This window comes from Alicyclobacillus sp. SO9 (genome assembly GCF_016406125.1).
GTDB lineage: Bacteria > Bacillota > Bacilli > Alicyclobacillales > Alicyclobacillaceae > SO9.
Window position 1 is genome coordinate 2,537,539 of the sequence record NZ_CP066339.1, and the last position, 461,373, is coordinate 2,998,911.

A 461,373-nucleotide genomic window follows, 5' to 3' on the forward strand; every position below is an offset into this window, starting at 1 on the left:
GAGGCTGTGGTCAACCGGCGCAGCATCGACGACCCAGTGTTGCCGGCTGTCCCGTGGAGACAGTTCCATCGGGCGAATGTCCCGCACCTGGCTCGCCGTTCCAATTGATTTGTACAGCACCACATTCCCGCAGAACAGAGGGTGGTTTGCCCTCTGTTCTTTATTGCTGCTTGCCCTTGTATAGTCTCAAAAAGTATGAAATAGATAGACTAGTCCCGGCCGCTTTCAAACGCTGCAAAAGATTTCCGGTCTGTCTCGGGTGTTAATCCGCTCGACATAGTGGCGGGTTCGGGACTGTCCAAGACGTATCCGGCTGGTCGAGTGCCTTCATATCTTGGCGAATCGCAGTATGAGAGACTTCCAACCAGCTTGCCGTTTGTGAGAGTTCCCGGTTATATTCAGAAGAGTGCACCAGGGCATAGTCCAGGACCGGCGAGTAAGGCATGGGCGGTGTTGCAGTGAGGCCCACATATGTGATGGGCGGGAACATCGCCAACAAGCACCAGATTTTTGTAATCGTCCGTTTTGAAAACGTTGTGAATTTCATCTGACCGGGCCTCGATTTTCGGATTCTGCAAAACAAAAGCCTTAAGAACACACTGATGCGTGTAATGTGTCCATTTATACAAATTTTATGTATTCGAGAAAGGAATTTTTTCCGGTGCGGCAAAATTCATTTTTCGTCCTAAGCGTTCTTCTTCTTGCAGCGGTGGTTTCCATGCTGCCAAATGCAGTGCTGTTTCCGGCTGCTCATGACATTGCTGTCCACTTACACGTGCCTGTCTCATTTGTGGGGTTGATGGTAACAAGCTATTCCATCGCTTACGTGGCAGCTACGCCGGTGTTTGGAATTCTCTCAGACTACGCAGGGCGAAAAAGTGTACTGCTGGTGGGGCTGGTGTTGTTTGGCTTAGGCGGTATCGTTCCACTGGTAGTCCAGCAGGGAGTGATGATTCTAGCCGGCCGTGTTGTCATGGGTATCGGGTCTGCGGGAGTGTTGCCCATGGTGGACAGTACCATTGGTGACATGTATGAGGCTGGCGCAAATCGGCGTAAGGCACTGGCAGCCTTTGGCGGGGCAATTGCTGTCGCTGAAGCCGTGCTGCCTTTTCTCAGCGGTCTGTGTGACAGCATTAGCTGGCGCGGCGTATTCATGCTTTATACAAGTGCATTTGTCAGTGCTCTGCTGGTGACTTGGATTGTCTGGCCCAAGAAACTGGATGAACCAGACAGCTACAGTCCTCATGGCTACTTGCGAGCGCTTAAACTCACCTCCACGATGCCGGCGCTGTTTGGCGCGTTATTGTGCACCGTATTGTTCGGTGTCGTCTACTTTGGCGTGTCGTCGCTGCTGCCGTTGTCCGTTGACAATGGCAACAATGGATTGCTAAACGGCTTTTTGTTCCTACCTTTGGGTATAAGCTGGGTTGCCAGCAGCGCTTGGTTCGTGAAGCGACCTCATATCGTGAAGGTTCATCGGGCCATTCTCCTCGGGTCTCTGATTTTGGCCGTGGGAACCATTCTACTAGGGCTGACGCATAAGGTTCTGTTTTTGCTGGCTATTTCTCTTGTCTGGGGGCTTGGCTCGGGTATCCTCACAACCCTTTACAGTTGGGTGGTAGGGGATGAGACACCAGCGCGGGTGAGAGGAGCTGTCAACGCATTGTACAACGCCGCCTATGTGCTTGGGTTTGCCATTGGAGCGCCGCTGTTCCTTTATCTGAAAGAAGTTTGGAGTTACCAATGGTCGGCAACAACTGCGGGAGGAGTAATGATTGTATCAGGCGTTTTAGGCTATATACTGATTCGAATTGGTCAACATGCTAGTCCTGCCTTGTAGTCAAAAATGGCGAATGATAAGGTTACCTGGACTATTGCGGAGGCTTCAAAAGAATGTTTCGAAATAGTTGTAATAACACTGAATATATTGCAAATATACCAGTAAGAACCGTATAATTGCTATAGTACATCGATTTGCTGGCTGAAAACGCTTCCTGCTCTATTTATAATGAATTGTTTCTATGTGCGAATTGAAGCACGGGGGCCGCGGCCATAATTAACGGAGGGAGTTGTTTAAATGGCGGATGAAACGAGTCAGCTAGACACGTTGCTGCACGAACAGAGGACATTTGCGCCTTCAGAGGAATTCAGGAAACAGGCGAATTTTAATGATCCTGCTGTTTACGAGAGAGCGGCGCAAGACCCGCAAGCGTATTGGGCTGAACAAGCCGCGAACCTTTCCTGGTTCGAAGACTATGACAAGGTGTTAGAATGGAATGCTCCCCACGCTAAGTGGTTTCTGAACGGGAAACTAAACGCTGCCTACAATGCCGTAGACAGGCATCGAACGACATCGCGTAAGAATAAGGCAGCCATCATGTGGGAAGGTGAACCTGGCGACAGCAAGGTATTCACATATGAGATGCTGGGGCGTGAAGTAGATAAGGCGGCCCATATGTTGAAGAATCTTGGAGTGAAGAAAGGCGATAGAGTCACAATTTATCTTCCCATGATTCCTGAATTGCCGATTTCCTTGTTAGCCTGCGCAAAAATAGGAGCGATCCACTCAGTGGTATTCGGTGGATTTTCTGCCAAGAGTCTAAAGGAGAGAATTCTTGACGGAGATTCAGACGTTGTGATTACGGCAGACGGCGGCTGGCGCAGGGGCAAGGTCGTACCGCTGAAAGGAAATGCAGATGCGGCTGTCGAGGGAACAGCAGTCCGGAAAATGCTGGTTGTACAGCGAGTTGGTGATGCTGCAGAAACAGAGATGGTTGCTGGTCGAGATGTGTATTGGCATGAGGAGATGGCAAAGGCACCGTCCACGCCTTGTGCAGCGGAACCAATGGATTCGGAAGACATTTTGTTCCTTTTGTATACATCCGGAACAACTGGAAAACCGAAGGGTATTGTTCATACCACGGCCGGTTATTTGGTGGGTGCCAATACGTCCATGAGAAGCGTATTTGACCTGAAGGATGAAGACATCTTCTTCTGTACCGCAGACATTGGCTGGGTCACTGGGCATACTTATATCGTTTATGGGCCGTTGTCTGCAGGTGCTACTGTTGTCATGTACGAGGGTGCGCCTGATTTTCCGGCACGTGATAGGTTCTGGGAAATCGTTGAAAAATACAGTGTTACAACCTTGTACACTGCGCCAACCTCCATTCGCACATTCATGAAGTGGGGACCACAATATGTAGAGAATCATAATCTGGACACACTGCGGTTGCTGGGAACTGTCGGAGAACCGATTAATCCTGAAGCGTGGATGTGGTACCACGAACATATCGGAAAGGGCCGCTGTCCAATTGTAGATACATGGTGGCAGACGGAAACAGGTAGCGCCATGATTGCACCTCTGCCTGGCATTACCGAAACCAAACCTGGTTCTGCCACACAACCGGTTCCGGGCATCTTGGCTGACGTGGTAGACGAGAATGGCAACTCTGTTGAACCGGGACACGGCGGTTACTTGGTCGTCAAGCATCCTTGGCCCTCCATGCTTCGGACTGTCTGGGGCGACGATGACAGATTTAAGCGAACGTATTTCGGCCAGTTCGAAGGAACATATCTTCCAGGAGACGGTGCGCACAAGGATAAGGACAGCTATTTCTGGATTCTGGGGCGCATTGACGATGTCATTAATGTCTCCGGTCACAGGATTGGAACAATGGAAGTGGAAAGCGCTCTGGTCGATCACAATGCAGTCGCGGAGTCTGCAGTCATCGGCCGCTCTCATGAAGTCAAGGGTCAGGCGGTCACTGCTTTCGTTACCGTCAAGGAGGGCGTGGAAACGTCGCCGGAACTGGTGCAGGAACTGAAACAGCATGTGGTTGATAAAATCGGGGCAATGGCGAGACCGGAAGAAATTATCTTCACGGCAGAACTTCCGAAGACCCGCAGCGCAAAGATTATGCGCAGATTGCTTCGAGACATCGCTGAAGGGCGGGTCATCGGGGACACCACAACCTTGGCAGATCCATCGGTCGTCGAGTCCCTCAAGAATCAGTACTCTAACAATGAATAAATGAGAGAATGAAATCGGTACAAAGAATGGGGCGTGCGCGAGGCACGCCCTATGCTGTCCTCTCGAGAATCTGCTTAGCATTGTTGTACAGCGCTGCCATACCGCCAAACAAGCTGTAAAAGAAGCTGTCCGGTGCGTCGAGTGAAAACGATTGATAGTCTTTTGGGTTCATACCGAGCATCCATTCAAACAAGTCGGCACTGTTGTAGGCATAGAAACAAAAGTTCACGTAGTCAAAAAAAGGCATTTTCTCAGTAATGGTCACAATGTCGTGGGCATAACCAGTGATGTCTCTCTGGGCTTCTCCTATCATCTGGACAGCGTCGTCCAATTGTACGTGAATCTTCACTGTACGTTCATCAATTTCCTCAATTTGGGCCACCGTCGTTCCCTCCATCTCTGTTCGAAAGCTGCCTGTAACTCTTAGGTTCAACGATTTAAGTTCAAATTTTTCCCGCCAGACTTGCAGCACGCGCAGGATCTAGGACGCAAAACAATCAGATTCCGAATCTTGAAGGCAGCACCAGAGTGCCTCGATGCAGAGCATCTCGAAAGAGGGAAGCTCCAAGCAACTCACCTGCATCAAGAGGCAAGGGTCTCTGCTTTTGATACCCGTCATCTGTGAAGAAGTCTTTGTTTTTCTCAAGTTGTTGCACGAGCAACGACAGACCCCAGAGCAGCGCCGGGTCGATGTCAACTCCTTCATAGTCCGACCGGGATTGTGCCAATTCCAACACTCGGTAGACTTGTTCATACCCCATCGGTGCATAGGCGACGACACCCTTAAGCAAATCGTCGCCATCATAGATCACAAATACTTTGCGGTACCCGTGCACCACATGACCGTTCGAAAGCCACGAAATTTTGATACTCATTCAGATACTCGGCTGATTTTAATCTTGAATTCTGTCGGACCTTGTTCGACGTATTCCCAGGCAAACATGTTGGCTCGCTCCAGTTTAAATTGATAGTGGAGCGGTACCGGATCGTGATCGTTCACCAAAAGCATGTCTTCTCCGGGCTTTAACCCGTCAAAGGTTTCAAAGATAACCTGGTGTTTGCGATGTGGCGGGTACTCTGTGGCATTGACAGTGGCTGCGTAACTACTCATGTTTGTAACCTCCTTGTGTTTTCGAAGTACACCTGTACTGTACTAAGGTTTTTATCACATCACTGTGACCTCCATCACATGCACCAGCGATTCAACTGTTCACATAGTTCATTAGGACTACTTTTCTTTTGGTGAGTATATCCAAGCGGAGGATGTGTGAAATCCTTTTGCAGGGTACTCTGAATTTATGGGCATAACAAACCATGGGAGGGAATCTCGATGGTCGACAGTTCAGCAGAGGCGGCAAACACGGAGAAACACTTTCGCACTCAGGAAGTAGTGCGAGACATCATTATTGGCATGGCGGATGGACTGACGGTGCCTTTTGCGTTAGCGGCAGGATTGAGTGGAGCCGTATCTAATACGTGGCTGATTGTAACGGCAGGACTCGCAGAAATTGCTGCTGGGTCCATTGCTATGGGATTGGGCGGGTATTTGGCAGTAAAATCAGACCATGAATACTACGAAGCGGAAATGGAACGGGAGCGGCAGGAAATTCGGGATATGCCGGAAGCAGAACGGCGTGAAGTGGAAGACATCATACGTCGTTGGGGATTTCATCACCATCATGTCGAGCCCGCCGTGAATACAATTACTGACGATAACGACAAGTGGATTGACTTTATGATGCAATATGAGCTTCGCCTTGAGCGTCCGCGCCCAGAGCGTGCACGGAACAGTTCTTTGACAATCGGCATTTCCTACATCATTGGTGGACTTGTTCCACTGGCTCCTTACTTTTTATTTACCAATGCAGCTCAAGCACTGTTGGTTTCGGTGATTTTTACAATTCTTGCACTGTTTATATTTGGCTATGTAAAAGCACGTTTTATCGGAACGCGAGCGTGGCGCAGTGCATTTCAAATGGCCCTGGTAGGCGGATTGGCCGCACTTGTCGCATTTTTGGCAGCGAAGTATATTGCTTAACCGCTTCAGGCTTTGTCCTGGGTTTTGTATTGTTGCGCCCTTCAGATGTGATAATCTAGTTTGTGAAACGGATTCTCGAAAGAAGGGCCGCTATGGATAAATGGGAAGTATTGCGCAGCATAGAACTGTTCAAAGAGTTGAATGATATGCAGTTAGAGTCTATCGAGGCTCTAACTGCTGAACATACTTACGAGCGCGGCGAATACGTGTTTATGGAAGGACAGACACGTGAGTCTGTATACTTTGTGCGCAAGGGACTTGTGAAAGTCTTCAAGGTTGATGAAGAAGGTCGCGAGCAAATTGTGAATATTATCGGGGCAAAGCAGATGTTTCCCCATGTCGGATTTTTTGACAGCAGTCCCTATCCGGGTACGGCAGAGGCCCTGACATCCTGCACGCTCTTTTCAATTCGGAGCAGCAGTTTTGAAAATTTACTGTCAGACCACCCTGATATTGTACAGAAAGTCATGAAGGTCATGGGAAAGAAGATCCTGCAGTTGCAGGCCAAACTCCAGGAACTGGCATTGTATGACGCTCACCAGCGAATCCAGGCATTAATGTCCCATTTTGCGGAAGAACACGGTCGTGAGGAGGACGATGGCGTCCACATTCAACTCCCGGTAACTCACGCAGATATGGCTCAAATGGTGGGCATGAGTCGTGAATCTGTGAACCGAATTCTCAATCAGTTTAGACGCGAGGGTGTGCTTCGGGGAACGAGAGAAGAGTGGGTCATCAACTCAGACTGGCTCCGGAACTAACCGCATTTTCCTCAGGTTTTCGTCTGCGATTCTACGAGCAGTCCGCGAGAGACGGGCTGCTCGTAAAATATTCCTCTCATTTCGCTCCACTCATGTGCTGCGGTTTTCCTCCTATTTCAATTCATCTCCACCTTTCGGCAATGATTCAAGTGACCTGGGTCACAACACAATGAGTGCAAGGAGAGTATTTTTATAGCGTGGTAAGAAACGTAAGGGGATGAGTTGCAATGATTGATTTAGAAGCTGTTCGGCAGCAACTAACGGATGTTTATGACCCTGAACTTGGACTGAACGTGGTTGAGTTGGGTTTGATCTATGAGATATCCGAACCTCGTGAAGGCGACCTTTACATTCGAATGACGATGACGACACCAGGGTGTCCCATGCACGATACGATCCACGACGCCGTTGAATGGGCAGTGATGCAGGTGTTTGGTGTAGCCGCTGTGAAAGTCGATGTGGTGTTTGATCCGCCATGGTCTCCTGATGAAATGACGACGGAGGCGAAGATGAAGTTGGGGATGGCCTAGTCTTGGCAGCACACGATTACCTGTTTATGGAGAAAGTACAATCATAGGAGGATTGACAAACATGTCACAGCAAATTGTCGACTTGGATGTACGAGATATCTTGCGGAAGAAAGAAGAGCCGTTTCCAGTCATTATGGAGGGTATCAACAAACTTGGCGAAGAGGAAATCCTGCAGTTGCATGCCACATTCGAACCTACACCGCTGCTGCGAGTGTTAAAGAAAAAAGGATATGACAGCATCGTGCGCAAGATGGAAGATGAGGCAGACCATTTCGTCGTCCAGTTTTATCGAGAGAAAGGCGGAGACAATAGCCTCCCGTACTGGCATATTGACAACCGCGGTCTGGAGCCGCCAGAGCCGATGATGAGAGCGTTAGAGTTGCTTGACAACGAAAGTGGCCTTGCAGAAGGTGTGTGGGGATTGGAAATTTGGAACGAGCGCGTCCCTGCAATACTCTTGCCTGAACTGGACGAACGCGGTTTTGCTTATGACGTTGACGACAAGGGAAACGGTACAGTAGTTGTCAGGATGCACGCTTAAACAGACGTCTCCGTGGTGAAATGTTCACTACACAACAGATTCGTCTTCTAAGGGATTCGTTTGTACTTGGCAAAAGGAGGACTGTGCAATGATGCAAAATACAAGCCATTCGCCGCCTTTTTCACTTCCTCTTCGATATATGTTGACTGGTATGGTGGGGTTTGTCCTGTTTGCAGTCGATCTCGTTATTCAGTTCCCGACCCTTGCTGCAGGCACCCCCTCTACAGCCCATGTGGTCGCTTTGACGCACCTGTTGACATTAGCTGTCCTGTTGTCGTTTGTCATGGGTGCAGTGTATCAATTGCTGACAGTCGCCTTTTTGACGCCTTTGCGCTGGTTGTTTGCAGCGCGAGTAAACTATTGGGCATACGTGTCAGGCGTTGTCGGTCTGTGGGTGTCCATGCAGCTGTGGTCGGTATCAGGACTGTTTTGGTTTGGGTCTTTAGTAACTTTGACAGTTTTGGTTTACGCAATCGTTATTATCGGCTCAATTCTTACGTCTTCTGTGAAAGGAGCTCTGCGAGGATTTGTGTTCTCTGCACACGTCTACTTGGCGTTAGCAGTGGTGATGGCGTGGCTGATGCTGTTGAGCATGAAGACGGGGTTTCTTGAGGGACAGTATATGCGCATTTTGGGAACCCATATTACATTGGCCGCAGGCGGTTTCTTCATCTTCCTGCTGATTGGATTCTCTTACAAGCTGTTCCCGATGTTTACCTTGTCCCACGGCTTTTCAACCGCTCGACAGCCGTATACGTTGGGATTGTTTCAGGGAAGTCTGTGGCTGTTGATTGCTTATATCTGGCTGCCGTCGCAGTGGCTGTTTGGCGCATCTATTCTTGCAGGTCTAGCAGGGACCGGATTAGAAGTGTTGGATTTGCGGGAGATGTACAAGAAGCGAATGAGAAAGCGTGTTGACCGTCCGGTTCTCTTCGTACTCACGGCTGTGATGTTAGCCGCAATCGGATTTGTCGGCTTTATTCTTTTCGCTTTCTCAAGTCGCACAATGGCCGGATGGCAAGACATGGTGAGTTTCTACCTGCTTGGTGTCATTGTACTGACAGTCATCAGTTATGCCTATAAAATTGTCCCGTTTTTGGTATGGACATACCGCTATGGGAAGCGTGCCGGCAAGGAGAAGATTCCCATGATGGCTGACTTACTCAATCTGAACCTGAGTTTGTGGACGTACGTCCCGTATCTTCTCGGTCTCGCCTTACTACTGGTTGGTGTAGCGGTCACAATGGAGTTTATTGCGATGGTGGGTTGTTTACTGTTGGCCGCGTCATTGTTCACTTTCGCAGGTCAGATGTTCTATGTGCTGGATTTACGGAAAGTGCCCGGCGATCTTCTTGACACCAAGGCACGAGTTTAGATTAGGGTTCACAACAAGGGAGGTTTCTGTCTATGTCTCTGGAAACCATTCAATTGAAGTTTTCCGACAAAACCGTGCGCACCGTTTTTCAGAATGGTCAAGGACGTATGATGCAGCTGTCGCTACCTGAAGGAGAAGGACTGCAAAAGCATGTTGCAAAGCTTCCTCTGGCTCTTGTAGTGCTGACCGGAAAGGTTACGTTTTCTACTGACGACACTGTAGTGGAACTCGGAGCCCAGGACATGGTGACTGTTCCGGAACTGCGTGAACATGCTGTCACAGCCTTGCAAGACAGCATTATCTTGGTGACACTGATGCCTGGGACAGGGGCGGTGGCTTCAGAGAATGAGAGTGATCTGGAAACCGCCTATTCAAATTCCGAGTTGCGCAATAAGATTGCACCGGAGTTGTTACCCTTTGTGGACGATCATGCACACGTAGTCGCCGCATTGGAGTCCTTGGGTCGCGAGTTTTCTGCCGCAAGTGTGCGGTCTGCGTTGCGTCTTATTGGCACTGAGTTGGATCGCCACTTTGTTTACGAAGAAGAGATTTTATTTCCACGGCTGACAGCGCTTCTTGGCGGTCCGGATGTGGGGCCGGTACCAAAGTTGCTGAAAGAGCATCAAACAATTCGAACGCAGCATGAAACATGCAGTTCTTTACTGGATGCGTCGCACGTGGAATCGTCAGTTTCATCAACACTAGAGATGCAAATGCAACAACTTTCCCATAATTTACTGCAGCATATCGCCAAAGAAGACAATCACTTGTTTTCGATGGCCAGTCGTCTTCTCTCAGCCGAAGACAAACATGCCATCGCACGAGAACTTCAAGAACGAGAGAAGAGCAATCCGGTCGTAGACTGACATGTGATGCTGAAATATATCGAAGCTGCGACGAAAAACGGTGTGGCATCAATGCGTACACACCGTTTTTCGTCTTGTCGTTTGAATTGCTTTGTAGGGTGTCTGCTGAGCATGTCTGCTTGGTAGGTGTGCTTGGTAGCTGTACTGAGCAGGTGTACTTGATAGGCCTTCACGTTAGTATCTCTCATGAATCATCTGGCTGAGGGGCGTAGGAAGCCTGCTATACAAGTAGGTGAACTACAGGTGCTGGGCTAGTCAGATAGTCTATATGCCCAAATGGACTATGTCTGGTTGTATATTCAGAATATTAAATGATTAATATGGCCTAGTTCAAAAGGGCGAATGTCTGCTTGGGATTCCAAATGTACTATAGAAATTTACCTTGCATTGTGACTCGCTATGACTACTTGAAATAAGTGTCTCAGAAGGGTCTTTTCGTGTCTTATGATACCCATACCGGTTCGTGTATTGTGTGGGTGTGAAGAAAAACCGATGTGGGAAGGTGAGTTCAGTGAAACGAGTGGTTATTCTCGGTGCCGGAACGGGCGGGGCGATGGTTGCAAACCGACTAGCTCGTCATCTATCAACGGAAATCGCAGCCAAGGAAGTACAAATCAATATGATTTCCGATACCGAATCACATATCTATCAGCCTGGTCTTCTGTATGTTGCACTAGGTTTGGCAGAGCCAGACTCGCTCTTTAGAAAGCATGAGCGACTCTTGTTGCCAGGTGTTAATTTGATTCATGACCCGGCAGTCAAGATAGATATGGACTCCAGAAGTATTAAACTCAACAGCGGAAAAAGTATGGAATTTGATTACCTTGTTCTCGCAACGGGATCGCATCCGGACTTTGATGATATCCCTGGATTTCGCGAGGCAGCTCACACGTTTTACACGTACGAAGAGGCCATGCGCACACGACGAGACCTGGAAGAGTTTAAACAGGGCAAGCTGCTGATGATCATTGGCGTGCCGCACAAATGTCCTGTAGCACCCCTGGAGTTTATGTTTATGTATGACAAATTGCTCCGCCAGCGCCAGGAGCGAGATAACATCGAACTCGTTTACACATACCCTCTCGGTCGATTGCATTCTTTGGAACCGGTGGCTGAATGGTCGGAAGGTGCATTTGAAACGGCAGGCATCGCTGGGGAGACCTTCTTTAATCCAGAAGAAATTGACCCGAAAAACAAAGTTGTATCCACTCTTGAAGGCGATGAAGTATCTTATGACTTTTTGGCCGCCATTCCGCCCCACAAGGGAGCAGCAGTGATACGGGCTTCTGGTTTGGGAGACCCGGACGGTTGGCTGCCAACCAATAAATATACACTGCAGTTGGAAGGTCATGAAGGTGCTTATGTGGTTGGTGACGCCGCTGCGCTACCCATATCGAAGGCAGGATCCACTGCGCATTACGAATCTGAAGTTGTCGTACGAAACATTGTACGCGAAATTCACGGAGAAAAACCCATGCCGTTGTATGATGGAAAAGTTTATTGCTTCATTGAGGGCGGTTTACAGGAAGCTACGCACATTACCTTTGATTATAACAATCCCCCAAAACCGTCAGAACCTACGGAAATGGTTCACTGGTTTAAGATGGCGTTTAACAGAATGTACTGGCTATCGGTTAGAGGCCTGGTGTAGAAAGGAGGAGCTGTAAATGGAAGCAACAGAACGTACTGACCAACTGGAACGGCTTGCCAATTGGCAGCAAGACGGTACGTTGGAAAATGTAGATAAGCTGCTTCACTTCTTGAATGCCGGCCTTGACTCGATGACGCCAGAAATTGTCGACGGCCTGGTCGGAACGGTCGTACAGTTGCTGGAATTAGGCGACCAGTTGATGCAAAGCAAAGTCTTTAAGATGGCACCGGAGTTAATTGGGACTTTGGAATTGGCTGTAGACCGCTTGGTGCAGTGGCAGGAAGACGGAACTCTGGACAATCTGGATAAACTGATTCACTTCCTAAATGCTGCCCTTGATTCCATGACTCCAGAAATTGTGGATGGTCTCGTCACAACTGTAGTGCAGTTGATGGAACTGGGCGACCAGTTGATGCAAAGCAAGTTGTTTAAGATGCTTCCGGACATTCTTAACATAACAGATACTATGTTAACAGATCCTCCGAAATCGAAACATGGTGTGAGGCATGTTGTAAAGACATTCCGCGAACCAGAGATTCAAGACGGATTACAGTTAATGCTTGGATTTTTACGTGAAGTGGGGAAAGGGCTCAATGGAAAAACATCATAAATAAAAAGTTTTCCTGTTGAACCGCTATCAATTCAATGACGTCCTCTGTTCAAAGGGACAATCCAAAATTTGGTTGGAGGGAAAATCATGAGTGACAGTAAGAAAATGTGTATCGTTGTCTTTGGTGGAACGGTTGACAAGCTCTATCCGGCAGCTATCATGGCTTCTGGTGCGGTCATGAATGACATGGAAGTGGATATTTTCCTGACTTTTTGGGGGTTGCTTGCTTTTAAAAAAGGAGAAGCAAAAAAACTTGCCACAGTGAGCAAAGACTACGAAGAGCTCGGACCTGAGATGATGAGAGTGATGCAAGAGAAAAACGTCCCGTCTTGGTACGACACCTTGGAACAGGCAAAGGAAATGGGCAACATTCGCATCCATGCCTGCGCCATGACAGCAGACTTGTTTGAGATGGAACAGGAAGACTTTGAACCCATTCTTGATGACATCATTGGTGTGGGAGAGTTCGTAGGAATGAGTGCTGATGCAGATACCACACTGTATCTTGGATAAATGCTGAGAAATTTGGCTTCGACAGATTTAATCTGTAACTAAAACGAGGAGTGAGAGATATGTCAGTCGAAATTACACGTGAAATTGATGCTCGCGGAAGCTTTTGTCCCGGACCTATGATGGAGTTGATTCGAGTCATTAAATCTTCCCAAGTCGGCGAGGTTGTAGCTGTTCTCTCAACGGATAAGGGATCACAAAGGGACATTCCGAAATGGGTAGAAAAAGCAAAGCATGAGTTAGTCGGTGTAGAGACCATTGATAATTACGACAAAATCATTGTGAAGAAACTGCACTAGAAGCTTCAAGGAATTTCTATTCACATATGTTGTAAGGCCCCTCTTGCTTAGCAAGAAGGGCCTTACCTCGTTCTAGTTGGCTGCGCGTTTAGTCTGTTTCGTTTTGTGTACTCGATACACATATCCTCCGCAACCACATTGGTCGATGAAGTGAATATCTACACTCTCTCTATATTTTGCTTTTAGAACTGGGATGAGATAACCATCGGGGTTCCCGTGGTTGTCAGCGACAGCCAAATTCACGAAGTATCCCGGTTCGGTCTCCTCAATGGCTTTCATTGAATCTTCAATGATTAAATCGCGGTCTTCGATATACTCGTCAGTCTCTAGGTTCATAGACCAGTTTCCCAATTTGCACACCTCCAGACAGATTGCGTGTATTAACCGTGTACAGGCGTTGTCGTTGCCAACCACTACTACCACTATACCTGCCAAGATGCAGATTTAGGGTGACGTAAGTCACACACAGAGACTGACGAGATGACGGTAACTTTACAACGGATGGTCAAACTCTTGAAACAGTTTCATAGAAATAAGGAGACTGGCCGTTATATCTCAAACGAAGGGAGCGTGTTGGATGAGCCGAAAACAATCTCATAGTAATACTCAAGACAATGTGGACGGTCTTCGAAGGGCCATGTCGTCCAGGCAAATTCAAATGCTCGCTATAGGCGGTGTCATCGGCGTAGGCCTGTTTTATGGTGCCAGTTTGTCCGTCAAAATAGCGGGTCCAGGTGTCATTATTGACTTTATTGTGTGCGGTATTATTGTTGCCATCGTGATGAGGGCTTTAGCTGAAATGACTGCTGAACGTCCAATATCCGGCTCGTTTTCAACTTATGCAGGGGAGGTTCTTGGACCCGGATTTGGATTTGTCACAGCAGGAATGTGGTGGTTTTTTTGGGTCGCCACGGTGATGTCTGAACTGGCAGCAATAGGGAAGCTCATACAATTTTGGTTTCCCGGGATTCCTGCTTGGCTGCCTGGGGCAGTCGCGCTTGTGTTGTTTACTCTGTCCAACTTGCTCACTGTAAAAGTATTTGGTGAACTCGAGTACTGGTTTGCGATACTGAAGGTTCTGGCCGTGCTTGTGTTTATGGTTTTTGGGCTCCTTATCATTTTAACAGGGGTTTTTAATCACGGGCAGGCCGTCGGTCTCTCAAACCTTTGGCGTCACGGCGGGTTCTTACCGAATGGATTTCTCGGTGTCGTCATGGCAATATCCTTGACGGTACAGGCCTACAGCGGCGTAGAAACCCTTGCCGTTGAATCCGGGGAGACCAGAAATCCTGAGAAGAACGTTCGCAAGGCGTTTAATACTGTTACCTGGCGCATTGGCATACTGTATATAGGTTCCATCTTCATTATGCTGGCTGCATTTCCGTGGGATTATCTCACTCACCATTCTGGAAGTCCTTATGTGCTGCTATTCGAGAAAATCGGTATACCTGTGGCTGCCAGTGTGGTAAATATCATCATCATTCTTTCAGGTTTGTCTTCGTGTAATACAGGCTTGTACGGTGGAAGTCGTATGATCTTTGGAGCCACTCGAGGGGGGCGCTTTGGCCGAACTCTAGGTGCCTTAAACAGCAAACAGATTCCGCATGTGGCGGTGTTTGCGACAGGCCTGTCGATTGCTGTTGGTATTGTGATTACTTATCTCGCACCAAACCGTGTGTATGTTTGGATAACAAGTGCATCGGCTTTTGCCGATTTGTGGGTTTGGGCAATTATTCTTGTGAGTGAAATTATGTTTCGAAAACGTACAGAGTTCCAGTTCCAAGGGACTGGACTTCGTTTTGCCATGCCGTTCTGGCCGCTGACTCCAATTCTCGGTTTTGTCCTCATCGTTGTGGCATTTACAGCCATCGTTGTTTCTCCGCTAACGCGGATCTCCGTCTTTTCAGGAGTCGTGTTCCTTGGCGTGTTATGGATATACTACTGGGCTGCAGTAAAGAAGCATTCAACCGCAGCCAGATAGCTTGGTTACACTTTGCAACAGCAGTATACATTTTTGATGTCTCGGGTCTACCAAGGCCCTTACTTAGTCCGTGTGTTTGGCATTGGTTTCATATATTCTCGGGCTCGGCCGATAAGTATCAATTCCGATGTCTCGCTTCTGCACACCTGACGGGGTGGAAAGCTCAACCCAGGTGTCTACCTTAACGCCGGATTGTCCAGGAAACAGAAGTTTGGTCGTTCCTGCTGGCAGTTTGGGATTGTTTCGCACCTTTGTTGGATACGGATAGACTTTGAGTGTCTTATGGCGCACCGTGATTCTCTGTGGCTCGTGAGCACCCCAGACAGCTACTGTCAGCCATTTCTTTTCTGCATCGGTTTTGGCAGTTATCAATACTGGTTTCTTGTCCGTATTTTTAAATCGAAAATTAAGGTACGTGGATGCAACAGTGGCATCCTCACCAGGCGGCAGGTAAGGTACAGTCAGGGAGTGTTGATGGCGTTCGACAATTTGTAGATTTGTACGCAGCAAGGCAGAGTACAAAGTGCTCGCTCCCTGGCAGACACCGCCGCCCATGGAAGGGACAATTTTGTCTCCTTGAAATGCGCGCCCCCAGTGAAATCCATTCTGTGCAGTGTACGGGCCGACAGTCTTGTAATACGAGAACACTTGACCAGGCTTCACAAGGGTGTTGTTCAATCTCTTTGCCAGTAGGTCCATGTTCTTCGCTTGTGAGTCACTGGCGTGATAATAGTTCGTGGTTCTCTGACTCAGCAAATAGGACAGCCCATGCTTTTTAGCATCCTCTTTACCAAAGGGAGGTACTGTCGGCGACAGCGGAGCAGGAACTTCTGACCCCTTAGCAGTTTTTGGCTCGATTAACCTGACCGGATGAGCCGGAGCGCCGCCTCTGTGCGGGGTGTGTTCGGCCATGGCACTTGGTGTAACAAGATATATGCTCGCCAAAGCACCCAGTTGTAATTTTTTAGTCCAATTCATAGTCACGACTCCCTCGAAATTGCTTTTTGTCCAATCTTCCCCTGATACATCCGAAGATATGTGCAAAAATACGTTTTGGGGACATGCTGCCGGAGGGTCTTTGCATAGACTTGCCTAGGTGATGTTTCTAATGGAAGACTTTATTGTCCTTGTTTCCGTACTTATGATTGTTCGTATTGCGCTGCTGAGCACAGAGCGTGTAGCTTTTCACGGACTAGGTCGCGGCTCCTACAGTGCTTTTGCCACGATGGGCATTGCGTTTTGGGGTGCGAGTCTCGTGTTGTGGGGAGTGGCTCTTGAGGAGCAACAGGCAGTGTGGATTGGTGACACCGTGTGGATTGGATTGATTTACGCATTTGCTTTTGGGTTGTACACGGCTGCTCTGACGAAAGGGTCCGTAGGCGGTGTAAGTGCGTGGACAAACTTGACCATTGTGCTACTATGGATCATTCACCCGACAGGTGGGTGGATATCCATACTTGGTATTTTCATCTTTACCACTGGAGCACTTTGGCTTGCAGGAAAACGCATCACAACAAGTGTTCTGCTGATTGTGTGCAGTGACATCATGTTTGTGGCTGCCCGTCTATTGGATGCTTCGCATACACATTTGCCGTCGTTTTCCTATGCTGCCAGTCTATTCACATCGATTAGTTTGTGGATGACAATCGGCATTGTGCTCAATTCACGGGTTCCCGAGACACTGCGATTATTTTGGGCTCGGCCCGGCTGGAGCCTCGCGTCCGCGGCTACAAACGCTGGTGCATATTTAAGTTTGTTCTTGTTGCTGCACTGGCTTCCGCCGGCATTGGTTGAAGCAGTATCGGCATTTGCTGCTTTTGTCGCTACACTGGTGGGTGTTGTGTTCTTTCAAGAGCAAAATGCCAAGCTCAAACTCACTGCATCGTTCACTATGACAATTGGCGTCATGATACTGCTCATTGACCATTACCACTCTATACAGCAGGTGTTATTTTAACTCTATTCGTGTGAAATGCGTGACGAAGTGCCGTTTTTCAATTTGTTCAATCGAATGTTCAAAACCGCGTTTTGCCAAGACGCGGAACAAGGGTGATGGTTTAAAAGTCGTATGCAAATTCAGTTGGTCACCAATCGGCACTTTGTCGGCTTCAGCGAGAATTGTCTTTAAGGGATTTCCCTTGGCACTTAAAATCGCACGGACATCCAAGTCAATCATAGCGGGCAGCTCCTTCCGAGTAGTTTCGTCAGCACAGACTCTCTTAGCTAAGACTGGTTCCAACAGGAGTCTTCTGGACGCAGCCTCCAGTGTGTTTGCTTCACTTGCCTGTTTGCTAAAGACTCTAGCAATGTCTGGCTTTCGTCTCTCCCAAACTCTTCCTCATACCTCGTCAAAATGGCATCAAGTGCAGACTGAAACAGGTCCCTGCGAGTGGACGAATCGCGGGCAGTCACTGAAATTGTGGCCTTCTCAGTCCCAAGCAAGAAGTGTTCTCTTACGCGCATTCCCCTGTCTCCTCCCGTTGTCGCTTGAGGAATCCTCGCGGCGAAGTTTTATGTAAGAAGATTTTACTTCGCAAATGCTGAGACCGCCATGATGTAGATCACATTTTGCGGCAAAGCCGCCGTTCAGATTGGCAGGTGGTGCAGTGGTCCACTTCTGCAGTAAGATAGAGGAAGATGAAACCCGGGGGTGGCATATTGCTTTTTATTGATAACCACAATGATACGGATCCAACCATCAACTTAGCGATTGAGGAGTATGCAGTTAAGCATTTGGACATTGATGAGACTTATCTTCTGTTTTACATTAATGAGCCAGCCATCATCATTGGCAAGAATCAAAATACGTTCGAAGAAATCAACACAGAGTACGTGCGCGAACACGGCATCCATGTGGTTCGCAGAATTTCAGGCGGCGGGGCGGTATACCATGACTTGGGTAATCTGAGTTTCAGTTTCATAACCAGAAACGACGGGAATGCATTTTCAAACTTTAGACGCTTTACAGAACCCGTAGTGGACGCTCTGCATCAACTCGGTATTAATGCAGAACTAACCGGCCGTAATGATATTCAAGTAGGAGAAAAAAAGATTTCGGGAAATGCCCAATTTGCTACAAAGGGCCGTATGTTCAGTCACGGTACACTCATGTTTGATGTTGATCTAAATGAAGTGGTGAACGCATTGCAGGTGCGGGCTGACAAAATCGAGTCGAAAGGTATCAAGTCTGTTCGCAGTCGTGTAGCGAATATCCGTGAATTTTTAACCGAGGACATGACTATCCATGAATTTAGGGATAAATTGTTAGCTTATATCTTTCAGGGGAAATCTGTGCCGCAGTACCATTTGAATGAAGAAGACTGGTCGGGCATTCGAGAATTGTCAAAGCAAAAGTACCGAAGTTGGGAATGGAATTTTGGAAAGTCTCCTGCGTTTAATGTACAGCGTTCACACCGGTTTCCGATTGGGTCCATTGACGTCAGGTTAAATGTCAAAGACGGTCTTATCGAGAACTGTGCAATCTATGGGGATTTCTTTGGCGTTGAAGATGTAGCTGATATTCAAGAACGATTTTTAGGACGCCGGGTGCAACATAGCGATTTACAGGAAGCCATTGCAGACCTGGACCTAAAGCAGTATTTTGGTAATGTGACAAAGGAAGAGTTTTTGTCGTTGTTTGAATAGAAATCAGAAATCACCAAGGAGAATGTAGGTATGGCAGAAGAAAAACGTACGACAAAAGACGGAGATTACGAAACAGCTACATTCGCTGGAGGCTGTTTCTGGTGTATGGTAAAGCCTTTTGACCAGTGGCCAGGAATTGAGAAGGTGGTCTCGGGTTATACGGGCGGTACGACTGCAAATCCGACTTACGAAGAGGTTTGTTCTGGCTCTACCGGGCATGTGGAAGCGGTACAAATCACGTTTGATTCCAGTGTCTTCAGTTATGAAGAACTGCTTGACGTGTTCTGGAGGCAGATTGACCCTACTGATGCGGGAGGGCAATTCTGTGACAGGGGAGAGTCATACCGGACGGCTATCTTTTATCACACGGAAGAACAGAGAACCTTGGCGGAGAAGTCAAAAGCCAATCTGGATGCGAGCGGGCGGTTCGACAAACCCGTGGTGACGCCTATTCTAGAAGCACAAGCGTTTTATCCCGCCGAGGCCTACCACCAGGATTTCTATAGGAAAAATCCGGCGCACTACACAGGGTACAGAAAAGCCTCTGGGCGCGACGAGTTCCTGAAGGAATACTGGCAAGGAAAGTAACGGCGTCAGGCTGTCACAAGGCGCGTCTGAAGTTGGAAGCGGTGCCACCTCCCTTCGAGGAGACGGCACCGTTTTTCTGTGGCTGCTATCGATGAAGTATCGTTCTGCCGCTTGAAACCTTTCCTGTTTGAGTTTTTATGCGCCGTTTTGAACGAATTCTGGAGACAACAGCCAGTGTTCCGAGTGACAATGCAATCAGTGTCCAGAGAAAATCGATAGAGTCTTGAAACGCGACTGCAATGAACGAAATGACGAGCGCCGCCAAGACATAAATTACAGCCGACAGAATCGGACGAATGAACAGTGCGACACCTGCGATGAAGCACAGTCCCGCAAATACGAGCCCTCCACCGCCGTCTCCTTCAAGTTGCGGAATGTGATACAGTGCACCAGTGCTGGCAATCAAATATGATTGCCATACCGTATAGGCGACAAAAAGCCCCGTCAATATGGATATGATGACCTTCAAATCAAGTACACTCCCTTCTGCATCAATGGAGACCAAGGACCCTGTTAACAAGAATATAATCTCCATTCTACAACGGGAGGGAGGAGCAATTTGTCGAAACGTTGGTGTACTACAACACACGGTTTTGCAATTACGAAATATGCCGGTGCGGATGATAAAGTACACTGGCATTCGATTCTGCACGCGAACGAAGGCCATAACCTGCCGTCACAACAAGCAACGTCATATAGACCCAGAACATTTGTGTATGCATCCAGAATAATTGGTGCCAGTGATACGTGACGAAGTTCAAAAAGAAAGTAGCGGGTAACGAAAGGATAGTCAGCAGCATCAGAGTAAGCAATGCAAGCAGCAATCCAATGAATTTTGCAGACGGCACTCTTGACAGACCTGGTTTGTCGGATGGAGACCCCGTGAGCAGGTTTCTTGCCCGGTTTGCCAAAACGAACAAGGCTGGAATTGTGAAAATCATATGGGCCTCCTCAACCAGGGGGGAGAACACAAGTGGTGTCAAACTGGCCAAGGCGTAATCCATTTTCCAGTCTCTTACGGGCCGTCGAAGGACCAGAAAAATGACGCCTGCAGCTAAGATGGCGTACACAAAAAACAATACGGTGATGCTGTGACTCGAGATTTGCAGCCAGTGGTGCTGACGAAAGGTGCCAAGAACACCAATTAAGGATTGGTTGTAGGGAGCGGGTCCGTTATGCATACTCGTTTTGCCGAAGGAGAAGAAGTCCCGTGCGTACAAAAGCAAAGGGGACCAGCCAATTCGCATTGCAGTAGCCGCTGTCACAACAACAATCGTGATGAAACTCGAAGCAGCAGTTTTCCATTGTTTGCGAAAGATCAGGTAAACCAGGACTGCCAGCGGAGTCACTTTAAATACGATAGCAATCGCAAGAGGTACGCCTGCCCACCATCGCTGTTTCTTGTACAGTAAATAGAATGTAAGGGAAATGGCCGCAAACAGGATGCTGTTCACGTTGCCGACTCCCACATCCAATTGAAATGGAGTAAGGAGAGCCGCCGCAAGGCCTATCACAACAATGCCCATTTTATCTCGAAACTGACATATCATTTTGGTATTCCAATAGATTCCGAAGGAAAAGAGTACAACGGAAGTGGCCATCCAAAGGGCAAGAGACGTGCGGAACGAAAACAGTCCAAAAATAGATGCCAAGAAGGCAAATTGCGGGGGATACACGTATTGGTTATATGGAATAAATGGAAACTGAAAGCGTGTCAAAAATGCTTGCTCATGAACCATATTGTACAGTTGGGTTCCCGGTTGGTGATGTAAGACCACTTGAAACGCGTAGTAAAAGAAGGCATAGTCGTAGCCCAACATATGCATACCGAATAAGCCGTGCCACTCTCCGTATGTAGCCCAGCCTGTTATGGCTATGGTAATTACCAACAGTAATTGAAGGTGTATCTTTTTGAAAGCAAAAACCCCTGAAGAGTTGAGAGTTCCCATGGTAGCTCCTTTGTTGTTGAATTTTCTTGATGGAGGTTAGAAGTTAAGGCCAGACGCTGATGTCTTAAGATAGTACCGTAAATGTGACTGTTCAAAACACCTTCAAATGAGTGATTGCGTAAAAAGCCATGCATAGAAACTTCTTCACGCTGAATGCTGCATATCGAATTTTATCATTTATTTTGTCGTTGCAGGGTACTTTACGAATCTATCAATGAGGTCTATTGTCATATAGAGTAGAAAACTAGCGATATAGAAGGAGAAGGGTATCTAGATGAGTTCAGTTCCTGAAATTGGAATGCACCAAATTTTAAGCTCCGTAGTTCATTTGCCTTTCAAATCGGCGATAAAGCAGGTTGGCTGCTGTGAGTTTTCGGAGAAAGATTTTACAACAGGGATTGACGCCTACCTAGCCAAACTGTCTGATCCTGCGCTATTAGAAGGGATTGACACACTGAAGCTCTGGAGTGCAATGATGAGCGGAGAGGTACTGGCCGTAGAATACGCAGAAAATCAGTCTTTTATCTTTCAAGTGCGGGGTAAAGTTTCAGGGCGCTTTATAGATATGAAGTTTTCTTATCGACGCGATGACTGGGACGTAATTGCGGTCACGTCGATTCATCAGCGTCCGGTATGGCGATCACGTTCGCGTGCGATTACTGAAGCCGTCCTAGGGGTTGCAGCCATTGCAACCATTTCCATCCTTGCGACGCACTCACATGCTGCGGCATATTCGAAACAAGGAGTAAAGGCATGGGCACAGAACAACGGATATAAGCTGGTCAGTGCGACAACACCAGCCTCTGCCACGAAACAAACCGCCTCACCTGCCGCGAAGCCAACAAATTCGACATCATCCTCTGCGGGAACATCGTCCTCTGGAAGTTCAGCGGGATCGAAGACCGCAACGTCCAACACTACAGCTACGAGTACCAGTGCGCCTAAACCGCAGAAGTTTTCGTTCACTTTGAAGAAAGGCATGTCTGTGCATGCTATTTCGGTATTTCTGCAACAGCACAAATTGGTTTCCAACGCCTATGCCTTCGATCAAGTGCTACATAAAACAGGCGTCGAGAAACAAATTTGGCCCGGAACCTACACCTTTACGAGTGGCATGAAGCAACAGCAAATTCTGTCTGTGTTAAAGAGTAAGCCCTAAGCGTACATGCGTGTCCTCCTAAAGGCTCATCCTAGGTGTAAGTGAGTTTTTGGGAGGACCAGCTGGTGATTTGTAAATTCCACGAAAAACCCTTATTCAAAGCATTTTTCGCCGTCACAATGACTTACACATGTCTTGGGATGCTTAATCCACCCGCCTGTAGTGCAGACACGGCCAAGGGGCTACCAGTGAGCCGTGGCTATTCTATTCACATCAATCTTGAACAACCACAACTTAAGCTCTATAAGATGGGACGCCTCGTCAAAACCTATCCCGTAGCCCTTGGGAAGCCTAGTACGCCGACACCAATTGGTAAATGGAAAATCATCGACAAACAAAAAGACTGGGGAAGCGGATTTGGAAGCCGCTGGTTGGGATTAAACGTTTCGTGGGGAACTTATGGTATCCACGGGACAAATAGTCCGCAGAGTATTGGTCAATATGTGAGCAATGGCTGCATTCGGATGTACAATTCTGACGTGGAGGAGCTTTATAAAAAACTGCCCCTCCGTACAACTGTTGTGATTGAGGGAGACCCTCTCCGTTCCCTCCGGGTTTTAGAGTATGGAAACGCGGGAGCGGATGTCCAACTTGTCCAGCGGCGATTGAAACAATTGGGCTATTTTCAAGGAAAATGTGACGGGAGATTTGGTCCTGTCACACAATTTGCTGTAACAAACTTTCAATTGGCCAATCGTCTACCCATGGTAGGGAGCGTAGGGCTAAGGGAATACAAAGAGCTCGGTTTGATTAAGCGCGATTGAATTCAGTTTGTAGAAAAGGGATGAAGTACAATTTTAATGCAGTCGTCTTCTTTTTCATCGAAGATGGAATAAGTGCATTATAGGAAGTTCCATAGACCCCGGTAACTTAAATGGTTCCCCCTTTTCGCACTGCCTGAGTAGCAATGACAATGGCCCCCATGGCACCTCCTTGCAATTTCAACAGCGATTGAACTTGTTCACCGAGGGTCTTCTTTCCGTCCATTCCCACGCAATCGATGACCACGTCAGCACCGCCCTTTGTAATATCCTTTAAATGTTCTCCCAGATGGTTCAGTGGTTGGTATGCCTCTTTGCGACACATGTGTATACAGGAATCTGTGTGAATGCCTGAGGATAAGTACCCTTTCTGACATCTTGTCTATGTACATATTGTGAAGCATGTCGCCTTGAGGGGAGGATTGCAGTATCCCATCGGTGTGGTGTGCTTTCCTACTAAGGCAACTTCATGGTTTACAAGTAAGGCGAAGGATAGGAGGTAAAGTCGATGTGTTCGAGAACTCAGTGCCTTCATTACGTGGGACAGTATGTAAGTTTTCGAAGTCCGCACGGCTATCACGAAGGTGTCATCGAGAGAATTTCAGGCAACAGAGCCGTCGTCCTGTCGCCGCAGAGATATATCCCAATGGGGTTAGCAACAGACGTGTCTCTGGATGATGGAGAAGAACGTAGATTGGATGCGGTTTTGACGTGGGGCGGCTACGGCGGCTATGGTGGACGCGGCGGCGCCTATGGCTACGGTTGGGGTCGTTGGGCGGTCTCTTTTCTTGTGATATACGCCTTATTAGGACTCTGGTGGTAGGTCAACAATTGCAGATTGTATGGGTCTACGGCAGGGTTTTGTGGGTCCGATACAATCTCTTTTGTCTGTTCGGATACAGCCGTGTTTTGCATAGCTTTTCTGAGTGCAGTCCGCTCTAGTCTCCAGCCGACAAGTGAAGTTGCAACACGACTATCCTGGAGAGAATGCCTGCTCAGTTCTCACATGGAGGTGGACTGCAGTGCACAGCGCTGAAAAGAGATACAGTACCAGTACCGCGAGTTCACTCGTGCAAGAAACCATAAGTGCGGGCATAAGACGATTGTTGGCTAGTCAGCAGCGCGATGGGGCCTTTACCGATTGCTTTGATACGGGCGTGATGTCTGATGCGCAAACTGTCATCTCTCTCTTTTTGCTTGGTGTAAAGGATTCTGATTGGACGGACCCATTGCTGCGGCGAATTGAACGGAAGCAGCGTTCTGACGGGGTGTGGGAAGTATATCCCGGAGGCGGAGGGGATTTGTCCACGACTGTGGAGTGCTACTATGCTCTGGAATTGCATGGTCGGTGGCAACAGGCGTCAAGGTTGGAATCTGCAGCAACAAAATTTATTAAAAACCATGGTGGTCTAAAAAACTGCCGCAATCTAACGAAGGTCTTTCTTGCTGCAGCAGGAGAGGTTCCATGGTCTTGGCTCCCTTCCCCAAAAATCTATTCTTGGTTGTTTGCTGACCATACGCCAATCCGACTCTCTCAACTCGTTATGTTTACGCGTTTACACGTACCGCCCATGCTTGTCTTGTCATCCTTGAGGTATATTTCCAAGGCCGTAAAGAGTCCTGTTTTGCAGCATCTTGTTATGAAGAACAAGAGCGTAGTCGCTTATAGGAGGCCGTTTGGCAGAGAACACGCCCGACTTGCGTTGTTGAAGCGAATGGGTTCTTCGCGCAGAACTGAAAGGATTCATACGGTGAACACAACGCAATCACGCGGCAAAAGGTTCAACAAATGTATTTCGTTCATGTTAAATGAAAGAGAATCAGATGGGACACTGGCAGGATATCATTCCGCAACATTCTTACTACTACTGAGTTTACGCGCTCTTCAATACTCTGAGAAAGACGGTATGTTCACCGTTACTCTTGACTCTATGAAAAAGAACCTTTATATGCATGACGATGAAGCAGGGCATCAGCAGACCTGTAATTCCTATATATGGAATACTGCTATCGCTGTGCAGGCTCTCGAAACTGCAGGGACAGGTGATATTCCGCCAGTTCGACTCGGTGTTGAGTATCTGTTGGCAAAGCAGCAAGTGACGGCAAACATGCAGGGCATCACAGCGGGGGACCGCAGATTCGCATTGCCAGCGTTAGCGGGAGCATGGGGATTTTCCAGTAACAATCACAAACATCCCGATACTGATGACACCGTCTCGTGCCTTGAAGCGCTGTATCCGTTTCGGAAAGATTATAAAGGTGCTTGGCAGCAAGGCGTACAGTGGTTATTGGCAATGCAAAACAACGACGGAGGGTGGTCAGCGTTCGAGCGAAATTCCGGTAAAAAATGGTTGGAATGGATTCCCGCAAATGACATGAAGAGGTCCATGTCAGACCCGTCAACTTCAGACATAACGGGTCGGGTTTTGGAGTTTATACTCCGCAGAGCGGGAATGCCCAGAAGTCATCCTGTAGTTGTTAGGGCACTCGATTGGTTGATGAGACACCAAAACTCAAATGGATCTTGGTTTGGACGATGGGGAACCCCCTACACCTACGGAACGTGGTGTGCAGTACGGGCTCTGTCTGCGGCCCGCGTATCAAGCAGTGGTGCGGCCATGGAAAAAGCAAAAGAATGGGTTGTCGCGCACCAGCGACTGGACGGAGGATTTGGTGAGTCATGTGCAAGTGATGTAGAGGGCAGGTATGTACCCACATTCGAATCCATTTCGACACAGACAGCTTGGGGCCTTGATACAATAATCCACTTGCTGAAGCAAGAGACTCAGCCGAACCAGCGCAAGCGATTGTATGAAGCCGCAGACCGGGCGGCAAGGTGGTTGCTCTACAGCGCCAGGGATGGTACATGGGAAGAGAGTTTTCCAACGGGATCGGCCTTTCCAGGAAGTTTACACATTCACTATGAAATCTACCCAAAGGTGTGGCCGCTAATGGCTCTTTGTCGCTATCAAGATGTTCTACGCACCGAAGGGAGGTGAAGTGAAATGCTAGATCCGAGACTTCTTGATACGTTCCGAGGACGAATCGCCAATCCAATGTATTGGAGGCGTACGTATACGATACTACGCGGTTATTCAAGGTATGACCTTGCCACGCCGGACGGGGTTGGCGCTATGGTAGACCACTTATCCGGCGCTTTGAATGTCCGTCTGACGCCTGCCCAGCGAGCGCACGCTGTTAAATGGTTGGTGGGTCAAAGAATTGACCCTCAAAACCGCTGGCACCAAATGCGCATGTGGAGCATGGTGAATGGGATGTAGGTGTGTTCTGTAGATCCCGCTCTCAAGCAATGGGGCTGCAACAGCCCCTTGAGCGGGATAAGCACAGAGTGAGCAGGGCTACATAGGCTGGTTTACAGACCTATTTACAGACCTTATGGGGACTTTGCAATACACTGCTGTGGGGGAGGTATCATGGTCCATGGTATATCAGGAGGGTGACATTGAGAAACTGCGCACATGCGGTGCTATTAACGCAGCCATTCACAGGCGTATATACAATGTGCTGCGTCCTGGGATTTCGACGGCAGAGATTGACGAGTTTGCTGGCGAACTGATGCGGAAAACTGGGGTCATCTCCTCAATTATAGCCGAGGGATTCCCAGGTCACATTTGTGTCTCGAGAAATGAAGAAGTAGGTCATGGTGTTCCCGGTACAGCTATTCTTCGTTCAGGCGACATTGTCAAGATAGACATCGCGGTGTCGTATCAAGGACTTCACACAGATTGCGCCCAAACCTATATTGTCGATAGAGGGCATCCTGCACTTGTGGCCTTGTTGAAAAACAATAAAAGAGCTTTGTGGGCGGGAATCGCCCATGCTAAGCCTGGCAATCGGTGTTCAGACATTTCGGGCGCAATTCATCGCAAAATCTCCGGTACTAACTATAGGGCAGTACGGCAGGTTTTTGGTCATGGCGTTGGCACTGAACTGCATGAATCTCCGTCCATCCCGAATTATGGTCCCGATGGATTCGGTCAGCGGCTTCACGCCGGAATGGTTCTGGCTATCGAGCCCATCATGAGCCTTGGTTCGCCATTTATGGTCAGACAATCCAACGGATGGACCGATGCTACCGTTGATAATAGTTATAGTGCCCATTTTGAACACACAGTGCTCATCACGCAGGGGGCGGCAGAAGTCTTGACCAAGGATGCAGAAAGCGGGATTTTTGCAAATACATAAGTAAACAAGCAGGTGCTATTCCAGCAAACGCAGAATGAGAGCAGTGAGAGCAGAATGAGATAGGGAACAACCAAACAACAAGGTGGATGATCTATGGACGAGCAGCACGTTGTCGTACGACGGGAAGGTATGGAGTCTTGCCCGGTACGCAGAAATCTTGTCTACAAAACGGCTGAGGATACGGAACTAAAATTTGATTTATACTACCCAGCGCACTATGATGGCACATCACTTTTACCTGCAGTGATTTTTGCGCACGGTGAAGCGCCCTGGGAAGTGCTGTACAACGCCAAAGACTGGGGACAGTATACAGGCTGGGGACAACTTGCTGCGTCAGCGGGCATAGTTGGCATTACGTTTACCAGAAGGCCCAGTGCGGGATTCACTGAGCTTAAGACGGCCTCCGGTGATGTCAATGACTTTTTTGAACACATGTCAAAGCATGCCGAAGACTTTGGTGTAGACACAGAGCGACTTGCTCTCTGGGTTTGCTCTGCGGGCGGACCGGCGGCACTTTCTGTTGCACTGCAAGAACGCGTTCTAAGATTTAAAGCCGTCGCTGCTTTGTATACGCTCATGAATCTAACTCACATCGACGAGTTGCAAGGAGAGATATCTTCATCTGAGGCACGCCACTATTCACCAATTTGGGCCCTTCACGACAGGCCTTCAGAGGAAGTTCCGCCAATGATGGTGGTGCGGGCAGGCCGAGACAACGAAGTCATCAATCAGTCAATCGACGATTTCACAGCAAAGTGTTTTGCACGCAATCTGCCCATCACGGTTGTAAATCATAAAGACGGGCAACACGGCTTCGATGTCCGAGATAATACTTCTATGTCGAGATACGTCATTGATAGTGTGTTGCTGTTTTTAGGATATCACCTTCACGGGAGCGCCAATTAAAGTTATCTGTGCGTTCCTTCTGGAAAATATCAATTTGCGAGAGAGACTATGAAGTGACATAATGTCATTGTGGTCGCAGTGGACGACAAAGCGTTAGAATCAGCCTTGATATGGCGACAAGGCATTGCAAGGAGACAGCAAATGAAGCACATAACAAAAATACCTGTACGATTTAGTGACACAGATATGTTGGGGCATGTTAACAATTCTCGCTATTTTACCTATATGGAGGAGTCGCGCATTGATTTTCTCCAAACTGTAGTGGCGAATGACGCGGGTACAATTCCGTTGATTATTGCTTCAGCGCAAGTTCATTTTCGAGCTCAGACCTTTTATCCACAGACGCTCAAAATAGAGTCTTGGGTTTCACGATGGGGCAATTCAAGCTTCGACGTGACCTCAGAGATGTATGACGAAGAGACAGGTACATTGGTATTCGAAGGCGTGGCTGTGCTCGTCCACTTTGATTATGATGAGCAAAAACCGTCGAGAGTTCCTGAGGCGTACCGCGAGAAACTGTTACCGTATTCACATGAAGGATAGGTCTAGGATGAGGGCTGTTCATATCCCAAAAACCGGATGCGGCCCCAGCCGAACCACGATGATGTACGGGTACACGAACAGCAAGAAGGATAATTGAAAAGAGGGACGCATTTTGGAATTTTGATGAAAAGTTGGCGTCCCTCACGTTTATAACCAAGCCCTGTAGTGCAATTGACTTCAGGTCTTGTGTTGAAATTTAAGAGTTTAGAAGTTTAAGGAATTCACGCATAAAGCCAGGTAAATCAGGCCAGGCGTGTCCAGACACAAGGTTACCGTCAACGTGGAGCGTTTCATCAATGTACCTGGCGCCCATTAATTCTACGGAGGGTTTGCATGCAATGTAAGCAGTCATGCTCCTGCCTTGTAGTTTTGGCGCAACAGTCTCCAAAACCTGAGCCGCGTGGCAGATAGCGCCGACGGGTTTGTTTGTGTCGAAGAAGTGTCCAATAATCCTCGGAACATCCCTGTTCAGCCGTATATATTCCGGAGCGCGTCCGCCAGGAATAATCAGCGCATCAAACTCCTCTGGATTGACTTCTTCATAGGCTACATTGGCCTCTAATTGATAGCCTGGTTTCTCGGTATACGTATCCCAATCTTCGAAGTCGTGGACTACAGTGTGCAAAGTCTTTTTTGAAGGAGCGGCTATCACAGCAGAGATATTTTCTTCAAGCAGGCGATAGAAAGGATAATACACTTCCAGGGCTTCCACGGCATCTCCAGTAAGAATCAAGACCTTCTTTGGCAAGATGAACCCTCCTTTGAATATCTGCATACTCCTTAAGACGTGGATATGTCTGCCAGACAATCGTCATGGACAAAGATATTATGACACATATATCCGCTTCCTGCACATAGTGGACACAAGGCTGCGGTTAAGGTAGACGTTATACCACTAAATATCTTCCGCATAAAGATATTTAGTGGTATACTGCGTTCGGGTGAAGCGTATGACGAATGTAAAGAAACATCCCGGAAGGCCAAAAGCGGGTCAAGCAGAGACTTTACCATTAGGAACGGCCGACGCAAACCGCGATAACTCGAAACCCACTGCGGACGAATTGGCGGCGCAGTTGGACGACATTTTGCCGACCGTCGCGTCTAGGCTCTTGCACTTTATCCGTGTTGTGCCTGGAACGGAGATTACAAGAGTCCAAGAATTCCTGCTGCGTCACCTGCACGCGCAGGGCCCCTGTACGGCTTCAACGATTGGTTCGATGCTCGGCATTACGTCCGGACCCGTGACCAGTCTGACCAAAAGGCTCATAGAGAAAGGCTTGATTGCCCGTTATAACGATACCGAAGATGGCCGAATTCACTGGTTTCGGCTGACACCGAGTGGCGTTGAACTGGTACAGCAGGTGGCCAGTTACCGTCGAACCGAGTGGAAACGGTTGGTGGAAAAACTCGGGGAGACCGTACAGCCGAAGGCTTGGCTTTGATGAAGGATACCATGCGCAGCCTGAACGACTTAATGTAGGATTTACCAGAATCTCCGGATTTTATATTCGATTTTATCTTCAATATAAAGATAAATATAAAGATACAGATGTGAAGTGTGCAGCCGTCATCATCGTAGAGGCGTTGGCTGCAGTGTTGGAGCTTATTGTGGGATGAAAAGGAGTGTGGAAGTTTTGCTGTCCAGATATGCACACATTGTCAACAAGTTTAAGTGGCTCATTGTGATTCTGTGGATCGCTGTGGTAGCAGCCGCAGTACTATACCTGCCGAACCTGCAGACTGTGGTTTCCCGACAAAGTCAGACCTACCTTCCGAACAGTGCTGAGAGCGTCGTCGCAGGAAAGTTGGCTAACCAGATTGACACGAAGCACAAGTCACAGAGCACCGTCGTGGTTGCCATCCGGAATTCACATGGACTGACTAACCAAGATCGGGGTTATTTAGCCCAAAGAGTTCAAGACCTGCAGAACCAAGCGTCATCGTTCCATATTACCTACATGCAAGATGTGTCAAATTCGCCGAGCAGTGTCGCAAGCAAGTTCACCAGCAAGGACAACACAACTGAAATTGCCGTTATCGGGCTGTCTCAGGGCATTACAGACCCCACGATTAACCATACCTTGAAACACCTGTACGCGTCGTTTTCTAATGTACCTTCAGGCGCGAAAGTATATTTTACGGGGAACGTCCCTATCCAGGAAGATGCTCTTCACGGAAGCCTCGATGCTGCTCAAAAGACGGCAGTTGTTACTGTGATACTGGTCTTGACAATTCTGCTCATCGTTTTTCGTTCTCTGCTGGCACCCTTGCTCACGTTAATCGCCATTGGCCTCTCCTATGTTGTATCCTCAGGTCTCGTGGCCTGGGCAGCGCAGCACGGACTTCCTGTTTCAACCTTTACGCAGACCTTTCTAATTGCCATCTTGATGGGGGCTGGAACGGACTACACGATGATTATGATGAATCGATTTCGTGAAGAACTGACCCGTACCCATGACAATGAAGAAGCGCTGACCGCCGCTCTCAGGGGAATCTCCAAGACTGTGGTTTTTAGTGCCCTCACGGTCCTCATCTCCTTCGCTGTCTTGTACTTTGCCCACTTTGGATTGTACCGTTCGGCGGTAGGCATCTCCATTGGGATTTTCATCACACTTCTTAACTGCGTGACACTGGTTCCTGCAGTCATGAGTCTGATGGGGAGGGCGCTGTATTGGCCGCTGCAACCCAAACCGGGAAGCAGTCACCGCCCTTCGAGAATTTGGAACTGGACCAGCGGAGTTTCGATCAGACGACCGTGGACAGTCTTACTCATCCTGGCGGTCATCCTTGTCCCAGTAGGACTGCTTTTTTCCAACGTTCGGACGTTTAACCCCATGACGGATATTTCAAACTCGACTTCAGTCAAAGGATTCAACGTGGTGGCCAAGGCTTTTGGTCAGGGGCAGGTGATGCCAACGACGATTGTTGTGAAAACCACTGCCAATCTGCGGACTTCGAAGGGTATGGACAGTATTCAGCAAATCTCAAGGAATTTGGCCGCCGTCCCTGGTGTAAAAGAGGTGGATAGTGCGACTCAGCCTGTCGGTAAGGTGATACAGGGCTTTGAGTTGGCGTATCAAAACGATCAGGCGTCCAGTGGACTGAAACAGATATCCGGTGGTCTATCCAAGCTTTCATCACAGCTTTCGGGCAATCAGGGTCAAAACGGTGTGTCGCAAATTGGACAATTACAAAATGGGTCTTCAAAGGTCACTTCCGGGATCAACAGCCTCGCGAAGGGAGCTTCTGGACTAGCGACCAACAGCCAAAAACTAGGAACCGGTGCCCAAGGCCTGGCGAACGGCATTTCAAAAGTGCAGGCCGGCGTATCGTCGTTGTCGTCAGGGACATCACAACTCGCCGCAACAGATCAAAAACTCGCCGGCACCGCAGGGGCGTTGGCAAATGCCATTGCAGCCTGGGCAAAGCAGCACCCCGCGAGTACCCAATCGCCATCTTGGCAACAGATTCAGGGGCTTGCAAAAGGACTTAGTACAGGTACAAATGCATCTGCCGCAGCCAGTACCAAGCTGGCCGCCGGTGCTAAGCAGGCTGCACAAGGCATGGCAGGTTTGGAAACTGGCGCAAGTAAATTGGCAGGGGGCGCCACGCAGTTTTCGCAGGGTGCCAGTCAACTTGCGTCAGGCGCAAATCAATTAGCATCTGGCAGCAAGCAGGTAACGAACGGTATTGGGAAAATCAAAACGGCCACAGGCAGCGAAGTTTCAGGTCTCGGTCAGGCTGCTGCGGGCACTGCAAAGATGCAGTCGGGCCTGACTAAGGTGCAGCGCTTTCTGCATCAGTCGAGGGTTGCGAGCAATCCAGGTTTCTATATCCCGCAAAGTACTCTGAGCAGCAACAAGAGCCTTCAGCAGGCGATGAATTCGTACATCTCGACGGACGGTCACATCGCAAAGTTTACAGTCGTACTCAAAGACAACCCCTATTCCATGGCAGCCATACGCACGATGACGCCTTTGCGACAGGCAGTCCAAATGGCATTGGCTGCGAGCCCCGTGGGACATGGGACCGTGTACATCGGTGGAACAACTGGAACTCAGGCCAATATGAATCAGCTGTCGAGCCAGGATTTTGTTCGAACCATGAGCATTGTCTTTATCGCGATTTTCATTCTATTGGCGATTTTGTTGCAATCAGTTCTGACACCGCTTTTTACGCTGATGTCTCTGGCGGCCACGTACTTTGTGACTATGGGCATCATCCAAAATATCGCCATCCATATGCTGCATCAGCCCGGCGTCAACTGGGCGGTTCCGTTCTTCGCGTTTCTGCTGCTGGTTGCTTTAGGGGTGGACTACAGCATCTTCCTGACCTCGCGCTTTGACGAAGAATATCGTGCGGGCCGTGGACCAGTCAGCGCCATGCGCCATTCCATGCGTGCCATGGGGAATGTGGTCTTCTCTGCCGCCCTCATCATGGCAGGTACGTTTGGTTCGATGATTGCGACAGGCATGTCGACGCTGACGGAGATTGGCCTATCGGTCGTAATTGGCTTGTTTCTGTACACCCTGCTCATGCTTGGCTTCTACACGCCTGCTGTAATTGCCATCATTGGGCGTGCACACGCGTGGCCATTTGTTCGAACTGCAGAAGAAGACGATACCGACTCGTTGGGCGCAGGCACAGTCCGCAATACACCAGAGTTGGAAAACTGAACAGGTTGAATAATATGTTCGCACGGTGGTAGCGATTCAGGTGAGGAACCAGCCTGGGATGGGATGTGTGATTGATATGCAGGGTGGAGGGATAGGGCCTGTGTTACAGATGAGTTTAAGAGCTCAACGCCTCATTTCTTTAGCAGAGCGTACGTTACCAGATTCCAGACCCAATGTAGTGCTTCCTATTGACTTGTTCGTCGGCGGTTTATATGAGCGGACCGGAGTGTTGGGGGAGTTATTTTTAAATGCTGATTTCGATTTGAGTAAGCTGGAACTGCAACGGCACAGACAAGCATCGGATGAGGATACAGTCTCAATGCTCCCGTTTAACTTGCCCGTATCGCAAAAGGTTGTGTCGCTAGTAAGAAGAGCCGACGAACTTCGAGAGTCATACCGTCAAACTGTTATTACAGAAGGGGATATTTGTAGCGGACTCCTTGAATTGGACGAAATTGTGTCTTTGCTTGAGTATTCGACGACAGGCATGACGAAGGAAGAAGTATTACACACTGTTTGTTCACCCAGAGACATGGTGGTACACCTTCGAGGATTTACAGAGAAGGATTCACGTCTGGGAAATACAGTCATACGCCGCGCACAACCCGCGGACTCAAAAGCACTCTTCGAGTTTGTAAGTCAGGAATTTGGAGAACGGTGGGTGAAACAGGTCTCGTATGGGTTGCGTCAAACGACTGTTCCTATATTTATAGCTATCGACAGTCGAGTGAGAGGATTTGCCTGTTACGACGTTGTTCGAGGGAAGAAAGGAACGTTTGGACCTATGGGGACATCTATAGAGTCTCGACAAAGCGGTATTGGACGAGCATTGCTGTTGCGCAGTCTAGCCGAAATGCAAAAGCTCGGCTATGATTATGCCGTCATCAAAAATGCCGGTCCCATTGAGTTCTATGAAATGACATGTGGTGCTGTTGTTGTGCCAAAGTTGCATCTGTGAAAGGTGACGCTGGAGGGGGCTTTCAGGCACCAAAGCAGGTACTCCGAGACGCATTCAAAACCAACTAGAGAAGTTTCTGTGAAATGGTAATATGTATGAGATAGACATTCCGGATTTTGTGCGGTGAAACGATAGCTCAAATTCAAGAGGGGGGGAGAGCTTATGACTTTATCGGACGTTTCCAAACCGGGTGTTGCTACACCCAGAACGGAGACGGCAGAATCGCAACAGCCATGCGTCACGCCACCCGTCAAACTGCGTCATTTAGCTTTACCCGGCGACGTTGAGACTGCTGCTTCCTGGTATGCAAATCCAGAGGTGCTCTACTTTTCTGAAGGCGCTAAGGTGCCGCCGTTTTCCAAGCACCGGATTGAAAACATGTACAGGTGGCTGTCTGAGAAGGGAACAGTCTATATCATTGAGGTCTTCGAGGGGAAGTGGGTCCCGGTTGGCGATGCTGCTCTCTGTAAGGACTTAATACCCATTGTGATTGGTGACAATAGATACCGGAATCGCGGCATTGGCAGTCGGGTGCTAGAACTGCTGATTGAGGACGCGATAACGCTTGGTTGGAATACACTCATTGCACATAAGGTGTTTTCCTATAACACTCCATCTATTAAACTTTTTGAGAAATACGGATTTATAAGGACGTTCGTTGGCGTCGACGAAAATGGAGAAATGTTCTTTCGCTATGAAAAGTCTTTGCACTGATTCGCGATTTTGTGAACATCCAAGCTTCGTTTGATTACGGCATCTGATATTCATGTCTCCTTTATGATGCATGAAATGAGTTGAAAGAAGGAAGAGGGATCGCTAAGGGGATTTGACCACTGGTACATGTTCAGCATTTGAGGAACCAGGAAGTTGGCGTCAAGGATAATCTTGATAACGTCCGATAATATATATTATGTTAACAAAACCCATAAAAAACTAATGCTCAAAGTCTCCGTTAAACTCGAGTAAATTGTCATGTCTGTCTGCGATTCATCTGTTTACCATCGGTTGTCATCTCTATTCCGCTGTCTTAGCCTAATAATGGGACTCTAAACGCAGCCGTTGATTTGTGATGTTCATCAATGTGTTCAACCACAACTTCACGGACTGTCGTTGTAAACGTTTCATCCCAAGCTGCAGTATTCCTTAAAGCGCCGCTAAATGTGAGCTCATCCTCAATTCGTCCGATGGTTAAATGCGGTGTATATGTATACCTGCGATTTAAGTGCTCCGCCAGGATGCCTGTATATAATTCGTCATGCAGTGCTATAATCTGGTCGTTACCAGTTTTTACGTTGAGGAACAAGTACACTTCATCGGCGCCTGAGACTCCGCGCAGCATGATGTGAAACGGTTTTTGTTTGGATGTGCACTGTATGACATGGCGCTTCAGGTTTTCATCCGTAATACTATTTTTAAAAGGAAAAACCAAAGTAATATGCGGCGAAATGAGATTGGCAAGCGGGTCGTACTGTTTTCGGAACAGATGAATGCTATGTAGATTTGCAAAATATGGAAATATATGAATTGCAGTATCCACTTCCCCAGTTCCTTTCGAATTCATCATGATTTGCCGTGCTATTCAGGTGCTACCAGGTCGATCGTTTTGTGAGAGACTTAGATCCGTCTAGTCTAGTATCGTAACATTTCTCAACGCTATCGCAGTATCCTCAATCTCCAACGAGTTCGGTAACGAGGAGGACATCATGCTAAGCAAGCGGCACTATCGAAAATCGAAGCTGCGAACAAAGCGCTTTCGCAGACACGGTGCAGGAATGCTGATGGGATTGGCGCTCACCTTCGGCGGTGTGCATCCTGATGCACTCAAAGCGCTGCAACAGACAGTTCAAGGGGAAGTGATGGACCCCGAGAAGCGGGTTGATGAGTCAGGTGACGGTCACAGACTCGGCATACATCTACCTAAGGACTTCCAGTCACACTAGCGCTTGGCGCCGATCATCCTCTGTGTATCCCATCTGCCCATCACTACCGTATTGTGGTAGTCACCGTCGGAAAGCAACTTGTCGTTTATCAGTGTTCCTTCCCTAACAAATCCAGCGTGCTCATATAAGGCAATCGCTCGTATGTTCGTCTCCAGAACAGTTAGTGTCATTTTCCGGATCCCGTTCGTGTCAGCCCATGCTACACACCGATTCAGAAGATTCGTGCCGATTCCATATCCCCAGAATGGTCTTAGTACTGCCACGCCAAACTCCACTTTATGGGCGAATCGCTGTAAATAGTTCCCTTCGCATCTCGAAAAGCCTATAAGACGTTCACGAGTGCTGGCAACCAAGAATAGATTTCGTGATTTATCTGTATCGGTCTGAATGACCTTCTTAAACCTCTGGGCGTCCATAAAGTCTTCTCCGGATTCTCTGTCCAGGTTCTCCGTTTCTCCGTCAACCTGCAACCGAAGTGCAGACAGCGCTGGAGCATCCTTCTCTTCTGCAGATCGAATCACGTAGCTAAGGTCCCGCACAACAAACTCATTCTTTTCAATTCTCAGTTGCGTCACCTCTTCGTATTAAAGTGTGTGAAACACATGAAACAGGCTGGTCTCGTAACAGACAGGCGCTTCCTTGGATAAAGGCCTATTTAAAAGAGCGCGCCACCGTATCCCCGAAACTGCGAACGTCCGACAGATAGTCATATCCAGGTGGAGACCCCCACCTGTTAAACATGCGAACGGCCACCGTGTCATACTTCGGGATGACCAGCAACGTGACCGTTGAGTAGCCGAGAATTTGGTACGATCCCGCAGGTACGACATCTCCGATTTCATGCTGCCGTGCCGGGTGTGCTTTCACAAACCAGAGAAACCCGTTTTGAGGTAACTCACGGTTTTTGAGTGCTGGGCTTTGAAGGGATGTGGCTGTATGAATAATTCGTCCTGGCACGGCATTCTTTTCGCCAATGTCTCCCCCTTTCATATGAAGATATCCCCAATAAGCTAAGTCCTGGGCTGAGACATACATGTTGGATTTATCGCCGGCAATGCTTTCAGCATCAGACCACCCTCCCTCATCCGTCTTTCCCAAGACACTCACTAAATTGTCTGTGGGTTGGTTGTACCACCCTGTTTGCTCAAGTTTCATCGGTTCAAAGACCTCTTGGGAGAGGATCTGTGCCACCGTTTTACCGGAGGTTTTACGGACGATGTTGCACAGCATGTCAATGCCAATGCCTCGGTAAGCCCAACTTTCACCTGCCGGAAACTCTCGCTGCGCCTCCCCGTGGTTCATTCTGAGGCCATGGGTGTGCGTCAACAAATGCCTGATGGTTGTATCGCGCAAGAGCTTTCGGTCATAGGTTTCCAGATAATCCGATACCAGGTCATCAATTGATGATATGTATCCGTGATAAAGAGAGTAGCTAACTGCAAATCCAATGTAGCTCTTACGTACGGATGCTACATGAAACTGGGTATCCTCTTGAATTGGCCTTGAGTTGGGTTCACTCGATTGATACCCGAAGTATTCTTCTCGAACAACTTTGTCCTGGTGGATAATGAGTACAGCCGCACCAGACGCATTTATCGCAGATTGTGTGGCTTGAACATGTTTCACAGTTGCTTCGAATTGCTTGCTTTTCTCCCGTGGTAAATAGACCGTCCTCACCTCCACATGTTTCACACTCATTGAGTCTCCAGTATTGTACCACGAAGGAATCCTGACCCAAGGGCAAAGTTGCATAGATTTTCCTGATTGGTTGCAAAATATAGCCAGACGTCATGTGGGGAGAGAATAGACCGTGAATATCTTTGGACATCCGTCTCGTGGGCGTACGGGACAGGCCCCATCATCGCAATCTCAGAACTCCGTTCAGACTGCAAAGACACCATTCCCGATACCGCCGAGAATCGACAAATTTAAGGAGGAACTGCTTGCACACTGGACAGACTGCGATGACTTTCGAACAAACGTTTTGGAATTGAACAATGGGAGTGAATACATCGTTGTCACGTGGTTGACGACGCTCGTGGACCGTCAACTCATTTCAAATGCAGTGTTCGAACCCATTACACAGTTTCTCTCGGCGTATGGCCGTGGACGTCCTGGCATAGATGAAGTCGAGAGGCGGCTGACAGTCCCCTCCGATCACCTTGCCAAAACAATGGAAGAAATACACCAAGCCATTAGCGAAGGCAAAGCGGTCATTTATGTTCATGGGCATAAGAATGCTCTGATGACCGATGTATCTCAAGTCCGCGGTCGTAATGTGGATGTTTCCCAAGGAGAGCCTGCCATTCAGGGACCACAAGCTGCGTTTATTGAACAACTAGACGTTAACATTGCACAAGTACGGCGGATTGTGCGAGACGCTCGGCTCAAGATTAAATCATACCGTTACGGGGCCGTCACGCATACAAAGGTTTCCTTGTTGTACGTGGATGGCGTCACGAACAAGAACTACATTACCGAAACTCAAAGGCGTTTAGAAAACGTGAAGACGGATTCTGTGATTGATTCGAACCATATTCGGGAACTCATCCGTGACAGTGTATGGAGTCCTTTCCCTTTAATTGAAACCTCGGAACGACCTGATAAAATTGCCGCGGCCCTGTCCGAAGGGCGGATTGTGCTCATTGTGGACGGAAGTCCCAATGCACTCATCATGCCGGTCGTTTTGTCTTCCCTGCTTACGGCTTCCGAAGACTACTACGGTCTGTTCGTCATTGCCATGCCGATACGTATTTTGCGGCACATTATGTTTTGGACCTCTATTCTGCTTCCAAGTCTGTACGTGTCCCTCCTCACGTTTAATCAAGACCTTGTCCCTACGCCTCTTCTAATCAACCTAGAGGCACAGCACGAGGGAATTCCTTTCCCAACTCTGCTTGAAGCGCTCATCATGCAGTTTTCATTTGAGGCGTTGCGAGAAGCCGGTGTCCGGCTGCCACGTGCTGTAGGTCAGTCTGTCAGTATTGTCGGCGCTCTGATTATCGGTGAAGCAGCGGTGACCGCAGGATTGGTTTCACCGGGAATGGTCATCGTTGTAGCCGCTACAGGTGTTGCGTCGTTCACACTCCCGGATTACAGCTTGGTCAATGCTGTTCGTGTCATACAATTTGTGTTTCTCCTGTGTGCAGGTTTTCTAGGTTTGTTTGGTGTCATGATTCTTGGTATTCTCCTGGTCTTGCATCTGTTGTCATTAAGGTCTTTAGCTGTACCCTACCTTGCACCTGTGGCACCGGGACAGCCTCAAGACTTCAAAGACGTTATTTTCAGGACCCCATTTTGGAACATGAAGACACGTCCTTCAATATATGCGCCTGAGGACAGGGTCCGGAGCCGTTCAGAAAACCCTATCAGTCATGCAAGAAGCCGGAAAAAGCCATGAAAGTGGGACGTGTGCTTGTCAGAAAATACAGTAGCATGCTGGTGCTCCTGATTACTGTCATTGTATCGCTGGGACTTTCGGGATGCTTTGATGCGACCGAAGTGGAAAATTTGAATGTCGTAGCAGGCATTGGAGTGGATTTGCTGGAGACAAACAAAGTGCGTGTGACGCTTGAGGTATTTCGTCCAATCAAGTCCGGACAGAGTTCAACCGCGGAAACGGACAAAAGGCAGTCGTTCATCGTCTCCTCAACGGGAGATACGATTGAGGATGCGTTGTCCGTGTTGACGACCAGGTCTCCACGAAGACTGTACTACCCGCATAATGTTTTGTTCATATTTGGAAAAAGCTACGCTGAAAACGGCTTAGACCGCGCCTTTGATTACCTTGAGCGAGACCGGGCATATCGTCGAAACAGTCTTCTTCTGATTGCAGATAACACGGCCGCCGAAGTGTTGAAGGCCCGGTTCTTGAACCCACAGGTGACATCCCTTGGAATTCGTCAGTTGCTTGACATGATGAATTATGTATCAGAGGCATACAACACTGAACAATTGACGTTCTTGCGTCAGTATCTTGAGCCGGCTCACACTTCATCTGCTTGTGTGCTGGGTCTGAATGCCATGCGCATGCCCCAAGTTAGGGGATTGGGGTTGGTGAAAAAAGGGAAATTGGTCACCGTCTCTAAGGGTGCTGAACTGAAGGGATTGTTGTGGATGCTCGGTGAAACCAGGCAAGTTCCCATTACTGTTTCACTCAAAGGCGGTCATGCCTCTCATGAGAAGAGTACTGTTCGCTTATTAAGCACCTATCGCAACATACGTTGGAATACCTCCTCCCGGCTCCCGTCCGTTGATATTACAGTCACAGGAAGGGCCGAGGTCGATCACGTTGGAGGTTGCACAACTCTTACGCCAACTGTCATGCGGATGCTGGAAACCGCTGTTGACGATTATATGAAACGCCACATGACGGTCTCCATGGCCGCGATGCAATCAGAAGGCATCGATGGAGCTCAACTCGCAACCAGCTTGCACAGGGTTAAGCCTCGGATGTGGAGAAGATATGCGTCTACTTGGGATACGGTGTATCCCGCTATCCCTGTTACCTTTCATGTTCATGTGAGTATACTCAAAACTGGACTTGCTGGTAGACCACCGGTTGGAGCCTATTCTACACATGGCTCCTTGCCGCCAAATAAGTAGGTGCCTCGACATGATTTGGGTGTTTGTGATGTATTTGGCTGGACAAGTTTTATTTTTTGTCGTCGAAAAGACGAGGCCTGAGAAAAAAGAGTGGATTGTGGTCGGGTGTTTGTGGTTCATATCGTTTGCACTTTGTGTGACAATTCGATTTCATTTGTGGCCTCAAGTCGAGCCCCTGGGATGGCTGAAAATGCTCTTTGAGCCCCCTACTAATTGGCTTATGAAAAGGGTGTAAATCAATGAAAACACAGGTTTCGCGAACCCAATTTCGGTATCTTATGTTATGGCTGATTATGGGCACAGGCATCCTGACCATGCCTTTGGCAATTGCAAATTTCACGGTTCATGACGGATGGATTGCCTCGCTGCTCTTTATTCTGGGTACAGGAGCGGCAGCACTTATTGTCAAGGTGTTTACCAATTATTTTCCGTCCCAAAGCTTGACGGAGGCATTGATTGAATCATTTGGCCCCTGGCTAGGACGCGTCTTCGGTTTATGGCTCCTTTTTTGGCTGCTGAATCAAGCAGCTTTGATGGCCAGGCAGTTTCTCGTATTTGCAGGAATTACAATTCTGCCAAAGACACCGGAGCCGTTGATTGCTGGCGTATTTTTTATCCCCATCGCGTACGCCGTTTTTTCAGGGATGGAAGTGATTGCGCGCTTCGCACAGTTTGTCACCCCATTATCCTTTCTCGTAGTGCTTTTTATTACTGGGTTGATTGTTCCGACAATGCATCCGGATATGTTATTACCGATCCTTGGCGATGGCTGGAGCCCGGTATTTCGGGCCGCCATACAGCCAACTGTTGCATTTGCGTTGCAGTTGGTCACCGCACTGGAACTTGTACCGCATTTGAAGCAGCCGGAAAAAGCCGCAATGGATATTGTGTGGATTGGTATCGTCATTACGCTTTTCCTGGCCATGATTGAGGTACTGATTATCTCGGTTTTGGGACTGACAGCCAACTACCTTCAGTATCCAATTCTTGAAGTGGTGCGCGGCATACGAATTGGGAGATTTATTCAGCGTTTTGATACCTTGTACGTACTCGGAATCATTTCTGTGATTTTTCTCAAGGTGTCTCTTTATCAGTACTGTTTTACTTCTTCCCTCAAGACCTTCACAAATGCTCCTTCACTGCGGAATTTGACCCTCGGGTCAGTGGCGGTCACCGGCGCAGCGTCGTTGTACCTGTGGCGTGACAGTGTCGAACTCTCCCACTACATGCTGTTTGTGACGCCAGCCTACTTTGGGATGACTTTAACCGTTCTGCCCCTTGGAGCAGTCTTGGCGAAACAAGTAAGAAATCGCGTTCGAAACTCGATTCGGGGTTATTCATGATGGTGATGACTTGAATTTGGGTTCACGATGCTCCATTCGTCCTTATCCGGATTGTAGTCAACCTCGATGTTCCGAAGGAACTTTTCGTTTTTCTCCAAAAGAACCTCTACCCCCGTATTGGTCGTCACAAGCTCATCCGTCTCCTTTTGGTAATCGAGCCCCAATCCGTAGTGTGCGTGATCTCCATGGGCGTGTCCGACAAATACTCTGAACTTCAGTTGCTTGTCGTCTTCATTTTCAAGAATTTCTTTCAGCTTGGTTGTCGCCGCTTCACTCATTTTGCATTCCATATGACAGTCTCCTCCAATTGGTTTCGCGTCTGCGTGTTTTAGGGGCTGTGAACCTGTCACCGCAGGAGGTCGAGAAAGTGAGTCAGGACCTTGGCGGTTAAGCCCCACACAACAAAATCATCGAATTGATAAAAGTATTGTACCTGTGTATCCGTTCGAAAGGGATAAGCCCGTCCGTTCGGAATCAGGTGGAACGGAAAATCTTCGGGAAACTCAGGTTGTAAGTGAACGCGATACATGTCCGGCTCATGTTCGAGTAGAGTCTGCAAGGGAACCGACAGAATGTTCGCAACCTCTTTGGGATTAGGTCGAAGAATTGCGTCATCTGGGAGAAAACCCACATACGGATACACGAGCAGGCCAGAAGATGCCGGGAAGATGTCCAGTGAACCAAGCACTCGTATGGTGTCTTGGTTTATACCCAGTTCCTCGCCCGTTTCACGCACAGCCGCATGTAATTGACTCCGGTCTGTCGCTTCGACATGTCCTCCGGGGAAAGAGATTTCTCCGGGCTGACGGCGAAGGCTAAACGACCTTCGCTCAAACAATACATGCAGCACTCCTTGTTGTTGCTTCAGGGCGACCAGAACAGCAGTCTCAACAGCTCGATGATAGCCTAAAAAGCCGGCATTTCGGTTTCTTAAAACATCAGAAATACCCGAGACTGTGTACCTGGCAGTGCTTTCGTTCCTCATGATTCACCTCGTTAGCTGCTTCAGTTCGGTGTTGCTAACCGGGATATGTACAGAAACTCTATCTGCATAGTACTCCAGAGACACTACAGGTGCCAAGTTTTCGCAATTTCGAGCTAAACAGATAACATGTCTTGCACCACAGATACCAGAACTAGAAAACTGGGACGGCTGTAAGAGCCATCCCGCAATTTAAGAAAACTGGGACGGCTGTAAAAGCCCATCCCGCAATTCAAGAAAACTGGGATGGCCGTAAAAGCCCATCCCGCAATTCAAGAAAACTGGGATGGCCGTAAAAGCCCATCCCGCAATTCAAGAAAACCCTGGCGTGTCGGTCAGTTGCGCTGGTGACCGGACTGCCTATGTCTCCTCAAAAAAATCCCTGTTCTTTGCAATCCACTCTTCTTCCTCTTCCGGTACGAATTCCTCCTGGAAGATGGCAGACACAGGACACACTGGTTCACACGCACCGCAGTCGATGCAGACATCGGGATTGATGAGATAGGTGTCTCCGCCGTCTTGAATGGCATCGACAGGACATACTTCCACGCAGTCTGCAGCCTTTTCGCCAATACATGGTGACGTGATAATAAAGGCCACTTTTGGTCCTCCCTTCTACCGCACTCTGTCACGGTCCGCAGGTTTGGGATGCTCTCTGCCTGCTTGAGTTAATTGTTGCAAATACTAAAAAAGACTGCCTTGACCAGCGTCAAGTTACAGTCTCTTTCTGTTTTTCCATCTCGTGTTTTCAACAACAATTCGCTAACGGCGGTAATACTGGCCCCACGACCGCTCCGAGTACCGAGCACTATATTTGCGCTTGCGTCGACGTCGACTGCGTCTTATAAAGGCGAGAATGACCAGCGCACCTGCAACACTTGCAATGACCCATCTCCACCAGTGAAAGTGGAAGTTCCATGCATTGCGAGGGTAGTGTGTTTTTGGGATGGAGTGTGGCGGCAGGACAAGGGGATCGGATGCAACGACAGAACCGCCTTTCAAAAACTCCAACTTCCCAATTTGACCAGTGCTCGGGTCTGCACTACCGATATGAGGATTGAAGACTAACTTCTTTGACGAGTAGAGGGATTGATTTTTTAACACCGTCGCCATCATTGTTTTACCGGCAAGGACAGGCAACTGTTTCCCCGTTTTGGAAAGACTTAAATGACTGACTACAGTTCCCTTTTTTACAATGTCAACTGTTTTGTAATTTTTAAAGGCGTAATTCAACAAATTCGTTGCGTCACTGTCAATCTCCCGGTTCAACGGAGCGTCCAGTAATACCGTTAAAAAAGTCTGATTACCACGCGTTGCCGCAACAGCCAACGTTTCGTGGGCAACACTTGTGTACCCTGTTTTCACTCCAATAGCACCTGGATAGGAGAAAAGCATAGAGTTGATGTTTACGAGGTTTCGGTGCCATTTTTCTCCGTTCCACTGAAAATGACGCGTGCGAACGATCTTCCTGAACAAAGGCTCCTGCATCGCTGCACGGGTTATTACGGCCATATCGTAGGCAGTGGTAACGTGACGGGGATTCGGTAATCCACTGGGATTGACAAAGTGAGTGTGATTGGCACCAAGTGAATGCGCCTCTTGGTTCATGAGTTTCGCAAAGCCGGGAATGCTTCCTCCATAGTTCTGTGCGATAACCACCGCGGCATCATTGGCGGAATTCAGCAACATTCCGTAAAGTAATTTCTGAAGCGGTTCTTGTTCCCCGGGCACGAGGTACAACTTATCAGGGGGTTGCTCTGTCGCCAGTTTGCTGGCTGTTAATTCATCAGTGAGATGCCCTTTTTGCATGGCAATCAGAGCAGTCATTATTTTCGTCAGGCTTGCTGGGTAATGAGTCACCTGCGGATTTTTTGCATAAACAATCGTTCCAGTTGTTAAGTCCATGACCACAGCTGCTTGGGAAACAATGTGTGGAGGATGAGGCGCTTTCGTGGCAATCATGGGGACGCCGTTCTTCAGTGTCTGATTGACCACCACAGACTGATGAAACGAATTGGACTGTACAGATGTCGGTTTAGTCGTCACATCTGCATAATTTGGAGAGCACAACAGGGACAGGCTCAATAGTCCTGACCCTGCTGCAAGCGCACCCCATCGCATCGCCTTATTTCGAATTTTCCATGTATGAGTTCGTCTCGTCATCAAGCTGGTGTCTCCTTCGTTCGAGTCGGAACTATTATATATCCTGAATCTGTTTATGACGAGGGATGAATCTTCCTAATTTTCGACGAAATATCAGATTTTCTACCTAATTTACGACGGATGTCCTCTCCTTTGATTCCTTCAGGGATGTCATGAAGGTTTCATACCACACAATAAATACAAAAATGGTCCAGATTTTTCTTGAATAGTCTCCTTTTCCTGCAAGATGTAAATCAAACAGTTTTTTTGCGTAACGTTTGTCCAGGACCTGTCCTGCGGATTGCGAGTCCAGTGTGCTGCCGATGTAGTCTTTGAGGGTGTTTGAAATCCAATAGCTTGTTGGAGTTGCGAATCCGAGTTTCTTACGATCAAACACATTTGGCGGCAATTTGCTTTGAAAGGCTTGGCGTAAAATCCATTTGGTTGTTCCGCCAGCAATCCGGTAATGGGCCGGAATCTTGCTTGCTTGGGCAAAAACTTCTTTGTCCAAAAACGGTACACGCAACTCCAGTGAATGGGCCATGGTTGTCTTATCAGCCTTCATCAGAATATCCCCGGGCAGCCATGTGTTCATATCGACATACTGCATGCGCGTAATGTCATCCTGAAATTTGGTATGTTCATACAAAGCCTGCACACGCTCGAATGAGTCTGCAAATTGTGCAGCACCAGGCACGATGTTTCGCTTGTCTGCTTCTGAGAAAATCTTTGCGTTGCCAAGGAAACGCTGTGGCAACGGAGTGGCCGCACGAAGTAAGAAGTTTCGACCCTTCATTCCTTCGGGAATCAATCCAGCCATGGTTTGCAAACTCTGGCGCACGCCTGCAGGCATGCGATTAAATGCCTCCAAAGATACGGGCTCATGATAGATGGGATAGCCGCCGAACAGTTCGTCCGCGCCCTCCCCCGACAACAATACTTTCACGTAATTTCTCGCGTACTTACTGACAAAGTACAACCCAAGTGCACTTGGGTCTGCGATGGGTTCGTCAAGATGGAATACAAACCGTTCCATTTCGTTCATGATGTCGCGAGCGTCGACAGTCACTGTATGATGTTTTGTACCGAGCCATCTAGCCGTATGCGCGGCCATGTCCCACTCGTTCTGCGTCCCGCCTTCGAACCCAACAGTGAATGTATGTAATTCCTTCTGTCTGTCGGCAAGCAAAGATGCAATAATCGACGAATCAATTCCGCCCGACAAGAGAGAACCCACGGGTACATCAGCAATGCTGTGATGTTCTACGGAATCTTCTAGGGCTCTTTGGATACCGTCGATGCCTTCACCGGCTGTTATACTCTCATCTGAATCGAACATTGGATCAAAGTACCGTTCAACCTTGGCTTTTCCCTGTTCAAACTTCAGGTATGATCCCGGAGGTATTTTGTAGATCCCGTCAAATAATGAATCGGGATCGGGTACGTATTGATAAGTGAGAAAATCCCACAGAGATTGAGAACTAATGGATGGCGCTGAGTCTCTCCCCTTGAGAAGACCTTTGATTTCCGACGCGAAAGAAATATTGCCTGCGGTTTCCGAATAGTAGAGTGGTTTAATGCCGAAGTAGTCACGGATGAGATACAAGATATCCTCTCTTTCATCGTAGATGGCGATAGCAAACATACCGCGCAGTCTCTTGATAAAAGAAATTCCGTGCTCTTCATATAAATGAGAAATGACCTCGCCGTCCGCCTCAGAGTGAAGGGCGTGGCCGTATTGCAACAATTCTATGCGTAGAGACTGATAATTATAAATTTCTCCGTTGAAGACGACGTGAACGTTATGCGCTTCGTTGTGGAAGGGCTGATGTCCAGCGTTGATGTCGATGATGGAAAGCCTGCGAAAAGCCATGCCAAAACAGCCGTTGATATACCAACCGGCCTCATCAGGTCCCCGGTGGATGATCTCCTGACTCATGGCTTCCAACCTGTCTACTTGAACAGGACGGCTCTTGTCTATGTTCAAAATTCCTACAAATCCGCACACTGGAAACGCTCCTTCTATGGTTGTTAGTGTCTATTCAACGAAAAATATTTCAAAAAAGACTCAATGCGATACTACATCTCCAGCCCGGTTTCGTCCATGTACCAGCACATGCATCGGATTATAGTGAAAATGATGGTCTATTGAAAAATGAAAGGAACTCTAAAGTGATTTGATCTTCATTTGATGATTGCTTGGTACTTATAGTGGCATTAGGCCTTCCGTGTTGCGAAGGCAAATCAACAGACAAACCGGGTAAGGGGGTTCGAACTGAATGGCCGCACGAATGAATCCGCGTCTGGCGACGTTGTGCGCAGTTGCCGTAGGTGCAGTATACGCAACTGGATACTACGTTACACAACCAACCGCACATCAACTCAATCCGGGTGTCGAGACGACCTCCAGAGCGCCCTCCAGCGCACCTGCAGCAAAAGCGGGTTCAAGTTCAAGTACAAACACGAATCAAAGCACGGCAAAAGGTTCTTCATCTGCAAATGGACAAACTTCAAGTAAAGGGTCAACCCCTTCAGCAAAGTCGAGCAGTTCAGCACAAACCAAATATAAGGATGGAACTTACCAGGCAACAGGCACCAATGCATACGGTACGGTCGGCGTGGCGTTAAGCATCAAACAGGGTAAAATCACGTCTGTTAGAATCACACAGTGCACCACACATTATCCGGAATCCGTGATTAACCCGATTCTGCCAAATGAAGTGAAGGCAGATCAAACATGGAGGATTCAAATTGTTTCCGGTGCTACGGCCAGTACCTATGATTTTGCGGAAGCCGTTTATAAAGCACTCAAGCAAGCCAAAAAATAAGCGTGTAGATGCAAATTTGGGTTTTCACCGTTTGGAGTTGCTGTCATGAGACACAGAGTCGAATCAGAACTTTGCATGGGAACGACTGTAACAATCCATGTTGTTTCGTCCGAAACTGATTCTATAGTAGCGAGGTACATCGATTCAGCTTTTGCGCTCTTCCGCGAAGTCGAACAACAATGCAGCCGATTCGACCCGGATAGCCCTCTCCGCCAACTCTCACATACTGTGGGAAAACCAGTTCAAGTTCCAGAACACCTGTTTAATGCAGTTAACTTTGCAGTGGCTATGGCAGCCATTACTGACGGCGTCTTTACCCCAACCATTGGACGCAACATGGAGGAGCACGGGTTTAACAGGAATTATATCACAGGCGAGACAGTTTCGTGGACAGGTCTTGTGAATACTGATGCAAATTATCAAGACATTATTTTAAACGAGGAACAACGGACCATTACCCTAATGCGGCCTTTACTTCTCGATGTAGGCGCTGTGGCAAAGGGATTGGCAGTTGACTTGGCAGCTCGGACCTTGATGAACTTCCCCGGGTTTTCCATTGACGCTGGCGGAGATGTGTTTGTCCACGGCGTGGACGAGGACGAGAAGCCGTGGCGTCTGGGAATTAAACACCCGTTGCATCCTGACGACTCTATTTGCAGCTTACATGCCATCAATGACGCGGCAGTTTGTACGTCTGGCAGTTACTATCGGATTAGTCCGAGTAATCCTCGGGTGCATCATCTATTGAATCCAATGAAGAACAGGGATGACAAAGGGCCAGAGACCGTAAGTTGTACGGTTATTGCCCCGTATGCAATGATGGCAGACGCATTTTCGACTGCCGCTTTCCTTCTCGGCAAAGGACAAGGCATTGACTTATTGGAACAAAACGGTCTGAACGGGCTTATTATCACATCAGGTCTTGAGACGTATTTGACAGATAAAATGGAGGATTTCATTTATGAGTTCTACAAGTGAGAGCCTTTGGAGACAAAGCTCAATAAGGAAATATCTGAAAAAGCCCAAGGGTCTTGTCATGCTTGTTCTCACGGTGCTTACATTATTTTCGCTTTTGAACCCGCATCAACACCACGGATTTCTAAATGCAGTTTATGCAGTGGGCACGGGAGTACTGTTCGACCTAGCTGTGTCTCTGTTCCAGCGTCCATTTCGATTAATATCTGACGGAGGTATCATCACAGGCCTCATAGTGGCAGATATTCTGAGTTCGACGAGTCCGGCGTATGCGGTCATTGCCACAACGGCAATTGCCCTGCTTTCGAAACATGTTCTCAGAATAAAACGCAAACCAATTCTCAACCCAGCAGCATTCGGATTACTTTTGTCGGCCATGATCTTTCCTACCGGACAGAGTTGGTGGGGTAGTCTTGCGCTGATGCCGGCTCTGTTCATTGTTTTGTTGGTTGGCGGCGGACTGTGGGTTGCAGTCAGGGTAAACAAGTTGCCTGAGGTGTTTGCATTTCTCGGGACTTACTTTGTGCTGCTGCTGGTCATGGGAATGTTTCATCTGGGACTCTCTTCAGACACACCGGGAGATGCCTTGAGAACACCGTTTATCAACTCAGCCTTGTTCTTGGCGTTCTTTATGTTGACTGACCCTCCTACGTCGCCGGCCAAATATGGACACCAGGTCGTCTTTGGTATCGTTGCAGCGGCTATCAGTACATTGGTGTTTGCAATACATGGCGGGCTCACCTACCTGTACATCGGATTGCTTCTCGGGAATGTGTGGAAAGCATGGAAGAGTCGCAGTCCCAAAAAGGTGAAGTCGAAAACTCAGTCGTTCCGAGTGCCAAGCAAATACTACTAACCCCTTTCTGTTCTGTCACTGCAACTTGTCTGCTGTAACGTGCTTCCCGTGTAAAATGGTTCGGGTGCGGCACCACGTGAGTCACAAGCGAGTTGGCGTCATCAAACCTTGAAAGCCGTATTGTTCATAGCGGCGTTTGTAACGATAGAACATGGAGCGAGAGATGCTGTGGTCACGACACACCTTGCTGACGTTCCCATAGCGTTCAGCAAGCTGGAGCAAGCTCATCCACTTGTACGCCTTGCGCTGCTCTTCTGATATATCGTCCGTCGCCTTGCAGGTGATACTTGGGGCTTTACTGTCCAAGTTGACAGTCACCAAATCCGTGCAATAAAAACACAACTCGACGTCAATCAGACCCCTCAAGGGGCAAAGCACTTGTCCGTCGTTAACATGGATTTTTCGCATCGGTGTGTGTATCGATTGCGGCACTTCAGTTTTCACTCCTTACGTTCTTTGTAACAGCACGTTCTTTGTATCAGCCTGTCACAATCCATGTAAATAGACATTGATTGGGGTCAATTTGGTGGAGGGAGTTTTAGCTGAGGCCATTTGCGGTCATTTGTGAACAAAAACACCGGGCTGACATGACCTGTCAGTCCGGTGTTTTTTGAGGGATTGTCGGTACCCTTCGCGGGCGGCATTTAACCAGATGTCAAGTCTCGTTGTTCAAAAGTTTGCGTGGAAAGGCAAAGGCAAACAACGCGGAAACGATGCCTGCGCCGGCAAGAATCCAGAAGACTGTATGAACATCGGCCTCGTTGACCCAAAAGCCTACAATGAAGACTAAAAGCGCTCCGATTCCATTGGCAAAACCCAAGGCGATACCGGAGCCCAAAGAACGGTTTTCTGGGAATATGTCTTGTCCTATCAGGACCGTTGTGGAGGCACTGAGAAACAGAAGAATACCGAGGAGACCAGCTAACAGCCAGACCAAGACACCTGCTGCATGGACTACAAGGGGTATGAAAAGGGCCGACCCAATCACTGAGATGAGCAAAATAGGCCGTCGCCCTGCCCCATCTGCGAAATGTCCGCCGCCTAAGTTCCCCAGAACGCCGATGACAAGCACTGATGTAATGATAGATGCTCCCGCAATTAATGACCCTCCCCGAAAATGCCATAACAGTGGAATGAAAGTTACTACACCGTAGGTCATGAAGGACCGTATCCCTGCGTATCCAATCAAAATTGTCAGAGGATAGAAGTGTTTGCGCCAATGTATCGCGGTCCCATGAGATGTTTTCGGTTCAAGACGCGGCGCAAGGCGAATGAGAAAGGGGACTGTAATCAGTGCTGGAACCGCAAACACCCACAGTCCAGGCAGCCCGAAATGGACGACGACAAAACTGCTGACTGTTGGCCATACCCCCCTTCCCAATTCCCCTCCAACAAGAAATATTGAAGTGTTGAATCCGTGTCGGTTCCGAACCAGGCTTCGTACTGCCGCCAGTGCCTGCGGGTGAAACAAGGCGTTTCCGAGCCCAATTAGGAACAGTAATCCAACAAAAATCCATACTTGCTGAGCCAGCCCCAGCAGTGCACCGCCTATCGAACTGCCCAGGAGTCCGATGACAATCAGCATACGGCCTCCAAGCCTGTCAGCAATGTACCCCATGACGGGCTGAACTGCCTGGCCAATCAAAAGTGCTCCCATGAGAGCGCCGGCCATTTGTGTGCGAAGATGGAGCGAAATGAGAACTGCCGGCAGGATTCCTGGCAGGTAGTTCGCGGATCCGTCATTAAGAAAATGCGACCACGATAATCCAAACAAACGTGCATTGATAGATGGTGGCTCATGTCGTAATGTGTCTTCAGGTGTTGATGTCACGGTTGCACCTCCAACTCTCCACATCGTATCACTTGGCGATGCGAGGAGCTAGGTGTAGCCTATCCAGGACGACGGCTGGCCATGAGTTTAGCTTCCTGTTTCAATTGACACGCCTTGTACGTCTGGGTGCCGGAGTGTATAACCGTACACAATCAGTGCTAGATGTGAAGCGAAGCAAGCCATACCATTAATAAGGCACCGATTGCACCTCCTAGACTGGCTTGGCGCTTGCCGAGACGAAGTGCCTCAGGAAGAACTTCGCGAAATACGACAAGCAGCATGGTTCCGCTCGCCAGCGCCAGTGAGATCGCAATAAAGTTTGTGGAGATGTGTACAAACCACAGTGAGAGAACTGTACCAATGGGTGTCACCGTACCAATCCAGACTGACAGCCAAAAAATCTTGCGAGGCTTTACGCCCGCCAGAAAGAGCGGAAAAGCGACGCTCATTCCTTCAGGAATGTTGTGGACTGCAATTGCGACCGCAATCAGAATACCCATGTTTGGATGAACGGCGTCTCCCGCCGCGATGGCGATACCTTCGGGTAAATCATGCAAGGCTATGGCTACAGCGACGAACCAACCCATTTCGAGAAAATTGGTTTGAACTGCAGTCATCTCCAGAGACGCAGTGGAATCAATTCTTTGAGCCAGCCAATTTCGCAACAGCAGCATTAAGACTATACCGCCAAAGGCGGTGCTGAAAAATAACCCCCTCCCTCCCATTTGAATGGCGGACGGCATCAATTCAATGAGAACAAGCGTAGTCATAATTCCTGCTGCGATACCCCAGAATACACCTTGAGCGCGCATGAGGGTTCGGTGGTATCGAATCACAAGCAGGGACCCCAGAGGCGTTGATAGTCCCGACAGCAAACTCATCCAGATAATGTTTCCCATGTGTTGTTCCCTACCATCCACGTGGAGTTAGAAGTAAGCCTTGTCCCAAGGCTGCTATTTTTGATGTCTATGATGTCGGATTCAAAGACATGTCTTTGTCATCTCTTACGGGAGTCCGGCAATCAGTTCAGTTTTATCTCGCACGGTTGCAAATCGCGTTGACACCCCGCATGTCAGGCAGTATTGTCAAAGAGAGACCGGTTGCCAGACCGCCTGTGTACCTTCACTGATACAGGGACAGGTTCATCGAGATTTGGCCCGAGTTTACAAAAAGAGGTGGCTGCAGATGTTTTTTCGTTGTCGAAGACGTTTTTCGCTATTGACTCTACTGCTGTTCATATTTGGACTTAAAACCGTCAAGGCGCAACGCCTCAGCGATGAAGAGCGTGAAGATTATCGTGTGAAGAGAAAGAGATTTCGGCAGAAAATTCGGGATGCGTTCGCAGTGTGGGACGACGATGACGAGGACGTGGCAGCAAGCCCATCAAAAGAAGACGCTGCAGCAAGTGATTCGCAATCGGAGCAGTGAGCAATCTGAGCGGTAATCGGCTTCGAATTTGATTTGTAAGGACACCCTCGTAATAGCTGTTTGATTGGCGATTATCTTGTAAGCTAAAGGAGCTTTGTTGTGCGGGGACAACTATTTCGTTCGCTGGCGATATTTCGCCTTGCATTTACATTTATGCTGGACTATTGGCGGGTACGCTGGATTGAACGGCGGTATCAAGGTGCCCGCAGGACTGAAGCGTTGGCACGGGTCTATGCGCGGGCAGGTTCGCGCATGCGCCGGGCCGCCTTAAGCTTACAAGGTCTAATTGTGAAGGTGGGTCAATTTCTCAGTGCACGCAGTGACGTGCTTCCTCTGGTTTTTACCAAGGAGTTAACGCAATTACAGGATGCTGTTCCCGGTGCCTCTTTTGCGTCGGTGCGGGCTGAGATTGAAAGTGAGTTAGGTGCTTCGCTTGACGCAGTCTTTCAGAGTTTTGATGAGTCTCCCATCGCGGCTGCTTCGCTGGGACAGGTTCACCGTGCCGTCTTGACGGACGGGGAAACCGTTGCTGTCAAAGTGTTGCGTCCGGATATTGAGCGACTGGCCAAAATAGATTTGTCTGCTCTCCGCAAAGTGACGGGACTGGCATACCGATTTACAAAATTCGGTAAGAGAATGAATTTGCCTGCTATTTACCGCGAATTCAACGCCATGGTAAAGCAGGAATTGGACTACAAAATGGAAGCTGAGAACCTGCGTCGATTTCGAAAGCAGTATGCCGACGAGTTGAACATTGTTGTGCCGAGTGTCTCTGATACACTTGTGACACGCAGAGTCCTTGTGATGGAATACTTGGCAGGGTATAAAATTACGGACTTGGATCAATATGAGCGATTGAATCATGACCCTTCCCTGATGGCTGGTACTTTGTTAAAAACATACCTTTCGCAGCTGCTCGTGGGCGGATTCATCCATGTGGATCCGCACCCAGGAAACTTGATGCTGCTTTCCGACGGCCGCCTTGGCGTGGTTGACTTCGGGATGATGAGTGAGATTCCTCGCAAAGATGTGGAGAATTTCGCCATGCTGGTCAGAGCCGCTATTCTTCGGGACTTCGATGCCGTTGTTGAGGCCATTGACAGTCTCGGATTTTTGCAGCCGCATGCAGACAAGGCCTTTTTACGAAAGGCTGTGGCTTTTATGGTCAATCGCATCAGCGGTCTGGAATTAAGAAAGGGTCCTGAACTAGACGAATTCATGGATGAATTTGAGCGGTTTATTCACGATGAACCGATTGTGATACAAGCCAAATATATGTTTTTGGGACGAGCACTGGGTATGCTGGCCGGGGTTATCAGTACCTTAAATCCAAACATCAATTGGGTAGAAGTTTTGCGGGAACGAGCACTCCCGCTACTGTCGGCAAGCCATGAGGACGAGGGAACAGAGGCCGCATGGAAACAAAATCTGCGGCGATTTGTCGAAGATGTCTTTGGCGAGTCTGCGGCGTCCGCTACAGGATTAGTGCTAAATCAAGTTCAGGCAACCGGGTTGTCGCTCCTGAGGACACCGGCTGCACTGGAACGGGTCTTACAAAAGGCAGACAGCGGACAGTTGACGGTGCGTTTGGAGCTTGAAGACGTTCTTGCACGACTGGATGAACAGGATGCTCTCATTCGCCGAAGCGCTTGGCTCATCTTTAGCGGAATTACAGGTGCCGTGGGCATCTGGCTGCGTTTTCATGCGCTCATAGCTCTTTCTGATACAGCTTTTATCGTCGCGTTTCTGGCCCTCGTTACTTCTCTCTTTCGCAGACGTAAACAATCGGGCCGGCGACGTGCGGGTCCTCCTCATCGGAGGCGGCGGTCCTAGGCAGCGGATAGCAGTAGAGAACGAGATCCACTTCTTGTGACTTCCCTTAAACCTTTTGACGGCCTTCTGATTAACCTATTTAGCCCCGCCGGGCAAGGATTGCTCTTTGCGAATGAGTTGCTTGGCGATTGGTTTTAAATCAACCTTTGATTGTTGCAGAGAGCTTTGGGTTCTTTGCAGGGTGATTTGAAAGGATACCCCTGTCTGCTTACTTTTCCAAAAGAGCATCTGATTCTGTACATACACCTTTTGCCCAGCAATGATTGCAGCCTTTTCATTCGGACTAGGATGAGGAGCCTGAGCCATTGGGTTGCCAAGTGCGTTTGTTACATTTCCTTTTGACTCCGAAATGTTGACTGTATACATTTGATTGCTGGACCTGTAAGTGACATTAAAAGACCCGTACTTTTGGTTCTTATGAGTAGCAATCACGCCGTTAAACTGCGTGGTACCGGTTGCATTCAGATGCGGCATCTGTTGTGGGAGCACAGGGGTAAAGTTCAGTCTCGTTCTGAGTTCTTGCAAGGAATGCAAGTTGTCAAAGGTGTACCCCACGGGCTGTGTAAGGACTTTTGGATGCACAATCATAGAGCGCACAACGTCTATTATTTCTTGTTTCCTTTGCGAGTTCTTCAGTGCGAGCTGCTGCTTTGTAGCGGTATGATTCGGACTTTGGCTTTCCTGATTGATGAGGGTGTAGTAGGTCCCATGAACGTGGAACTGAGCCGTTGCAAAGTTGGTTTGCTGATTCAAATTCAGTTGCACCTTGACGCTGTTTATCGTCATCCTGTCAGAGTGACTGTTTGGGTTGCTGTCAGAAGAAAATTGTATTTGATTAGAGTTTTGACTTTCAATAATTTCGAGCGTACTCGGCGGCCGCTTTGTACCGGTCCAATAAAATGCGGTGTAGCTTTTTTCATTGCTAAGATCAGGACGGTTTCCTGCTTGAAGAGTGGTTTCAAGCAAATGGTATCCCTTTGGAAGTACGGTTGGCAAACGCGGAACAAAACCTACTCCCTTTACATACTGACGGCGCAGTACTGTGGTTTTGGCCGAGGGGTTGACCGGTCTGAGCAGGTAGACCCAGGGTTTGTAGGCCCAAGCTGCGAAGCCGGCGACCGCGATGAGCGCAACTGCCGATGAACTGGTCACTAACAGTTTCCGTCGCGTTCTCGACTGCTGCCACTTTCGATACATGACCGTAATGGCATCAGGATTAGGGGCTTGTGTCAGCGTCTTAAACAAGAGTGAATTTCGAATATGCGGAGGAAGCAGGGATTCGTATAAGCTGTCTGGGTCAGAATCCAGTTTACGTAATAATTGTTTTGTATACTCGTTGTTCAGTTCGTCTTGGAGGGCTGCACATGCATGCATCAGTCTGTCTTCAACTTTGATTGAAGTATATTTGACAATTTGGCTGGTTTGTCTGCTGTCAAGTCCTAATACTTCTCGTAAAACGAACACTTCCCGTTCCTTTTCCGGTAAGGCCAAAACGGAAGCAATCCATTTTAAGGCCTCAGCAGAGGTGTTGGTTTCAGTATTAAGGGAAGTCAAAACTCCTTGTTCAGAGTCTTTTCTGTGTTTTCTCTTGACGCTGGCGCGAGCCGTTGAGAGGACGAGTACGTGCGGGTGGAGACGGGACGTTCGTTTCAATGTAGACATTTTTGCGGATTCAATGATGACCTGTGACACGATTTCTTCTACTTCTGTCGACAGTGTTAGGTAGACGAGGTAGGTGTAAATCATCTCTCTATAATCCGCATACCATTCCCTTACGGTTAACTCATTTATCTTTCTCTTTGACACCATCCGTCCCCCTTTGGTCTTTACACATAATCACATATGGTTCCTGATTGGCCGCAAAAATTAAGCCATCATGAAGGTATATCCAGCCAAAACGCTCGTACAACCTGCGCGCTCCCGTATTGGTCACTTGAGTCGAAAGCAGAATGTGACGTCGGGATTGATGGCTCAAGAGATATTGAATAATCCGAGTACCTACCCCACAGTCGCGGTACCGTTTCAAGACCGAAAGCTCAACCAAGACCCATGCATCTTCAAGCTGGGGGTGGTTGGTGCCTACCGCGCGCTGAACGTGATCGAACCACCAGTTCCCTTCAAAGGCATCCGCGCCGAATCCCATGGCAACCACTTTGCCCGTTTCAGTTGTGGCAACAACGCCGACGAAACCAGGATATCTGGCGTACTGGGAAATAAAGTTGTACGCGACATACCATGGATGTCCCCATGTCTTACAGTAGACACGGGTTGCGAACGAAAGCAGAGGCGAATTTCTGTCGAATTCGTGCAGAGTAATTTGTGGTTTGTCTGAGCTTCGTTTCCAGTTTAACATTGGGACAACACCGTTTCGAACTTTGTGGTGACCTCATCTACTTGAGCTCTCGGAAGATTCTGGATTGACCCTTGCGCAGATGCTTGGTTTCCGCCTCCTTTGCCGCGGTAATCCTCCAGTACTCGGTCTAGTACCACATTGCAGTTGACAGTTGAGTTCGGTGAACTGACGACGGCTAGAGACAGTTTCTGCCCGTCGTACGCAATGACGCCTACAGCGTGTCCTGAAGGATTTTCAGAGACATCGGCATGCTGCAGTGTCGTAAGGGCCGCCAAAGCAATCCCTTTAGCATCTCCGGGCCCATAGGGACCGTCCACGTGATATACAGAATAGACGAGTCCTGAAGGGCATGAGGTTGCATTTCCTGCTGCTTCTCTACCAAGGTGTTGCGCGGCTTCTCTTCTGAAAAATTTTTCATTTTTCTTGGTAGTTTTCAGCTCTTGTTGGAGTGATTTGAGTGTGCCGTGAAGATCGTCAAACCCGGCTGACAGAGCATTTCCTAAACTCGACAGAATTCGGTGTTCCTGTTGATAGCGTTGAAAAGCGCTGTATCCACACGAAAAATGAACCCGCAGTCCCTTTCTCATGCGTTCTGTTTTTAGTATCTTTAACAGGCCTACTTCTGCCGTGCTCTTCACATGGGTCCCGCCGCAGGCGTTATTGTCAAAGTCACCGATGGAGACAATCCGAATGTCAGTGGAGACTTTGGGAGGCTTTCGCAATTGAAACAGACTTAGTTCATTGTTTTCGATGAAACGCGCAACTACCGGCAGGTTATTCATGATGATTTCGTTGGCTTTGTTTTCAATTATGTCAATATCAGTGGTATCTATGCTTGAATTATCGATATCAATTGTGACGTCGTCTGACCCTAAATGAAAACCAATGGTCTGTGCTTCAAGTATCTGTTCGAAACACGCAGAAAGGATATGCTGACCAGTATGGTGTTGCATATGATAGAATCTTCTCTCCCATTCAATCTCACCTGAGACAGTCTGCCCAAGCTTGAGGGGAGGGTCCGTAAGTTGTGTGTCCCATGACAGTCGATGAATCACTTGTCCGTTGTCATTCACGTATACATCTGACACCGGGATTCCATTTATGTACCCGTTGTCATGGGGTTGCCCTCCGGAGGTTGGATAAAAGGCGGTCTTATCCAACTCTACTTCAAGGCGAGAATCCGACGTTGCAAGTCCTTCAATTGTGGCTTCAAAGCTCATTAAATATGACTTATCGTAGTATAATCGCTGTGATTGAATTGTCATCGTTGGACCCTCACAGTTTCCGTAAATTCACCTGTTGCACAGAGTGATCTCTGCCCTTTTCGAGGATAAGGTGTGCGCGAAACTTTGTTGGCTCAATGTTTTCCCGGAGATTAGGCTGGTTAATCTCCTCCCAGATTTGCTGAGCGACTTCCTCCGCTTTGTCTTTAGCCAGACTTGCGTACTGATGAAAGTATGAGTTCTTATCGCGAAAAGCAGTCTCTCTCAGCGTTAAAAAGCGTTCTTTGTACCATTGTTGAATATCCGCTTCGTTCGCATCTACGTAAATGGAAAAATCAAAGAAATCCGATACGAACATTCTGGGTACGCTCAAAGCGCCAAAGTCGCCAGACGTCTGTAACACAGTTAATCCTTCGACAATCACAATATCAGGTTGACGAATGGTTTGTACTTCCCCCGAAACAATGTCATATGTAAGATGCGAGTACACAGGTGCGTAAACTTCCGGTTTTCCCGACTTCACATCTGCTAGGAATCGGATGAGACGGCGGCGGTCATAACTCTCCGGAAACCCCTTGCGCTTCATTAGGCCGCGCTCTTTTAGAACACGATTGGGATACAAAAATCCGTCAGTTGCAATGAGATCGACCGTCGGATGATTGGGCCACCTTGCGAGCAGCGCTTGAATAATACGGGCAGTTGTACTTTTCCCCACTGCTACGCTCCCGGCGATGCCAATAATATAGGGAACCTGTCGAGTGTGGTTCCCATGAAATGCGCTGGTAACACGGTAGAGTTCCTGTTTTTTAGCTACATACAAATTTAGAAGGCGTGATAGCGGCAAATAGGCTTCAGACACTTCCCTCAGGGACACCTGCTCATTAACGCCTCTCAAGACTTCAAGTTCCTCTTCTGACATGGGCAGCGGAGTTGTTGCCCGTAATCCGCTCCACTGTTCACGAGAAAAACGGATATATGGTGAGTACGAAATTTCACTTGTGAATGAGGTCTCCATGGTATTTGCTCTTTTCTCCACTATTCTAAACACGGTCAACTAACAAATGATAAGATATCACTTACACTGAGAATATCTTGAAACGGTTGTTCCGTCAAACACCGAGACACTTTGGCGCAATTGACCTTACTTCTCTGTAACGCGAATCCCGATTTCTCTAAGCAAATCAAAATAGGTAGGGCACGTTTTGGAGACACAGCCTGGATCGAGCACCTCAATTCCTTCTGTTCGCAGGCCGACAAGCGCAAAAGACATGGCGACACGGTGGTCATCATAAGACGGAAGTCTTGCTGCCTGGGGTCTGCCTGGGTGAACTGTAAACCCGTCCTGGTGCTCTTCACACTGAACGCCGAGCCGGCGCAGGTTCGCAACGGCCGCTTGTACACGGTCAGATTCGTGCTTTCGAATATGCTCCACCTCACGCACTTCAATTATTCCGTCGGCAAACGGTGCAATTGCGGCCAGCGTGAGGGCTTGGTCGGAGAATTCTCGAAAACTGACACTGAAGCCGCCTCTTAGTTGTGCTGGACCTTCCACAGTGATGGAATGCTCGCCGTAACGGACTCTACACCCCATTTTTTCGAGTACTCCAACAAACTTGACATCGGGTTGGTGCGTGTTCGGATTCAAGTTGGTGACCGTCACAGTCCCGCCCGTTAAAGCTGCAACAGCAAAAAAGTAACTCGCAGTAGAGGCGTCAGCTTCAAGGGCTAGCGACTGAGCTTGGTACTGCGCCGGTAGGATAGTGAACGTGGTCAGGTTGTCATCATGATGTACTTCTGCCCCGAACTGCTGCATAAGGTCAAGTGTAATATGAATATAGGCATGTTGTACGATTGGGTCTGTGACATGAATTGTTACCTGGTTCTTAGCATACGGACTTGCCAGGAGCAATCCGCTGAGAAACTGGCTGGAGATGCTTCCGGAAATCGATACGTCCCCGCCCTGAAGACCGCGTGCCTCGACTGTGATGGGTAAATATCCAGGTTTGTTGGTTGTCTTGATTTCTGCCCCAATTGCATTCAGAGCGTCGAGCAACGGTCCAAGAGGACGTTTCGTCATACTGCGGCTGGCATCAATTGTCCACTGGCCCGTTTCGGCTGCGGCAAGGGCACCTGGCAGAAATCGAGCTGTAGTACCCGATGCACCAATATAGAGTTTCCCGGATTGGTGCGGCCATTGTCCGCCGCTGCCCTCAATGCGTACAGAGTTGCCCTTCACTTCAATTCTAATGCCCAGCTTCTTCAGACTGTCAATGCACCAATAGGAATCGTCACTTTTGAGGATCCCTTGCAGATTTGAGGTTCCTGCAGCGAGCGCCGCAAGAATAAGGGCGCGGTTTGTAAAACTCTTGCTCCCGGGAACTTGTAATTCGGTTTCTATTGGGGTATCTAGAGGGTGTATTTCAATGGAAGTCAGATTGTGAAGATTTGACCAAGGTGATCGCGCTTTCAAATCTGGAGTATGTTCAGACATATGGAACCTCCTGTCATTCTACAGCAATTCTGATTATTGTGCTTCGGACGAATCCTTGTCAGTGCGCGGGCTCCCTTGCGCACCCGTGTGGGGCTCCGAGTGTGGTTCTGCGTGGCTGAAACGCTGTCTGTGTGTCACTCGCGAAGTGATTCATGACTACAATGCGAATGGTTTTGGCGCTATCTGAAGCTCTTCGACGGCTCTCTGACTGTCGTCGCATACATTGCCTTCAAGCAGCATTGTGAGTTGGTCTTTGGTGAGAGGAAACCAAGGAAATCGTCCAAACGCATTCACCAACGCCTTCATCATCCACACAGGAATACGAACTGCCCGAAGCGATTTATTTTGTCGACTGGCAATAAGCTCGAGAATTTTTCGGTAAGAGACGGTGTCGTGTCCGCCCAACTCGTAGGTTTTACCAATGGCTTCCGGTCTGTCTAGGGCATTTACAAAAGCAGCAGCCACCGTTTCAACGGAAATTGGCTGCAAGAGAAAATGACCGTCTCCGATGACAGGCGTCACTGGAGCAGAGCGGACCAAGTCTGTGAGTTGACCTAAAAACTCAGGCCCTGGTCCCCCTTTCCCATAAACGACAGATGGACGAAAAATGGTGTATTGAAGTCCCGAAGTTCGAACAATACCTTCTGCCTCCCACTTGCTCTTATGGTAGGCTGACACAGCGTTCAAACGGGCTCCCAAAGCGCTCATATGCAGTATACGCGGCACGTTTGAGGCCGTCGCCGCTTCAACGATTCGCTTTGTTCCTTCCACATGTATCCGTTGCATGGTGATTCCTTGTCGCTTTCTCTCTCGTATGATGCCAACGAGATGCACAACTGCGTCTGCCCCGGCAAGTCCTCGTGTCAGCGTTTGCGATGAGAACAGGTCACCGTGAACAATCTTGACATCATATGGGGTAGGCCGGGTGGTACCGGGACGCTGAAGCAGAGTTACCTGGTGACCATCATGCAACAGAGAGTCAACAATTCTGTTTCCAACGTATCCAGTTCCACCAGTCACGAAGACATTCATTCGGCTGCCCCCTTTTTATTCATAAACAAAAGTGTTATGAGTCGGGAAAAAGCTTGTAAAAGTTTGAATAACGTCCATCTTGGTTGGCCTGATTGACTTTCGCAGCATTGCGACGCGGTTGAGTCGCTGCAGTCTGTTTTTGCGACTGCGACCGTTCTCTCATACCGCGGCGATACTGTTCTAAATCCGGTTTTGATAAAATGCGGTGCCGCTGCCAGTCGAGCAAGACCCTGTCAATGTACTTGATACTGAACTTATTGGCGTATATGGCCTCGCGCAGTGCTTCTACAATCAGCCACTCCGCATACCCGTCCTGTTCTAACCAGACTCGAATTTGCTCGCATTCGAGACTCGAGAGCGGGCGCCCCAACTCCTGTTCAAATACATTCACCAGATTGATTTCCCACGTGCGGTCTTCGCTTTTTGGCGCACTGCTCTGTTTTCCTCTAATCCGTTGCCAGAGAGGAGTGAAATCATAGTAGTGTGACTCTGTTCCGTTGTCGTTGAGACGGACGCCGATTGATAGAAAATCACGCTGGACCAAGCGTTCTACGATGTTATGGACCGCAAGGGCATCGAGTCCTGCTCTCATTGCCAATTGCTGCGGTTCCAGAAATTCTGATTGTTCTACCTGAACAGCACCGAGAATCTGCATGAGGATGAGAAACTCCTCTGGTCTTAACTGCAATTTACTATAGTCCAACAACCACTGATACGGAATGTGCACAAACGGTGTGGAGAGAAAATCGGCGTTCGCATCCTGCCTGGCTGCCGGTTTCATTGGTTCATCTCCTATGTTCAGGTTCTAGCGTTCTGGTTCTACGGATACAAGCGATAGAGAAGGCGTGGAAAGGGGATTGCTTCACGTACATGCTCAATGCCGCAAATCCACGCGATGGTGCGCTCCAATCCGAGTCCAAACCCTGAGTGAGGTACACTTCCAAATTTCCGCAAATCCAGGTACCACTGGTATGTGTCCGCAGGCAAATTATGTTCTTCAAACCGCTGCTTTAGCAAAGAGTAGTCGTGAATACGTTGGCTTCCGCCAATGATTTCACCGTATCCTTCGGGAGCAAGCAGATCTGCGCACAAAACGACTTCCGGCCGGTTTTCATCTGGCTGCATATAAAATGCCTTTAGTTTCGTAGGGTACTTTTCTACAAACAAAGGCTTGTCGTATGCGTCTGCCAAAGCTGTCTCGTGGGGGGCACCAAAGTCATCTCCCCACTCAATGTCATGACCGTGGTCTTTAAGCCATGTGACTGCATCATCGTAACTGATACGTGGAAATGGCGCTTGAATTTTCTCAAGCTTGCTGATGTCACGCCCTAAGGTCTTCAATTCATCGCTGCAGTGCCCAATCACGTGTGAAACAATGTGTGCTACAAACTGTTCCTGAACCTGAAGGTTTGTTTCGTGATTGCAATAGGCCATCTCTGGTTCCACCATCCAAAATTCAATCAGGTGGCGGCGAGTCTTGGACTTCTCAGCCCGAAATGCGGGACCCATTGAGTAAACCTTGCCTAACGACATACACGCCGCTTCGACGTACATTTGTCCACTCTGTGTAAGGTACGCGTCCTCGTCAAAGTACTCCGTATGAAACAGTTCAGTTGTATCTTCACAAGACGAGGGTGTCAGTACTGGCGGGTCCACACGTGTAAATTCGTTCTCAGCCAGGAAATCCATCATGGCTCGTTCAACTTCCGAACGAATTTTCAGAACAGCCCGCTGACGGGGTGTGCGGATCCAGAGGTGACGATGGTCCAGTAGAAAATCGACACCGTGTTCCTTGAGGGTGATTGGATACTCTTCTGACGGGGATACTGGTTGAATATTACGAACGGAAATTTCGTATCCTCCTTGCGCCCTGTCGTCTTTACGGACGTCTCCTGTAATGATGACGGAAGCTTCCTGTGTCAGTCCTGCTCCTCTTTCAAAGACCTCTTCGCCAACTTCACTCCGCACACAGACGCACTGAATGATGCCAGTGCCGTCGCGAAGTTGTAAAAATTGAATTTTACCGCTGGAACGCTTGTTATAGAGCCATCCTTGAAGTGTAACTGCCTGTCCTTCGTATTCACCTACGTGTTTAATTGTTGTCGTTATCGCCAATGAACGTCCCTCCGCTACAATCAGTTCATTCGGATTATATCAAATAGAAATTAGTCGAGCCAATTGGATAATAGACAAAAAACTGCACAGGCATTCCCTACGGTCCTGTACAGTTCTCTCCCTGTGCTGATTTAGCTCTCTCTTTCATTCTTCTATCGGATTTTACAATCCGACTTCTGTCCCTAACTCGCCCAGCGGCAAAGCCTTTGCCGACGCAATCTGATGTTGATTTAAAACCCCCTGAAGCCATTGCCGAAACTCAGCTCCGCCGATAGACTCTTCATCAACGATATGCTGTGCAAAGTCAGCGATGTCCTTCTTAAATGGTTTTAAGGTTTCTTGTGTATTCGTTTCCTGCTTTGACAATATATGACGCACTTCCGTGTCTAAGACTGATTCAGGCAGGTGCTCTTCATCCACAATACCAATACGTGAGAGTCCGCACTTCACCATTGTTCTTGCAAGTCCTGATGCTTGGACAAAGTCATTTTGCGCTCCAGTGCTTCTGTTTCCATAGTGAAGTTCCTCAGCTAGGCAACCTGCAAGAGCCACATTGATTTGTTCCTCAAGTTGCTCCGGAGTGTGCAAGTACCTGTCGTCTTCTGGAATTTGGCGTACGAATCCGAGGGCATTCCCTCTGGGAGCAATCGTAATATGTGACACAGTTTTCGGACGCATTACTTCACTGATAATCGCATGTCCTAACTCGTGCACTGCTACCCGTTGTAATTCCTCAGGTGTTGGTTTTCTACCTGTTTTTTCTCCCATTAGTACCTTATCAACAGCGTCGCGAAACATTTCCTGAGTGACTTCTGTCTTTTCTTGCCGTAACGCAATAATCGCTGCTTCGTTAACGAGCGATTCGAGTTGTGCGCCGGAAAATCCGAAGGTTTCTCGAGCAATGTGTTCCAAATTTACGTCTTTGGCCAGCGGCTTGCCTTTTACTTGAATTTGTAAAATATGCAATCGGCCTTCCTTGTCGGGCAGATCCACTTTAATCTGCCGGTCAAAGCGACCTGGACGCAACAGTGCCGTGTCCAGCATATCCGGACGGTTTGTCGCTGCCACGACGAGAACTAACGGAGACTGCGTCGTAGACATTCCATCCATTTCGGTCAGCAACTGGTTTAACGTCTGATCGTACTCCTGGTGGCTGTGTTGTCCACGTCTTGCACCAAGTACATCAATTTCATCAATGAAAATAATCGCGCTGTCCTTGCTTTCCTTTTTTGCAGTCGTACGAGCTCTCCGAAACATATCGCGAATCCTCTGTGCACCGACGCCAACGTACATTTCGACGAATTCACTGCCTGATGCCGACATGAACACAGAGTCTGTGTACGTGGCTGCCGCCTTCGCCATGAGCGTCTTTCCCGTACCGGGAGGCCCCGTTAACAGAATTCCCTTGAGCGGACGAATCCCAAGGGACTTAATTTTTTCACGATGACGGAGAAAATCGAGGGCTTCCTGTAATTCACGCTTTGCATGTTCTTGTCCGCCGATTTCCGCAAACGTGATGTTGTGTTTTACTGGTGCCTCTTTGGTTGCCGCCGGAGCTGTACTCCTGCGTTGCAGAAGCACCCATAAGGCAACCCCCATTCCGACCAAGAACAACAGCGGCATCAGCTGAATAACGTGGATATATCCCAGGAACAGCGCGAAGGCAATGCCTACACCAATCAGCAGTTCTTTGATCAAGAGACCCCATCTCCTCCCCACAACTTATAGGGCACGACCTTATATAAATAGTGGCTTCCTTTGGTCATTTGCACGAACACGTCTTGTGCATCCATTGTGACTTTGGTCTGAATCCCGTGGCTTGCGGCAGTTTTTGTGACCTGTGCAATCATTTCTGTGTAGTTTCCCTTTGCAATGCCTTCGCTGAGCACTGGAAATATGTTTTCGTATTCCTTTTGCAATGCTGGGGACGCGTTGTCAGAAATGTGAATTTTCACCGAACTATTCAATTCATTGCTCGCCTTTTTGGAAATCTCCTTGTAAGTGGACTGCAAATCACTAACTTTGTTTAACTTGATGTCCACGCTAGTGGGACTTCCTGTTACAATCTGCACCGATTTAACACCTGAGACCTTTTGCAAGTCTGTCTGAACTGGACTGACTACGTTGTAATGCTGATAGAACTGAAAGCCTCCAAACAATATAGCTAGAGCAACAATGGCGACTAATATAATTGGAACGACACGAATGCGAGACAATCATCCCGCCTCCCTGATTTACGTATATATTTAATGGGTGTATGTCTATCTCCACTTCACATCAATTATACCATGATATAGGCATTATGTTGACAACACATATTTCCATAGTTGCTTTCCAGTCTCGCCATTTAAATAGAGATACAAACGTTTTCCGGTGTCAGAAGTGCCGTAGATTTCCCAAACTACTTGGCTGGACGCGGTGACTGCTGAATGATGTTGTCCGTTCAAGTAGCCGAGATGCATGCTGATGGGGTGCACACCTGCTTTGGCTGCAATCGCTTTAACCTGTGCCTGTTTGAGAACACTTTTGGTCCGAACTGCATGAACCTTCCAAGGCGGTCCAGATACGAACGCGTACCATTGTGTACCAAACGCGTCAGTACCCGAGAAGACCTCTTCTTGCACCGTATCGGTAAAAACAGAATGGCTCGTGATATGTAACACAGGTGATTCATTCAGCGCGATTTGAGCGGCTTGTCGCTGATACTTCCATTCCGTATTGAGGTTGTTGTACAGGGCCATAAAGATGGCTCCAGCGCTTAGAACGACGATGGCAGCAATTGTAATAAGCCAGGCTTTCCACTTAGCCAAAGGCATCATGCCTTATAAAGGGTAACAATAGCTTTATCCGATTGTTCGGGATGAAGTGATAAGCCAAACACAATACCCTTTTCTTTCAAGTTCCGATTGAGAAAATCAACCAGTTGATACAAGTCATCCGTCTTGGTGCACTCCTGAGTGCCTAAAACCATTAATTTATCTTCCATAAAGGGAACTCCACCTACTTCAACACTGAACTGATTTTTAATTTCAGACTATCAAGAAATTCTGTGTTTGTAAATCGATATCGTAACGGGCTGACGCTGATGTCGCCTGCGCGCACGCAAGCTGTGTCCGTATCGCTTGCCTCCACTTCCGTCAGCGCTTCGCCTCCATACCTGTATCCGATTCGACCAGCGTCATCTGTCACCGGAATAAATTCATCTTGAAAGCTGCGGGCCCCCAGTTGGGTGGCGCGCCAGACATTCCCCGCTGGCATCTCGGCAGGAAAGTTCACGCTTAAGAAAGTATCTGCTGGAAGTGATATACGAAGCAGTTCGTTGGCGATGTTTCGAAATGACTTGGCTGCAGAATCAAAGTCGAACTGACTGGCGCCTCCGAGTGAGAGTGCAATGGCTGGGATTCCTTGCAGTGAAGCTTCCCCTGCTGCGGCCACTGTCCCGCTGTAGAGCACGTCTGTGGCGAGGTTGTAGCCTGCATTAATGCCGGAGAGCATGACGTCAAATGAAACGGACTGCTGGGAGTAATGGTAGATCCCCCATTTGACGCAGTCGACAGGGGTTCCGGTGACAGAGAAGGCCTCCACTCCTGATACAGGAAAATCGACAGTATCTACGTATAGTGTGTGATGAAGACTCATTCCATGGCTTGATGCACTGCGCTGACGGTCAGGGGCTACAACATAGACATCCCCAAGTTCCTGCGCAACTTTTGCCAGTGCAACAATTCCTGGAGCAGAGATTCCATCATCATTGCTGATAAGGATACGCATTAAGACATCTCCCCTCCGTTTCCAAGATTGTACCCACATGGGTTGCTCATTTGAGTGAATACTACCCGTACACCTCAAGTCATTCATTTTCTTTGGAGGTGACACAATGTGTTGCAGTCACTCCTTGACGCCATTCTCTGAGGACGCGTCGGAGAAAAACCGCCATTTCAGTGACAATTTCGGTTCCGACGAACGAGAAGCGGAGTACAGGTTGTGGGCACGCGTGTTTGCGGCTGAAACTCCTTCTGTCTTCCATGGAATGGAGTACAGAAATACATTGATTGACGGGTAGCCAACGAAAAACTTGAAATTCTAACGACATGCAGCAGGCAACCTAAACAGGGTCAAACTGCGCTGCGACTGCTCACAGGCGGTTAAGATTTTAACAGTTGCTCAATTCTTCCAACTTCGAATTGAACGCGTTCGACATCGATGGTCTGAGGCACTCGGTTTGACAGGAGTTGTCTTCCCTGTACAAACACATCTGTAACATCATCTGCACCAGACGCGTACACAATGTTCGAGAGCAGATTATGGTTCGGCCAAAAATGGGGGCTGTCATGGCTGAGAAGCACGATATCTGCCTGTGCGCCTTTCGTCAACGTGCCATGCTGCTCTTCGAGAAACGCGCATTTGGCGCCTTCCTCAGTTGCCATTGAAAATGCCTGTGGCGCAGTCACAGCTGTAGCATCCATTAAGACTCCCTTGTGAAGCGTCGCAGCAAGTCGCATCTCTTCAAACATGTCCAAATTGTTATTGCTCGCGGCACCGTCCGTTCCCAGTCCGACCCGCACTCCTGCCTTGAGCAGTTTTGTAACGGGTGCCACTCCAGAACCGAGTTTAAGGTTGCTTTGGGGATTGTGTGCGACACGGACACGGTGTTGTTGTAAGATTTGAATGTCAGCCTCGGACAGATGGACGCAGTGTGCTGCAAGCACTGGTCGGTCCAGTAAACCAGTGCGCTGTGCGTTGGCAATAGGTGAGTATCCGAACTGCTTTATAGAGTCTTCCACTTCACCTTTTGTCTCGGACAGATGAATTTGAACAGGAACATCCAGTTCAGTTGAAAGCTCTGCAATTTCGGTCAGATACTCAGGCGGACATGTGTACGGAGCGTGTGGTCCGAGTGTGACACGAATTCGGCCGTTGGCCGCACCATTCCACCGGTTTGCGAATTCGGTGGATTGTAAAATGCCCTTTTCCCTGTCTGCTTCAGAAAAACCGACCATTCCCCATGAGAGTACCCCGCGCAGGCCTGCTTCTTCAACAGCTCGTGCAGCATCGTGCATGAAGAAATACATATCTGTAAAAGTAGTGGTACCGGACATTATCATTTCCAGGGCCGCAAGCATTGTTCCCCAATAAACTGCTTCGCCGTTTAGTTTAGCCTCGTTGGGATAAACCTTTTCACTAAGCCATTGCATCAACGGCAAGTCGTCGCCTGCTCCACGCAACAAGGTCATTGCCGCGTGTCCGTGGGTGTTCACCAGCCCAGGCATTGCTACAGAATTGGGCCGTTTAATGACCGGTATGCCGTTTGGTTCTGAGACCGTTCCTGAACCAATTTCTTGAATGATTCCGTCCTCCACTACGAAGTACGTCGGTTCATCTCTCACATCCGCTGCTGAACATACAGCCCATCCTGTTTCAAGTATGAATTTGTTCACACAATGTCTCCTCTCCATGTCGAAACTAGTTTTTAGTCCAAAGCATCCTCATCATTTTGGTCGATGCCAGTCAGGGGTGTCTCTACACCTACTGCCTCGCTACACAAGCAACCTCTGTGTGTATCCATTGTGTCAATGGCTGTGAAGAAAAGGTCTCGAATAGTGCTAACGTTTCTGGACATCTCCTCTACCACTTCAGCGTGCGTGAGCGGGTGTTCGCTAATACCAGCACCGTAATTTGTAACCATACAGACTGTGGCATAACACAGTTCTGCTTCCTTAGCAAGAATCAGTTCTGGGACACTCGTCATGCCGATTACCGCGGCACCAAAACTCTGATACAGCTTAATTTCTGCAGGCGACTCAAACCGAGGCCCCTCCGAGCAAACGTAGGTTCCTCCGTCATGAAGGTGGATGCCCTGTGCTTGTCCTGTATCCATCAGAATCTTTCGCAGACGATTGCAGTAGGGATCAGAAACGTCCACGTGGATGACTGTGTCCTCTTCAAAGAATGTAGCTGGGCGAGATTTCGTGAAGTCGAGAAAGTCGTCTACAACGACGAGACTTCCAGGTTTATACTGAAGTTGCAAGGATCCTACCGCAGCCGTCGCCAGCACTTGAGTAACACCAAGTTTTTTGAGGGCATAGATATTAGCGCGATAGTTAATTTTATGCGGCGGGATGCTGTGTCCGGCCCCGTGCCGGGGCATAAATGCAATGTTTTTTCCGTGATATGTACCCACTGTAGCTTTTGCTGTACCGTATGGGGTCTTTATTTCTACTTCTTGCGGGGAGTCAAGCATAGCTGGGTCGTAAACTCCTGTACCGCCGATAATGGCGACATCTGCGTGCACGTGGATTCCTCCTCGATTTCCATTCAATCTTTATTAAAGGTACTCTATTTATACCTGTCCTGTCCAACCCTTTCCGGTGCCCCAACCCAGCGCTGTTGTCAGCTCATTTCAAGCATGGTGTGGTGTTGCAAAAATTGTAGGATAGGTGCTATGTCAGCCTTCGTTTTGAATTGAAACAGGTCTCCCGTTGTCTTTAACCGACTGGGGACTTCTGCAACTGTAAAATCTTCGGGGACCGCACCCTGTGCCAACTCAGCCCATGTGATTGGTGTTGAAACTTTTGCGTCAGAAGTGGATCGTGCACTGTATGGAGCAATCAGCGTTCTTCCCGAGCCATGCTGAGGGATGTCCACGTACACTTTGTTACCCCTGTTCTTTTTCAGTCTTTCGAGTGTTACCAAATCCGGCAGAGTTGCGCTTAAGTACTGCGCGACTGCTTCCGTAAATACTTTTGTATCTTCGAATGTATAACCAATTTTTAACGGAATAAACACTTGCAATCCGGTTGCTCCGGAAGTCTTTACACGATTTGTAAGTTGCAGTCCATCCAGTAATTCGTGAAGTTTCAGGGCTACCGCGCGTACGCGTTCAAAGCCGGGAACAGTGGGATCAAGATCGAAAGCGATGTGGGTTGGCAGCTCTTCGTTCTGAGTTGTAGTAAAACCGATGTGGAACTCCAGACAGGCTAAATTTCCTAACCATATTAGCGTAGCCACACTGTCGACCAGAATGTAATGTATGTAGTCTTGTCTATCAGGCGACCATACAGGTGTGGTGGTTACCCATGGAGGCGTTCCCTTGGGAGCATCCTTTTGGAAAAATGATTCACTGTTAACTCCGTCAGGAAAGCGAATGACGGTTAGAGGCCGGTTGTTCAGATGTTGGAGCAGATACGGAGATGCGTCGATTAGGTAGCGGATGTAATCGATTTTAGTGAATCCAATCTGCGGCCATAAGACTTTTTCTGGGTGTGAAATCGTCACAGCGTGTTCTGCTTCAAGAATCATCGTACTCGCTCCTTCCATGTCAGCTTGTGAAGACCAAGTTGTTCTTATTCCGTACTCATGATTTCTCATCGCCTGAGTTCAGTTTACTTATCATCAACTATGAGGAGATTTAACTGCCAGTGCTTAAACCGATGGAGCCCGAATACCGCCAACACATTGATGAGTCAGGGAACTTTTTCTTTCAAATTAAGTGGGATGGCATCCGTCTGATTGCTGACATGGAAGGTGGACGACTTCAGCTTTATACGCGAAAGGCTCGTTTGAGGACGTTGCACTATCCGGAACTGGTGGAGGAACTAAACGCTATCTCTTGTTCTGACTTCATCATTGATGGAGAGTTGATTGCTGTCGGACCGGACGGCCTTCCTGATTTTCAACAAATTCTAAAACGTGACTTGGCAAAGAAGGTCCGTAGCGACATCCCGCTGGCCTACATGGCATTTGATTGTCTTCGTCTTGAGGGTCAGCCGCTGGAGCAAATGGAGATTGAGGAGAGGCAATCCGTTCTCCATCATTTACTTGAGACAATTGGGAGCAGACAACTCATTTCTGAATGTCGCAATTTCGACAATGGAATTGAGTTGTTTCAGCAGATGCAGCAGAGAGGAATGGAAGGGGTAGTGTCTAAACGCCGACACAGCCCTTACCTCGTTGGTCGGAAAACACCATTATGGCAAAAGACGAAGTGCTGGCGCGAACTAGATGTGCGCGCGCAGGCAGTCAATTACAGGGACGGTCGTCCTGTATCGGTAGCTGTTACTCGGTTGGACGGGAATGTGCCTTTAGGTTCTGTTTCGTCAGGTCTTTCATCTGCGGACTGGCGTCTTATACTCAAAAACCAGGAACAAACAAACTGGGACAGGAACGGTCTGGCTCCTCTGGCAGAGCCCGTTAGTCTGCGCGTACGCTTTCTGGAATGGACGCATGAGGGTCACCTGAGGGCCCCTGTTGTACTCCGTATTTACTCAAGATAAGGATGCGGCAAGCCCAGGCCGTGCCCAGTAAATCAGGGTCCGGCCTGCTCTACCATCTTGTACCCGGTCAGGATGTTTTTTTTGTGGAGGCTTTGGTCCTTTTTCTTGTTCCAGTACCAGTTGTCTTCTTTTTCCGCGTCGATGGCGTTGTCTTTTGATTCCCAGCCGTTGTCTTGTCCGCCTGAGTCATTTTAATACTTTCCTGCAGCGCATCCATCAAATCAACAATGTTCTTTCGTGCCTGAGGTTCTGCAGCGGGAACAGCGACTTCCTCATCCTCAATTTTGGACCGAATCAGCTGCTCCAATTGGTCCTTCCGCTCATCTACGTACTCATCCGGCTGAAAGCTCGTTGCTAACTGCTCGATGAGTGTGACAGCCATATTCAATTCACTATCTGAGAGGCTGGTGTGCTCTCTTAAATTCGGCAGTTCCTCCGTGGTACGCACTTCTGCCGGCCAGAAGAGCGTCTCAACAACCACTACATCGTCACGGATACGAACACAGCACAGTGTCTCCGAGTTTCTTAAGACCGTTTTCGCAATGGCGATTTTTCCGGTTTTGTCCATGGCTGACTTGAGCAGTTGATAGGCTTTAGTACCGGATGACTCCGGTGCTAGGTAGTAGGTCTTATCGTAGTAAACGGGATCGATATCTGAGAGCTGGACAAAGCTGACAATGTCTATGGTATGGGAACGTTCTTTTTGCACAGACTTCAGCTCGTCTTCGTCCAGAATGACAAAATGGTCCGGTTCATACTCGTAACCGCGCACAATGTCCTCCCAATTGACTTCCTTGTCACAAGTGGGACAAGTCCGTGTGTATTTGATTGGAGTCTTGCATTCCTTATGCAGGTAACGCAGTTTCACGTCCTTTGATTCGGTGGCTGCAAACATTCGAACAGGAACGTTAACCAGGCCAAAGCTCAGCGACCCTTTCCACATGGTGTGCATGCCTTCACCCCCCGTTAGCCTTGTGCTTTCCAAGCGACTTTTACGTAGTGTTGGCTCAAGCACAAAGAATCATGTGTCCCGCAGGAACGTCGCAAGCAATCGGCCCACCTCGCAGTTGAAGCGCACTGGCGTTTGTCCATGACCGACTGGTAAATCAAGGACCTTCGCTAAAAAAGCGGCGAATTCGAGCCATAATACTTTCTTCGGTATCCACTACTGGTGACACGCTGGCTAAAGATTTAATGAAGCTTTTTCCGTACCGTGCTGTGACAATTCGCTTGTCGTATACGACCACGGCCCCTTTATCGGTTGTCGAGCGAATCAGTCTGCCAAATCCTTGGCGAAAGCGGACCACGGCTTGCGGGAGGCTGGCGTCTCGAAAAGAGCTCTTCCCGCGGGCTTCAAGCAGTTGGTGTCGCGCGACAGTTACCGGGTGCGTCGGCGGAGCAAAGGGCAAGCGGATAATGACCAGTGTCCGCAGTTGATCGCCCGGCAGGTCAATGCCTTCCCAAAAGGACTGTGCGCCAAGCAAAATGCTCTTCGGTTGTCTTCGGAATGTCTTGAGTAGTTGGCTGCGGTTTCCGTCCACGCCTTGCGCCAAAACGTCATAGCCGGCTTCCTGTAAAGGCTCTCGAAGTACATTTGCGGTCGCCCTAAGCATAGCGTGACTGGTAAATAGGGCGAGCACGCGGCCGTCACTTGCTTTGGTCAAGTGGTAGAGAGAATCACTTAGCCATGTAGCGGATTCTGCGTCAGACAGGGGCGCTAGGTCCGGAACGTCTTTGGGTACGCATAGAAGTGCTTGCCGGCGCAAATCAAACGGCGATTCAACGGCAATGGATGCCAAGCGGCCGTCTAGTTCGACGTTGACGAGTCCTAGCTGTTCCTTTGTAAACTGGAACGAATGATTCACTGACAGTGTAGCAGAGGTAAGAATCACGCTGCTTTTACTGTTAAACACCCGTTCTTCCAGTAACGGGGCTACTTCTATCGGGGCCCTGTGCAGGCTTGTCCAGCGCTTGTGTCCGATTCGTTGAATTTCTACCCATGTAACCCAATCATCTTTAAAATCAGCAGCTTCGGACAGTGTTTGGATATTCGATCCGATTTCTGGATAAAAACCAATTCCGTCAAGCAGTCGTCCTGCTAAATCTTCGTCCGGCTCATCTTCTGCCGATTCCGCCACCTTCTCCAGCAACTCCGATAGGTCAGTCCACATCTCCGTCAACAGGTCAATATCGTTCAGGAAATTCTTCCAGGACGGATTCGATTCAATGTCCTGACTGATGCGGAATTCGTTTTTCTCACTTGGCACGAGACTTGAGAGTGTCAGAAATGTCTGTTCTACTTGGCTGCGCAAGCTTCCGGTGCGATGGATGATTTCGTTGAGCCACGCCATTAGTGCCTGACTCTCAACACTTCCCGCTCCCTGCAGTCTCTGAGCAAGTTCTGCGAGCACTCCCTGCCGCTCGTTATCTCTGATAAGTCGTCCAAATAGCGACATCATCTGTCGATAGTGGGTTTCTGCCCCCAAGTGCTTTGTGGCCTGTTCTTCAAGGTGATGAGCCTCGTCGACAATGAGCTTGTCATAAAACGGGAGCACATGGTGTTCTGCTTTTAAGTCAGAAAAAATGAGAGAATGGTTCGTCACCACTAAGTCAGCCTCGTAGGCCTTCGTCCGTGCGCGGAAGTAATAACAGTGTTTAAAAAAAGGACAGCGTTTGTTAATGCAGGTTTCGGTTTCACTTTGGATGCGCGGCCATACATCTCTCGAGTTGCCGGACAAGCCCAGTTCTTCCCTGTCGCCTGCAGGAGTTCCTGTCAACCACGTTAACAGTTTCATATAGGTGACGATTTCTTCCCGTTGTGTACTCCAGTTTAAACTGTCCACGTCGCTGTGGAGTTTGCGCATGCACACATAGTGCGTTCGGCCCTTAAAGACGCTCAGTTTTAACGGAAAAGGCAATACCTGCCGCAAGGTAGGGAAATCCCTTGTTCGAATTTGTTCCTGGAGAGCGATAGTATGTGTGGAAATCATCACGCGTGCATCTTCGCGAGCGGCATAGAGTGCGGCCGGAATCAAGTACGCGAGCGATTTGCCTGTACCTGTTCCAGCTTCCGCCAAGAGATGCTGGTCTCCTGAAAGTGCTTGGGCAACAGCTTCAACCATTTTTTGCTGACCGGGCCGCACCTCAAACGAAGGCAGGGCTTGTTTGAGGGCACTTTCCTGCTGTACATAGTCGACAGCTGCTTGCGTCAATTCACGTACATACGTCTTTCTGGATTCTGAATCCATCTCTTCGTCTTCCCAGGGAGTATCTTTGCTAAATACGAGTCCCCGAACACTCTGTACAGTTGCTGGCAAGCTGTCTCCATTTTGTTGGTATCGCCTTTCAGATTGCAGCAAGAACCACTCTGCAGTGGTTCTCGAAAACAACCCTGCCAAACGAGCCAGTTGTTGCAAAGTGCCGTAGGGCAGTGTCAATGCTTTGCGCTCAAGGCTGCTCAGGACTTGTTGTGTGGTTTCTGCGTCGCTCATGGCTCGATGGGCCTGTTTCAGCTCCACATTGTTACGGAGAGCTACGTCGCCGAGACGGAAGTCTTGCTCCTCGGGTTCCAGGACCTGTGCCAACAGCAAAGTATCCAAGCCATCTGCAGAGCATGGTAATTCGTATCCGTTTTGTTCACAGGCTGCTTCAATGAAAGACAAGTCAAATTGAACATTATGGCCTACTACGGTGGCCCCGTCCAAAAACTTTAACAGTTTTGGCAACACGGTTGACAAGGACGGCGCAGCCTCCAGTGCCTCTTTTGGAATCGATGTCAACTGAAAAATATCGTCAGAAACAGTCCTTTCGGGCCGGACCAGGGAATGAAACCGGTCAATCTCCTGGTCGTAGTCCACTTTTAGAGCAGCAATTTCTATAATTTCATCCTGGTTAGAACGCAGGCCGGTGGTTTCTAAATCCAAAGTTACCAGAATCGCCATTCGCCCCTTTTAAGACGTTGTTCAATGGCTCTATTCTAGCAGACTCTCTCGACGTGTGAATCTCATGTGCGATTCAAATTCCAAATTCCCTCTTTCTCGTTGTCGCTTTCTTTCATCTCTGACAAGAGCTGCTTATAATAATGGGTTGCAAGTTGACCAAATTCACTGCCGGAGTGATGAATAATTCCTTCCAGAAGAGTGAGTGCCTTTTCTCTGCCGCCTGTTTGCCATTCATATTGGGCTAATGCGATGGTATGGATAAAACTTGCTTCTGATGAGGATTTCACTGATTTCAGGATTTTATAGGCCTTTTCCGTCCTATGCTGCAGTAGAAAAATGACGGCAAGCTTTTCTTGATGCCGCGTTTGCCCGCTGCCTAAGGAGAGGGATTTTTGCAGCACTGCCGCTGCTCTTTCTAGGTCGCCCGCTTCTAGACACACCGTCGCATATTCGTCATATGTACTTGTGTCTCGAGGATTTTGAAGGACAACTTGTTCATACAATCGAAGGCTTTTACTCAGATTTCCGTTCAGGCGCAAACTACGCGCTCTGCGTAAGAGAAATCCAGAATGACCAGGCATTTCAAGGAGTGCTTCTTCGGAGAGTTTTAGCGCTGCATCATATTCCCCCAGCTCATTCCAAACATCAACGAGGAGTTCCCGTGCCCTCAAATCATCCTGATTGATATCTAGAACTTGTGAGAGGGCTCCGGCGGCTGCACTCCAGTCTGCCATGTTGATGTAACAGTACCCCAGATTAAACCAGGCGTCTTCGTTGTCCGGCTGTAGGGTCACAACATTTTGAAGGCTATCCACTGCTTTGGTCAAACGTCCCTGTTGAAAATACCCGGCTGCTGAAATTTCGTTGGCAGCGGCTGCAAATCTTGGTTCTTGGCTTTCGTAAATCCGTTCAAGGTGCCCGATTACATTGGTAAAACGTCCTTGCGCCGTTTCTGCAGCGGAGTAAAACAGCGAGGCCACCACGTTGTCGGGACTGGATTTCAGGATTTGCAAAAAGAGCGAGGATGCTTCTTCAAACAGCCATAGATTGTAAAAACCTATGGCCTTGTTTAAAAAACTGGTTAGTTCATTATCTAGATTCATTTGGTTGTCTGACGTCAATGACTGCACCGCCGGGGTTCTGGAATAACTGTTTAAGACGATTTCGTTTTCCTCTTCATCTGCACCTTCTGACCCATGCAATGGATGAACGTGGAATTCTGCCTTATTGGTATCTTGCATTACCGCGGTTTCAATCATCTCGTCAATCTGCTCGTCCAGTGTCATCCATGCGTTAATTCTTTCTTCAATGTCCTCGCGCAGGCCGTCCAATTGCTGCAATAGATACCCCCACTCAGAAGGGTGTGTCTGCTGAAACCGCAGCAAAAGGTCATCTACCGCAGATGTATAGAGTACCAGCGTCGGGTCACTTGCGCCATATTGCTCTGACATCATCTCGTCTCCCGTCTTAACTAGCTCGTTTCACATAGCGTGTAACAAGGGTCGGTGCGCTATGCGTTCTGGGAGGGAGGGATTGAGAAAACGACCGTTTACTAGAACAATACATCTCCACTGTGAATGGCTGCTGTAGACCCGTCCGTCAAACGGAGTTGCAAAACGCCTTGATTATCTACATTGATTGCAGTGCCCTCAACAAGACCTTGAGGGGTCTGGACGCGGATGCTTCTCCCTATTGTGACGCATCGTTTTCGCCATTCGTCAGCCACGCCGACGAATCCAGCGTCTCCATTTACGAGAGACCTGTACATGGTTTCAAACTCTGACAATATCGCTCCCGCAAGCTGCGACTGATTCACTTCAGCCCCTGATTCAATCAGCAAAGACGTCGCAATCCTCTTCAGTTCGTGTGGAATTTGAGCATCCGCTACATTGCTGTTTAGCCCGATTCCAAGCACGACGTGGTCGACGGATTCACCTCCTGCTCGCAATTCGGCAAGAATGCCGCAAACCTTTTTATTTTTGTAGAGCAAGTCATTCGGCCACTTGATATCGAGGGATACACCAGTGACTGTCTCGACTGCGCGTGCAACCGCCACGCTCGCCATTAGTGTCACTTCGGCGGCTCTTAGAAGAGGGAACGACCGCTTGAGAACAACAGACATCCAGAGTCCTCCTTCAGGAGAATTCCAGTTGCGTCCGTGTCGGCCTTTCCCGCCTTCTTGCCTGAGCGCTGCCACAACCGTACCGTGTTCAGTAGCTGGCTGTCTCGCCAATTGGTTTGCAATTACATTGGTGGAAGCGACGGAAGGATACCATACAACGTGTGAGCCTAGTTCCGCATCATCCCTTAGGTACGGTTGCAAGAGAGATTGTAGGATGATGTTCGGTGAACGAATCAAACGGTAACCGCGGCGAGGGACAGCATCGAACTCAAATCCTAAATCCTCCAGTCCCCGAATGTGTTTCCAGACGGCGGTGCGAGTGATGCTTAGTTCATCTGCAAGATTGCCTCCCGAGATGTAGTTGGTCCCGGCAGAGATAAAACGGTCAACAATGTCTATTCGAATGTCCTCTGTATGCAGGCGTAATGTGTTTGATTCGTGATTCATCAGCGACCGTCTCCTTCTATTAGTTCACGTGTGCGGTTTAGCAGAGCCTGTCTGCTGTTTCGAACACTGCCCGCCAATACGTCCTGAGCCAGTTGCCGCTGTACGCTGCCAATGAGCGGTCCCTTTGCTCCGAGTTGTAAGATGTCGCTGCCGTTGATATGCAAGTCACTCAGTTTAAACAGAGGTTGCGTTGCGCAGTATTGTTTGAATAGATTCAGACAGGTACGGTTCTGATACCTACTAGCTGTGGTGCTGCCGAGTTGCATCCAGTCGTATATACGGCATGCAAGTTCAACAGTTGTGGATTCATATTCAAACAAGACCTGTCGCCAACGGGCTTCAGACCACTCCTCAATCTCCGCTTGCATCAGTTGTGCAGCAGTACGGGCCACTTTTAACTGTTTCTTTGCCCATGCCATCTCTGTAAGAGATGTAATGATGGATTCTGTAAAATTGGGTACAACGGCGAGAATTGTAGCCAAACAGCCAACCCGGCGTACGTTGGGGTCGCTTACAGGCAAACTGTCTATCGTTTTGTACCAGGCCAGCGCCAATGACGGAGAGACATCGGGTCGATGAAGCAGATGTTGTATTCCTTGTTTCATGTGTACAAGCGTGGGCCGAGAATCTTCAAGCCAATTGCCTGATGCCAAAAGACCTGCTACGAACCACCAATTGGAATTTGCGATTTTTGCAAGTTCCTGACCAATTCGCTCTGAGGACACACTTTTCAATCTGTGTGACGCTTCGTACATGGCAGTCAAAGTTGCTTCGTCAATTGTAAACTCCAGTTCCGCTGAGAGTCGCAGGCCCCGCAGTATCCGCAGACTATCTTCTCGAAATCGCGCACTCGGGAGTCCTACGGCTCTGATAGTAGAGGTCGATAAATCTGCTGTGCCGGCAAACGGATCGACAAGTGTTCCACGAACATCCACCGCCATTGCATTGATTGTAAAATCCCGACGGGCCAAGTCATCTGTTACACTGTTGGCAAATGTAACTACATCCGGGTGACGTCCGTCCGTATAGGTTCCGTCCAACCGGTAAGTCGTGATTTCGACTGGACTGTCTGTTGTCAAAACAGTTACTGTACCGTGCTTGAGACCGGTACAAAGTACGCTCTCAAACAGACTGACGACCTGTTCAGGAGTTGCATTTGTAGCGACGTCGTAATCGTGAACACGACGCCCCAGCAAGCCATCTCTGACGCAACCGCCTACGAGAAAAGCTTCGAAACCAGAAGAGAGTAGCCGCTGGAGCACCTTTACAACAAACTCTGGCAAAGAGAAAAATGTCTTCATGAGTGCGAATGTTCGATGAGGCGACGGTATAGTGACTCGTATTCCTTTACTTTGGACTCCATTTGAAATTCCTCCACGGCCCGGCTTCTGGCGGCAGCTGACATCCTCTGATATTCGGCCGGGTTCTGCAACAAGCGAACCGCGTAATCGGCCATGGCACGGATGTCTCCAACGGGGGCTAAAAATCCTGATTTCCCTTGTTGGACAACCTCCGGAATACCGCCGGCGGTACTTCCGATAACTGGGACACCGCTTGCCATGGCTTCAAGCGCTACTAAGCCGAAGCTTTCCTTTTGAGAGGGCAGGCAAAATAAATCAGCGGCGTTGAACAGCGGAGCAACGTCATCCTGATTGCCAAGAAAGAAAACGTCTCGCTCGAGCGATTCACTTTGTACCATGTCTCTTATGGCGTTTAGCTCTGGTCCCTCGCCGACGAGAAGCAATCTTGCTTCCACGCGATTTCGCACCAGTTTAAACATTCGAACCAAATCGTCGATTCGCTTAACCTGGCGGAAGTTGGATACATGGAGCAGGAGTTTTTCGTCGTTTGGTGCAAAGCTGTTGCGGATGTGACTTGCTGTTCTCGGCTGAAACAAATCTGTATCAATAAAGTTGTAAATTGTATCGATGTCTCGAGAAATACTAAATACGTCTTTGGTTTGCTGGACCAAGCTGTTGCTGACTGCTGTCACGGCGTCGCTCTTTTCAATTCCGAGCTTAATCACTTCATACAGGCTCTTGTCCTGAGCAAGTACCGTTACATCCGTTCCGTGCAAAGTCGTGACCACTTTTACGTCGTGGTCTTTTGAAACCATATTTTTCGCCAAGAACGCTGAAACAGCAAACGGCAATGCGTAGTGTGCATGCAAAATCTGTAATTGGTAGCGTTCAATGATATCTGCCATAAGTGCAGCCAAGGTAAAGTCATGAGGCGGCGTGCGCAGAACCGGATAAGTCATGGTGTCCATTTCGTGAATATAAATATTTGGGTCAAATTGTCCAAGTCGAAAAGGGATATCTGTAACGATGAAATGCACCTGATGTCCTCTGCGAGCCAGTGCCTTGCCAAGTTCGGTCGCGACTGCACCGGATCCCCCTATTGTTGGATAACAGCTGATTCCGATTCGCATAAGTCCGCCTCCTTCCAAATGATGTGATGCAAAATTACAGAACCTAAAACGCGTCTTCTGTTCTGCCTTGCAGGCTTTGAACTAGTCTTCACGAACGATTGAGCGCCAGTCCAGAAGCCCCTGCTCGACGGAACGCATCAAAGCTTCTGCGCTCGCAAGATTTGTTGCAACGGGTACGTCATGTACATCACAGAGTCGGAGCAGTGCCGTTATGTCAGGCTCGTGTGGTTGTGCGGTCAGAGGATCACGCAGGAAGATAACGAGATCCATCTCATCTTCGGCAATCTTTGCGCCAATTTGTTGGTCTCCGCCATAGGGCCCTGATTGTACCCTGGTAATTGGAAGGTCAGTGGCTTCCTGAATTCTCAATCCCGTCGTTCCGGTTGCGAACAAGCGATGATTTACAAAAATGTGTTTATAAGCAAGTGCAAAGTTGACAATGGTATCTTTCTTGGAATCGTGTGCAATGAGAGCAATGTTCATGAAAATCTCCCCTTTCTGCGGCTAAGATTACCACAGGATGTGTTCAAGTCCGTAGACCATTCCTGTCAAATCGCGGACTTTTGCGCAGGCCAGTAGAACGCCGGGCATAAAACTGCTTCGATGGATTGAATCGTGGCGAATTGTCAGAGTTTCCGACATACCGCCAAAAAGCACTTCCTGGTGTGCAACCAACCCTGGTAAGCGCACACTGTGCACGCGAACGTCGTCTTGCAACAAACCCCTGGCTGGTTGGTTGTCGCTTTCCATCTTGTTGATGTCCGCAATCGTTTTTTCTGTACTTGCCGTACCCTCGTTCACGCTGCTGTCGGTTTCACGGAACTGCTCGGAAATGATGGTAGCCGTACGTTTTGCAGTTCCGGATGGTGCATCCTTTTTGCCGTCGTGGTGCAATTCTACAATCTCAGCTCTGGCAAAGTAGGATGCGGCCTCTTTGGCAAATCTCATCATTAAGAGTGCACCGATGGCAAAGTTCGGGGCTGCAATTCCTCCCAACCCTTGGTCCACGCTCAACTGATGCCACTTGTCAAGGTCAGCCTGAGTGTATCCAGTGGCACCTATGACTGGGCGTACTCCGTATGTAAGAACTTGATTGACATTTTCTACGACACTTCTCGCATCTGTAAAATCAAGCCAAACGTCGGGCTTTGTTTCAGCAAGCAGGCTGTCCAAATTATCATAGACAGGAAATGCATCTAAGTCAGGGGCTTGTCCAATTGTATGAACCAATCCGCTGGTAACAGCGAAACGGGCGTCGGCCTGCAATGCTTTGACAGCCTCTCGTCCCATCTTTCCGCCCGCTCCGCCGACGGCTACTCGTATTACTGATTCTGACACGTCTTTCACTCCTTGTGTGACTGTAAACGCTCGTAGAGGGCCTCTGCCTGTTGATTCAAGGGATCTTTAGACATTGCCTTGCGCAGCAAAGCTTGAGCTTTCGTAGTTTTTCCCTCTTCCACTGCGGTTTTCGCCTGTTGCAGTAAGATGTACGCACAGATAATATCCAAGTGTTCCTGATACAGTTGATTTTTGGGCTCTGTGTTGACTGCGCGTTGGGCCCACTTTCGTGCTAAGTCGTACTCCCCGTTTCTCCAAGCCGTCATGGAACCGTGAAAAGCGTATTCCGCATTATCGGGATCGGACTCGATGGCTTTGCGAAATGCATTGAGCGCCTTGTCATGGGACCCAATGAACAAATAAGAAAACCCTGACTTCAACAGCTGTGTGCCGCGCATCTTCTCACCCCCCTATCTATGGTATTAGAAGGATGAAAAAGTGGCGTGGATCACAGCCTAGTCCAACGGTCTTTGTCCCTGGTTTCGAATTTTCTCATGACATTTGTAAAGCTTTCATCCAGGTGAATATCGAGGCTGTTTGCCAAGCAAGTGATGACAAACAACATATCACCTAGTTCGAGGGAGATATCACCGTCGGCTTCTGTCGCTTTCTTCTGCTTCTCCCCATATCTGTGCTGGACTTCTCTGGCGAGTTCTCCCAACTCTTCCGTTAGCCGCACGACCAGACTCATGGGTGGAAAGTAGCCTTCCTTGAACTGCTGAATGTAGGCATCCACCTGATTCTGCATGGATGCCAGTGTAAGGTCTGTACTCACTCTCATCTCCCTTTCTCAGCTTTGGCAAACTCTTTTCCCATTATAGCGAATCTGATGCAGAAACATAAACGCGGGACTGGGACATATGCTGTAATGACGACTTGGACACGCATGTGTTTCGACAGGCAAAGGAGATGACGTTGCTTGAACCAGCAGAAGACGAGAGAGTGGACAACCGTGCTTATGGGCCTGGCCGTAGCCGTATTCACGATTGCACTCGTGGTATATCCGAAACAGGGGTTTGACGCAGGAATCGAAGGCTTGAAGTTGTTCTGGAACACCGTATTCCCGTCATTACTCCCCTTCTTTATCCTGTCTGAACTGATGTTGGGCTTGGGCCTGGTGCGGGGATTTGGCGTTCTGCTGGAGCCTCTGATGCGACCTCTGTTTGGTGTGCCTGGAATCGGCGCTTTTGCACTGTCCATGGGGCTTGCGGCTGGCTACCCAATGGACGCTGTTATTACAGCTCGCTTTCGTGAAGACGGAATGTGCTCGCGGGTTGAAGGTGAGCGGCTGTTGGCCTTCACCAACACGGCAGACCCATTGTTTATGATTGGAGCCGTTGCTGTCGGCATGTTTAAGAGTCCTGCACTCGGCGGACTGTTAGCAATCGCGCACTACATTTCTTCGTTTCTCGTGGGTGTGACATTTAAGTTTTGGGGCCGTCGCCATGATTCAAAAGAACATCGGTCCGTTCCAGCGAAAGGGATTATACGCCGGGCTTATGCTGAAATGATAAAGTCACGGGAAGAAGACGGCAGACCCTTTGGGAAACTGTTAGGGAATGCTGTAACAGAATCTGTCTCTACATTAATGATGATTCTAGGATTTATCGTCTTCTTTGCAGTATTTATTCATATTCTCGATATATCTGGCATTATGAAGGTATTGGGGCGTCCAGTCGCTTTGTTGTATCAGATGTTGGGCGTCAGTCCGCACCTTGTGAGTCCAACCCTCTCTGGTGCCTTCGAGATTGATATCGGTACTGCACAGGCGGCTGCGGTATCCGCTCCATTGCTGCAAAAATTGGCTTTGGTCAGCGCCATCATTGCATGGAGCGGATTAGCGGTACACGCTCAGGTAGCGAGTGTTTTAACGGAAACGGATATTCGGATGGCACCGTATTTCCTCGCTCGTTTTCTCCACGCTGCACTAGCCGCCGTGATTACAGTTGTTTTATGGGGATTAGGAGTTGGACGTCCTGCAGGCCAGGTATTGGCTCAGCATGTTCCCGTGTTTAAGAGTATCCACACCTTGACATCAGGAGGAGAGTCTTGGTGGAATACGCTTTTAACGAGTGTCACAGTCTGGGTTTGGCTGACAGCAGGGCTCTTAGTGCTTGCCTTCATCTTGATTACTATCCGCCGCATTCGGGTGATTGCGTGGCGTGTGCACTGACTTTTCGCTGTGTCTATGATGACTTCGCCGTTCAAAAGATACTTTGGTACTTACAGCCATAGAAGAATCCGCCGATATGAATGTCGGCGGATTTTTCCTTGAAACTCTTTAGAACAACGGTGGAAACCAGCGGTGAGTTACGATCTGGTCGAACAAAATGAACGCAGCCAGGGCCCAAGTGTAAACGGCGAAGTATCTAAACCTGGATGTCTTCAACACCCACAGCGTGAGGCGGATAGAAATGTAGCCAGCCGCCGCTGCAACAACGGTACCGACGAGAAGGGGTTCCCAGTGTACTAATGAACCGTTTACTGTCTTCATTCCCGATTCATAGAAGTCGTCAACTTTTACTAATGTCGCGCCTAAGATGGCTGGTATGGACAGTAGAAATGAAAACCTTGCGGCAGTCTCCTTCGAGAGTCCTCGCCACATGCCGCCAGCGATGGTTAGTCCGGACCGGGACAATGCCGGCAAAATCGCGATTCCCTGAAGTGTCCCAATCCACAAGGCGTCCATGAAGCGAATATCGTCTTCCGATTTAAACCCGTTTTTCACTGAATCCATCCACCACAGAATGACACCTGTGATGATAAATTCGGCTGCAAGCGTTCCGCCGCTTGAAAAGACATTCTCGAATAACTCTTCAAAGACCGCTCCGAGTATGGCAGTGGGCACCAATGCCACGTAGAGCATTCTTGCTGTCCAACTGAATGGATGTTTTACAAGCCACGTGATTTCGCGTCGAAAAGCAAAAAACACCGCCAATAAGGTCCCTACGTGCACAAAGATGATAAAGAGGAGATTATCACCCTGAATGTGCCACAATTTTTGGACCAGAACCAAGTGTCCTGAGCTGCTTATCGGAAGAAACTCGGTTATACCCTGGATGATCCCCAGTACTAGAGCCTGAATACTTGTCATTGCAGCCCTCCTTTTTGCCTATTTAATTGTCCAATCACAGGGTCTCATTAATATGGACAACCCTAGTTGATATATATGGCGAACCGCGTCAAACATGACTTGTGTAACTGGGTTCACCAGGTCCGCTAGTTGCAACTCCTGCTATGCACAGGGTTCTGCGACACAACAGGCATGTTTTAGATGGACTGGCCATAAGTTGAGAGTAGAGTGAAGGAGGGTTTTCTGTGCGTAAACAGCGCTTTGCCGCGTTTCAGGTAGCCTGCACATACGTTGGTACTGTCGTTGGCGCCGGATTCGCCTCGGGGCAGGAAATATACCATTTTTTCGGACGTTTTGGAGCCTGGGGGTACCTGGGTATTGCCTTGGCGCTGTTTCTGTTTTCTTATCTTGGCTACCAAATGATGCTGCTGGGACACAGAGTCAAAGCCAGGTCTTTTCGTGAGGTAAGCAATTTCCTGTTTGGCCCGTGGATTGGCGGCTTTATCAATGCAGTTCTACTGCTGATGTTGTTTGGCGTCACTGTAGCTATGCTCGCTGGATCAGGAGAATTATTTCGAGAACGCATGAATCTTCCTTTTGATGTGGGTGTATCAATCACAATTGCAGTCACTTTTTTGACACTGTTTCGAGGTATTGACGGAATTCTTAAGGCAAATTCAGTCATCGTACCCATTATGGTCAGCTTTGTGCTCTTTGCAGCTGTACGTGCCTTCATGACGCCCCACAGCTTGTATCACGCCTATCATATCAGCCTTTATCTTGCAGGAAAGCCGCTCCTTGCAGGTATTTCAGCTGTCGTCTATGGATCATTCAACGTGGGTCTTGCGGCTGGGGTGCTTATCCCCGTTGGAGCAGATATTGGAGATAAAACTGTTTTGCAAATGGGATCTCGGTGGGGTGCATCGGCCCTGGCGTTTATGTTAATGGCTGTCACCTTCACGCTCTTCATCCACTACCCACAGGCCACCGCATACGCAGTTCCAATGGGATATGTAGCGACGACCCTGGGACGTTTTCTGCAATGGATGTTTGTGCTGGTACTATGGGGAGAAATATACTCCACTCTGGTTGGAAACGTCTATGCAATGGTGGCGCAAATCCCGATGTCGTCAAGAATGCTGCAGGCTCTCGTAGCTCTGATACTTTTGGGCATTGCATTTTTATTCAGCCAAATTGGTTTTGCCGCCATTGTTGCCTATGGATACACAGTTTTTGGGTATGTGAGTTTACTGCTGCTTCTGACTATTCTTTGGCCCCGCAGCAAGCAGGCTTAGAATGTTTGCTCCTATACTGCCCCTTCCCTTATAATTGATCTGGCTAGTAGTACGGTTTCAAGGGCCTACATGTGGAGGTAAACAAGTCGCGCTGTCGCGGCTTGTTTTTTAAGGGGGGCAACTCATGAACAAACGCGGCTCTAAGTGGGTTCTCATTATAGCAGGCGCACTCGTTTATGCAATTGGTTTGAATGCGTTTTTGGTCGCCAATCATCTGGCAGAAGGCGGGTTTGTAGGCTTTTCGGTACTACTGTTGTATAAACTTGGTTGGCCGCTCGGTGTGACATTTCTGATTCTGAACGTGCCCGTCCTTATTCCTGGATGGAGATTGTTCGGACGTGAATTTATTTTGAAGACAACCGTTGGTGTTGCCGCTGTCTCACTCTTCTCGTGGTTGACTCGGTCTTGGCAGATGCCAACGTCTGACCCCCTTTTAGGCGCATTGTATGCAGGCGTGATTACGGGCATCGGGCTGGGTCTTATTTTTCGGGCAGGTGCAACCACCGGCGGAAGCGATATTATTGCCAGAATGATGAAACACTTCTACGGGATTTCTATGGGCCGGACACTATTCGCGATTGACGTGTTTGTGATTGGTATTATCGCACTGATTGTTGGCTTGCAGACAGCTATGTACTCCCTCGTGGCATTGTTTGTATCCAGTCGAACCATCGACTTTGTCATTCAAGGCGTGAATTCGGGAAAAGCTCTCACTATTGTTTCTGAACATAACGGCGCTATCGCCAGCGAAATTCACGAGCGATTGAACAGAGGCACTACCCTGCTTAAGGCTCAGGGCGGGTTCACGGGCCAAGACAAGCGTGTCATCTATTGTGTCGTACCGAGGGAAGAAGTCGTTCGAGTGCAAAACATCGTCTCGTCCAAAGACCCCAGTGCTTTTGTCGTCATCAATGATGTTCACGAGGTGCTCGGCGAAGGATTTACATATGAGTAAGCGAACCAGGGTTAGGCGTCAGCATGCCGAATGTCGGAACGCACTAGAGATAACAAAGGACGTAACCGCTATAGTTACGTCCTTTCTATAAAAATTTGAGACAGGAGTAATAACATCTATTTACCGCTTGTTTTTTGTTTGACTAGCCAATCGACGACTTGTTGAACCTGTGCTGTGCTCTGGAGGTTTCCGTTTTTAGGCATACCGCCCTTTGGATTCTCAACGAAATTCGTCAGTTGTTTGGCGTTCCAATACTTTCCGATTGCATAAATTGGAGGGCCAAATGCGCCTTCCCCTTTGTTTCCGTGGCACGAAGCACATGTCTTTTGAAACAGCTTGTAGCCAGGCATACTCGTGTCAGTAAAGTGAATCTGTGAGGCAGGAATCTTTTGTACTTTGGGCAAGGTAGTTACCGTGCTTCCGCTGCTGCTCTTACTTGCAAACAAGGTCATGGTTGTGGATTTTCCAAGTTCTCCACGGTGTTGCACCCAGGCCTCGTTTGTCAGCCAGATAGTCAAAAACACGACAAGAACCATTGATGCCGTTGCCAAGGGACGGCGAAATGGATGACGTTCCTTCCTGGTATCAAGCCAAGGTACAAACATCAACAACAATGCACCAATTCCAGGAACGAGAACTCCGCCGAAAAATCCGCCGGGAAGTCCAAAAATAAGTCCGGAACCAGGATAGTACTTAAGAAACTGATAAATAAATAGAAAGTACCAGTCCGGCACAGGGATGAACGATGTATCGTCCGGATTTGCTTTTGCACCCAGTGTAACGTGGTTGAATATAACCCATAAGACAAATCCCAGTAGAAAAACGGAACCGGCAATCCACTCTTTCAGAAGAAAATTGGGAATAAAGGGTTCATATCCAGAGTTAGCTTTAAGGTTGTGCCGGTACCTAGGAGTACCGGGTATTCGCTCGCCTCCAGCCATGTCAGTGACCTCCTTGAACAACTCGATGTACTCTGCCAACCGGGATGAGTGTGCCCGGTTAAACGCATTCCTACAACGGACCAGCGATGTGTTGTGTGCGAATCATAATAAAGTGCAACGCTAACAAAACCAGTAGAGCTGCTGGTAAGAAGAACACGTGAATCGCAAAGAACCGAGCCAAGGTCAGAGCACCCACGGTATGGCTGCCGACTAACAGAGTCTGCAAATACGGTCCAATTCCAGGAATAGAACCAGCAATCTTACTTCCCACAGATGTTGCCCAATATGCTTTTTGATCCCAGGGCAACAAATAACCAGTAAAACCGAATGCGAGGACTACAAAAAAGATGAGGACTCCAACAACCCAGTTCAGCTCTCGCGGTTTTTTGTATGCCCCTGTAAAGAACACGCGGAGCATGTGTAAAAACATCATCACAATGACAAGACTTGCACCCCAAAAGTGCATTCCGCGAACGACCTGTCCCAGCAGTACCTGATCGGTGATGTACTTGACACTGTACCAGGCGTTCGTGATATCCGGTGTGTAGTACATGGCCAGGAACATTCCTGACAGGATTTGCGTAACGATGACCAGAAACGTCAAACCTCCAAAGCAGTAAATAAAGGCCGACATTTTGATTGCCGGATTGACGTGTGCAGGAACGTCGTGGTCTGCGACATCACGCCAGAGCGGGGTGACGTTCAACCGCTCATCAATCCAATCGTACGCTCTTTTCAATGTTATCACCTACCCGGAGCGGTTGATTTGCAGCAGTGCATCCCAAAGGCGGTATGGTTTAGAAACTATCTCCGAAGCACGGCAAAAGTTCAGCCACTGCTGCGGACCGTTGGGAGATTTATGTATTGAGCCCTGCTGCACGCGTTAATCTTATCCTTCAAAAAAGTAAGGTGTCAAGATAATTAGAGGCCGTAAACTAACTGCTGTGACGCGGTTTACGAGATTTGTGACAAATTCCTCATAAACTGTTCGCAGATTCATCCCAGAGGGCTGTTACGGACTCAAAAATTTCGTTTGCCATCATTTCAAGCAACCGCTCTCCTTCGTCTGCCATTGCCTGCGAATCCGCTTCTGAAAGACCTACAATTTCTCGCTCTGGGCTCTGCCAATAAACATAAGTTGCATGAGACAGATAGAAAAATGCGTCACTGAGCCGTTCTTCAGGGACACGTTGCTTGAGCCACTGAAACCAATCAAAGATGAGCCACTTTCCCTGACCATCGGGGAGGTCCATCAGCGTCTTCTCTTGAAGGTGGAGTCGTTCCGCGATGACAATTCCATATTTAACTTGATACCCTGCCATAAAACTCATAGTGTGGGCCCAATCAGAAAACGGCTGGCCCTGCCACAGACTGAATCCCGCGTCCAAAAGGGTCATTCTCCCGCGAAACCGTTCCAACACTTGTCCGCACAACTGCTGCGAGATGAGTTTGGCAGCCGTTCTTGGAGAGGCGGCGTCGAGGGGGATCCCCGTGTCTGTCATTACCAGCAGCGTGTCCACATTTGAACTGTACTCCGAAAATTGATTGGGTGTAAGCAATTCGAATCGCATAAGTTTTCAATCTCCTCCCCCGTACTCTTGTATGGAAACCGGTTGTCCGGGACAACTGCGCGTGAACGGGTTGTGTTAGAAGGTATCACATGTATATACACTATGACAAACGGAAGCGGTGGAAATTGGGGGAGTCAGCTAAGAAGGGTGAACCCAATAAAAATCACGCCGTGATAAATGACGGCGTGATTTCTTGTCTTTCATGTACTACAAGGACGGCGAAGCCGATGCATCGAAGTCTATAAGGCGTTGACTGGCCTCGAGGAACAACTCGTAATTTCCAACATCCAATGCATTGTTTACTTGTTGCATGAGTTGACTTCGCTGATAATCGTGGACCGCTTTTTCTATTGCCAACTCTGCCTGAAGTGATATCATTTCGCGCAGTGCAGGTTCCATTTCACGCGTTGGTATCTCTTCAAGCACCGCTCCGTACGCTTCACTTGTCCCACGGTCTTTAAAGAAAAGCCCAACGTAGATTTCTTCGTCAGGATGTTGATACAAGTCTAGAAAAGCCTGTTCGACGTCAGTAGAAACGGGTTTGTTTCTGCGATAGTAACGAAACGGTGCCACGGGAACACACTTTGTTGCGATGACAATCACCCGAGAAAGTTGACGAAAGTTCTCTACAAAATGAACTCTGCGTAGTACATTCTCGCGCGTCATCATATAGCGCATGAGCATCTCCGCTTCGCGACTTTGCAATTGGTAATTCGCCAAAAACCAACGAAGGAAGTGTTTCTTCTCGGCAATAGTGACGGCACTACCCATGGGTGTCTCCCCCCTAAGTGGCGATGTCCAGTTGTCCACAAGGTACGCTGCGAGACCAAAACAATAGTTAGAATTCTTCGTTTATTCTATTCGGTAAACCGTGTAGAATTTCCTGCAAACGCTGATACCTGATTGATTTTTTTGTTGGCGGCCTCCTTTGCTTCTAAATTTCCCAAAATTAATGTGGTTTTTATCAAGATGTCATGGGGTCAACCCGTGCTACAAGCCAACTTTTCTCCCAGTCCAGAAGGGTTTTTTCAATGTTGCCTGGAACCGGTGTCTGTGAGTGCTGCTCCAGAAACGTCAGCCAGTGACGACAGTTACGCTCTGCATCTAATCCACGGATAAAACTCGATTCTGAAATCCGGTACACGCGTACGGCACCCGTTTCCTTGATGTCTGCTATCCGTGCCAATTCCCCTGTTACCGAAGGCTCGTCGGCAGTAGCGATAACGTTGAAGTTCGGCTGAACGATAAGTGTCTGCTTGGACCTTGTCTCTGGGCTCACGGATGTTTGACCTGTTGTTAGCAATTGTTGACAAAGATCTGTAGTTTGAAACCACTGTTGTCCAGATTCGTCTTCTCCAATGCGAATCAGACCAAGGTGCATCATCATTTTTACAATTCGTTCTCGCCAGACACTGTCAACAGAGTCATAGTAGTACTCGTTTACAAACGGGGCTACGGCTTTGAGCATGGAATCGAGGTTTACCCAGTCGTCTTTTGTCAGGGCGAATAGTTTGACAATGACAGGCAGCTTTAAAATTGCCCTGCGATATAAAGATATGTAGAATATCGCCATGGATCTCTCACGATTGACGGCACTGTCTTCAAGCCATTCATCACTCAGTTGTGTAACGGCGAGAAGTCCGTCGTCGCGTTCTTCAATCAAGCGATTTGAAAAAGCGTAGTCATACATTAAGGCAAATCTGTCCGGATAGTCATGGAAGCGGCGCCCGTAGCCAAATCTCCATCCGCCGTTGAGTGTTTCTTCCTGGACTTGCAGCAATTGTAGCAATCGAATCAGGTGTCTCTTATAGATGGCTCCGTCTTGCGTCAAAGTCACTTCTTGGTTTCGAACATATTCGAGAAATACGTCAAGGTCCTGTGCTAGGACATGCTGCTCGTCCGAATAAATCAAAGGGCCATCCTTGTCAAGAATGAGTTTCTCCCGAAAACTATCTGTTACATGTTTGTAAATAAAGGCTCGGATCTCTTGCGGAATGCAGTATCCACTTCGATTGTTTGTAACTCGAGAAGTGGGAAACAGCCACCCTTCTGTGACGGCCGCGTCGATGAGGTCTTCAGTCCCAAACCATGCAGTAAGTTCTTCTCTTGCGTACACTCGGTCCTGTTCCAAGCATAAACGAAGCAGCCCCAACTCTCGTCCAACGTACCATTTGTGCGTTTGTGCGGTCACAAATGAAGACAATCTAAAGTTCAGAGCAATTTCCTGATGGAGAGAAAGTTTAGAGTGCTTTGTGCATTCGAAGGAATAGTGGTTGGCAATTTCCCGCAATGTATTAATATCTGCATAGTTGAGGCATTCTGATAACCGCAATTGAATCACCCTTTCTAGTTTGTCGTTGTCTCTATATCGTAGGTATAGCCCTGTTCTACAAGAAAGCGCTGTCTCTTTCGTGCTGTTTCTTCCTCAACGGTATTTGCGGATACCAGGGAGTAAAACCAACCTCCCTGGGAACTTGGGCGCAACAGTCTGCCCAAGCGCTGTGCTTCTTCTTGCCGAGACCCGAAGAGGCCGGAAACCTGAATTCCTACCGAAGCTTCTGGCAGGTTAACAGCCATATTTGCTACTCTTGACAACACCAGAGCATCTTCGGCTCCGCTGCGAAAAGCTTCGTATAATTGGTTTCGTACCGATGACGGTGTGCTCCCCGTAATCAAAGGGATTCCATATCTCAATGCGATGTCCTTAAGTGATTTCAAATAGTGGCCTATAATCAGTATTTTTTGATCCCGATGGCGTTCCATGAGTCGTCCGACGACTTGAATTTTCTTCGAGTTGAGGGCTGCAATTCTGTGCTGTTCCCTGCGTGAGGCACGCCCGTACTCCCCGCGTTCTTCAACTGGGAGCGGGATCCGTAACTCAACACATTGCACGGACGCTAAATACCCTTGCTCCTCCAATTCTCGCCAGTCTCCGTCATAGCTTTTAGGACCGATAAGGCTGTATACGTCACTCTCCCTGCCATCTTCCCGAACCAGCGTGGCCGTCAATCCCAGTCTCCGTGAGCTTTGCAGTTCAGCGGCAAGTCTGAACAGCGGAGCAGGCAGCAGATGCACTTCATCGTAGATGACGAGCCCCCACTTCTCTGCAACGAGTCGTTTTAGGTGACGGTATTCACCCCGTTTATTCTTCCCGGATATGCGTTGGTAGGTGGTAATGGTAACTGGGGCAACAGGTTTTCTCGGTGAGTAGATGCTTACGTGTGTTGCATCCAGTGTGGTGCAGTGCGACACTTCCTGCTGCCACTGTTGTGCAGACACGTCACTTGGTGTGACAATGAGTGTCTGTTTCGACAGACGTGTGAGTATTGCCAAGCCAACTATGGTCTTACCGCTTCCACACGGCAAAACAACGACTCCACTTTGGTTAATTCCGTCGCCGAAAAAGGACTGAACGGCTTCCTGCTGGTACCCTCGAAGACCTATAGTCATTTTTAGATCCGACTTGAGACTCGGTGCATCCTCGTACTCCACCAAGTCTTCAACAGGTATCTCATGGCGTGCTAACACCTGTTTCACAAATCCCTGTTCTTCAATTGGAAATGTTACACGGTTTGCGAACACTTGCTCTGCCTTTTCTTGTATCTCAGCAAGGTTCGTGATAACGCTGTTCCATCGCTCTGCAAAAGTGAGTTGAACGAACTTCGGGCTTACGCGAGTCAGCTTGAACTGTCCCCATTTTGTCATTTCAGACACAATCAACTGCTGTACTTTGAGCGGTATAGGCTGGTCACTGCAGGACCTGAGAAAGCCCAGAACCTCCCGTGGTGTCTTACCCGAGGATGCAGCCTGCCAAAGTGTTTGAGGGGTAACACGGTACACGTATATGGGGTCTTGGCTCTCCATCAATGTGCTAAACGTGTGCAACTGAAGACGGAGATACGGGAACCGTGAATGACTGCCTTGTACAAAGATTTTTCCGTCAGTTTGAATATACAGCGAACTGTGCATGGGTTTCGCCTCTGCGTAAGTAGAATCTGTACTAGGTAGTTGCCGCTAAGCACTATGCATCACGATATCTCTAGTATGAGTTAGAGAAGTATGACGTATACCAATGAGCGTGTATGGATTTGCTAAATTAAGAGGGGAGTTCGTGACCAAGGCTGCCAGGGAAGGACAAAAAAAGAGAGGCACAATGTGTGCCCCCAAATAGGTTTTGCTAGGAGTGGAGAGAAATCAGAACATAACACCCTTCGAATTCAAGAATATATTGTTATGGAAGCGCTGTCAAGACTAAATCTTCAGAAATATAAGTTTCTCCCTGAGTTTTTTACAGTACTCAGAAAATCTTCACACATTACTGGTATTTCCCTTCTCCGTTTCCCAGAGCAGTCGGGCTGCTCTTGACTTCTCAAGGGCTTCTTTCAGCCTAATCTCATCACCTTGTTCCAGTACATCGACAAAATGCTCCAACTCATTGATGACCTTTTTTAGGTGAGTGGCCGTTTGAACGCGATTGAACAGCAGGGTGCTCGTCCAAAAGCCGGATGGAGAAGCAGCCAACCGTGTAACGTCGCGAAACCCGGGGCCGCAGTACTTGGCACTCAGTGCGGGCAGCGTTTCTTTCATATCTTGATAAGCCAGCATACTGGCTAAAGATGTGAGGTGTATACCGTGGCTGACAACAGCCATTAGACTGTCGTGCTGTTCCGCTGATGCAACAGTTCCGAAATCAGCGCCGATACTTTCAATCAATGTTCGAAGTCTCTCGGCAGCAGGCCATCCTTCAATGGTCAGCCAACTCCGGTTTGTAAAGAGGTCTGCCGTCGCTTCTAAGGGCCCCTCGCTAGCTAATCCAGCCATGGGGTGGGTTGGTGCAAACCGCTCTTCAAGATGGAGTGCCTGCGCAGCATGACACAGCGGCAACTTCACACTGCACACGTCCATCAGGATGTCCGCCAATTGGGAGACCTTGTGCATGAACTGAACAGCCGTGGAAACAGGTAACGCCAAAATTGCCAAATCGTACTTTTGTTCGGGGGCAGGCAATGCGGAGAAGACATTCGTGAATCTGCCGCTTCTCAGCAGGATAGTTCGATGCTCTTCGCTTTTTTCCACTCCGTCTATTACACAGGCATGACCCAGTCTTTCACGCAACGCATATGCCGCGGAGGCGCCAATTAGACCGCACCCAACAATGAGGATTGAGCGCGGTCTGAATTCAGCACACCGTTCGTCATCTTTGTGTTGCATAGTCGACTTCTTCGTCTATACTGTTATCTTCGCTGTGAAGGGCGGCTGCGATTTGTTGTACTTCACGAAGCATCTTGTCAAATCCCGGCAACGTTAAGGATTGGGCACCGTCGGACCAAGCCTCTGTCGGATTTGGATGAATCTCAACGATAAGTCCATCTGCTCCAGCAGCAATTGCAGCCCGCGACATGGCATTGACATACCTCGAGTGGCCGACACCGTGACTTGGGTCCACGATGACGGGTAAATGAGACAGGTGCTGTACTACTGGAACTGCGTTCAAGTCCAGCGTGTTACGAGTGTAGGTTTCAAAGGTGCGAATACCTCGCTCACACAGGATGACATTTGGGTTTCCTTCCGATAGAACGTATTCCGCCGACATCAGCCACTCTTCGATAGTTGCTGAAAGTCCCCTTTTTAAGAGTACCGGTTTCTGAGTCTTTCCGACTGCTTTTAACAACGGATAGTTTTGCATGTTTCTTGCACCGATTTGAAAGATATCCACATATTCTCCGACCAGATTCACCAAGTCGGGCTCCATGACTTCAGAGACCACCGGCAGTCCCGTTGCTTCGCGGGCCAGTGCCAAGTACTTGAGTCCTTCCTCTCCAAGTCCTTGAAACGAATACGGGGACGATCTCGGTTTATAAGCCCCTCCCCGCAGGATATGCCCCCCGGACGCCTTGACCGCTTGGGCTACTTGAATGATCTGATCTCTCGATTCAACGGAACAGGGCCCCGCCATCACCGTAGGTTGGCCCGCACCGATTTTCACTGAACCCACTTGGACCACTGTATTGTCGGGGTGGAATGCCCGGTTGGCAAGTTTAAAGGGGTTGCTGACGGAGACCATCTTTTCTACCCCAGGCATGCTGTCCAGCGGCAGTTCCAATGCCTTCTGCTTATTTCCGATGACACCTACGACGGTTTGTTCCTCGCCTTCAGAGACGTGTACGCCTAATCCTTTATCTTTTAGCACCTTTACCACATCCTGTACCTGTACCTTCGTTGCTCCGTTTTTCATAACCACAATCATTTCTCCACTTCCTCTCTGTTTAGGAAATTGGCCGTTCTATGCGTTCATTGCCCCCATCAGGCTGCTCACGAATGGGACAACTTGCTCAATAATTCGTTCTGTAGCCATCTTATCACTTAATTCCACTGACGCCAGTGCTTGCTCTAACCGCCTAATAACAGCACTTCCAACAATCACTCCGTCTGCATACTGGGAGATGGCTGCTGCTTGGCTTGGGGTGCTGACTCCAAAGCCGACGGCGAGCGGCAGAGAAGTATACCTTCTTGCGGTGTCCACCATTTCTTCGACGCGCTGCGATAAGGACTGGCGCTCGCCTGTTACGCCGAGGGCCGAAACGCAGTAGACAAACCCCTCTGCTCGTTCGCAAATGCGTTGTATCCGCTGTTCGGAGGACACAGGTGTAATTAGGGGAATCAATGCAATGCCATTGGCAGTTGCATGGTCTCTTAACCTGTCTGTTTCTTCAAAAGGCAAGTCGGGAATAATTACGCCGTCCGCGCCGCTTTTCGCCGTTTCGCGAAAGAACGCTTGCGGGGAAAACTGCAGGACGGGGTTCACGTAGGTAAATAACACCAGCCCTTTATTTGGATGGCGGTGCCTTAGTTCCGCCGCCAATTTAAAAACCTCCGGCAAGGAGAACCCTGCCTTAATACTGCGCAATGATGCGTTTTGAATCACAGGTCCGTCTGCTAACGGATCGGAGTATGGAACACCAATCTCTACGATGTCAGCACCCGCCGTCAAAACAGCGTCGAACAGTTGGAGAGACATGTCAAACGTTGGGTCACCGGCGGTCAAAAATGGCATGAAGGCTGCGGACCGCTGCGCGTTTTGAAATGCTTTCTCTATTCTGTTCATTGTTGGTCCGCCCCCCTCTGTTCCAGAGCCGCCACTTGCTCAACATCCTTATCTCCGCGTCCGGACAGACAAATGACCATTGAATGAGTCTTTTCCAGATGTGGTGCAGTTTTTATGGCCTGTGCTATCGCATGCGCACTCTCAAGTGCTGGAATGATGCCCTCAAGTTTCGACAGGAGATAAAAGGCGTCCAACGCCTCCTTGTCCGTAATTGGGTGATATGCGGCGCGTCCGGTTGAGTACAACCACGCGTGTTCCGGCCCTATTCCGGGATAGTCCAAGCCTGCCGAAATGGAATAGGCCGGTCGTACCTGGCCAAACTCGTCCTGCAACAGGTACGTCATTGATCCGTGCAGAACACCAGGTCTCCCTTTTGCAAGGCTCAATGCGTGCATTGCTCCTTCTTCAGATTTACCTGCAGCTTCTGTCGCCACGAGTGCCACTGATGTATCCTCAATAAACGGATAGAACATCCCCATTGCATTACTTCCACCGCCCACGCACGCCATCACAGTATCAGGCAGACGGCCCTCAACTTCAGCCATCTGTTCCTTGGTCTCGTCTCCAATAATTCTTTGAAACTCGCGAACCATCTGTGGATAAGGATGGGGGCCGACGACCGATCCAATAATGTAATACGTGTCTTCTACATGAGCAACCCAGTACCTTATGGCCTCGTTGGTTGCGTCTTTCAATGTTCGCGTACCGGACAGTGCAGGCACCACTTCTGCGCCAAGCATTTTCATACGGAAGACATTTAGGGCCTGCCGTCGCATGTCCTCTTCACCCATAAACACCTTACACTCCAGGCCGAACAGAGCTGCAACGGTGGCTGTGGCGACACCGTGCTGGCCAGCACCGGTCTCAGCAATGATTTTTTTCTTGCCAGTGTATTTAGCCAATAATGCTTGCCCAATAGTATTATTAATTTTGTGAGCACCAGTATGGTTTAAATCCTCGCGTTTGAGATAGATTTTCGCGCCCCCAAGGTGCTCGGTCAGGCGTTCTGCATAGTACAGAGGCGTAGGGCGCCCTGCATATTGCCGCAAATAGTATGCTAAGTCCCGATTAAATTCTGGATCCGCAATATAGTGGTTAAAGTCCTGTTCCAGTTGGTGCAGTGCGGGCATTAAGGTCTCTGGGACAAACCTTCCACCAAAATCCCCAAACCGTCCGTTCATATCTGGTAGCGCTTCAGTCAAGTTGTTTCACCGCCTCTATCATGTCTGAAATACGTTGTGGGGATTTTCTTCCGTTCTCCTCTACACCTGAAGACACGTCAATCCCAAACGGGTGCCAATACTTTCGCAATTGATGAAGGTTTGCCGGCTTGAGACCGCCAGCAATCCAAATCTCCGAACTAGATGGCATTTTAGCCAAAAAGTCGTCATCAAAGAGCAGGGGCAATAAGGACCAGTCAAACTGCAGGCCAAAGCCGCCTGTGACCCCTTCATTGCTTTCGTTGCTGGGAGCAGGCGCATCCAACAGGATTGCGTCTGTAACCGCACTGTATTGTAAAACCGCCTCTCTCATCCTCTGAAGGTCCTGGTGCCCGTGAGCCGTTACGGACTTCCAAACTCTCAATCCCGCCTTTTGCAGAACTTGGCAGTCTGCTACGGTCTCACTGCCGTGCAATTGGACTCCATCCAACTTCGCAGTCTTTGCTGTCTGCATGACTTCACGTGCCGGAGTATTGACGAATACACCCATCGTTCTGCAACTTTGGTGAACGGATTCGCGAATGAGTTTGGCATTGACTGGATGCACGTAACGCCGGCTCTTTCTTACAAAAATAATTCCGATGTAATGGACTGCTGGCTCCTCAGTAAAAGACAAATCGTCTCCAGGTTGGATCCCGCAGATTTTGAGTTGTGTCATCGTTGAACTCCATCTGTTCTGGCAGACAATTGGCTTTGTCTTGGCTGTTGAAGGGAAGCAAACAAGTCTTTTAGCTGCCTGTCTGAAGCAGCCTGTCGCATCAGAGATTCTCCAACAAGCAGACCGTCAACACCGGCTGCTGCCATTCGTTTCGCGTCGTCTGGGGTTTTAATACCACTCTCGGCGATGACCGGTAAGTCAGACGGCACCAGTTTCATCACCTGCTCAGTTACACCTAAGTCTACATGGAATGACTTCAAATCGCGGTTATTGATGCCAAGCACTGAAGGTCCTGCACTCACAGCTGCTTCAAGTTCGCCTTCGCGGTGTACCTCGATAAGCACGTCAAGTCCACAATCCTTTGCATGGTCAGCCAACTCGTGCAGTCGGTCTCCAGGCAACGCTGCACAGATTAAGAGGACTGCGTCAGCACCAGCTGCTACAGCTTCATGAATCTGGACCTCATCAATGATAAAGTCCTTTCGCAAAATCGGAGCTTTGACCTGTTCTCGCACAGCAGCAAGGTCCTCTATGCTTCCTTGAAAATACTGTTCGTCCGTCAAGACAGAAATGGCAGCTGCCCCGTAAGCTTCGTACAGAGTGGCCGTAGCGACTGGATTGAAGTTGGGCTGGATCAGTCCTTTCGACGGACTGGCTTTTTTCACCTCAGCCACGATGGACAACTGTGCACCGGTTCGAATGCTGGCAGCAAACCCTGCCTGTGACGTACGCACCGCAGGCTCCATCAATTCCTTCCGGTGCCTCAACGCGTCAACTTCAATCTGCTTTGTTTCAAGAATCTTGGATAGAAATTCACTCACTGTGCGACCTCCACGTTGCTATACATGTGAGTTGCATCAATAAACCCTTGCATAACACGCATAGCCTTGCCCGCAGCAATCGCATGCTGCGCTTTTTCAACGCCCTCTCGCACGCTCTGAGCCAAGCCGCTGACGTAAAGCACAGCACCGGCGTTGTAGGCTACAATATCCCGGGACGGTCCGTTCGTGTCTGTGAATATATTTCGAATGAGTCCTGCGTTTTCTTCAGCATTCCCTCCCGTAATTTCCGACAGCGGTGCTCGCTTCAAACCCACATCTTCAGGCTGTAGTGTGAAAGTCTTAACCTTTCCGTCCTTGACTTCTGCCACCAGCGTGCCTCCGCTTATAGAAAGTTCGTCAATGCCCCCGTGTCCGTGAACAACGAGTGCATGTTTGCTGCCAAGCTGGGACAGAGCCTCAGCGACCTTCTCAACTAGGTCAGCACGAAATACGCCTAAAACTTGTCGCTGTGGGTTTGCAGGATTGGTAAGGGGTCCGAGGATGTTGAAAATGGTGCGAAAACCCAGCTCTTGACGGGGTTGTGCTGCGTGTTTCATGGCAGGATGGTATTGGGGTGCAAAGAGAAAGGAGACACCGGTGTCTTCCAAACACAGGGTCGCCTCCGAATGCCCGATATCAATTTTGGCACCTAAGGCCTGCAGTACGTCCGCACTGCCGCTGTGGCTTGATACCGCTCTGTTCCCGTGTTTAGCCACATAAGCTCCTGCTGCAGCCGCAACAAAGGCACTTGCCGTGGATATGTTGAAAGTGTGTCCACCATCGCCGCCGGTACCGCAGGTATCTACAATGTCATGTTGCACATCAATGTGCACAGAATGCGATCTCATTGCTTTGGCAAAACCTACAATTTCCGCCACGGTTTCACCGCGGACGCTCATGGCTGCCAGCAGTCCAGCTGTTTGCACAGGCGAACTCTGTCCTTCCATGAGCAGATTCATGAATGTCTCAGCTTCGTCTGCTGTCAGGGTATTTCCGTTGGCAACAGATTTTAGTGTTGTGCGAATAAATTCATGCATTTTACTCGGCTCCTCTCAACTCTGTTTGCACCGTTGAAACCGACAGGATAAATAAAAAACCACACGTTAGGTACGTGAACCTAACCTGCGGATGCTGATGGCAGCATGCAACTTACCCGTTGTCTCGGCTCAACTGTACTCAACTGATTTCCTATTGTAGATACAAGCTCTCATCTCAACTCACTCTGCTATAGAAGTTCCATGAACAACTATAGTGGTAATCATATGTCGAAAGAGGTCTCACGTCAACCCGAATTTAGTGCAGACTAGGCATTGTCTTCACCGGCAAGATCCGGGCGCAGACGAATCGCTTCTCTCAAGTACACATGAACCATATCCTGCTGTTTCTTGTCTGTGTTCACGTGCAGCAGCAGGCGAATGCACTTTTTCAGTGACTGTGGTACGTTAACTTCGACGGAGCACATGAGCGGTACCCACTGCCAATCTGGGTGACTGCGTACGGCTTTTGCTGGAAAGTCTGCATTGAGGTCTGGCGTCATTGTGAGCATAATGCTGACAACATTTTCTGCTTCGATGTCATTCTCCATAATCATTCTGTCCAGCAGTTCTCGCGTGGCTGTGTAGATTTCTGCAGCAGAATTTTCCGCTGTAGTAGTGGCTCCCCGAATTCCCCGAACTAACAATGTCATTCGCTTGCCTCCTGTTTCAACATCTCCATGTAGGACCTCTCTACTTCTCCATATGCCACGTCCTGAACAATTGTCACTTTGCCAATATCCTCGGGCAGAACGAAAGTCCAACTGCCAGACGAACTGTGCTTCTTGTCAAAGTTCAAAATAGCAGCCAAAGCGTCAAATGGATAGTTTGGCGCTTGCACGGCCAGACCGTGATTCATCAGTGTCTGTCTTATTCGTGTAAAATTCTCTGTTGAAAGCATACCGCGATTTACTGCAATACGGGATTCAATCGTTAATCCAATGGAAACCGCCTCACCGTGGGTTAGTCCGTAATTGGAATACTGTTCAATGGCGTGGCCGACAGTATGCCCGATATTCAGCACCATACGCAGGTTCTTTTCCTGTTCGTCCTGTTCAATTACGGCTCTCTTTACGTTGATTGCACTACTGAGTAATGATTCTACTTCTGAAGCAGAGGGGATGGACGCATAGGGGAGAGCTTCTAGTCTCTCGAATAGCGAAGGGTCTCCGATGATACCATGCTTGATGACTTCAGCCATTCCCGCTCGCCACTGAGCTTCCGGCAGTGTCTGCAGGGTTTCAGTGTCATACAGTACAGCCAAAGGAGGATAGAAAGCTCCAACCAGATTTTTGCCGCGTTCCAAGTTGACTCCAACCTTCCCGCCAATGCTGCTGTCATGAGCTAACAATGTTGTTGGCATTTGGACAAACGGAATGCCCCGTAAAAAGGTTGAGGCAACAAATCCGGTCAAATCACCGACGACTCCGCCCCCGAGGGCAATGATGATGCCGTTGCGCCGCAGTCCTGCATCGAGCAGAACGTTGTATAGCTCTTCGGTCGTCTGCAGGGATTTGCTTGCGTCCCCGGGAAAGATGCTGTGAGCGTGGACTGCAAATCCTTCGGCGCGACAACTTGCCAGCACAGGTTCCAGGTAACCGTTGGACACAACAGTTGTATCCGTAACCACCATCACCACCGCGTCTTTGGATACACCTAAATCTCGTAACCAGCCTCCCGCATTTCTTCGAAGTCCCGCTCCGATGACAACTGGGTAGGAGTGGCTGTGACTGTGCACCGTCAACTGTGTCGTCATCGTTTCGCCACCCGTTCTTGGTAGGCATGAAAGTTATCTCGGATTTGCTCCATTGAATCCCCGCCAAATTTCTCAAGAAATGCGTCCGCAATCACCCAGGCAGCTACGTTTTCTCCAACAACAGAAGCCGCTGGCACTGCACAATAGTCAGAACGCTCTACCGCGGCCAACTCTGACTCCTTTGTCAGCATGTCGACACTATGCAGGGGTTTATACAAGGTACTGATAGGTTTCATGGCAACACGCAACACAACTGGCTGTCCGTTGGTTACACCGCCCTCCAACCCGCCGGCTCCGTTACTCGGGCGGACATATGAGGACCCATTGTACTCGATTGCATCGTGGACCTTTGATCCAAACCGTCGTGCAGCCTCAAAACCGAGTCCGATTTCTACCCCTTTGATAGCCTGAATGCTCATCATTGCACTTGCAAGACGGCCGTCAAGTTTTCTGTCAGGATGCGCAAAGCTTCCCAGCCCCACAGGGCAGCCTTCAATGACAATCTCAAAAACCCCGCCAACAGTGTCTCCGCGTTCTTTTGCTTCGTCAATCTTTTCAATCATAGCGGCTTCCGTCGTTTTATCTGCGACCCGAACAACAGACTGCTCCGCCTGTTGTCGTAAAGTCGTTAAGTCATGAGGAACCTCTCTGACTTGTTCACCGCCGATTTCGACGACGTGTCCCGCAACCTGTATCCCAAATTGCTCCAGCAACTGGCGAGCCAGTGCACCTGCTGCAACCATGGTTGCAGTGTTTCGAGCGCTCGCTCGCTCGAGTACGTTGCGAATATCCTCGTGATCGTATTTTATCGCCCCAGCCAGGTCTGCATGCCCAGGCCTGGGACGTGTGACTTGCTTCAAATTGTCCGGTGCCTCGTCCCAGACCGACATCTTCTCCTGCCAATTTTTGAAATCGCGGTTTCCGACCAGCATTGTGATGGGTGTGCCCATAGTCTGCCCAAACCGTACACCGCTTGTTATTTCAACCGTATCTGTTTCAATTTGCATTCTGCGGCCTCTGCCGTATCCTTGTTGTCTGCGCCGCAGTTGTTCGTCAATTTCTGCTTTTGAAATGTGCATGCGGCTGGGAAATCCTTCGACGATGACTGTCAGTTGTGGTCCATGGGACTCTCCAGCGCTCAGATAGCGTATCATGTGTTTTCTCCCCACTCTCTCTATCAGAAAAAGATTTGTTGTATTATATCACGTTTCATTCCGCGGGTGAGAATTTCTCAGGCGAGTTGTCAGAGTTTTTGTGAATTGGTCTGTGGGAGTTTGTGGGTTCAAACAGCGTCTGGGTGGAAGGAGTATGTCAGAATTTTCGGGATGACACGGACTAAATAGCACATTAGGAGCATGAATGTGCCGTTACACTGTATCAGGAATGATGGGGCAGCCTGACAACCTCCGTCGCAGTGCTGCCCGCATATTTGGATTAAATAATGCTTGCTCCAAGAGTATCTGAGAAGTGCCGGAGTGCCCAGTCGTGTCCTTGCGGGTCGAAGCTTGCTACCCCCTGACTGTGAATAGTCAACTGAAAAGACTTGTTGTAGGCGTCTACTGCGGTGTGAAGCACACAGATATCCGTACAGACTCCTACTAAGTGGAGTTGGGTAATACCTTGGGAGCGAAGCGTCAATTCCAAGTCCGTACCAGCAAAGGCGCTGTAACGAGTCTTGTCCATCCACTTAAAGTTGTCCGGGAATCCCGCATCCGCCAATTCGGTGATATATGTGCCGAGTTGTCCATACAGTTTTCTTCCCTCTGTACCCCGCAGGTTATGCGGAGGAAACAACTTTGTCTCAGGGTGATAAGGGTCTCCTTCGTCATGTACATCGACTGCCATGACTACAAGTCTTCCGTCTTGAACGAACTTTTTCGTCAGGTCCGTAATGTATTTGTCTACGTCTTGACCGGGTTGTCCGCATGTCAGGCTGCCTTCGTCAGCGATGAAGTCATTGGTATAGTCAATCACAATCAGGGCTTCTGGCACCGCATTTTCCTCCTTTGCTCAGGCCTTGCTTTGAACCGCCTTCAGCAAGATCTGCACGCACTGTTCTGCATCCCGCAAGTCGACAATTGGACTGCTGGAGTCGACATAGCGAACCGGGTAGGAAATTCCTCCGGTTGGAATTCCTGTAGTAGACAAGTGTAGTGTGCCAGCATCAGAACCAGCGTCTGGGCGCACTTCAAATTGGACATCAACGTTTGCCGATTTTGCAGCGTCAATCAGATGGTCTTTGACTGCGACGGGCACGACAATGCTCTTATCCATGATTTTTACAGCGGGTCCTTTGCCGAGTTTTACTTCCATTCGTTTCGATCCCGGTGTATCACCAGCTGGCACGCCATCTATGACCAGCGCCCAATCCGGCTGTACGCGGTGTGCGACGGTTTTGATGCCGCGGTTTCCAACAGTTTCCTGTGATGTAAACGCCAGCGTGACCTGTTTTCCGTCTGCTGCAGCCTGTCGAAACACTTCAATAGCGACAGCACAACCTACGCGGTTATCCAGTGCGCGTCCGCTAAGAGCATGGTCGCCGATACTAACCAGTTCTTCGGTAACGACGCCTGCCAAACCAATATAAACACTGTCCTGTGCGGCTTCTTTGGAAGAAGCTCCAATGTCGACATACAGTTTGTCAAAGGTGATGGCTTCCTTGTCTTTTACTTGTTCGGCCTGCAATACGCCGTGCACTCCGTTCGAAAACAGAATTTGGCGGCCAATTAATTGCGTCGGCGCGAGATTGCCTACACTCACCAGGCGCAAAAATCCACAGTCATCAATGTGAATTACCATAACACCCGGTTCATCCATATGTGCCGTAAGTAATGTGTGAGGGCCGTCTCCACGCTTGTGTGCCACGGCATTTCCCAGTGTATCGATATAGGTTTCGTCGGCGTAGTCCTTCACAATGGAAAGCAAGTATTCTGCCAAAGCCTGCTCAGATCCTGATGGTGCAGTGAAACCTGCCAGCTTTGTAATCAGCTCTCTCAACATAACCCCTCCTCTAAAGGCTTGATGCTGCAGCATCCGTCCACGCCCCTGCAGCAAGTTCATGCAGGATGGCTTTCACTAGACGGATTGAATTTTGATAATCATCAAGGGAAATAATCTGGGCTGGTGCATGAATATATCGTACTGGAACTGAAATCGCTCCTCCAACAACCCCGTTTCGTGTCTGATGAATTGACCCGAAGTCATTGGAGCCACCTCTTACGCGGCGGAACTGATACGGAATATCGTTCTTCTGCGCAATGGAAACCATAAAATCAAGGAAGCGTTTGTCAGCAATGGTCAGTCCGTCAAAGACGGTGAAGGCTGGTCCGTGCCCAAGGATGGTACCTTGACCGTGACCAGGTGCATCGACAACGTCGAAACAGATAGTCCCCTCAAGTGCAATGGCAATATCCGGCTGTACCCGATGTGCCACTGCCGTGGCGCCCCGGAGACCGACTTCCTCTTGTACGGTAAAAGCACCAATGAGAGGCAAGGCGTAGGAATCCTGAAGGACTTCGGTGAGGATGCCGCAACCAACGCGATCGTCAAAGGATTTTCCCTTGGCACAGTTATCACCAATTTCACCGTACTTCGTCGTAAACACCGCTACATCTCCAGGCTGGACAACCCGGTTGGCATCTTCCTTATCTACGGCACCAATGTCTATGTACAATTGGTGAAACCCTAACGGCTGACGCCGTTCGTCCGGTTTTTGCAAATGAATCGGCTTTGCGCCGATGACGCCCATAATGCGGTCTGCACCAATGGCCACCGGTTTGGATACAAGAATTCGCGGATCTACGCCGCCTACGGCCCGAAACCGCAGCAGGCCGCTGTCTTCGATGTGAACAATCATGAGCCCGACTTCGTCCATATGTGCATCGAGCATTACCTTCGGGCCCTGAGAGCTGGTGCTCTTTTCGGTAATCAAGCTCCCAAGCACATCGGTGTACAGTGCATCCACCGAATCCTTGACTCGCCTCCAAATCACATCCCTGATTTCGTCTTCAAATCCGGACGGCCCCATGGCTTCGGTTAACTGTTTCAATAGCATGAGAGTCCCTCCACATATTCAGAATCTACGCTTGCAATGTAGTGCGCCAAAAGCCGGCTTGATTCAACAATGTCTTCGTACGATCCCGTTTCTACAGACGTATGCATGTAACGAATCGGAATACCAAGCAGGCCGGTCGCGACACCGTCCCTGGTGATTTGAATCTTGTTTGCATCGGTCCCCGTCGGACCTTGGGACAGTTCAATTTGGTAGCGTATACCATGTTCCTTGGCTGTCTCGGTCAGTCTTTGAAATACCTTTTTGTGAATGTTCGGCCCCATTGTTATTGCTGGACCCTGTCCAATCTTGAAACTTTCATCCGCGTCTTGACCAGGCATATCTGCAAATGTGACATCCACTGCGATGCCAATGTCCGGGTTAATTGCATAAGCTGCTGTCTGAGCGCCGCGCATGTGTACTTCCTCTTGAACGGTGGCTACAGCATAAACGTCAGCAGTGTGTCGCATTTGCTTCAGTTGTCGAAGACACTCCAGCAAAATCGCAACACTTGTTCGATTGTCAAGTGATTTCCCGCTGATACGATGATTGAGAAGGTCCATCGGCTCCCGGTACACAGTAATTCTGTCGCCAACGCGAACTTGGTCGCGTACGCGGTCTTCGGGCATTGCTGTATCTATGTACAGGTCTTCCAGAGGTGCCGCTTTCTTTCTTTCTTCAGGAGAAGTCAGGTGAGGCGGCTTGGACCCGATGATTCCGTGAAGCGTCATACGTCCATGGACGACCACTTCCTGGCCGACAAGCGTTCGCGGGTCAAAACCACCTGTTTGAACGACACGCAAAAATCCCCCTTTGTCAATTTTTGAAACCACGAGGGCGATTTCGTCCATATGTGCTGCCAGCATGATACGCGGACGCGGGCCCTCACCAGTACCCGTGACAACTGCCGTGAGGTTGCCCATTGCATCCTTTGAAACATTGTTCGTGTAACGCCGAAACATCTCCTCAACCGACGCACCAACGCCCTGCTCAAAACCTGGGCCGCCGTGCGATGAAATAAGCGTTTTCAGATCCGCTTGATGTTTTCCTAATGACACATTCTCACTCCTCTCGTTATAAGAAAAATAGCGAGTCGCAAATACTATCTTATCAAAGCCAGGTTAGTCAGGCGAGCTTAAGGAGAACAGCTGCTCTGTTGCCAGGTCCCATTCGTTGTCGGTGATGCCCTGCGAACGTGCGACAAAGCGGAAATCAGTTGGCGGTGCGGCACTGGCGCTGACTGTTACATTCGTCACAGGGTGTGTCCAGGTCAGACGAAATGCATGCAGTGCCTGGCGGCCGATGAGCTGACTTAACTCTGCAAATTCATTACTGTCTCGTGCGCGTTCCTGTCCGCCGGGAAGCATACAGTAGGACCAGTCATAGTGCGGATCACCGATGATAGGAAGCCCGATTGACGCCAAGTGAAGCCTGATTTGATGTGTCCTTCCCGTTTCCAGCCGTAATTCAACCAGTGCTACGTTATTCCTTATGATGATGGGCCGATAATGAGTCACCGAAGCTTGTCCATCCATGGAGATGACACGACGTGAGGGTTGGTTTCTGTTGATAGCAATTGGAAGTCGAATTGTTCTCCATTTGCCCCAGTCGTCGTCCGTGAACGAGGACTTCTGTGCTTCTGAGACATGCACCAGTGCAGTGTAACTACGGTGCATTAGGCCGTGTTGCAAGGCATAGTCGAATACATGATGGTAATGGGCATGTTTCGCAAACATAACCAAACCGGATGTCTCTCTGTCCAAGCGGTGAACACAGTGCGGGATGCGCTCCTCTGGTGATAAATAGTGAAGCAGTCCCGACAGCACGGAGTCCTCCCGTTCCCAGGCGGTTGGATGAGAGAGGACTCCTGCCGATTTATTGACAATAAGAATTTCAGCGTCTTCGTATCGGATGTCAAGGTCCATCTGTTTCATTTCCAGACTGGAGGACTCGTTAGGTAACGTAACAAGTATTATGTCACCTTCATTTACGTGCTGATTCAGAAACACGGTCTCCTTTTTCCGCTGAATCCCATCTTGTTGCACCAACTGCCGAAGCAGTCTTCGCGACATCTTATACTTGGACTGCAACAGGTTCCTTAGTACTCTCCCGTTTTCTCCAGGGGTAATCGTCAGAATCATAGATGAAATCCCTTCTTTGGTCTTAGAGCAAGGCTTGTTGTGGGGGCACTGTCATCATATAGCAGTTGCGCAGCCCCATCAATAAACAAGGGAATAAAATGCATTACATTCGCACAACAACTGTTCCGCCGGCACCGCCCTGTGGGGCGCTTTTTTGAGCGATTGCCAAGGACTCAAGCAATTGATTGTTTTTCTCCATGAGGTCAATCATTTGGTCAAGTTTCTTTTCCAGCTTTCGCATCCGACGATACATGGCTTCCTCGGTGTAAACCAAATGATGCGGTATAGCACCCGCGCAGGGCACACCGCCGCGTAAATCATTCGTCTGCTGGTTCCAGAATTCGTTCATCACCCGAGCCTCCTTTAATCCTGCGTCACTTACAGAATACGCGAATGTCCCCTGCCCCGTTCGCCCAATGAGGGAGCAGTCCTTCCCCTCATTGGGGACTCGCGAGAAGGTGCGGATGAAAGATTCCGCAAAATGCCGGGTCAAGCACTAAAAATCTTACGTATGATTCTCTAGGACGTCGAATTCGGGTACGTTTTCCGTTCCCGATTTGAAGCCAAATAGCGCTGTTCACAAGGCCTTGTCAGGACAGGCATAAGTGGGGGATAATGATGAGCCGAACGAGCGACCAAAAATCGAAACTCCGCCAGGCCGAGGAAGAAGCACGTCACGGAGTGGCGGTATTTCTAATTATCTACTCTCTGGTGGGAATCGATATTCAGTCAAAGAAAACCGAAGAGGAGAAACGGAAAACAACGGCACTGTGGCTGGCATGGGGAATACCCTTTCTGCTTTTGGCATTTTTCATTATCACACCGGAACAGCAGACAATACGTGAGTCTCAGCAGAACACCATGCTTCGACAAGGCTGTTAGATACTTAACGCTTTGAGGTACTTGCCAACGAACAGAAATCGATGTATACTGTCTTTCGCAGATTACAGCAATCATTTGTGCGGATGTAGTTCAATTGGCAGAGCATCAGCTTCCCAAGCTGAAAGTTGCGGGTTCGACCCCCGTCATCCGCTCCATGTCTAGTCATACTAGTTCGTATCACAATAAATCCAGCGCAGTATGCGCTGGATTTATTGTTGTCAAAATGGAGAGCGATCTGCGTTTGTTCTGCGGACACTTGTTTTCGTCAGCTCTTTGAGAAGAATTTGTGAAGCAGTTGCTCCTCTCTTTCTCGCTGCATCCCCGCATGCCCTGCACTCTGTGGTCGAGTGCTTTGAAGGCCTGGCTGCCTGGTCAGTTCCCAGTGAAGAGTGTCTAAAATGGAATCCTCAAGTGAACGGAATGACAGTCCATTATCGGTGGCCTTTTTGACGTCAATTGTCATGAAACCAGGCCAGTTCGTTTTTTCTGAGATCCACAGCGGTAGTTCCTCAAACTCTCGTACATCTTCTTGTAACAGGAACTCTTCGCTGACCCATACGACCTCTGCCGAGCTGTGATGAAACCTTCCCAGCATCTCCACCATGTGTCCCATAGTCAACTCGTAGTCTGGCCCCGTTGCGTTAAATATGCCTGTCAGGTGCTTTTCGACAGAGCGAATGGTCCAGTTTGCCAGGTCCCGTGCGTCGATGAATTGAATTTTTGCATGACGCGGCTCTGGGACGAGTATGCTTCCACCTTGATAGAACCTCCTGACCCAATAAGTAAAGCGATTGGTCGGGTCGAACGGTCCTACTATCAACCCCGGCCGGACAATGAGCGCACGTCCTCGAAACTCCTGTGTAACCTCCTGTTCGCACAGAGCCTTTAGGGCACCGTAGTGTTCTGAAATGTTTTCATTCGATTTGTCATGTAAGGTTTCGACGACGCCATTTTCATCCATGCCAGTTTGGGAGAAGTCTGCATAAACGGAGATGCTTGAAATGAATGTATAGTGTTCTACCGCATCTTTCAGCAAATTGACTGAGTCCCGCACAATTCGTGGTATATAGCCGCTGGTATCAATCGCCGCATCCCAAGTTCGACCGTGTAGCGCGTGCAGATTTCCATCTCTGTTGCCCTTTAATTTTTCAACATTAGGAAATAAATCAGGATTGCTTTGTCCGCGGTTGAAAAGTGTCACTTCGTGTCCGCGCTGAAGGGCGGCATCCACAAGATGCCTGCCCAGAAACTCTGTACCTCCCAATATCAGAACTCGCATTTCGTCCCCTCCGTCTTGGTTGAAAGAGCATCATGTGACAATGACTTCGTCAATCAGTCCATAGTCCCTTGCTTCGCTTGCACTCAAAAATCTGTCTCGGTCAGTATCCGCCGTTATCCGTTCTACCGGCTGCCCGGTATGTCTCGCCAAGAGGGCATTAATTTTCTCACGAGTTTTCAGCATCCAATCCGCATGGATTTTGATGTCAGAGGCCTGCCCTCTTGCTCCTCCCAGCGGCTGATGAATCATGACCTCGCTGTTCGGTAATGCAAATCGTTTACCTTTTGTACCGGCTGTCAGCAACACGGCCCCAAAGCTGGCTGCCATGCCTACGCAAATGGTTGCTACATCCGGCTTGATGTGTTGCATGGTATCGTAAATTGCGAAGCCAGCGGTGACAGATCCTCCAGGACTGTTGATGTACATCTGGATGTCCCGGTCTGGGTCATCAGCAGCGAGGAAAAGCAACTGTGCTGTGACTGCGTTAGACAGTGCGTCATCGATTTCCGAGCCAACAATGACGATTCGGTCCTTTAACAGTCTTGAATAGATATCATAACTTCGTTCCCCGCGACTCGTTTGTTCAATCACATACGGAATCAATGCCATGCTTATCACTCCTCTTATCGTCAGATTAAGCTGCCCTGTCGTATAAAGTGGTCCTCCAAGTCTTATCCGTTCTCGAATCCGTTTGATTCGGAATCAAAGTCTCCGCCACGGTAAGCGCTGTACCGGTGGCTTGTACTGGGTCAAGGACTCCGTCTTGGCATAGTTGCACCAGCATGCGAATGTCTGCGGATTGAAATGCGGCAGCATAGGCGTCCAGAATTTTTATTTGTGATTCATCTACCCTTGGTGCAACCTCTGTATCCTGTTGAACAGGTACAAGTCGTAACCTAGCCCGATGTAACGTTGCTTTTACAGCACCCGGACTTGTCTCTAGCAACGCTGCTGCCTCTCTGTCTGTGTACCGAAAAACGTCACACAACAGCAGCACGACCTGCTGTTGCGCGGTCAATCTCTGCATCAATACTTGCAAAGCGTCCAATACATCTGCAGTATCTGTGTTGTCTGCAACGGCGACACTGCGCAGTTCTTGCGGCTCGCAGAGGTGACTTGGTGCATCTTTGCGAAGACTATCTATCCATGTGTTTTTTGCAATTCGACGCAGCAGTGCGGGTACATTGGGGTGGTACTTCTCATTTTTCAAGACTGGCAGTGCCTTAAGGAGTGTTGTTTGCAACAAATCTTCGGCATCATGCGGTGACGAGCACAAAAACTCACAGTATCGACGTAACGGTGTATACATTGATGTGATGCTGCTGTTGCTGGCGGACTTGCTTTGCTGCGAGTTTGCCACCTGCCGTTGACTTGTTTGGCTCAACGAAAACGCCTCCCTTCTTTAACTGTTATCTGATAAACGATTGAGTGGTTCAAAAAGATACGGGTGAGCCGAATTTTTCTGAATTTCGAAGCGCACGGTCTGACCAATGAATTGACAAGTGGCAGCAGTCTCCAATACGAAGTGCCTTTCACCAGATACTTTAAAAAACCCTCTGATGCGCTCAGAGGGTTTGTATCAGCTTGTTGATACGATCTGGATCATATCCTAAGACCCATTCGCCTTTAATTCGCGTCTGCGGTACCCCGCGTTGACCCGTGGTCTGAAAGACCTGCATTGCCTGCTCAGGGTGTCGTTCCAGATTGACTTCCTCAAACTCCACATTCTTTTCGGTTAAAAACCTTTTAACCATTTTGCAGTAAGGTCAGGTTGAAGTGGTGTAGACTGTTACATCGCGGAGCATGTTGACGCTTCCTTTCCCGTTTAAATTGTACTTTGTACTACAAATAAAGTACCACAGTATGAACATGCTATTCAATTTGTGCCGTTTGTCTGTCAGAACGGCATCGTCAGTTGGTCTACAAAAGTCTGCAACCGAATTTCAGATTGAGCCCCGGTGCTTAGTCACCCTTGATGTACTTCCAAATCCTAAGCCGATCTCGTTTGCTCTTCGGATCCACCTGCTTTGAAACGAGCCACTTTGCTGCTTCCCGCTTCTCTTCCTTGGAAAGTCTAATGTTCAGTTCCTGAGCAAGTTCCTCCATTAGTTTTCCAGCCATATCGACTTGCTGTAACTCACTCTTGGTATATTGAACCATCGTCTTGTTGACTGTTCGCCAGTGCATAGGATTCAGCATCTTTTTCCGAAATGCCTTCAGTGCTTCCGAGGCCATAGTGTCACTCCTATCCGCATCCACGTAATTTAAAAGAGAGATTCCATAGCGTACGCAATAGCCTACGTCCAGCGTATGCATACAACTGTTCAGTTTTGTCGGCAAGTGCCCGCATTCACATATAAGTACAGGGACGCCTTGTGAGGACGAGTCTTACATTTCATCGTCTGGAGTAAGCACCTTGGTAAGGGTTACAGCTACTTCCCCGCCAAACAGCATCATGACACTGACAATGTAAATCCAAAACACCAACAGCATAAAAAATGTCAGAGTCCCATAGATGAGTTTGTAGTGGTGTAAATGGGCTGTATAGACCATGAAAGCGCCTCTTGACAGGTATATGCCCAAGGTGGACACCAAGGCACCAATGGCAAGGTGAAGGTTCTTCAATTGTCGTGAAGGAAGGAAACGGTAACAGAAATAGGATGTAGCAAAGAGGAACAGTGGGAATGCAATTCTTCCAATCCACTGCGTGGTACGCGTCCACTCTGTAAACGGAGTGTCTCGTAGGAATCGGGTGAGGAACGGTGTCACACTGGACATCAGTGCTGAGGCAATCGTTAGTACAATCAAGAGGATCAGCATAGAAAATCCCACAACATATTGAGAAAAGAAAGACCGCCGTTTCCGGATTCCCCAAATTTTATCAAGAATGTACTGGAAGGAGACAAACCCCCCCACTGAAGGCCACAAGAGTCCTAAGAGCCCTACAATGCCTATGGTTGATCCAAAGTGTTCAAGGCGAAACAGGTTAGCTTGTAAGACCTCATTTGAATCAGGCAGATTAGGTATGTAAGACTTGGCTATTCCATCAATAAACTGATTCACAATGGATGTTGGAATGACGTGGGAGGAGCTGAATACAAGCAGTAATAACAGTGGAATCATGGATGAAAAAGCAAAGTATGCGATAATCGCTCCCAAAGCACCAATGTTGTGCTCGAGTGTTCCCATTACAAGGCTTTTAACGACAGTATTTAGCACTTGCTTGAATGAAATTCGACGGTGTTTAACTCCATACATCGTGGAAAGCTCCTCAAAAAAAGAATCTCTAAATCATAGTTTAGTTTGCCCTTTACATTAGTCTTGAATCATTGGTGTTGAATCATTGGTGCAATCTGGAATGAGACATCTGTACTCTGGAATCAGAATGAAATCCCTCATTCAAACACTCATTTCCTCCATCCACGGAAACGGGTAAAATAGATGATGCACATAAGGAGAGAGATTCATGCGAGTGTTTTGGGACTTAATGTGGTATTTTAAAGCGAACAAGTGGCGTTACATGTCTGGCATCTTCCTGCTTATTCTGGTGGCGTTGCTCAATTTGATTCCGCCGCAGATTGTCGGCAGTGCGGTAGACAAAATTAGCAAGGGTACCCTGACACCAGTCCTGCTGCTCCGCTGGATTCTCTACATAGCGGGAACCGGTGTGCTCATCTACGTACTGCGTTTTTTCTGGAGAGTCATGTTGTTTGGCGCAGCCATTAAGTTATCTACAATCCTCCGGAGCAGGCTGTATGCTCATTTCTCCAAGATGTCACCGCAGTTCTACCATAATCGTCGCATCGGCGATTTGATGGCCCATTCTACAAATGACATCCAGGCCATTGAGCAGACTGGCACAGACGGAATACTGACCTTAGTTGACTCAATCACAACAGGCACCGTGGTTACAGCTACTATGGCGTTCACTTTGAGTTGGAAGTTGACTTTGGTTGCGCTTGCCCCCATGCCGTTCATGGCGCTTCTCACGAGCTATTACGGAAAATTAATGCACCGTCATTTTCATAAGGCGCAGGCAGCCTTCGCTGACTTGAATGATAAGGTACAGGAAAATATCTCGGGCGTTCGAGTTATCAAGGCTTTTGGTCAGGAAGAATCAGAGAACTCTGCATTTCAGGCTCAGTCTCAAGATGTGGTTGACAAGAACATGGCTGTGGCAAAGATTGACGCACTATTTGACCCGACTATCGGGATTGTCGTTGCAGTGTCGTTTTTTCTCACTGTTTCCATTGGTTCCTTGTTTGTCATTCACGGCCGACTCTCAATCGGGCAGTTGACTACATTTACAATGTATCTAGGGCAGCTAATCTGGCCAATGCTGGCATTTGGGTGGTTATTCAATATTGTGGAGAGAGGTCGAGCCTCCTATGACAGGGTTCGAAAACTACTTTCAGTGCAACCGGACATTGTCAATCAGGCCGGGGCTAGTCAGAAGCGGCCCTCAGGTGACCTTAACTTTAGCATTGATTCCTTCGCTTATCCGAATTCACATCAGTCCGTGTTAACAGACATTTTAGTTCAGTTGCAAAAAGGCAAGACTTTAGGGTTGGTGGGCAAAACCGGTGCTGGAAAAACAACATTGCTGAAACTGCTTTTACGTGAGTTTGATTGCCACAGCGGTGACATCGTTATTGGCGGACAATCGATTTACGATGTAACTTTGGATGCGTTGCGGGCCAGCATTGCTTATGTACCACAAGACCATTTTCTGTTCTCTGCGACAATCCGTGAAAACATCGCTTTTGGCAAACCCGCAGCGGCTACTGAAGAGATTTACAAGGCTGCTTCCATCGCTGCAGTTCATCAAGACATACTGGGTTTCGCAGACGGGTATGACACCCTAGTCGGTGAGCGCGGTGTCACCCTCTCTGGCGGTCAGAAGCAGCGAATCTCCATCGCCAGAGCTCTGTTGCTTGATTCCGAGATTCTCGTCTTGGACGACTGCCTTTCCGCCGTCGATGCGAAGACTGAAAATGAGATTTTGCAGAGTTTGACGGTTGACCGGGTTGATAGAACGACAATCATCACAGCGCATCGACTGAGTGCAGTTCAACACGCAGATGTCATCGTGGTCCTGTCCGACGGAGCCATTCTCGAGCAAGGCAATCACGAAGAACTCATGAGACAAGGCGGTTGGTACTGTCAGATGTATCGTCAGCAACAGCTTGAATCACTGATTGAGGAAGGGGGCCGAATATGACTCCACGGGAGACCTTAGGGCCCAGCCAAGAGGTAGGGGACAGACAAATCTTCGCGCGTTTGCTCTCATATCTAAGGCCCCACTGGAAGCTTCTTCTCGCCGCCGTAACAATTTTGTTGTTGGCGACTTCTTCTGATGTGGTTGGTCCTATTCTGATTAAGGTTTACATAGATAATTATCTTCGGCCGCGGGTCTTCCCTGCTTTACCCGTGACACTTCTTGGCGGAGGTTATTTATTTTTGCAGGTTGCTGCAGGCCTGTTAAACTTCGTACAACTGATATGGTTTCAGAAAATTGCTCTTAAAGTTATTCAACGGTTGCGAGTGGATGTGTTTAGTCACCTACAGTACCTGGGCTTAGCGTTCTTTGACCGAAAACCAGCAGGGTCTTTGGTGTCTCGAATTACCAACGACACAGAAGCGATTAAGGAACTGTATGTGAGCGTGCTCTCAACCTTTGTTCAAAGTTCGTTTTTGTTGATTGGAATTTTCGTGTCGATGTTTGTGCTAGATGCGCGTCTAGCTGCGCTTTGCCTCGTCCTCGTTCCAGTCATCTTTGGTATTATGCAAGCCTATCGAAGGTTCAGTGCTCCGGTGTTTTTGTTGGCTCGTCACAAGTTGAGTGCGCTCAACGCGAAGTTGAGTGAGTCGCTGCAAGGAATGTACTTGATTCAAGCTATGCGCCAGCAGCAACGATTGAAAAGCCAATTTGAGCAGATAAATGACGAGTATAAAGAGGCCCGACTCAAAAACGTGTATTTAAATGGTCTACTGTTGCGACCTTTGGTTGATGTCGTCTATTTGCTTACCCTAATACTAATCCTCTCGGTGTTTGGGGTTCAGTCGTTTACCAGGTTTGTGGACATTGGCGTTCTGTACGCTTTTGTCAATTATCTTGACAGGTTTTTCGAGCCCGTTAACCAGATGATGATGCAGTTAAATATGCTGCAACAAGCCATCGCCTCATCCAGGCGTGTGTTCGAATTGCTCGACGAGACGGAATTCTCTCCTCTGCATATGCCAGACAACGACAGATCAGGCCAAGGGTCTGCGGCCGCCCGAACAACGGGATTAAATGAGAGTGCCGATGTTCCCGCAGGTCATAATGCAGACCCTAGAACCAGTTCATTAGGTCAGAGCGTTGTTCGAGAGATCCCAAGTATCACCAACGGCGAAGTGTGTTTTGACGGTGTGGATTTTTCCTACGATGGAAAGACGCAGGTCTTAAAAAACATTACGTTCACTGCGCATCCAGGACAGACTGTTGCAATTGTCGGGCACACAGGGAGCGGAAAAAGTTCAATCATTAACTTGCTGCTGCATTTTTATGAACCCAGTAGTGGAACAATCACGATTGACGGACACCCTCTTAACCAATTTTCAAAGATGGAACTCCGGTCCAAGTTGGGTCTCGTACTTCAGGATGCGTTCTTATTCGCAGGGGATGTTAAGAGCAATATTCGCCTTGGACGTGATATATCCGACAACATGGTTCAAGCAGCAGCGGAATTTGTGCAAGCCCATTCCTTCATACAGCGTCTTCCCCATGCATACGAAGAACAGGTCGGGGAACGAGGGACGCAGTTTTCTGGAGGGCAGCGTCAATTGCTGTCCTTTGCTCGCACTATGGCAGATGAACCTAGAATCCTTGTGCTGGACGAGGCCACGTCGTCCATCGATACGGAGACGGAACAAGCGATTCAGTTGGCACTTGAACGCATGCAGAGAGGAAGAACGACAATTGCTATCGCTCATCGCCTTTCCACGATTCAGGATGCAGATTTGATACTGGTCTTGCATCACGGAGAAATCATTGAACGAGGAACTCACCAAGAACTGCTTTCACTGGAAGGACTGTATCACAAGATGTACCTGTTGCAGCAAGGAGGGCGTGCAAATAATTTGACAGTTATCGATTAGAAAGATTCACAATTGACCATACCTTTATGTAAAGACGGGCTTTGCCCGTCTCTCATATTTATTCAAGGAGTTTGTTATGAACATCCATTGGCTACTGATTGCAGCTTTTACGGTCTTAACATTTCTCGTCTTGCTTGCTTTTGTACGTTGGATTGGCAGTACGCAGTTGAGTCAGGTTACTTTTTTTAATTGGGTTGCAGGAGCGTGTATGGGGAACATCGGCGCCAATATGATTTCTGCGCATAACACCAAGGGTTGGACAGAAAACTTTTTTGCTCTGCTGGTATTTACGTTGGCAACGATTGTGGCAGCTTGGATTTCTCTTAAGAATCGGGGACTAAGGCGATTGGCAAACGGAGAACCCGTGATTCTGGTTCACAAGGGAATTTTGCTGAGGGAGAACCTGAAAAAAACCAAAGTAAACATTGATGTCCTCATGATGCTCTTGCGGCAAAAGGGGTATTTTGCATACCAAGATATTGAGTACGCGATTTTAGAGCCTACTGGAAGTCTCAGTATTCTGCCAGTTCAGGAAGCTCAGTCTGTCTCAAAAAAAGATTTGAAGGACGGTCCAGACTTATCTGAAGACAAGGGCGGTCCTTTTGCTGAGATTGTTATCGACGGCACAATTGACGAAGACAAGCTCTACAAGACTGGTCATGATAAAATTTGGCTTCAGCGACAGATACTTGATTCTGGAGCAGCAGGGCTCTCAGAAATCACATATCTTGCTGTGAACAAACAGGGTCACGTCATTGTCGACGCAAATCGACTCAAGAACAATACTGCAGATAAAAACGAGCCCTTTTAGTCAATCTTTTGGTAGATAAACGGCCGAACGATTTTGAAACCGTATGTTTGTGGAGAGAAAATCTGTTCCGTACTGCCAACAAATAAATATCCCCCAAATTTAAGTGCCTTCGAAAACTCCGAAAGAACGTGTGCTTTGGCTTCATCAGTGAAATAAATCAGTACATTCCGGCAGATAACAAGGTCTTGATTGCGAGGATACGGATCTGCAAGCAGGTTGTGTCTTGAAAACTCTATGTGGCGTTTATAACGATTGCTAATTTGCCAGGTTGAGTCTTTTTCGGAAAAGTAGTCGTTCAAATAGTGTTCTGGTACACACTTCATTTGATGCGACTTGTAGATTCCCAGTTTTGCTGCTGCAAGTGCATTCTCGTCCAAATCCGTTGCTGTAATGTGATACGGTCGGCTGATTTTGTCTTCAAGAAGAATGGCCAGTGTATAGGGTTCCTCTCCGGTTGAACAGGCTGCACTCCATGCGCGAATCGTCCCCGACTGAGCCGTCAACAAGTCCGTTAAACTATCCCAACGGTCCGGATTACGAAAGAATTCGGACACATTTATAGTGAGTTTGTCCATTACTGCACGAAGGACACCGTCATTGTTTTGAATGGCGTTAAAGAACTCCGGGAATGAGGAGTACTCAAGCCGCTGCATCAATGTAGTCAGTCTGCGCTCCATCTGTTGACGCTTATACCTTCGCAAGTCAATTCCGCAATAGTGATAGAAATCCAACATAAACTGATTATACTGAGACATTTTACTCTCCTTATGCAACAACACAGACAGGTTGTAATGGAATGCGTATTCAACTACTTCAAAGGCGGTGAAATTGTGAATCAAGAAGATAAGGTTGGACTTATTCTCAGCGGAGGAACGCTGAAAGGCGCTGCCCATGCAGGGGCTATAGAAGCGCTCGCTGAGCTCAACATTCCGATTCACTGCATAGCTGGTACCAGCGCAGGATCAATCGTCGGAACACTGTACGCACATGGATATCGCAGTTCTGAGTTCAAAAGTCTGCTCAAAACTTTTCCTGGCGTCAAACTCCTCGACTACGGCTTTCCAATTTCGTCGCACCTGTGGTATCACACATTAAAACGGTGTCACCGACATCGAAAGGCAAGTACTCTGTCCGTCGGACTGCTCAAGGGACGGAAACTCAAGCGATATGTCTCGAGATTGCTTAAAGGGCGGAACGCTCAGATCCCCTATTATATTGTGGCAACAGATTTGAATTCTGGAGACCCAGTCGTATTCTCCAATGCAGCCGAAACACGGCACAGTGACGGTTTGATGCCGATTACCAATCTTCCTACGTCTATTTTAGCCAGTTGTGCCATGCCGGGTATTTTCAGCCCGGTCTTTACAAACGGGCAACTCCTTGTCGATGGTGCAATTAGACACTACGCGCCCGTTCATGTACTTCGTCAAGCAGGGTGTTCAAAGTTGATTCTCATCAACTTGCTCACGCTAGATACCGATTGGAAGCCATATACAGTCCTCGATATCGTTGCTCGTTCCTTCGAAGTGATGCTTCGTGAAACGATTGAAGATGATATACACGGCCGAGATTTGACCGTAATTGAACCCGCCCTGTCTCACGTGAAGTGGACCTCTTTCGACGAATTAGACGCATGTTATGCAGAAGGCTACAACGCTGTTATGAGAAATCGCACGAAACTTATTAAAATGCTAAACGACCCGGAACCCGTCGGGAGCGGACCCGTAATTTCGTTTCAATCTGCCAATCGCAACTAGAATCCCACGCGTAGATGATTGAGCAAAGAGGCCGTCTCGCAGCAGAATCTCAATTCGCTTCGTAAGTACGGCCTCTTCACTACAATTCTTTGTTTGTCAGGAACGCGTCTGCCTTCAGTCTCCAGCAGGACGCCAACATCAGTCAAAATCAAGTCATTCGTGATGCCGGTAAAAACACATCAGAATGCCAATTTACTCAGGCCAGCCAAGCGTCCACAGAACGCTCATAGTTGGTAGCGCCTTCGGGGAACCACAGCCCGATTTCCCGGTTTGCACTCTCAGGAGAATCTGAGCCGTGAATGATGTTCATTCCGATTGTCAATCCTAAGTCTCCTCGAATCGTTCCCGGTGCGGATTCTGCAGGATTGGTCTTACCCATCATAGTTCTAGCAGTAGCGATGGCATTTTCGCCCTCCCAGACCATTGCAAAAACTGGCGAAGAGGTAATGAAACTGACCAAATCACCAAAGAAGGGGCGCTCTTTGTGTTCCGCATAATGCTGTTCGGCTAATTCTCTAGACACGGAAATAAACTTCCCGCCAACCAGTTTAAAGCCCTTGTTCTCAAAACGAGATACGATTTCTCCCACAAGACCTCTTTGAACTCCGTCAGGCTTTACCATAATAAAGGTTTGTTGTACTGTCATGTGTGATTCCACTCCCTCTTAATTTTTCTCCATGGACTGCACTACTACTGCTTCGCGCTAGTATCCCAATCGTATCTTACGCAATTCTCAATTAGACTTCAAACATCATCTAGCGGTTATGTAGTGTCCCTCTCAACACTTGTCCTAATAAGCTCGCCGATTTACAAAGTTAGATACAGTTGTAAGGTCGTCGACTGCTTGGTGAGGCCGAAGTGTTTCAAGTTCCTTTAGAGCTTTTTCCAAGTATCGGTTTGCCAGGTCTCGTGCCACTTGCAACCCGCCTGTAGCTTTAATGATTTCAACCGCGCGCAGGACAGTGGTTTTGTTCATATTCTCACGAACAATAGTACGCAGTTCACGGGCGTTTTCGCCCCTTCCTGCGTACAGTGTTGGCAACGTGAGGTTGCCTTGTTGAAGGTCTCCTCCCACGGGTTTGCCGACCACTTGCTCATCTCCTTCGAGATCGAGCAAATCGTCCGTTATTTGAAACGCCATTCCCGTGTAGTAGCCAAAGCGTCGGAGTCGGCGGACCGTCTCGTCGTCCGCATTGCCAGCCCTTGCGCCAAGGGAACAACTAATCGAAATCAGTAGAGCAGTCTTTCGCTCTACGCGGCGTAGATAGTTTCGGACATTTTGTTCCCAATTGTAAAAGTCTCGGATCTGGTCAATTTCACCTTCACAGAGACGCACAATTGCATCAGACATTTCGCGGTGAATTCTAAGGTCACTGACATTGGACATCAACCGAATTGCACGGGCAAATAAAAAGTCGCCCGTGTACATGGCTGCACGGTCACCATAAGTAGATCTTACCGTCGGCTTGCCTCGTCGCACGGAGGCGTCGTCAATGACGTCATCGTGAACCAGCGATGCCATATGTATCATTTCCAAAGAAGCGGCCACCGAGTACACAGCCTGGCGGTCCATGCCATCCCCGAATTGGCTGCACATTAAGGCAAACAAAGGGCGAATACGTTTCCCGCCAGCCTTGAGCAACTGTTTCGCGGACTGCGTAAGTTTTGTATTACCTGATTCCACTGAGTTGCTCAAGAGTGATTCAACGTTGTCAAGTTCAGCGCGATAGCGTTTGTATGAGTCGATAAATTGCATTTGCATCTGAATAATCCTCAACCTTTTGCCCAATGTAATGCGGCAATGCCTCCTGCAAGAGGATGGCTGCACGATAAAGAATACACAACTAGGAATTTCCTTCGGACAGAGAAAAGTGGTGCTCGAAATTCTGTTGAATGGACTGCAAGTAGTCAATGAAAAAGGAAGAAATGGGTTCAAGAAATGTATTGGCTTGTACGGTCAGCAGTCGATTCATGACTTCTGTGAGCCAATCCTTCCCGTGACTGCGTTGTAGACGAACTCCGCTCATCTGCGGCATCTCTTTCAGGATGTGCGCTTCGACCAACGACTGAATCTGCGATTGCCACTGTTCTGGTTTCTGCAGAAAGTGATTGGCGAGTACATACAGCAGTTCGCCTTCCACAATTTCGTACAGATTGGCTCGATCCTCGAACAAGGCATCACTGGACAAATCCAACAGAGTCATCTTTGCTTCGTTAATCCGCACCACAGCGTCACATAAGTCATAAAGTAACTCAGTATCACCAAGATGGGAGAGGACGTAATAGTATTGACTACTGCTAAAGTCGCCCGTAAGAACAAACAGTTGCCGTATTCGTTCTGCCTGGTTATCAATTTCATCATGAATTGATAAGCCCTCCTGCAGCAACAACACGGCTTCCAATATTTCCTGCGCACGGTCTTGTTTAACACCGCTGACTTTCAGTATGGCAGCGCCGACTTCAAAATGAAATTTACTCGCTTCCGGTTTGACATCGCGCGCTTCCAGATACGGATTAAACAAGTAGCGCTGGACTCGTTGGTTCACGTCCTCATAGAGCACGCTGTCTGCCTCAATTCTTACCACGCGTCCTTCATCCCCCTGTTTTGCAATACTCACTGACCGATATAAAAGAGCTTGTGTTTCGCATCATATAAAAAGACCTTTCTCAGTATAACACAACCATGAAACCATATGACATACAACGTCATGCCACGCTTCTACAACTCACCACTAACGGTGGAAATTGTGCCGTGTTTTGTGTACAGGGTTGCGTTACCCCGTATTTTCATGGCGGACGTATGTTCAGTGAATTGTGCAATCATTAATTCGTTCTTATCAAGCTTCTCTGCATGGTGAAACTTCGTTTCAGATCCGCGGGTCAGTCCGATGACTTGCACTCCGTTTTCTTTGGCCTGAATGACAAAATAATCACCCATTACGGGAGAATCACTCATACCTATCCCCTCCTCCACTCTATTCCCAAGGTTTACGTATTACGATTTGAGCGGTACCCTCAACGCTTAGAGATTACCATTAACCTTCAGTATTGCCATTAACAATGAAAAACCAGCGTTTCTCACGCTGGCTTGCTGGTCGGAATGCCGGGATTTGAACCCGGGACCTCTACCTCCCCAAGGTAGCGCGCTACCAGGCTGCGCCACATCCCGCAGTTCACTCTTTGGACGCAGTAGCATTATATCGAATTCTTTCTCTCAGTGCAATGGATATAAGCTGCGGAGAAACCGGAAACGGCGCAAAGACAGTTCTCTGCGCCGCGAGTGTTTACTTTGTTGACCCAGTCCGACGACAGCCTTCAGAGAATAATAGCGATAAGACCGCCGCTGCCTTCGTTGATGATGCGTTGCAGTGTCTCTTTAAGTTTGAACTGCGCATTTTCCGGCATCATAGAAAGTTTACCTGAGATACCTTCTTTAACGATGGCTGCCAAGGATTTACCAAAGATATCGCTTTGCCAAATTTTCAAAGGGTCCTTTTCAAAGTCCTGCATTAAATAGCGCACAAGCTCTTCAGATTGTCGCTCAGTACCAACAATCGGTGCGAACTCGGATTCTACATCCACTCGAATCATATGAATAGACGGTGCCGTGGCTTTTAACCGAACTCCAAATCTAGATCCGTGTTTGATAAGTTCAGGTTCATCTAGTGTCATCTCTTCCAAAGACGGAGGAGCTACTCCATAGCCGGTCATTTTCACCATCTTCAGAGCCTCAGCAACTTTGTCATATTCCTTTTTCGCGTAGACAAAGTCCTTCATCATTCGCAGCAGCTGATCACGTCCGTTAATCCGCTCACCGACAACCTCTGTCAGCACTTGGTCGTAAAGTTCATCCGGGGCCGACAACTCGATGACGGCCACACCTTTTCCCATGTCCATCTGTGACAACCCTGCATATGAAACGAATTCATAATATGAAAAATCCTGTACCACCCTGTCAATATCCCGAATTCTGCGAATGTCTTGAATGGTCTCGCGAACGGCCGTTTGAAACTGCTCCCTGAGCCAATGGTCTTCATCTAAGACCATCACCCAATTCGGCAAATTGACGTTCACTTCTTTGACAGGAAATTCAAACAGGGCCTCGCGTAAGACGGTGTTGATTTCATGCGTTGTAATGGTCGCACAGGACAGCACAATCACGGGAACGTCGTATTTCTCATTGAGCTCTGAACGAAGGTTCTGAGCCTGTGGATTCTCTGGATTTACCGAGTTAACAATAACTACGAAAGGTTTGCCGAGTTCCTTCAGCTCTTCAATCACTCGCTCTTCGGCGCTGACATAGGACTCACGGGGAATTTCAGCAATACTTCCGTCTGTTGTCAGTACAACTCCCAGAGTAGAGTGGTCACTTATGACCTTACGTGTTCCGATTTCTGCTGCTTCTTCAAATGGTACAGGGTCGTCGAACCAGGGAGTGGAAACCATCCTTGGTCCATTTTCATCTTCGTATCCCCTTGCCCCGTCGACGGCATATCCGACGCAGTCTACAACCCGTACGTTCACATCCAATCCTTCCGCGACAGAAATTTCAACCGATTGATTTGGAACGAACTTGGGTTCCGTAGTCATAATGGTTCTTCCCGCTGCACTTTGGGGCAGCTCATCAGTCGCTCTGGCGCGTTCGGATTCTTCTTTAATATTTGGTACAACGACTAGTTCCATAAACTTCTTAATGAATGTGGATTTGCCTGTACGTACAGGGCCGACTACGCCGAGGTAAATGTCGCCCCCTGTCCGCTCTGCGATATCTTTAAAGACGTCGAATTTTTCCACGCTTTCCCCTCCCTCAAGTTGACCGGCGTAGAGTATCACCCGCAAGTCCCTCCAAGCCCCGATGCTGTCCATTTTGGCAAGGACAATACATGTATATGCGATGCTAGCCGGGCTATGCGTTGGAGGTTGGACGAATGCTGACACTGACTATGTATATGTCCGAGCTGGATGTGTAGAACATTCGCTGAGCAGATGTAGTGCAAGTTAGGACAGATATGAAAGAGAGCAGCGCCCCTGCGGGCACTGCTCTCTAAAAGCTAGATTTACTTTCCTTGCTAAATTTCATGTCAGAATGGAAGTAGGACCTACAGGTCTATTCCTCGATATGTGTTTCGTATGCCGCCGCATCAAGGAGGTTGTCCGCTTCACTGGAGTCTTGCATCTCTACGGCAATCATCCACCCCTTGTCATAAGGGCTTTCATTCACAAATTCCGGGTTATCCTCTAGTTGCGTATTGATTTCTACAACTTTTCCCGTAATGGGAGCAAACAAGTCTGAAACAGTCTTCACAGATTCCACTGTACCAAAAGTTTCGTCCACCTTAATTTCCGTGCCTTGCTCAGGCAGTTCTACAAAGACAATGTCGCCCAGTTCTTCTTGGGCAAAGTATGTAATTCCGATGTACGCTTTTGTTCCTTCAACACGAACCCATTCGTGTTCCTTTGAATACTTTAGATTTTCGGGTACTTGGCTCATCGAATCACCCTCTCATTCTGTTTCATCGGCAACTGCCGCTAATACCATCTTATCAGAAGTCATCATGCGGCTCTAGTGTCCCCAATACAGCAATTACGATATTTTCAGGACTCCCACTCAGCCGTTAGGTTTTCCTTCGCAACTTCTTCAATTTCGTGACTTCGCGCTCGTCCCATCAGAGCTTCAACAGCCTCATCAAGAGGCATTTGTTCGAACAATACCCGGTGCAAGGTTTGTGCAATCGGCATTTCGACCGCCGCCTTCTTTGCAAGTTCTACGGCAATTCTTGTAGAATTGACACCTTCAACAGCCATTCCAATGCTTGCAAGTGCCTCTGGCAGCGCCTTTCCTTGACCCAGCATCCTGCCTGTACGAAAATTTCGACTATGAATACTCGTACACGTTACGATTAAGTCGCCAACGCCGGAGAGGCCGGCAAACGTGAGTGGAGACGCTCCGAAGGTGAGGCCCAATCGTACAATTTCTGCAAGACCGCGGGTCATGAGTGCTGCTTTGGCGTTGTCACCAGCTCCCAATCCATCTGCTACACCTACAGCCAAAGCAATAATGTTCTTCAGACTGCCCCCGAGTTCTGCGCCCACTACATCCGGGTTTGTGTAGACACGCAAATACTGATTCATGAGCACATCCTGCACAGTTTCTGCGATAAGCCGTCGTTTCGACGCCACCACGATGGTGGCAGGTAAATGCGCAATGACTTCTTCCGCATGACTCGGTCCTGTAATGACAGCGATTTGCTCTTCTGGTATGTGTGCTCTCACAGCCAGTACTTCGCTGACACGCATCTTACTGTCTGGATCAAACCCCTTGACTGCGTGCGCTACCACCGGAATAGAAGATGAGAGGCATGCACTGAGGTCTTCTGCCACATGAGCAACGGATTTGGACGGTACTGCAACAACAATGAGTTCTGCCCCTTCTACAGCCTCGCACAGGTTGTGTGTTGCACAAAGGGTGTCAGGCAATATGGCTCGTTGCAGATACCGATGATTTCGGTGCTCTTGATTCATCTCGTCAGCTTGCTCTCGGCGTCTTGCCCAGAGCGTTGTCTTGTGCCCGTTTTCTGCCACCACTGAAGCGATAGCAGTTCCCCAACTGCCAGCTCCCAAGACCGCAACTTTCATGCAGACCCTCCTTGTTATGAAAGACCTATGCAGGGAATTCAATCCGACGTGCGTTCACGGATTCGTAATCGAATCGGCGTCCCGTCAAAGCCGAATGCCTGGCGAAGCTGGTTTTCCAGATATCTTTCGTACGAAAAGTGCAGAATTTCTTTGTTGTTGACAAATACAACAAAAGTTGGCGGTTTGACACCGACCTGTGTGGCGTAAAAAATTTTCAGTTTACGCCCTCTGTCGGTAGGAGGCGGGACAGACGCTACAGCATCTTGCACAACCGAATTCAGTGTGGAAGTGGGAATGCGTATGGCATGGGTCTCAGCTAGACTTCCCGCGAGGGGCAATATCCTGTGTACACGCTGCTGTGTCAACGCAGAGACAAATTGAACAGGAGCCCACCTCATAAAGGGAAATTCTTGCTGGATTGTTTCGACAAAGCGATGAGCAGTCTTATCGTCCTTTTCAACAATGTCCCATTTGTTTACCAAAAAAGCAATAGCACAACCGGCATCTAAAGCGTAGCCTGCAACACGTTTATCTTGCTCTGTGATTCCTTCGTTTCCATCCAAAACCACAAACACCACATCGGAGTCCTCAATGGCTCGAAGTGCACGCAGCACACTGTACTTTTCGATTCGTTCATACACTTTTCCCCGTCTCCGCATGCCGGCAGTATCCACCAATACATAGGCCTGACCGTCATGCAGCAGTTCGCTGTCAATCGCATCTCGGGTGGTGCCAGCTATGTCACTGACCATCACCCGCTCTTCACCGAGCAGACTATTCACCAGTGATGATTTGCCGACATTTGGTCGTCCAATAAACGAGATACGGATAGCGTCCTCATTGTACGGTTCTTGAGGGATTTGCGGAAACGAGGCAACGACAGCATCGAGCAGGTCACCCGTACCGTTTCCGTGTTCGGCGGAAATGCCGACAAGCTCCTCAAACCCGAATTCGTAGAATTCATATGATCCCGGTATATGACTGGGGTGATCCAACTTGTTCACAGCCACCACTACCGGCTTCTTTGACCTGCGCAGGATCCCTGCAACTTCTTTGTCTGCTTCTGTCATGCCGACACGGCCATCGACGAGAAATACAATCACATTGGCTTCATCGATAGCCAACTCTGCTTGCACGCGAATCAGATTGACCATTTCATCAGCATCATCAAGCTCAATGCCGCCTGTATCAATCATCCGGAATTCTTGGCCGTTCCAGTCTACTTTGGTATACAATCTATCTCTTGTCACACCGGATACGTCTTCAACAATGGCCAGTCTCTGTCCTACAATCCTATTGAACAGGGTGGATTTTCCCACATTCGCTCGGCCAACAATTGCTACTACTGGCAACCCCACAAAACGTCAGTCCCTACCGTTAAAATTAGGTTTTTGCACTAATATGCCGCGAATCTAATTCGTCAATTCAGTTTCCTCAGCCATTCCTTCATCCAGATTCCGAAGTGTTGCTTCATACCGGCGGCGTGGAGGCAGTGACTGCGTGTATCCCATCGTACCATAGAGCAGGCCGCTTCCCGTGGCGGGGACAACAGTTACAGGTTTCCCGAGTTCATTGCTCAACTGTTCGACTGTATAGTCATCCAAGAAGACATCCGCGTCATCTTTTAACATAATGTCTGGAAGGAGAAGAGCGTCCACATCTTCTAATTTACCCCTTAATTGAGTAACAATATCCTGACCTGTCAGCAATCCGGTCACTGTAACGTGATGCCCATAAAAATCGTTCAATATAGGAAAAACTTCTTTATACAGTCCACTTACATCATCAAGCCTGCTCAAACAGCTTCTGATTGTTTTTTCGGCAGAGGTACTGGTTACAACGCCAACACGGCGCACCTTGGTTCCTAATGAGCGGGGTACATAAGGCCAGACCTCTTCAATTTCGTCCAGAAGTGTTCTAATCACGCCTACCCCGTTTTCTGTTTGACCAAAGTCGTCGTAAAACTCCGTGGGCGGAACGTCCATGTCTGCCAACACGTACAGTTCATCTGCTGCATACACAAACGAAGAGCCGAGTTTTGGACGCAGGTACTCCTGCCACGAGCGAATCTGTTGAATCACCTGTTTCGCTTCCTCGTGTGATACAGGGCGCATGGAATGCAGACCGCGCCGATGTTTGGTCAGGCCTACAGGTACGATGGAAAGTGTTTTGACGGCTGGATAAAAGGGAGCCAAATCGCGAATTGTTTTATCCAGTTCTTCTCCATCATTCCACTCCGGACACAGCACAACCTGTGTGTTCATTTCTATTTCGTTATCCGCCAAGTACCTTATCTGGTTGAGGATCTCACCGGACCGCTTGTTCGCAAGCATTCTTACTCGCAGCTCAGGATTTGTTGTATGCACGGACACATTGAGAGGAGACATTTTTAATCGAACAATTCGCTCTAACTCCTGTTCCTTAAGGTTCGTCAGCGTAATGAAATTGCCGTGGAGAAATGACAACCGGTAGTCATCGTCTCGTACATTCAGTGTCTTTCTCATATTGCCCGGGACTTGATCGACGAAGCAAAATACACATTTATTGTGACACAAATGGACTTTGTCTACAGTGGGGTTCTCCCAATCCACCCCAAGTCCCTCATCGTAGTCCTTCTCGACTTCGAACACCCATACTTCTCCATCAGACTTCTTGACTTCCAGTTCAAGCTCTTCCGTCGACAGTGCAAATTGCAAGTCTATAATATCTGTGATGGATTCACCATTAATTTTCAGAACTTCATCTCCAGCTTGTAATTCCAATTCTTCAGCCAGAGAATTACTGTGCACACGTGCTATGTGCGGCATATGACCACTCCTGATTGGAAACTTGCCGATTGCGCCCGGCAGCTTTCATTGACTCATTATGGGGGAGAAGCCCCGCTCAGGTCAAATACAGCGCTTTAACAACCTGTGAGCGCAAAAAAGCTGTGGCAGAACTTCTGCCACAGCTATCTATATTACAGGATTAGTGTTTGTTGAACAAGTCGCCGAATAAGTCGCCTAAGGTGGCTCCGGTGCCAGGTCCATCATTTTGTTTCTCCATGAACTTGTCTGTCTCTTTGTTGGACGGTACTTTGTCTTCTACAGCATCTTTAATCGAGAGAGAAACACGTTTCCGTTCCGGTTCAAAGGATAAGATTTTGACGTTCACCTTATCGCCTACTGAAAGCGCATCTTCAGGATGTGCTACATGCTGCTGCGAGATTTGTGAAACATGGACCAATCCTTCGAGCCCCGGCTTCAATTCCACAAACGCTCCAAAATCCACGAGACGTTTTACTTCACCTTCAACGATGTCACCTTCTTGGAACTCCTCAGTATATTCATCCCAAGGGCTTGGAGCTGCCTCCTTCATGGACAGGGAAATGCGTCCTGCTTCCGGGTCAACTCGCAAGACGGTCACTTTAACGTGATCGCCTGCTTTAACGACTTCGGACGGATCATCCACATGGTGCCAGGCGAGTTCAGAGATGTGTACCAGACCATCGACGCCGCCAACGTCTACAAAGGCGCCGAAATTGGTCAATCGCTGTACGGTTCCTTCAACCACTTGACCTTCGTGCAAGTCATGTAAGACATTTTCGACTCGCTCGTGGTGTTCGTCATCGAGAACGGCCTTGCGCGACAAGACCAACTTATTGTTCTCCGGATCAATTTCGATGACACGGGCTCGAATCGTCTTCCCTTTAAATTCCTCAAGGTCTTCGACGAAATGGCGGTCTACCAAAGACGCAGGGATAAAGGCGCGAACACCCAAATCGGCAACCAAACCGCCCTTTACCACGTCTTTTATGACGACTTCCAACATTTCGCCACTCTCAAACTTGTTTTGCAAGTCACCCCAAGCATCCGCTGCGTCAGCCTCGCGTTTGGATAAAATGACGACTTCCGACTCGTCGTCAACTTTTAAAACCTTGCTTCTTACTTCATCCCCCGTATTCACCACTTCACTGGGATGGTCGATTCTCAAGACGGAGAGCTCGCGGATTGGGATAATACCTGCGAACTTATATCCAATATCTACAGTTACCTTTTTCTCCTCAACTTCTGTAACTGTTCCTGTGACGACATCACCAGGTTCCACAGTTGAAGTATTCATCATTTCACTAATATCTTCAGACATGAAAAGCCCTCCTCGTGACTACAACTTTTATTTTCTCTCGTGTTCTGAAATGGATTCAGAAACGAGGGATACATCTACTGCTGCTGCTCTCTGCTATCTTGCTCAATCAAGAGCGCGATATGTTGCATAATACGCTCCATTAAGCTTTCATTCGTGTCTTGTGGTTCTGGCATAATGGGCTCTCCAAACCGAACAGTCAACCGTCTGCCAATCTTATATGTACCGATAATAGCTGCTGGTACAATAGGACAGTTTGCCTTTCGGGCAATAAACGACGCGCCCATCATTCCTCTCCCGAGTTTTCCATCCTTGGAACGATGGCCTTCAGGGAAGACAACCAAACAGCTGCCTTGAGCTGGTATGGCTAAAGCCTTGCGGATAGCACCCTTATCTTGTCCGCCCCGCCGAACAGGAAAAGCTCCTAATCGGTAAATCAGCCAACCCAAGGGCTTCACCCGAAAGAGTTCGTCTTTTGCCATAAAGTGTACGTATCGCGTCGTACTTAGTCCTAATACTGGCGGATCTAAGTTGTGAATGTGATTGCTGCAGATGACTGCAGCACCAGATTGCGGTACGTGTTGTTGACCGATGACTCGATAGCGGAATATCATTTTAAAGAACAAAGTGACCGCTGAGCGGGCAAACCGATACAAGAGAGCGCTGTGATATTCCTTTACTGTCTCCATGATAGCGTCTGCTCCACAATCGTCATTATCTCCAAAACGACTTCGTCTACGCTCTTTCCGGTTGAGTCTATGCGGTGTGCATCCTGTGCCGGTTTGAGTGGCGCTACAGTTCTCGAAGAGTCTTGTTCGTCTCGTTTGGCTAGCTCAGCCGCAACCTGTTCTGTTGCCGAAGAAAACCCGCTTTCGATAAATTCTCTTCTGCGTCGTTTCGCTCGTTCTTCCAGGCTTGCGGTTAAGAACACCTTGACGGTCGCATGCGGAAGAACCACAGTACCTATATCTCTTCCATCCATTACAACAGGATGTTGACTACTTAATTCCCGCTGTAACGTCGTGAGTTCACTGCGAACATCCGGATGTGCGGACACCGCCGACACCGCATTAGAAACCTCGGGAGTACGCAGTTCCCGCGTCACATTGTTAGAGCCTACCCATATTTCAACGTTCCCCTGTTCAGTTCGTTCCAAGTGTATTGGAGACTTCCTCATTAATTGTACAATAGAGGAACTGTCCTGTGGGGAAACACCCCGTTGCAGGGCAAGCCAAGCAACAGCACGGTACATTGCCCCCGTATCAAGGTAGAGCAACCCCAGGCGCTCTGCTAGTTCTTGAGCTACAGTACTCTTTCCAGACCCTGCAGGTCCATCAATTGCTATTGTCATATGATGCATCCAACACATTCTCCTAGTTGTCCTCTGAATAACAAAAAGCAGGCCCAGACGCCCGCTTTAGATGTCATTCACCATCATTCATGTGCAATCCGGTTTAGCTCCAAAGTTGAATCGAAAGCGGCGCGATACAACAACATCTTGCAATCTCCATAGTAGCACAGTGCGCGGATTTTTCGCAACGAATCACTGGCAACTATTTCTGGGGATTACGGAATAAAACGAGCGTTTGGAAGAGCAGCTTGCTGTTGCTGCGGTGAGAGAACAACTGTGCGTCCGGGTGCAGGTCTCAGCAAAGCAGGATTATTGTGATCGACTGTGATGTGTACTGTTTGGGTCAGCCCATGTGCAATCAGTTCTAGCTTACTTCCGTTATGTACGGGGACGCGTACGGAACCCTGCGACAACGTACCAACTTGATGCCCATTCTCCATGACCTGTATATTCAACCCCTGCGCACTTTGCGGAGCCAGGTAAAGCTGAATATATGCTGTCCGCTTTGCACTGGCTGAAAAGGCCGATGCACTTGAGTAGACAACAAAGCGCCCTTCCATTTGGTCCACCCTTTGACGTACTGCGGGGATACTGGTCGCAAACTGGGCCATCACTAAGACACACAGGGCAGCAAACGTCACTGGTATGAGCCACACGTCCACCATGTCAATGGCTTTTGAGAACATCGTTCTTGGCTTGTTTAACACGTCGCAGCACCTCAAAAACAGTGTATGTCGCTTATGACCTGGACATGTCTCTGTTCAAATCTTGCAACTCTCTCTGACGCACAAAAGTATATTGAACAATGCTTTTTCTAACGGATTCTTTCATATCGTTAAACATCAGTGACCAAACGGTAAATCCCGCTTCATTCTGTTCGGAAATTCGGATAATGGTACAAGCTGTATCAATGTGTGCATTGAGTTTCGGCAGCGTGAAGTGGATTCGTACGATGTTGCCCGCATGCCCTGCTACGCTCCCTGGAACTAATATGGCTACACCGCCGCCGCTGATATCACGCATGTAGACATCTCTTGTTTCTACGGAAGACTTCAGCGGAGGTTCCATTCGAACGGCAAGACTAGCGGGTACCCGGACAAAATCCCGCCTTTGCTCTCTTCGAACGTCTTCTCTCTTCGGCGTTTGCAGTTCCACTTGCGGCGGCTCATAAGAAACCTTAACAAGAGCGGTGCTGAATGTCATTTTAGCTCCGTCTCGACCGTGGTATTCAACTTCTATCTTCTCTCCAGGTGTTAGGGTCAGATGTGGATTCGTCAAACCAACCGGCATTGTAATCAGAAATGCCAATTTGTCTACGCCGATGACTGACGACTTAAATTGTGTCTTGTCCGACTGCTTTGAAAGTCGGACTTTTATCATCTGTCCTGTCACAGGTAACATGTTACCCCCTCCTCATCCCGCTATCCATTATACGGGAGTTAAACAACCACTAGGAAGGGGAGATACCATGTTTCTTCGGCATTCTCTGTCACGGGCTTTTGAATTGCTGGATTCACTTCGTACTCAAGTCAACTGTATCTAGTTCTCTGCCGGTGGCAGCGTTGACGTCAATTCGAAAAGTTTTGCCCTCACGGGTTACATAAAAGGAGTCTGCCGGTTGATAATGTCCTGCATCATCAAGAACGAGTGTCTTACTCACCATTTCCACATGTGCTTTTGGGTTGATTTTGTTTTTCAATTGGGCTGCTGAATACCTTCTTTGCGGTACATTAGCGACTGGCTGGAGATAGTACTGCTGGGCATTCAGTCCCAAAAGTTGCCCATTATCGAGGGCCATCTCCACAACAATGGGCTGGTTAATAACCAAGGCGCCATTCCGCATTGGATTAAAAACAAAATATGCCAAATTCTGAAACTGATAGGCATCTGTTTCCGACAGGTGTGTGAACTTGTGATGTGACAAATAACTCAAAGCAGCTTTCTTTGCATCTGCGAAGGACACGGTGGCCGTTGCAGGATCTCGGTTCACACGGTATGACAGCATGTGGCCGCCGCGTTCACTGACTCTGGCATCGATACTATGACCGTTCATTCGTCCTGAAAGTTCGTACTCGTAAAAGTCCAGTTTTGGATTATAGATGCGTTGTGCCTGAAGCGACTGTGCAGTTGGCATGAATGACTTGCAAACGTCCTTTGCCTGCGCTTCCGAAACTGTCGATTCCTTGCGAAAAGGTCCCATTGCACCCTTGTGGGGGTGGGTCTTAACCGTGTTCGTTTCGACAAAGGCACCCATGGATTTGTCGATTTGCCTAAATCCGTCCACAATTTGATTGTCCGACCGATTGGCTTTCAGTGCTGCAAGAGCCGCGGTCCAATGCAACTGGCGGCCAACGATGGTACTCTGCAACTTGTCCAACCGTGACAGCATGGCATTCGATTCCTTATACATATTATCCAACCCTGACTGCACACTCGTGGTCGAAGGATTGGGAGAAGTGTTCAGCCAGGTCTCTGTCTTTTTCGAAATCCCGGCCAGAGCGGATTGAGTTTCATGCATTGGCATCATTTCGACTGGGATCTTCCCGACCTCGTCCTGTGCTAAACCACTAAGCCTCCAAATAGAACGAACTCGATGATGAAAAGCCTGCGCATCGGCGCTGACTCGAGCCTTGCTAATTTCGTCTTGCATGTCCTGAACATGAGAAACCAATTCGTGAAATGAATTTGAGTATCTGCTTTCCACTTCGTTCGCCATGGCTTGCTTCTGTGTGCGTTCCGATGTGCCCCACCAGCCAAGTCCGAGACTTGTAAATACCAGTGCTGCGACAGGAACGATCAGCCATTTTGTCCGCGTCATTGACGAATCCTCCTAAGTCAACAAAGTATTTGTCCCTACGAGCTATTTCGTAAAGATGTGATGTCCAATTTTAATAATCTCTGGTCGCGACCAGACAAATTTGTTGTTTGTTTTTGCGGGATTAAAGTAGTACAACGCTCCATGGGCCGGGTCCCAGCCGTGTACCGCGTCAAGGACTGCTGTCATCGACTGCTTGTTAATAGGAAGAGCCATTTGTCCATTGGTCGCGGCGGTGAATGCTCCGGGTTGATAAATCACCCCTGGAATCGAATTGGGGAACTTTGAACTTTTCAATCTGTGCAAAATAACGTCTGCAACTGCAACTTGTCCCTTCAAAGGCTCACCGCGGGCTTCACCGTGGACAAGGTGTGCAAGCAAGTTTAAATCTGATTTATTTAGGCCGCTGATGACCGGAGCTGAATGAAACTGGTTTGTATGTTTCACTGCCGTTGTTGGAGTTGAGGCAGGTGCCTTGGTTGCAGAGTTACTCTGCTTTGCACCGTGCCAGTTTTGTGTGGCTTTGATAAGCGTACTCTCGGTATGTGGACCTGCTATACCATCAATTTTCATACCGAACCTGTATTGAAATCTGCGTACAGACCAGTAGGTTCTCCAGCCGAAAATTCCATCGACTTTACCATGATAATAGCCAAGAAACTTTAAGCGTCCTTCTAACTCTCGAACATCGCTTCCCCTGCTTCCGTAGTGCAAAGCACCGCTGGAGAAAGCCTGGACAATCGGCATTGAAACCGATGGAAGTGTGACTGTCAGACATGTACTCAACAATAACAACCACTTGAATCGTTTTAGCATCTTCTTGGGTCCCCCGTCTTGAGAATCAAGTTGTTGTATTTATTGTGCCGTCAGACAAAATAAATATGCCTGCCCAAATGGGCAGGCAACTAATCCTAATTATAATTTGATGGCTGAAATGAGCACATTTGATGAAGAGGGTGTTATTGAAGTGGCTCAATCTCAAAATCGTCTTCATTGTCGCATAAACAGCGCTTGAATCCTGTTTCAATTCGACCGTTTGCGTCTCTTGCACCACGAAGGATGAAGGTTTCGCCACAATGCCGACAACGAATATGTACCTTGATTCGATGCGGCGTCATTATGTCGTTGTGCACTCCTTCAGCAACGAGTGTTTCCGACTGCATATGCTATAGTACCCCCTAAAGTGTTCAGCAGTTAACAGTATTATGGACTCCTAAAGCGGTTGCTAAACTTTCCCACGTACACTTAGTCTTCGTCACCCGCCGTAAAAATCCTGCATATATAGGTGGTTACACCCATCCCCTCCACCGTGCTGCTTCCGCCATTCTGCGTACTCCAACAATGTATGCAGCTACGCGCATATTCACGTGATAACGCCGCGCTGTGTCATAAACGGAGTGAAAGCTGTGACGCATGACTTCCTGCAAACGCGCGTCCACCTCGTCCGCCGTCCAGTAGTATCCTTGATTGTTTTGTACCCATTCAAAATAGGACACAATTACGCCTCCGGAGTTGCCAAGAACATCAGGCACTATCAATGTGCCCTTATCATCAAGGATCTTCGTTGCGGCAGTTGTTGTAGGACCATTTGCTGCCTCTACAATAATCTTTGCCCGAACATCTTTCGCATTCTCTTTTGTAATCTGATTTTCAATGGCAGCGGGTACCAGTATGTCACAATCGAGTGCGAGCAGTTCTTTGTTAGAAATGGTGTTCTTAAATAATTTTGTGACCGTACCAAAAGAATCCCGGCGCTCCAGCAGGTCTTCAATATCAAGACCCTTGGGGTCGTGCAATGCTCCATATGCGTCAGAAATTCCTACCACCCGCGCACCTGCATCGCTCATGTACTTGGCAAGATAGCTTCCGGCGTTCCCGAATCCTTGGATGACGACTCTTGCATCCTTCAACTCCAGGTTCTTCACTTTGGCCGCTTCTTCTACGCAAATAGCCACTCCTCGAGCCGTCGCTCGCTCACGTCCTTGACTGCCGCCGAGAACCAGCGGTTTACCCGTGATGAAGCCTGGGGAATCAAATTCTCTCAAGTGAGAATACTCATCCAACATCCACGCCATGTTTTGAGAGTTACTGAATACATCCGGTGCTGGAATATCCTTCGTAGGACCTACAATTTGGCTGATAGCTCGTACATATGCACGGCTTAAACGCTCAATCTCCGAAAAGGACATTTCCCGCGGGTCGCAAACAATTCCCCCTTTTCCGCCGCCATAGGGAAGGTTTGCAATACCGCACTTGACGGACATCCACATGGACAAGGCACGCACTTCATCTTCATTTACATCTGGATGTAAACGAATTCCGCCTTTGGTTGGTCCAATGGCATTGTTGTGTTGTGCTCGATACCCGGTGAAGACCTGTATCGAACCATCATCCATCCGAACCGGAAAGCGCACGCTCAACACACGCATCGGTTCCTTCAGAATTTCATACATATCCTCGTCATACCCTAATTGTGTAAGCGCTTCCTTAATAACTGCCTGCGTACTTGAATACACGTCCAAGTTTTCCGTACCGTCGTTCGTCGCCTGGTTCGTTTCCGTTTGCGCCTGCATATACATTAGACTCCTTTTGAATACCCAAGACTTCCTGATGGACTTGTTAATGTAATCGCGGATTAGTATACAATTGAATCCGCGATTCATCAATCACTTCTTGCAATAAATATCGAAAGGAAATATCGACACTTACGTGTCAGATAGGGAAACGTTCAGTTAATTCTTCCACAGCGTGATTGGGGAAGATGCACGTCCCGTATTCTTCCAGGACAGCAAGTGTCGCTTCAGAGAAATCCCCATATTCGCTAAGAATTGCCCACAACTGTTCATATTGTGCTTCTTGAATGGATTTTTCATCACAATACAAGTGGTAAGCACCTTTATACGAATACAGCTTCGCGTTAACGCCATATTCGACCAGCGCATGTGCCAGCCGGATAACTTCTTCAAAATCAGTCAATTTGAAGACGAAAGTCGTCAGCGGATCCGGATGCAACGAAATGGACTCCTCATCCTCATCGTCATCTTCTTCAGCACTAGGCAAACTTGGTACCCTTGTAACAATGACCACTACACCTTCAGTGGGCATTGTAAAGGCTTCTACGGCAATTGGACCTGCTACTTCGAATCCGACTTCGATGTAAGCAGTTTCCATCATATCCCAAAACAGTTCCTGGACCTTGCGGCCATTTTTCCAAATTTCGTCCCTATCAATGCCGCGATCCTCAAGATCTTCAAAACTGATAAAGATTCTAACTTTGTCTTTTGCGATTCGCTCTACCCGCATTGACTATCCCTCCTTTATTCAAGGAACTGCGTCGAACGCAGGTTAACCTAAATGATAAAACATGGTGCAGAAAAATGCCAATTTGAACGGCCCTTATTAGAGTGTATTCGCCAATTCATACATGGCGTGTGCATATATCTCAATACATTTTAAATAGTCATCTACGTACCAATATTCGTCGCTCTGGTGTGCGACGTCCTCACGACCCGGAAACAGCGCACCAAATGCGACACAGTTGGGGATAGCACGTGCATAGGTCGCTCCGCCAATGGCCAATGGGGTTGAGTCCAGACCAGTTGTCTCATCGTATACTTTTCGCAGTACCTTGACAACACTGCTGTCTACGGGTAAGTGTAACGGCGCTTTGTATTCAACAGATTCTACATTCCACTTGTCAGAGATGTAGGATCTGCACCGTTCAAGGATTTCATCCAATGTCATGTCAACTGGAAACCGGATGTTGAATTGAAAGGAATAAGTCGTTCCATTTAATGCACCTAATCCGAGGTTTACAGTCAGTGGTCCAGTAATGTCGTCTTCTCCCTCTATCCCCAGACTTCGTCCTTCAGTATCAATGCCCGCAATAAAACGCCACATTGAGGCATTCGAAACCGATTGGGTTCCCAATAGAGAAGCCAAATGACAGATGGCGTTGACACCGTTCTCCGGTGTGCTGCCGTGTACTGAAACACCATGAACCGTTAACTGAATGAGGCTTCCCTGAACCTGCACATCCAACTCAATCTGCCGTGCACGAGCCTCTTTAAACATTTTGGTTTCCCATTCTTGAGCCGCAGTCTCGGAATGACAATCAACTTCGGCAAACGCATAGTCAGGAACCATGTTCACTCTGTGCCCCGCCTCAAAGCGGATTACCTGGGGAACCATGGACTCGCTCTCAGCCGCCATCTCGGCTCGCAATGTAGTCAAGCCTTTTTCTGCGTAAATCATGGGGAAGTCCGCATCAGGTGTGAAACCACCCAACGGGGCTGGTTCTTTTGCAAAATAGTGTTCGACGCATTCCCAATCACTTTCTTCATCGAGCCCAAAAATCAGCCGAATTTTCCTTTTCGGATTCATACCCAACTCTTTGAGCATAATGAGCGACCACAAAGCGCCAAAAATAGGCCCTTTGTCATCAATGGCTCCGCGAGCGTAAATCTTTCCATCCTCAAGTTCCGCTCCAAATGGCGGATGCGTCCAACCTGTTCCGGCAGGAACCACATCCAGATGGCCCAAAACACCCACGTATTCGTCTCCGTTTCCGAATTCGACGTGACCTGCATATCCGTCCAGGTTGGAAACTTGAAGTCCGTTGCGGCGTGCGAAGTCAAGCACATACTGCAAAGCCTGACTCGGTCCAGCACCGAAGGGCTGACCAGGTTCTGCTGCAGACTTCACGCTTGGGATCCGAAGCAATTCTCTGAGTGATTCGACCATTTCGCTTCGATGTGTTTCGAGAAAACCTTGAAACAAACAAAGTCCCTCCTGTCACAGCTGACATTTCATTACGACATCCTACTTAAGTGGATGAACGTTCTACTACGTTGTGCTGCAATATCACGGTAAGGTTGTCAACAGGCTCATCGAATAGCAGCTTGGTTAGCAACCTCATGGAGACAGCTCCAAAATCGTACATCGGCTGGGCAACGACGGTCATTTCGGGACGCACCATGTTTGCTAACCTCGTGTTATCGAACGCAATTACTTTGACATCATCCGGTACCTTATTCCCAATATCCTGAACTGCGTGCACCGATGCAAGCCCAAGTTCGTCTGATGAAGCAATGATGCCGTCCAACTGATGTTGCTTTAGGTAGTCCTGAATAATGGGCAGTGCGTGTTGGTAGGTGCCTTTTCCGACTTGAATGCGAAAAAGGTTCTCTTCGGAGACGCACGATGCTACCCCAAGCCAACGCCTGTCGGCCAACACTGAGACTTCCGCATCGGTTGTGACAAATCCAATTTTGCCAACGCCGCGGTCGAGGAGGTAGTTCGCGGCGTCTCTCCCTGCTTGGCGGTTATCAATATTGACGGATGGAATCCGTCGCTCAGGGTCTTCTGTAGCACATAGGACGACTGGAATTTGTGCCTGTTCAAACGCATCCACGTGTTCGCTTTTAAGATGGTTTGTCATATATATGATACCGTCCACTTGCTTTTCCCACATCGTTCCGACCAAATCCACTTCACGTTCTAGGTCTGAGTCAGAGTTTGTGAGAATAATTTGGTACGAATACATGGCCGCTATATCTTCGATGCCCCGGACGACTTCAGCAAAAAATGCTGCTGAGACGTCTGGTACAATCACTCCAATTGACTTTGTTTTTTTGCTTGCCAACCCACGTGCTACGGCATTTGGGCGATAGCCCAAATCGGCGATGGCTTGCAACACGCGACGTTTGGTCTCGTCCTTCACAACGGCAGTTCCATTGAGAACCCGTGAAACGGTGGCCATGGATACTTGTGCTTCTCTTGCTACATCGTAGATGGTGACAGTCAACGTCGTCGCCTCCGCTCAATTTTTATCTATCATACCACGTTAGTTCTGTAATACAGCAAAGATCCGGTAAAGAAATACAAACAAATTTTGCAGAACGAAAAAATGGACGGAGCTTCCGTCCATTCAGTGGTGCGGGTGAAGGGACTCGAACCCCCACGGTCTCCCGCCAGAACCTAAATCTGGTGCGTCTGCCAATTCCGCCACACCCGCAAGTGTTTAGCGAACGAATGCTACTATATCATAAATAAAACGAAATGACTAGGTGTCGATGTTTCCGGAACTGCACCCATTTCACTGGCTTATCCTTCACACTTTCTGAAACGCACATTCAGTGATAAACACGGACGGCCTTGTCTTATTTCTTTGCACGCGAGTCGGCGAATGGATATAAAGACTGTGGCGAGCTCTGGTAATCGCTACGTAGAACAAACGTCGCTCTTCTTCTAGGTCTGCCACTGAAGTGGGATTCTCTGAAAGATAGGGGTTTAGTTTAACGGCTCCAACGATATGGACGGTATCCCACTCTTTTCCCTTCGCGTCATGAAAGGTTCGGAATTCAACAACCTGTTGACAACGCTTTGGCAGCAAAGACCAGGTTTGTTCCAATTGCTTTCGCGTTCGTGCAAGAACTGCCAACGTACCGCTGTTGACATTTTCTTTAATCCACCTTGCAACAGAGGCTGCCTCTTGTTCCTCTGACTCCCAAATAACTGTTTGTACAATTCCCTTCTGACTGCTGTGTCCGACTATAGTCTTGCTCCGGCGCCGTTGATTGTGCTCAATCAGGGATGCAGCCGTTCGAATGATTTCCCTGTCAGACCTGAAATTGACAGTCAGAGTGAACGAGAGCGACTCCGGGTACCAACGTTTAAAGTCTACCAGCCATGCGGGGTTTGCTCCTCTGAATCCATATATGCTCTGGTCATCATCCCCCACGACAAACAGCTTAGCATCCAGTGACTTCACCATACGCGTAAGAATCTCCCATTGTATGTCATTCGTATCCTGAAACTCATCGACAAGAATATATCGTACGGGAAGCTGTGGGCTGTCTGCGGCTTCGTTGTCAAAGAGCAGGCAGGCGTGAACGAGGATATCGTCGAAGTCCCAACGGTGTGAACGGCTTTTCAACGTTTCATATTCCTGCAGCAGTCTTCGGTTTTGCTTGTTCTGGTCGTTTTTAACTGGCCACTGCGACTTAAGTTTGGACGACCTCATAAGCGCTTTGTGAACGTGTTGTACTGAGTCGGGAAGAGATTGAAGCTGCAACGCTGTTTTCATCATTTGAAACTGTTCCGCCGGGTCCAGCAATACCGGGATATTTGGATTTTTCGCCAAAAGCAGTCCGAACATTTGCGAATGGAAGGTGCCAATGTGAACCGCTTCGAGACGGACTCGGTTTGGCTCCTTCCAGTTGCTTGCAAGTCGAGACGCCATTTCCTTTGCCGCTTGTTTCGTAAAAGTTACTGCCATGACTTCCGCCGGCTGCAACAGACTCTGCCGCAGCTGAAACAAAATGTGTTCGGTTAGGACTGTTGTCTTACCGCTGCCAGGAGCCGCAAAGACACTCATCGTTTGAAACGACTGCAGCACAATGCGGGACTGCTCGTCGGTCAACTGCTTCGAGGTGTTTTCGTTCATGAGTTCAGCCCTTTCCGAAAGCTGCTGTAACTGTACGCTTATTTGTTCAGATGGACCATTACGTTCTGTAGAGAATGGCTGCATTAGGGAAACAAGAACGGCTCTTCCGGACAGGCCGGTCGGTTGGTTTACAACTCTCAGCGGAAAGTATGACACGGGCATTTTTCTGAAATACAGCCACGTGCTATGATGACAATGGAAGGGAGCAGAGAAATGCCAATATATGCACTTGGAGATTTGCATCTATCCTTATTCGTCGATAAACCCATGGATATTTTTGGACAAACTTGGGAACATCATACGGAACAAATTGAAGCCAATTGGAGAACCGTGGTCAATAACAATGACACCGTTCTTCTCCCTGGAGACTTGTCGTGGGGCATGACGTTGGACGAGGCAGTACCAGATCTTGAATGGATGGCGCGCCTTCCGGGACATCAGATAATGATAAGAGGTAATCATGACTACTGGTGGCATGGCATCACTCGACTGCGGCAAACTCTTGCAACGAACCAGACTGCCATACAAAACGATGCCGTGGTTGCCGAAGGGTATGCAATTTGCGGCACCAGAGGGTGGCTGCTTCCGTCACATCCGCAATTTGATGTGAACGATGAACCTATCTTCCGCCGTGAACTTGAGCGTCTGCGTTTATCATTGACTGCGGCATCCAAGTTGGACATGCCCATTATTGCAATGCTGCACTATCCACCTTGCAGTTCAAATAACCATCAGACCGAATTCACAGAAATACTAGAGAGCTACAATGTAAAAGTCTGCATTTACGGTCATTTACACGGTCCAACCCATCGGTTTGCCTTTGAAGGAGAACAAAATGGAGTTACATATCGCTTAGTCAGTGCTGATTTCGTAAACTTCAGTCCAATTCGATTGAACCCCTGACAGCGAGCAGTCACGCAGGGGCTTTTTCAGCCGTAATGACAGCGAAACCAAGTTCCCGGAAATGCTGATCCATCCAATTCGAATTTGCCTGCAACACTTCAAGAACACTTGGGTCTTGGAACGAACCCGGTGTTGAAAGGTCCAGAAGGTCTGGCACTTCGGCACCCGCGCTCATCATATCCATTGGACTAATAGGTTGTGAATGAATAATTCTGACAGTCTTAAAACCGCTGTCACGGAACTTCTGTTTCCAACCTTTCATCCCTGGGACAAATTCGGCTCCGTAGACCTTTTTCACTCCTTCTTTCCATTTTTCATCGACTGGTGCCATAAGTGTCATTTCAACGTCCAGATAAATGCCGCCTGGCTTAAGAACTCTCAAGTACTCGCCGAGGGCCGTAGAAATGTCTCTTATGAACACATTGACAGACTCAGTCACGATAATGTCGAACGCGCCATTTTCAAACGGCAACGCCGTAGCATCCGCTACTCTCCATTCAATCTGAACACCTTGTGCATCAGACCTTTGTTTGGCCTTTGCAATCATCGACGACCTAACATCAACTCCGGTTCCCTGACAGCCGTAGACTTTGCACAAGTGAGTCAAAGTGCGACCGGTTCCGCAACCGACTTCAAGGACTTTGATGGATTCTTCTAATGGAAGCTGGTCCATCCAATACAGCGTTGACTTCATACCTCCTGGGTGTGCACTTGAGGCGCCGACTAGAGCCAATACATCTTGATAATCCATGAAAATCCTCCCCAAGGTGGATGCATCCTGAGCACTTTACTTCCTCAACGTATTCATTCATCATAGGATTGGTTCATGACTGGTGGATGTACAAAGTAGGAGGCAATCGTGTGGCGACGAAAGTTGAAGATATATTTGTTCTCTCCGTAGAAGAACCTGGTGATTATGTGTTCGAGCCCTCTGGGGTTGTTGTGTTGTACAGTAACAAGAAATTTCAGCTATACTCGACCAGCGCGAATCACAATCGCTTTCGGGCGGCGCTGAATCGTTTTTCGTGGACAGAACTCACAAAAGGGGTCGTATGGAAGGACGCGGAATATCGTATTACTCCAGTTGAAGACAGCGTCAAGCAGACCGACTGGGAAGATCCGCAGCAAGTCCCTGCCGTTCTGCAACGCTTATATAATATGAATCCTAAGTATCTATTTTTTCTTGAGAGACATTTGTAAGTTTCAGAAGAATAACTACCATGGACGCCGCGCACCGACAAACCTTGACCTGTAGTATGGATTGTCTAAGTGGCTGACAATCACTCCAGTTGAAGGATTGAGAGACTGAACAATGAGCCCGTTTCCAACGTAGATAGCCACATGGGAAGCGCCGCCGTTGTCGGTTGAGAAGAAAACAAGATCGCCTGGATGTAGGTGACTCTCTGCCACCCATCTTCCTACTTTGAATTGGGCGTAGGAAGTGCGCGGCAGACCGATATGATAGTGACGGTAGACGTACTGTACCAAACCGGAGCAATCAAATCCAGCCGGACTTTCCCCACCCCATCTATAGGGTTTGCCCACAAATGTAAGCGCGTATTTCGCAATCCTTACCCCTTCATTGGAATGACTGCGGGTTAAGCTTTCAAAGCTGGTTCCCCTGCTGACTGGCTTGTGAACCGCCAGAGGCTTTACGGAAGGTTGAGGCTGAGAGTCTTTGTCGGAATGCTTCTTGGTTGTACTGCCCGACTTTGTAACCGTAACCTTGGCCTTATTCGCTGGTTTTGATTTCTTGTGTGGTTCTGCTACCAGCGTTTGACTCTGCGACATTCTAACCATCCGATTATCCGACAATGCGTAGATAATGCTGGTTTTTGTCGCCACAGGCACTTTCTGTAGAAGGTACCTGCGTTGAAGCGCCAAACGTTGCCGCGAGTTCGTCGATTTCTCCTGCCTGCCCTGACTGTACGCAGGTTGCGTCTGAAGCTCGTGGCTCGGAAGCGGAGCCGTGGAGACAGCGACCAGCACGGTGGACGTTACACGCAAAACGCGACTCACGAACACACCTCCTGTATCAGAGACACAGTTCTATAGCTGTTTGCATGTGTATGTTTGTGAATCGAAAAAAAGACTTCTTGCGCCGCAGGATATCAACTACACCCAGCCTCGACTTTTGCGAAGCTCCGTAATGTGAGCGGTATGGTGTTGACTGTGCCAAGCATAGGTTCCCAGCAGGCGCCACAGCGGACGGTGTTCACCGCTTGGATGCAGCATTGTTTTTTCAAAGTCAGACAGCGACATGGTCTTTAGCAACAAGGCCCAACGCATTTGTATCGAAGCAAACAAATCCAGAGACAGATTCATATCCCCCTGCACAGAATCCGAGAGATTTGCCCAGCGGTTGATGTCTGTTGCGGGCATGACGGGTGTCTCTTCCGTCAATGCGTGTTTGAAGTTCAAATACGTATTAACATGCGTGTCGGCCAGATGATGAATTACCTGTCGAACAGTCCACCCTAAAGGACGATACGGAGTATCCAGTTGTCCGGCACTCAGTCCATTCACGGCCGCACGCAGTTGCGCCGGCGCATCTTCTACTTCACTTGTCCAACGTTCAATATCGTCGCTTGTAATCCCTTCGGGAAGCTTCGCACGACCAATTGGATACTTTACATCCATCGTTCCAGTCTCCTCTGCTTTAGATTCGAAGAAGCAGCCGAGATGAATCGGCTGCTTGATGACTGTCTAAGTTACAACTGCGTTTGCTACGACTGTTGACCTACGTGCAGTTTGCTCCGGAGTTTGGAAAGCATATCCTTCGTGGTTCGTTCTAAGTCATACTTTGCTTTAAATCCCCATTCCTCGGCTGCCTGAGAGGAGTCAATAGAATCGGGCCAACTGTCCGCAATAGATTGGCGAACGGGATCAACCTCATAATCCATCCGAAAGTCCGGAATATGTTGCTGAATAGCGTGAGCAATCTGTTCCGGTGCAAAGCTCATAGCCGAAATATTAAAAGCATTCCGGTGCTTCAATCTTGAAGCATCAGCCTCCATTAAGTTTACCACAGCGTCCAGTGCGTCGGGCATGTACATCATGTCCATGAACGTACCTGGAGCAATGTAGGACGTGTAACGCCCGTTGCGGACAGCTTCATAGTAGATCTCTACGGCGTAGTCGGTTGTACCGCCCCCAGGGGGAGCGACATATGAGATTAAACCTGGAAACCGCAGCCCGCGAGTGTCAACGCCAAATTTCTGATAGTAGTAGTCACACAGAAGTTCTCCCGCGACTTTTGTCACACCATACATACTTGTCGGTCTCTGAATTGTGTCTTGAGGCGTGAAAATTCTCGGTGTGTCGGGTCCAAAGGCGGCAATCGAACTTGGAGAAAACAGTTGACACCCCAACTCTCTTGAAACCTCAAGTGCATTAACCAGACCGCCCATGTTCAAATTCCACGCTAATTGAGGTTTTGTCTCCGCTGTGGAAGATAACAAGGCTGCCAAATGGATGATTGCGTCGGCGTTGTATTGCTTCACAACCTGTGCCATTCGCTTTCCGTCGGTGACATCGAGAACCTCAAACGGCCCAATCTGTGCTTCTTGTCCGCTTTTGGCACGAATGTCAGAAGCTACGACATTGTCTGCTCCATAGGTGTTTCGAAGTTGCTGTACCAATTCCGACCCGATTTGGCCCAGTGCCCCAGTCACCAAAATTCTTTTCATGTTTGCACCCCGTTGCTGCGTAATTTTGAAAGACTCACTTCAGAATATGTAGCTCTTTGCCAATCTTCTCGTAGATGGCCAGCGCCCTATCCAAAAGCTCCCGAGAGTGGGCTGCAGTAGGCATATTGCGAACGCGGCCCGTGCCTTTGGGTACAGTTGGGTAGACAATGGACTTCGCATAGACGCCCTCTTCATACAGACGCTTGCTAAACTGTTGCGTCAGAACTTCGTCGCCAATGATACAAGGCGTGATTGGAGTTTCACTGTGACCAATATCAAAGCCAATCTGCTTTAATCCTCGTTTGAAGTAGTTTGCATTATCCCAGAGACGGTTTTGCAGGTCACTGCTGTGCAGAAGGATATCAACTGCTTCGGTACAGGCAGCAGCGGCACTCGGTGTCAGTGAAGTGGAGAAGAGAAAGGGCCGAGCACGCACTTTCAGCCAGTCAATCAAATCCTTGCGTCCGGCAACGTATCCCCCGACTACGCCAATTGCTTTTGACAGAGTTCCAATTTGGAAATCGATGCGATCTGACAGTCCAAAGTGTTTGACAGTTCCAGCGCCATTTCCGAGTACTCCTGATCCGTGGGCGTCATCGACGTATGTAATTAAGTCAAATTCCTCAGCAATCTCGACAATTTCGGGTAATTTGGCGATGTCTCCGTCCATGGAAAAGACGCCGTCCGTAATCACCATCAGTTTATTGTATTGCCCAGATTCCTTGGCTTCTTTTGCCTTTGCCCGTAAGTCAGCCATGTCGGAGTGATTGAATCGTATAATCTTTGCTCTCGACAAGCGACAGCCGTCAATAATTGATGCATGGTTCAATTCGTCCGAAAGAATACCGTCGTTCTTATCCATTACTGCGGAAATCGCGCCCATATTACAGTTAAAGCCGGATTGAAAGGCAATGGCGGCCTCGGTATGTTTGAATTCAGCAAGCTTTTGTTCAAGCTTATCATGGACTTCTAATGTACCGTTAATGGTACGCACAGCACCGGCACCGACACCGTACTTTTGTGTAGCTTGGATGGAAGCGCTTACTAGTCTTTCGTCTGTCGCAAGGCCCAGATAATTGTTTGAGGATAGGTTAATGAGCTCTTTTCCGTGAATCTTGATGACTGGACCGTTGGAGCTTTCCAAAGTATCAATCACATTGTACAGGCCCTGTTCCTTCAATTCTGCGAGATTTTCCTTCAAAAAAGACTCAAGCGTTTTACTGGACATACGTAGTGCTCCTTTCATAGTCGGATCATCGTCGGACCATCGTCGGACCATCGCAACGCGCTCAACCGAAAGCCGCTTCTATCACGTGATTTTGGCCAATGTTCTACTTTGCCGGCCGATGAAAACCAAATTATCAACCTGGTGCAGTATGTATGGTAGCCTTCTCTCTGAAACACGTCAATGATGCCGTGTGCGACTTGTGCGGCAGTGGTCTTGTGAAGGTGATCTATAGAAAGATCAAATTCACATCAAAAAAAGTTCAAAACTATTGTCATTCAGACATGCAATGATTTAAAATAATAATGACACCGACTTGGGTGTCGGGACCACTGTGCTGGCCAGGCAAAGCATTTGCACAGTGGTCTCTACATATTGTACCCGTACAGTATTGTACATCGACGAAAAAAAGGCCGCAACAGACGATGACTGTTGCGGCCTTGGTACGATGTATTTGTCGTTTATGCTTCTTGTTTGCGACGGCCCATACTACTGCTGCCAGTTTGTGTTATGAGCCGGCTCTTTGCCGTCTGTACGCTTGACGTGCCGAGGCCCAAATATTGCCGGTCACCCAGATTCCCATCAGCAAGGTAGGTATACCGTACCATAAGTTGTTTGGTTGACCGGCGAAAATCCCTTGGTACACCAGTGCAGTCCCGTATACACCTGCAAACAAGGCTGCAAGCCATATGATCCAAAGCTTTATTCCCTGTCCCATGATTCACGCCTCCTACCAGTCTTAAAATCGCATGGTCTCATGATTTTGCAAACCTGTTTTCTCCGACGGCAGTCTGCCTTTCGGCAGATACTGCCTGATAGCAGCCCAGTGTTTGGCCCGGTTTCAGCGTGCCAGTGTTCCTGCCTTTAAATTCTTGTGTGCACTGTTGCCGGAGAGGACAACGGCTGCACGTATCATCTTTTTCAAGCCGTTTATACCAATCCCGCCAAATCAGACGATGAACAGGCAAGAGACGCGGCAGTTTGTTAAGCCCGGGAACGAAGGGTACCAGTAGTAACAGGAAGAACAGGAGGCCAACTGTATAGGCTGCAGCCTCGTCTCCCGCCGCAATCGTAGACCAGGGCGGTACCTGATACAGGAAAGTATAAGGTGTTAGCCACCAGGGACCTGGATAGGCCTGCTCATCGTGACTGATGCCCCACTGCTCTCCGAGCATATTAATTTTCTTGGCTGCCTGATGCAGCACATCTCCTTGTAAGAACAGTAGGTTGTCTTGAACATTCCAGCGATAGACACCGTTGTTCGTTTGTCTGTTCAGTGCTCCTGAAAGCAGGCCCGATTGTGCGAGTGTCAATTCATCACTCATAAGTGTTTTCACAGGCCCATAATTTCCTGGCGTAACTTCTACCTGTCCGTTGGTTACCGCCGCAGTCTTCAAAGCACTACTATAATTCTTATTCCAAGCCTGTTGTTGCTTTGCCGATGCTGTCGTATAAGTCCGGAGCGCTGTCTTTAATTGCGCATTGTTTGACGCAGTTGCGAGCATTGACAAAGGATTTAACACGTCTGCCTTGGCCGTGTTGAGTTTGTAAGGCGTTCCCCACCAAGTCTGCGGGGCAAATCCAAACAGCGACTGAATGCTTCCAGTACCGTTATTGTATGGAGGCCCGTAGGTAGCCATGTCACCGCTCCCAGAAAGGTCTCCTAAAGCGGTCTTTTCAATTAGTACAGGTTGCTTTGTGGCGACCTGTTTATTCGTTACTGCAGGTCGGTATGGTGCTCCCCAAATTGCGGCAACAGCCACAATCAAAACTCCGGAAATAACAAGGCTTACAACGCCTTCTTTCACCATATCAAAATTCTTCTGTGGAAATTTTAGCGTATCGCGGGAAAATCGCAGAATACTCATTGCCTGTCACCTTCTTTGCCAATGCGCGCCGGATATGGCGGCACAACGCCTTTGCTTCTAACTGCCAAGAGATGCCACCCGACGAGACCAACTAGAATGAGGGGAAGCACGGCAATATGCAGACCATACACTTGCCCGTTGTTAAGAATGTTTAGGAACCCGTTCAAACCTGCTCCGTTAAACGCATCTTTACTTTGTACTTGGTTCCATTGAGCAAAGAAATCGCCTCTTGACAGATATCCTGTAAAGGCTTCGACAACGGATACACCGAATGACAGCACACCGATAACCCATGTGACTGCACGGCCTTCTCGCCATGCTCCCATAAAAAATTGCCCAACGAGGTGCATAGTCATGAAAAAGAAGAACGCTTGTACGCTCCAAAAGTGAATGCTTCGCATGAAATCGCCGAGACTGGAGTGCTGGTACCATAATGGACCCTTAGCTGACATAATCACTCCTGACGCAACGCAAAACACGAGGCTGCTGAGCGTAAAAACCCCAAAACTGTAGACGAGTGACGAAACGTATGTCGGTTGTTCAGATGGTAATAAATTATCCCAAGTTAGTTTCTCGGAAACTCCCTTGCGAAGGGTCTTTGTCCAGTTCATTTTTTGTCATCTCCCTTATCGTGTGGGTACTTTCCAACAATAAACAGGACAAAGACTATGAGCCACAGAAAACCGACATAATAGTTTGGCCAGGCATTGGACATGTCGACCATGACTCTCACTTCCCTTCTAGAAGATACCCTAAGTTTAGAAGCAACCGGCCCTTCTTCAGAAGACAGAAATGAACCATTCCTTGTCGTGAAATGAGCTAACTTCTTACACGAGGAATGACTAGTATCAATGCTGCTGAAATTTACAAATGGACTATCTCGTACCCGGAAAGGAACTAGTTCAAATGGGCTTCGTATCCGTTTGGTACGGTGTAACAACGCATAGTCAAGTACTTTTATGGTTTATTAGGGAGATTTCCTTGTTTGAGCTGTCATGACGCGGAATTTAGCAACTCATAAAAAGTGTGATACATGAGATCTTAAAGCCGTCGTGGTGTAATGCCCATAATCCACATGGACTAGTCGGTTAGTAGGAAAGACAGGAGGGATGAAGATAGTTGGGTCGTCTCTGGTCTACGTTTTATAGCAGTTGGCAATGTGTGACCTTAGCGTGGGAATAGAGACTGACGAACGACGTCACACTAATCAGTATTCCAGCCCGAATGCTAAAGGAGCCTGATTTGAAATGAAATCAAACAGAGTCGTTGAAAGACAAAACCGCAGTGACACAGACGCGGAGTTTGAAAAGTGGCTGAACCAAAGCACACTCCCGCAAGACTTGCGCCGTGAACTTGTCCAAATTCAAGGTGACAGAGAGAAGATTCGTCATCATTTTGGTCAATCACTGAAGTTTGGTACAGGCGGAATGAGGGGCATACTTGGCCCAGGGCCTAATAGAATGAACATCTACACAGTTCGAAAAGCAACGTGGGCACTCGGAAAGTTCTTGTTACAACTGGACAGTCAAGTAAAAACCAGGGGTGTCGCTGTCGGCTATGACAGCAGACATAAGTCAGAGGAATTCGCATTGCAGGTAGGTCTCACCTTGGCTGCACTCGGTATCAAATCGTTTGTCTCGCCGTACCTATGCCCCACACCGGAAGTCTCCTTTACGGTTCGCCACTTGCAGGCAGCTGCAGGAGTCATGATAACTGCAAGTCACAATCCTCCGGAATATAACGGCTACAAGGTATACGGTGCAGATGGATGCCAATTTCTTCCTGATGTCACCGAACAAATTAGGCGGATGATGGACGACGTAGAGGACATCTTTTCCATTCAAACAGCCTCTCTTGACAACAGCACTAAAAATGGACTGTTACAGCGCACGAATGAAAGTGTAAGAGACACATACGTTCGTCGGGTTGTGGAGGAGTTGTCGTTTTCATCAAACTCTCCATCAAACAGAGAGGCACTGCACATTGTTTACACGCCGTTGCATGGGACAGGGAACATTCCTGTTAGAAAAGCGCTTCACCTTGCGGGTTACAAGCACGTTGACATTGTAACGCAACAGGCACAGCCGGATCCCAACTTCTCGACCGTAGAGAGCCCCAATCCTGGTTCGGAAGAAGCTTTGAACTTAGGAGTTGATTTGGCTGACCAAGTCAACGCAGATATGGTTCTCGGCACCGACCCGGATTGTGACCGGGTTGGTATCGCTGTCCGCGACAAAGAGCGTAATTTTATTCACTTAAGCGGCAACCAGACTGGAGCTCTAATGGCTGACTTTGTTCTACGACGGCAGCGTGAAGAAGGAACTCTTCCCCAAAATGGATTGCTGTTCAAAACCATCGTAACTTCCGACTTGGGACAGGCTGTGGCTCAGGCTTACGATATTTCTGTTGAAAACACTCTGACGGGCTTTAAATACATTGGGCATCGTGCGACGGAAGAAGAACTAACTGGAGAGCATCCATTTATCATGGGGTACGAGGAGAGCTACGGATACCTTCTGTCTGACATCGTGAGAGATAAGGATGGTGTTCAGGCCTGCGTTGTAGCTGCTGAGATGGCAGCATACTATAAAGGGCAAGGTTTGACCCTGGGAGACAGGCTGGATGAGCTTTTTCAGCAATTCGGGACCTATGCAGAATTCAGCTACAGTATTCCTCTTGAGGCAAGCGGTGCCGAGGAACAAAGAACGCAGTTTATGGACAATCTGCGCAAGACACCGCCTCAAGTGACGGGGCTTGAGCTCCTCAGAATTGAAGACTATCTGCATTCCATAAGTCGGAACACCGAACACCTCTCTGATAATGCCGCGGAGTCTCAGTTAAGCTTGCCAAAATCAAATGTACTGAAATACATTTTCAAAGACCAATCGTGGATGGCAATTCGTCCCTCAGGAACCGAGCCAAAAATGAAGATCTATCTAGCGGCACATGGAATAGACAAAGAGGATACAGACACTAAAATACAAAACATGAGGCAAAGTCTCGCAGAAGTTCCGAGCTTCGGCTAGGGGCACTCTTATCGTTTTAACGGCGAACCGGTTACAGAGGGAGGGTACCCTTCCTCTGTAACCATTGCAAGGCGGAAAGGCCAGCAAAGACGTTCTGGTGATGCATAAACTTGCCATTTCCCCTTATAACACGTCCCTACATCTCATCCGACAGTATCGAGTGACAAGGGAGCTGCGTACACCTTCACGCTGTGTGACTGATGGTCGTCATCCAACTTCAGGTAGGGTTGGATGACCTCTTGTTGGTGGTCTATAATCCACTTCGCTGCATCCTCATGACTGTGAACGCACAGAACTTCTATATTGTATACACTGCTCTTATACCTGTAGCTTACGCTGTAGCTCTTCCAGTCGCGCGGTACACAGGGACGAATATACAGTCGGTCACTTTGTCTTTGAATACCAAGAACATATTCTATCCCAGCTTGATACATCCAACTGGCGGCGCCAGTGTACCATGACCAACCGGCTCTTCCCTCATGGGGTGCTGCAGTGTAGACATCTGCAGACATGACATACGGTTCATTGCCAAAGGCTTGAACGCCTTCTTTCGTACTAGTGTGAGAAATAGGGTTTAGCATAGAAAACAACTCAAAGGCTTTGTCGTGGCGCTTGAGGATGGTCCACGCAATGATGCTCCAGATAACGCCATGAGTGTACTGTCCCCCGTTTTCCCGAATACCTGGCGGATATCCTTGAATGTAGCCTGGACTCGGATTTGTTTCGTCAAACGCTTTTGTCAACAAACGAGCAAGGTTAAGTTCCCTGTCAACCAGTTCTCTGTCAAAGGAGCGCATTGCTCGTTCCTGACGTTGCTGTGAGGTACCGTCAGACAGGACAGACCAAGACTGGGCAATAGCATCAATACGACATTCCTTGTTCTCAATTGTCCCCAACCATCTGCCGTCATCAGTAAACGCGCGACGAAACCAGCCGCCGTCCCAGGCACTTTCGTTCAAATTCTGTTGTAGTTTCTCTGCAGCATGCAGCAATTTCTCTGCGTCTTCTTGCGGTACGCCGTCAATACTGCCGAACCTCTTCAAGATGTCCAGCAAAAACCACCCCAACCAGACACTCTCACCTCTACCTTGTGCGCCGATTCGATTCATTCCATCGTTCCAGTCACCAATCCCCATGAGCGGCAGTCCGTGTTCTCCATACTCCATTGCATGAGTTATGGCTCGCAAACAGTGGTCAAGTAAGGAACTTTCCTCGTTTGAAACAACCGTATCTTCATACCTTTCCAACTCGTCATCCTCAAGCGGGTCGCTTGTTAAAAACGAAATTCTCTCGTCGAGGATGCCACTGTCTCCTGTCTGAAAAATGTACCTTGATACCGCGTATGGCAGCCACAATAAGTCGTCAGAGAAACGCGTGCGAATTCCTTTGTGCGTCTCCTCATGCCACCAGTGTTGAACGTCTCCTTCCTCGTACTGATGCTGTGCATGGTACAAAATCTGATGTCGCGTGATATCCGCGTCAGCGTGCAAAAATGCCAAAGCATCCTGGATTTGGTCGCGGAAGCCAAAAGCTCCGCCAGCCTGATAAAACGCTGTTCTTGCCCATAGCCGGCTCGTCTGCGCCTGGTACAATAACCATCCATTGAGCAAGATATCCATTTTGCGATCCGGTGTTTCTACTTGCAATTGTCCTATAATCCCATCCCAATGTGACTTTGCTTCAGCCAGCGCACGGTAGTAGGGGCGGCCTTCGATTGACCTGACAGTGCCGTTCCAGTCGTACTTTCGAACAAGTGAACGCACTTCATCAATGGAATTTGTGCAGCCAAGCAAGATTGTGACTGTGACACTCTCTCCTGAAGGGATTGAAATGGCCTTCTGAACCGCTCCGCAGCTGTTTGAAAAAATCCCGGTTTGTTTATCAAGGTGGTTGTCGTAGAGTGCAGCCGGCGCACTGTCGAAACCTGTCCGGCCAATAAAGTTGGTTCTGTCGCTCGTCCAGGAAGTACTCGTCTCATCAGCTGAAGTGGAGATGTGCATAAAGCCGACTGCGTCGCGAAAGTCTTCCTGGAATTGATTTCGCACCATCAGCGACGATGTTTCTTCATCCCAGCTACTTAACATATAAGGGGCTTGCTGCTCCCTCATCACGCCGAGAACCCACTCAGCGTAGTACGTCACGCTCAGTGCCTTGGGGAAATCACTGGTGTTTTCAAGCTGAAGTTCGATAATCTTCAGCGGGTCTTGCTGGGGTACAGTCACTTTCATCGTATGTGACAGCTCTGTTCGAATGTGGTGAATTTCGGTAAATCCGAAACCGTGTGTAACGATGTAGGGCCTTTCGTCACCTGCCGGCTTGGGGGCTGCCGACCATAAGTCAGACGACCCCAAGTCGCGCAAATAAAGTGCCTCGCCGGGGCGATCGAGCACAGCATCGTTTGTCCATGGCGTGACTTTACATTCCCGAGAATTGCGCCACCAACTATATCCGGTGCCAAGCTCTGTGAGAATGCATCCAAAGTTGGGATTTGTGATGACGTTTGTCCACGGGCGAGACAAATACTTGCCCTGATGTACGTGTATTTGGTATGCTCTCCCATTTTCGATAAATCCACCCCAGCCGTTGAAGAATTCAGTATCATCAGCACTGGGAGACTGGGCTGTTGATGGTTTCAAAGCAGCAGTTATTGCAAGCGGTATTGTCTTCGAAATTCGTATTGAAGCGAAATCCAGTTGCAGTTGTGCGTGAATGCTCGGTCCTCCTGCTCTTAAGTAAACGCGTGAAACAGATTTCAACAATGTGAGTTCTGAGGGTTCCAACTGTTCCACTTGCAGTCCCACGATTCGTTCCATTGGTGCAATACCCCGGGATTCCAATTCTGAACGCAGTTGGTCTATGAGTTTGTTCTGATAGCTTCCCTCGATTTCGTCAAGGACCACTAAATCAGACTGTAACCCCAGCTTCATCAAGTACTGGTGTTGATGCGCCAGTTGCATTACAAATGGCAAATCGCCCTTGTTACGAACGCTGACCGTCAGAATCGGCAGGTCGCCGCTTAAGCCCAGCGGCCAAAGTGACGTCTGCCCAAGTGTGTTATTGGAGATAGCTTCCTGTCGCAACTCTGTGTGTGGACCGTCGTACAATAAACGACCAGCCAGCGAATGCGCAAAGAGGGCCTGAATCTGTGTTAAATGCATATGTCGCAAATCGACTTGTGACCGAATCCACGCCAAATGAAAGGCGTGGTCAGCCTGAGCCGGCTCACGCAGCGTCTCCATAATCGAGACAACTTCTTCTTTGCTCTCTGCAACCCCCGTAACGAAATAGATGCTGGTGCTCTCCTCTGGCGGTAATTGTACTGTTCTGCGCATAATAAAAGCGGGATCGGCTACAGACCCTGTACTGCCCCGAAGTCGTTGTGTCAAGCCGCCTGGATCTCGAAGTGAACAGCCCCGGCCAATAAATGCAGCCCGGTCCGTTTCAAATTCGTAATCTCCAGCTTCGTATCGAGATGCATAGACACTGTGCGCAGCCCAAGTCTCAGGCTCGTCCTCTTCTCTTGCTCGGCGTTTCGCGAGAAGCCACTGCTCCTTTGCATCATGACTTGTTTCGACAAACAGTTTGCTAAAAGCGGGATGAGCACTATCTGCTGCCTGGCTGGCGAGGGCCAACTCAAGAAATGATGTGACTTCAAGAATTCTTGAGTCTCGGGTATGATTCGTGATGCGCAGCCGGCGTATCTCCGCATCAGTTTCAGGAGAGACGACAACGTCTAACTGACTTGATATTCCATCGTATTCAGTTTCAAAGGTGGCTTTGTCTAGTCCGAATGCAGCCGTTACGTTTCGCGCTGCTTTGCAGGGGAATGACGCAGCGCTCCAAACCTTGTCAGACAGTGTGTCCATCAGATACACAGCGACACCCGATGTATCAAAAACCGGGTCTTCACGCCATCTCGTGATGACATGACCGTTCCAACCTAAGTAGCCGTTTCCGTCATTTGTCACGACACTGGTCATGTGCCCGTTGCCAAGTACATCGACCTCCGGAGTAGGTGTGGGATGTGTATACGTCCGCAGTGCCTCTTCCTCCGAATGTTCCAGATTGGGTTCAGGGGCAGAAAGTCCCACAGGTTTTTCTATTAGTGCTGCCTTTTCCGGAATCCGCTCTTGTAAAAGTAGATCCGCAGACTGTACGCGAAGGTCCGAATGGAACCTTTTCACCATGACATCTTGTTTCAGCAAGTTCGTAATGCTAAGCATACTCATGCCTTGATGATGAGCCATGAAACTTTGGACAATCTCGTGTTTATGGCCCCGAGGAAGTCGCTGACGTGAAAAGTCCACTGCCTCGTAAAAACCGTAAGCTCCCTTGGCACCAAGTTCCTCGAACTGCGCTAGTGCTGCAAGGGCCCGAGTTTGGGCATAGGGCAAAGCCAACACAGCAGCATAAGGTGTCGCAACAACATGCTGTTCGAGGCCCCTGTCAAAACCGAGCCCCGGAACCCCAAACGCCCGATACTGGTAATTGTGCTGATAGTCAAAGGCGTAATACCCGCTTTCAGACACCCCCAACGGGATTTTTCGACTGTCCGCATAACTCTGTTGCCTGCTAATCACCCCCTGGTACGTTGAATCCCAGATGGTATTCGGATAGGTTCGCATAAACAAATTCGGCAACAAGTATTCAAACATTGTACCGGACCAGGACATGAGCGTTTTATGACCGTCAGCCAGGGTCATAGTGCGGCCCAGTGTAAACCAGTGTGAAACGGGCACCTGTCCCAATGCGATGGCAATGAAGCTCGTCTGTCTTGCTTCGGATGCAAGTAAGTCGTACAACACCTTGTCTAGACGCTTTGTATCCACGTGGTAGCCGAGCGAAAACAACCGCTCAGAACCGTTGTATAGTGCGGAAAAATCAGTGTCTCTGATGAATGAATCAATTCTCGTTGTAACGGATTGCATCCAGTCGATAAAATCGGCTTTTTCAGCCACTGTCTCGCGATTCACTCTCAGGTCTGTGTGCTTGTGTTCCAATACCAAGTGCTCAAGCGCTTGACGAACGACGATCAGACATCCAACCAGATTTCCGGAGTCCACCGTCGATACATACCTTGGCGATATTGCTTTTGCTGCGCGAGTGTCATACCAGTTCAAAAGATGTCCACGCCACTTTTCGAGTTTCTCGACAGTGGTCAGTGAGCGTTCGAGTCGGTCCAGCATCTCTGTTATGTCGATATAGCCTAAATCCTGAGCTGCTACAACACAGGCCAAATACAATCCGATATTTGTGGGAGATGTGCGATGCGCTACAATCTCTTTTGGGTGGTACTGGACGTTGTCAGGCGGGAGCCATGATTCTTCTTCCGTAACATATTTTCTATAAAAACTCCAAATGTCTCTTGCCAATCTATTCAGCTCTGGTTCGGCAGACTTCACAAAGGTCATGTCCCTCGGCATTGGAGACAGGTTTAACTGTCTTGCAAAGGGTCTCGCCGACAGCCACAAGCATAGAGCGACAATCCCGATAGCCAAGTCACCTCGTCCACCCCACAGCCATGCCGTCACGACAAAGAATCCAGCTAGTATGTAGCCGGCCGGTTCGTAGACAAACGTTGTTTTGTGGTTGTTGCGCTTAGCCATCTGGGCTGCAGTTGTCCATTCCAGAAGATTGCGCCTTGTTACAGCCATGCGAAACAATGACCGCAATATGGCATCCATTGACAGGACTGCCTCAAATGGAAGCGTCAGCAACGTGAACAAGTTTTGCACAAACAGTACATGAAGGGTACGAGCCCCAGATTGAAGTGTCAACGTACGAAAAAGACCGGCTAGGAACGGGCGAAAAATGGTCAGCATGACAATCGTTTCCCAGATTGCTTCTCGTCCCGGCAAAGCAAACAGCCCCAGTAACGCTACAACAAACAATACCGGAGACAACAGACTTCGCCGCATATTGTCTACGATGTGCCATTTGGTAAGACCGTATAAGTCAATTTTTTGCTTATTGCCCTCCCGGTCTTTACACCGTGTCCCCAGCCATTTGAGCAATTGCCAGTCTCCTCGAATCCACCGATGCTGTCGAATTTGATGCTCGTAAATGGTAGTTGGGTATTCCTCTACCACTTCAATGTCCGCAGTGAGACCGGTTCGCAGGAAGCCGCCTTCAAGTACGTCGTGACTGAGAATCTGATTGTCAGGAATGCGCTGTACCAAGGTTTTGTAAAACACATCTACGTCAAAAATTCCCTTTCCCACGAAAATGGCCTGTCCGAATAAATCCTGGTATGGGTTAGAGATGGCAAAGGCATACGGATCAATGCCTGGCTCACGGGCCCATAGTCGTGCAAATCTCGATTTCTGCGTCGACTCATAACTGATGCCAATCCGCGGCTGCAAAACCCCAAAGCCTTCCACAACGCGGGTCTGCGTTTCGTTCAAACGAGGTCTGTTGAATGGAAAGTGAAGGGTTCCAGCTAAGCGGCTGACAACGCCGATGGGGAGTTTGGTATCGTGATCGACCGTGAATACATAACGTATCTCTTCGAGCAATGCTGTGTCCCCCACAATTGTAGTGAAACTGGTATGACGGCTCCCTTTCAACAGTTCTGCAAACTCTACCAATTTACCGCGTTTGCGCTCCCATCCCATATATACTTTGTCCACTGGGTTATACTGTCGGGAACGGTGGAAGAGAAAAAACTTTTGCTTGCCGTACTTGTTCTGAAGCTGTCGGATTTTTTCTGCAGCATATCCAACTAGTTGGTCGTCATGAGCCTGTGTAACGGAATCAGAGTCAGGAAAATCCGCCAAAACGGCAAAATGCAAATTCTGTTGTCTGTTCCCAAGATAATGAACTTCGAGCCGCATGATGACGTCGTCTACTTCTGCGAGTTCACCCCATATGATAGGCATTGTCACCATTGTTCTGGCGTCATCAGGCACTGTTTTGGAAAAGTCGTATCTAAGGAGAGGCGTCGGTTTACAACAGTGTTCAATCATGTTGTGGACTAATGGTACAACCCACTCCGTTACTGGTAATACCAGCGCGACAGCCGCCGCGAGCAAAGACACAACTCGGGGACTCGTTCCATAAGTGGTCCACAGGACACCAAGCACCAGCAGAACAGCGAACCATACGGTCATGGCACCAAGATAAGAAGCCAACGGGCGACGCCTGATGGTTAGCTGAGGAAGACGCCTGGGTTTAGCAACCTGACATAGTTCTTGTCGGAGTGATTTCATACCGTTTGCATCGAGCAAATAGTATGCCAGATTGGCTGACCGGGGTCTCACCGAGTTGGTGTCCGAGGGGGGTATGAAAGTCCCGTTGGAGCGAACCGACTTGACTGACTTCAGTGTGCCTTCATCCCCTTTACCTGAGAGGCGAATGGCTGTTTGTGCCACAAGGGTTTCCGGTACTTCTAGCTGCTTAGCAGCATCTACTACGCGTGAGCGGAGCAAATCACGGCTTGATTCATCCAATTGTTTATACTCGTGTGGAGGGTTCCCTACAAGGATTTGTTCTACTTGGGAGATGGCTGTAAAGACAGGGCGCCACGGCTCTCGCTCGAGGACATGCAGGCTTGTGACAAGATTTCCGCACGTGACCTGAAGTGTACTTTGAAGCCTGTGTTCAAAGGAAACCATTTGTTCAAGACTGTTTTCGTTGTTGTCAATGTGCGCAGAAAGCCAGTCCTTGACGCTTCTCACGTCAGCATCCCACTCACTCAGGTGTTGGACTAAGTGAACTATCTCTGCTGGATCGAGCGGCTTCTCTCCTGTTCGCTTGTTGAGTAAAGAGCGGATCTCAGCATCTGTCAGTGACTTCGCCGTACTTCGCAGTCCGTCTAACAACCCGGTCACGGAGGTGCATACTTGGTTGCGGTAACTCACTTCCTGAAAATCTTCTGCTAAGCGATGGATAATCACTACGCGCATGGCGTTTTGCAGAGCCCAGCATTCATCTGTTTTTAGCACCGAGACTTCCTGGTACGCCTGTATGTATGCCAAAAAGGAAGCGACGTTGTAGTGCCCTTCGACATGGTCGAGATAGTCACTGCACAGTGCATACACGCGGGGCATGCCGTTTTTTATCAGTTTCGGAAGTTTGCGAAGATAGCCTGCAGGAAACTCTCGTGCCACAGTTTGGGCTTGGGTTTCAATGAAAGAAACGTGATCGAGCAGCCAATCCTCCGCCGGCTGCGTACATGCAGGTCTGTGACCGGTCAATTGCTCGGCAAAACGGTGCAGAAAGTTCATGTCCGAACGGAATGTCGGCCAGAATTTTACGGACAGTGCCTTACGCCGTCTTACTTCGGTCGTTAGGGCGAATTCCCGGGCGTGTTCCTGCAATTGGCTGTTATTTAGAATCATAGGGGCCTCCTGAGGGTGGTCAACCTAAATTAAGCATTGTCAAACCACAGATGTTTCTTACTTGAAAACATCCCCTCAAATGGCCTGTTTTATGAATCGGAAACGAAAACCAGTACAGCGGAGGTGAGAAATGCGAGGAGAACAAACCCGGATATGAGCACGACAACACCGTTTTAGCCCTGACTTTCCCAAAGAAATTCGCCAATGGTGCCGCCAATCGTCAATAGTAGACCTCGCTTGTAAGTTTGCGATGTTGTATGTGGTATAGGCTTTTTCGTTCGTGACGCTGACTAGTTTTCGAGATTAAGGCACAATCACAGTTCGACCAGGCTTTCCGGGCATAGTGAAAGCTTGTGCAACTTCAGCCAAAGCTACTCGCTGTACTACCAGATTCTCGGGAAGAATGCGTTTGTCCTGTGCAAAACCTGCCAACTCTTCTACGTCCTGTTTCGTAGAACCGTAGCTCGCGATGACCGAAATGCCTCGTCGAACGGTTTTCGCCACAGGCAGCGTAAACTCGTTGCTGTTCATTCCGATTATCACCAGACGTCCCCCTGGATGCAGTAAGTCCAAGCCTTGCTCAATCAGCTTTCCAGAGCCTGTTGTATCAAGGATTACATCGACGCCGCCTTTCGACCAACGACGAATTTGGCGGCCAACCTGTCGGTCTCCTTCGCCGGCGTCAAAGCGCGCTTCTGCGTAATCTGCAGCAGGGTTGTCCAAAGCAGCGCGTCGGCGCGAAAGCAAACCGATGCGCTTTGCACCCATCGCTTTGGCAACCATCAGCCCTGCCAGCCCAAGGCCGCCCGCACCCAGCACGAGAATGCACTCACCAGGGCTCAGTGCACCCTGCTTCAGTGCATGGTACGGGGTTGCGAAAGCATCGACTAAAAGTGCCCCGGCACTGGCAGAAATGCCGGAAGGACGCAGTATGAGATTGGAAACGGGGACCACAGTCTGTTCTGCAAAGCCGCCTTGCCTGTGATAACCGATAACTTGCTGTTTGGAGCAGAGGTGACTGAGTCCAGTTTGACACAGGCGGCACTCGCCGCACGGGATAAACGGATACACGAGGACACTCTCGCCTTGGGTCCAACGCGGATGAACGGGGTCTTCATTGACGACGGAATGGATTCGGCCCGCAATTTCATGACCAAGCACCACAGGGAACTCAGTTCCCTGTGGTGGTGCCTCTCCTCGTACCAGTTGCTTGTCAGAACCACAAATTCCACAGGCCTCAACCTGGACCACGGCTTCATTGACCCCAGCTCTCGGCAGGCTTGTATCCGTTATCGTAAAACCGGTATCTGGACTGAAGAAAGCAGCTTTCACTATGCAGTCTCTCCTCTTTGAGCTTTGCGGTTTGCCATTCTGGCTTCTCTCAGAATAGACTCTGCAATGGTCATGTTTTGCATCTCCACAGTTCCTTCCTCCAGCCACAGCGAACGGGCATCCCGGTAAAGACGTTCAACAGGACTGCCAACAGCGTAGCCAATGCCTCCGAACAGCGACAGTGCGCTGTCCGTCACAGAGCCGACCATCTTAATGGCATTCGCCTTGGCCATGGCTGCATGTACGGATATGTCTTCGTTTGCATCAAATCGTTTTGCCGCATCAAGGCACAGAAGTCGCGCACCTTGAATCGCAGTGGCCATTTCCGCCAGCCTCATTTGAACAGCCTGCCTGCTGGCTAGAGCCTTACCGAATGTCTTACGGGTAAGAACATGCGAAATTGTAACATCAAGGGACTCCTGGGCGAGTCCAACCGCACTCTGTGCAATGCTGGCCCGGCTTTGGTCGAGAAACCCGCGAAGAGCGATATTAAATCCTTGACCTACTTCACCGAGTACCTCTTCTTTGTCAACCACACAGTTGTCAAACGTGATGACCGAGTGCGTACAGCCCTTGTCTCCCATCATTTCCGGCATCGGTGTAAGGTTCATACCGCTGCGCCCCTTTGGGATCAAAAATGCGGTAAGGCCGTCTCGCCCTAAATCCGGGTTGGTTTTCGCAATCACAACGTGAATATCTGCTCTGTCGGCAAACGTAATCAGGTGCTTGCGCCCGTTTAGGATGAACTGTCCATTTTCTTCCACAGCTGTTGTCCGAAGGTCAATTCCTGTACCGTTATCAGGTTCGGTCAAAGCGAATGCAACCAAAACCTCTCCTGCAGCGATACGCGGCAGCCATTCTTTCTGCTGTTCCTCTCTGCCGCGGCCAATTGGTCTCCAGATGCTGTTATATGCGTGAAACATCATGCGAATGGTGCCGTGGCAGTGAGCGAGTTCCTCCAAGATGGGGAAATACAACGCCAGCGGCAGGCCTTCACCGCCCGCCCACTGAGGTTGGGTTAACTTAAAGAAGCCTAATTCTCGCATCCTTTCCCATAACGCTTCCGGAATGGCCTCATCGCGTTCGACTTGTTCGCCCCAGTCCTTTGCTTCCTCTTGTCTAAACTGGACAACGCGCTTGCGGATAGCTTCTGCTCTCTGTTGCAAATCTGCCTGCGATGCGGTTTGATTCATGCCCAACTGTAGATCATCCTTTCACTACAAATTCCTGAAGACGTGAACGCAGTTCTTTCTTCTTTATCTTCCCTGAGTGTGTAAGAGGCAGGCTGCTGACCACCTCGAGCCTGTCAGGAAACTGAAATTTCGCGAGCCCTTGTTCACCTAGAAAGTCACGGAGCTCCGACAGTGCTGGAGTGGTTTCACCTTCTTTTACAACGATGCAAGCGACTGTTCTCTGTCCTAAAGTATCGTCAGCCTGTCCCACAACCGCTACATTTGCGATGGCAGGATGGGCAGCACACGCATCTTCAACGGCCTTAGGATCTATCTTTGTTCCGCCGCGGTTAATGATGTCATCTGCGCGGCCCATAAAAATGTATCGGCCGTTCTCATCCTGGCGCAGCAAATCTCCAGAGTGAAACCACCCATCTTTATCCCACTGGCGTTTTGCAGCCTCCGCATTCTTGTAGTAACCAGCACTAAAGTTGGGGCCGCGGCAAAGCATTTCTCCAGGGGTCCCGGCGGACACTTGATTTCCCTCTTCGTCTACAAGGAGGACTTCTGTTCCGGGGATGGCGAAGCCAACGGTACTGCTGACTGCTTCAATGGGATCGTCCGGATGCGTGGCGGTAGCAAGAAAGCCTTCGGTCCAGCCAAACATGGCCGCAACGGTCATACCGCTGTCCTCCTGGAGTTGCCGCAAGACTGCACTTGGGACCGGTGCTCCGGCATAGATGAACAGTCGCACGGAGTCCGTTTTGGTCTCTTTGAGATGTTCCGCATGGGCAACGTGAATGACGTGAGGGGGTGCACCAATAATGTAAGTGGGCTGTTCCTTTTCAATCCAACGCAACACGCGTTTGGCGGAGAACCTGTCCATCAGGTGAATTCGACCGGCTGTAGCAATTGGCATCATGACACCCGCCAGCATCCCAGTCTGATGGCAGATGGGGGCCACATCAAAAGTTGCTTGTTCAGGTTGAAACTCAAACACTCTGGCGTAAGCTCTCGAAGCCCAGAGGTAATTGGCGTGTAACTGCACAACTCCTTTTGGCGATCCCGTTGTACCGGAGGTAAACACCATCACAAACGGACTTAGCGGCTCTGGGTGATTCTCTTTCAACTGCTTCTCGTCCAGACGCTTTGAAGACTGGTATAAATCATGCAGCCGCAGATGTCCCTGCGCACCGCCTTCGGTTTCTTCCCGGACAATGATGTTCGTCAAATCAGGAAGCGTCGCTTGCAGTGTTTCGGCCGTTCCTATCAATGGGTCTCCCCGGTAACTCTCAGCCACAATCCAGGCCTTAGCCTCAGACTTGTCCAGGCAATAAGAAAGTCCCTGGCGCCCCATGTCTACTTGCAGCAGCACCGCCGCAGCGCCAAGGCGTGCAGCACCAAATACGGCAACGACGTAATCCAGTGAATTTGGAAGTTGTATGGCAACCTTATCTCCTTTACGGATGCCATGTTCATAGAGAGAAGCCGCCAATGCCTCGACTTCCTCCCAGAGTTCTCGATACGTCAGTTGTCGCTTCTCGTCCTTGTGAACCAGCGTTGGATAGTGTTCTGCATTCCATTGGAGAACATCCACAAAAGATTCCTCGGTCCACATTTCCTTCTCAAAAAACTCGTTCGCTCGCTCTTTGGTCAGTACCATTCCGGGGAAGTCTATCACATGAGTCCCTCCTTACCGCTAGTCTTTGTCTGAAACTTCAGCCATTGAGTCGCCCGTTGAGGTATGACACAACGTTGGCAACGGTAGACAGCTTTCCAAAATCAGATTCTGGAATCTCCAACTCAAATTCGTCTTCAAACGCGATGGCCAACTCCGTCAAATCTAACGAATCTGCTCCAAGGTCATCGACAAACTGGCTGCCAGGATTTACTTCTTCGGGTTCTACCCCCAATTGGCTGCACACTACTTTTCGGACTCGTTCTTCAATCTGTTCCAGCGTTAACGAATTTGCCAAAATTATCTCTCCTGTCACCATGTTTTTTCCAAAATGCAATTTCCCAACTAGATGCGATTATGGCACCAATAATGTTATCCCGCCGTCAATCTTCACTGTTTGTCCGCGAATCATTTCGGCCTCTTTCGAGCATAGAAATAAGGCCAAGTTGGCGACATCATCCGCGTCGACCATCCGGCCATAGGGTATCTTCTGTTCAATTTGTCCCCACGTGCGTTCAATACCCGGAAAGTGCTCGAGTGCCCCTGTAACCACTGCTCCCGCAGAAATTGCGTTAGCGTTGATCTTTCGGTCGGCCAGTTCTACAGCGAAGTAGCGAACGAGCGATTCAATCGCTGCTTTCGTAGCTCCGACGGCCGTGTAGTTCGGGAACACATGGTCAGAGCCGAACGAGGAAATGGCCAGGACAGACCCACCCTCGGGCGGCATCAATTTCGAGGCCTCTTGAACGCCTACTAAAAAGGAACGCGCGTTTGTGTTAATTGTCCAGTCCCAACCCTTTACGTCTATGTCCAGAGCGGGTCTGTTGCGGCCGGATGCAGCGTTATGTACAAACACGTCAAGACGGCCAAAGTGCTCGTTGATAGTGTCAAACATGCGGTGGATTTTTTCAGGTTGTGCCATATTTGCTCGTACAACCAAGGCCTTTCGTCCAAGTTGCTCAACTTCATTTGCAACATCTCGGGCAGCATCACCGTTGCGAAAATAGTTGATGACAACATCGGCCCCTTCGTTGGCAAACCTGAGTGCCAGTTTCCTGCCTATTCCTCTGGAACTACCAGTTATGCCAACTACCTTACCAATGTACCGTTGCTGTGACGTTGCTTCCATAAAAGCATTCCTCTCCTCCAATGGCCTCAGTTTGATTTCACTGTCCGATAGAATACCAACACCCTTTCTGAAAATACTTTCGGGAATAGAAATATAACCTGTTAGATATCTTAATACACATCAACTTCAGGATTCAAATTTGTCTACTGCGAATACTCAGTGAAATACAATTTTCGAAACAGCAATGATGACAAGGGATTCCTAAATCTTCACGCATCAATCTTGTTCAGGAAGACTTTTTACAGAGTCTTCATACTCTTGACGTAAATTCCTCTTTAAGATTTTTCCACTGGGGTTTCTCGGCAGCGCATCTGCAATAACAATCTGCTTTGGCAGTTTAAATTTCGCCAGCTTTTCCCTGAGAAATTGGAGTAAGTCCTGTTCGTTAAACTGAATACCCGTTTTCGGAACAATGATGGCTGTAACTGCTTCAATCCAGTAGTCGTCAGGGAGACCAATGACTGCTACTTCAGAGACACCTGGAAACTCGTAAATTGCTTCTTCCACTTCCCGACTCGCCACATTTACGCCGCCGGTCTTAATCATGTCCTTCTTTCGATCCACGATGGTGAGATACCCTTCCTCATCCATGACGCCAAGGTCACCGCTGTGAAACCAACCACCGCGGTACGCTTCACTGGTTTTTTGCGCGTCGTCCAGATAACCGAGCATGGCATGGGCCGTTCGGTGAACAATTTCCCCCACTTCTCCGGCAGGCACCGGGTTGCCCTCGGCGTCCACAATGATGGTCTCTACGTTCAACGCAGGTCGTCCAGCCGATCCCAACTTTCGAAGTTGGTCTTCGGGTTTGAGAACGGTGGCCAATGGAGCAACCTCTGTCTGTCCATAGAAGTTCCAAAAACGAGCCTGAGGAAGCTTCGATGACAACTCCTTTAGAACTTCAACCGGCATGATGGCTGCACCGTAGTAACACTTTTGCAGCGAGGACAAATCTCGTTTCTCGAAGTCTGGGTGCCGCAGCAATGCAATCCAGACAGTGGGCGGGCAAAACAGAAGCGTCGCACGTTCCTTTTCAATTGTCCGAAGAATTATATCGGGTGCGGCGGCGTCCAGAATAATGCCTGTCCCCCCGAGATAAATGCTTGGCCCGAGAAAGCAGTTTAACTGGGCACTGTGATAGAGAGGCAGTGCATGAATCGCGATGTCGTGGTGTTCCATACTGCCGTCAACAATGCAGCTTACAAACTGGGAAATCAGGTTATCGTGAGTAAGCATGACACCCTTTGGCAAGGACTCTGTCCCGCTCGTATACAGAATCTGTGCCAGGGTTCTCCCGTCTAGGTCAATGGTGTGCTGTCCGGTGTCGGCGTCAGCAACACTTGAGGGTTCATAGACCTCCAGCGCATGCCACGAGCGGGGATCGTGTGAACGAATGCTATCGTCTTCTGCGGCGGTTTCTAAAACATACCGTGCTGTGACGTCTACAGCTAAGGAAGATGTGCTTTCTTGCACCGTGGCGATTGCTTTATTCATCGTATCAACGAGGTTTGAAGCAGCTAGCACGACGTCCGCCTTAGTATGTCCAAGAATGTAAGCAATTTCCGAAGGAGTCAGCATGTAATTGACGGGGACCCAGATAGCGCCAATTTTCATGGCTGCGTAGTAAGCTAGAACAAAGTTGAGGCTGTTTTTAGACAAGACAACCAATTTCGATGAGCTTGAAATCCCGTCTCGTAAAAACTGAGCAGAAATTGTGTTGACTCGTCTTTGAAACTCACTGTAGTCGATTCGCTCTTCACCGTACACCAGTGCCAACTTGTCCCCGTAACGAGCACTGCTTCTCTCCAGTAAGTCAGCCATCGTGTTGCGCCTTGCAGCGCCAACCTCCGAACTCATCTGAGCATTCTGGAGAATCTTGGTTGCGTGCTCTGCTCCATCTTTTACCACGTAATTTCCTCCCTGTTTACATTATTTTATTTTATCTTCTGATATTATAGAATTACGCGTGAATCTGCACAATTTGCAAATAGAGCCTTCAGTACTCGCCTTTAACTCGTTATTTCGAGGAGAATTTCTATGAATTTTGCGGCCATTATTCTGGCAGCAGGTTTGTCCGTGCGAATGGGTGTTCCGAAACAGTTTCTTAGCATCGCCGGGAAGCCCATGATTCTGTACAGTATTGATGCGGTTCTCGAATCTGGTTTGTCTCCTGTCGTCGTAGTAAGTGGCAAATATACAGAGGAGACCCGCCGCTGTCTTGCACAGAGACCTGTGCAATTAGTGAAAAATCCGGATTATCAGACAGGAATGGCCTCGTCTCTCACCACAGGTGTCGGTTGGCTGTTGACGGCCCCTGATTTACCCATGCTTGACGGCGTCGTAGTGCTATTGGCGGACCAGCCCTTTTTGTCTTCTGACGTCATTCCTCAACTCACAGCGCGTTACCAGCAGAAAGCGATTGACGGCACGCGCATTGTACGTCCTGCATTCAATGGGATTGAAGGAAATCCGGTTCTATTTGGACGCGAATTCCTTCCTCATTTGCTGCATGTCAGTGGTGACAAGGGAGCTAGAGAACTGATAGCGCAGCATCGGACTCAAGTGGATACCGTCCATGTTACCGAGTCTTATCAAGGGATGGATATTGACACGCATTCCGATTTGCAGGCTGCACGCCAGATTGCTCTGCAGTTGCAACTTGGCCGGAACGACGAACCCGAATAATTTCTGCCGCTACGGACACCGCTATCTCTTCGGGACCGTCCGCATAAATATCTAGTCCGATTGGAGAGTGCAGTACGGTCGTTTCACAATCCTTTGACAGCAGTCGCCTTGTTCTCTCACGGGGCCCGAGAATTCCCAGATAACAAAGAGATATTCCTGTCAGGTAGTTCAACCACAGTTTATCGTCCTGAAAGCTGTGCGTCATGATAATGACATAACTGCCATCCGGAATCACCACACGCCTGTCAGCTTGGGTTGGTCTAGAATCAATCAAATGCTGTGCCCGCGGGAACAGTTCGCGATTGAGTCGTGCAGGACGGTGGTCAACGACCGTAATAGCAAAGCCGATTTGTCCAAGAATATCAACCATTGGTTCGGCGTCTGGTCCGCCGCCGAGGATAAACAGCTTTTCTTTTGGGTGAATCTTGTCAAAAAAATAGAACCGGGACGCTCCTCGCTCGTCACTGGAGACAGGGGTATGCGTCTCCTTTATCTCAGTCTCAGTTGAGACGGCGTTGTATGACCGTCTCACATCTGAAGCAAACTGCTGTAGGTGGTTGATAATTTCATTTCGGTTGTTAGTCCCCCAAGGGCCTTGTGTCTCATCTGCATTTGCAATCAGATAATTACCGCTGTCTCCGGCTCTGGAAAGGTCTCTGCAGATGACTACCTCTTTTCCCTCTGAAATGTGCTGAAGAACCTCAGTCCAGAATCTTGCAGCAAGGTTCATTCGCAGAAAGTCAATCGCTTCCAGCAAGACATGGATCACACCATTGCAGCCCGTTCCGCGCCCCCACGTAAAGTCGTCTTCTGACGACATATCGTAGGTCAGAAGTTCCGAAGTTCCTTTGCTTAGGACTTCTGCGGCACGATGACTTAAATCTGATTCGAGGCAGCCGGCGCTGAGGGTGCCGTGACTTCTCCCGTCTGCCGAGAACAACATCTTTGCACCCTCTCTGCGATAAGCGGAACCTTCCACAGACACAATGGTTGCTGCGGCAATCTTATTTTTACCTGATCGCGCTTGTTGCAACACTTCGATGAAGCCGGTCATGCTTCTCAAACTCCTCTCATCCTAAAATCTTGAAGACTATGTTTGCCGACGCACAGGCCGCACATTCGGGAGACGTCTGATTTTGTTCCAAGCCCTGGTCAGGCTGTTAAAATTGTGGGCGGCAAAGGCGTAGTCTGAATAGCGGTCGAGGACGGCTGCTCCTTTCGCTGTGGGAGTATACTCAGCATCTCCAAGCGCGGGGTTCAGCCACACTAGGTGCTGACAGCGGCGGGAGAGTCGTATCAATTGCCGTTCCAGCGCCGCTGGATTGTCTGAGTCAAAACCATCTGTTGCAATCACTAAGACCGCTCTGCGGCGTAAAAAAGTATTCGCATAGTGGTGATAAAATGTTGCCAAATTTTCAGCCAGTCTCGTACCGCCTGACCAGTGGTGCACCTGACTGGTAACGGCGTAAAACGCATCATTGACATCGTGTAGTTGAAGCCAACGCGTGACATGTGTCAATCTAGTACTAAACACAAAGACTTCGAAGTTTCGCTGTTTGGCTGTAAGCGCGTGAGCGAATCTCAAAAGCACTCGGCTGTACTGATCCATGGAACCGCTGACGTCGCAAAGCAACACCACAGGCCTTGGTTTCAAAACCGGTCTGCGGCGTACAAGACGCATGACCTCCCCTGTAGACCTGTTCTTTTGCATCGTGCCCTGAAGGCTTAACCGCTTGCCCTTCTTCCCCTGTTTCATTCTGCGAGTCTTCCGCATTGCAGGACGTACAGCCGGTATAAATTTCATCAACTCTTCCAGTTCCATGTCAGTGAGTTGTGCAAAGTCTTTTTCCTTCAGAACTTCGTCCCGAGACGAACCAGCCTTTAACTGTACGGTAAACTGGTCGGACGCATCTGCATCTGCGTTCTTATCAGAGCCGGACGTGTCCCTGCCCATCCAGATAACTTGTGGTGAACGGTGGAGAGCGGACTTCTGGCGCATGACACTGCTCATTAAGGTTTGCTGAGCAAGCCACGAGTCGTTTGGGGAGCGCAGCCACAGCCAGAATTGATGCCACGCCGCTGCAAAGAGCGGATACTGCCATGGGTCTTTAATGACCACTGATGCTACCGCATCTTTGCACGTTGCTTCATAGTTCCAGCCCACGGCTTGAATTGCCTGAAAGATGAGTTGCTCATCAGCGCTGGTAATTCTCAGTCCGAGGCGCCGCAGGCCGCGCACCAACGACAGGACATTGTGCACTGTATTGGTTGTCACATCGTCTCCCAACGGGTTCATCGAACCTGCCCCAGTTCTTTAAGCAGACCTGATAAACGGGACTCCGCTGCGCCTTTGCGGTTCATGAGAAAGTCAAAGTCGTCCTTATATTTGAGTAAACACCCAAGCGTATCCTCTACTTGTTGATGTTCGAGTTTTCGCGTTCCAAGGGCAGCAAGAGCCTCTGCCCAGTGAATCGTCTCCGCCACCCCAGGTCGCTTAAACAGGGGTTCCTCACGAAGTTTGGTAACGAAATTCACGGCAGAACGAGCCAGTTGGTGGGATAATCCCGGGATTTTGTGTTGGAGAATTGCCAACTCTCGGTCAAAGTCCGGATAGTCTATCCAGTGATACAAACACCTTCGTTTAAGCGCATCATGCATTTCTCGGGTTCGATTGCTTGTTAAGATCACCACTGGCTTTTGTTCGGCAGAAATGGTTCCGAGTTCAGGAATCGTGACTTGAAACTCGCCAAGAAGTTCCAAGAGAAATGCTTCAAACTCTTCGTCACTTCTGTCAATTTCGTCGATGAGCAGAACAGGGGGTACATGAGCTGGCTCCAGTGCTTTTAGGAGCGGGCGCTTTAACAGAAACGCTTCGCTAAAGACCTCCCTTTCCAGTGTTTGGCGAAGCTCCTCGGTACGGACTGGGTCATCAGCAGGCGTTGTCACCAGAGTACTACGCGTAGTTGAGACAGTCTGTGAACTAGAGCCGCTTTCCCTTGAAAGCGGCCCAGCTTCTACAGCTTCGGAAATTCGAATGTGCAAGAGCTGTTTTTGATAGTTCCAGTCGTACAATGCTGACTCCCGGTCTAACCCTTCGTAACACTGGATCCGAAGCAACGGTCTGTCCAACACCTCGGAAAGTACTTTCGCCAGTTCTGTCTTACCGACTCCAGGCTCTCCTTCCAAGCACAACGGACGCTCCAGTTTCATTGTCAGGAACAATGCTGTGGACAGTGCGGAACTGGCAAAGTATCCGTTTGTCGTTAAAACCTCTTGGACCTGACTGGGACTGTTCATAAGGGTGCAACCCGTCTCAATGCGCGGGCAGTATGAACCTTGCACAACTGACGACGGTAATTCTCAGAAGCATACAGGTCTCCTGCAATGACGCCGTCGTCCGCTGCGAGTTCTGAAGCATGGCGTATTACGTCTTCGGTAAATACCTTCCCCAACAAAGCCTCTTCAACTGCTTTCGCACGGTATGCCACATCGCCGGCACCTGTCACACCAATAGCTGCTTGTGTGACGACATTGTTGTCGTCACAAGCGATAACTGCGGCAATTCCGACTACTGCATAGCCTGAAGCAGGGTGTGAAATCTTCTCGTATACACTGTTGAAACCTTTCTGCGGTATTTTGAAACGCACGTTTTTCAGTACAGAATTCTCCGGCAGGGCGGTGATTAACGGTCCTAAGAGAAATTCGTCGACCGGAATTACTTCCGTTCCATGAGGGGTCTCGACGGTAATCTCAGCGTCCAGGGCCAAAGCAACAGCCGGCAGGTCAGACGCCATATCGGCGTGAGCTAAATTGCCGCCGACTGTTCCGCGGTTACGCACTTGCAGGTCACCGATTTTCCCGGCAGCATCCGCCAAAAGAGGCAGTGTATCCCTCACCATGCGGCTTGACGCAACTTCTGCATGAGTGGTCAGTGCACCGACAACAAGTGCATCGGGATCTCGTACAATACCGTGCAGTTCCTTTATGCCGCTGATATCAATCAATTTTTCAGGACTCGAAAGCCGAAGTTTCATCATTGGCAGGAGGCTGTGTCCGCCTGCCAGCAGTTTAGCCTCGCCGCTGGACTCCAGTAGTTTTGAAATGGCCTGTGCAACAGTTTCTGCTTGTTCGTACTCAAAACTGGTGGGTATCATTGTTGACCACTCCCCTTTTGAATGGCTGTCCAAACTCGTTCCGGTGTCAGTGGCATATCAATATCCTTGACCCCAAATGGCCGCAACGCATCCATGACCGCATTGACCACAGTCGGTGTGGAGGCAATTGTGCCTGTTTCGCCAATGCCTTTGACGCCAAGGGGATTCTGAGGAGCAGGCGTCTCTGTAAATGCGGTTTCAAAGTTCTTAAAGAACCTCGCCTTCGGCATGGCATAGTCCATGAAGGTTCCTGTGACCAACTGGCCTTGTTCATCGTAAACTGCGCCTTCCCACAACGCTTGGCCGATGCCTTGCACAATGCCGCCGTGTACCTGTCCTTCAGCAACCATCGGATTGATGACGCGGCCGCAGTCATCGACAGCAACATATTTCACTAGGTCAATATCTCCGGTTTCCGGGTCAACTTCTACTACACAGACGTGGGTGCCAAAGGGATAGACAAAGTTAGCGGGATCGTAGAAAGATGTGCCTTCGAGAGCCGGTTCCACACCCGGCGGGAGGTTCCATGCGAGATACGCTTGCAGGGTGACGTCCTGAATGGTTGTGCTCCGGCTTGGCGCGCCTTCCACGCTGAATATCCCGTCTGAGAAGTTTACGTCGTCTTGTGAAACCTCCAGCAGATGAGCTGCAATTTTCTTCGCTTTCTCAATCACCTTGTCTACGGCTAATGCCATGGCGTTGCCTCCGACCGGAGTTGTTCTCGAACCATAAGTACCCCAGCCCATGGCAATTCGGTTGGTATCTCCGTGGACAATTTCGACGTCTTCGAACGGAACCCCAAGCCTTTCGGCAATAATTTGCGCAAAAGTGGTTTCCTCACCTTGGCCGTGGGGAGACGCGCCAGTAAACGCAGTCACCTTGCCAGTGGGGTGAACCCGAACGGTGGCGCTTTCCCAAAGACCGCCTTGAAAACCTACTGCACCAGCCACTTGTGAGGGCCCGAGACCGCAGATTTCTACATAAGTGGTGACACCGATGCCAAGATACTTTCCTTGGCTGCGCACATCAGCCTGTTTTTGCCTCAGGTCATCGTAGCCCACCATGGCCAGTGCCTTGTCTAAGGCTGCTTGATAATTGCCGCTGTCGTATTCCAGTCCCATGGCCGAGTGATAAGGGAATTCATCCGCTTCAATCAGGTTGCGGCGTCTCACTTCAACCGCGTCCAGATTGACTTCCTCTGCGAATAAATCGACCATTCGCTCGAGCAAGTAGGTGGCTTCCGGCCGACCTGCTCCTCTGTAAGCGTCTGTAGGGGTCGTGTTAGTAAAGACACCGTACACATCCGCACCCGCATAGGGGATTTTGTAGGCACCAGGAACAATTAAGCCAAATAGAATGGTCGGGACGCCGGGGCCTGCTGTGGAGAGATATGCGCCCATATTGGCCATGTTGCGTACTCTGATGGCAGAGAATGTGCCGTCCTTTTTGCCGGCAAATTCAACGTCGAGGACCATATCACGTCCATGGGTGGTGACAAGAAAGTTTTCTTTTCTGTCTTCCACCCACTTAACAGGACGGTTGAGGTCGCGCGCAGCGTACGCAACCATGGCTTCATCCGGATAGCAAGCAATTTTCGAACCAAATCCGCCGCCGACATCGATAGCCAAGATTCGAAGTTTGTGTTCTGGAATTCCGAGAATACCCGAAAGAAGGAAGCGGTGGATATGCGGGTTTTGCGATGTTACCCAGAGTGTCATTTCACCAGAGCCTGCATTGTACTGAGCCACAGCAGCCCGTGGTTCCATGGCATTGGGTATCAGCCGCTGCTGACGGAATCGCTGCTTTACCACGACTTCGGCAGAGTCGAATACGTCGTCCGTGGCATTCCCGGCTTGCCAGTGGAAAGCGATATTTTGCGGGGCGCTTTCATGAAGAAGCGGGGCGTTTTCATCCATTGCCTGTTCTTGTTCTACGACTGCAGGCAGAACATCGTATTTGACCTCAATGAGATCGACCGCATCTCTTGCTGTATAGCGATTTTCCGCAATGACCATAGCTACTGCATCGCCTACATATCGTACTTTGTTTACTGCAATCACTTCGTGCGGCGGTGTCTTCATGTCGCTGTCAGGAGGCAGCCAGGCGGTCGGGACCGTTCCGATTTTCCCTTCCAGGTCCTGTCCCGTATAAACCGCAACGACTCCTTCCAGCGCTTTGGCAGCTTCAGTGTTAATGCTGGAAATGTTTGCATGGGCATGCGGACTTCGCAAGACACTTGCGTATAACATACCAGGGAGCTGAACATCTTCCGTATACTGTCCGTTTCCGACAATCAAGCGTGGGTCTTCACGCCGCTTCAGCGTTGAACCGAATACATTTGCCATCCCGTCGTCCTCCTTATTTATCCGATCCCGTTCGAGCAGTGACCACTTCTTCACTTGAACGCTCGCTTTTGTCCGCTGCATATTGTATCGCTCTCACAATATTCTGATACCCGGTACAGCGACAAATCACGCCTTCGAGCCCCTCTCGTATCTCTTGTTCACTGGGATGCGGGTTCTCTTCCAACAAAGAGGCCGCTGTCATCATCACTCCAGGTGTACAAAATCCGCACTGCAACCCGTGTTTCTCCCAAAATCCCTCTTGAACAGCATGAAGTCGGCTCATATCGCCAAGTCCTTCAACTGTTGTGACAGACCTCCCTTGAGCTTGAACCGTCAGCGTTGTGCAAGATTTTACCGCTTTTCCATCCATTTGTACTGTGCAAGCACCACATTGACTGGTATCACAACCAATGTGAGTTCCTGTGAGGCCGAGTTCGTCTCTCAAGGCATGCACTAAAAGCTGTCTCGGTTCTACTTCAAGGGAGTGTTCCTTGCCATTGACAGTCACGGTCACCTTATGCTTTTCACTCATCTCAGCACCTCCGGATTCAGACTCCGTGTCCGGAAAGGCCCTGGCTCACCTGCGGCACCATCTGCAACGGTCCGTACTGGCGCCAAACACCTCTTTGCGGACCGGTTCTTAAAGTCGATGAACTAGATTGCCGACTTCCGCAATTGTGAATCTATGTTCTTGAAGAAGTTCCCTAAAAGCATTCTGGCGACGCTTCCGGTGACCCTCTGTCCAACGGACGCCAACAACCCCGTCACCTGTGCATCCGCATCACATGAGACAACCGTGCTTCCATCCTTTTCATGAAGCTGTATAACAGAGTCTGCAGTCAATTCGCCGGGCTTCCCTTGCCCCTGTAATTTCAACCTGTAGCGTCGTGGTACATCTTTTTCGGACAACTGGACCTGACCTTCGAAGACACCTTTAATCGGACCGATGTTCAGTCCCATTTCAGTCTCATAGACGCCTTCGTCAATTTTGTGAAATCGCTTACATCCAGGCAGTGTCACAGCTAATGTCCTCTCGTCTTGCAGCAGTTCCCAAACTCTCTCGCGTTCTGTTTGGTACGTGTACTGAAAACTAATTTTCAACTGTGAAGCCTCCTTTACTGCCAATCTTTTCGAACACGAGTTCCACCACACTTGGACACACTTCCATCAAAGTTTGGACACACAATAGTCATTATATTCATACTACCACCAATTATTGATGAATTCCAAATAGATGTGAGATTTACGTTTTGTCTCAAGAGAGAATAGTCACACCTTGACGAAAAGACAAAAAGCGGGAACCCTTCATGGAACACGAAGGATTCCCGCCTGCCCTAACGACGTCATGAACGCTTGTCACAGCATTAAAATCCGTTTAAATCCATTGCAGCAGCTTCGTGACGGACAACTCAGAAGTATCCTGCACGGCCCAGTCGGCAATATCCATTGCACTAGGAGTGCCGACACCAACTGCTTTCATGCCGGCGCCTTGAATAGATTCCACCCCAGACCGTGCGTCTTCAATGCCGATGCAGTTGCGGTATGGGACATGTAATTCGTCGGCGGCTGTAAGGAAGATTTCAGGATCGGGCTTTCCCTTTTGCAATGCAGCCGCATCCACAATCGTATCGAGATATTCGCCAATCCCTAATTTCTCAACCACAAGAACAGCATTCTTGCTTGCTGACGCCAAACCAATCTTGATGTTCCTCTCCTGCAAATCTTTTAGCAGATTCAAAATACCGGGAAGCACATCGTCCGGCGTAATCTTTTCGATAAGGGACTGATAGTATTCATTTTTACGATTGGCAAGCGCTTTTTTCTCATCTTCACTCAGCTGTAAAGTAGAATTTTCCAAGATGATGTTCAGAGAATCCAGGCGGCCCACGCCTTTTAAGCGCTCATTTATCTTTCTGTCAAAATCTATCTTCAACTCGTCAGCCAGTTGCTTCCACGCTAGATAATGATATTCTGCTGTATCTGTAATCACACCGTCCAAGTCAAATAAGACCGCTTCCAGTTTTGGCTCCGTACTCACCGTTACAGGCTTTCCGGTGGAAACGTCAATCGGGGCTCCCTCGTGGTAAAGCGTTAATGTATCACCACTTTCGAGCGCATAGGTTGTATCTTTTGGTGTTACTGAAACCCGCAGTAAACGGCCTGCAAAGGAGACTTTGAACTGGTACTGTCGCCACTGCTCGGGAATGACCGGGCGGAACATCAGCTTGCCGCCATATTCCCGCATTCCCGCAAAGCCCTGAACGATTGACAGCCAGGCACCAGCCATGGAAGCACTGTGAATTCCATCCTTGACATTTCCGTTGTAGTCGTCCAGATCCATGCGCGCAGTACGCATAAAGTAGCCATAAGCCTGATTGACTTCGCCAATCTCTGCACTGAGTATGCTGTAGATGCAGGGAGAAAGCGATGAGTCGTGAGTAGTGAGAGCCTCATAGTAATGGTAGTTTCGCTTCTTTTCCGCGGTGGTAAAGCGATTGCCCTGTAAAAACATAGCCAGCATCACGTCGGCTTGTTTGAGTACTTGGTAACGGTAAATGACCAGCGGATGGTAGTGCAACAGCAAAGGATAATGGTCTTCGGGCGTATTCTCAAAATCCCAGACTTCTTTTTGCAGGAATGAATCGTCCTGCGGATAAATACCGTATTCCTCATCAAACGCCACATACATCTTGTCTGCGGCTGACTGCCAATCAGTCGTTTCAGAGTCTTGCAGGTTCAATTTCTCCGCCAGCCGGGTGAACACCTGCGAATGATTTTCCTTCATCCATCTCGCTGTCTCGAAAGCGAACTCCAGGTGGTCTTTTGCCATCACGTTGGTATACAGATTGTTGTTCACCAGCGCGGTGTATTCGTCGGGACCCGTAACTTCGTTAATGCAGAATTGATTTTCATGCTTGGGAATGTACGCGCCCATATCTACCCAGAAGCGTGCTGTCTCAAATAGCATCTCAGCACCGTATTTAAGCAGAAACTCCGTATCATTTGTAGCGTGCAGGTATTTTTTCAGTGCATACATGATGTCCGCATTGATATGATACGCTGCGGTACCCGCTGGAAAATAAGGGGATGTCTCTTCCCCGTCAATCGTTCTCCAAGCGTACAATGCCCCTTTGTGTGCCAACTCCTTGGCGCGCATGCGTGCCTTGTCCAGTGTAGTATAGCGGTATTCCAGCAGCTTTCTGCTGATATCTGGGTGAGTGTATAGAAAGAATGGAAAAATGTACGTCTCCGTATCCCAAAAATAGTGGCCTTCATACCCTTCACCGGTAACGCCTTTTGCCGCAATGTTCGTTTTTCCGTCACGTCCTACTGACTGCAGCAGATGGAACGCGTTAAAGCGGAGGCTCTGTTGGAGTGCGGGATCTCCTTCGATTTGGATATCAGTGTGCTTCCAGTACTCGTAAAGAAAATCTCTCTGCTCCGCAGTGAGTTTGTCGTATCCCAACTCCCTTGCCTCTGCAACTTCAGCTCTAGCCAGTTGGACCAACTCGTGTTCGTCATAATCCTTCGACGTATAATAAGCCACCCATTTGTGTAGACGCACAGGGACACCTTCGAGCGCGTCAACAGTGTACTCCGCGGATGCCATTTGTTCCTTTGTACCCACTTCAAGATGGTACTGGTTCCCGGTTTCAATGGCATTCTCCATAGCACAAACCAGTGTGAACCTGCTGTTCTGTGTCCTCTGGCGGATGGCCGCAAGCGAACCGTCCTGTACGACGTCCTCAGTGGTCAATACCTGGCCATGAAAGGCTGAACCGACTCTGGGGTCTCCTAAGGTCACTTGATTCTGAACCTGTCCGTTGAGTGCTGATACCAGTGTGATTTCTCCGCTGAAGTTCACCGGCGTTACCTCATAGGAGAAAGCGGCCAGATGCTTTCGCTCCAGACACACCATTCTCTGCACATGAATTTCAACCCTATTTCCGGCGGGAGATTCCCAGGTCATCTCCCGATGCATAATCCCTGTGCGAAAATCGAGCACGCGTTGATACTTCAGCAGTTTGCCCTCGAACAGGCTAAATTGCTCGCCCTGAACAAACACGTTAATGATTTTACTGTCTGTGACGTTTAGCATGGTCTGGGCATTTTTAGCGTATCCGTAAGCAGATTCGCCGTATTGGATTGGATGAGATTCGTAGAACCCGTTCAAATATGTCCCTTGCAATGAAGTACCGACGGGCCCTTGATACCCTTCCTCGAAGTTTCCCCTGTACCCTATATATCCATTGCCTGTAGCAAAAATCGTTTCATCTCTGTAGTTTGTCTCTACATCGAAACTGTCCTCCACCACTCTCCACTCATCATATGGATAAATAGATGGCTTGTTCTGTTTTCTCTCACGGCGTTGCGCTGTCTGCATACAATCCCTCGCTTACAGTAGATGTCCGGCATTAACAACAACTAATTCAATCAGAAAAGCCCGGTCTCTACAAGGGGAAACGGGCTCTTTCCGTGAAATTAGACGATGATAGCGCATTCCCGCAAGTGGCAGTCTTCATTTAGGTAGCCACGGGATTTCGATTCTGCTCCAATCCTTCTCCTGCAGGACCGGAGGTCCGCGTAGAACTGCTTCCATCCACATGTTGTCCAACCGACTTTAAGACGGCAAAGACGGCAGTTAGTCCTTGGTTCACATCGCGATCGCGCAGGACTCGGACGATGTCCCACAAATCACCAATGTCGTCTGCATCTCCGCTGGAAATCACCCGACTGGCGTCACTTACGCCGTTGAACACTGCTGCGACCAGTTTGGCATCTATCTTTGTCATGCCTTGGACAACAGCTATGATGTTTTTGATACCGCCGATACTTCCAGGATGATTTGCCTGATGTACGAGAATTTCCAACAGGTCGTGGCCTTGTTCCAGCACAGCTGCCCCGGCGTCCAAAATCCCTTTCTCCCGCAACAGCCGCAGCAGCCTCATCATTTGCTCAATGTCTTGTGTATACTCCACGAAAAGTGACTCGATTTTCGCAATCTGTGCTTCTTTCACAGCTTCTGCGCTGCTCTGCGTCTCACGTATCTTTGCAATCGACCTTGCCATCTCTGACAGTCCTCCTCACCTGTTTTCTCCGTCAACCAGCGAACGATAATCGCTGCGCTTCCATTTTTTCTCCACCAATACACCGTCTTGGGGATTGGGATGCCCGAGTCTGAAATTCCCTTTTACCAGCGGCCCCGGTCCATGCTGCTCCAGGATTTCCATTCGTACATGAATATCCTTATAGGCCGGTGTATGCGTGTAGGTGTCATGATAACTGCTCGTCAAATAGTTCACGGCTTCTTCGTCCCGCGGGGTGTTCATAGGCAGGTACAATTCGTTTGCTTGTACCCTGTCTGTGACAACAGCGCGAAGCTTGACTCTTCCATAGGGAGACACAATGCGCACTAGCGTTCCGTCTTCAATCCCCCGCGCTTTGGCCAACTCTGGAGATACCTCGATGTAAGTAGTTGGTACTTTTTTGGCAATGCCGGCAATTCTATATGTGAGATTTCCTTCATGAAAGTGTTCAAGCATCCGGCCGTTGTTAAGGTGAAGGTCATACTCTTCATTGGGAGTCAGTACAGGTCTGCTCCATTCCACCGGATAGAGTCGCGCCTTTCCATCCGGGAACGGGAATCCGTCTGTGTATAGAAGTGACGTTCCCTGTGTGTCTTCCTGAATTGGCCACTGCTCCGATTGGTAGCCCTGAAGGGAATCATATGTGAGTCCATGAAACAAGTTTGCCTTTGCCGTGGCCTCAGCAAATACTTCCGAGGGATGATGGTAGTTCCAGTCAGCCCCAAGACGATTCGCCAAATCCTGAACAATCCTCCAATCTGGACGTGAATTCCCTTTTGGCTCCATCACTTTGTAAAGTCTCTGAATTCTTCGTTCCGTATTGGTGAATGTCCCGTCTTTTTCCAGGCTTGGAGATCCAGGGAGCACAACGTCGGCAAATTGTGCCGTCTTTGAGAAGAAAATGTCCTGCACAACAAAGAATTGCAGTTTCTCGAACGCAGCCTGCACATGATTGGCGTTGGAGTCTACAATTGCCATTTCTTCACCCATCACATACATGGCTTTTAAAGAGCCTTCGTGAATTTTTTCGACCATGTGGTGATTGTTCAATCCTTTGTTGGCAGGGAGTTTTACTCCCCAATAGTCCTCATACTTGGCCCGAATTTCCGCCACATCCGTCGATTCGTATCCTGGAAAAACATCCGGTGCGCACCCAAAGTCACCGGCTCCCTGAACGTTGTTGTGCCCGCGCAACGGATACGCACCGGTACCAGGACGGCCGACGTTTCCAGTTACCAGAAGCAGGTTGCAGATGGCCGTACTTGCATCACTTCCGCCAACTTGCTGTGTGATGCCCATGGCCCACAGAATACAGGTGGACGAGGCCTCACGAATCATCTTTGCAACACTCTTTATCTGATTCTGGGAGAGCCCTGTATGTTTTTCGACATATTCCAGTGTGTATGGTGCCAACGAGGCGACGTAGTCGTCAAGAAAGTTCACATGGTTCTTTAAAAATCCTTCGTCATGCCAGCCCATGTCAATCATGTACTTTGCAACTGCTGACAGCCAGACCAAGTCACTCGCTGGCTTCGGGTGCAGCCATATGTCTGCTCTTTTGGCCATGTCATTCATACGCAGGTCGGCCACAATCAGCTTTTGTCCGCGCTTTTTCTGTGCTCGACGGATTCTTGTAGACAAAACAGGGTGAGACTCAGCGGGGTTGGCTCCAACGATGATGACGAGTTGTGCGGCGCCAATGTCTTCAATCGATCCCGTATCTCCGCCATAACCCATCGTCCTCCGGAGCCCTGTTGTAGCGGGGGCCTGGCAGTAGCGTGAACAGTTGTCAATGTTGTTTGTACCCATCACGGCCCGGGCGAACTTCTGCATAAGGTAGTTTTCTTCATTCGTGCATTTCGAAGAAGAGATGTAGCCAATCGCATCAGGACCGTCTGCATCACGTATCTCCTTCAACCGTTTTGCAACATAATTCAATGCTGTGTCCCAATCCACAGGAACAAATTCGTCTCCCTGCCGGATAAGAGGATTTGTCAATCGCTCAACGCTGTTGACAAAATCCCAGCCGAACTTTCCTTTGACACAAGTAGATATCTGATTCGCAGGCGCATCCATCTGGGGTTCTACTTTCAGGACATCCCGCCCCTTGGTCCAGATGTCAAAGCTGCAGCCTACGCCGCAGTACGTGCACACTGTTTTTGTTCTTTTTATCCGGGACTCGCGCATTTTGGCTTCAATTTCAGAAACTGTGAAAATGGGAGAATAACCGGGCTCAGTTTCCTTCGTCAAATGGATCATCGATTCGAGCAGTTCAGGTCCCAGGCCAGTGGCATAGCCAGCCTCTCCGAGCATAGGCTTCTCCATCAACGCGTTGCACGGACAGACCGTTACGCAGTGCCCGCAAGAGACGCAGGAAGATTCGTTGATGGGCGCATCATGGTCCCAAATGACCCTGGGTTCTTCTCGTTCCCAATCAATCGACAGAACTTCACTCACCTGAAGGTTCTGACAGGCCTCTACGCAACGGCCGCACAATATACACTGGTCCGGGTCATAGCGGTAAAATGGGTGGGAGTTATCTTCTTCGTAGGGCTTTTGTGCAAACGGATACTTTTGGTGTTCAATTCCCATAGCTTCAACTGTGTTGTGAACCGTACAGTTCCCGTTGTTGTTGTCGCACACCGTACAATAGAGTTCGTGATTCCCCAGAATTCGGTTCATCGCTTCATTCCGCGCAGATTTTGCCCTGCTGCTTTCTGTCTGGATGTCCATTCCGGGTGTGACTTCCGTGGAACACGACCGGACCCTTTTTCCATCGACTTCAACGATACAAGTATCGCAGGTTTCAATGGGGCCAAGGGCCTCGTGATGACATATGTGAGGAAACGCTGGGTTTTCAGTCAGTATTGCCTCCAGAACACTCTGATGCTCTGCAACTGACTTGTGTTGCCCGTTCAAGGAAATGTCCATCAGTTTCGGTGTCTTGTTTGTATCTGAAATTGTGGTCAAACTATCTACCTCCAAATTCCATGCAAACCAAAAGAATTAACTTTTACTTTGCACAAGGCAGAGAGTTTCATACACTTGTCAGCAAATCATTCGTACAAACTGGCGATGTCAAAGAGTTGTGTCGGAAAGATTCGCTTCAGTTTTCGTCTCCAAGCATAGCGGCAGGGGCTAGTACAGCTGTCACTTCACCCCGAACACACAATTCATCATTAACGAACAGTTCACTTTGGACAACGACTTTTTTCTTACCCACTTCTTTAATGCGGCCGCGAATGACAATGGGCTGCCCAAGCGGAGTCGGCTTGATGAAGTCCGTGTGCAGTGAGGCTGTGACACACCTTGGCACCGGTTCGCTGTCCCCTGGTTCATGACCCTCTCTGCGGTACAGTGCTAAAGATGCCGATCCCGTACTGTGGCAGTCTATCAAAGACGCGGCCAGTCCTCCGTAGACGTATCCGGGAATGGCGATATGTTCGGGCCGAGGGACAAATTCCGTCAGGGTTTCATCCCCATCCCAGCGCGTCTTGACATGTAGTCCCTTCTCATTCAATCTGCCGCACCCGTAGCACCAAGAAAAATTGTCTGGATAGTAGTCCTGAATTGCCGTGCTTTCTGAACTTCGGTTCAACAACTTTCATGCCTCCATCCTCAGGCGAGAGTTATATCATGGGTTATGATGTTATCATGGTAAGACTTTATCATCGATTCGAGACACATCTCTGATGCATCAGCTGAAGTTCTTCATCCTTCAGTCGTCCAGACTTAAAACGATTTCTGGTTTTTCAACTTCCTGAAGTTTTGTCCGGGTCGTGACGGCTGTGCCAATTGCAAAAAATTCTATAACATGTTTGTCCCAACCGCCATGGTTTTTTTCCTTGACTGTGACACCGACAATTCCTTCTGCACCTTCAGCATGTGCCTCCTTTTGCATCCTTTCCATCGCCAGTTCTCTTGCGTCATACAAGGCTTGCGTATAGTTCGCCAGTTCCACATTTCTACCGAGATTTCCGAAGGATTGTTTGACTCCCTGATGACCGACGTGATATACACAAGTACCCATAGCCAGAGAGATTGGCTGATATCCGGCTTTGAGCAGAGTCCAAAAGTCTTGTCCGCTTAAATCTGAGGTGAACGGATCTCCATATTTTCGTTTCCAATCACAATTATCTTCTCTAGCCACGACCGCCGTACCAATGGCAACAAATTCTGCCTGATGTTCTCCCCATTCGTGCCGGTTAATTCTTAGCCGAATACCGACAATTCCGTCTGCGCCAAGTGTCTTGGCCTCTTCTTCCATCCTGCCCATGGCGAGTTCTCTTGCCCGGTACATAGCCTGCGACAGCATATCGAGTTCTTGACTCTTACTCCATCTCTGCCACTGAAACCCGATATGGTAAATCGATGATCCTACAACCATCCCTGCGGGTTCAAAGCCAGCATCCCGGAGTAACAGGAATTCATTCACTGACAAGTCTGACGAAACGACCTGGTCAACATTGTCTTCGTGTTTTAGGTGTTTGAGCCTGTCCAGCACTTGCTCCGACAATTCCTCGTTATCGTACGACATGCTTCTCCCCCCTCTTAAATTTCGATGTCGTCGTTGGAGCGCGGTTCATTTATGACTCGCCGCAAGTCTAAAATACCCTTCGGGGGTGTAAATCGATAATTTTTATCGTACTGAACCGCCGTGCCAAGGGCCGTAAATTCAAATATTTTATCTTCCTTTCTTTCAATTTCCAACTCCCCGGTTAGCGTAGATGCTCGTGTGACTGGAGCTTCAATGACTCTAAACTCTGTTCTGTGTGCGAGAACCACATTTGCTCCATATTGGTGGGCATTTTCTTTTAGTCTTCGCAACGCGCTTTGTCTGGTCAGGTTAACAATACTGGAGAAGCTCGTTAGTTCTTGATTGTAGAAACTTCTACTTTTTCGTTCCTCATACTCGGATGCAAAATGGTGGTAAATTGATAAGCCCATAGCCAGTCCAACAGGCATTGCACCTGCGTGTACCAACTGCACTAACTCTTGCATGCTTACTGTACATAACAAGGGCTGAGAATAGGAACGGTCTAATCCTTTGATTCTAACGGCTGTTCCTATGACGCTAAATTCCAGCAGGTGGGGATGTGTTCCAGCGGGCCCTGGGGTTGCCAGAAACTTCACATCGACAACCGCATCTGCGCCGCTCGCCCTCGCTTCCTTTGACATGCGGTCAAGTGCGCTTTTTCTAGCCTCTTCATAGGGCTCCATTAAGTAATCCAGTTCCTCATTGCCCCATGAATTACTGAATCGTTTGTTTATCATGTAACCCGTGTGATAAACGCAACTTCCCATAACCTGAGTGATGGGTTCCATTCCAATCTGTTTTAACAGGAGCCACTCTTTGACGGATAGATTGCTCGTCCAAGTCATGATTATGAACATCTCCCCGCGCACTTGAGTGCTAAATTAACTATATTTTATCACTGTAACTATATATTGTATCGTCCTTGTTGAGGATTCGCGTGCTTCTTTCCAAATGCATGATATTTCGCTGTAATGAGAGCAAGACAAATTTGTGCCCAAAAATGATTTCGCTATAAAATGAGAAAGGGCTTGTCAATTTGCAAACGAGCCTTCCTGAAGAAACCAAAACTGAAAAGGGAGACGGTTGATATGGATAATCAAGCAAAAAAGACAGCTCTTCGAGGCATCTCTTATGGACTGTATGTCATCGGAACAAAAGTCGGTGACGACGTGAACGCCTTTACCGGCAATTGGGTCACACAAACCTCATTTACGCCGCCGCTTGTCGCAATCGGTGTGAAAAAGGGCACCAATTCCAGTGAAGGTATCCATGAGAGCGGCGTATTTTCGGTTAATGTATTGGAAACCGGGCAGCAAGACCTGGCAACCGCATTTTTCAAACCAATGTCGAGGGTTGGGAATAAGTTTGGGGATATTGAATTTTCCACGCACACGACGGGAAGTCCGATTCTGAGCGACGCCTTATCTTGGTTCGAATGTAAAGTCGTGCATGAGTACAGCGAAGGTGATCACGTAATCTACATAGGCGAGGTCATTGACGCCGGTGTCAACCGCGAAGGAAAACCCTTGACACTCCAGGAAACGGGTATGTACTACGGAGGCTAGTCTTCCTCTTCATGTACGACACTGAAACACTGACTGCCATTTGAGCAACCGTCACAGCCACCGAAACGCCATAGAGGGACCCGCGGATAACCGCGATCCCTCTATCTGTCTAGATCAAAGTGTTTTGATTCTATGATTCTCGCTCTTACGTATCTAGATTCTATGAGTCTAGCTTAATGTAAATTAACACGCTAGCATTAAGCGGAGGCTATTTAATGCCTGGTGATTAAATACCCTTAGCACATGTACTTGCTTTGAATTCTGCTAATTACATCGAGTTTGCGCTCCACAAGCTCGTCTGCAGCTTCACTGGTGGGGATGCCTTTGTCTCTTGAATAGCTGTAGATCTGCAACAACGTATCGTAGATCTGCTCGGCTTTGCTAAACGCCCGCTCTTTGTTGAAGCCGTGCAACTCCTCGGCTACTTCAATCAACCCCCCAGCGTTCACGACATAATCCGGGGCATACAAGATGCCCTGTTCAAACAGCATTCGTCCATGCCGCTTGTCTTCGAGAACGTTGTTGGCAGCACCACATATCACCTTGCAGGTCAACCGGGGAATGGTGTTATCGTTCAATACGGCCCCAAGCGCGTTTGGTGAGAAGATGTCGCACTCAACACCGTAGATCTCTTCTGGAGGTACAATCTTCAAATCTGGATGCGCCATTTTTGCCATCCGGATGTTGTCGTCAAAAATATCCGTTGCAGTGACAATAGCTCCTTCTTCAAAAAGGTGGTCCAGAAGCCGTTTCCCAACTTTACCCAACCCCTGAACCGCGATTTTTTTACCGGACAAGCTCTCGTCTCCAAAAGCTTCTTTTGCTGTGGCCTTCATTCCCTTATGAACCCCGTAAGCCGTAATAATTGCGGAATTCCCGCTTCCGCCGTATTCTTCAGGCAAACCCACAAGGTACTGTGTTTGTTTCCTCGCGGATACAAAGTCCATGGAAACGGTCCCGACATCCGTGCCAGTGTAAAACCGGCCTTTCATCGTCTCTATATAAGACCCGAATGCCTGGAATAATTCGTCGCTCTTGTCCTTGTGAGGGTCAGCCCAGATGACGGATTTTCCGCCTCCAAACGACTCTCCCGACACAGCACACTTGTAGGTCATGCCCCGGGACAAGCGCAAAACGTCCTGTAGTGCCTCTTGTTCTGTTTCGTATGGCCACATACGGCACCCTCCCAAGGCCGGACCAAGGGTGGTATCATGGATTGCCACGATGGACTTTAGGCCCGTGGCCTTGTCGTAGTTAAAGATAACTTGCTCATGTCCGTATTTCTCCATTTGTGCAAAAATACCGTTTGTAGATGCCTCTGTCTCTTTCTGTTTGTTTCTTTCAATTTCCATGGCCATAGACTCATGCCTCCATCATCGATAAATTTGAATTCTTGACCAGGACGATTGACCAACACGATTGACCAAGATGATTGACTATGACAATTGACCCAAGACGCGTAGATGGGACTCTATACGCCAAATGGATTTAGAGGTTTTCCTCCGATATACGCCAAAACACTTTTCGTTTCCGAGTACAAATCGAGCGACTCCATGGCTAATTCCCTGCCAAACCCGGACTGCTTATAGCCCCCGAACGGCAGACCGGGAAACGCGGAGAAGGGATTGTTTATCATAACAATGCCGGCTTTAAGCTTTCCCGCCACTCGATGCGCTCTGGCAAAGTGGTTTGTCCACAGAGAAGCCGCGAGTCCGTACACCGTATCGTTGGCCAATTGGACGGCTTCTTTTTCATCTTTAAATTTGCTAATCACAACGACTGGTCCGAAGATCTCCTCCTGCGCCACCTTCATGTCGTTGGAAACATCCGCAATCACCGTTGGCAGATACCAATGACCGTGTCTGTAGGCATCACCCTGCGGGCGAGCACCGCCGTAGACAATACGAGCCCCTTCTCTGACGGCAGACTGCACATACCCGTCAATCACTTCTACTTGATTTTCAGAAATGATGGCGCCGATGTGTGTTTCTTTATCCAGAGGATCTCCCATGACAAGTTTTTTTGTTTTCTCCGTAAAAGCTTGGATAAACTCTTCGTAAATATCTTCCTGTACAATCAAACGTGACCGTGCTTCACAGGACTGACCCGTGTTGTAGTAGATTCCGAACAAAGCACCGTCGATGGCCGCGTCAAAATCGGCGTCAGAGAAGACAATGTTTGGGGACTTTCCCCCGAGTTCCAACGTGACCCGCTTTAAGGTTTGAGAAGCTCGCGCCATAATATCTTTGCCCGTCGTCGTTTCCCCCGTAAAGGCCACCTTATCAACGCCAGGGTGCTCCACTAAGTAGGCGCCCACATCTGCTCCACTACCCGTAATCACATTCACCACACCCGGCGGCACCCCTGCCTCTTCACAGATATCAGCCAATACCAGTGCAGTGACGGGTGTCAAGCTGGCAGGCTTCAAGACAATCGTACATCCTGCCGCCAGAGCTGGCGCCAATTTCCATGCCGCCATCATAAATGGATAATTCCACGGAACAATTTGCGCACAGACGCCAACGGGCTCCTTCGTCGTGTAATTCAAAAAGCCGTTTGGAACGGGTTTCGTCTTGCCTTCGTGCGCCAACGCCGCTGCAGCGTACAGTTCAAAGTCCTCAACTGCCTGCATCACTTGTCCCTGGGCATTGGCCAGTGACTTGCCGCTGTTGATGACCTCAAGCTCACACAACTCGTCAAAGCGTTTGCGCAAAATACCTGCGATTTTATTTAAGATTCGGGAGCGTTTTGCGGCCGGTGTGCGTCCCCACTTACCTTCCAGTGCTGCCCTTGCCGCTGCCACAGCGTTGTCAACGTCCGTCCGATTTGCCTTTGCAACCTCCCCTATGATTTCTCCTGTAGCGGGGTTGTAGGTATTGAACCAGTCATCGCCAACACTTTCTGTGTGTTCTCCGTTAATGAGAAGCAGGTATTTTTTCGATGTCTCCATTTCTTGCAAAACTCCCCTTCTGTGGATTGTAGTGTTGAGTCATTGTGGTGTGAAGCGCTTTCAAGCTGATTATGATTACACCCTGTCTTTTGCTGTCTCTCCTTGGTACAAATTTCGTTGGTCTATCACCCGCACTGCTTTTCCTTCGCTGCGCGGCAGGCTTCTTGGTTCTGTAAGATGAACCCGGGTGGATATCAAGAGTGCATTGCGCAGTTCGTGCATGACTTCGTGCTTAACTTGTCGAAATAAATCGGAGTCGATATTAAAGCCTCCGGCAGTGTCTACAAAGGCTTCGGAGACTTCAGCAACAACGCTGATTTGATCCATTGTACCAACGCGGTGAATATGCACTTGGTAATACGGCGACAGGTTGGGATGACTCATGAGAACTGATTCAATTTCTGATGGAAAGACGTTGACACCCCGGACAATTACCATGTCGTCCAGTCGGCCCTTAATCCGAGACATGCGGGTATGCGTTCGGCCGCACTCACAAGGCTCAGGATACAGAAATGCCATGTCGCCCGTCCGGTAACGAATGATGGGAAACGCTTCTTTTGTAAGGGACGTAAAGACGAGTTCACCGGTCTCTCCTGCGGGAACCGGTTGAAGCGTGACCGGATTTATCACCTCCACATAAAAATGGTCTTCTGCAACGTGAAGTCCGTCTTGCTGCGCTGCACACTCGATGGACACACCTGGTCCCATCACTTCCGATAGACCATAGATGTCCACTGCTGACAGCCCAAGCTTTTCCTCCAAGGTCTGCCGCATCTCTTCAGACCAAGGTTCTGCCCCAAATATGCCGTACTCCAAGCTGGTTTTCCGCGGATCCTTACCTTGGTCTTCCATATACTCCGCGAGATTGAGCACATAGGAAGGGGTTCCTGCAATTCCCCGCGGCTTAAAGTCCTCTACGAGTGTTACTTGCCTAGGTGTGTTGCCACCGGAGACCGGAACCAGTGTCATACCCAATTGTTCGGCACCGTAGTGTAATCCGAGTCCTCCTGTAAACAAACCGTAGCCGTAAGCATTGTGGAACACATCTTCAGGTCTGCCTCCAGCGGTGACGATAGCTCGCGCAACAATGTCTGACCAATTGGCGATATCCCGTCTCGTGTAACCGACTACCGTAGGCTTACCTTTAGTTCCTGAAGAAGCGTGAAGACGTACTGCTTCTCTCCTGTCTACGGCAAATAGACCAAAAGGATAGTTATCACGTAAATCTGCTTTCTTTGTAAATGGAAGTCTGCGAATGTCGTCCAGACTACGAATGTCTTCCGGCTTGACGTTTGCTTTGTCAAATGCCTGGCGGTAGAAGGGGACTCGCTCATATACCCGTACCAATGTCTCTCCAAGGCGGTCCAGTTGCAATCGTTCCAGTGACCTTCTATCCATGGCCTCTATACCGGGCTGGTACATTGTCTTCCTCCCTCATCCTAAGTTCGTATCACAAGGTTACGACTTCTGTTGTTTTCCAAGATAGACTAAACAAATTTCATCCCTTCAAAAGGTTGCTTGCAGTTCTTACAGTAGTAGACTGCTCTGCAGGCTGTCGGCCCAAACAAGCTGACGACATCGCTGTTGTGCGCCTCGCAATATGGGCATTGCGGCTTGTAGTCGGGAGCAAAGCGGGCAGGCGGCGGAGCGATGCCAAACTCCTCCAGTTTTGCCCTCCCTGTTTCCGTGATGCGCTCTGATGTCCAAGGGACGTCCATCACAAATGTGACATCCGCATGATTCACACCATCTATCTCATCTAGTCGTTTTAAGACTTGGTTGCGAATAAATTCTTGGGCAGGGCATCCAACAAAGGTAGGAAGCAACTGAACATGAACAGTTTGATGGTCCACGATGATGTCGTATACCATACCAAGGTCTTCTAGACTCAGCGTCGGAATTTCAGGGTCCTTCACCTCTCTCAGGGCCACCCGTACCTCGAAGGCTTTATCGGCCGTGTTTCGGTCGGAAGTCTCACCATCAGACTCGTTGACTATTGGCTTCTGTTTTCGCGTCATGTCGCTTGTTGCTTTGAATGTCGACATCAATTGTGACACTCCTCACTCACAAGATTCACCAAACGGCTTGTGCATCAAGACTTAGAACCTCAGTCATTGTCAGCAAGATCTCGTCCATGGCCGATGTATGTTGACCGACCCTTCCGCTCTGTGAAAATTGAACAGGTTTCCCCGGCCAGTCAATTGCAGCCTTGGCAAATACCGGTCTTACAATCGATTCCCATTGGCTGTAAATGCCTAGGCTTGTGTTTGAGATAATCCCGTGACGGACAAGGCTGTCGGCATGAACACCCAAGTCAAACAGGTCACTAATGTTTGGCCAAATGTCTTGCAGCGCACGCAGAAGCCTCTGGCGGGCTTCTCCTTGTGACCTGGCAAGTTTTTCAAACCACGTTTCCATGTGCAGCAGATGATAGCGTTCTTCACGCAGAATCTTAGCCGCTGCCTGCTGCAGCGAAACAAAATTAGACTTTAGACACTCCTTTAACCGCACCTGTTCAAATGCGTTGTATAGGTAGGACCGAACAATTGTGTCCGCCCAATCTCCGTTTTTTGTTTCCAACATCATTGCATTTAAGCGACTGTTTTTGCCGCGCGAAAACGCATACCTGTCAGCACTGGTCCCGGACAGGGATTCAGCTATGCTGTAGAACAGTGATGCGTGCCCAATTTCATCTTGAGCCATCGAGCTGAATGCAATGTCTTCTTCCAAGTCTGGCGCAAGACCGAGCCACTCTGAACAGCGATGCCCAAATATAAGTTCATCATCCCCCATCTGCAACAGGAGCGCAGTCAGTGCATGTTTGTAATCCGGCGCAACTTTACCGTCGCTTGCCACGGACACCTCAGTTGAATCTCTCAATTCGTCTCCCTCCTTTTGAAACACCTCTATTTTCCAACTTCCTCTATTTTTCAGACTTCCTCAATTCAACCAACTTCCTCAATTCAACCAACACATCTTTTCTCATCACGTACCGCAGGGTTAAGCCAACGTACAGTAGCTGTGTCAGGAATTGGTCTTCATGTCGTCAACGAGATCGTCAACGGTGATAGCCCTCTGCTTAAAGGACTTCCATTTCTGTGCATTCTCCGAATAACCGGCTACTTCTCGATAACTTTTGTCAAGAACTTTGTTTGCAAGAATGTCTCTGTCTTCGGAGGCACTGGCGTGGACATCGTCCTGTCTTACAACCCATATACTTACAGCTTCATCTCTCCGAAGAAAGTTTTCTCTGGCCACTTGCAACGCCATGTCAGGAGACGGCGCCACCAGACTTCCGATGTGTTCGTGGTGCGCGAGGACGTGGCGCTGGATGAAAACTTCATAAGCATCGTAGTGAACAGAGTCTTGTGCTGTTGACATCTGCCCTATTCCTCCTTGTCAGACCTTGATTCCGTCCCACTGACGGCTCATCGTGCATTGTCATACAACCGCATAGTTAGCTGCTGCGAACAATAGTGGCCTCTACCATTGCCTTTCTGACCCACGCTTGCCCCTCATGAGCTTCACGGCGCAAGGCAATTCGCTCCTGAGACTTAGGTCCTGAATTGGTTCGAACCATGTGGCCAAACCACTCCCAATCGGGTTCCGTGTAACTCCATAGATTTGTTACCGGATTTTGTTTCAATCGCTCATCAGGCAGTGTCATACCTAATGCCCATACCCTGGGAACATAGCGATTGATGAACTTCTGTCGCAGTTCCTCGTTTGTTTTCGTTCGAATTCTATATTCCATCATCTTCTGTGCAGCTTCGGACATTTGCGTAGGACCGAAGAAGAACATCATAGCGGACCACCAACGATTGATGGCTTGTTGCAGCATCTCCCGCTGTTCATCCGTACCTTCGGCCAAAGCCAGGACTACAGATTCGCCGTGCTGCATATGAAAACTCTCTTCTGCGCAGATCCTTTGCAGTACCCGTGCATAGGGGGCGTACGAAGTGTCGAGTAAAGAAGCTTGGGTAATGATGGCTCCTCCGTCAACAAGAAAGCCAATAATGCCCGCATCAGCCCAAGTAGGCGCCTCCATGTGAAACACATTGTGAAATTTGACCCGGTTCATAAAGACATCTGTAATCAATTCTTCGCGTCGTTTGCCGAGGGGAACCGCTAAGTCTTCGGCTACTCTCAGTAACAATTGACCATGTCCGATTTCGTCCTGAACCTTTGCAATGAGAGCCAGCTTTCGGCGCAGAGTAGGTGCTTTGGGTACCCATTCCTTTTCTGGATACGCTCCCATAATTTCACTGATACCGTGCATATGGATTTGTTTGAGAAGGAGTTTGCGGTAATCCTCCGGCATCCAGTCCGTTGATTCAACCTTTTCACCATTCTCAATGCGGTGTATGAATTGGCGATACGTGTCACTCATTTGACTCTCACTCCCTTGACCTGGCAGTTGTTGGTCGCGCCATCATCGACTTCGAACAGACCCTTGGCTTTCATCACTCCACAGAGGCTTCACCAGTCATGAGTTGCACAATGTCTCCTGCGAAACTCATCAAGTCTTTTCCCGTAGCGCGGTTTTCCGGCGAAGTCATAGCCTTCTGAAAACTCTCTTCATCCTCAAAATACATCTCTGCAAGGAGATAGAATTTTGAGGCCTTTCCCATTGCATCCCCGTCGATTTTTGTAACTTCCAGTTTCACCAGCCCAGGTATCTTTTTTACCAACGGTGTGTGAACGCTTTCATAGTGTTCGTCAAATGCCTTCTTGTCTTCTGGCTGACGGTACAGCGCTACGAGTTTGTACACTACAGCAGCCCCTCTCATTGTAGGTTAGTTCAAAATAGTTCAAATCTCCGACAGACTTATGTGAACAGTGTTTCGTCTAGCCCGACTCACATTCATTGCTCGAGCCTAGGTAGTTTTTCCTTTGAGACAGCTACACCGTGAAACACAATTTGAATGAACTTGTCTGCAATCTCTTCGGGACTCAGTTCACCCTCCGGACTGTACCACTCATAAACCCAATTTCCTGCTGAAAGCAACAGTATTCGAAGGTATTTTGCGTCCTCAGTCGCAATGCGCATCTGTTCTATTCCTTCGTTCAGCAGCGTACTCCATAGGTTTTCATAGACATCGCGCTTTTCCTGTATCAACTTTCTCCGCTCTTCCCGCAGTGCGGTCCAGTCGTGAAGAAAGACCTTTGCAATGTCCATTTGAGTAGTGACCACCCGAATATGTGCAGCGAGCCCATCGCGTATTTTGGTGAGAGCATCCCCTTCTTGTCGAAGAATTGGTTTCAAAGCGCTCAGGAACGTTTCGGCCCCGTCGTCTACAAGGTAAAAGAGCAAATCTTCCTTTGAAGAGATGTGTGCGTAGAGACTCCCTGACAGGATGCCATGGGCTGAAGCAATTTCTCGAATCGTTGTCCCGTGATAGCCCTTTTGACTAAAGAGCCTTCCAGCTACTTGAAAAAGTTCTTCTTTTGGTCGGTTTTTATTCACAGTTAACCCCTCTATGCTATTGACGCCTCCAAAAAACAAGCGCTTGGTTGTTAATGTACATTTACTTAGACTCTATGTCAACCATTTTCACGAAACAATCTGATATTTCGCGCGGGGGTTCGGGCAACGGCGACAGTCACCAAACCGCACAGCGATAACGAGATCATTTCATCACTGTCCAGGGTGCGCTCAGCCGTACATCAACCTTCGCAACATACGATGATTGACCACCAGGAATTCGTTTAACACCTCCAGGCATTTGAATCGGTAATAAGCCTTCGGAAGCTGTGACTGGTAATGGCGAGATGCCGTCGGTTAAATGGTTTATACCAAACCAGCCGTCTCGTATCCAAACCGCTCCTTCAATAATGGAATTCGATACAAATGCTTTTGCTTGAAACGAAGATTTTTCGTTGAAAATCTCGACATCCATTCCATCTTCTATGTGCCGCGCATTGGCATCATTGGTGTTCAGCCATAGAACCGGTGTTCGTTCCCGCTCATACACTTTCGCCAACATCCTCCCTTCATCATAAAAGGAGTGGAATGCCGTCCCCGAACGTCCGGTGCGTAAACTCAGAGGATACCGTTCCTCCTGATTTGTCTTGTGGGAGCGATGGAACTGGGGAACTGGAAGCCTGGCCAAGCCAAAGGATTCTAACAAGTCCGACGCGAACTCTATTTTGCGCGAAGGTGTATGAAATAGAAGACTTGAATGCCCCACAGATTCAGCTTGTCGGGGCCATTTCCCACCATTTTCACGGAGTGAATCTGCGGTTATGTCTTTACCCAAACCTTTCAAGAGTTGATTGACTACGTCTTTCTGAGTCTGAAAGGACGCTTGCGGGTTACCTAGGCGCTCAGAAAGAATATCGGCGATCGAACGGGCCTGTCCTACAGGCTCCCGAACCTTATCCATTAAATACACGTAGGTATCTGTTGCCTTCAGACCAAGCTCTTCAATCCAGACTGTCCCAGGCAATACGATGTCCGCAACTTGTTTCATGGTCCGACTCATAACAATATCATGAGCGACTATACATTTTACGTGGGTGAGTGCGGCTTCTACACGCCGGGCATCTGCAAAGGAAGACAGAAAATTGGTACCAAACAGAAACAGCGTATCTATTTCGCCGCTTTGAAGGACTCTTAGCATGTTCTCCATATGCGAGGGCAGACTTTCTCTTGATGGCGGGACAGGACCCAATCCCGCGTAGTCAAGGGCTTTGACAAACCCTCGATGCCTAGGACCGAATCCGGCACCTGGTTTTCCTACATGTCCGGTTAAAGCCGGTAAACATGCAATGGCCCTGCTGGCAAGCCAACCATTTTGGCCCTTAAACATGGAACTTGCGCCCATGAATATGATAGATGCCGGTGACAAGGCATATTGCTTTGCTAATTCAACAATTTGTCTTTCCGACAAACCCGTAACCTTGGATGCCCAAGCAGGAGAATAAGATTCTATAGATTCTGCAAACTCGTCAAATCCAACTGTGTGTTTCTTGATGAATTCACGGTTCAGATACCCTTCTCGAATGATGACATGTGCCATTGAAAGGGCTAAAGCCGCATCAGAATCCGGCTTCACAAGCAGGACTTCATCTGCAATTTGTTGGACTTCTGACCGCCTGCAATCAACAGCTGTCACCTGTGCGCCCCGTTTCTTTGCCTGGACAACAAAAGGTGCCGACGTAGGCTGGCTGGCTACGTTCCAACCCCACATCAAGATAAACTCCGCATTTGCCGCTACATCTTCCTTTGTGTTCGTTTCTACAACACCAGTGGCTGCCAGTCCGTACGCCCCGGCACCCCAACACACTACGGCAGGATTCCAAATCTTTATCCCAAGGGTATCCGCGAAATGGAACAGCAACGGGCGATTCACATCAGAAACAACTGCACCGTGCCCCATCCAAATCGCACTTCGTTCCGGTCGTCTCAGATTCTCCCCAAGGCGTTCCATAATGGTATCCCAATTTGACTGAACCCATGCTGACTCGCGGCTGTTTCTTTGCAATGGATGGAGAATCCTTCGTGGATGATCGATGATTTCATGAACATTCCTTCCACGTTGACAAAGGAACCCCTTACTTTCTGGATGATCACGATTCGAAATGATATGAACTTCCCCAGTTTCATCTACGCTAACCTTCATACCGCAATAGGTCGGGTGACAATTCATCGGGCACATCGTATAACGAGTATTCATGAATCTCCCACTCCCAACTCGTTCAACTAACCGTCTTCCAGTTTCGAGATGCATGCACTTGACCATGGAGTAAATTCAAAAGTTTCGCAATTATCAGTTCAAACGGTGAAGCCAGGTTCCTGTCACAAGGGTAGCAGAATCCGTACTTACAAGCGAGCACACCGTCCGCATGTCACATCTGTCACACGGTTTTCTCCACATTTCTTCCATGTTTTCTCTAACAAATCACCATACTTTCTCCATATTCCGGATGAAGAAATGCAATACACTGAATTTGCTTTAAAAATCTATCACCGCCAACAAAAGTCTCGCTGCTCTCAGTTACAACATTTTCTAAGGAGATGGACCCATGTTTCAGTCAGGAAGCGGTTCCTCAGTTAGCAGCTCCTTCAAGCCATTGAACGTGTCCGGTCGCATGGAACGATTACCTGTAACTCGTATCACTTGGCACATTGTGTTTTTGGCAGGTTTCGCCTGGTTTATTGAGTCGCTTGATATTGGCGTGCTTGGAGTTGCACTCAATCCTATTAAAGAAGTCATGCACTTGACGCCAAGCAACGTAGGACTCCTCACTGCGGCGTCCACTTTTGGGATTGTCTTGGGACTAATTCCTGCTGGATTCCTCTCGGATAAATATGGACGCAAGAGACTGCTGGTTTTTGGAATTGTCGAATACAGCTTGTTGACGCTTGCTTGTGCTTTCAGCCCGAATTATCAAGTCCTTTTACTTCTCAGATTTCTGTCCGGACTTGGCATGGGCGCTGTATTTCCGCTTCCATATGCTATTGTGAGTGAATTTGTCAACAGCCGACAGCGGACACTGTTCAACGGGATGATGGACGCCTTTCTGTCCGTTGGCTATTTTATAGCGCCGCTGCTCGGTATGATGATACTCCCACATTTTAATTTCTCTATCGGTTGGAGAATTTTCTTTGTAGTGTCAGCTGCACCGTTGTTCTATGCCTTTGTTATTCAGCGATGGCTGCCGGAATCTCCCAGGTGGCTTGCCAAGAAGGGACGCACGGAGCAAGCGGAAAGAACACTCTCGCAAATTGAACGTTCTATCGAGCGATTGACGCAACGACAGCTGCCTGACCCGGAGTTAGAGCGCCAGACCTCTGCAGGGACGGTTCCAAAGGTCAGCGTTCGGACACCATGGACCCGACCCTTCATTACCCGAACCATCTCTCGGTCCATTGCTGCAACAGGTACCTTTTTTATGTTCTATATCGTCATGACGTACATGCCCACCATTTTCAGATCCCACGGGTTTTCTTTCGCTCACTCACTTATCTTTACGGCAATTGTAACGGGGGCTGCCATTCCAGGAAAAATCCTGAATGGCTATTTTGCTGAACGTCTAGGCCGCAAGGTCGTGTACGTACTGTTCATGGGGATTGCTGGAATTGCTTCTTTGTTTTTCGGACTTGCATCCACACCGTCTTCAATGGTCCTTTATGCGTGTATTATGTCGTTTTTTGGGACCGGCGCTTTCCCCGCTTTAAAGATGTCATACGCTGAGCAATATCCCACGCATGTGCGAACTACAGGGGCTGCGACTGTTGAAACAATTGGCAGACTCTTGGGAGGTGTCATCGGTTCCTATGCCATGCCCATTATTTTAAGCAACGGCGGATTATCAGACGGTACCGCAGTCATTGCTGCAGTCGCATTTGTCGCACTTGTGTTTGAAGTCGGATTTTCGAAAGAATCCAAAGGAGCGACTTTAGAGCAGTTAGAGGTGGCAATGCTTCAGTCAAAGTAAATTGTGGCGTTCAGGGGGTTGCGGGAATGGAGAAAAAGAAGCACCTGTATGAAATAGACTTGATGCGGGGTTTCATTATGCTCTGTGTTCTCTCCGTACACACTATAGCGCGCTACATTGAGATGGAGCCTGCATCGATGGAAAAGTCTCTATTCACAATGGGCGCGGTCATCAGTTCCCTGCATTTTACACGAGAGTCTTTCATGTTTATTACGGGCTTGGTCCTTTTTGTCACTTACTATCACAGTGATTTTCGTCCACTAAGGTTCTGGCGAAAACGATTTAGTCTGATTGTTGTACCGTACCTTGTCTGGAACATTGTCTACATTTTATTTGAAGGGGCGTATCGTACACACTTTGACTGGTCTGTGGGTGCACTGCTCCATGAGTGGACTCACGCTTTGATGTTTGGAAATCAGTTTTATCTCTATTATGTGCTCGTTACGATTCAGTTCTATGTTGTCTTTCCATTTTTGCTGTATGCGCTCCGGAGGCTAAAGCGCTGGCATTCACATATTTTCATCGGTTCCTTTGTGCTCCAACTGTTCTTGATGTATCTCACAAAGTTTGTTTTGCCGCACATAAATCTTTCAAACCTTCCTGTTCCGGTGTCGTATATGACGATTGACCGCACAACATTTATCCTAACCTATCAATTTTGGTTCATGGCAGGGGGAATTGTCGCATGCCACTATCGTACAATCGTGGAGTTTTTCGAGCAGCGAAGTCGCCTTGTGTGGATGACCTTTGGGATTGGTATCGCACTGTTTTACGCTCACTTTGTGTTGGATTGGGTCGTATTCAAGGAAGGCGGTCTTGCCGAGTCGGTGTTGCAACCGGTAATGGTTCCATACAGCCTATTGATCACGTTGGTCATCTGGTTCACAGGACTCAGATGGGCCGCGCGACGAACTCGAATATCATGGCGGCCATTTAGCAAGTTTGTGCAGACTGCATCCGATACCTCGTTCGGAATTTTTCTGATTCAGCCCTTTCCGTTGTGGTTGATGGAGACGACTGTTAAACACATGAAAGTTCCTCCTTGGATTCATTTTAGTTTAATTCCCGTATCGGTCTTGTTTGTCTATTTCTCGTCAATGTTCGCAGCCTTTTGGATTGGTAAAGTGCCAATCCTGGGGTATTCCGTAGGGCGAAAGGTCAACTTGAGAAAGCGGATTGAACAATCTGTCTCTGCAACGGCATCTTGAATTTGGATTAATGAGAGGAGCCTGATTATGTCTAGATTGACGGACGCAATTGCGAATTATCTGCACGATTCGAATAAGGAAATCGTACACGACAGTGGGAACTGGTACACTGCTCAACAAGTGCATCAGGATGTTCAGCGGCTCTGCAGCACCATGGCCGCCTCCGGTGTGAAGCAAGGCGAACGCATACTCGTAGAGTACCCCAATTCCTATTCCTTTCTCATTACGTATCTAGCCATCCTAAGCTATGGAGCAATTGCAGTTCCGGTAAACCCTAGCATGCCTGTAGCGGAGAGACAGGGGTTTATTGAACGCAGCAACGTTCGGGTTGGATTTATGACCGTACAAAAATGGAACCTGTTGTTCGGAATTCCGGATCATGACGATGCGGCCCATGCTGCCGTCAAACTGAATACGGTATTTGTTTCGAACGCTGACTCCGAACGTCCACATACAGTTTTCACCAACAACAATGGCCGTTGGGAGTCTAGCATTGTCCGCTCTTCAGAGAATGAGAATCTCACCATACCCGTGCCTGACGAAGATGATGTAGGAGTACTGCTCTTTACGTCCGGAACAACCGGCGCGCCCAAGGCCGTAGGATTGAAGCACAGGCATTTGTTTGCTGCAGCCCAAAATGTGGCGTCAGCTCATGAACTCTCTTCTGCTGATACATCCTACTGTGTTCTTCCCCTGTTTCACATCAATGCTCAAGTGGTCGTGCTCCTGTCGACCTGCCTCTCCAGAGGCAGGCTTGTCCTTGCGGAGAAATTTAGCGCCAGAGAATTTTGGCCGACAATTGAAACCCATAACATCAGTTGGGTCTCTGTGGTTCCGACCATCATTACAATTCTCTTGAACACACCAGGTCCGCAGACCGCGCCTCAAGGGCTCAGGTTTGTTCGCTCTGCGTCGGCCCAGCTTTCGGTACTTCACGGTCGGCGATTCGAACAGTTATTTGGTATTCCGGTCGTCCAATCTTACGGTATGACCGAGGCAGCCAGCCAAATATGTGTGAATCCATTACAGCAGGATAAACGAAAATTAGGGTCAGTCGGGCTGCCTGTTGGAGTCGAACTGCAGATAGTCGATGATCGCGGCGTACCCCTCGCTCCGCAACAGACGGGCAATATCCTCATCCGGGGGGAGAACGTGATTGACGGCTATGAGGAAACATCCAATTTAAATGACTTTGTTGACGGATGGTTTAACACCGGAGATGTCGGTTACATGGATACTGAAGGCTACGTATTTCTCACCGGTCGTAAGAAAGAGATCATCAACCGTGCCGGGGAGAAGATTAGCCCCTACGAAGTCGAGGACGTCATTCGGCGGCATTTCGACGTTTCCGACGCTGCCGTCGTAGGTCTTCCTGATGCACTCTATGGTGAACGGGTTGTGGCATTTGCTGTTCTCAAGGACAGACTTGTACCTCAAGACAAGGTAATTGAGGAGATATTCGAGTTATGTCGGCGTACAATTGCGGCCTTCAAGTGTCCATCCGAGATTCGAATTGTCGACGCGCTGCCCATCGGTGCAACCGGGAAAGTACAGCGCCAGGCACTAAAAACGGGGGCCATTCACTCACATCACGAGGCTCAAGCGTTCCAAATGTGAAAGAAGGTTACTCAACTTGGACCAGCAGGATGAGCAGGACCAGCAGGACCAGCAGGACCAGCAGGACCAGCAGGATGAGCAGGATGAGACTTTATTCGACAATACTTACACCAAGCATAAGCTTGCTCTTTCGTCGTTCGAGGACGCCATGTGCTGGGCGTCTATCATGCAATAGAACAATTTGAACAATGATTCAATTCCCTCCAATTGAGTGGAAATAAGGAGAGTATAATACATGTCGAAAAACTATTCAGCAAAATACCTCATAACTATGATAGCCATGGGTTCTATTGCAGCCTTAGTCTCCGGTTGCGGTACCCAGTCAGCCGCTTTAGGTCAAGGTACCGCAAAAGCGGCAACTCAAAACACCAGTTCTCAGCAAAACGCAAAACGATTCCAGCCGTCATTTCAGTTAAGTACGAGTCCCTCGTCTCCAGTGGCGGGCAAGGAGTTTACAATGACCATCTCCATGCAGCGTCGAAATGGAAGACTTGGTCAAAGCAGCTCTGGCCCTCATAAATCCGGTAATTTCTCCAATCGTACTGGGGGCCAGCGGCCCTCAAGGACCGGCAACTACGCAAAGTCCGGTAACCAGGCACCAGGAGGCGGCCCAGGCAGAAACTTCAATATGTCTGCGGTTATCACGGGTCCGTCCGTAAAGAAGAATGTCACTCTTACATCCAACCAAGGACAATTTACTGGAAAGACAAGTCTGTCCAAAGCCGGGACCTACACGCTTACGGTGACCATGAACATAGGACCGAGGCAGATTCAAAAGCAATTTACAATAAAGGTAAAGGCCTAGAACCAAGGTAAAGGATCAGAACCAAGGCAATGGCCCAGAACGAAGGCAAAGGCTCAGAACGAAGGCAAAGGCTCAGAACGAAGGCAAAGGCTCAGAACGAAGGCAAAGGCTCAGAACGAAGGCAAAGGCTCAGAACGAAGGCAAAGGCTCAGAACGAAGGCAATGGCCCAGAAGGGGTACCGCCGGCACCTCAGTTGTATTCACAGCCGAACATCTCTGTGCTTATGCTGTGAAGGTGAAACCAGACAGCGTTTTGATGGAGTTTGTCTTACATCTTACACACGACTACGCAGCGGCTCTGCAAAGAAATTGGAAGAAATGTAATTGAGACACAAAATGTGTTGGGTGTATTATCACCGAAAATTATTATATAATTGAATAGCATAATACTAGGAGGGTGATCCGTTCATGGCACTATTTAAGCGGCTTAAAGATGTCACATTGGCTAATATTAATGCTATTTTGGATAAAGCAGAAGACCCAGAAAAGATGGTAGATCAGTATTTGCGCGATATGGAAGACGATCTCGTCGATGTAGAAAAAGCAGTTGCAACCGCTATCGCCAACAAAATGAAGTTTGAAAAGAAAGTTCAAGATGAAAAAGAAATGGTAGAAAAGCGTGAGCAGCAAGCAATGAAGGCACTGGAACAAGGAAATGAGGACCTTGCACGCAGAGCATTAGAAGATAAGAAGATGCACCAAGACAACCTCACCTCTTATGAAAATCAGTACGCAACGACAAAAGCGAGTGCGGATAAATTGCAACACCAACTACAGGAAATGAAGCACCACTATCAACAGATGCTGAACAAACGAGATATCCTAAAAGCTCGTGCACAAACGGCCAAAGCAGAGAAGGAAATTAACCAATCCATGTCCGGTATCGGCAGTGATAATGCCGTTAAAGGATTTGGTAGAATGGAAGACAGAATTACGCAGATGGAAGCTGAAGCCTCAGCCAGCGAATCCATGATGGATTCAAATAAGTCGTTAGACGACGAACTGGATGCGCTCGATAAGTCCAACGTCGACGACGAGCTGGCCGCACTCAAAGCTAAAATGAACAAGGCCAAGGAATAGTCTCCAGTTTTGGAGATGGTTTTCAAGTTCTAACGATAAAGTTCTAACGACGGAAAAGTTCGGCGGGGCTATCCCACAAGGGTTTGGTTCTAACCTTACGGAGAGTCCCCTCGGATCTATCACAACCGCGAAGCTTGAGCTTGAGCCGGACCCAATCCCCGTGCCTGGGGCTGCTTAAGCGGCAGGCTACTTAACCTTCAGACTCTTTGAGCCTAGACCGCAGATAAGCTCCTCTCGGATCGCTATTCTGCTATTTACACTCGAAACCACCGAAATAAGCTCCTCTGGAGTGCCTATCCGGCCCGCCACCCTAAATCCGGTCATTTTAACCGCAGATAAGCTCCTCTGGGATCGCTATTCTGCTATTTGCACCGGAAACCACCGAAATAAGCTCCTCTGGAGTGCCTATCCGGCCCGGCCACCCTAAATCGGGCCACTTGAGCCGCAGATCAACGGAATTGAGCGAAAAACCAGCGGAAATCCTCCACTTGTCCATTACAATTCTAGTTCAGTTTGCCTAATAGGATAAACTTGGTGGAAGGTGCGGCGGACACAGCCAACTAGGCACTCAGTCTGCGCCGCGTTCGTTGTAGTCCCGTTGCTTAGTGATCGTTCTGCTCCCTATCACGATACCCGGCACATAATAGTGATCGATTCGATCACTATCACCGACCTGTCGTGTAAAATAGCGATCCTTATGATCCCTATCAACCACGCTCCATTTTGACGCTCCACAGGTTAGTGTCCATTTATGACACTAATGCATCACGTGAGGAGGAAATAGTGATCGTTGCGATCACTATTGCATGGCCCCTTCGACGATAGGGATCTTTCCAGGCACTAACCACCTTGCCACCTTGCCCGCTCGGTCCGGCCGGCAGAGATGATCAATGAACAAAGGAACCGCAACGTAGTGCAGCATACTGGGAATACGCAGTTCTACCGAGGCGAAAATTCGCACACTCTCTCGGGATGGACCGCATCCGGGCACTTGAGCCAAACAGCAGTGCCTCCGGCATGCGTATCTGGTCGATACTCCACGGCTCGGGCCACTTAATCCGGCCACTTGATCCGGCCATTTGAAGCAGATACGCTGCCGTTGGTTAGTGATAATACTTCCATGCATCATTGTAGTACCTGAGCAAAATCGGGTGATTCAATGTGTTTGGTACCCAGCGCACTGGTTTTCCATTTACCAACATATGACTGTTTTCATCTTTTCCAAATACAAACATTTTCGGCAACAAGGCCTGAGTTAGGAACTTCGTGGGGATCTCCAGGTGCATCTTCGAAATGTCAATCGGTTGTCGGGACGCAATTGTAAATCCCCAATCGCCAAAACTTGGGACATCTACGTGGTACCCCCGAGCATGTAAACCCACGCTGTGCACGGTATCGACAATTGTCCAAAACGCCTTCCTTGCAAACAATGGGCTGGTGGATTGACAGACCATGTACCCGTTTGGCTCCAAATGATTGCGGACAAACGTATAAAAAGTACGAGTATAAAGCTTATTGAGGGACTCGTTGTTCGGGTCCGGAAGATCAATAATAATATCGTCGTATAAATGGCTATGGTGAGTTCCTAGATACTTGAATGCATCCTCGTGGATCACCGTAACTTTCGGATTCAGCAGCGACTTGTGATTAATTTTTGTCATATACGGATTCGTCATCGCAAAGTGGGTCATTTTGGGATCCAAGTCAACTAAAGTGATATGTCTGACGCCTTTATACTTTAACAGACGATTCACGGCGATACCGTCTCCACCTCCGACTACCAAAATGCTTTTATGGCTTGGAGTCAGACTCATTATGGGATCGACCAATGCTTCGTGATAACGGTACTGATCACTTGAAGAAAATTGTATATTCCCGTTTAAGTACAGGCGAACATCGTTGGCTCTCTTGGTCAAAACAATTTTCTGATATTTGGTCTGAATACTTGCCACAATCGGATCGGCATACATTTTCTGCTCAAAACCTGCAGTATACTTATCTCCGACGAGAAACCCTGCGACTAAAAGCACAACGATGGCAATGCCGGTTCCCTGGTACACCCACCGGCGAAGCTTTAATTCATCACGAAATAGGTATGTCACCCAAATGGCAATCAGTGCATTTACTGTTCCTATCAGGAACGCAGTCTTCACCATACCCAGCCACGGACGTAAAATAAGAACAAATGCGATGGCTCCTGCCAAACTGCCGGCGTAATCTGCAAACAGGATGCGCGACGTGCTCTTGTTCACAGTTTGACCCATCTCTTGTGCCTTTCGTATTAGGATAGGAAGTTCTAGACCAGTTAAAGCACCGACCCCAAAGGTTACCAATCTCAAGTAAAACTCGGCAGTGGGAACGCCAAAGTATGCGAGAATCATAAACATAAAAAACGACGAAGTACCTCCGGTCAAAGCGACTCCAAACTCAACCTGAACAAACCGTGAAGCCAAATTCTTGATAATTTTTTCACTGGCAAGTGACCCTAACCCCATGCCACTCAGGAACAGACCAATGGTCCATGCGTATGTAGCTACACTGTCTCCGAAAGCGTACGATCCAACAGCGCCAAACAAAACTTGAAAGACAATGCCGCAAATGCTGACGGCCGCACTGGCAATACTTACATTGCGAATTGTCCTGCCTGTCGTTTTATCCATCAATTGCTTAATCCTCTCTAGTCTCAAAATCTAGTCTCAAAAGGTCCATTCGCTGTCGTGGTTATTTCGTACCAAGCCCTCATCTTTCATACAAAGTCGTCGTTTAAAACTCGGCTTACTACAGCCCAATTTTCTCTACTGCCATCTTGGAAATCGATTGCTGGGACAAAATGTAGGAGTCAACATGTACTGCGGTAAAATTCTTGAGATGAGACTCGTCCAGAATTTCGGCAGTAGAATGTGCACTAGAGTTCAGCCGCTCCACCGTGGTGGCAATCAGCAGTGTTTTACCATCTGCAAGTGTCGATCGCTGAATCTTATCGTCAGAAAATATGAGCACGGCCTTTGCTTGTGTTATGTTTGCCCGCAGCAGGGTCTCGTCGAGGGCTGGCGGTCCTTGGACATATACAACTCCGTTCTCGGAGCAAGGGTTCGATTCAATTTCATCGACCAGTACAATTTTATGTTTGCTGTTTCTACTTAAAATCTCCCGAATGGCAAAGTAGGCCTTCTGAGACCATCCAATAATAATGATGTGATTGGTACCTTTGTAATCCAAAAGACCACGCTCCCGCCGGTTTCTCATCACAGAAAACAAGTCCAGAAACTTCCCAATGATTACTCCAAGCAGGCCAATGCCTACTACAAACAAGAACATTGCATAAATGCGGCCCTCGGTTGTCTTGGGAGCATAATCGCCGTAGCCTACTGTACTCATGGTCGTTAATGTCCACCACAGTCCATCGAACACTGTAGGAAATTCCTTTGGCTCAATCGCGTGGACGAAAACGGAACTGAATGCAACTAAGCAAAGAGTGGACAGCAGTAGAATCCAATTGTTTAACTTTGCAATTTTAAAGTAGAGCCGTCTTATGTGAAATATAATCATACAGTGCAGTCACCTCAAGAAGAGAGAGAGGCAGTTTGCCTCTCATTTAAGTGATACTCGGACCAATAATGAATGAGAACGAGAGGGATATGAAAAAGCTTAAAATGGCGACTGCCCGGTTATCTTTTGCAATGGCATCATCTAGGTTGATTTTGGGCGTAACTGCATTAAACAGGAAATAGATGAAAATTAATAAGACGAGGCCTACGAGTCCCCAAAGCAGGGTTTGTCCAATGTTATCATTCCCGGAGATAGCAAACCGAAGAATGTTGGCAATGCCAAGTAGCTTTCCGCTGGTGGCGATAGACACAGACACATTTCCTTTTTTAATCTCTTCCCAATCGTTGTACTTCGTCGTCACCTCTATTACGAAAAATGAAACCAGCAGAAATGCGCCGCAAGCTATAAAATATACCAGCGTTGCCACAAAAGGATTACTCATAATCATCTTCCTCCATAACCGTTAAAGGATTTTTACTTTCCTGCATGAGGCCCTCCGCTTCGCACACGACTGTTGTATGTACTCGCGGACTCAATCCGAATACCGCCAGAATTCCCGGCATTTTTGGCTAATCTTCCCGATCTCGTTACATATCCGTCATATCCCATTCCAGCTGGATAAGATCGATAACGATGCCAGCCAAACATGTTATCTAAGATAGAAGCTGTTAAGTATCCAGCTAGGAACGAGTGGTCGTAATGGTCTTTCACAAACTGCTGTGAAGACACTTCTATCAGACTATTTTGTGGACTTTTTGGATCCTGTTCGATTTGAACCAAATCCGATCTGTATAACAAAAACATCCGCTTGGCGTCCACTTTACTTATTTCCTTGGGTTTGTTCTTTTTCTTTAACCATTGTGCAACCTGAGGAACTGTCTCATTTGCCGCTTCATAAACCTTCGACGTATTTCCTTGATTGTCCTGAACGACGTTTACAAGTGGGAACTTATTTGAAATTGTACTGTGGGGAGAGCAGCCGGATACGAGCAGTACTACTGCAAGCACAGCTGGAAGCAGAAACTTCTTCAAGTCATCACGTCCTTGAGATAATCTCAATTTCTTTCTCAGTTACCTCATATCCTTTGCTGATTTCAAAGTCTGGACCCCATTGTTCAAAGCATAAAAAATGCTCTTCGTCCTCCGTTTCAAAATCCCAGTATGTGACTCGCTGACCGACCACAGCTCCGGCTTTCCCCCACACCTCATCGATGACTGCGGTACCCTTCTCGTCCCTGTAGTACCTGCGTCCATCATAATCAACCTTATTGTCGTTGGGCGAACCCATTGTTGTAGGTAGTTTTTCATAGACACCCAACTCCAACTCGTCGTCTAACTCCACAGACAGCCAGAGGTCCTTAGACGGACTTTGCAGGTGGTAGTCATACCACTTGTAGCCAGAGTCATTGTACGTCAGTTTTCCTACAACCTCATAGTTCTCCAAGTCGAAATAAATAATGTCACCCTGCTGTAGATTAAAAAGAGTCCTCCTTTCTGCGGGCTGAGAATTTTTCTTGAATAAGTTCGAAAAAAGACCCATGTTCGTCCCCCTACTCCGTTTATAACACCCTATTATCCGGTTCTACACACATTTTACCATGACTTCCGCTAAATTAGTCTCCAAAGTGAATTAGGCTTTTGAAGAAATCGGTTGGGAAAAGTGGGACAGCACCGTTGCGAGAACATAGACCACTCTCTCGACATCGGTGCTGGTGAATCCTCTATTTATCAGCGGCTCCGGCGATATCTCCACACCCAAGTAAGCAGTGAAATCAGTATGAGACCTCCGACTGCAATGGATAGTACGGCGGCTTTGGAAAAGCCTGCGGTTCTCACCGGGGAATTGGGCAACTTCGCTGATGCAGACTGAGGCTGAGGGGCCGGCTTTTGTTTCACGCCGGAAATTTCATATGTGGGCATCATGTAGACATTGTGGTCCTGACTCCCAATAATCAAGTAGTGGTTAATAATAATTGGGCCGGCCGGCGCTAAAACGCCCCCAATGTGCTTTGTCCCCAATTCCTTGCCGGTCTTTGTCTTCAATGCATACACGTTTCCCTGTGCATTTGAAAAATAAACAATTCCATTGTCCGCTACCGGCGGCGCCTTCATCATTCCACTGTTAAACGTCCAGAGTCTCTTTCCGGTTTTTAAGTCAAGTGCGTAAAACGTCTTCGTGATGGGACTACCAACAAAGACTTTACCATTGTAAATCATAGGTGCACCAGATTTGTTATTGGAAACTAGACTTCCGCTCCCCAGTTTTTCTTGCCAAATCAACTGCCCTGTTTCAGCATTCATAGCATATATTTCATGTGTCACCTCAGTCTCACTGCCAGGTACAGGCAGCAGGCCCGTGGTGACTACGATATTGTCACTGACCGCTGGAGGTACATCGTCCATTCCTGCTGACACATGAGGAAATGGATGCTTCCATAGGATTGTTCGCTGCTTCAGGTTCACTGCAAAGAACTGATATGCATTAGCACCCCCAAAATACAGCACCCCGTTGGAAACAACTGGTGATGACATGCTCACATATGATCCTAAAGCGAGTTGCCACTCAACTTTTCCCGTACTTCGATTCAACTCATAGAGATGTTTGCCGCCGGTGACTACGTAAACGTTTCCTTGATATACGACTGGGGTGGGCATGACTTCCCCGCTAGTCGGAAAATCCCATAGTATTTTCCCTGTCTGAGCGTTGAGAGACAACACGCCGCTCTTTCCAGTACCCCGCAGTCCATTTTGCTGAAAGTTTCGATTACCGTACCCGACGAATATTTGGCCTTGATAATAGTCCATCGCTGAATGAACCCAGTTAGGCGCCTTATTTTGCCAATTCAGTTTCCCAGTCTTTAGATTAAAGGAGTTCAAAGTGCCAGTAAGGTGATTTCCGATGTAGAGGCTGTTGCCTGCGACAACCGGTGTAGCACGTATCTGGTTGTCTGTTTTAAAAATTCTCATCGTTGCCTTAATGTTGGCGCTACCGGTGTTATAGACGGGATTGTCTTGTGGATTTCCTCGATACATGGTCCAACTGGAAGGACCAAATGCTGTAGAATTCGCCGCATAAGCCGTTTGCAAAAACGGACTGAAAGCTATAGCCAAAAACACTGTCAGCAGCCACGTTAGGACTCGTCGCAAAATTTTACACCTGCCTCAGTATAGTATGTTCTTGAAATAATTTCTCCGACTATAGTTTAGTTGCTACGACCAGGGCATTTATGGAGGCGGATTGAAGATGGTATGGAGAGTTTGTGGAGACCGACTAAGTTGAAGCGAGAGAAAGACGGTTTGGGAAAGTGTTACATTGTGTCGGTGAAATGGGAATCGCTCCTCAAAATGCAGAAAGAGGCTACCCTGAAGTGGAGTATCCTCTTTACCAAAGCATAGATGCGTAGTGTCAATCGCCTCAATCTTACCCAATATTACCCAATATTACCCAATCTTTCCTCACTGTGCCTCACTGACTAATTCCGAAAAGAACTGATGGACTCAGAGACTGGTGATTTCGCCTTCAGTCGCTTGCGGCCTTTGGCACCTCGTCTTCTGGACTTATTGAGTTTGACTGGTCTCTCAGGTTCACCAATGACTTTGTGGACTTGTGACTGCAACTTTGCTAATTCTGACTTCAATTCGTCTTCCGTCATGCCGCGAATTGTCGCTTCAATGCGCGGGAACATGCGACTTGCAGCATCGCGCATCATCATCCCCTGTACACCTGTAGCCTGCTGTAAGCCTCTATCCAAATACTTTCGAACCAGCTGCATCATCCGGTCATGCATAGTCGTACCCGGTCTTTCGTCGTTCGCTTCCACAAGTTCGCCCCCCTTTTTCACACCGTTGGCTCGTCGCTCTTTGGCCACAATGTATGCAAGGGGCTGACATCGAGAGACGGCGACCGCACTGGGTCATTTCAATCCGGGCCAGACCCGAGTCCAACTGCTTCCCTCAGTCAGAAATAAATGTGAGTTGCAAATTCATCACTCTTCTGACTCTATGCTAAACTGAAAGTATTGCAAGTGCAAAGGTGGTTAAGACTCTGAAACTAGTTTCGTGGAACGTCAACGGCTTAAGGGCCTGTGTGAAAAAGGGATTCTATGATTACTTTCAAAGTGTAAATGCAGACATCTTCTGCGTACAGGAAACAAAGTTGCAGAAGGGGCAGATTGACCTGCAAATCGGCCAAACCTATCAACAGTATTGGAACTACGCCTTGAAAAAGGGATATTCAGGCACGGCGGTATTTTCCAAGTCCGGGGCAGGGTCTGTCTGTTACGGACTGGAGGACGCTACAGAGCCGGAGGGCCGCGTCATCACTCTTGACTACCCTAATTTCTATTTAGTAAACGTATATACACCAAATGCGAAGAGGGATTTGTCCCGGCTCGATTATCGGTTGGAATGGGAAGAACGGTTTCGACGCTACCTGTTGGCACTGGATGAAGAGAAACCAGTGATTGCTTGTGGAGATATGAATGTAGCGCATCAGGAAATTGATTTAAAAAACGCCAAGAATAATCGCGGCAACTCTGGCTTTACCGATGCAGAACGGCAGAAAATGACGCAGCTATTAGATGCCGGCTTTACCGATGCCTTCCGCCACCTCTATCCTGAGCGCACAGACGCCTATTCATGGTGGTCGTACATGGCAAAAGTCCGGGAACGCAACATCGGCTGGCGCATTGACTACTTCTTGGTTTCCGCCAGACTGGAGTCCTATATTAATGAGGTCTACATGGATGCCGATGTGTATGGAAGTGATCACTGTCCTGTCGTGCTGGAGATGACAGACTTCTGACCGACATCTCACGTACAATTCTGCAACTCATCTCCCTCGTCTCCCTCGTCTCCTCCAACTGTATTCGTGCAGCAGCAGAGTCGTTTGAATCATTTGCGATGTGGAGGACCAGTACCTGGTTGCTCAACATCAAAAAAGCGGCGTGTCAGTATCTCCTACTCACACGCCTTACCACAAACCTATGATATTCTCGGAATGAACACTCTATTTACAAGATTTGCTTCAAGGAATCCTGTAATACGTCTGCGGCAATTGCGAAGCCGATGCCTTGTGAACTCTGGCTCACTGCTGTATTCATACCTACGACTTCTCCCCGCAAGTTAATCAGCGGACCGCCGCTGTTGCCCCGGTTGATGGCTGCATCAGTCTGGATGAGGCTCGGATACTCTCTGTCGCCAATCTGCAGTCCGCGTCCGGTCGCGCTAATAATGCCAGCTGTGATGGTGGAGTCAAGACCGAGAGGAGAACCGATGGCCAATACCCACTCCCCAGCCCGTGCTCGGCGGTCTTTTCGTATCTTCAAAATGTGACCGCTAAATGGAACGTCTGCCTTTAGCACTGCAATGTCGTGCAAGTAGTCTGTCCCAACAACGGTGGCAGTAACAGGTTTCTTTCGACCTCTGTAACGTAGATTTACACGCGTTGCATCGTGAATGACGTGTTCGTTGGTTAGGATGTACCCTTGGCGATGGAAGACAAATCCGGTTCCAATGTTGACACTTTGAAACGGTGTGTTCCGCTCCCACGGCATTCCGAATGAAAACATACGGTTTGAATTTTGCTCGTGTACCACTTCAATTCCAACAACGGCCTTCTGGTACCGTTCCACTATGGACACAAAATTGGGTAAAGCTGTGTGTGTACTTTGCACAGAGTGTTGACGAGTTCTCTTGCCTCGTGCTGGTTGTTGCACCTGATGTCACCTCACTTCTGAGGGATGGGACAATTGTCTGAACCATCATATTCGTATACTCCGCCATTAGTGAGATGAGTCGTCATTAATGTGTTTTTGCCTATCTAAAAAGCCGCCTCGAAGGCGGCTTGGGCGTTATCAACTATAAACTGTAGATTATTTCTTTGCTGCGCTTGCCTCATCTTGGTTTTCTTTAGATGCACTGTCCTCTGCCGCAGCATCCTGTGCAGCCGCATAAGTACCTGGAAGTGTCTCTTCTTCAAGGAATGCCATGCCTTGTTTTAATTTGATGTACAAACCTCTGGGGTCTCGCGCAGCAATAATCGCGTTATTCCTTAAAACGAAGGGCACGTCTGTGCAAAGTCCGCACACATCGACGCAGTCTTCCACCTTCATTTCTACATCAGGATATTCTTCCTTGAGTAGGTCATAGACCGATTGTGAGTGGTGTTCCAGGTTTTTTTTGCACCATTTCATGCTCATTGACGAAGCCATTGTAAGCCAACCCCTTTGTGGAACATGCTACCTTTATCATAACTCAAATTCCACAGTCTTGGTAAGAGCCACAGGCAAAAATGGTTTCAACCTTGTGAACTTCGATATCTAATTCCGTAATTTCCCCTCCGTGTTCGGAACACCTGAACTTTCACCGGGTTTTCATCGGCGTGCAGCATCCTGTCATCACGCACACACATAGCAACATATGATGCAACCGATTTGGATTCGTATAAGCGGGCCTCATATACCCAAGACATCCTGGTGCCTCCTTTACCCGCTTAGCATCCCCAAGTGAACTCAAGCTATCCCTTCCTCAAAACGTGCCAAAGTGCACGTCCACAATGGCGGCAGACATGTCTCAACCGGCCGAAACGGATAATTCAATGTCATAACCCGCATGCTTTTTCAGATTAAGTACACCTTCATCAAGCAAAACATACTGTCCTTTTAATCCACGAATCCGCCCGACTATATCGCCTTGCTTGTCCAATGAAAGAGAAGTAAGTTTTGGTTCGAACAAGTCATCCTGTGGAAACGAAAACTGCCGAGGTTGCTCATGCTCTCGGAGTAAATACGGTTCCCAAGCAGTATCCAACCGTTCCAATACCTCCCTCTTCTTTTCTAGCAGGTCAATCTGCGGTGATCCACCAATCAACATTTTTCTCCAGTTTGTTTTGTCGGGTACGTGTTTAGCGATTTCCATCTCGAGTTCTCCAGCAAGTTTGCGAGTGGGCACTTCTGCCAAGAGTACAGCCTGCTCCGCGCCTTGTTCCATCCAACGCGTTAACTCGCGCCCTTTCCTGGTCAGACCGACTTTTATATCACTGCTGACCGCCAGATAAACATAGTGAGGGATGAAACAGTGAGCTTGACCCCAATCCTCATCTCTGCACGTGCCATTGTGAAAATGACATTCGTGAGGCTTTACAATGCACAAATCACATTCAGCCAAGGAGCGCATACATGGAAAACAATATCCATTCTGGTACAACTTCTTAACCCGTCGTCCACAATGGATGCATTCTTTACGCGACGTGAAATGAATCGACAGTTCCTGCCCGACCCGCAACGGGACAACTGTACTGTCCAACTGAAGTTCGTAGGACACTGTCTCACCGAACGTATGAATAAGACCTTGGATCAATCCGTGGTGTTCAGTCAATCTATAGATACCTCGCTTTCCAAGACAATTGAATCAGCGTCATGGGTCCACAGCACCAAGTGTCAAAAGACCGGGCGTGACCAAGGTGTCGTTGCAAATCAAACACTCTAATGTATCATTGCAAGTTTCTCAACGTATCCTACGCATGACCGCAAAGGAGAGATGTCCCGTGTTATTTTATACCGCTATTGCACTGATTCCGGCTTTGCTGCTGCTAGCCTGGTTATATACTCGAGATAAATTGCATCCGGAGCCAAAAAGGCATGTATACAAACTGTTCCTGCTCGGCGCAGGGATAGTACTACCCGCGGGATTGATTGAGCGAGGTCTGATTGATACAAGCAGCGGTATTCACACGGCCACTCTGCGCACAACGTTTATCACCGCATTCTTCGTGGCCGGTATGGTAGAAGAGTTCTTAAAGGCAAGTATTGTAGAACGCAAAGCACTTCAACAAGGACTGATGAAAAGTCCAATCGACGCAATTGTCTACAGCGGTGCAGTCGCGCTGGGCTTTGCAGCGGTTGAGAACATTCTGTACGTTACCAGCTCGGGGCTGACGACTGCGGTAGTACGTTCTGTAACCGCTGTTCCCGCACACTTTATGTTCGGTATTATCATGGGCACAGCATTTTCCAGACACATCTGGCACGGCAGAAGTAAAGCCTGGGCGTACATTCTTCCTGCAGTTGCTCATGGTATCTATGACACCTTCGCATTGCAATCCGGGTTAGTCTCCAACATTCTCCTGCTTCTGTATCTCGTTGGCTTGGTTTCCTGGAGCTTGCGGCAACTCGACCAATCAGTGGAGTGGTCAGCACGTCTAACTCAATCAGACCCATCGTAACACTTCTACCTCATATCATATCCAGATTGTCCGAAGGGTTGTGGTTCCTGCGGCACCCCTTCAAAAGTCAGGAGCCATCCATTTTCAGCTTTGTACAATCGCATTTCAGCACTTTCATCCAACATCAGCATGTGAAAGAGATTCATGCTGGTTTTGAAGTAGGGACTCAAGTGTTCGTCATGCAGGCGAAGGTTAATCACTTTGTACCGGTCCTTTTCAGGAACAGGAATACCCTCCGTACCAGAAATAGATTCCCATGTCATATTCTTATCCCACAGTCCCTTATTAACGTGAGTTTTCAAGTAATCGTACACATTTTTCACAGAGTGTGATTTTCTGCTTTGTTCGGAGACAAAGCTGTACATGGTCATGCCTTGTACCTCCTTAACACGTTCCAAAACACCTATTCAAACGGCAATACAAATCCATCATAACTTACAAAAATACGAATATCCACGGGTTGTTCACGACTTCGTTAATGAAACTCATTGAAAAAACCTACTGGGGTGCTATCATCAAAACAGAAATACAGATTGGCCCTGAAAGGAGAGTGCAGGTTCATGTTTCGCTATTATACAGGTATTGCAATCATGTGTGTTGTTTTTGCAGTAATGGCCTTGTTCTTCTCGGACCATCGTACCACTATGACAACAATTTTTCTCGCAATGGCGGCAGCTTTTGAAGCAATTGCTTTTGTGACGGCGGATTCCCGCTGGTAGTGGCTGCTTTCCGGGATATGCGATACGTTAATGCTTACTGAAGCACTGAACCGAAACATTTCTCTACATATTGGCCGAGGCACTCGTTGCTTCGGCTGTTTTCTCTAGAGGATTTCTCTGCTCTAGAGGATCGCTCTAGGGGATCGCTCTAGGGGATCGCTCTAGAAGGTTTCTCTGGAGAACAATTCAGGTAAAATGTTTTCCCCGCTTTCATTGATAACAACGCAAGGTGTATTGTTCTTTCGAACCTCATTGAGAAAGTCCTTAACTGGGTACATTTCTAACTTTGTCCCTACAATCAACACGAGTTCCGATCTGCCTACCCAATCCATCCCTCGACTAAAGTGGCGAACCTCTTCTCCTTCAAGGGTAATACCAGGGTGCAGAACCGAACTGCATTCAGGACAGACAGGTACCGGTGTGTCATGCGCCATATCACTGGAAAAAATCAGACTGCAATGTCCGCACCTGAGCTCCCTCAAATTCCCGTGCAGCTCAATTAAATGAGGTGTACCAGCATCCCTGTGTAAGCCGTCAATATTCTGAGTGATGACCCAAACCCCTGCCCTCGCCAGCACAGAGTGTGCCGCATTGGGTTTTGCTCGTCGCCATTTCTCAAGTACTTCTTTGTAAACACGGTAGTATTGGACAGGATTGCTGTTGAGCAACTCTGCCTGGAAAAAGTGCCTTAATTCGACTCCTTGAACCGTATCGCCCAACAACGGCAGGCCGCTTGCTGCACTAATGCCTGCTCCTGTGATTGCGGTAATGAAGCGGGACTCTGACACAAGCTGACGCACGGGATGCAGGTACGACTGGTAGTTATTCTTAGAAATATAGACATCTGTCATAAATTTGTAACGTTTCCTTTCAAAAGTTGAATAGAATTTCATTTATTGTATTTACATTCCTACAGGAAAATATTACCGTATAAATCGAGAAGCAAATATTTCTAAAGGAGGAAGTATTCTTGAATGAATCATTCGGTACCAGGGTAAGGGCTCTACGCCTTCAACGTCGATGGTCTCAGCAGGAACTGTCACTGCGCGCAGGTATCTCGACGCCGCACATTTCCTCTATCGAACGCAGTAAACGCTTTCCATCCTTAGAATATGCAATTCGTCTCGCTGACTCTTTAGGAATTCCACTCAACTCCCTGTGTGATGAAGATATTGATTTTAAGGTACCTAAGATGAAGTCTTCACCAGAGGAACTGCCTTTGCACTTACAGAACTTTATCCTCAACGAGGCATCATTTCCATACCTTGAAGCAGCACACCGCATGAGCACACTACCAAAGGAAGACTCACAGTTTCTTGCAATGATGATAGAATTATTATCCCAAAAAAGACGCCTCCCACAACCCACTTGAAGGAGACGAAGCAATAGTCTGTATCATCTGTAAGAGGTGACTTTCAATTAACCTACCTGTACAAGAAAGGTGTGTACAGGGGAACGCCATCAAGGGCCTCCTGCACACACCTGTCCCCGTCAATACTGCACAGCTGTCCAAACGCTGTAACGAGGTGTTACAGCAATGCTTTAATTCCGTACCGTCCTCTCGGAGTTTGATAAACAGCAATGTACTGCGGCTTATAAGTATCAAGCCACTCTACAGACTGTCGAAGTCGCTCCTCAAGGCATTTTGCTTGAAACTTTGAATCGACAAGACGTAGATAATAGACCCAACCCATATTAGCCTCCATCATTTTTTGCGGGAATGAAATGGCCCAGCAGCGGAATTGAAATTGTGAACGTTGTGCCATCTTCGGGACTGCTGTTTGCCGCAATATCTCCGCCGTGCTCCAAAACGATGTAACGCGTAATCGCCAAGCCCAGTCCGGTTCCCGATTTTCCTTGCCCTCGTGTCCTTGATTTGTCCGCTTTGTAAAAGCGTTCCCAAATGTACGGCAAATCTTCCGGCGATATTCCACTCCCAGTGTCCTTCACTTGAATCAACGCGTGAGCTTCAATGGCCTGAACGCGCAACGTAACCATGCCGTTCTCCGGCGTGTGTCGAATGGCATTGTCCATCAAATTTGTAAGAACCTGCTCCATTCGATCAGCATCGCCTAAAATCATAATATCACGCTCAGCCATATCTAGTTTCAAAGTGATACGCTCATCTTGCGCCATAGCGTGAAACTTTCGGGCAACTCGTTCTGAAAATTGAACCAAGTTTAGTTCGTTCATAGACATTTGAAAGTGCCCGGACTCAAGTTGCGCCAGATTCAGCAAATCATTTACAAGGCGTTTCATTCGAATTGCCTCGTCATGAATAATTTCCGATAGCTCTATCCGCTGCTCTCTGTCATCCCCGAAGTCATCCAGCAGAGCTTCAGAGTACCCCTGCATCATACTGAGCGGAGTCCGCAGTTCGTGTGACACATTGGCAATGAAGTCCTTGCGCAACCTGTCCAGCCGGCGCTCCTCGGTAATGTCTCGCTGTACAGACACAACGCCGCGAATCTGCTCTCCGTCGGATTCATACAGCGGCGTCATTGTGACCAGCATTTCACGCCCAGTCCAAGTCAACTCACGAGTGACCGGACCTCGTTTGCTAATGACCGAAGACATTAACTGAGCGAGATCGGCCGGGAGTTTTCGGATTTCACCGTCAGAATCAGGATCCATCAAGGGAATGAATCTCCGCACGGCCGGAGGATTTGCTAACGTCACACTTCCTTCTAGGTCGGCCGCTACAACGCCGTCGTTAAGTGAAGACAGGATACTGCTCAGCTGTTCCTTCTCCCGGGACAAGGCAGCTATCGTGTGGTCTAACTGAGAAACAAGCGTATTGAAAGTTCTGCCTAAGCGTCCCACTTCGTCCGTTGTAACAACTCTGATTTTCCCACGGAAATTGCCGTCTGCCATCTCCTCCGCCACTTTATTCATCTGGACAAGAGGCCGCGAAATGTTTTTTGATAATACAAACGCCAGGGCCGTGGTGAAAAGAATGCTGAGACCTACCGAAAAGACAATCAAATTGCGCATAAGGGTAATAGGCGCATGGAGTGCACTCATCTTTTGCGAAACTTCCAACATGCCCACGGTTTTTGCGTGTGAAATTCTAAGATACACATTTATGCTGTCGTGCTCGGGGTTTCGATCCTTAGCCCGAATGTGAATGGTAACCGGCTGGCCGGACTGAAACTGGTGTTTTTGGGATGCAGTGAAGTGGTGTTGATATTCGCTGTTTAACTGTTTATTTTGAGCAATCGGCTCTGCAATGATAACCTGTACATGCGCTTTCTGAACAGATGTCAGCTTTTGCGCTACCTGCGCCGCTGTCGACGGTGTTTCACCGTTGTTTACAAGAATCTGTACGCTTTGCGCAATTCTTACTAGTTGGCGGCTCTGCTGTTGGTAAATGTAATGATCAAGAAACTGCTGTAACAGAACTGACAGCAGAGCCAACACAACAACTACCATCGCCACAATTGTAAGCCACAATTTGGCGACGATACTGTTTCTTATCATGGAGTAACCTCGAATTTATAACCGACGCCCCATACTGTGATGATGTACGAACTGACGAGTTCCGAATACTGACCGAGTTTTTCGCGCAAACGCTTAACATGGGTGTCTACAGTTCGTTGATCACCGTAAAACTGATAATTCCAAACATCGCGCAACAATTCTTCTCTAGTAAAGACCTTGTCTGGACGTTGCGACAGATAGACAAGCAAATCAAACTCCTTTGGAGTCAATCCGACTTCTTCGTCGCGTACCTCCACCCGCCTCGCGTCAATATGTATAACAAGTTCGGGAAACGTCAAAACAGGATGCAACTCCGTGTTGGCTACTTCAGGCTCACCTGAGCGCTTAAGCAAAGCTTTTACACGCATCACGAGCTCACGAGGGCTAAAGGGCTTCACAACATAATCGTCAGCTCCTAATTCAAACCCGTGAATTCGATTGGTCTCGTCGCCTGCAGCCGTCAACATTATAATTGGGGTCTGCTTCTTTTGCCGTATTTGGGCACAGACATCCCGTCCGTCCATCCCAGGAAGCATTAAATCAAGCACAATCAAAGAATAGTTCTCCTTGTTTATGGCCATATCCAACGCTTGTTCTCCATCTTCCGCTTCGTCAACGGCAAAGCCACTGCGCTCCATATACATTCGCACCAGCCTGCGGATTCGTTCCTCATCGTCCACCACAAGGACGCGTGGTGTATTTTCCATCTAATTCCCTCCTAGACAATACGCTCGTCTATCATTATGACTGTGAATGAAATTGGTAGCAATAGTTAAGATTAAATATGTAAGAAGAAGCGAGCGAGTCAATCCTCGCGCGCTTCTCAATACGAGAATACATTTTTATTGTATCTATCATCTAGTATAAATCAACTCGCATTTGGCCAAATCCGCTGCACCATGGAACTAAAACGATTCCAGATACCGGTTACTGGTTTGCCTTGATTCAACTCATTCGCATAGGTTTGGAACTGCTGATAAGCGTCCGCATTTGCGGTAACCATCACATTTGTGATTTCTGGGTGGTTCTCCTTGACAATACGAATAATGTGATTTTTCGTCTTGTTCGTCATATCTGTGTTTACCCCAGGCTGCATTTGAACAGCAACATATGCAGTTCGGTTTGCAACCAACACAGAAGCATGGCGAACCTCATTCACACCTGCAACACGGTTTGCTACGGCTTGTTCAACTGTCAGTTGATGATGAGCTGGATTCATTTGTCCGGTGTTATTCACAGCTTCATTTACTGCATTTTCTGCCATTGCTCCTGGGCCGGCTGTGTTGTTATTGCCGCAACCGCCGAGCAAAAGAAGCGCGAAACAGCCCCCGACCAAACCCGAAAGTGCAATTTTCTTCATGCTAATCCCCCCTTGTATATTAAGAACAGCTGCTGAATTGGTTTACGTAAAACCATAATGTAGTTGCTCTATTAAATTTCTGTTCCTTGAAAACCTAATCAAATGTTGATAGACCTTTCTGTGACAAAGTGAGTGTTTACGACCTCGGGCTGATCTTGGGAAAATAGCCGTAGGTGTCTACCAAGGGAATGTTCCTATCCCTCCCGTTGCCCCTCATCTGAGGGTGTCTTCCGAGGAAAGATTGTTCCCCTGGCCCCATGGAATAGACCTACACGCTGACTGTTTCCCGGTCCGTCATCCCTCCTGCCAGCAGAAGGAGGCTCGTGCACCGATGACGTCTGGTGTATTCCAATAGCTCGCAAGGCTGTCGTTCATGGGTTTCCCAGGGTCATCCCGAGGTCGCAGGCATCTGCATCCCAACCTGAAGGAGGTGATTATATTGACTTCCTCCTTGTTTGTCGGAATTGATGTAGGCAGCCAAGAGAACGTGGTTTGCTGCTTAACACAGGACGATGAGAAACGACCTGTGAGTCGATTCACCGTTACCAACAATCGTCCTGGGATTTTAGAGTTTCAGGATCGTATCTCCAAGCTGGCAAAACAGAAACAGGCTGAAGAGATTCTCTTTGGTCTCGAACATACTGGATGCTACTCAACCCATGCCGCCATGTATCTGCAACGTCATTTGGACTTTGGTGTTCAGCGTAGGGTCTACGTCTTTAACCCCAGTCTTATCAGGGAGTTTAAGAAATCCCATTACCTGAGTGCCCCCAAGAACGATAGAGTAGATGCCTGGTTTATCGCAGCTAAGCTTCGGACAGGCCTTCTCCCGCATCCCTTTACCTGGAGCGAGCCGCTCATGGCGTTGCAGCGCTTGACGCGAGCCCGCTACCACCTGATGCAGGATCTGTCTAGAGAGAGCAACTTCCTCATGACGAACTTGTATCTCAAGTTCAGTGACTACAGCAGCACAGGTCCCTTTAAGAGAAACAAGCTCTCGGCAACTTCCATTGCTGTCATGGAGGAATTCGAATCCGTTGAGGAACTCTGTGAGATGCCCCTTGAGCGTCTCATTGAATTCCTTGTGGCACATGGCAAGAACCGATTCGAAAATCCTGAGGTCGTTGCTAAAGTGCTACAGAAGGCTGCTCGCTCCTCGTACCGGCTACCCCAGTCGATGTCGGACTCGGTCAATCTCGCAATGGCTTCTAGTATTCGCGTGATTCGAACGGTACAAGAGCAACTGAAGGCACTACGCAAAGGAATTGAGGACCACTTGGCGACGATCCCGCAAACCCTTGATTCCATTCCCGGTATCGGTCCCATTCTTGCTTCCGGCATTGTAGCTGAGCTGGATGTAAGCCAGTTTAAGAGCCACGCGGAAGCCGCTAAACACGCCGGGCTCGCTTGGACCGTTCACCAGTCCGGGAAATTCACAGCCAACCGAACTCGACTGATTCATTCTGGCAACCGCTACCTCAAGTACTACATGGTTGAAGCGGCAAACAGTGTCCGGGTGCACGACCCTGTTTTCGCCGAGTACTATGCCAAGAAGAGAGCGGAGCCAAAGGAATTTGCCGAGGGACGTACCCTTGCGCTTACAGCCCGGAAACTGATGCGAGTGGTCTTCTATCTGCTAAAGACCAACCGACTTTACACTCCGGAAGGAGGGGTCCGACAACGCGCATAAACTTACCGCGATCGACCTCTATCCACCAGTTCCTAGGTTTTTCACCATATTTTAAAAATCTAGGTAGGGTGGGCTTAGTTGAGTATTGCTAATTTTGGCACCACGTCCAACGTAGTAGCAATTCGACAAATATTATGTCACCTTAGGGCCTTGACATCGTACCGCTGCTCTTTTATCGACTTAATATCTGCAGTCGAAGGGGGAACCATTCACTCAAATTGCGTTATTGTTGACTTCAGGTTCGCTGTCTGTACATCTCTACGGGCGCCTTTTTCCCCGATAGCCGCGGCTTTTTGTCTGCTTATTTTGCGTTTGATTGCTCCTGCGTCGCTGTTGCTTTCTTTTAACCTCCATCGCTGCACCAGGCCACGGAGGCGCGGTGACGCCGGAACCCTCGTAGAGTGTATCCCATTCACTCTTCGTGAGCGGTCTCCACTTCCCTGGCGGAAGTTTGTCCAATTGAAGCGGACCGTAAGCAATTCTCTTCAGGCGTTTTACCGTGTAGCCCAAGTAATCGAACATTCTGCGCACTTGCCTGTTCTTGCCTTCATGAATCGTGAGTTCTATAACCGATTCCAGCGGATGGTTTCGCAGGACACTGACCTCAGCAGGTGCTGTCGTACCGTCCTCGAGCGGCAGGCCTTTTTCCAACTGTTTGAGCTCTTCCTTCTCCGGCATTCCGACAAGTGTCACGCGATACACCTTTTCGATGCCGTGGGACGGATGCATCAGCGCCTGAGCCAAATCTCCATCGTTTGTCAACAGCAAGAGACCACTCGTTTCGTAATCTAGTCTCCCGACTGGATACAGGCGTCCGAGACTGGACGGAACCAGTTGTAGTACCGTTCGTCGTCCCTCAGGATCTGTAACGGTTGTCACATAAGAAGTGGGCTTATGTAGAAGAATGCATTGTTTCTCTTCCAGAACCACCACTTTATCGTCAACTGTAATTTTATCAACGTCTGCTCTGACCTGTGTACCTAGCTCCGTGCACACATGTCCGTTTACTTTCACACGGCCGTCTACAATCAGTTGTTCACATTTTCTCCTTGATGCAATCCCGGCGTGGGCCAGTACCTTTTGCAGCCTCTCCAAAACCATCACTCCCTGTCGCCTTCATCGTCCAAAGGCACACGGAACATTATACTGGTTTAGGAAGAGAATGCGAAGTCGACGTTTTGCATCGTCAAGGGCACTTCAAAACTTTGGAACACCGAGCAACAGCGTCACAGCAAACACGCTAAAAACGACACTCGCTAAATCAGCTAGTAGACCAACCTTCAATGAATATCGGAAGTTGGAAATGCCGACGCTCCCAAAATAGACGGTAATCACGTAAAGCGTCGTATCCGAACTTGCCTGCATGGTGGAAGCAAGTTGTCCCATCCACGAATCCACACCGTGATGCTGAAAAATGTCCGTCATAAAGGCAAGTGATGCCGAGCCGCTGATAGGCCGTAAGAGTCCAATGGGAGCCACTTCCGGCGGAATACCAAAAAAGTGAAACAAGGGTGACAGAGCATGTACAATAATTCCCATAGCGCCGGAGGCCCGAAAAACTTGAACGGCCACCATCATAGCGATTAAATGCGGCATAAGTTGAATAGAAGTGCCAAATCCACTTTTTGCGCCGTTGATAAAAGTATTATAAATGGACACTTTTTTCACATAGCCTGTGACCAAAATGGCGGCGATGATGCACGGCAACATCCAAGCGGAGATGGTAGAAATGATAGCCTGCATCAAGTCGCCTTCTTTCGACGTGCCATCGCTCTGAACAACCTGTCCAGAATAATGGCTGCAAGTGTAGCCATTCCCGTTGCCAAGACAGTAGTACCCACAATTGAAGTCGGATTGGCTGAATGATACTGCATCCGAATTGCAATCGTAGCAGTGGGAATTAAAGTAATACTTGCCGTATTGATAGCGAGCAGTGTACACATTGCGTCACTAGCTGTCTCTTTGTCAGGATTGAGTTCCTGAAGTTCCTTCATGGCCTTGAGACCAATCGGAGTCGCAGCATTGCCAATCCCGAGAATGTTCGCGCTCATGTTTGCAAGGATTGATCCCATTGCCGGGTGGTCCGGAGGAACGGATGGATACAAGAAACGCGCAATCGGACGCAGCAGTTTGGACAACCACTCAATGACCCCAGCCTTTTCTGCAATTTTCATTAAACCAAACCAAAGCGCAATTACGCTAATCAAGCCAAAGGATAGTGTTACGCCTCGTTCCGCACCGCCGAGAACGGCCTGGGACACTTCATTAATCCGTCCCGTAAATGCGGCTGTACCAAGACCTACGACAAACAAACCGAGCCAAATCAGGTCAATCAAGCTGGCACCCCCTACAGAAGATGTCCATCTGTTTTAAGGGTATGCCAGCCTCATGCTATTTAGGACAAACTATTTCATTGTTATGCCATGCACGAATTCATTGTTGTGCCATGCACGAACTTGTCTGCGCGTTGAAATCACCGGGCTTAGTGGGTGGGAGGTTGTTCGGATTCATGGCTGCCGACGGACTCTGAGTATTTTGTTTCCGATGATTTGGAGTCCTTCTTAAATATGGATTGAATCTTTTCTATTACAACAGGTGCCATGTCCATCATTCTGTCGTAAAGTTGGTTCTGATTGTCCGCGGATAGAAGGCGTACGTTATCGCCCTTAACAATCAGAAAGCCGATAGGAGTTATGGATATTCCGCCTCCTGAACCGCCTCCAAAGGGATGTTCTCCGCTGCTTTCCTGACCGGCGTTGCCGCCGCCCGATTTCGTGTGTGAAGACGAATCTGCCACCTCAAACTCACTGCCGCCTGCTGCGAATCCAAACCCAACTTTTGACACTGGCAGAATCACTGTTCCGTCAGGTGCTTCAATGGGATCGCCAATAATTGTATTGACATCCACCATATCACGAATGTTACTCATTGCAGTTTGCATTAGTCCCTGAATGGGATGCTCCATGGCTATTGCCCCCTCTTGCTCTTCCATATACGAAAAGAACGAATTGCTGCCCACATAGCGTACCCGACGCGAATTTGGAGTATACACAACTGCGACAAGTCAAACACCTCTTCAGAAAAGTCTGGCTTGACATGGATTGTAGGCAATCGCTCCAGTCGCATGTAGTGGCTCATCACTCCTACGACGTCTCCAATGATTCCGTATGCTGATCCGACTGCAAGTCCAGTACTGGGTGCGTCCCCTGTTCCAATTGTCAACTTACTTGAAAATGCTGTGATTTTCGTTTTTCTTAACGTCCATTTCCCAATAGGTGTAAAACGCCGTAACTTCCGGACCCACGTGGGCCAGTCTTTTAGAATTTTCCATGCTTCCTCCGCTGTGAAGATCCTGTGCTGTGACTTCTTTGCATTATGAACGGAGCTGTTCAAGGAGGGGCCTTCGTCAGTCATTGTCGGTTTCACGTCGGAAAAAGACTTGCGAACTGTGATGAGTCCAAACAAATAGCTAAACTTCACAAATCCGGTAAATTCACTGCCGGTCTTTGACACAGAAACTTCTATAGTCAAAGAAAGCCACAACAAAATGACAAGAATCAGGAAGACAAAAACGGCAATAAAGAACCAAAGCCACATGAAAATAACCGCCCCATCGTTATATCGGACGGTTTTACTTTTCCCGTAACACTTGTCTTATATACAAAAGCAAAGCGTCTTGACGAACGAAGTGTAGGTCACAGCAGTATGGATCACAGCAGTATGGATCACAGAGGAAACTAGTCCCGCGGCAGTTCTTCGGGCCTCACCTCGAACAGTGACAAATCTTGTGAGACCTCTTGCTCTTCCGGTAACTTCGGAAGTTCCGAAAGGCTGCGCAAGCCAAAGGTCTGTAAAAACAAATCTGTCGTACCAAACAGAACAGGTCTGCCCGGGGCCTCTTTGCGACCAACTTCTTTTATTAGTTGGCGATGTGCCAGGGTTGCGACAACTCTGTCCGATTGAACCCCCCGAATCGACTCAATATCCATCCGTGATACAGGCTGTTTATACGCTACGATGGAGAGAACTTCAAGAGCGGCAGCACTTAATTGAGTAGACGACGGCGACGCAGCTAAGCGCCGTATGTAATCCGAGTACTCGGAACGCGTCACTAACTGCCAAGTTCCTGCCAACTCGGTCACCGCAAGGCCTGATTCCCGCTGTTCATACTCTGCCTGAAGCTGTTTACAAAGCGACAAAGTCTCGTCTATGTTCAATTGTAATGCATGTGCAAGTTCCTCTGTAGTTAGACCCTCGCTGCCAACAGCAAACAAGAGAGCCTCAAGCGGGGCCGTCAGCGACATAAGCACTAGACTCCTCCTCACCCAACACAATCTCAATCTCTTCAAACAACGTCAATTGCCGACAATGGACCTGTCCATTTTTTATTAATTCGAGCAACGCCAGGAAACCGGATACCACTTCCGTACGGGTAACAGAAAAACTCAGCAGCTCGAAAAAACCACACGACCCATACCTCTGCAGTTTACGCAGTATCGACTCCATCATCTCCTCCACACTTACAACGCGGCCGGGAATCTGAGCGACTCTGTCCTGTTTCGGGATGCGACGAAGTAATTTCACAAGTGAATCAACTAAATCCCACATTGACACGCCTTCCACCCGCGTCGGCGCATCAGGCGTATACGGAGTTAAATCAAGCGGCGGCCGCGAGAATATCTGGCTTTGCGACAAACCCAGTTCTTTCAGCTGGAGTGCGCCGTGCTTGCACAATTGGTACTCAATCAGTTGTTGAACCAACAATTCCCTTGGATCAGCAACTTCTTCGTCGTCCTCCTCCTGTGCGGGCCGCGGCAGAAGCATTCTGCTTTTGATGGCCAATAAGGTAGAAGCCATGACAAGAAACTCGCTGGCAATTTCCAGAGACAGTTCTTCCATGGCACGAAGGTATTCCAAATACTGCTCTGTAACAGAAGCAATCGGAATGTCGTGTATGTCAACTTCCTGTTTTTTTATTAAGTGAAGTAACAAGTCCAATGGACCCGAGAACTTATCCAACACGACTTCATAAGCTGCAGCCACGCGCTCCTACCCGCCTTCAAAAAATCGTCTACAAACAGTCCTAGTCTAGCCTGTATCGTGCCGCCAAATTGCCTACAGAACCAGTACGACGCCAAATACCGCAGCAATAAGAGTTGTGACATACTGAAAAAGAATCATCAACAAATTGTTCAACGGCGGTATTAAAAAAAGCAGAAGTAAAATGAACGGTCCATACACGTCCAGCTTTCGATAAGCCATCTCCTGTTTATAAGGCAAAAAGTTGGACACAATTCGGGATCCGTCGAGTGGAGGAATTGGAATCAGGTTGAAGACAAACAGGATAACGTTGATGTAAGCCCCCCAGGACACGAGCCGATGTAAAAAATCTTGGATTGAACTGGTCGGTATGCTCCACTCGCGCAGAATAGTGAAGCAAATTACAGCGAGAACCAGATTAGAAAAGGGCCCTGCAAAAGCCGTCAGAATCAAACCGGTTCGCGGTCTCTTAAAGTTGCCGCCGTTGATGGGAACTGGTTTCGCCCAGCCGATGGGTGCAAACAGCATCATAATCAATCCCAGTGGATCCAAGTGGACCAGAGGGTTCAGAGTTAACCTGCCCGCCAAGCGCGGCGTTCTATCACCAAGCATGTCAGCTGTTCTGGCATGCGAATATTCGTGAATCACGAGACTGATTGGTATGACTAGTACAAAGAAGATGAACGCAGGTCCAAGTAAATTCGACAAACCGTGAACTCCTTTTACATTGGATTAAATTCCACCGCAAAAACAATCCCCATTCTCGCGAGATTTACGCACATTATAGCATAAACTTATACAACTCGACGGAAGTCAAATGACGCCAGCAGGGACCCATGGCACCTATGCTTGGGCTAGGAACGAAGCCGAAGCGGCCACGTCAGGCGTTCCCAGGGTGACAAAATCTGACTGTGACGCAATGCAGAACGGATACGAAGATTGGAAATGTGCTCGGATTTGGAGAGAATGACAAGTGTATTTTGACTGGTATAGGGAACTCCCACCGGGATCATAATGGCCGAAGGAAAGCGGTTCTTTGCCTCCTGCCACCAACGCTTCACTTGTCCATACGGCGGAACTTGAGAGATTACATTGAAACAGGCTGTGCCCGTGGCTTCAGCAAGCGCTTCATCAATCCACTGCAGCACATCAAGTTCCAGTACTGGGGAATAAATTTGAGTGCTCATGTAAGCATCGAGAAACATTAAATCAAACTTTCTGTCAGAGCTTCGTATGTACTTAAGTCCATCTCCTACAAAATAATTCGCATTCTCATAGGAAGGAGCGTTAAAGTATTGGATTGCAGCCTGTATGACCTGCTCGTCCACATCCACACCATAAATCTCTGACTCCGGAAATCGATTCGTCACACTTGTAATGGAGGTTCCAGTGCCGACGCCCACCGACAGAAACGAGTGAATGGGTCCAACCATCTCCAAAGCAGCGGCAAAAGCCCTTTGATATGGAAAGACCGGACGGGATGGGTGCTGGTGGTGAAGCGCTCCCTGCCACCCTCCATGCAATCCGAAACGCATATAGGTAACTGTGCCTTTCTTGACAATCCTGATGTCATGCACATTTCCCTGAATTCGAATCTCACCCACAGACTTCACCCGCCAAGTCTTAAATAATCACACCTGCTTGATATCCATACTATACCATCAGTGTGACGGGGTCTACATTGTTGCTGTCGGGGCGGTGTTTACCGTCCGGATAACAGCAATTATGCCGTCTTAGCCGCTTTCGGAATGGGAACCCGCTGCCAAATTTGCGCAAGATGCGGCCAAATTGGACGGACTACTCCAATAAATGTCTGGAACATACCAAAGTACCGAAACAGTCTTGGGAGAAACATAAGGACGTTCATCATCTTACTCCACCTCTTTGCTCGGTTCGCTGGTGTAGCATATGCCAACGGTGTAAGAAGAGAATGGGCACTTTTTGTAAGGGAGGGGATAGCGCTCTTTTTCTGTTTCGTCACACTATCCCCGCGGTCGAGCAAGAATGCCTGCCAGGAAAGCGAAAACAATCGCTGAAGATATTCCAGCACTCGTCACCTCAAAAATCCCTGTCACGATTCCAATCAAACCGTGTGCATGTGCTTCAGCCAATGCACCATGGACTAATGCATTTCCGAAGCTGGTTATTGGGACTGAGGCACCGGCCCCCGCGAACTTAATTAGAGGATCATAGAGGCCCAGCCCGTCAAGAATAGCGCCAGCGACCACAAGCCCTACCATGACTTGACCTGGATTTAATTTGAAAGTGTCCATTACAATTTGGCCAATGGCGCAGATTGCGCCGCCAATAACGAACGCCCACAAAAAAATCATGACTTCGTCCCTCCATCTGTGTTTTCTGCGCTCACCCGTTCGAACGCCACGGCATGACAGATACCGGGCACAGTCTCCCCTTGTTGTACCGTGACAGAAGATAATAGTGCACCTGTCGCGCAAACCAGCATTCGATTCCAGACGCCGGAAGACAGGTTGTCAAGCAGGTGTCCAAAAGTAACAAGCGAACAGCATGCACCACCACTGCCGCCTGAATACACCTCTGGTTGCTCTCTGTCATAGATGAGCATGCCGCAATCTGTCAGACGTTCACCAAGGTCCATACCAGCGTCACGAAACATTTCGGCCAAAAGTTCATGCCCGATGTAACCAAGGTCGCCCGTAGCAATGCAGTCGAAGTCTTTCGGTTTCATCCCGCTCTCCCGGAAGAACGCTTGAATGGTATCAAAGGCTGCCGGAGCCATAGCCGCTCCCATCTCCCATGGACTGCTGATTCCCATATCGACTAACTTACCGATTGTGGCATGTGTGATGCGCATTTCGCCAAAGGGTTTGCTGCCCAGCACAACGACTCCCGATCCAGTCACCGTTCGCTGCGCTGTTGGCGGCTTCTGGACACCATATTCGGTAGGATATCGAAACTGCCGCTCAGCCGTACTGTTGTGGCTTGACGTCCCTACAAGGGCATAATTTACGTTGTTGCTGTCAATGGCCATCGCTGCAACAGCCAGGGATTCTGTAACGGTGGAGCAGGCGCCATAGGTCCCAATGAGTGGAGTTGAGTATGCGCGCAATCCAAAGTAAAAACTGCTCAGTTGGGCATTTAAATCACCGCCAACAATCAGGTCCAAATCTCCATCTGAGAGGCTGACCTTATCGAGAGCGATTTTTGCTGCACTTTCAAACAGTTTCTGTTCCGCTTTCTCCCAAGAAGGTTCACCAAAGTGATCGTCTGAAATCCGCAGGTCAAAGTCGGTTCCCAGAGGACCTTTCCCTTCCACCGTTCCAGCAACTGTCCCTGTCGCCAACACACTGGCGCCGCGGCTGAATTTCCACGTTTGCCTGCCAACCTTGGACACGCTCTGATGCCTCCTTTAGTAATGGGTAACAAGGTAGCGAATCAGTGAAATAAAAAAGGCACTTACCACACCGTAGACAACTACAGGCCCGGCTAATTTGAACATATTGGAGCCAATTCCACTAATGAACCCCTCGCTCTTGTATTCCATAGCTGCAGACGCCATGGTGTTCGCAAAACCGGTTACAGGAACAGCACTTCCAGCCCCGGCCCAATTGGCGAATTTATCATATACGCCCAATCCAGTGAGAATAACGGCCATTAAGATCATAACAGCTACAGTTGGATTTCCTGCGTCCTTGATGGAGAAGTGTCCGTAGTGAATAAACAAGTTTTGAACGACCTGTCCAACTACACAGATTGCACCACCGACCATATATGCCCTTATCGTATTGCGAAAGATGGTCCGAGCCGGTCTATGCTGTTTGACGAACTGTCCGTACGCTTTCTTGTCGTTCAAATACCGCGTTGTCACGCAACCCACCTCCCTTGAAATCTCCTGTAGTTTGTCCGGAAATCAATTCAGTCAAACACAAAAAACCTCCACACACTGTGGAGGTCGACTGTCTAAGAGTAACACAATGTACACCATCTATTACAGACAAACACACATTTACCGCATTTATTCCAACTGTTCCTTAATGTACCGTAAGATACGTTTTTCGAGCCTCGATACCTGGACTTGTGATATGCCTAAAACACCTGCCACATCCGACTGTGTTTTGTCTTTGAAAAATCGCAAATAGACAATCAGGCGTTCCCGTTCAGGCAGATGATTTAGCGTATCATGCAATGCAATCTTGTCAAACCAAACCTCATTGTCATCATCTGCAATTTGGTCCATCAGGTAGATCGGATCTCCATCATTTTCAAATACTGTCTCATGGATTGACGCGGGTGAGCGCAATGCCTCTTGCGCAAACACGACTTCCGAAGGTTCTATCTGCAAGGCTTCCGCAATCTCGGAGATAACGGGTTGTCTGCCGAGCTCCTTAGCCAAATCATCACGAACATGTCGTATTTTTTTGGCTGTTTCCTTCAGACTTCTGCTGACTTTCACAGTGCTGTCATCTCGCAGGAACCTCTGAATTTCGCCAATAATCATGGGTACAGCATATGTAGAGAATTTTACTTCATAAGACAAATCAAACTTGTCGACTGCTTTCATTAAGCCGATACAGCCGATTTGAAACAAATCGTCCGGCTCATACCCTCGGCCAAGGAACCTTTGGACGACAGCCCATACCAAACGCTGGTTGGACAATACCAGTTGGTCTCTAGCATCAGATTGCCCTGATTGGCTTCTGGCAATCAAATCTCTGATTTCTTCGTCAGAGTACTTGTGCGATCGTTCCGCTGCTCCGTTTGCATGATCCATCATGTAGGACTCCCCGTCACTGTTGCTGCGAAGGCTCACTGATGAACTTGCGCATCAGAACCCTCGTGCCTTGTCCAGGATTAGAGTCAATCACAAGTTCATCAACAAAGTTTTCCATTATCGTAATGCCCATTCCGGAGCGCTCTAATTCAGGACGTGAGGTAAATAAGGGTTGTCGCGCCTCTTCAACGTCAGCAATGCCTGCGCCGAAATCGGTAATAAGTACTTCGATAGTCCCTTGATATAGACTACACTCCAATCGAACCTTGCCTTCATTGCTCTCGTAGCCGTGAATAATCGCATTCGTCACAGCTTCAGACACAGCTGTTTTCAGTTCCGTCAACTGGTCGAGTGTTGGGTCAAGCTGCGCGGCGAAAGAAGCCACACTGACTCTGGCCAGAGACTCGTTTTCTGACCTGCTAGAGAATTCCAATGTCATATAATTGTCTACAGCTGTGGGAGTTTGCTGATTTCCCGCCATTATCTTCAGCTCTCCTTCACAAATTGGATTGCCATATCTTCGGTTTCAAACAGGGGCAAAATCTTGAGAATACCGGATAACTCGAAAATCTTACGAAGACTCGCCGTGACTTCGCATAAGGCCATCTTCCCAGAATGCTGGCTAACGCTGCGATACCTGCCCAAAATCAGACCCAAAGCTGAGCTGTCCATAAAGTCAATGTCGCGGAAATTCATGACTAATCCACGGTAGTCCGTTTGTCTCAACTGTTCTTCAATCTCATCACGAATGCCTTCAACAGCGTGATGGTCGAGTTCGCCGCGAAGTTGAACCACTAGTACACTGTTGTCCACTTGTGCCGTCATGTTCATGGGTGTGTCCCTCCCCGTTGGTGGTCATGTTCTCATGGTGTAGTTTACAATCTTTTAGCTCAAACTCCTGCACCGTCGACGAAACTAGTGTGAATAATTATAAATTCGGCAAATTCCGCACTCACCTTGCCTTCTCAATCTCTCAACCAAGTAGTACAATGGGGAAAAGTCGAAATGGTGGTTGAATTTGGAGAATGGATAGCTTGGGAGCCAAAATTAGAATGTTGCGTAAGGCACGCCACATGACGCAGCAAGAACTGGGCGGTACTTTAATCTCGGCCAGTATGGTAAGCCAAATTGAAGCAAACCGAGCGCTGCCGTCGGAAACCGTACTTGAATCTATCTCGAAAGCGCTGGGAGTCTCCAAAAGCTTCTTCAAAGATGAGTTTCATGTTCATGAGAGTACCCAACGATACAGACGTGCAAAAACTCTGATGGATGGGAATCAGTATCACGAGGCGTTGGAATTGTATGTAACGCTCATTGCTTCTCCGCCGCCGCAAGTGCGTTTGTTTACGTTATACACTGAGACTGCCCAATGCTATCAGCACATAGGCGATCTCGAAAATGCAACACAAATGTACAACTATGCCGCTGAAGCTGCGCTTGAATCTGATGAAGCGGCCGTTGCCGTCCACTCATACTACCAATTGGGAACGCTGCAACGAAAGAGAGAAAAGCTCCGGCTGGCTCGTATGTACTGGTTTCGTGGTCAGCAGTTGCTGCTGCGACACAAAGACTTGAAAATGCCCATCTCAATGAAAATTCATGCAAATCTTGGACGCATTTTATACATGTTGGGGGAATACAGAGCTGCATTTGAAAGCTATCAGCATGCCCTCGACGAAGCTCAGAACTACTCAGCAACTTTGGATCTGGCCATTGTGTACCACGGCTTAGCCAACGTGCGTGTCAAACTGCGCGAATTCGGGAAAGCCACCGAAGATACAAATCGTGCGGTTGCGCTGTATGAATCCGTACGACATATGCGAGGCCGAAATCAGTGTAAAATCAATTTAGCCGTTATCCTTAGAGAAAAGCAAGAGTACGAGCAGGCCCTTCAAACAATTGATGAATGCTTAAAGGATTCGGAATTCAGCCAAGATACCTTTCGTCATGCATTCGCTCTGTCCGAACGCGGGCTTTGCTTGGTAAAACTAAACCGGATAAACGAAGCCATTCAAGACGGTGTCCAAGCCACCTTTATGGTTCAATCGGACCGACAGCTTCAGAGCAGTCTGTATCTTGCTTTGGCACATATTTATTACAATGCTCAAATGCCGGCGAAAACACTGGAGGTTGTTAGTAAAATTCTTGAACTCGGCACCTCCGGTTTACCGTATGACGAAAAGAAGCAACTTTATGGTTTGCAGTTGGAATCGGATTTGCAAGTACGACAACTTGCAGGCGCAATTAGCGCTGGCGTAGATTATTTGCAAGTCTAGCCTCACATTTCCGGAAAAATAATAGAAATCGATGAAGTTCTCGACAATGAGTAATAAATCGACACAAATCTATGTGTTCGTGTCGATTTATCATCCTGGCACTTTCGAGCTTGCCATCAGTCAACGGCGTCAGTCAATCACGAGTCACAAACCGTTTTGACCGCTTTGAGGTCTGTTCCAAAGCACCGGGTCAGTGTTTGCCAAACGTGAACAAGTGTTTTGTGGTCTGTCCGATACTTTCGAAGAGGTTCGCCTTTCTAACGCTCTGTGCGGATACCAACGTTGCTGAGGCAACCACGTCATCATCATTCACAATTTTCAGCGTACCAACCTTTTGCCCTGCTTTAATCGGTGCCTTCAATTTATTCAGTTCCACTTGAGTTTTATAGTTTGGCTTTTCCCCTTTTTTGTGTATGACACCTACCGTGTCGGAAGTTTGAATGCTAACTCTTTCCGGAACCCCGTGTGGAACGCGAACCTGCCGAATCACCTGCTGGGGTTGATAAAGAATTTTGGACGTGTATTGACCAAAGGTCCAATCGAGCATCTGTGTAATTTCCCGGTTCCGAATGGTAATTTTAGGCTCACCCATGGCAACAGCAATCACTCGAAATCCTTTTCTTTTTGCTGTGGCTGACAAACAGTACTTCGCCTCTGACGTATAACCTGTTTTAAGTCCGTCCATTCCATCATAGAAGCGAACGAGTTTGTTCGTATTGACAAGCCAAAGCGGATGACTGGAGTTTTCGCGCAGATAATCACTGTACACGGAAGTCCATTTTGTAATCTGCTGGTGCTGTAACAGTGCCCTGGACATGACGGCAACATCTTTTGCAGAGCTGTAATGATGCTCAGCGGGCAGACCATTACAGTTCACAAAATGGGTGTGATTCATGCCAAGTTCCTTCGCACGTTGATTCATCTTTTTCACAAACTCCGACTCTGTGCCCGCCATATGCTCAGCGATGGCTACGCAAGCATCGTTCGCTGAGGCCATGGCAATACCTTTCATCATGTCATTCAGCGACATTTTTTCTCCCGGCTCAAGGAAAATCTGCGAGCCGCCCATGCTTGCTGCGTGTTCACTAGCGGTAATTGTGTCAGTCAATTTCAACTGACCTTTTTCAATGGCTTCCATGGCCAACAGCATGGTCATAATCTTTGTGATGCTCGCCATGGGTAATTCCTTATTCGCGTCTTTTTCAAACAGCACTTTTTTTGTTGCAAAATCCATAATCACTGCAGACTGTGCATTTTCGGCTAAGTCCGTGTCTTGTTTCTCACTGGACACTGGCTTATGTGTTCCGGATTGAAGCACAGGAGGATGAATGTTAACTTCAACTTTATCTGCAGATTGTGAACTGGCAAAAGCAGATACCGGTGTGAACAACAAGGCCGTAGCACAGCTAACTGCTACGGTAAACTTGACGCTTCGGCTCCCCTTCTTTTGCAAAACAGTCACTCCTTTCCCTAAGGTCGTGATTTTGCGGTCACCTTAGCTTGCACAGTTTGTAAAGTCTTTATAGGCTGTAAGAACAAAGATAAGCATGGAAATAAACGTAAAAAAGCGAGCCGTTTGGCTCGCTGTTAAGACTCTATATTCGGCTGTTCAGAATCATCCCTGTGAACATAATTCCGATAAATAAACGTTTGGCACAGGGTTCCTTTGCTGGTTCCTACAATATCGCTTCCGTTCGTCATGACCTCAATCGAATCAGCGGAACAGGATTCCCTGTCATTGTATGCACATTCTTCAACGTAACACCGGACACCTTTTGGCATCTTTCATCCCCTCCCCATCTATAGAATGGGCGGAATGAAAGCTGCTATACCTGAGACTTATTCCCTCACCACAACTTTGACAACACGCTTGTTCCAGTGGAAGCTGCGGACGACGGCAGTGAAAAGTATTCGGCAATAGTAGCGCCAATGTCCGCAAATGTCTCCCTGTCACCCAACGACACGGACCTTGTCATCGTCTTGTTAAAGAGCAGCAGCGGTACCCATTCACGAGTGTGGTCTGTTCCTGGGACCGTCGGGTCACAACCGTGATCGGCCGTGATACACAGCAAGTCATCATCTCGAAGCAAGTCAAGGACTTTTGTCAACTGCACATCAAACTCCTCGATGGCCCTTCCAAAGCCTTCTGGATTGTTACGATGACCGTAGAGTGCATCAAAATCAACAAGATTTGCGTAAATTAGACCGCTATCCTGGACTTGCATCCGCTCCACCAATTGATTCATTCCATCCTGATTGCTTTCCGTATGTATGGCCGTGGTAATGCCTGATCCGCCGTAGATGTCACTGATTTTCCCAATTCCACAGACCGGTAGTTCATGACGCTGCAGCGTATTCAGAACCGTATCTCCGAACGTCAGTGAAAAATCTTTGCGCCTGTGCGTCCGTTGGTAAGCTCCTTTAGAACCCGTAAACGGACGTGCAATCACACGACCCACCCCATGCTCACCAACCAGAATGGAGCGAGCATACCTACACCAGTCATACAGGGTGTCTACAGGTACGACAGACTCATGTGCGGCAACTTGAAAGACACTGTCTGCAGACGTGTAGACAATAGGCCGTCCAGTGTCCTCGTGCAATGGACCATATTCTTCGATGACAACCGTTCCTGAGGCGGGCTCGTTACAAAGCACTCTCTTTCCGGTATAGTCTTCAAACGGCTTGATGACTTCTCGGGGGAACCCATCGGGATATGTGGGCAACGGGTTTTCAAGGATTACTCCGACAAATTCCCAGTGGCCATTGGTGGTATCCTTGCCGTACGACACTTCACGCATTCTGCCATAGGCGCCCGGCTTGAGAGACTTTGGAACACCGTCAATCGGTGTAATATTCCCAAGTCCAAGCTGTGCTAAATTTGGTACATTCAAACCGCCCAATGCGTCGGCGACGTGGGCTATTGTATTGCTCTGCTCGTCTGCTGCTCCGTATCTTTCGGCGTCAGGTGCTGCCCCTATACCGACACTATCCAAGACAATCCAAATGCAGCGTTTGCGAGTATCCATCCTCATTCCCCCCAGGTGTCTGAATTACGCGCGAGGATGAGCCGTCGCATACACTTCTTTCAAACGTCCTCGCGTCACATGTGTATAAATCTGTGTTGTCGAGATATCCGCATGACCCAGCATTTCTTGAACTGACCGTAGATCCGCTCCCCGTTCCAGTAAATGAGTTGCAAACGAGTGACGTAGAGTGTGCGGTGTGATGTCTTTCGTAATGCCGGCAGCCTGACTGTATTTTTTTAACAGTTTCCAAAACCCTTGCCGTGACATCTGCTCACCCAAATGATTTAAAAACAATGCTTCAGTCTGATGCTTACGCAGTAACTTGTCCCTGCTGCCATTCAGATATCCTCGCAACGCACCTTGGGCCACATCACCAATAGGAATAATTCGCTCCTTTGACCCCTTGCCCATACACTTCAAAAATCCTGCCGATAAATTTACATCAGAAATTTGAATTGATATCAGTTCGGTCACGCGGATGCCAGTTGCGTACAGTAGTTCCAACATGGCTTTGTCTCGAATTCCAGATGCCGAGGCCGTGTTTGGCGCACTCAACAGCCGTTCAACTTCGTCCACAGTCAACACCTTTGGCAGACGCTTTTCAATTTTTGGTGTTTCTACATGAACGGTGGGATCCGCTTCTATGACTTCTGAGCGAAGCAAGTAATGATAAAAAGACCGCAAGCTTGCCAGATTCCGGGACATGGTGGAATTGGCTCTCCCGCAGCTTTGCAGGTAGGACATGTAACCTAATAGATGAGTGCGATTGGCCTCAAGCAGTCCCGTAGACGACAGCTTTTTGAGGTAAACAGCAAAGGAGGTTAAATCGCGTTGATAGGATTCAAGCGTGTTTTTTGATAAACCTCTCTCTACAGATAAGTAATCAATGAAACCAGATATCCATTCCGTCATGTGCAGTCCCTCGATTCCCCGGTATCACGTCTTCCTTGGTATTCCACACGTCGGGTCAAAGTCCTGCCTCAAATCGACAAAGGTTCTCATTACCAAAGGTCGCATGTTAAACTGCTCCAAATCTCCAAAAATCGATAATTTCATTTTCCAACTTTTTTTCCAAACTGACAACTCGCTGGTTTCCGATAGCCTTGCTGACCGAAACGTATGGCTTTTGCGGAGTTTTATAGGGATTAGCTGGCGCATATCTAAGAATAAAATGCCATCCGGCAAAAATGGCAGCGGCCACTATGCAGAATGTCAAAAAGGCGGAAAACATCGTTCCAATCGATTGACCTGAACTGTCATTGCTCATTGAAACGCCCCCCTTACGCTCTAGCCATTTTTCATAATAGCAAGCGCTGTATCCATTGAATCTGGCTGTAACTCATCTTCAAAGTCCAATACATTTCGTTTTTCCGTCCCGCAGACAAGACATCTGTGAACCACTTGATAGCCTTTTTTCGGATTGTAAAGGACGGCTACCGGTTTCATGAGTCCACCGCAGTCCGCGCTTCTGTCACCGGGATTGTCGTCGAGATGAACCGAATACAGACACTGCGGACAATGGTTACGACACGACTTCGCCGACGGCTGTACATGTTTTCCACAATGACTGCAGACAAAACCTTCGTTGATGTCCGTAAACTTGCGCACCGATTCAAATCCTTTCAGGTTGACTTAGCTTCTCTCGAGGCCGCTACTTACCAATTAAAACCGCTGACAGTAAGTGAGGCATTACAAACGCCTGCAGGCCGGCACTAACCATCAGTCCTGCAGCACACAAAACGTATAGTCCAGTATATCCCAAGAACCTGATTGACAATGTAGTCAACGATTCAGTTTTTTGCAAAATTCTTGAGGAAAATCGAACAGCCATCACACCTGCGACGAGTAACACCAGAATAGAAATAAGCTGGTGAGTAAAAATACCCAAGCCAGCAAGAACGAGCCCTTTCCAACCGAACTGAATGACCGTAAAACCCACTGCAAAGCCTACACTAAAAGACCGTAAAAACAACACCACCGCAACAAAGGGAAGACCGATGACAGACACACCGAACAACCACAGCAACCCGAGCACCTGCAGGTCACCTGTTACACGCTGCCACCACAAATCAGAAGGGCTTGCCAACTGATGATGTGAAATGGCATTTAGCAAATTGTTTACAGAAGCAGATAAAACTGACACATCACTCTGGTTCAATTGGCCGGCTACAGCCCCTCCAAATAACAAACCTATGGCACAAATACCGATTAGAAACATCCACACATGAATGTGAGGTTCTGCTTTGTGTTTAATGGTAGACCATGATTCATAGAGATTCACTTTCAGCGGAACTGCCATTGCCTTCACAAGACATCCCTCCGGACTGTACAAGTTCTCTATGAATCTATGCGCAGCCAAAATCTTTTATGTCCCGTTCAGGATTCAATGACTTTTCCGTAAGTTCCCCCTCCGCCAATCCTGTAGCGTAAGTTTCCATCTCGGGCCGCAATTATCTTGTATGCCAGTTTCTCTCCTACAGTGTCTGCTAATTCAGTCTCATTCGCTTCATGCAGGACCTTCATTTCTGACCCAAACGTTTCTATCAGTTTCACTCTCGTTTTTGGCCCCAATCCAGGAACAAACTCCAACGGAATCTGTGACTGATACGGCGGTCGATGGGATGGGTGCTGCGGAGTGTTCAAGTCTCGTAGTTCAAGCCATCTGTCATAAACTCCCTTCGTTACGGAGGAAGACCCGCAATTACGACATGTCGTATCTCCTGAGGCACACGGCTCCCCGCACGCATTGCATGTGGTGCGGTGGTATTTTCCCAGTTTGGGCTCAAGACCGTAGTTCGCTGCCACGGCCCGCCCCATCTCGCGACGAAGGGCTTTTCTCACTTCTTCAAAACTGAGGTCTTCGTCCACGTGCAGTGCATTGTATTCTCTTGCAATTTTTGCTAGAGAGTGTGCATCGGAATTGGTAAGGAAAGTATAGTCCGAGAGTTCGCTGATGGAATCGGCCATGTCTGTATTCGCGGACAATCCAAGTTCAATCGCATCGACACCGTCCGTATCCAGTATTTCTGACAAACGGTTGACACAGCTTCCGTAAAGCCCCTTGTGGGGCGTGAAAGCATGGTGAACAACGAAGATGCCATTTCTATCATCCACTTGTTCCTGCAACTTTGCTGCGGTTGTTCTAGCCTTTTGTGAAGATAGATTTACGTTTGTCTGAACTGTGGCTAACCACATGGAAAAGTCGCGGGCTGCGGCCAAGGTAGGAAACCAGCACCCGAAGTGGGCGGCACCACCCTGCGGACCTGAAATTTCCACTTCCGCTCCCGGAATCGCCAAGAGCCGGCTCTGGTATAGATATCCGCCACACTGTGTCAGTTCAAGTTGACCCATGTCAATTAGACTTTGAAAATCCGCCTGTACACTTGGACAAACGCCGTCAATCACCGTCACGATTTGCAGCCCTTTCTCGTGTAAAGCATGTTCCAGAAGGTCCTTCAAAGTCAGGTTTTTCGCTGCCGTAATTTTCACGGGTTGATGGTGTGAAAAACCGATGTGAATGTGGAAATCTGCATAAGCCGTCTTCATCATGCTTGGAATTGCCTTTCGAGAAGCCACCATTGAAATGCAATCAGTGTTTTTGCATCTGACAATTGCCCTGTATCTACAAGCTCTTTAACTTTTTGTTTACTGATAGACTCCACCTGCAAAAACTCATCGTCATCCGGCTCGGAGTCCCCCACTTGCAATCCCGTGGCATAAAACAACGTAATTTCTTCATCCGCAAAGCCCGGACTTGTGTAAAATTTTGCAATCTGCTTCAATTCTGTACAACTGTATCCCGTTTCTTCCTTCAACTCACGGATTGCACACACTTCAGGCTCTTCTCCCGGCTCCAGCTTGCCAGCAGGGATTTCCAACTGAACCTTGTCAATGGGATTTCTCCACTGATGAACGACCAGCAGACCGCCATTGTTGTCCTCAGCAAGGATTCCAACGGCCCCCGGGTGCCGCACAATGTCGCGAGTCGATTGCTTCCCGTTCGGCAACTGGACTGTCAGTTGATGAAGGGAAATCATGCGTCCCGTGTATAGCTCAGTCACATTCAACGTTTCTTCCGTCAGTTGTCTGTAATCGACTTCCTGTCTTTTCGTAGAGCCCACGTTTCAACACCTCAATCTTCGTTAGCGTCCTCTGTAGCTGCTGCTTTACTGTGTCGCGCAAACAACACATAAGATATGCTCAAAAGCGCGAACACCGCCGCGCAAAAGTAAAATCCTACACGTTGATCATGCTGTGTTAAAGCATACCCTGTCAAGACAATGATGGACAGCATTGTGACAACCGTAGATATCGGCTGACCAAAGGCCAATGAAGAAAGAAAGTGATTGTCTTCGTCTGTCTTAATCCTCCAACTGAGAAACGTCCACAGGATGACAAACCAATTGAAGAACGTAAAGAAACTGGATGCACTCACCAGAAAACTGTAAACGTTTGAAGGTAACAAATAAGACGCGCCTATGGCAACTGCAATGCAAGCTGCTGTAAACACCAACGCCCACATTTCAACGCCGCGGCGGTCGCGCTTCGTCACAAAGTGTGGAGCCTCCCCAGTCGTCCCTAGATTACTCAAAATCTGGCCAGCTGAAAACACAGCTCCTGTCATGACGCTGAATGAAGACACAAACACAACTCCATTAAACAGCGATGCGACCCAGTGCAAACCCACGTCTTTCCACGCGACAACAAAGGGACTTGCTTTCGTACTGACCGTATTCCACGGCTCAATCATGAGCAACAGACCAATGGAGAGAATATATAACGCCGCCAAGATGATGACGGTCCCCCACGCCGCTTTGTCAATCCCTTTTGGATTTTTGAGTTCAGCAGCTGCGGTACCAAAGACTCCAATTCCAGCATAAGCAAAGATGACAATGAGAATAGACTGCATCAGACCAGTAAATCCGTGGGGAAAAAAGCCTCCGCCGGGCCCCAACAACGGATGGACAACAGGCGACGCACCAGTTGCGCTTGGCCCCATCATCCGACTCGCAACGAAAAAACCCAAATAGATAATGAAACCTGCCAGTGCACCAATTTTCAAGACACTCATGATAGATTCTACTTTACCGAAATTTTTTACACCAAACGCATTCAACACCAAAATTCCGGCACTGTAGACACTCACTAGAATCCACGAGGCGATGTGCGGAAACCAGAGTTTCGAGAAGACCGACATCGCCACTGCCTCACTGGATATTGTGAGGATACTTGTCAGGTAATAGGTCCATCCTTGAAGAAAGCCCGCAAAACGTCCCATGTACATGTCCGCAAAAACCTTGAAAGAACCTCGAACGGGGTGGTTTGCCGCGATTGAAGTCAGAGACCCTGTTACTTGGGCGGTTACAATTGCACCAAGCAGGAAAGCCAATAAGACACTGGGACCTGCCATTTTTATCGGTAGGCCAGACCCCAGAAAAAAACCAGCACCAATGATACCGCCAACGCCAATAAATATCAGTTCGCGAGTCGAGAGACTGCCATGCCCCTCTTCTCCTGAAGATCCCGCAGGCATGTGTGATAACCTAGCCTTAGATTTCTGCAAAAAAACGCCCCCTCCGTCACAAGCTCATGGTGTAGTATGCTGTGACGAAGGGGGAAATATGCGATTGCGTGCCATGAGAAGAGTCGCTCACACGGCTGCCTACGCCAAGTCAAGAAATTCTATGATGACATTAGCAGCCTTCATGATATCATGAACGGAAACATGTTCCTTTGTTGAATGGATATCCTCATAGCCTACTGCAATATTGATGGTAGGAACTCCTAATGCCGTGTAGATGTTCGCGTCACTGCCTCCGCCGCGCTCTACCGCATGAACCTGAAGCCCCGCATTGGCAATGGCTTTTTCGGCCATTTGACGGACAGCATCCGTTTCTTCAAACCGAAACCCGTCGTACATGACTTTGTGTTCAAATGACACTTCTGCGTGGGCCTTTGCTGCTGTATTTGCGAAGGTTTCCTCTATCTGTGCGATAACTGAATTCAAACTATCTGTATTTAAACCGCGGGCTTCACCGAGTAGTGTAACTTTATCTCTGACAACGTTCGTCGGGCCGTCGCCAACGAAGCTGCCCACGTTAACTGTTGTCCCCTTATCCAGCCGTCCATGAGGCATTTTTGCAACGGCCTGGGAAGCAACCTTTATTGCACTCACGCCCTTTTCCGGGGCCACGCCGGCATGAGCTGACTTACCTCTAAACTCCGCCTGCCACTTTACCTGTGTGGGTCCGGCAACAATCAAAGTACCGGGGGCGTCTCCCGAGTCGAGGGATAGACCTAACCTTGCGTTGAGTTGACTGGCTTCCAGCTGTTTTGACCCTTGCAAGCCTTGCTCCTCACAAACCGTCAAAACAATTTGAATTGGACCGTGGTCTCGCCCGTTCTGCACAATTTCACGCAAGGCACTGACGATGGCTGTCACACCTGCCTTATCGTCAGCACCGAGGACGGTATCACCGCTGCTCCTCACGACACCGGAATCGTCAATCTGCGGCATTACGCCAATTCCTGGCTGTACTGTGTCCATGTGTGCTGCGAGTAATACCGGTGTCCGGTCCAAGTTTCCAGGAAGTGTCGCAATGAGATTACCTTGTTCTCCCTGCAACCGCTTGCCCGCATCATCCTCTGTAACAGTACACCCCAATTGCTCCAACAGTTCCCTGCAACGATCTGCCATGGCCTTTTCGTAAAATGACGGGCTGTCAATCTGAACCAATTCAAGAAACAAATCACGAACATCTTCAAAATTCATAGAAAGCCTTCTTTCTGTATGTCTCCGCGTAGAGTCAACACGTAGTGAATCCATTCATGTGTCTACCATTGCAACCCGTCGTTGACCCAGATTAAAGCGGAATATTGCCGTGTTTCTTCGGCGGGCGCGTCTCCCATTTATCAGCAAGCAGCTGAAGGGCTTCATATAACTTCCGTTTGGTTTCACGGGGGTCTATAACGTCGTCAACCATTCCTGCCCCAGCCGCAATGTAGGGGTTTGCGAACTGCTCGCGGTATTGTTCAATTCTCTCCGATCTCGTTTCTACAGGATTGTCACTCTGCGCAATCTCTCGTGCATAAATAATGTTCGCTGCACCTTCCGGGCCCATGACCGCTATTTCCGAAGCCGGCCAAGCATAGACTAAGTCTGCTCCGATAGCCTTACTGTTCATCGCAACATACGCGCCTCCGTATGCTTTGCGTAAAATCACAGTAATTTTCGGTACAGTGGCTTCTGAGTATGCGTACAGAATCTTTGCGCCGTGGCGAATGATACCCCCGTGCTCCTGCTTGATACCCGGAATAAAACCTGTTACATCTTCAAGTGTAATCAGCGGTATGTTAAAGGAGTCACAAAACCGAATAAACCGGGAAATCTTGTCAGATGAATCAATATCGAGTCCGCCGGCCATAAACTTTGGCTGGTTTGCAATGAGACCTGTCACGTAACCCCCTATTCTCCCAAAGCCAATGACAGCATTCCGGGCAAACAAGGGTTGTACCTCCATAAAATCCTCATCATCAACAAGGCGAGCAATGACATCCTTAACATCGTAGACTTTGCTGCCGTTGACAGGAACCAGGTTCATGAGTTCCTCATCCGGTTCGATGTTTTCAGCGTGATGACTGTTTGGCGGAGACTGCTCGTGGGACGATGGCAGGAACGACAGTAGACGTCGAACACTCTTTAGTACATCCTCTTCCGTTTCAGCGGTAAAATGAGCGACGCCACTCTCGGCTTCCTGGACCCGCGCCCCTCCCAAGTCTTCACTCGAAATCTTCTCTCCCGTTACGGTTTCGATAACCTTCGGTCCTGTAATGAACATCTGGCTTGTCTTCTCAACCATGAAGATAAAATCGGTTATGGCCGGAGAATAAACTGCTCCGCCGGCACATGGACCCATGATGACTGAAATCTGTGGAATGACTCCAGAATAAATGGAATTCCGATAGAACACGTGTCCGTATCCGTCCAAGGACACGACACCTTCCTGAATTCTTGCCCCGCCAGAATCGTTTAGTCCAATAACTGGGGCTCCATTCTTCACAGCCAAGTCCATCATTTTTGCGATTTTCTGGGCGTGAACCTCTCCCAATGCTCCGCCGAATACAGTGAAATCCTGCGCAAATACGAAAACTGTACGGCCCTCAACTTTACCATAACCAGTCACTACACCTTCTCCAGGTGCCTCCACAGCTTCCATACCGAAGTACGACGTTCGGGTTTTGGCAAAGGAATTGATTTCACGAAATGTTCCCTCGTCCAACAGCAAGTCAATTCGCTCTCTTGCAGTTAGTTTACCCTTCTCATGCTGCTGCAGAATTCTTTTATCACCGCCGCCAAGTTCCACTTTTCTTCGCTTGTCCTGAAGTTCGTAAATTTTATCCTCCATCATGGCGCGTGTACCTCCTCTGTCGTCAACTGACAAAATTCAACTAATACACCGTTTGTATCTTTTGGGTGGACGAAACCAATGAGTTTACCTCGTCCCCCAAACCGCGGTTTCTTATCTATGAGCCGAAAACCTGCCTGCTCGGCTGCAGCCAGTGCATCAGCAGCATCCTTTACTTCATAAGCGATATGATGAAGTCCGCCGCCTTTTTGCTGTACAAACTTTGCGATGGGACTGGACTCGGCAGTTGGCTCCAGCAATTCGATGTGAACATCACCAGCTTTGACAAAGACGGCTTTCACTTGCTGGTCATGAATCACTTCTTCGTGAACGACTGACAGCTTCAGAACTTGTGTATAAAAGGGTAACGCGTCGGCAATGCGGGGAACCGCGATGGCGACGTGATCGACCTTATTGGTCAAACCGACCTCTGTGTCCTCTCCCAGACTATCAAAACGCACATGGCTGCGAATAAATTCGGCCACTTCTTGAATCTTTGTGCCAGGTGTGAAAACCTCGGCAATCCCTTGTTCCAGCAAGGCTTTCCTATCCTCATCGGGAACGACGCCTCCGCCGATAACAAGAATGTCCTCTGCCTGACGTTCGCGCAAGAGGCGGACGACTTCCGGAAAGAGTTCCATGTGCGCGCCTGACAAGCTGGAAAGCCCGATACACGCCACGTCCTCCTGAATGGCAGTTGCTACAATTTGCAGAGGCGTCTGTCTCAATCCAGTGTAAATTACCTCAAATCCTTCATCCCGAAGACCCTGCGCAATTACCAAAGCCCCTCGGTCGTGTCCATCCAGACCCGGCTTCGCCACAAGCACTCGGATTGGCTGTGCCATGTTTCATCCTCCTATCAATCAAGCGGCTCAACAGCGACTGAGTGCGTCGCTTTGTATAACGCCTAGTACAATGGCGGCGTGTACTCGCCGAAGACATCCCTTAGCACATCGCAAATTTCGCCGGTTGTTGCATAAGCGCGAACAGCGTTCAAGATGTAAGGCATCACGTTTTTTGTTCCTTTGGCCGCCTCTCGCAGTTCATCCAGGCTGCGCTGCCACTGGTCCTGTGACCGCGTCGCCCGCAGTTCGTTCAACTGGGCTTTTTGCTCTTCACTCAAGCGCGGGTCTACCTTTAGCAAGTCCGGCTGTACTTCGTCCTGTATTCGAAAATCGTTTACGCCCACCACAATCTCATCGCGGTTTTCAATACTCCGCTGTGTTTCATAGGCTGCACGATGAATTTCCTTTTGCATGTACCCTTGTTCAATGGCTGAAACAGCTCCGCCGAGTTCATCAATATAATCGATATACGATGCAGCACGGCGTTCCAGTTCATCTGTGAGAGACTCAACATAATAGCTTCCCGCCATGGGATCGACCGTTTCAGAGATACCGTTTTCATATGCGAGAATCTGCTGGGTTCTCAGCGCGATACGTGCGGATTGTTCTGTCGGCAGAGCCAAAGCTTCGTCTCGCGAGTTTGTGTGGAGACTTTGAGTTCCACCCAACACTGCGGACAGGGCCTGAACCGCTACACGAACAATGTTGTTATCCGGCTGCTGGGCCGTCAAAGTGCTGCCCGCAGTCTGGGTATGAAATCGAAGTTGCATGGATTTCGGATGGACTGCACCAAATCTCTCTTTCATGATTTTGGCCCACATGCGCCGCGCTGCGCGGAATTTTGCGATTTCTTCAAAAAAATTATTGTGAGCATTAAAGAAAAATGAGAGCCTCGGAGCAAAGGAGTCTACTGGCAGCCCGGCATCGATAGCAGCCTCAACGTAGGCAATGGCGTTGGAGAGTGTAAATGCCAATTCCTGAACTGCCGTTGATCCCGCTTCGCGTATATGATAGCCGCTAATGGAAATCGTGTTCCACTTCGGAACATTTTCAGCACAGAATTGGAAAATGTCTGTAATGAGTCTCATGGACGGCTTGGGTGGAAATATGTAGGTTCCTCGTGCGACGTATTCCTTTAAAATGTCGTTCTGAATTGTGCCTGAGACTTCATCCCAGGAGACACCCTGGCGCTCTGCTACAACGAGGTACATGGCCAGCAGAACTGCCGCAGGTGCGTTAATTGTCATTGAGGTGCTTACCTTATCCAGTGGAATCTCATGCAGCAGTGTCTCCATGTCCAGAAGTGATGATATAGAAACGCCGACCTTGCCGACTTCCCCTTTCGCGAAATCGTGACTGGCATCGTATCCAATTTGAGTTGGTAAGTCAAAGGCCGTGCTAAGTCCAGTCTGTCCTTGCTCCAACAGGTACCGAAAGCGCTTGTTCGTCTCCTTTGCCGAACCAAATCCGGCATATTGACGCATCGTCCACAGCCGCCCCCGATACATCGTGGGTTGTCCTCCCCGGGTATAGGGATAGTCACCGGGGAACCCTAGTTTCTCCAAGTACTCCTCCTGCGACTTGATGCCGTCCTGAGGAGTATAGACGCGGCGAATCGGGATGCCAGAATGAGTGTAGAACTCGTTCTTCCGTTCAGGCCGCTTTCGGACCCTCTCGTCGGTCCTTTCGCTCCAACTGTTCATCGCCTCATCAAACCCCATCGGGTTCCCTCCCAACTATCTTATAACACCTGACAATAAAATGAGTGCCAACGCCGATTGGCTGATGCCAGCGGCGACCAAACCCGCCTCAGTGGCGGTTGCGACCGACGACTCCGCCAGCAATCCACACAAGTCCCATCGCAACTACAGCAATACCAGCCATAACGCCGCCTGCTACAGTCATGTTTACAACCTCCCCTATGCTCGACTCACCGCCAGAAAGACGGCGGCTCAATACCTGTCAAATCCACTGCATTATAAGGATTCTCAGGCTACTCAAATGATAGTTGAAAAACATTTGTAAATGAACGCTTTAAGCGCCCTTCCCATTCAGAAAATGTGACATTTCCATTAATTTCGGCTTCTACTGACGTCACACCTCTGTCCGCAATTCCACAAGGCACAATTGTCTGAAAGTCACTGAGATCTGTCGTCACATTCAGAGCCAGACCATGAGCAGTAACAAACTCTCCATGCTGATTTCGACGGACGCTGGCACCTACAGCGCAAATCTTTCTATCCTCCACCCACACACCAGGGTACCCTTCGCTACGCTCCCCAGAAATACCAACTTCCGCTAACGCCGTGATAATGGATTCTTCCAGCAGTCGGATGTACTTGCTGACATCGTTATTCCACGGGTGTAAGTGCAGGACAGGGTAAACAACCCACTGTCCCGGACCGTGATAGGTTACATCCCCGCCTCTGTCTACCGTTCGTACTTCAAATCCTGACTGCTCGAGCCACTCTTTTGTTGCAACAATATTGTGGGCCCCTCCGTTTTTACCAATGGTGATAGTCGGGGGATGTTCCACTGCGAAAATCGTCTGCCGGTCATCTTCTCCATTGAGCAACCGGTGGCGCTGTGCCATCTGAATGTCCAGAGCCTTGTCATAAGCAAGTCTGCCGAGGGATGCCCAGTGCCCTGAAGTTGTTGGTTGCTTTCCCACCTCATTCGTCATTGTAACCACCTGCGATTCATTGGCTTTGTGGTCGGCTTTCAGAACCAAAGAGATCGGATCTCCTGACCACGGTGTATCCATAGAACAGCTCTACGCCTGGGTCCCAGTTTGATTCTGAAGAGACTGTAACGGCAAGCCGTTTGCTCGCTGTACTTGTTCATGAGCATGGTACGAGCTGCGTACAAGTGGACCCGCCTCAACGTGCGAAAATCCTCTGCGCAGACCCTCTCCTTTTAGTCGTAAAAACTCCGTCGGCGTATAAAACTTTTGAACAAGCAAGTGTTTCTTGGTTGGCTGCAGATACTGCCCAACTGTCAGAATATCGCATCCAACCTCGCGCAGGTCATCCATAGTTTGAAGGAGTTCCTCGAAGGTCTCTCCAAGCCCGACCATAATTGAGGATTTGGTCTTAATATCTGGACGCATTTCTTTGGCCCGGCGCAAGAGCTCCAGTGTTCGGTCGTACTTGGCCCTGGACCTGACTCTGTCAGACAACCGACTCACCGTTTCAACATTGTGATTCAAAATGTCAGGGGAGGCGTCCATCACGACCTTGAGCGCTTCCCAGTCTCCCATAAAGTCAGGAATTAGAACTTCCACACCGCACTTTGGAATCCTCGAGCGGATAGCCCGGATTGTGGCTGCAAAGATACCTGCTCCGCCGTCATTCAAATCATCTCGAGCTACGCTGGTAATAACAGCATGTTGTAAATCCATGTTGACTGCAGCATCTGCAACGCGCTGAGGTTCCGCAGCATCAAATTCTGTCGGGCGTCCGCTGTTGACAGCGCAAAAGCGGCACGCACGTGTACACACATCTCCGAGGATCATAAACGTGGCAGTTCGATTTTCCCAGCATTCATAGATATTGGGACAGCGCGCTTCTTCACACACCGTATGTAACGACTTTGTTCGCATAATATCTTTTAACTCTTGATAGTTCGGGCCTGTCTTCATTTGGATTTTCAACCAGTCTGGACGAGAGAACGCTTGTTCACGCATAATTCGCTGTTTCTCCGCCTGTTTTTCTTCCAATTTGGAATTCGACACGACTGACCCCTCCTTTGTCTAAATCAGCAGACTTACTTAACTAGTGTAGACGATTCCCGAGACAAATCAAAGGATGGCGTCCTACTCGCCATCCTTTATGAATTGCGCACCAACGTCGCTTCTTAATAAATCAGCGTATTCTCATCGTATTTTTGTAGTCGGTCTTTGACGGCTTTCAGGAACTGACCGCTAATCCAACCGTCAAGCAGCCGGTGGTCCAAAGAGAAACAAAGATTGACCATACTGCGGATTGCAATCGCGTCGTTGACAACAACAGGTCTTTTCACAATCGATTCCACGGACAGTATTCCAGACTGCGGCATATTGATGATGGGCTGGGACAACACGGAACCGAATGCTCCTGTATTATTAACGGTAAATGTACCCCCCTGTACGTCGTCAATTGACAGACGACCAGACCGTGCCTTTGCAGCTAACTGATTCACGGAATGCGCTAGACCAGCAATACTTTGCCGATCCGCATCATGGATGACGGGGACAACCAGTGCGTCGTCAGTCGCAACTGCAATCGAAATGTTGACTCGACTTCTCATGTGGATTTTATCGTCCACCCATGCTGCATTCAGCATTGGATACTGTTTCAGCGCTTCAGCCACTGCTTTAATAAAGAAAGGAAGGTATGTGAGGTCAATGCCTTCTTTTTTCTTGAAATCTGATTTGACCTTTTGTCGAAGGCCAGCAAGATTCGTTACATCGGCTTCCACTACCGTCCATGCATGCGGCGCTGTCTGTTTACTCTCCACCATTTTCTTTGCAATCATTTTTCGGACTGTACTGGGTTCCACAATTTCGTCGCTAAGGCTGTCAAATTCCGTTGTGCGGGCCACAGCCGCCGGGGGGGTCGCCGCCCCATCAACCTGCTTACCCTTGACTGGCTCCACGCTGCCTCCCATGCCGGCAGATTGGACGGGCGCTGCCTCTTGACTGGGTTGAGACGGTCTCTGCGCGCCTTTCGTTTCCTCCAGGTACTGACGCACGTCCTTGCGCGTAATGCGACCGCCTAGTCCGGTACCGTGCAGCTGTGCGAGGTCAATGTTGTTGTCCTGTGCTAAACGAAGAACTGCCGGTGAATAGCGGTTGCCCTCGGGTTTCTGCGGCGTCTCTGTTACTTTGTCGGTCACTGCATCAGCAGGAGCATTTGCGGCGGATGACTGTGGAACAGGGGTGCTTGACGCACCGCCTTCTGCCGCAACCGTACAGATGACTGTACCAACACTCACCGTTTCGCCTTCTTGTACGACAATGTCTGTCAACACTCCGTCATAGTCTGACGGCACCTCGGCAGTAACCTTATCTGTCACGACCTCCACTAAGGGTTCGTATTTTGCAACGGGATCGCCTACTTGTTTGAGCCACTTACCCAGTGTTCCTTCCGTTACACTCTCACCAAGCTGCGGCAACGTAATGTCCGCCATATTGTTAACACCCTCTCTTCCAGTGCGATTTGACCGTCAACGGCTGGGACCATGAACTGCCGTTAAAATTCTGCCAGTTCGCGCATTGCGGCGGCGATTTTTTCCGGATTTAGCATGTATGCCTTCTCCAGCGTAGGACTGAACGGCATGGCAGGCACCTCGGGACCGGCTAACCTCGCAATGGGTGCGTCTAAGTCAAACAGTGCGTGCTCTGCAATGATAGCAGACACCTCAGCCCCTACGCCGCCGGCCTTGTTGTCTTCATGGACGATGAGCACTTTTCCCGTCTTTTTTGCGCCTTCGAGAATCGCCTCTTCGTCCAGCGGACGCAGCGTTCGCAAATCAATCACATGGACAGATACGCCTTCTGTCGCCAGTGTTTCGGCAGCCTCCATGGCGTAGTGAAGTGCGAGTCCATAGGAAATAACGGTAATATCATCGCCTTCTCGGGCTACCTTAGCCTGTCCGATAGGCACCGTGTAGGACTCATCCGGCACTTCGCCTTTTGCCAGTCGATAGAGACGTTTGTGTTCAAAGAATAAAACGGGATCGGGATCGCGTATGGCGGAAATCAGCAGCCCCTTGGCATCATACGGCGTGGTCGGTGTGACCACCTTCAACCCCGGAACATGCGTGAACAAGGCTTCCATGCTCTGAGAGTGATACAAAGCACCGTGGACACCGCCTCCGTATGGAGCACGGATAACGAGAGGGCACGACCAGTCTCCATTTGTCCGATAGCGCATTTTCGCTGCCTCGGAAATAATCTGATTTACGGCAGGCAAAATAAAGTCCGCAAACTGTATCTCTGCAACAGGGAGCATGCCGGCATTGGCCGCGCCTACAGCCACACCCCCAATTGCACCTTCAGCCAAGGGCGTATCGAGCACTCGGCTTGCGCCAAATTCTTCAATGAGTCCGGCAGTAACCCGAAACACGCCCCCTCTGACACCCACATCTTCACCCAAAATAAACACACGTTCATCCCGTGCCATTTCACTTCGCAAGCCTTCAGTAACGGCCTGAATGTATTGTTTAATCGGCATTATGACGAGCCTCCTCCGCGTAGACGTGAAGCATCAGTGTGGATGGATCCGCGTGCGGTGCCTCTTCTGCATAACGGGTCGCCTCGTTGACTTCGTTTGTCAGTTCCTTGCGCAGTTCACTGTCTTGCTCTTCCGTCAACAAGCCGTTGTCCATCATGTACTGCTTCATGTGCAAAATAGGATCCTTTTGCTTCCACTCTTCAACTTCTTCCCGAGTCCGATACGAACGGTCATCGTCGTCACTGGAGTGAGGCGCCAACCGATAAGTTTTCGCCTCAATCAGGGTAGGTCCACCGCCCTGTCTTGCCTTATCTACTGCAGCTTTCACAGCAATATAGGTCGCAATTGCATCGTTTCCGTCCACAATGACGCCTTCAAAGCCATAGCCGATTGCTCTATCTGCCACGTTCTCACAAGCTAACTGCTTGTCAGCAGGTATGGAAATAGCATACTGGTTGTTCTCCACCAAAAAGATAACAGGGAGCTTATTGACGCCGGCAAAGTTTGCAGCCTCGTGAAACTCTCCCTGATTGCTCGTCCCCTCACCAAAGGTGACCAATGACACCGTATCTTCGCCCCGCATTTTACTCGCCAGAGCAGTGCCCACCGCATGCGGAATTTGTGTTCCCACGGGACTCGATCCGCTCAGCATATGCAACGATTTATCACCAAAATGTCCCGGCATCTGCCGACCACCGCTGTTCGGGTCTTCCGGTTTTCCAAATGCGGACAACAGCTCCGTTTTTGCTGTATGACCGTAAATCAGCACAAGACACAAATCCCGATAATAGGGTGCGATGTAGTCTACACCCCGGTTGAGTGCAAATCCTGCACCAGCTTGTGCTCCTTCCTGACCTTGACAGGAAACAACAAACGGAATTTTGCCTGACCTGTTCAAGAGCCACATTCTGTCATCTACAAAGCGAGCCAAAACCATGTAGCGATACATGTCCATCACTTGCTGGTCGGTTAAGCCCGCCTCGATATGTTTCGGTTCTGCGGTCATATCGACGCCTCCTTCATTGTCTTCAGCTTTCTCTCTTTATAAGCGAACAGCCGACCTTGCCCTACTGCCTGTTTGTACTGTCTGTTTGCATTACCTGTTTGCATTGCCTGTTTCGCTAATTCACGAACCCGCAGCTCTTCTGGATGACAACTCCACTTGTTGCACCGCGCCTAGCCGTGAATCGCCATGCCATCGACAGCAAGAGCGGCTTCCCCCATCGCCTCAGATAGCGTGGGGTGCGGATGCACGGTTCCCGCAACCTCCCACGGTGTTGCATTCAACACCCGCGCAAGTCCTGCTTCCGTTATCATGTCTGTTACATGAGGACCAACCATGTGAACGCCAAGAATGTCGTCTGTCACCTTGTCAGCAACAATCTTGACAAAGCCGTCAGCTTCACCGAAGACCAGGGCCTTTCCGTTGGCACGGAATTGGAACTTACCCGTTTTCACTTCATGCCCTTGTTCCGCTGCCTGCTGTTCCGTCAAGCCGACGCTTGCAACCTCCGGGCGGCTGTACGTACACTTGGATATCATCGAATAATCAATGGCTTCGGGATGTAAATTTGCCATGACTTCAACGGCGTGAATTCCCTCATGCGCCGCCACGTGCGCGAGTTGCAGACCGCCAATGACGTCTCCAATGGCAAAAATGTTCCCCTCTTTTGTTCGGTAATCCTTATCGACTTGGATGATGCCTCGGTTCAATTCAATTTCTGTGGCCTCCAACCCGATGTTGTCTGTCACCGGTTCTCTCCCCACTGCGACAAACAATTTCTCGGCAGACAACTGCTTTTGTGTCCCGCCCGTATCCACAGAGATGGTCACTTCTGCCGCGTTCTTTATAAGTGTATCAGGCAACACTTTCGCGTTCGTGAGAATCTTCACGCCTCTTTTCTTAAGCGCCCTGGCCGCCTCAGCTGCAATCTCTTCGTCCTCCAAAGGAAGGATATGCGGCAGAAACTCTACAAGCGTAACCTGTACACCGAGATCACTGTATAGAGAGGCCCACTCGACTCCAATCGCACCCGCGCCGACAATCAAGATGGACTGCGGAAGAGATTCTGCTTCCAAGGCGTGGTCACTGGTAATGACCCGATGGCCGTCGATGTCCAGACCAGGCAGTGTCTTCGCCCGCGATCCCGTTGCCACCAAAGTATATCTTCCGCTCAGTATCTGCGATTCGCCATTTGCGAACTCCACGGATACGGCTCCCGCCTGCGGCGAAAAGATGGAGGGTCCCATTAAACGTCCGATTCCTTCGTAGACTTGAATATTGTGTTTTTTCATCAGGAATTGGACACCCTTATGAAGCTGTGACACGACTTTCTGCTTTCGTTCCATAGCTTTCCCAAGATTGAAACCTGGTGCACTGTGCTCCACTCCAAATTCAGCCGCACGCTTCGCCGTGGAGTACACTTCAGCGGACCGAAGCAAGGCCTTGCTCGGTATGCAGCCCTTGTGAAGGCAAGTGCCCCCGATTTTCCCCTGTTCCACGACAGCTACTTGCAGACCGAGTTGAGCAGCCCGGATTGCGGCAACGTAACCGCCGGTGCCTCCGCCGAGGACAACTACATCAAGATTCTCTTCTGGCACGTCTAACTTCCTCTCTAAATATGTTGTCATCCTGAAACCTTCTCAACCATACCTGTCGATTACCTGCCGATGCGTTTGCTGAGGATACCGTAAACCACAGAAAGAAGGGGGCAGGCAGTGCTGCCCTCTACTCTTTCACATCAGTCACATCAGTCACATCAGTCACATCAGCGCATACGGCGTTGCTCTTTACTTAGCGTGCTTAATGTATGTGCTGCGCACCTTACGCAAGCTCTCAATCCGGGCCTCAGCCATGTGGTCAGCCGCCTGATAACTAGGAATCTTTTGTTCCGACGATACCCGATATACTTCTTGCATAATCTGATAAATACTGTCGACCTTTTTCTGGGCCCGTTCCGGATTGTAACCTTCCAATTCGTCAGCCACGTTCATCAGGCCTCCAGCATTGATAACATAATCAGGAGCATACAGGATGCCCTTCTCGTGAAGGATGTCACCGTGCCGGCTTTCCGCAAGCTGGTTATTCGCGGAACCCGCAATCATCTGACAGGTCAAGCGCTCAATCGTATCGTCGTTAATGACTGCACCAAGGGCGCAGGGTGCGAAAACATCGCATTCCTCATCAAAAATTTCGGTGGGGCCAACGACTTTGGCATTCAGTTGCGTTTGGGCCCGTTTCAACGCCTCTTCATTAATGTCAGTGACAACTAAAGTGGCTCCTGCATTCTTCAGATGCTCCGCCAACCCATAACCAACACTTCCAAGTCCTTGGATGGCGACGGTTTTGCCGGCTAGATCATCCGTACCAAAAATTGTTTTTGCTGTCGCTTGCATGCCCCTGAACACACCGAGTGCAGTCATTGGGCTTGGATTACCACTGGAACCGTAAGCTTTTGAAATCCCTGTAACATAATTGGTCTCCATATGAATCGTATCCATATCATGCACATTTGTCCCGACGTCCTCCGCCGTAATGTAGCGGCCGTTCAGACTCTGAATGTAACGACCGAGTGCCCGAAACAGACTCTCACTCTTGTGCGTCTTAGGATCTCCTATAACTACGGTTTTTCCGCCCCCCAGGTTCAGCCCCGACGCTGCAGCCTTATAGGTCATACCCCTTGCCAGCCGCAAGGCATCTAATACTGCGTCTTCTTCAGACGCATAGGTCCACATGCGGCAGCCGCCAAGTGCTGGGCCAAGTGTCGTGTCGTGAATAGCAATGATAGCCTTTAAACCAGATTCTTCATCTTGGCAGAAAACCACTTGCTCATAGTCGTATTTTTCTAGATAAGAAAACAATTCCATATTCCTTCCTCCTTCGGGGTATCTGTGCGTTCGACTGAACTGGGGGAGGGCACCGCCCGTCCAGAGAAGAGCATACCACATTTTCTCGGAGCTCCACTCAGATAGAGGTTCTGCTACCCGTTCACTGTATTATCCAAGCAAAAATCATGCCAGAATAACAAGGCCCTATTTGTGCATTTTTAATGAGAATAGGGACATTTTGCGTGCAGATTTCTGCATGGTGTGCAGTATTTTGCAAGCAACCGCTTTCATCACAGTTCACTATACCGCCTAGAAATTGTGAGCTGGTCCTTGTTATACACTTTAGACATACATCATTTCAAAGCTACTAGTCCAAGTCTAGTTCACCTTCAGTCTCCAACTGTTCCAGTTTGTAGTACAAACTGCGCAACGAAATTCCCAGTCGACGGGCCGCTTCTGTTTTATTGCCGCGTGTCTCTTGCAGCGCTTGTCGAATGGCCGCGGCTTCAGCCAACCGGACTACTTCGTGCAGTGTCGCACCTTTTGGGATGGTCCACAAACCGTCCTTGCTGTCACCTGGGCTCTCAGCTGTGTTCCCCGGCTGCAACACAGGAAGCTGAGACACGTCTAAAACCCGGTCATAAGAATTCATATGAATCATGGCACGTCCCAACGTGTTCTCGAGCTCACGCACGTTACCGGGCCAGTCATAGGCTCTGAGAGACTCAAGAGCGCTGGCGCTTAAGCGCTCTACATTGCGCCCGTACAGCAAGTTTTGTTGCTGAATCAGATGCATTGCGATAGACTCCAAATCTCCTTTGCGGTAACGCAGGGGGGGAATTGTAATCGGGACAACGTTAAGCCGATAATATAAATCTTCTCTGAACTTCCCGGAGGCAACAGCTTGTTCCAGGTTTACATGCGTAGCAGCAATGACGCGAACATCCACACGAATGGGTTTGGTACCGCCAACCCGCACAATTTCTTGTTCCTGCAGCGCCCTCAGCAGGCGGGCTTGAGTAGACAACGACATTTCTCCAACCTCGTCGAGAAAGAGCGTACCTCCCGACGCCTCGTCAAACAGGCCCTTCTTCCCGCCTCGTTTAGCGCCTGTGAAGGCTCCTTCTTCATAGCCGAACAGTTCGCTTTCCAGCAATCCTTCTGAGAGCGAAGCGCAGTTCACTCTGACAAAGGAATGCCGTGTTCTCGGGCTCTCGTTGTGAATAGCATGAGCAAACAGCTCTTTTCCCGTCCCAGACTCGCCGCGCAACAGAACTGTAGCAGGAGTCTCGGCAGCCTTGCGTGCCTGCTCCACTGCTAATACCATAGCCGAACTCTCAGCAACTATATCAGTAAATGTATACTTTGCCTGTACAGACCTGAGCAAGGTATGTGCCTTATCCAACTCATCAGTGAGATGCTTGATCTCCGATACGTCGTGAATCACACCCACACTGCCGCGCAACTCTTCATTTACATACAATGGCGCAACATTCACTATGACCTCACGATGAGCTGGCCCAACTTTCAGCGGTACATTTTTCACTGGGCGTCCAGTTTGCAGCACACGCATATGCATACTGTCACCTTCTGCGATATCCACATCGGCCGGTTTACCAATGACATCCTGTGGTCTGAAGCCAGTCAGCTTCGTGTAGGCGGGATTGATTAACAGCCCCATACCATTTTTATCCACAACGGAAATCGCGTCCTGCGTACTCTGAATAATAGATTCTAAAAGAATCTGCACTTCACTCAAATTGGTGATTTTGGCTGCCATATCACGAAGTTGCGTCACATTGCGAAAAACCTCCAAGGCTCCCACAATAGCGTTGCCGTGACCAAAAATAGGGACTGTGTGGCTGATTACTTCCATGTCGTTAATCACTGACTTCCGATTTCGCCACTCCCGTCCTGTACGGAGGCTTTCAGCCAGCTTGGAATCCGGGAAAACTTCTGTGACCGGACGTCCATTTGCTGTTTCCACAGGTATTCCGGTCATCTGCGAGGCCGCTTTGTTAAACAAGCTGATACGGCCGTCTGCTGTAATACTGACCATACCTTCCTGTGTTGCATCGAGCACAGACTGAAGTTCATTCTTTCTCTCTTCCAACTGGCCAATCAATTGAAGCTTGTCCTCAAGCAGAAGAATGAAAATATGTGCGACTCTTCCAGAGATAATGGTTGTCGCACCATTCGTCAATTTAACCAAGTGCCTGTACACCTCGTCATCTCCAGTTACCTCTAAAACAGCGTCTGGGGGACCTTGCTCGGACAGTGCATCCTCGTAAGAAGTGTATCTCGGTATTCCTCGCGTTTCTGCACAAATAAAACCCGGCGCCTGCGGGTTTTTATCCACAATACAGCTCACTTTTACCTCAGACTGGTTTTGTAACGCTTCAATTAACTTTGAACCGCCCTCTCCAGCACCTACTATCATCACTTGGTACACGAATGCATTCACCTTCCGCATCTATTCTACCACGCACTTGTCATCTTTTCGCAACGATTACCGGCTGTTCAGGTTAAATTGTATGGGATATGATGTGAATAGGGACTTGACAGAAATACAGGTCTACTCATCTTCGGTAAATCTAGTGAAAAGAGGCACTTAACATGCGTAATTTCACGGCGTGGACCATTCTTGCGTTCGTCTTTTTGTTGGCCGGTGAAGGCTTCAACTTGTTTCGCATACACATAGAACTATGGCTTGCCTATGGACACTGGCAAGACGTGGTCTGGACCGTATTCGGTCTGATTCTGGGCTTTGTCGCCACAGCTTGGCTTGGCGGATTCATTTACTATCGTGACAAGAAACGCAACAAAATCCAGCGCGAAGGATGGCGGGGTCGGCCTGTAAAACGCAGCCGCTAGATCCGCCAGACGAGGCATAACGAATAGAATTATCAGCACAGCGGGACTTCTGCACAAGTGTGTTTGCCGCAGTCCCCTGTGGCAGCATCAGACAGCATCAGGCCCCAGAATGTCTGTATGTACCACTCTTTCCCCCAGTTTTGAAGAGCAGTCTGGTATCTGCAATCGCCATTCCCCTGTCCAAAGCCTTACACATATCATACACAGTCAGCGCTGCCACTGTGCTGGCTGTCAAGGCTTCCATTTCGACCCCCGTCTTATAATCTGCTGTGACCGTAGCTTGAATCTCGAGGCATGCTTGGTCGTCACTTCCGTTCCAATCGTCCAGCCATGCAGTCTCTACATTAACCTTTGTCAGAGGAATTGGATGACACAGCGGAACTAAATCGGATGTGCGCTTCGAGGCCATCACGCCGGCCAACTCTGCAACGGACAAGACGTCTCCTTTCTTGACTTGGCGCTGCTCAATTTTCTCCCGTGTTGTCTCTTTCATTACGACACGTGATACGGCCACAGCTTTTCTTGAGGTGACCGCCTTCTCTGTAACATCAACCATCTGTACTCTGCCCTTCTCATCGAAGTGCGTGAAATCTGCATCATTGATATGTGGATCCATGTTCGATACACCTTTCCTTCCAGTTCGGTATGATAGACACTACTTATTGTCGCCAGTCTTGCAGCAACGGCTTGACAGCCTTCTACGTCTTGAACATCAACGATACTCTAAAACACTGTCCTGAACATCCAACCGCACTCTAAAACACACAAACCGCTCTGAAACATCCTCCACGTCCAGCCAGATTTATGCTATCTTGTCGTTAGAGGTGATGGCCGTGACAATCCACGTTCGTATATTCGCAGGTTTAGCGGAAGCGTTTCAACAATCGAAACTTAGCTTGCCAAAAGACCTGCCAATGACCGTACAGGAATTGCGAAAGCTTTTGATAGATGAGTACCCAGCACAAAAAGCGGCGCTCACGAGTGCCTTAATTGCCGTTAACCAGACCTACGTACCTGATGAAACACAAATTGACATTCAGGACGAAGTCGCTCTGATTCCCCCAGTCGGCGGCGGCGATTCACTGCCTACTTGCATGATATCAGATGCAGCGTTGTCTGTGGACGCGGCCATGCAGCAATTGGAGAGTGTGTACCATGGAGGCACCGTCGTTTTCTGCGGTACGGTAAGAGAATTCACGAAGCAGCGACAAACCCTGAAACTCACCTACGAAGCGTACACTGATATGGCCTTACAGCAAATGCGCCGGATTGAGGACGAAATCAAGGCGGAGTACCCTCGGACGAGCCTGCTGCAATGGCATCGAGTTGGAACCCTTGCACCGAGCGAAATTGCAGTCATCTGTGCAGCTGCCTCGCCGCACCGGGACGACAGTTTCGCCGCAGCCCGTATCTTAATTGAGCGGCTGAAAAAGGAAGTGCCTATTTGGAAAAAAGAGTTTTACGCAGACGGAGATGCCACTTGGCAGCCTAATGAACCTGCAGATCCTGTGTAAGCCCACCAGTACCTTGCTTTAACCTGTGCCCAGTACTCTGTCGCAACCATCATTCCGCCGCAAAGGCTAGAATAGCGATCCGACAAGAGCTTATCAAGTGCCCAGCCTGCTCCCGAGCGGGGTGGTCGGCCACTTAAGCACTTCTCACGAGCTTATTTCGGCAGTTTCCGCCCCAAATGCCAGAATAGCGATCCGACAAGAGCTTATCAGCAGCCCAGCCTGCTCCCGAGCGGGGTGGTCGGCCACTTAAGCACTTCCGACGAGCTTATTTCGGCAGTTTCCGCCCCAAATGCCAGAATAGCGATCCGACAAGAGCTTATCAGCGGCCCAGCCTGTTCCGGAACGAGTTAGTCGGCCACTTAAGCACTTCTCACGAGCTTATTTCGGCAGTTTCCGCCCCAAATGCCAGGATAGCGATCCCAGAAGAGCTTATCAGCGGCCCAGGTATCCGGTTGCAGTCCCCCTAGGGGTCTGGAGCCTTAGGGGCCTGCACCCTCTTCTATCACAATGTTCAGCTCTCACCATCCCCTACCCTGGCCGCTCCGCCGACCTTGCTACTCCGCTCCCCTGCCCTGGCCGCTCCGCCGGTCTTGCTACTCCGCTCCGCCGACCTTGCTACTCCGCTCTGTCCGCTCTGTCCGCTCTGTCCGCTTCGCCAGGTCACTTCGCCTCCCAGAGAATCGTCCCATTTGCATCGTCATAGTGAAAAACCTCTCCTAATGCTTCTAGCCAGTCGAGGTAACCAAGCGTTTCTGACAAAATCAAACTGGGCTGGTCGTGCCGATGGGCGAAGTAGTGTGCCGCCAATTCGTAAGCAGAGCAAGGTTGGTGTTCCTTCAGGAGTTGTAACATTTTGGTCCGTCTTCGTTCCTGTTGCACGAGCCTCAACTTTATCAGGTCTTGAACATCCTCAAATACCGGTCCGTGTCCCGGATAGATTTTTGAAATCGGCATTTGCAGTAGTTGCTGCAGGTTGGCTCGATAATCGAGCAGGCTCTTTGTCCACAGTCCGTGCTCATACCCGAATTCATCAGTACGTGGTTCAATCAGGGCATTGGAGGAAATGAGCGGGAGTACTTGGTCTCCCGCAAACATCTCACCGGTCGATTCATCATACAAGGCGATGGCTGCCTGCGCATGTCCAGGAACTTCTACAACCCGGAAATTCGGCAGTGGAGTGAATAGGTCTCCGTGACGCAGTGTTTGATTAATCACGGCCTCATCGTTCCACTTTGCAAACAAAGCAAACTCTGACGCTGCATACGTTATCTGGGAATCCGGCATTCCCATACGTCGGTACAACTGCTGAAAGAACCTCTCCCTGAAAGCATCCCAGTCTCCTTTAGGGTGGAGCCACGAGTCGACTTCAGGATGTGAAAACACGGGCACTCCCTTAGATTGAAACATACTTGTGAGACCGACGTGATCGACGTGTCCGTGGCTTAGAACAAGAGCCGTCACGTCTTCCACTGCTACACCTTCCTTGGCGAGTCCGTCCAATAAAGTCTGCTTGGCCTCATTTGTCCGCGGACCGCAATCAAAAACTACGACTTCACTTTCATCCCGCAAAATATAACTATTCACCGTTCCCACTGGAAACGGAGTAGGTTGTTCAATCCGATGGACAGTGACCTTGCTCAATTGTTGACACTCACGCACGGTTCCATCATCCTCCCTCATTTCCGATGTCGAGACTAATTCCACTTATCATAACCGACCAGTCGGTCGATAGCAATTCTTCTAATCTAGGAAACTCTCTCATAGACTATCTTATCAGCTTCAAATTTAGGCACGCCAAAAGGAGAATCGTATTTATGGATCGCGATAAAATGGCCCACATCCGTCAGTGGATCCTGGCTGTGTCAGGCATACTTCTGCTTGCTGTTGGTGCAATATCCGCTCTCTTGCTTCTTTATGGAGGAGGCTCGTGGCAAAGCACCGCACGGTTGGAGGCATCGAGGTTGTCTACCATCGAAATGAACGAGCTTGTTGGCGCTTCACGCTATCAGAAGTCCGCGCAACCCAGCAAACATACGGTCCTCGCCTCTATCGGCACCGTGCTGCACTTACCCTTTGTAAGACCGCTGCAGATGCTCCAGAGTCAACTTCCAAACACCAAGGTTACGACCGCTCTGCAAAGCAATGGTCAAAACAGTTTATTCAAGACGCTGTCCAACTGGGAAACTCACGCGAAGAAAATTACTCTCGGCTGGATTCCGTATAATACCGTGTCGAATACAGAACAAATGATAAAACAGAGTCCAGGCATTACCGTCATCAGTCCTAAGTGGCTCAGCATTAAGTCCAGTGACGGAAGCATTACCTCAAGAGTTCAGCCGCAGGTGGTAAGCTACGCTCACCAACACGGCATCAAGGTGTGGGCTTTAGTCGACAACCAATTTCGAGCCAATCTGACTCACCAGACCCTGAGCAATCAAAAAAGCAGGGAGAATCTCGTGAACAAGCTCGTATCCACGGCAAAAGCAGACAAATTGGACGGTCTAAATATAGATTTTGAGAACATTCACAGCAAAGATGAGAAATACTTCACGCAGTTTGTTGCAGAGCTCCATCAGAAACTGAAACCGCTTCATATTACATTGTCCGTGGACGTTACCAAAGACATCGTGTTTCTGCAGGACAACGCAGCATTCTTTCATGCTGGGCTGGCTGCCAATTCGGATTACGTCATTTTAATGGCTTACGATGAACACTGGGCTGGTGACCCCAACCCAGGACCCGTGGCAGATGTTCCCTGGGTGACAAGCGGAGTCAACGATCTCCTCGATACAGGAGTTCCGGCGAACAAACTGATTCTTGGCATCCCGCTGTACGCCAGATTTTGGTATGTACACAACAACGGCCAGGTGAGCAGTGAAGCCGTTGCCGACGCCAATATCGGGAACGTATTGGCGCAGCATAAGGCAGCCACGTCCTGGAAGAGCAACCTCGGCGTGGCTTACGCACGGTACAGTCAACCTGACGGGTACGAAGAAGCGTGGTATGAAACCGGCAAAACCCTAAGCGAAAAGTTGTCCCTAGTAAACCACGACGGGCTCGCAGGGATTGCTGCGTGGTCTCTAAACCTGTCATCGACAAAAACATGGCAAAACGTGATGGACTCATTACGACAGTCCCTGTCCTGAGAATAAACGAAACAGAACAGTAGTCACGAAAACAGCGGCGGACAGACACGAGCCTTAGCTTTGTCCGTCTTCTTGTGCCTCCGTGATGTCTTTTAGAGAACGTTCCACTGACAGCAGTTCCTTTGTCATGCGATTTTGCCGTCTAATCAGTGATACGACATAAAAGAGAATACCAAACCAGACAACAGCAGCTACAGCCCACAGGAACCCAAGTTGACCTGTCATTTCACAACCCCCTGACTTCGTCTTGCACGAAGTGATTGCATTTTGATTTGCAACTGCACTAGCCTGGTTCTTGATGTTTCAAGCCGAACACGCAGCATTAGAAGAACGATATAAATCAGCAAAAATGTTATAAAACCAAACAGTAACGTCAACACCATCGAAGGGGGCATGTTAAATCCCTGAGCTGTGATGACCTGAGGATGGATAGAGCGCCACAAAGTTACTGACAGATGAATGATGGGAACATCTGCAAATGCAATGATTCCAAAGACTGCGCTGATACGTGCCCGTCTGACGGCGCCCGTGATGGTTCCGCGCAATAACAAGTAAGCAATGTACAGGAACCACAAGATAAGCGTTGTGGTCAACCGCGGATCCCATGTCCACCACGTATTCCAAATCGGTTTTGCCCAGAGCGATCCCGTAATCAATGTTATCGTCGTAAACACGACCCCGATTTCAGCAGACGAGACTGAGATTCTGTCGTAACGCAACTTTCGTGATACGAGATACGCAATCGAGAAGACCAGCGTTACAAAGAATGCCAAAAAGGCAATCCAAGCACTGGATACGTGAAAATACATAATTCGAACCAAATTCCCCATTTGAGCTTCTGGCGGCGACCAGATTAACGCCAGGTACAGATTAACCCATCCCATGACGGCGGTAAGACCAATGAGCCACCACATTTTCTTCCCTGTCATTCCCTACACCTCCAACAACAGTTCATACAAAAGCCACGGTAATACCGCAAAAACTACAATATAGGCGATTAGAATATCCATCCACACAAGCGACATGGTCTGATGAGCAGAAAGTGTCATAACGGTAAGATGAATAAGTGCCAAAAACAATGGTATGGTTAACGGAAACAGCAGCAAGGGTACAATTAAGTCACGCATTGAGCTGGCTGTCGCCAGCGTCGCTACAAAGGTGGCGATTCCTGTAAGACCAATTGCACCGCCTATTAGAACCAGCACGAAATAGACAAAGTGTGGTGGAAACGGTTGATTCAAAATGATGAAATACGCGACAGTTAAGGCCGACTCCGTGATGAACACAAGCGCACTTGAACTGGTCCACTTGGCATAATAAATGAGGCTGCGGTCCAGTGGAGCCATCCATAACCCTCTCCACGCATCGAATTCGTTGTCTCTGTCATCTCGTCTGTTCAAGCCCAGAGAAACCGTAAAAAAGATTGCCATCCAAAGTAACCCTGAACTCCAAAACACAGGAATGCGGCTGGCAGCGTTCAATGCGATTCCCATAATGAATACCATTAATACACCAAAAGCAGCGCTGCTGACGATAAACTGCTTTCCGCGAATCTCAAGAACAATGTCTTTTCGCACTAGACTTACATAGCTGCCTAAGTAACTCTGAAATACACTCATGTCTGCACCAGCCTTCCGTAACGCAGCGTGAGCCGAATATCCGTTTCACTTGCTTCCGAGGTACTGTGTGTTACATGAAAGAGCGTGGTACCCTTATCCTTCAATTCTTTCAGCAACTTTCCGAACAGTAAAACAGAGTCCGTGTCCAATCCATCGAACGGCTCATCCAGCAGCAGCAGTCTCGGTTGGTGGAGCATTGCCCTGGCCAATGCGACTCGTTGTCTCATTCCCTTGGAAAAATGTCTGACTCGTTCTTCTGCAGCATGATGCAAATTGACTCTCTCCAGCCACTCAGATGCGAGTGTTTTCGGATTCCGGCAACGGTACAAACGAGCGAACAATTCCAGGTTTTCCACAGCGGTCAGGTCTGCATACACCATTGGCTGCTGAAACACTGCCCCAATATGCCGCCTGTCTCGCACACTAAGGCGATGATTCTCCCACATGACCATGCCCTTTGTCGGGCGGGAGATTCCTGCCATTATTTCAAGCAGCGTCGTCTTTCCGCTTCCGTTTGGCGCTGTCAAAGCATAATGTACCCCAGGTTCCAAGGACAGTGAGACCTCTTCCAAAATCGGGCGATAATCAAAGACTTTTCCGACATTCTCTAGCATTAACATTTACGACGGGGCTCCTGACTTTAATGCAAGAATCCTCTGTTTCAAATACTCACGCCGCGTTCGATATTCTGCTTCCCCCAGGGTTCCATTCTCGTGTTGCAGTTCAAGGTTCTCCCACGAACGAAGGAGTGCTTCCTCCTTGGTAACCGGAACGCGTGCAGCCCTTCCCCACTGTGTGGCCCGAATACTGATGAGTCCAACAACCAGAACGAGGGCAGCGACAAGCAAATTTCCTACCGCTTGCAGCGTGTTAAGAAAGTTATCCGGCCTTGTCCCAATGACCGGCAGATTCTGCACGGTAGAATTGACGGCGGCGGAGGGAAGCATCTGTACGCTCAGCGTCCAACTGTCGCCAGCAGGAATGCTGGGCCGCGTAAAGACCCGGAATTCCACGCCTTTTACTGTCATTGTCTGTGTGTGCGTCATGAGTCCCTGGGCTGAGAGAGAAGCATGTTGGCCCAGAGGGAGGTAGACATGGGCAGTATACACAGGATAGCTGGTCTGCAAGGTAAATTGCACATCGCCCTGGGAAGTCAGCGGAATGCTGTATGACTCCACTACGTTTGTCGAGCCGCCTGGAGACACATGCGGAAGCTTGACCGTATGCGCACCACTCGCAATCGAAACAGGTTTGCTCGCAGCCGTGACGTGAACATTTTGTGCTGTCTTTGGAAGCTTCAGGACAACGGGTCCTGTCAGAGACGACGGCGCTTTAATCTGTAACTTGTTGACGATGTTGATTGTTTTATGACTTGAATCCGGTACTACGAAAACATCTTCCTGTGTAACGGCAGTCCCGGTCGTTGCAGCCTGTACCACCAGCGACATCGGCGACATTGTCAAAACAGCACTGACGACGAGACCCAACACGGTACGGGCGCGGTTGCCATGAAATCTTATCATTTACGTTCCCTCCCGTCCTCGCGCCCTGACCGATGAGCGCCCGATTGCAACTTGGCCTCCAAACCAAGTTCATCAAGGATACGGTTACGCAGGTCCTGCCGGTGCTCCTCCAGCGCCCGCAGAGTTTCCGATACCTGCTGCCGGTTGATTTCGTACGTGCCAGAATCGATTTTATTCATCCTGTAGTCGTACTCTAAATCGGCCAATTCCTGATACAGCCTCTCGGTCTCGTTCTGTACGGGACCGTCTGCCAAGTCTCGTCCTTGTTTGCGAAATGCCTCTGGCCACAAGCTGACCAAGGTACCAATGACAAACAAATAGCCCCCGTACCAGATAAACTCAACCAGCGGATTTACATGAATATCAAAAACCGCTTGTGAGTTCGGGGCCGTGCCTAACATCACAACATACAGGTCCTGCAAAGGTCTGCTGAATAGGGCGATATTTGTACTGGGCTCCTGTCCATTTGCATAAAACGTTGCTGCGGGCTGCAGGACACCGAGGGTTCTATGGCCGCTGTGAACAACCAAGTTCGCATACATTCTGCTGTTCTGGTTGAGTTTCGTCACACCCATTCCTTCAAATGTCAAACGATAGTTTCCAATTGTGGCACTCTGTCCGCGCGAGAGTTGTTGCTGAACATTGATGTGATAAGCCCCCGATCCCGCTATGCCGACAGCCATCAAAGCAATCCCAAAATGGACAATGTAGCCGCCGTAACGGCGGCGGTTCTTACCGAGAAGACGCCATAACGAGAGTCCCCATGACTCGCCTGTCAAGCGAACACGAGCCCTGACAGATTTATAAAATTCTATAAACACTGTCAAAGCAACAAATACGGCCCCAACAATTGACAGCGTACCGAGCCAAGATTGTCTGTGATAGAACGCATTCAACGCTGCCGACGCACTTGCACCGAGAATGATGGACACCAGCAATGGATAAATGACGGAGCGCACAATGCTCTTCATGGTCCCCCGTCGCCACGCAACAACAGGACCAATTCCCATCAGGATTAAGATAACAATACCAAGGGGCAGAGCCACCTCGTTGTAGAACGGAGCTGAAACCATTAACTTGTTTCCTGTCAATGCCTCTGACAGGACCGGGAACAGAGTCCCCCAGAACACTGCAAAAGTAATGCCGAGAAACAAGAGATTGTTCAGCATAAACCCAGATTCCTTTGACACTACTGCTTCAAATTTACGATCGGCCTTAAGAACGGGCCATCTTAACACAATTAGGACCAACGTACCGATTGTGAAGACTGTCAAATATACGCCAAAGTAGCTTCCCATGGGACCATTGGCAAAGGCATGGATACTCCACAGAACGCCGCTTCTCGTAAGGAACGTTCCAAGAATCGTCAAAAGAAATGTAAGGGACACAAGAATAATATTCCAACCTTTTAGCATTCCCTTCTTTTCCTGCACAATACCGGAATGCAAAAAAGCTGTAGCCGTCAACCAGGGCAGGAGCGACGCGTTTTCAACGGGATCCCAAGCCCAGTAGCCTCCCCAGCCCAGTTCCTCGTAGGACCAGTGGGCTCCATAGATAATTCCGATACTCAGAAAAAGCCATGAAATCAGAGTCCAACGACGAGTTACACGAAGCCACGTCGCATCTGTCTTTTTCAACACAAGGCCCGCCATCGCATATGCAAACGGGACTGCAAAACCGATGTAACCCAAATACACATTGACCGGGTGCACCGTCATGCCTGGATTTTGAAGCAATGGATTGAGCCCGCTGGCGGGTTGCAAAGCTGCGGTATGAACAAATGGATTCGCAGCGAAATTCAAGACAGTGACATAAAACCCAGAAATCAGCGTCATGATGAACGACACAATAGGCAGCATTCGGCGGCTGTCTTGATGTTTACTAAAAGTAACAATTGTTCCGTACAACGTGAGAATAAGTGCCCAGAACAAGAGGGAGCCTTGGTTTCCTCCCCAAAATGCGGCGATTTTATACACCAATGGCAAACTGCGGCTCGTGTACTCAGCCACGTAGACATAATGAAAGTTTTCTGACAACAGCAGTGACAGCAACGAAGTCGCCGCAACAAAAGCCAAACAGAACTGTATTAACATTAGAATACGGCTCCATTTCAACGTGTCGGCCGACTTGCGGCGAAAGTTAACGAGATAAATGACAATTGACGCTGCTATAAAAACAAACAGCACGCGGAGCGCTGCCTGCCCAATCCAACCTACCAACGGTCTTCCTCCTCAACGTAGCAGTACGAGCCAAACCCTTCGATGAAAATTTTGAAGAGTTTACTGTTTCACGGTCGGACTTGCCTTGTACGTTTTCGTTTGCCCCTTCGCCTTGTATTTGGACGGGCATTTTATCAATAATTTAGAGGCCTCAAATTGACCGTTCTTGCCCATGGTCCCCGACACGATAACCGGCCAATTATTAGAAAAGTCATCGGGTTTAGCACCGTGAAACGTTACGGGAATCGTATTATTGCTGGATTTATCCTTCATCGTGAAGGTCAATAGGCTTTTTGCGGGAAGCCAGTGAACCGACGAGCCCACAATTTCTCCGCTCACCGTAGTTTTCTGGCCAATTGCCTGCCTGCCTTCTGTCGTCAACTGGTGAACTGTCACGTAGTAGCTGGACGCATGTGTCACAGCCGTACGGATGAGTACTCCAATCACTGCTACCACCAGAATGAGAGCAGTCGTCAACTTCCAACGCGTCGCCATTGTTATTCCCTCCACCAAGCGTTATTCACGGGCTTACAGCCAACCGCCAAAATTAACCTTTCAAGACAGCATCTATATTAAATGATGACCTATGAACGATAACCTATGAACTATAGATAGTCTCGCAGAGTTTTCTCTATGGTTGCGTCCAAATGTGTAGACTTGTGATGATTTACGGTTCCAGTACTCGGAAGACTCTTCTTGTCCGAATTCCCTGCTGTGACGGAAACCGCCATCGTATCGGCGCCCACAGTTGGCCTTGCATTTCGTAAAAAATAGATAGCGAGACCAGTCAGACCGAGAATCAAAGCAGCTATAGGTATTGTCCAGACTAAACCGCCAAATCCTCGTCCAGACGGTGCAGCCAGAACCTGATTTCCGTACTCATGTACCATTTCAGATAAGATTTGTTGACGATGTTGCCCCTTGAGCAAATCTGCTTGAATCTCATACCGCATGTGCTGAGCTACAGTCTCCGGAGAAGTAGCTACCGTCATAGTGTCCTGCTCGCTCGGTACCCGCAGTTGTGCAGCAATGGCTAAGACCTCTTGCTGCAAGTTCTTTTGCGTTGAGTGTCGATGGACACTGTACCACACGGCACCAGTGGTTGTGACCAAAGTGACTAACACAATACCAGCAATCCACAGACGCATCTTTCCGCGTTTTTGGGCCACATGCATTCCCCCTACACACCGACTACCACACCGACTACCACACCGACAAAACGGATTTCCGTTTCAACTTCGGATTCAGTATACTACAGGAGCAAACAGCTCTCTATTCTGATTTCGTAGGGTTTGTGACTTTGTCTTGACAATACAGAATTGATTGCATTCGAGGTGTACCTGTTATGAGTTCATCCCCATCTTCTCCGTCTGCCAAACTGCTTCAAATTTACAATTTGATGTATGAGCATTTTGGCGACCGAAAATGGTGGCCGGCAGAGTCAACCGAAGAAATCGTAATTGGAGCGATTCTTGTCCAAAACGTTTCGTGGAAAAACGTTGAAAATGCAATCAATCTTCTAAAGTCTCGAGGACTATGTAGTTTTAATCGAATGTTGCATGCACCAACAACGGAAGTGGAACAGTGCATCCGGTCAACACGCTTTTACAGGACAAAGTCTAAGAAGCTTTACGCCTTTGCCGAGCATTTGCAGACGCAATATCAAGGTTCATTGCAACAGATGTTCCACCAAGAAGCGCCCAAGTTACGTACCGAGTTGTTGAATATCTACGGGATTGGTCCCGAAACAGCCGATGACATTGTTCTATACGCGGCAGAACTTCCGACATTCGTCGTGGATGCCTACACCAAAAGAATCTTTTCCCGACTGTCTATCTTGACCGAAGGTCAGGACTATGAGGAGATTCGAAGTTGGTTTCTCGAGTACCTTCCGACTGACGTTGCCCTCTTCAACCAGTACCATGCACTGCTCGATGCAGTAGGTCATCACTACTGCCTGCCCAAGCATCCACATTGTTCGCAGTGTCCTCTGCAAGAGACATGCGCTCATGCACAAGGAAGTACATTGCGAGAAACGTTGTAGTTGTGATTCAATACCTGTGAGACATATTCTTTGCACCTTGTACAATTTAGCGTACTGGAGGCGTAACCATGGATCCGTCAACCCTTGATTTACGAACAAACACGTTGGCTGCTGCACTGAACATGGAATACGTAAAGTTGGACAAGGATGAAGTCATCATTTCCATGCCCGTCAATGAAACCACCCATCAGCCGGCCGGATTGCTCCACGGTGGAGCTTCAATGGCGCTGGCCGAAACCGCAGCCAGCATCGGCGGGTATTTAAATGTAGATATTGCAAGGCAAAGCGTAGTGGGTGTTGAAATTAACGGAAACCACTTGAGAGGGAAGCGAGACGGAACCGTGACAGCCACAGCTCTTCCGCTCCATTTGGGCAGACGAACAATGGTGTGGGAGGTAAAAATAAGGGACGAGCAGAATCGCCTCGTCAATGCATCGCGCTGTACCTTAGCCGTAATTAACCACGAGGATGTCTAACTTGATTCACGTTTACACAGATTAGCGGTTGGTTTACTGTACTCTCATAGTGATGAAGTTCAACAATTGAAGGAGGTACATAATCTAATGAAAGAATTTCACCTGCCTCAGCTCGGCGACAGTGTGCAAGAAGGACTTGTCACAAAGTGGTTGAAACAGCCAGGAGACAAAATTGAAAAAAACGAACCTCTTCTTGAAATCACTACCGACAAGGTCAGCATCGAGGTCCCCTCCGATTACTCCGGTACGGTGGCGACCCTTGTTGTGCAGGAGGGAGAAACTGTAGCCCCCGATGCTGTGCTTTGCCACATAGACGAATCATAAAGGCGTCTGCAGCATCGCTGATGCGAGCAATTTGGGTGCATGCAGCACTGCCTATAAACGTAACTACAGTCCATTTAAGTGCGTCAGTGAATCGGTTATCAGCATGATGGACAGCAGTGAAGAGAGAAAATAGACCCACGAAATCGTGGCATTTTTCCTCTGGCACTTCCAGGCTCGCGCCAACATCCATAGCGTCGCGGCAGCGGCCGTTACAGACACGAGAACGTACAGTGCAGCCCAAACTGTTGGGATTAATGCCGCTGCCATGCTGCATCCTAATGCAACCACAACCGTATAATTCCAGCAGGAATTCTTGTTCCACATGAGGGTCCCGCCTTTCTCGTTCAATGACATGCATCCGCCTCGACAATTTCTTGCTGATATCGTAACTTTCCCGCTGACTCTGCAGTAGGCATGTAAAGACTATTTTTCCGTAGAGGAATCATGACTCAAACTGACCGTGGGGCATATAGTTGAAAAGGAATGCTGTGACATAGCACTGGTCGCAAGAATCCGGGTCCCGACAGGAGTCAAAAAATACGTGCCGCCCCTTGGATAGGCTAGTCTATCCAAGGGGCGGCAGAGTATAAGGTGAAGATATCGTTTCTTCAATTACAGACAGGTGAGACAGGTGACCAGACAAACACTAAAATGCTCTTCCATACTGCCGTGGAACAGGCAGTTCATCTCCCAGCGCTTGTGCAGCGTGAATAGGCCAGTACGGGTCTTGCAGCAAGCCGCGAGCGAGTGCGATGAGATCGGCGTCCTCATTTCCGAGCACCGATTCTGCCAGTTGATAATTCTCAAGCATTCCCACTGCAATCACAGGGATGTTGACTGCGTCTTTAACGGCCCTTGCAAAGGGGACCTGGTAACCCGGATAATTCCCTGGTTGTCGTTTCCCTGGTTTCCCTTCCCCGCCTGAACTCACGTGAATGACGTCCGCACCAGCACTCTGGTATCTTTTAGAGAGTTCAATGGCGTGGGATATGTCATAACCCCCGTCAGCATACTCAACGGCCGAAATTCTTATGAGGAGCGGCATGTCCTTTGGCATTTCGGCTTTAACCGCTTGAATGACTTCAACTCCGAAACGAGCTAAATCTTCGCCATACACATCCGTCCGCTGATTCGTAAGCGGAGATTGAAATTGATGAATTAAGTAGCCATGAGCCCCGTGCAGTTCAATTGTATCCACACCAGCCTGTACTGCTCGTCGCGCAGCAGCGGAAAATTTGCCCACTATCTCCTTGACTTCATCAGTCGACAGTTCTCGGGGCGTTTTGTAACGCGATGCTGGGAATTTGATTGGCGAAGGTGCTACCGGCACTGCTGCGTCCTCAGCTTTTCGCCCAGCATGCGCAATTTGGATACCCACTTTCGCACCGTAGCCATGACAAGCGTCAATAATACGTTGAAAAGCTGGAATATGTTCATCCGACCAGAGACCGAGATCGAAGTCGGAAATCCGTCCATCAGGTTCAACATCCGTCATTTCAATCAAAATTAAGCCGGCTCCACCGACAGCCCGGCTCGTATAGTGTGTATAGTGCCAGTCATTTGGCTTTCCGTCTCTGGCAGTGACTGAATACTGACACATCGGTGCCATCACAACTCGATTTCTCAGGTCCAACCCTTTTATCTGATAGGGGGTAAACAATTGGGCCATACTTCCACTCCTCTATTCCAGAGATAAATACTTGTTCATCCGGTTTCGAGTATGATGATTGTTAGTTTGAGAGTCAAATTTCCCGACAAGGGCAGCGTTCACCGTTCTTTCAGTGCCCTCCCAGATATAATCGGAGCAATAAAATTCGGCTTCTTCACAGAATACTCCTTAATTCGCAGGGACGACGTCTGAAGGGCGCTGTACACATCTCGATTTAAGTTACAACCGCCTCCAGCACGCTTCCACAGCGGATTTACAAAATTCTGCAGCAGACGGTTGATTGGCGTATGGTGAAGAACATGCTCCATGAACAGGTACTGACCACCAGGGCGCAGTACTCGTGAAATCTCTGAGAGGGTTTTCTCAATGCTTTGAACGCTGCACAATACGAGACTTGACACCACCGTGTCAAATACTCCGCTCTCTGCTGCCATATGCTCGGCGGGACTGGAGAGGACAGGAAGTTCAGGATACGTCCTGGACAGGTAATCGCGCATGGTTGCATCAGGTTCAAGCAGCAGGACTTCTGACACATTGTGCCCCAACTGTGGCACATCGAGCCCTGTTCCCGCTCCAACAATTAAGGTTTTGCCGTTTGCCCGGTGGTTCTGAACTGAGCGAATCCCGCCCACGAATCGTTCAAGGGAGTGCTGTCCCATAATGTATGCGCGTGAAAAATGCGGATGTTCTACCACGGTTCGCCGACCTCCTGAAGGCACTTCACTTACCGCACGGTTCTCATTTCGTTCCCACCTGAAGTGATGCGGTCGTGCTGACACTCCCGCTGTTTCACCGTATCATAGTTTGAAAGCAAGTTCCGTTGACGCTAAAGTCCATTACATACTGAAAGCCAAACTTTTCATACAGTCGAATTGCGCGCCTGTTAAAGGTGGCCACCGTAAGCCGCAGCCTTAGTGAATTTTCCTCTGCAGTGAGGTCTTTGAGTACATGTCCCAAAAAGAAGGTACCAAGTCCCTGTCCGGTCAAGCCAGGCCGCATGCCAATGCCAAAATCAAGAAACGGACGACCGTCGTCGCTCCCTCCATAGGCACCCTCGTCCCAGCCGGCCGGGACCTGCGCAGCTGGTCCAGTACAATAAAATCCGACAAGGCCCTCATCAGTTGCATAAACCGTCGAGTAGTCTTGATTCAGCAGTTCCTCTAAAGCTTCTGATGAGCCGTTGAGGTCGTACAAACTGTATGGCTCGTCATAGGCCCAATTTACTATGCTTTCCGCTTCAGTACGCGTCATTTTTCTCGTTTCCAGGCCCTGCATATGTCCACTCCTTCTCCCTCTAACAGACTGGATTTGGTCCAAACCCACACTATGCGCTATGAAAGTGTCTCTCAGTTAAACAAAAACTGAACTCTTCCTACTGCTTCGATGACGCGCACGCAGGACATATGCCTCCCCAAGCAAGGTTCACCCTAATTGGTCTGCAGACTCTTTAGGAATTCATCAACCTTTGTGTAAATTGCATCACGCACTTCTCGGAACTTCTCTTGGATTTCTTCTTCAGTACCTGTTGCCCGGGCAGGGTCTTCGAAGCCCCAGTGCATCCGATTGACATGAGCCGGCGTCGTCGGGCACCTGTCATTGGCATCTCCACAAAGCGTGATGGCATAATCCACCCGGTTGAGCAACTCTCTGTCAATTTCCTTGGATGTATGCTGTGAAATATCCACATTGCGTTCTCTCATGGCACGCACGGCTCGAGGGTTTAAGCCATGTGCCTCGATTCCGGCACTGTACACTTCCACCTTGTCTTGTCCCAATGTCCTCGCCCAGCCCTCTGCCATTTGGCTTCGGCAAGAATTCCCTGTACAGAGAAAATACACAAGCGGCTTTTGTCCATGTTCATTCGTCATAAATGATATCCATCCCTTCTAAGTTCATCTAAGTCAAGTCTCATTGATGCTAGCCCACAACAACCAACCACAGGTACAGACCGCACAGGGTCACAAACAAGGTTGGCACTGTCAGTACAATACCAGTTCTCAGGTACCGCCCCCACGTAATGGTGACACCCCGTTTGCGAAGAACGTGCAACCATAGAAGGGTTGCCAAGGAACCAATAGGCGTAATTTTCGGGCCTAAATCGCAGCCAATGACATTGGCGTAGACTAACGCTTCATGAATCAGGCCCGTGGTGTGTGTGGAATGAATAGCCAGTGCATTGATCATCACAGTCGGCATGTTGTTCATCACGCTCGACAGAATAGCTGCAAGGAACCCGGTAGTAAGCGTGCCTGCAAACATCCCGTAGTGCGTGGAACCAGCGATAAAATGGCCCAATACGCCGGTTAATCCAACATTGCGCAACCCGTATACAACCACATACATACCAATAGAAAACACCACAATAGCCCACGGTGCTTCGCGAATTACGGTCCAGGGTTGAATGGACTTCGACCTTGTGCCTGCAATCAGGAAAGTGATGGCTGCCAGCCCTGCAACCACAGACACTGGGATGTGGAGAACTTCTGTCAGAATATAACCCAGCACAAGCACAGAGAGAATGTACCAGGACAGTTTAAACATGCCTTGGTGACGTATGGCCTTGGTTGGCGGCAGCAGCACTTGCGGGTCATATTTTCTGGGAATATCCTTTCGGAAGAAAGCGTACAGAACCAGAATACTGACGCCCAGCGAGAATAAATCCGGAACAACCATATGCCAAGCATAGCTCACGAATCCGATGTGAAAATAGTCGGCAGAAACGATGTTGACGAGATTGCTGACCACGAGAGGTAAAGAAGTCGTGTCGGCGATAAACCCGCTCGCCATGATAAACGGGATCATCCGCCGAGAATCGAACTTAAGTAGTTGAATTTTTTCCATGACAATTGGCGTCAAAATCAACGCTGCGCCGTCGTTTGCAAAAAAGGCCGACACCATTGCGCCGAGGACCGTCACATACAGAAAGACCTTCCGTCCATCACCCTTTGCTGCATGCGCCATCCGTAATGCTGCCCATTCGAAAAATCCAATTTTATCAAGAATCGTAGATATAATAATAATTGCTACAAAGGCAAGGGTGGCATCCCAAACAATTTTTGTCACCGACCATACATTCGCAAAGGTTACAACTCGAAAAGCAAGTGCAAGCACAGCGCCCCCCAACGCTGTCCAACCAATGCTGAGCCCCTTAGGCTGCCAGATGACGAATGCCAGCGTTAACCCAAAAATCAGTAAAGCAGTCCAAGTCAAAAACATACGTTCCTCCAGTCTATCCCGTCATGCTGCCTCAGCGCATACCGACTGAGTGTCATGAACATGTAGTTATTCTTTTCCCCACAGACACGGCGTCTCAGCTTGTGTGCTGCTCATTCACACACAAGCTTTCCTTCCGACCCAAGGCGAGTTAACTCCGCGGACATGTCCGGCAACTCATCCAAGTCTACGCAAAGCTGCTTTAAAACCGAATTGTTTAATGAATAGAAGACCCACTGCCCTTTTCTTTGTTCTGAAACGATTCCGACTGTTTTCAGTCTACTCAAGTGCTTTGAGATTGCTGGTTGTGATATGTCGAACAGCGGTACTAATTCACAAACACAGAAGTCCCGTACTCGAAGCAAAGAAATGATCTTTAAGCGAGTTGCATCTCCCAGTGCTTTAAGCACCTGTGCCAACTCAGTCAGTTCCATAACTCACCTCACCTCCGTCAACATCCATAACCATATTACTATTTTGTTATTTAGTCAAAATAATATGGGATAGTGAGAAGCTGTCACTTGGACAGCCAAGCCTGTTGCAGTCATTATGTATGTCTTTTTCAAGAGTTCATCGCTGCGATGATTCGGGTTAGCCTATCGTAGTTTACCCAATAAGTTTGCCGAAGGGAACTTTACACCGCTTGCTTGATCTACCATCGGTCGGCAGGCCCCCCCAAAGTTCGTAAATGCCCTCGTTTTACCGTCTTTGTACGTAAACGTAATCCGATATTTGTCACTGGTCATGGCGTTACAATGAATTGTGGTTTTCTTCCCTTCCGCGGCCTGGTTGAAGGCTTTTGTCAGCTGTCTGATGGTTGTAGCGCTCGTAATAACCGATTTAGCAGTATTCTTCATCACAACAATCTTTTGCGCATTGGCCGGCAGAGGACGAAAACGAGTTGAAGGCGAAGTCTGGTTCGCCGTTCCGACAACTTTGTTTTGCACAGAGGTGTTCCCTGAAGCAGTAGTCTGGCTTATATCCACCCCGCACCCAGTGACGGCTGTTAAGACCAACATTCCGGATAGCCACTTCAGAATTTTGCCCATGAAGATCCCCCCTAAATCGTAGTTATCGTTATAGACGTTGTGGTCCAAAAGTACGTTAACACCTTTCTTTCAAAGAAAAGTCTTACGTCTAAATTCGTAAACACTCGCGACAAGTAAGAGAACGACGACGATTCCTGTGACAACGACACTCCAGACAATTTGAAAATTGCTTTGTAAAGCGTTCGTACTGCCCTTGTCCCAAATCGACAAAATAGCGGAAGCGTGACTCGGCAGTGCACCCGGACTCCATTTCCATTTCAATACGGCCGCAACGACAGACAGAACGGCAGCCGAAGAGAGTGTTACAAACGCATTGGCGACGGTTGATGTCATAAGGACACTAAAAAAAGTCGTCAGAGTTACAATGAGTATCAACCAAAAGGCGTAAAGCAGCAATGACAGCATCGCGTACGGGATTGACAGCGGGCCAATCAGCTGCACCGTATAATACCAAGCGGCAATGTCTCCAAGGGTTAATGCTGTGATTGTCAAAACGACTGCAGAGAACCATTTTGCCAGAATATAGGCGGTGTGTGACACAGGTTTAACCAGAACCAGGTCGAGCACGCCCTCCCGTCGCTCATTAGAAATACTACCCATAAAGGCCAAGACGAGCACAAGCAGACCAAGACTGTTGTACTGCGACTGCGCCTTTGCAAAAACACCGCCGGCTGAAGGAGTGGGAATGTGAATTACAGTACCCGCTGGCAGACCTCCTGACATTTTCAAGATTTGCGGCATAAAGTACGTTGATATTGGCTGCATCGCACCAAGCAACACAAATACGAGCGGAAGCCAAATCCACTTTCTGTTTTTCCACGACTCAACCACTTCCTTGCTCCACACAATACGAAACTGCATCACTGAACCGCCTCCATGAACAAGTCCTCCAGGGTACTGTAACCAAACTCCAACCGTTCCAGAGGAACATTCTCGTCAACAAAAAATTGCAAAAGAGTGGTACGAATTTGGCTCACGTCACTGACTACGAGAGACATGCTTCCACCTCGGCCCCGGATGTCTTCAACACCTGGAAGCCTCGAGAGTGCCCTGTAATACGGTTCAAGCGAAACATAAGCAGTGATATCCACCTGCGGCTGTGTGTGACTCCTGCGCACTTCTTCTAGGTCCCCTGACAACACGACGCTGCCATTGACAAGGAGGATAATGTCGTTGCTAATCTCCTGTGCATCATGCAGAACATGCGTAGAATACAAAACGGTGGTCTCTCCGCTGAGGTTAGAGAGAAGGGTGAGGATGTCGCGCCTTCCAACGGGATCGAGAGCCGAAACCGGTTCATCCAAAATCAGTATACGCGGCCGATGAATCAATGCTTGGCAAATGCCAAGCCGTTGTTTCATACCTCCGGAATACCCCCTTATGGGTCTCTCTGCTGCTGACTGTAGTCCCAATTGCTCCAGAACATCGTCACTCTTGGCTTTCGCGCGGGCTTTGCTGAATCCGGCCAGACGTGCCACATAGATAAGAAATTCCTTTCCAGTCATCCAGCCGTGAAATCCAGGATTCTGCGGCAAATACCCGATATTTGGACGTATATCATGAACAGGACTCCCTTCCAACCGAATCATTCCCGCAGTTGGAACAAGCAGCCCTGCCAACATCTTGAGCGTGGTTGTTTTACCCGCACCATTCGGTCCCAGCAGCGCGACACAGCGGCCTGCTTCAATGCTAAAGCTAATACCCCGAACAGCTTCGACACTCCCGAAAACCTTCTTTAGACCTTCAACCTCCAGCAGCTTCATCAGCGGTTCTTCCTCCCGAAGACAAAATATAGAACCGGACCGAGAATTTCAACGAAGATGATGACGATTACCCACAGCCACTTTGGACCATTGGTAGACTCAGCGCGAATGCAATCAATCAGTGCAATCACGAGCAAAATGAGTTCGATGAAGACGATTGGAAGTAAGGCACTGATAGGAATACTCATGGATACAACGCCTCCTATGCGATGTGAAAATCATGTGCGAAAAGGGAGTTTCCACTTTCTCCAGACTTTTCGCACAACCAAAAGGTAAACAACGACAGGCAAGGGAGCTTGTATGAGACCCCACAATCCCCAAATCCACGGCCATTTGCCGTGTCTGCGGGCATTCAGAAACAGCCATGTGCCTTGAATTAACAGAATTGCCGCAATCACAACGGCACCCGCCCAGCCTATATTGCCATGCATTTTCATCCTGATTTCTCCCAGAACCGTCGGTTAGCCACAGCTACAACGGGTATCGCTGCGAGTGAACAGACAGACATGACAACTACGGCCGCAAGAAACAAGTACGGCCGAACAACTAAGCTAACCACCCAGCCCGAAATAATGAGAAGTGCGATGGTTAGAAAGAGTACTAAGTCGCGAACCAGTCTCCGTCTCTCTTCTTTTTTAACTCCCTGAACGAGACCTTGAAATTGTGACAACGCCGGAGCGACCCTCGGTGATGCATTTTCCACAAGCTTCAGTGCCTCCAGTAAGTCCTCTAGAAATGCCTCGTCCGAGCCATCCGTTGCCTGGCTTGCGTCACTCATCTGGCTTGTGTCACCTTTACTTGAGTCAGTCTTCTGACTGAGCTTTCGGTTCATTGGCCAGCCACTCCTTTCTCAGGGCGATTAAACCGTTATGAACACGAGACTTCACGGTCCCTGTCGGAACCTTACACATTTTGGAAATCTCCTTATAGTTATAGCCATAGAAATGTTTCAATACCACCGCTGTTCGAGTATCGAGACTCAATCCAGACAAGACATCGACCAATGCTGGCCATTCATCAGGTGAAGTCTCTATTTGCCAGCGGAGGCTGCGGCTTAGCTCGTCGGCTGCTATGAATTCCTTCTCTCGTCTTCTTCGCCGTCGTTCATCAAAAAACAGCCGAGTAGCGATTGTCATAAGCCAAGATGAAAACTTACTTTTGGACGGATCATAGAGGTGAATCTTTTCAATGGCTCGTACCATGGTTTCTTGTGTAAGCTCCTCTGCCCTCGAGCGTTCTAATGTCACCTTCAACAGATATTTGAACACGAACAAATAGTTGCGCTGTAACAACAGCGCCAATGCTTCCTCGTCTCCTTGTTGTGCTGCTGCAGCCTGTAGTAGTTCGTCCATCAAATGGGCAGCCACCTATCCCGTCATTCATTCGGCACCTGAAGTAAACGTCAAGTGCAAGCGGCCTGGTTCGTGCCTCTGCCACACACCCCCCCGGCCATTTCCGACATGCCAGAAGCAAGCGGACACAACTCGTGCTGATGAATCTGTAGACATAGATAGTACGATTCAGGATGGTCAATGGTTCACATTACTCTTTAAGTTTTTTGCAAAAACCTTTAAAACTTGCGTTTTACCATGATGGACCACAAGGACAACCAAAAACGACATCACAATAAAACCAGCGCTTACAGAAGCGCTGGTTGCATATTTGATGACCTTCAGATACGCCATCTTTCAGTCCCACAGCGTTCATGCTGCGTCCAAAACCTTCTACTCTTTACACTCATAGTGAGTTCCCGGCTTCTGTTTGGCTTTGTACAAAGCCTCATCAGCCAACCGAAGCACTTCCTGAAAGGTTGCAGCGTGCATGGGAAACAATGCCATGCCCATACTTGCCGACATTTCCATAGTCACGTTATTGTGTACCCACGGTGCCGACAGTGCAACTCGAAGTCGTTCTGCCAGAAGTATGCTGTCCGATCTTGTTTGAATATGTACAGCGAGTATGAACTCGTCCCCGCCAATGCGTGCTACAATATCCTCTTTTCGTATGACCCCCTGAATGCGCCGAGCAGCTTCTTGCAGGACAGCATCTCCAACCAAGTGTCCCCATGTGTCATTCATTGTCTTTAGACTGTCCACATCAATGACCATTACTGCTACGAGACTGCCGGTTTTTTCTGCTTCAGCAAGGCTCGTGTGCAACCGTTCTTCTAGTCCGTGGCGATTCATAAGTCCCGTCAGGGCATCAAAATGTGCTTCTCTGCGAAGGCGTTGTTCAGTACTCACTCGTTCTGTTATGTCACGCACTGTACCAATTACATGAGGGTTTCCGCCCGCTCTTACAATATCCAATTTTGTCTCACCAATTTGACCTCCGTGGCTGAAAAGGAATGAGATTGGTTTGACGGTTGTCAGAGCATGGTGATACTGCTTGTCCAGAAACTCTGCTTCGTATGGGTCGAGGACATCGTAGAAAGTTGCGCCGTAAGCCATTGAAGTAAGTCCAGCAGCTCTCATAGCAGAGGAATTCATCTTTACGTATCGAAAATCATTGGAGTCATCCAGACGCATCACGAAAACTAAATCCGACATGTTGTCTAATATGAGTTCAACAGGTAAGTCAGACACCCTATTCCCCAACCTTCCAGAATCCTGTCTCTATATTACTTGGCGGTTGTCGTGAGCTTATTGCCGTCCGTTCAACTGCTGTCCATGACCGCATCCCTCCCAAAAAAAAACAACTCAGCCCGCAATCAGACTGAGTCCTAGCCATACGAGCAGCTGGCTGACTTGTCAGGCTCATCCTGATGTAGTCCCTTTAGCTTTGCGTCAGTGCCTTTCAGCACATTTGCCTTTATCGTAAATTCAATTGAGAAATCTGTGGTACGTTGTTCGCCATACCATTCTATGAATATTAGTTCAGTATATGCTGCTTCCACACACTGGTATTTCAACACCTTGCGTAAAAATCCTCCAATACATACTATAATTTGTAACCCATAATCATTATCGGTGCGCCAAAGGACTCCGTATTTACACGCAATAGTTGAATACGCACAATAGTTGTGATGCACCTTTACCGGTTAAAGTACGAACAAACAAAGGGAACGCCCTCCATTCCAATTTACACAAGTGGGAATTGTGTCATTTTAACGAATTGAACCGGCATTTCAACTGAATGCTATGACAGCCAAGCCACCGCGGTTGTGTTTGTCTTATCCATTTCCAATTCATTTAGCAGGGAGGCATCGCAGTTTGTCTGAGAGCAGTGTCATGCCAATCTAAAAAATCTGTAAGCGAGCCCAAACCATGAATTTCTGTGTTTGTATCGTACCGATATAATGTGGTTTCATAACTTGAATCTTTCAAGAGTTGTTGAACTTTCACAATATAGTCGTCCAACTGTTCACTGACAGCAATCACTTCTGGATGTGTCAAACTGCCCCGTTCATGTGCTAGGTCAATCATTTTGCACCGAAGGTGTTCTATTAGTTGATTCATTGCAACGTCCGCCCTCCCCTCTTCCACTAAGAAGCAACAACGCTCCCAAGCGTAACACATTGTCTAAACCAAATTTGTCACAACGTGTCGAAGGGGAAATAAAACATTAAAAATTCGTTAATTCTCTGCTCGAGTCGCGATGTTCTGCCATAAATAAATGTCGATGCAACAGCTTGGACAACACAGTCTCACCATATTTGCTTGAAATGTCCAATCACGTTCTGTGTTGCAATCACGCTGATAAAAGCTTTGGAATCGTTCTCGAGCACAATGGTTCGCAGTTGAGTGAGTTGTACGTTGGTAGTAACGCAGAGCAGTACATTTTTAGGGTGATTTGAGTACGTTCCGACTGCATTCCAACTGGTAACGCCGCGAATCATATTCGCTGTAATAGCTCTTGAAACTCTCTCTCCGTGTTCTGTGATGATAATCACAGAGACGCGGCCAACATGATTTAGCAGTACTGCGTAAGCCTTGGAACTCGCGAAAATTGATATTAATGTATACATGGCCACTTGTATGTTGAAGAGAAATACCGATAATACAATAATTACAGCATTAAAAATCAGATTTAAATTGGCGACCGTTACATTCCTATGGCGCGCAATGACCCTCGTGACTATATCCAGGCCGCCTTGAGAACCGCCGAGGCGTAAAACAATGGCACACCCGCCTCCGGACAGCACACCGCCGAACACACTGTCCAAAAGGATATTATGGGTCGGAATATGGTGGACGTGTATGGTTGTCAGAAAAACAAAAAGCAAAATGGCAGAGTACACAGTATAGACCGTAAATTTCCTGCCAATTTGAAATGCGCTCAGTACTAGAAGCGGTAAATTCAGGATTAGATACATAACTGCCAGAGAAACCGGGACAAAATGTTGAATCAGTATAGCGACACCTGTGACTCCGCTTGTCAGAAGGCGACCAGGTACAATCAATGCGTTGATACCGAGGGCTGTGATGAATGTGCCAAAAGCAATACCGATAACTTCGTAGATGATGGTCTTTGTCATGTCATCCTCCACCTAGTCAAGAGTACTCGGTTTCTCATTGTAACAACATGACACCAGGTTCGTACACCGGTTTCTAATAATATTTTAAAGGTTTAGCCAATTCAATTTCGTCATGTATTTCGATTCCATAATTGCCTATGCGGGGAATGGTTTCTTTTTGCAGTCGTGCGTTGTCTATGGCTCCAACGTAGATTTGGGTCATGCGATAGCCGCGCCTTTGATAGAATTTCATCGCGTCGAGATTATCATTACTGGTGATGATCCACACCTTGCTGCTCCCAGGCAGACGCGCCGCATTTTCTACCCCTCGAAGCAACTGCGTCCCTACACCTAGACCAGCTCTAATTGCATTGATGCTGACCAACTCACATGAATCCGCATCCACATGATATGTAGCGGCACCCATAACTTCAGTCTGCTCCACCGCAACGAGGCAACTGAGTTCTGCTAACCGGTATGTTTTGCCTCTAGAAATCATAGTGGCTCCACCCCACTCGGACTCCCATAGTTTCCTCACCCAGTCTTTCTCCGCTGAACTAACCGGGGCCCGAATCACCATTTCGTTCTGGTTCACTCTATACCTCTCCACTCTATTTTAAACTTGCCGCGCATACAGGCCCACCGACGAAAGCGTGTCTCACCCTGACAACTACTGCCTGTCAGCTACTGCCTGTCAGCGATTGTTATGCGTCAAATTGCCAACTACAACCATTAGAATGATGTCTTAAAAATCTTACGAGGTCAAATATGGTCCGAGGGATTGTACTGAAAACCTGAGAAGAGATACACTTACATTAAGATACACGCGTAAGGAATGGTGCTATATTATTCTCTGCAAAGTAAAGATTCAGCTCGAACCAGACAGACAGTGGGAATCCGAACGTGTCGCAGATTTACTGTTTACTTTCCTGCAGCGGTACGATGGCTTTTTAGATTTTAAATTTGCTCAAAGTGTTGACATAGGAGAATACATGGTCCTGTCGTATTGGCAAACCAAAGAACAAGTTCTAAATGCTCATCACAAATTTCTCCCGTATGCAATGGAAATTCTGGGCCATCAATGCAAGCCGATGTTGGAATTGTTCGATTTGTACCAGCCTAAGACACTGGACATCCCAGATAACGCTTTGAAAAGCTAAGATGTTAAGAGCAAAAACGGCATAAAAACACTCCGCATTCACTGGTTGCAGTAACCAATAACACGGAGTGCGTTGGCCTAAACTAATTACAAACAGGTAAAATTGTAATGTTATAGAAAGCATCATTCTGACAGAATCGTTAGCCCACTTTGTGCTCGATTCTTAATTTATCTGCAATCATGGCGATAAACTCAGAATTGGTGGGTTTGGTTTTGGAGGCACTGACCGTGTAGCCAAAGACGCTTCGGATGGCATCCATGTTACCTCTGCCCCAGGCGACCTCGATGGAATGGCGAATGGCTCGTTCAACTCTAGATGGAGTTGTTTTGTAGCGTTGAGCAATCCGGGGGTAAAGGACTTTTGTAATGGACCCAAGGATTTCGACATCGTTGTATACAATGCCAATGGCTTCCCTGAGATACTGATAACCCTTAATATGTGCCGGTACACCAATTTCATGGATGATCCGTGTAATGGCAGCATCAACGTCGTGTTTGGAATAGTCCGTAGCTGCCTGTTGTATTGCTTGAGCGGTTGTATTTATCAAAGTTGACCTAGTGGCTGCAACAGTTTGAGGCGCAGCGACCTGGCGGATACGTTCACCGAGGACGGACATATCAAACGGCTTTAAAATGAAATAAGAAACGCCAAGGGCCGCAGCACGTCGGGTGATACTTTCCTGACCAAAAGCAGTCAGCATAATGACTTTCGGGGACTTCACATTCAGTTCCTGCAGTTGCTCGAGAACTGCAATGCCGTCCATAATGGGCATGATAATGTCGAGTACCAGAACATCAGGCTGCGTTTCTTTGACAAGGGAAATGACTTCTTCTCCGTTATAAGCGACACCTACGACCTCCATGTCTTTCTGACCAGACACAAACTCACTGAGGAGTGAGGTAAATTCTTGGTTATCATCGGCAATAGCTACTTTAAATTGCTGCACTGGCATAACTCCTCCTCGAATTGATTTCTCTCTTCGTAATTTTCGACAATCCATAGGCGAGTCCTGCCAAATCTTATGAAATACTTTTCGAGTGAAATGACCTCCACGTGACATTTTTCGACACGAAGAAACGGCGACAAACCGTGAAATATTCACGGTTTGCGGCGTAACTGCGGTACTCAGGTTAATTGGCTTTGACTTCACTGGAGAGCGCCCCAGTACGATGATGAGCCTGTTCGAGCATCCATTTCGCATAAACCCCGTATCCTCGCGTTGGGTCAGAGACGAATACGTGGGTTACAGCACCAATCAGTCGACCGTCCTGTAAGATTGGACTGCCGCTCATCCCTTGAACAATGCCTCCCGTCTCCTTAAGCAGACGAGGGTCTGTCACATGAACAATCATACTTTTAGTGGTAGGTTTTGTCTGTCGAGTCTTGTTTTCAATCCGGACTGTAAACGGCTCAACCTGTTGCCCATGCACAACCGTAAGAATAGTCGCTTCACCGTTGTGAACCTGGTTGGGCCTTGCAACAGGGATTTTTCGTGCGCGATATAAGTGAGGAGGAACGTGTTTCATCGAGCCAAAAACACCAAATGCGGTATTGCTGTCAATCGATCCAAGGCGAATCTGGGGTGTTACGAAGCGTCCGCGCTTTTCTCCAGGCTTACCTGAACTGCCTCTTACAATTCCAAATATTTCGGAGTCATACACAGTACCCCACCCGTCAATCGCATGTCCGGTATCTGCGTCTGTGATGACATGTCCGAGAGCTCCATACCGATGAGAGGCTGCGTCGTAGAAGGTCAACGTACCGACACCGCGAGTGCTGTCCCTTACGAGCAGGCCCAACCGCTTATTCCCGCTTGAATCTACAGTGGGACGAACCTGAACATGCACTTTTGCTTCGCCGCGATGGACGACGAAGTCCAGTGTGTGCTCACTCGCTTTCATCACATGTTCCCGCAGTTCAGAAATTGAATGGATTCTCTGTCCATTTATCGTTTCAATGACGTCACCAACTTGGATATGACCCGCCTTTGCAGGAGAATCCGAATCCTCGACGTGTTCAAACCCTACGACTAGGACACCCTTGGAATTGAGCCGGATACCAATTGATTGACCGCCGACGTAGACGGCCTCTGCGCGACGAATACCGGCCCAAGCCACAGGTGGCTTATACGCAGATGTTGGATGCTGTACATTCTGCAGAGTTGGCGCAAATACGAAAGTGCCCATTGCAACTAAAACGAACACCCGAAGGCTTTTTGATCTGTGCCGACTTAACATGTCTAAATGCGCCCCCTTCGCGTACACCCTGTACTTGCCCGTGCTACTAAGGTGCCCTCTGGAAAGGGGATTATGATGCGCAAAACATGCCACATGAACCTCTCTAAGGAGTTACTGGTGCGAAACTTTTCAGCATAGCCTGTGCGTGAACGCTGGCTGTTTCATCTGCCACATCCGACCCCAGCAACCTGGCGATTTCCTTAATTCGCCCTTCTCCCGCCAAGCCTTCGATATCAGTAACTGTCGTCTCTTCTTCATCGTGTTTTGCGATTCTGTAGTGACTGGTTCCCGCTGATGCAATTTGCGGAGAATGCGTGACACACAGGACCTGACGGTGACTAGCCAATCGAAGTAACTGTTCGGCTACACTCTGTGCAGCGGCTCCGCTTACTCCCGCGTCGATTTCATCAAATATTAAGGTGTCTACGTCGTCCCGATTCGCCAGCACCGATTTTAACGCCAGCATCGTTCGAGACAGTTCCCCTCCAGAGGCAATTTTTTGCAGGGGTTTCGCTTCCAGACCTTTGTTGGCGCTGAACAACAACAACACATTGTCAAATCCCGTCGGACCAAATTCCGGGGCTCCAGTTTCTGAAACCCGCTTGTCCACCTGCACCGCGAATTCCGCATTTGGCATTTGCAATCCGCGGAGAATGTCTTTCAGAGATGATGTCAGTTCAGAGGCAGTTTCGACTCTGGCCTTGTGCAGGGTGCCAGTTAGTTCAATAAGGCTTGTATAGCATTCCTTTACATGTTCCTGTAACTGAGCGAGTTTTTCCTCATGATTGACATACTCCTCATATTCTGCTTTGATCTGCGTATAATACTCCTCGACAGCTTTCACCGTCGGACCATATTTTCTTTGCAGCGTACGAATCAGTGCAAGTCGGTTTTCGACATCCTCCAGCCGAGAGGGGTCTGCCTCTAGTCGATGAAACACAGCCGATAGTCCCCGAACGGATTCGTCCAAATGCACTTGTGCTGTATCAAGCAGTTCACTGGCTTGATGTATTTCCGCGTCGTACCCGGTAATTCCAGTCAGTGAGTGTGTCGCCTGTCCCAATTGTTGCACAGCTGAATGATCCGAACCTTCAAGGTAGTGCAACACGGTTGCAAGGGTCTCCGATATCTTTTCCACGTGTTGCAATACATCCCGTTCTTGACGCAATTCCTCCTCTTCTCCTGCAACCAGGTGTGCATCTTCAATCTCCCGCATTTGAAACTGCAACATATCCAGACGACGTGCTCGCTCCTGCTCGTCCAAATGCGCAGCGTCATAGTTCGTTTTTGCGGTTTTCCAAGCCTCAAAGGCCCGCAAAACGCTCTTTCTTGTCTCCTCATGTCCCCCGAAAGTGTCCACTAGCCGCAGTTGTTCATCTGGTTTCAACAGCGCTTGCGACTCGTGCTGTCCATGCTGTTGAATCAGCTCGATTCCAAGCTCTCTCAACATATGCACTGTCGCCATCGAACCATTGATCCGACACACCGTTCTACCCGTTTTATACAATTTCCTTGAAATAACCAGAGGCTGGTCTGTGTCTATACCCCATTCTTGGAGCAGTGCACTAGTCCGACGTTTGGCGGTGCCTGTCACTTCAAAGGCTCCCTCCACCACTGCACTGTCACAGCCTTTACGAATTAAGTCCGTTGAACCGCGATTCCCCATCAGTAACCCAATGGCATCCAACAAAATAGATTTACCGGCTCCAGTCTCGCCAGTAAATACGTTCAACCCCGATGTCAGGTGCAGCTGCATTGATTCAATCAAAGCGATGCGCGAAACAGAAATTTCTACCAGCATAGGGTCCCTCCCCTTTAAGGGCTTATATGTGATGGTATGTATCTCGTCCGTGTAGTTTTGTGCGCAGTACGGAGAAAAAATCGCGATCACCCAGCTTAACCAGCGTTGTTTCCACGGAAGACTTGCTCACTGTGACTTCATCGCCAGATTGTAATCTGACACCCACTTGTCCGTCCACAGTTAACCCTAAGTCGTCGTGGGTGGCACGCACTACCATTCGGACGGATTGGTTCGCGTCAATCACGCATGGGCGTGCCATGAGTGTATGGGGACAAATTGGCGTGACAAGCATCACTTGTAAATGCGGAGTCACAATCGGACCTCCACACGACAGGGAGTACGCGGTCGATCCCGTTGGCGTGGAAATTATGACGCCGTCCCCGCTGTATTCCTCGAGCAGGACGTCATCGATGTATACCTCCACGGTAACCATTCTTCCGAATGACCCTTTGGCAATGCCCGTGTCGTTCAAACCTCTTAGCCTGTCGACTTCTACGCCATCCCGGTGGACAACGGATTCGAGCATGACCCGTTTTTCCAGCCGATATTGCCTGTCGATAATCCGCCCCACTGCGTCTTCCAGGTCTGCAGGTTCGGCCTCAGACAGGAAACCCAGATGACCAGCGTTAATTCCCAGCAGTGGAATGCCGTATTCCGCCAGCTGACGCGCCACCCCCAACAAAGTTCCGTCTCCGCCGAGCACAAAAGCCATTTCCACGCCTTGGAGCCTGTCCTGACCAGCTGCGAGTGCCTCATGGGACTCGAAGTGTACAGTCTTGATGTCGGCACCGTGAAGCAAGGTTGTGAGCCGTTCTCTGAGTTCCAGAGCACGCGGTTTTTCAAGGTTTACGAGCAACGCAAAGGTCCGCACTGTAGTAACTCCTTCCTAAAAAGCTAGCGCGCGTGAAACAGAGCCAATGCGGCAATCATCCCCGACAGAAACCAGAGGCTGCGATTGACAAACGTACGCCAACGTACAAATCCCGGTGATTTTAACTGAAAGTCAATCAAGTGCACCTTATCATTGTCAACATCAAGATGTAAAATTCCGTCGACTTGAAAGGCAGTAAAGAGCGGATACCACATGTCTCGCACTTTTTGGCCGCTGAGCCCTTTATCGCGTGCACTCTGCAGTTTTACGGCGTAGGACTTGGCACCTTTCTTCACCACAAAGTCTGCAATGTACTGTTTTCGAAACTCGCGGGAATCGTAGTAGCCGACCCATTCACTACGCTGTCGAATCTTCAGAATTTTGTATCCGTTCTCCTCCAACCATTCTTTTGCAGTACTAAATCGTCCGCGCAAAGGCGTCTTGTTGTCGGATTGCCGCCACTGCCCGAACATCGACTTTAAAACCAACAAAACAAATGCTGCTCCGATTAAAATCGCTGCTGCCTGCTGCCAGCCCATGTGCCATCTCCCCATGGATCCGCCACATTGTGCACTCGATGTTACAGGTTAGGATTCGCTGTTATAATGCGAACGGATGACAATCTCTTCCACTGATTTGCTCTGCAGGGTCTGCCAAGCCTCGATAACAACCTCACGGACACGCTGTCCCCACATTTCTACATCCAGGTACGTCTCATGCTTCCCGTTCATTCGCCATAAGGCCAAATACTCAATGTTACCGTCTCCGCCGGAAATTGGCGAATACTCGATACCACCGCACTCAAGGCCCTCGCTGTAAGCATATTTAAGTAAGTCCTGCAGGACTTCAACATGGATACCAGGGTCGCGAACAATACCGCCCTTCCCCACGCTGCCTTTTCCTGCTTCAAATTGGGGCTTCACCAAGCTGATAATCTGCTTTGGCTCACTTAAGACCTCGAGCAGTTTGGGTATGAGAAGCCTGGTAGAAATGAACGATACATCCATCACTGCAACTTCCGGTCTAGGGTCAAACTCATCAGCTGCCACATGGCGGAAGTTTGTGCGTTCACGAACCACAACGCGACTGTCGTTTCTGAGTTTCCATGCCAGTTGCCCGTAACCCACATCAACGGCATATACCAGCGCAGCCCCGTGTTGGAGGCTGCAATCTGTAAATCCGCCCGTGGAGGCGCCCACATCAAGCACAACCTTATTATCTAAGGATACACCAAACTGTTTCAGGGCACGTTCCAGTTTCAGCCCGCCCCTGCCTACGAATTGATGGGCAGGTCCCGTAATTTGAACTTGCAGGCTCTCTGGAACACTCTGCCCAGGCTTGTCCAGGACCTCACCCTTCGAATTCTTCACCAATCCGGCCATAATAGCTCGTTTGGCTGCCTCTCTGCTTGCGAAACCTCCTGCTTCGGCCACCAACAGGTCAAGTCTGACTTTTTTCATGCGGCCTAACTCCAAGCCTGAATGCGGCTTTGCATTGAATTACTGAGAAACTCCAGGACTTGTGTGGTGATTCCCTCAGCACACAGACCAACATCCTTCAACAACTCTGGACGCGAACCGTGTTCAATGAATTTGTCGGGCAGTCCAATGCGACGTACGGGAACCTGCAAATTATTCTCTGCTAGTACTTCGAGCACTGCCGATCCCATACCTCCCGCAAGAGCGGCCTCTTCAACTGTAACCATCGGACTCCCGGACTTAGCAAAGCGGCAAATCAAGTCCTTGTCAATGGGCTTTACAAAGCGCATATTAACGACAGAGGCCGAGACGCTATGGTGCTTCGACAGTACCTCAGCCGCCTGTAGTGCTTCCGACACCATTGTGCCGAGAGCGAGCACTGTGACATCATGTCCTTGTCGTAAGACTTCACCCTGTCCCTCTGGCAAGAGTGTATATTCTTCGTCGAGATTCACTCCAAGCCCGTCTGTACGGGGATAACGAACAGCTACAGGGCCCTCGAGGTCAAACGCAGTGTATAACATATGCCGCAGTTCATTCTCATCTTTTGGAGCCATAAGAGTGATGTTGGGTATAGCCCGCAAATACGATATGTCAAAAGCCCCCTGGTGGGTCTCTCCGTCCGGTCCAACCAAACCTGCCCTGTCCACCGCAATGACCACAGGCAGGTTCTGGATGCAGATATCGTGAATCACTTGATCGTAAGCGCGTTGCATAAACGTTGAGTAAATTGCCAAGACTGGTTTCTTTCCAGCCGCAGCCAACCCGCCGCAAAAGGTAGCCGCGTGCTGCTCTGCAATGCCGACGTCGTACAACCTGTCCGGGAATTCCTCTCCGAATTTGGTCAAGCCTGAACCAGGGACCATTGCCGGCGTCACGGCCACTATATCCTTATCCCTTTGCGCCAGCTCAGTGATTGTGTCTGCAAAAATTGAGGTATAAGATGGTACAGTTTTCTTTTTACTTGAAGGCCAAGCATGGAACTTGTCAGGGGCCGCTTCTGCATCACCGTACCCCTTCCCTTTGCTGGTAATCATATGAATGAGCACCGGGCCTTTAATTTGCTTTGCATCTTCAATCACGCGCATGACTTGGAGCAAATTGTGACCGTCTACAGGTCCCAGATATTTAAACCCAAAGGCCTCAAACAACTGACCTGGAAGTATCATTTGGCGCAACGAGTCCTTTGTCCACTCTAACGTCTTGCTCAGACGCGAACCGATGGCAGGTACCCGACGCAACAACTGCTCAATTTCTGCCTTTGCCTTTGAATATGTGGGATCTGTACGAAGCCTCGTCAAATACCGTGAGACTGCTCCGACATTCTGCGCAATAGACATTTCATTGTCATTGAGAATTACCGTAAAATCTGTGCCCACGTGACCGGCATGGTTTAGTGCTTCCATGGCCATGCCGCCGGTTAATGCACCATCTCCAATAACACTGACAACACTGTAATTATCGTGGTTCAAGTCGCGCGCAACAGCCATTCCCAATCCAGCAGAAATAGAGGTACTGGCGTGACCCGCACCAAATTGGTCATGTTCACTTTCATGCCTTCTCGGAAAACCGGCCATTCCTTTAAATTTCCGCAACGTGGGAAAGCGATGTTTGCGGCCAGTCAAAATCTTATGAACGTACGACTGGTGACCTACATCCCAAATAATCTTATCAGTCGGGCTGTTGTATATCCGGTGCAACGCGACCGTCAACTCAACAACGCCGAGGTTTGCTCCAAAGTGTCCCCCTGTCTGTGAGACGGAGTTAACTAGAAACTCACGAATCTCATTCGTCAGCACCACGAGTTCTTCTTCAGAAAGATGTTTTAAATCAGCTGGTTGATTTATGTTTTCAAGTATCGTTTGTGACACCCCGTTTCGTTCCGTCCTCCCTATCGTACCCCAATAACGGGCTATCTGAAAACCATGGAATTCGGCAGGAAGAGTCACTTCTTTGAAAATCGTAATACGATTAGTATACCTTCTACAATTTTTGAGGCAAACAAAATGATTGGTGTAGGCGCGTGAATCGCCACAGTCTTTCCATAGGCTTTCGCGCCCACTGTAATTGAAGTTGTGAAAGCTGTCAGTACAATCACGAGCAGCTCATCAATCCATCCATGAAAATGAAAGGAATGCGCCATCTGCACGGCCACAGCCAAAGCTCCCGCCCCGCTGAGAACGCCGGCAATGTCACCAACCACGTCACTGCATATACTTGAGACTTTCTCGGCATTTCGGACAATTTGAATGGCTCTTCGCGCACCAAAGACCCTTTTTGAGGCCATGGCGTGAAAAGGCGTCTCACGAGCAGCCGCTGCAGCAACACCGACCATATCAAAGACAGCCCCAATTATTACAATCAGCAAAACGGTGATGGCACCAACGTACCACGATGCCGAATTTAAAAAAATAGTGGATGTATCAAACACTCCACCAAGCGGGAAGGACACGGCTGTCACGACAACAATAAATAACAGCTCGCGGCGTCCTACAATTTTTTTCATATGTACATAAAACCCCCGTCATTACATCGGGAAAAACACATGGGTGGTAATTCAATGAGTAAACGCTGTGGCTTAGGTCCAGTAGGTTTTCCCAGAAGCGAACCTTAACGTCACCATTAAGGTGGTTTCCACTTACTCACTTCTTGACAGCGTTGCCGTCTGTCAGACTGGATTACCACTTAGACCACACTATAATCCTCATTGAATCTCGCTGTGGCGAACAGCCTAGGCGTTTTCCGCTACAGTCGCTGCCGTCCCTTAGTCTCTTTTGCAGTACTGATTTCACACGGCACCAGCTGTATCGACTCGGCCAAGTCGGTACGGCCTGCTTCCCGGATCCTTCAGCACCACTCAAGACAGGCTACGCTGCACACAGTCTGTCCGCATGCAGGTTCATACCCCAAGCCGTGACTCCACTGAAGAGCAAGCCACGCACTTGGGCCTCCGCGAAAGCTGGGTCAGGGTCCGCATGCCATTGCGGGCTGCCCAACTTTCTTAACTCCCAGCAACAACCCAAGGCTGGGCGCCTCAAGCCACCACCAGGAACTTCATCGATGTGCCCTTTGGCGGATTTTTAGCCCCGCCCTCAGAGACGGACGACTGACTAGAATACTGCACCACCCACGGAACTAATACTATTATAACATACGACGGCTGCGGACCATCATGCCTGTCTGACTAGAAAACCACCAAAACGGCTGTCCCGGTCAAAAGCAGGCAAGTTCTCAGCAAGAGCTTTGGCATGCGGCGCCGCACGTCGCTATACGCTGCCAGAGAAAATTACCAGTTTCCTCTCGACCGAAATCGCTGTGTGTCCAATAGCTTCGGAATCTGCGGCAGCCTCCCCAATTGATTTACGTCACTGATGCTTTAGGACTGTCTGTTCACGAGGAGCTCAGCGAGTCCGTACAAAACAGAATCACCGAGGCCAATCCCACGCAAAGAGGCCAATGCAGACTGGAATTCTAATTCAATGCGGCGGTGTGTTTCCTCAATGCCAATCAGGCTTGGATAGGTCAACTTCTCGGCCACAGCATCCTTGCCTGCCGTCTTCCCGAGTTGCTCAGAGGTTGCGGTGACGTCCAACACGTCATCCACCATTTGATAGGCCAGTCCAAGGTGGAGGCCGTACTCCGTCAAGGCTGTAAGCTGTGGCTCGTCCACGTCAGCGAACAAACCTCCAAGCACAACAGAGGCCATAATCAATTTCCCCGTCTTGTGGCGGTGAATGAACTCTAGGTCTGCTTCTGATCCATCACCATGTTCCTTTTCCATGTCCACGAACTGCCCGCCAACCATACCGTATGGACCCGCGGCATCGGCCAAAGTCCGAACCATGCGTAACACGAGTTGAGGACGAATCGTATCGAGGCCCGCTAACTCAGAAAAGGCTTGTGTAAGCAGTGCATCACCGGCCAACAATGCAGGGGCTTCGCCGAATACCTTGTGATTTGTTGGCTTACCCCGACGCAAGTCGTCGTCATCCATCACCGGAAGGTCGTCGTGTATGAGTGAATAGGAATGAATCATTTCGATGGCTGCAGCGGCTGGCAGCGCGGTTCGAGGGTCCTTTGCGAAAGATTCCACCGTGGCCAAACAAAGTACAGGTCTTAAGCGCTTGCCGCCTGCCAACAAACTGTAGTTCATCCCGGCAAACAGAGCCGCCGGTCGCTGGGTTTCGGACAAGAGCTGTGAAAGATAATCGGACACCATTTGGGCTCGAGACCGCAGATATGCTTTTGTAGTTTCAGACGAATGACCCGCCATGGCTTTATGCACCTTCCTCTGCACTTCCTGCCTTCTGTTCATCCGGTGCACTTTCTGACGCCTGTTCCGGTTCGGTCCGCGCGTCCATCAGTTGCTCAATTTCCAATTCTGCCTGATTCAACTGTTTCCTACAGTATTGAACCAGCTGCATGGAAGTTTTGTACTGCTCAATGGACTCGCTCAAAGGTAAATCTCCAGACTCGAGCTTCTTAATCGTTTCCTCCAAGGATTGCATGGCTTGCTCAAATGTTAAGTCTTGATTGTTCGAATTCTCCACGCTCGTCCCCCTCCTGTCCTATTGATTTGACACGTGCACGAATCGTTCCGTCAGCCACTCGAACAGAGATACTTTCACTGGGTCTCACCTGTTTCGTAGAATGTACAATGTCTCCATTTGCTTGAGTTACCACACTGTATCCACGCTTCAAAATACTTAAAGGATTCAATCCCTCAAGTTGTGTAATCACTTGAGTTAGTTGGTTATTGTTGCGACTCAGACTCTGGTTCACTTCACTTTGAATGGTATAGGCTGCTCGTTCCAGTCGGCTTCTATACCTTTCAATCCGACGGCTTAAGTCGATACGATACAAACGTTCACCGTCAAAATGCAAGCGCCGGCGTGCTGTCTCCAGAGGACGCACAACGGCCTGAGCCGTCCGGGATTCCAAATAATCCACGTTCTGTCGGGCTAAGTCAATCAGGCGCAGCGGATTGCGCAGGACACTGCTTTGCGCTGCACTTTGCATTCGTTGACGCTCACTCTTCAACTTTACCTTCAATGCTGCCGCAGCACGTTCACCGTATTGCTCCACAGCCGCACTCAATTCTGACAGGCTCGGCGCAATCACTTCCGCAGCAGCAGTGGGAGTCGCTGCTCTGACATCTGCCACAAAGTCGGCAATTGTAAAGTCCGTTTCATGACCGACGGCAGAGACCACCGGAATCGGGCATGCAGCAACGGCTCGTGCGACTGCTTCTTCGTTAAAGGGCCACAACTCTTCCAAAGAACCTCCGCCTCGAGCAATGATAACCACATCCAGGCGCCTTACGCCTGCATCATACGCCTGCAGTTGTCTGAGGGCTTTGACAATGGTTTTCGCCGCTCCTGGCCCCTGCACGCTAGCAGGAGCCAAGACAACCTTAGCTAATGGGTATCGTCGTTCCAGTGTCGAGCAAATGTCTTTGATGACCGATCCCGTTGGTGACGTCGCCACACCAACCACCATGGGATAGCGTGCCAACGTCTTTTTCCTCTGCGCATCAAACAGACCCTCTCGGGAGAGTTTCTCCTTCAATTGCGAAAAGGCGACGTAGAGAGCCCCCACGCCATCCGGTTGCATCGACTCAATGTATAGTTGAACCTGGCCATCTCTATCGAATACCCCAACGTTCCCTGTAGCAATAACTCGCATGCCGTCTTCTGGTCGAAAGGACAGTCGGCGATTCTTGCTGGAAAACATAATGGCACGCACTCGACTGGATTCGTCCTTCAGTGTCAAATACATATGACCGCTGCTGTGGTGTTTAAAATTTGAGATTTCACCCGTAACTGTGCAGTTCAGAAGCCTTGGGTCTGTTTCAATCCGATGCTTGATGAGAGAAGTTAGCTGGCTGACAGTAATCACCTGCGGCGGCTGCGTCAACGCTGTATCAACTCGTATTGTTTGCGGCGTGTGGCTCCAAGTTTCAGTGTATTCAGCATCAGAGTTGCGACCGTCAGCCGGCCCACGCCTCCGGGAACAGGAGTGATGGCCGACGCAACGGGTTCTACGGACGCAAAGTCTACATCTCCCGTCAATTTGCCATCCACTCTGTTCATGCCAACATCGATGACCACGGCCCCCTGTTTAACATGCTCGGAAGTAATCATATTTGCCCGTCCAACTGCAACTACCAATATGTCTGCCTGCTTCGTGATGGCAGCTAAGTCCTTCGTTCGGGAGTGGCACATGGACACAGTTGCATTGGCTTCCAGAAGTAGCATCGCCATAGGTTTGCCAACAATGTTGCTGCGCCCCACTACGACGGCATGCCTGCCCTCGGTTTCAATTCCTTTCAACCGCAACATCTTCATGATGCCGGCGGGAGTACAGGGCCAGACTGCCCCCTTCATCCCTGATACATTTCTCCCAACGCTGATTGGATGAAATCCGTCAACGTCCTTCTCTGGAGAGATTTTATCCAAGACGGCATCCTCATCAATGTGCTTGGGTAAAGGCAGTTGTACCAGAATTCCGTCCACGCTGTCATCCTGATTTAATCTATCCACAATGCCAAGCAACTCTGCCTGCGTGGTATCAGACTGCAAGCGAATAATTTCACTATCCAGGCCGACTTCACCTGCCACACGTTCCTTGCTGCGAACGTAAGTGGCAGATGCAGGATCGTCACCAACAAGGACCACGGTCAGTTTCAACTTGATTCCGTGCTGATCCAGTACGTCCAGGTCAGACTTCGCTTCCTCACGAATCAATCCAGCAATCTCTTTGCCATCCAGAATTGTAGCCACGCTAGTCTCCCGCCTTTCCATTCGCTAGTCCTGAATTTGCATATGCTAGTCCTGATTCTGCACATAATGAACGAAAAAGTCCACACAGAAGTGTGAACTTTTCCTTGGTCTTTCTATCACTGTTTCCGACTGCTGCTGTGACCCGGACTCAGCCGAGCATTCGGATCGATGTACGTTTTGGCATTGTTAACGGCTGTTGGTGCCTCCCCGAAACCTGTTGCAATCAACTTGATTTTCCCTGGATAATTGACGATATCCCCTGCTGCATAAATACCTGGAATGTTCGTTTCCATCTTTGTGTTCACGACAATTTCGTTGTTTTCAATCTCTAGTCCCCACTCTGTAATGGGCCCTAGAGAGGCCGAAAAACCGAGTCCACTGACAATCGTATCTACTTCAATTCGTTCCGTTTCCTTCGATTTGTTGTTAATCAGCGTCGCAGCCTCCAAAACACCGCTCTCGCCATGCAAGTCGTGCAGTTCCACAAATGTCTTCACATTGATACTGGAGTCATACAGCTTTTTGACACTTTCCTCATGCGCACGAAAACCATCCCGTCTGTGAATCAATGTAACCTGTTCTGCCACTGGCTCAATCATTAAGGCATAGTCAACAGCAGAGTCTCCGCCGCCAATTACGAGAACCTTTTTTGAGCGAAATTGATCAAGTTTGTCAACATAGTAGTAAATCCCGTGTTCTTCATAATCCTTTGCCTTGTCAGTCGGAAGCGGTCGAGGTGTGAAGACTCCGATTCCAGCACAGATAATAATCGCCCGGGACAGGTGAATCCGCTTGTCCGTCTTGAGCTCAAAGACGTCGTCTTCACGCCGTTCCAAGCTGACAACCTCTTCATTTAAATTGACTGCTGGATTGTACTGAAAAGCCTGTTCTTTAAGGCTTTCTACCAAATCTTTTGCTAGCACTTTAGGATATCCGCCGACATCGAAAATATACTTCTCCGGATACAAAGTAGCCAACTGTCCGCCTAGTTCCGGCAAACTGTCAATAATCTTGCAAGATGCATTTCTCATACCGCAGCAAAACGCAGCAAAGAGTCCCGTCGGACCTCCGCCAATAATGGTAATATCATAAATCTTCTCATCCCGGCTCAATGCCTGTTCCGTAGCCAAATGGGTCCCCTCCTCTTTCATATACCACCGACACTTTGATAAATTCCTCGGTCATTATACCGCACGCCTGTAAACCTTTCCATACAGGCCCACTTCATTGTACCGAATTTGCCATGAGTTAGCTCTAGTTAACCCAATTTTCAGACGTCTACAGTGTCACCTTTTCACTGTCCCGACTGCAGCGTGCTTACCTAACATGAAACGCCGACCGATTGTCGCAACGCCTAAAGCGTTGTCTCGAGAAAACTCCGGCGGGGCGAACAAAGGCCTTAACGATGGCACCAAGACAGCTAGACGATGTGCTATCCTGTGCCTTATCTGTGCATTTGCTGCCACACCGCCAGCAATGACCGCAAACCGCGTATGTGGATGGAGTTTTGATGCATGGAGCAGCGCCTTGACGACGCTATTCGCAATGCAATTTTCAACGGCCAGTGCCACTTCTGCCTGTGGTGTACCGGTATCAAGGGCTCTTAACGCAGCTGAACACGGCCCTGAGAAACTGATGCGACACTCCTGCACACGCGACGGCAGACGAAACTCACTGTTGACCGTCTCATTGGCTGCGCGCTCCAGCATGGGACCGGCGGGAAATGCAAAGCCCATGGCGACACCGACGCGATCGACAAATTGGCCGGCATGTAAATCCAGACCTTCACCCAACAGAGACACGTTATAGCCGAACTCGGTTCTGCGGGCCAACAGCACATCGGTTGTACCACCGGAAAGGTGCACGGCGAAGTGGCTGTTACCGCTGGTGGCCTCTTCTAGGAAGTACTCTGCCGCAGCGATGTGTCCCTCTTGATGTGAGGTTCTATAGACAGGTACATTTGCCATGAGAGCCAGCGTTTCGGCAAAACTGACTCCTGCTTTAAATACGGGCATGTAGGAACGCATCAAGGGCCGCGGGTGAGCCGACACACTTACGAGAGCAAATTCAGCATCAGGGTCTTCTGCCGTCAACTGTTGTCTGAGTCTTGCAAACACCTCAGGCATTTGCTGAACATGAAAAAAGAGTGCGTCAGACTGACGCAAACCCTTATCTCCAAGCGGCACCGGAAGGAGCTTTCTTGAGTCTGCCGCAACTCGTCCGTCACTCAATCGAACTGCACACATTGATGTTGTATAGTTACTCGTATCTATTCCCAAAACATACACAGCTTTAATCCACCGTATCTGAAGAATCATCGGAATGGCGGTCGTGGTTCCGAGCTCGCGCCGCTGTCGCATTAGGCAACACTCTTGCTAACACCCCGTTGACAAACTTTCCCGACTCATCCGTACTGAAGTCTTTCGCCAATTCGACAGCTTCATTGCAGATGGTGGCTACATCCACATCGTGTTCATATTGTAATTCATACAAGGCCATCCGGAGGACATTCAAATCAACGCGTGCCATGCGATTTAGCTTCCATCCTTCAACATGCGCTTCTAGAACATCGTCCAGGTCAGCACGATTCTCACGTGTACCAAGAACCAACCAATGCAAGTATTTCACATCTTGGGGCTGCACCGCAGCGACTTCTTCCATGACGTGCGCCATTGCGTCATTTGCATCCCCTCGTCCAAGATCGATCTCAAACAATGCTTGCAGGGCTTTTTGTCTGACTTCATGACGTTTCATATCAACACCCCGCTTATCTCTTTCATAATGTCAAATTCATAATGTCAAAACTGCCCTCCCAATGGAGGTAAGACGTTCACAGTGCAACGGAGCGTTCGTCAAGACGAACGCCAAATCAATCGCCGTAGCGTTCGGACAGCAGTCGTTCAACAACCTGCTTCCACGATTGATTCTCTTCCAACACTCGTCCAATCACGAAGCCGACTGCCCCGAGTATAAGTAGGAGTATTATGGCCCAGAAGCCAAATATCATCCACAATATCCAAATCACGACGCCAGCCCACATACCTAACCAGCGTCGCTTCATTTGCATCATGTTGGTGAGCATCCGTTGCAACATTTGCTTCATGGCCTAGTCCACCCATGCTTTCTGAGCTTTGCCTTGGCTGCGCGCCAGTTCCGTCACATTTACCAAGACTCTTTCCACAGTAATCCCGGCCGTCTTTTCAACGTACTCTTTCACCGACTGCTGAATGTTTTCGGCCATTTCCGTTAAGTCAATGTCCGGCAATACACGCACTCTAACAACCAGCACAACCCCTCGCTCACTGTGCCGCACACGGGTGTCCAGTTCCTGAACGCCCTTTACTTCTGCCGCAATCCGATTGGCTAAGGCTTTTACTGTTTCAAATGAGATTCGAATTTGTCCAGCATCACCCGGGATAGTGACATACTGCTGGTCTTGTCTGCTGGTTTTATAAAACAAGAATCGAATCGCAAGTATTGCAAACACAAGGGCGACAGCCAACGCACTCAAATCACCTGGGTAGTTGCTGATGTGTACTATCATCCCCGTCTGCCACTCACCATTTACATTCAAGGTGAACAACGCAAGTATGACAGATGCCGCCAACGCACCCAGAGATAAGATAACGAGAAGAATGCGGTCAAGAACGCTCAATGGAACACCCTCCTGAACTTAGTCAGAAACTTCAACCGAAGTTACACTTGTTGCCACTAACTATCATGAATGTCGTTCTGATGTGACTTCTGCAGGAATTTCCTTGACTTTGTCAGACGGAAACAGAATGCCTGTCACATGAACATTGACATGATTTACTGCAAGGCCCGTCATTCCTTCGATGGCCTGCTTCACATGTTCCTGAATTAACACACACACTTCAGGAATATTAACTCCAAACTGCAAGACCGTCGATAGTTCTATGGAACAGGACTTATCTCCCTCACCAAACTCAACTTTTACACCTTTTGCTAAATTCTTTCGACCGAGTAACGACTCTGTTATGCCGCCGGCAAAGGTTCCGCTCATGTCAGCGACACCTTCTACTTCAGTAGCCGCAAGCCCGGCAATGATTTGTATAACTTCATCAGCAATTTGGATCTTGCCGAGTTCGTTCGAGTGAAACTCCATGTCTTGCATACACTGTTCCCTCCTGACACTCTACTTGCAGTATAGCAGTCATAAGAAACGAATTATACTGCTACATGACCTTATTCTCTTCCAAAAATCGGGTCGTAACATCTCCCGATATAAACTTTTCATGTTTTAAAAGGCGTTGATGAAATGGAATCGTCGTCTTCACGCCTTCGATTTCATACTCTGACAAAGCACGTTGCATTCTGTCGATAGCCTGCTGTCGATCCGGCGCCCAGACAATCAATTTCGCAATCATAGAATCATAATACGGCGGTACTGTATAGCCGGAGTACGCAGCACTGTCGACACGTACTCCAATTCCTCCCGGAGGAATATATGAAGTAATCGTTCCCGGTGAAGGCATAAAATTGCGCTCTGCATCTTCGGCATTCACTCTGCACTCAATGGCGTGACCGCGAAGGACAATGTCTTCCTGTCTCACGGACAGTGGTTCGTTTGCCGCAGCGAGTATTTGTTCGCGGACGAGATCGACTCCAGTGACCCATTCTGTCACCGGATGCTCAACCTGAATGCGCGTATTCATCTCCATGAAATAAAAGCTGTCGTCTGGCGCATAGATAAATTCAATGGTTCCGGCACCAACATAGTCCACAGCTCGTGCAGCCGAAACTGCGGCTGCTCCCATCTTCTGTCGAGTTGCATCCGGCAATACGGGACACGGCGATTCTTCAACAAGTTTTTGCAGTCTGCGTTGCACAGAGCAGTCCCGCTCACCTAAGTGAATGACATTCCCATGCCGGTCTGCCAAAACCTGAATCTCCACGTGACGCATACTCTCAATAAACTTCTCTAAGTACACACCTGCGTTACCAAATGCAGTCTCAGCTTCGCGTTGAGCCGTCACGACCGCTTTTTTCAGTGTCTCTTCGTCGTAAACTACCCGAATGCCTTTTCCTCCGCCTCCAGCTGTTGCCTTGATGATGACTGGATAACCTATATCCCGAGCGATACTGACTGCTTCTTCCACGTCGGACACAAGGCCGTCGCTTCCCGGCACTGTCGGTACACCCGCCGCCTTCATCGTTTCTTTTGCTACGGCCTTGTCTCCCATCGTTTCAATGGCATAAGCGCTGGGACCAATAAAGGTAATACTGCATTGTTCACAGACCTCAGCAAAGTCGCTGTTTTCTGCCAAGAAACCGTAACCCGGATGAACAGCATCCACTCCTGCCAGCGTTGCCACAGAGATAATACTCGGAATATGCAAGTAACTCTTCTGACTTGGAGTGGGGCCAATGCAGTAGGCCTCGTCGGCGAGTTGGACGTGTAACGCCTCTCTGTCCGCTTCCGAGTACACTGCAACCGTTTTAATTCCCAGTTCTCTGCAAGCGCGAATGATTCGAACAGCAATTTCGCCTCGATTCGCCACTAAGACCTTTTCAAACATAAACATTTAGCTCCTTACGAAACCTTAATTTTAAACATCGGCTGTCCGTACTCTACCAACTGGCCGTTTTCGACCAAAACATCAACAACTTCACCCTCTGCCTCGGCTTCAATCTCGTTCATCAGTTTCATAGCCTCAACAATGCAGACCACAGTCTTGTTGCTGACTTTGTCGCCCTTCGCAACGTATGCGTCCGCATCCGGCGAAGGCGCCCGGTAAAAGGTACCGACCATGGGTGCAGTGATGACATGGATACCAGACTCGTCATCGTCTGCTTTTGTTGCTTCCACGGACACAGGAGCTGGCTGCTCCTGTACCACAGCAGATGCAGCAGGTGCAGTGGACCCTGCAGGAACTGGTGCAGAACTAACGGAATGGGTCACGGAAACTGGATTTGACACAACTTCCGCTCCATTTTTCTTCAGCAATAATTTCATGTCATCAGTCTCAATTTTCACTTCTGAAAGGCTTGTCTCATCTAACAGACGAATAAGTTCACGAATTTCTCCAATCTTCACACCTGTCACTCCTTGACCACCGTATCAAAACACTCAGCCTAGTATAACACACTGATAAATTAAGTTGTTAGTCTGACACAGTGTCGTTTCGAGACAGTGAAAACCCCGTCGCCGTTTAGCCACGGGGTAGCCCAATTTGGTCTTAAGCATGCTCATGCACGTTGATATTGTCCAAGGACACGCTCATATGTTGGCTGACAATGTTCATGATTTGCACAGCCTTAGAATTACTCAACTTTGAAGCTTTTACATACACGTTGACTTTCGTTACGTCACCGCTCTTAGAGTCAATTGTTGGGAAAATGACGACGTCTGAGAAGCCGTCACCCAAAATCGCATCCCTCGCATTTTCGATGCCGCCTTTGATAGCCTGCAACTGCTCCAGGTCTTTTTGGGCCTGTGCGACCTGAGCATTGGTAGACTTGTTACTCACCATGATTTGCTCATAGACATCCTGGCTCTTGGCCAACTCTTGTGAAACTTGTGTGCGAGACTTTACAAACCAGTCTGAAGAACTGGTGCTCGTCTGACTGCTCCCAGATTTGGTCTGAGACTGAGAACTAGTACTGGACTTAGAACCCGTGCTCGTCTTTGTTGCATTGGCGGAGCTTTGACTCGAAGCGTTGGTGCTGGTGGAATTGGCTGTCCCTGTAGTATTTGGGCCAGGTGTACCAACACTGGTTGTAACAGAATTACCGGTCCCCGATGTGCCTGTCCCGCCGTTGTTGATAGTATAGTACCCTATCAGCATGAGTGAGAGCACCATCATTGTCGAAAGCCATACAGTTTGTCGTTTAACCACTTTACATTCCTCCCCGATTCTACGAGCTAGCTTTTTGAGGCTCTACGCTAATTTTATATGCAGGCACGTCCAACACATTCGTAATTGCGTTAATTATTTCTGATTTTGCTACGTAAAAATCTTTTGCGCTCACAGTGACAAGGACCCCTCGAACCTTCGGAGTGGTTCGTTGTATGACATACGGAACCTTGTCTCCATTTTGATTTGTCTGCGTAAACACTTGTTTATCGGTGGTCGTTGAACTTGATGCTTGCCCTGAATTTGTGGCGTTCTGGGTCTGTGTGCTCGTACGTGTGTCGTTGGCCACCTTAACGGAACCGCTGGAGTCAAGAGTTACCATCACTGACACTTTGTTGATGCCCTGAATGTTGTCTAACATGGATGCCAACTGTTTCTCATAAGCAGATTGGATACCGCCCTGATTGGACGAGCTGGTGGAATTTGAACCAGGTTTCGCTAACGTTGATACAGTACGGTTATTTTTGTGAAGGTTGACGTTTTGGCCCAGTATCGGACCAACCAGCAGAAAGAGCACACCAATTAGGCCCAAGACCAGGAGCCATTTATTTTGCATAATTGGCTTCAGATCCATTACTATCACCTCCTCCCACTGAGCCAATGGTGACCCTGCTTCGATTCAATCCCAACTGCTCTGCAGTCCAATTTGCAATGGGAGAGGCGCGGCTCATCTGCATTTGCGAAAGAATAATGTGTACGGATAACTGAGCAGGTTGCTGCGCATTTGTGACGATGACGCGTTGCGGTGTCAGATTGAATTTATCCGCGATTGCTGACCGCAAGCGATTGGCCAACAGCGTATCAGCCTGCGCCGCCTGGTCCTGATGAAAGTACTTTTCCAGCGTCTTCGTGTTTGACGTAGAATTTCCAAACATTGAGCCGGTAGTGCTGTTTCGAGTCAATTCAGCCACGGCTTCCTGTGCCAACTGAGAACCCCAGTTTTTCGTTATCAATACACCAAAGGGTTGTATCATCGTTGCAATCAAAGCGAGCCCCAAGACCATGCGAACATAACGCTCCAAGGCCTTTGTCGGCAGTAATAACTCGGCAAATACGGCAAACAACACGATTAAAACTAGTTGCTTCAGCCACTCCCCTAACGACGTCATTGCATTATCACCGCCAAATTGGTGGACGCCAGTAAGATCCCAATGGCAATGAAAAACATTAGGGCCACTGCGGCAACTGTCGCAAACACAAGTACTAGACTTTTGCTGATAGATCCCAGACAGCTAATCATGGCGTTTTCGCCCAAGGGTTGCATCAATGCTGCACTCCCGTTGTAAATAAAAGATAGAGCCAAGATTTTCAATGCAGGAAACAAAGCTATGAATGCAATAATGACCAGTCCCGCAATGCCCACAGCGTTCTTAACCAAGAGCGACGCGCTGGCCACTGTCGTGGCCGCATCAGAAAGGGCCTTGCCTACAACGGGAACGAAAGTGCCAATGGCGAATTTTGCGGTCCGAAGCGTCACACCATCAGCAACTCCTTTCCCGAGGCCCTGTATTGCAGTGATTCCGACAAATATCGTCAAACACAGCCCCAACGCCGAAACACTGATGGTGCGCAGCAAACCGGCAAGCCTCGTTAACTTGTAGCGAGGGGACAGCGCACTCGTCAAATCCAGCAACGCTGAGAAAAATATCAGCGGGAACACAAGGAAAAAGACGACGTTGCTAATCATGTGAATTGAGAACAGCAGTACAGGATGAAAGAAAGCTGCTGATGCGGGTGCACCTGATGCAGCCAACAGGGCGACAACCAAGGGGACGGTGGCTAACATGAAATCCGTCATTTGTTGAATAGCGTGCCTCGCGAATCCGACCGCTTCAGTAAATGAGCCGATGGCCAGCAACATTAAAACCATGAAAATCATTGCGTACGCAATCTGGCTGACTGTTTGCTCTTCAAACGCTGCTTGCAGCGAAGCCAACACTGCTGATAAGACTGCCAAGACGAGGATGGCACCGAGCAACTGAACGTTGTCCAATATCTCAGCAAAGAAATAGCGAAGGATTCCGTCCAGCAAGTTGCTCCAGTGAAAACCGCCGTTTCCCAAAATTGCGTGTACAAGTCCCGGACCCGTCGTGTCGGGTAAATAGCCGCTATACTGTTCCTTCAGTTTCTGCCAATAGGCATCAATTGACTGAGTCGGAATTTGGTCCAGCTCCCGGTTTGCTTCCTGGTGTACGTTCATACTGTTGTTACTGCTGGTGTTACTATTGTTCATACTGTTGCCGTCAGGGTTGGACGTAGACTGCTTCCCTGAGCCCAATTGGCCGCCCAATCCAGTTGACGGCGAGGCAGACTGTGAGGTCGAATTCAATCCCTCACCAACGGTGTTGTGTACTTGACTTTGATTCGAATCAAAGCCTGCGCTAGAGTTAGCCTGAGACTGCACCGTGTATAGTGGGGGAGGCGTGTCTTCGGGAGTTGTGTCCGCAAGCGCCTGCTGGTGCCAACCTGTTGCACAAATCGTCAGAAGCAACAGGGCAAACCCGAATGCTGCAAGCCACATTCTCCGCTTCATGTGGACACCTCCCTAAGGCAACAAATGGACCAGTGACTCAACAACGTCTGTAATAATGGGAATCGCAAGTATCACAATCCCAACCTTCCCTGCCAGTTCAATTTTCCCAGCTAATGCCCCCTCTTTTGCATCGCGAGCAATTTGTGCAGCAAATTCAACAATGTAGGCAATCCCGATAATTTTTAGTACTGTCGTCAGGACACCGTGATCGACATTTGCCGCGTTTGCCAAGTCGTTGAGTGTCGATAACACTTTGCCCATGTTGTGAACCACCATGGTCAACATAATGACGCCAGCCAGAATGCCAACAATCATGGCAAACTGAGGAGCCTGCGGACGCAATACAGCGATAATTACAGTAGCAGTCAAACCGATGCCGACTAATTGAAGAATGTGCACACTCTTTCACCTACTGACTGAGGAACACTCGTTGAATCTCTCCGTATAGGTGGTCGACGTAGCCGATTACGATAATAAAAACTGCCACAAACCCAACAAAGGTTGTCCACTGCGCAAACTCCTCCTTGCCGCTTTGCTTCAAGATGGTGTGCAGTATTGCGACTAAAAAACCGATGCCCGCAATTTGAAATACCGCTCGTACTTCTGGTGTCATTGCGGATGCCTCCTCCGTGCGCCCTACCCGCGCTAATATAAGAGAACTAAGAGTAACAGACCTGTCAAAACACCCAAGTATTGCCACAAGCGTTCGTTTCGCTTCTGTGCCTCGCGTGCTTCTCTCTCCAGGCCATCAAGTTGTGTTAGGACAGCAGCAAAATGCTGGCTTTGATGAACTCTGTCGGAAGTACCTAGGGTTTCCCCAAATTCCTGCAGCACTTCCACATCCTGCGACCGAAACGCAGTATATGCCTTCACATCTTGAAGGGACGAGCTGAACGCATCTGGCACGGAAACGTCGCTTTCTCCGAGATTGGATGCAATGGCCTCCATGAGCTTACTGACAGGGGGCACGGTTCGCAAAGCGACTCGGCTCAAGGCTTGCGGCAACGGCGTGACACTGAACTCAATCTCCTGCTTCAAAAGACGAATTGCCTGCATCAAAATCCGAATTTGCCGCGGCCGCTCACGATAGTCACGTGCAATACGGAAACCAATGGCCGTACAGGACATTAACAACAGTGCTGCGCCCACAAGTTTCATCATGGAGACATCGACCCGCCTCCAGTGATTCTTCTTGCAGTTCCAGTCTTGACAGGCTTACCGTCAGCATCAAGGACGCGTTCTACGGTACCGGGGCCCCTCCGTCGGCTTAGCACGATATAGCGCTGAAAGGCGTTTGCTGCAAAGAGTTCCGCCATAAAGGGACGCGCACTCCACTCAGCCACATCGCGTGCGTGTGCGCTGGTTAGGACTCCTACACCAGCATGAGTCGCCTCGAGAATTGCGTCCCGGTCTTGCTTGCGGCCAATCTCGTCTGTGACAACCACATCCGGAGACAGGCTTCGGATGGCCATTAACATACCTTCCGCTTTTGGACAGGCGTCCAAAACGTCCGTGCGCGCACCCAGTTGAAACTGGATTTTCCCGTCCACACAGCCGGCAATTTCAGAACGCTCATCAATGATACTGACCTTCAGCCCATTCACCATGTCTCCAATTCCGGCGCTCCACTGACGTGCCATGTCTCGAATCAATGTCGTCTTTCCACATTGTGGAGGGGAAATCACCAGGGTATTGTATGGACGTCCGTCGTGTCGTCGAACCATGGCCATAATTCCATCAGCGGCCCCGATGCGCTCTCGTGCAATTCGTACATTGACGGAACTAATGCTGCGAATGGAACGAACTTCTCCGCTTTCATACAGGACGGCGCGACCAGCGACACCAACACGGTGTCCGCCCGGCATCGTGATAAAGCCCCGTCTCAACTCGTCTTCGACAGCGTACAATGAAGATTGGGTGACAACTTGCAGTACCCTCGACAAGTGTTCCTCACTGACAAAAAGGGCCGTTGTTTCCGAAGCTGTCAAGCTGCCGGAAAGCGTCAGAAAGCGGTCGACGCCTTCACCGCAAACCTGCAGCGGCTTACCCAGTCGAAAGCGAATCTCTTCAATCCTTGCCTGGATGTTGGCTGGCAGAGCTTCCATGCTCTGCTGAACATCCGGCGGACAAACGGAAAGCACCTGTTTCCATGCCTGCTCCTGGGCCCTTCGCCAAAGCTGATTGGACACGGTGTTGTCCACCTCCTGTAGATAGTCCATATATATGGATAAGGTAGACAAGGTATGCTAGGAAGCCGGAACATTATTGGGAGTGGATGCATCCAATACAGGAGGAACCGCAACGATGTCAGGGGGGATATGCGTGGACATTTCGCTCATCATGCGGTGGATTGTGGTGTTTTTAGTCATATTTATCTTGTTGATGTTCTTCGTCTTTAGTTTTATGAAAAAAAATGAGGCAAAACGAAATAATGCAGCGTAATCGGGCGGAAACGATGAGGTAGACCATGCCAAACTGCGAACAATGTAAAAGCGGCTGCACTGGACAGCAGCCGCCTTTAAAGCCCCAACACCGAAGGTTTGTCAATACTGTGACAGAGAAACAAAACAGGAGGACTGAGGCGCATTACCTCCCGCCCTTTACGCCCTTGAAATGTAAGCTCCGCTGCGCGTATCAATCAACAGCCTGTCACCCTCATTGATAAACAGTGGAACACTCAAAGTGTAACCTGTTTCTACCGTCGCAGATTTGCTGCCGCCTTGAGCTGTATCCCCTTTAATGCCCGGCTCAGTCTCTGTCACTTCAAGCTCCACCGTGTTCGGAAGGTCGATGCCAATTGTCTCCCCGGCATGCATTACAATGTAGCAGTTCATGTTCTCCTTCAAAAAATTCAACTCATAATCCAGTTGTTGACGAGTGATTTGAATCTGCTCATAGGTCTCCGTGTCCATAAACGTATACAAGTCACCGTCGTTGTAGAGGTATTGCATTTCACGGGTATCAATTCGAGCACTTTGTACCTTTTCTCCAGCACGGAAAGTTTGCTCCTTAACGCCGCCGGTTTTAACATTTTTTAGTTTCGTTCTGACAAACGCTGCACCCTTGCCAGGTTTTACGTGCATAAACTCAATCACTCTAAAAATCTGACCATCCAGTTCAATCGTTGTCCCGGTACGAAAATCGTTACTAGAAATCAAAAAATTCTCCTCCTCTAAGCTCTCACTTACAAAAATATCACCTTAAATACGAATTAAATACGAAGACGTCACGCTAATTTTTTGCGGGGTCAGTCAGATTCAGCAAGTACCGGGCGGCCAGTTCGTAGCCAAAAGTCCCGAGTCCAACAACTTGGCCGTCGACGACATCTGAAAGTACCAGCTTGTGTCTGAACTCTTCCCGTTGGTGCACATTAGATATGTGGACTTCGACTGTAGGACGAGACAGGTCTTCCAGACAATCGCGCAGAGACAGACCATAGTGTGCCAGCGCACCGGGGTTAATAATTATCCCCAGCGATTCAGGACCCTTTTCCTGTAAAAAATCCACTAGGGCACCTTCTGAGTTTGACTGAAAGTCCACGACGCCTACTCCGATTGTCTCAGCCAACTGCGATACATTCGAAATGACATCTCGCAGTTGAACCGAGCCGTAGATCTTCGGTTTTCGCACTCCCAGACGATTCAAGTTGGGGCCGTTTAACAGCAGTATATACGGACGCATACTCTCGTCCTTTCTACGCATCGATGAGTAAATCGGTGTCATTGTACCATAAGGATGGATGAACTGGAACTGCCTTATCGGCGTTATCTGCCGGAGCTACCATGAGACGCACCGGGTCTGCCATCGTTGCACAACAGACCCGGACTTTCCTGCTACGACGTGGTCTTTGCGTCACACAGACTGTGAAAAATCATATCTCAACACTGGCGATCTCGCTGCCTTCACCTCGTCCAGCCGCCCAATTACCGTACTGTGGGGTGCACTCGTCACAAGCTCAGGGCTCTCTTCTGCTTCTTTGGCAATTCGCAGCATGATGTCCGCAAACGCATCGAGGGTCTCAAGACTCTCCGTCTCGGTTGGCTCAATCATCAAACACTCCTCCACAATTAATGGAAAATAGATTGTCGGAGGATGAACACCGAAGTCCAGCAGTCTCTTGGCAATATCCAATGTTTTGACTCCAGCCTTTTTCTGCCTTCGCCCAGACAGTACAAACTCATGTTTGCAAATATGATTAAAGGGCAGATCATAAGCGCCTTCCAGTTTTCGCATGAGGTAATTCGCAGATAAAACCGCTGTCTCGGAAACTTCCTTTAGTCCATCCGGCCCCATCGTGCGAATATAGGCGTAAGCCCGTGCCAAAATTCCAAAGTTTCCATAGAATCCCTTGACTTTTCCAATGGACTGCGGTCCGTCGTAATGGAATACATAGGTACCATCCTCGGCGCGTGCTACTGTCGGTTTCGGCAGATACGGAATCAAGAGGGATTTCACGCCCACAGGACCAGCACCCGGACCCCCTCCCCCGTGAGGTGTTGAAAAGGTTTTGTGGAGATTCAGATGTACCACGTCGAAGCCCATGTCTCCCGGGCGAGCGTACCCCAGAATTGCGTTGGCATTGGCGCCATCGTAGTAGAGGAGTCCTCCGGCTTCGTGAACAATCTGGGCGATTTCAATGATTTGCGACTCAAACAGACCCAACGTACTTGGATTCGTAAGCATTAACGCCGCTGTATCCGGTCCAACCGCCTTTTTAAGTGCGTCCATGTTGACAGAACCGTCTTCATTTGACGCCACAGTGACGGCTTTCAACCCTGCCATCTTGACACTGGCTGGATTGGTCCCGTGAGCGGAATCAGGCACAATCACCTTATCACGGTGTTCACCCCTGTCACGGTGGTAGGAAGAAATCATCATGAGTCCTGTCCACTCGCCTTGAGCACCTGCTGCCGGTTGAAGACTGACTGCGTCCATGCCCGTAATCTCACCCAAATCCGTTTGCAGTTGATATAGAAGCTCCAACGCCCCTTGGACAGTTGACGCGGGCTGAAGTGGATGAATGTTGGCAAGCCCGGGAAGCTTAGCATATTTCTCGTTGCGTTTTGGGTTGTACTTCATGGTACAGGAGCCTAATGGATAAAACCCGGAATCGACGCCGTGATTTCGGGTCGACAAGGCTGTATAGTGACGGATGACATCTACTTCGCTGACCTCAGGAAGATTTGCCGCTTTCTCTCGAACAAATCCCTCGATGCTGTCAAAGGACGCCTCAGGTACATCCAACTCAGGCAGACTGTATGCCTGCCTCCCCGTCTCTCCCAGTTCAAAGATTAACGCTTGCCGATTCTCTACTTGTGCACTCATAGCAGTCCCTCCAATTCTTCGCAGACTGCGTCCATCTCTTCCCGCGTCCGCATTTCGGTAACGTTAATGAGCAAGGTCCGTTCTAACTCCGGATAGTAGTCGTCTAAACGCAGTCCGAAGAAATATCCTCTCTCCAAGAGGGCATCCTGCAAAACTTTCGTGTCCGTTGGTACGCGAATAGTAAACTCATTAAAGAACCCGTTCTTGAAGACGGTCTCGACGCCTTTAATGCTGTTCAGACGCTGCTCCAAATAATGAGCTTTGTGATAGTTCTGGGCAGCTAGTTCGTGCATTCCCGATGGTCCCATATACGCTAGAAACACCGTAGCCACCAGAGCATTCAGGGCTTGGTTTGAGCAAATGTTTGACGTCGCTTTTTCGCGTCGAATATGTTGTTCCCTTGCTTGCAGCGTGAGCACATACCCACGTTTGCCATCCGCATCGGTGGTTTCGCCGACAATGCGACCCGGCAAGCGTCTCATCAGTTCCTTTTTAGCGGCCATAATGCCAAGATACGGACCGCCGAAAGCCATCAGATTACCAAGGGCCTGGCCTTCTGCAATAACGAGATCGGCGCCTAATTCTCCAGGCGTTTTTAAAAGACCCAGTGCAATCGGATAGGTCGCAGCGACTAACAGCGCACCTTTCGCATGAGCCGTGTTCGCAATGGCTTCCAGGTCTTCAATCCCACCAAAGAAGTTTGGGTATTGTACCAAAACGCCTGCGGTATCCTCGTCACAAATTTCTTCAAGAGTGTGACGGTCGACCCTCCCGTCAGACGCATACGGCAACTCTACAATTTCAATCGACTGGCCGGACGCATACGTCTTTACAACCTCTCTGTATTCTGGATTCACATTCTTAGCGACAATGAGTTTGTTGCGGCGGGTGTGTGCACAACAAACCAATCCCGCCTCAGCCATTGCGGTCGGACCATCATACATCGAAGCATTGGCCATGGCCATGCCAGTCAACTCGGATACCATCGTCTGGTATTCGAAGATTGCCTGCAACATGCCCTGACTAATCTCAGCCTGATAGGGCGTATACGAGGTATAGAACTCGGACCTGCCTGCAATTGCATCTATCACACTGGGCTGAAAGTGTTCATAACTTCCGGCGCCGAGAAAACTCGTAACGTGTTGAAGGTCTGCATTCTTTTCAGCAAGTTTAGCCATATGCCTGTCCAAGGTTATTTCAGACATGGCAGCTGGCAAATTTAACGGTGTTGTCATGCGAATGGATTCCGGAATATCCGAAAACAGTTCACCAATATTTGATAATCCTAGATATGAGAGCATTTTTTGACGGGTCTCGTCCGTATGGGAAATATAACTAAATTGACTCAAACTCAATTCCTCCCCCGTTGGCGAAGTTATTTTCGCCGTCTCTATGCACTTACAGTATTAGCTGCGCTTGTAAAAAGGGGTTTCCACTACCTTTGCAGGTATCTCTCGATTACGAATACGGACACTGACTATGGTCTCGAGTTCGCTGAAGGAAACATCAACGATTGCCAGCGCAATCGGAACGCGCAACGTCGGCGACATTGTACCCGAAGTTACGTGTCCAATTTCCAGTCCATCCTTGAGAACCGTGTATCCCTCTCTCGGGATTCCCCGTTCGAGCACCTGCAGGCCGACGACCTTCTTTGACAAGCCGTTCTCCTTCTGCTGCGTCAGCGCATCCTTTCCAATAAAATGATGTTTCTTTGTTTTTACCGCAAATCCAATTCCCGCCTCCAACGGACTAATATCTGCGGACAGTTCGTGCCCGTACAGAGGCAGCCTAGCTTCAAGGCGCAAAGTGTCTCGAGCACCCAGACCGCAAGGTTCAATACGCTCATCCGATTGCAGAATTGTTTTCCACAAGTGCTGTGCGTCATTGGCATCCACATAGAGTTCAAAACCGTCTTCACCGGTATAACCAGTCCGAGAGACAATCGCAGTTCTTCCAGCGACTTTTAGTTCCTTAAACCGGAAAAACGATATATCCGCTAAGTCTTCTTCTACATGTGCTTGCACGACCTCTTGGCTCAGTGGACCTTGGACCGCCAGTAATGCAATTTCGCTTGACTGATTCGTGAGGGCTACGTCAAAGCCGTCCGTATGTTCTTGCAGCCAATCGAAATCCTTCTCAATGTTACCAGCGTTCACTACAACCATGTAGTGCTGGTCACCTAGACAATATACCAAGAGGTCGTCCACAGTACCACCATTTTCGTAGCACATTGCCGTGTACATGGCCCTGCCCGGATGAATCCGAGACAAGTCATTCGTCACCAGTGTTTGAAGAAAGCTGAAAGCATCTTCTCCTCTTACATCGAATTCTCCCATATGTGAAACATCAAACAGTCCCGCCTTCGTACGAACTGCTTCATGCTCCTGAATAATACCGGAAAATTGGACTGGCATATCCCAGCCTCCGAACTCAACGGTCTTCGCACCGCTTTCCTTATAAAGTGGAAAAATCGGCGTTCGCTTCAGCTCTGACATCTACGTCTCTCCCTCTTTAGTCAAAGTGTTCCGCAGGGCCTTCATGAAATTCCCCAGACTTGATAATACTAATCACGCAGTCAGGTAGGGCATCGTGACTTAGTTTCCAAGGAGGCGCCTTTATGGAACCGCAAGAAACCAGACTGGATTCTCCTGTCCCCGAAATCGTATGGCAGGATAATCATCTTATCTCAGCGCTTACAGCATACAAAGAAAACGATTACCTTGGCAATACCAGTTCTGACCTCTGGTCTTTGTTTCAATTGGCGGTTTCTGCTAGAAAGGCGCAGTTAGCCAGTCACTTTGACGAATTATTGACATTAGATCACATTGATGGATTCAAACCCATGCGGCACCAAATTGAAACTGCCCAAAAAGTCTTGCAGCAACTCCATGGTCGAGCAATTTTAGCAGATGAAGTGGGACTTGGAAAAACCATCGAAGCGGGACTCATTTTAAAGGAGTACATGTTGCGGCAAATGGTCAAAAAAGCCTTAATCCTTGTACCCGCATCCCTCGTGTTGCAGTGGACTCGGGAACTCAGTCAGAAATTTAACATTCGCTGTTTTGCGCAGCGCAATGAATGGAGTTGGAGTGAACACGACATCATAATTGCCTCTCTGGATACGGCCAAGCGAGAGCCTCACCGGGAAATTGTACTTCAACAGTCATGGGACTTGGTCATTATAGATGAAGCCCATAAACTAAAGAACACCAAAACGAAAAACTGGCAGATGGTGAACCAGATTCCAAACAAGTTCATGCTCCTGCTCACCGCTACACCAATCCAAAACAATCTCAAAGAACTCCACACGCTCGTGACGCTGTTAAAGCCAGGTCACTTAGGAAATCCTGTGGCGTTTCAAAAAGAACATTTGCAGTCGTCAAGAGTTCCAAAGGATGCCGCATTGCTGAAAGAACAAGTCGGTCACGTTATGATTCGCAACCGGAGAATGGACGGGGAAACCAATTTACCGCCTAGAGAGGTACAGTCCATTCCTATTCGACTGGGGGCTGACGAGAGAGAATTGTACGATGCAGTACAGGTCTTCCTGAAGGAAGAATATGAGGAGCGCCAGCAAACGAGAGCTTCGGTACTTCCGCTCATCACGCTTCAGCGTGAAATTTGCAGTTCTCCTTATGCAGCCATGATTACGCTTCAAAAGATGTTGAAAAGAGCAAAGTCTGAGCAGCGCATAGAGGCACTGCAGCGTCTGATGGCAATGGCTGAGAAAGTCGGCAGCTACACGAAGGTAAACCGCGTGCTTGAACTTTTGCAACAAATCGATGACAAATGCATCGTGTTTACAGAGTATCGAGCAACACAGGATTTTCTCTTGTACCTGCTGCGTAAAAATGGCATTAGTGCTGTCCCGTTTCGGGGAGGATTTGGACGCGGCAAAAAAGACTGGATGAAAGACTTATTCGCTCGCAAAATGCAGGTTCTGGTTGCAACCGAATCAGGCGGTGAAGGGATTAACCTGCAGTTTTGTCATCATATGATTAACTTTGACTTGCCGTGGAACCCAATGCGTTTGGAACAGCGAATCGGGCGAATTCACCGACTGGGTCAGCAAGAGAACGTTCATATCTATAATTTGTCCACCGAAGACACGATTGAAGAACATATTGTGCATCTGCTTCAGGAGAAGATTAAAATGTTCGAGCTTGTCATTGGCGACTTGGACTTTATTGTGGGAGACATTGAAATTGGCGACAAATTCGATAAACAGGTGTTGGATTGGGTTATGACAAGCAACAGTAAAGCAGATCTACAGGAAAAACTAGACACATACGGCAATCAGTTGCTCACACAACTAGACCGTTCAAACAAGGAGGCAAATTCGTGAGCACTTCAGCTTCTGCTCGTATACCGCTGCGTCTAAAAGACGAAAGAATCACCTTTTGTGACCAGTTCTTTGCAGCAGTAAAGGCTAGTACTAGATACCGCGCGCCGAATTACAGAGAGTACGAATTACCGCGCGATGTTGACAAAGAGCTCACTGACAGACCCTATTATTGGCTGTGGGTTGAGCAGACAGGTCAAGAAGTTGAGCCTACGAGATTAAGGTTGGCGTTTACGTCTGAGGCCTTGGAGCGGGAAAACGAGAGACTTCATGATGAAGCCTGGGCGAACGTGAATGCTGAAACCATGACTGACGTCGAACGCATGTTTTTCCGTCCTCCCACAGCAGAGTTGTTATCGCTGGGAGGATTTCGCCTCGATAAAATCATAAATTCAGTGTTGGGTCGAGGTCAGGTAGCCTGTGTGCGTCCGAAACACTGTACTGATGATGTCGCCCTTGTCCCATGGCTGCTGCTTAATGCAGTGGTCTCATACAAATGCGATTTTACAAAACAAGAATTCGTATCACTGGGTGTCTGCCTTCTCAACCAGCAAATTGTGGATGGGTTTTTCGACGCCATTTCCCACATACCCATGGAAAGCGTAACAGTTCAGACGCTTGCGGGCCAAAGTCCAGGGATAAAAGGAGATGCTGCAAGCTTACTTGAGGATGGTTTTCTGCTGTTGCAGCAACACCTGAACCGCAAACTAGTGCATCAGCCCCACAGATGGGCAGAAGAGGCCAGGCAGCGGCTTGATGACGATCTCGAACAATTAGATGTATATTACGCAAGCCTTCTGTCGAGCGATCCAGAGGCTGATGAACCGGTAATCCGAGCCGACCACCAAAGGAAGCGCCGTGAACTGATTTCAAGAGCAGAACCCAAAATTGAAATCAGTATAAGCCAGGCAGCAGTTGTCGGTCTCGTAGAAAAGGCGTAACAGCAGCCATCATCGTACAACCTTATGCAGGGTGCCCGTGATTCTCTGATATGACACTCTGGGTGCATCACTCAGCGAAGACCACGTGTTTCCCAAATTCCGTTCAGAGGTAAGGGATGGTGCTCAGGTAAGCGATTCGAGATTCCGCTGACGGGCGTCTTCCCCATCCACCTTGGCCAGTTTGCTCATCTGCATGATACGGCTTCGAAGCGGTCCAACCGACTCCAGAATATCCTCTCCATTGCGTTTATAGATATTTGGCGGTGCGTAGTTGCTCGTAAACCAGGTTGGTAATCCAGCGTGAAACCGTGTGTTCACAATGCGAAATAACTTCTCAAGCGTGAATTCATTGGCGCGTTCTTGAGCGAATTCATCAATGCCGAGAACAGGTACACTGGAGCACGTTTCGAGAAATGCCTCCAGGTCTCCTCCCTCCGCAACGATTTGCCGCATTCTGTCGAAAATTGTATCAGAGCGGACAAAAAGACAAGGAATGTCCCGACTTACCAGCTTATTCAAGACAGCCAACATTAAATGAGTTTTTCCAACTCCCGGCGGTCCAAACAAGTATACACCGGACATCTCTGCCCCAATTTCGTAACGATTCGCAAATCGTTCAGCGAAAGACAGCAGCTTTGGATATTTGCGTCTTTGCTCTGTCGGAAAGTTCGCAAATTGAAAACTAGTGTCTTGAGGCAATGCCCCAGCCACATTGAACCACTTGCGCAGTTTCTGCCGTCCCCTGTGGTCTGCAAACGGCTGGCACCTGTCCACTCGTACAGTCACCTGGTTGCCATACTGTTCAAGTGTCTGCTCAAAACCTTTCATGTCACCCTCTTTGCCGCACCGGTTGTATCCCTGACAGAGTGCGCAAATCGACTTTTGTCTTAAGTACTCAAACAATAAGGCTCGCCTTCGAAGTATCTCCTCATCCGGAACACTCCATAAATCCAACTCTGGAATCCGTTGGCGAAAGTACTCCGAATTGTATCTGTCATTGACTTTTCTCCATTCAGGCGGAATCATTTCCTTAATGTGCTGCATCGGAGCATCCTCCTTTCACCGCAATGTGCACTGCAAACATCAACAAAAGTCACGTATCTGTTTACGGATCTCCGTTACAATATCAGACGGAGTCAGGTGGTCTGCATCAACTGTGTAGTGGGCTGTCTGTGTGTAAATTGGATTTCTATATTCTAACAACTCTCTCATATGATTGAGAGGATGTTCTGCATTACTTAACGGCCGGTCAGTGTCATCCTGCTGAATGCGCGACAGCGCCGTTTGGGCGTGAACGCGCAGGAGGACAACATAGAAATGCTTCGCCAGTAATTCTCTGCTGGGTTCGTAGGTAACGATTCCTCCGCCTGTTGCGCAGACTAAGCCACATTCTCTTTTTATAACTGATGCCAATGCCGCTTGCTCGCACTCGCGAAAAAAGGATTCCCCTTTTTGGCGAATAATTTGTCCTGGTGTCATACCCGCCGCGCGAGTGACTTCTTCATCTGTATCTATAAACTCACAACCAAGTTGCGCAGCTAATTCTTTGCCAACCGTTGACTTTCCAGATGCCATAAAACCAATCAAAGCCACAGGACGCATGCCCATTATACCTCCAGTCCTATTATCCTATCACAGGCAAAAGGTGTCGAATAGAGTTATTTAACTGTAATCCGCAGATCGCTGTCCGTCCATTGAACAATCTTCCGTTTCAGCAAATTGTATTGAAACGAGATTGTGTGAAATGCCTTTCCCTGAGAGGCTTGCACGAGCACTCTGACGACGCCGACATCCGATGCATTGTCGATTCGGACTTGAATATCCCCGCTTTTTCCTTGTATATCAGGAGACTCGATTTCTCGTCGGTAGCCTGCTGACACTTCACCACGAGACAACTTGTTTAAAACAATATTCGTCTCACTCCGAGCAAGGTAGTACGCTGTATCGGCGCTTTGTTCCATGAAAACAACATCCAAAATAGATTTTGACATTAATGCAAAAAGCGATATGAGAATAGACATGCTCACTAAGAAACCAAGTACAGAGAGGAGCACACTTCCGTTCGTCCACCCTAAGCGCTGTCGATTTTGTTGTCGTTTCGTTTGCCGGTCTGTATTCACGACACCTGCCTCAGTGCGTCTACTGTCTTGTTCAATGCACGCGATGTCTTGTGTAATTTGTCTTGTTTCGTTACATACAGCCGCGAGGCCTGAATCATTTCATCATATCCATTCCTGAAATGTACAGTAATTTGCAGCACTCTGCCACGGTCTTCTGCAGTGAGAGTCCGGACGCCATCCGCCAATACGGTAGTACCTCCTCCGATTCGCACCCTAACACACTGTCCATTGCTATTTACATAATAGCGATAGGTGTCACCATTGACCCACAAAGTGAACGAGGTCCGACCCATCCCTACTTTAGACGCGGCGTGAATATCCTGCGTCAGCGAACGTCTGAGTGAAATACCCATAATCAGCGTTTGAACGTGACGGTCTGACCCTGTGTATCCCTGCCACAGTGTTAAATAGAAGACCAGTGCAGAGGACAAAAAGACGGCGCCCAAAAACAAGGACACCGTGACTTCAAGCAGGGAAAAACCGGTCTCCGGAGTTCCCTTACACGGCTGATAGCACCCATTTGGTGACAACAGCCTTGCCGGTACGAGTAACAATCTCTTCCCATACACCGCCATGCGCTGAGAAATCTGATATAACCTGCACCTTACAGGAGGAATCATTGAGACGACGCTCCCCTTCGTTTTTTCCAGGTACCTTCGGTACAATCGATGTATCACCTGCAATCAGGGCTTCAGCTGTGTTGTCAGCACACAGGTTTGCCTCGTTTAATTCACTTGCAAACTCGATTTCATTCATACAACTTGTCCATGCAGAACCACATGCCGTGACACCCACAGCCATTATCAAAATCGATACTGTCACCTCCATCAGGCTCATCGGTGGAGTTCCCCTTCCTCTGCCAAACCCGAATTAAGGTACAGAATAATATCCAATTCGTCAGATTGTTTGTCTGTCAATCTGATGGTACCGCCAATATGACTCACTCCGTTTACGCCATATGTGACTCTTCCACTTCCCAATGCAAGATATCCACCCTTATACCCGATGCCGTCTGAAAACTGGTAACGGTGAAGAACTTTCCACTGGTTTGCTACATCGTAAACCGGTGTGTAAGGATACAAGTGCACCATCGTGAAAGCATCTTGCTCATATGCCTTCACCTGGGCCCATCGGAAATTCTGGAGAAGCAGATCTCTATTCCACAACAAGTGCTGTTCGTCTACAATTCGAAGTACACTGTGGCCTACTGTAATTGACGCCAAAGCGGTAATCAGCAACGCGAAAGTTAATTCGAGCAGTGTAAACCCCTCATCGTGCTTCACACGCCCAACGCTCCGTGAACAGAGCACATCACCACGACCTGAGTTGGGTCCGTATCATCAATCTCGTACGACCCTCCAGACGGCTCTTTGGGAACCGATTCCAGTAGTTTGTCTTCGACCAGCGTTTGTAACTGTTCGCTCGTGTCACCGGCTGGATACTGATGGTAAATCAGGTAGTACTCTGTGAGTGCTCCGCGAATTGCCTTTTGATTCTGTGCACACGCAGCCTTATCAGCTCTATCCCCAATGCCGGTAAGGTGTGGCACGATAACCGCAGTCATCACAGAAACAATCAACACAGCGACAACCATCTCCAACAGCGTAAAGCCTTCTTCTGCTTTTCTTTTGCGGCTGCTTCTTCTAAACATGACGACACCCGCTCCTCTACCAAAGTAGTCAATAGTGTTTTTGTCACCCTATCAAGGGGCTACAGTTCCTGCGGAAACAGATGACACCAACTGATACATGGGAACAAACAAAATGTACATTGTTGTGGCAACAATAACGCCCAAAATGACGATTAGGCTGGGTTCGATCCATCTAATTACCGCGCCCATGGTTTCCAGTACCTGTTGGCGAAGATAGACCGCAGTATGATTGATTGCACCTGCCAGGTCCCCGGTTTTGTCTGCTATACGCAGTGAAGCGGACAAAACCGGGTCTAAATCGGTAGCAAAGGCACTGGAGAGTGTCTCTCCTGCTAATAGACTAAGGTGAACTTCTTTACACTGTTCTGACAGCCATTTTGGGCCATTGCAACGATAGAGCTGCGTCAGAGCGTCTAACACGGGGAGGCCGCTATCCAAAAGCACACCAAGCAATGTACAAAATCGCTGTGTACGCTGAGCCCAGACTACTCGCTTGCCAGGTACACTCCTACGAATCCGCTCCCACCACACTGGCACGGATTTTCTAATCCCGAGGAGTGCAGCTATTACGACAACCACAAGTAGTAGAGTGAGTGTTTCCAAAAGGGGCAGGACCTGTACAAGGTCCATAAGCAGTCCTGATGCAGGACTTAGCTGAACGTGTACAGCACTGTACATCATTCTAAAATCTGGGATGACAAACCACGCCAAAATCATCTGCACTGCAGCGTTCCCCGCCATCAGGAACAAGGGGTATGAAGAGACTTTTACAAGTTTTTCAACCCATTCCCGCTCTGAACTCCGTTCTGTTACCCACACTTTCATAACTTGGGGAAGACGACCTGCGCGCTCTCCCGTTTCCAAGACAGTAATCGCTAAATTGGACAACATAGGTGCCCAAGCAGCAGCAATCAACTCTCCCCTGTTCACTGCGCCTCCTGCAGTCGTCAACAACAATTGCTCCTCATTGGATTTACGCCGCCCCGAAAGGTAATGGACGGCCTCGTCGATATCCACACCCGCATCTAACAATTGTGCTAGTTCCTTAGCCAGTCGCAAATAAGCCGCTTCAAACTTTCTCTTTTTCCACCTTTTCCAAAGGAACGTAACCGCGTCTGACTGGCGCACATTAGCCACCCTTTCTCAACGTCCTTACTTCCGACACAGCGGGCAGTATAGTGCGCAGTTTCTGCCGAACGCGCGGCCAAGGTAAATCGGATAAAAGCAACTCGTACACATCATCCCCGATTGGATAGACTTCAAAGACAGCAGGGGTCATTTGTGACAGCAACGTCCCTGGACCCCGCTTCGCGTAAGCTCCGTTTGGCAACCGCTGAATAATCACACCGCGGAAGACTTCGGCCAACATGGCGCGGGGCACGCCGAACTCCGTGAGCCGTGCGAAAGCTCCAACAAAATCGGTCGCATGCGTGGTGGAAAACACGAGGTGACCAGTTAGCGCTGCTTGCAGAACTATCTTAGCTGTCTGTGCATCCCGTATTTCTCCTACCATAAGAGCGTCTGGGTCCTGTCGCAGTAATGCCTTAAGTCCCGTCGCAAATGAAATACCCTTGTCCTCACGAACTTCCAGCTGGGAAAAGTCATTTGAGGGAATTTCAACTGGGTCTTCTACGGAAACAACGCTGTCACCCCGCTCGGACACCATTCGCATCAAAGTGTACATGGTAGTGGTTTTCCCAGCTCCCGTAGGCCCGGCAACCAGTATCAATCCAGGTGTGCCCTGCAAGAGTCCCCTAACAGCTTCTTCTTGTTGCGGTAACATACCCAGTTCGAGCAAACTTAAATGTAGTCTGTATTGGGGGAGCATTCTCAAAACTGCCGATTCACCGGTTGCCGTTGGCAGTGTGGCGACACGCACCGACACAGTCTGATTCGTTATTTTAGTCTGAAATGCGCCGTTTTGTGGGATTCGATGTTCAGCAATATCCATTTTTGCCAAGGCCTTTATCCTCCTGACCATGGCCCGTGGATTTTGTTCGGATTGAAGATAAGGAACAAGTCTGCCCTGAATGCGAAATTGAACAGCCAGGTTGTCCGGGGTACTGTGGATGTGAATGTCTGTACACTCCTGCTTCAGTGCATCCGACAGCATTTGGTCTAACAAAAAGACGGCTGATGTATCCTCCAATCATACCCATCCTTTCTGAGCGCTTTTTCCACTCTGAACGAGTATTCGGCAGGAGTTCATCGGCCGCCTGTTTTCAAGTGCAATATACAATATAACTATGTAACATTATTACAAAATCATATTCTTTTGTCCTTTTTCCATCTTCCTTGATTTTATTTGTCCGTCTTCACAGTACCCCAGACAAAGTCCCAATCATATGTGTCAGCTGTCATCACACACAGCAGATGCCAATCTCCCCACCAACGCAAGGCCCCATCAGCGTCAGAAAAAAAACTATTTCTGCCCCTCGGGTGGCTGTGGACCGTACCAAGCAGAATGCCGTTTGTGGCCTCGACAGCGTATGCTGCGTTGATGACTGCTTGCGGGCTTACGAAGAAATCATCCGCACTCTGTCGGACCGTCTGTGCTGCTAGAGATTTTATCCCTACACTTCTATCCCGCGCCTTCTGCAATACAAACAGGCCGATAAACTCGTTTGGATAACTGTCATCGGCCAACTCAATCACATTGTTTCTTAAATCAGGATTCCACCAATCGGGTCCCTCATTCGACAAAGTCAAACTCCATGTCTGCAATTCTAATCACGCTGCCTTCCGCAGCCCCTCTCTTTCTCAGGGCATCATCAATGCCTCTGTTTTTCAAAATCATTTGGAACCGTTTTACAGCGTCATACTGTTCGAAGTTTGTCATGAGAACGAGTTTCTCTAAATCATCTCCTGTAACGATAAAAGTGTTCCCATCGCGAGTGATGGCAAAGGGTTTCTCTGCCTCAAAGCGATATACTTTGTGCTCAGACGGATTCACCTCGTTGTTCTCGACCACATCTGGTTCCGCTGGGATCTCGTTCAGCTTCTTCAAAGTCACTCGCATTAGTGTTTGGACACCTTGTCTCGTTGCGCCAGATATCGGATAAACCTCGAGTTCCGGAAATTCAGCTTCAAACTCCCTCAAGTGCTGCTCTGCTTCGGGCACATCCATCTTGTTTGCGACGACAATTTCCGCGCGTTCCAATAACTTCGGTGAAAATTCGCCTAATTCTCTCCGAATGATTCGGTAGTCCTGAATCGGATCTCTGCCTTCGCTAGCTGACATATCCAAGACGTGCAGCAGAATTCGGGTACGCTCGACGTGCCGCAGAAACTCGTGACCTAGCCCCTGTCCGCTTCCTGCTCCTTCAATCAGCCCAGGAATATCCGCAAGTACGAAGCTCTCCCCGTCATCCACTTCAACAACTCCGAGTTCCGGCTGCAAAGTCGTAAAGTGATAGGCTCCAATTTTGGGGCGTGCCGACGAGACCACGGACAACAAGGTCGACTTTCCTACGCTCGGAAAACCGATGAGACCGACGTCAGCAAGAACTTTCAGTTCGAGGTTTATCCATCGTTCTACACCAGGTTCACCTTTTTCAGCCAAATCAGGTGCCTTGTTTTTTGCCGACGCGAAATGTGTGTTGCCTCGTCCGCCTCGACCTCCCTCTGCTACCACCAAGATTTGCTGGTTTCGCGTAAGGTCTCCCAAAAACTCTCCTGTGTCGTCGTCTCGAACAACCGTTCCAGGCGGTACCTTCACGACTAAGTCCTTTGCACCCTTACCGTGTTGGTTCTTGGATCGTCCATTTTCTCCTGCGTGCGCCTTGAAGTGTCTTTGATATCTAAAGTCAACCAACGTTCGCAAGCCTTCGTCAACAATAAACACTACATTGCCGCCGTGGCCGCCGTCGCCTCCAGCCGGCCCCCCAAGAGGGACGTATTTCTCGCGGCGGTATGCAACCATTCCATTGCCGCCGTCTCCGCCTTTTACATAAATTCGTGCGTGATCGTAAAACAACTTAGTTCGACCTCCGGTCTCCATGCACAGATCCTCTTCTTTTCACGAACCAGACCTGTTTTTATACTTTTGCCTCATCTAGTACTATCCGTACTCCTGGTAAAGACGACAAGCTTTCCAACCCTTCTCTAGCTTGCACCAAATCCACAAATCCTTTCGGCCATAGGACCCTAATCTGAATCGGGACATGCCTTTCTGAGGAGTTTGCTGCAATCTTCAGCATCACCTGCGCCACATCCAACTCGGTAGCGACATCTTCGAGTCTTTGCCACAGCACTCTCATGGACCAAATCGAGTCCGCGTCTATGGCCGTGCTGCCGCACCATTCCTCGACGATAACATGGGGACAGGTCATGGCAACTTGAAACAACGTGACTGCTGATTCAGGAAGGTGTGACTGCAACAGAGAAAGACTGTGAAGCCATCTTGAAAGCTTGTGCAGAGAAGTCAGCGCTGCACCTGTTCTTTCCAACTGAAGGTAGCCCTGAACAAGTTGCAAAGAATTTAAAACGTCGTGACGGTGCTTCTGAAAACTCTTCAGCCACGATGCATCCTTCTCTTCAGACACGTCCATCATCCCTTCAAAAAAGGGCCCGGCAATAACGCCAGGCCCTTTCCCAAATATGGTTAACTTATACTGGTCAAAACGCGATGATCGCGTTCTTCAAGCAACCTTTAGGCTTCTGCGGCAACTGGCTGCTCAACCGGATAAACGCTGACGCGCTTACGGTCTTTCCCATACTTTTCAAACCGAACTCGACCTTCAATTTTTGCAAACAAGGTATCGTCTTTACCAATGCCAACATTAGTTCCGGGATGAATTTTGGTACCGCGTTGGCGAACAAGAATACTTCCCGATGTCACCAACTGCCCGTCTCCGCGTTTCACACCCAGGCGTTTTGAAATGCTGTCACGCCCGTTACGTGTGCTTGATACGCCCTTCTTATGAGCAAACCGTTGCAGGTTTAATTGTAACATGGTAATCACTCCTTTAGGGATTCAACTTTCAACTCAACATGACGTGGATACTCATCAGCCATTTGCTGAAGACCAAACACCATGCTCTCGAACAACAACTGTATCTCATCAGAATCCGGATTGTTCAGCACGCAGATGAGATCTCCATCTTCCTCTGTTACATCTGGAACAACCTTCAAAAGCGCCTCACAGCTGTTAATCGCATTTGTCGCTAGTACAGACACTGCGGCACACACAATATCGTTGCCAAGAGCAGCGAATCCAGCGTGGCCCTGAATCCTGAATCTCTGAACCCGGCCCGCCTTTTTCACAATTTCGCACCGAATCATATTAGGCCTCTATGGATTCAATCCTTAGCTTTGTGTAGGGTTGACGATGACCTTGCTTCTTGTGATAGTTTTTCTTTGCTTTGTACTTAAACACTGTAATTTTCTTGCCGCGTCCGTGTTCTTCCACCTTTGCCGTAACCTTTGCTCCGGCCACAGTCGGCTGACCGACCTGGACGCCGCTCTCGCCGCCAATCAAAAACACCTTGTCCAAAGTTACGGTCTCTCCAACTTCGGCGGTCAATTTTTCGACGTAAACAGCATCTCCCTGAGACACTTTTAATTGCTTACCGCCAGACTCAACAACTGCGTACATGTAAACGCTCCTTTGCACCTAGACTCGCTGCCATACGGTACTTGTCTGTGGTTCCAAACAAATCTGAATACTACAGCCAAGGTTTTAAACCTGTGACAGGCGGTTGAAGTACTGCATCTTTTCTATAGTACCACGACACAAATACCCATGGCAAGTATTGTGCTCGCAGGCTTCCCATTAAGACGTGTACGTTTCTGGCTCTTGTATAAACACTAACTTCGAACCTCTCCCAGCGTACTCAACCACCTTCCGGCAAATACAGCACTCAGCAGCTCGTCCTCTTCAATCTCGTCAATAATGCTTCCTTTGTCGTTCAAGACATATACGACATGATAACGGTTTGGTCCGAAGCGACGAACCACGTCCCGCACAGTGGACATTTCGTTAACCGCCAACAACCTCACTTCGTCAATACCGCCGTTTTGTCGCCTTTTCGCATCGAGAAAACGTACGGTTTCCATTCGTAAACCACGAATTCCCATCCACGAACTGAACAACAGAAAGACAGCCAAGATGATTAGACCAACGTGGGCATAACCCGCCCATATAGCAACAACTCCAAGAACCAGCAGGACAAGTCCAAGTGACAGGCCCAAGCGATACGCCTCCACTGTTGCAGTCTCGAAACCGATGGAGCGGGACCTTGCAGCTCGCAGGATCCTTCCTCCGTCCAGGGGCATTGCAGGCAGTAAGTTGAACAACGCGATCCACAAATTCATATGTACCACAGTCAGAAAAAACGAATGACTCCAGAAATGTGTCAACCAGAGGATGTAAGACACGAAAATGAGGAGAAAGTTCACGACGGGTCCCGCAATGGCAATAAAAGCCTCGTGTCGAGGCATGAACCCAATGTTGCCTAAAGACATTTTGGCGACACCGCCAAATGGCAGCAGGGATACCTCTTCCACTTCGTATCCAAGGTACTCTGCCACCGCAGCGTGTCCTAATTCATGCAGCATCACGAGCAAAAACAGCACGACGACGCTTTTCCACAACCCCACTCCAACTGCCAAGGCAACGAGTCCGAGCAAGAGCGGATGAAGTCGAACTTTCCCCAACACGCCTAATTTCAGTGAAAGACGGTTTTGCAGAACTCGCGTACTTCTCATGAATTCTTGGCTGGAAAGTGAATGTAGTCATGCGGGTTGACAAATTGTCCATTATGTTCGAACCCAAATTGGAGCGCTGGGTTCCCCGACGCGGGCAAATGTCCGATTACCTGTCCGGAGGACACGTACTGTCCAACCTTTACACCGACACTCACGACACCAGTATAGACACTTTCACCGACCTTACCGTGGTTGATGATGATAATTGACCCTGTGTCACCCTTCGTGATGCGAACTACATTTCCGGACCCTGCCGCAAGAACAGACTCGTTGGCAGTTCCGCGAAGCGTAATTTCAGGGTGATCCACTGAGTAGTCGTGGACAATTTTTCCTTTCAGGGGCACATGCAAGTGAATGGCACTCGAAGGATTCCATTCTACGGGCAAGTTAACGTGGTGATTTTGGAGAAAGGTTTCCATAGCAGGCACGGCTTTGCTGGAATAGTCTTGGGTAAAGGCATCACGGTAGACCCCGTCGACCTGCTTGACGAAGGGCCCCTGAGCGTGACTTACGTAAAGCCCGCCTGCGACCAGGGCAACGGCTGCAAGACTCTGCAAAAGCCATGTCGATCCCGTTGCAGACCGTGACTTCACCCCAGGCGTTTGTCCCTGCCACCTAGAACCGGTCCCTGAGCGCGCATTGAAGCCTTTCTTGGATGGTTTTCCGAATGCTCGGCGCCAATTGGCACTATCCACCTGCTTTAGTGTTCCGTCTTCATCGGAAAACCCGTAGGGTGAACCATCATCATACAACCATCTACCTCGCGGCGACTGCGCGTTCCGACTTTTATCGGAGTGAACATCGTCCGGCTGCTCTCCACGCGTCTGAAACCATGGATTGTCTTCCACACTCTCATATTCTGTTTCAGACTCATGTTCCGTCTGATGTACTGTGTTACCGCCGGACTTAGAGAATAATCTACCCCATGCGAATTTAGAAGCGTTTTTATCTTGACCGTCACGATTGGACATAGTCGTCGTCCCCCCTGTACGCTCGTACCAAATCTATATGACAGGGGATGGACGAGTATAACTCGCACACCGGAGATTACGACTTGCCGCCAATCAATTTTTTAAATCTTCCCCATAAACCAGGCTGTTCGTCCAGCACCAAGAGCGGAACCGAATCGCCCAGGATTCTGCGCGCCATGTTGCGATATGCCAATGCAGCTTTTGTGTCCGGGCGCATGACGGTGGGCTCGCCCTTATTGGCATTGCGAATGACGCCTTCGTCATCAGGTACAATGCCTAAGAGGTCAATGGCCAGGACTTGCACAATCTCGTCAATATCCAACATGTCACCGTCTTTGACCAATTTTGGACGAATACGGTTGATAACGAGTTTGGGCGATTTTATTTCCTCAGCCTCAAGCAGACCAATCACCCGGTCTGCGTCACGTACAGCCGGAGTTTCCGGTGTCGTAACAACAATTGCTTGGTCTGCCCCTGCAACAGCTACCTTAAAGCCGTGCTCAATTCCTGCTGGGCAGTCGATAATCACATAGTCGTAGGACTGCTTCAGCTCGTTCACGATTTTTCGCACGGTATCTGCATCCAGCGCTGTCTTGTCCTTTGTTTGCGATGCTGGAAGAAAGGACAAGTGCTCGAAGCGCTTGTCCTTAATAAGCGCTTGCTCCAGTCTGCACTGTCCGCTTGCTACATCTACGATGTCGTAAATAATTCTATTTTCAAGGCCCATGACAACATCCAGATTACGCAAACCAATATCTGCATCGACAAGACAAACGCTTTTTCCCAAAAGTGCCAGTGCCGTTCCAATATTCGCTGTAGAGGTGGTTTTTCCTACTCCGCCTTTACCAGAGGTAACTACAATTCCTGTCCCCATTTAGATCCCCTCCGTCTCCCAAACGCGCCACAATCTGCTAAGTCTCTTACCTGTCAAGTTCGCGCTCCTGCAAATAGGATGATAAGAATTTTAATTTATCTACAGCCAGAGCCTCATTTTTCACATAGGCGAATTCCATTAGGGTTCTCAGCGGTTTTCCGTCTTCTTCTGGCGCATATCCGACAAAGTCAGCGATTCTCAACTGCATTGGCGCAAAGTCGGTGGCGGCAATCACTGCTTTAGGATTCCCATGGCTGCCTGCGTGCGCAATGCCGTAAAGTCTTCCGAAAATATATATGTCACCGGTGGCTGACAGCTGAGCACTTGGATTCACATCTCCAACGACAATGACATCTCCCTCAAATTGCAGGTCCTGTCCAGCTCGGATTGTCCCTTTGTACAAAGAATAATCTGGAGTTTTCTGCTGGGTGTTGGTAAAGAGCGAACTTCTTGCTGACGTCCTCGATGACCATTCACGAATAATAAAATTTTCTTGTTTCATAAACAGTTCTAATAACGTTCGGTTTTCGTCACGGGATAATACTCTAGAGCCATAGTCTACGAAGACACCAATTTCCGCACCTGCAAACAAGGCCGACTTGTCGCCAAAGAGGAGCTCGGACAGTCCGTTGGTGAGGGCCTCGAAGTCGCAATGTTCGTCCAACATAAACAGGAGCCCATGCTTCGTACCTTTTACTGTGACAGGAGGTTTGGCCCCCAATTTTGCTTGGTGAATAGTTTTCGTTGTCACAAGCTCCCTCCCAAGTTCATAGCACACCGAGACGTTATTCGCTATTACTCAGATGAATTCCTCCCACCAGAGTGCGTGTCCTATGTAAATACAAGAAGGAACCGCCAGAAATCAACTTCCGCAGTCCCCTCTTGTACGTCTATTCGGCTTCTTCATTCTTCTTTCCTTGTACTTAATCTCCGCTATGATGACCTATCCGTGACATCAAATCTCATCTCATCGTTACGACACTGTAAACGTTACATCATATCTTCGTGAGAAGATGCGTAACTCCTTTTTTCAGGCGGCACCAGCAACTTGGTCAAGAGCGGATACAGCAACAGGAGAAACACACCATTTACCATCATCTGCCATACGGTCTGCGTCATCGCGGTATTCCACGCAAACCCCGTGATGTCAAACAGCCTTGTAAAGCCAAATGTCATCCATTCTTGCACGAAGGTGAACACCACTGTAAACAAAAAGGTAATGGCGATGTTTCTCTGTAAAAACTGAGATAATACGGTTGCTGCAAAATAGGCAATAAATCCATAGGTAAAGGCGTCAATACCTATGAAACTCCCAAAATCAACGTCCTGGACCAGCCCAATGAGAACACCTAGCACAAGCGCTGTCCGCGGACCCCGCGTTACCGACACGACCATGAGTATAATCAGCACCAAATTTGGTTGAATTGTATCCAAAGGCGGAATTTGAAAGAGGCTGGATTCAATGACAAGGCCCAACCACAACAGCAGAAAAGCAATAATGTTCCGCAACACCTACTTCTTCCCCTTTTTAGTCACTACAAAAACATCCTGCAGGTAGCGAAAATTGGCAGCTGGAGTAATGATGGCCGTTTGTGTGAGGCCCTGGGCACCTCCGGAAATCGATTTGATTTTCCCAATCACAAGGCCCGCTGGATATATCTGTCCAAGACCCGAGGTCACTACCACATCTCCAGTCTGAATCTTCGCCAAGGGAGAAAGAAAGCTCATCTGCAATTGTCCAGGTTTGTTGACAGCACCCCGAACGATACCGAATTCTTTGCCTTTCGGATTGGTCAACACTTCTGATGACACACCGTCTCCCACTTGCGTGTCTGTCAAAAGGATGACTTTTGCGCTGTGCTGCGCCGCAACAGCTACTTTCCCGACCAGATTTCCGTCGGCAGCCACAACAGCAGAGTTTTGGCCGACACCGTCTGCACGTCCCAGGTCAATGGTAATCTCAGAACTCCAATGCGACGGATCCCGGCTAATGACCTGTGCGAATTTCTTATTGTACTTCTGCCCTTGCTTGGATTGTGTAAAAGCCACGGCCTTTTTCAACTTCTGATTGTTTGCCTCTTCCAACTGCAATCGAGCTTTCAGCGCAGAGTAGTTTTGCAATTCTGTCTTAAGTTGCGCATTCTCCTCGTACATCTGCCGGAGGTTGTGAATTCCCTGGAGAAACGCCGTAACTTTACTAACAGGCTTGTAAATCCAGCCCGCCACTGTATTTTGGGCATCCATAATGAGCCGCTCAGGTAAACTGGCTGACTTCGTTGTACCCCGAATGCTCACTCCAGCAATAACAATGACAATGATAAAGCTTCCCAGTAAAATAAATAACCTACGATTTGTAATTAATCGGGACACCCGCATCCCACATCCTTATAGCCACAATCGGCTGAGAAATTCACTTTCGTATTTGAGCTTTCCGCGCTACCGCAGTCCGGCGCTTATAAACGTCATAGTTGTCCAAAGCTTTTCCTGTGCCAATTGCGACACAGTCCAAAGGTTCTTCAGCCACAATCACAGGCATCCCTGTCTCGTTGCTTAAAAGCTGGTCGAGGTTGCGCAACAACGCTCCTCCGCCTGTCAAGACAATACCGCGGTCCATAATATCTGCAGCCAGTTCCGGAGGAGACTTCTCCAATGTAACCTTAACTGCTTCCACAATAGAACCAACGGTGTCTGAAAGCGCATCGCTGATTTCCGCAGAACTGATGGTAAATGTCTTCGGCAAACCTGTTACCAAGTCACGACCCCTGGTGTCCATCGTCGAATGGTTGTCCTCTGGCATGGCCGTGCCCGTAGTCACTTTCAGATCTTCTGCCGTGCGCTCACCAATCATCATATTGTAGTTTTTCTTGATGTACTGCATGATAGCCTGGTCCATCTCATCGCCGGCAACGCGAATAGACCGACTGGTTACAATTCCGCCTAAGGATATGATTGCGACCTCAGTTGTCCCGCCGCCGATATCGACGACCATGCTGCCAGTTGGCTCTCCAACCGGCAATCCAGCGCCAATGGCAGCTGCCATGGGTTCCTCGATGGTCTGTGCGTCTCGTGCTCCGGCTTCAATTGCAGCGTCTTCAACGGCGCGCTTTTCTACCGCAGTGATACCAGAAGGAACGCTAACCATAACTCTAGGCTTTCCAGACCAAGATGATTTGTTCTTAATTGCCTGTCTGATAAAGTACCGCAGCATTGTGGCTGTTGTTTGAAAATCCGCAATGACGCCGTCTTTCATAGGCCGGACGGCCACAATGTTTCCAGGTGTTCTGCCAATCATCTGTTTCGCCTGTTCGCCGACCGCTTCAATCGCACCAGTATCGGATCGAAGGGCAACCACGGAAGGTTCCCGTAATATAATCCCTTTGCCTTTCACATAAACCAACGTATTAGCTGTTCCGAGATCTACGCCCATATCTCGCCCTGCAAACATTCAATTCTGTCTCCTCTCGAATCACTAGATACCTGGCCCTGTCTTACATGTAACCCTGTGCCTGCAGACTGATATAGCGATTGTCACCAATTACAATATGGTCAATCACGTCGATACCAAGAAGTTTCCCCGCTTCGCAAAGCCGCTTTGTCACTGCAATGTCTTCGGGACTAGGAGAGGGATCTCCGCTTGGGTGGTTGTGGACACAAAGAATGGCCGATGCGCTTCTCTTGACGGCCGACTTAAAAATTTCTCTTGGATGTACAATTGACGAATCCAAGCTGCCCACAGATACTATCTCGTCTCCAATAACACAGTGTTTCGTATCCAAGTGCAAGGTCACAAATTGTTCCTTTTTAAGGTGCCTCATCCTGTCCATAACATACCCGGCAGCGTCACTTGCTGAGCTAATTTGGAATTTTTTCTGAGCTGGCTTGCGAATGACTCTGCGGCCAAGTTCAATAGCAGCCGTGATTTGCAGGGCTTTGGCAAGTCCAATACCTCGTACTTCCATCAATTCTTCAGCTGTAACATCCAGCAGTCCGTAGATTCCATTACATGAAGCGAGGACTCGTTGCGCCAGTTCATGGACGGAAAGGCCTCGACCGCCAGATTGCATGAGCACGGCCAACAGTTCATCGTCCCTTAGCGATTGCGGACCTTCCGTGAATAAGCGTTCCCGCGGTGTATGAAATGTTCGTTGAGGCAGTGTCCTGACCTCTGTCATCGCAAACCCTCCCTGGTTCATCCGTAAAATCGCTCGCTGCGTCATCTCATGGATAGAAGCGACAGGCCTGAACGATTTCGCTAGATTCAACATAGGGGAAGGGAGGGTCAGAGGCAAACCCATTACATTATAAAACTTTCTCAGTCTAATGGATGTAGTCAAAAAAATTTTTTTGACGATTCACGGCGTACTTGACTGTCTACTTCGCTCTTCTACCAAGAAAGTATCCAACCAGGACACCAAGCAGAGTTAACCAGTTTACTCGAAAAGTTATGGTAAGGTCATAGCTGACCACACCGAGATTGGCTTGTGGATGCCAACGCACCGCCGTTTCATGCCCGAGAATGGGTACCTGATGAGCTAACAACTGTCCAGCCAACGTACCCACAACAGCGCCGGCTGCAATCCACCCAACAAGTGCTTTCCCTGAACGTGAACCGCGCAAACAACTTCCTCCATTCTGTGGGTCCCATGTAAATTAGCATAACAGACAACAAATTACGAAGTTCGACATTTCATGCCTTCATCCTGCCTACCGAAAAAATTTGCACAAAAAAAATTATACCCAGCCAATGAGCTGGGGTACAGACTTGCCATAATTTTAGATAGACATTCAATCCAATGCGGCTCCATTGCGAGTATTTAGTTGTGATTTTGGAGCCCCAACAATGCTGCATAAGCCAGCAGACTTTCCTGTTCTGCGACGGAAGCATGTTTTTTGGCGAGTGCGCTGTAAGCGGCCTGCCAATGCTGCTTGAACAATACCAACTGCGTTCCGTTTACGGCTTTCTTTAAAATGCTTGTCGAGGGCGCGAGCTTCAGCGCCGCATCGTAGGTCGCCTTTGCGTCTCTCTGAGGCTCTCCATTTGCAGCGGCAGCAGTAATGGTATTGAGCGAACCCACAGTGCTTGTGAGCCAAGTTGTGATTGTTCGCGCTTGCCCTCCAGAAAGTCCGCTTTGTAGAGGGACCTTGGTAACACCATAATTCAAGGTTATCACCGACCCTGGTGTTCCCGTCTTCTGTTTCAGGTCCGCTTGTGCCTGCTTCAGCGAACCATTGTACATAGAATCTCCTGTTAAGACATCAAACTTATGATTAACTGGCACGACAGCAGACCATATACCTTGCTTGTGCAGCTTGTTCTTAAGGCTGATTGCTGCCTTCTCCGTACTGTAACTGCCTGCATTGAGAGAATAGAGGTGAAATGCCGGAAGTGTCAGAGCCGCGCTTCCGACCGGAACAGTAGTTCCGACAGATCCGTTGGATTGCGGAGGAAAACTCACTTTTCTTGATGCGCTTCCAGCTCCGGTTGCAGGAACCATTTGATGAAACAGAACTAGACTCATACAGCCCAGAAGCAGACCCGCTATAAGTCCAAACTGCAGGCTGTCGCGAAATCTTCTGGAATGAGCCCGACTCCCAGCTGCAGCAGTATTTTTTCCAAAAAAGTATTGTGCCAGAAAGGTCTCTCCGCTCCGCCATAGCTGACGCAGCCAAGTCTCAACTAAGTATCTAATCTGAACCGAGTACTTACTTTTGCGCCGAAACTGGCGCGCAGCCCTCTCCCAATCTACTGACGACTCGTCGTCCGATTTGCCGTCAACAGCATCTTCGCTGTCTCCAATATGCCACGACTCTTTCCCAACACGGACCAGGACTGTCCAGTTTGGAGACGAGTTCGTATTTGGGGCCGATTTGTCCACATCTTCTCTCTGTTGCAAACTCATGATTTACTGCTCCCTTCGAGGGACTATTAGTACAATCTATGAATCTGCATGAGAATCTATGAGTGCATAAAATATAAAAAAAAACAAACCCCGGAACATGCCGGAGTTTGTTCAACCCTCTTCCCTTGTCTCTTCCCCGTAAGAACTATTTCTTAACGTAGACCGTCATGTAGCGTATGCCCCACCTGCGTGCCTGCGCTTGTGTCGCCAGGCAAATATCGATGTGGTGCCCCACGATACCGCCGCCAGTGTCTCGCGCAACTACCGTTCCATATCCTGGAATAGTAATGCGAGAACCCAGCGGAATGATTGACGGGTCAACTGCAGCCTCTCCAGGCTTTGCCGGTGCCCCGGTGGCAGTGTGTCCCCCGGCCGAGTACGCCGTCACTTCGACGCGCATCGTGACTACGTTTGCTGCTAAAGGATTCACGCCTCTAGAAGCCAAATGACGAATTGGCCTCGCTTTCGTTCCTACTTCGATTACCTCGTTTACAGGTTGCTTCGTCACTGTTTTATCGACGGTTTGGCCTGTTTTTCTCCCATTGACGTACGTGACTGTTGTTTTAATCTCTTGTGTCCCTTTCACACCGTGCGTCACAACGCGTGTCTGTCCTTTGTACAAATTCCCAGTCTTCTGATGCACGGTTTGAAATGGCAGTTGTTTGTGCTGTACGTCAACTTTCTTTTGAATGCGCTCAATTCGTATGTTCTCGCCGTTAACCAATTTTGAATCCAGTTGTACATTTGTCTTATCCAGAGACGAAAGCTGAATGCCCTGCCGCTGAAACAATTCCCCTACTGTATCCACAAAGGTGTGATACACCGTTTGGTGCTGACCGTCATCGACCGTAATCTGCTTTGGCTGACGAATGACAATTTTCATTCCGTCTGATACCGGTACCGCCGGCTTGGGAATCACCTTTGCGTCATGCGAATACATTATTTGTTTGTTTGCTAGAAAGTCTTTTACGTTCCCAAATGTAAATCCATGAAGTACTCTCTGATGACCGTTGTCTTGCACCGTGACCGTTTTGTAAGCTGCATCGGCAGTAACCCCGGTAGCACCGAGCAGACCAAACACAGCGGCAAAAACGTACAGCGCCTTCGACTTCGGTGTTCGCACTCCATCACCTCTCCTCGTTTTTTGGCGAGAAAAGGAAGAACCACAAGGTTGTAGGTTGGCCATAGTATAAATGGAGTTTGCGATAAATGCAATACAGTTTCATCCAGTCTATAAGTCTGCGAGCCAGCCCGAGGGTGCGTAACCATCCACACCTCGGCTGGAATCTTAGTATCCTCGATAGAGTACAAGCTGAATATACCAATTCAACAGCTGACTTCCAAAAAACACCGATACAATGACTCCAATCGCTATGTGTGGAACAAAAGGGACATACTGACGCTTTTTCAACAGCTTGAAAGCGCGCAGAGTCAGGCCTACAACACTGCCCGAAAAGGCAGCAACGACCAGTGACAGAAGACCCGCCCAAGGTCCAAGGACGACCCCGATGACTCCGTACAGTTTGGCGTCTCCCATCCCCATCTTACCTCTAGTTCCAATCGACAAGAAAAAGAGCAGGCCGAAATTTACCACAAAACCAATGAGGGCCATTTTGACGGATTGAATTCCTGTCAATACGGTTAAAATGAAGAATATAAGCACACCAGGATAAGTCAGCACGTTGGGCACTTTCATATAGAGGATATCTGTTTCAACGAGAACCAACAAAAAGAGCCAAAACACGGCAAATACGGCACGCTGGGGCCAACCGGGTACATATAAGTACGTGGCAACCCACAGACACCCGCCGAGTAACTCAAAGGCTGGATGCCGAATAGAAATTGGCGTGCTGCAGCTGCGACATTTTCCACGCAGCCCAAGCCAGCTTACAATCGGTATAAGTTCAAAGAAGTTCAGCGACCTTTTGCAATTTGGACAGTACGATCTAGGTGAGACAATCGACTGCTTTTGCGGCAGCCGCGATGCAACAACGCTGCCGAATGAGGCAAAAACGGATCCATACGCGAATACTAGTAGTGAAACCAACGTAAGCAAACATTCACCTCCCACCGTCCACGACTCCTACAGTCATACAGGAGTATTCGCCTTTATGTCCGGAATTCCTGTAGACGGTGGTACGCAGAGATTGGCAAAAATCTTCATATATCGCCGGATTCCGTGGTATTCCGTGTCGAAACGGATGGCATATGGTATACTGGAAGTAACGGATAGGACTTGGCATGGACAAGCTGTGCGAAGTCAATCGTTGTAAGAGAGGAGGCCAAAAGATGGATCTCATTCGTACCACAGCGATTGTTGTAACTTCTGTCGTACTTTTTATCCTGTTGATGGTCTTTATCGGTCTCTTCCTCAAGATAGCAGTCGCCTTGGCCTTGTTGGCACTGGCCTATTACTGGTTTACGAGAGCTACCGAACAGCGACGCAGGCGCTACAAACGCTGGCGTTAATAAATGAGGGCTGCCCCTCTTCGTAAAGAACTTCGGAGGGATAGCCCTAGTTACAAACAAAACTCACATCTTACACAATTCGTTCTTGTTATACAATGGCATTCTTGGCTTGAGTTTTCAAAGACTCCCCTAGGCGCACAGCAATGGTCCATACATCCCCTGCACCCATCGTCAAAACCAGATCTCCTGCAGACACGGTCTCACTCAAGTAGTTAAAAACATCATCCTTGGATTGCAGAAAACGCACATTCGGATTGGAATGGGCTTTAATCTCGCTCACTAAACGTTTGGCACTCACGCCTTCAATCCGTTTCTCTCCAGCGGGCGAGTAGATGTCCGTAATGATGACCTCGTCTGCCCCTTTGAACGCTCTGGCAAATGCGTCAAAAAGAAAAAAGGTTCGAGTGTATCGCTGCGGTTGAAATACAGCAACCAGTCTTCGATTCGTGGCTTGGGCGGCCGCAATTGTTGCACTGATTTCCGTCGGATGGTGTGCATAATCATCGATGACCAGGACATCGGCCGCCTCCGCTATGACTTGAAACCGCCGTTTTGCGCCGTGAAACTGAGCGAATGCCTCAGCTACCTGTTCAAATTTCAGACCAGACTCCAACGATACCGCAATAGCTGCAAGGGCGTTCATGATATTATGTCGGCCTGGCAACGCCAATGTCAGTTCTCCCAAGTACGTGTCCTGATGATATACTCTGCACTGACTGCTCCTGTCTTGGAGTTTGATATCTTCAGCCCGATAGTCCGCATCCGTGTCTGAGATCCCAACTGTTTGTACACGGCAGGGCGCAAAGTGTCGCATCGCTCTCAGGTGCTGATCCTCGGCCGAACAGACCAGTAAGCCGTGGGTGGGGATTTGCTGAATAAACTGTTCGTATGCTTTCAACAGGTTTTCAAACTTACCGTCATAGTGCTCAAGGTGATCGGCTTCAACATTCGTTATTACTGCAATTTCGGGATGGTAGTGCAAGAAAGACCCGTCACTTTCGTCGGCTTCAGCTACTACATACTGGCCGCCGCCAGCTTTTGCATTATCCCCAATATTACTGACTACCCCGCCAATGACAAATGTCGGGTCAAGTCCACATTGTTCCATCACATAGGACACCATCGACGTCGTTGTTGTTTTGCCGTGTGCTCCGGTCACTGCAACACCAACGCGATTTGACATTAAGCGCGCTAGCATTTCCGAGCGGTGGATAACTGGAATGTTGCGGGACTTGGCTTCCTGAATCTCTACGTTGTCTTGAGAGAGTGCCGTACTATACACAACCACATCTGCTCCGTCAATCTGGCTGGCCCGATGCCCTTTATAAACACGGGCACCTCGCTCTGTCAAACGCTCTGTGAGTTCCTGACTCGTTACATCGGAACCACTCACTTGAAACCCCATATCCAACATGACACGGGCGATAGCACTCATCCCATAACCGCCAATTCCGACAAAGTGTACATGCTCCGAGTCTTTCACGCGCTACACCGCCTTCTTCAAGAATCCCCAATAATATCGTGTATAGTTTTCCGCGCCTCCGTGACCGTATACAGTGAACCCCAGCAACAGACTGGTCGTCTGCTCTGCAATGCTTTGAATACAGCGTGAGAAACGCTGGGTGCAGCAGCAACCCGAATCTTCCGTGACGCCTTCTTCACTTTCTCTTCGAGCGTGGTTACAGGCAAAGCACGCCCATTATCAGGCTCACAAACCACCACATCGTTAAGCCATGGGCGCATGACATCAATCATCGTACCAACTTCCTTATCTTCAAGGACCCCGATAATCATAAGCCATGGACTATCTATTCGACAAAGCTGGCTAAAATCCTTGAGAGACTGTGACAATGCCCTTGCTGCAGCCTGGTTGTGAGCGCCATCTAGAACAACAGGTGCTACGCCATTCCACAAGACCTCGAAACGTCCCTCCCAACGCAACCCTTCGAACGACCTCCGAACTTCAGTCAGACGCAGAGGTGGCAGAATTCCTTTCTGTACCAACAGTTCATATGCAGCCAAAGCCAAGCCCGCATTGCTTTGCTGATACGTACCGAGAAGCGGCAGCGGCAAACGATAGAAGTCGTCAAAGAGACCCCGGTACGTAATCGTTTGTACAGTTCCGTAGGTGTCACCAGTGACCGAAAACGCCGCCGGTGCATGAAACACGCTTACACCCTTTTGTTCCGCGATTTGCTGTACAACAGCTAGAGCAGCATCCGTTGCACCAGTTATGACGGGCACTGTCTCTTTGATAATGCCTGCTTTCTCCCTGGCGATATCTGGTATCGTGTGACCCAAAATACCCTGATGGTCCAGACTTACATTTGTAATCACACACAACACCGGGTGCACCACGTTAGTGGAATCCGATTTACCGCCGAGCCCAGCTTCCCATACGACAATGTCTGCACGTTTCTGAACAAAGTACAAAATCGACATAATCGTTAAAGCCTCAAATTCTGTGAGCGGGTCGTCTTTGCTAATAACCTGCTCGGCAGCCATAACCGCTTGTGCAGCCTTGGCAAAATCCTCCGTCTCCACCAATCGTCCGTTAACCGAAAAGTCCGCGCGCAGCCCCTCGAGTCCAGGCGATGTAAAGGTACCGACGCGAAGGGAATTCTGCAACAAAGAAGTTAAAATCTTGCTTACTGACCCCTTCCCGTTCGTTCCGGCTACATGTACAAAATTGAGCTCTCTTTCCGGATTGTGAAGCGCCCGCAGAACCTCTCTCATACGTTTCAGCCCCGGCCTCACACCGAGCGAGGCACGGCTGTGCAACCATTTGAGAGCATCACTGTATCCTACGGACATAATGTATTCTCCTTTTCGTAAAATGGTCACTGGAGACCAATTGCCTTTTCACGTCAGTGCATCTGACAGGGTTTTGTGCCAAGTTACTGAAGGCTGTCAAAGCGTTCTATCACTGCCTGAAGTTTCGCCTCATAATCATCCAATTTTGTACGTTCGCCAGCGACCACAGAGGCCGGTGCCCTCTCTACAAACTTCGAATTTGCGAGTTTCTTTTTGACGCGGTCTACCTCCTGCTCCAATCTGCTCCTCTCTTTCTGCAGCCTCTCTCGCTCCACATCCAGGTCTACGAGACCGGCAATAGGCAGATAGATTTCTGCCCCAGTGACTACAGCCGTCATTGCTTTTTCGGGGACCTGTGCCTGCTCGTCAATCACCAGCTCAGACAACTGACAGAAGCGAACCAGATATGAGCGCACCGATTCGAACAAGTTCGAAGTCTCCTTGTCCTGCGTTTTGACGGTCATGGCCACCTGCCGGGAGGGAGCCACCTGAAGTTCTGCCCGTATATTTCTTACCGCGCGAATCGCGTCCTTGACAACTCCTATCTGACGCTGTGCAGCCTTATCGCTCCACTCTTCACTGTAGGCCGGCCACTCCGACACAATTAGGGCCTTACCGGTACCCGGCAGTGCCTGCCAGATTTCCTCCGTGACAAAGGGAATAAACGGGTGCAGCATACGCAACAGACGGTCCAGAGTATAAACCAGCATTCCTTGCGTGCGGACTTTACGCTCTTCATCGTCACCGTACAGCGATAGCTTTGAGAACTCAATGTACCAGTCACAAAACTCATCCCAACTGAAGTCGTATAACGCTCGGCCGGCTTCTCCAAAATCGTATCTGTCCAAGTGTTCAGCAACCGACTTTGCGGTCTCGTTCAGCCGATGTAGTATCCAACGGTCCTCGACATCCAATTTTGCATCAGCCGGGTTAAATTCACCAAAGCCGTCGGTCGGTACGTTCATGAGCACAAACCGAGATGCGTTCCAAATCTTATTAATAAAGTTGCGGGCGCTTTCCACTCTTTCCCACTGAAAACGCTGGTCGTTCCCTGGAGTGGTCCCGTTAGACAGCATAAACCGCAGCGCGTCCGCGCCGTACTGCGAAATGACCTCAATGGGATCGACACCATTCCCTAAGCTCTTCGACATTTTTCTCCCATCCGCAGCACGAATCAATCCGTGCAGAACAACGTCTGCAAAGGGCATCTGTCCGGTAAACTCGACGCCCGTAAAGACCATCCGCGCAACCCAGAAGAAAATAATGTCGTAACCGGTCATCAACGCATTTGTCGGATAATAGCGCTTCAAGTCTGCTGTCTCTTGCGGCCAGCCCATCGTTGAAAAGGGCCATAAAGCGGATGAGAACCAGGTGTCAAGGACATCCACTTCTTGATGGATATTCTTCGAATGACAGTGAGAGCACTCTGAGGGGTCTTCCATCGACACCGTGATATCATCGCAGTCATCACAATACCAAGCTGGAATGCGATGGCCCCACCACAATTGGCGAGAAATACACCAGTCCCGTACGTCCTCCAGCCAATGTACAAATACCTTTTCAAAACGCTCTGGGACAAACCTGAGCTGGTTATCCTCGACACGTTGCAGCGTATTTTTGGCAAGTGTATCCATCCGCACAAACCACTGCAGAGACAAGAATGGTTCAACCACCGTATCACAGCGGCTGCAGTGGCCCACTGCGTGCTCAATTTCTTCCTCTTCCTGCAAGTATCCTTGAGCCTTTAAATCCTCCGCCACAAGCCGGCGCGCTTCTTCTCGGCTCAAGCCGGTGTATCCGCCAGCAAGACGATTCAGACGTCCGTCCGGGTCAATACACTGAGGCATCTCCAAACCGTGTCTTTGGCCGACCTCAAAATCGTTCGGATCATGTGCCGGGGTAATCTTTAAGCAACCCGTACCAAACTCTCTATCGACGTAGCCGTCAGCAATAACGGGAATTTCTTTATCTGTAAGCGGGAGTTTCAGCATTTTGCCAACCAGGTGCCGGTAACGGTCGTCATCTGGATGCACTGCTACTGCCACATCTGCAAACATCGTCTCAGGCCGGGTGGTCGCGATAACGACCCCCTCACCGCTGCCGTCTGCCAAGTCGTAACGGACGTGATACAGTTTCGCCTGTACATCCACATGTTCCACTTCAATATCGGACAGTGCTGTAGCGCAACGCGGACACCAGTTGATGATACGCTTTCCTCTGTAAATGAGTCCTTTGTCATAGAGTGTCACAAACACTTTTTTAACGGCGTTGGAGAGACCCTCATCCATGGTAAACCGTTCACGGGACCAGTCGCACGATGCACCAAGTTTGCGAACTTGATTGGTAATAATGTTGCCGTACTCCTCTTTCCACGCCCACACACGTCGAGTGAACTCCTCGCGGCCTAAATCGTGTCGACTCACGCCTTCTTCTTGTTTGATACTTTTCTCTACGCGTGTCTGGGTAGCAATGCCGGCGTGATCCGTTCCAGGGACCCACAGCACATCATAGCCTCGTAACCGCTTGTATCTTACAATGATATCCTGAAGTGTGTTGTCCCAAGCATGACCAATATGAAGTGATCCCGTTACGTTCGGCGGCGGCATAACGACCGAAAAAGCTTCATTTTCATTGGGGGTTGCAGGCTTGAAATAGCCCCCATTCTCCCAAAACTGATAGATTCGCTCCTCAACCGTTGTCGGGTCGTAAACTTTGGATAAAAGATTCTCATTTGTTTCAGTCATCGCAAATTCTCCCCATCTCTGCACAATATATGGAAACTCGCACCGCAATTTAGTGCGGTCGAGCGCACCGTCGCCACTTGGCGAACGCTGTAGTCACGCACATTTTCAAGTCCAGCAAACGTAAAAATACTTCCGTCCCATCAGGACGGAAGTATTTCCGCGGTACCACCTGACTTCCTGAGCAAGCAGGCTCTGGCCGCTCGCTCAGGCTGCTCAGCCATTGTTAACGAAATGACCCGCCTGCTATAATTATCCGGGCGACGTTCGGATACACCTTGCAGGCAATTTCCAGCCTAGATTGCCCTCTCTACTCCATTGTACCGGATGTACAAGGCCTGTATCCTACTCCTCCGCGGCAACAGTAAATCTTCAGTTCGAGCTTACACAGTATAGTACTCATGTAGCCAATGCCCTGTCAAGCTGGAGCGACAAAAGCAACGCCTAGCGTTTCTTGCGTTTCTTGTTCTTTGCAGAATGATGACGCCGCTGGGGCGCAGATGTGCTGCTGCTCGCAGCTTTCTGACTTCTCTTCGTGTCCAACTCTGCACGTTTTCTCTGTGACCAATTTGTCAGTCTCAGATATAAATAAGCCATTATAATTCCCACTACCAGCGTCAGTCCGTCTGTCTGTAGAATCCCCATCATTCCGACGGGACGCGGCGGTTTGCCTATCATCGCGTTCTGCTCGTGCAGCGCCATTTGTAGTATGAAGCCAATAATAACAGTCGCAACGACCCCAACGATGGCATTGGCAAGTTTACGTTCTTCGATTCGCGGAATCACCCAGTAGCTTACCACCATGACCCCAAGCATCAAACTTGAAATAATCTGGGTTTTCACTGTGATAACAGCGATGAATTCCAAGGCTGAGATAACCAAGACTGTGAGTCCAACAAGGCGCCATGCCCATCCATTCCAAATTCCTTTTCCTGTCGTATACTCTCTCAAAAGACGTCCTCCATCTATCCGTTAGTCACTTCTATCTTACCAAACTCCAACAATACTTGACCAGAAGGGTTGCATCAGGCATATCCGTGCATATGTATAACAATAAGACAATTGGAGGGGGCGCCGACATGAGTTTTTTCTACGCAATGGCGAGATTTGTAAAGCTCTTACTAGCCGTAGCCATTTTTCTTTTATTCCTCCGCGCCCTGTTTTGGCCAAGTGCATTAGACCTGTTCGTCTTATTTATCCTGTTTATTGTCTTTGCCACGATGTTCATCGGAGGACCATAGTCGACGTGTTCGAGCCTCACCCCATAACTAATAGACCCGCAGACTGGACGAGGCCAGTACGCGGGCCCTATTTTCAGATCCTTGTCACCTTCCTTTTCACAGCTTCAAATTCGCTTGTTACAAAGTCTATTCGCCAGGATGTTGAGCATCTCCCCACAAACGCGCAGGCCTTGATGTATCCGCAACGTCCTCGCTTGAAGACGTTCGTCTAGTCGGTTTGGGTCGGTACTTTCGAACACGAATCTGCGTCATCTCCCGTTGCGGCTTTCTACGCCTTGTCTGCTTTCGGGACTCCTGTCTGTTTGCTTCAACCTTTGCATCCGCTCGTTGCGTTTCGAGCTTAGCTACTTGGGCTGCAACCTCTGCACCGTCGTCTTGCCGCGTTCGCAAATCTGCATGCACGACTTCCTCATCGTTCACTGATAAATCATGGTTTTGGGCTAAAACAGAGCTTTCGGCCTGACTGAGCTGTTCAAGCCCCTTACTTTTCGTCTCGAGCAGTTCGAGAGAGTGTTCAAGCACATCCGAAAACAGTCCTTCATCTTTGAAATCCTGCGACTGATAAATCTCCACTAGTTGCAAAATGTCTAAGGGCGCTCTCAGCATGGCAGCGATATAGACACCCCAGTCATCTGCTCCGCTGACTTCACGAAGGTAGGTCTCCACCAGTTCCTTCAACAGCCCAGCATCCCAGGCGTGTTCGTTCATATGGCTGTTCATAAAATAAACCAAGTCTGACAAAGGGGCGCCAGGACCCACACTGTCGTAGTCAACAATGGTGTAGAACTCTCCATCATAGCGAATGTGCGCCGCGGAAAAGTTGCCGTGACAGACCCACCCCATTGCACACATTTGCGTTTCGTGCGTTGCAAAATCAAGCGCAGTCAGCCTATCCATGGCTTCCTGCGTACGAAGCAGCACATCTTGAGCAAAACCGAGAAAGAGACGCTCAAACTCCGTCCTTTCTGTCTTTTCTCGCACGTCTTTCCAAAATGATGCGGACTTGTCGTACAAGCGTTGGAGCTTTTCCTGGAATCCTTGTGCAGGTCTGACACTGTCTCCTGTGCCAAGAGCCCCCATGGTGTTCCGTTGCCACAGCGCAAGTTCTTCAACGGCCCGCGCCATGTGTTCTTTGTGACGGACTTCCAATGCACGCCCGCCGATCCAATCAGTCATATAGTAGAACCGGTTCCCGTCTCGTACGTAGGGGTCTCCATACCGATTTCGGATAAACCGGGGAACTCTGGGAACACCCTGTCCGGCTAGGTATTCCGTCACGGTAAAGGCATTTTGTACGTTCGCCAGCCTTTCCGAAACCGCCTTAACAGCTCTGGCTCCGAACATCGTCTGTAGTTTCACTGTGTCTCCCACCCGACGGATTCGCACCGGAACGCAGTCATATTCTTCGACAATATCCGCCGGGATCCCATAAGAGTGAAGCATGCGTAGTACACTTGACTGAACGTCCCTCACTGAGTTCCCTCCTCAGCCTCGTGTTTTATCAAGAAGCCTGTTGCTCACTGATTTCTGTTGTTCCATTCGGCGCTTCCATGCTGAGTCACTTGAAAGATTTACACGACCTGTTCGAACACCGTGAAGCATCCGCAGGCCTTGATGAGGAAAGGCGACAAACGCCAGTACCATGGTTTTTTCATCCTCATCAATGGGTTGATGGAGCGCATAAGCGTCCATTGCTTCCATGACGCCGTCAACATGTCCAGACTCAGACACATCTAGACACAAGGAAGCTAAATCATACAAAGGAGTATCACGAACTGGTGCGGAAACCTGGTTGACTGCCATCCGTCCGTCTGGCAAGCGAAGGAGACTGGACAGTCTGTAACCGTTCCATGCAATCCCACCGGGTTTACTTGCGGACCATTCGTTGTAGCCTTGCTTTTCAAGTAATTCGACGGCACGGCCGCTCACGTCGATCCAACTGTCAACCAAGTCGCTCCAAGCTTTTGTATCTTGTCGACGAACCCTATCTCTGGCAAAAGTCCTCTCGGTGACAAACAACTCCTGCGCCGACTTTAAACTCTCTATCCACGACCCTAATCGGTTGTGCATGACATTGCGGTAAGGCTGGAGTTCGGCTCGCCCTTCTGCCAACGCAGTGTGGAGAAGACCCAAGTTTTCACCAGCCTGCAAAACATCGTATGGTGTGACCTGCAGAGGTCTCCCCTCAAAAACATTGCTCACATACATGACTCTTCCTTCATTCACCCTCCGCGCCCGCTCTTGGTAGACATTCTTCAAGTGGCGCTGCACGAGCCGTTGCCCCTGGTGTGCCAAAAGGTCTCCCGCAGTTCTCTTTACGGCGGCCTCGTTGACGGAGGCAAGCACAGCTTCAAATCTGCCCTGCCTCCCCTTTAGTTGGACTCGTTTTGAATCTACTGGAACGATGTTTGTGACAGCGAGCTCGTACGTATCCACGTGCGGACCAAGGGTTTGCCACAACTCCTTTGCCACGTTGCAGAACCCCCTTCTGTCTGACAGACAACCTTCCCGTTTTGCTTACGCTTCTTGTTGCTGTTCAGATTCCGGAACTGCCAGTGACTGACCAGGATGGACCACAGTATCCCGGGTCAAGTGATTCATCTGTACTAACTCATCAGCAGAACAATTCAAGCGCACAGAGAGGTCTTCCAGTGATTCCTCGTCCTCCACTATCACGAAACGAAGAGTATACTGTGTATCCGGCCCGTCAAAGTCCACAAACGACCACATATCTGACGACATGGACACAGATTCCGCCCTCGTCTCGGCTTCGTCGTCAGACTCTCTCAGAACTACTTCGGGAGTCTCCCCATCGCCAGCTTCTTCGCTGACAGCATTGCGATGACTTGCCTGGTGCTCGTTCTGTGTCTCTTCAGGTTGTACTGCGCCGACATCGGGAACCTGGTGCTCAAAATCGAATTCAACGACATTGTCGTTGTCAGGCTGCTGCTGCAGTTCGTCCAGCGAAGGCTCTGCTACATGGCGATGCTCCTGAGAGAATGCTTTGTAAACAGCAGAACTTTCGCCTGGATGGCCCTCCTCAGAATCCGAGAGGTATCCCTCCCTCTGCTGGCTTGCCTCTGTCTGCGGTGAACGTTCCGCTCCAAACAATCTGTCGAGTCTGTGCAACTCGGAGCTGGAGAAATTCTCCGACTCATCCCCTTCTGGAGACGGCCTGCCAACTTGCGTCTCTGCCATCTCCTGACCGCCTCGTGCTTCACTGACTCTGTCCGCGTCTCCCACGTCGGATGTGTGCCTCATATCAGGGTTCTCATCATGCTCTGCATCCGTATAGGCTGGCGTAACATCCATATCGTCCTCTGACCCTCTGGTAAGCTGCAGTTCGTCTGCTGCGTCTGTCTGCCATTGCGGAGTCTCATAGGGGGAGTCATATGGCTTCCGTTCATCCTCAGGATGCGACATCCCAGGATTTGCGCCGCTAGGATTTGAGGCGTCGAGAGGAGGATCATTCACTTCGTAAGCATCATCGTAGAATTCAGGTCCCTTGCTGGAGGCTTGGTGGAACAACAGGTCTCCTTCCTCTTGAGCTCCGCATTCAAAATGGTATCCCTTGTCTCCGTTTAAACCGAGTATGGATAAGTCACCGATGATTCGAATCCACCCTGCGCCAATGACCTCCAACTGCCACGAGGAAATTCGACTGTTGACATTGACAATACCGCGAGGTTGTGCCTTTACAGGAACTCTGAGTATAAATGGGAGTCTATGATGGAGATGATTGACACCATTGCTGGCCATCCCAAACGACAATGCGTCAGACGCCTCCTCTAGGTTCTCGCTCCCAGTGTCGCTCTCCGCACTTGATGGATTTTTTGTATACCCGGCAAAAACGATGGCTCCTTCCAGTACATAGGCATCTCCGACGCGGTCAAACAAGGTTACCTCTGTTGCTACGGTAGCATCCTCGACAATATCTCCGTCGACTACTGAATCTATAAATACTTCTTGATCGATCTCGAGTTGAATTTGTGGACTACGGTCCGAATCTCCCAAGGCTGTTCCCTCCTTTTGCTGAATTAGACAGGATTCCACCATAAATTTATGCCCTGTTGAACTCTGATATGTCCGCACAATAAAAGCCCGTGTGCAGACACAACTGCGCACGGGCCCATAAACCATCGACAGTATTTTAAATCAGGAGGTTGCGGTACACCTGTTTTACAACTGCTGAAAAGCCGCTTTCATTGCTGCTTGCGTGTATTCTAGTTCCCGAGTTGTATGAACTGCAGAGACAAAACCTGATTCCAACTGCGAGGGAGCTATGGACACACCTTCTGTCAACATTAACTGAAAATACTGTCCGAAGCGTTCCTTGTCTGACTCCATCGCTGAATCAAAATCAGTAACAGGTCCGCTGTGAAAGAACAAGCCAAACATTGCACCCATTGCATGTCCATAGACAGGAATTCCTTTTTCACGGCCCAATGAAACAAAGGTGTCCACCAAGGCTTGCCCATAGTCCTGCATTTTCTGATAAACGCCTTGTTGGTCGGCATCCTTTAACATCTGCAGCGACTTCAATCCCGCTGCCATCGCCAAGGGATTTCCAGACAGCGTACCCGCTTGATAGACTGGGCCCGCCGGCGCCACTTGTTCCATAATATCTCGACGACCTCCGTACGCACCAACCGGTAATCCTGCTCCAATTACCTTTCCAAGAGTGGTTAAGTCGGGCTTCACGTTGAAGCGTGCACCAGCACCTCCTAAAGATACGCGAAAACCGGTCATGACTTCGTCAAAAATCAACAGACTCCCGTAGGCCTCCGTAAGCGTTCTGATTCCCTCAAGATAGCCTTCGTTTGGCAAAACACACCCCATATTGCCAGCTACCGGTTCGACAATCACGGCGGCAATGTCTGATCCATATTTTTGGAACAGACCGTTCAGTGCTTCCAAATTATTGTATGGAACAGTCAAAGTAGCATTGGCCGTACCACCTGGAACACCTGGGCTGTCAGGCAACGCAAACGTGGCAACACCTGAGCCAGCCTTGACCAACAGGCTGTCAGCGTGACCATGATAACATCCCTCAAATTTCACAATATAGGGGCGATTGGTATAAGCTCTAGCCAACCGGAGTGCGCTCATAGTGGCTTCGGTTCCGCTGTTGACCATTCGTACGACTTCGATGGAAGGAACAAGTGAAACAACCATTTCAGCCATTTGCGTTTCCAGCTCAGTCGGCATTCCAAAACTTGTTCCTTTAGCCGTAACTCTCGTTACTTCCGACACAATCTCCGGGTGAGCATGCCCCCACATCAACGGACCCCACGACAACAGGTAATCGATGTACCGATTACCATCAATATCGTAGACGTAGGGCCCTTCGCCGTGGTCCGCAAAAACTGGTGTTCCGCCAACGGCACGGTATGCTCGAACAGGACTGTTTACCCCGCCCGGCATCACTTTTTGTGCAGCTTCATATGCTTTCGCAGAACGCTCTCGCACAGATCTTCAACTCCTCTGCATAACTCTATTGCCTCAACGTCGTTTGCGGATTCTGCCTCAGGAAATCCCCTTTCCTATAGGTCTTTACGCCACACAGCCGCCTCTTTGGCATGATAGGTAAGAATAAAATCTGCACCCGCTCTTTTGAACGACGTCAGTATTTCCGGAATCATTGCCCTTTCATCAATCCACCCCTTGGCTGCGGCCGCCTTTACCATGCTGTATTCAGCGCTGACATTGTAAGTGGCAAGCGGAACATTGAACTGCTCACGAATCGTGCGCGTCACATCAAGATAGGAGAGTGCCGGCTTTGTCATGAGCATGTCCGCGCCCTCAAGTATATCCGACTGGGCCTCGCGAACCGCTTCCCGAACATTAGGCGGATCCATTTGATAGGTACGCCGGTCACCAAACGAGGGGGCGGAGTGCGCAGCGTCGCGAAACGGACCGTAAAATGCAGAAGCATATTTAACCGCATACGACAAAATTACTACATTGTGAAACTCCTCTTCGTCAAGTATTCTCCGAATCGCCTGCACCCGCCCGTCCATCATATCAGAGGGAGCTACGACATCCGCACCTGCCCGTGCGTGAGACAAGGCGGTTTGAGCTATGTAATTGAGACTGGGGTCATTGACAATCTCTCCGCCTCGTACAACACCGCAGTGACCTGCCGGATTATATTGGCATAGGCAGACGTCTGTCATGACCAGCAACTCAGGATTTTCCTCCTTTGCCGCGCGAATAGCCTGCTGTACAATACCGTTTTCCGCGTACGCGCCGGAACTCTCATCGTCCTTTTCCTGGGGAATCCCAAACAGAATGATACCAGGAATAGATAGCTCACTAATCTGTCCAATCTCGCGACGGAAATCGTCCAAACCATGATGGTAGATTCCAGGCATGGCATTTATCTCTTCGGACCCGCTTAAACCCTCCTGCACGAACATCGGGTAAATCAAGTCGCCCACATTCCACTCATGCTCTCGAATCAGGTTCCGCATGGCCTGACTGCTTCTTAGACGGCGATGACGTTGAAACCCTCCCATTTTGCATTTCCTCCTTCTATACCTCTCTGAGTTTCGTTCTGGATTTAAAACTTGTCCTGTCGATCCTTCACCCGTTTCACTTTTGGCCGCATAACATCTACCACAGCATCAATGACACTTTCAGAACTGGGGTGTTCAGCAACCGCAGCAACTTCCAGCTCCAGTTTTTCGCAAGCTTGCTTTGTGGTCTCACCCACTACCACAAATTGCACATTGCGCTGTTTAAAGTGCGCTGGACCCACTTGCTTCAGCAGACTCTTCACGGCCGACGGACTGAAGAGCAGGATAGCAATCCGTTCTGCTTTGAATAAGTCCTGCCACCTTGCTCGTGGAACATGGCATTCGACGGTATCATAACAAATGCACTCATCCACTGCATAACCTGCATCACGGAGGTTTTCTATGAATTGAGTGTCCGATAAATTGCCCCGCGGTACAAGAAATCGCGTGTTAGGTTTCCCTGCAAAGGATTCAATCATGTGATGAGCTAGTTCTACACTGCTGCGCACACCGTGGTAAACCTCGGCAGCAATCCCGTGATTTGCTGCAACCTCTTTTGTTTTCTCAGAAATAGCAATCCAAGTAATACTACTTTCCGGAAGCTGCCGGCCCACTCGCTTTGCAGCAGCATCCAAGGAACGAACCGTGTTTGCAGAAGTGAGAACCACAACGTCATAATCTGATAGATTTTGAATCATCTGGTCTACACGTGCATTGTCACGATAATGAATTTCAATTACCGGAGCAATGTGAGGCACACCGCCCAAGTCACAGATTCTCTCAATCATTCCCTCAGCTTGTTGTGAAGGACGTGTAATGATAACGTCAACGCCCTTCAGCGGCAAACTCACACCGTTTTTCTCTCCGGATTTCATGAATCGCTCACCCTCACTGCGTTCAGGATTTCCTCTGCCCCCTGGTCTCGCAATCTGGCTGCAACCTTTTGACCAAGTTCCGAAGCGTTCCTGCCGCGGTCTTCTGCCCGGATAACTGTAGTTCCGTCCTCCGCCGCGACCAGGCCTTTTAAATGAATGTCTCCATCTTTGTCAACGGTCGCAAATCCCGCTAAAGGAACTTGGCAACTGCCGTCTAAGGCTGCTAGCAAGCTGCGTTCTGCCAAAGCCGCAGTCTGGGCAGCTTCGTCCGTCAAACGAGCCAAGAGCTCCAACACGTAATCGTCGTCTTTACGACATTCGATTCCGAGAATCCCCTGTCCCACCGCCGGAAGACAATCGTCTGGTTCCAAATACTGCGTAATGCGTTTCGACCAGCCCATACGAGCAAGTCCAGAGGCTGCAAGAAGAATGGCATCGAAATCTCCACGCTCCATTTTTGCGATGCGTGTATCAATATTTCCGCGGATGGACTCGACGCGAATATCAGGTCTTAACGCCCTTATCTGCGCCATTCTACGTAAGCTTGACGTACCTACTACGGCCCCTTGAGGAAGCTTTTGCCAAGGTACTTCGTCTCGGGATAAGAATGCGTCTCTAGGGTCTTCTCGTTCCGGCACGCCTCCAAGGGCGAGTCCGTCCGCCAACCGGGCAGGCATGTCTTTCATGCTGTGCACAGCCAAGTCAGCTTCGTTGCTCAACATTAGCTGCTCAATTTCTGAAACGAATAAGCCTTTTCCGCCCACCTTAGACAATGTGACATTTAGAATCGTATCTCCTCTGGTTGTCACAGGCACAATCACAAACTGCGTGTCCGGTGCGAGCTGTTGCATTTTCGAAATGACCCATTTTGTTTGAGTCATCGCCAAGGCGCTTTTTCGTGATGCCACGCGAATCGTTCTCATAACTAGTCCTCTCAATCCTTCATTCTTAAAAGCTTGTCCTCTAGCAAGCAGTTGCCTTATATTACAGTGCTCACGAGTGGTCAATTACCATGATGAAACACGGAGATATTGCTTACAATTAAGAAATTAACGACAACCCCTATAAAGCATATCAAACTATACCCCGCTAAGCGACGTCCGCCCCATCCCGACCGCAACCGCAACATCAAGTAAACACCGTACATAATCCATAAAACTACAGTGGCAATGGGCTTAGGATCCCAAAATTGAAACTTCCCTATACTAATATTCGCCCAAATCATACCTAGTAGCATGGATATAAGCAACAGCGGCAGGCCAACAACAATTGACCCAAAACTATAGCGATCTAGGACATCGAGGGCAGGCAAGCGAAAATACCACGCACTCCACTGCTTCTTCCTCAGCATGCGCTCTTGAATCAAATACATGACGGAAAACAAGAAAGCAAATGCAAAAGCAGCATAACTCAGTGCAGCCGTTGCGATGTGCAAAACCAGCAGGTCTCCCTGTCGATGGGGATAAATCACGTCGGTTCGACCCACAATATCAAAGACAACCATAAAAAAAACGAGAGCGTTTGCAAAGAACAGAAGCATTCCAACTTGAAAAAAGGTTTGCACGACGACAGCAACGAGCAAGATAATCCATGACAATAGAAGCAACAAATCAAACCGGTTGTATACCGGAGGTGTTCCAAACCGCTCCAAACGAAGGAGCAGGTACGCCGTCAACAGCCCGAAAACAGCAAATAACAAAATAAGCGCCGTTCGATTAATCGTCCGGCGCGGTTGTATAGAGTCCATAAAGAATAAAACCAAACTCGCAGCGTACAGGATAATCATACCATCATACAGAAGTCGACTCCAAACCATTGCTGCGCTCCTTAGCGAAGTACCGGATGCAGTTGCAGTTCGTCACCTTGCCCATTTTCTTCTGTTAACAATGAATCCCGCCATTTTCGCAGCATATCTATAAATCCCGGCTCTGCCAGCTCGGTAAGGCGAACATCACCCGTGTTCGACTGAGCAAGAATGTTGCCCTTCGCAGCTTCCAGCAAATCCGTCGACGCGATTCCAAACAACTGAGCAAAGACGCTTATCTGCCTTGTGCCACCCGGAGTATTTGCCAAATCTTTTAAATTCTTGACCGGATCTCTCAATAACTGATTGACAATGCTCATCGTGTGTTTGTTAATCAGTTTTAGTTCCCGCTCAGACAAATCCGGAAGCTTACGCTGTAAGCTTTCCATGACTTCCGACTGAACCCTGGTGCCTTTGTCACGAATTGCAGTGATAAGCGGTACTACTTCTTGTTCAGACAGCCAGTGTGAATACTCTCGCAAGACACTCTGTATCATATCGTCCACTATAACCGATTGACGTTTTCTTTCTTCCACATTGGCAGCGACGACACCTTGTAGATCATCAATATCATACAAATAGACATTACGCAAGTCCCCCACAGCCGGGTCAACGTCTCGAGGCACTGCAATATCGATGACAATCATTGGCCGATTGCTGCGCGCCTTCAATGCCGACATCACTTGATGCTGAGCCAGCACCATTGACTGAGAACGCGTGGATGAAATCACAATGTCCGCTTCGCTCAAACACTTATCGAGCTCATCCCATGGATATGCTGTTCCTTGAAACTGCGAAGCCAACTCCTTCGCTTTTTCAAATGTTCGATTCACCACCGAGATGTCATAAACGCCGTTTGCATGCAGGTGCTGTGCTGCCAGTGCGCTCATTTTTCCTGCGCCAACCACCAATACCCGCTGCCCCGACAAGTTGCCATATATCTTCTTTGCCAATTGCACCGCTGCATAGCTCACGGAAACAGGGTTCTTACCAATGTCCGTTTCCGTCTGAGCCTTCTTTCCGAGTTCTATCGCAAGTCGAAATAATCGATTAAGTAAAAGACCGGTATTACCACTGTCTGAGGCAAGCAAATAAGCGTTGCGCACCTGTCCCAGAATTTGCGTCTCACCTATTATCAAGGAGTCCATCCCGGATATCACTTTCATTAGATGAACGACAGCTTCTTCACCCCGATGAACGTATAAGTGCTGTTCCAGTTCTTGTCGAGAAATCCCAGCGCGTTTCGTCAACAAGGACTTTAAGTAATCCTCGCCGGCTTTATAAGAACTTACTACTGCATAGATTTCAGTCCGATTGCATGTAGAAAGTACGACACTTTCCAAGACAGTACTTGTGTTGCGAATCTGCTCCAACACTTCATCCAAATCCACATCGGAGAGGCTGATGCGTTCGCGCACATCGACAGTTGCAGTATTTTGATTTAGACCTAGAGCTACAATATGCAACTTGCGAACACCTCCGTTTCAGAACTAACTTACAATCTATCACCCATTATATCACGCTGTAGAAAACCTACATGGCGAGAGTTTGTCAGTTCTTTGGCAGATTTTCAGCTTCTGTTCCTGTGTTGTCATCCTGTGTCGCACTTTGAATATATTCCCACATTTCGTCTATTCCGATACTTTTTGCTGCCGAGACACCTAAAACAGGATAAGGAGACGCCAATACCGTTCGAATCCGTTGTAAGGAAGCTTTCACTTTTGTCTTAGGCAGCTTGTCTATTTTGGTTGCGACAACAACAATTGGAACCCCTGTATCAAGCAGCCATTTGTGTCGCGCGATGTCGTCTTTTGTCGGGTCATGACGACTGTCAATGAGATGAAATACAAGACGGAGTACATCGCGTTTTGACAAGTACGTATCCATCATCCGAAGAAACTGGCTTCTCTGCTGCTTGCTGACTTGAGCATAGCCGTACCCGGGTAAATCACCAAATCGAATTTCCTGATTGACTCGATAGAAATTAATCTGCTGCGTTTTACCTGGTTGCGATGAAATTCGCGCTAAGGACTTTCGCCCCAACAATTTGTTTAGGAGTGAAGACTTCCCTACATTACTGCGACCAACAAACGCAACTTCCGGAAGCCCATCCAGCGGCCACTGGGACGGCCGCACAGAGCTGATCTCAAATTCTGCACTTCGTATTTTCACTGGTGTGCGTTCTCCCCCGACGAGTAGTCTTCATGTACCAGATTGTGAATTGGGGCTTCCTGAGCAGCGTAGCCCGTACCGCCTGCTTCTTTCTCAAGCGCTCGTCTCAAGACCTGATCCATACGCTCTACCGGTATAAAATCAATTTGGTCGCGAATTGACTGCGGAATATCCCTTAAGTCTTTTACATTATCTTGCGGAAATAAAATGGTCTTGATGCCTGCTCTGTGTGCCGCAAGACTTTTTTCCTTCAATCCGCCAATCGGCAGAACACGGCCTCGAAGCGTAATTTCCCCCGTCATGGCAACCGTGCGGTCCACACGCCTGTTAGAGAGTGTGCTCGCAATGGCTGTTGCCATGGTAATCCCAGCTGAGGGACCGTCTTTCGGAATGGCGCCCTCCGGCACATGCACGTGGATATCTGTGGTGTCGGCGAAATCTACGGAAATCCCCAAATCAGCCGCGCGGGAGCGGACATATGATAAAGCAGTTTGAGCACTCTCCTTCATCACATCTCCCAGATGGCCAGTCAGCACAACCTTCCCTTTTCCAGGGACAGTGGTGACTTCAATGGTTAAGGTGTCTCCGCCTGCCGCCGTCCATGCTAATCCAGTGACAACGCCAACCTCATCTTGCTCCTGAATTTCCCCATGGCGGAAGATTGCCGGGCCAAGGAAGTCAACCAGCACCTCGCCGGTCATTTGAACCCTTTTTTGCTGGCCCATTGCGATGCGCTTGGCGGTTTTTCGGGAAACAGACGCTAAGTACCTGTCAAGTTGTCTGACCCCGGCTTCACGGGTATAGTCGCGAATTAACTGCAGGAGAATTTCATCTCCAATTCGCAGTTTGTCGCCTTTAAGCGCATGGTCTTCCTTTTGTTTTGGCAACAAATGACGCTTCGCTATTTCCAATTTTTCCAATTCGGTATAGCCTGATATCTGAATGATTTCCATTCGATCACGAAGCGGCCCCGGAATTTGCGACAAATCGTTGGCTGTGGTGATAAACAGTACGTCTGACAAGTCAAAAGGTATCTCTATATAGTGGTCTGAAAAGGAATGATTCTGCTCAGGGTCGAGAACTTCAAGCATAGCCGATGCGGGATCACCTCGAAAATCGCTCGCCATCTTGTCAATCTCGTCAAGTAGGAATACGGGATTCTTAACACCCGCCTGTTTCATTCCCTGAAGGACTCTACCGGGCAAAGCCCCAATGTAAGTCCGCCGATGTCCTCTTATTTCCGCTTCGTCTCGTACTCCGCCAAGAGATACTCGAACAAAGGGGCGCTTTAAGGACTTCGCCACCGACTTCGCCAAGGAAGTCTTACCGACTCCCGGGGGACCTGCCAAACAAATGATGGGCCCCCGTTGCTTTGAAGCCAGTTGCTGAACAGCAAGAAACTCGAGAATTCTGTCCTTGACTTTTTCAAGTCCATAGTGGTCCGCTTCCAGGACTTTTTCAGCTCGTTGCAACTGCACCTTGGACGCAACCTGTTCAGTCCAGGGCAAGGCTAAAAGCCAATCTATGTAGGTCCTTGCCACTGTACCTTCTGCTGACGCCGTGGGGATCCGTTCCAGGCGTTCGAGTTCCTTCTCAAGGCGCTCTTGCACTTCTTCAGGCAGTTTCTTATTGGCCGCTGTTTCGCGAAGCTCGGCGACTTCCTGGCTACGCCCTTCTTTCTCTCCAAGTTCCTTCTGAATCGCCTTCATTTGTTCCCGAAGGTAGTATTCCTTTTGTGTTTTTTCCATCTGCTTTCGAACGCGTTGGTGGATTTTCTTCTCAAGCTCGAGAACTTCCCGTTCGTCCGATAAAATTTGAAGCAGGCGCTCTAAGCGTGTATGAACACTAAAGCACTCCAGGATTTCCTGTTTATCTTTAATCTTTAACGGCAGGTGTGAAGTGATGACGTCAGCCAGCCTGCCAGGTTGCTCAATATCAAGAACGGAGTGATATATCTCTTGGTCGACCTTTTTCGATAACTTGACATAATGTTCAAACTGCTGAAGAACGCTTCTCATCATGGCCTGACTTTCCGAATCTGGGGCTTCACTTTCATTATCCGGTACCCGACGCACGCGTACCTCAAACCACTCGTCCAACTTTACAAATTCACCGATTTGAACGCGTTCCATGCCCTCTACCAATACACGAATGGTACTGTTTGGAAGCTTCATCATTTGCTTTACGCGGACTAGCGTACCGGTCTGATACAGGTCTTCCCGCTCTGGACTATCGACTTGACCATCTTGCTGAGAAGCAAGCACAAGTATGTGTTCATCCAACATGGCTTTCTCCAGTGCCTTAACGGATTTTTCGCGTCCTACGTCAAAATGCAATACCATTGACGGGAAAACTAGAAGACCTCGCAGCGGTAACAGTGGATACACTTCCATTTTGTCGTTCTTTGTTGGCATTACTCCACCCCCAGAAAGCAAACAGTGACGAGACATCTTCACTGAACAGCTTGTATTCTTACAATAGGTCACCGTAACCTAGTTGGCATACATTGTACAAAATCAGCAGTTCAAAGTCTAATTTCTACAATAGTATCGACTCACTGCAGCAACCCTATGTTAAACAAGTCTCTTTACTGTATGCTGTTAACCGTCCCAGCGCTCGAAAGGGGATCCACAACCTTAACGCTGTTTTTGAGGAAAGAGGCTTCCATTCCTCCAGATAGAGCCAAGCGGAGGACGTCTTCGAATCTTTCCACGGGTACAATTTTAATATTCTCATATTGCGTAAAATTTTGCTGCCAGTTTTCTCTTGGAATCAAAACTACATCAATACCAGCGTCTAGTGCCGCATCAATTTTGGCAGGAACTCCGCCCACTGGTTTGACCAGTCCGCGGATGGATATTTCCCCAGTCATGGCTACCGATGGGAGCACAGGCACTTGTCGAATCGCGGAGAAAATGGCAGCAGCCATGGACACGCCAGCACTTGGCCCGTCTACAGGCATACCGCCAGGGAAATTGATATGCAAGTTGTACTCGGTCGTATCAATTCCCGCATAGCGGCGCAGTGTCGTTAAAACATTGTCCAAAGAAGCCTTAGCCATTGACTTGCGGCGCATTGACCTATCCCGGCCATTCATTGTCTCTTCTTCAACCAGTCCCGTAATCGTTAAGGTTCCTTCTTTGCCTGGTGAAGGGCTCGCTTCCACTTCGATTTCCAGCAAAGTTCCCATGCTGGGACCGTAAACTGCCAATCCGTTGACAACGCCAATCTGTGGCTCAGACCCAACCTTGACATCGGGTCGCGGGTTGAGTTGGCTAAACTGAATGACCCACTGAACATCCGCTTGTGCAATGTTACGGCGAGATTCGGTCAATGCCAAGCCTCCTGCTATTTGCACGATATTAACAGCGTCACGTCCATTGGTAGCATAGCGAGTGACTTCCTCTATCGCAGATTGGTCCATGGGCATTGAAACCTTTACGGCGGCCTTCTCCACTATAACCCCAATTTCAGTCTTAGTGAGAGGCTTAAAAAAGACTTCCATGCAGCGCGAACGGACTGCCGCCGGAATTTCCTCAGGCGACCGAGTTGTTGCACCGACCAAGCGAAAGTCTGCCGGCAACCCATTCTGAAAGATGTCATGGACATGCATAGGAATGGAATGGTCTTCTGAGCTATAGTAAGCGCTCTCCAAAAACACCTTTCGGTCCTCTAACACCTTTAACAGCTTATTCATTTGGATTGGATGCAACTCACCTATCTCATCAATGAACAGCATGCCGCCGTGAGCTTTTGTCACAGCCCCCTGTTTCGGTTGGGGAATCCCTGCTATGCCCATGGCTCCGGCACCTTGATAAATCGGGTCATGTACCGACCCAATTAATGGATCCGCAATCCCACGTTCATCAAATCGCGCCGTGGTGGCATCAATCTCTACGAACTTGGCATCACTCTTAAACGGAGAACCCACGGTATGTTTCGCTTCTTCCAACACGACCCTTGCTGCAGCAGTTTTTCCGACTCCAGGAGGTCCGTAAATTAGAACATGTTGAGGATTTGGCCCGCACAGTGCCGCGCGCAAGGCCTTCAGCCCGTCCTTTTGCCCGACAATATCTGCCAGGGAAGCAGGCCTCGTCTTTTCCGACAACGGCTCGCTGAGTGACACGGTACGCAGTTTCCTTAATTTATCCAGTTCCTTACGAGATTCACGTTCAATTGCGTGACGATTACTATTTTGTTGCTTTAACAGGTTCCAAAAATACAAGCCGACAACCACGGCGAAAAACACTTGAATTACCGCGAGAATTGTAGTGGTCATTCGAACCCCTCCCTCATAACATACACTAGAAGTCAGTATGTCCACGGCAAAAGGGAGGTAAACAAAAAACTCGCCGGAAGTACCGGCGAGTTTCCAAGTGCCTATTACATCAGCACCCTACGCTGTTTCTTCAGATTTCCTCATTACCTTCGTGGTCTTACCATCTTTGCCCAAAAGCAATGGTCCTTGTTCATCACGCGCAGCTTCCGCCGTGATAATGCACTGCTGTACATCATCTCTCGACGGCAGTTCGTACATTACGTCTAGCATGATACCCTCAATGATGGAGCGCAATCCTCTCGCCCCGGTACCACGTTTAATCGCTTCTTTCGCGATTTCTTCCAACGCATCCTCACGGAACTCAAGCTCAACCCCGTCAATCTCAAGCAACTTCTCAAACTGCTTAACCAAGGCATTTTTTGGCTCCACCAGGATTCTCTTCAAAGCGTCATCATCAAGCGCATCCAACGTACTTACAACAGGAAGCCGTCCAATGAATTCGGGAATGAGCCCAAACTTCAACAGGTCTTCCGGGAGCACCTTTGATACGACAGAACGCTTCGAGTTCTCTAGTGGATTTTCGGATTGTTGACCAAAACCAATCACTTTGTTCCCAAGTCGACGCTTAATAATTGGTTCGATACCGTCAAAAGCACCGCCACAAATAAACAGTACATTGGTGGTATCTATCTGAATAAACTCTTGGTGAGGATGTTTGCGTCCGCCCTGTGGAGGCACACTTGCAACAGTTCCCTCAAGAATTTTCAGCAGTGCTTGCTGAACGCCTTCCCCAGACACATCTCGAGTAATAGACGGATTCTCCGACTTACGTGCAATTTTATCGATTTCATCGATGTAGATAATCCCGCGTTCAGCCTTTTCTACATCATAATCGGCCGCCTGAATCAATTTCAATAAGATGTTCTCGACGTCTTCGCCAACATAGCCTGCCTCTGTCAAAGAAGTCGCGTCAGCAATTGCAAAAGGCACGTTCAAAATACGAGCAAGTGTCTGCGCCAAAAGCGTTTTTCCGCTTCCAGTCGGCCCAATCATCATAATGTTACTCTTTGCGAGCTCCACATCATCGTTCTTTGTGCCCGACGCGTTGATGCGTTTGTAGTGGTTGTACACTGCCACAGATAAAGACTTTTTCGCCGCATCCTGACCAATTACATAGTCGTCAAGAATTTCCCTTATGCCTGTCGGTTTTGGAATATCCTTGAGCTCAAAGTCCTCTTCCTCACCGAGTTGCTCTTCGACAATTTCATTACACAACTCAATACACTCGTCACAAATATAGACGCCGGGACCAGCCACAAGCTTCCTCACCTGTTCCTGCGTTTTACCACAAAAAGAGCACTTCAACTGTCCTTTTTCCTCGTTAAACTTAAACACAAAGGTCCCTCCCTCATAAGAACCAATCTACCCCGGAGGGCCAAGGCAAGAACGCCGACTGTGGACAAACTCGCCTTGAAATTGCATCGATTATAGCATTACCGATGCGAACACTCCAATACCTCTGGACTATGATGCAGAGGTGATGACTTCATCGATAATGCCGTATTCCTTTGCCTGATGGGCGGACAAAAAGTTGTCCCTATCCGTATCCTTTTCCACACGTTCATATGGCTGACCCGTGCGTTCAGAAAGAATTCGATTTAACTTTTCTTTTGTCTTTAGAATCCAATCCGCATGGATTTTAATATCGGATGCCTGACCTTGAACGCCTCCAAGCGGCTGGTGAATCATGATTTCACTGTTGGGCAACGCATACCGCTTTCCTTTGGCTCCAGCAGCCAAAAGAAACGCGCCCATACTAGCCGCCAATCCGACACACATCGTGGAAACATTTGGCTTAATGTGCTGAATCGTATCGTAAATTGCCAAACCGGCAGTCACAGAACCACCAGGGCTGTTGATGTACAATTGAACATCACGGTCCGGATCATCTGCCGCCAAAAACAGCAATTGAGCAACTACTGAATTTGCAACGTAGTCATCAATGGGCGTTCCCAATAGGATGATTCTATCCCTTAACAAACGGGAGTAAATATCGTACGAACGCTCACCACGACTTGTCTGTTCGATAACAATAGGTGTCAAACTCAAGGCTGGCCCTCCTCATATCGATTCCAAACAGGATATTACCCGTTTGAGAAAACAAGGCACGAAAACGTGCCTTGTTCCTATACGTTGCTCTCTTATTATTGTACACCAAATCATGCTACTTTGCTATTCTCAACCAAAAAGTCAATGGTTTTTCGATTTCTCACATCGTTCTTAAGTCCGGCTAACCCTGGGTCTCTCATATTCAGCATTTGCTCAACGCGTTCAACTTCGAGCTGAGCCGACTCAGCAATTTTCTGGATTTCGGCTTTCACTTCGTCCTCAGTTGGCTCGAACTTCTCCGCCTCCGCCACAGCCTCAAGAACAAGCCCGGTGCGAACACTCTGCTCTGCACCCTCCTTAAACTGAGAGCGAACCTCTTGCTGAGACATTCCTGTAAACTCAAGATAGGCATCAAAAGGAATGTTCTGCATCTGCAACTGCTGAGAGAAGTTCTCTACTTGATGGTCAATTTCGTGCTCAATCATCGCCTCAGGAATGTCAACTGTAGCATTGGCGACGACGGCCTTGACGACTTCATCCTCAAGGTAGCGTTTGTGGTCTTGCTCGAGTCGCTCTGCAAGATTCTTCTTCACATCGGCTACATACTCGTCAACAGTCTCAAAGTCACTGACTTCCTGAACAAATTCGTCATTCAACTCACGGAGTTTTTTCCGCTTGACATCATGAAGTGTAACGTGAAACACAGCTTCTTTGTTAGCCAAAGATTTAACATGGTATTCTTCCGGGAATGTCACGTTAATGTCTCTCTCGTCTTCGGGCTTCATTCCGACGAGTTGTTCCTCAAACCCGACAATGAACGACCCTGAACCAATCTCCAGTTGATAGTTCTCGGCTTCGCCGCCTTCAAACTCTTCTCCGTCTACTTTGCCGACAAAGTCGATACTGACCGTGTCGCCGTTTTGTACTTCCCCATCTTCGACCACTTCAATTTCCGCGTGATTCGACCGGATACTGTCAAGTTCCTCATTGACTGCTTCATCCGTCAGTTCAAAGGGCTTATCCTCGATTTCAAGGCCTTTGTAATCGCCAAGCTCGACTTCCGGCTTCACCGTGACGGTAGCTTTGAAAATGAATGGTTTACCATTTTCAAGTTGCACTACGTCGACAGACGGCTGTGCCACGGGTTCGATTCCCGTCTCTTCAACAGCTCCTTCATAGGCGCTTGGCAGCATATAATCTACTGCGTCTTGAAATAGGGACTCCACGCCAAAACGGGCCTCAAATATTTTTCGGGGAACCTTGCCTTTTCGAAAGCCTGGCAGGTTAACGTCCTTTACTACTTTCTTAAAAGCATAGTCTAACGCTTCTGAAAATCGTTCGTTTGAAACTTCAACTTCCAGTACACCAACGTTTTTGTCGGTTTTCTCCCATTTCGCTGTCATGCGATTGATCCTCCCCAAACAACAGATGTTCAATGTGTGCTTCGCTTGGACACGGTGACGTTTGGGCCGACTAACCCGCATTACGCTCGACGCTATGACCAAACAACTCCTGCAAAAAGGCATCTCCGAGATGCGGGAGATGCCCTCGCTTGAAGTGGCGTCTCAGGAGGGATTCGAACCCCCGGCCCACAGCTTAGAAGGCTGTTGCTCTATCCAGCTGAGCTACTGAGACATATGGAGCGGGTGATGGGAATCGAACCCACGCGACCAGCTTGGAAGGCTGGAGTTCTACCATTGAACTACACCCGCACGACTCATCGAAAATGGCACCTGTATAGTTTAGACGATTCTACATTAAAAAATCAAGCATCATCTTCATTTGTTGCGAACTGAACCCGGAGTATTAAGTCGGCCAGTGATTCTCCGTGAAGGGTGAAGTGCTGTGCGCGTACGTCATAGGCTTGGCCGTCTTCTGCCAAATCTATATCGAGAACGGCATACGTGCGCTCCGTTCTGCCCCGAGGTTGCGAAAGGCTCCCTGGGTTCAAGAACAGCTTACCGTCTCGTACCAATGACACAGCCTGATGGGTATGTCCAAACACAACAATGTCTGCGCCCGCAGACCTTGCTTGAAGCAAAAGGCTGCCCACGCCGTCCTTCACCCCAAATGTGTGTCCATGAACGAGAAATATAGAAGGTCCGTACTGTGTCAACGCCATGTATTCCGGATACTCTCCTGCAATGTCCCAGTTTCCGGCTACGCCGTAAACATCCCAGTCAACCTTCTCTTTCAGCCAGTCGACGTCAGACGTTTCGTCCCCTGCGTGGAGTACTGCGTCTAATGGTTGCGAGTTTTTCACCGCCTGAAGCAGTTCGTGACGATGTCGATGCGTATCACTCACTACGCACAAACGCACGCCGCACGCCTCCCTCCCACACAGAAGACAAAGCTTGTACTGCACGTCGGCGATGAGAAACCTCATTTTTCTCATCCATGGATAAATCAGCGAATGACTTCCCAAGCGGCGCGTAGAAAAAAAGCGGGTCATAGCCGAATCCGGACTGACCACTTGGCTGGCGCAGGATTGTGCCTTCCACTTGGCCGCGCACTGTTAGGCCAGTTCCAATCTGGTCATTCCAGAGGGCTATGCTGCATATAAAAAATGCCGTCCTGCGATCATTTGGAACGGTGTCCAAACGCTGCAGCAACTTTCGATTGTTTGCACTATCATCTCCGTGTTCCCCAGCATAGCGCGCGGACCGTACTCCTGGCTCCCCGTTCAACTCGGGAACGCTTAACCCGGAATCGTCCGCGAGCACCCATCCTTTCATCGTTCGACTGTAAAATACCGCTTTCTCCATTGCATTCGCCTCGAAACTATGAGCGTTTTCCGGACACTCGTCTATGTCATCAGGCAGGGGCAGAACACTCCATCCAAGCGGTTTTAGCAGTTTGCGATACTCCTGCACCTTGTGCGCGTTCTTGGACGCTATGTAGACTTCCAGCAACAGACCGCAACCTCCTTGCATTCCCGATTTTTCCTGTCATTTTACCTCACCGGCAACTATGAGGACAAATCCTCCAAGACTTTCACGCTATCGCGGCGCTGTTAATAGAACGTCGACGTCCACCGTCTGAATGCACTCTTGTATTTCTTCTTCCGTTGCATTCATCCAAGAGTGCAGAACCTCAGCCATCCTATCGCCGTTTCCTGTGGTGAAGTAACGGTTGGGGCCAAGACGATGCTCACAGAGTCCCGCCTGTTCAAGAAGCAGTCGGTGAACTTCCAGAGCTGTCTCATCTGCGGACGAAATAAGTCGTACTGACGGACCAAGAACCTTTGCAATGGGCTGTTCAAGCAACGGGTAATGTGTGCACCCGAGAATCAGTGTATCAATTTCTAACGCACGAAGCGGCTCTAGCGAATTGTGCACAATCGATTCTACCTCTTGTCCAGAACATTTGCCCTGCTCAACCAAAGGAACAAAGGCTGGACAGCCAAGACTATAAACGCTAATGTTTGGATCAGCAGCGTGAACTGCCAACTCATATGCCCCACTGGCAATGGTGACAGTCGTGCCGATGACACCCACGCGCCCACTCTCCGTCTCCTTTGCAGCAGCTCTCGACCCTGGCTGAATTACACCTATAATCGGTATGTCGAAGCGACGCCTCAGTTCTGGCAAGGCTGTAGCCGTGGCCGTGTTACAGGCCACGACGATCATCTTTACGCCAAGTTGCAGCAGATACTCCACTATTTGAACAGAAAATTCTGTAACTTCCTTGCCGTTTCGATTTCCATAGGGACACCTTGCCATATCCCCAAAATAAAAGATCTGCTCGTTCGGCAAGGTCTTTGCAATGGCTGACGCGACAGTTAGCCCGCCAACCCCAGAGTCAAAGATGCCGATTGGCAAGTCATGCTGCACACTAATCTCCCCCAACTCTTTATCAAACAAAAGCCGAGCGTTACGCATTCTGCGCAACGCGTGCACCTTACCCCATCATCGCGGTTAGGAGTTCCAGCGCGTGGAGGATCTCCTTCTTTTCGTCAAGACTCAAAGATTCCAACACAGCATCTAAATAGGCGCGACGTGCATCCAAGACTTCTTCAATGAGGTGTGCACCCGCAGGCAGCATTTTCACATGTACGACTCTGCGGTCATCCTGGCTGCGTTGTCGAACAACGAAGCCAGCTGCAACGAGGCGGTCAACGAGATCGGTCGTTGTACTATAAGCAAGAAAGAGACGGTTGCTCAGGTCTCCAATGGTCAACTCCCCTTCTTTATGCAAGATGAGGAGGGCGTCGAATTGAGGCGGGGTAATACCGTATTGTTCCAACAAGGTACGACCGCGGCGGCGAACAGTTCTGGCAATCTGACGCAGTTTTTGCTCCATATCTACTACACATTCCGGAATTTCCGGTTTCATGTATTGCACCTCATTCAGGGAGATTCTCAAAAATTGTAGCACCCTCCCCGAGGACCGTCAACGCTGAAGCCTAGCCTAGCCGTCTCATCCATCATCTCCGTCGTCAAATTGCCAGTTCTCCCAGTCGCACTAGTTCGACTACTGCTTGAGAACGACCCTTGACATTTAGTTTCTTCATTACATTAGAGATATGGTTCCGGACCGTTTTCTCGCTGACAAACAATTGTGCCGCAATCTCTTTCGTCGTCTTATCTTGAACCAGTAGTTCAAAAACTTCCCGTTCGCGATTGGTAAGCAGTGACTTGACTCGCATGTCTTTCTCTAAGGACATTCTCTTATCCCTCCTTGTTGTGAAGGTTCACAAGTACGGGATACAGTCAGGTTATCGTATGTAAAGGCGGCAATGAGCGTTCCGCCTTCAGGAGAACATAGGCAGTTACAACAGAATGTTGTATTGTTAAGACAGGTAGAAATGAAGGAGTTGACTGAGGAAGTGGCATCGAACGTCCATGCATTGCAGACTCAGAGCCTTATTTTGCGACGGTGTAGCACCTGCAAAAGAATCAACAGGGTGCCCTTTCAACACGCCACGACCGCCCGTTGCGGAATCTGTGCAGGGGAACTGAGCCTATCCTACTACGACATTCTCGGGGTTGTGCAGTCTGCGGGTCCCGATGAGATTAAAAAGGCCTTTCACGGTGCTGTGCAAAAATGGCATCCTGACAAACGCCGAGACAATGACTCGCGCCAACAGCACTTTCAACGAATTGTCGCAGCCTATCAAACCCTCAGGGACCCGCAGCGCAGAGATTCTTATGATAAAAATGAAGTGATCCGCATTCACGTTCACATACAGCAGACCGACACACGCTCTTCGGCAAAAGCTGCCGCGTCACCATCGAGTTCAGAAAATCAGACGGCCAGACATGACAGTTCTCCATCTACAAGCACGCATCCGAATCCAGCCCCGAGTACGGAACCGACCACCTCGTCCCGCACCCAAATTGACGCCACGCGACAAACAGTCCACTTGGTGGCAACAACGTCCATCATGCTCCTCGGAGTGATTTTATGGGCACTTTTTCAAAGGACCTCAACCAATTCAAATCCTTTGCTGTTATGGATAGCCATTGCAACTGGGTTGTTTGGAGTGGGAAAATTCCTATTTCTTTTGTCTGACCGCTAAAGCAGGTGATTTTCCTGCAGCAATTGTTGTTCGGCAGGGGTCAGTTGGCCCTCTAACTGCTTAAACGCCTGCTGTAACAGCGAGACGTCTACCGGGCCAAACGGCTTATTTCCAGCCAAATGCGTCGCCACCCAAGCCTCGTCAGATGGTGTGAGATACTTGTGTGCGGTGGTCATGAGTACGATTTGAGCCTGCCGCTCGCTGCCCTGAGTCAAAGCCTGTTCAATGTTGTTCCAGTCGGCTGGTGTTAAAGAATGTACCAGCTTGTCTGTGATTTCAAGAAACCGCTTTGTATCTGCTGCTGACCAGTTTTTCACAATACTACTGTCCGACGGAGCACCAGATGAAATGGGCGCAGCCGTCGTATGCACACCATGTACGGTTGAGTTTTGACTTGATGCTGCTGCAGGAGCAGTTCCGTGATTTGCAACAGACCGACCCGCTTTCAACACGCCTGCTGACGTTTGACCTGGGGACTGAAATACTTGTTGCAGATTCTGGTTCATTATCTTCGCAGCCGTACTACGTATCTGTAGACTTCGGTTATGAATTATGGTAGCAGCAGTTGAAACTGTCACAACCGTGACAGCCGCCACTAGAACGGCTTCCACTATCTTTTTCATGCAACTGTTCACCTCTCATCCATCTCTCAGTATGACCACAAATAATATGGTTAAAACAAGGGATGTCATCGGCGCACAGCGAATCTCAGATGAGGTCAAACAACAAAAAGACTGTCCCAAGCTGCCGCACTGAACTTTGCGTCAAAGCAAATGTTCCGCGGCAGATGAGACAGTCCATTCGTTTCAGTCTTTCACACGCTAAAAGTCACGAGACTTTACTTCTTTAGCCAAGACCCAATGGCGTGGTACGTTACTTGGCGGTTCATCGCAGCAATCGAGGTCGTCAGTGGGATACCCTTAGGACACACTTGCACACAGTTCTGCGCATTACCGCACTCATGAATCCCGCCTTCTCCAGCCAAGGCTTCCAAGCGCTCTTCCTTATGCATGGCACCCGTAGGGTGCGCATTAAACAACCTGGCCTGCGATAAAGCAAACGGCCCAATGAAGGAAGTCCTGTCATTCACATTGGGACACGCCTCGACACAAGCTCCACATGTAAAACACCTTGACAGTTCATAAGCCCACTGCCGGTCTTTTTCCGGCATTCTGGGCCCTGGGCCCAAGTCATAGGTGCCGTCTATGGGAATCCAGGCCTTAATCTTCTTAAGTGCGTCGAACATTCGACTGCGATCGACGACCAAGTCTCTGACAACAGGAAATGTCCGAGCAGGCTTTAACCGAATCGGCTGCTCTAATGTATCCACCAAGGCTGTACAGGCCTGTCTGGGCTTTCCGTTAATCACCATGGTACAGGCTCCGCAAATTTCCTCCAAACAGTTCATCTCCCACGTCACGGGAGCCACTGTTTCACCTTTCTTATTCACGGGATTGCGCTGTATTTCCATGAGACAAGCAATCACGTTCATCCCAGGACTATAGGGAACCTCAAACTCATCTTTGTATGTCGGCGAATTTGGATTGTCCTGCCGTTCGATTATCAGTTGCACGGTTTTTGTTGCTGTCGAAGACTCTGCCATCAGGAAGTCGCCTCCTTGTTTACAGCGTAGTTTCGTAAACGGGGTTTTATCAAAGACACGTCAACATCTTCGTACTCGAGCAAGGGGCCGTCCTTTGTCCAGGAAGCCTTGGTCGTCTTCAACCAGTTCTCGTCGTCTCGGTTCGGAAAGTCTGGTTTGTAGTGTGCTCCGCGACTCTCATCTCGAGCCAACGCACCGAGTGTAATGACACGAGCCAACTCAAGCATGTTCCACAGTTGCCGAGTAAACGGGGCCATTTGGTTCTCCCAGCGAGATTTATCTACGAGGCCGATGTTTTTGTAGCGCTCCATCAGTTCCTGAATTTTTTCATCGGCTTCTTTCAATTTGTTGTTGTAACGCACAACGGTCACGTTGTCTGTCATAATCTTGCCAAGTTCGCGATGCAGTTGATAGGGGTTTTCGTCCCCGTCCATCTTGAGAATACCCTCGAATTTATCTTCTTGCTCTTTGCGACATCCTTCAAACACCTCATCAGAGATATCTGCAGCAGCAGTTTTCAGGCCCGAAGCATACTTCACGGCATTAGGTCCAGCCACCATTCCATCATAAATGCAGGAAAGCAAAGAGTTGGCACCTAGACGATTGGCACCATGGTACTGATATTCTGCTTCACCAGCCGCAAACAAACCTGGGATGTTCGTTTGCTGATTAATATCCACCCAGAGGCCACCCATACTGTAGTGCATCCCGGGGAAAATTCTCATCGGTACCTTACGTGGGTCATCGCCAACAAATTTTTCGTAGATATCCAGAATGTTTCCCAACTTCACGTTCAATACGTCTGCGGGAATGTGTGACAAGTCCAAGTAGACCTGATTTTCGCCGTCAACGCCTAATCCCATTTCCACACATACTTTGAAAATAGCCTGTGTTGCAACGTCACGGGGTACCAGGTTTCCGTATTCAGGATACATCTCTTCAAGGAAGTACCAAGGCTTCCCATCCTTATACGTCCACACTCGACCGCCTTCACCACGTGCGGATTCCGACATCAGCCTGAGTTTATCGTCCCCTGGGATGGCAGTGGGATGGACCTGAATGAACTCACCATTGGCATAATAGACACCTTGTTGATATAAGGCAGACGCGGCTGTACCGGTATTAATCATTGAATTTGTACTTTTACCGAAAATCATACCAATGCCGCCAGTGGCCATTATCACAGCATCTCCGCGAAAGGAATGTATCTCCATCGACCGGAGTTCCTGAGCTGTAATGCCCCGGCATGTCCCCTCGTCATCTAAGACCGCACTGAGAAAATCCCAACCTTCATATTTGGTCACAAGCCCCTGTGTCTCATAGCGGCGCACCTGCTCATCAAGCGCGTACACTAATTGCTGACCTGTGGATGCTCCGGCAAACGCTGTACGGTGATGTTTCGTCCCGCCAAACCGACGGAAGTCAAGGAGGCCTTCTGGTGTTCTGTTAAACATGACGCCCATTCTGTCCATCAAGTGAATAATTCCAGGCGCGGCCTCGCACATAGCCAGAACCTGTGTCTGATTGGCAAGGAAGTCTCCACCGTAAATTGTATCGTCAAAGTGCTCCCACGGAGAGTCTCCTTCCCCCTTCGTGTTTACAGCTCCGTTAATACCGCCTTGCGCACAGACGGAATGAGACCTCTTCACGGGTACAAGCGAGAACAAATCCACGTGCATTCCCGCTTCGGCTATTTTAATTGTCGACATCAGACCAGCCAGTCCGCCGCCAACAACGATAATCCGTTGGTCACTCATGTTGCTGCCTCCTTTGCGGCCCTATCAAAAATCTCCTGCGTCAGATTCCCGTCACAAGTTCATCAAGCAACAGGTGTACTTGCCAAAGCGTACAGGGCTGCAATACCTATTCCTGCCAAAGCCACAAAAACAACGACCATCGTGTACGCAGAGACGCGCTGTGCTCTGGCGCCTACCGTGATGCCCCAGTGAATCAGAAACGACCACAGCCCGTTTGAAAAGTGGAACGTCGCTGCAACCACACCAATAATCATAAACCAGTAGTATGCCGGGTCTGCGTTGAGCAGATTGTGCATCATTGCAAAAGTCGGTGCTTTACCCGAAAAACGGGTTGTCCACAAATGGAACACAACAAAAATGAACGTGATGACACCTGTCATGCGTTGCAGGACAAACATCACATTTCTCGTCCATGAGTATTGTCCTGCGTTATACCCGGATGTAAACGCTACATACAAGCCGTATACGCCGTGGTAAGTCAGCGGAACAAAAATGAAAAAGAACTCCACAAAATGTAGAAACGGTATCTGTTGAATCGTCCGAACAGCGTTGTTATACGCGGACGGGCCGTCGGTTGCGGTTGCGTTGGTAAAGAGGTGTTCGAGTAGAAACAGGCCTACCGGAATCACCCCTGCCAACGTATGTAGTCGACGAAAGACAAACTCTGAATGATTTTCCGTCTGTGCCACGCATTTGCCTCCCTTCAGAAAATGACTCCCGAAGCTACCCTCGGACATATGTAAGGGCAGTCTCGTATGACTGCCTGCCGAAACGGGTCCTTCATTTGTCTAACACTCACAAATTTTAATGATTGTCCAAAGATACGTCAAGAAAGTTTGTCGACTTCATACAACAAGTTTCGCAATTCTTTTGGACTGAGATCATGCCAGACAGAGTGACAGACGCATTCTGAGCACAGACTCGATACGTCCGTTTTGCAGTCAGAATGCGCCCTCGATGCCAGTTGTTAACCGTGCCTCCACTTTCAAGACCCGGACAATGTCCTCAAAACAGGCGGCTTACTGATGAAAAAGTCTATCCTCTGGTTTCATGGGAAGCACGTGTTGTAACACAAGTGACTATTTCTCATAGAGATTCTTGAATTGTACGGGCTAGTTTTTCCCCAATCCCTATCTCTTTAAACGCATCAACATCAGCGGACTTTATGGCGTTGACGGATTTGAAATGTTTCAACAGTTTTTTCTTTCGCCCTGGCCCGATTCCTGGAATGTCATCGAGAACGGACCCAAGCCCTGTTTTTTTCCGGGTTTGCCGGTGAAACGTCACAGCAAAACGGTGGACTTCGTCCTGAATTCTCTCTAAGAGATAGAACGCAGGTGAATGACGTTCGATTCTCACAGGTTGATCCTCGTCTTTAAAGAATAGTTGACTCGTTCTGTGCCGGTCGTCCTTTGCTAAACCACAAACAGGAATATCTAAATCCAATTCGTTTTCGAGAATGTCCATGGCAGCCGAAAGCTGACCTTTGCCGCCATCAATCACGATTAAATCTGGCAAAGGCAGGTGTTCCCGCAGGGCTCGCAAGTAGCGTCTGCGAATCACTTCCCGCATGGATTCATAATCATCTGGACCCTGAACAGTCTTAATCTTGTACTTTCTGTACTGGTTCTTAGCAGGCTTCCCGTCAATAAAACAAACCATCGCAGCTACAGCGTCACTGCCCTGTAAATTGGAGTTGTCAAACGACTCGATGCGCCGTGGACGCTCAATGCCGAGAATATCCCCCAAAGATACGACGGCTCCGAGCGTCCGGTCCATATCCTTATCCATAAGCTGCAACTTCTCAGACAAAGCAAGCTGAGCATTCTCCACTGCCATTTGTACAAGTTTGCGCTTTTGTCCGCGCACGGGCTGTAAGCATTTTGTATCGAGCCAATCCTCCAGTGCACCGCTCGGTACACCCTCTGGCAACAGAATCTCCTTTGGAATATCCGAGTGTTGGAAATAAAACTGTTCAACGTAAGACATGAAGTCTTCTTCCGGAACGCCGTAATGCGGTACTGTCGTAACCGACCGCTCAATTAGTTTTCCCTCACGCACATAGAACACCTGCACACAAAGGTAACCCCTGTCCGCCGCATAACCAAAGACATCCCTGTTGATTCCGTCGGTCACAGTAACCTTTTGCTGTTCCATGACTCTTCCAATATGCTGGATTAAGTCACGGTATTCTGCAGCCCGCTCAAAGTGCATTTGTTCAGATTCCTGATGCATTTTCTCTTCCAGTTCCTTTTGAACGGCCTTATGACCTCCGTTCAGGAATTGAGTGATTTCTCCAACAATATCCTTGTAGGCATCCTGAGACACTTCAAATTCACAGGGAGCCAGACATTGCCCAATATGGTAGTAAAGACAGACTTTCTTCTTTAGTTTTCGACATTTACGCAGAGGATAGAGCCGTTCCAAAAGTCTGCGCGTCTCTGTGGCTGAACTGGCATTCGGATATGGACCAAAGTACTTGGCTTTGTCCTTTTTAATCTTTCGAACAATGTCCAAACGCGGATGTTCCTCGTTCGTAATCTTAATATACGGATACGCCTTGTCGTCTCGAAGCATGATGTTGTACTGAGGGTTGTACTGCTTAATTAGATTGCATTCCAACAGCAGCGCCTCAACGACGGTGTCTGTAACGATGTATTCGAAATCGGCAATATTCGAGACAAGCAGTTGCGTCTTGCGGTCGTGGCTGCCGGTAAAATACGAACGGACACGGTTGCGCAAAACCTTTGCCTTACCGACATAAATCACTTCATCAAGCCTGTTTTTCATCAGGTAAACACCTGGCTTTGCAGGCAGCAGGGCTAACTTATCCTGAATCGGTTTGACTGTCACTGACATTTCACTCCTAGAAAAGGCTGCTAGAAGGATTACTATCTCACACTCACCCTATTCTACCTGAGCGACAACTAGCTGTGGTACCTTTTGCGTATTCTGAATCCATTCCATATAACCGTTGGCGATGTGAAACCCTTCTACTGTGCCGCTGAGAGACAGTGCCGGCGGTTGGTCTGTTGTGGACGGATCCGTTAAGGTGCCCATCAAAACCTGCAGTGCATGCTTTGATTTTTTCTGAGAACTTGGTGTAGTTTCCACCCACCACAGGCCGCTCTTGGGACTTTCGACAGCCCAGTGCGGGCGCCCGTCCACGGGCGGGCCGTTCTGCTTTGACACATTCCCTTGCCAGTCAAGCACATACCAAATGGCATTGAGGCCGTTGGACGATGCACTCTGCCCCACAATGCCTTGCGAGACAATTCCGGTCTTGACAACGTCGGGATGAACCAGTTGCCCAGGTACATTGGACAGGGTTTTCCACTTGACCAACGCGTGAGCAGGACTAGTTCCTCTTATCTCATACACCTTCACAGGAAGGCCGGCAGGGGATGACGATCCCGATGTCGACGGCAACTGCCCCTGAACCGCAACTTTCCCGGCTCCTACCGCCACAGTATAGGCATTCGCTCCGTCAGCCTGCGGTACCCAGCTTTTTGCAAGAGCATGCATTTTGGTTGGAAGATCAATCAAATACAGTTGCGTCAGGCCCCCGTCAAATTCCGGTGTTGACCACGTAGCAGTCACTACGCCCCAATCACCTGTGATTTGAAAGGACCAATTTCGAAGCTTCCAGTCACCCCGAATATGCGGTTGCTTCGCTGGTGATTGCAAGTCAAATTCCAGATAAGGTACGCCGTCGGTTTTCAACTTCGCACTTTGCAGCAGCGATTGATAAATTGCAATATGCGGTATAGCATTCTTCGACTTGTAGGTCAACGAGGAGACATATACCGCATCTTTCGTCACACCAACATGTTGAAGTGACGCCCCCGAAGAGACCAGCAACTGTCCTCGTACGTGTACCGGAAGGTTGGACAACGGCGGTGGAAACGAAGCAGACACGCCTGAAGACTGGATATTGTCTGCGGATGCAGCCACAGCGCCCTCCGGCTTCTGATACGCTCCGAATATGACAGCCGAAACTCCGATGACCAGCGTTAAAGCCACTGCATAAGACGTCCAAACTGGTCCGCGGTGATGTCGACTGGCCTCTGATTCAATCATGGCAGCACGCAACAGTTGTTCCAAACGAAAGATAAGTCTGGCGTTGTCAAGTTCTCCGTTCTCTGGGGATACCGCACCCGCTTCGTTTGCTGGATGCTCTCCCGGCAACGATGGGCTCTCTTCCGCCAGAACACGTTTAACCACTTTCACAGTCGTGGCTTGTATGGTAAACCGCGGGCTCTTTTGCAACTGTTTTCGGCCATAGCGGCTTTGTAGTTGATTAAAAACAGACAGGAAGGTTCGATAGTAGGCCGATTCAATTTGGCGGTTATCTGAAGTGATCTGCCTTAATTCAGCCAGGACTTCGTTGCCATAAGCTGCAATCAGTCTATCCATCTCCTGCTTCTTTGCATCCATTGAAGACGACCTTTTCACTTCCTGTCCCCCTCGACATTCATACGTGGACTCCTGTATTCATGATACCTGACCAGAAACGAATCGAAAACAGGAAACTGTTTTCGGTTGGAGTCAATTTGCGGAAATGCTCCATCTTAGAAGACACGCCACCTACCAGCAATGGGCCGGGCGCACAAGTAAAAGAGCGACTTCCGATAGAAGCCGCTCTTGCTACCTTTGGTGGGTCATGAAGGACTCGAACCTTCAACCTGCCGATTAAGAGTCGGATGCTCTGCCAAATTGAGCTAATGACCCACAACTATGGTGACCCTACGGGGATTCGAACCCCGATTACCGCCGTGAGAGGGCGGCGTCCTAACCGTTAGACGATAGGGCCTATTTGCACTTGGCTGCCGAACTAGGACTCGAACCTAGACTAACTGATTCAGAGTCAGTCGTGCTACCATTACACCATTCGGCACTGTCCGTGACAAGTTACAATTATACATACGCACCTATACCTTGTCAACGAACTCAAGACGCATTATCAATCAAATCTCCCCTAGGAACAGACATTTGTCAGAGTTGTGACAAATGTCTGCCTGCGCCAGAGTCAGCCTACATCTGTTTGCGAATGTAGGCAGCGGCGTTCTCCATCCGCGTCTCACATTCTTCCTGACCGAGTAGAGCCATTATGTCGAACAACCCCGGTCCTACCGTCATCCCTGAAAGTGCCAACCGTGTCGGATGAATCAGTTCTCCACCCTTGATGCCCCACGCCGAAATCAATTTGCGATAGTGCTGCTCAAGAGCAGCAACAGTGAACGGCTGTACTTCAGCGAGACTGTCGGCCGCCTTTGCAAGCCGGTCTGCAACGACGGTGCCCAGTTTTATGAAGTGCTTCTTTTCGCCCTTCTCGTCATACTCCGACACCGACTCGAAGTAATATGACATGTTGGCAACGAGATCGTCGAGACTTCGTGCGCGCTGTGCCACGGTCTGAATCACAGTCCGTACCCACGCCAGCCGTTCGCGGCTTTCCGAATTCGTCACCCAACCCCTGTGTTGCATTTGCGCCCAGATTCGATTGATGATTTCGTCCGGGTTCATATTCCTGACATGCAGTGCATTTAACCATTCCAGTTTCTTCACATCGTAAACGGCTGCGTGCTTCGTTACCTTCCCCAAATCAAACAGGTTGACGGCTTCGTCTGCAGCAACAAAATCGTTTCCGTCTCCTGGCGAAAATCCTAACAACAACAGGTAATTCAGAAGTGCATCAGGAAGAATCCCGTCATCCCGATACTCCTGTACACTCGTAGCACCATGGCGCTTGCTCAGCTTACTTCTGTCAGGCGCCAAAATCATGGGTACGTGTGCGAACTTGGGCACCTGAGCCGACAGCGCCTCGAACAACACCACGTGCCGGGGGGTATTGGACAGGTGCTCTTCCGCGCGGATAATATGGGTGATTTTCATTGCAGCGTCATCCACACAACTCGCAAAATGGTACGTAGGTGTACCGTCTGCCTTCCAGACAATAAAGTCATCCACCTCCGCGGCTGCAAACGTGACTTCACCGCGAATCTCGTCCTCAATCTTCACTTCTCCTTCAGCGGGTGACCGAAAGCGATAGACAAAGGCTGTTCCTGCGTCCAGCTTCGCTTTTCGCTGTGCGTCCGACAGGTCTCTGCAACGTCCGGCGTAGCGTGGTGCCCGACCTTCCTTCTGAGCCAACTCCCGGTCTTCCTGAAGCTGCTCTGTCGAGCAAAAGCAAGGATACACCTTGTCATCTTCCACCAGTCGCGCCAATGACTCCTCGTAAACACTCATGCGTTGAGATTGTCGATACGGACCGTACGGCCCCCCCACATCTGGACCTTCATCCCAATTCAAGCCTAACCAACGGAAACTATCCAGAATCTGCTGATATGATTCCTCCGTCGATCTCGATGTATCAGTGTCATCAATTCTTAACACAAAAGTTCCTTTGTGCTTACGTGCGTACAGCCAGTTGAAGTAAGCAGTTCTTGCTCCTCCAATATGAAGTGCCCCGGTAGGGCTTGGGGCAAATCGCACCCGGATTGTCTCACCGTCAAACTCGCTGCCGCCCACTTCTGACTCACCGATGGAACTGCCATGCTTTGTAGTCATTGATTCCGTCTCCTATGTAACATGTTGCCGCCTGTTTTTGGCGGATACTAAAGCCTTCATCATGAAACTATAAAACAGAGGTGATTCATATGTCCAATGAAGGCAAGGATTCGCTGTACAAATCAAAGCAGCACCGAACACCGAATCCGGCACCCAACCCGCATATAACCAGCAAAAACTCAGGTCGGTACCATCCTGCAGTTTCTTCTGATGAAATGGAGCTAGAAACAGTACAAGCATATCAACTCGATATTCAAAATGAAGAATTTCCAGAAGGTCCCTACGGGGCAGCCACGAATGAAACTGAATTGGGGAAGACATCCCCTTGGCAGGAGGGACAAAGGACCATCTCAGCATTTCGAGATCAAAATCCAGTCAGCAGCAACCGGAAGACAGTAACGGACGAACCCGACTGGGAGGATTCGAGAGGTACCATCGAAGGAGAGAATTAGGACAAAAGACGGCGGAGGACATCCATCCTCCGCTCTTCTCTTACACTGCTGCAAGAACATGCTGCATGACTTCGAGCCATGCCTGATTCTCGTCTTCCGTTCCAAATGTGACGCGAATCTGGTCTTCCAACCCAAATCCAGCTCTCACCATGACACCGTGCTCCATTAACAAGTCGGTAACACGTTTTGCATTTCGTACATTCAATAACGCGAAGTTCGCCTCCGTCGGAGTCAGCCCGATTCCCAGGCCCCTTGCTGCTTCAGAGAAAAACTCTCTCGACTGGCGTACATGCTCCTGTGACCTTCGTCTGTGAGACTCGTCCTTCAGCGCCGCGACTGCGGCCCTTTGGGCCACGCGGTTGACGTTAAAGGGCTCCCTTACTCTGTTGACGAACTCCCACAATTCAGTGTGGGCTAAACCGTAACCGACACGCAGACCGGCTAAACCGTAGAGTTTCGAGAATGTGTGAAGAACCACAACACGAGGGTCCTGAAACAACTCTGGATATTCCACAAATCTCTTGTTTGCCACGGAGTAATCATTATAAGCCAAATCCATGACAACCACTACGTGCTTTGGCAGTCTCGACAACAGCCAGTCTGCCTGGCTCGCCGTGAGAATGGTGCCAGTCGGATTATTGGGAGTGCACAGGTACAGCATTTTCGTCCGCTCTGTCACAGCTTCCAACAATCGCTGTACATCGTAACTGAAATCCTCATTCAGAGGAACCTGAATCACATTCGCCCCCATAATTGCCGCACCAAAACCATATTGTGAAAACGAGGGTTTGGGAGACACGACTTCATCCCCGGGATTGAGAAAGGTTTCTGAGAGGAGTTTGATAATTTCGTCCGATCCGTTGCCAACCAGTACATTTTCCAGCTGTAAAGTGTGGTATGCGGCAATGGCTTGACGCACGAGTTCACTTGATCCGTCAGGGTAATGGTGAAGCGCAGTCAGTTCCTCTTGAATGGCTGCAATTGCCTTTGGGGACGGACCTAAGGCATTCTCGTTGGCGTTCAGCTTAACGACGCGCTTCAATCCATACATTTTTCTCAATTCGTCATCTGTTATTCCCGGTACATAGGGTTGTATCTCTTCAATCCCAGGACGCACTTGATCTTTAATCCGGGTCATCACCGGTTTCTCTCCCCTCTCAAGGCCTTTTGCCCATCTTCTTTATCCCTATACAGCGCTAATGCGATAAAGATACGTGAATCTTATCACGCATTGGACACGCCAGACAACGGCATGCCCCGACGAGAAGCAAATTGACCAAGGACTTAGAGCGACCTCAAATCGGAAAACACTTCTACGTTACTGAGCCTGTGCTGGCGAGGTGAGGTGATTACAGCGTAAAGAAACCGACTGCCATGACAATGTAAGCCCCCACAGCCAAAGTCCCTTCGAGCCAATTTGATTCACCATCCATCAAGAGAACTGCCGTAAGTGTGACGGCACCTCCCATCGCAGCTAATTCAGGGAGGGAAAAAGACAAGGGCATCGGATGATGAAAAAAGTAGCTTATGGCAAATAAAACCGGTGCTACAAACATCGCCACCTGCAAACTGCTGCCCACCGCAATTTCCATCGACAAGTCCATACGGTTTTTCCAAGCCATCAATACGGCAGACATGTGTTCTGCTGCGTTCCCAATCAAGGCAATGACAACCACCCCAGTAAACAACTCTGACCAATGTAAGTGTGAGCCAGCCACTTCGATGCTCTGAACCAGCCATTCGCTTTCAATCCCGACCAGCAGTGTCGTTACCAACAGCACTCCCACTGCAGGCAACAGGCGCCAGGGCGGAGACTCTTGTTCGTCTGTAGACAACTGTTCAATCGAATGAAATAGGTCTCGATGAGTAAACAACGAGAATAACAGTCCTAGCATATATACTATGAATGATACGAGTGCAGCGGCAATATAAATCGAAACATCAGGTGAATGAGAACTTCCTCTAATGAAAATGGCTGGAAAAACAAAAGCCAGACCGACCCCCAAGACCAGCATGGACGCGTTGCTTCTCGCTGCTCTTATATTAAACCTCTGAATCGGGTGGCGAATACCGCCAACAACAAAGCTTAGCCCGAGAACCAACAATAAATTACCCAAAATTGAACCAGTAACGGATGCTTTTACTAACGGGAGATATCCGTGCTGCAAAGCGATTGCACCAATAATGAGTTCCACTGCGTTACCAAACGTCGCCGATACAAGCCCGCCAACCCTCGAGCCCGCATGTGCAGCAATTGCTTCTGTGGACCTGCCCATTACCGCGGCCATTGGCACAATCGCCAGGCCGGAACTAATAAATACCAGTGTGGCGCCGCCACCGCTCCATTTTATCAACGCGCTCAACGCCAGCAGCAATACAACAAGCGGCCAGACCCATCTCCCCAAAACCTATCCCACCTTTATCATTTCTCACTAAATGAATTGGTCAGTGATTGATAAGCTCACACTCCAGTTGATACAGTTCTGATCTTACCTGTAATTTCACCCGTACACCAGTACAAGCAAAAGCGCCGTATGATGAAGCTGCGAGCGCACCAGCAGAATACGCTGTACCGGGATTTTCACTGGCGAAGCCAAAAACCGGATGTTCAGCAAACAAAACGGGTGCTTTCCCATGCCGATTTTTCACCGGCAAGGAAAGCACCCGCTTCTTTTGGATGAGGTATGCTCATGACACTGTACGGTTGAGTCACGAAAATAACGGATAGCCGCGTTTTTTTAACGCTCTGACAGCCCACGAACTGAGTCCAACGCCTAACCAACCTAAGAAAAATAAAATCCACTCAGGCGTTGTCATTTGCCCACCCACTGCCGCAATTAAGTAAATGGAAAAGGCCAAATATAAAAGAGGGGCTATCCACCACAGCTTCGTCAGCATATTAAGAGCTGTGCCGACTCCGAAGAGAGTGACAAAGTCAATCAGCCCAAGCATAAACCAAAATAAAAAAACACTTGAAGACATTGCACTACACACATCCCCGCAAGAAAATTGGCGTCGGCAGTCCCATTCGCCGAGCTTTTGAGCATGCAGAATGACGCTAGAAATGACTGGCACCTCGGCACACGGTCAAATGGACGACACTCTGTCTAGTAGTTCTTCCATTCCTCATCATCTGGTTTGGAACCCTTTTGCCGCCGTTTCCTTATAAGCCGAGTGATATACCGAATTGCAAGTACCAGAGCACAAACGACCACAATGGCCCAACTGACCCACGTTAGCTGGGGTACGTTAAACCTCCGCGCTAAGAAATGAAATAGCTCCCATCCCCCAATTGCAAATGCAGCAAACATCCAATCAGGTAAAAAATGATCCATCGTCTAAAATCGACCCCTTCGGACGCCCGAGAACTTGTCCTGATAAGCAAAGATATTATAGCATGTAATGGTTCACATGTTATTATGAGCTTGACCATAGCTACTACAGGAGAGTGAAACGGACATGGCTAATATAGGAAGGAACGTACACGCCTGCCCCGAATGCGAAGGTACGGAGTTCAAAGAAGAAAAAATTGTACAGCTCGATGCTAGCGTCGTTATCCGGGAGGACCTGCCGGTACCAGCCCAAGTCATCTCGGAGCGATATCGCTACATTTGCACCAATTGCAATCATGTGCTGAATCAGCCGTGGAGCCGCCACCAAGGGAAATAATGCCCTTCCACGCGTTTCTCTGCGCTTTCACGGCGGCGGCTGTTCTGAAAGCGCAGACGCGGTTTCGCTGCACAATTCTCCCGAACGACTGCTGGAATCGGACCGCAACGTAAATTTGTCCTCCATCCCATAACTTGGTTTCCGGACCCACAAATTACCCTTGACTCTTTCCCCTTTCCGTATTCCGGTGTAAACTATCTTTGATATTTTATGTCCAACAAATTCCGGTATACTCCGTAGAGGTGGTTATTTGAACAGGCTTCGTCGTCATCAGAGGACCTCACAACGCAAAACCAAGCGCTATGTCATGGCCGCGGCGGCCATCATCATTGCGTCTTTGTTAATAATTGTTGCAATCAATCCCCAAATGCTATCGGGAGCACCTCAGACAGGACGGTCATCACGTGCAGCAAATGCGGCGTCAGACGTGCCTCCTATGATTGCCGTTTTCGGCACAGATGCACAGAGTTCCTACGAGGCTGGTCAAATCGACTCGTGCGTACTGATTAAATTTGACAAGGCGAACAGGCATCTGGAGGTTCTATCCATCCCTTCCGATACCCTGCTTCAATATCCCGACGGCCACAAAGGTCTCCTCTCGTCAGCATTTCTTTTTGGCGGTCCGCGGTTGGCAGTACAGTTGATTAGCAAACTCACAAACCAGTCAGTATCATCATATGTCGTAGTGCATTACAGCGCATTCATCACATTTGTGAACGCAATTGGCGGCGTTCCGGTAACTCTCCACAGAACTGTCAATTATGATACTGGCGGAACCGGTCCGTACGCTCATATTAATCTGAAACGAGGATTCCAAACCCTAAACGGCTTTGAATCTCTGGAATACGTGCGCTACTTGGACAAACAGACAACAAACAGGGGGCGGATGGGGCGGCAACAAGCATTTATGAAAGCGGCCCTGAAGAAGTTGGACAGCCCCAAAAACATGGCGGCTCTTCCCCATCTGTTGCAAAGTGGATGGGATTCGGTGAATTCAAATCTTACTCTTGGGCAAGTGGCCGATCTCGCGTTGAACGCCAACCGTTTTGCATCCTGGCCGCTTTCAGAATCGCTGCTGCCCGGTAAGTCTCTAAAAGGCAAGTTACAGCACACAGCTACAACCGAGACCAGTGTCACACACTTGGAGTGGAAAGTCGACACTGCCGCGGCGCCAAGGGTTATCACCAACCTGTTTACAAAAGCACGGGGCCAGTCCCTTAAACACGTTGCAACTGTCCAGAACAAGCACACTAAAAACCCAGCAGGAAAGCACAGCTCTGGGTCAGCGACATTTAGTCAGTCTAACCCCCCCAACAATCAAAATTCCGCAACACAGGTTCACCGCCGCACCATGACTGTAACAACGGCAGCAAACATTCGGTCAGGTCCTGCCACGTCGTACAATATCGTTGCTTCGGCAAACCAGGGAGACAGCGTCACAGTTGTCGGGAAATCCGGAGGCTGGTATAAAGTCATTATTCGAGGCACCAAGACAGGCTATATTGCCGGCTGGCTGGTGAAATCTCCCACAGGAGCGTCAACTGGGACCAGCTTCAAATGAGCCATTTGATTTTCTGCCCTACGGCCACCAAAAACTGCTGTAGTACGCTTCAGGAAACTGATTCTGCCATAATTCGGCCGAGGGCATTGGATAATATGGACCAAAAACAGGAAATGTGGAAGTAAACCACCCCCGCCCCGGTCCTCCAGTAGCAGAAACACGGGTGTACAGATGAGCCATCAGATACCAGTTCATCTTCCATTCTTGCGCCTTATTTGACGCGCGGAACCACCACGGCAGAATTTTCACCGGTTGTCCGTACCAATAGGGATATGACAAACTTGCTGAAAGCTCCTCTTCTTCGCGGTCGGCAAACATCATAGGTGCTACCCCCAAATCTAACGTACAGAGTGCTGTGAAAAGCCCTTGCACCATCTTCTCATATTAATCTATGGCGGCAGGGAAAGGGTTGTGTCTAACCACTCTGCTTCACAATCCAGTTGGCCGCATCCATCAGACTTGAGACGCTGATATCAGCCTTGGTCTCGGCACTCCCAATGAAGACCGTTCGTAATCCCGCTGCTTGGCCTGCTTGTACGTCTGTTTCTCGGTCCCCTACCATGTAGCTTTCACTTTTGGTAAAGCCGTATTGGGCATGGAGTGTATTCAACATGCCAGGCTTCGGTTTGCGGCATGCACAGCCAGCAAAGGGTGCATGCGGGCAGGCAATAATGCCGTCAATTTTTGCACCTTCATGCTCCAGTTCTGAAATCATCTTTTGGTGAATTTGGTACAGCATTTCTTCAGTGAGGTAGCCAAGTCCAACACCGCCTTGGTTTGTGGCCACAAGGACAAGGAAGCCCGCGTCATGTAAAGTCCGAATTGCAAAAGGAACCCCCTCAAACAGAATAAAATCCGCCGGTGTATTTACATACCGGCGGTGGTCATTGATAACTCCATCCCGATCTAACACAACTGCCCTTGTCAATCCTTTGACAACTCCTTAATATACTCAGAAACAGCAGCCATATCCTGTTCTCCATACCCCTCCTCACGAGCAGCTACAAACATTGCCATTGCCGACATCAGGGCGGGTGCGGAAACCGATATCTCCTGTGCAAAACTGCTGGCAAGTCCCAAGTCTTTAGTCATGTGCTTTAAAGCAAATGCAGCTGGAAATTCAGCCTGTTCCCACGCCGGTTGCTTGAGTTTTAGGATAGGTGCCCACATCCCGGTTTTCGAGAGTACTTGGAGGAAGGATTCCCGTGTAAGCCCTGCCTTATCCGCAATTCCCATGCATTCACCCGCAGCTTCCATCAAGAGCCCCAAAAACGAATTCATGAGCAATTTCATGGCTGCGCCAGAGCCGATTCCGCCTAAGTGAAACACGTCTTTACCCATGCTCTCGAGAGAAGGACGTACTCGGTCAAAAACGTCTTGACTGCCGCCAGCCAAAATGACCAAAGACCCGTCCTGAGCAGGCTTTACTGACCCCGATACAGGTGCATCCATGAATAGCAGTCCCTGTTCTGCCAAACGGCCTGCAATTTCCTTTGTTTCATCAACACCGATGGTACTCATATTTACCACAATCGTGCCTCTAGACGCATACGTTACAACTCCTGTCTCTGCAAATAGTACTTCGTTTACTGCGTGTCCGTCAGAGACCATCACAAAGACAACATCTGCATTCCTTACAGCGACTGAGAGACTGTCGGTCCACACTGCTTTACCGATATCTCCATAAGCATTTTGCGTTCGGTTGTAAGCAGCTACCTCAGCTGTATTTTCTGCAAGGTTCTTGACCATCGGTACGCCCATGTTGCCAAGACCAATCCAAGCCGCCTTATGTACCAGTTGCGCCATCGCGCAGTCCTCCCTTGCCAATTTCACTTGTGTTCACAGTCGGATTCTTTCTCATCGGGCTCAGCGTCTAGGTTTGCCCCCTCTTGATCAATAATATCGACAACTTTCTCAAGAATACGAATAAAGGAATCTGTATCGTCAGGAGGCAATTGCTCCAAAATCGCTAAAAGGCGTTTACTGCCTGCAAGTCGGATACGTTCTACTGTGTCTTTGCCTTCATCCGTCAGGGAAACGTAGACGACGCGGCGGTCTTCCTCTGAACGAACTCTATCGACCAAGCGAAGACGAATCATTTCATCTGTAACCTGTGTTACAGCACCGGGGCTCAGACCTACTATCTTGCCAATGTCCGACGATTTGGCTTGTCCGCAACGAGCCAAGTAACGCAGAATGAACATTTGACTCGATGTTAAACCAAACTTCTTCACCAGAGAGCGAACGTGCATTACACGCTGCAATCTGGCCATCACGTCGTCTAATTTACGCAATGCATCGGGATTTACCTGTTTCAAACCCATCACTCCCCAGTGAACTGCCGGACATCTTCACATCTGGCCTCATCTCTACTCGCTATTTATTTTAGCAATTGAACTATGCGAAAATCAAGGAGACACGCCCCGGAACGCTTCTCTACGTGGAAATTGAACGCTTCTCTACGTCCGATAATCCCCGTTGATTTTTACGTAGTCATAGCTTAAATCACATCCCCAAGCGGTGGCAGTACCCAATCCATTTCCAACGGAAATCTGCACACTGATGTCCGTTTCACTGAGGACCTTCTTGGCAAATTCTTCGTCAAAATTCACTGGGCTACCCTCACTCATAAGGTTGACTAAGCCAACCTTACTTTCGATAGAAATGGACAAGCGGTTCCACTCCAGTTCTGCAGCGGCACCCATTGCAGCCACCATTCTGCCCCAGTTCGCATCAGCACCAAAGAAAGCGGTCTTTACCAAATTCGAACTAATTACGGCCCTTGCGAACTCTCCCGCTTTGGCTTCCGTGTCCGCACCGCTCACTTGCACCTCAAGAAACTTTGTAGCGCCTTCTCCGTCACGAATAATCGCTTTCGCCAGATACGTGTTAACAAAATGAATGGCTGCCTCAAATTCACGGTATGCCGGCGTGTCGAACTCCAGCCGAGCATTTTCAGCCATACCGTTGGCCAAGAAAAGCACTGTGTCATTTGTACTGGTGTCTCCGTCCACAGAAATCATATTATACGACTTCTGCACGCTCTTACGAAGGATATGCTCCATCAGTTCCGGCTCAAGCACTGCATCAGTCGTAACATAGGAGAGCATCGTTGCCATGTTGGGATGAATCATACCTGAGCCTTTTGCCATACCAGCAACTCGTACAGTCCTCCCATTTAGCTCGATTTCGACAGCAATCTGTTTAGGCCTCGTATCCGTAGTCATAATCGCCGTTGCTGCGGCCATGTCCGCCTCTTCACCCCGTGCAAGTAACGAGGCAGCTGTTTCGATGCCGCGGCAGACGGCGTCAATTGGAAGCGGAACACCAATGACACCCGTTGAGGAAACAAACACATCCTCGGCTGTGATGTTTAATTTATCCGCTACAGCAGCTGCCATCTGCCGCACATGCGCGTCTCCTTCGGCCCCTGTACAAGCGTTGGCATTTCCACTGTTGATCACGACCGCTCGCAGAGGTCTTCCGGCCTCCATTCTGTTCAAGTCCCATAGTACCGGAGCGGCTTTCACAGAATTCGTGGTAAAAGTAGCTTTTGCCACAGCAGGAACGTCGCTGACAAGCAGAGCCACATCCTTTTCACCGTTTTCCTTCAGCCCGGCGCGAACACCTGCAACTCTGAATCCTATGGGACGTGTTATGCCCCCGTCAATGACTCTCAATCTCTGGTCCTCCCAAGCTGTACTTCTTACGCCAGCATTTACTATGTACTTTGTCCTCGGTTCCATGATACAACCGAAATGAACATAATCTGCATTACTGAGTGAAAAGGTAGGGGATTCTTTGAAGCTAACATTCTCATATATAAAACTGGTTGTAGCTTCAGCCACCGCACTGTTGACAGCGGCGGTTTGCCTCTTCCTTGTACACCTTATTCACACACAACATACCACGCACATGCCAGCTCCGCCAACAAATGACGAAACGTCCTTGCATACACCACTTTTATGGCAGCCGTGGCTCTTTCCTCGGACCGGTCATGCTTCATCAGATGTCAGCATCCCTCATATCGAAGGGACAAGTCATAAGAAGAAAACGAAAAAAAAGGTAGCATCACTGCCAACAAAGACAAGTCCAGGTCAGGGGACTTTGGAACACAAAGTCGCCGCGCAGCATCAATCTGTACCGCACTCATCGTCACATAATCCAAAGCCAAACACAAGACAACCCCAGAACAGCGCTCCGTCGGCGAAACCTGCAGCGAAACGCCAACCGGAGCAAACCACACCGAATCCCGTGCGCCTCCCTTCAATTCCTGTCAGAACGGTTTTTGCATATGTACCCTACTACTCAAAATCCATCTCACTTCAAGACATCGCACATCACAGCAGTGCGTTTACAGAAACGGCTGACTGGTCATTTTCACTCGAGCAAAATGGTTCTATCCACGGAATGCCAAATCAAAGCCTCTTAGACTACGCTCACGCTCACGGCATGCACGTTTATGCATCAATCACGAATAACTACAGCAGTGCTCTCGCGGCACACGTGTTGACCAGTGCGCCGGCCAGAGCAAGGCTCATACAACAGCTTGTCAAACTCTCCACACAATATCATTACAGCGGCGTAAACCTAGACATTGAACACATCACCGCGGCAAACCGAGGGCAGTTTACTGCATTTGTGTCCAATCTGGCTAAAGCGCTCCACCATCAGGGAAAGCTTCTAACACTAGCTGTTCCGGCCATCGACGCAGCGCCGCAAGAACGAGGCGTCTTGACACGACGCCTCATTTTCACTAGGAATTCAGTTCATCCTCAATTTCTGAACGGTACTCTTCAATCGCGCTGGCTCGTCGTCTATTCTTCGCCCGAATATCTGTCATGTCTCTGTCCGACATCACAGTTTCGTGGGAATTTACAAAATCCTCTGCCTCGTGAAGCTTCTTCTTTGTATTGGATCCTTAAAACGAGCGGAGACGCTTGGTCCAGAAACCGCCTTGAAAGTAGCGTGGGTCGTGTGAAATCACAAAGGATTTGGGTGCCAACTCGTCAATAGTTCGAAGTAAGCGACGCTCATTGCTTCTTTTAGCTAAGACTAACATGGCGAGACGAGGCCCTCCCCGTCCTTCAGCGGTCCAACTCGTCACACCAAAGCCTTTCTCTCTGAGCATCTCAGGCAAATGACTGCGGTCTTCATCAACAATAATCTGGACCGTGACATAACCGAGTGCCAGCCAACTTTCAATTTTACTTCCCAAGTAAACACCTGAACCCCACCCGACGCAGTACGCAACTAGGTTGATGGGATTGTGGATGTTCGCCAAGACGATATTCAAGCCAATAACATATGTGAAGACCTCAATCATACTTAAAAGACCCGCGGTGACCCTTTGTCCCTTTAACATAATAATCATGCGGACGGTTGCGATGGATACATAGACGATGTTAATGACAACGATGGTCACGACCATCTGTATGGGGTTCATGATACTCCCCCTGTTCTAGTGGCATATGCTTCCTTAGCTATTGTTTGTGCGCAACGATGAGGTAATTTGCTTCTGTTGGGTCTTCCTTGTACACGACATCAAATCCGGCCTTCGACAACGCTTCCTCCATTGCATTGGCGGCAATTCGATGCCACAACGGTGGCCCTTGCTCAGTCTCTACTTTGGCCCATTCAAGACAGAACAAAGACCCTCCTGGTTTTAAAACACGGTATATTTCAGCAAGCCCTGCTGATAATGGCTCTACCTCATGAAGGATCATTGATGCAACAACGTGGTCTGCGGTTTCTGCGGGCAATGGAATGTCTGCCGCTTCGCCTGGAACCAGTTCAACATTAGATACTTTATTTTCTTGCAGTTTTCGATCCAATTCTTCAAGCATCTTCGGTTCTACGTCCACTGCGATGACCCTTTTCACCCGTTGTGCTACCGGTATAGCAAAGTATCCCGTGCCTGCCCCAACATCAACCACTGTGTGCTCTTTTTCCATTGGCAGGACACTAAGGAGTTTCTCCGGTGGGAGTTTCTCTCTTCTTTCCGCACTATCCAGTCTATGCATGTTTTTCGGATTAAACTTGCGTTCGTGCATGAAACATCCCTCCAGCTCTATTTAATTTGAGGACGGCCTGACATGATGTGGCGCATGTCTGTAACGGGTACTACTGTCGACAACTCCGGAACCAACTTTTATTAACTATCTTGAAATTGTAGGCTCCGATTTCACCATACACCATACGAGGTTTGAAATCGACTTGCTAAAGAAAAAAAGTTTGTCTCTAGACTTTGAGCACTAATCTGCGTATCTAATCTATATATCCTCACTTTGGACAGAACATTCGTTACTCCTTGCGCATCAACATTCTTTCACTTCGACTTGTCCCGTTTCTCCAAAACAGCCAGATGAAGACGACTAGGAATACAGCATAGACTGACAGCTGCAACGTGGTGGGGCTGTCAGCGTAACCAAGAAAGGAGTGAAGAATATCCCCAAAAGTGCTGTCTTCGTTTAACAGAGATGCAGTGTTCCACACTGCAGGCTGATGTGGAAGCCAACCCGTTTCCTGAAAACTTTCAACACCGTTCGCAAGGAGGCCTGCGGCAAACAGCACCAACAGGGTCCCCATTATGTTAAAGAAGTACTTCAAATTAATGCGGCGTCCCAAAATATAAATGAAATAGCTGAGAACTAAACCAGACACAGTGCCCATCACGCCACCTACTGCCAGGTACAGTGGTCTTGCGTGAAACGCAATGGCAATCATAAAGACGACAGTTTCCAGACCTTCACGTCCGACTGTGATAAATGCAATCAGTGCAATGGCGAACACAGAGCCCGACTGAATCGCCGCATCCATCTTAGAGTGCAACTCCGACTTCAAATGTCGTCCTTGCTTTTTCATCCACAACGTCATATAGGTCAAAACCACACTGGCGACAAAGTATGTAACACCTTCAATCCGTGCCTGTAGTACCGACCCGTCGTAACTGTGCAAAGTAAAAAAAACAATGATGCCTCCGCCAACGGCAACCAGCACTGCGGCAGCGACACCCAGCCACACATCCTTAAATGCGTCGCGCCGCCCTATTTGTTGTAGATACGCCAGCATGATAGAGCAAATCATCGAAGCTTCCAGAGATTCACGAAAGAAGATCAAAAGGGAGCCGAGCACCCAATTCACCCCGCTTTTAAATCATGACTAATTTAGTCAACTATTGGCACGATTATATAGTGCCATTCATAGGACGTCAATCACTGTCTCTGGAATCAATGTAGTTTTCTATTGGGCTGTGTTTTCATCTGTACTGTGTTTTTGCGTCGGTAGGAACGAAACAGGTGCTGATGAAAAACACAGCGGCATGTTTGCTGTAATTCACGGCTCTAGGACCACGAACGCGCAACCACGCCGCAAACACTACAAAATGTACTGTCCACTTACAACTTGAGAACTGTCTTAAAACGGCTTGTGAGCCATTAGTGTCTGATGAACTTGACGAAAACACTTGTCTTTCACAACAGTCATACCGGCTTTATGCGCACGTTTCTCCGCCGTCTCATTCGCAACACCCGGTTGGAGCCACAGTGCCTTTGCATTCTTGTTGGCTGCATCTTCGACAACCTCGTCCAAGTCTGCAGTTTCCGAAAATACGTTCACAAGGTCTACCGGGTCTTGAATGTCGTTGACAGACTTCGCGCAAGGCATCCCCAAAATTGATGATTCTTGGGGATTCACCGGCGTAACATCGTAACCTTGCGACTGTTGGTACGACAATACTTCGTAGCCGGAAGATGCCGCGTGATTTGTCACACCAACTGCCGCGATGGAGTGAACATTTGTAAGCAAGTCCGTGAGCTGTGCGTCCTGAATTGACACAAGCGTGCCCTCCTTTATGCCGACCTTTAATCTCAAGGTCAACAAATTGAAGCCAAGAAATTGAAGCGCCCTGACATGACGAATCTCACAAGAGTACGTCAGGCTTACCGTGTAATATGCACAAAACGGCGAAGATTACCCGGGTTTCGTAGACAACAGAGTAAGACCCACTGTTCGCTCTAGTTTGCTTCACTTTCGGACACGTGACCTTGCAACCGTACTCGACGAATGACAAAAGCGTAGTATGCAATGTAATACGTGATGATGGTGAACAGTACGATGCTGGTAAAGGGATCGTGCGCATAAGCCGCCATTTGTGCCTGCTGATTGGACTGTGCAACCGTTCCAACGCCGTTTTTGAATAATTTATAGTCCATAAACATGCGATCTACGATTCTTCCGAAAAACAGCACAATTAAAACGACTCCAATCCACGGATTGGGGCGGTATCTGATAACGTCGCCAGTCGATTCAAATGCCGTGGTCCGCATTGCGTAATACGCCAGAACAGCGCCGGCCACAACCCCAACCGCATCATAGACGTATACATAAGGATGGATGATACCCCCAAGGAGAATCAGTACTCCCACGACAACGAAAATCGTCATCCTGGTAATCATTCGTTTCTTCGCGAACCGCTGGTAGCCAATCGTTCGCCGGGTACGACGGTATAACCCGAACAGAATTATTGCTGCAAAAATTGCAAGTGATACCCCATGTTGCAAATCATTCGCCCTCCACTCGCTCCATTGTTTTCATCTCGCCACGGTTTCATATGCATATTCTACATGCAATTGTGAATCTCTTCCAGAGTATCTGTGTAATTTTCATCTTCTTGCGCTACCTATACCAATCGGACTCTGCCTTTGCCCTGTACCAAGATACAAAAAGACAGCGGCATACACCGCTGTCCTTTCAATCTTACACTATGATCTTTCCGCAGTAGTCCAATTTATCGAACGTTTGCAGCTTGCAGACCTTTTGGTCCTTCCACAATGTCAAATGTCACGCGTTGACCTTCATCAAGGGTCTTAAATCCATCGTTTTGGATAGCGCTATAATGTACAAATACATCGTCTCCGCCTTCAACTTCAATGAATCCAAAGCCTTTTTCGGGGTTGAACCACTTAACCGTACCTTCGTTCATTCAAAATGCCTCCTGGTGCTCATCAAGCACAATAATTGTTCATACCGCACTCACCTACTGCAATATATAAAGCCGTTCATTTCTGCTCCCATAGAAGCTTCGAAAAGAACGGCTTACTATGTTAACCAGCATGATAGGGTTGAACATCCTTATTATACCCAAAGCAGAAGCAAAAGTCAATCCACACTTAAATTCCGCCAGTGATTGCCGCCTCGTTAGAATACCCTCTTTCTTCCCAATAGCCCTCAAGTGGTTTGTCGCTGAATGCAATCCTTCCCACCCATTTAATAGACTTGTACCCGTACTTCTTAGGAACCACCAGCCGGAGTGGATAACCCTGCTTGGTTTTTAAGGGTTGCCCGTTCATGCGAACCGCAAGCATGACTGTTGGGTCGAGCGCGTCAGCCACAGATAATGACTCTGTGTATACGCCATCCAAAGAATAAAAATGTACGAATTTGGCAGCCGGCATCGGATGCACCAGATTTGCGACAGAGTGAACGCGAACGCCTTCCCATTTTACATTGGCAACACTCCACCCTGTGACGCAGTGAAAGTCAGCAGTCTCATGTACATGGGCAAGGGCCATAACCTGGCCCAAAGACAGACTTACTGGCCGTTCCACAAGTCCATCAATTTTCAACTGATACGTCGACTCACCGACGGCAGGGTAACTCCCTGTCACAGTATAAAAAGCAGGGAACCCAGGTGATATGGAACTTGCTGTTGAGTTAGACACATTCGCCGTCAACTTCCCAATCTGAGCAATCGGCTCAAATACCGTAATTATCACGGTGCTGGCCGTGCCAGCACCTAGCCACTTTAGAAACATGCGTCTGTCTGGATTGACACGAGGGTTCACTCCCGATGGAGATGGTCTATAGCTGAGAGATTTGTACACTGCGTGAATCAAAATCCACGCCGCGAAACTATATGAGACATAGCCGTGCCAACGAAAGGCAATGCTGCTCCAAGTGGTTGGAAACCAGTGTTGACGACAAACCAACAATCCTGTGACAACAATAGAGACACCGAATAGCACCGGGAACAACCAGTCGAGACGTCGGACCCGTTTAGCTGCCTCCCATCTTATTAGGAGAGGAGTGAGTAGGGTGATTGCAAAAGTGAGACCCAGAAAAATGTGAACGTAGTAGATAAACGGTAAATATGGGATTAGCACAGTATGCATCGGCGGCCAGAAGAGGGCTATTCCACTCGCAAGAAGGAGCCCAAATGAGACAATGGTGTAGTAGTGCAACCATACCATTCGTCTTGACCATTTCCCGTGCTTCAACCAGGTCCGCCCCATCGTCCTCACGCCTTTCTTGGTGGCCTGTCTGTCGAAAACGGCGCCATCCTAGCTGCTCGTGTTGCTCATGTTGCCTGTGCTATTGCTCATACTGCCTGTGCCGTTGCTCATACTGCCTGTGCCGTTGCTCATACTGCCTGTGCTGTTGCTCATGTTGCCTGTGCCGTTGCTCATACTGCCTGTGCCGTTGCTCATACCGCCTGTGCCGTTGCTCGTGTTGCCTGTGCCGTTACTCATGTTCCCTGTGCCGTTGCTCATACCGCCTGTGCCGTTGCTCGTGTTGCCTGTGCCGTTACTCATGTTCCCTGTGCCGTTGCTCATGTTTGTCGAATGACTTCCCCCGCCGGCGGCGGGATGACCACAGCCAACGACTCCAAACATCGTTGCTGTCACTGCAAGAATAGTAACAAATTGCCAAACGCTCTTTTTCACAAAAAAACCTCCCTATACATACAGTGATGGACCACTACCGTTTTGGACACTTCGGTCTGAGTCGGCCTGACGGTCTCTCAGCCGCCATGCGAGCGGCACTCGTGACCGCGAGCATAGGTTGAGACCCCGTCTTCCAAGTGGTTCACTAAGTATGTTAAGGAGGAAAAGTTACATCCTTAGAACTAAATTCTTTCATAAACCTTACAAATTGCATTATTGTTACGATTCTCAGAGGCCGCTTACCGGCAGCGTGAACCAGAACTCACTCCCGGAGGATCCATTATTTCTCGGTCGCACTCCAATCCGTCCTCCGTGCAACTCCACAAGTGACTTTGCCACCGCCAGCCCGAGACCCGCTCCACCGGAATTGCGACTCCGCGATTTGTCTACTCTGTAGAACCTCTCGAAAATCTGTTCCGTTTCACTACTCTGGATGCCTGGACCTTCGTCGCGAATCCTGACTTCTACTTCCCTTGTTTCGTCGAGAAAAATGGCTGTGACCTCAATCTCGGATTGCCTAGGCGCGTATTGAATCGCATTGTCCAGCAGGTTGTGAATGACGCGTGAAATTTTGGCGGGCATCATCTGCAGGGGCGGAACTTCGTCTTCCACTGACACCAGCACACGAATCTGCTTCTCTTGCAATTTCACGGAGGAACTCTCAAGCAGCCCTACCAAAATCTCGTCAACATAGCCCGTTTCCGGATCGTACGCCTGTTGACCAGCTTCGACCTTGGAGAGTTCAAACAAGTCGTCTATCAGTAAGCTGAGTCTTCTGGCTTCTCGATGAATCGTATTTAAATATCGTGTAGAGGTCTCATGGTCATCAATGACACCGTCTTCGAGGGCTTCGACGAAGGCTTGAATCGAGGCAATAGGAGTTCGTAAATCGTGCGATACGTTTGCGACCAGATGTCTGCGTGTACGTTCCAATGCCTCCAATTGAAGCACATTCTCATGCATGCGCTCTTTCATTTCATGAACCGATCTCGTTAGTTGACGCACTTCGACAGGCCCCTTAGCAGGTGCGTCATTTGGTGTACCCCCCTGAGACATGTCCGCTCCCTCTTCGTCGGCGAATTCAATCAGGCGATTGACCGAATTGATAATAGGTTTAGTCATCAACCAGTAGGCTAGTGTAGAAAGCACGCCTGCCACTACGGCAATGATAGTTAACAGACCTGCCTGTTTCAGGTTTAGCAGCATCTGAATATAACTGTAGACAACCGCGGCCACAATAATTAAGGTGCTGGCGACGTTAATCAAAAGAAGCTCTGTGCGAAGCTTCATACTCTGCGCTTCCTTGTTTTGGGCTCGAACCTATAGCCAATTCCCCAAACGGTCTGCAAAAGCTCAGGACGGGATGGATTTGTTTCGATTTTCTCACGAAGTCGACGCATTAGTACTGTGACCGCGCTGGTGTCGGCCGGTGTGTCGATACCCCAAACGAGATTTAGCAGTTGACCCTTGGAGAACACCTGTCCGGGTCGCTTTGCCATGAGCAACAATACGTCGAATTCCTTCACTGTTAGGTCTGCGGCTTGATTGGATATTTCCACTCTGCGCCGCGCAGGATCAATCATCATGTCATCAAAGTGAAGGGTATCGTCGTGCTGCTCACTTGTCTCTGCAACACCGTCTCGGTTTACACGCCGTAAAATGTTATGCACGCGAAGCATTAGTTCCCGCGGAGAAAACGGCTTTGTCAGATAATCGTCCGCCCCCAGAGTCAATCCCATGACCCTGTCACGCTCATCGCCTCGCGCAGTCAGCATCATAACGGGGACGTCAGACTCATGGCGTATATCCTGACAAATTTGATAGCCATCTTTTCCTGGCAACATCACATCCAAAACTACCAGGTCTGGAGAAGAACGGAGAAACTCCTCCCACCCAACTTGTCCATCGGCAGCGAGCACCACTTCAAAACCGTCACGCTCCATATAGCGACGACAAACATCTCTGATGTTTTCATCATCCTCGACTAACAGAATTCTCCGCGTTTCCCGCATCACGGGCCTCCATTCTCAGGCAATACCGCGAACCACTCAAATGACGAACCAGCGAACACAAGTCCGGATTCATGCCACGAAGCCCACAATCGACCTCAACTTCCTTCCGAACTTAAGCTAGCGTCCAAAGCATACTGAACATGAATGGATGTGGTATCAAAAATGGGCAGATTAACATGTTGCTGTTCCAGAATCATAGCGAGCTCAGTACAGCCTAAAATCACACCCTCGATGCCCTTGTTTTCATTCCGTAAAATGATGCTCAGTAGTTTCTCACGAGACGGTTCTGTGACAACTCCAAGGCACAACTCTTCATAAATAACGTCATTGACAGTCAATATATCTTCAGACGCTGGAATAACAATTTCGAGTCCCAGTTGTTCAAGGTGATTTCGCAGAAATGGATGCTCCAGCGTGTACCGAGTCCCGAGCAGAAGCACCTTCTTGATATTCGATGCATGAACTGCCTTTGCCGTAGCATCTCCAATGTGTAAAACGGGAATAGAAACCGCCTTTGCTACCGCTTGCGCGACAATGTGCATTGTGTTTGCGGCAATCAGAATTGAGTCTGCACCAGCCGCTTCCAGACGTCTTGCTATGTCGACAAAAATCTCAGCCGCACGGGCCCAATCCCCTTGACTTTGCAATTCTTCAATCTCTGCAAAGTCAACGCTCCACAATAAAAGCTTGGCCGAGTGAAGTCCACCCAACCGCGCCTTCACGCCTTCGTTTAGTTCACTGTAGTAGTGAGATGTGGATTCCCAACTTGTCCCGCCAATCATTCCGATTGTTTTCATTTTGCATCACCTTTCACTCGTTAACCGCTTAAACCGTTCGAAGATCTGCAGACCTTCCATGGAGTTTTGGCCACTTTCAATACTCCAACAAGCTTCAAGTACACCGCGAACCATGCCCCAGGATGCAATGCGATTGGCATCCAAGTTCAGTTCACCTGCCATGATATCTACTCGTCGCTTCAGTACTTCATCTGGCACACCATTACGGCTTGTGTAATTCAATAAGTACTGAATCGTTTCAAAATGAATATCGCCGATAATTCCTTTCGGGTCAATTACAGTCCAGTTACAGTTATTCTGGAGGATGTTACCATGATGCAAGTCCCCGTGGAGCAGTACACTTGATGGTGTGCTGCAAATCAGGTCATTCAGTAGCTCAACTGCCCCGCGAACCAGATTTACATCAAGCGGGCACTCGCCATTTGGCATGTGGTTGCTCTCGCACCGATTCAAGTACCTCTGTAGGGAGGAAAAATGGTCCCGCATCGGAAGATATCCTGAAGCAGACCCTGTCAGAGGTTTCGAGGCTGAGAGATTTGGAGACGAAGACGTATGCAAATTCTGAAATACAGAGCAAAAAATCTCCGTGGCACGGTTGTCGTCCTCAATCTCAGACAAGGGTATACCCGGAAATACGCGTTCCAAAATCATGGCACCAAGCTGTTCATCGAAATCGATGACATCAACCGCGCAGATTGATGGAAAGGCCTGCAATGCACCTAATTCACGAACAAATTCATCTATTTCAATGCTAACTTTCAAGACCACTGGCACGCCATTGCGGGTGGCTCTCAACAGCAGGTTCCAGGAAAGATTGGCAAAGGCTCCCTCGATGCGCAAACCGAATCGAACAGTACATTTTTCAATTAGACCTGGCAACTCTGTGAGCCACTTGACACCACGGGCACCATAATGTGCAGAGACTCGTTTCTTAAACGTGACTAAAGCGCAATCCATTTCTGAGCTAACTTTTGCATGAAACCTGGCATCCACCGCTTCACCTCACAGTCGGAGCATCCATTTTGCTTCATGTTTATGCCGTATCACTCCCATCTTGCTTTTATAGTAGGACGGCTGTCCACAAATAGACAGCCGTCAACACATCACCCTTCTGAATCGGCGGAGACGATGTGTTCAAACTCCGATTGAAGCAGTCCCATTACGACCTCATCAGTCGGCACCCCTTTCACTAGCGTCGACTTTCTTAGTACACCTTCAATTTGAAAGCCTACCTTCTTATACGAACGAATCGCGCGCTCGTTGCCGACCCAGGTATCCAACTGTATCCGCCTTAATTGGAATCTTTGGAACAAGAAGCTGCACATTGCACGTACTGCTTCCGTCCCATAACCTTTGCCCCAATAGGCCTTATCACCTATCATAATGCCTAGAACGCAGGTTCCCTTGACAACGTCCATGTCCCGGTAACTAACCTCACCGATGAATTTGTCTACCTCTGCAAAAACGCCAAACATCCCGGATTCGCGAACATCACCTTTCAAATACGTCTCATACCGTTCTATAAATACCTGTTCCGGTATGAGACTCGACATGTAAGGTTCCCCAGTAGCCCAATACATCACTTCGTCATCCTGACGCCATCGGTAGTAGGTTCGCAACATTTCTCCTGAAAATGGCTTCAGAGTTATCCTCTTTCCGTGAATCAATCGTCGTCCTCCAGTGGAAGTTAGAAGGACATCAACCACACTGGTCAATTGGCAGCATGATGCTCACCTGGTGACAGCCTCAAGACTTCCCGTTAGTGAACCGCATCACTGTTTTACACGATATGTTACTTGTCTTACAGAAATTGAACTCCGAACATGCTCTTATCGTCTTCATACCTGCCATAAGCGTCGCCCCCTAACCCAGTCCTCTCAAGTTTACAGGTTTATCTGATATTAGGGAATACATGGCTTCGTACCAACAACTCAGCGCCTCGTCAGGCAGGAGACCATCTAGGTTACATCTTGGACAACAGGTTTCTTTTTCAGAAACACCAACGAGGATGCTATTCCCGCAAGCGAGAGAACGGACAGCACAAACCACGTAATGCGGCCTCCCCAAAAGCTAAGCAGACCCCCAACAACAAGGTATCCGATAGCTCCCATTCCCTGTGTTGCAGTAGAGGTGATTGAATAGACGCGGCCAACCACGTTATCCGGAACTCTGCTCACTCGATATGTCAGGTAGATAACCAGGAGCACTCCCTCACCTAAGCCTAGAATCGCCGAACAAGCAAAAAGTACAGAAACAGAGTTGATTGCAGTAAGTGTTAACGCACTAACTAGCATCAATCCTTGTCCAATAAACGCGGTCACCATGCCGAAGCGCACTGGTATTTTTGATGCAAAGAGTGTTCCTGCCAAAGAACCTACAGCATATACACTCACTGCGACTCCAACCTGCTGTGCTGTACCGTGAAGTGTTTTCAGCACGAAAAATGTCAAGGTGGGGATTAATGCGGCAAACACAAATCGGTTGCTGCCCCACAACAAGGTGACTGACTTCAATACGGAATCCTTCAAAACGGTTCGGAAACCAACCTTCATATCCGCATAAAAATTCTTCTTCTCACTGGAACTGTCTACCGGCGTGGCTCGTTCACGTCTCAGAGTCATTATTGATAGTGCCGAAACAAAGAAAGAAAGTCCGTCTAAGCCCATTGTATAGAAAGGCCCAATGCTAGTGGTTAACAGACCGGCTATGGAGGGGCCAACGGCATAGGCTAGACTTTCAATTGCTTCGAAATAGCCATTAGCACGACCCAGTTTCTCGGCCGGAACCATATGCGGAATCATTCCGGTGTATCCAGCGCCAAAAAACACTGCCAATGTGCCACTGGCAGCCGCAACAATAAAAACAACGGGCATCACGGCAATGTGTGCTAGAAATGCGAATGGAATCAGAGCCACCAAGACGGCCCTGCCAAAGTCAGCTGTTAGCATCACTCTAGTACGACTCCATCGGTCTACCCATACACCTGCTGGCAAACCCACTATGAACAGTGGAGCTACCTCCAACGCTCCGACCAAGCCCATAAGGAATCCCGATTTCGTCAGAGTCAGAATTAAGATGGGCAGCGCTACGGAGGCAATTGAATCTCCGAGGTAGGAAACACCTTGACCGCTTAACAATGCTAGAAAGCGCGTATTCGAAAAAACTGACCTTTTAAGTTGACTCATTCCACGTCCCCTTGAACTTTATCAAACTGGCAATTGTTGTTGCATGCTTTTCAAATACCCATTTAGAGACAGAACGTCAAAAGGAGAAATTCAGCAGCTAACCACTAGATCCGCAGTGGAAATGGGACTGACCGTCTTCAAATAATGGTCTTCTGCTTTCCAGTATCTCTTCACAAACTTCTCTATCTGTACGGCGGTTCTCGGCGATTCACGTTCAAAACGGGTTGTTCGCGGGCAATCCACATAAATGACAAAATCAAAGAACCGCCGCCACTCTTCACGTTGAAGGAATACGCCTTCTATCATCACGATGGCGTCACTCTGTATAACCACACTCTTAGTAACAGTTTCATCACGTTCTACATCGTAAAACGGAAGACGTATTTCCTCCGCATGCTGCACTTTTTCAAACAACCGTTGTCGCAAATATCTGACATCCCACTGCAACTCGTAGTACTCATACCATTCTTCAAATCCGGTATGATATCTATTTCTTGATTCCACAATGTAATGATCCAGATGAAAAACGCAGACTGGTAAGCGCTTCTCTACTAGCTTTTTCTGAGTCTCATTGACCATCGTCGTTTTTCCTGCCCGACTTAATCCGTCCACACCAACGACCAGGCGTGCATTACAGTATGTCCTTTCAATGGCGTTCACCAATTTATCAGCATTAGTCTCCAAAGCATCACCTCTGTTGTCGAAAAGTCCCTATGAAAATGACTCTGCCACTTGTTTGTATCTTTGTCTGCATGAGCGCTTGGGTCACAGTAGTTTAAGACGCATCAATACCACCTCTGCACCACTATACCATTTATACCCTTAAGTGGCGGTTGACAGATGAATTCACCCTTGCTATATTGTATCGAAATACTTGGATAAAATAGTAATCAGCGAAGCGGAAAGACGAGCCAATATCGTTCGTTGTAGTACAGAGAAGAGTCGCCACCGGCTGAAAGCGATTCGTACCGTAAATATTGGACACCACTTTCCAAGCTGTCTTGAGGATGCGTGAGCTGAAACAAGACCGGAGGCGTTCGTTACACGCTGCGAGGATGCGAAGGTCTTCTGAATTGGGACCAATCGCATTGAACTTGGGTGGAACCACGGGAATCACGTTCTCGTCCCTGACAACAGGGATGAGGGCGTTTTTTTATTTTTCATCAGCTGTAGTCGCTTGGATTTGCTTGAAAGCGCCTCGATGCCGCGGCGGCGGACAATGAAGTTGATTTCTACAAAACGGCACCAAAAAAAGATTGTAAAGGAGAGTCGCGAGATGGCAGACTGCGTTGTGAAACTCAAAGACGGTACAAGAAGGACGGTGATAGCTGGCACAACTTACGCTGCAATCGCTGCAAAGATTCATCCGCGTTTGGGTAAAGAAGCTGTAGCGGCTAAAGTGAACGGCAGTCTTGCAGACCTCTCCTCTCAAGTGGTGCCAGAGGCCCAAGTGGAACTCGTTACGCTTGACGACGAAGACGGTCTACAGGTGATGCGGCACACAGCAGCACACGTTCTGGCTCAGGCAGTTGCAAGAGTGTTTCCTGAGACCAAGTTTGCTATTGGTCCTGTTGTTGAGAACGGCTTCTACTATGACTTTGCTGACCATGCTTTCAGTCCTGATGAATTGCTTCAAATTGAGTCGGAAATGTCTGCGATTGTCAAGGAAAATCACCCTGTGATTCGAGAAGTCATTTCTCGAGACGAGGCCCTGCATCTTTTTCAAGACCGGGGAGAGCGATTCAAGGTAGAAATCCTTCAGGACCTTCTGGAGACGGAGACCATTTCGGTTTACCGCCAGGGAGAATTCATCGATCTCTGTCGAGGACCACACTTACCCTCCACAGGCCGCATCAAGGCGTTCAAGCTGATGTCCATAGCAGGCGCTTATTGGCGGGGGGATTCGTCCCGTGAGCAGCTCACCCGCATCTACGCCATCGCCTTTGCGAAAAAGTCTCATCTCGACGAGTATCTGCGTCGCGTTGACGAGGCAAAACGACGCGATCACCGGAAGTTAGGACGTGAACTGGAACTATTCATGTTCTCGGAAGATGCACCGGGTATGCCTATCCTCCTCAAGAATGGGATGCATATCCAAAATGAGTTGGAGCAATTCGAACGTTCCCTGCAATCTATCCGCGGCTACAAGGAAGTAAAAACCCCGGTCATCCTCAACAAACGCTTGTGGGAGCAGTCGGGGCATTGGTTTCATTACAAAGAGAATATGTACGTTACACAAGTGGATAATGAGGAGTTCGCGCTGAAGCCGATGAATTGTCCAGGGCACATGCTGGTCTATAAACACAAGCAGCGCTCCTATCGTGATTTGCCGATTCGAATCGCCGAGTATGGGTATGTGCATCGGCATGAACTGAGCGGATCGTTGGGAGGAATGATGCGCGTTCGTTCCTTTACACAGGACGATGCCCACATCTTTTGCCAGCCCAATCAACTTGAAACCGAACTGACAGCAGTCCTGAAACTGATTCATCAGATCTACAGTGTATTTGGATTCTCCTATCGCATCGAGTTGTCCACGCGTCCGGACGACTCAATGGGGGCAGACGGTTTGTGGGAACTGGCAGAGGGCGCATTGCAGAAGGTGCTGGATGCGTCTGGAATAGAATACCGGATTAACCCTGGCGACGGCGCATTCTATGGTCCGAAGATTGACTTTCACATTCAAGATGCAATTGGCCGCATGTGGCAGTGTGGAACAGTCCAACTGGATTTCCAGCTTCCGGAGCGATTTGAATTAGAGTATGTGGGTGAGCAAAACGAGAGGCTGCGCCCAGTGGTGATTCATCGAGCTGTTTTTGGTTCTGTCGATCGCTTTATTGGCATCCTCACTGAACACTTTGCGGGCGCTTTCCCCTACTGGCTGGCTCCCATCCAGGTCCGCGTTGTCGCCGTATCTGATGCCTTTGTGTCGTATGGAAACTCTGTGCAATCAAAACTGCAATCCCGGGGCTTTCGCGTTGAACTCGATGCGAGGTCTGAGAAAATCGGCTACAAAATTCGTGAAGCACAGATGAAAAAGATTCCCTATACGCTCGTCATTGGAGCGAAAGAACAGTCTAGTCAACAAGTCAGTGTTCGCAGGTATGGAACGGGAGACCTTGGTCAAATGGACATGGATGCGTTTATGGAGATGTTCTCAAACCAAGTCAAGAACAAGGACCTGCTGGCGGGAGATTAACCGCTGACACCAGGTATGCTGACGGGCGGTATAAGATAGTACCATGTCCACCTCTGGTAACAGAGTAATGCACCAAGGTGGGTAACACAGGTGGAGATTCACATGTGCGATCCCGCAACTAGGACTCATTGTCCGTAGCGGGATCGCAAGATGTGAAATTCATCGTAACCACGCCCTACTTGACTGACAGCATGAGCGTCCCACTTCATACTGCCTCCTCCATTCTCTGCTCTTGCACTTCCTACCACCTGATGGTGTACACTGCGTAGTCGTTGTTGCTAGCCATGGGATTAAGGCGTAATCCGACTTTCGCAGCAACTTTAATGGATGGACTATTCGCCGGGTTGATGCGGGCAATGACCGGAAGGTCAGGAAGATGCTCTGCCGCCAACTGCACAGCCGTACGGGCAATTTCTGTCGCATAACCGCGGCCCCAACTGCCATTGTCGAATCTGTAGTAGAGATTCAATGCTTCACGTCCAACCCAAAAAATGCGACTAATCCCGCCGAACCCAATTATCTCAGAGCCCTCCGCCGCAAAAATACTCCAATAGCCAAAGCCATCGTTGGCCCAGCTCTTCTGCCAGTCGTTCAGACGTTCTGCTGCCTCGTCGTTATTCGTCATGGGGCCGTGGGGATTGTATCGATTCGTGGCAGGATTCCCGTGAATCCGTAAAATATCTGTGACATCTTGATTCTCTGGCTTCCGTAGAAACAATCGCTCTGTGTGAACATGTTGAAAGGTTGACACAACAGCCCCACTTGAACCCTCCTCATCGTCCAAGCTGTCGTTCCAAACTTTCTTTATCATACGGTCACTCAATTGTCTCCCTCCAAAAGTCAGCTTGCACAACCGTCAACGTGTGTTCCTGAAGACCGCCTTCGTCACCAACAACACTACAAACATTATCTTCGAGCACACAACTAGTGTGAAGTATGATATCTTGTCTAAGAACTATTGCAAATTGAAATACCAAAACGAAGAAGGAAGCTGTTCTATGGAACTCATCGATTTACGTGTTTTCATTGAGGTATCGCGCAGTGGTTCCATGTCTCAGGCTGCTGCAGCTTTGCACATGGGACAACCTGCAGTAAGTCAGCATGTTCGCGCATTAGAGAGTACAGTGGGGCAACAGTTGTTTATCCGTCAACACCGCGGCGTCGCATTGACTGATGCAGGAGAGGAGTTTCGCGGTTTTGCTGAACGAGCTCTTGCAGTACTTGAAGAGGGATTATCATCGGTGCAAAACATGGAAAACCAGAGACTTCATATCCGCGTCGCTGCTCCTCCTTCAGTGAATTCCTATTTTCTCATGCCGTTTATACAGCGCATGGAAAGTCTTGGATACAACATTACGTCACTCGATGAACATTCTCACAATGTCATCCAGCACGTCTATGATGGGACCGTTGATGCAGGTTTTGTCCTTAACAAATCCTCGTTTCCCGGCATTGAATTCATGGATGTTTGGACAGACCCGCTCGTGTGCGTCTTATCACCAAAACACCGATTGGCCAATATGGCACACCAGGCATCCGCTGAAGTATCCGATTTGAAGGGAGAACAAATGGTGTGGTTCGATTACTCAAGTTCTGCTTCAACGTTTCGCGAGGAAGTTGAACAGATTCTTGGCGACGATTATCAGTGGATTGAGACTGCACCGGCAGATATTGTAAAGAAACTGGTCAAAGCAAACTTAGGCGTATCGTTTGTTCCATTCCTGACCGTTCAACATGAGTTGGAGTGTGGAGAACTTGTCCAATTACCTTTCGAGAACCTGCCGCAAGAGGCTTGGAAAATCAGTCTCGTCTACCGCCGCCGAAAGCGAACTTCGGAAGCATTACAAATCATACAATCGGTGACAAGAGACCTTTGGCCAGTCCGTTAACAAAAAAGCGGACTACTCTCTTTCCGACATGAATTGTTCGCTTCATCTCCCCATTGTGACGACGATTATTCCGGGAATATAGACCTCCACAAATTAACATCCTAAGGGTATCTCGAGGATGGAGGGATTCCTTGCCATGATGTACAATCTGGTGCTGGGAATTGTACTGCCATGGACCGTCGCCCTTTTCTTGGTACGCAAGTCTGAGCGATACGTTGTCGTAGTCATGTCTCCGTTTGCCACCACGTTAGGGTATACACTGAACACCCTTTGGACCTATTAGGGGTTTGGTTACATGCTGCCGAAATTTCAACACAACTGGACCCTTGCAGGTATGCCGTGTGAACTTGGTATGTTTCCCGTCACCGTCTCACTATTCATCATCATGTACCGAAGGACCGACAAACTATTGTTGCTTGGACTCCTCACAGGAAAGCTCCTCTACTTGAACGGCTGGAACCTGTTCGAGACCTACATCGAATACGTTGTGGGTTTTATCGTAAACCTTCTCTACTGGCAGTTGATTTTGCGAGTCAGCCGCATCTCCTCCAGGACATAGAAACGTGGTCCATGCCAATCCGGTACACGGCTGTTCTAGGAATTCAATTGTGGATGAATCACCGCCCAAGTCCGGCCTCCATCTTGGGTGTGTAGTATTACCGGCGCACCTTTTCCCTGATATTTAGGAACCCATAGCATCCATCCGGCAGAACCGGAAATCATTTGGATTTGCCGAAATACATGTTTTCGCAGTGCGCTAAGTTTTTGTAATTGAGTCGCGGAGACTCTGGTCCAAGACTTTCCCCTATTGTCTGATTTATAGAGCGAGTTGTTGACTAAAAACCAATCCTTAGGCCCCACGAATGAAACGTTATTGACGAGCGAGTACACCGTGCTTATTTTTCTCTCCGCTGTCTTGTTCCACTTCTGTCCGCCATCATGAGTAGTATAGAGTGCTTCCAGTTGACTGCCAGACTTGGTACCGGATACTGCAGTGACTTCGCCATTTTGGCGGTTACTGGTGTCAAACTTTGGAACATCCAAGCGGCGTGTCTGCGTCTGTTTCGTACTTGTCGGCGTCCCTAGTGATACCTTTCTCCATGTCTTTCCCCATTCGTCGTATGGTAGAGCTCCATCGGGCAGGTGGTACACGTCGGACTTCCAACCAACCATCCATCGTCTTTTGTAAGAAAGCGCATACGTCCTCCAGTAGGGAGGTTCCGCTCAGCAGTCGTCGCTACCTTCTTCCATGTATGACCTCCGTCACTCGTGGCGAGCAATTGCCCTGGCTCACTCTGCATTCCATGTTGGGGTGTAACCATAAGAAATCCGCACCTCTTGTCAACGAAATCCACTTGTACACTCTGTACCGGCGATGGAGATGTGAAATGAATTGGTACAGATGCCACCCGTGTCCAGTTACGTCCTTGGTTGTGGCTGGATAACAAGGATACGGAGGTCGTTCGGCTCTTAAAGGGCGGAACAGCAACCCACAGTTGATTCGAGGTCTTGAATTGACTGCCAAAGTGGTGTTCTTGGTTTAGACCCTTAGGAGAAATATCTTTCCAAGTAGACCCGCCGTCTGTTGTGCGAAAGATACCGGATGAACTCGTACCGTATCCATCATGAGGATTGGTCATATGAATGAAATCAACTTGTACGGGCTTTGTCGATGACGACTGCTGAACAGGCTCAGAGTTAGATGCTGAACCTGATGAGGTTTGATTCACTGCTCTACTTGACCCTTGGGTCGAATTGGTGAAGGTTGACTTGCTGGAAGCGCACCCCGTGATGAGACTGCTAATTGCTAATCCAATGGTACTCGCATATGTAATCGACTTGTTCATAAAACAACTCTCCTTCGATCCCGCTACACACACGACGGATCCACAAGCCGAATTGTTTCACACCTGTACCAGACCGACACACGGACAATTTGATTGACATTTCCTCCGTGTAGTACTTCTTCATCTGAACCCATTAAGTCTATCCTCACTTCTGCCAAGGGATTTTTTGTGACATTCTTTGCTAAATCCCGTCTACGATCTCAATATCTTCTCTGGATACCCACGCATATCTAGCAGGTCTCACCAATTCCTATAGAACTTCTTATGCTCACTCTCCATCTCAAGGGCTTTCTCCTGTTCTGATTTCTCGCGATACTGCGAATTGCGGTTCCCTGTCTTGCGTCGCTTCACTTCCTGATACACGACAAAGCTTACGATGGCCACAGCTATAACAGCAGCAACAATATTGCGAATCATGACGAAACCTCCTTGCTAAACTCCAGTATTCATACCTAGCATCCCAATGATTCCCACTCGCGTCGCAAAATGCCCATTTTGATTGCATCAAAATACTTCCCTGCTACAATTCTCGCATCCCTTATCCTCGCCTCTGGCTTCATTCCGAGTTTCTCTGCCACTCGCATCATTCTTACATTCCCTGACCAGGTCGACATGCCTAACCTGTGTAATTCTGTCGACTCAAACAAAAAGTCAATCCACAACTTATACGCTTCAGTACCGTAGCCGCCGTTCCAATAGTGTATATCGTAAATGACAATTCCCGTCTCAAGCCAATTCGTGTTTTTGTCGATCCAATACGCCACCACATCCCCCACCGCTTTGTCATCAGCTCGAATCACAAGAGAAGACGGGACATTCGGCAAAACCTCCTGGAACCAAAGCCGTCTATATTCTTCCTTTGTAATGTGGTTTTGCTGGATGTACGGCCCGTTCCATTTCTTCGCTTCCTGTTTCTTTTCTTCATACTTCCAAAAATACAACTCGTCGATGTCTTCATCTGTCGGCTTACGGAGAACGACCTTCTCTCCAACTATCTCAATCATATTTCAAGATACCTCCTCATGACTCCATCCCAAACACCGTTTTATGATGGTTGCATCTGTTTCGTCACAATTGTCTCATTCCCCCTCTAACTGCTTTCACGTGTTGAAAAGTCTTCCTTCCAACGCAGCAATATATCTGTCGACTGACCTCTTCACTGCCTCATCCGCCTCGTCGCGAATCACTCGATGGAAGGCATTATATATTCGTTTGAATTTGAGCGCCGACACACGATTGCCAATCTCCGCGACTTTTCTTGCAGGCAGTGGAATCAGATTAGGATAACTGTACATAAAGCTGACCCATCGCATGTCCGCAACCACCTGAATGATGTCTCCAGTAAGAAGGATGCCGTTGTCATTGTAGCCATGCTCCCAATGAAGGACAGTTCCACCTTCAAAATGCCCGCCAAGACGATGCAGTGTCAAGCCTTCCGACAGCTTCAGCACATCTCCTGACCAAAACTGGATGTGCCAATTGGGGCGCATGACCCATTTCCGGTCTGCTTCATGTATGTAGATGGGAACGTCTAGTGTCTCAGCCCATTCAACTTGCGTAGAGTAGTAATGGGGATGGGACAGAGCCATCGCGTTGATCCCGCCTTCTCGCCGAACCGCACGCAGTGTTTCGTCATCCATGTATGTAATACAGTCCCACAGCAGACTGAAATCGTTTGTTTTGACAACATAAGCAGTCTGTCCAATGGCGAATCTCGGTGTGGTTGTGACGCTGTACAGGCCGTCTTCTTCGTACAGAAATTCATTTCTGAAGGTCCCGCTATGCGTCATTTCCTCTAACGTCGTCCAAGATTGTCCGTTCGGATTCACATACTGCCGTTCCTCATTACAGATTTGACACTCATCCGGCGGACTCTCAGACTCTGTATATTGAGTTCCGCAGGTAGTACAGATAAACTTGGACACTTAAATGCCTCCTCTTCACTTCTTCATCGTTATATAGATCATAATGAAACAACCTAATATTCTTTGACTTTCTCACAATCTAAACAAAGTTACGGTTTGCAATGTAAAGCATTATTCTATCTCTAAACGCAACTGCTGTATGTATTCCTTAATAAATTGTGTTCGTCTCATCGCCATTTCTCTGGCAACACGGGTATGCATTGAGTCTGTGAGTCGAAACAGCTTTATGTATACGTGATCGATCCCATACTTTTTATCATCAGGCTCACGATTCTGAGCAAAAGGGTCCGCTAAATCATAGAACGGTGTCTTCATTTGCTGGCACGTTGCAAACAATCTTGCAATCCCAATTGCCCCCAATGCATCGAGCCTATCGGCATCTTGTAGGACTTTCCCTTCAATGTGGTCCGGAACCACACCTCTGGAAAATGAATGAAAGCGGATGCTATCCAGCACCTTTTCACGCTTGCTGCCGGGGGAATCAAATCTATCAAGAACTTCACTAGCATGTTCCGCGCAAATATCGCCGGAAAGGTGAGAAAGCGGATGACCCTTCGGGTAATTAAAAAGTTCATGGAGTAATACAGCGGGTATCACAACATCAGCGTCTGCGGGAACCTCCTCCATGATGGACTGTGCGTTCTTTAAAACACGTTCAACATGAAGGAAATCGTGTGCCGCGTCATCCGACGATCTCTCTCTTGCAACCAGCAACAATTCTTCATACTTCATAGGGCAAGTTCCTCCGTTTCAGGCTGCCGGACAAATGCTGGACAGTAGCTCTAGAAGATAACCTCTTCTCAATGAGGAACCGAATCAGAGCGGCAAATAGTGCGTTGTGTTTTCGTACCTGTCATCTGCTAGGAACCCCATCTTTCTATAGAACTGGTCTGCAACTGGATTGTCCGTCCGCAGTGTTAACATATCATACGAAGATCGAGCTTCTTGGATAATCGCCTCAACTAATAATCTACCAAAACCCATCTTCCGAAAGTCTGGATGTACGTACAGGCGACGAACTCTTCCAACACGGCCAGCCCGTACATACGGGTCTTGATTCAGACCGCCGACGGCAACCATCCTCGCGCCTGTCTGTACAGTAAACAAGGCTGCTCCATCGGAATCAAAGCGATTGTCTCCACTGCCGTAATCCTCATAGAGCCTCCTCACAAAGCGGAAGCCTTCCGTTTCGCTTGCGAGCACTAAAGGATACACGTCATTTAGATTGAGTTGATAAGTCCGGGTTATGCGGGACTTCGGCAAGTGGACACCTCTTTGCGTTCGCTCTTCGTTTACGGTGACTCATACTCCATGAACATCCACATCCACTCAGGCGACATGTCGTCTGTCAAATGCTGCACATTGGTAAATCCCACTGACCGATAACAGCTCAATGCTGCAACGTTTTCCGGATAGATTCTTAAAAAAGCTGATGAAAAGCCGTATTGACCTTCAAAAGGATAATTTCAATCGAATGTGATTCACTAATTATACCATTCCTTCCTTTACTACATCTGTCAGAGAACTGTCGACAATCTACCAAGCCCAGTCAGGCAATGGTGTCGACGGACATCAGCCTTAGGACTGACGTGACCGTCATTCCTAAGCTGGATACAGACAGGCGTATATTCCGATATACTTAGCGATATCAAGGAATGTGGAGGTGCAGTCAATGTCAGAGAGTAATAGAGATGCTTTGTCTTCCCTGTCAAATCAAGACAAGGAGAAGCTTGACGAGATTCAGGCGTATTTGCAAAACAGCCTTGACGAGTTGCACATCGCGGGTACAGCAGTAGCGATTGTAAAGGACGGCAACGTGATTTTACAGGAAGGTTTTGGCTTACGGGACGTCGAGCAGGGATTACCTGTCACCAAGGACACCTTGTTCGCCATTGGATCGAGCACGAAAGCATTCACCACAACGTCTTTGGCAATGCTGGTTGACGACGGGAAGCTGGAGTGGGATGCACCCGTTTCGTCCTATTTACCAGAGTTCGAGTTGCACGACAAGTACGCCAGTGAACATGCCACACTGAGGGATTTAGCGACGCACCGAGTAGGGCTTCCCCGCCACGATCTCGTTTGGTACAAGGCCCCGATTTCCCGCCAGGAGATTCTAAAGCGTCTGCGTTACCTCCCATTCACAAAGCCGTTTCGCACCACTTTCCAATACCAGAACATGATGTACATGACACTTGGATACCTAGTGGGCAAAGTGTCAGGGGAGGGCTGGGAGCATTTTGTGAAGTCCCGTGTACTCACACCCCTTGGCATGCACAGAACCAATTTCTCAGTCAACCAGTCCCAACAAGACGCTGACTTTGCGAAACCATACAAGTTTGTGGATGAAGAGATTCAAGAGATGCCGTTTGCCAATCTTGACGCCCTCGGACCTGCGGGATCCATCAACTCGTCCGTGTCTGAGATGATAGAGTGGGTGAAGTTGCACCTGGGAAAGGGCAAACACAATGGTTCCCAGTTGGTGAGTGAAAACAATGTAGTACAAATGCATACACCTCATATTCCCGCCGCAAACGAGAATCTCGACAATCGTGTTCTATTTCAAAGCTACGCCCTCGGCTGGTTCACCGAAGTTTACGGCGGCCGACACATTGTACATCACGGCGGCAATATCGATGGGTTCAGTGCTATCGTAGCCATGGTTCCGGAGGAGCAACTAGGCGTTGTCGTGTTAACCAATCAGCAGCAAAGCCTCCTGCCCCGGGCCGCAGCCTATACGATATTTGATAAATTTCTTGGTCTTACAGCCGTCGACTGGAACGGAAAAGGAAAGGAGTACATGGAAAAGATTGCGGCTTCCATGCGAGAAGGCTCAAACAGCGATGAGGAGAATCGAGTCAAAGCGACGCACCCCTCTCACACTCTGACTGATTATGTTGGAGAATTCGCTCATCCTGCGTATGGTGTCGTTTCCGTCACTTTGGACAACGAGACACTGCTCCTCAGCCATCATTCACAGGAGAAACCTCTTCTACTTGAACACTTTCACTATGATGTCTTCGCTATGACCATCGGTGACGGAGACACGGCTCAACAATACAAAGTTCAGTTTCACACAGATGTCCGCGGAACAATTGCAAGTCTCTACATCCAGTTTGAACTGCTGCTCGACGCTTTCGAGTTTGTTCGAAAGCCTTCAGTCGAGTCGCTGTCCAGAGAGGTCCTTAATCAATACGTTGGCACCTACGACTTAAATGGTGCGGACGTCACGGTTGCCCTTCGTAAAGACGACACGCTGGTGGTCACTGTACCCGGTCAGCCCGCCTATGAGTTGGTGCCCGTAGCCAATGCAGAATTTGATATTAAAGCCCTGCCAGGCTTCTCAGTTCAATTTGTCATGGACGACAGCGGAGTCTGTTCTGAGGTGAATTTTAAACAGCCAAATGGAACGTTTGTCCTGAAACGGCGCTGACGATGTACCTTAAAGTATAGAGGGGGACATAACCTGAAGGGGCTCAACGGAATCTGACAGGACCAACGGAATGCCCGCGAGCCCTTTTAAAGAAGTTATGCATCAACTGAAGATGCGGGGATGCACCGGTCAATAAAACGAAAACACCTTTCGATATATTCTTCGGGATGACTTTGGAATGCGCCTTCATGGTCTGTGCCAGAGACTTCCCAATATTCCGTTTGCGTCCACTGAGACAGCCACCTACCATTTGCGACGGGAATCGAGGAATCTTCTGAACCATGAATTACGAGCAGAGGCCTGTTTGCGACACTGCGTATCCGTTTTGGAAAGTACCCAGTAAACAACCAAAAGAACGCTGGCACAAGGACAAAAAATAACTTTGGAAGATGCAGCATTTGTTGATACATAGTCGCAAAGGAATCAAATGCGCTCACAAACGCACTGTCAGTGATAGCGCAGTCAATTCGATTCCCGGTCTCACCCAATGCCGACAAGGTTGCGTGCCCGCCCGCGGAGAATCCCCAGACAATGATAGGACCATCCCCCCAAGACCGCACCCAATCCACTACAGTTAGTACGTCATTAGATTCGGCGGAGCCGCCGGTATAAGGCCTGCTGCCGCTTACATACCCCAAATCAAACAAGACAGTATTCATTTTGCGTTGATAGACTTCCTTTGCCAATCCCAGAAATGGTACCCAGGGTTCTTCCCTGGACCCTGCCCATCCGTGGACAAATATCACAGTTGGGCGAGCCCGGTTGGTAGGAATGAGCCATCCTGAAAGTCTTCCAGCAATCTTCACGTCTTCAAAGGGAAGCCCGTACTCAGCTGGCGTTGTCGTCATGGCTGCTCGACTAGGATAGTGACGCGCCGGCCGGGTCGGGTACCATCCCAGCACAGCATTACCTGCTATCCAAGCCAATAGTATCAGGACAACAGCGACGACAACTATCGCCCATATCACGAGAGTTCCTTTCTTTTCGTAGGTTTGAATGCTTGAGACTCAGTACATACGCGGAATACCATAGGCCCTGTCCACCTTTTCAAATCCAATTTTCGGGTAGTACTCCTCTGCCGTTTCGGCAGCTACAAGCAGAAGTTTCACACCTGGTCCAATTTCTTCTCGGACTTGCCGCATCAGTTCTTTCCCTATTCCCATGCGCTGAAACTGCTTGTCCACCGCCAAATCAGACAGGTAGCAGCACCACGCAAAGTCTGTCAGCCCTCTTGCTATCCCAACGAGTCTTCCATTCAATCTCGCAGTGACAATCAAGTTCGAATTGTCTATCATGCTTTGAATCCGCTGTGTGTCATCGACAGGACGACGAATACCAGCGTTTCGAAACACATCTGCAACCTCGGCTGCATTCAAGTCTGTGACAAACTCATATCTGACTTGCTCCATGACTCTTTTGTGCCTCCCGTAAGCTGATTTCGAGACAAATGGAAAACAAAATGAATCTGTTTGAAGGTATATGTATTTCCTCTGATACGGCACTGCAAAATTCATGTACTCAATCATGGCTTCTGCCAGACGAAAATCTGGCAGAAGCCACTAGAGCTATTCTCTGGAACGACTGCGAATACATATCGCTAGGTCAAGGCTTTTGTCAAAGCAGGTACAATTTGCTTTTTACGCGAGACGATACCGTCAAGCGGAACTTGATTGTCTTCAAAGGCGGCATTGAAGGCCTGCTCGACAGCAGCCTTTTGCGAACCACTGGCCAATCCGACAGAGTTATTGTCAAGAATATTGGTCACGGTCACAAGGAACAAATCAAGCTCTCTTTCTGCCACGCGCGACTCCATCTGCTTCAAAACCTCTGCCTTTCGACTGAGCACATCTTGAACATCCACTACGTTCACTTGGGCAACTTCAACCTTGTGTGCCCCCATCTGAAACTCTTTGACATCTCGTGAAATTAGCTGTTCTGCGCTGGTTTTACTCACGTCAGCACCAGCTTTTAGCATCTTCATTCCATATTCATTCAGGTCAACCTCTGCAATGTCTGCCAATTCACGGGCAGCTTCCACATCTTCAGAAGTGCAGGTGGGTGACTTTAGTAACAAGGTGTCAGAAATGATGGCGGACAACATAAGACCGGCAATCTGTTTGGGAATAGTCTTTCCATTTTCCTTGTACATTTTGGTTAATATAGTGGCCGTGCAACCGACCGGCTCCGCCCGATAGTATAAGGGACCGGAGGTCTCGAAATTCGAAATGCGATGGTGGTCAATCACCTCTATTACCGATACTGCGTCTCTGTCTTCGACGCTCTGCTGTTTTTCATTGTGATCGACCAGTATGACCTGGCTCACTTCGTTGCCAACGGTTTCTACGAGCCTAGGCGCTTCCTGTTTAAAGTAGTCGAGAACATATTGAGTTTCGTCATTAACTTGACCTAACCGTACTGCTTCGACCGATGTACCCAACTGGGTTTTCAAATCAGCGTACGCTACAGCCGAGCATATGGCGTCTGTGTCAGGACTCTTGTGACCAAAAATTAGTGTTTTCTCCAACACACATCCTCCTTTAATTCACCAATCTACACATTGTACCTTGTAAGCGGGCCAGTCAAACCAGCCGAGCCATACATGTGATCCATACACTAAGATAACACGAGTAAAATATAATAGAATAGATCAGTCAATCCTGTGGACTGGCTGGCCTCTATTATACGGCTTTTATTCAACGTCGTACCACAACCAGATGGACCTGGACTCTATTTGTAATGTTTCCGTGGTAAGAATCGTCTATTTAGGTGTCAGAAACAACAGGGTCTTACAGGAGGGGGATTACTTGGAGTACCGCGTAAAATGGGTACATGGTCGTTCCTATGCTTCCTGGATATTGATTACAATGAATGTTCTCTGGTACCTGGTGGTTGAAGGCAAGACAGGTCGCTCACCCTTAGGATTGATAGCGGCTGGAGCCGTTGACTACCACGATGTTGTAATCGGACATGAGTGGTGGAGGCTGATTTCAGCAGACTTTGTCCACCTGAATCTTACGCACATCGGTTTTAACATGGTTGCGCTGGCTTTTGTTGCAGGAATTGAAGTGGTAGCGCAATCGTGGACATTCATTACAGTCTATGTCCTCTCTGGCATCATCGGCAATCTCGCCCAAGTGTTGTTATATCCTCATAACACGGTTTCTGCAGGAGCCTCCGGGGCTATTATGGGGCTTTATGGGATGGCCTTGTATATGGGGATAAAGGGAATACTTCCTGTCGCAGTCAGAAATCAAGTCATTGTTCTATTTGTAGTCAATGTCGTGTATGGTTTCTCCACACCGCATATCGGGAATGGCGCGCATATCGGCGGCTTCTTTACTGGGTTGCTGCTCGCGGGGCCGCTATTACAAATGAAGCGTATTTCATATCGACATGTAGTAAATGTCACAGGATTTATTGCAGCAATTCTATCAGTAATCGCGTTATTTTTAGCTTATCATAACGGGCAGCATACCGAGACCCGGCTGCGTAGTAATCCACTTAGTATTCTAAGCAAACTTTCAAAGGCTAATTCATCTCAACTAAACTCTACCTCGGGACCGAGGATTTCAGCAGGTACCACCGCTGCAGATGGCCGCCACAACGCAGGCACAACTTCGAACGCCCCAAGCGGGATGTCGCAGCCGTCTTCAACGGCAACTTCTAAGTCACCGTCGAGTGCAGTATCGGATGCCCACTCGAGCACAGGTACTTTTACCTCTCCTCGTCGCCCCAACCCTGTGCAGGAGTTTAAGACAGAGTTCAATAAGACATTGCAAAATTATACTGAGATACGAGCACAGTACACGCGGTATCATAGCCAATATGATACGAAGGCGATTACAGAATCCAAGTATTACAGCGATATAAGCCGTCTGGTTTCTCCTCTGGAGGCCGATGGAAACCAACTGAGGTATCTCCAGATGGTTGCACCTGCCAACGCAAAGAAAATGACGACAGAATTGAATCACAGTGCAACGTATTTTTATGGGTACATCGAGGTGTTAGCGTACAGCCTCAAGATCTCAAAACCGTCGGAGGCAAAGAGAAGTTTGACATATCTTACAAAAAGCAACCAAGCCTTCAAACAGTTTCAAACCCTGCATAGAACGTACCTTAAAGAGAACTAGCCTATCCTGCAGTTGCTGCTTGACAGAAAAAGTAAGGCTGTGTATAGTACACAAAACTGAACCTGTCCTACTGCATTGAGAAGGCCAGTACAAATGAGTGCGGATGTACAGAGAACCGACCGCTTGGTGAAAGGTTGGTCTTTCAAGTCATTTGGAACCCACCTTTGAGCAGATGATGATAAATCATCCGGATCCCCCCGTTACAAGGGAGCCTCACGGCGATTTGAGCGGGTCACGTTTGTGACCAATGAAGGTGGTAACACGAGGGTATGCCCCCGTCCTTTACGGACGGGGGTTATTTTATTATCACGAGGTGATGAAGATGCGACTGTCACATTCACTGTTCAAAACGGAGCGTCAGGTGCCAAGTGATGCTGAATTGAAGAGCCATCAACTACTAATCAGAGCGGGCTTTGTTCGGCAAATTGCGGCGGGAATTTACAGCCTAACCCCATTGGCCTGGAGAACCATTTCCAACATATCACAAATCGCCAGGGAGGAGATGTCAAAAGTAGGAGGAGAAGAAGTTCTGCTTCCAGTCACGCAACCAGCGTCCTTATGGAAGCAAAGCGGTCGTTATGAAGACATCGATTCGTCCTTGGTACGATGGACAGACCGCAATGAGCACAAGATGGTACTAGCAATGACACATGAAGAGGCTGTTACAGACCTTGTCCGTCACTTTGTAAGCTCTTACCGGCAGTTACCCCTTATCCTGTATCAAATTCAAACAAAGTTTCGAGATGAAGCGCGCCCTCGAGGGGGACTTGTACGGCTTCGTGAATTCCTGATGAAAGATGCATACAGCTTTCATGCAGACACAAAGAGTTTGGATGTGTTCTATGACAAGATGATAGAAGCTTATGAAGCATTTTACGCCCGATGCGGGGTTTCTGTTCTTCGCGTCGAGGCAGACACCGGGATGATGGGCGGAGGTGCGTCTCATGAATTCATGGTCCTATCTGACGGAGGTGAGGACACACTTGTTACTTGCCGCGGTTGCGGCTACGCGGCCAATAACGAAGTAGCGGTCTCAAAAAAACCGAGTCTTGGCTCTAAAGAGATGGCCTCTTGGACACTTTACAAGGGTTCTGACGGACGTCGTATCGTTGCAGGTGCACCTGAATCCTCCCAAATCAGCGCTGTGAAACTCGCGCATACACTAGGCGAAAGAGAAATTCAGGAGTTAGACGTACATGAATTGGAGCAACTTGGACTATCCTCTAGCGGTTGGTTGGACGGAGAAAAAATCCGGCATACCGAACTTACTGTGATACTTGATGACTCCTTCTCCTCGCACTCGATGAGCCAAACTGGAGTCTACCAATTTGCAGACATTATTACAGTCGAGGAGGGCGACCCATGCCTGCATTGCGGAGAATCCCTAAGCACCGTCAGAAGCATCGAAGTTGGGAACATTTTTAAACTAGGAACGCGCTACTCATCTCCTATGGGAGCGACTTTCACACAAAAGGACGGTTCGGTCAGTCCACTCACCATGGCTTCCTATGGAATTGGCATCACAAGAATGCTTGCCTGCATTGTCGAAGACAACCACGATGAGGACGGAATTGTGTTCCCAAAATCCATTGCTCCGTTCACATACCATTTAGTCCGCATCGGACAGGATGAAGAGGTCATGAGGACGGCCGAGCAAATTTACAATGAGCTTGGGACCAATCAAGTCCTGTACGACGACAGACACGAAACCCCAGGTGTGAAGTTCGCAGATGCCGATCTCGTAGGTCTCCCCTACCGCCTAACCGTCAGCACCACATCCTTGAAACGCGGCGGTATAGAACTAAAAGACCGAAAGACGGGACATGTAACGGTCGTTCCTATTCAAAACTTACAACAAACCTTATCGACAGCCTTGTCTGACCGCCATTGATGATTTAAGCTGAGCCAATTGAGGTCCTGTACAGTCGGGTCGACATCCATCATGACTGGCTTTTAGAGTTTGTCTTCGGAGCGGTAATAGAAAGTATTTTCGAATGGTTAGGGAAATCCTCCATGTGGTTGCTTGCTAGCCTATACCGTTTGCTTCGCTTTGTACTTCGTTTTCTGGTTTGGAAAGGTGAAAGGTGAATTCATTTGACCAAACAACGGTTTCGCGCAACTTCCGTCAATCGCTGCGGAAGTGGCGCGAAATTTCGTAGCTAAAATGCCCATTTTCCATTTCGGAAGAGCGGCTCGATAACTCCGTCTGCAGTAATGCCATCTATATCCAACTCGTCTGAGCCAATCATGAAATCCACGTGCGCAAGACTGTAGTTACATCCGTGTTCAGCTAACTGGTCTGCGCTCATTTGCGTACCGCCCTCGACACACATCGGATAAGCACGTCCAATGGCGAGATGGCACGATGCATTTTCATCGTACAACGTGTGTAAAAATACCATGTTGCTCTGTGAAACTGGCGAGTCGTGAGGCACCAGTGCCACTTCACCGAGGAAGTGGGAGCCCTCATCCATTCCTATGATTGACTTCAATACTTCGTATCCTTTCTCTGCTTCAAAGTCGACGATACGTCCACTTTCGAATGTAAGAGAGAAATTATCAACAGTCGCTCCATTGTAGTTTAGCGGTTTCGTACTCCTTACGACACCATTCACACCTGTCTGGAGCGGAGCCGTAAATACCTCCTCAGTAGGGATGTTCGGAACTATCGGTACCCCGCGTGAATTCTTGCCTCCGGCAGAAATCCAACGGTGCTTTTTGTGCAACTCAATCGTTAGGTTTGTGCCTGTGCTTCGGTAATGAAGCTTTCGGTAGTTTTTCTGATTCAGATAGTCCGCTCGAAATGTCAGATCCTCGACGTGTGCCTTCCACGCGGCTACGGCATCGGGTTGGTCAGCACGCGTTATCTTAAGGACGAGATGCCAAAGCCGATTCAATCGCTCGGTCTCAGGTAGTTCTGGAAACAAAAGTGAGGCCCAGGTCTCCGTAGGAAACCCCATCCCAGACCAAGTTATATCCCCAATTCTGGCGTTGAAGAAACTCAATGCTTCTGCCGTTGCTCTAGAGTTTATTGCAATCCTCTCCGGATGGACATTTTGTAACAGACTAGGATTCACCGTAAAGATAGCCAGTCTCGCCGCATCTTCGTCCAGAATAGATTGATACCATTCCACATTCCATTTTCCGACTTCAACTAATGCTGCTTCATCACTGTGCATGAGACGCATGCGTCTTAGTTCTCCATCGCTGTAACGGAAGTGGACGTTGTGAGCCCCTGCCTCATACGCTTTCTTCGCAACAATTCGAACGAAATCTGCGGCTTCCACATCCGCTTCTATGTACAAATTCTGACCAGCCTGCAAATTCACTCCGACTTTGACCGCGACATCTGCATACGATTCCAATTTATTCAGTAATGCACTATCAGCACTACCCATTTGTACAACTCCCCCTTCGCGCTAAAGCACTCAGCGTCACTCTGTTTTAAAGCACTTTGGACATGAGAATGTTGGTAGCAACGTATCCCGAAGACCTGTACAACTTGATTGCAACCTCGTTATAGCCAAATACATGGAGCGATATTTTGGGGATACCCATCTGCTTTACAAAGGCTTCGAGAGATTGCATCGTTTGTTTTCCATAGCCTTTGCCTCTTGCGTCCTCGTTTATTTCAAGACCGTAAATAAACATTTCTTTCCCTTCATCACGTACCTTTAGCCATAAGGATCCCACCACTTGGTCACAGTCTTCATCTTTGACGTTAAAGAGATAGGTGTCCAAGGTGGCTAATCCCTCAGGCATTATCTGCTCAAACTCTCGCTCTGCAACCTGCATCGCTTCCTCAGCCGATACGTTACCGGCTTGGACCTTTTCTTCAGCATAATGCTTAACGCTAGCTTTAAGCCACGATTCATACCGTTCATGTCCCATTGATTCTAACTTGACCATAGCAATCCCCCTATTCCTTGTCGTAATATTTAGTATAGCACTCCTTGTATAAGTGAGGCTTAATTTCATATTTCTTACAAGCTTATACTACGCCTTTTGACAACCACAAACAGGGAGCCAGCTGTGCTGGCTCCCTGTTTCTTTGCTCGACCATTCGAACGACTGAACTGTGCCTCATCCCCGACCAGCATCCCAACTCACGCAGTTGCTGGCTTCTGCACTAACCCCCACACAGTCCCGAAGGGTACATACGCATCACGTATCTATACTTATACAAGTTCTCTGGTTGGAGTTGCTCAGATTTCTTCCATTTCAAATGCTTGTAGTACACGCAATCGCGTTGCGACCCATCCAGTCGTACTTGCTTGTACCAAAATCGTCAAAAGGATAGCCATGAAAGTAATGGAACTAATCAGCGGCGCACCAGGAACTTTTTCAGCGACAATCATTCCGGATAAAGCGGCTGGGATGACTCCAGTTTCTCTTACCCAACACATAAAAGTCACTTGTCTGCGGTTCCATTTCGCCCGCCGGTCTATCAGGACTGAACTTAAGACAGTTAACGGTCTTGCAATGACCATGAAGATGGCAACAACAACCAACCCCATCCACAAGTGCTCGTAGATGAGCTTAAAGTCTACCTGTGTACCTAATAAGACAAAAATTAACATGCGCATAATCAGAGTGATCCCGTTTCCAAAGTGATCGACATTGTCCCGAGTGTGTTGTGCCATGCTCAGCCTAAAGCTTTCTCCATTTCCAGTCATCATTCCGGCGGCAAACGCAGCCATGAACCCGCTCGAGTGAAGAAGCGTGGCAACTTCAAAGGAAGACAATGCAGTTGCCAGCATGACAATAGAACCATATTCGTGAAAAATTCCCCAGCCGCGGCGGGAAACCAGCCACAAACAGACGAGTCCAAAAAATGCGCCTGTCGCCATCCCCACAATTGAAGAATGAAGAAAGGAGAGTATCGGAGGAGCTAAGGAGAATTGCTTGTGCGAAACAATCAAAGAAATTATCGTGAACACTAATACTGAGCCTGTGGCATCATTAAAGGCAGACTCAGCTTCCACAGTTTGCTGAAGTTTAGGAATAAGGGATACACGTTTGAAGACAGGAATCAGTGTGGCGGGATCGGTAGATGCAAGGATAGACCCCAATAAAATCGCCCAAGTCCACGGCATAGCCAACAGATAATGAGCTGCTATCCCCACCACGAGCGCCGTTAGCAAAACGCCCGCAGTAACTAACATGAGAATACTAATCCAGACCTTTTTCAGTACCGAAAACTGGACACCGCGTCCTCCATCAAATAAGATCAACAGGGCTCCAACGTTCAAAATCCATTGATTCAATTGAGCTTGATTGGGTTCGCTGACCCAATTTAAAATCGCTGGACCAATGAGGATACCAAACAGCAGGAATGCTGCAACATCAGGTATACGGGGACGCTCCGTTAGCTTGGCCACAGACAGTCCTCCGACAAGAATGATAATCAACACCTGTATGGAACTTTCCCATGAATTTAAATGTAACAAGCCAATCGCCTCTTCGAAGCCTAGGAATAAGTACTCATGACTAACGGCCGGTTTACTTTTTCTTTAGCAATCTATTTGACCTTGCTTTTTACAGATGCTCTGAGGTCTTTTGAAGCTTTGATAACCGCCACAAAAATCACATAAATCTCCAGGCGGCCGAAAAGCATACCTGCAATTTGAGTCCACAGTACAACAGCAGGTGAGTGAGGAGATGTCACTCCAATGGATAATCCCACAGTCCCTATAGTGGAAGCAAACTCAAACAGTGAATCCTCCAGAGAATAACCGTACGCAGTCATCACGGCTGTCCCGATAAAGAAAAGAACCAGATATATGAACGCATACATGGATACTTCAGAAATTCGCTTTGCATCGATGTACACTTTCCCTTCAGGGCGACATACGTACGTCTCATTCACCGTGTTTTCAGGTAAGAAATTCTTCTTAATATTCCAAATCAGTGCTTTGAACAACACGTGTACTCGATAAAGCTTGATGGCTCCTGCAGTCGATCCAATACCTCCGCCAATTAGCATGAGAACTACCATGATTAAAATTGCCAACGGACCCCAATTATTATAGCTCACCGTTGAAAAGCCGGTTGTACTGAGAGCCGACACAGCGTTAAAACCCGCTGCCTGCAGTGCTTGAGGAATGCTTCGATAGACTTTGGCCAGGGAGAAAAAGGCTAAGACCGGAGTAGCAATCGCCAGCACCAGAAACATAAATCGAATTTCTCCAATCCGAAAAAACGCCTTGAATTTGCCTCTGATTAAGAGGAGGTGAGCTGCAAAATTGGTGGTACCAAGCAGCATTAAAACAATGGTTACAATGTCTATTGGGGTGCTTTTATACGCCCCTATACTGTCTGCTCTTGTCGAAAATCCTCCTGTCGAAAGCGCCGCAATGGAGTGGTTAATTGCATCAAACCAGGACATTCCAAAAACTACGTATAGAATGCTTCCTGCAACAATATATCCAGAGTAGATAGAGATGACGATGCGCGCGGACTTGGCCAGATTCGGCAACAACTTGTCAGAATGTCCTTCTGCACTGTATAACTGCATACCATAGGTGCTTGATAGAGCTGATACCATAACCAGGACAATACCTATCCCGCCAAAAAACTGCATGATACTGCGATGCATCAAAAAAATTTTAGGAGTAACCGTGACATTAACCACAGACAATCCCGTTGTGGTCCAACCGCTCACCGCTTCAAACATAGCTTGGGTGAAATTTAACTGCCCTGATAACAGGAACGGTAACCCCGAAAAAAAAGCCGCAACCATCCAGGCAAGAACAATAACAATCGTATCTTGGCGCAGCGATAATTTCACGTCGCGTCGGCCACGAATCAAGAGGCTTAATAAACCTCCAACTAAAAGCGCAGTAAACGCTGGAATGAGGAAATCGGCAGCATATCGCGTTTCCGAAGGATAGAAGACGAGAACCAGCAAAGGCGTTAGCAATATGACGCCAGTTATCATGGTTAACACACCAATGTATCCCCATACCGTTTTGTACCCGTCAATGACATTACGGTTGACCATCATCAACTGCTGCGTCTCCCAACAACTCTCTGAATTACTTTTTCTTGTAGTCTTAGCGGAGACAGAATGATTAATTTGTCCCCGGAACGCAACTCCGTGTTCCCTCTAGGAATGATGCTTTGCACACCTCGAATGATGCAACCAATAAGGCTTTGTTCTGGGATGTCAATTTCAGCCACGGTTGTGTTGCAGACCGGAGAATCTTTGTTAAGGCGGACCTCCATTGCAACGACTGTTCCGTGTTCAAAGGAAATGAGGTTTTCAATTTCCTCCACTGACGCCATTTGCTCAATCATATCGGACACAATATGCGTCGCACTAATGACCGAGTTGATACCAAGGTGCCTAAACACCTCTACATTTTTCGGGTTACTGACTGTTGTAAATACTCGTCTGACACCGTAAATTCTCTTTGCAAGCTGACAAATAACGAGATTGTCAGCATCTTGAGGAGTTAAGGAAATCACAAGATGGGTGTCTTCAATGTTGGCATCTTCAAGTACATCCGGTTCACTTCCATCTCCACAGATCACCAACGCTTCGTCATGCTTCTCTGCCAAAGCCTTGGCATAGCTTTCATCATCTTGAATGATTGTCACCGCATGTCCTTTAGACAACAATGAAGAGGCAAGAAAGTCCGCTTTTTTACGACCGCCAACAATCATAATCTTCATTTCCCAGTGACCTCCAAAACGTCCTGTGAAAGCAAGCTTTCAAACCGAAGCAAAGTCAAATTCGTCGGATGAATTGTTTGTATTGTATAGTCTCTGTACAGCACTTCTTTGTCATTATTGAACAGCCGTGTGATGACTTTTGGAACGCCGAACAGCTGACTGGCAATCTGTGAAATCATAATATTGACATTGTCATTCTCCGTCGCCGCGAAAACCACGTCAGCTCTACCAATGTTGGCACCTTTGAGTACATCAACGTCCGTGGCATCCGCCTCTATCGTAAAGCCGGCGTAGTCACGTGATAATTTCCGAAATCCCAAGTTGTTTTTGTCAATGATAACTACATCTTTTCCGCGTGATGACAAGGTCGATGCAATCTTGGCCCCGGCCCGACTGCATCCCGCTATGATAATATAGTCGTCGTGATTGTCTCTGCGTTTGCGCAGTCCATTCCCCATAGATATCACCTCAAGAGATTCAAAGTCAATTGTAGAAACCGTACGCTTGATAAATACTTATCGCTATCCACGCGGCTGGAACCTGATATTCTTTAAGGTCCCCCATGTCCGCTTACTCTTGCGGAACACAGGATGATTGTAAGCTCTTGTTGTGTCAAAATGCTGTAAAGAAATAGACGTGCAGTGTAAAAAAACTGTAAAAATATACACGAAGCATGTGAATTAGAGGTATATAGAGGATAATCTGTGTGTAGAGAACGGAGTTAGAAGTGATGAAAACAACAACATTCCAGCGACCGAAATGGCGTATTCTATCCTATCTCATATCCTTTCCGACCCCTGAAGACACGTTCCATGGAAGCGAGAAGCAGAAAGCAAAACTCTTGCCTTATGTCATCACGACACTTGTCGTTTTTGGGTTAACTATGATTCTTTCGGAAATTGGACATTTCTTTACACTAGTCAACATCGCACTGCTGTATCTTTTGCCAGTCCTTATCACAGCTGTTCGTTGGGGCCTTTGGACCTCATTTTATGCAGCAAGCATTGGGGTAGTGGCGTTTGATTTCTTCTTTGTACCGCCTCTGTACACTTACACCGTTTCTGACGCACGGTATTTGATTTCGTTCGCAGTCTATTTAGCAGTTGCCACATTCACTGCAACTCTGGCGTCTCAGTTACGTCAGGATTTTCGAGAGGCCAGAGAGCGAGCGGCCGTTACATCAGCTCTCTTTTTACTGAGCACACAAGTAGCCGCTTCTGGGAATCTAGACTCCATACTCGCAGCGATTGTTCGACAGGCGTTTGGAACCTTTGGACTTTGCGCAACGGTTTTACTTCCCAACGCCAAAGGTCAACTCAACGCACGTGCCTCAGATGGGTTTCATGATGCCAACACGTTCGAGAGAGTGGCACCCAGAATCGTACAATGGGTGTACAACCACGGTGAACTGGCGGGGCGTGGAACGGATACTGACGGCAGTGCACCCATCGTCTACGTACCACTAAAAACAGAAACCAAAGTTCATGGGGTGATGTGCTTTTTAGACAAGCATCCTGGAACCACACGTGCTATTAGTAATACCTCTCACGTTATCGACGCATTGGCAGGGCTTGCCGCCGTATCAATTGCTCGTGTACGCTTTGAAGAAGAAGCTCAAATTGCGCATCTGACAGCAGAATCCGAGCACATACGTACCGTCTTGCTAGATTCTATTTCGCACGAGTTGCGTACACCGCTTGCAACAATTATTGGATCGGCAACTTCGCTGATAGAGAACAAAACAGTGCTATCCACCACAGCTCAAGACGAACTGCTTGGAACCGTTCTTGAAGGTTCCATGCGAATGAATCGTTTGGTGACAAACCTCCTGGGAATGGTACGGCTCGAGAGCGGGATGCTGCAACTCAACAAGTCATGGTGCGATGTTGCCGATATTGTCGGTGTCGCCTTGAGACAAACGCAAGATGCATTGAATGCAAGAGAAGTCACCGTGCAGATCCCTGAAGACTTACCAGTTATCTCCGTCGACGAATTGCTTTTGGAGCAGGTTCTCGTCAACTTGCTCAGTAATGCCAACAAGTATTCCCCAGAAGGAAGTCCCATTGAGATAGAGATCAAAGAAGACCATGGAGTGATATCGCTGAGTGTTCAGGATTGGGGTGACGGCATTTCGCCGGACGACGCAGAAAAGATCTTTGATAAGTTTTATCGTTCGAGTACCCAACGCAGTATTCCAGGTACCGGGTTAGGCCTCGCCATTTGCAAAGGTATCATTCAGGCACACGGAGGGAAGATTTTTGCAAGAAACAGAGTCGAAAGCGGCCTCGCCGTAACCATTGAGTTGCGGGTTTGTGAGGAACAGCCCAGCAACATCAACCTATAAAGCAAGGAGGTCTCCGGATGGGAGCAAAGCTCTTAATCATTGACGACGAATCTTCAATTCGAAAGTTTCTCCGCGTGACCCTAGAAGCACACGGTTATTCTGTCAGCGAAGCAGTAAGCGGTAAGGACGGTATTCTCCAGTCAGCGATGGTACGCCCCGACCTCATTATCCTTGATGTTGGATTACCCGATATGGATGGTACGACGGTTTTGTCTCAACTGCGCGAGTGGTATACCAATCCCATTCTTGTTCTGACAGTGCGTGATGACGAGTCCGGAAAGGTATTTGCGCTCGATCATGGAGCGGACGATTACATCACCAAACCCTTCGGTATGGGTGAATTCATGGCGAGAATCCGTGTCGCACTGCGCCATATGGCAAACCAGCCAGATAACCCCATCGTGACAGTAGGTCCGTTGACTGTCGATCTCGCTGCAAGAACAGTAACACGCGACGGGACCTCCATTCGCCTTACGCCAATTGAATACGACCTTTTGAAGGTACTCGTCACAAATGCGGGACGAGTTGTAACTCATCGGCACTTGCTGCAACAAGTTTGGGGAGAACACAGCTACGAAACGACCGGTCATTACTTGAGAATATACATAGGACACTTACGGAAAAAAATCGAGATTGATAGAACGCGTCCGAAGTTCATTATCACGGAACCAGGGGTGGGTTATCGGCTTGTAGCTCCGTCATGATTCTACATCAGTCAGTCTGCCGTCAAAACTACTTTCCCCACACTCTTCCTGCTCTCGACCATTCTATGTGCCTCCGCTGCATTTTCCAATTTGAATCTTTGTCCAATTTTGATATCCAGTTGACCATCAGATAGATACCGAAGAACGTGATTTGCGGTATCATGAAGGAGATAGGGTCTTTCCTTACGTGTGGTTCCTAGGCTAAAGCCTAAAACCGACCTGCAACTAGAGTGTAGGTCCATTGTTTTAAAGTATCCGACGTCACCACTTGAATTGCCAAAATGAACTAACCGCCCGTACTTGGCAAGGCACTGCATACTCTTTTCCGAGACAACTCCCGAAATTGAGTCTAAGATAACATCGGCCCCTTTTCCTCCTGTAATACTCAGCACTTCCTTTGAAAAGTCGCTTGTCTTATAACTAATTACATGGTCACACCCAGCATCCATGGCTGTTTGTACCTTTGATTCGTCACCGACCGTACCGATGACAAGACCGGCTCCCAGAATTTTGGCCAGTTGGGATGCGGTGGTTCCCACACCACCAGCCGCCGCATGAATTAGAACGGATTCCCCTTGCACGACTCTTCCGACATCTGCTAGCAACTTATAAGCTGTAAAGGATACAATAGGACACGCAGCAGCAACTGTCATATCTAAACCATCTGGAACAACAAATGTGAGCGCCTCATTTGCAACGACAAATTCGGCATAGGAGCCATCCAAAGGAAAAGCGATAACGCGTTGTCCAATTTTGAGGTCTTGAACGCCGTCACCAACCGCTTCTATGACTCCCGCAACATCTAATCCTGGGATAAAAGGAGGATGACTTCCATTTTTATTACCATAGCGCGCCTTAATATCAGCAAAGTTCACGCTGGTTGCAAAGGTGCGAATTAAGACTTGGTTTGGCCCGTAAACTGGCGCATCTACTGTGATGTAGTGCATGACATCAGGCGGCCCATAAGCGGTTACAACCACTGCTTTCACGTAAAATACTCCTTCCATACGCCGTCATGATAGTCTGACATTACCATACAACTGACAGTACAGTTCACCATTCGTTTCAGCAACCACCACGTATTTTGGCGTCAGACACCGCGCGTTCAGCCGGCGATATCATACTTAATACCAAGTCCTGACAGATAGACACTGACAATGCCCTGGTGGGTACATTCAAAGTGCGTCAACAAGTCTAAACAGGCTTCAATATCCAAGTTCTCCCCCATTCCCTTCCATGGTACCGCCTTACTCCATTCAATCTCGCTATGAAAAAAATCTCTAAAACGCCGGTCAAGTTCGTCATAGAAAGCCCGCAGTTTCTCCACGCTCACGGCCATCTCAGGGTCCATCCGCTTTTCTTTCCACGAAGGCCCAGTCCCGTCAACCATTGCCCTCAGATAAATCTCACGGGCATCGGCGATATGACGAAGTTCTTCACCCAAGGTCTTTAATGACTCATATGGACGATACTGTAACTGCTCATCGACAAGGTGCTCTAATAAACCCTGGGTCAGCCCAGAATAATACTGATAGAACTCGGTGCTGGATATACTACTCATAGTGATAACCTCCAATTTCGGTATTTACAATAACAATAGGGACCTTTTGCTGTTCTATCTTGTTCCCACACCCTTCACCTGTTGGGTCATCTTACAAAATAAGGATCCAATTAGACTGTAAGTCAAGTCCGTTCTCTTAATCTAGAGCGGGCTTACGTATACTGGGATGAAATGCGGTGTCTGCGCCCTGAAATTGCTTCGGATAAGGTTTGTTAGGAACCAATTTTGAACCATTCCAAGTATATGTAATTGTTATAGGCTTGCCAGTTGGGTCAGCAAGCGCATCATTTTTCTTGTAGACGGGATAAGTAACAATAATGGCATTTCCTGCGGACGAAACACTGGTAATTTCTACACTCGGTTTTGCAGTATCGGTTCCCAGATACCTCCCATTGAGAAAGAAGAAAACAAACTGATTATATCCGTCTGCTCCAGACACTCCGAGCCACGCAGACACTGTTCCACCAGATGTAGTCCTAATACTCGCATTTGGAGCAGCTTTGTTCACCGAATACCCTTTACTCTTAACTACAGCGATTTCCTCATTATATCTAGATTGTGAAGTTGTTGGTGCTGTGCCCTTACGAGAATCCGCACTGTTTGTCACATTCGTGACACTGGATGCAACATTCGTCTCAGACGTATTTGTTGTTGAAATTGCGTGCCCAGCAGCGTTAGCACCAGTGCCATGGGAGTTAGTCGTACATCCCGCTAAAGTCAACAACATCAGTCCCGAGAGCGGGAGCAATGTGAGCCGCCTGTTCATGATAAGCCCCCCTCGTCTTTGCTTACAGTATTCAGACGAGACAACACGATTTGGAGTTACAAATCAAATGCAAAATCTCGTTGCACTACCAAATAAATCATTGTGAAACTCCCCTGTTAAAGGAGCCGCAAGGCAGGTGTTAGACTGCCTTGCCTAGCAACGGAACTGGGTTGACACTAGATTTCACGGAAACCACGCCGAGTTAGTAAGACCACCCCAATGGCAGCAACAGCGACACCGGTCATTCCAATGGCGTTGGATGCCGAGACCCAGTTCCCCAATAGTCCACCCATGTAAGCACCGATTGGCGGCCCAACTGCAATAAGGGATCCCCTAATTCCCATTATCCGCCCGTGGTAATTCTTTGGAACCATCTTTTGTACAGCGGTTCGAGCCAATAGAGGATACCCGCCGAACAGGAATCCACTGAAGGCCATACACATATACACTACCAATTCCGACTTGAGATAGAACAACGGCACAAAACTTAGTCCCCAGCCAACAAAAGCCATTGACATAACGAATGCTTGCCCCTGATTTTTCAAACGAAGAAGTCCAGCTATCACTGCGCCAAGGAGAGACAGTCCGAAGTAGACGCCCCAAAAGCTGCCAAGCACTATCGCACTCATCGAAAATTCACGATGCGTGAGTAGAGGCAGTGATACCTCAAGTTGGCCCTCTGCCAAATTTATAGCAAGTGCCGCTAGCGTGATCCACCACACGCCCTGCATTTCATAAAGCAGTTTCAAACCACTCCATGTATCCTGCCAGAAGGAACCTTGCCTAGTTGTCATGCCTGATAGTTCGTTCACAGAAGGCGTGTATCGGATAAAAGCGATAAACACCGCAGCCAGCCAAAACGAGACTCCATCAAACAAAACGGCAACTTGTGCTCCCCACTTTGCAATCATTAATCCGCTCAGAAGCGGCCCAAGAAGCATCGCTGCGTTCCAAACCGTTTCACCGACGGCGTTGGCGGATCCAAGTTCTCTATCGTTTACCAAATTGGGTAAAAGGACCATCCAGCCAACAGTGGTAAAAGAACTGATTCCCCCTACCAGGAGAACAAGCATAAGCAGAACAAACATCGACAAGGCATGGAGTGCATATAACAGCGGAATGAACATAAACACAACGCCAAGAAGCAGATTTGCGGTCAGTAATGCTGCCTTATGAGAAACAGTATCGAGAACGTTCCCAACTACAGGTCCGAGGAACACTCCCGGCACGCCAAAGGCGAGAGCAAGCAGTCCCATATCTGCTGGGTGTTTGACTGTGACCATCGCAAACCAAAGCAGTGCAACCCATCCAATTTGATTACCCAGAACAGAAACTGCATCGGCAAACATCATCAGTGAGAAATTGCGCTGATGAAACAAATTTATATAAACTTGCATGTTCGATTCACCTCGTTAGGAGCCCCTCAAAAGCGGCTCAGCTTTGTCACTATGGGAGTTCCCCCAACGAGATGAATTAAATTGGAAGATTCATGGACATTATCTTACCTCCAGAGGTGGAACGGCTTAAACGGAAGCGTACGTTCAGCGCTATATCTGCAAAGCGGTCTGTGCCGTCCCTTTCCTTGGATAATTATACCGCATTCTGTTTAGTTCCCGGTAACAAAACCGAAAGTATAATTGCCATTGAGTGTTCATGAATGGGAGTTTTTCTTCACCAAAGCAGACTCCGACATACCCCGGGCCGCAGCCGACTGTTGTCCTATCTAGGCCAATTTGAGTGAGAGCCACGGCTGGACAGTGCCCGTCAACCGTGGCTTCTCTAAGTTTAGTGAATATCTTCCCTGCAGTAAAACTAGGGCTAGAACTTAGGTGTTGTATACACGTGTTCTCTATAGTAAGATAAGTGGGGAATTCTCCACTTTTTCGAACTCATCACATTCATTGAGTGGCGTCGGGAGTGGTGCTGACATGGGAGATTGGAACATTCAATATCCGCACAATGAACGCAGAGATGCTGCTATCAATCGCCAACGGCTGCTGGATACCGCTTTAAAGCTGTTTGAGCAGCACGGAGTCGAGCATGTCAGTATGAATCAAATTGCACTTGAAGCGGAGATTGGCTCAGCCACCCTCTACCGCCGTTTCAGCAACAAGAGTGAGCTGTGCTTAGAACTCATTCGGGACAATGTCATTCAAGTGTTCGAGCAAATTGAAGCATACTTGCAGGCTAATCAGGGCGAACCTGCCAGTAACAGATTGAAAGAAGTGTTACGCTTATTCATCCGTTTCCGTGAAAGGAGAGCAGAGTTGCTCACAGGTGTTGAGGACTCCAACTCCGGCGGTAAGACTTATAACAACCAACAAACAAGAAGTCCGCTATATAACCAGTTGCATGAAATCGTGACAGGACTGCTAGACGAAATGTATAGCGCAAAGAGCACAAATCGTGACAGCATCTTTGTCGCAGACATGTTGTTAACTGCCATACAGAGTCCTTCGTACCGATTTCAACGTCAAATAAGAGGATATTCCCCGGAACATTTTTTGGAACACCTCTACTGCACCTTTATATCGGGGTAACAATGTATAGAATCTCCACCGGTTCCCTACAAACTTGTCATTGAACTGACAGCACTCGGCTGGTTGTCCATATCGAATCCATGGAGTAGAAATGCACCTGCGTCCCGACTACGATTGCTTCTATTACTATAGTCCATTCACACATATTAACTGTGGGGGTTCTCCAAGTGAGTGTTCATAACGAAATGAAAATCTTTGCTGGATCAAGCGGAAAACAGTTTGCAGAGCGTATTTGTAGCTATCTTCATATGAGTCTGGGAAGTTCAGAAGCGATAACCTTCTCGGATGGAAACACCTTCGTCAGAATCAAGGAGAACGTACGGGGTACGGACGTCTACCTTGTCCAACCCATAGGGCTGTCTCCCAACAACGAGTTTGTGGAAATTTTGTTCTGGATTGATGCTTTCAAACGAGCCAGCGCAAATTCTGTAACGGTTGTTATACCGTACTTCGGCTACGCGAAAGGTGACAAGAAGGACGAGCCTCGAGTGTCGATTAGGGCCAGAGTATGTGCCGATGCGATTGAGACGGCAGGGGTCGACCGTATCATTATGATGGATTTGCATGCGCCGCAAATCCAAGGATTTTTTAAGAAACCCGTGGACCACCTCATTGCTCTTCCACTTCTCAGTGAATACATTAAGGCACAAGGAATAGAGAATTTTGTGATAGTGTCTCCAGACGCTGGGTTCGCGAAACAGGCACGCAAGTTTTCTTCATACCTTGGCGTGTCAACGGTCATTGGCGACAAAAGAAGAACTGGACATGATGAAAATCCGGAGACGTTGGAACTAATTGGAGAAGTCAACGGCAAGAACGCCATTATAGTTGACGATTTTTCCACCTCAGGCGGTACTTTAATCGATCTCTCTCATCTGCTGAAACGAAAAGGTGCTTTGTCCATCTTTGCATGTCTGTCACACCTTCTGTTATCTCCTCAAGCCGTAGAACGCATTGAAGCTAGTCCGATTGAATATGTAATCTCAACGGACTCCGTAGAAAATCACGCTGTGAACCATACTGCAAAGATCCGCATCATTTCGGCAGCACCACTTTTTGGGGAAGCCATCAGACGAATCTACATGCATCAATCCGTCAGTGGACTCTTTGAGGGTTTACCACCCGAAGTATTGGAATTTGACGGTCTCTAATCAGCGACTCTTGTTTAGTACAGGTCCACCCCTAGCTATTATCGTCGATACTTGCTCTCATGGATGACAGGTCTTGCGATCTCATATTTCGAACTAACGGTTCTGCCAAAGGAAGGAGAGCAGCAACAATGAAAATAACGCCACCCGCGGTCGCAATCGTCTGATATCCGAAGGTTTGAGCAAGGGGTACCGCGAGTGACACGCCAATAGGGATGGTGATATACGAACCAAAGTCGTCAAAGGAACATACTCGTGAAAGTTTGTCTTTGGGCACCGCCTGCTGGAGTGTGGCATCCCATCCTATTCCGGAAATGGTGGAACCGACTCCACCCAACGCAGCTGCAATTATTAAATATGGCAAAGCATACTCCTGACCAAGGACAATCATTTGTATGCCGCCAACCGCCACTGCCATCATACTGGCACGCAAAGGGTATCGCAGCGAGAGCCTCAACATGAATAAACTTGCTATTAGCAGTCCGATTGACCTTGCACTCAGTGTCAGCCCCCACCCACTTGAGCCAAAAGTGTTCTTGGCTATGATAGGCCCAAGAACCCGCCACACTCCCATCTGTACGGCGTTCATAAAAGCAAAGGCCGCAGTGATTGACCAAATCCAGCGGCGACTTCGGAAATAGGACCATCCTGCACGCATGTCCTGAAGAATCGACGTACCGGTATCCGGAGGATGTGAAGGAATGCGAACACGACTCAGAGTAAAGCTAGCTATAAAAAAGCTTACAGCATCCCACAAGATGGCCCACCCGCCATTCAGAGTCGCAACTAACACCCCGGCAACTGCTGGACCGACAATCTTGGCAGCACTTTTCGATGTATTGAGCAGCGCATTAGCCTGCCTGATATCCTCCCTGGAAACGACCTCAGGAACAATTCCGCGCATAGCAGGAGATGTGAAGGCACTCATCACACCACTTATCAGAGCAAAGAGAAGAATCCAACGCGGATTGAAACCCATCAGAACAATCAGCGCAATGACTGCCTGAGAGAACCCAGAACCTAAATTGCTTAAGACCATCAACCTATCCCGGCGATAGCGGTCGGCAACTCCGCCCCCTACAAGCACCATTAGAACATGTGGGAGAATTTCCGCAGCCAAAATGTATCCCAATAGATTGCGACCATGCGGCGTGTCGAGAACAGCAAAGGCAAGAACCAACGGTGTCATCCCACTGCCAAATAGCGAAACGGACTGCCCCAAGTAGAACCATCGGAACTGAGGGCTGTGGAGCGCACCTTTGAGCAACCTTGACTTAAACTTCAGCATGAATCTTGTGGGCACCTCCATCCCAGTGATACGGCACTGTACACAACACGGACATCCACTCAGGCATCCTCGGTTGTTTCATAGACGTACTATTCAAATCGCTATCGGATTCTGCGATTGTCCTCCTGTTTAAGCCAATAGCGAAGTCCTTTGCCCGCGTATGGCTCGTCTGTGTAACGAGGAACAACGTGAAAATGGGCATGGGGAATCGTTTGATTCGATACCAGTCCAACATTCCATCCCAGAGTGTATCCATCCGGATGAAACCGCTCATCTAGATTACTTTTTACTTGGTGCAAGAGTTCATAGATTCCGGTCCATTCATTTAGCGACAGGTCAAACGTTGTTTGCCTATGCTCCTTTGGAACAATAACGCCACTGCCTTCCAAAACGTCTTGGTGACCATCGTGTTGTAGAAAGTAACACGTGTCATTTTCAAACACGATGTGTTGGTGCGAATCTTGCTGCGGGTGACAAAAAGGACATTTCGATATTTTTTCCAATCAAACACCCCCTGTATTCATCCATATATTCCAGTTCGAACCATGAACAATACTCCAAGAGTTCGTCAATTGCTTCAATGATAAGGTCTGGTTTTCATCCCATTTATGTATAATGACACCAGGCTCTCCTTTGTGTCACAACATGAATTGCTGACGTTTGATGCTATAGACTCGTACCCTGCGGTTACAGGACTGGTCTACAGTTTCCCGCTCCAAATGCATTCCAAGTTTGTACATGATGCGTTCGGACCCGGTGTTACCTATTTGACAAATACTCAGTATCTCACTCAAGTCACAATTTTCGAATCCGAAGCGTAAAGCCTCTCTTGCAGCTTCCGTGGCAATTCCTCTTCCCCAGAATGACCTACCTAACCGCCAGCCAATTTCCACAGCAGGCATGATTTCAGGCAAAAAAGCAGGCACAGACAGTCCAACAAATCCAGCTAACTCACCGGTGGCAACAATCTCTACTGCAAATAAGCCAAAGCCAAGTTCCTCCCACGTCTCTTCACACCGCCTGACAAATATTCTAGTCTGCTCCTCCGTCCGTGTGTCCCCTCCACCAATCCACTGCATTACCTCTGGGTCAGCGTTTATGCGTGACATGGACACAATGTCCTTTTCAGTCCATCGTCGTAACAGCAGTCGTGTTGTCTCTAGTCTTGGCACTTGTCTGTCCCTCCCCTGGCAATATCACGTCCTTAATCGAAATCCGTATATGGAGGCTCTCAACCAAGATGACGAGTCATTGAGACGATTCATCCCGTATGAATGAGGAAACTCATGTGTCTGTGCATAAGTTAACAGAACATCAATTCTCGTCCTCTCGCAACAGAGATCGATATGGACTTTGAATCAACGATGTCGATACTTGTTGACATTCACACTCGTGCTCTCTATTATATTACCGCATTTACAAAATGCAGATTTTGATTAACCAAATGGTTAATCTGGAGTGAGTGTTATTAAGGACCAGTCAAGAGACGATAGGCTGCGCAAAGTTGTCCACGTTGAGGTCGCCCAATACTTTGAGACATTTAGCAGCTTGCATGTGCTCACCCGGCCTGACCATCACCCATTTCGGTTGGAATGGGCCCACGAAGTAAGAACATTGTTACCAGCCACATTGATGAGTGAAATCCACATGCTCGGTGAAATCACAGATCAATGGCTAGCTTTGCTCGATCTACATCGGTCGGAGGAACGAAACGGATCCATAAAGACAACACTGTCACGCCTGAATACGATGCCAGATGCAGAACTAATTGTCACCCTGCTGAATCAGAGATTCTCCCTAGGACAAGTGTTGCTGGCTCTACACAGCGATTCTGAACGAAAGCACATGCCGATATCCGAGGCACAGCGTTTTCTCTTTACAAACCTGCCCACGATACGCAGGCGAATTAGCCACTGCATCGAGCACTACTATGACATCCATTTTCAGAAGGAATGGACACGTATTGAACCATGGCTTGTTCAAGCCAGTCGTGAGTTTTTTGACAAGTTGCGTGAGAATCCAACGCACGCACTAGGTGAACTGCACCCTCGATTACACATTAAAGAAGATGCCATCTATGCACAGAAGGCTGAACTTTATCGCTGGTCATACGATGAAATTCAGCGAATTGATATCAGGCCGACAACTTTTATTGATCCACACTTGTTGATTGGCATCAATTCCGAACGCTTATCCTTTGCACTACCTGTGCATGTGCCTGGGATTTCAAAGAACGAAGAAGTGCCGTCCGACCTGGTACGTATGTTCAAAGTGCTGGCCGACTCAACACGGCTGAAAATCGTTCGTTCTCTATATGAGCAACCCTACTGTACGCAACAACTCGCACATATCCACAACATTTCTGAGGCGGCCATATCAAAGCATTTGCGACAGTTACAAGAGGCCAATTTCATTTCATCACGGCGTCGTGGAAATTATGTATTTTATCAACTCGAAACAAAAGAAATGGAACTACTCATCGTCTATCTGCGAAGTTTTTTGGAGCAATGAGGAGGGTCAATCATGTGGCAAGTGGCGAAAGCAACCATCGTTCGCAATCATATTTCAAACCAGCGTGCCTACCCATGGACTTTCTCGCTGGGACATATCGTCGGCGGTATCTATCTGGTGTTAGTGTCCTTCTTCTCTTATCACTACCTCATTCATGGTCAGTTGAACGCACGATTTGCAAAATACGCCGGCAGTCATGACTATCTGAGCTTTGCCATCATCGGCGGACTTCTAGGTACGCTCTCCATTTCCATGTTGATGAATGTATCAAGAGCGCTCATTACCGAATTGCGCGAAGGAACATTGGAAGTTCTCTTACTTTCGCCAGCGCGCAAATCAGGGTATTTTCTCGGTACCACCATTCAGCAAATGTATCGGATTGGCTTAGAGTTTATTCCCGTCATGATACTCGGACTATTCTTGGGGCTAAGACTGACACACGCCAACTGGATGTCCGTCTTCCCTGCCCTGCTTCTCTACCTATTTGCCTGTTTTGCTATGGCACTTGTCCTCGGTGCCGTCATGGTGTCAACTCGGGACACCTACATCGTCCAAAATACGCTGTTTGCGATGACAGCACTGGTCTGCGGCTTTCAATTTCCGACTCAATACTTACCGGCGCCACTACAGTGGCTTGGTCAAATCTTCCCCCTTACCCAATCACTACAATTACTACGAGACAGCGTTCTTTCCGGCACTTCTATCTGGGACGCATGGCAGCAAGTGACGGACGTCATCAGTTTATGTATCATTTACAGCCTTGTCGGCATCATCGCTATCAAGCATGTCCTGAGGCACGTGTTTGAACGCAGTATTGCTTAGAACGAAATTCGCCTATCGAGCGATGAGGAGGTCTCCGTATGATTGAAGTCAATTCTGTTACGAAGATTTATGAAGTGAAAATGAAAGCTGGCTGGCTGCGCAAACGCAAAGAGCAAAAAATTGCGGTAGACAACTTGTCGATGCAACTACGTCCAGGGGAAATCGTCGGTTTACTCGGCCTCAACGGAGCTGGGAAGACCACCACCATCAAGATGCTCTCCACGCTGCTTGCACCAACCAGCGGGATCATCACCATCGACGGCCTGGACAGTGAGCGTCATCGCCGCGCCATTCAGGCGAGAGTAAACATGATTGCTGGCGGCGAACGTATGCTCTACTGGCGGTTGACAGGCCGAGAGAATCTTGAATACTTTGGACGGCTCTATGGTCTGTCAGAAGCAGAGATTGCGAAGCGCATCGAAGAACTGCTCACCGAGGTGGACCTGTTGGAGTCTGCCGACATTCCCGTCGAAAAGTATTCAAAGGGCATGAAGCAACGGTTGCAAATTGCCCGAGGGCTCATCAACAATCCGTCGTACCTGTTCCTCGATGAGCCGACCCTCGGACTCGATGCGCCGATTGCACGTCAGCTGCGGAAAATGGTAAAGCGACTCGCCACTGAACACGGCAAAGGGATACTGCTCACCAGCCACTATTTACAAGAAGTCGAGGAACTGTGCAATCGCGTCTATGTCATCAATCACGGTCAAGTTATCCTCAGTGGGACGCCACAAACCGTTGTTCGAAACGTAGCGGGCTATGAGGTGATTCATTTGCAACTGAGCCAATGGTCAGACTTGATGACAAAAAACTTGCATCATGCACATCAAGTGCCGTTCGAAGCTATCCATGTCCAGACTGACGAGGCGACGCAGCAAAGTCGTCTGTCCATCACAACGGAATCTTCAGACGCTTTGATACCAAAGATCCTTCGTTGGTTAGCAGAGCAGGATACACATATTTTCTCCCTGCAGGTAGAAAAACCGACTTTGGAAGATGCCATCATCCGATTGTCCGAAGGAGGTGGCAAAGATGTCGCAATTCTGGCAGGCATTCAAGGCTGAAGTGAGAAAGCAACACCATGATTCGTTTGGCAGTCGGGCAGTGTTTTTCTCATTGCTTTTTTGGCCCGTACTTGGGTTCTTGTCCTCATACTATGCCATGAAACCCTATCGTATTGGTAAGGGGTCTGTCCTCAGTCACGTCATACCAGGGGGCAACATCGTACTGTTTTTATTGAGCGGATTCCTCGTGTTTCAGCTGTTTTGGACCGTCGTCCAGTCTGCTTGGACTTTTGCCCAAGAGCGACAGATGGGGACCTTGGAAATAATTTTTCTGACACCAGCGTCAAAAATGGCGTTTTTGCTGGGTCGATCCGCATATGGACTGTTTAGCGGCATGTGGATGTTTGCAGCGTTTTCAACGTTGACCTTTATCTTTATTGCAAATTTAGCCCATATTGCTCCAGGGTATCTACTACTGTCCATTCTGCTGTCCCTCTTCTCGGCCCTCGTGTGGGGCGCATTTCTCAGTGCCATCTCCCTGTTTTCACGCGACTCTGGATTTGTCTACTACGCTTTCGGTGAACCCATGAATCTATTTGGCGGCGTCCGCATCCCGCCGTCTGTCTTTCCCATTTGGGCAAAAGGTCTTGCATTGCTCTTTCCTGTTACTTACAGCTTATTTCTCATCCGCTCTGCCATCAATGGTACGATTACCGCCAATTGGTGGATTGTCATGGCGGCCCTTTTGCTCATTAACGCCGGACTGATTTGGGGTACAAAACTGTTGTTGAAACGCGCCGAACAATACGCCCGAAAACAGGGAAACTGGACCATGTTTTGAGGGTGCAACCACATCCATGTTGTAGGTCGGTCCGACAACATAAAACGGGATCGTTACCACAGGGAATAGGGTGATTACATCGCCAACGCTGTCATGGCGATAACCAAAGACTCCTTTCCTCCCACATAGTTATCATTAGTTCACCGAGAACTACCAAAACAAAAAACCGCAGCAGACGTTCTGCTACGGTCGGGGATGTACCGTTGAAACAACTCATATGCCCAGTCACCTATGTATAGGGAGAAATGGGCACACGTATCCCCTGATGTCGCAAAGTAGCGTTAAACAAGAATAATTCATCGCCGCGGACATATATGCCCACCTCCTTGTGATCTCAAGTTCCTTCCATGTTAGGCATGTCACTATGACCAGTATAAATTTTATGAGTAGCCAGAATGCGTTGTACGATTTGCGTAAACAACGGTTCTTGCAGTTTTTAGCGTTTCAGAAAGAGTCGCCATAGAGAGGGAGTACCATTGCTCATTGTTGTACGTCCAAGTCACCCGAAAACTAGGTCGGTTGCCAGCCCATATCGCTTGCACATATCCGCGTGATGCCTTTGGAACCGGTAACCCGGTCTTTGCTATGAAGCCTGCAATGGTGTTCGCCATTCGTGAAGCCTTAGGCTCAAATGTAGTACCTATCCCTTCAGCAACAAAGTGCCAGCCTTTATCGTTCCAAATGATGGCATTGTCGTATGACTTCGCGTTGAGATAATTAGTGGCGGATGTATTCTTCACCAGTATTATCGGTTTGTGAGTGGTAAACCTCCGTGTGGCAAAATCATGCGGAATAGAGTAGAACTTTAGATGGGATACAGTCTCCATATTACCAACCAGCGTAGCCATAGTGTACTTATTTGTACTGCTAGTCTTAGATCGCTCAAAGATGTCCATTGCATAAGAGTCTGGTGAAACATGTAAGTCAATTGCCAATTGACGTTTTACGGATAGGCTCGAGTCTAATTTCAGCGCTCTAGGCAGTGACACAAGAACTTTGGAGTGTGAACTGATGCTGTTTTGGACTGTGTTTGGCATCTGTAAGGAATTAGAGACGGCGAAGGTATAATTGGTGGTGGTTGCACTGTCATCACTTTTGGAACTTGTGACAGCATTGACTGAAGCACTGACATTGGTAGGCTTTACCGACCCAGTTGAACCGCAGCCTGATACTAACAATGTCATTGCAACCATTGTTGCAATCATAATTGTAGAGGAACCCCTCATTTTCGGCCTCCATTTCATCTCATCAATTAGACGAAACTTGTCAGCAAGACGTGACAATTACTCTCTACAGGTATGACAGTGCCTAGAATGCTAACTGTTATAATATGGAGGAATTGGAGAGGTGAAATATGGCGAGACCACTAAGTGACGACAAGCGAAATGCAATTATTTCAGCAGCGATCCGCGTCATCTCATCTCAAGGTTTGAGTGCATCGACGGCTCTGATTGCAAAGGAAGCTGTTGTCTCTAACGGAGCGTTATTCACCTACTTCGAAACCAAAGCAGATTTGTTTAATCGGCTCTCTATAGAGCTTAAGGAGAATCAATCAGCCATGTCATCCATCCCCATGATGGTTCCGAGTTAAGTTATACTGTGTTTGAACCAAGTAAAAAACGGAAGGAAGTCCGCAATGAAAGCACTCGTCACAGGCGCAAATAAAGGAATCGGTTTTGAAATCGCTCGCAATCTTGGAAAACGTGGCTATGACATTCTCGTCGGGGCGCGTGATGAAGCCCGTGGTCCAGCAGCAGTGGAGAAACTTGCCGCAGAAGGGATATCAGCGGCGTTCATCAAGATTGATTTGAATGATCTCGCTAGCCTACACACAGCGGCTAAAATGATTGATTCCCTCGATATATTGGTCAATAATGCTGGAATCCCTGATAGTCTCAAGCCTGGACGCGCGGCGCTTGATATCACCAAGCACACATTTGACTATACAACTGAGGATCTACGCACCACGATGGAAACGAATTTTCTCGGCACACACGAACTCACCAAGAATCTGCTGTCACGTCTGACAGACACCGGGAAAATCGTCAACATCACCGTTCCGATTTCACCGACCGAGTTTTGGCACCCGCTCGCTTACATCACGAGCAAAGCCGCACTCAACGTGATGACGCTGACTTACGCTTACGAATTTGAAAAAATGGGCAGCCACCGCCAGATTTTCGGCATCATGCCTGGTGCTGTAGCGACCGACTTGAACGGAATGGAAGCTGGTGCACACAGCGGCTTCGTCAAATCACTCGAAGCCGCAGGTCGGATGTGTACCGACATTATCCTGTCTGACAAGAATCAAAACGGGCAAATGATTCAGTACGATGGAAAGACTGTCACAGATTATGAGATTCAACTGAGAGGCTAGAGACATTCATCCCCTTCTTTGCACCCAGCCATCGTGGGCCACCCTGAGTAAACTCACGATGGCACTGCAATCACAAGGCATGAAACTGTCTGCCTTAGTCCATGTTGGCAGGCTAATGTACAGCACTCAAGAAGGTGTGAACTTCTGCTGCGAACTTCTCCGCTTCTTCGAGAAACGGGTAGTGATTACTATGTTCGAAAATGACCAACTTGGAACCTGCGATAAGCTCATTCATTTCAACGGAACACCATAACGGACATTGAACGTCGTGCCGCCCACATATGATGAGGGTCGGAACAGTCACTGCAGGCAACTGACTTCGCACATCGAACTCAGGATGATCATGCGCCCCAAAGTAGTCCAACCTCTTCGCCGCTATGCGTTTACTTGCGTCTCCCGAGAAGTACTCATGGTACCTTTCTGGTATATGCAAGGAGAGTTTTGTTCTCTCGATAGTCAGTTCTGCTCTCTTGTCGGACAACAAATCAGGAGCCTTCAGCGATTCGATGAGTTCTTGCATCCGGTGAAATTTGGGATGCTCAGTGTGATAAATACACTCCTTTGTGGAGCTATACTCTCGGGATGCAGCGGAACCAACGACAACTAGCGACTTAAGTGACGTTCCCCTAGTTACTACATAAAGGAGTCCTAACATCCCGCCCGTAGAAAGACCAGCGAAGTCCCACGAGTCAAATCCGAGTGCGCTCCGTATCGCCTCTAAATCCTCGACGGCTGACTTCATACTTAGCTCATCATCCGATACCGCTTGTGGGGAGTTTCCTGCCTCTTTGAGGTTCACCAGAAATACTCTTCGTTCGGGCACAAACTTTTCAGCGAGGTTGTCTCCCGTCTCGTTGAACTCTGAGTATAAATGGGTGATGCAAAGTGGTTTACCATCACCTCTCGTAAAAACCTCGAAAGAACCACGGTGTGTCTCTACCATCAATTTATCCCACTTCACAAGGCTTCCTCTTTCCCAAACATATCTGCCCTACACTGACATAAAGCTCCCAACCGCTACTGCCAATGTCAATTTCGTTAAATAGCGCGGCACCCACGCCTTGACCGATATATGTTTGCAGAATCCAAATTACAATATGAATCTTGCTTTGAGTTCTTCGGAATCCCCCGCCCCAAGCACCTAAATGACCGATAACTTGGAGCGAATCGACGATTTATTTCTCATTTAAATTGAGTTCATTCCAATACTCAGCAATCCTTTTTGTAGTATCTTTGATAAATAGGGTTTTCATCGAGTTCTCCGTCGCGACGGTCACTCTAAAGGCCAAAGCGATTCCTTTGTTTTTGCTGGTCTGGATGGTTTCATAAGGTCCGATGATATGGATAGTTGTACCGTTGTTCAATTTAAGAGACAACGAAATTGAATTGGTGCGCCAATGACTATGGAACCCCACAGTATTTCTTTGATTCACATCTCTCTCAGCAACTACCGGAGATTGCTTTAGTACTGACACAATACTGGAGACTGTGGGACTCTTGGCCGGTAAAGGTTTATGCAGCCAAGTGTTATTGCGATTCCCGTCTATAGCCATGGTTTGAACATCGGCACTTGAAAGATTCTTTAACGACGTTGGCATTTGACTTGAAGTGTTTAGATTACTTTCAAGCATCTTGCTATACGCTTTTTCAGCTGGTTTGTTGGTGACTTTAATAAGAGTCCCGTGCTGTTGATTGGCCAGCGTAACCCTGAAGAAATCCTTCATAGCAGTCTTAACCGCTAACATATGTCCATTTGTTAAATGGAAAACTAACCATTCATCGCCACCTGTAGATTCAGCCATGTGACTGTTCTTACTCATCGTAAAGGTAGTTCCATGTTGTAATCCGTTTAATAAGTCCTCCGCCTGCGCAGGGCCAAAAGGACTATACAAAAATTCTATAAAGTTGCCGGATGCTCCTGGTCCCCAGCCGTTGATACTGACATTCTTAATGTCTTTCGAGTGAATGTTTTTTACAATCGCGGGCGACTCGCCGGAACCTTTCAGAGTGCTTGAACATCCACTTGTCATTGTCACGAGAGCTATTACAGCAACGAAGACGAAGCTAAATCGCCAGATACCCTACCACAACCTTTCAAATCCTCAGAGGTCGACTAGCACTTCTAATTCAATTCACTGCCTGCCGACTCTAACCGAAGCCGTCTCTCTTTTGAATAGACGTATAAGCGGTTAATGCCGTTATCAGAAAATTGCCGTGACATTTATTTTATCTGCGGAGGGTATCTTCTGTTTGCACTCATTGCAAGCAACTCTAGCGGTACCAACGGTATGGGGTTGTTGTGGAGACCTTAACGAGTCCGGAACGTTCTAAGATTGGGCGTGAGTATTCAGTAGATTCACTGTAAATAAGTGTTTTGCCCAAGTCTAGTGCAGCACGGGACCGAGTTGCGGTGAGCGCTCGGTAGATACCTCGACCACGCCAAGCTTCAAGTGTGGCTCCGCCCCAGATACCAGCGAAGTTCGTTCCAGCGACTGGTTCCAAGCGACCTGCACTAATGACCTCTCCATCTGCCTCCGCTACCCATAGTTGCATTCCGTCGCCAAGCGCTAGTCGACGTAGTAGAGCATCCACCATATCGTTCTGGGGCCTTCGGAAAACGAGCGACTCCATCGCCGTCATAGCACGAATATCTGCTTCTTCAGTCACACAGCGCAGTGCCACCCCAGCAGGCAGCGGCACACGGACGTCCAACATTTTGGCTTCTCCAATCATGATTGACTCGGGATTATCTGGCTGGAAGCCGTTTCCCACCAATGCTTGATGGAGTCCGAAGTCACGGTCATGACCGCGCGTCTTCCACTCGACCTGGCTGATAATTGGGCTCTGACGGTAGTAATCGAGAACTCGTGGTACCAAATGGGGAATTTGCGTCGCCACGAAGTCATCAGGGTGTGGATAGGTCACGAACCCTTGACCGCCATCGAGCGTAGCCAAGTGTAATGGACCAAGGTGGGTCACCGATAACGCATTTTGGGTTTCTGCATCAGTGCGTAACTGTCGGTCGTAGGCTTGCAGCAGTCTCTGTTCATCCTTCATAGCGGAACATGCCTCCTGACATCCTATCCAAGGTCTGAGTTGTTTCCAAAATAGCGATGCAATCATTGTCACAAGCAGGCCAATCAGCGCATATGGATCTACAACTAAACAACACCAAGAAAACTAACTATTGAAGTAATCTGTTGCGATTTGGCGAAACGCCATAGCAGCCTTCGATAGGTACCGACTTTTATGCCAAGATAACCCGATTTCTCGGACAAAGTCGTGCTGCTCAATCTGAATGCATTTCATCTTACCCTCCCTGAATCCCCATGTAGATGACTCAAGGACAAACGCTATGCCGATTTCTGCTTCAACCAAAGCCCGGAGCCGCGCTGGTTCATCACCTTCGTACACGTGTTTGGGTACAAACCCTTCCGACTTGCAAATACGGTCGGTTATGTCGCGAGTCGGGTAACCACGCTTTAAGCCCACGAACGTTTCATCTTTCAGTTCTGCAATCGTGGTGCTACGCTTATCGCACAAAGGGTGCGTTATCGGAACCGCCACGAGGATAGAATCAAGTAACATCACCTGACATTCAATTTCGTCACCGCGAATCGGTGGTGAGGATAAGCAGAAATCCACCTCACCTCTTTCAAGGAGTGCATGCATCTCCTCGACCTTCAACATTTGTACGTGAAAATGGACAAACGGTTGCGTACCTCGGAATTTTTTCAGGATTGCTGGTAATGTGCCAGCAGTGTTCACGGCCAATTCCACCGAACCACGGTCAGGACTCGACAAGTCACAAATCTCTTGTCGACCCTGTTCCAATTCAAACAGGGCTTTATTGACACGCATGAGGAAGGTCCGACCAAACGTATTCAGTCGAAGTGATCGCCCACGGCGATCGAACAGCGGCACACCTAAGTCCTCCTCCAACCGTTGGATGGTTTTGCTGAGCGAGGATTGGGTTACGTGCAAACTGCGGGCGGCCTCCGTCATGTGTTCCAATCTCGCCACCACCTGAAAATACTGCAGTTGAAGAAGCTCCATGACGCTGCATCACCCATTCTCTACAGTCCATATTTTTATGACTTTAAATGTATTGGAATCCATCATAAAACTGATTTATGATGGACGCAACAGTGGGCAATGCACATCTCGTTGAGTCACGAGAGGCATCAGCACCAGCCTTATCAACTTGAGGAGGTACCTCTTATGGCGGATACCACCAGATTGATTGGAATAGAAGAGCACTGGACCACCGCAGCACTGACAGCAGCCCTCAAGGGACTCCCGAACGGGATCCGTGACGAGAGTCTGGCGTTCAACGAGATGGGTGACAATCTCGCCAGACTGGAGGACATCTCCGACGCGCGGATTGCGGATATGGACGAGGTGGGCATCGACATGCAAATCATTTCGCTTGCTCCGCCAGCCACCGGCCCTCTCGCTCCCAACGAGGCAACAGCGCTCACCCGGGAGACAAACGACATCGCGGCGGAAGCGGTGCGAAACCATCCTTCGCGTCTTCGGGCCATGTCAACCCTGCCCATGGCGCAACCAAAGGCCGTCGCGAAAGAGTTAGAGCGTGCCGTTGAGCTCGGCTTTGTTGGGGCTATGGTTTATGGTCGAACGGGAGAGACGGCACTTGACGATCCCTGCTACGAGGACCTGTTCGCGGCAGCGGCGTCTCTCAACCACCCAATCTTCATCCACCCCCAGATTCCATCAAATTCCGTCCGTAGGGCATCCTACTCGGGGTTAGGTAATCTGACAGACCTGGCGCTTTCGACCTTCTCATGGGGATGGCACCTCGAGGCTGCCACCGCCGCTCTGCGTTTGATCGCACGCGGTACCTTCGATCGACACCCCCAGCTCAAGATTATCCTTGGGCACTGGGGTGAACTGCTCCTTTCCTGGCAGGACAGGACAGACAGCTTGTCTCGTATCGCTGGCCTAGAGCGTAAGGTGTCGGACTACATTCGCTCGAACGTTTTTATCACAAGCTCCGGCATGTTCAACCCGGCGCTGCTCCATCATGCCTTAGAGGCCACGACGATTGACCACCTGCTGTTCTCCACGGATTATCCGTTCCAACGGCCCACCCAGTCCGATGTTCAGCAGTTGCTAAATGAGTTTGACAATGACGAAGAACGCAACAAGTTCAGCGGTGACAATGCGCGTCGCCTCTTCGGTATCGAATCGTCAAACAAGTGAACTGCGGCGGAGGCAAATTCAACAAAGAATTTTCGCTAACTCCAGTTAGGTAATACTTGAAAATTCGGGTCGGATTTGTACGACGAGTATTTTGCCGCAATTGCAGGAATCTTAGACCGTAGTTGCGCTACGTAGTTCTCTTGCTTCGGCGATTGTATCACAAGCGCATGAGCGAACATGGCAATCCAGTCTCTTGCATGCTTAACAGAGACAAGAGACCCGCTGCTAGTACCATAGGGAGGCAAAATGTTCATATAAACAACCTCAAGCCCATAATCGATTTCCTGCACCTCAGTTTTAGAAAAGCCCTCAGGCAGCAATTCTCTTATTTTGCAACCTTTGAGAGTTTTTAGCTGTTAGGTTAGGAGACATTCCCAACCCCATACGCATTCACATTAAGCTGTCAGCACCCCCTCCCTTGTAGCTCCTAATATGCGGAGACATAAGGGTAAAAGCGCCGACTACAACGGTTGCGACCCCTGACACAAAGGTTAATCCTGTAATTCCAAGGGGCGTTGCCAACAAACCAGACAACCAACTGCCGGCAGGCTGCCCGAGGCCGGTAATGGGGCGGATTGTACTTGACACTTTTGCTTGCATTCGAATTGGAATGATGTGTTGAATGACGGTCTTATAAAGTGGTTCATAGGGCGTATAGACAAAGCCATTCACCAGCATGATGACAAGAACCATCCAGTACTGATGGGCGAATGCTAACAGGCCCGTTAGTATCCCCCAAAACACAATGACTGCCGCCATCGACGGACCGATAGGCCATATCCAAGCTTTTCTCGAGAAAATGATTCCGCCAACAAAGGAGCCTATCGCGAAAGCCGACCACAGTACTCCGTAGGCCCTCGCACCTCCAAAATGATTGCGAGCCATTAACGGTAGAAAAACAGCATAGACGCCAAAGAAAAAGTTGAAGAAGAAAGTCAGCCCTGCAAGTTGCAGGAGCAAGGAACGCTCCTTCAGCATTTTTACCCCGTCCAACAGATTTTTGGACAGCTGAGAAAACGGAGTACCAGGGGTGTGCAGAGCTGATGGAATAGAAAACAAAAAAGCAGCGCAAAGGACAAAACTCAGGGAATCAATCACCAACACAGGTCCATAGCCTAGCCAGGACACGGAAAATCCAGCAATCGCCGGACCAACGAGCCATGTGAGATGGAGGTAGACATCGTCGAAAAAGTTTGCTGCACTTCTCTCTTCCCTAGAAATAAGTTCGGCAATCAGTTGTGAACGTCCTGTCGAAGTCAGAGGCGAGACAACCGAGCCCAACGCCAATAAAACAAAGCTTATCCAAATCGAATGAACCCCGGAGTAACTCGTTACGGCAATGCCGCCGTAAATCAGTGAGAGCAACAAATTCCCCAGCACCATCAATCTTGGACGTGAGTATCTGTCTCCAAGCACTCCTGCAAATGGATTCACAAGCGCTCTCGGGACACCAACACACAGAGAAATTAACCCTACGGCGGCCGGTGAATTGGTCTTATCCAGGACCATCCAAAGCACTGCTGCCTCTCCGAGTTCGTTGCCAAGTCCAGAGATTACGGATCCGAGCCACAGGTTTCGAAAGAATTTGCTCCGTATAAAGATAGATAAGCCCTCATGTCGTATTTGCATAGACGTCTCCCAAAGGCAAGAGGAATTCATTCACATTGAAGTTCCCGCAAGATTACAAAATTTTGAATCCGATGGTGTATTTTTGCTAGACTTGTCATCAGTCTATTCCGTACCTTATTGTACCATGTCCGACCTATACCAACAGAAATTCCAGTCTCGCCGATGTCAGGGGCACCTCACAGGCAATGTTGAGTGGATGTCACTGTGTCTTCGTTCAGTGCCCCAAACTCCGGAATCATGTCAACACTGTGCTTACCACGCAGACAGCATGTTGACACTAGACCATCCCAGGAGTGCCAGTAACATGATGCGAATCACCGCTGCTGGCACCCGCAGCGTAAGCCTGCTCCCAATCATGATGCCGGGGATGGATCCAATCAACAGATACAACAGTGTAATCGGATTGACTGCTCCGACAGCCCAGTGAGCAATTGCGGCAATCCCGGTCATAAGCACACTTTGAACTAAATCTGTCCCTACCAGTTTGGCGGCAGAAATGGGATAGACAACAGCTAGAACAGCTAGGTACAATGAGCCGCTCCCGACAGAAGTAACCCCCACTATCACTCCTGTAAAAACTCCCAGTGCAACTAGAATTGGTTTTAAAAATCGTGTCATGGGACGGATTGTGGTACGTCTCCGAATAAACCACTGAAAGACGAGTATGGCTGTAGTTGCGATATACACAGCACCAAGGGCATGGGAAACAATCCGGTTGACTTCCTGCACTGATGTGAAGTACTTCAAGGCGGACATTGTCACAGATCCGAGCACAGCTCCAGGTATACTGCCATAGGACAACCAACGAACAGCAAAAAAATCCACCGTCTTCTGGCGCATATGCTGAAACGACCCAACCGCCTTTGTCACAAAGGCATACGCCAAGTCCGTTCCCACCGCCATCTCCGGAGTCATGTGAAACCACAAAATGAGAAGCGGGGTCATCACCAGAGCTCCGCCGATTCCTGATACACCTACCAGAACACCCACTGCAAACCCTGCGATACTGTAATCCATCAGTTGATCCCACCGCCTGAGAGAGACTTCACTGCCTTGATAGAGTACTCCAGCAACGCCGCATTCTTCTCGCGTGTGGCCTTGAGGTAGTCCCGTTTGAATCAGCGAATAGAGGGGTGATGCTGATAATGCTCCATCAGCACATCGACCACTTCTGCCCGGCTAAACTCAGGTGGGGGTGCAATCCCTTCTCGCAACATCTGCCGTACTTTTGTACCAGAAAGAATGACTCTGTCTGTTTCAGAATGCGGACAAGATTTTGTTGTGGCCATTCCAGAGCATTTTCTACAGTAAAATGCATGCTCAAAAAACAACGGTGTGATGCCTAGTTCTTCTGCTGAAAAGTTCTCAAATATTTTCTGTGCGTCATATGTGCCGTAGTAATCGCCGACTCCAGCGTGATCGCGCCCGACAATAAAGTGGGTACAACCATAGTTCCGACGGACCAGCGCGTGCATAATAGCTTCTCTCGGACCAGCGTACCGCATCGCAGCCTTGTACACACCGAAAAACACTCTATCTTTTGGGTAGTAGTATTGGAGTATCGCTTGGTAGGCGCGGAGGCGAACTTCAGCCGGGACATCATCGCTTTTCGTCGGGCCGACCAGAGGGTTTAGAAAAAGACCGTCAACCGTCTCCAGTGCCGTCTTCTGAATATACTCATGAGCTCGGTGAATCGGATTGCGCGTCTGAAATCCGACAATTGTCTTCCATCCAAATTTCGCAAACTGTTGACGGGTCTGTTCTGGGGTATAAAAGGAGTCGGAAAATGCATCCGTTCGTTCGTCCCGCAACACTTGAACAGGTCCGCCTAAGTACGTGGAACCCCGGGTATACAGCCTGTTTACACCAGGATGTGCAGTATCGGTGGTTTTGTACACCCTTTGCGCTTCATGCAGAATCTGCGGCTGATAAATACTTTCAACACGCATCACAGCTGCCAAGGTTCCATCCTGCCGGATAATAGCGATGTCATCCTGGAATTTGATTTTAGCCGCTGTCTCGTCTGTTACCGGCAAAGTAATGGGGATGGGCCAAACCGATCCGTTTTGCAGACGCATGTTTTCGACTACAGAGTTGTAGTCCCCTTCCGACATAAATCCGGACAGCGGAGAAAAAGCACCAACCCCGATTTGAATCAAGTCAGATTCCGTAATTTCATCTGCAACCACATGCCTAAGCCCCAACGCGTATTTCTTTAGCTTTGCCTCGAGGTTGTCTGGAACCATACAATTTGTCACTGCGTCACCTCTTGTCACTGCGTCACCTCGTTTGAAGATCTGCTTCAGGAAGATAGACGGACAATTACCGCGCACGCTATTTGTGTAAGCCGCACTCAGTTTTAAGCTGCCCGGCCCACCGCCCGCTGCGCGGATCTGCTCCAGGTTTCACGGGCAGTGTGCAATAGGCGCAGCCTATACTCGGGTAACCGTTGTCATGCAGGGGATTATAAGGAACCTTATGGGTGCGAATGTAAGACCACACGTCAGTCTCCGTCCACCGAACCAGTGGATTCACTTTCACAACATTAAATTTTGCGTCCCGTTCAAATACCTGAGCATTCGCTCGTGTTGGCGCTTGATCACGTCGGATTCCCGTGACCCATCCATCCACCGAACTCAGGAACTCTGTAAGTGGCCGCACTTTTCGGAGGTCGCAGCACAAAGTGGCATTATTCTCCCACAGCCTGTCACCGTACTGCTCTTGCTGTTCCTGCAATGACAGACGTGGTGTAACCCGAATCAAGTTCGGTATTCCGTACTTGTTGACTGCTTCATCTATTAATTGATAGGTCTCTCTGAACAAAACATCCGTATCCAAATAAAAGACTGTAGTTGTGGGATTGATTTTCATAACAATATCAAGAAGTACCATATCCTCAGCACCGAAACTGCAGGCAAGGGCAAGACTCGGAATGACCTTCAGAGCTTTGTCTATCGTCCTTTCAGGAGACTGTGCTTCAAACACGCTTGAAAGTTCGTTGCACTGCTCTTGACTCAATCCAGTTGTTTCCACAGCAGCACCTCTTCGCTTTTTCTATTTGATTTTCATATAAGTATCATAAGTAATATTTATATATTGCTCAAGTGAACTTTTTGTGTAGGCTTTGCTCAATGTCGCTCACCGTTTGTTTACCTTCACACGAGAAAGAGGCACCTGTGTGTCCTGTGTGCGGCAGGCTCACAAGTGCCTCATGATTACTGCAGATACTATAGAACAATCGTTATTCGCATTTGCGACGGGGGTTACGCCTCTAGTTCCGGTGCTACCGCAAGCTCCACTTTCTTCGTAAATGCACTGACCGCGAAGGTCACAATCAAATTGAGTATCATAGCCACGATACCTACGTTCAAGTCCTTGCCCCACTGCGGCAGGAAGGGGAAGATTGTTCCTACAGTTTGGTGCGACAAACTGACGACAGCCACTACAACTTCACCAGTGAGAATTCCAGCAAATGCGCCTGCTTTAGAAATTGGGTTGCGCTTAGCCAAACTAAACAGGATGGCTGGGAAGAACTGTGTCACAAAACTGTACCCCATGAGCAGCAGCGCCACAATGGTGTCACCGCCATGGAAGGTAAAGTACAGTGCAATCAGAGCCACTACAGGGACCAAGTACTTCGCAAGTGCTGAGACTTGGGCATCGGTTGCTTGGCTGTTGAAAACCTTATAGATGTTTTTCGACATCATGGTTGCACTCGTCATCATCAACATCGATCCGGGGACAATTGCACACAACAACCCAGCGGCTCCAATGACACCCAGGAACCAAGGTGAAAATGCTTTTTTCGAGACAGCCAAAAGCGCCAAATCTGGATTGTTCAAATGCGGAACCTGCAGAATCGCGGCGAATCCAACGAAGAAAACGAACAGCAATACCAGTTGATACAAGGGAAAGATCACCGCATTTCTTCGGAAAATCTTCTCGTGTTTTGCCGTGAAGATGGCACCAAAAGAGTGCGGCCAAGTGTAGAACCCAAGGGCGGTCAAGAGAACCGTTGAGATAAACCAGGAAATGCTCATTCCCTTGGTGCTCAAGGTGAGGAAGCCTGGTTTTACCTGATTGATTTGCTGAAACATGTGACCGAATCCACCATAGAAATGAAAGGGCAAGTAAATACCCAAGATTAACACAATCAACAATACCATGGCGTCTTTCACGACGGAAGTCCAGGCAGAGCCGTGAACGCCGGACGTCATGACGTAGATGGTTACTGCGATGACGCCAATCCAAATGGCCAAGGTCGAGGAAATCGTTCCGTAGGACGCTTCCTGCACAATCAGCCCCAAGCCTTTTAACTGCAGAACAAGATACGGGACCATGGCTACAATACCAATGATGGAAACCGTGACACCGAGGCTAGGACTGTTGTATTTACTGACAAAGAAGTCCGATTGTGATACAAGCCTGTGTTTTTTTGAATAACGCCAAATTGCCGGAAGCAGCCAATAGGACATGATGTAGGCCAGTGCACCGTAGCTTAAAATGTAGAAAGTCGGCGCCCCTTTTCCGTAAGACCAGCCGCTTCCCCCTAAAAATGTGAATGTTGTGTAAATTTCACCTGCACTGAGCAGGAACACAAACAAGGTACCGAAACTCCGTCCGCCAGTAGTCCATTGTTCCAGGTTCATGGTCTTGCCGCGCCTTGCACGAATACCCAAATAAATGGAAAGCAGCAGGAACAAAAAAATTATCGCTAATGCACTGTTCACTCTACATCACCTCCCTGGTTTTTCGGATCAAATCGATAAATCACAAACATCACAACAGACGTCAAAACCACCCACATGACAATCCAAAACAGAATAAACGGCATACCCAAAACGTATGGAGTCACACGATTTGCAAAGCCAATGCCTCCCAAAATCCCGATAAACGGCAACAGCGCCAACCAGGTTACCGGCCTCATTATCATCCCTCCTTCCTCGACTCAGATCGTTTATCTACTCCTCGCTATTCAACTTAAAAACAGCGTGGATAAACGCCTTTACGCCTATGGGCAACGCAGTTTCATCTACCGTGAAGCGCGGGTGGTGGTGCGGATAAACGATATCTTTCTCCTCATTTCGAGCGCCCACATAGAAGAAAACTCCTGGTGCTTTTTGCTGGTATGCTGAAAAATCCTCCCCGCCCATGGTCGGTGGCAGTTCCTGCACTACAGACTCCGAGAATGCTTCCACAAGACACTCTCGTAGTTTTTCTGTGACAGCTTCATCGTTAATGACTGGGCGATACCCTCTCTCGTATTTGAACGTGTAGGTTGCACCATGGGCATCTGTAACTCCTTTGATAACCCGTTCCATCAGAGCTGGAACTTCAGTGCGAAGCTCGGGTCGGAACGAGCGTACGGTACCCATCATCTCGACACTGCCTGGGATGACATTATGTGTGGTGCCCCCAACAAACTTGGTGACGGATAGGACCGCTGGGTCAACGGGATCGAGATTGCGTGACACAACATGCTGCAGATTGGTAACCACCTGAGCTGCGACTGCAATACTGTCTACCGTCTCCTGAGGCTGGGCCGCATGACCACCCTTGCCCTTGACTGTGATATAGAAGGTATCCGGCGCTGCCATGAATGCTCCAGCCCGAATCCCGATTTTGCCAACTGTCAAAGGCGACCACAGGTGGATCCCGATGACCTGCTCCACACCTTCCATCACGCCCGCGTTTACCATTTCTTCTGCTCCCCCGGGGAACAACTCCTCGGCATGCTGAAAGATGAAACGGACCTCCCCAGGAATATCCGGTTGCATCGCAAGCAGCAATTTGGCCGTGCCAAGCAGCATGGCTGTGTGACCATCGTGACCACAAGCGTGCATGACGCCGTCGTTTTTGGATTTGAACTCAAAGCTGTTTTCCTCCGTAATGGGCAGTGCATCCATATCCGCCCGGACTCCCAAGACACGGCCAGGCTTTCCGCCTTTCAGCTTGGCAACCACACTGGTCGGCGTGGGACGAGTTATCTCCAGATTGCCGCCAAAACTCTTCAATGTGTCATAGATGAACTGAGAGGTTTTTTCCTCCTGAAAGGATAGCTCCGGGTTTTCATGCAAATATCTACGCCAGCCGATAACTTCTTCTTTGACAGATTCAACTCTCGATTCCAAATCTTCCAACATAACAGACATCAATAACGCCTCCCGTTACATTCAAATGTCTTCCCAAAGCGTGGACAAGGCCTAGTTCACAGACCTATCATGAGGCCTTTGGCCTAGTCTCTTTGTTCTTGCAGGCATCAAATCAGGACAGCTTCTTCCAAGTCAGGACAGCTTCTTCAATGTGCGGTAGAGTACTTGTGCAGCCGCGGCACAATCCTCTTTGCTGGTATATTCGTCTGGATGATGGCTAATCCCATCTTTAGACCGCGCGAAAATCATGCCAATGGGACACAAAACTGCCAACTGCATGCCATCGTGACCCGCGCCGCTGGGCAGAAACGGTGCCGTAAATCCTGCTTCTTTGGCGGCTTCGGACATCAGTATCTGCACCGTTTCGTCGCACTGCACAGGTTGAATCCGCTGCAGTTCTTTGATTTCGGACTTCAGGCCGCGCTCCGTGCAAACCTTACGGATGTATGCTCGAATCGCAGTTTCAGCGGCATCTCTCTGGGCAACATCAATGTCTCTCAAATCCAACGTAAATTCCACGTCTCCAGGAATGATATTGACCCCGCCAGGGGAGACCCTCAATTGCCCCACTGTGCCAACCGTCCTTGGGTGTCTGCTAGTCTCCTCTTCAATAAATTGAATCATTTCGCTGGCACCGACCAGGGCGTCTTTGCGAAGATTCATTGGAGTCGCTCCGGCATGACCGGCTTCACCGTAAACCCGAACCTGAAGCCACACAGGCCCCGCTATCCCTGTTACGACACCGACCGGTTCGTTCCTCAACTCCAGCACCTTGCCCTGTTCGATGTGTACTTCTAGATACGCTCGAACCGATCCCGGTTTCCGCGCCGCATCCAAAAACCCTTCAGGGTTGAAGCCCTGTGCTTTCATGGCTTCCGCAATGCTAGTGCCGTTATTATCCGTCCGGTCAAAGTCCTCCGGCCGTAAAGTTCCGGCAGCCGCTCGGCTGCCAATCATACCAAAGTGAAAGCGAGATCCCTCCTCGTCAGTGAAGGCCACTACTTCGATAGGATGCCTGTTCTTGTGACCTTCCTCCTGCATTGCTTGCACCGCTTCTATGCCAGAAAGGACACCAAGCGGGCCGTCGAAGTCTCCGCCGTTTGGCACCGAGTCCACATGAGAGCCTACTAGAATCACCGATGCTGCGGGATCCGTTCCTTCAAGACGGCCAACTAAATTACCCACTGCATCTTCACGAACCTCCAAACCCGCAGCCCTCATGTACTTTGACACCTGATTTTTCACAGCACGTTCTTCATCTGTAAACGAAAAGCGATTCACACCGCCGTCCGGACTCTGTCCATATTCGTGCAAAGCCTTCAAGCGATGCCACAACCTGTCTGCGTTAAGAGTCAATCCATCTCATCCTCTTTGGGTACGCCTTTTTGCTATAAGGTTTTTTGATGCAAAGCCTTCATATAGAGCTTTCTGTTTACAATCTTACCGCCGCTATAAGCCGCTCCAATATACGCACCACAAATACCAATAAATGTTTTCGGTTGATTTACGGTTAATCTTATTTTTCAGAATTATATCATCATAGATATGGAGACGTCTAGATGCTTTTGTGCTATTTTTGTTTTCTTAGTGTGATTTGATAAAGCTTTCGGGGCCGTCCTTGCATGAACGGTGTCTCTTCCCCGCGTACCTTAGCAAACCCACTTTTTTCGAGGGTTCCCAAGATACGCCGGGCGCTGCGAGGAAGAATCTGAAGATTTTGCGCTAGTTCATTTGCGGTCAGCTCATCAGTACCGAGTTTATGAAGCACATGGGTAACCTTGCTTAGCGTAGAAACACTCAGGCCA

Annotated in this window: 474 protein-coding genes, 8 tRNA genes, 2 pseudogenes, 1 riboswitch and 1 other annotated feature (2 of these 486 cut by a window edge); of the genes and pseudogenes, 99 read left to right on the forward strand and 385 right to left on the reverse strand. The window is 48.8% G+C overall.

Features of this window, described 5'->3' with window-relative positions; translation table 11 throughout:
• Positions 1 to 108: the 3' portion of a hypothetical protein gene (locus tag GI364_RS11655; RefSeq protein WP_233096113.1), read on the forward strand. 75 nt of this gene lie to the left of the window's left edge; 108 of the gene's 183 nt are visible here — the last part of the coding sequence; its start codon lies off the left edge, out of view; its stop codon occupies positions 106 to 108.
• Positions 109 to 262: 154 nt separating this feature from the next.
• Here GI364_RS11655 and GI364_RS11660 read toward each other — a convergent pair whose 3' ends face one another.
• Entirely contained in the window at positions 263 to 547 is a 285-nt protein-coding gene (locus tag GI364_RS11660; protein WP_198853719.1) for a hypothetical protein, read from the reverse strand.
• A 114-nt stretch (positions 548 to 661) separates the two neighbouring features.
• On the opposite strand from GI364_RS11660, the gene GI364_RS11665 reads away from it, so the two are divergent.
• Positions 662 to 1,840 (forward strand): MFS transporter, encoded by a 1,179-nt coding sequence (locus GI364_RS11665; protein ID WP_198853720.1) that lies wholly within the window; start codon positions 662 to 664, stop codon positions 1,838 to 1,840.
• 237 nt (positions 1,841 to 2,077) lie between these two features.
• Complete coding sequence (acs, locus tag GI364_RS11670; RefSeq protein ID WP_198853721.1) at positions 2,078 to 4,033, forward strand: acetate--CoA ligase; 1,956 nt, start codon at positions 2,078 to 2,080, stop codon at positions 4,031 to 4,033.
• 49 nt (positions 4,034 to 4,082) lie between these two features.
• Here the strand turns inward: acs and GI364_RS11675 are convergent, their stop codons facing one another.
• The 3 genes from GI364_RS11675 to GI364_RS11685 all read right to left on the reverse strand — a co-directional run bounded on the left by GI364_RS11675 (position 4,083) and on the right by GI364_RS11685 (position 5,144).
• Positions 4,083 to 4,415, reverse strand: a complete 333-nt coding sequence (locus tag GI364_RS11675; protein ID WP_198853722.1) for a hypothetical protein — start codon at positions 4,413 to 4,415, stop codon at positions 4,083 to 4,085.
• A 115-nt stretch (positions 4,416 to 4,530) separates the two neighbouring features.
• The gene (locus tag GI364_RS11680) at positions 4,531 to 4,908 is read right to left on the reverse strand and encodes a hypothetical protein (protein WP_198853723.1); all 378 of its coding nucleotides are present in this window, start codon (positions 4,906 to 4,908) and stop codon (positions 4,531 to 4,533) included.
• Positions 4,905 to 5,144, reverse strand: a complete 240-nt coding sequence (locus GI364_RS11685; protein ID WP_198853724.1) for a DUF2249 domain-containing protein — start codon at positions 5,142 to 5,144, stop codon at positions 4,905 to 4,907. Before GI364_RS11685 ends, GI364_RS11680 begins: the two co-directional genes overlap by 4 nt.
• 219 nt (positions 5,145 to 5,363) lie before the next feature.
• On the opposite strand from GI364_RS11685, the gene GI364_RS11690 reads away from it, so the two are divergent.
• The 10 genes from GI364_RS11690 (at position 5,364) to GI364_RS11735 (ending at position 13,214) form a co-directional block, all read left to right on the forward strand.
• Entirely contained in the window at positions 5,364 to 6,071 is a 708-nt protein-coding gene (locus GI364_RS11690; protein ID WP_198853725.1) for a VIT1/CCC1 transporter family protein, read from the forward strand.
• A gap of 92 nt (positions 6,072 to 6,163) precedes the next feature.
• Positions 6,164 to 6,832: a Crp/Fnr family transcriptional regulator gene (locus GI364_RS11695; protein WP_198853726.1), complete on the forward strand. Its 669-nt coding sequence runs from the start codon at positions 6,164 to 6,166 to the stop codon at positions 6,830 to 6,832.
• A 227-nt stretch (positions 6,833 to 7,059) separates the two neighbouring features.
• Entirely contained in the window at positions 7,060 to 7,362 is a 303-nt protein-coding gene (locus GI364_RS11700) for a metal-sulfur cluster assembly factor (protein ID WP_198853727.1), read from the forward strand.
• Between the two features lie 61 nt (positions 7,363 to 7,423).
• Positions 7,424 to 7,903, forward strand: a complete 480-nt coding sequence (locus GI364_RS11705; protein WP_198853728.1) for a DUF2249 domain-containing protein — start codon at positions 7,424 to 7,426, stop codon at positions 7,901 to 7,903.
• A gap of 88 nt (positions 7,904 to 7,991) precedes the next feature.
• Entirely contained in the window at positions 7,992 to 9,278 is a 1,287-nt protein-coding gene (locus tag GI364_RS11710; RefSeq protein ID WP_198853729.1) for a hypothetical protein, read from the forward strand.
• 32 nt (positions 9,279 to 9,310) lie between these two features.
• Positions 9,311 to 10,144 (forward strand): hemerythrin domain-containing protein, encoded by an 834-nt coding sequence (locus GI364_RS11715; RefSeq protein ID WP_198853730.1) that lies wholly within the window; start codon positions 9,311 to 9,313, stop codon positions 10,142 to 10,144.
• Between the two features lie 511 nt (positions 10,145 to 10,655).
• Entirely contained in the window at positions 10,656 to 11,795 is a 1,140-nt protein-coding gene (locus tag GI364_RS11720) for an NAD(P)/FAD-dependent oxidoreductase (RefSeq protein WP_233096114.1), read from the forward strand.
• A 16-nt stretch (positions 11,796 to 11,811) separates the two neighbouring features.
• Positions 11,812 to 12,405, forward strand: a complete 594-nt coding sequence (locus GI364_RS11725) for a DUF1641 domain-containing protein (protein ID WP_198853731.1) — start codon at positions 11,812 to 11,814, stop codon at positions 12,403 to 12,405.
• Between the two features lie 87 nt (positions 12,406 to 12,492).
• Entirely contained in the window at positions 12,493 to 12,918 is a 426-nt protein-coding gene (locus GI364_RS11730) for a DsrE/DsrF/DrsH-like family protein (RefSeq protein WP_198853732.1), read from the forward strand.
• Between the two features lie 59 nt (positions 12,919 to 12,977).
• On the forward strand, positions 12,978 to 13,214 hold the full coding sequence (locus GI364_RS11735; protein WP_198853733.1) for a sulfurtransferase TusA family protein: 237 nt from the start codon (positions 12,978 to 12,980) through the stop codon (positions 13,212 to 13,214).
• A 72-nt stretch (positions 13,215 to 13,286) separates the two neighbouring features.
• On the opposite strand, the gene GI364_RS11740 is transcribed toward GI364_RS11735, so the two are convergent.
• Complete coding sequence (locus GI364_RS11740; RefSeq protein ID WP_233096115.1) at positions 13,287 to 13,565, reverse strand: CGCGG family putative rSAM-modified RiPP protein; 279 nt, start codon at positions 13,563 to 13,565, stop codon at positions 13,287 to 13,289.
• 226 nt (positions 13,566 to 13,791) lie between these two features.
• On the opposite strand from GI364_RS11740, the gene GI364_RS11745 reads away from it, so the two are divergent.
• Positions 13,792 to 15,195 carry an amino acid permease gene (locus GI364_RS11745; protein ID WP_198853734.1) on the forward strand — a complete coding sequence of 468 codons (1,404 nt, stop codon included), beginning with the start codon at positions 13,792 to 13,794 and terminating at the stop codon, positions 15,193 to 15,195.
• A 63-nt stretch (positions 15,196 to 15,258) separates the two neighbouring features.
• On the opposite strand, the gene GI364_RS11750 is transcribed toward GI364_RS11745, so the two are convergent.
• Entirely contained in the window at positions 15,259 to 16,173 is a 915-nt protein-coding gene (locus GI364_RS11750; protein ID WP_198853735.1) for a VanW family protein, read from the reverse strand.
• Positions 16,174 to 16,303: 130 nt separating this feature from the next.
• Here GI364_RS11750 and GI364_RS11755 point away from each other — a divergent pair, with 130 nt between their 5' ends.
• Positions 16,304 to 17,152 (forward strand): hypothetical protein, encoded by an 849-nt coding sequence (locus GI364_RS11755; RefSeq protein WP_198853736.1) that lies wholly within the window; start codon positions 16,304 to 16,306, stop codon positions 17,150 to 17,152.
• On the opposite strand, the gene GI364_RS11760 is transcribed toward GI364_RS11755, so the two are convergent.
• Positions 17,144 to 17,371 (reverse strand): DUF2249 domain-containing protein, encoded by a 228-nt coding sequence (locus GI364_RS11760; protein ID WP_198853737.1) that lies wholly within the window; start codon positions 17,369 to 17,371, stop codon positions 17,144 to 17,146. The genes GI364_RS11755 and GI364_RS11760 overlap by 9 nt on opposite strands.
• A 47-nt stretch (positions 17,372 to 17,418) precedes the next feature.
• Positions 17,419 to 17,658 carry a hypothetical protein gene (locus tag GI364_RS11765; RefSeq protein ID WP_198853738.1) on the reverse strand — a complete coding sequence of 80 codons (240 nt, stop codon included), beginning with the start codon at positions 17,656 to 17,658 and terminating at the stop codon, positions 17,419 to 17,421.
• A 195-nt stretch (positions 17,659 to 17,853) separates the two neighbouring features.
• On the opposite strand from GI364_RS11765, the gene GI364_RS11770 reads away from it, so the two are divergent.
• Both GI364_RS11770 and msrA read left to right on the forward strand, forming a co-directional pair.
• Positions 17,854 to 18,840 (forward strand): lipoate--protein ligase, encoded by a 987-nt coding sequence (locus GI364_RS11770; RefSeq protein WP_198853739.1) that lies wholly within the window; start codon positions 17,854 to 17,856, stop codon positions 18,838 to 18,840.
• Positions 18,841 to 18,870: 30 nt separating this feature from the next.
• The gene (msrA, locus tag GI364_RS11775; protein ID WP_198853740.1) at positions 18,871 to 19,428 is read left to right on the forward strand and encodes a peptide-methionine (S)-S-oxide reductase MsrA; all 558 of its coding nucleotides are present in this window, start codon (positions 18,871 to 18,873) and stop codon (positions 19,426 to 19,428) included.
• A gap of 85 nt (positions 19,429 to 19,513) precedes the next feature.
• Here the strand turns inward: msrA and GI364_RS11780 are convergent, their stop codons facing one another.
• Positions 19,514 to 19,948, reverse strand: a complete 435-nt coding sequence (locus GI364_RS11780) for a hypothetical protein (RefSeq protein ID WP_198853741.1) — start codon at positions 19,946 to 19,948, stop codon at positions 19,514 to 19,516.
• A gap of 79 nt (positions 19,949 to 20,027) precedes the next feature.
• Positions 20,028 to 21,377, reverse strand: a complete 1,350-nt coding sequence (locus tag GI364_RS11785; RefSeq protein WP_198853742.1) for a glycosyltransferase family 87 protein — start codon at positions 21,375 to 21,377, stop codon at positions 20,028 to 20,030.
• Between the two features lie 274 nt (positions 21,378 to 21,651).
• On the opposite strand from GI364_RS11785, the gene GI364_RS11790 reads away from it, so the two are divergent.
• Both GI364_RS11790 and GI364_RS11795 read left to right on the forward strand, forming a co-directional pair.
• Positions 21,652 to 22,536 carry a hypothetical protein gene (locus GI364_RS11790; RefSeq protein ID WP_198853743.1) on the forward strand — a complete coding sequence of 295 codons (885 nt, stop codon included), beginning with the start codon at positions 21,652 to 21,654 and terminating at the stop codon, positions 22,534 to 22,536.
• Between the two features lie 65 nt (positions 22,537 to 22,601).
• A complete protein-coding gene (locus tag GI364_RS11795; RefSeq protein WP_198853744.1) occupies positions 22,602 to 23,300 on the forward strand; it encodes a L,D-transpeptidase family protein in 699 nt (232 codons plus the stop codon).
• A 109-nt stretch (positions 23,301 to 23,409) separates the two neighbouring features.
• Here GI364_RS11795 and GI364_RS25395 read toward each other — a convergent pair.
• A pseudogene (locus tag GI364_RS25395) lies at positions 23,410 to 23,583 on the reverse strand (glutathione-dependent formaldehyde dehydrogenase); the annotation flags it as partial.
• Between the two features lie 222 nt (positions 23,584 to 23,805).
• Here GI364_RS25395 and GI364_RS11805 point away from each other — a divergent pair.
• From GI364_RS11805 to GI364_RS11830, 6 genes are all read left to right on the forward strand, one after another.
• Complete coding sequence (locus GI364_RS11805) at positions 23,806 to 24,120, forward strand: hypothetical protein (protein WP_198853745.1); 315 nt, start codon at positions 23,806 to 23,808, stop codon at positions 24,118 to 24,120.
• A 199-nt stretch (positions 24,121 to 24,319) separates the two neighbouring features.
• Positions 24,320 to 26,296 carry a prenyltransferase/squalene oxidase repeat-containing protein gene (locus tag GI364_RS11810; protein WP_198853746.1) on the forward strand — a complete coding sequence of 659 codons (1,977 nt, stop codon included), beginning with the start codon at positions 24,320 to 24,322 and terminating at the stop codon, positions 26,294 to 26,296.
• Between the two features lie 6 nt (positions 26,297 to 26,302).
• Positions 26,303 to 26,578, forward strand: coding sequence for a hypothetical protein (locus tag GI364_RS11815; RefSeq protein WP_198853747.1), 276 nt, complete (start codon positions 26,303 to 26,305; stop codon positions 26,576 to 26,578).
• A 160-nt stretch (positions 26,579 to 26,738) separates the two neighbouring features.
• Complete coding sequence (map, locus tag GI364_RS11820) at positions 26,739 to 27,503, forward strand: type I methionyl aminopeptidase (RefSeq protein WP_198853748.1); 765 nt, start codon at positions 26,739 to 26,741, stop codon at positions 27,501 to 27,503.
• A 93-nt stretch (positions 27,504 to 27,596) separates the two neighbouring features.
• Positions 27,597 to 28,409 carry an alpha/beta hydrolase gene (locus tag GI364_RS11825; protein ID WP_198853749.1) on the forward strand — a complete coding sequence of 271 codons (813 nt, stop codon included), beginning with the start codon at positions 27,597 to 27,599 and terminating at the stop codon, positions 28,407 to 28,409.
• A 141-nt stretch (positions 28,410 to 28,550) separates the two neighbouring features.
• Positions 28,551 to 28,952 (forward strand): acyl-CoA thioesterase, encoded by a 402-nt coding sequence (locus GI364_RS11830; RefSeq protein ID WP_198853750.1) that lies wholly within the window; start codon positions 28,551 to 28,553, stop codon positions 28,950 to 28,952.
• Positions 28,953 to 29,148: 196 nt separating this feature from the next.
• On the opposite strand, the gene GI364_RS11835 is transcribed toward GI364_RS11830, so the two are convergent.
• Positions 29,149 to 29,700 (reverse strand): DJ-1/PfpI family protein, encoded by a 552-nt coding sequence (locus GI364_RS11835; protein ID WP_198853751.1) that lies wholly within the window; start codon positions 29,698 to 29,700, stop codon positions 29,149 to 29,151.
• Positions 29,701 to 29,902: 202 nt separating this feature from the next.
• On the opposite strand from GI364_RS11835, the gene GI364_RS11840 reads away from it, so the two are divergent.
• The 4 genes from GI364_RS11840 (at position 29,903) to GI364_RS11855 (ending at position 35,300) form a co-directional block, all read left to right on the forward strand.
• Entirely contained in the window at positions 29,903 to 30,394 is a 492-nt protein-coding gene (locus GI364_RS11840; protein ID WP_198853752.1) for a MarR family winged helix-turn-helix transcriptional regulator, read from the forward strand.
• Between the two features lie 171 nt (positions 30,395 to 30,565).
• Positions 30,566 to 33,628 carry an MMPL family transporter gene (locus tag GI364_RS11845; protein ID WP_198853753.1) on the forward strand — a complete coding sequence of 1,021 codons (3,063 nt, stop codon included), beginning with the start codon at positions 30,566 to 30,568 and terminating at the stop codon, positions 33,626 to 33,628.
• 100 nt (positions 33,629 to 33,728) lie between these two features.
• The gene (locus GI364_RS11850; protein ID WP_198853754.1) at positions 33,729 to 34,586 is read left to right on the forward strand and encodes a GNAT family N-acetyltransferase; all 858 of its coding nucleotides are present in this window, start codon (positions 33,729 to 33,731) and stop codon (positions 34,584 to 34,586) included.
• Between the two features lie 162 nt (positions 34,587 to 34,748).
• Positions 34,749 to 35,300 (forward strand): GNAT family N-acetyltransferase, encoded by a 552-nt coding sequence (locus tag GI364_RS11855; protein ID WP_198853755.1) that lies wholly within the window; start codon positions 34,749 to 34,751, stop codon positions 35,298 to 35,300.
• 313 nt (positions 35,301 to 35,613) lie between these two features.
• On the opposite strand, the gene GI364_RS11860 is transcribed toward GI364_RS11855, so the two are convergent.
• The gene (locus GI364_RS11860) at positions 35,614 to 36,150 is read right to left on the reverse strand and encodes a 2'-5' RNA ligase family protein (protein ID WP_198853756.1); all 537 of its coding nucleotides are present in this window, start codon (positions 36,148 to 36,150) and stop codon (positions 35,614 to 35,616) included.
• Positions 36,151 to 36,289: 139 nt separating this feature from the next.
• Between GI364_RS11860 and GI364_RS11865 the strand changes: the two genes are divergently transcribed.
• Positions 36,290 to 36,526: a hypothetical protein gene (locus GI364_RS11865; protein ID WP_198853757.1), complete on the forward strand. Its 237-nt coding sequence runs from the start codon at positions 36,290 to 36,292 to the stop codon at positions 36,524 to 36,526.
• Here the strand turns inward: GI364_RS11865 and GI364_RS11870 are convergent.
• Together GI364_RS11870 and GI364_RS11875 are read right to left on the reverse strand one after the other, a co-directional pair.
• Positions 36,523 to 37,092, reverse strand: a complete 570-nt coding sequence (locus GI364_RS11870) for a GNAT family N-acetyltransferase (protein ID WP_198853977.1) — start codon at positions 37,090 to 37,092, stop codon at positions 36,523 to 36,525. The genes GI364_RS11865 and GI364_RS11870 overlap by 4 nt on opposite strands.
• Before the next feature lie 85 nt (positions 37,093 to 37,177).
• The gene (locus tag GI364_RS11875; protein WP_233096116.1) at positions 37,178 to 38,218 is read right to left on the reverse strand and encodes a serine hydrolase domain-containing protein; all 1,041 of its coding nucleotides are present in this window, start codon (positions 38,216 to 38,218) and stop codon (positions 37,178 to 37,180) included.
• 118 nt (positions 38,219 to 38,336) lie between these two features.
• On the opposite strand from GI364_RS11875, the gene GI364_RS11880 reads away from it, so the two are divergent.
• From GI364_RS11880 to GI364_RS11890, 3 genes are all read left to right on the forward strand, one after another.
• Positions 38,337 to 39,926, forward strand: coding sequence for a spore germination protein (locus GI364_RS11880; protein ID WP_198853759.1), 1,590 nt, complete (start codon positions 38,337 to 38,339; stop codon positions 39,924 to 39,926).
• A complete protein-coding gene (locus GI364_RS11885) occupies positions 39,923 to 41,131 on the forward strand; it encodes a Ger(x)C family spore germination protein (RefSeq protein WP_198853760.1) in 1,209 nt (402 codons plus the stop codon). The genes GI364_RS11880 and GI364_RS11885 overlap by 4 nt, the downstream gene beginning before the upstream one ends.
• Before the next feature lie 239 nt (positions 41,132 to 41,370).
• Entirely contained in the window at positions 41,371 to 42,474 is a 1,104-nt protein-coding gene (locus tag GI364_RS11890) for a GerAB/ArcD/ProY family transporter (RefSeq protein ID WP_198853761.1), read from the forward strand.
• Here GI364_RS11890 and GI364_RS11895 read toward each other — a convergent pair.
• From GI364_RS11895 to asnB, 5 genes are all read right to left on the reverse strand, one after another.
• Complete coding sequence (locus GI364_RS11895) at positions 42,465 to 42,764, reverse strand: iron-sulfur cluster assembly accessory protein (protein ID WP_198853762.1); 300 nt, start codon at positions 42,762 to 42,764, stop codon at positions 42,465 to 42,467. The two genes, GI364_RS11890 and GI364_RS11895, sit on opposite strands and share 10 nt — an antisense overlap.
• A 56-nt stretch (positions 42,765 to 42,820) precedes the next feature.
• Complete coding sequence (locus tag GI364_RS11900; protein WP_198853763.1) at positions 42,821 to 43,459, reverse strand: NUDIX hydrolase; 639 nt, start codon at positions 43,457 to 43,459, stop codon at positions 42,821 to 42,823.
• Between the two features lie 357 nt (positions 43,460 to 43,816).
• On the reverse strand, positions 43,817 to 44,056 hold the full coding sequence (locus GI364_RS11905; protein WP_198853764.1) for a ferredoxin family protein: 240 nt from the start codon (positions 44,054 to 44,056) through the stop codon (positions 43,817 to 43,819).
• Between the two features lie 162 nt (positions 44,057 to 44,218).
• A complete protein-coding gene (locus GI364_RS11910) occupies positions 44,219 to 45,619 on the reverse strand; it encodes a D-alanyl-D-alanine carboxypeptidase family protein (protein ID WP_233096164.1) in 1,401 nt (466 codons plus the stop codon).
• 106 nt (positions 45,620 to 45,725) lie between these two features.
• Positions 45,726 to 47,606: an asparagine synthase (glutamine-hydrolyzing) gene (gene asnB, locus GI364_RS11915; protein ID WP_198853765.1), complete on the reverse strand. Its 1,881-nt coding sequence runs from the start codon at positions 47,604 to 47,606 to the stop codon at positions 45,726 to 45,728.
• Positions 47,607 to 47,877: 271 nt separating this feature from the next.
• Here asnB and GI364_RS11920 point away from each other — a divergent pair, with 271 nt between their 5' ends.
• From GI364_RS11920 to GI364_RS11930, 3 genes are read left to right on the forward strand one after another with little or no spacing between them, the layout of a single operon-like run.
• Entirely contained in the window at positions 47,878 to 48,426 is a 549-nt protein-coding gene (locus tag GI364_RS11920) for an FMN-binding protein (protein WP_198853766.1), read from the forward strand.
• Between the two features lie 45 nt (positions 48,427 to 48,471).
• Entirely contained in the window at positions 48,472 to 49,404 is a 933-nt protein-coding gene (locus GI364_RS11925; protein WP_198853767.1) for an FAD:protein FMN transferase, read from the forward strand.
• Positions 49,388 to 50,257 carry an RnfABCDGE type electron transport complex subunit D gene (locus GI364_RS11930; protein ID WP_198853768.1) on the forward strand — a complete coding sequence of 290 codons (870 nt, stop codon included), beginning with the start codon at positions 49,388 to 49,390 and terminating at the stop codon, positions 50,255 to 50,257. Before GI364_RS11925 ends, GI364_RS11930 begins: the two co-directional genes overlap by 17 nt.
• An 81-nt stretch (positions 50,258 to 50,338) precedes the next feature.
• Here GI364_RS11930 and GI364_RS11935 read toward each other — a convergent pair whose 3' ends face one another.
• The 3 genes from GI364_RS11935 to GI364_RS11945 form a co-directional block, all read right to left on the reverse strand.
• Positions 50,339 to 50,689 (reverse strand): helix-turn-helix domain-containing protein, encoded by a 351-nt coding sequence (locus GI364_RS11935; protein ID WP_198853769.1) that lies wholly within the window; start codon positions 50,687 to 50,689, stop codon positions 50,339 to 50,341.
• A 223-nt stretch (positions 50,690 to 50,912) separates the two neighbouring features.
• Positions 50,913 to 52,088 (reverse strand): MFS transporter, encoded by a 1,176-nt coding sequence (locus tag GI364_RS11940; RefSeq protein WP_198853770.1) that lies wholly within the window; start codon positions 52,086 to 52,088, stop codon positions 50,913 to 50,915.
• Between the two features lie 158 nt (positions 52,089 to 52,246).
• Positions 52,247 to 52,987: a ZIP family metal transporter gene (locus GI364_RS11945; protein WP_198853771.1), complete on the reverse strand. Its 741-nt coding sequence runs from the start codon at positions 52,985 to 52,987 to the stop codon at positions 52,247 to 52,249.
• Between the two features lie 286 nt (positions 52,988 to 53,273).
• Between GI364_RS11945 and GI364_RS11950 the strand changes: the two genes are divergently transcribed.
• Positions 53,274 to 53,516 carry a hypothetical protein gene (locus GI364_RS11950; protein WP_198853772.1) on the forward strand — a complete coding sequence of 81 codons (243 nt, stop codon included), beginning with the start codon at positions 53,274 to 53,276 and terminating at the stop codon, positions 53,514 to 53,516.
• A gap of 99 nt (positions 53,517 to 53,615) precedes the next feature.
• Entirely contained in the window at positions 53,616 to 55,349 is a 1,734-nt protein-coding gene (locus tag GI364_RS11955; RefSeq protein ID WP_198853773.1) for an ABC1 kinase family protein, read from the forward strand.
• A gap of 75 nt (positions 55,350 to 55,424) precedes the next feature.
• Here the strand turns inward: GI364_RS11955 and GI364_RS11960 are convergent, their stop codons facing one another.
• The 13 genes from GI364_RS11960 to surE all read right to left on the reverse strand — a co-directional run bounded on the left by GI364_RS11960 (position 55,425) and on the right by surE (position 68,334).
• Positions 55,425 to 57,155 (reverse strand): RNA polymerase sigma factor, encoded by a 1,731-nt coding sequence (locus GI364_RS11960; RefSeq protein ID WP_233096117.1) that lies wholly within the window; start codon positions 57,153 to 57,155, stop codon positions 55,425 to 55,427.
• Complete coding sequence (locus GI364_RS11965) at positions 57,133 to 57,702, reverse strand: GNAT family N-acetyltransferase (protein ID WP_198853775.1); 570 nt, start codon at positions 57,700 to 57,702, stop codon at positions 57,133 to 57,135. Before GI364_RS11965 ends, GI364_RS11960 begins: the two co-directional genes overlap by 23 nt.
• Positions 57,696 to 58,967: an alanyl-tRNA editing protein gene (locus GI364_RS11970; RefSeq protein ID WP_198853776.1), complete on the reverse strand. Its 1,272-nt coding sequence runs from the start codon at positions 58,965 to 58,967 to the stop codon at positions 57,696 to 57,698. The genes GI364_RS11965 and GI364_RS11970 overlap by 7 nt, the downstream gene beginning before the upstream one ends.
• 10 nt (positions 58,968 to 58,977) lie before the next feature.
• Complete coding sequence (coaA, locus tag GI364_RS11975) at positions 58,978 to 59,940, reverse strand: type I pantothenate kinase (protein WP_198853777.1); 963 nt, start codon at positions 59,938 to 59,940, stop codon at positions 58,978 to 58,980.
• 126 nt (positions 59,941 to 60,066) lie between these two features.
• A complete protein-coding gene (gene aroA, locus GI364_RS11980) occupies positions 60,067 to 61,416 on the reverse strand; it encodes a 3-phosphoshikimate 1-carboxyvinyltransferase (protein ID WP_198853778.1) in 1,350 nt (449 codons plus the stop codon).
• A 156-nt stretch (positions 61,417 to 61,572) separates the two neighbouring features.
• A complete protein-coding gene (locus tag GI364_RS11985; protein WP_198849541.1) occupies positions 61,573 to 62,448 on the reverse strand; it encodes a complex I NDUFA9 subunit family protein in 876 nt (291 codons plus the stop codon).
• Between the two features lie 34 nt (positions 62,449 to 62,482).
• Positions 62,483 to 63,229 (reverse strand): DnaD domain-containing protein, encoded by a 747-nt coding sequence (locus GI364_RS11990; RefSeq protein WP_198849542.1) that lies wholly within the window; start codon positions 63,227 to 63,229, stop codon positions 62,483 to 62,485.
• A gap of 38 nt (positions 63,230 to 63,267) precedes the next feature.
• On the reverse strand, positions 63,268 to 64,563 hold the full coding sequence (asnS, locus tag GI364_RS11995; RefSeq protein ID WP_198849543.1) for an asparagine--tRNA ligase: 1,296 nt from the start codon (positions 64,561 to 64,563) through the stop codon (positions 63,268 to 63,270).
• Between the two features lie 162 nt (positions 64,564 to 64,725).
• Positions 64,726 to 66,261: an AAA family ATPase gene (locus GI364_RS12000; protein ID WP_233095762.1), complete on the reverse strand. Its 1,536-nt coding sequence runs from the start codon at positions 66,259 to 66,261 to the stop codon at positions 64,726 to 64,728.
• Positions 66,258 to 66,779 (reverse strand): hypothetical protein, encoded by a 522-nt coding sequence (locus tag GI364_RS12005; RefSeq protein ID WP_198849544.1) that lies wholly within the window; start codon positions 66,777 to 66,779, stop codon positions 66,258 to 66,260. Before GI364_RS12005 ends, GI364_RS12000 begins: the two co-directional genes overlap by 4 nt.
• Positions 66,780 to 66,863: 84 nt before the next feature.
• Positions 66,864 to 67,373 carry a hypothetical protein gene (locus tag GI364_RS12010; protein WP_198849545.1) on the reverse strand — a complete coding sequence of 170 codons (510 nt, stop codon included), beginning with the start codon at positions 67,371 to 67,373 and terminating at the stop codon, positions 66,864 to 66,866.
• A gap of 5 nt (positions 67,374 to 67,378) precedes the next feature.
• Positions 67,379 to 67,549, reverse strand: a complete 171-nt coding sequence (locus GI364_RS12015; protein ID WP_198849546.1) for a YpmA family protein — start codon at positions 67,547 to 67,549, stop codon at positions 67,379 to 67,381.
• A 14-nt stretch (positions 67,550 to 67,563) separates the two neighbouring features.
• On the reverse strand, positions 67,564 to 68,334 hold the full coding sequence (gene surE / locus GI364_RS12020; RefSeq protein WP_198849547.1) for a 5'/3'-nucleotidase SurE: 771 nt from the start codon (positions 68,332 to 68,334) through the stop codon (positions 67,564 to 67,566).
• Positions 68,335 to 68,440: 106 nt separating this feature from the next.
• Here surE and GI364_RS12025 point away from each other — a divergent pair, with 106 nt between their 5' ends.
• The gene (locus tag GI364_RS12025) at positions 68,441 to 68,626 is read left to right on the forward strand and encodes a hypothetical protein (RefSeq protein WP_198849548.1); all 186 of its coding nucleotides are present in this window, start codon (positions 68,441 to 68,443) and stop codon (positions 68,624 to 68,626) included.
• An 82-nt stretch (positions 68,627 to 68,708) separates the two neighbouring features.
• On the opposite strand, the gene GI364_RS12030 is transcribed toward GI364_RS12025, so the two are convergent.
• The 3 genes from GI364_RS12030 to ligD form a co-directional block, all read right to left on the reverse strand.
• Positions 68,709 to 70,001, reverse strand: coding sequence for an amidohydrolase (locus GI364_RS12030; protein ID WP_233095763.1), 1,293 nt, complete (start codon positions 69,999 to 70,001; stop codon positions 68,709 to 68,711).
• A gap of 32 nt (positions 70,002 to 70,033) precedes the next feature.
• Positions 70,034 to 70,855: an S-methyl-5'-thioadenosine phosphorylase gene (gene mtnP, locus GI364_RS12035; protein ID WP_198849550.1), complete on the reverse strand. Its 822-nt coding sequence runs from the start codon at positions 70,853 to 70,855 to the stop codon at positions 70,034 to 70,036.
• A 98-nt stretch (positions 70,856 to 70,953) separates the two neighbouring features.
• A complete protein-coding gene (ligD, locus tag GI364_RS12040) occupies positions 70,954 to 71,862 on the reverse strand; it encodes a non-homologous end-joining DNA ligase (RefSeq protein ID WP_198849551.1) in 909 nt (302 codons plus the stop codon).
• Between the two features lie 119 nt (positions 71,863 to 71,981).
• On the opposite strand from ligD, the gene GI364_RS12045 reads away from it, so the two are divergent.
• Positions 71,982 to 72,836, forward strand: coding sequence for an ATP-dependent DNA ligase (locus GI364_RS12045; protein ID WP_198849552.1), 855 nt, complete (start codon positions 71,982 to 71,984; stop codon positions 72,834 to 72,836).
• Positions 72,837 to 72,903: 67 nt separating this feature from the next.
• Here GI364_RS12045 and GI364_RS12050 read toward each other — a convergent pair whose 3' ends face one another.
• The 10 genes from GI364_RS12050 to GI364_RS12095 form a co-directional block, all read right to left on the reverse strand.
• Complete coding sequence (locus GI364_RS12050) at positions 72,904 to 73,788, reverse strand: non-homologous end joining protein Ku (RefSeq protein WP_198849553.1); 885 nt, start codon at positions 73,786 to 73,788, stop codon at positions 72,904 to 72,906.
• Positions 73,789 to 73,942: 154 nt separating this feature from the next.
• Positions 73,943 to 76,777: an ATP-dependent DNA helicase DinG gene (gene dinG, locus GI364_RS12055; RefSeq protein ID WP_198849554.1), complete on the reverse strand. Its 2,835-nt coding sequence runs from the start codon at positions 76,775 to 76,777 to the stop codon at positions 73,943 to 73,945.
• Between the two features lie 62 nt (positions 76,778 to 76,839).
• The gene (locus GI364_RS12060) at positions 76,840 to 78,228 is read right to left on the reverse strand and encodes a tetratricopeptide repeat protein (RefSeq protein WP_233095764.1); all 1,389 of its coding nucleotides are present in this window, start codon (positions 78,226 to 78,228) and stop codon (positions 76,840 to 76,842) included.
• A 101-nt stretch (positions 78,229 to 78,329) separates the two neighbouring features.
• Entirely contained in the window at positions 78,330 to 79,346 is a 1,017-nt protein-coding gene (locus tag GI364_RS12065; RefSeq protein WP_198849556.1) for a biotin--[acetyl-CoA-carboxylase] ligase, read from the reverse strand.
• Positions 79,346 to 80,629: a CCA tRNA nucleotidyltransferase gene (locus GI364_RS12070; RefSeq protein ID WP_198849557.1), complete on the reverse strand. Its 1,284-nt coding sequence runs from the start codon at positions 80,627 to 80,629 to the stop codon at positions 79,346 to 79,348. Before GI364_RS12070 ends, GI364_RS12065 begins: the two co-directional genes overlap by 1 nt.
• Before the next feature lie 14 nt (positions 80,630 to 80,643).
• Positions 80,644 to 81,777, reverse strand: a complete 1,134-nt coding sequence (gene bshA / locus GI364_RS12075) for an N-acetyl-alpha-D-glucosaminyl L-malate synthase BshA (protein WP_198849558.1) — start codon at positions 81,775 to 81,777, stop codon at positions 80,644 to 80,646.
• An 81-nt stretch (positions 81,778 to 81,858) separates the two neighbouring features.
• Positions 81,859 to 82,260, reverse strand: a complete 402-nt coding sequence (locus GI364_RS12080; RefSeq protein WP_198849559.1) for a methylglyoxal synthase — start codon at positions 82,258 to 82,260, stop codon at positions 81,859 to 81,861.
• Between the two features lie 27 nt (positions 82,261 to 82,287).
• Positions 82,288 to 83,115 carry a 4-hydroxy-tetrahydrodipicolinate reductase gene (dapB, locus tag GI364_RS12085; RefSeq protein WP_233095765.1) on the reverse strand — a complete coding sequence of 276 codons (828 nt, stop codon included), beginning with the start codon at positions 83,113 to 83,115 and terminating at the stop codon, positions 82,288 to 82,290.
• Positions 83,116 to 83,120: 5 nt separating this feature from the next.
• Positions 83,121 to 83,513, reverse strand: coding sequence for a tetratricopeptide repeat protein (locus tag GI364_RS12090; RefSeq protein ID WP_198849560.1), 393 nt, complete (start codon positions 83,511 to 83,513; stop codon positions 83,121 to 83,123).
• A gap of 50 nt (positions 83,514 to 83,563) precedes the next feature.
• A complete protein-coding gene (locus GI364_RS12095) occupies positions 83,564 to 83,896 on the reverse strand; it encodes a nucleotide pyrophosphohydrolase (RefSeq protein WP_198849561.1) in 333 nt (110 codons plus the stop codon).
• 138 nt (positions 83,897 to 84,034) lie between these two features.
• On the opposite strand from GI364_RS12095, the gene ylbJ reads away from it, so the two are divergent.
• Positions 84,035 to 85,288 carry a sporulation integral membrane protein YlbJ gene (gene ylbJ, locus GI364_RS12100; protein WP_233095766.1) on the forward strand — a complete coding sequence of 418 codons (1,254 nt, stop codon included), beginning with the start codon at positions 84,035 to 84,037 and terminating at the stop codon, positions 85,286 to 85,288.
• 108 nt (positions 85,289 to 85,396) lie between these two features.
• Here the strand turns inward: ylbJ and GI364_RS12105 are convergent, their stop codons facing one another.
• Positions 85,397 to 86,209: an undecaprenyl-diphosphate phosphatase gene (locus tag GI364_RS12105; protein WP_198849562.1), complete on the reverse strand. Its 813-nt coding sequence runs from the start codon at positions 86,207 to 86,209 to the stop codon at positions 85,397 to 85,399.
• A 224-nt stretch (positions 86,210 to 86,433) separates the two neighbouring features.
• Here GI364_RS12105 and GI364_RS12110 point away from each other — a divergent pair, with 224 nt between their 5' ends.
• Both GI364_RS12110 and GI364_RS12115 read left to right on the forward strand, forming a co-directional pair.
• On the forward strand, positions 86,434 to 87,483 hold the full coding sequence (locus tag GI364_RS12110; protein WP_198849563.1) for a YkvI family membrane protein: 1,050 nt from the start codon (positions 86,434 to 86,436) through the stop codon (positions 87,481 to 87,483).
• A gap of 124 nt (positions 87,484 to 87,607) precedes the next feature.
• Entirely contained in the window at positions 87,608 to 88,438 is an 831-nt protein-coding gene (locus GI364_RS12115; RefSeq protein WP_198849564.1) for a YitT family protein, read from the forward strand.
• Positions 88,439 to 88,554: 116 nt separating this feature from the next.
• Here the strand turns inward: GI364_RS12115 and GI364_RS12120 are convergent, their stop codons facing one another.
• The 22 genes from GI364_RS12120 to GI364_RS12225 form a co-directional block, all read right to left on the reverse strand.
• Positions 88,555 to 89,379, reverse strand: a complete 825-nt coding sequence (locus tag GI364_RS12120; protein WP_198849565.1) for a menaquinol-cytochrome c reductase cytochrome b/c subunit — start codon at positions 89,377 to 89,379, stop codon at positions 88,555 to 88,557.
• 70 nt (positions 89,380 to 89,449) lie between these two features.
• Positions 89,450 to 90,118 (reverse strand): menaquinol-cytochrome c reductase cytochrome b subunit, encoded by a 669-nt coding sequence (qcrB, locus tag GI364_RS12125; RefSeq protein ID WP_198849566.1) that lies wholly within the window; start codon positions 90,116 to 90,118, stop codon positions 89,450 to 89,452.
• A gap of 238 nt (positions 90,119 to 90,356) precedes the next feature.
• Positions 90,357 to 90,950, reverse strand: coding sequence for a hypothetical protein (locus GI364_RS12130; protein WP_198849567.1), 594 nt, complete (start codon positions 90,948 to 90,950; stop codon positions 90,357 to 90,359).
• Positions 90,951 to 91,157: 207 nt separating this feature from the next.
• Positions 91,158 to 91,721, reverse strand: coding sequence for a YpiB family protein (locus tag GI364_RS12135; protein WP_198849568.1), 564 nt, complete (start codon positions 91,719 to 91,721; stop codon positions 91,158 to 91,160).
• Positions 91,722 to 91,914: 193 nt separating this feature from the next.
• Positions 91,915 to 93,282, reverse strand: a complete 1,368-nt coding sequence (locus GI364_RS12140; protein ID WP_198849569.1) for a helicase-associated domain-containing protein — start codon at positions 93,280 to 93,282, stop codon at positions 91,915 to 91,917.
• Positions 93,283 to 93,296: 14 nt separating this feature from the next.
• Positions 93,297 to 94,919 carry a DNA repair helicase XPB gene (locus tag GI364_RS12145; protein ID WP_198849570.1) on the reverse strand — a complete coding sequence of 541 codons (1,623 nt, stop codon included), beginning with the start codon at positions 94,917 to 94,919 and terminating at the stop codon, positions 93,297 to 93,299.
• Between the two features lie 339 nt (positions 94,920 to 95,258).
• Positions 95,259 to 96,161 carry a prephenate dehydrogenase gene (locus tag GI364_RS12150; RefSeq protein ID WP_198849571.1) on the reverse strand — a complete coding sequence of 301 codons (903 nt, stop codon included), beginning with the start codon at positions 96,159 to 96,161 and terminating at the stop codon, positions 95,259 to 95,261.
• On the reverse strand, positions 96,145 to 97,197 hold the full coding sequence (gene aroF, locus GI364_RS12155) for a 3-deoxy-7-phosphoheptulonate synthase (protein ID WP_198849572.1): 1,053 nt from the start codon (positions 97,195 to 97,197) through the stop codon (positions 96,145 to 96,147). Before aroF ends, GI364_RS12150 begins: the two co-directional genes overlap by 17 nt.
• 36 nt (positions 97,198 to 97,233) lie before the next feature.
• Positions 97,234 to 98,055 (reverse strand): tryptophan synthase subunit alpha, encoded by an 822-nt coding sequence (gene trpA / locus GI364_RS12160; RefSeq protein ID WP_198849573.1) that lies wholly within the window; start codon positions 98,053 to 98,055, stop codon positions 97,234 to 97,236.
• Positions 98,052 to 99,236, reverse strand: coding sequence for a tryptophan synthase subunit beta (gene trpB, locus GI364_RS12165; protein ID WP_198853982.1), 1,185 nt, complete (start codon positions 99,234 to 99,236; stop codon positions 98,052 to 98,054). The genes trpA and trpB overlap by 4 nt, the downstream gene beginning before the upstream one ends.
• Positions 99,237 to 99,249: 13 nt before the next feature.
• Positions 99,250 to 99,933: a phosphoribosylanthranilate isomerase gene (locus GI364_RS12170; RefSeq protein WP_198849574.1), complete on the reverse strand. Its 684-nt coding sequence runs from the start codon at positions 99,931 to 99,933 to the stop codon at positions 99,250 to 99,252.
• On the reverse strand, positions 99,930 to 100,754 hold the full coding sequence (trpC, locus tag GI364_RS12175; protein ID WP_198849575.1) for an indole-3-glycerol phosphate synthase TrpC: 825 nt from the start codon (positions 100,752 to 100,754) through the stop codon (positions 99,930 to 99,932). The genes GI364_RS12170 and trpC overlap by 4 nt, the downstream gene beginning before the upstream one ends.
• Positions 100,751 to 101,791, reverse strand: coding sequence for an anthranilate phosphoribosyltransferase (trpD, locus tag GI364_RS12180; protein ID WP_198849576.1), 1,041 nt, complete (start codon positions 101,789 to 101,791; stop codon positions 100,751 to 100,753). Before trpD ends, trpC begins: the two co-directional genes overlap by 4 nt.
• 266 nt (positions 101,792 to 102,057) lie before the next feature.
• A complete protein-coding gene (aroH, locus tag GI364_RS12185) occupies positions 102,058 to 102,441 on the reverse strand; it encodes a chorismate mutase (RefSeq protein ID WP_370541777.1) in 384 nt (127 codons plus the stop codon).
• Positions 102,438 to 103,544, reverse strand: coding sequence for a 3-dehydroquinate synthase (gene aroB / locus GI364_RS12190; protein ID WP_198849577.1), 1,107 nt, complete (start codon positions 103,542 to 103,544; stop codon positions 102,438 to 102,440). Before aroB ends, aroH begins: the two co-directional genes overlap by 4 nt.
• Entirely contained in the window at positions 103,541 to 104,698 is a 1,158-nt protein-coding gene (gene aroC / locus GI364_RS12195; protein WP_304503158.1) for a chorismate synthase, read from the reverse strand. The genes aroB and aroC overlap by 4 nt, the downstream gene beginning before the upstream one ends.
• 280 nt (positions 104,699 to 104,978) lie before the next feature.
• Positions 104,979 to 105,536, reverse strand: coding sequence for a cysteine hydrolase family protein (locus tag GI364_RS12200; RefSeq protein WP_198849578.1), 558 nt, complete (start codon positions 105,534 to 105,536; stop codon positions 104,979 to 104,981).
• 18 nt (positions 105,537 to 105,554) lie between these two features.
• Positions 105,555 to 106,544 (reverse strand): zinc-binding metallopeptidase family protein, encoded by a 990-nt coding sequence (locus tag GI364_RS12205; protein WP_198849579.1) that lies wholly within the window; start codon positions 106,542 to 106,544, stop codon positions 105,555 to 105,557.
• Positions 106,545 to 106,554: 10 nt separating this feature from the next.
• Complete coding sequence (locus tag GI364_RS12210) at positions 106,555 to 107,598, reverse strand: M42 family metallopeptidase (RefSeq protein WP_198849580.1); 1,044 nt, start codon at positions 107,596 to 107,598, stop codon at positions 106,555 to 106,557.
• The gene (locus GI364_RS12215; protein WP_233095767.1) at positions 107,589 to 108,653 is read right to left on the reverse strand and encodes a M42 family metallopeptidase; all 1,065 of its coding nucleotides are present in this window, start codon (positions 108,651 to 108,653) and stop codon (positions 107,589 to 107,591) included. The genes GI364_RS12210 and GI364_RS12215 overlap by 10 nt, the downstream gene beginning before the upstream one ends.
• Positions 108,654 to 108,716: 63 nt before the next feature.
• Entirely contained in the window at positions 108,717 to 109,736 is a 1,020-nt protein-coding gene (locus GI364_RS12220; RefSeq protein WP_198849581.1) for an RluA family pseudouridine synthase, read from the reverse strand.
• A 103-nt stretch (positions 109,737 to 109,839) separates the two neighbouring features.
• Complete coding sequence (locus GI364_RS12225) at positions 109,840 to 110,085, reverse strand: hypothetical protein (RefSeq protein WP_198849582.1); 246 nt, start codon at positions 110,083 to 110,085, stop codon at positions 109,840 to 109,842.
• 266 nt (positions 110,086 to 110,351) lie between these two features.
• Between GI364_RS12225 and GI364_RS12230 the strand changes: the two genes are divergently transcribed.
• Together GI364_RS12230 and GI364_RS12235 are read left to right on the forward strand one after the other, a co-directional pair.
• Entirely contained in the window at positions 110,352 to 110,618 is a 267-nt protein-coding gene (locus GI364_RS12230; protein ID WP_198849583.1) for a hypothetical protein, read from the forward strand.
• Between the two features lie 79 nt (positions 110,619 to 110,697).
• Positions 110,698 to 110,773: transfer RNA gene (locus GI364_RS12235), tRNA-Gly, on the forward strand.
• Positions 110,774 to 110,883: 110 nt separating this feature from the next.
• Here GI364_RS12235 and GI364_RS12240 read toward each other — a convergent pair.
• The 6 genes from GI364_RS12240 to GI364_RS12265 form a co-directional block, all read right to left on the reverse strand.
• Complete coding sequence (locus GI364_RS12240; protein WP_198849584.1) at positions 110,884 to 111,897, reverse strand: SDR family oxidoreductase; 1,014 nt, start codon at positions 111,895 to 111,897, stop codon at positions 110,884 to 110,886.
• A 30-nt stretch (positions 111,898 to 111,927) separates the two neighbouring features.
• Entirely contained in the window at positions 111,928 to 112,506 is a 579-nt protein-coding gene (clpP, locus tag GI364_RS12245) for an ATP-dependent Clp endopeptidase proteolytic subunit ClpP (RefSeq protein ID WP_198849585.1), read from the reverse strand.
• A 25-nt stretch (positions 112,507 to 112,531) separates the two neighbouring features.
• A complete protein-coding gene (locus GI364_RS12250) occupies positions 112,532 to 113,281 on the reverse strand; it encodes an RNA polymerase sigma factor (protein ID WP_198849586.1) in 750 nt (249 codons plus the stop codon).
• A 181-nt stretch (positions 113,282 to 113,462) separates the two neighbouring features.
• Positions 113,463 to 113,702, reverse strand: coding sequence for a glutaredoxin family protein (locus GI364_RS12255; RefSeq protein ID WP_198849587.1), 240 nt, complete (start codon positions 113,700 to 113,702; stop codon positions 113,463 to 113,465).
• A gap of 157 nt (positions 113,703 to 113,859) precedes the next feature.
• Positions 113,860 to 114,132 (reverse strand): hypothetical protein, encoded by a 273-nt coding sequence (locus GI364_RS12260; protein ID WP_198849588.1) that lies wholly within the window; start codon positions 114,130 to 114,132, stop codon positions 113,860 to 113,862.
• A gap of 153 nt (positions 114,133 to 114,285) precedes the next feature.
• Entirely contained in the window at positions 114,286 to 115,155 is an 870-nt protein-coding gene (locus GI364_RS12265) for a YihY/virulence factor BrkB family protein (protein WP_198849589.1), read from the reverse strand.
• Between the two features lie 208 nt (positions 115,156 to 115,363).
• Here GI364_RS12265 and GI364_RS12270 point away from each other — a divergent pair, with 208 nt between their 5' ends.
• The 3 genes from GI364_RS12270 to GI364_RS12280 all read left to right on the forward strand — a co-directional run bounded on the left by GI364_RS12270 (position 115,364) and on the right by GI364_RS12280 (position 119,848).
• A complete protein-coding gene (locus GI364_RS12270; RefSeq protein ID WP_198849590.1) occupies positions 115,364 to 117,118 on the forward strand; it encodes an ABC transporter transmembrane domain-containing protein in 1,755 nt (584 codons plus the stop codon).
• On the forward strand, positions 117,115 to 119,037 hold the full coding sequence (locus GI364_RS12275) for an ABC transporter ATP-binding protein (protein WP_198849591.1): 1,923 nt from the start codon (positions 117,115 to 117,117) through the stop codon (positions 119,035 to 119,037). The genes GI364_RS12270 and GI364_RS12275 overlap by 4 nt, the downstream gene beginning before the upstream one ends.
• A 76-nt stretch (positions 119,038 to 119,113) precedes the next feature.
• Positions 119,114 to 119,848 (forward strand): DUF421 domain-containing protein, encoded by a 735-nt coding sequence (locus GI364_RS12280; RefSeq protein ID WP_198849592.1) that lies wholly within the window; start codon positions 119,114 to 119,116, stop codon positions 119,846 to 119,848.
• Here the strand turns inward: GI364_RS12280 and GI364_RS12285 are convergent.
• Entirely contained in the window at positions 119,845 to 120,603 is a 759-nt protein-coding gene (locus GI364_RS12285; protein WP_198849593.1) for a CheR family methyltransferase, read from the reverse strand. The two genes, GI364_RS12280 and GI364_RS12285, sit on opposite strands and share 4 nt — an antisense overlap.
• 75 nt (positions 120,604 to 120,678) lie before the next feature.
• Between GI364_RS12285 and GI364_RS12290 the strand changes: the two genes are divergently transcribed.
• Entirely contained in the window at positions 120,679 to 121,605 is a 927-nt protein-coding gene (locus tag GI364_RS12290) for a patatin-like phospholipase family protein (protein ID WP_198849594.1), read from the forward strand.
• Between the two features lie 196 nt (positions 121,606 to 121,801).
• On the opposite strand, the gene ndk is transcribed toward GI364_RS12290, so the two are convergent.
• The 24 genes from ndk to GI364_RS12410 all read right to left on the reverse strand — a co-directional run bounded on the left by ndk (position 121,802) and on the right by GI364_RS12410 (position 143,976).
• The gene (ndk, locus tag GI364_RS12295; RefSeq protein ID WP_198849595.1) at positions 121,802 to 122,251 is read right to left on the reverse strand and encodes a nucleoside-diphosphate kinase; all 450 of its coding nucleotides are present in this window, start codon (positions 122,249 to 122,251) and stop codon (positions 121,802 to 121,804) included.
• Between the two features lie 144 nt (positions 122,252 to 122,395).
• Positions 122,396 to 123,367 carry a polyprenyl synthetase family protein gene (locus GI364_RS12300; protein WP_198849596.1) on the reverse strand — a complete coding sequence of 324 codons (972 nt, stop codon included), beginning with the start codon at positions 123,365 to 123,367 and terminating at the stop codon, positions 122,396 to 122,398.
• Positions 123,368 to 123,449: 82 nt separating this feature from the next.
• Positions 123,450 to 124,190, reverse strand: a complete 741-nt coding sequence (locus GI364_RS12305) for a heptaprenyl diphosphate synthase component 1 (protein ID WP_198849597.1) — start codon at positions 124,188 to 124,190, stop codon at positions 123,450 to 123,452.
• Between the two features lie 134 nt (positions 124,191 to 124,324).
• Entirely contained in the window at positions 124,325 to 124,561 is a 237-nt protein-coding gene (gene mtrB / locus GI364_RS12310) for a trp RNA-binding attenuation protein MtrB (protein ID WP_198849598.1), read from the reverse strand.
• A gap of 136 nt (positions 124,562 to 124,697) precedes the next feature.
• A tRNA-Pro gene (locus GI364_RS12315) sits at positions 124,698 to 124,774 on the reverse strand.
• A 146-nt stretch (positions 124,775 to 124,920) separates the two neighbouring features.
• Positions 124,921 to 126,399, reverse strand: coding sequence for a stage IV sporulation protein A (spoIVA, locus tag GI364_RS12320; protein WP_198849599.1), 1,479 nt, complete (start codon positions 126,397 to 126,399; stop codon positions 124,921 to 124,923).
• 313 nt (positions 126,400 to 126,712) lie between these two features.
• Entirely contained in the window at positions 126,713 to 127,096 is a 384-nt protein-coding gene (gene gcvH, locus GI364_RS12325) for a glycine cleavage system protein GcvH (RefSeq protein ID WP_198849600.1), read from the reverse strand.
• A 104-nt stretch (positions 127,097 to 127,200) separates the two neighbouring features.
• On the reverse strand, positions 127,201 to 128,241 hold the full coding sequence (locus tag GI364_RS12330; RefSeq protein WP_198849601.1) for an NAD(P)H-dependent glycerol-3-phosphate dehydrogenase: 1,041 nt from the start codon (positions 128,239 to 128,241) through the stop codon (positions 127,201 to 127,203).
• Between the two features lie 38 nt (positions 128,242 to 128,279).
• Positions 128,280 to 129,599: a ribosome biogenesis GTPase Der gene (der, locus tag GI364_RS12335; RefSeq protein ID WP_198849602.1), complete on the reverse strand. Its 1,320-nt coding sequence runs from the start codon at positions 129,597 to 129,599 to the stop codon at positions 128,280 to 128,282.
• Positions 129,600 to 129,653: 54 nt separating this feature from the next.
• A complete protein-coding gene (locus GI364_RS12340) occupies positions 129,654 to 131,048 on the reverse strand; it encodes a DUF512 domain-containing protein (RefSeq protein WP_198849603.1) in 1,395 nt (464 codons plus the stop codon).
• A gap of 160 nt (positions 131,049 to 131,208) precedes the next feature.
• A complete protein-coding gene (gene rpsA, locus GI364_RS12345; protein ID WP_198849604.1) occupies positions 131,209 to 132,366 on the reverse strand; it encodes a 30S ribosomal protein S1 in 1,158 nt (385 codons plus the stop codon).
• 74 nt (positions 132,367 to 132,440) lie between these two features.
• The gene (locus tag GI364_RS12350) at positions 132,441 to 133,052 is read right to left on the reverse strand and encodes a lysophospholipid acyltransferase family protein (RefSeq protein ID WP_198849605.1); all 612 of its coding nucleotides are present in this window, start codon (positions 133,050 to 133,052) and stop codon (positions 132,441 to 132,443) included.
• Positions 133,040 to 133,723 (reverse strand): (d)CMP kinase, encoded by a 684-nt coding sequence (gene cmk / locus GI364_RS12355; RefSeq protein WP_198849606.1) that lies wholly within the window; start codon positions 133,721 to 133,723, stop codon positions 133,040 to 133,042. The genes GI364_RS12350 and cmk overlap by 13 nt, the downstream gene beginning before the upstream one ends.
• Before the next feature lie 206 nt (positions 133,724 to 133,929).
• Positions 133,930 to 134,421 carry a hypothetical protein gene (locus GI364_RS12360; protein ID WP_198849607.1) on the reverse strand — a complete coding sequence of 164 codons (492 nt, stop codon included), beginning with the start codon at positions 134,419 to 134,421 and terminating at the stop codon, positions 133,930 to 133,932.
• 31 nt (positions 134,422 to 134,452) lie between these two features.
• Entirely contained in the window at positions 134,453 to 135,115 is a 663-nt protein-coding gene (locus GI364_RS12365) for a flagellar brake protein (RefSeq protein WP_198849608.1), read from the reverse strand.
• 112 nt (positions 135,116 to 135,227) lie between these two features.
• On the reverse strand, positions 135,228 to 136,532 hold the full coding sequence (locus GI364_RS12370; protein WP_198849609.1) for a PepSY1/2 domain-containing protein: 1,305 nt from the start codon (positions 136,530 to 136,532) through the stop codon (positions 135,228 to 135,230).
• 42 nt (positions 136,533 to 136,574) lie between these two features.
• Entirely contained in the window at positions 136,575 to 137,345 is a 771-nt protein-coding gene (sleB, locus tag GI364_RS12375) for a spore cortex-lytic enzyme (protein WP_198849610.1), read from the reverse strand.
• A gap of 143 nt (positions 137,346 to 137,488) precedes the next feature.
• Positions 137,489 to 137,692: a hypothetical protein gene (locus GI364_RS12380; RefSeq protein WP_198854201.1), complete on the reverse strand. Its 204-nt coding sequence runs from the start codon at positions 137,690 to 137,692 to the stop codon at positions 137,489 to 137,491.
• Between the two features lie 126 nt (positions 137,693 to 137,818).
• Positions 137,819 to 139,102 (reverse strand): Glu/Leu/Phe/Val family dehydrogenase, encoded by a 1,284-nt coding sequence (locus GI364_RS12385; protein WP_198849611.1) that lies wholly within the window; start codon positions 139,100 to 139,102, stop codon positions 137,819 to 137,821.
• Positions 139,103 to 139,241: 139 nt separating this feature from the next.
• Positions 139,242 to 139,832, reverse strand: coding sequence for an adaptor protein MecA (locus tag GI364_RS12390; RefSeq protein WP_198849612.1), 591 nt, complete (start codon positions 139,830 to 139,832; stop codon positions 139,242 to 139,244).
• 96 nt (positions 139,833 to 139,928) lie between these two features.
• Positions 139,929 to 141,308: a dipeptidase PepV gene (gene pepV, locus GI364_RS12395; RefSeq protein ID WP_198849613.1), complete on the reverse strand. Its 1,380-nt coding sequence runs from the start codon at positions 141,306 to 141,308 to the stop codon at positions 139,929 to 139,931.
• Between the two features lie 46 nt (positions 141,309 to 141,354).
• Positions 141,355 to 142,335 (reverse strand): substrate-binding domain-containing protein, encoded by a 981-nt coding sequence (locus GI364_RS12400; protein ID WP_198849614.1) that lies wholly within the window; start codon positions 142,333 to 142,335, stop codon positions 141,355 to 141,357.
• Positions 142,336 to 142,462: 127 nt separating this feature from the next.
• A tRNA-Leu gene (locus GI364_RS12405) sits at positions 142,463 to 142,545 on the reverse strand.
• 96 nt (positions 142,546 to 142,641) lie between these two features.
• On the reverse strand, positions 142,642 to 143,976 hold the full coding sequence (locus tag GI364_RS12410) for an ATP-dependent helicase (RefSeq protein ID WP_198849615.1): 1,335 nt from the start codon (positions 143,974 to 143,976) through the stop codon (positions 142,642 to 142,644).
• A gap of 213 nt (positions 143,977 to 144,189) precedes the next feature.
• Between GI364_RS12410 and GI364_RS12415 the strand changes: the two genes are divergently transcribed.
• On the forward strand, positions 144,190 to 144,879 hold the full coding sequence (locus GI364_RS12415) for a metallophosphoesterase (RefSeq protein ID WP_198849616.1): 690 nt from the start codon (positions 144,190 to 144,192) through the stop codon (positions 144,877 to 144,879).
• 10 nt (positions 144,880 to 144,889) lie between these two features.
• On the opposite strand, the gene GI364_RS12420 is transcribed toward GI364_RS12415, so the two are convergent.
• Positions 144,890 to 145,630, reverse strand: coding sequence for a class I SAM-dependent methyltransferase (locus tag GI364_RS12420; protein ID WP_198849617.1), 741 nt, complete (start codon positions 145,628 to 145,630; stop codon positions 144,890 to 144,892).
• Between the two features lie 110 nt (positions 145,631 to 145,740).
• On the opposite strand from GI364_RS12420, the gene GI364_RS12425 reads away from it, so the two are divergent.
• Complete coding sequence (locus tag GI364_RS12425; protein ID WP_198849618.1) at positions 145,741 to 146,079, forward strand: hypothetical protein; 339 nt, start codon at positions 145,741 to 145,743, stop codon at positions 146,077 to 146,079.
• Between the two features lie 15 nt (positions 146,080 to 146,094).
• Here GI364_RS12425 and GI364_RS12430 read toward each other — a convergent pair whose 3' ends face one another.
• The 7 genes from GI364_RS12430 to GI364_RS12460 all read right to left on the reverse strand — a co-directional run bounded on the left by GI364_RS12430 (position 146,095) and on the right by GI364_RS12460 (position 152,272).
• Positions 146,095 to 146,898 carry a C40 family peptidase gene (locus tag GI364_RS12430; RefSeq protein WP_198849619.1) on the reverse strand — a complete coding sequence of 268 codons (804 nt, stop codon included), beginning with the start codon at positions 146,896 to 146,898 and terminating at the stop codon, positions 146,095 to 146,097.
• A 96-nt stretch (positions 146,899 to 146,994) separates the two neighbouring features.
• Positions 146,995 to 147,519: a YfiT family bacillithiol transferase gene (locus GI364_RS12435; RefSeq protein ID WP_198849620.1), complete on the reverse strand. Its 525-nt coding sequence runs from the start codon at positions 147,517 to 147,519 to the stop codon at positions 146,995 to 146,997.
• Positions 147,520 to 147,605: 86 nt separating this feature from the next.
• Positions 147,606 to 148,568: an L-threonine 3-dehydrogenase gene (locus GI364_RS12440; protein ID WP_198849621.1), complete on the reverse strand. Its 963-nt coding sequence runs from the start codon at positions 148,566 to 148,568 to the stop codon at positions 147,606 to 147,608.
• A gap of 34 nt (positions 148,569 to 148,602) precedes the next feature.
• Positions 148,603 to 149,796: a glycine C-acetyltransferase gene (locus GI364_RS12445; RefSeq protein WP_198849622.1), complete on the reverse strand. Its 1,194-nt coding sequence runs from the start codon at positions 149,794 to 149,796 to the stop codon at positions 148,603 to 148,605.
• A 505-nt stretch (positions 149,797 to 150,301) separates the two neighbouring features.
• Complete coding sequence (locus GI364_RS12450; protein WP_198849623.1) at positions 150,302 to 150,511, reverse strand: hypothetical protein; 210 nt, start codon at positions 150,509 to 150,511, stop codon at positions 150,302 to 150,304.
• A 37-nt stretch (positions 150,512 to 150,548) separates the two neighbouring features.
• Positions 150,549 to 151,661: a hypothetical protein gene (locus tag GI364_RS12455; protein ID WP_198849624.1), complete on the reverse strand. Its 1,113-nt coding sequence runs from the start codon at positions 151,659 to 151,661 to the stop codon at positions 150,549 to 150,551.
• Positions 151,658 to 152,272 (reverse strand): cytochrome b N-terminal domain-containing protein, encoded by a 615-nt coding sequence (locus GI364_RS12460; protein WP_198849625.1) that lies wholly within the window; start codon positions 152,270 to 152,272, stop codon positions 151,658 to 151,660. The genes GI364_RS12455 and GI364_RS12460 overlap by 4 nt, the downstream gene beginning before the upstream one ends.
• Positions 152,273 to 152,908: 636 nt before the next feature.
• On the opposite strand from GI364_RS12460, the gene GI364_RS12465 reads away from it, so the two are divergent.
• Positions 152,909 to 154,687, forward strand: coding sequence for a phospho-sugar mutase (locus tag GI364_RS12465; protein ID WP_198849626.1), 1,779 nt, complete (start codon positions 152,909 to 152,911; stop codon positions 154,685 to 154,687).
• Between the two features lie 143 nt (positions 154,688 to 154,830).
• Here the strand turns inward: GI364_RS12465 and GI364_RS12470 are convergent, their stop codons facing one another.
• From GI364_RS12470 to GI364_RS12500, 7 genes are all read right to left on the reverse strand, one after another.
• Positions 154,831 to 163,026 (reverse strand): glycoside hydrolase family 94 protein, encoded by an 8,196-nt coding sequence (locus GI364_RS12470; RefSeq protein WP_198849627.1) that lies wholly within the window; start codon positions 163,024 to 163,026, stop codon positions 154,831 to 154,833.
• 303 nt (positions 163,027 to 163,329) lie between these two features.
• On the reverse strand, positions 163,330 to 164,358 hold the full coding sequence (locus GI364_RS12475) for an alcohol dehydrogenase catalytic domain-containing protein (protein ID WP_198849628.1): 1,029 nt from the start codon (positions 164,356 to 164,358) through the stop codon (positions 163,330 to 163,332).
• Entirely contained in the window at positions 164,358 to 165,551 is a 1,194-nt protein-coding gene (locus tag GI364_RS12480; protein ID WP_198853986.1) for an acyl-CoA dehydrogenase family protein, read from the reverse strand. Before GI364_RS12480 ends, GI364_RS12475 begins: the two co-directional genes overlap by 1 nt.
• A 13-nt stretch (positions 165,552 to 165,564) precedes the next feature.
• On the reverse strand, positions 165,565 to 167,211 hold the full coding sequence (locus tag GI364_RS12485; RefSeq protein ID WP_198849629.1) for a class I adenylate-forming enzyme family protein: 1,647 nt from the start codon (positions 167,209 to 167,211) through the stop codon (positions 165,565 to 165,567).
• Positions 167,212 to 167,248: 37 nt separating this feature from the next.
• Positions 167,249 to 167,488: an acyl carrier protein gene (acpP, locus tag GI364_RS12490; RefSeq protein WP_233096166.1), complete on the reverse strand. Its 240-nt coding sequence runs from the start codon at positions 167,486 to 167,488 to the stop codon at positions 167,249 to 167,251.
• A 75-nt stretch (positions 167,489 to 167,563) separates the two neighbouring features.
• Complete coding sequence (gene fabL / locus GI364_RS12495) at positions 167,564 to 168,337, reverse strand: enoyl-[acyl-carrier-protein] reductase FabL (protein ID WP_198849631.1); 774 nt, start codon at positions 168,335 to 168,337, stop codon at positions 167,564 to 167,566.
• A gap of 216 nt (positions 168,338 to 168,553) precedes the next feature.
• The gene (locus GI364_RS12500) at positions 168,554 to 170,194 is read right to left on the reverse strand and encodes a fatty acyl-CoA synthetase (protein WP_198853987.1); all 1,641 of its coding nucleotides are present in this window, start codon (positions 170,192 to 170,194) and stop codon (positions 168,554 to 168,556) included.
• A 180-nt stretch (positions 170,195 to 170,374) separates the two neighbouring features.
• On the opposite strand from GI364_RS12500, the gene GI364_RS12505 reads away from it, so the two are divergent.
• Positions 170,375 to 171,022: a nucleotidyltransferase family protein gene (locus GI364_RS12505; RefSeq protein ID WP_198849632.1), complete on the forward strand. Its 648-nt coding sequence runs from the start codon at positions 170,375 to 170,377 to the stop codon at positions 171,020 to 171,022.
• Here the strand turns inward: GI364_RS12505 and GI364_RS12510 are convergent.
• The 13 genes from GI364_RS12510 to GI364_RS12570 all read right to left on the reverse strand — a co-directional run bounded on the left by GI364_RS12510 (position 170,916) and on the right by GI364_RS12570 (position 187,990).
• The gene (locus tag GI364_RS12510) at positions 170,916 to 172,076 is read right to left on the reverse strand and encodes an XdhC family protein (protein WP_198849633.1); all 1,161 of its coding nucleotides are present in this window, start codon (positions 172,074 to 172,076) and stop codon (positions 170,916 to 170,918) included. The two genes, GI364_RS12505 and GI364_RS12510, sit on opposite strands and share 107 nt — an antisense overlap.
• 36 nt (positions 172,077 to 172,112) lie before the next feature.
• Positions 172,113 to 173,318 (reverse strand): vWA domain-containing protein, encoded by a 1,206-nt coding sequence (locus tag GI364_RS12515; protein ID WP_198849634.1) that lies wholly within the window; start codon positions 173,316 to 173,318, stop codon positions 172,113 to 172,115.
• Positions 173,315 to 174,319: an AAA family ATPase gene (locus GI364_RS12520; RefSeq protein ID WP_198849635.1), complete on the reverse strand. Its 1,005-nt coding sequence runs from the start codon at positions 174,317 to 174,319 to the stop codon at positions 173,315 to 173,317. The genes GI364_RS12515 and GI364_RS12520 overlap by 4 nt, the downstream gene beginning before the upstream one ends.
• Positions 174,316 to 175,176: an FAD binding domain-containing protein gene (locus GI364_RS12525; protein WP_198849636.1), complete on the reverse strand. Its 861-nt coding sequence runs from the start codon at positions 175,174 to 175,176 to the stop codon at positions 174,316 to 174,318. The genes GI364_RS12520 and GI364_RS12525 overlap by 4 nt, the downstream gene beginning before the upstream one ends.
• On the reverse strand, positions 175,173 to 177,521 hold the full coding sequence (locus GI364_RS12530) for a xanthine dehydrogenase family protein molybdopterin-binding subunit (RefSeq protein WP_198849637.1): 2,349 nt from the start codon (positions 177,519 to 177,521) through the stop codon (positions 175,173 to 175,175). Before GI364_RS12530 ends, GI364_RS12525 begins: the two co-directional genes overlap by 4 nt.
• A 13-nt stretch (positions 177,522 to 177,534) precedes the next feature.
• Positions 177,535 to 178,053: a (2Fe-2S)-binding protein gene (locus GI364_RS12535; protein WP_198849638.1), complete on the reverse strand. Its 519-nt coding sequence runs from the start codon at positions 178,051 to 178,053 to the stop codon at positions 177,535 to 177,537.
• Positions 178,054 to 178,175: 122 nt separating this feature from the next.
• Complete coding sequence (locus GI364_RS12540) at positions 178,176 to 178,622, reverse strand: SRPBCC family protein (RefSeq protein ID WP_198849639.1); 447 nt, start codon at positions 178,620 to 178,622, stop codon at positions 178,176 to 178,178.
• Positions 178,623 to 178,896: 274 nt separating this feature from the next.
• Entirely contained in the window at positions 178,897 to 181,905 is a 3,009-nt protein-coding gene (pgmB, locus tag GI364_RS12545) for a beta-phosphoglucomutase (protein WP_198849640.1), read from the reverse strand.
• A gap of 139 nt (positions 181,906 to 182,044) precedes the next feature.
• Positions 182,045 to 182,590, reverse strand: a complete 546-nt coding sequence (locus GI364_RS12550; protein WP_198849641.1) for a helical membrane plugin domain-containing protein — start codon at positions 182,588 to 182,590, stop codon at positions 182,045 to 182,047.
• Between the two features lie 15 nt (positions 182,591 to 182,605).
• The gene (fdhF, locus tag GI364_RS12555) at positions 182,606 to 185,539 is read right to left on the reverse strand and encodes a formate dehydrogenase subunit alpha (protein ID WP_198853988.1); all 2,934 of its coding nucleotides are present in this window, start codon (positions 185,537 to 185,539) and stop codon (positions 182,606 to 182,608) included.
• A 175-nt stretch (positions 185,540 to 185,714) separates the two neighbouring features.
• Positions 185,715 to 186,209 carry a PaaI family thioesterase gene (locus GI364_RS12560; protein ID WP_233095768.1) on the reverse strand — a complete coding sequence of 165 codons (495 nt, stop codon included), beginning with the start codon at positions 186,207 to 186,209 and terminating at the stop codon, positions 185,715 to 185,717.
• Between the two features lie 117 nt (positions 186,210 to 186,326).
• Positions 186,327 to 187,145, reverse strand: a complete 819-nt coding sequence (locus GI364_RS12565; RefSeq protein ID WP_198849642.1) for a heavy metal-binding domain-containing protein — start codon at positions 187,143 to 187,145, stop codon at positions 186,327 to 186,329.
• 14 nt (positions 187,146 to 187,159) lie between these two features.
• Complete coding sequence (locus GI364_RS12570; RefSeq protein ID WP_198849643.1) at positions 187,160 to 187,990, reverse strand: heavy metal-binding domain-containing protein; 831 nt, start codon at positions 187,988 to 187,990, stop codon at positions 187,160 to 187,162.
• Positions 187,991 to 188,233: 243 nt separating this feature from the next.
• Between GI364_RS12570 and GI364_RS12575 the strand changes: the two genes are divergently transcribed.
• Positions 188,234 to 188,710, forward strand: coding sequence for a flavin reductase family protein (locus GI364_RS12575; protein ID WP_198849644.1), 477 nt, complete (start codon positions 188,234 to 188,236; stop codon positions 188,708 to 188,710).
• Positions 188,711 to 188,946: 236 nt separating this feature from the next.
• Here GI364_RS12575 and GI364_RS12580 read toward each other — a convergent pair whose 3' ends face one another.
• From GI364_RS12580 to GI364_RS12625, 10 genes are all read right to left on the reverse strand, one after another.
• Positions 188,947 to 190,068: a Glu/Leu/Phe/Val dehydrogenase gene (locus GI364_RS12580; protein WP_198849645.1), complete on the reverse strand. Its 1,122-nt coding sequence runs from the start codon at positions 190,066 to 190,068 to the stop codon at positions 188,947 to 188,949.
• Between the two features lie 113 nt (positions 190,069 to 190,181).
• Entirely contained in the window at positions 190,182 to 191,660 is a 1,479-nt protein-coding gene (locus GI364_RS12585; protein WP_198849646.1) for an aldehyde dehydrogenase family protein, read from the reverse strand.
• A 75-nt stretch (positions 191,661 to 191,735) separates the two neighbouring features.
• Entirely contained in the window at positions 191,736 to 193,082 is a 1,347-nt protein-coding gene (locus GI364_RS12590; protein ID WP_198849647.1) for a phenylacetate--CoA ligase family protein, read from the reverse strand.
• A gap of 65 nt (positions 193,083 to 193,147) precedes the next feature.
• On the reverse strand, positions 193,148 to 193,705 hold the full coding sequence (gene paaD / locus GI364_RS12595) for a 1,2-phenylacetyl-CoA epoxidase subunit PaaD (protein WP_370541860.1): 558 nt from the start codon (positions 193,703 to 193,705) through the stop codon (positions 193,148 to 193,150).
• A gap of 28 nt (positions 193,706 to 193,733) precedes the next feature.
• Positions 193,734 to 194,540, reverse strand: coding sequence for a 1,2-phenylacetyl-CoA epoxidase subunit PaaC (gene paaC, locus GI364_RS12600; RefSeq protein ID WP_233095770.1), 807 nt, complete (start codon positions 194,538 to 194,540; stop codon positions 193,734 to 193,736).
• Between the two features lie 144 nt (positions 194,541 to 194,684).
• A complete protein-coding gene (gene paaB, locus GI364_RS12605) occupies positions 194,685 to 195,041 on the reverse strand; it encodes a 1,2-phenylacetyl-CoA epoxidase subunit PaaB (RefSeq protein WP_198849648.1) in 357 nt (118 codons plus the stop codon).
• Between the two features lie 76 nt (positions 195,042 to 195,117).
• On the reverse strand, positions 195,118 to 196,050 hold the full coding sequence (gene paaA / locus GI364_RS12610; RefSeq protein WP_198849649.1) for a 1,2-phenylacetyl-CoA epoxidase subunit PaaA: 933 nt from the start codon (positions 196,048 to 196,050) through the stop codon (positions 195,118 to 195,120).
• A 73-nt stretch (positions 196,051 to 196,123) separates the two neighbouring features.
• Positions 196,124 to 196,432, reverse strand: a complete 309-nt coding sequence (locus GI364_RS12615; RefSeq protein WP_198849650.1) for an EthD family reductase — start codon at positions 196,430 to 196,432, stop codon at positions 196,124 to 196,126.
• A gap of 92 nt (positions 196,433 to 196,524) precedes the next feature.
• Entirely contained in the window at positions 196,525 to 197,127 is a 603-nt protein-coding gene (locus GI364_RS12620) for a TetR/AcrR family transcriptional regulator (protein WP_198849651.1), read from the reverse strand.
• 163 nt (positions 197,128 to 197,290) lie between these two features.
• Positions 197,291 to 199,339 (reverse strand): molybdopterin-containing oxidoreductase family protein, encoded by a 2,049-nt coding sequence (locus GI364_RS12625; RefSeq protein ID WP_198849652.1) that lies wholly within the window; start codon positions 199,337 to 199,339, stop codon positions 197,291 to 197,293.
• 349 nt (positions 199,340 to 199,688) lie between these two features.
• Between GI364_RS12625 and GI364_RS12630 the strand changes: the two genes are divergently transcribed.
• From GI364_RS12630 to GI364_RS12655, 6 genes are all read left to right on the forward strand, one after another.
• The gene (locus tag GI364_RS12630) at positions 199,689 to 201,104 is read left to right on the forward strand and encodes an MFS transporter (protein WP_198849653.1); all 1,416 of its coding nucleotides are present in this window, start codon (positions 199,689 to 199,691) and stop codon (positions 201,102 to 201,104) included.
• Between the two features lie 26 nt (positions 201,105 to 201,130).
• Positions 201,131 to 202,312, forward strand: coding sequence for an acyltransferase (locus GI364_RS12635; protein ID WP_198849654.1), 1,182 nt, complete (start codon positions 201,131 to 201,133; stop codon positions 202,310 to 202,312).
• A 27-nt stretch (positions 202,313 to 202,339) separates the two neighbouring features.
• A complete protein-coding gene (locus GI364_RS12640; RefSeq protein ID WP_198849655.1) occupies positions 202,340 to 203,929 on the forward strand; it encodes an AMP-binding protein in 1,590 nt (529 codons plus the stop codon).
• Positions 203,930 to 203,945: 16 nt separating this feature from the next.
• On the forward strand, positions 203,946 to 204,104 hold the full coding sequence (locus GI364_RS12645) for a hypothetical protein (protein WP_198849656.1): 159 nt from the start codon (positions 203,946 to 203,948) through the stop codon (positions 204,102 to 204,104).
• A gap of 60 nt (positions 204,105 to 204,164) precedes the next feature.
• Positions 204,165 to 204,734: a hypothetical protein gene (locus GI364_RS12650; protein WP_198849657.1), complete on the forward strand. Its 570-nt coding sequence runs from the start codon at positions 204,165 to 204,167 to the stop codon at positions 204,732 to 204,734.
• A gap of 408 nt (positions 204,735 to 205,142) precedes the next feature.
• The gene (locus tag GI364_RS12655; RefSeq protein ID WP_198849658.1) at positions 205,143 to 205,814 is read left to right on the forward strand and encodes a PspA/IM30 family protein; all 672 of its coding nucleotides are present in this window, start codon (positions 205,143 to 205,145) and stop codon (positions 205,812 to 205,814) included.
• A 1,103-nt stretch (positions 205,815 to 206,917) separates the two neighbouring features.
• Here the strand turns inward: GI364_RS12655 and GI364_RS12660 are convergent.
• The 7 genes from GI364_RS12660 to GI364_RS12690 all read right to left on the reverse strand — a co-directional run bounded on the left by GI364_RS12660 (position 206,918) and on the right by GI364_RS12690 (position 213,184).
• Positions 206,918 to 208,474: a polyamine aminopropyltransferase gene (locus GI364_RS12660; RefSeq protein ID WP_198849659.1), complete on the reverse strand. Its 1,557-nt coding sequence runs from the start codon at positions 208,472 to 208,474 to the stop codon at positions 206,918 to 206,920.
• 118 nt (positions 208,475 to 208,592) lie between these two features.
• Positions 208,593 to 209,363 (reverse strand): ion channel, encoded by a 771-nt coding sequence (locus GI364_RS12665; RefSeq protein ID WP_198849660.1) that lies wholly within the window; start codon positions 209,361 to 209,363, stop codon positions 208,593 to 208,595.
• Between the two features lie 46 nt (positions 209,364 to 209,409).
• Complete coding sequence (locus tag GI364_RS12670; protein WP_233095771.1) at positions 209,410 to 209,805, reverse strand: DUF350 domain-containing protein; 396 nt, start codon at positions 209,803 to 209,805, stop codon at positions 209,410 to 209,412.
• A 32-nt stretch (positions 209,806 to 209,837) separates the two neighbouring features.
• A complete protein-coding gene (locus GI364_RS12675; RefSeq protein ID WP_198849662.1) occupies positions 209,838 to 210,395 on the reverse strand; it encodes a DUF4247 domain-containing protein in 558 nt (185 codons plus the stop codon).
• Between the two features lie 4 nt (positions 210,396 to 210,399).
• The gene (locus GI364_RS12680) at positions 210,400 to 210,903 is read right to left on the reverse strand and encodes a DUF4178 domain-containing protein (RefSeq protein WP_198849663.1); all 504 of its coding nucleotides are present in this window, start codon (positions 210,901 to 210,903) and stop codon (positions 210,400 to 210,402) included.
• A 188-nt stretch (positions 210,904 to 211,091) separates the two neighbouring features.
• Complete coding sequence (locus tag GI364_RS12685; RefSeq protein ID WP_198849664.1) at positions 211,092 to 212,510, reverse strand: outer membrane protein assembly factor BamB family protein; 1,419 nt, start codon at positions 212,508 to 212,510, stop codon at positions 211,092 to 211,094.
• A 326-nt stretch (positions 212,511 to 212,836) separates the two neighbouring features.
• A complete protein-coding gene (locus GI364_RS12690) occupies positions 212,837 to 213,184 on the reverse strand; it encodes a hypothetical protein (protein ID WP_198849665.1) in 348 nt (115 codons plus the stop codon).
• Positions 213,185 to 213,408: 224 nt separating this feature from the next.
• Between GI364_RS12690 and GI364_RS12695 the strand changes: the two genes are divergently transcribed.
• Complete coding sequence (locus GI364_RS12695; RefSeq protein WP_198853992.1) at positions 213,409 to 214,167, forward strand: exodeoxyribonuclease III; 759 nt, start codon at positions 213,409 to 213,411, stop codon at positions 214,165 to 214,167.
• Between the two features lie 208 nt (positions 214,168 to 214,375).
• Here GI364_RS12695 and GI364_RS12700 read toward each other — a convergent pair whose 3' ends face one another.
• The 4 genes from GI364_RS12700 to GI364_RS12715 all read right to left on the reverse strand — a co-directional run bounded on the left by GI364_RS12700 (position 214,376) and on the right by GI364_RS12715 (position 216,686).
• A complete protein-coding gene (locus GI364_RS12700; protein WP_233095772.1) occupies positions 214,376 to 215,080 on the reverse strand; it encodes a S1C family serine protease in 705 nt (234 codons plus the stop codon).
• A gap of 156 nt (positions 215,081 to 215,236) precedes the next feature.
• Positions 215,237 to 215,575: a YuzB family protein gene (locus tag GI364_RS12705; RefSeq protein ID WP_198849666.1), complete on the reverse strand. Its 339-nt coding sequence runs from the start codon at positions 215,573 to 215,575 to the stop codon at positions 215,237 to 215,239.
• Positions 215,576 to 215,661: 86 nt separating this feature from the next.
• Positions 215,662 to 215,835, reverse strand: a complete 174-nt coding sequence (locus tag GI364_RS12710; protein ID WP_198849667.1) for a hypothetical protein — start codon at positions 215,833 to 215,835, stop codon at positions 215,662 to 215,664.
• 101 nt (positions 215,836 to 215,936) lie between these two features.
• Positions 215,937 to 216,686, reverse strand: coding sequence for a DUF2797 domain-containing protein (locus GI364_RS12715; RefSeq protein ID WP_233096168.1), 750 nt, complete (start codon positions 216,684 to 216,686; stop codon positions 215,937 to 215,939).
• A gap of 223 nt (positions 216,687 to 216,909) precedes the next feature.
• Here GI364_RS12715 and GI364_RS12720 point away from each other — a divergent pair, with 223 nt between their 5' ends.
• On the forward strand, positions 216,910 to 217,587 hold the full coding sequence (locus GI364_RS12720) for a PrsW family intramembrane metalloprotease (RefSeq protein ID WP_233095773.1): 678 nt from the start codon (positions 216,910 to 216,912) through the stop codon (positions 217,585 to 217,587).
• Positions 217,588 to 217,592: 5 nt separating this feature from the next.
• Here the strand turns inward: GI364_RS12720 and GI364_RS12725 are convergent, their stop codons facing one another.
• Complete coding sequence (locus GI364_RS12725; protein WP_198849669.1) at positions 217,593 to 217,958, reverse strand: hypothetical protein; 366 nt, start codon at positions 217,956 to 217,958, stop codon at positions 217,593 to 217,595.
• A 189-nt stretch (positions 217,959 to 218,147) separates the two neighbouring features.
• On the opposite strand from GI364_RS12725, the gene GI364_RS12730 reads away from it, so the two are divergent.
• Positions 218,148 to 218,306 carry a hypothetical protein gene (locus tag GI364_RS12730; RefSeq protein WP_198849670.1) on the forward strand — a complete coding sequence of 53 codons (159 nt, stop codon included), beginning with the start codon at positions 218,148 to 218,150 and terminating at the stop codon, positions 218,304 to 218,306.
• Between the two features lie 161 nt (positions 218,307 to 218,467).
• Here the strand turns inward: GI364_RS12730 and GI364_RS12735 are convergent, their stop codons facing one another.
• The gene (locus tag GI364_RS12735; RefSeq protein WP_198849671.1) at positions 218,468 to 219,157 is read right to left on the reverse strand and encodes an SIR2 family NAD-dependent protein deacylase; all 690 of its coding nucleotides are present in this window, start codon (positions 219,155 to 219,157) and stop codon (positions 218,468 to 218,470) included.
• Positions 219,158 to 219,276: 119 nt separating this feature from the next.
• Here GI364_RS12735 and GI364_RS12740 point away from each other — a divergent pair, with 119 nt between their 5' ends.
• The gene (locus GI364_RS12740; RefSeq protein ID WP_198849672.1) at positions 219,277 to 219,678 is read left to right on the forward strand and encodes a helix-turn-helix transcriptional regulator; all 402 of its coding nucleotides are present in this window, start codon (positions 219,277 to 219,279) and stop codon (positions 219,676 to 219,678) included.
• A 157-nt stretch (positions 219,679 to 219,835) separates the two neighbouring features.
• Here GI364_RS12740 and GI364_RS12745 read toward each other — a convergent pair whose 3' ends face one another.
• The 4 genes from GI364_RS12745 to GI364_RS12760 all read right to left on the reverse strand — a co-directional run bounded on the left by GI364_RS12745 (position 219,836) and on the right by GI364_RS12760 (position 223,146).
• Entirely contained in the window at positions 219,836 to 220,000 is a 165-nt protein-coding gene (locus GI364_RS12745; protein ID WP_198849673.1) for a hypothetical protein, read from the reverse strand.
• A gap of 1 nt (position 220,001) precedes the next feature.
• Positions 220,002 to 221,786, reverse strand: coding sequence for an ATP-binding protein (locus GI364_RS12750; RefSeq protein WP_198849674.1), 1,785 nt, complete (start codon positions 221,784 to 221,786; stop codon positions 220,002 to 220,004).
• Entirely contained in the window at positions 221,783 to 222,493 is a 711-nt protein-coding gene (locus GI364_RS12755) for a response regulator transcription factor (protein ID WP_198849675.1), read from the reverse strand. The genes GI364_RS12750 and GI364_RS12755 overlap by 4 nt, the downstream gene beginning before the upstream one ends.
• 161 nt (positions 222,494 to 222,654) lie before the next feature.
• Complete coding sequence (locus tag GI364_RS12760) at positions 222,655 to 223,146, reverse strand: YhcN/YlaJ family sporulation lipoprotein (RefSeq protein WP_198849676.1); 492 nt, start codon at positions 223,144 to 223,146, stop codon at positions 222,655 to 222,657.
• Between the two features lie 430 nt (positions 223,147 to 223,576).
• On the opposite strand from GI364_RS12760, the gene GI364_RS12765 reads away from it, so the two are divergent.
• The gene (locus tag GI364_RS12765; RefSeq protein ID WP_233096141.1) at positions 223,577 to 224,836 is read left to right on the forward strand and encodes an IS110 family RNA-guided transposase; all 1,260 of its coding nucleotides are present in this window, start codon (positions 223,577 to 223,579) and stop codon (positions 224,834 to 224,836) included.
• 258 nt (positions 224,837 to 225,094) lie between these two features.
• Here the strand turns inward: GI364_RS12765 and GI364_RS12770 are convergent, their stop codons facing one another.
• The 16 genes from GI364_RS12770 to spoIIAA all read right to left on the reverse strand — a co-directional run bounded on the left by GI364_RS12770 (position 225,095) and on the right by spoIIAA (position 235,457).
• A complete protein-coding gene (locus GI364_RS12770) occupies positions 225,095 to 225,931 on the reverse strand; it encodes a pseudouridine synthase (protein ID WP_198849678.1) in 837 nt (278 codons plus the stop codon).
• 102 nt (positions 225,932 to 226,033) lie between these two features.
• Positions 226,034 to 226,579: a spore maturation protein gene (locus GI364_RS12775; protein WP_198849679.1), complete on the reverse strand. Its 546-nt coding sequence runs from the start codon at positions 226,577 to 226,579 to the stop codon at positions 226,034 to 226,036.
• Positions 226,579 to 227,172 carry a nucleoside recognition domain-containing protein gene (locus tag GI364_RS12780; RefSeq protein WP_198849680.1) on the reverse strand — a complete coding sequence of 198 codons (594 nt, stop codon included), beginning with the start codon at positions 227,170 to 227,172 and terminating at the stop codon, positions 226,579 to 226,581. Before GI364_RS12780 ends, GI364_RS12775 begins: the two co-directional genes overlap by 1 nt.
• 146 nt (positions 227,173 to 227,318) lie before the next feature.
• A complete protein-coding gene (gene ytfJ, locus GI364_RS12785) occupies positions 227,319 to 227,801 on the reverse strand; it encodes a GerW family sporulation protein (protein WP_198849681.1) in 483 nt (160 codons plus the stop codon).
• Positions 227,802 to 227,803: 2 nt separating this feature from the next.
• Entirely contained in the window at positions 227,804 to 228,433 is a 630-nt protein-coding gene (locus tag GI364_RS12790; RefSeq protein WP_198849682.1) for a DUF2953 domain-containing protein, read from the reverse strand.
• A gap of 140 nt (positions 228,434 to 228,573) precedes the next feature.
• Positions 228,574 to 229,140: an SMC-Scp complex subunit ScpB gene (gene scpB / locus GI364_RS12795; protein WP_198853995.1), complete on the reverse strand. Its 567-nt coding sequence runs from the start codon at positions 229,138 to 229,140 to the stop codon at positions 228,574 to 228,576.
• Entirely contained in the window at positions 229,118 to 229,879 is a 762-nt protein-coding gene (locus GI364_RS12800; RefSeq protein WP_198849683.1) for a segregation and condensation protein A, read from the reverse strand. Before GI364_RS12800 ends, scpB begins: the two co-directional genes overlap by 23 nt.
• A 72-nt stretch (positions 229,880 to 229,951) precedes the next feature.
• Positions 229,952 to 230,584 (reverse strand): site-2 protease family protein, encoded by a 633-nt coding sequence (locus tag GI364_RS12805; RefSeq protein WP_233095774.1) that lies wholly within the window; start codon positions 230,582 to 230,584, stop codon positions 229,952 to 229,954.
• Between the two features lie 146 nt (positions 230,585 to 230,730).
• Complete coding sequence (locus GI364_RS12810; RefSeq protein WP_198849684.1) at positions 230,731 to 231,480, reverse strand: spermidine synthase; 750 nt, start codon at positions 231,478 to 231,480, stop codon at positions 230,731 to 230,733.
• A gap of 119 nt (positions 231,481 to 231,599) precedes the next feature.
• A complete protein-coding gene (locus tag GI364_RS12815; protein ID WP_198849685.1) occupies positions 231,600 to 231,746 on the reverse strand; it encodes a hypothetical protein in 147 nt (48 codons plus the stop codon).
• Positions 231,747 to 231,858: 112 nt separating this feature from the next.
• A complete protein-coding gene (gene spoVAE, locus GI364_RS12820) occupies positions 231,859 to 232,209 on the reverse strand; it encodes a stage V sporulation protein AE (protein ID WP_198849686.1) in 351 nt (116 codons plus the stop codon).
• Positions 232,206 to 233,249 carry a stage V sporulation protein AD gene (spoVAD, locus tag GI364_RS12825; RefSeq protein ID WP_198849687.1) on the reverse strand — a complete coding sequence of 348 codons (1,044 nt, stop codon included), beginning with the start codon at positions 233,247 to 233,249 and terminating at the stop codon, positions 232,206 to 232,208. The genes spoVAE and spoVAD overlap by 4 nt, the downstream gene beginning before the upstream one ends.
• Before the next feature lie 15 nt (positions 233,250 to 233,264).
• Positions 233,265 to 233,723: a stage V sporulation protein AC gene (gene spoVAC, locus GI364_RS12830; RefSeq protein ID WP_198849688.1), complete on the reverse strand. Its 459-nt coding sequence runs from the start codon at positions 233,721 to 233,723 to the stop codon at positions 233,265 to 233,267.
• 147 nt (positions 233,724 to 233,870) lie between these two features.
• Positions 233,871 to 234,626, reverse strand: coding sequence for an RNA polymerase sporulation sigma factor SigF (gene sigF / locus GI364_RS12835; protein WP_198853997.1), 756 nt, complete (start codon positions 234,624 to 234,626; stop codon positions 233,871 to 233,873).
• Positions 234,627 to 234,642: 16 nt separating this feature from the next.
• Positions 234,643 to 235,107, reverse strand: coding sequence for an anti-sigma F factor (gene spoIIAB / locus GI364_RS12840; RefSeq protein ID WP_198849689.1), 465 nt, complete (start codon positions 235,105 to 235,107; stop codon positions 234,643 to 234,645).
• A 5-nt stretch (positions 235,108 to 235,112) separates the two neighbouring features.
• Positions 235,113 to 235,457 (reverse strand): anti-sigma F factor antagonist, encoded by a 345-nt coding sequence (gene spoIIAA / locus GI364_RS12845; protein WP_198849690.1) that lies wholly within the window; start codon positions 235,455 to 235,457, stop codon positions 235,113 to 235,115.
• Between the two features lie 203 nt (positions 235,458 to 235,660).
• Here spoIIAA and GI364_RS12850 point away from each other — a divergent pair, with 203 nt between their 5' ends.
• Positions 235,661 to 236,902, forward strand: coding sequence for a helix-turn-helix domain-containing protein (locus GI364_RS12850; RefSeq protein ID WP_198849691.1), 1,242 nt, complete (start codon positions 235,661 to 235,663; stop codon positions 236,900 to 236,902).
• 190 nt (positions 236,903 to 237,092) lie between these two features.
• On the opposite strand, the gene GI364_RS12855 is transcribed toward GI364_RS12850, so the two are convergent.
• From GI364_RS12855 to GI364_RS12960, 22 genes are all read right to left on the reverse strand, one after another.
• Positions 237,093 to 238,355: a D-alanyl-D-alanine carboxypeptidase family protein gene (locus tag GI364_RS12855; RefSeq protein WP_233095775.1), complete on the reverse strand. Its 1,263-nt coding sequence runs from the start codon at positions 238,353 to 238,355 to the stop codon at positions 237,093 to 237,095.
• A 134-nt stretch (positions 238,356 to 238,489) separates the two neighbouring features.
• On the reverse strand, positions 238,490 to 238,684 hold the full coding sequence (locus tag GI364_RS12860) for a DUF1540 domain-containing protein (RefSeq protein ID WP_198849692.1): 195 nt from the start codon (positions 238,682 to 238,684) through the stop codon (positions 238,490 to 238,492).
• 65 nt (positions 238,685 to 238,749) lie between these two features.
• Positions 238,750 to 239,931, reverse strand: coding sequence for a phosphopentomutase (locus GI364_RS12865; protein WP_198849693.1), 1,182 nt, complete (start codon positions 239,929 to 239,931; stop codon positions 238,750 to 238,752).
• 24 nt (positions 239,932 to 239,955) lie between these two features.
• Positions 239,956 to 240,843 (reverse strand): site-specific tyrosine recombinase XerD, encoded by an 888-nt coding sequence (xerD, locus tag GI364_RS12870; protein ID WP_198849694.1) that lies wholly within the window; start codon positions 240,841 to 240,843, stop codon positions 239,956 to 239,958.
• A 106-nt stretch (positions 240,844 to 240,949) separates the two neighbouring features.
• Entirely contained in the window at positions 240,950 to 241,198 is a 249-nt protein-coding gene (locus tag GI364_RS12875) for a hypothetical protein (RefSeq protein ID WP_198849695.1), read from the reverse strand.
• Between the two features lie 20 nt (positions 241,199 to 241,218).
• Positions 241,219 to 241,539: an RNHCP domain-containing protein gene (locus GI364_RS12880; protein ID WP_198849696.1), complete on the reverse strand. Its 321-nt coding sequence runs from the start codon at positions 241,537 to 241,539 to the stop codon at positions 241,219 to 241,221.
• A 43-nt stretch (positions 241,540 to 241,582) separates the two neighbouring features.
• Positions 241,583 to 242,230, reverse strand: coding sequence for a stage II sporulation protein M (spoIIM, locus tag GI364_RS12885; protein ID WP_233096169.1), 648 nt, complete (start codon positions 242,228 to 242,230; stop codon positions 241,583 to 241,585).
• A 77-nt stretch (positions 242,231 to 242,307) separates the two neighbouring features.
• Complete coding sequence (locus tag GI364_RS12890) at positions 242,308 to 243,480, reverse strand: endonuclease Q family protein (protein ID WP_233095776.1); 1,173 nt, start codon at positions 243,478 to 243,480, stop codon at positions 242,308 to 242,310.
• The gene (locus GI364_RS12895) at positions 243,477 to 244,052 is read right to left on the reverse strand and encodes an NUDIX hydrolase (protein ID WP_233095777.1); all 576 of its coding nucleotides are present in this window, start codon (positions 244,050 to 244,052) and stop codon (positions 243,477 to 243,479) included. The genes GI364_RS12890 and GI364_RS12895 overlap by 4 nt, the downstream gene beginning before the upstream one ends.
• A gap of 11 nt (positions 244,053 to 244,063) precedes the next feature.
• On the reverse strand, positions 244,064 to 245,494 hold the full coding sequence (locus GI364_RS12900) for an amino acid permease (RefSeq protein WP_198849698.1): 1,431 nt from the start codon (positions 245,492 to 245,494) through the stop codon (positions 244,064 to 244,066).
• 99 nt (positions 245,495 to 245,593) lie between these two features.
• Positions 245,594 to 246,703 (reverse strand): M20/M25/M40 family metallo-hydrolase, encoded by a 1,110-nt coding sequence (locus GI364_RS12905; protein ID WP_198849699.1) that lies wholly within the window; start codon positions 246,701 to 246,703, stop codon positions 245,594 to 245,596.
• A 91-nt stretch (positions 246,704 to 246,794) separates the two neighbouring features.
• Positions 246,795 to 248,336, reverse strand: coding sequence for an acyl-CoA carboxylase subunit beta (locus GI364_RS12910; RefSeq protein ID WP_198854001.1), 1,542 nt, complete (start codon positions 248,334 to 248,336; stop codon positions 246,795 to 246,797).
• Positions 248,336 to 249,181, reverse strand: coding sequence for a methylmalonyl-CoA epimerase (gene mce, locus GI364_RS12915; RefSeq protein ID WP_198849700.1), 846 nt, complete (start codon positions 249,179 to 249,181; stop codon positions 248,336 to 248,338). Before mce ends, GI364_RS12910 begins: the two co-directional genes overlap by 1 nt.
• A 62-nt stretch (positions 249,182 to 249,243) precedes the next feature.
• Entirely contained in the window at positions 249,244 to 250,902 is a 1,659-nt protein-coding gene (locus tag GI364_RS12920; RefSeq protein WP_198849701.1) for an acyl-CoA mutase large subunit family protein, read from the reverse strand.
• A 272-nt stretch (positions 250,903 to 251,174) separates the two neighbouring features.
• Positions 251,175 to 251,912: a lipoyl(octanoyl) transferase LipB gene (gene lipB / locus GI364_RS12925; RefSeq protein ID WP_233095779.1), complete on the reverse strand. Its 738-nt coding sequence runs from the start codon at positions 251,910 to 251,912 to the stop codon at positions 251,175 to 251,177.
• A gap of 42 nt (positions 251,913 to 251,954) precedes the next feature.
• On the reverse strand, positions 251,955 to 252,899 hold the full coding sequence (gene lipA, locus GI364_RS12930) for a lipoyl synthase (protein ID WP_255524683.1): 945 nt from the start codon (positions 252,897 to 252,899) through the stop codon (positions 251,955 to 251,957).
• A gap of 137 nt (positions 252,900 to 253,036) precedes the next feature.
• Positions 253,037 to 254,350, reverse strand: a complete 1,314-nt coding sequence (locus tag GI364_RS12935) for a dihydrolipoamide acetyltransferase family protein (protein WP_198849702.1) — start codon at positions 254,348 to 254,350, stop codon at positions 253,037 to 253,039.
• Positions 254,351 to 254,412: 62 nt separating this feature from the next.
• Complete coding sequence (locus GI364_RS12940) at positions 254,413 to 255,396, reverse strand: alpha-ketoacid dehydrogenase subunit beta (protein WP_198849703.1); 984 nt, start codon at positions 255,394 to 255,396, stop codon at positions 254,413 to 254,415.
• A complete protein-coding gene (locus tag GI364_RS12945; protein ID WP_198849704.1) occupies positions 255,386 to 256,402 on the reverse strand; it encodes a thiamine pyrophosphate-dependent dehydrogenase E1 component subunit alpha in 1,017 nt (338 codons plus the stop codon). The genes GI364_RS12940 and GI364_RS12945 overlap by 11 nt, the downstream gene beginning before the upstream one ends.
• Before the next feature lie 170 nt (positions 256,403 to 256,572).
• Positions 256,573 to 258,027 carry a dihydrolipoyl dehydrogenase gene (gene lpdA / locus GI364_RS12950; protein WP_198849705.1) on the reverse strand — a complete coding sequence of 485 codons (1,455 nt, stop codon included), beginning with the start codon at positions 258,025 to 258,027 and terminating at the stop codon, positions 256,573 to 256,575.
• A gap of 159 nt (positions 258,028 to 258,186) precedes the next feature.
• Positions 258,187 to 259,263, reverse strand: a complete 1,077-nt coding sequence (locus GI364_RS12955) for a Leu/Phe/Val dehydrogenase (RefSeq protein WP_198849706.1) — start codon at positions 259,261 to 259,263, stop codon at positions 258,187 to 258,189.
• 328 nt (positions 259,264 to 259,591) lie between these two features.
• Entirely contained in the window at positions 259,592 to 261,676 is a 2,085-nt protein-coding gene (locus GI364_RS12960; RefSeq protein ID WP_198849707.1) for a sigma 54-interacting transcriptional regulator, read from the reverse strand.
• Positions 261,677 to 261,840: 164 nt separating this feature from the next.
• On the opposite strand from GI364_RS12960, the gene GI364_RS12965 reads away from it, so the two are divergent.
• Positions 261,841 to 262,098, forward strand: coding sequence for a DUF2627 family protein (locus GI364_RS12965; protein WP_198849708.1), 258 nt, complete (start codon positions 261,841 to 261,843; stop codon positions 262,096 to 262,098).
• A 97-nt stretch (positions 262,099 to 262,195) separates the two neighbouring features.
• Here the strand turns inward: GI364_RS12965 and moaC are convergent, their stop codons facing one another.
• Entirely contained in the window at positions 262,196 to 262,714 is a 519-nt protein-coding gene (moaC, locus tag GI364_RS12970; protein ID WP_198849709.1) for a cyclic pyranopterin monophosphate synthase MoaC, read from the reverse strand.
• A gap of 217 nt (positions 262,715 to 262,931) precedes the next feature.
• Between moaC and GI364_RS12975 the strand changes: the two genes are divergently transcribed.
• A complete protein-coding gene (locus GI364_RS12975) occupies positions 262,932 to 263,612 on the forward strand; it encodes a molybdenum cofactor biosynthesis protein (protein ID WP_198849710.1) in 681 nt (226 codons plus the stop codon).
• Between the two features lie 660 nt (positions 263,613 to 264,272).
• On the opposite strand, the gene GI364_RS12980 is transcribed toward GI364_RS12975, so the two are convergent.
• Positions 264,273 to 265,271, reverse strand: coding sequence for an MBL fold metallo-hydrolase (locus tag GI364_RS12980; RefSeq protein ID WP_198849711.1), 999 nt, complete (start codon positions 265,269 to 265,271; stop codon positions 264,273 to 264,275).
• Positions 265,272 to 265,426: 155 nt separating this feature from the next.
• Here GI364_RS12980 and GI364_RS12985 point away from each other — a divergent pair, with 155 nt between their 5' ends.
• Positions 265,427 to 266,758, forward strand: a complete 1,332-nt coding sequence (locus GI364_RS12985; protein WP_198849712.1) for a glycosyl hydrolase family 18 protein — start codon at positions 265,427 to 265,429, stop codon at positions 266,756 to 266,758.
• A 54-nt stretch (positions 266,759 to 266,812) separates the two neighbouring features.
• Here the strand turns inward: GI364_RS12985 and GI364_RS12990 are convergent, their stop codons facing one another.
• From GI364_RS12990 to GI364_RS13025, 8 genes are all read right to left on the reverse strand, one after another.
• Positions 266,813 to 266,983, reverse strand: a complete 171-nt coding sequence (locus GI364_RS12990) for a CcmD family protein (RefSeq protein ID WP_198849713.1) — start codon at positions 266,981 to 266,983, stop codon at positions 266,813 to 266,815.
• Complete coding sequence (gene ccsA / locus GI364_RS12995) at positions 266,980 to 267,687, reverse strand: cytochrome c biogenesis protein CcsA (RefSeq protein ID WP_233095780.1); 708 nt, start codon at positions 267,685 to 267,687, stop codon at positions 266,980 to 266,982. Before ccsA (GI364_RS12995) ends, GI364_RS12990 begins: the two co-directional genes overlap by 4 nt.
• Positions 267,688 to 267,690: 3 nt before the next feature.
• Positions 267,691 to 268,377 carry a heme exporter protein CcmB gene (locus tag GI364_RS13000; protein WP_198849714.1) on the reverse strand — a complete coding sequence of 229 codons (687 nt, stop codon included), beginning with the start codon at positions 268,375 to 268,377 and terminating at the stop codon, positions 267,691 to 267,693.
• Entirely contained in the window at positions 268,374 to 268,997 is a 624-nt protein-coding gene (locus GI364_RS13005; RefSeq protein ID WP_198849715.1) for an ABC transporter ATP-binding protein, read from the reverse strand. The genes GI364_RS13000 and GI364_RS13005 overlap by 4 nt, the downstream gene beginning before the upstream one ends.
• Positions 268,998 to 269,900: a hypothetical protein gene (locus GI364_RS13010; RefSeq protein ID WP_198849716.1), complete on the reverse strand. Its 903-nt coding sequence runs from the start codon at positions 269,898 to 269,900 to the stop codon at positions 268,998 to 269,000.
• Complete coding sequence (locus tag GI364_RS13015) at positions 269,897 to 272,119, reverse strand: cytochrome c biogenesis protein CcsA (protein ID WP_198849717.1); 2,223 nt, start codon at positions 272,117 to 272,119, stop codon at positions 269,897 to 269,899. Before GI364_RS13015 ends, GI364_RS13010 begins: the two co-directional genes overlap by 4 nt.
• 60 nt (positions 272,120 to 272,179) lie before the next feature.
• Entirely contained in the window at positions 272,180 to 272,614 is a 435-nt protein-coding gene (locus GI364_RS13020; RefSeq protein WP_198849718.1) for a cytochrome c maturation protein CcmE, read from the reverse strand.
• 110 nt (positions 272,615 to 272,724) lie between these two features.
• Positions 272,725 to 273,288, reverse strand: coding sequence for a cytochrome c-type biogenesis protein (locus GI364_RS13025; RefSeq protein WP_198849719.1), 564 nt, complete (start codon positions 273,286 to 273,288; stop codon positions 272,725 to 272,727).
• A 176-nt stretch (positions 273,289 to 273,464) separates the two neighbouring features.
• Between GI364_RS13025 and GI364_RS13030 the strand changes: the two genes are divergently transcribed.
• From GI364_RS13030 to GI364_RS13040, 3 genes are all read left to right on the forward strand, one after another.
• Positions 273,465 to 274,163 carry an endonuclease III domain-containing protein gene (locus GI364_RS13030; protein ID WP_198849720.1) on the forward strand — a complete coding sequence of 233 codons (699 nt, stop codon included), beginning with the start codon at positions 273,465 to 273,467 and terminating at the stop codon, positions 274,161 to 274,163.
• Positions 274,164 to 274,231: 68 nt separating this feature from the next.
• Positions 274,232 to 274,639: a hotdog fold thioesterase gene (locus GI364_RS13035; RefSeq protein WP_198849721.1), complete on the forward strand. Its 408-nt coding sequence runs from the start codon at positions 274,232 to 274,234 to the stop codon at positions 274,637 to 274,639.
• An 87-nt stretch (positions 274,640 to 274,726) separates the two neighbouring features.
• On the forward strand, positions 274,727 to 274,963 hold the full coding sequence (locus tag GI364_RS13040) for a biotin/lipoyl-containing protein (RefSeq protein WP_198849722.1): 237 nt from the start codon (positions 274,727 to 274,729) through the stop codon (positions 274,961 to 274,963).
• A gap of 63 nt (positions 274,964 to 275,026) precedes the next feature.
• On the opposite strand, the gene GI364_RS13045 is transcribed toward GI364_RS13040, so the two are convergent.
• The 52 genes from GI364_RS13045 to gcvT all read right to left on the reverse strand — a co-directional run bounded on the left by GI364_RS13045 (position 275,027) and on the right by gcvT (position 318,673).
• Positions 275,027 to 275,287 carry a hypothetical protein gene (locus GI364_RS13045; protein WP_198849723.1) on the reverse strand — a complete coding sequence of 87 codons (261 nt, stop codon included), beginning with the start codon at positions 275,285 to 275,287 and terminating at the stop codon, positions 275,027 to 275,029.
• A 322-nt stretch (positions 275,288 to 275,609) separates the two neighbouring features.
• On the reverse strand, positions 275,610 to 276,632 hold the full coding sequence (locus tag GI364_RS13050; RefSeq protein ID WP_198849724.1) for an NADH:flavin oxidoreductase/NADH oxidase: 1,023 nt from the start codon (positions 276,630 to 276,632) through the stop codon (positions 275,610 to 275,612).
• A 98-nt stretch (positions 276,633 to 276,730) separates the two neighbouring features.
• On the reverse strand, positions 276,731 to 277,327 hold the full coding sequence (locus GI364_RS13055; protein WP_198849725.1) for a class I SAM-dependent methyltransferase: 597 nt from the start codon (positions 277,325 to 277,327) through the stop codon (positions 276,731 to 276,733).
• A gap of 94 nt (positions 277,328 to 277,421) precedes the next feature.
• Positions 277,422 to 277,907: a GNAT family N-acetyltransferase gene (locus GI364_RS13060; RefSeq protein WP_233095781.1), complete on the reverse strand. Its 486-nt coding sequence runs from the start codon at positions 277,905 to 277,907 to the stop codon at positions 277,422 to 277,424.
• Between the two features lie 152 nt (positions 277,908 to 278,059).
• Complete coding sequence (arsC, locus tag GI364_RS13065) at positions 278,060 to 278,500, reverse strand: arsenate reductase (thioredoxin) (protein WP_198849726.1); 441 nt, start codon at positions 278,498 to 278,500, stop codon at positions 278,060 to 278,062.
• A 49-nt stretch (positions 278,501 to 278,549) separates the two neighbouring features.
• Positions 278,550 to 279,848: an arsenic transporter gene (locus GI364_RS13070; protein ID WP_198849727.1), complete on the reverse strand. Its 1,299-nt coding sequence runs from the start codon at positions 279,846 to 279,848 to the stop codon at positions 278,550 to 278,552.
• A gap of 110 nt (positions 279,849 to 279,958) precedes the next feature.
• Positions 279,959 to 280,279 (reverse strand): ArsR/SmtB family transcription factor, encoded by a 321-nt coding sequence (locus GI364_RS13075; RefSeq protein WP_198849728.1) that lies wholly within the window; start codon positions 280,277 to 280,279, stop codon positions 279,959 to 279,961.
• A gap of 162 nt (positions 280,280 to 280,441) precedes the next feature.
• Positions 280,442 to 280,894, reverse strand: a complete 453-nt coding sequence (locus tag GI364_RS13080; RefSeq protein WP_198849729.1) for a hypothetical protein — start codon at positions 280,892 to 280,894, stop codon at positions 280,442 to 280,444.
• A gap of 69 nt (positions 280,895 to 280,963) precedes the next feature.
• On the reverse strand, positions 280,964 to 281,758 hold the full coding sequence (locus tag GI364_RS13085) for an ABC transporter permease (RefSeq protein WP_198849730.1): 795 nt from the start codon (positions 281,756 to 281,758) through the stop codon (positions 280,964 to 280,966).
• A complete protein-coding gene (locus tag GI364_RS13090) occupies positions 281,755 to 282,657 on the reverse strand; it encodes an ABC transporter ATP-binding protein (RefSeq protein ID WP_198849731.1) in 903 nt (300 codons plus the stop codon). The genes GI364_RS13085 and GI364_RS13090 overlap by 4 nt, the downstream gene beginning before the upstream one ends.
• Positions 282,657 to 282,845, reverse strand: a complete 189-nt coding sequence (locus tag GI364_RS13095; RefSeq protein WP_198849732.1) for a PLD nuclease N-terminal domain-containing protein — start codon at positions 282,843 to 282,845, stop codon at positions 282,657 to 282,659. Before GI364_RS13095 ends, GI364_RS13090 begins: the two co-directional genes overlap by 1 nt.
• A gap of 30 nt (positions 282,846 to 282,875) precedes the next feature.
• Positions 282,876 to 283,094 carry a sigmaY antisigma factor component gene (locus GI364_RS13100; protein ID WP_233095782.1) on the reverse strand — a complete coding sequence of 73 codons (219 nt, stop codon included), beginning with the start codon at positions 283,092 to 283,094 and terminating at the stop codon, positions 282,876 to 282,878.
• Entirely contained in the window at positions 283,091 to 283,489 is a 399-nt protein-coding gene (locus tag GI364_RS13105; protein WP_198849733.1) for a YxlC family protein, read from the reverse strand. Before GI364_RS13105 ends, GI364_RS13100 begins: the two co-directional genes overlap by 4 nt.
• A complete protein-coding gene (sigY, locus tag GI364_RS13110; RefSeq protein ID WP_198854007.1) occupies positions 283,461 to 284,009 on the reverse strand; it encodes an RNA polymerase sigma factor SigY in 549 nt (182 codons plus the stop codon). Before sigY ends, GI364_RS13105 begins: the two co-directional genes overlap by 29 nt.
• A gap of 177 nt (positions 284,010 to 284,186) precedes the next feature.
• Positions 284,187 to 284,342 (reverse strand): hypothetical protein, encoded by a 156-nt coding sequence (locus GI364_RS13115; protein WP_198849734.1) that lies wholly within the window; start codon positions 284,340 to 284,342, stop codon positions 284,187 to 284,189.
• A 39-nt stretch (positions 284,343 to 284,381) separates the two neighbouring features.
• Positions 284,382 to 285,242 carry a sensor domain-containing diguanylate cyclase gene (locus GI364_RS13120; protein WP_198849735.1) on the reverse strand — a complete coding sequence of 287 codons (861 nt, stop codon included), beginning with the start codon at positions 285,240 to 285,242 and terminating at the stop codon, positions 284,382 to 284,384.
• Between the two features lie 145 nt (positions 285,243 to 285,387).
• Positions 285,388 to 285,477: riboswitch (cyclic di-GMP riboswitch) on the reverse strand.
• Between the two features lie 371 nt (positions 285,478 to 285,848).
• A complete protein-coding gene (locus GI364_RS13125; protein WP_198849736.1) occupies positions 285,849 to 286,115 on the reverse strand; it encodes an aspartyl-phosphate phosphatase Spo0E family protein in 267 nt (88 codons plus the stop codon).
• A 188-nt stretch (positions 286,116 to 286,303) separates the two neighbouring features.
• Positions 286,304 to 287,134 carry a YitT family protein gene (locus tag GI364_RS13130; RefSeq protein WP_198849737.1) on the reverse strand — a complete coding sequence of 277 codons (831 nt, stop codon included), beginning with the start codon at positions 287,132 to 287,134 and terminating at the stop codon, positions 286,304 to 286,306.
• Positions 287,135 to 287,207: 73 nt separating this feature from the next.
• A complete protein-coding gene (locus GI364_RS13135; protein WP_233095783.1) occupies positions 287,208 to 287,708 on the reverse strand; it encodes a GNAT family N-acetyltransferase in 501 nt (166 codons plus the stop codon).
• A gap of 704 nt (positions 287,709 to 288,412) precedes the next feature.
• Entirely contained in the window at positions 288,413 to 289,225 is an 813-nt protein-coding gene (spo0A, locus tag GI364_RS13140; protein WP_370541778.1) for a sporulation transcription factor Spo0A, read from the reverse strand.
• A 178-nt stretch (positions 289,226 to 289,403) separates the two neighbouring features.
• The gene (gene spoIVB / locus GI364_RS13145; RefSeq protein ID WP_198849739.1) at positions 289,404 to 290,510 is read right to left on the reverse strand and encodes a SpoIVB peptidase; all 1,107 of its coding nucleotides are present in this window, start codon (positions 290,508 to 290,510) and stop codon (positions 289,404 to 289,406) included.
• Positions 290,511 to 290,613: 103 nt separating this feature from the next.
• Positions 290,614 to 292,311, reverse strand: a complete 1,698-nt coding sequence (gene recN / locus GI364_RS13150; RefSeq protein ID WP_198849740.1) for a DNA repair protein RecN — start codon at positions 292,309 to 292,311, stop codon at positions 290,614 to 290,616.
• Between the two features lie 22 nt (positions 292,312 to 292,333).
• Positions 292,334 to 293,182, reverse strand: a complete 849-nt coding sequence (locus GI364_RS13155) for an NAD(+)/NADH kinase (protein ID WP_198849741.1) — start codon at positions 293,180 to 293,182, stop codon at positions 292,334 to 292,336.
• 23 nt (positions 293,183 to 293,205) lie between these two features.
• On the reverse strand, positions 293,206 to 293,721 hold the full coding sequence (locus GI364_RS13160) for a hypothetical protein (RefSeq protein ID WP_198849742.1): 516 nt from the start codon (positions 293,719 to 293,721) through the stop codon (positions 293,206 to 293,208).
• A 48-nt stretch (positions 293,722 to 293,769) separates the two neighbouring features.
• Positions 293,770 to 294,642 carry a TlyA family RNA methyltransferase gene (locus tag GI364_RS13165; protein WP_198849743.1) on the reverse strand — a complete coding sequence of 291 codons (873 nt, stop codon included), beginning with the start codon at positions 294,640 to 294,642 and terminating at the stop codon, positions 293,770 to 293,772.
• Positions 294,643 to 294,647: 5 nt separating this feature from the next.
• Positions 294,648 to 296,531, reverse strand: a complete 1,884-nt coding sequence (gene dxs, locus GI364_RS13170) for a 1-deoxy-D-xylulose-5-phosphate synthase (RefSeq protein WP_198849744.1) — start codon at positions 296,529 to 296,531, stop codon at positions 294,648 to 294,650.
• 74 nt (positions 296,532 to 296,605) lie between these two features.
• The gene (locus GI364_RS13175; RefSeq protein ID WP_198849745.1) at positions 296,606 to 297,166 is read right to left on the reverse strand and encodes a CNNM metal transporter family protein; all 561 of its coding nucleotides are present in this window, start codon (positions 297,164 to 297,166) and stop codon (positions 296,606 to 296,608) included.
• Positions 297,167 to 298,036: 870 nt separating this feature from the next.
• Entirely contained in the window at positions 298,037 to 298,957 is a 921-nt protein-coding gene (locus tag GI364_RS13180) for a polyprenyl synthetase family protein (protein ID WP_233095784.1), read from the reverse strand.
• Positions 298,938 to 299,210 carry an exodeoxyribonuclease VII small subunit gene (gene xseB / locus GI364_RS13185; RefSeq protein ID WP_233095785.1) on the reverse strand — a complete coding sequence of 91 codons (273 nt, stop codon included), beginning with the start codon at positions 299,208 to 299,210 and terminating at the stop codon, positions 298,938 to 298,940. The genes GI364_RS13180 and xseB overlap by 20 nt, the downstream gene beginning before the upstream one ends.
• The gene (gene xseA / locus GI364_RS13190; protein ID WP_233095786.1) at positions 299,176 to 300,576 is read right to left on the reverse strand and encodes an exodeoxyribonuclease VII large subunit; all 1,401 of its coding nucleotides are present in this window, start codon (positions 300,574 to 300,576) and stop codon (positions 299,176 to 299,178) included. Before xseA ends, xseB begins: the two co-directional genes overlap by 35 nt.
• Positions 300,573 to 301,463: a bifunctional methylenetetrahydrofolate dehydrogenase/methenyltetrahydrofolate cyclohydrolase FolD gene (folD, locus tag GI364_RS13195; protein WP_198849746.1), complete on the reverse strand. Its 891-nt coding sequence runs from the start codon at positions 301,461 to 301,463 to the stop codon at positions 300,573 to 300,575. Before folD ends, xseA begins: the two co-directional genes overlap by 4 nt.
• A gap of 95 nt (positions 301,464 to 301,558) precedes the next feature.
• Complete coding sequence (locus tag GI364_RS13200; protein WP_304503159.1) at positions 301,559 to 302,572, reverse strand: NAD(P)/FAD-dependent oxidoreductase; 1,014 nt, start codon at positions 302,570 to 302,572, stop codon at positions 301,559 to 301,561.
• Positions 302,573 to 302,728: 156 nt separating this feature from the next.
• Positions 302,729 to 303,802, reverse strand: a complete 1,074-nt coding sequence (locus GI364_RS13205; RefSeq protein WP_233095787.1) for a tRNA (adenosine(37)-N6)-threonylcarbamoyltransferase complex transferase subunit TsaD — start codon at positions 303,800 to 303,802, stop codon at positions 302,729 to 302,731.
• The gene (nusB, locus tag GI364_RS13210) at positions 303,735 to 304,196 is read right to left on the reverse strand and encodes a transcription antitermination factor NusB (protein ID WP_198849748.1); all 462 of its coding nucleotides are present in this window, start codon (positions 304,194 to 304,196) and stop codon (positions 303,735 to 303,737) included. The genes GI364_RS13205 and nusB overlap by 68 nt, the downstream gene beginning before the upstream one ends.
• A 115-nt stretch (positions 304,197 to 304,311) precedes the next feature.
• Complete coding sequence (locus GI364_RS13215; protein WP_233095788.1) at positions 304,312 to 304,545, reverse strand: DUF2273 domain-containing protein; 234 nt, start codon at positions 304,543 to 304,545, stop codon at positions 304,312 to 304,314.
• Positions 304,546 to 304,548: 3 nt separating this feature from the next.
• Positions 304,549 to 305,097 (reverse strand): alkaline shock response membrane anchor protein AmaP, encoded by a 549-nt coding sequence (amaP, locus tag GI364_RS13220; RefSeq protein ID WP_198849749.1) that lies wholly within the window; start codon positions 305,095 to 305,097, stop codon positions 304,549 to 304,551.
• Positions 305,098 to 305,160: 63 nt separating this feature from the next.
• Positions 305,161 to 305,577, reverse strand: a complete 417-nt coding sequence (locus GI364_RS13225; RefSeq protein WP_198849750.1) for an Asp23/Gls24 family envelope stress response protein — start codon at positions 305,575 to 305,577, stop codon at positions 305,161 to 305,163.
• A 61-nt stretch (positions 305,578 to 305,638) separates the two neighbouring features.
• Complete coding sequence (accC, locus tag GI364_RS13230) at positions 305,639 to 306,982, reverse strand: acetyl-CoA carboxylase biotin carboxylase subunit (RefSeq protein ID WP_198849751.1); 1,344 nt, start codon at positions 306,980 to 306,982, stop codon at positions 305,639 to 305,641.
• A gap of 14 nt (positions 306,983 to 306,996) precedes the next feature.
• Complete coding sequence (accB, locus tag GI364_RS13235; protein WP_198849752.1) at positions 306,997 to 307,500, reverse strand: acetyl-CoA carboxylase biotin carboxyl carrier protein; 504 nt, start codon at positions 307,498 to 307,500, stop codon at positions 306,997 to 306,999.
• Positions 307,501 to 307,642: 142 nt separating this feature from the next.
• Entirely contained in the window at positions 307,643 to 308,302 is a 660-nt protein-coding gene (locus GI364_RS13240) for a SpoIIIAH-like family protein (RefSeq protein ID WP_198849753.1), read from the reverse strand.
• 19 nt (positions 308,303 to 308,321) lie between these two features.
• Positions 308,322 to 308,894, reverse strand: a complete 573-nt coding sequence (locus tag GI364_RS13245) for a hypothetical protein (protein ID WP_198849754.1) — start codon at positions 308,892 to 308,894, stop codon at positions 308,322 to 308,324.
• Entirely contained in the window at positions 308,866 to 309,429 is a 564-nt protein-coding gene (spoIIIAF, locus tag GI364_RS13250) for a stage III sporulation protein AF (protein ID WP_198849755.1), read from the reverse strand. Before spoIIIAF ends, GI364_RS13245 begins: the two co-directional genes overlap by 29 nt.
• The gene (gene spoIIIAE, locus GI364_RS13255; protein ID WP_233095789.1) at positions 309,426 to 310,853 is read right to left on the reverse strand and encodes a stage III sporulation protein AE; all 1,428 of its coding nucleotides are present in this window, start codon (positions 310,851 to 310,853) and stop codon (positions 309,426 to 309,428) included. Before spoIIIAE ends, spoIIIAF begins: the two co-directional genes overlap by 4 nt.
• Before the next feature lie 12 nt (positions 310,854 to 310,865).
• Positions 310,866 to 311,252 carry a stage III sporulation protein AD gene (gene spoIIIAD / locus GI364_RS13260; protein ID WP_198849756.1) on the reverse strand — a complete coding sequence of 129 codons (387 nt, stop codon included), beginning with the start codon at positions 311,250 to 311,252 and terminating at the stop codon, positions 310,866 to 310,868.
• 10 nt (positions 311,253 to 311,262) lie between these two features.
• A complete protein-coding gene (gene spoIIIAC / locus GI364_RS13265; protein ID WP_198849757.1) occupies positions 311,263 to 311,466 on the reverse strand; it encodes a stage III sporulation protein AC in 204 nt (67 codons plus the stop codon).
• A gap of 32 nt (positions 311,467 to 311,498) precedes the next feature.
• Complete coding sequence (spoIIIAB, locus tag GI364_RS13270; protein ID WP_198849758.1) at positions 311,499 to 312,014, reverse strand: stage III sporulation protein SpoIIIAB; 516 nt, start codon at positions 312,012 to 312,014, stop codon at positions 311,499 to 311,501.
• Entirely contained in the window at positions 312,011 to 313,042 is a 1,032-nt protein-coding gene (spoIIIAA, locus tag GI364_RS13275; RefSeq protein WP_233095790.1) for a stage III sporulation protein AA, read from the reverse strand. The genes spoIIIAB and spoIIIAA overlap by 4 nt, the downstream gene beginning before the upstream one ends.
• 411 nt (positions 313,043 to 313,453) lie before the next feature.
• Positions 313,454 to 314,011: an elongation factor P gene (gene efp, locus GI364_RS13280; RefSeq protein ID WP_198849760.1), complete on the reverse strand. Its 558-nt coding sequence runs from the start codon at positions 314,009 to 314,011 to the stop codon at positions 313,454 to 313,456.
• A gap of 73 nt (positions 314,012 to 314,084) precedes the next feature.
• Complete coding sequence (locus GI364_RS13285; RefSeq protein WP_198849761.1) at positions 314,085 to 314,534, reverse strand: type II 3-dehydroquinate dehydratase; 450 nt, start codon at positions 314,532 to 314,534, stop codon at positions 314,085 to 314,087.
• Positions 314,535 to 314,705: 171 nt separating this feature from the next.
• The gene (gene gcvPB, locus GI364_RS13290; protein ID WP_198849762.1) at positions 314,706 to 316,178 is read right to left on the reverse strand and encodes an aminomethyl-transferring glycine dehydrogenase subunit GcvPB; all 1,473 of its coding nucleotides are present in this window, start codon (positions 316,176 to 316,178) and stop codon (positions 314,706 to 314,708) included.
• Positions 316,175 to 317,527, reverse strand: a complete 1,353-nt coding sequence (gcvPA, locus tag GI364_RS13295) for an aminomethyl-transferring glycine dehydrogenase subunit GcvPA (protein WP_198849763.1) — start codon at positions 317,525 to 317,527, stop codon at positions 316,175 to 316,177. Before gcvPA ends, gcvPB begins: the two co-directional genes overlap by 4 nt.
• Positions 317,528 to 317,584: 57 nt before the next feature.
• Positions 317,585 to 318,673: a glycine cleavage system aminomethyltransferase GcvT gene (gcvT, locus tag GI364_RS13300; RefSeq protein ID WP_198849764.1), complete on the reverse strand. Its 1,089-nt coding sequence runs from the start codon at positions 318,671 to 318,673 to the stop codon at positions 317,585 to 317,587.
• A 122-nt stretch (positions 318,674 to 318,795) separates the two neighbouring features.
• Between gcvT and GI364_RS13305 the strand changes: the two genes are divergently transcribed.
• Both GI364_RS13305 and GI364_RS13310 read left to right on the forward strand, forming a co-directional pair.
• The gene (locus GI364_RS13305) at positions 318,796 to 320,523 is read left to right on the forward strand and encodes a DEAD/DEAH box helicase (RefSeq protein ID WP_198849765.1); all 1,728 of its coding nucleotides are present in this window, start codon (positions 318,796 to 318,798) and stop codon (positions 320,521 to 320,523) included.
• A complete protein-coding gene (locus GI364_RS13310; protein ID WP_198849766.1) occupies positions 320,520 to 321,461 on the forward strand; it encodes a YqhG family protein in 942 nt (313 codons plus the stop codon). Before GI364_RS13305 ends, GI364_RS13310 begins: the two co-directional genes overlap by 4 nt.
• Positions 321,462 to 321,584: 123 nt before the next feature.
• Here the strand turns inward: GI364_RS13310 and zapE are convergent, their stop codons facing one another.
• The 27 genes from zapE to GI364_RS13445 form a co-directional block, all read right to left on the reverse strand.
• Positions 321,585 to 322,505: an AFG1/ZapE family ATPase gene (gene zapE / locus GI364_RS13315; RefSeq protein ID WP_198849767.1), complete on the reverse strand. Its 921-nt coding sequence runs from the start codon at positions 322,503 to 322,505 to the stop codon at positions 321,585 to 321,587.
• 39 nt (positions 322,506 to 322,544) lie between these two features.
• Positions 322,545 to 323,063, reverse strand: a complete 519-nt coding sequence (locus tag GI364_RS13320) for a shikimate kinase (RefSeq protein ID WP_198849768.1) — start codon at positions 323,061 to 323,063, stop codon at positions 322,545 to 322,547.
• 56 nt (positions 323,064 to 323,119) lie between these two features.
• Positions 323,120 to 323,581: a hypothetical protein gene (locus GI364_RS13325; protein WP_198849769.1), complete on the reverse strand. Its 462-nt coding sequence runs from the start codon at positions 323,579 to 323,581 to the stop codon at positions 323,120 to 323,122.
• Positions 323,578 to 324,027: a hypothetical protein gene (locus tag GI364_RS13330; protein WP_198849770.1), complete on the reverse strand. Its 450-nt coding sequence runs from the start codon at positions 324,025 to 324,027 to the stop codon at positions 323,578 to 323,580. Before GI364_RS13330 ends, GI364_RS13325 begins: the two co-directional genes overlap by 4 nt.
• Before the next feature lie 52 nt (positions 324,028 to 324,079).
• Positions 324,080 to 324,418 carry a type IV pilus modification PilV family protein gene (locus GI364_RS13335; protein WP_198849771.1) on the reverse strand — a complete coding sequence of 113 codons (339 nt, stop codon included), beginning with the start codon at positions 324,416 to 324,418 and terminating at the stop codon, positions 324,080 to 324,082.
• Positions 324,415 to 324,864 (reverse strand): type II secretion system protein, encoded by a 450-nt coding sequence (locus GI364_RS13340; RefSeq protein WP_198849772.1) that lies wholly within the window; start codon positions 324,862 to 324,864, stop codon positions 324,415 to 324,417. Before GI364_RS13340 ends, GI364_RS13335 begins: the two co-directional genes overlap by 4 nt.
• Complete coding sequence (locus tag GI364_RS13345; protein WP_198849773.1) at positions 324,861 to 325,232, reverse strand: competence type IV pilus major pilin ComGC; 372 nt, start codon at positions 325,230 to 325,232, stop codon at positions 324,861 to 324,863. The genes GI364_RS13340 and GI364_RS13345 overlap by 4 nt, the downstream gene beginning before the upstream one ends.
• A gap of 51 nt (positions 325,233 to 325,283) precedes the next feature.
• A complete protein-coding gene (locus GI364_RS13350) occupies positions 325,284 to 326,360 on the reverse strand; it encodes a type II secretion system F family protein (protein ID WP_198849774.1) in 1,077 nt (358 codons plus the stop codon).
• 1 nt (position 326,361) lies between these two features.
• On the reverse strand, positions 326,362 to 327,381 hold the full coding sequence (locus GI364_RS13355) for a GspE/PulE family protein (RefSeq protein WP_198849775.1): 1,020 nt from the start codon (positions 327,379 to 327,381) through the stop codon (positions 326,362 to 326,364).
• Between the two features lie 152 nt (positions 327,382 to 327,533).
• Positions 327,534 to 327,935: a Mov34/MPN/PAD-1 family protein gene (locus GI364_RS13360; RefSeq protein ID WP_198849776.1), complete on the reverse strand. Its 402-nt coding sequence runs from the start codon at positions 327,933 to 327,935 to the stop codon at positions 327,534 to 327,536.
• Positions 327,925 to 329,208, reverse strand: coding sequence for a GTPase ObgE (gene obgE, locus GI364_RS13365; protein ID WP_198854015.1), 1,284 nt, complete (start codon positions 329,206 to 329,208; stop codon positions 327,925 to 327,927). Before obgE ends, GI364_RS13360 begins: the two co-directional genes overlap by 11 nt.
• 61 nt (positions 329,209 to 329,269) lie before the next feature.
• Positions 329,270 to 329,776, reverse strand: coding sequence for a Spo0B domain-containing protein (locus tag GI364_RS13370; RefSeq protein ID WP_198849777.1), 507 nt, complete (start codon positions 329,774 to 329,776; stop codon positions 329,270 to 329,272).
• A gap of 107 nt (positions 329,777 to 329,883) precedes the next feature.
• Entirely contained in the window at positions 329,884 to 330,186 is a 303-nt protein-coding gene (gene rpmA / locus GI364_RS13375; RefSeq protein ID WP_198849778.1) for a 50S ribosomal protein L27, read from the reverse strand.
• A 5-nt stretch (positions 330,187 to 330,191) separates the two neighbouring features.
• Complete coding sequence (locus GI364_RS13380; RefSeq protein ID WP_198849779.1) at positions 330,192 to 330,515, reverse strand: ribosomal-processing cysteine protease Prp; 324 nt, start codon at positions 330,513 to 330,515, stop codon at positions 330,192 to 330,194.
• 1 nt (position 330,516) lies between these two features.
• Positions 330,517 to 330,828: a 50S ribosomal protein L21 gene (gene rplU, locus GI364_RS13385; RefSeq protein ID WP_198849780.1), complete on the reverse strand. Its 312-nt coding sequence runs from the start codon at positions 330,826 to 330,828 to the stop codon at positions 330,517 to 330,519.
• A 212-nt stretch (positions 330,829 to 331,040) separates the two neighbouring features.
• A complete protein-coding gene (locus tag GI364_RS13390) occupies positions 331,041 to 331,940 on the reverse strand; it encodes a site-2 protease family protein (RefSeq protein ID WP_198849781.1) in 900 nt (299 codons plus the stop codon).
• Positions 331,937 to 332,911: a peptidoglycan DD-metalloendopeptidase family protein gene (locus GI364_RS13395; protein WP_198849782.1), complete on the reverse strand. Its 975-nt coding sequence runs from the start codon at positions 332,909 to 332,911 to the stop codon at positions 331,937 to 331,939. The genes GI364_RS13390 and GI364_RS13395 overlap by 4 nt, the downstream gene beginning before the upstream one ends.
• 76 nt (positions 332,912 to 332,987) lie before the next feature.
• Positions 332,988 to 333,785 carry a septum site-determining protein MinD gene (minD, locus tag GI364_RS13400; RefSeq protein ID WP_198849783.1) on the reverse strand — a complete coding sequence of 266 codons (798 nt, stop codon included), beginning with the start codon at positions 333,783 to 333,785 and terminating at the stop codon, positions 332,988 to 332,990.
• 46 nt (positions 333,786 to 333,831) lie between these two features.
• A complete protein-coding gene (gene minC, locus GI364_RS13405) occupies positions 333,832 to 334,536 on the reverse strand; it encodes a septum site-determining protein MinC (RefSeq protein WP_233095791.1) in 705 nt (234 codons plus the stop codon).
• 239 nt (positions 334,537 to 334,775) lie between these two features.
• A complete protein-coding gene (gene mreD / locus GI364_RS13410; RefSeq protein ID WP_233095792.1) occupies positions 334,776 to 335,297 on the reverse strand; it encodes a rod shape-determining protein MreD in 522 nt (173 codons plus the stop codon).
• Positions 335,298 to 336,155 (reverse strand): rod shape-determining protein MreC, encoded by an 858-nt coding sequence (gene mreC / locus GI364_RS13415; protein WP_198849784.1) that lies wholly within the window; start codon positions 336,153 to 336,155, stop codon positions 335,298 to 335,300. It abuts the gene before it with no gap.
• A gap of 40 nt (positions 336,156 to 336,195) precedes the next feature.
• Entirely contained in the window at positions 336,196 to 337,230 is a 1,035-nt protein-coding gene (locus GI364_RS13420) for a rod shape-determining protein (protein ID WP_198849785.1), read from the reverse strand.
• 43 nt (positions 337,231 to 337,273) lie between these two features.
• The gene (gene radC / locus GI364_RS13425) at positions 337,274 to 337,957 is read right to left on the reverse strand and encodes a RadC family protein (protein ID WP_198849786.1); all 684 of its coding nucleotides are present in this window, start codon (positions 337,955 to 337,957) and stop codon (positions 337,274 to 337,276) included.
• Between the two features lie 199 nt (positions 337,958 to 338,156).
• Positions 338,157 to 338,402, reverse strand: coding sequence for a DUF4321 domain-containing protein (locus GI364_RS13430; protein ID WP_198849787.1), 246 nt, complete (start codon positions 338,400 to 338,402; stop codon positions 338,157 to 338,159).
• Positions 338,403 to 338,599: 197 nt separating this feature from the next.
• Positions 338,600 to 339,685, reverse strand: a complete 1,086-nt coding sequence (locus GI364_RS13435; RefSeq protein ID WP_198849788.1) for an SPOR domain-containing protein — start codon at positions 339,683 to 339,685, stop codon at positions 338,600 to 338,602.
• A 145-nt stretch (positions 339,686 to 339,830) separates the two neighbouring features.
• Positions 339,831 to 340,808, reverse strand: coding sequence for a resuscitation-promoting factor (locus GI364_RS13440; protein ID WP_198849789.1), 978 nt, complete (start codon positions 340,806 to 340,808; stop codon positions 339,831 to 339,833).
• 165 nt (positions 340,809 to 340,973) lie between these two features.
• Entirely contained in the window at positions 340,974 to 341,741 is a 768-nt protein-coding gene (locus tag GI364_RS13445; protein ID WP_198849790.1) for a prepilin peptidase, read from the reverse strand.
• Positions 341,742 to 341,796: 55 nt separating this feature from the next.
• Here GI364_RS13445 and GI364_RS13450 point away from each other — a divergent pair, with 55 nt between their 5' ends.
• Both GI364_RS13450 and GI364_RS13455 read left to right on the forward strand, forming a co-directional pair.
• Positions 341,797 to 341,958: a hypothetical protein gene (locus GI364_RS13450; protein ID WP_198849791.1), complete on the forward strand. Its 162-nt coding sequence runs from the start codon at positions 341,797 to 341,799 to the stop codon at positions 341,956 to 341,958.
• A gap of 16 nt (positions 341,959 to 341,974) precedes the next feature.
• Positions 341,975 to 342,154, forward strand: a complete 180-nt coding sequence (locus GI364_RS13455) for a hypothetical protein (RefSeq protein ID WP_198849792.1) — start codon at positions 341,975 to 341,977, stop codon at positions 342,152 to 342,154.
• 88 nt (positions 342,155 to 342,242) lie between these two features.
• On the opposite strand, the gene murC is transcribed toward GI364_RS13455, so the two are convergent.
• From murC to GI364_RS13475, 4 genes are all read right to left on the reverse strand, one after another.
• A complete protein-coding gene (murC, locus tag GI364_RS13460) occupies positions 342,243 to 343,637 on the reverse strand; it encodes a UDP-N-acetylmuramate--L-alanine ligase (RefSeq protein WP_198849793.1) in 1,395 nt (464 codons plus the stop codon).
• A 17-nt stretch (positions 343,638 to 343,654) separates the two neighbouring features.
• A complete protein-coding gene (locus GI364_RS13465) occupies positions 343,655 to 344,968 on the reverse strand; it encodes a bifunctional folylpolyglutamate synthase/dihydrofolate synthase (protein ID WP_198849794.1) in 1,314 nt (437 codons plus the stop codon).
• Positions 344,969 to 345,051: 83 nt separating this feature from the next.
• The gene (locus tag GI364_RS13470; RefSeq protein WP_198849795.1) at positions 345,052 to 347,712 is read right to left on the reverse strand and encodes a valine--tRNA ligase; all 2,661 of its coding nucleotides are present in this window, start codon (positions 347,710 to 347,712) and stop codon (positions 345,052 to 345,054) included.
• 441 nt (positions 347,713 to 348,153) lie between these two features.
• Entirely contained in the window at positions 348,154 to 348,660 is a 507-nt protein-coding gene (locus GI364_RS13475) for a hypothetical protein (RefSeq protein ID WP_198849796.1), read from the reverse strand.
• 128 nt (positions 348,661 to 348,788) lie between these two features.
• Here GI364_RS13475 and GI364_RS13480 point away from each other — a divergent pair, with 128 nt between their 5' ends.
• A complete protein-coding gene (locus GI364_RS13480; protein ID WP_198849797.1) occupies positions 348,789 to 348,950 on the forward strand; it encodes a hypothetical protein in 162 nt (53 codons plus the stop codon).
• Positions 348,951 to 349,076: 126 nt separating this feature from the next.
• Here GI364_RS13480 and GI364_RS13485 read toward each other — a convergent pair whose 3' ends face one another.
• The 22 genes from GI364_RS13485 to GI364_RS13590 all read right to left on the reverse strand — a co-directional run bounded on the left by GI364_RS13485 (position 349,077) and on the right by GI364_RS13590 (position 371,373).
• Positions 349,077 to 350,423 (reverse strand): phosphotransferase, encoded by a 1,347-nt coding sequence (locus GI364_RS13485; RefSeq protein ID WP_198849798.1) that lies wholly within the window; start codon positions 350,421 to 350,423, stop codon positions 349,077 to 349,079.
• Positions 350,424 to 350,435: 12 nt separating this feature from the next.
• Positions 350,436 to 351,422 carry a hypothetical protein gene (locus GI364_RS13490; RefSeq protein ID WP_198849799.1) on the reverse strand — a complete coding sequence of 329 codons (987 nt, stop codon included), beginning with the start codon at positions 351,420 to 351,422 and terminating at the stop codon, positions 350,436 to 350,438.
• 45 nt (positions 351,423 to 351,467) lie between these two features.
• The gene (locus GI364_RS13495) at positions 351,468 to 352,964 is read right to left on the reverse strand and encodes a LysM peptidoglycan-binding domain-containing protein (RefSeq protein WP_198849800.1); all 1,497 of its coding nucleotides are present in this window, start codon (positions 352,962 to 352,964) and stop codon (positions 351,468 to 351,470) included.
• Positions 352,965 to 353,129: 165 nt separating this feature from the next.
• Positions 353,130 to 354,419 (reverse strand): glutamate-1-semialdehyde 2,1-aminomutase, encoded by a 1,290-nt coding sequence (gene hemL, locus GI364_RS13500; protein WP_255524448.1) that lies wholly within the window; start codon positions 354,417 to 354,419, stop codon positions 353,130 to 353,132.
• A gap of 74 nt (positions 354,420 to 354,493) precedes the next feature.
• Positions 354,494 to 355,468, reverse strand: a complete 975-nt coding sequence (gene hemB / locus GI364_RS13505) for a porphobilinogen synthase (protein WP_198849801.1) — start codon at positions 355,466 to 355,468, stop codon at positions 354,494 to 354,496.
• A gap of 44 nt (positions 355,469 to 355,512) precedes the next feature.
• Positions 355,513 to 356,343, reverse strand: a complete 831-nt coding sequence (locus tag GI364_RS13510; protein ID WP_198849802.1) for a uroporphyrinogen-III synthase — start codon at positions 356,341 to 356,343, stop codon at positions 355,513 to 355,515.
• On the reverse strand, positions 356,340 to 357,266 hold the full coding sequence (hemC, locus tag GI364_RS13515; RefSeq protein WP_198849803.1) for a hydroxymethylbilane synthase: 927 nt from the start codon (positions 357,264 to 357,266) through the stop codon (positions 356,340 to 356,342). Before hemC ends, GI364_RS13510 begins: the two co-directional genes overlap by 4 nt.
• Positions 357,267 to 357,346: 80 nt before the next feature.
• Positions 357,347 to 358,159: a cytochrome c biogenesis protein CcsA gene (gene ccsA / locus GI364_RS13520; RefSeq protein WP_198849804.1), complete on the reverse strand. Its 813-nt coding sequence runs from the start codon at positions 358,157 to 358,159 to the stop codon at positions 357,347 to 357,349.
• Positions 358,160 to 358,170: 11 nt separating this feature from the next.
• Positions 358,171 to 359,613: a glutamyl-tRNA reductase gene (gene hemA, locus GI364_RS13525; RefSeq protein ID WP_198849805.1), complete on the reverse strand. Its 1,443-nt coding sequence runs from the start codon at positions 359,611 to 359,613 to the stop codon at positions 358,171 to 358,173.
• 85 nt (positions 359,614 to 359,698) lie between these two features.
• On the reverse strand, positions 359,699 to 360,319 hold the full coding sequence (yihA, locus tag GI364_RS13530) for a ribosome biogenesis GTP-binding protein YihA/YsxC (protein ID WP_198849806.1): 621 nt from the start codon (positions 360,317 to 360,319) through the stop codon (positions 359,699 to 359,701).
• A complete protein-coding gene (lon, locus tag GI364_RS13535; protein WP_198849807.1) occupies positions 360,316 to 362,733 on the reverse strand; it encodes an endopeptidase La in 2,418 nt (805 codons plus the stop codon). The genes yihA and lon overlap by 4 nt, the downstream gene beginning before the upstream one ends.
• Positions 362,734 to 362,906: 173 nt before the next feature.
• A complete protein-coding gene (lonB, locus tag GI364_RS13540; RefSeq protein WP_198849808.1) occupies positions 362,907 to 364,598 on the reverse strand; it encodes an ATP-dependent protease LonB in 1,692 nt (563 codons plus the stop codon).
• Positions 364,599 to 364,715: 117 nt separating this feature from the next.
• Positions 364,716 to 365,993: an ATP-dependent protease ATP-binding subunit ClpX gene (gene clpX / locus GI364_RS13545; protein ID WP_198849809.1), complete on the reverse strand. Its 1,278-nt coding sequence runs from the start codon at positions 365,991 to 365,993 to the stop codon at positions 364,716 to 364,718.
• A gap of 129 nt (positions 365,994 to 366,122) precedes the next feature.
• Positions 366,123 to 366,707 (reverse strand): ATP-dependent Clp endopeptidase proteolytic subunit ClpP, encoded by a 585-nt coding sequence (gene clpP / locus GI364_RS13550; RefSeq protein WP_304503160.1) that lies wholly within the window; start codon positions 366,705 to 366,707, stop codon positions 366,123 to 366,125.
• Positions 366,708 to 366,817: 110 nt separating this feature from the next.
• Positions 366,818 to 368,110: a trigger factor gene (gene tig / locus GI364_RS13555; RefSeq protein ID WP_198849810.1), complete on the reverse strand. Its 1,293-nt coding sequence runs from the start codon at positions 368,108 to 368,110 to the stop codon at positions 366,818 to 366,820.
• A gap of 155 nt (positions 368,111 to 368,265) precedes the next feature.
• Positions 368,266 to 368,342 (reverse strand) — tRNA-Arg (locus GI364_RS13560).
• A gap of 3 nt (positions 368,343 to 368,345) precedes the next feature.
• Positions 368,346 to 368,419 (reverse strand) — tRNA-Gly (locus tag GI364_RS13565).
• Positions 368,420 to 368,472: 53 nt separating this feature from the next.
• Positions 368,473 to 369,027: a metallophosphoesterase family protein gene (locus GI364_RS13570; protein ID WP_198849811.1), complete on the reverse strand. Its 555-nt coding sequence runs from the start codon at positions 369,025 to 369,027 to the stop codon at positions 368,473 to 368,475.
• The gene (gene rdgB, locus GI364_RS13575) at positions 369,005 to 369,619 is read right to left on the reverse strand and encodes an RdgB/HAM1 family non-canonical purine NTP pyrophosphatase (RefSeq protein ID WP_233095793.1); all 615 of its coding nucleotides are present in this window, start codon (positions 369,617 to 369,619) and stop codon (positions 369,005 to 369,007) included. Before rdgB ends, GI364_RS13570 begins: the two co-directional genes overlap by 23 nt.
• A gap of 87 nt (positions 369,620 to 369,706) precedes the next feature.
• Positions 369,707 to 370,540: a glutamate racemase gene (gene murI, locus GI364_RS13580; protein ID WP_233095794.1), complete on the reverse strand. Its 834-nt coding sequence runs from the start codon at positions 370,538 to 370,540 to the stop codon at positions 369,707 to 369,709.
• 67 nt (positions 370,541 to 370,607) lie between these two features.
• Positions 370,608 to 371,042: a MarR family winged helix-turn-helix transcriptional regulator gene (locus tag GI364_RS13585; RefSeq protein ID WP_198849812.1), complete on the reverse strand. Its 435-nt coding sequence runs from the start codon at positions 371,040 to 371,042 to the stop codon at positions 370,608 to 370,610.
• Positions 371,043 to 371,145: 103 nt separating this feature from the next.
• The gene (locus GI364_RS13590; protein ID WP_198849813.1) at positions 371,146 to 371,373 is read right to left on the reverse strand and encodes a helix-turn-helix domain-containing protein; all 228 of its coding nucleotides are present in this window, start codon (positions 371,371 to 371,373) and stop codon (positions 371,146 to 371,148) included.
• 162 nt (positions 371,374 to 371,535) lie between these two features.
• Between GI364_RS13590 and GI364_RS13595 the strand changes: the two genes are divergently transcribed.
• A complete protein-coding gene (locus GI364_RS13595; RefSeq protein ID WP_198849814.1) occupies positions 371,536 to 372,228 on the forward strand; it encodes a DnaJ domain-containing protein in 693 nt (230 codons plus the stop codon).
• Here GI364_RS13595 and GI364_RS13600 read toward each other — a convergent pair.
• The 10 genes from GI364_RS13600 to gltX form a co-directional block, all read right to left on the reverse strand.
• Positions 372,225 to 372,851, reverse strand: coding sequence for a hypothetical protein (locus GI364_RS13600; RefSeq protein ID WP_198849815.1), 627 nt, complete (start codon positions 372,849 to 372,851; stop codon positions 372,225 to 372,227). The two genes, GI364_RS13595 and GI364_RS13600, sit on opposite strands and share 4 nt — an antisense overlap.
• A 215-nt stretch (positions 372,852 to 373,066) precedes the next feature.
• A complete protein-coding gene (sdhB, locus tag GI364_RS13605; protein WP_198849816.1) occupies positions 373,067 to 373,831 on the reverse strand; it encodes a succinate dehydrogenase iron-sulfur subunit in 765 nt (254 codons plus the stop codon).
• A complete protein-coding gene (sdhA, locus tag GI364_RS13610; RefSeq protein WP_198849817.1) occupies positions 373,831 to 375,588 on the reverse strand; it encodes a succinate dehydrogenase flavoprotein subunit in 1,758 nt (585 codons plus the stop codon). The genes sdhB and sdhA overlap by 1 nt, the downstream gene beginning before the upstream one ends.
• 62 nt (positions 375,589 to 375,650) lie before the next feature.
• On the reverse strand, positions 375,651 to 376,277 hold the full coding sequence (locus tag GI364_RS13615) for a succinate dehydrogenase cytochrome b558 subunit (protein WP_233095795.1): 627 nt from the start codon (positions 376,275 to 376,277) through the stop codon (positions 375,651 to 375,653).
• 397 nt (positions 376,278 to 376,674) lie between these two features.
• Entirely contained in the window at positions 376,675 to 378,441 is a 1,767-nt protein-coding gene (gene uvrC / locus GI364_RS13620; protein ID WP_370541779.1) for an excinuclease ABC subunit UvrC, read from the reverse strand.
• 54 nt (positions 378,442 to 378,495) lie between these two features.
• A complete protein-coding gene (locus tag GI364_RS13625) occupies positions 378,496 to 380,043 on the reverse strand; it encodes a hypothetical protein (RefSeq protein WP_198849820.1) in 1,548 nt (515 codons plus the stop codon).
• A 199-nt stretch (positions 380,044 to 380,242) separates the two neighbouring features.
• Positions 380,243 to 380,319 (reverse strand) — tRNA-Lys (locus tag GI364_RS13630).
• A gap of 7 nt (positions 380,320 to 380,326) precedes the next feature.
• A tRNA-Glu gene (locus GI364_RS13635) sits at positions 380,327 to 380,401 on the reverse strand.
• Positions 380,402 to 380,411: 10 nt separating this feature from the next.
• A tRNA-Gln gene (locus GI364_RS13640) sits at positions 380,412 to 380,485 on the reverse strand.
• A 137-nt stretch (positions 380,486 to 380,622) separates the two neighbouring features.
• Positions 380,623 to 382,158, reverse strand: coding sequence for a glutamate--tRNA ligase (gene gltX, locus GI364_RS13645; RefSeq protein WP_198849821.1), 1,536 nt, complete (start codon positions 382,156 to 382,158; stop codon positions 380,623 to 380,625).
• A gap of 89 nt (positions 382,159 to 382,247) precedes the next feature.
• Here gltX and GI364_RS13650 point away from each other — a divergent pair, with 89 nt between their 5' ends.
• Positions 382,248 to 382,610 (forward strand): hypothetical protein, encoded by a 363-nt coding sequence (locus GI364_RS13650; protein WP_198849822.1) that lies wholly within the window; start codon positions 382,248 to 382,250, stop codon positions 382,608 to 382,610.
• Between the two features lie 40 nt (positions 382,611 to 382,650).
• Here GI364_RS13650 and hisC read toward each other — a convergent pair whose 3' ends face one another.
• The 4 genes from hisC to GI364_RS13670 all read right to left on the reverse strand — a co-directional run bounded on the left by hisC (position 382,651) and on the right by GI364_RS13670 (position 385,945).
• Positions 382,651 to 383,748 (reverse strand): histidinol-phosphate transaminase, encoded by a 1,098-nt coding sequence (gene hisC, locus GI364_RS13655; protein ID WP_198854022.1) that lies wholly within the window; start codon positions 383,746 to 383,748, stop codon positions 382,651 to 382,653.
• A 211-nt stretch (positions 383,749 to 383,959) separates the two neighbouring features.
• Positions 383,960 to 385,015 (reverse strand): calcium/proton exchanger, encoded by a 1,056-nt coding sequence (gene cax, locus GI364_RS13660; RefSeq protein ID WP_198849823.1) that lies wholly within the window; start codon positions 385,013 to 385,015, stop codon positions 383,960 to 383,962.
• A gap of 304 nt (positions 385,016 to 385,319) precedes the next feature.
• Positions 385,320 to 385,592 carry a hypothetical protein gene (locus GI364_RS13665; RefSeq protein ID WP_198849824.1) on the reverse strand — a complete coding sequence of 91 codons (273 nt, stop codon included), beginning with the start codon at positions 385,590 to 385,592 and terminating at the stop codon, positions 385,320 to 385,322.
• 125 nt (positions 385,593 to 385,717) lie between these two features.
• A complete protein-coding gene (locus tag GI364_RS13670; RefSeq protein ID WP_198849825.1) occupies positions 385,718 to 385,945 on the reverse strand; it encodes a hypothetical protein in 228 nt (75 codons plus the stop codon).
• A 584-nt stretch (positions 385,946 to 386,529) separates the two neighbouring features.
• Here GI364_RS13670 and GI364_RS13675 point away from each other — a divergent pair.
• The gene (locus GI364_RS13675) at positions 386,530 to 387,840 is read left to right on the forward strand and encodes an LCP family protein (RefSeq protein WP_198849826.1); all 1,311 of its coding nucleotides are present in this window, start codon (positions 386,530 to 386,532) and stop codon (positions 387,838 to 387,840) included.
• A gap of 18 nt (positions 387,841 to 387,858) precedes the next feature.
• On the opposite strand, the gene GI364_RS13680 is transcribed toward GI364_RS13675, so the two are convergent.
• From GI364_RS13680 to argJ, 5 genes are all read right to left on the reverse strand, one after another.
• Complete coding sequence (locus GI364_RS13680) at positions 387,859 to 388,161, reverse strand: hypothetical protein (RefSeq protein WP_198849827.1); 303 nt, start codon at positions 388,159 to 388,161, stop codon at positions 387,859 to 387,861.
• 94 nt (positions 388,162 to 388,255) lie between these two features.
• Entirely contained in the window at positions 388,256 to 388,768 is a 513-nt protein-coding gene (locus tag GI364_RS13685; RefSeq protein WP_198849828.1) for a D-glycero-alpha-D-manno-heptose-1,7-bisphosphate 7-phosphatase, read from the reverse strand.
• The gene (locus GI364_RS13690) at positions 388,765 to 389,646 is read right to left on the reverse strand and encodes an NAD(P)-dependent oxidoreductase (protein WP_198849829.1); all 882 of its coding nucleotides are present in this window, start codon (positions 389,644 to 389,646) and stop codon (positions 388,765 to 388,767) included. Before GI364_RS13690 ends, GI364_RS13685 begins: the two co-directional genes overlap by 4 nt.
• Positions 389,647 to 389,669: 23 nt before the next feature.
• Positions 389,670 to 390,158, reverse strand: a complete 489-nt coding sequence (locus GI364_RS13695; protein WP_198849830.1) for a MarR family winged helix-turn-helix transcriptional regulator — start codon at positions 390,156 to 390,158, stop codon at positions 389,670 to 389,672.
• Positions 390,159 to 390,299: 141 nt separating this feature from the next.
• A complete protein-coding gene (gene argJ, locus GI364_RS13700) occupies positions 390,300 to 391,520 on the reverse strand; it encodes a bifunctional glutamate N-acetyltransferase/amino-acid acetyltransferase ArgJ (protein ID WP_198849831.1) in 1,221 nt (406 codons plus the stop codon).
• Positions 391,521 to 391,755: 235 nt separating this feature from the next.
• On the opposite strand from argJ, the pseudogene GI364_RS25400 reads away from it, so the two are divergent.
• A pseudogene (locus GI364_RS25400) lies at positions 391,756 to 392,535 on the forward strand (glycosyl hydrolase family 18 protein); the annotation flags it as partial.
• 61 nt (positions 392,536 to 392,596) lie between these two features.
• On the opposite strand, the gene GI364_RS25405 reads toward GI364_RS25400, so the two are convergent.
• The 16 genes from GI364_RS25405 to GI364_RS13780 all read right to left on the reverse strand — a co-directional run bounded on the left by GI364_RS25405 (position 392,597) and on the right by GI364_RS13780 (position 405,242).
• On the reverse strand, positions 392,597 to 392,698 hold the full coding sequence (locus GI364_RS25405; protein WP_370541861.1) for a hypothetical protein: 102 nt from the start codon (positions 392,696 to 392,698) through the stop codon (positions 392,597 to 392,599).
• 63 nt (positions 392,699 to 392,761) lie between these two features.
• On the reverse strand, positions 392,762 to 393,286 hold the full coding sequence (locus GI364_RS13710; protein ID WP_198849833.1) for a DUF2179 domain-containing protein: 525 nt from the start codon (positions 393,284 to 393,286) through the stop codon (positions 392,762 to 392,764).
• Between the two features lie 37 nt (positions 393,287 to 393,323).
• The gene (locus GI364_RS13715) at positions 393,324 to 393,893 is read right to left on the reverse strand and encodes a class I SAM-dependent methyltransferase (RefSeq protein WP_198849834.1); all 570 of its coding nucleotides are present in this window, start codon (positions 393,891 to 393,893) and stop codon (positions 393,324 to 393,326) included.
• Between the two features lie 250 nt (positions 393,894 to 394,143).
• Positions 394,144 to 394,974: an FTR1 family iron permease gene (locus tag GI364_RS13720; protein WP_198849835.1), complete on the reverse strand. Its 831-nt coding sequence runs from the start codon at positions 394,972 to 394,974 to the stop codon at positions 394,144 to 394,146.
• A 282-nt stretch (positions 394,975 to 395,256) separates the two neighbouring features.
• Positions 395,257 to 395,676: a CoA-binding protein gene (locus GI364_RS13725; protein WP_198849836.1), complete on the reverse strand. Its 420-nt coding sequence runs from the start codon at positions 395,674 to 395,676 to the stop codon at positions 395,257 to 395,259.
• A gap of 179 nt (positions 395,677 to 395,855) precedes the next feature.
• Complete coding sequence (locus GI364_RS13730) at positions 395,856 to 396,401, reverse strand: CcdC protein domain-containing protein (protein ID WP_198849837.1); 546 nt, start codon at positions 396,399 to 396,401, stop codon at positions 395,856 to 395,858.
• A 227-nt stretch (positions 396,402 to 396,628) separates the two neighbouring features.
• Positions 396,629 to 396,823, reverse strand: coding sequence for a cold-shock protein (locus GI364_RS13735; protein WP_198849838.1), 195 nt, complete (start codon positions 396,821 to 396,823; stop codon positions 396,629 to 396,631).
• Between the two features lie 187 nt (positions 396,824 to 397,010).
• Complete coding sequence (locus GI364_RS13740) at positions 397,011 to 398,132, reverse strand: molybdopterin-dependent oxidoreductase (RefSeq protein ID WP_198849839.1); 1,122 nt, start codon at positions 398,130 to 398,132, stop codon at positions 397,011 to 397,013.
• 48 nt (positions 398,133 to 398,180) lie between these two features.
• Positions 398,181 to 398,564, reverse strand: a complete 384-nt coding sequence (locus tag GI364_RS13745; protein ID WP_198849840.1) for a hypothetical protein — start codon at positions 398,562 to 398,564, stop codon at positions 398,181 to 398,183.
• A 228-nt stretch (positions 398,565 to 398,792) separates the two neighbouring features.
• Positions 398,793 to 399,854 (reverse strand): sensor histidine kinase, encoded by a 1,062-nt coding sequence (locus GI364_RS13750; RefSeq protein WP_198849841.1) that lies wholly within the window; start codon positions 399,852 to 399,854, stop codon positions 398,793 to 398,795.
• Positions 399,851 to 400,576, reverse strand: coding sequence for a response regulator transcription factor (locus GI364_RS13755; protein ID WP_198849842.1), 726 nt, complete (start codon positions 400,574 to 400,576; stop codon positions 399,851 to 399,853). Before GI364_RS13755 ends, GI364_RS13750 begins: the two co-directional genes overlap by 4 nt.
• A gap of 95 nt (positions 400,577 to 400,671) precedes the next feature.
• Positions 400,672 to 401,373 carry an aspartate/glutamate racemase family protein gene (locus GI364_RS13760; RefSeq protein WP_198849843.1) on the reverse strand — a complete coding sequence of 234 codons (702 nt, stop codon included), beginning with the start codon at positions 401,371 to 401,373 and terminating at the stop codon, positions 400,672 to 400,674.
• A 6-nt stretch (positions 401,374 to 401,379) separates the two neighbouring features.
• Positions 401,380 to 402,366, reverse strand: coding sequence for an aminoglycoside phosphotransferase family protein (locus GI364_RS13765; protein ID WP_198849844.1), 987 nt, complete (start codon positions 402,364 to 402,366; stop codon positions 401,380 to 401,382).
• Between the two features lie 110 nt (positions 402,367 to 402,476).
• Entirely contained in the window at positions 402,477 to 403,040 is a 564-nt protein-coding gene (locus tag GI364_RS13770) for a GNAT family N-acetyltransferase (RefSeq protein WP_198849845.1), read from the reverse strand.
• 291 nt (positions 403,041 to 403,331) lie between these two features.
• On the reverse strand, positions 403,332 to 404,558 hold the full coding sequence (locus GI364_RS13775; protein ID WP_198849846.1) for an MFS transporter: 1,227 nt from the start codon (positions 404,556 to 404,558) through the stop codon (positions 403,332 to 403,334).
• 90 nt (positions 404,559 to 404,648) lie between these two features.
• Positions 404,649 to 405,242, reverse strand: a complete 594-nt coding sequence (locus tag GI364_RS13780) for a kinase (protein WP_198849847.1) — start codon at positions 405,240 to 405,242, stop codon at positions 404,649 to 404,651.
• Positions 405,243 to 405,834: 592 nt separating this feature from the next.
• Between GI364_RS13780 and thrS the strand changes: the two genes are divergently transcribed.
• The gene (gene thrS / locus GI364_RS13785) at positions 405,835 to 407,757 is read left to right on the forward strand and encodes a threonine--tRNA ligase (protein ID WP_198849848.1); all 1,923 of its coding nucleotides are present in this window, start codon (positions 405,835 to 405,837) and stop codon (positions 407,755 to 407,757) included.
• 241 nt (positions 407,758 to 407,998) lie between these two features.
• Here thrS and GI364_RS13790 read toward each other — a convergent pair whose 3' ends face one another.
• Positions 407,999 to 408,580, reverse strand: a complete 582-nt coding sequence (locus GI364_RS13790) for a GNAT family N-acetyltransferase (RefSeq protein ID WP_198849849.1) — start codon at positions 408,578 to 408,580, stop codon at positions 407,999 to 408,001.
• A gap of 175 nt (positions 408,581 to 408,755) precedes the next feature.
• Between GI364_RS13790 and GI364_RS13795 the strand changes: the two genes are divergently transcribed.
• The 3 genes from GI364_RS13795 to GI364_RS13805 all read left to right on the forward strand — a co-directional run bounded on the left by GI364_RS13795 (position 408,756) and on the right by GI364_RS13805 (position 410,205).
• Complete coding sequence (locus GI364_RS13795) at positions 408,756 to 409,646, forward strand: LysR family transcriptional regulator (protein ID WP_198849850.1); 891 nt, start codon at positions 408,756 to 408,758, stop codon at positions 409,644 to 409,646.
• A gap of 136 nt (positions 409,647 to 409,782) precedes the next feature.
• Positions 409,783 to 409,929 (forward strand): hypothetical protein, encoded by a 147-nt coding sequence (locus tag GI364_RS13800; RefSeq protein ID WP_198849851.1) that lies wholly within the window; start codon positions 409,783 to 409,785, stop codon positions 409,927 to 409,929.
• Between the two features lie 12 nt (positions 409,930 to 409,941).
• The gene (locus GI364_RS13805) at positions 409,942 to 410,205 is read left to right on the forward strand and encodes a hypothetical protein (RefSeq protein ID WP_198849852.1); all 264 of its coding nucleotides are present in this window, start codon (positions 409,942 to 409,944) and stop codon (positions 410,203 to 410,205) included.
• 35 nt (positions 410,206 to 410,240) lie between these two features.
• On the opposite strand, the gene GI364_RS13810 is transcribed toward GI364_RS13805, so the two are convergent.
• The 7 genes from GI364_RS13810 to GI364_RS13840 form a co-directional block, all read right to left on the reverse strand.
• Positions 410,241 to 410,819 carry a WD40/YVTN/BNR-like repeat-containing protein gene (locus tag GI364_RS13810; protein WP_198849853.1) on the reverse strand — a complete coding sequence of 193 codons (579 nt, stop codon included), beginning with the start codon at positions 410,817 to 410,819 and terminating at the stop codon, positions 410,241 to 410,243.
• Positions 410,729 to 411,493, reverse strand: coding sequence for a WD40/YVTN/BNR-like repeat-containing protein (locus tag GI364_RS13815; RefSeq protein WP_198849854.1), 765 nt, complete (start codon positions 411,491 to 411,493; stop codon positions 410,729 to 410,731). The genes GI364_RS13810 and GI364_RS13815 overlap by 91 nt, the downstream gene beginning before the upstream one ends.
• A 240-nt stretch (positions 411,494 to 411,733) precedes the next feature.
• Positions 411,734 to 411,910: a hypothetical protein gene (locus tag GI364_RS13820; RefSeq protein WP_198849855.1), complete on the reverse strand. Its 177-nt coding sequence runs from the start codon at positions 411,908 to 411,910 to the stop codon at positions 411,734 to 411,736.
• Between the two features lie 35 nt (positions 411,911 to 411,945).
• Positions 411,946 to 412,497, reverse strand: a complete 552-nt coding sequence (locus GI364_RS13825; protein ID WP_198849856.1) for a GNAT family N-acetyltransferase — start codon at positions 412,495 to 412,497, stop codon at positions 411,946 to 411,948.
• A 96-nt stretch (positions 412,498 to 412,593) separates the two neighbouring features.
• Positions 412,594 to 413,418 carry an MBL fold metallo-hydrolase gene (locus tag GI364_RS13830; RefSeq protein WP_198849857.1) on the reverse strand — a complete coding sequence of 275 codons (825 nt, stop codon included), beginning with the start codon at positions 413,416 to 413,418 and terminating at the stop codon, positions 412,594 to 412,596.
• Positions 413,419 to 413,529: 111 nt separating this feature from the next.
• Positions 413,530 to 414,150 (reverse strand): HD domain-containing protein, encoded by a 621-nt coding sequence (locus tag GI364_RS13835; RefSeq protein WP_198849858.1) that lies wholly within the window; start codon positions 414,148 to 414,150, stop codon positions 413,530 to 413,532.
• An 84-nt stretch (positions 414,151 to 414,234) separates the two neighbouring features.
• A complete protein-coding gene (locus GI364_RS13840; protein ID WP_233095796.1) occupies positions 414,235 to 414,681 on the reverse strand; it encodes a GNAT family N-acetyltransferase in 447 nt (148 codons plus the stop codon).
• Positions 414,682 to 415,090: 409 nt separating this feature from the next.
• Between GI364_RS13840 and GI364_RS13845 the strand changes: the two genes are divergently transcribed.
• Positions 415,091 to 416,851, forward strand: coding sequence for a serine hydrolase (locus tag GI364_RS13845; protein ID WP_198849859.1), 1,761 nt, complete (start codon positions 415,091 to 415,093; stop codon positions 416,849 to 416,851).
• Between the two features lie 95 nt (positions 416,852 to 416,946).
• On the opposite strand, the gene GI364_RS13850 is transcribed toward GI364_RS13845, so the two are convergent.
• The 3 genes from GI364_RS13850 to GI364_RS13860 form a co-directional block, all read right to left on the reverse strand.
• Positions 416,947 to 417,819 (reverse strand): alpha/beta hydrolase, encoded by an 873-nt coding sequence (locus GI364_RS13850; protein ID WP_198849860.1) that lies wholly within the window; start codon positions 417,817 to 417,819, stop codon positions 416,947 to 416,949.
• A 39-nt stretch (positions 417,820 to 417,858) separates the two neighbouring features.
• Positions 417,859 to 418,260, reverse strand: coding sequence for a GNAT family N-acetyltransferase (locus tag GI364_RS13855; RefSeq protein ID WP_198849861.1), 402 nt, complete (start codon positions 418,258 to 418,260; stop codon positions 417,859 to 417,861).
• A 188-nt stretch (positions 418,261 to 418,448) separates the two neighbouring features.
• Positions 418,449 to 419,375, reverse strand: a complete 927-nt coding sequence (locus GI364_RS13860) for a manganese-dependent inorganic pyrophosphatase (protein ID WP_198849862.1) — start codon at positions 419,373 to 419,375, stop codon at positions 418,449 to 418,451.
• Between the two features lie 280 nt (positions 419,376 to 419,655).
• Between GI364_RS13860 and GI364_RS13865 the strand changes: the two genes are divergently transcribed.
• Complete coding sequence (locus tag GI364_RS13865; protein WP_198849863.1) at positions 419,656 to 420,981, forward strand: rhomboid family intramembrane serine protease; 1,326 nt, start codon at positions 419,656 to 419,658, stop codon at positions 420,979 to 420,981.
• A 66-nt stretch (positions 420,982 to 421,047) separates the two neighbouring features.
• Positions 421,048 to 421,267, forward strand: a binding site (T-box leader).
• 36 nt (positions 421,268 to 421,303) lie between these two features.
• Complete coding sequence (gene proS / locus GI364_RS13870; protein ID WP_198849864.1) at positions 421,304 to 422,872, forward strand: proline--tRNA ligase; 1,569 nt, start codon at positions 421,304 to 421,306, stop codon at positions 422,870 to 422,872.
• Between the two features lie 268 nt (positions 422,873 to 423,140).
• On the opposite strand, the gene GI364_RS13875 is transcribed toward proS, so the two are convergent.
• From GI364_RS13875 to GI364_RS13900, 6 genes are all read right to left on the reverse strand, one after another.
• Positions 423,141 to 424,379 carry an aminopeptidase gene (locus GI364_RS13875; RefSeq protein ID WP_198849865.1) on the reverse strand — a complete coding sequence of 413 codons (1,239 nt, stop codon included), beginning with the start codon at positions 424,377 to 424,379 and terminating at the stop codon, positions 423,141 to 423,143.
• A gap of 46 nt (positions 424,380 to 424,425) precedes the next feature.
• A complete protein-coding gene (locus GI364_RS13880) occupies positions 424,426 to 424,890 on the reverse strand; it encodes a GNAT family N-acetyltransferase (RefSeq protein WP_198849866.1) in 465 nt (154 codons plus the stop codon).
• A 296-nt stretch (positions 424,891 to 425,186) separates the two neighbouring features.
• Entirely contained in the window at positions 425,187 to 426,431 is a 1,245-nt protein-coding gene (locus GI364_RS13885; RefSeq protein ID WP_198849867.1) for a cation:proton antiporter, read from the reverse strand.
• Positions 426,432 to 426,502: 71 nt separating this feature from the next.
• Positions 426,503 to 427,987: a TrkH family potassium uptake protein gene (locus tag GI364_RS13890; protein ID WP_233096171.1), complete on the reverse strand. Its 1,485-nt coding sequence runs from the start codon at positions 427,985 to 427,987 to the stop codon at positions 426,503 to 426,505.
• Positions 427,987 to 428,658, reverse strand: a complete 672-nt coding sequence (locus GI364_RS13895) for a potassium channel family protein (RefSeq protein WP_198849869.1) — start codon at positions 428,656 to 428,658, stop codon at positions 427,987 to 427,989. The genes GI364_RS13890 and GI364_RS13895 overlap by 1 nt, the downstream gene beginning before the upstream one ends.
• On the reverse strand, positions 428,655 to 429,116 hold the full coding sequence (locus GI364_RS13900; RefSeq protein WP_198849870.1) for a potassium channel family protein: 462 nt from the start codon (positions 429,114 to 429,116) through the stop codon (positions 428,655 to 428,657). Before GI364_RS13900 ends, GI364_RS13895 begins: the two co-directional genes overlap by 4 nt.
• Before the next feature lie 272 nt (positions 429,117 to 429,388).
• On the opposite strand from GI364_RS13900, the gene GI364_RS13905 reads away from it, so the two are divergent.
• Together GI364_RS13905 and GI364_RS13910 are read left to right on the forward strand one after the other, a co-directional pair.
• On the forward strand, positions 429,389 to 431,002 hold the full coding sequence (locus tag GI364_RS13905; protein ID WP_198849871.1) for an ATP-binding protein: 1,614 nt from the start codon (positions 429,389 to 429,391) through the stop codon (positions 431,000 to 431,002).
• 17 nt (positions 431,003 to 431,019) lie between these two features.
• On the forward strand, positions 431,020 to 431,706 hold the full coding sequence (locus tag GI364_RS13910) for a response regulator (RefSeq protein WP_198849872.1): 687 nt from the start codon (positions 431,020 to 431,022) through the stop codon (positions 431,704 to 431,706).
• A gap of 11 nt (positions 431,707 to 431,717) precedes the next feature.
• On the opposite strand, the gene GI364_RS13915 is transcribed toward GI364_RS13910, so the two are convergent.
• The 4 genes from GI364_RS13915 to GI364_RS13930 form a co-directional block, all read right to left on the reverse strand.
• Positions 431,718 to 432,695: a quinone oxidoreductase family protein gene (locus tag GI364_RS13915; RefSeq protein ID WP_198849873.1), complete on the reverse strand. Its 978-nt coding sequence runs from the start codon at positions 432,693 to 432,695 to the stop codon at positions 431,718 to 431,720.
• A gap of 116 nt (positions 432,696 to 432,811) precedes the next feature.
• Positions 432,812 to 433,267, reverse strand: a complete 456-nt coding sequence (locus tag GI364_RS13920; RefSeq protein WP_198849874.1) for a DinB family protein — start codon at positions 433,265 to 433,267, stop codon at positions 432,812 to 432,814.
• 136 nt (positions 433,268 to 433,403) lie between these two features.
• Positions 433,404 to 434,033 carry an LppP/LprE family lipoprotein gene (locus GI364_RS13925; RefSeq protein WP_198849875.1) on the reverse strand — a complete coding sequence of 210 codons (630 nt, stop codon included), beginning with the start codon at positions 434,031 to 434,033 and terminating at the stop codon, positions 433,404 to 433,406.
• A 176-nt stretch (positions 434,034 to 434,209) separates the two neighbouring features.
• Positions 434,210 to 435,430 (reverse strand): MFS transporter, encoded by a 1,221-nt coding sequence (locus GI364_RS13930; RefSeq protein ID WP_198849876.1) that lies wholly within the window; start codon positions 435,428 to 435,430, stop codon positions 434,210 to 434,212.
• Positions 435,431 to 435,961: 531 nt separating this feature from the next.
• On the opposite strand from GI364_RS13930, the gene GI364_RS13935 reads away from it, so the two are divergent.
• Positions 435,962 to 436,573 (forward strand): TetR/AcrR family transcriptional regulator, encoded by a 612-nt coding sequence (locus GI364_RS13935; RefSeq protein WP_198849877.1) that lies wholly within the window; start codon positions 435,962 to 435,964, stop codon positions 436,571 to 436,573.
• 167 nt (positions 436,574 to 436,740) lie between these two features.
• On the forward strand, positions 436,741 to 437,724 hold the full coding sequence (locus GI364_RS13940) for a ribose-phosphate diphosphokinase (RefSeq protein WP_233095797.1): 984 nt from the start codon (positions 436,741 to 436,743) through the stop codon (positions 437,722 to 437,724).
• Positions 437,725 to 437,755: 31 nt separating this feature from the next.
• Here GI364_RS13940 and GI364_RS13945 read toward each other — a convergent pair whose 3' ends face one another.
• From GI364_RS13945 to GI364_RS13955, 3 genes are all read right to left on the reverse strand, one after another.
• Entirely contained in the window at positions 437,756 to 439,009 is a 1,254-nt protein-coding gene (locus GI364_RS13945; RefSeq protein ID WP_198849878.1) for an MFS transporter, read from the reverse strand.
• Between the two features lie 101 nt (positions 439,010 to 439,110).
• Positions 439,111 to 439,512, reverse strand: a complete 402-nt coding sequence (locus GI364_RS13950; RefSeq protein ID WP_198849879.1) for an HIT family protein — start codon at positions 439,510 to 439,512, stop codon at positions 439,111 to 439,113.
• A gap of 135 nt (positions 439,513 to 439,647) precedes the next feature.
• Positions 439,648 to 440,181: a GNAT family N-acetyltransferase gene (locus GI364_RS13955; protein ID WP_198849880.1), complete on the reverse strand. Its 534-nt coding sequence runs from the start codon at positions 440,179 to 440,181 to the stop codon at positions 439,648 to 439,650.
• A 286-nt stretch (positions 440,182 to 440,467) separates the two neighbouring features.
• Here GI364_RS13955 and GI364_RS13960 point away from each other — a divergent pair, with 286 nt between their 5' ends.
• The 4 genes from GI364_RS13960 to GI364_RS13975 are packed head-to-tail and all read left to right on the forward strand — an operon-like array spanning position 440,468 to position 444,187.
• Positions 440,468 to 441,520 carry an ArsR/SmtB family transcription factor gene (locus GI364_RS13960; protein ID WP_198849881.1) on the forward strand — a complete coding sequence of 351 codons (1,053 nt, stop codon included), beginning with the start codon at positions 440,468 to 440,470 and terminating at the stop codon, positions 441,518 to 441,520.
• 12 nt (positions 441,521 to 441,532) lie between these two features.
• A complete protein-coding gene (locus GI364_RS13965) occupies positions 441,533 to 442,342 on the forward strand; it encodes an ABC transporter permease (RefSeq protein ID WP_198849882.1) in 810 nt (269 codons plus the stop codon).
• 38 nt (positions 442,343 to 442,380) lie between these two features.
• Entirely contained in the window at positions 442,381 to 443,406 is a 1,026-nt protein-coding gene (locus tag GI364_RS13970; protein WP_198849883.1) for an ABC transporter ATP-binding protein, read from the forward strand.
• A complete protein-coding gene (locus GI364_RS13975; RefSeq protein ID WP_198849884.1) occupies positions 443,375 to 444,187 on the forward strand; it encodes an ABC transporter permease in 813 nt (270 codons plus the stop codon). The genes GI364_RS13970 and GI364_RS13975 overlap by 32 nt, the downstream gene beginning before the upstream one ends.
• A gap of 380 nt (positions 444,188 to 444,567) precedes the next feature.
• Here the strand turns inward: GI364_RS13975 and GI364_RS13980 are convergent, their stop codons facing one another.
• Positions 444,568 to 445,413: a hypothetical protein gene (locus GI364_RS13980; RefSeq protein ID WP_198849885.1), complete on the reverse strand. Its 846-nt coding sequence runs from the start codon at positions 445,411 to 445,413 to the stop codon at positions 444,568 to 444,570.
• 128 nt (positions 445,414 to 445,541) lie between these two features.
• Here GI364_RS13980 and GI364_RS13985 point away from each other — a divergent pair, with 128 nt between their 5' ends.
• Both GI364_RS13985 and GI364_RS13990 read left to right on the forward strand, forming a co-directional pair.
• A complete protein-coding gene (locus GI364_RS13985; protein ID WP_198849886.1) occupies positions 445,542 to 445,778 on the forward strand; it encodes a TetR family transcriptional regulator in 237 nt (78 codons plus the stop codon).
• Between the two features lie 45 nt (positions 445,779 to 445,823).
• Positions 445,824 to 446,564 (forward strand): SDR family NAD(P)-dependent oxidoreductase, encoded by a 741-nt coding sequence (locus GI364_RS13990; protein WP_198849887.1) that lies wholly within the window; start codon positions 445,824 to 445,826, stop codon positions 446,562 to 446,564.
• A 112-nt stretch (positions 446,565 to 446,676) separates the two neighbouring features.
• On the opposite strand, the gene GI364_RS13995 is transcribed toward GI364_RS13990, so the two are convergent.
• The 4 genes from GI364_RS13995 to GI364_RS14010 all read right to left on the reverse strand — a co-directional run bounded on the left by GI364_RS13995 (position 446,677) and on the right by GI364_RS14010 (position 450,620).
• Positions 446,677 to 447,507, reverse strand: coding sequence for an alpha/beta fold hydrolase (locus GI364_RS13995; RefSeq protein WP_198854025.1), 831 nt, complete (start codon positions 447,505 to 447,507; stop codon positions 446,677 to 446,679).
• Between the two features lie 232 nt (positions 447,508 to 447,739).
• The gene (locus tag GI364_RS14000; RefSeq protein ID WP_198849888.1) at positions 447,740 to 448,600 is read right to left on the reverse strand and encodes a hypothetical protein; all 861 of its coding nucleotides are present in this window, start codon (positions 448,598 to 448,600) and stop codon (positions 447,740 to 447,742) included.
• Positions 448,601 to 448,835: 235 nt separating this feature from the next.
• Positions 448,836 to 449,621 carry a GNAT family N-acetyltransferase gene (locus GI364_RS14005; protein WP_198849889.1) on the reverse strand — a complete coding sequence of 262 codons (786 nt, stop codon included), beginning with the start codon at positions 449,619 to 449,621 and terminating at the stop codon, positions 448,836 to 448,838.
• A gap of 123 nt (positions 449,622 to 449,744) precedes the next feature.
• Positions 449,745 to 450,620, reverse strand: a complete 876-nt coding sequence (locus tag GI364_RS14010) for a LysR family transcriptional regulator (RefSeq protein ID WP_198849890.1) — start codon at positions 450,618 to 450,620, stop codon at positions 449,745 to 449,747.
• 165 nt (positions 450,621 to 450,785) lie between these two features.
• Between GI364_RS14010 and GI364_RS14015 the strand changes: the two genes are divergently transcribed.
• Positions 450,786 to 451,787 carry an amidohydrolase family protein gene (locus tag GI364_RS14015; RefSeq protein WP_198849891.1) on the forward strand — a complete coding sequence of 334 codons (1,002 nt, stop codon included), beginning with the start codon at positions 450,786 to 450,788 and terminating at the stop codon, positions 451,785 to 451,787.
• Between the two features lie 35 nt (positions 451,788 to 451,822).
• Here the strand turns inward: GI364_RS14015 and GI364_RS14020 are convergent, their stop codons facing one another.
• From GI364_RS14020 to GI364_RS14065, 10 genes are all read right to left on the reverse strand, one after another.
• Positions 451,823 to 452,041: a hypothetical protein gene (locus GI364_RS14020; protein ID WP_198849892.1), complete on the reverse strand. Its 219-nt coding sequence runs from the start codon at positions 452,039 to 452,041 to the stop codon at positions 451,823 to 451,825.
• Positions 452,042 to 452,177: 136 nt separating this feature from the next.
• Positions 452,178 to 453,416: an MFS transporter gene (locus GI364_RS14025; protein ID WP_198849893.1), complete on the reverse strand. Its 1,239-nt coding sequence runs from the start codon at positions 453,414 to 453,416 to the stop codon at positions 452,178 to 452,180.
• A 252-nt stretch (positions 453,417 to 453,668) separates the two neighbouring features.
• Positions 453,669 to 454,433: a sulfite exporter TauE/SafE family protein gene (locus GI364_RS14030; protein ID WP_198849894.1), complete on the reverse strand. Its 765-nt coding sequence runs from the start codon at positions 454,431 to 454,433 to the stop codon at positions 453,669 to 453,671.
• 101 nt (positions 454,434 to 454,534) lie between these two features.
• Entirely contained in the window at positions 454,535 to 455,692 is a 1,158-nt protein-coding gene (sat, locus tag GI364_RS14035; protein ID WP_198849895.1) for a sulfate adenylyltransferase, read from the reverse strand.
• Positions 455,693 to 455,750: 58 nt separating this feature from the next.
• Positions 455,751 to 456,449: a phosphoadenylyl-sulfate reductase gene (locus tag GI364_RS14040; RefSeq protein WP_233095798.1), complete on the reverse strand. Its 699-nt coding sequence runs from the start codon at positions 456,447 to 456,449 to the stop codon at positions 455,751 to 455,753.
• Positions 456,450 to 456,679: 230 nt separating this feature from the next.
• Positions 456,680 to 458,146 carry a sodium:solute symporter family protein gene (locus GI364_RS14045; protein ID WP_198849896.1) on the reverse strand — a complete coding sequence of 489 codons (1,467 nt, stop codon included), beginning with the start codon at positions 458,144 to 458,146 and terminating at the stop codon, positions 456,680 to 456,682.
• Complete coding sequence (locus tag GI364_RS14050; protein ID WP_198849897.1) at positions 458,143 to 458,343, reverse strand: DUF3311 domain-containing protein; 201 nt, start codon at positions 458,341 to 458,343, stop codon at positions 458,143 to 458,145. The genes GI364_RS14045 and GI364_RS14050 overlap by 4 nt, the downstream gene beginning before the upstream one ends.
• A 34-nt stretch (positions 458,344 to 458,377) precedes the next feature.
• Positions 458,378 to 459,568 (reverse strand): M20 family metallopeptidase, encoded by a 1,191-nt coding sequence (locus GI364_RS14055; protein WP_198849898.1) that lies wholly within the window; start codon positions 459,566 to 459,568, stop codon positions 458,378 to 458,380.
• Between the two features lie 132 nt (positions 459,569 to 459,700).
• Positions 459,701 to 460,924, reverse strand: a complete 1,224-nt coding sequence (locus tag GI364_RS14060) for a Zn-dependent hydrolase (protein WP_198849899.1) — start codon at positions 460,922 to 460,924, stop codon at positions 459,701 to 459,703.
• A gap of 214 nt (positions 460,925 to 461,138) precedes the next feature.
• Positions 461,139 to 461,373, reverse strand: partial view of a helix-turn-helix domain-containing protein gene (locus GI364_RS14065; protein WP_198849900.1) — the 3' end only. Its footprint extends 1,139 nt past the window's final position; only the last 235 of its 1,374 coding nucleotides appear in the window; its start codon lies off the right edge, out of view; it ends in the stop codon at positions 461,139 to 461,141.

Excerpts from the sequence above, each read along its gene's own strand:
- GI364_RS11660 (WP_198853719.1), bottom strand. The coding sequence starts at position 547 with ATGAAATTCACAACGTTTTCAAAACGGACGATTACAAAAATCTGGTGC.
- acs (WP_198853721.1), top strand. The coding sequence starts at position 2,078 with ATGGCGGATGAAACGAGTCAGCTAGACACGTTGCTGCACGAACAGAGG.
- GI364_RS11680 (WP_198853723.1), bottom strand. The coding sequence starts at position 4,908 with ATGAGTATCAAAATTTCGTGGCTTTCGAACGGTCATGTGGTGCACGGG.
- GI364_RS11685 (WP_198853724.1), bottom strand. The coding sequence starts at position 5,144 with ATGAGTAGTTACGCAGCCACTGTCAATGCCACAGAGTACCCGCCACAT.
- GI364_RS11690 (WP_198853725.1), top strand. The coding sequence starts at position 5,364 with ATGGTCGACAGTTCAGCAGAGGCGGCAAACACGGAGAAACACTTTCGC.
- GI364_RS11695 (WP_198853726.1), top strand. The coding sequence starts at position 6,164 with ATGGATAAATGGGAAGTATTGCGCAGCATAGAACTGTTCAAAGAGTTG.
- GI364_RS11700 (WP_198853727.1), top strand. The coding sequence starts at position 7,060 with ATGATTGATTTAGAAGCTGTTCGGCAGCAACTAACGGATGTTTATGAC.
- GI364_RS11705 (WP_198853728.1), top strand. The coding sequence starts at position 7,424 with ATGTCACAGCAAATTGTCGACTTGGATGTACGAGATATCTTGCGGAAG.
- GI364_RS11710 (WP_198853729.1), top strand. The coding sequence starts at position 7,992 with ATGATGCAAAATACAAGCCATTCGCCGCCTTTTTCACTTCCTCTTCGA.
- GI364_RS11715 (WP_198853730.1), top strand. The coding sequence starts at position 9,311 with ATGTCTCTGGAAACCATTCAATTGAAGTTTTCCGACAAAACCGTGCGC.
- GI364_RS11725 (WP_198853731.1), top strand. The coding sequence starts at position 11,812 with ATGGAAGCAACAGAACGTACTGACCAACTGGAACGGCTTGCCAATTGG.
- GI364_RS11730 (WP_198853732.1), top strand. The coding sequence starts at position 12,493 with ATGAGTGACAGTAAGAAAATGTGTATCGTTGTCTTTGGTGGAACGGTT.
- GI364_RS11735 (WP_198853733.1), top strand. The coding sequence starts at position 12,978 with ATGTCAGTCGAAATTACACGTGAAATTGATGCTCGCGGAAGCTTTTGT.
- GI364_RS11745 (WP_198853734.1), top strand. The coding sequence starts at position 13,792 with ATGAGCCGAAAACAATCTCATAGTAATACTCAAGACAATGTGGACGGT.
- GI364_RS11750 (WP_198853735.1), bottom strand. The coding sequence starts at position 16,173 with ATGAATTGGACTAAAAAATTACAACTGGGTGCTTTGGCGAGCATATAT.
- GI364_RS11755 (WP_198853736.1), top strand. The coding sequence starts at position 16,304 with ATGGAAGACTTTATTGTCCTTGTTTCCGTACTTATGATTGTTCGTATT.
- GI364_RS11760 (WP_198853737.1), bottom strand. The coding sequence starts at position 17,371 with ATGATTGACTTGGATGTCCGTGCGATTTTAAGTGCCAAGGGAAATCCC.
- GI364_RS11765 (WP_198853738.1), bottom strand. The coding sequence starts at position 17,658 with ATGCGCGTAAGAGAACACTTCTTGCTTGGGACTGAGAAGGCCACAATT.
- msrA (WP_198853740.1), top strand. The coding sequence starts at position 18,871 with ATGGCAGAAGAAAAACGTACGACAAAAGACGGAGATTACGAAACAGCT.
- GI364_RS11785 (WP_198853742.1), bottom strand. The coding sequence starts at position 21,377 with ATGGGAACTCTCAACTCTTCAGGGGTTTTTGCTTTCAAAAAGATACAC.
- GI364_RS11790 (WP_198853743.1), top strand. The coding sequence starts at position 21,652 with ATGAGTTCAGTTCCTGAAATTGGAATGCACCAAATTTTAAGCTCCGTA.
- GI364_RS11805 (WP_198853745.1), top strand. The coding sequence starts at position 23,806 with ATGTGTTCGAGAACTCAGTGCCTTCATTACGTGGGACAGTATGTAAGT.
- GI364_RS11815 (WP_198853747.1), top strand. The coding sequence starts at position 26,303 with ATGCTAGATCCGAGACTTCTTGATACGTTCCGAGGACGAATCGCCAAT.
- map (WP_198853748.1), top strand. The coding sequence starts at position 26,739 with ATGGTATATCAGGAGGGTGACATTGAGAAACTGCGCACATGCGGTGCT.
- GI364_RS11825 (WP_198853749.1), top strand. The coding sequence starts at position 27,597 with ATGGACGAGCAGCACGTTGTCGTACGACGGGAAGGTATGGAGTCTTGC.
- GI364_RS11830 (WP_198853750.1), top strand. The coding sequence starts at position 28,551 with ATGAAGCACATAACAAAAATACCTGTACGATTTAGTGACACAGATATG.
- GI364_RS11840 (WP_198853752.1), top strand. The coding sequence starts at position 29,903 with ATGACGAATGTAAAGAAACATCCCGGAAGGCCAAAAGCGGGTCAAGCA.
- GI364_RS11845 (WP_198853753.1), top strand. The coding sequence starts at position 30,566 with ATGAAAAGGAGTGTGGAAGTTTTGCTGTCCAGATATGCACACATTGTC.
- GI364_RS11855 (WP_198853755.1), top strand. The coding sequence starts at position 34,749 with ATGACTTTATCGGACGTTTCCAAACCGGGTGTTGCTACACCCAGAACG.
- GI364_RS11860 (WP_198853756.1), bottom strand. The coding sequence starts at position 36,150 with ATGATGAATTCGAAAGGAACTGGGGAAGTGGATACTGCAATTCATATA.
- GI364_RS11865 (WP_198853757.1), top strand. The coding sequence starts at position 36,290 with ATGCTAAGCAAGCGGCACTATCGAAAATCGAAGCTGCGAACAAAGCGC.
- GI364_RS11885 (WP_198853760.1), top strand. The coding sequence starts at position 39,923 with ATGAAAGTGGGACGTGTGCTTGTCAGAAAATACAGTAGCATGCTGGTG.
- GI364_RS11890 (WP_198853761.1), top strand. The coding sequence starts at position 41,371 with ATGAAAACACAGGTTTCGCGAACCCAATTTCGGTATCTTATGTTATGG.
- GI364_RS11895 (WP_198853762.1), bottom strand. The coding sequence starts at position 42,764 with ATGGAATGCAAAATGAGTGAAGCGGCGACAACCAAGCTGAAAGAAATT.
- GI364_RS11900 (WP_198853763.1), bottom strand. The coding sequence starts at position 43,459 with ATGAGGAACGAAAGCACTGCCAGGTACACAGTCTCGGGTATTTCTGAT.
- GI364_RS11910 (WP_233096164.1), bottom strand. The coding sequence starts at position 45,619 with ATGACGAGACGAACTCATACATGGAAAATTCGAAATAAGGCGATGCGA.
- GI364_RS11920 (WP_198853766.1), top strand. The coding sequence starts at position 47,878 with ATGGCCGCACGAATGAATCCGCGTCTGGCGACGTTGTGCGCAGTTGCC.
- GI364_RS11925 (WP_198853767.1), top strand. The coding sequence starts at position 48,472 with ATGAGACACAGAGTCGAATCAGAACTTTGCATGGGAACGACTGTAACA.
- GI364_RS11930 (WP_198853768.1), top strand. The coding sequence starts at position 49,388 with ATGAGTTCTACAAGTGAGAGCCTTTGGAGACAAAGCTCAATAAGGAAA.
- GI364_RS11945 (WP_198853771.1), bottom strand. The coding sequence starts at position 52,987 with ATGGGAAACATTATCTGGATGAGTTTGCTGTCGGGACTATCAACGCCT.
- GI364_RS11950 (WP_198853772.1), top strand. The coding sequence starts at position 53,274 with ATGTTTTTTCGTTGTCGAAGACGTTTTTCGCTATTGACTCTACTGCTG.
- GI364_RS11965 (WP_198853775.1), bottom strand. The coding sequence starts at position 57,702 with ATGTTAAACTGGAAACGAAGCTCAGACAAACCACAAATTACTCTGCAC.
- GI364_RS11970 (WP_198853776.1), bottom strand. The coding sequence starts at position 58,967 with ATGACAATTCAATCACAGCGATTATACTACGATAAGTCATATTTAATG.
- coaA (WP_198853777.1), bottom strand. The coding sequence starts at position 59,940 with ATGGAGACCTCATTCACAAGTGAAATTTCGTACTCACCATATATCCGT.
- aroA (WP_198853778.1), bottom strand. The coding sequence starts at position 61,416 with ATGTCTGAACATACTCCAGATTTGAAAGCGCGATCACCTTGGTCAAAT.
- GI364_RS11985 (WP_198849541.1), bottom strand. The coding sequence starts at position 62,448 with ATGAATGTCTTCGTGACTGGTGGAACTGGATACGTTGGAAACAGAATT.
- GI364_RS11990 (WP_198849542.1), bottom strand. The coding sequence starts at position 63,229 with ATGAAACCGGCAGCCAGGCAGGATGCGAACGCCGATTTTCTCTCCACA.
- GI364_RS12015 (WP_198849546.1), bottom strand. The coding sequence starts at position 67,549 with ATGGAAGATAAATTAATGGTTTTAGGCACTCAGGAGTGCACCAAGACG.
- surE (WP_198849547.1), bottom strand. The coding sequence starts at position 68,334 with ATGCGTATCCTTATCAGCAATGATGATGGAATCTCTGCTCCAGGAATT.
- GI364_RS12025 (WP_198849548.1), top strand. The coding sequence starts at position 68,441 with ATGTGTTGCAGTCACTCCTTGACGCCATTCTCTGAGGACGCGTCGGAG.
- ligD (WP_198849551.1), bottom strand. The coding sequence starts at position 71,862 with ATGATTCTTGAAGCAGAACACGCTGTGACGATTTCACACCCAGAAAAA.
- GI364_RS12050 (WP_198849553.1), bottom strand. The coding sequence starts at position 73,788 with ATGCACACCATGTGGAAAGGGTCGCTGAGCTTTGGCCTGGTTAACGTT.
- dinG (WP_198849554.1), bottom strand. The coding sequence starts at position 76,777 with ATGGCGATTCTGGTAACTTTGGATTTAGAAACCACCGGCCTGCGTTCT.
- GI364_RS12060 (WP_233095764.1), bottom strand. The coding sequence starts at position 78,228 with ATGTCAGAGCAATATGGCGCAAGTGACCCGACGCTGGTACTCTATACA.
- GI364_RS12065 (WP_198849556.1), bottom strand. The coding sequence starts at position 79,346 with ATGAATCACGAATCAAACACATTACGCCTGCATACAGAGGACATTCGA.
- bshA (WP_198849558.1), bottom strand. The coding sequence starts at position 81,777 with ATGCGAATCGGAATCAGCTGTTATCCAACAATAGGGGGATCCGGTGCA.
- GI364_RS12080 (WP_198849559.1), bottom strand. The coding sequence starts at position 82,260 with ATGAACATTGCTCTCATTGCACACGATTCCAAGAAAGATACCATTGTC.
- GI364_RS12090 (WP_198849560.1), bottom strand. The coding sequence starts at position 83,513 with ATGCGCGGCACACAGCTGTTGAAGTCAGGGTTTTCTTATTTGTTCATT.
- GI364_RS12095 (WP_198849561.1), bottom strand. The coding sequence starts at position 83,896 with ATGAGAGTGAGTACAGACCTTACACTGGCATCCATGCAGAATCAGGTG.
- GI364_RS12105 (WP_198849562.1), bottom strand. The coding sequence starts at position 86,209 with ATGACAAGTATTCAGGCTCTAGTACTGGGGATCATCCAGGGTATAACC.
- GI364_RS12115 (WP_198849564.1), top strand. The coding sequence starts at position 87,608 with ATGAACAAACGCGGCTCTAAGTGGGTTCTCATTATAGCAGGCGCACTC.
- GI364_RS12120 (WP_198849565.1), bottom strand. The coding sequence starts at position 89,379 with ATGGCTGGAGGCGAGCGAATACCCGGTACTCCTAGGTACCGGCACAAC.
- GI364_RS12130 (WP_198849567.1), bottom strand. The coding sequence starts at position 90,950 with ATGCGATTCGAATTGCTTACACCCAATCAATTTTCGGAGTACAGTTCA.
- GI364_RS12135 (WP_198849568.1), bottom strand. The coding sequence starts at position 91,721 with ATGGGTAGTGCCGTCACTATTGCCGAGAAGAAACACTTCCTTCGTTGG.
- GI364_RS12145 (WP_198849570.1), bottom strand. The coding sequence starts at position 94,919 with ATGCACAGTTCGCTGTATATTCAAACTGACGGAAAAATCTTTGTACAA.
- GI364_RS12150 (WP_198849571.1), bottom strand. The coding sequence starts at position 96,161 with ATGCAACACAAAGATGACGAACGGTGTGCTGAATTCAGACCGCGCTCA.
- aroF (WP_198849572.1), bottom strand. The coding sequence starts at position 97,197 with ATGATTGTGGTTATGAAAAACGGAGCAACGAAGGTACAGGTACAGGAT.
- trpA (WP_198849573.1), bottom strand. The coding sequence starts at position 98,055 with ATGAACAGAATAGAGAAAGCATTTCAAAACGCGCAGCGGTCCGCAGCC.
- trpB (WP_198853982.1), bottom strand. The coding sequence starts at position 99,236 with ATGAACGGACGGTTTGGGGATTTTGGTGGAAGGTTTGTCCCAGAGACC.
- GI364_RS12170 (WP_198849574.1), bottom strand. The coding sequence starts at position 99,933 with ATGACACAACTCAAAATCTGCGGGATCCAACCTGGAGACGATTTGTCT.
- trpD (WP_198849576.1), bottom strand. The coding sequence starts at position 101,791 with ATGCATGAATTTATTCGCACAACACTAAAATCTGTTGCCAACGGAAAT.
- aroH (WP_370541777.1), bottom strand. The coding sequence starts at position 102,441 with ATGACATTGTTAGTTCGGGGAATTCGGGGAGCCACTACTACAGCGGAA.
- aroB (WP_198849577.1), bottom strand. The coding sequence starts at position 103,544 with ATGACGACACAGTTGACGGTGCACAGTCACAGCCACTCCTACCCAGTT.
- aroC (WP_304503158.1), bottom strand. The coding sequence starts at position 104,698 with ATGATACGCTATCTGAGCGCTGGAGAGTCCCATGGACCACAACTGACA.
- GI364_RS12205 (WP_198849579.1), bottom strand. The coding sequence starts at position 106,544 with ATGTTGAGAGAGCTGATTACAAAGCTGGCAGGTTTCACTGCACCATCA.
- GI364_RS12210 (WP_198849580.1), bottom strand. The coding sequence starts at position 107,598 with ATGCTATTGAAACAGTTAACCGAAGCCATGGGGCCGTCCGGATTTGAA.
- GI364_RS12220 (WP_198849581.1), bottom strand. The coding sequence starts at position 109,736 with ATGATTCTGACGATTACCCCTGGAGAAAACGGGAGAGTACTAAGGAAC.
- GI364_RS12225 (WP_198849582.1), bottom strand. The coding sequence starts at position 110,085 with ATGAACGAATTCTGGAACCAGCAGACGAATGATTTACGCGGCGGTGTG.
- GI364_RS12230 (WP_198849583.1), top strand. The coding sequence starts at position 110,352 with ATGATGAGCCGAACGAGCGACCAAAAATCGAAACTCCGCCAGGCCGAG.
- GI364_RS12240 (WP_198849584.1), bottom strand. The coding sequence starts at position 111,897 with ATGCGAGTTCTGATATTGGGAGGTACAGAGTTTCTGGGCAGGCATCTT.
- clpP (WP_198849585.1), bottom strand. The coding sequence starts at position 112,506 with ATGGCATTGATTCCGTATGTGATTGAACAAACGAGTCGCGGGGAACGA.
- GI364_RS12260 (WP_198849588.1), bottom strand. The coding sequence starts at position 114,132 with ATGGCCTCGGAAGCACTGAAGGCATTTCGGAAAAAGATGCTGAATCCT.
- GI364_RS12265 (WP_198849589.1), bottom strand. The coding sequence starts at position 115,155 with ATGTATGGAGTTAAACACCGTCGAATTTCATTCAAGCAAGTGCTAAAT.
- GI364_RS12270 (WP_198849590.1), top strand. The coding sequence starts at position 115,364 with ATGCGAGTGTTTTGGGACTTAATGTGGTATTTTAAAGCGAACAAGTGG.
- GI364_RS12275 (WP_198849591.1), top strand. The coding sequence starts at position 117,115 with ATGACTCCACGGGAGACCTTAGGGCCCAGCCAAGAGGTAGGGGACAGA.
- GI364_RS12280 (WP_198849592.1), top strand. The coding sequence starts at position 119,114 with ATGAACATCCATTGGCTACTGATTGCAGCTTTTACGGTCTTAACATTT.
- GI364_RS12285 (WP_198849593.1), bottom strand. The coding sequence starts at position 120,603 with ATGTCTCAGTATAATCAGTTTATGTTGGATTTCTATCACTATTGCGGA.
- ndk (WP_198849595.1), bottom strand. The coding sequence starts at position 122,251 with ATGACAGTACAACAAACCTTTATTATGGTAAAGCCTGACGGAGTTCAA.
- GI364_RS12300 (WP_198849596.1), bottom strand. The coding sequence starts at position 123,367 with ATGCAAATGCAATTTATCGACTCATACAAACGCTATCGCGCTGAACTT.
- mtrB (WP_198849598.1), bottom strand. The coding sequence starts at position 124,561 with ATGAGTGATTCTCCCGTAATGGGTGATTATTTTGTCATTCAGGCCAAA.
- gcvH (WP_198849600.1), bottom strand. The coding sequence starts at position 127,096 with ATGAGCCAAGTACCCGAAAATCTAAAGTATTCAAAGGAACACGAATGG.
- GI364_RS12330 (WP_198849601.1), bottom strand. The coding sequence starts at position 128,241 with ATGAAAGTTGCGGTCTTGGGAGCTGGCAGTTGGGGAACTGCTATCGCT.
- GI364_RS12340 (WP_198849603.1), bottom strand. The coding sequence starts at position 131,048 with ATGCCGCACATAGCACGTGTGCACAGTAATTCTCTGGCTGAAGAATTG.
- rpsA (WP_198849604.1), bottom strand. The coding sequence starts at position 132,366 with ATGTCTGAAGATATTAGTGAAATGATGAATACTTCAACTGTGGAACCT.
- GI364_RS12350 (WP_198849605.1), bottom strand. The coding sequence starts at position 133,052 with ATGGAGACAGTAAAGGAATATCACAGCGCTCTCTTGTATCGGTTTGCC.
- cmk (WP_198849606.1), bottom strand. The coding sequence starts at position 133,723 with ATGCATCATATGACAATAGCAATTGATGGACCTGCAGGGTCTGGAAAG.
- GI364_RS12365 (WP_198849608.1), bottom strand. The coding sequence starts at position 135,115 with ATGTTACCTGTGACAGGACAGATGATAAAAGTCCGACTTTCAAAGCAG.
- GI364_RS12370 (WP_198849609.1), bottom strand. The coding sequence starts at position 136,532 with ATGACGCGGACAAAATGGCTGATCGTTCCTGTCGCAGCACTGGTATTT.
- sleB (WP_198849610.1), bottom strand. The coding sequence starts at position 137,345 with ATGCTAAAACGATTCAAGTGGTTGTTATTGTTGAGTACATGTCTGACA.
- GI364_RS12380 (WP_198854201.1), bottom strand. The coding sequence starts at position 137,692 with ATGCAGTCGGAAACACTCGTTGCTGAAGGAGTGCACAACGACATAATG.
- GI364_RS12385 (WP_198849611.1), bottom strand. The coding sequence starts at position 139,102 with ATGCAGGCGCAAACGGAAACGAACCAGGCGACGAACGACGGTACGGAA.
- GI364_RS12390 (WP_198849612.1), bottom strand. The coding sequence starts at position 139,832 with ATGCGGGTAGAGCGAATCGCAAAAGACAAAGTTAGAATCTTTATCAGT.
- GI364_RS12410 (WP_198849615.1), bottom strand. The coding sequence starts at position 143,976 with ATGAACGAAAACACCTCGAAGCAGTTGACCGACGAGCAGTCCCGCATT.
- GI364_RS12415 (WP_198849616.1), top strand. The coding sequence starts at position 144,190 with ATGCCAATATATGCACTTGGAGATTTGCATCTATCCTTATTCGTCGAT.
- GI364_RS12420 (WP_198849617.1), bottom strand. The coding sequence starts at position 145,630 with ATGGATTATCAAGATGTATTGGCTCTAGTCGGCGCCTCAAGTGCACAC.
- GI364_RS12435 (WP_198849620.1), bottom strand. The coding sequence starts at position 147,519 with ATGGATGTAAAGTATCCAATTGGTCGTGCGAAGCTTCCCGAAGGGATT.
- GI364_RS12440 (WP_198849621.1), bottom strand. The coding sequence starts at position 148,568 with ATGAAAAGAATTTTGGTGACTGGGGCACTGGGCCAAATCGGGTCGGAA.
- GI364_RS12445 (WP_198849622.1), bottom strand. The coding sequence starts at position 149,796 with ATGTCCAGTAAAACGCTTGAGTCTTTTTTGAAGGAAAATCTCGCAGAA.
- GI364_RS12450 (WP_198849623.1), bottom strand. The coding sequence starts at position 150,511 with ATGGGACAGGGAATAAAGCTTTGGATCATATGGCTTGCAGCCTTGTTT.
- GI364_RS12455 (WP_198849624.1), bottom strand. The coding sequence starts at position 151,661 with ATGAGTATTCTGCGATTTTCCCGCGATACGCTAAAATTTCCACAGAAG.
- GI364_RS12460 (WP_198849625.1), bottom strand. The coding sequence starts at position 152,272 with ATGAACTGGACAAAGACCCTTCGCAAGGGAGTTTCCGAGAAACTAACT.
- GI364_RS12465 (WP_198849626.1), top strand. The coding sequence starts at position 152,909 with ATGAAATCAAACAGAGTCGTTGAAAGACAAAACCGCAGTGACACAGAC.
- GI364_RS12470 (WP_198849627.1), bottom strand. The coding sequence starts at position 163,026 with ATGATTCTAAATAACAGCCAATTGCAGGAACACGCCCGGGAATTCGCC.
- GI364_RS12480 (WP_198853986.1), bottom strand. The coding sequence starts at position 165,551 with ATGAATCAAACCGCATCGCAGGCAGATTTGCAACAGAGAGCAGAAGCT.
- fabL (WP_198849631.1), bottom strand. The coding sequence starts at position 168,337 with ATGGAAGCAACGTCACAGCAACGGTACATTGGTAAGGTAGTTGGCATA.
- GI364_RS12500 (WP_198853987.1), bottom strand. The coding sequence starts at position 170,194 with ATGAGTTCGGAGGTTGGCGCTGCAAGGCGCAACACGATGGCTGACTTA.
- GI364_RS12505 (WP_198849632.1), top strand. The coding sequence starts at position 170,375 with ATGAATTTTGCGGCCATTATTCTGGCAGCAGGTTTGTCCGTGCGAATG.
- GI364_RS12510 (WP_198849633.1), bottom strand. The coding sequence starts at position 172,076 with ATGACCGGCTTCATCGAAGTGTTGCAACAAGCGCGATCAGGTAAAAAT.
- GI364_RS12515 (WP_198849634.1), bottom strand. The coding sequence starts at position 173,318 with ATGAACCCGTTGGGAGACGATGTGACAACCAATACAGTGCACAATGTC.
- GI364_RS12520 (WP_198849635.1), bottom strand. The coding sequence starts at position 174,319 with ATGAACAGTCCCAGTCAGGTCCAAGAGGTTTTAACGACAAACGGATAC.
- GI364_RS12525 (WP_198849636.1), bottom strand. The coding sequence starts at position 175,176 with ATGATACCCACCAGTTTTGAGTACGAACAAGCAGAAACTGTTGCACAG.
- GI364_RS12530 (WP_198849637.1), bottom strand. The coding sequence starts at position 177,521 with ATGGCAAATGTATTCGGTTCAACGCTGAAGCGGCGTGAAGACCCACGC.
- GI364_RS12535 (WP_198849638.1), bottom strand. The coding sequence starts at position 178,053 with ATGAGTGAAAAGCATAAGGTGACCGTGACTGTCAATGGCAAGGAACAC.
- pgmB (WP_198849640.1), bottom strand. The coding sequence starts at position 181,905 with ATGCAGACAGCGCAACGCCGTGAGAGAAAACAGAACAAGCCATCTATT.
- GI364_RS12550 (WP_198849641.1), bottom strand. The coding sequence starts at position 182,590 with ATGGCAAGGTCGATTGCAAAGATACGTGAGACGCAGAGCAGCGCAGAA.
- fdhF (WP_198853988.1), bottom strand. The coding sequence starts at position 185,539 with ATGGACATTTCCTTGAACGGGCAACACAAGTCAGTTGCAGAGCATCAG.
- GI364_RS12565 (WP_198849642.1), bottom strand. The coding sequence starts at position 187,145 with ATGTCGTACGATAACGAGGAATTGTCGGAGCAAGTGCTGGACAGGCTC.
- GI364_RS12570 (WP_198849643.1), bottom strand. The coding sequence starts at position 187,990 with ATGACTTGGACGAGCAATCTATCCGTCAAAGAGTGGCTCCTGTTAAAA.
- GI364_RS12575 (WP_198849644.1), top strand. The coding sequence starts at position 188,234 with ATGGATAATCAAGCAAAAAAGACAGCTCTTCGAGGCATCTCTTATGGA.
- GI364_RS12580 (WP_198849645.1), bottom strand. The coding sequence starts at position 190,068 with ATGGCCATGGAAATTGAAAGAAACAAACAGAAAGAGACAGAGGCATCT.
- GI364_RS12585 (WP_198849646.1), bottom strand. The coding sequence starts at position 191,660 with ATGGAGACATCGAAAAAATACCTGCTTCTCATTAACGGAGAACACACA.
- GI364_RS12590 (WP_198849647.1), bottom strand. The coding sequence starts at position 193,082 with ATGTACCAGCCCGGTATAGAGGCCATGGATAGAAGGTCACTGGAACGA.
- paaD (WP_370541860.1), bottom strand. The coding sequence starts at position 193,705 with ATGTCGACATTCAAAGCAACAAGCGACATGACGCGAAAACAGAAGCCA.
- paaB (WP_198849648.1), bottom strand. The coding sequence starts at position 195,041 with ATGTCAACAGCACAAGACTCTGTTCACTACGATGCTTATGAAGTTTTC.
- paaA (WP_198849649.1), bottom strand. The coding sequence starts at position 196,050 with ATGAGTGACACGTATCGCCAATTCATACACCGCATTGAGAATGGTGAA.
- GI364_RS12625 (WP_198849652.1), bottom strand. The coding sequence starts at position 199,339 with ATGAATACTCGTTATACGATGTGCCCGATGAATTGTCACCCGACCTAT.
- GI364_RS12630 (WP_198849653.1), top strand. The coding sequence starts at position 199,689 with ATGTTTCAGTCAGGAAGCGGTTCCTCAGTTAGCAGCTCCTTCAAGCCA.
- GI364_RS12635 (WP_198849654.1), top strand. The coding sequence starts at position 201,131 with ATGGAGAAAAAGAAGCACCTGTATGAAATAGACTTGATGCGGGGTTTC.
- GI364_RS12640 (WP_198849655.1), top strand. The coding sequence starts at position 202,340 with ATGTCTAGATTGACGGACGCAATTGCGAATTATCTGCACGATTCGAAT.
- GI364_RS12650 (WP_198849657.1), top strand. The coding sequence starts at position 204,165 with ATGTCGAAAAACTATTCAGCAAAATACCTCATAACTATGATAGCCATG.
- GI364_RS12655 (WP_198849658.1), top strand. The coding sequence starts at position 205,143 with ATGGCACTATTTAAGCGGCTTAAAGATGTCACATTGGCTAATATTAAT.
- GI364_RS12660 (WP_198849659.1), bottom strand. The coding sequence starts at position 208,474 with ATGGATAAAACGACAGGCAGGACAATTCGCAATGTAAGTATTGCCAGT.
- GI364_RS12665 (WP_198849660.1), bottom strand. The coding sequence starts at position 209,363 with ATGATTATATTTCACATAAGACGGCTCTACTTTAAAATTGCAAAGTTA.
- GI364_RS12670 (WP_233095771.1), bottom strand. The coding sequence starts at position 209,805 with ATGAGTAATCCTTTTGTGGCAACGCTGGTATATTTTATAGCTTGCGGC.
- GI364_RS12680 (WP_198849663.1), bottom strand. The coding sequence starts at position 210,903 with ATGGGTCTTTTTTCGAACTTATTCAAGAAAAATTCTCAGCCCGCAGAA.
- GI364_RS12705 (WP_198849666.1), bottom strand. The coding sequence starts at position 215,575 with ATGGCTTCGTCAATGAGCATGAAATGGTGCAAAAAAAACCTGGAACAC.
- GI364_RS12710 (WP_198849667.1), bottom strand. The coding sequence starts at position 215,835 with ATGTCTTGGGTATATGAGGCCCGCTTATACGAATCCAAATCGGTTGCA.
- GI364_RS12725 (WP_198849669.1), bottom strand. The coding sequence starts at position 217,958 with ATGACCATGTACAGCTTTGTCTCCGAACAAAGCAGAAAATCACACTCT.
- GI364_RS12730 (WP_198849670.1), top strand. The coding sequence starts at position 218,148 with ATGTTTCGCTATTATACAGGTATTGCAATCATGTGTGTTGTTTTTGCA.
- GI364_RS12735 (WP_198849671.1), bottom strand. The coding sequence starts at position 219,157 with ATGACAGATGTCTATATTTCTAAGAATAACTACCAGTCGTACCTGCAT.
- GI364_RS12745 (WP_198849673.1), bottom strand. The coding sequence starts at position 220,000 with ATGGGTTGGGTCTATTATCTACGTCTTGTCGATTCAAAGTTTCAAGCA.
- GI364_RS12750 (WP_198849674.1), bottom strand. The coding sequence starts at position 221,786 with ATGATAAGAAACAGTATCGTCGCCAAATTGTGGCTTACAATTGTGGCG.
- GI364_RS12755 (WP_198849675.1), bottom strand. The coding sequence starts at position 222,493 with ATGGAAAATACACCACGCGTCCTTGTGGTGGACGATGAGGAACGAATC.
- GI364_RS12760 (WP_198849676.1), bottom strand. The coding sequence starts at position 223,146 with ATGAAGAAAATTGCACTTTCGGGTTTGGTCGGGGGCTGTTTCGCGCTT.
- GI364_RS12775 (WP_198849679.1), bottom strand. The coding sequence starts at position 226,579 with ATGCAGGCTATCATTTCTACCATCTCCGCTTGGATGTTGCCGTGCATC.
- ytfJ (WP_198849681.1), bottom strand. The coding sequence starts at position 227,801 with ATGGAGCATCCCATTCAGGGACTAATGCAAACTGCAATGAGTAACATT.
- GI364_RS12790 (WP_198849682.1), bottom strand. The coding sequence starts at position 228,433 with ATGTGGCTTTGGTTCTTTATTGCCGTTTTTGTCTTCCTGATTCTTGTC.
- scpB (WP_198853995.1), bottom strand. The coding sequence starts at position 229,140 with ATGTCGCTGACGGCCCCGCTTGAGGCTCTCTTGTTTGCTGTTGGCAGC.
- GI364_RS12815 (WP_198849685.1), bottom strand. The coding sequence starts at position 231,746 with ATGATGAACGTCCTTATGTTTCTCCCAAGACTGTTTCGGTACTTTGGT.
- spoVAE (WP_198849686.1), bottom strand. The coding sequence starts at position 232,209 with ATGATTTTTTTGTGGGCGTTCGTTATTGGCGGCGCAATCTGCGCCATT.
- sigF (WP_198853997.1), bottom strand. The coding sequence starts at position 234,626 with ATGGATCATGCAAACGGAGCAGCGGAACGATCGCACAAGTACTCTGAC.
- spoIIAB (WP_198849689.1), bottom strand. The coding sequence starts at position 235,107 with ATGGCGGGAAATCAGCAAACTCCCACAGCTGTAGACAATTATATGACA.
- spoIIAA (WP_198849690.1), bottom strand. The coding sequence starts at position 235,457 with ATGAACATGACGGCACAAGTGGACAACAGTGTACTAGTGGTTCAACTT.
- GI364_RS12860 (WP_198849692.1), bottom strand. The coding sequence starts at position 238,684 with ATGCCAAAAGGTGTCCGGTGTTACGTTGAAGAATGTGCATACAATGAC.
- GI364_RS12865 (WP_198849693.1), bottom strand. The coding sequence starts at position 239,931 with ATGGATACTCGCAAACGCTGCATTTGGATTGTCTTGGATAGTGTCGGT.
- xerD (WP_198849694.1), bottom strand. The coding sequence starts at position 240,843 with ATGACGGAATGGATATCTGGTTTCATTGATTACTTATCTGTAGAGAGA.
- GI364_RS12875 (WP_198849695.1), bottom strand. The coding sequence starts at position 241,198 with ATGAGCAATGACAGTTCAGGTCAATCGATTGGAACGATGTTTTCCGCC.
- spoIIM (WP_233096169.1), bottom strand. The coding sequence starts at position 242,230 with ATGGCAGTTCCGCTGAAAGTGAATCTCTATGAATCATGGTCTACCATT.
- GI364_RS12890 (WP_233095776.1), bottom strand. The coding sequence starts at position 243,480 with ATGATGAAGACGGCTTATGCAGATTTCCACATTCACATCGGTTTTTCA.
- GI364_RS12905 (WP_198849699.1), bottom strand. The coding sequence starts at position 246,703 with ATGAATTTTGAAGATGTTCGTGATTTGTTTCTTGAATTGGTTCAGATT.
- GI364_RS12910 (WP_198854001.1), bottom strand. The coding sequence starts at position 248,336 with ATGGAGGATAAAATTTACGAACTTCAGGACAAGCGAAGAAAAGTGGAA.
- mce (WP_198849700.1), bottom strand. The coding sequence starts at position 249,181 with ATGGCACAGCCAATCCGAGTGCTTGTGGCGAAGCCGGGTCTGGATGGA.
- GI364_RS12920 (WP_198849701.1), bottom strand. The coding sequence starts at position 250,902 with ATGGGGTTTGATGAGGCGATGAACAGTTGGAGCGAAAGGACCGACGAG.
- GI364_RS12935 (WP_198849702.1), bottom strand. The coding sequence starts at position 254,350 with ATGGCGGACATTACGTTGCCGCAGCTTGGTGAGAGTGTAACGGAAGGA.
- GI364_RS12940 (WP_198849703.1), bottom strand. The coding sequence starts at position 255,396 with ATGCCGATTAAACAATACATTCAGGCCGTTACTGAAGGCTTGCGAAGT.
- GI364_RS12945 (WP_198849704.1), bottom strand. The coding sequence starts at position 256,402 with ATGACCGCAGAACCGAAACATATCGAGGCGGGCTTAACCGACCAGCAA.
- lpdA (WP_198849705.1), bottom strand. The coding sequence starts at position 258,027 with ATGACAACATATTTAGAGAGGAAGTTAGACGTGCCAGAAGAGAATCTT.
- GI364_RS12955 (WP_198849706.1), bottom strand. The coding sequence starts at position 259,263 with ATGGAATTGTTTTCTTATCTAGAAAAATACGACTATGAGCAAGTGGTT.
- GI364_RS12965 (WP_198849708.1), top strand. The coding sequence starts at position 261,841 with ATGCGTAATTTCACGGCGTGGACCATTCTTGCGTTCGTCTTTTTGTTG.
- moaC (WP_198849709.1), bottom strand. The coding sequence starts at position 262,714 with ATGGATCCACATATCAATGATGCAGATTTCACGCACTTCGATGAGAAG.
- GI364_RS12985 (WP_198849712.1), top strand. The coding sequence starts at position 265,427 with ATGGATCGCGATAAAATGGCCCACATCCGTCAGTGGATCCTGGCTGTG.
- GI364_RS12990 (WP_198849713.1), bottom strand. The coding sequence starts at position 266,983 with ATGACAGGTCAACTTGGGTTCCTGTGGGCTGTAGCTGCTGTTGTCTGG.
- ccsA (WP_233095780.1), bottom strand. The coding sequence starts at position 267,687 with ATGACAGGGAAGAAAATGTGGTGGCTCATTGGTCTTACCGCCGTCATG.
- GI364_RS13000 (WP_198849714.1), bottom strand. The coding sequence starts at position 268,377 with ATGAGTGTATTTCAGAGTTACTTAGGCAGCTATGTAAGTCTAGTGCGA.
- GI364_RS13005 (WP_198849715.1), bottom strand. The coding sequence starts at position 268,997 with ATGTTAATGCTAGAGAATGTCGGAAAAGTCTTTGATTATCGCCCGATT.
- GI364_RS13010 (WP_198849716.1), bottom strand. The coding sequence starts at position 269,900 with ATGATAAGATTTCATGGCAACCGCGCCCGTACCGTGTTGGGTCTCGTC.
- GI364_RS13020 (WP_198849718.1), bottom strand. The coding sequence starts at position 272,614 with ATGGCGACGCGTTGGAAGTTGACGACTGCTCTCATTCTGGTGGTAGCA.
- GI364_RS13030 (WP_198849720.1), top strand. The coding sequence starts at position 273,465 with ATGAGTTCATCCCCATCTTCTCCGTCTGCCAAACTGCTTCAAATTTAC.
- GI364_RS13035 (WP_198849721.1), top strand. The coding sequence starts at position 274,232 with ATGGATCCGTCAACCCTTGATTTACGAACAAACACGTTGGCTGCTGCA.
- GI364_RS13040 (WP_198849722.1), top strand. The coding sequence starts at position 274,727 with ATGAAAGAATTTCACCTGCCTCAGCTCGGCGACAGTGTGCAAGAAGGA.
- GI364_RS13045 (WP_198849723.1), bottom strand. The coding sequence starts at position 275,287 with ATGTGGAACAAGAATTCCTGCTGGAATTATACGGTTGTGGTTGCATTA.
- GI364_RS13050 (WP_198849724.1), bottom strand. The coding sequence starts at position 276,632 with ATGGCCCAATTGTTTACCCCCTATCAGATAAAAGGGTTGGACCTGAGA.
- GI364_RS13060 (WP_233095781.1), bottom strand. The coding sequence starts at position 277,907 with ATGCAGGGCCTGGAAACGAGAAAAATGACGCGTACTGAAGCGGAAAGC.
- arsC (WP_198849726.1), bottom strand. The coding sequence starts at position 278,500 with ATGACGAATGAACATGGACAAAAGCCGCTTGTGTATTTTCTCTGTACA.
- GI364_RS13070 (WP_198849727.1), bottom strand. The coding sequence starts at position 279,848 with ATGTTTTTGACTTGGACTGCTTTACTGATTTTTGGGTTAACGCTGGCA.
- GI364_RS13075 (WP_198849728.1), bottom strand. The coding sequence starts at position 280,279 with ATGGAACTGACTGAGTTGGCACAGGTGCTTAAAGCACTGGGAGATGCA.
- GI364_RS13080 (WP_198849729.1), bottom strand. The coding sequence starts at position 280,894 with ATGGGCAAAATTCTGAAGTGGCTATCCGGAATGTTGGTCTTAACAGCC.
- GI364_RS13090 (WP_198849731.1), bottom strand. The coding sequence starts at position 282,657 with ATGAAGCTGCTGGAGGTTGAAGGTCTAAAGAAGGTTTTCGGGAGTGTC.
- GI364_RS13095 (WP_198849732.1), bottom strand. The coding sequence starts at position 282,845 with ATGAGTATTCCTATCAGTGCCTTACTTCCAATCGTCTTCATCGAACTC.
- GI364_RS13100 (WP_233095782.1), bottom strand. The coding sequence starts at position 283,094 with ATGAAAATGCATGGCAATATAGGCTGGGCGGGTGCCGTTGTGATTGCG.
- GI364_RS13105 (WP_198849733.1), bottom strand. The coding sequence starts at position 283,489 with ATGAACCGAAAGCTCAGTCAGAAGACTGACTCAAGTAAAGGTGACACA.
- sigY (WP_198854007.1), bottom strand. The coding sequence starts at position 284,009 with ATGGACGAACTACTACAGGCTGCAGCAGCACAACAAGGAGACGAGGAA.
- GI364_RS13115 (WP_198849734.1), bottom strand. The coding sequence starts at position 284,342 with ATGGCGTATCTGAAGGTCATCAAATATGCAACCAGCGCTTCTGTAAGC.
- GI364_RS13125 (WP_198849736.1), bottom strand. The coding sequence starts at position 286,115 with ATGAATCAACTAATAGAACACCTTCGGTGCAAAATGATTGACCTAGCA.
- GI364_RS13130 (WP_198849737.1), bottom strand. The coding sequence starts at position 287,134 with ATGACAAAGACCATCATCTACGAAGTTATCGGTATTGCTTTTGGCACA.
- spo0A (WP_370541778.1), bottom strand. The coding sequence starts at position 289,225 with ATGCCAGTGCAGCAATTTAAAGTAGCTATTGCCGATGATAACCAAGAA.
- spoIVB (WP_198849739.1), bottom strand. The coding sequence starts at position 290,510 with ATGTTAAGTCGGCACAGATCAAAAAGCCTTCGGGTGTTCGTTTTAGTT.
- recN (WP_198849740.1), bottom strand. The coding sequence starts at position 292,311 with ATGCTGGTAGAAATTTCTGTTTCGCGCATCGCTTTGATTGAATCAATG.
- GI364_RS13160 (WP_198849742.1), bottom strand. The coding sequence starts at position 293,721 with ATGGGCTGGCAGCAGGCAGCAGCGATTTTAATCGGAGCAGCATTTGTT.
- GI364_RS13165 (WP_198849743.1), bottom strand. The coding sequence starts at position 294,642 with ATGAAAAAAGTCAGACTTGACCTGTTGGTGGCCGAAGCAGGAGGTTTC.
- GI364_RS13175 (WP_198849745.1), bottom strand. The coding sequence starts at position 297,166 with ATGAAAAAAATTGTAGGACGCCGCGAGCTGTTATTTATTGTTGTCGTG.
- folD (WP_198849746.1), bottom strand. The coding sequence starts at position 301,463 with ATGGAAAGGCGGGAGACTAGCGTGGCTACAATTCTGGATGGCAAAGAG.
- GI364_RS13205 (WP_233095787.1), bottom strand. The coding sequence starts at position 303,802 with ATGCGACAGCGGCGCGAGCTCGGAACCACGACCGCCATTCCGATGATT.
- nusB (WP_198849748.1), bottom strand. The coding sequence starts at position 304,196 with ATGAAACGTCATGAAGTCAGACAAAAAGCCCTGCAAGCATTGTTTGAG.
- GI364_RS13215 (WP_233095788.1), bottom strand. The coding sequence starts at position 304,545 with ATGAAGCAAATGTTGCAACGGATGCTCACCAACATGATGCAAATGAAG.
- GI364_RS13225 (WP_198849750.1), bottom strand. The coding sequence starts at position 305,577 with ATGCAAGACATGGAGTTTCACTCGAACGAACTCGGCAAGATCCAAATT.
- accC (WP_198849751.1), bottom strand. The coding sequence starts at position 306,982 with ATGTTTGAAAAGGTCTTAGTGGCGAATCGAGGCGAAATTGCTGTTCGA.
- GI364_RS13245 (WP_198849754.1), bottom strand. The coding sequence starts at position 308,894 with ATGGATCTGAAGCCAATTATGCAAAATAAATGGCTCCTGGTCTTGGGC.
- spoIIIAF (WP_198849755.1), bottom strand. The coding sequence starts at position 309,429 with ATGACGTCGTTAGGGGAGTGGCTGAAGCAACTAGTTTTAATCGTGTTG.
- spoIIIAE (WP_233095789.1), bottom strand. The coding sequence starts at position 310,853 with ATGAAGCGGAGAATGTGGCTTGCAGCATTCGGGTTTGCCCTGTTGCTT.
- spoIIIAC (WP_198849757.1), bottom strand. The coding sequence starts at position 311,466 with ATGACACCAGAAGTACGAGCGGTATTTCAAATTGCGGGCATCGGTTTT.
- spoIIIAB (WP_198849758.1), bottom strand. The coding sequence starts at position 312,014 with ATGATGAAACTTGTGGGCGCAGCACTGTTGTTAATGTCCTGTACGGCC.
- GI364_RS13285 (WP_198849761.1), bottom strand. The coding sequence starts at position 314,534 with ATGCGTCCGTATATACTGCTGTTAAACGGCCCCAACTTGAATCGTCTG.
- gcvPB (WP_198849762.1), bottom strand. The coding sequence starts at position 316,178 with ATGAGTGCACAAGTAGAGAATCGGCAAGCGTTAATCTTTGAACTGGGA.
- gcvT (WP_198849764.1), bottom strand. The coding sequence starts at position 318,673 with ATGTCAGAGCTGAAGCGAACGCCGATTTTTCCACTTTATAAGGAAAGC.
- GI364_RS13305 (WP_198849765.1), top strand. The coding sequence starts at position 318,796 with ATGGAACCGCAAGAAACCAGACTGGATTCTCCTGTCCCCGAAATCGTA.
- zapE (WP_198849767.1), bottom strand. The coding sequence starts at position 322,505 with ATGCAGCACATTAAGGAAATGATTCCGCCTGAATGGAGAAAAGTCAAT.
- GI364_RS13320 (WP_198849768.1), bottom strand. The coding sequence starts at position 323,063 with ATGCGTCCTGTGGCTTTGATTGGTTTTATGGCATCTGGAAAGTCAACG.
- GI364_RS13335 (WP_198849771.1), bottom strand. The coding sequence starts at position 324,418 with ATGAGCCTGATGGAGGTGACAGTATCGATTTTGATAATGGCTGTGGGT.
- GI364_RS13345 (WP_198849773.1), bottom strand. The coding sequence starts at position 325,232 with ATGTTTAGAAGAAGCAGCCGCAAAAGAAAAGCAGAAGAAGGCTTTACG.
- rpmA (WP_198849778.1), bottom strand. The coding sequence starts at position 330,186 with ATGTTACAATTAAACCTGCAACGGTTTGCTCATAAGAAGGGCGTATCA.
- GI364_RS13380 (WP_198849779.1), bottom strand. The coding sequence starts at position 330,515 with ATGATTCGGTGCGAAATTGTGAAAAAGGCGGGCCGGGTTCAGAGATTC.
- rplU (WP_198849780.1), bottom strand. The coding sequence starts at position 330,828 with ATGTACGCAGTTGTTGAGTCTGGCGGTAAGCAATTAAAAGTGTCTCAG.
- GI364_RS13390 (WP_198849781.1), bottom strand. The coding sequence starts at position 331,940 with ATGAGAAGTACGCGAGTTCTGCAAAACCGTCTTTCACTGAAATTAGGC.
- GI364_RS13395 (WP_198849782.1), bottom strand. The coding sequence starts at position 332,911 with ATGTCCAATCGTGACGGTCAAGATAAAAACGCTTCTAAATTCGCATGG.
- minD (WP_198849783.1), bottom strand. The coding sequence starts at position 333,785 with ATGGGGACAGGAATTGTAGTTACCTCTGGTAAAGGCGGAGTAGGAAAA.
- GI364_RS13420 (WP_198849785.1), bottom strand. The coding sequence starts at position 337,230 with ATGTTTGCAGGGCGAGATATGGGCGTAGATCTCGGAACAGCTAATACG.
- radC (WP_198849786.1), bottom strand. The coding sequence starts at position 337,957 with ATGACAGAGGTCAGGACACTGCCTCAACGAACATTTCATACACCGCGG.
- GI364_RS13435 (WP_198849788.1), bottom strand. The coding sequence starts at position 339,685 with ATGAGTTTGCAACAGAGAGAAGATGTGGACAAATCGGCCCCAAATACG.
- GI364_RS13450 (WP_198849791.1), top strand. The coding sequence starts at position 341,797 with ATGTCCGGAATTCCTGTAGACGGTGGTACGCAGAGATTGGCAAAAATC.
- GI364_RS13455 (WP_198849792.1), top strand. The coding sequence starts at position 341,975 with ATGGATCTCATTCGTACCACAGCGATTGTTGTAACTTCTGTCGTACTT.
- GI364_RS13465 (WP_198849794.1), bottom strand. The coding sequence starts at position 344,968 with ATGTCCGTAGGATACAGTGATGCTCTCAAATGGTTGCACAGCCGTGCC.
- GI364_RS13470 (WP_198849795.1), bottom strand. The coding sequence starts at position 347,712 with ATGACTGAAACAAATGAGAATCTTTTATCCAAAGTTTACGACCCGACA.
- GI364_RS13480 (WP_198849797.1), top strand. The coding sequence starts at position 348,789 with ATGAGTTTTTTCTACGCAATGGCGAGATTTGTAAAGCTCTTACTAGCC.
- hemB (WP_198849801.1), bottom strand. The coding sequence starts at position 355,468 with ATGGGAGGGTTTCAACGTCATCGCCGTCTAAGAAGCAGTCAGGCCATG.
- GI364_RS13510 (WP_198849802.1), bottom strand. The coding sequence starts at position 356,343 with ATGAAATCCGGAGAGAAAAACGGTGTGAGTTTGCCGCTGAAGGGCGTT.
- hemC (WP_198849803.1), bottom strand. The coding sequence starts at position 357,266 with ATGAGAACGATTCGCGTGGCATCACGAAAAAGCGCCTTGGCGATGACT.
- ccsA (WP_198849804.1), bottom strand. The coding sequence starts at position 358,159 with ATGGTTTGGAGTCGACTTCTGTATGATGGTATGATTATCCTGTACGCT.
- lon (WP_198849807.1), bottom strand. The coding sequence starts at position 362,733 with ATGCCAACAAAGAACGACAAAATGGAAGTGTATCCACTGTTACCGCTG.
- lonB (WP_198849808.1), bottom strand. The coding sequence starts at position 364,598 with ATGACCACTACAATTCTCGCGGTAATTCAAGTGTTTTTCGCCGTGGTT.
- tig (WP_198849810.1), bottom strand. The coding sequence starts at position 368,110 with ATGACAGCGAAATGGGAGAAAACCGACAAAAACGTTGGTGTACTGGAA.
- GI364_RS13585 (WP_198849812.1), bottom strand. The coding sequence starts at position 371,042 with ATGAAACCGGAAATTCCGGAATGTGTAGTAGATATGGAGCAAAAACTG.
- GI364_RS13590 (WP_198849813.1), bottom strand. The coding sequence starts at position 371,373 with ATGTCCTTAGAGAAAGACATGCGAGTCAAGTCACTGCTTACCAATCGC.
- GI364_RS13600 (WP_198849815.1), bottom strand. The coding sequence starts at position 372,851 with ATGAAAAAGATAGTGGAAGCCGTTCTAGTGGCGGCTGTCACGGTTGTG.
- sdhB (WP_198849816.1), bottom strand. The coding sequence starts at position 373,831 with ATGGCAGAGTCTTCGACAGCAACAAAAACCGTGCAACTGATAATCGAA.
- sdhA (WP_198849817.1), bottom strand. The coding sequence starts at position 375,588 with ATGAGTGACCAACGGATTATCGTTGTTGGCGGCGGACTGGCTGGTCTG.
- gltX (WP_198849821.1), bottom strand. The coding sequence starts at position 382,158 with ATGACTACAAAGCATGGCAGTTCCATCGGTGAGTCAGAAGTGGGCGGC.
- GI364_RS13650 (WP_198849822.1), top strand. The coding sequence starts at position 382,248 with ATGTCCAATGAAGGCAAGGATTCGCTGTACAAATCAAAGCAGCACCGA.
- hisC (WP_198854022.1), bottom strand. The coding sequence starts at position 383,748 with ATGACCCGGATTAAAGATCAAGTGCGTCCTGGGATTGAAGAGATACAA.
- GI364_RS13665 (WP_198849824.1), bottom strand. The coding sequence starts at position 385,592 with ATGTCTTCAAGTGTTTTTTTATTTTGGTTTATGCTTGGGCTGATTGAC.
- GI364_RS13670 (WP_198849825.1), bottom strand. The coding sequence starts at position 385,945 with ATGGATCATTTTTTACCTGATTGGATGTTTGCTGCATTTGCAATTGGG.
- GI364_RS13680 (WP_198849827.1), bottom strand. The coding sequence starts at position 388,161 with ATGATGTTTGCCGACCGCGAAGAAGAGGAGCTTTCAGCAAGTTTGTCA.
- GI364_RS13690 (WP_198849829.1), bottom strand. The coding sequence starts at position 389,646 with ATGGCGCAACTGGTACATAAGGCGGCTTGGATTGGTCTTGGCAACATG.
- GI364_RS25405 (WP_370541861.1), bottom strand. The coding sequence starts at position 392,698 with ATGTCGGACAGAGACATGACAGATATTCGGGCGAAGAATAGACGACGA.
- GI364_RS13710 (WP_198849833.1), bottom strand. The coding sequence starts at position 393,286 with ATGAACCCCATACAGATGGTCGTGACCATCGTTGTCATTAACATCGTC.
- GI364_RS13715 (WP_198849834.1), bottom strand. The coding sequence starts at position 393,893 with ATGCACGAACGCAAGTTTAATCCGAAAAACATGCATAGACTGGATAGT.
- GI364_RS13735 (WP_198849838.1), bottom strand. The coding sequence starts at position 396,823 with ATGAACGAAGGTACGGTTAAGTGGTTCAACCCCGAAAAAGGCTTTGGA.
- GI364_RS13740 (WP_198849839.1), bottom strand. The coding sequence starts at position 398,132 with ATGGGGCGGACCTGGTTGAAGCACGGGAAATGGTCAAGACGAATGGTA.
- GI364_RS13750 (WP_198849841.1), bottom strand. The coding sequence starts at position 399,854 with ATGAAGCTTCGCACAGAGCTTCTTTTGATTAACGTCGCCAGCACCTTA.
- GI364_RS13755 (WP_198849842.1), bottom strand. The coding sequence starts at position 400,576 with ATGCGGGAAACGCGGAGAATTCTGTTAGTCGAGGATGATGAAAACATC.
- GI364_RS13760 (WP_198849843.1), bottom strand. The coding sequence starts at position 401,373 with ATGAAAACAATCGGAATGATTGGCGGGACAAGTTGGGAATCCACATCT.
- GI364_RS13775 (WP_198849846.1), bottom strand. The coding sequence starts at position 404,558 with ATGAGTCAACTTAAAAGGTCAGTTTTTTCGAATACGCGCTTTCTAGCA.
- thrS (WP_198849848.1), top strand. The coding sequence starts at position 405,835 with ATGGCAGACTGCGTTGTGAAACTCAAAGACGGTACAAGAAGGACGGTG.
- GI364_RS13795 (WP_198849850.1), top strand. The coding sequence starts at position 408,756 with ATGGAACTCATCGATTTACGTGTTTTCATTGAGGTATCGCGCAGTGGT.
- GI364_RS13800 (WP_198849851.1), top strand. The coding sequence starts at position 409,783 with ATGATGTACAATCTGGTGCTGGGAATTGTACTGCCATGGACCGTCGCC.
- GI364_RS13805 (WP_198849852.1), top strand. The coding sequence starts at position 409,942 with ATGCTGCCGAAATTTCAACACAACTGGACCCTTGCAGGTATGCCGTGT.
- GI364_RS13810 (WP_198849853.1), bottom strand. The coding sequence starts at position 410,819 with ATGGTTGGTTGGAAGTCCGACGTGTACCACCTGCCCGATGGAGCTCTA.
- GI364_RS13815 (WP_198849854.1), bottom strand. The coding sequence starts at position 411,493 with ATGAACAAGTCGATTACATATGCGAGTACCATTGGATTAGCAATTAGC.
- GI364_RS13820 (WP_198849855.1), bottom strand. The coding sequence starts at position 411,910 with ATGATTCGCAATATTGTTGCTGCTGTTATAGCTGTGGCCATCGTAAGC.
- GI364_RS13825 (WP_198849856.1), bottom strand. The coding sequence starts at position 412,497 with ATGATTGAGATAGTTGGAGAGAAGGTCGTTCTCCGTAAGCCGACAGAT.
- GI364_RS13835 (WP_198849858.1), bottom strand. The coding sequence starts at position 414,150 with ATGAAGTATGAAGAATTGTTGCTGGTTGCAAGAGAGAGATCGTCGGAT.
- GI364_RS13845 (WP_198849859.1), top strand. The coding sequence starts at position 415,091 with ATGTCAGAGAGTAATAGAGATGCTTTGTCTTCCCTGTCAAATCAAGAC.
- GI364_RS13855 (WP_198849861.1), bottom strand. The coding sequence starts at position 418,260 with ATGGAGCAAGTCAGATATGAGTTTGTCACAGACTTGAATGCAGCCGAG.
- proS (WP_198849864.1), top strand. The coding sequence starts at position 421,304 with ATGCGACTGTCACATTCACTGTTCAAAACGGAGCGTCAGGTGCCAAGT.
- GI364_RS13875 (WP_198849865.1), bottom strand. The coding sequence starts at position 424,379 with ATGGGTAGTGCTGATAGTGCATTACTGAATAAATTGGAATCGTATGCA.
- GI364_RS13880 (WP_198849866.1), bottom strand. The coding sequence starts at position 424,890 with ATGGTCAAGTTAGAATCAATGGGACATGAACGGTATGAATCGTGGCTT.
- GI364_RS13890 (WP_233096171.1), bottom strand. The coding sequence starts at position 427,987 with ATGATGGTCAACCGTAATGTCATTGACGGGTACAAAACGGTATGGGGA.
- GI364_RS13895 (WP_198849869.1), bottom strand. The coding sequence starts at position 428,658 with ATGAAGATTATGATTGTTGGCGGTCGTAAAAAAGCGGACTTTCTTGCC.
- GI364_RS13900 (WP_198849870.1), bottom strand. The coding sequence starts at position 429,116 with ATGGGGAATGGACTGCGCAAACGCAGAGACAATCACGACGACTATATT.
- GI364_RS13905 (WP_198849871.1), top strand. The coding sequence starts at position 429,389 with ATGAAAACAACAACATTCCAGCGACCGAAATGGCGTATTCTATCCTAT.
- GI364_RS13910 (WP_198849872.1), top strand. The coding sequence starts at position 431,020 with ATGGGAGCAAAGCTCTTAATCATTGACGACGAATCTTCAATTCGAAAG.
- GI364_RS13920 (WP_198849874.1), bottom strand. The coding sequence starts at position 433,267 with ATGAGTAGTATATCCAGCACCGAGTTCTATCAGTATTATTCTGGGCTG.
- GI364_RS13925 (WP_198849875.1), bottom strand. The coding sequence starts at position 434,033 with ATGAACAGGCGGCTCACATTGCTCCCGCTCTCGGGACTGATGTTGTTG.
- GI364_RS13930 (WP_198849876.1), bottom strand. The coding sequence starts at position 435,430 with ATGCAAGTTTATATAAATTTGTTTCATCAGCGCAATTTCTCACTGATG.
- GI364_RS13935 (WP_198849877.1), top strand. The coding sequence starts at position 435,962 with ATGGGAGATTGGAACATTCAATATCCGCACAATGAACGCAGAGATGCT.
- GI364_RS13945 (WP_198849878.1), bottom strand. The coding sequence starts at position 439,009 with ATGCTGAAGTTTAAGTCAAGGTTGCTCAAAGGTGCGCTCCACAGCCCT.
- GI364_RS13965 (WP_198849882.1), top strand. The coding sequence starts at position 441,533 with ATGTGGCAAGTGGCGAAAGCAACCATCGTTCGCAATCATATTTCAAAC.
- GI364_RS13970 (WP_198849883.1), top strand. The coding sequence starts at position 442,381 with ATGATTGAAGTCAATTCTGTTACGAAGATTTATGAAGTGAAAATGAAA.
- GI364_RS13975 (WP_198849884.1), top strand. The coding sequence starts at position 443,375 with ATGTCGCAATTCTGGCAGGCATTCAAGGCTGAAGTGAGAAAGCAACAC.
- GI364_RS13980 (WP_198849885.1), bottom strand. The coding sequence starts at position 445,413 with ATGAGGGGTTCCTCTACAATTATGATTGCAACAATGGTTGCAATGACA.
- GI364_RS13985 (WP_198849886.1), top strand. The coding sequence starts at position 445,542 with ATGGCGAGACCACTAAGTGACGACAAGCGAAATGCAATTATTTCAGCA.
- GI364_RS13990 (WP_198849887.1), top strand. The coding sequence starts at position 445,824 with ATGAAAGCACTCGTCACAGGCGCAAATAAAGGAATCGGTTTTGAAATC.
- GI364_RS13995 (WP_198854025.1), bottom strand. The coding sequence starts at position 447,507 with ATGGTAGAGACACACCGTGGTTCTTTCGAGGTTTTTACGAGAGGTGAT.
- GI364_RS14005 (WP_198849889.1), bottom strand. The coding sequence starts at position 449,621 with ATGAAGGATGAACAGAGACTGCTGCAAGCCTACGACCGACAGTTACGC.
- GI364_RS14010 (WP_198849890.1), bottom strand. The coding sequence starts at position 450,620 with ATGGAGCTTCTTCAACTGCAGTATTTTCAGGTGGTGGCGAGATTGGAA.
- GI364_RS14015 (WP_198849891.1), top strand. The coding sequence starts at position 450,786 with ATGGCGGATACCACCAGATTGATTGGAATAGAAGAGCACTGGACCACC.
- GI364_RS14020 (WP_198849892.1), bottom strand. The coding sequence starts at position 452,041 with ATGAACATTTTGCCTCCCTATGGTACTAGCAGCGGGTCTCTTGTCTCT.
- GI364_RS14025 (WP_198849893.1), bottom strand. The coding sequence starts at position 453,416 with ATGCAAATACGACATGAGGGCTTATCTATCTTTATACGGAGCAAATTC.
- GI364_RS14030 (WP_198849894.1), bottom strand. The coding sequence starts at position 454,433 with ATGGATTACAGTATCGCAGGGTTTGCAGTGGGTGTTCTGGTAGGTGTA.
- GI364_RS14050 (WP_198849897.1), bottom strand. The coding sequence starts at position 458,343 with ATGAGGCCGGTAACCTGGTTGGCGCTGTTGCCGTTTATCGGGATTTTG.
- GI364_RS14055 (WP_198849898.1), bottom strand. The coding sequence starts at position 459,568 with ATGTCTGTTATGTTGGAAGATTTGGAATCGAGAGTTGAATCTGTCAAA.